409 protein-coding genes, 10 tRNA genes, 4 pseudogenes and 1 riboswitch (2 of these 424 running past the window's edge) are annotated in these 453,692 nt (G+C 66.8%); of the genes and pseudogenes, 180 read left to right on the plus strand and 243 right to left on the minus strand.

Going from position 1 to position 453,692, the window contains the following annotated elements; translation table 11 throughout:
* Both metH and ACSYHF_RS13040 read left to right on the plus strand, forming a co-directional pair.
* A protein-coding gene (gene metH / locus ACSYHF_RS13035; RefSeq protein ID WP_447575710.1) for a methionine synthase crosses the window boundary here: on the plus strand, positions 1-978 show its 3' end. 1,707 nt of this gene lie to the left of the window's left edge; only the last 978 of its 2,685 coding nucleotides appear in the window; the start codon falls outside the window, past its left edge; its stop codon occupies positions 976-978.
* Positions 979-1,064: 86 nt separating this feature from the next.
* On the plus strand, positions 1,065-2,249 hold the full coding sequence (locus ACSYHF_RS13040) for an MFS transporter (RefSeq protein ID WP_095379099.1): 1,185 nt from the start codon (positions 1,065-1,067) through the stop codon (positions 2,247-2,249).
* 12 nt (positions 2,250-2,261) lie between these two features.
* Here the strand turns inward: ACSYHF_RS13040 and ACSYHF_RS13045 are convergent, their stop codons facing one another.
* From ACSYHF_RS13045 to ACSYHF_RS13075, 7 genes and pseudogenes are all read right to left on the minus strand, one after another.
* Positions 2,262-3,689: an acyltransferase family protein gene (locus ACSYHF_RS13045; protein ID WP_447575711.1), complete on the minus strand. Its 1,428-nt coding sequence runs from the start codon at positions 3,687-3,689 to the stop codon at positions 2,262-2,264.
* 169 nt (positions 3,690-3,858) lie between these two features.
* A pseudogene (locus ACSYHF_RS13050) lies at positions 3,859-4,344 on the minus strand (acyltransferase family protein); the annotation flags it as partial.
* Positions 4,345-4,392: 48 nt separating this feature from the next.
* Positions 4,393-5,073 carry a DUF2058 domain-containing protein gene (locus ACSYHF_RS13055; protein ID WP_375366869.1) on the minus strand — a complete coding sequence of 227 codons (681 nt, stop codon included), beginning with the start codon at positions 5,071-5,073 and terminating at the stop codon, positions 4,393-4,395.
* Positions 5,074-5,083: 10 nt separating this feature from the next.
* On the minus strand, positions 5,084-5,326 hold the full coding sequence (locus ACSYHF_RS13060; RefSeq protein WP_005410256.1) for a SlyX family protein: 243 nt from the start codon (positions 5,324-5,326) through the stop codon (positions 5,084-5,086).
* Entirely contained in the window at positions 5,319-6,668 is a 1,350-nt protein-coding gene (locus ACSYHF_RS13065; protein WP_053499456.1) for a UDP-glucose dehydrogenase family protein, read from the minus strand. Before ACSYHF_RS13065 ends, ACSYHF_RS13060 begins: the two co-directional genes overlap by 8 nt.
* A gap of 23 nt (positions 6,669-6,691) precedes the next feature.
* Complete coding sequence (locus tag ACSYHF_RS13070) at positions 6,692-7,669, minus strand: FKBP-type peptidyl-prolyl cis-trans isomerase N-terminal domain-containing protein (protein WP_014037761.1); 978 nt, start codon at positions 7,667-7,669, stop codon at positions 6,692-6,694.
* Between the two features lie 96 nt (positions 7,670-7,765).
* Complete coding sequence (locus tag ACSYHF_RS13075) at positions 7,766-8,353, minus strand: glutathione peroxidase (RefSeq protein ID WP_053499455.1); 588 nt, start codon at positions 8,351-8,353, stop codon at positions 7,766-7,768.
* 367 nt (positions 8,354-8,720) lie between these two features.
* Here ACSYHF_RS13075 and ACSYHF_RS13080 point away from each other — a divergent pair, with 367 nt between their 5' ends.
* From ACSYHF_RS13080 to ACSYHF_RS13110, 7 genes are all read left to right on the plus strand, one after another.
* A complete protein-coding gene (locus ACSYHF_RS13080) occupies positions 8,721-8,957 on the plus strand; it encodes a hypothetical protein (protein WP_032954303.1) in 237 nt (78 codons plus the stop codon).
* A 2-nt stretch (positions 8,958-8,959) separates the two neighbouring features.
* Positions 8,960-9,319 (plus strand): GntR family transcriptional regulator, encoded by a 360-nt coding sequence (locus ACSYHF_RS13085; RefSeq protein WP_005417481.1) that lies wholly within the window; start codon positions 8,960-8,962, stop codon positions 9,317-9,319.
* On the plus strand, positions 9,319-10,194 hold the full coding sequence (locus ACSYHF_RS13090; RefSeq protein ID WP_005417484.1) for an ABC transporter ATP-binding protein: 876 nt from the start codon (positions 9,319-9,321) through the stop codon (positions 10,192-10,194). The genes ACSYHF_RS13085 and ACSYHF_RS13090 overlap by 1 nt, the downstream gene beginning before the upstream one ends.
* Complete coding sequence (locus ACSYHF_RS13095; protein ID WP_065178601.1) at positions 10,191-11,219, plus strand: ABC-2 transporter permease; 1,029 nt, start codon at positions 10,191-10,193, stop codon at positions 11,217-11,219. The genes ACSYHF_RS13090 and ACSYHF_RS13095 overlap by 4 nt, the downstream gene beginning before the upstream one ends.
* A gap of 25 nt (positions 11,220-11,244) precedes the next feature.
* The gene (locus ACSYHF_RS13100) at positions 11,245-12,132 is read left to right on the plus strand and encodes a GIN domain-containing protein (protein ID WP_053499448.1); all 888 of its coding nucleotides are present in this window, start codon (positions 11,245-11,247) and stop codon (positions 12,130-12,132) included.
* Between the two features lie 29 nt (positions 12,133-12,161).
* Complete coding sequence (locus ACSYHF_RS13105; RefSeq protein ID WP_049439937.1) at positions 12,162-12,767, plus strand: hypothetical protein; 606 nt, start codon at positions 12,162-12,164, stop codon at positions 12,765-12,767.
* 107 nt (positions 12,768-12,874) lie between these two features.
* A complete protein-coding gene (locus ACSYHF_RS13110; protein WP_061480101.1) occupies positions 12,875-13,300 on the plus strand; it encodes a hypothetical protein in 426 nt (141 codons plus the stop codon).
* A 108-nt stretch (positions 13,301-13,408) separates the two neighbouring features.
* Here ACSYHF_RS13110 and ACSYHF_RS13115 read toward each other — a convergent pair whose 3' ends face one another.
* Positions 13,409-14,836 carry a class II fumarate hydratase gene (locus ACSYHF_RS13115; protein WP_447575712.1) on the minus strand — a complete coding sequence of 476 codons (1,428 nt, stop codon included), beginning with the start codon at positions 14,834-14,836 and terminating at the stop codon, positions 13,409-13,411.
* A 293-nt stretch (positions 14,837-15,129) separates the two neighbouring features.
* Between ACSYHF_RS13115 and purB the strand changes: the two genes are divergently transcribed.
* From purB to lpdA, 6 genes are all read left to right on the plus strand, one after another.
* Entirely contained in the window at positions 15,130-16,497 is a 1,368-nt protein-coding gene (purB, locus tag ACSYHF_RS13120; protein ID WP_171955548.1) for an adenylosuccinate lyase, read from the plus strand.
* 736 nt (positions 16,498-17,233) lie between these two features.
* A complete protein-coding gene (locus tag ACSYHF_RS13125) occupies positions 17,234-18,649 on the plus strand; it encodes a ribosomal protein uL16 3-hydroxylase (protein ID WP_329845138.1) in 1,416 nt (471 codons plus the stop codon).
* 11 nt (positions 18,650-18,660) lie between these two features.
* Complete coding sequence (locus ACSYHF_RS13130) at positions 18,661-19,557, plus strand: GNAT family N-acetyltransferase (RefSeq protein ID WP_095378099.1); 897 nt, start codon at positions 18,661-18,663, stop codon at positions 19,555-19,557.
* Positions 19,558-19,743: 186 nt separating this feature from the next.
* Positions 19,744-22,575: a 2-oxoglutarate dehydrogenase E1 component gene (locus ACSYHF_RS13135; protein WP_053499858.1), complete on the plus strand. Its 2,832-nt coding sequence runs from the start codon at positions 19,744-19,746 to the stop codon at positions 22,573-22,575.
* A gap of 40 nt (positions 22,576-22,615) precedes the next feature.
* Positions 22,616-23,815, plus strand: coding sequence for a dihydrolipoyllysine-residue succinyltransferase (sucB, locus tag ACSYHF_RS13140; protein ID WP_053499860.1), 1,200 nt, complete (start codon positions 22,616-22,618; stop codon positions 23,813-23,815).
* 63 nt (positions 23,816-23,878) lie between these two features.
* Positions 23,879-25,315 carry a dihydrolipoyl dehydrogenase gene (gene lpdA / locus ACSYHF_RS13145; RefSeq protein WP_447575713.1) on the plus strand — a complete coding sequence of 479 codons (1,437 nt, stop codon included), beginning with the start codon at positions 23,879-23,881 and terminating at the stop codon, positions 25,313-25,315.
* A 114-nt stretch (positions 25,316-25,429) separates the two neighbouring features.
* On the opposite strand, the gene ACSYHF_RS13150 is transcribed toward lpdA, so the two are convergent.
* The 9 genes from ACSYHF_RS13150 to ACSYHF_RS13190 all read right to left on the minus strand — a co-directional run bounded on the left by ACSYHF_RS13150 (position 25,430) and on the right by ACSYHF_RS13190 (position 35,079).
* Positions 25,430-25,687: a hypothetical protein gene (locus ACSYHF_RS13150; RefSeq protein ID WP_065178304.1), complete on the minus strand. Its 258-nt coding sequence runs from the start codon at positions 25,685-25,687 to the stop codon at positions 25,430-25,432.
* Positions 25,684-25,896, minus strand: a complete 213-nt coding sequence (locus tag ACSYHF_RS13155; protein WP_005417525.1) for a hypothetical protein — start codon at positions 25,894-25,896, stop codon at positions 25,684-25,686. The genes ACSYHF_RS13150 and ACSYHF_RS13155 overlap by 4 nt, the downstream gene beginning before the upstream one ends.
* Positions 25,897-26,143: 247 nt before the next feature.
* Positions 26,144-27,574: a replicative DNA helicase gene (locus ACSYHF_RS13160; protein WP_005417526.1), complete on the minus strand. Its 1,431-nt coding sequence runs from the start codon at positions 27,572-27,574 to the stop codon at positions 26,144-26,146.
* 247 nt (positions 27,575-27,821) lie between these two features.
* On the minus strand, positions 27,822-28,382 hold the full coding sequence (locus ACSYHF_RS13165; RefSeq protein WP_095378100.1) for an NADPH-dependent FMN reductase: 561 nt from the start codon (positions 28,380-28,382) through the stop codon (positions 27,822-27,824).
* 66 nt (positions 28,383-28,448) lie between these two features.
* Positions 28,449-30,392 carry an asparagine synthase (glutamine-hydrolyzing) gene (gene asnB, locus ACSYHF_RS13170; protein WP_005417530.1) on the minus strand — a complete coding sequence of 648 codons (1,944 nt, stop codon included), beginning with the start codon at positions 30,390-30,392 and terminating at the stop codon, positions 28,449-28,451.
* A gap of 3 nt (positions 30,393-30,395) precedes the next feature.
* Positions 30,396-32,675 (minus strand): transketolase C-terminal domain-containing protein, encoded by a 2,280-nt coding sequence (locus ACSYHF_RS13175; RefSeq protein WP_447575714.1) that lies wholly within the window; start codon positions 32,673-32,675, stop codon positions 30,396-30,398.
* Positions 32,676-32,736: 61 nt separating this feature from the next.
* Complete coding sequence (locus ACSYHF_RS13180) at positions 32,737-33,393, minus strand: glutathione S-transferase family protein (protein WP_032954328.1); 657 nt, start codon at positions 33,391-33,393, stop codon at positions 32,737-32,739.
* A 175-nt stretch (positions 33,394-33,568) separates the two neighbouring features.
* Positions 33,569-34,111 (minus strand): GNAT family N-acetyltransferase, encoded by a 543-nt coding sequence (locus tag ACSYHF_RS13185; RefSeq protein WP_447575715.1) that lies wholly within the window; start codon positions 34,109-34,111, stop codon positions 33,569-33,571.
* A 125-nt stretch (positions 34,112-34,236) separates the two neighbouring features.
* A complete protein-coding gene (locus ACSYHF_RS13190; protein WP_315974226.1) occupies positions 34,237-35,079 on the minus strand; it encodes a glycine zipper 2TM domain-containing protein in 843 nt (280 codons plus the stop codon).
* 163 nt (positions 35,080-35,242) lie between these two features.
* Between ACSYHF_RS13190 and ACSYHF_RS13195 the strand changes: the two genes are divergently transcribed.
* Positions 35,243-35,458, plus strand: coding sequence for a DUF6116 family protein (locus ACSYHF_RS13195; RefSeq protein WP_005417541.1), 216 nt, complete (start codon positions 35,243-35,245; stop codon positions 35,456-35,458).
* Positions 35,455-36,228 (plus strand): TatD family hydrolase, encoded by a 774-nt coding sequence (locus ACSYHF_RS13200; protein WP_138952032.1) that lies wholly within the window; start codon positions 35,455-35,457, stop codon positions 36,226-36,228. The genes ACSYHF_RS13195 and ACSYHF_RS13200 overlap by 4 nt, the downstream gene beginning before the upstream one ends.
* A gap of 77 nt (positions 36,229-36,305) precedes the next feature.
* Here the strand turns inward: ACSYHF_RS13200 and ACSYHF_RS13205 are convergent, their stop codons facing one another.
* Positions 36,306-37,133, minus strand: coding sequence for a tRNA threonylcarbamoyladenosine dehydratase (locus tag ACSYHF_RS13205; RefSeq protein ID WP_005417543.1), 828 nt, complete (start codon positions 37,131-37,133; stop codon positions 36,306-36,308).
* A 79-nt stretch (positions 37,134-37,212) separates the two neighbouring features.
* Here ACSYHF_RS13205 and ACSYHF_RS13210 point away from each other — a divergent pair, with 79 nt between their 5' ends.
* A complete protein-coding gene (locus ACSYHF_RS13210; RefSeq protein WP_005417544.1) occupies positions 37,213-37,647 on the plus strand; it encodes a cytochrome c in 435 nt (144 codons plus the stop codon).
* Positions 37,648-37,783: 136 nt separating this feature from the next.
* Entirely contained in the window at positions 37,784-38,278 is a 495-nt protein-coding gene (locus tag ACSYHF_RS13215) for a glycine zipper 2TM domain-containing protein (RefSeq protein WP_005417545.1), read from the plus strand.
* Between the two features lie 73 nt (positions 38,279-38,351).
* On the opposite strand, the gene ACSYHF_RS13220 is transcribed toward ACSYHF_RS13215, so the two are convergent.
* Complete coding sequence (locus tag ACSYHF_RS13220; RefSeq protein ID WP_005417546.1) at positions 38,352-38,561, minus strand: cold-shock protein; 210 nt, start codon at positions 38,559-38,561, stop codon at positions 38,352-38,354.
* Positions 38,562-38,796: 235 nt separating this feature from the next.
* Between ACSYHF_RS13220 and ACSYHF_RS13225 the strand changes: the two genes are divergently transcribed.
* From ACSYHF_RS13225 to arsC, 3 genes are all read left to right on the plus strand, one after another.
* Positions 38,797-39,282: a DUF456 domain-containing protein gene (locus ACSYHF_RS13225; RefSeq protein ID WP_005417547.1), complete on the plus strand. Its 486-nt coding sequence runs from the start codon at positions 38,797-38,799 to the stop codon at positions 39,280-39,282.
* 118 nt (positions 39,283-39,400) lie between these two features.
* Positions 39,401-40,555 (plus strand): phospholipase A, encoded by a 1,155-nt coding sequence (locus ACSYHF_RS13230; RefSeq protein WP_005417552.1) that lies wholly within the window; start codon positions 39,401-39,403, stop codon positions 40,553-40,555.
* Positions 40,555-40,896 (plus strand): arsenate reductase (glutaredoxin), encoded by a 342-nt coding sequence (gene arsC, locus ACSYHF_RS13235; protein WP_005417554.1) that lies wholly within the window; start codon positions 40,555-40,557, stop codon positions 40,894-40,896. Before ACSYHF_RS13230 ends, arsC begins: the two co-directional genes overlap by 1 nt.
* Positions 40,897-40,969: 73 nt before the next feature.
* Here arsC and ACSYHF_RS13240 read toward each other — a convergent pair whose 3' ends face one another.
* The 3 genes from ACSYHF_RS13240 to ACSYHF_RS13250 form a co-directional block, all read right to left on the minus strand.
* The gene (locus ACSYHF_RS13240; protein ID WP_447575716.1) at positions 40,970-41,605 is read right to left on the minus strand and encodes a glutathione S-transferase family protein; all 636 of its coding nucleotides are present in this window, start codon (positions 41,603-41,605) and stop codon (positions 40,970-40,972) included.
* A gap of 58 nt (positions 41,606-41,663) precedes the next feature.
* Complete coding sequence (locus tag ACSYHF_RS13245; protein ID WP_005417563.1) at positions 41,664-42,002, minus strand: hypothetical protein; 339 nt, start codon at positions 42,000-42,002, stop codon at positions 41,664-41,666.
* Between the two features lie 122 nt (positions 42,003-42,124).
* Positions 42,125-43,642 carry a fumarate hydratase gene (locus ACSYHF_RS13250; RefSeq protein WP_005417564.1) on the minus strand — a complete coding sequence of 506 codons (1,518 nt, stop codon included), beginning with the start codon at positions 43,640-43,642 and terminating at the stop codon, positions 42,125-42,127.
* A gap of 147 nt (positions 43,643-43,789) precedes the next feature.
* Between ACSYHF_RS13250 and ACSYHF_RS13255 the strand changes: the two genes are divergently transcribed.
* From ACSYHF_RS13255 to ACSYHF_RS13270, 4 genes are all read left to right on the plus strand, one after another.
* Positions 43,790-44,686: an RNA polymerase sigma-70 factor gene (locus tag ACSYHF_RS13255; RefSeq protein WP_262221167.1), complete on the plus strand. Its 897-nt coding sequence runs from the start codon at positions 43,790-43,792 to the stop codon at positions 44,684-44,686.
* Between the two features lie 36 nt (positions 44,687-44,722).
* Positions 44,723-45,172 carry a carboxymuconolactone decarboxylase family protein gene (locus tag ACSYHF_RS13260; protein ID WP_262221166.1) on the plus strand — a complete coding sequence of 150 codons (450 nt, stop codon included), beginning with the start codon at positions 44,723-44,725 and terminating at the stop codon, positions 45,170-45,172.
* Positions 45,173-45,313: 141 nt separating this feature from the next.
* Positions 45,314-47,167: an ABC transporter ATP-binding protein gene (locus ACSYHF_RS13265; protein ID WP_053497830.1), complete on the plus strand. Its 1,854-nt coding sequence runs from the start codon at positions 45,314-45,316 to the stop codon at positions 47,165-47,167.
* 80 nt (positions 47,168-47,247) lie between these two features.
* The gene (locus ACSYHF_RS13270) at positions 47,248-48,027 is read left to right on the plus strand and encodes a ferredoxin--NADP reductase (protein ID WP_447575717.1); all 780 of its coding nucleotides are present in this window, start codon (positions 47,248-47,250) and stop codon (positions 48,025-48,027) included.
* Positions 48,028-48,097: 70 nt separating this feature from the next.
* Here the strand turns inward: ACSYHF_RS13270 and ACSYHF_RS13275 are convergent, their stop codons facing one another.
* A complete protein-coding gene (locus ACSYHF_RS13275; RefSeq protein ID WP_053497833.1) occupies positions 48,098-48,577 on the minus strand; it encodes a glutathione peroxidase in 480 nt (159 codons plus the stop codon).
* A gap of 130 nt (positions 48,578-48,707) precedes the next feature.
* On the opposite strand from ACSYHF_RS13275, the gene ACSYHF_RS13280 reads away from it, so the two are divergent.
* The gene (locus ACSYHF_RS13280; RefSeq protein WP_447575718.1) at positions 48,708-50,876 is read left to right on the plus strand and encodes a M3 family metallopeptidase; all 2,169 of its coding nucleotides are present in this window, start codon (positions 48,708-48,710) and stop codon (positions 50,874-50,876) included.
* Positions 50,877-50,938: 62 nt separating this feature from the next.
* Here ACSYHF_RS13280 and ACSYHF_RS13285 read toward each other — a convergent pair whose 3' ends face one another.
* The 4 genes from ACSYHF_RS13285 to ACSYHF_RS13300 all read right to left on the minus strand — a co-directional run bounded on the left by ACSYHF_RS13285 (position 50,939) and on the right by ACSYHF_RS13300 (position 54,198).
* Positions 50,939-51,691 (minus strand): hypothetical protein, encoded by a 753-nt coding sequence (locus ACSYHF_RS13285; protein WP_134955641.1) that lies wholly within the window; start codon positions 51,689-51,691, stop codon positions 50,939-50,941.
* 150 nt (positions 51,692-51,841) lie between these two features.
* Positions 51,842-52,957, minus strand: coding sequence for a cyclopropane fatty acyl phospholipid synthase (cfa, locus tag ACSYHF_RS13290; RefSeq protein ID WP_447575719.1), 1,116 nt, complete (start codon positions 52,955-52,957; stop codon positions 51,842-51,844).
* A gap of 19 nt (positions 52,958-52,976) precedes the next feature.
* Positions 52,977-53,858, minus strand: a complete 882-nt coding sequence (locus ACSYHF_RS13295) for a DUF3298 and DUF4163 domain-containing protein (protein ID WP_005417582.1) — start codon at positions 53,856-53,858, stop codon at positions 52,977-52,979.
* 37 nt (positions 53,859-53,895) lie between these two features.
* A complete protein-coding gene (locus ACSYHF_RS13300) occupies positions 53,896-54,198 on the minus strand; it encodes a GNAT family N-acetyltransferase (RefSeq protein WP_005417588.1) in 303 nt (100 codons plus the stop codon).
* 208 nt (positions 54,199-54,406) lie between these two features.
* Between ACSYHF_RS13300 and ACSYHF_RS13305 the strand changes: the two genes are divergently transcribed.
* Positions 54,407-54,568, plus strand: a complete 162-nt coding sequence (locus ACSYHF_RS13305) for a hypothetical protein (RefSeq protein WP_162911592.1) — start codon at positions 54,407-54,409, stop codon at positions 54,566-54,568.
* A gap of 48 nt (positions 54,569-54,616) precedes the next feature.
* Here ACSYHF_RS13305 and ACSYHF_RS13310 read toward each other — a convergent pair whose 3' ends face one another.
* Both ACSYHF_RS13310 and ACSYHF_RS13315 read right to left on the minus strand, forming a co-directional pair.
* Entirely contained in the window at positions 54,617-55,240 is a 624-nt protein-coding gene (locus ACSYHF_RS13310; RefSeq protein WP_005417591.1) for a rhomboid family intramembrane serine protease, read from the minus strand.
* A 7-nt stretch (positions 55,241-55,247) separates the two neighbouring features.
* A complete protein-coding gene (locus ACSYHF_RS13315; protein ID WP_111129601.1) occupies positions 55,248-56,813 on the minus strand; it encodes a POT-type proton-dependent oligopeptide transporter in 1,566 nt (521 codons plus the stop codon).
* A gap of 162 nt (positions 56,814-56,975) precedes the next feature.
* Between ACSYHF_RS13315 and ACSYHF_RS13320 the strand changes: the two genes are divergently transcribed.
* Positions 56,976-57,821 (plus strand): endonuclease/exonuclease/phosphatase family protein, encoded by an 846-nt coding sequence (locus ACSYHF_RS13320; protein WP_032954310.1) that lies wholly within the window; start codon positions 56,976-56,978, stop codon positions 57,819-57,821.
* 131 nt (positions 57,822-57,952) lie between these two features.
* Here ACSYHF_RS13320 and ACSYHF_RS13325 read toward each other — a convergent pair whose 3' ends face one another.
* Positions 57,953-58,564: a superoxide dismutase gene (locus ACSYHF_RS13325; protein WP_005410310.1), complete on the minus strand. Its 612-nt coding sequence runs from the start codon at positions 58,562-58,564 to the stop codon at positions 57,953-57,955.
* A 219-nt stretch (positions 58,565-58,783) separates the two neighbouring features.
* On the opposite strand from ACSYHF_RS13325, the gene ACSYHF_RS13330 reads away from it, so the two are divergent.
* Positions 58,784-59,236: a ribonuclease domain-containing protein gene (locus ACSYHF_RS13330; protein WP_095378112.1), complete on the plus strand. Its 453-nt coding sequence runs from the start codon at positions 58,784-58,786 to the stop codon at positions 59,234-59,236.
* A complete protein-coding gene (locus ACSYHF_RS13335) occupies positions 59,236-59,649 on the plus strand; it encodes a barstar family protein (protein WP_171957288.1) in 414 nt (137 codons plus the stop codon). Before ACSYHF_RS13330 ends, ACSYHF_RS13335 begins: the two co-directional genes overlap by 1 nt.
* A gap of 131 nt (positions 59,650-59,780) precedes the next feature.
* Here ACSYHF_RS13335 and ACSYHF_RS13340 read toward each other — a convergent pair whose 3' ends face one another.
* Together ACSYHF_RS13340 and ACSYHF_RS13345 are read right to left on the minus strand one after the other, a co-directional pair.
* Positions 59,781-61,541: a hypothetical protein gene (locus tag ACSYHF_RS13340; protein ID WP_447575720.1), complete on the minus strand. Its 1,761-nt coding sequence runs from the start codon at positions 61,539-61,541 to the stop codon at positions 59,781-59,783.
* A gap of 10 nt (positions 61,542-61,551) precedes the next feature.
* Positions 61,552-62,151, minus strand: a complete 600-nt coding sequence (locus ACSYHF_RS13345) for an NfuA family Fe-S biogenesis protein (protein WP_005417610.1) — start codon at positions 62,149-62,151, stop codon at positions 61,552-61,554.
* A 90-nt stretch (positions 62,152-62,241) separates the two neighbouring features.
* On the opposite strand from ACSYHF_RS13345, the gene ACSYHF_RS13350 reads away from it, so the two are divergent.
* The 3 genes from ACSYHF_RS13350 to zupT all read left to right on the plus strand — a co-directional run bounded on the left by ACSYHF_RS13350 (position 62,242) and on the right by zupT (position 63,912).
* Entirely contained in the window at positions 62,242-62,592 is a 351-nt protein-coding gene (locus ACSYHF_RS13350) for a 4a-hydroxytetrahydrobiopterin dehydratase (RefSeq protein ID WP_021203009.1), read from the plus strand.
* Complete coding sequence (locus tag ACSYHF_RS13355) at positions 62,589-63,005, plus strand: energy transducer TonB (protein ID WP_005417613.1); 417 nt, start codon at positions 62,589-62,591, stop codon at positions 63,003-63,005. The genes ACSYHF_RS13350 and ACSYHF_RS13355 overlap by 4 nt, the downstream gene beginning before the upstream one ends.
* A 97-nt stretch (positions 63,006-63,102) precedes the next feature.
* On the plus strand, positions 63,103-63,912 hold the full coding sequence (gene zupT / locus ACSYHF_RS13360) for a zinc transporter ZupT (RefSeq protein WP_049417245.1): 810 nt from the start codon (positions 63,103-63,105) through the stop codon (positions 63,910-63,912).
* Positions 63,913-64,456: 544 nt separating this feature from the next.
* Here the strand turns inward: zupT and ACSYHF_RS13365 are convergent.
* Complete coding sequence (locus ACSYHF_RS13365) at positions 64,457-65,431, minus strand: RluA family pseudouridine synthase (protein ID WP_049397926.1); 975 nt, start codon at positions 65,429-65,431, stop codon at positions 64,457-64,459.
* Positions 65,432-65,839: 408 nt separating this feature from the next.
* Here ACSYHF_RS13365 and rne point away from each other — a divergent pair, with 408 nt between their 5' ends.
* On the plus strand, positions 65,840-69,112 hold the full coding sequence (gene rne, locus ACSYHF_RS13370; RefSeq protein WP_447575721.1) for a ribonuclease E: 3,273 nt from the start codon (positions 65,840-65,842) through the stop codon (positions 69,110-69,112).
* A 165-nt stretch (positions 69,113-69,277) separates the two neighbouring features.
* Here the strand turns inward: rne and ACSYHF_RS13375 are convergent, their stop codons facing one another.
* The 10 genes from ACSYHF_RS13375 to ACSYHF_RS13420 form a co-directional block, all read right to left on the minus strand.
* A complete protein-coding gene (locus ACSYHF_RS13375) occupies positions 69,278-70,162 on the minus strand; it encodes an endonuclease/exonuclease/phosphatase family protein (protein ID WP_447575722.1) in 885 nt (294 codons plus the stop codon).
* A gap of 2 nt (positions 70,163-70,164) precedes the next feature.
* Positions 70,165-73,332, minus strand: coding sequence for a discoidin domain-containing protein (locus ACSYHF_RS13380; protein ID WP_134955420.1), 3,168 nt, complete (start codon positions 73,330-73,332; stop codon positions 70,165-70,167).
* On the minus strand, positions 73,329-74,165 hold the full coding sequence (locus ACSYHF_RS13385) for a carbohydrate ABC transporter permease (protein WP_005417620.1): 837 nt from the start codon (positions 74,163-74,165) through the stop codon (positions 73,329-73,331). Before ACSYHF_RS13385 ends, ACSYHF_RS13380 begins: the two co-directional genes overlap by 4 nt.
* The gene (locus tag ACSYHF_RS13390) at positions 74,162-75,043 is read right to left on the minus strand and encodes a carbohydrate ABC transporter permease (protein ID WP_005410323.1); all 882 of its coding nucleotides are present in this window, start codon (positions 75,041-75,043) and stop codon (positions 74,162-74,164) included. The genes ACSYHF_RS13385 and ACSYHF_RS13390 overlap by 4 nt, the downstream gene beginning before the upstream one ends.
* Positions 75,040-76,380 (minus strand): sugar ABC transporter substrate-binding protein, encoded by a 1,341-nt coding sequence (locus ACSYHF_RS13395; RefSeq protein ID WP_447576441.1) that lies wholly within the window; start codon positions 76,378-76,380, stop codon positions 75,040-75,042. The genes ACSYHF_RS13390 and ACSYHF_RS13395 overlap by 4 nt, the downstream gene beginning before the upstream one ends.
* 4 nt (positions 76,381-76,384) lie before the next feature.
* The gene (locus ACSYHF_RS13400) at positions 76,385-77,989 is read right to left on the minus strand and encodes a glucoamylase family protein (protein WP_005417626.1); all 1,605 of its coding nucleotides are present in this window, start codon (positions 77,987-77,989) and stop codon (positions 76,385-76,387) included.
* Between the two features lie 249 nt (positions 77,990-78,238).
* Positions 78,239-81,295 carry a TonB-dependent receptor gene (locus tag ACSYHF_RS13405; RefSeq protein ID WP_447575723.1) on the minus strand — a complete coding sequence of 1,019 codons (3,057 nt, stop codon included), beginning with the start codon at positions 81,293-81,295 and terminating at the stop codon, positions 78,239-78,241.
* Positions 81,296-81,371: 76 nt separating this feature from the next.
* On the minus strand, positions 81,372-82,409 hold the full coding sequence (locus ACSYHF_RS13410; RefSeq protein ID WP_005417630.1) for a LacI family DNA-binding transcriptional regulator: 1,038 nt from the start codon (positions 82,407-82,409) through the stop codon (positions 81,372-81,374).
* Positions 82,410-82,557: 148 nt separating this feature from the next.
* The gene (locus ACSYHF_RS13415; protein WP_005417632.1) at positions 82,558-82,833 is read right to left on the minus strand and encodes a BolA family protein; all 276 of its coding nucleotides are present in this window, start codon (positions 82,831-82,833) and stop codon (positions 82,558-82,560) included.
* Complete coding sequence (locus ACSYHF_RS13420) at positions 82,830-83,129, minus strand: YciI family protein (RefSeq protein ID WP_005417634.1); 300 nt, start codon at positions 83,127-83,129, stop codon at positions 82,830-82,832. The genes ACSYHF_RS13415 and ACSYHF_RS13420 overlap by 4 nt, the downstream gene beginning before the upstream one ends.
* A gap of 374 nt (positions 83,130-83,503) precedes the next feature.
* On the opposite strand from ACSYHF_RS13420, the gene ACSYHF_RS13425 reads away from it, so the two are divergent.
* From ACSYHF_RS13425 to ACSYHF_RS13440, 4 genes are all read left to right on the plus strand, one after another.
* Entirely contained in the window at positions 83,504-84,409 is a 906-nt protein-coding gene (locus ACSYHF_RS13425) for a segregation and condensation protein A (protein WP_005417635.1), read from the plus strand.
* A 13-nt stretch (positions 84,410-84,422) separates the two neighbouring features.
* Positions 84,423-85,298, plus strand: coding sequence for an SMC-Scp complex subunit ScpB (gene scpB / locus ACSYHF_RS13430; RefSeq protein WP_053497859.1), 876 nt, complete (start codon positions 84,423-84,425; stop codon positions 85,296-85,298).
* Entirely contained in the window at positions 85,291-86,913 is a 1,623-nt protein-coding gene (locus tag ACSYHF_RS13435) for a pseudouridine synthase (RefSeq protein WP_447575724.1), read from the plus strand. Before scpB ends, ACSYHF_RS13435 begins: the two co-directional genes overlap by 8 nt.
* A gap of 209 nt (positions 86,914-87,122) precedes the next feature.
* Positions 87,123-87,365, plus strand: coding sequence for a hypothetical protein (locus ACSYHF_RS13440; protein ID WP_005417638.1), 243 nt, complete (start codon positions 87,123-87,125; stop codon positions 87,363-87,365).
* Positions 87,366-87,451: 86 nt separating this feature from the next.
* Here the strand turns inward: ACSYHF_RS13440 and ACSYHF_RS13445 are convergent, their stop codons facing one another.
* The 3 genes from ACSYHF_RS13445 to ACSYHF_RS13455 all read right to left on the minus strand — a co-directional run bounded on the left by ACSYHF_RS13445 (position 87,452) and on the right by ACSYHF_RS13455 (position 89,959).
* Positions 87,452-87,886, minus strand: coding sequence for a hypothetical protein (locus ACSYHF_RS13445; RefSeq protein ID WP_061478014.1), 435 nt, complete (start codon positions 87,884-87,886; stop codon positions 87,452-87,454).
* A 103-nt stretch (positions 87,887-87,989) separates the two neighbouring features.
* Complete coding sequence (locus ACSYHF_RS13450) at positions 87,990-88,796, minus strand: amidohydrolase (protein ID WP_447575725.1); 807 nt, start codon at positions 88,794-88,796, stop codon at positions 87,990-87,992.
* A 14-nt stretch (positions 88,797-88,810) separates the two neighbouring features.
* Positions 88,811-89,959 (minus strand): pyridoxal phosphate-dependent aminotransferase, encoded by a 1,149-nt coding sequence (locus tag ACSYHF_RS13455; RefSeq protein ID WP_005417643.1) that lies wholly within the window; start codon positions 89,957-89,959, stop codon positions 88,811-88,813.
* 178 nt (positions 89,960-90,137) lie between these two features.
* Here ACSYHF_RS13455 and ccmA point away from each other — a divergent pair, with 178 nt between their 5' ends.
* The 11 genes from ccmA to ACSYHF_RS13510 all read left to right on the plus strand — a co-directional run bounded on the left by ccmA (position 90,138) and on the right by ACSYHF_RS13510 (position 98,525).
* Positions 90,138-90,767: a heme ABC exporter ATP-binding protein CcmA gene (gene ccmA / locus ACSYHF_RS13460; RefSeq protein ID WP_032954317.1), complete on the plus strand. Its 630-nt coding sequence runs from the start codon at positions 90,138-90,140 to the stop codon at positions 90,765-90,767.
* Complete coding sequence (gene ccmB, locus ACSYHF_RS13465) at positions 90,764-91,459, plus strand: heme exporter protein CcmB (RefSeq protein ID WP_005417647.1); 696 nt, start codon at positions 90,764-90,766, stop codon at positions 91,457-91,459. The genes ccmA and ccmB overlap by 4 nt, the downstream gene beginning before the upstream one ends.
* 43 nt (positions 91,460-91,502) lie before the next feature.
* Positions 91,503-92,273, plus strand: coding sequence for a heme ABC transporter permease CcmC (gene ccmC, locus ACSYHF_RS13470; RefSeq protein WP_005417651.1), 771 nt, complete (start codon positions 91,503-91,505; stop codon positions 92,271-92,273).
* Entirely contained in the window at positions 92,270-92,458 is a 189-nt protein-coding gene (locus ACSYHF_RS13475; protein WP_005417652.1) for a heme exporter protein CcmD, read from the plus strand. The genes ccmC and ACSYHF_RS13475 overlap by 4 nt, the downstream gene beginning before the upstream one ends.
* Positions 92,455-92,916, plus strand: a complete 462-nt coding sequence (ccmE, locus tag ACSYHF_RS13480; protein WP_005417653.1) for a cytochrome c maturation protein CcmE — start codon at positions 92,455-92,457, stop codon at positions 92,914-92,916. The genes ACSYHF_RS13475 and ccmE overlap by 4 nt, the downstream gene beginning before the upstream one ends.
* Positions 92,917-94,836, plus strand: a complete 1,920-nt coding sequence (locus ACSYHF_RS13485; RefSeq protein ID WP_119706103.1) for a heme lyase CcmF/NrfE family subunit — start codon at positions 92,917-92,919, stop codon at positions 94,834-94,836. It abuts the gene before it with no gap.
* Positions 94,837-94,844: 8 nt separating this feature from the next.
* On the plus strand, positions 94,845-95,462 hold the full coding sequence (locus ACSYHF_RS13490) for a DsbE family thiol:disulfide interchange protein (protein ID WP_005417655.1): 618 nt from the start codon (positions 94,845-94,847) through the stop codon (positions 95,460-95,462).
* Positions 95,463-95,466: 4 nt separating this feature from the next.
* A complete protein-coding gene (locus ACSYHF_RS13495) occupies positions 95,467-95,934 on the plus strand; it encodes a cytochrome c-type biogenesis protein (protein WP_447575726.1) in 468 nt (155 codons plus the stop codon).
* Positions 95,928-96,917: a tetratricopeptide repeat protein gene (locus ACSYHF_RS13500; protein ID WP_197598569.1), complete on the plus strand. Its 990-nt coding sequence runs from the start codon at positions 95,928-95,930 to the stop codon at positions 96,915-96,917. Before ACSYHF_RS13495 ends, ACSYHF_RS13500 begins: the two co-directional genes overlap by 7 nt.
* 150 nt (positions 96,918-97,067) lie before the next feature.
* Complete coding sequence (metX, locus tag ACSYHF_RS13505) at positions 97,068-98,180, plus strand: homoserine O-acetyltransferase MetX (protein WP_447575727.1); 1,113 nt, start codon at positions 97,068-97,070, stop codon at positions 98,178-98,180.
* The gene (locus ACSYHF_RS13510; RefSeq protein ID WP_329845152.1) at positions 98,181-98,525 is read left to right on the plus strand and encodes a DUF1294 domain-containing protein; all 345 of its coding nucleotides are present in this window, start codon (positions 98,181-98,183) and stop codon (positions 98,523-98,525) included.
* Positions 98,526-98,623: 98 nt separating this feature from the next.
* Here the strand turns inward: ACSYHF_RS13510 and cydC are convergent, their stop codons facing one another.
* Positions 98,624-100,297 (minus strand): thiol reductant ABC exporter subunit CydC, encoded by a 1,674-nt coding sequence (cydC, locus tag ACSYHF_RS13515; protein ID WP_065196625.1) that lies wholly within the window; start codon positions 100,295-100,297, stop codon positions 98,624-98,626.
* Positions 100,294-102,039, minus strand: coding sequence for a thiol reductant ABC exporter subunit CydD (gene cydD, locus ACSYHF_RS13520; RefSeq protein ID WP_065178265.1), 1,746 nt, complete (start codon positions 102,037-102,039; stop codon positions 100,294-100,296). The genes cydC and cydD overlap by 4 nt, the downstream gene beginning before the upstream one ends.
* A gap of 228 nt (positions 102,040-102,267) precedes the next feature.
* Here cydD and ACSYHF_RS13525 point away from each other — a divergent pair, with 228 nt between their 5' ends.
* The 10 genes from ACSYHF_RS13525 to pgaD all read left to right on the plus strand — a co-directional run bounded on the left by ACSYHF_RS13525 (position 102,268) and on the right by pgaD (position 112,956).
* Positions 102,268-103,857: a cytochrome ubiquinol oxidase subunit I gene (locus tag ACSYHF_RS13525; protein WP_053501033.1), complete on the plus strand. Its 1,590-nt coding sequence runs from the start codon at positions 102,268-102,270 to the stop codon at positions 103,855-103,857.
* Positions 103,858-103,872: 15 nt separating this feature from the next.
* Complete coding sequence (cydB, locus tag ACSYHF_RS13530; protein WP_053501030.1) at positions 103,873-105,024, plus strand: cytochrome d ubiquinol oxidase subunit II; 1,152 nt, start codon at positions 103,873-103,875, stop codon at positions 105,022-105,024.
* A gap of 53 nt (positions 105,025-105,077) precedes the next feature.
* Positions 105,078-105,194 carry a cytochrome bd-I oxidase subunit CydX gene (gene cydX, locus ACSYHF_RS13535; RefSeq protein ID WP_005410354.1) on the plus strand — a complete coding sequence of 39 codons (117 nt, stop codon included), beginning with the start codon at positions 105,078-105,080 and terminating at the stop codon, positions 105,192-105,194.
* 55 nt (positions 105,195-105,249) lie between these two features.
* A tRNA-Pro gene (locus ACSYHF_RS13540) sits at positions 105,250-105,326 on the plus strand.
* A gap of 140 nt (positions 105,327-105,466) precedes the next feature.
* Positions 105,467-105,543 (plus strand) — tRNA-Pro (locus ACSYHF_RS13545).
* A gap of 224 nt (positions 105,544-105,767) precedes the next feature.
* Positions 105,768-106,973, plus strand: a complete 1,206-nt coding sequence (locus ACSYHF_RS13550) for a CynX/NimT family MFS transporter (protein ID WP_065178262.1) — start codon at positions 105,768-105,770, stop codon at positions 106,971-106,973.
* A 342-nt stretch (positions 106,974-107,315) separates the two neighbouring features.
* Entirely contained in the window at positions 107,316-109,343 is a 2,028-nt protein-coding gene (gene pgaA / locus ACSYHF_RS13555; protein ID WP_447575728.1) for a poly-beta-1,6 N-acetyl-D-glucosamine export porin PgaA, read from the plus strand.
* Position 109,344: 1 nt separating this feature from the next.
* Positions 109,345-111,231 carry a poly-beta-1,6-N-acetyl-D-glucosamine N-deacetylase PgaB gene (gene pgaB / locus ACSYHF_RS13560; RefSeq protein ID WP_447575729.1) on the plus strand — a complete coding sequence of 629 codons (1,887 nt, stop codon included), beginning with the start codon at positions 109,345-109,347 and terminating at the stop codon, positions 111,229-111,231.
* 1 nt (position 111,232) lies between these two features.
* On the plus strand, positions 111,233-112,489 hold the full coding sequence (gene pgaC, locus ACSYHF_RS13565) for a poly-beta-1,6-N-acetyl-D-glucosamine synthase (RefSeq protein WP_005417684.1): 1,257 nt from the start codon (positions 111,233-111,235) through the stop codon (positions 112,487-112,489).
* Positions 112,486-112,956: a poly-beta-1,6-N-acetyl-D-glucosamine biosynthesis protein PgaD gene (pgaD, locus tag ACSYHF_RS13570; RefSeq protein WP_111127489.1), complete on the plus strand. Its 471-nt coding sequence runs from the start codon at positions 112,486-112,488 to the stop codon at positions 112,954-112,956. The genes pgaC and pgaD overlap by 4 nt, the downstream gene beginning before the upstream one ends.
* 113 nt (positions 112,957-113,069) lie before the next feature.
* Here the strand turns inward: pgaD and ACSYHF_RS13575 are convergent, their stop codons facing one another.
* The 11 genes from ACSYHF_RS13575 to ACSYHF_RS13625 form a co-directional block, all read right to left on the minus strand.
* Entirely contained in the window at positions 113,070-114,341 is a 1,272-nt protein-coding gene (locus ACSYHF_RS13575; RefSeq protein WP_447575730.1) for a glutamate-5-semialdehyde dehydrogenase, read from the minus strand.
* A complete protein-coding gene (gene proB / locus ACSYHF_RS13580) occupies positions 114,338-115,495 on the minus strand; it encodes a glutamate 5-kinase (RefSeq protein WP_447575731.1) in 1,158 nt (385 codons plus the stop codon). Before proB ends, ACSYHF_RS13575 begins: the two co-directional genes overlap by 4 nt.
* A gap of 11 nt (positions 115,496-115,506) precedes the next feature.
* A complete protein-coding gene (locus ACSYHF_RS13585; RefSeq protein WP_005417692.1) occupies positions 115,507-115,770 on the minus strand; it encodes a YciI family protein in 264 nt (87 codons plus the stop codon).
* Positions 115,770-117,065: an argininosuccinate lyase gene (argH, locus tag ACSYHF_RS13590; protein ID WP_447575732.1), complete on the minus strand. Its 1,296-nt coding sequence runs from the start codon at positions 117,063-117,065 to the stop codon at positions 115,770-115,772. The genes ACSYHF_RS13585 and argH overlap by 1 nt, the downstream gene beginning before the upstream one ends.
* Positions 117,066-117,085: 20 nt before the next feature.
* Positions 117,086-118,039, minus strand: coding sequence for an N-acetyl-gamma-glutamyl-phosphate reductase (argC, locus tag ACSYHF_RS13595; protein ID WP_005417695.1), 954 nt, complete (start codon positions 118,037-118,039; stop codon positions 117,086-117,088).
* Positions 118,036-118,638, minus strand: coding sequence for a GNAT family N-acetyltransferase (locus ACSYHF_RS13600; RefSeq protein ID WP_447575733.1), 603 nt, complete (start codon positions 118,636-118,638; stop codon positions 118,036-118,038). The genes argC and ACSYHF_RS13600 overlap by 4 nt, the downstream gene beginning before the upstream one ends.
* Before the next feature lie 3 nt (positions 118,639-118,641).
* Positions 118,642-119,970, minus strand: coding sequence for an acetylglutamate kinase (locus tag ACSYHF_RS13605; protein WP_447575734.1), 1,329 nt, complete (start codon positions 119,968-119,970; stop codon positions 118,642-118,644).
* A 76-nt stretch (positions 119,971-120,046) separates the two neighbouring features.
* Positions 120,047-121,135 (minus strand): acetylornithine deacetylase, encoded by a 1,089-nt coding sequence (locus ACSYHF_RS13610; RefSeq protein ID WP_111127499.1) that lies wholly within the window; start codon positions 121,133-121,135, stop codon positions 120,047-120,049.
* Positions 121,136-121,295: 160 nt separating this feature from the next.
* Positions 121,296-122,489: an argininosuccinate synthase gene (locus tag ACSYHF_RS13615; protein WP_447575735.1), complete on the minus strand. Its 1,194-nt coding sequence runs from the start codon at positions 122,487-122,489 to the stop codon at positions 121,296-121,298.
* 62 nt (positions 122,490-122,551) lie between these two features.
* On the minus strand, positions 122,552-123,562 hold the full coding sequence (locus ACSYHF_RS13620; RefSeq protein ID WP_072168395.1) for an N-acetylornithine carbamoyltransferase: 1,011 nt from the start codon (positions 123,560-123,562) through the stop codon (positions 122,552-122,554).
* Positions 123,563-123,881: 319 nt separating this feature from the next.
* Entirely contained in the window at positions 123,882-124,445 is a 564-nt protein-coding gene (locus ACSYHF_RS13625; protein WP_111127503.1) for a hypothetical protein, read from the minus strand.
* Between the two features lie 186 nt (positions 124,446-124,631).
* Here ACSYHF_RS13625 and cysS point away from each other — a divergent pair, with 186 nt between their 5' ends.
* From cysS to ACSYHF_RS13640, 3 genes are read left to right on the plus strand one after another with little or no spacing between them, the layout of a single operon-like run.
* The gene (cysS, locus tag ACSYHF_RS13630; RefSeq protein WP_329915543.1) at positions 124,632-126,008 is read left to right on the plus strand and encodes a cysteine--tRNA ligase; all 1,377 of its coding nucleotides are present in this window, start codon (positions 124,632-124,634) and stop codon (positions 126,006-126,008) included.
* A 54-nt stretch (positions 126,009-126,062) separates the two neighbouring features.
* A complete protein-coding gene (locus ACSYHF_RS13635) occupies positions 126,063-126,515 on the plus strand; it encodes a SufE family protein (protein WP_262233248.1) in 453 nt (150 codons plus the stop codon).
* Positions 126,512-127,759 (plus strand): MFS transporter, encoded by a 1,248-nt coding sequence (locus tag ACSYHF_RS13640; protein WP_005417718.1) that lies wholly within the window; start codon positions 126,512-126,514, stop codon positions 127,757-127,759. The genes ACSYHF_RS13635 and ACSYHF_RS13640 overlap by 4 nt, the downstream gene beginning before the upstream one ends.
* Before the next feature lie 556 nt (positions 127,760-128,315).
* Here the strand turns inward: ACSYHF_RS13640 and dksA are convergent.
* Positions 128,316-129,542, minus strand: a complete 1,227-nt coding sequence (gene dksA, locus ACSYHF_RS13645; RefSeq protein WP_447575736.1) for an RNA polymerase-binding protein DksA — start codon at positions 129,540-129,542, stop codon at positions 128,316-128,318.
* A gap of 271 nt (positions 129,543-129,813) precedes the next feature.
* On the opposite strand from dksA, the gene yidD reads away from it, so the two are divergent.
* Genes yidD through ACSYHF_RS13660 form a run of 3 tightly spaced genes read left to right on the plus strand, consistent with a single transcriptional unit; the run spans position 129,814 to position 132,264 of the window.
* Complete coding sequence (gene yidD, locus ACSYHF_RS13650) at positions 129,814-130,068, plus strand: membrane protein insertion efficiency factor YidD (RefSeq protein ID WP_447575737.1); 255 nt, start codon at positions 129,814-129,816, stop codon at positions 130,066-130,068.
* A 1-nt stretch (position 130,069) separates the two neighbouring features.
* The gene (locus ACSYHF_RS13655; RefSeq protein WP_188239286.1) at positions 130,070-131,416 is read left to right on the plus strand and encodes a dihydroorotase; all 1,347 of its coding nucleotides are present in this window, start codon (positions 130,070-130,072) and stop codon (positions 131,414-131,416) included.
* Positions 131,416-132,264 carry a M23 family metallopeptidase gene (locus ACSYHF_RS13660; protein WP_069139799.1) on the plus strand — a complete coding sequence of 283 codons (849 nt, stop codon included), beginning with the start codon at positions 131,416-131,418 and terminating at the stop codon, positions 132,262-132,264. The genes ACSYHF_RS13655 and ACSYHF_RS13660 overlap by 1 nt, the downstream gene beginning before the upstream one ends.
* A gap of 87 nt (positions 132,265-132,351) precedes the next feature.
* Here ACSYHF_RS13660 and ACSYHF_RS13665 read toward each other — a convergent pair whose 3' ends face one another.
* From ACSYHF_RS13665 to efp, 5 genes are all read right to left on the minus strand, one after another.
* Positions 132,352-133,056, minus strand: coding sequence for a squalene/phytoene synthase family protein (locus tag ACSYHF_RS13665; RefSeq protein ID WP_111127511.1), 705 nt, complete (start codon positions 133,054-133,056; stop codon positions 132,352-132,354).
* A gap of 11 nt (positions 133,057-133,067) precedes the next feature.
* The gene (locus ACSYHF_RS13670; protein ID WP_005417733.1) at positions 133,068-133,763 is read right to left on the minus strand and encodes a phosphoglycolate phosphatase; all 696 of its coding nucleotides are present in this window, start codon (positions 133,761-133,763) and stop codon (positions 133,068-133,070) included.
* Complete coding sequence (gene ubiG / locus ACSYHF_RS13675; RefSeq protein WP_053500538.1) at positions 133,760-134,476, minus strand: bifunctional 2-polyprenyl-6-hydroxyphenol methylase/3-demethylubiquinol 3-O-methyltransferase UbiG; 717 nt, start codon at positions 134,474-134,476, stop codon at positions 133,760-133,762. The genes ACSYHF_RS13670 and ubiG overlap by 4 nt, the downstream gene beginning before the upstream one ends.
* 24 nt (positions 134,477-134,500) lie before the next feature.
* Positions 134,501-135,844 (minus strand): TRZ/ATZ family hydrolase, encoded by a 1,344-nt coding sequence (locus ACSYHF_RS13680; protein WP_053500540.1) that lies wholly within the window; start codon positions 135,842-135,844, stop codon positions 134,501-134,503.
* A 205-nt stretch (positions 135,845-136,049) separates the two neighbouring features.
* Positions 136,050-136,616 (minus strand): elongation factor P, encoded by a 567-nt coding sequence (gene efp / locus ACSYHF_RS13685; RefSeq protein WP_005410381.1) that lies wholly within the window; start codon positions 136,614-136,616, stop codon positions 136,050-136,052.
* A 120-nt stretch (positions 136,617-136,736) separates the two neighbouring features.
* On the opposite strand from efp, the gene epmB reads away from it, so the two are divergent.
* Positions 136,737-137,753 carry an EF-P beta-lysylation protein EpmB gene (epmB, locus tag ACSYHF_RS13690; RefSeq protein WP_447575738.1) on the plus strand — a complete coding sequence of 339 codons (1,017 nt, stop codon included), beginning with the start codon at positions 136,737-136,739 and terminating at the stop codon, positions 137,751-137,753.
* Between the two features lie 68 nt (positions 137,754-137,821).
* On the opposite strand, the gene ACSYHF_RS13695 is transcribed toward epmB, so the two are convergent.
* From ACSYHF_RS13695 to ACSYHF_RS13705, 3 genes are all read right to left on the minus strand, one after another.
* Positions 137,822-139,948 (minus strand): putative bifunctional diguanylate cyclase/phosphodiesterase, encoded by a 2,127-nt coding sequence (locus ACSYHF_RS13695; protein WP_005417742.1) that lies wholly within the window; start codon positions 139,946-139,948, stop codon positions 137,822-137,824.
* A complete protein-coding gene (locus tag ACSYHF_RS13700) occupies positions 139,945-140,820 on the minus strand; it encodes a phosphate/phosphite/phosphonate ABC transporter substrate-binding protein (protein ID WP_005417743.1) in 876 nt (291 codons plus the stop codon). The genes ACSYHF_RS13695 and ACSYHF_RS13700 overlap by 4 nt, the downstream gene beginning before the upstream one ends.
* Positions 140,821-140,924: 104 nt before the next feature.
* Positions 140,925-141,695, minus strand: a complete 771-nt coding sequence (locus tag ACSYHF_RS13705; protein ID WP_032956141.1) for an RNA methyltransferase — start codon at positions 141,693-141,695, stop codon at positions 140,925-140,927.
* 120 nt (positions 141,696-141,815) lie between these two features.
* On the opposite strand from ACSYHF_RS13705, the gene ACSYHF_RS13710 reads away from it, so the two are divergent.
* Positions 141,816-142,643: an inositol monophosphatase family protein gene (locus ACSYHF_RS13710; protein WP_005417749.1), complete on the plus strand. Its 828-nt coding sequence runs from the start codon at positions 141,816-141,818 to the stop codon at positions 142,641-142,643.
* Between the two features lie 685 nt (positions 142,644-143,328).
* On the opposite strand, the gene htpX is transcribed toward ACSYHF_RS13710, so the two are convergent.
* A complete protein-coding gene (htpX, locus tag ACSYHF_RS13715) occupies positions 143,329-144,195 on the minus strand; it encodes a protease HtpX (RefSeq protein ID WP_049415827.1) in 867 nt (288 codons plus the stop codon).
* Positions 144,196-144,288: 93 nt separating this feature from the next.
* On the opposite strand from htpX, the gene gluQRS reads away from it, so the two are divergent.
* From gluQRS to phaR, 3 genes are all read left to right on the plus strand, one after another.
* Positions 144,289-145,209 carry a tRNA glutamyl-Q(34) synthetase GluQRS gene (gluQRS, locus tag ACSYHF_RS13720; protein ID WP_065178239.1) on the plus strand — a complete coding sequence of 307 codons (921 nt, stop codon included), beginning with the start codon at positions 144,289-144,291 and terminating at the stop codon, positions 145,207-145,209.
* A 17-nt stretch (positions 145,210-145,226) separates the two neighbouring features.
* Entirely contained in the window at positions 145,227-145,967 is a 741-nt protein-coding gene (gene phbB / locus ACSYHF_RS13725) for an acetoacetyl-CoA reductase (protein WP_005417754.1), read from the plus strand.
* A gap of 182 nt (positions 145,968-146,149) precedes the next feature.
* Complete coding sequence (gene phaR, locus ACSYHF_RS13730; RefSeq protein ID WP_005417756.1) at positions 146,150-146,683, plus strand: polyhydroxyalkanoate synthesis repressor PhaR; 534 nt, start codon at positions 146,150-146,152, stop codon at positions 146,681-146,683.
* 74 nt (positions 146,684-146,757) lie between these two features.
* Here phaR and ACSYHF_RS13735 read toward each other — a convergent pair whose 3' ends face one another.
* The 6 genes from ACSYHF_RS13735 to ACSYHF_RS13760 form a co-directional block, all read right to left on the minus strand.
* Entirely contained in the window at positions 146,758-147,720 is a 963-nt protein-coding gene (locus ACSYHF_RS13735; RefSeq protein WP_005417757.1) for a TraB/GumN family protein, read from the minus strand.
* Positions 147,721-147,722: 2 nt separating this feature from the next.
* Positions 147,723-148,652 carry a DUF1684 domain-containing protein gene (locus tag ACSYHF_RS13740; RefSeq protein WP_032954346.1) on the minus strand — a complete coding sequence of 310 codons (930 nt, stop codon included), beginning with the start codon at positions 148,650-148,652 and terminating at the stop codon, positions 147,723-147,725.
* Positions 148,653-148,663: 11 nt separating this feature from the next.
* On the minus strand, positions 148,664-150,565 hold the full coding sequence (gene mutL / locus ACSYHF_RS13745; protein WP_032954348.1) for a DNA mismatch repair endonuclease MutL: 1,902 nt from the start codon (positions 150,563-150,565) through the stop codon (positions 148,664-148,666).
* A 139-nt stretch (positions 150,566-150,704) separates the two neighbouring features.
* On the minus strand, positions 150,705-152,273 hold the full coding sequence (locus ACSYHF_RS13750) for an N-acetylmuramoyl-L-alanine amidase (RefSeq protein ID WP_053500617.1): 1,569 nt from the start codon (positions 152,271-152,273) through the stop codon (positions 150,705-150,707).
* A gap of 82 nt (positions 152,274-152,355) precedes the next feature.
* On the minus strand, positions 152,356-152,838 hold the full coding sequence (tsaE, locus tag ACSYHF_RS13755; protein ID WP_053500618.1) for a tRNA (adenosine(37)-N6)-threonylcarbamoyltransferase complex ATPase subunit type 1 TsaE: 483 nt from the start codon (positions 152,836-152,838) through the stop codon (positions 152,356-152,358).
* A complete protein-coding gene (locus tag ACSYHF_RS13760; protein ID WP_095378141.1) occupies positions 152,835-154,319 on the minus strand; it encodes an NAD(P)H-hydrate dehydratase in 1,485 nt (494 codons plus the stop codon). Before ACSYHF_RS13760 ends, tsaE begins: the two co-directional genes overlap by 4 nt.
* 23 nt (positions 154,320-154,342) lie before the next feature.
* Between ACSYHF_RS13760 and queG the strand changes: the two genes are divergently transcribed.
* Together queG and xseA are read left to right on the plus strand one after the other, a co-directional pair.
* The gene (gene queG / locus ACSYHF_RS13765; protein WP_005417785.1) at positions 154,343-155,413 is read left to right on the plus strand and encodes a tRNA epoxyqueuosine(34) reductase QueG; all 1,071 of its coding nucleotides are present in this window, start codon (positions 154,343-154,345) and stop codon (positions 155,411-155,413) included.
* A gap of 44 nt (positions 155,414-155,457) precedes the next feature.
* Positions 155,458-156,789: an exodeoxyribonuclease VII large subunit gene (gene xseA / locus ACSYHF_RS13770; RefSeq protein WP_053500624.1), complete on the plus strand. Its 1,332-nt coding sequence runs from the start codon at positions 155,458-155,460 to the stop codon at positions 156,787-156,789.
* Between the two features lie 544 nt (positions 156,790-157,333).
* Here the strand turns inward: xseA and ACSYHF_RS13775 are convergent.
* On the minus strand, positions 157,334-158,230 hold the full coding sequence (locus ACSYHF_RS13775; RefSeq protein ID WP_134955915.1) for a M48 family metallopeptidase: 897 nt from the start codon (positions 158,228-158,230) through the stop codon (positions 157,334-157,336).
* 88 nt (positions 158,231-158,318) lie between these two features.
* Positions 158,319-160,211, minus strand: coding sequence for a formylglycine-generating enzyme family protein (locus ACSYHF_RS13780; RefSeq protein WP_005417788.1), 1,893 nt, complete (start codon positions 160,209-160,211; stop codon positions 158,319-158,321).
* 84 nt (positions 160,212-160,295) lie between these two features.
* On the opposite strand from ACSYHF_RS13780, the gene rnd reads away from it, so the two are divergent.
* Positions 160,296-161,375, plus strand: coding sequence for a ribonuclease D (gene rnd, locus ACSYHF_RS13785; protein ID WP_005417789.1), 1,080 nt, complete (start codon positions 160,296-160,298; stop codon positions 161,373-161,375).
* Between the two features lie 132 nt (positions 161,376-161,507).
* On the opposite strand, the gene ACSYHF_RS13790 is transcribed toward rnd, so the two are convergent.
* Positions 161,508-163,838: a TonB-dependent receptor gene (locus ACSYHF_RS13790; protein WP_338167758.1), complete on the minus strand. Its 2,331-nt coding sequence runs from the start codon at positions 163,836-163,838 to the stop codon at positions 161,508-161,510.
* 496 nt (positions 163,839-164,334) lie between these two features.
* On the opposite strand from ACSYHF_RS13790, the gene ACSYHF_RS13795 reads away from it, so the two are divergent.
* A tRNA-Ala gene (locus ACSYHF_RS13795) sits at positions 164,335-164,410 on the plus strand.
* A gap of 60 nt (positions 164,411-164,470) precedes the next feature.
* On the opposite strand, the gene ACSYHF_RS13800 is transcribed toward ACSYHF_RS13795, so the two are convergent.
* Positions 164,471-164,641 carry a hypothetical protein gene (locus tag ACSYHF_RS13800; protein WP_005417792.1) on the minus strand — a complete coding sequence of 57 codons (171 nt, stop codon included), beginning with the start codon at positions 164,639-164,641 and terminating at the stop codon, positions 164,471-164,473.
* A 164-nt stretch (positions 164,642-164,805) separates the two neighbouring features.
* On the opposite strand from ACSYHF_RS13800, the gene ACSYHF_RS13805 reads away from it, so the two are divergent.
* Positions 164,806-165,291 carry a hypothetical protein gene (locus ACSYHF_RS13805; protein WP_447575739.1) on the plus strand — a complete coding sequence of 162 codons (486 nt, stop codon included), beginning with the start codon at positions 164,806-164,808 and terminating at the stop codon, positions 165,289-165,291.
* A 6-nt stretch (positions 165,292-165,297) separates the two neighbouring features.
* Here the strand turns inward: ACSYHF_RS13805 and ACSYHF_RS13810 are convergent, their stop codons facing one another.
* A complete protein-coding gene (locus tag ACSYHF_RS13810; protein ID WP_032954356.1) occupies positions 165,298-166,059 on the minus strand; it encodes an SDR family oxidoreductase in 762 nt (253 codons plus the stop codon).
* A gap of 132 nt (positions 166,060-166,191) precedes the next feature.
* On the opposite strand from ACSYHF_RS13810, the gene ACSYHF_RS13815 reads away from it, so the two are divergent.
* Entirely contained in the window at positions 166,192-167,034 is an 843-nt protein-coding gene (locus tag ACSYHF_RS13815) for a bifunctional transcriptional activator/DNA repair enzyme AdaA (RefSeq protein WP_065196615.1), read from the plus strand.
* 79 nt (positions 167,035-167,113) lie between these two features.
* Here ACSYHF_RS13815 and ACSYHF_RS13820 read toward each other — a convergent pair whose 3' ends face one another.
* Positions 167,114-168,139: an NADP-dependent oxidoreductase gene (locus tag ACSYHF_RS13820; RefSeq protein ID WP_005417804.1), complete on the minus strand. Its 1,026-nt coding sequence runs from the start codon at positions 168,137-168,139 to the stop codon at positions 167,114-167,116.
* 363 nt (positions 168,140-168,502) lie between these two features.
* Between ACSYHF_RS13820 and ACSYHF_RS13825 the strand changes: the two genes are divergently transcribed.
* From ACSYHF_RS13825 to dxs, 7 genes are all read left to right on the plus strand, one after another.
* Positions 168,503-168,578 (plus strand) — tRNA-Phe (locus tag ACSYHF_RS13825).
* A 71-nt stretch (positions 168,579-168,649) separates the two neighbouring features.
* Positions 168,650-168,725, plus strand: a tRNA-Phe gene (locus tag ACSYHF_RS13830).
* Between the two features lie 159 nt (positions 168,726-168,884).
* Complete coding sequence (locus tag ACSYHF_RS13835) at positions 168,885-169,436, plus strand: lipocalin family protein (RefSeq protein ID WP_005417806.1); 552 nt, start codon at positions 168,885-168,887, stop codon at positions 169,434-169,436.
* Between the two features lie 163 nt (positions 169,437-169,599).
* Positions 169,600-170,076 (plus strand): NDR1/HIN1-like protein, encoded by a 477-nt coding sequence (locus ACSYHF_RS13840; protein WP_005417809.1) that lies wholly within the window; start codon positions 169,600-169,602, stop codon positions 170,074-170,076.
* 64 nt (positions 170,077-170,140) lie between these two features.
* Complete coding sequence (locus ACSYHF_RS13845) at positions 170,141-171,931, plus strand: acyl-CoA dehydrogenase C-terminal domain-containing protein (RefSeq protein WP_111128628.1); 1,791 nt, start codon at positions 170,141-170,143, stop codon at positions 171,929-171,931.
* Between the two features lie 394 nt (positions 171,932-172,325).
* Complete coding sequence (locus ACSYHF_RS13850; protein WP_032954353.1) at positions 172,326-172,991, plus strand: HNH endonuclease; 666 nt, start codon at positions 172,326-172,328, stop codon at positions 172,989-172,991.
* Between the two features lie 105 nt (positions 172,992-173,096).
* On the plus strand, positions 173,097-175,004 hold the full coding sequence (gene dxs, locus ACSYHF_RS13855; protein ID WP_111127807.1) for a 1-deoxy-D-xylulose-5-phosphate synthase: 1,908 nt from the start codon (positions 173,097-173,099) through the stop codon (positions 175,002-175,004).
* 132 nt (positions 175,005-175,136) lie between these two features.
* On the opposite strand, the gene ACSYHF_RS13860 is transcribed toward dxs, so the two are convergent.
* From ACSYHF_RS13860 to ACSYHF_RS13870, 3 genes are all read right to left on the minus strand, one after another.
* Positions 175,137-175,340 (minus strand): hypothetical protein, encoded by a 204-nt coding sequence (locus ACSYHF_RS13860; RefSeq protein WP_005417823.1) that lies wholly within the window; start codon positions 175,338-175,340, stop codon positions 175,137-175,139.
* 171 nt (positions 175,341-175,511) lie between these two features.
* Complete coding sequence (locus ACSYHF_RS13865) at positions 175,512-176,069, minus strand: DUF3011 domain-containing protein (protein ID WP_005417825.1); 558 nt, start codon at positions 176,067-176,069, stop codon at positions 175,512-175,514.
* A gap of 132 nt (positions 176,070-176,201) precedes the next feature.
* Positions 176,202-176,408: a hypothetical protein gene (locus ACSYHF_RS13870; RefSeq protein ID WP_005417826.1), complete on the minus strand. Its 207-nt coding sequence runs from the start codon at positions 176,406-176,408 to the stop codon at positions 176,202-176,204.
* 402 nt (positions 176,409-176,810) lie between these two features.
* Here ACSYHF_RS13870 and ACSYHF_RS13875 point away from each other — a divergent pair, with 402 nt between their 5' ends.
* The 3 genes from ACSYHF_RS13875 to ACSYHF_RS13885 are packed head-to-tail and all read left to right on the plus strand — an operon-like array spanning position 176,811 to position 177,698.
* Positions 176,811-177,086 carry a hypothetical protein gene (locus tag ACSYHF_RS13875; RefSeq protein WP_005417831.1) on the plus strand — a complete coding sequence of 92 codons (276 nt, stop codon included), beginning with the start codon at positions 176,811-176,813 and terminating at the stop codon, positions 177,084-177,086.
* A 12-nt stretch (positions 177,087-177,098) separates the two neighbouring features.
* Complete coding sequence (locus ACSYHF_RS13880) at positions 177,099-177,332, plus strand: DUF1653 domain-containing protein (protein ID WP_005417832.1); 234 nt, start codon at positions 177,099-177,101, stop codon at positions 177,330-177,332.
* Positions 177,333-177,365: 33 nt separating this feature from the next.
* A complete protein-coding gene (locus tag ACSYHF_RS13885; RefSeq protein WP_329915619.1) occupies positions 177,366-177,698 on the plus strand; it encodes an SMR family transporter in 333 nt (110 codons plus the stop codon).
* Between the two features lie 36 nt (positions 177,699-177,734).
* Here ACSYHF_RS13885 and ACSYHF_RS13890 read toward each other — a convergent pair whose 3' ends face one another.
* From ACSYHF_RS13890 to ACSYHF_RS13910, 5 genes are all read right to left on the minus strand, one after another.
* Positions 177,735-177,908: a DUF1328 domain-containing protein gene (locus ACSYHF_RS13890; protein WP_005417836.1), complete on the minus strand. Its 174-nt coding sequence runs from the start codon at positions 177,906-177,908 to the stop codon at positions 177,735-177,737.
* 94 nt (positions 177,909-178,002) lie between these two features.
* The gene (locus ACSYHF_RS13895; RefSeq protein ID WP_329915618.1) at positions 178,003-178,644 is read right to left on the minus strand and encodes a LysE family translocator; all 642 of its coding nucleotides are present in this window, start codon (positions 178,642-178,644) and stop codon (positions 178,003-178,005) included.
* A gap of 98 nt (positions 178,645-178,742) precedes the next feature.
* Complete coding sequence (locus ACSYHF_RS13900) at positions 178,743-179,351, minus strand: ATP-dependent Clp protease proteolytic subunit (protein ID WP_053499231.1); 609 nt, start codon at positions 179,349-179,351, stop codon at positions 178,743-178,745.
* A 37-nt stretch (positions 179,352-179,388) separates the two neighbouring features.
* Positions 179,389-179,739, minus strand: coding sequence for a polyketide cyclase (locus tag ACSYHF_RS13905; protein ID WP_065179579.1), 351 nt, complete (start codon positions 179,737-179,739; stop codon positions 179,389-179,391).
* Positions 179,739-180,050 carry an ArsR/SmtB family transcription factor gene (locus ACSYHF_RS13910; protein ID WP_005417843.1) on the minus strand — a complete coding sequence of 104 codons (312 nt, stop codon included), beginning with the start codon at positions 180,048-180,050 and terminating at the stop codon, positions 179,739-179,741. Before ACSYHF_RS13910 ends, ACSYHF_RS13905 begins: the two co-directional genes overlap by 1 nt.
* 74 nt (positions 180,051-180,124) lie before the next feature.
* On the opposite strand from ACSYHF_RS13910, the gene ACSYHF_RS13915 reads away from it, so the two are divergent.
* Positions 180,125-180,829, plus strand: a complete 705-nt coding sequence (locus ACSYHF_RS13915) for an aspartate/glutamate racemase family protein (RefSeq protein WP_321573326.1) — start codon at positions 180,125-180,127, stop codon at positions 180,827-180,829.
* Positions 180,830-180,841: 12 nt separating this feature from the next.
* Here ACSYHF_RS13915 and ACSYHF_RS13920 read toward each other — a convergent pair whose 3' ends face one another.
* Positions 180,842-181,237 carry a hypothetical protein gene (locus ACSYHF_RS13920; protein ID WP_061478088.1) on the minus strand — a complete coding sequence of 132 codons (396 nt, stop codon included), beginning with the start codon at positions 181,235-181,237 and terminating at the stop codon, positions 180,842-180,844.
* 242 nt (positions 181,238-181,479) lie between these two features.
* Between ACSYHF_RS13920 and ACSYHF_RS13925 the strand changes: the two genes are divergently transcribed.
* Together ACSYHF_RS13925 and ACSYHF_RS13930 are read left to right on the plus strand one after the other, a co-directional pair.
* Positions 181,480-181,995 carry a DUF3011 domain-containing protein gene (locus ACSYHF_RS13925; protein WP_447575740.1) on the plus strand — a complete coding sequence of 172 codons (516 nt, stop codon included), beginning with the start codon at positions 181,480-181,482 and terminating at the stop codon, positions 181,993-181,995.
* Between the two features lie 140 nt (positions 181,996-182,135).
* Positions 182,136-182,219: pseudogene (locus ACSYHF_RS13930) on the plus strand (GNAT family N-acetyltransferase); the annotation flags it as partial.
* Here ACSYHF_RS13930 and ACSYHF_RS13935 read toward each other — a convergent pair.
* Both ACSYHF_RS13935 and ACSYHF_RS13940 read right to left on the minus strand, forming a co-directional pair.
* Positions 182,198-182,539: a low molecular weight protein tyrosine phosphatase family protein gene (locus ACSYHF_RS13935; RefSeq protein ID WP_005417852.1), complete on the minus strand. Its 342-nt coding sequence runs from the start codon at positions 182,537-182,539 to the stop codon at positions 182,198-182,200. The pseudogene ACSYHF_RS13930 and the gene ACSYHF_RS13935 overlap by 22 nt on opposite strands.
* Positions 182,536-182,736, minus strand: coding sequence for a hypothetical protein (locus tag ACSYHF_RS13940; protein WP_005417854.1), 201 nt, complete (start codon positions 182,734-182,736; stop codon positions 182,536-182,538). The genes ACSYHF_RS13935 and ACSYHF_RS13940 overlap by 4 nt, the downstream gene beginning before the upstream one ends.
* 557 nt (positions 182,737-183,293) lie before the next feature.
* Between ACSYHF_RS13940 and ACSYHF_RS13945 the strand changes: the two genes are divergently transcribed.
* On the plus strand, positions 183,294-183,755 hold the full coding sequence (locus ACSYHF_RS13945; RefSeq protein WP_019660562.1) for a carboxymuconolactone decarboxylase family protein: 462 nt from the start codon (positions 183,294-183,296) through the stop codon (positions 183,753-183,755).
* A 115-nt stretch (positions 183,756-183,870) separates the two neighbouring features.
* Here the strand turns inward: ACSYHF_RS13945 and ACSYHF_RS13950 are convergent, their stop codons facing one another.
* Both ACSYHF_RS13950 and ACSYHF_RS13955 read right to left on the minus strand, forming a co-directional pair.
* Positions 183,871-184,314, minus strand: coding sequence for a RidA family protein (locus ACSYHF_RS13950; protein ID WP_005417857.1), 444 nt, complete (start codon positions 184,312-184,314; stop codon positions 183,871-183,873).
* Between the two features lie 70 nt (positions 184,315-184,384).
* A pseudogene (locus ACSYHF_RS13955) lies at positions 184,385-184,887 on the minus strand (hypothetical protein).
* 19 nt (positions 184,888-184,906) lie between these two features.
* Here ACSYHF_RS13955 and ACSYHF_RS13960 point away from each other — a divergent pair.
* Positions 184,907-185,380 carry a tyrosine-type recombinase/integrase gene (locus tag ACSYHF_RS13960; RefSeq protein ID WP_005417861.1) on the plus strand — a complete coding sequence of 158 codons (474 nt, stop codon included), beginning with the start codon at positions 184,907-184,909 and terminating at the stop codon, positions 185,378-185,380.
* An 81-nt stretch (positions 185,381-185,461) separates the two neighbouring features.
* Here ACSYHF_RS13960 and ACSYHF_RS13965 read toward each other — a convergent pair.
* The 9 genes from ACSYHF_RS13965 to thrS form a co-directional block, all read right to left on the minus strand.
* Positions 185,462-185,538: transfer RNA gene (locus ACSYHF_RS13965), tRNA-Pro, on the minus strand.
* Positions 185,539-185,606: 68 nt separating this feature from the next.
* Positions 185,607-185,963 (minus strand): MerR family transcriptional regulator, encoded by a 357-nt coding sequence (locus tag ACSYHF_RS13970; protein WP_005410431.1) that lies wholly within the window; start codon positions 185,961-185,963, stop codon positions 185,607-185,609.
* The gene (locus tag ACSYHF_RS13975; protein ID WP_005410432.1) at positions 185,944-186,243 is read right to left on the minus strand and encodes an integration host factor subunit alpha; all 300 of its coding nucleotides are present in this window, start codon (positions 186,241-186,243) and stop codon (positions 185,944-185,946) included. The genes ACSYHF_RS13970 and ACSYHF_RS13975 overlap by 20 nt, the downstream gene beginning before the upstream one ends.
* Positions 186,244-186,270: 27 nt before the next feature.
* Entirely contained in the window at positions 186,271-188,652 is a 2,382-nt protein-coding gene (gene pheT, locus ACSYHF_RS13980; RefSeq protein ID WP_447575741.1) for a phenylalanine--tRNA ligase subunit beta, read from the minus strand.
* 87 nt (positions 188,653-188,739) lie between these two features.
* Positions 188,740-189,735: a phenylalanine--tRNA ligase subunit alpha gene (locus tag ACSYHF_RS13985; protein ID WP_005417865.1), complete on the minus strand. Its 996-nt coding sequence runs from the start codon at positions 189,733-189,735 to the stop codon at positions 188,740-188,742.
* A 193-nt stretch (positions 189,736-189,928) separates the two neighbouring features.
* Positions 189,929-190,288 carry a 50S ribosomal protein L20 gene (gene rplT, locus ACSYHF_RS13990; protein ID WP_005410435.1) on the minus strand — a complete coding sequence of 120 codons (360 nt, stop codon included), beginning with the start codon at positions 190,286-190,288 and terminating at the stop codon, positions 189,929-189,931.
* 11 nt (positions 190,289-190,299) lie between these two features.
* Complete coding sequence (gene rpmI / locus ACSYHF_RS13995) at positions 190,300-190,497, minus strand: 50S ribosomal protein L35 (protein WP_005410436.1); 198 nt, start codon at positions 190,495-190,497, stop codon at positions 190,300-190,302.
* Between the two features lie 266 nt (positions 190,498-190,763).
* Entirely contained in the window at positions 190,764-191,306 is a 543-nt protein-coding gene (gene infC, locus ACSYHF_RS14000) for a translation initiation factor IF-3 (protein WP_080104334.1), read from the minus strand.
* Between the two features lie 48 nt (positions 191,307-191,354).
* Positions 191,355-193,256: a threonine--tRNA ligase gene (gene thrS / locus ACSYHF_RS14005; protein WP_005417872.1), complete on the minus strand. Its 1,902-nt coding sequence runs from the start codon at positions 193,254-193,256 to the stop codon at positions 191,355-191,357.
* A gap of 429 nt (positions 193,257-193,685) precedes the next feature.
* On the opposite strand from thrS, the gene ACSYHF_RS14010 reads away from it, so the two are divergent.
* Genes ACSYHF_RS14010 through ACSYHF_RS14020 form a run of 3 tightly spaced genes read left to right on the plus strand, consistent with a single transcriptional unit; the run spans position 193,686 to position 195,815 of the window.
* Positions 193,686-193,982: a hypothetical protein gene (locus tag ACSYHF_RS14010; RefSeq protein ID WP_005410439.1), complete on the plus strand. Its 297-nt coding sequence runs from the start codon at positions 193,686-193,688 to the stop codon at positions 193,980-193,982.
* Complete coding sequence (locus tag ACSYHF_RS14015; RefSeq protein WP_049413666.1) at positions 193,982-194,245, plus strand: hypothetical protein; 264 nt, start codon at positions 193,982-193,984, stop codon at positions 194,243-194,245. Before ACSYHF_RS14010 ends, ACSYHF_RS14015 begins: the two co-directional genes overlap by 1 nt.
* 10 nt (positions 194,246-194,255) lie before the next feature.
* Complete coding sequence (locus ACSYHF_RS14020; protein WP_447575742.1) at positions 194,256-195,815, plus strand: PepSY-associated TM helix domain-containing protein; 1,560 nt, start codon at positions 194,256-194,258, stop codon at positions 195,813-195,815.
* A gap of 24 nt (positions 195,816-195,839) precedes the next feature.
* Here the strand turns inward: ACSYHF_RS14020 and ACSYHF_RS14025 are convergent, their stop codons facing one another.
* The 29 genes from ACSYHF_RS14025 to ACSYHF_RS14165 all read right to left on the minus strand — a co-directional run bounded on the left by ACSYHF_RS14025 (position 195,840) and on the right by ACSYHF_RS14165 (position 225,860).
* Entirely contained in the window at positions 195,840-196,244 is a 405-nt protein-coding gene (locus ACSYHF_RS14025) for a VOC family protein (protein WP_005417880.1), read from the minus strand.
* A gap of 97 nt (positions 196,245-196,341) precedes the next feature.
* Entirely contained in the window at positions 196,342-197,532 is a 1,191-nt protein-coding gene (locus ACSYHF_RS14030; RefSeq protein WP_447575743.1) for a glycoside hydrolase family 18 protein, read from the minus strand.
* A gap of 279 nt (positions 197,533-197,811) precedes the next feature.
* Complete coding sequence (gene pnp, locus ACSYHF_RS14035) at positions 197,812-199,920, minus strand: polyribonucleotide nucleotidyltransferase (protein WP_053499253.1); 2,109 nt, start codon at positions 199,918-199,920, stop codon at positions 197,812-197,814.
* A 151-nt stretch (positions 199,921-200,071) separates the two neighbouring features.
* Positions 200,072-200,332 carry a 30S ribosomal protein S15 gene (gene rpsO / locus ACSYHF_RS14040; protein WP_414604308.1) on the minus strand — a complete coding sequence of 87 codons (261 nt, stop codon included), beginning with the start codon at positions 200,330-200,332 and terminating at the stop codon, positions 200,072-200,074.
* 173 nt (positions 200,333-200,505) lie between these two features.
* On the minus strand, positions 200,506-201,414 hold the full coding sequence (truB, locus tag ACSYHF_RS14045; RefSeq protein WP_134972535.1) for a tRNA pseudouridine(55) synthase TruB: 909 nt from the start codon (positions 201,412-201,414) through the stop codon (positions 200,506-200,508).
* A gap of 108 nt (positions 201,415-201,522) precedes the next feature.
* Positions 201,523-201,906, minus strand: a complete 384-nt coding sequence (gene rbfA / locus ACSYHF_RS14050; RefSeq protein WP_447575744.1) for a 30S ribosome-binding factor RbfA — start codon at positions 201,904-201,906, stop codon at positions 201,523-201,525.
* 132 nt (positions 201,907-202,038) lie between these two features.
* Entirely contained in the window at positions 202,039-204,687 is a 2,649-nt protein-coding gene (gene infB / locus ACSYHF_RS14055) for a translation initiation factor IF-2 (RefSeq protein WP_053499259.1), read from the minus strand.
* 92 nt (positions 204,688-204,779) lie between these two features.
* A complete protein-coding gene (nusA, locus tag ACSYHF_RS14060; protein WP_005417911.1) occupies positions 204,780-206,291 on the minus strand; it encodes a transcription termination factor NusA in 1,512 nt (503 codons plus the stop codon).
* A gap of 4 nt (positions 206,292-206,295) precedes the next feature.
* A complete protein-coding gene (rimP, locus tag ACSYHF_RS14065; protein ID WP_005417913.1) occupies positions 206,296-206,886 on the minus strand; it encodes a ribosome maturation factor RimP in 591 nt (196 codons plus the stop codon).
* Positions 206,887-207,253: 367 nt separating this feature from the next.
* A tRNA-Met gene (locus ACSYHF_RS14070) sits at positions 207,254-207,330 on the minus strand.
* An 82-nt stretch (positions 207,331-207,412) separates the two neighbouring features.
* Positions 207,413-207,489, minus strand: a tRNA-Met gene (locus ACSYHF_RS14075).
* Positions 207,490-207,616: 127 nt separating this feature from the next.
* A complete protein-coding gene (gene nuoN / locus ACSYHF_RS14080; protein ID WP_065179770.1) occupies positions 207,617-209,077 on the minus strand; it encodes an NADH-quinone oxidoreductase subunit NuoN in 1,461 nt (486 codons plus the stop codon).
* 15 nt (positions 209,078-209,092) lie between these two features.
* The gene (locus ACSYHF_RS14085) at positions 209,093-210,601 is read right to left on the minus strand and encodes an NADH-quinone oxidoreductase subunit M (RefSeq protein ID WP_005410452.1); all 1,509 of its coding nucleotides are present in this window, start codon (positions 210,599-210,601) and stop codon (positions 209,093-209,095) included.
* Between the two features lie 23 nt (positions 210,602-210,624).
* A complete protein-coding gene (gene nuoL / locus ACSYHF_RS14090) occupies positions 210,625-212,790 on the minus strand; it encodes an NADH-quinone oxidoreductase subunit L (protein ID WP_197598544.1) in 2,166 nt (721 codons plus the stop codon).
* 7 nt (positions 212,791-212,797) lie between these two features.
* Positions 212,798-213,103 carry an NADH-quinone oxidoreductase subunit NuoK gene (nuoK, locus tag ACSYHF_RS14095; RefSeq protein WP_005417921.1) on the minus strand — a complete coding sequence of 102 codons (306 nt, stop codon included), beginning with the start codon at positions 213,101-213,103 and terminating at the stop codon, positions 212,798-212,800.
* Entirely contained in the window at positions 213,100-213,756 is a 657-nt protein-coding gene (locus ACSYHF_RS14100; RefSeq protein WP_005417923.1) for an NADH-quinone oxidoreductase subunit J, read from the minus strand. Before ACSYHF_RS14100 ends, nuoK begins: the two co-directional genes overlap by 4 nt.
* Positions 213,757-213,765: 9 nt before the next feature.
* Positions 213,766-214,254 (minus strand): NADH-quinone oxidoreductase subunit NuoI, encoded by a 489-nt coding sequence (gene nuoI, locus ACSYHF_RS14105; RefSeq protein WP_005417924.1) that lies wholly within the window; start codon positions 214,252-214,254, stop codon positions 213,766-213,768.
* A 3-nt stretch (positions 214,255-214,257) separates the two neighbouring features.
* Positions 214,258-215,352, minus strand: a complete 1,095-nt coding sequence (nuoH, locus tag ACSYHF_RS14110) for an NADH-quinone oxidoreductase subunit NuoH (protein ID WP_065186670.1) — start codon at positions 215,350-215,352, stop codon at positions 214,258-214,260.
* Positions 215,349-217,583: an NADH-quinone oxidoreductase subunit NuoG gene (gene nuoG / locus ACSYHF_RS14115; protein WP_447575745.1), complete on the minus strand. Its 2,235-nt coding sequence runs from the start codon at positions 217,581-217,583 to the stop codon at positions 215,349-215,351. Before nuoG ends, nuoH begins: the two co-directional genes overlap by 4 nt.
* Positions 217,580-218,920, minus strand: a complete 1,341-nt coding sequence (gene nuoF, locus ACSYHF_RS14120; RefSeq protein ID WP_005417934.1) for an NADH-quinone oxidoreductase subunit NuoF — start codon at positions 218,918-218,920, stop codon at positions 217,580-217,582. Before nuoF ends, nuoG begins: the two co-directional genes overlap by 4 nt.
* 4 nt (positions 218,921-218,924) lie before the next feature.
* Positions 218,925-219,452, minus strand: coding sequence for an NADH-quinone oxidoreductase subunit NuoE (gene nuoE, locus ACSYHF_RS14125; RefSeq protein ID WP_005410460.1), 528 nt, complete (start codon positions 219,450-219,452; stop codon positions 218,925-218,927).
* 97 nt (positions 219,453-219,549) lie between these two features.
* A complete protein-coding gene (locus ACSYHF_RS14130) occupies positions 219,550-220,857 on the minus strand; it encodes an NADH-quinone oxidoreductase subunit D (protein ID WP_447575746.1) in 1,308 nt (435 codons plus the stop codon).
* The gene (locus tag ACSYHF_RS14135) at positions 220,854-221,603 is read right to left on the minus strand and encodes an NADH-quinone oxidoreductase subunit C (RefSeq protein ID WP_005410462.1); all 750 of its coding nucleotides are present in this window, start codon (positions 221,601-221,603) and stop codon (positions 220,854-220,856) included. The genes ACSYHF_RS14130 and ACSYHF_RS14135 overlap by 4 nt, the downstream gene beginning before the upstream one ends.
* Before the next feature lie 33 nt (positions 221,604-221,636).
* Positions 221,637-222,191, minus strand: a complete 555-nt coding sequence (locus tag ACSYHF_RS14140; protein WP_005417936.1) for a NuoB/complex I 20 kDa subunit family protein — start codon at positions 222,189-222,191, stop codon at positions 221,637-221,639.
* On the minus strand, positions 222,182-222,538 hold the full coding sequence (locus ACSYHF_RS14145; protein WP_005417937.1) for an NADH-quinone oxidoreductase subunit A: 357 nt from the start codon (positions 222,536-222,538) through the stop codon (positions 222,182-222,184). Before ACSYHF_RS14145 ends, ACSYHF_RS14140 begins: the two co-directional genes overlap by 10 nt.
* 111 nt (positions 222,539-222,649) lie before the next feature.
* A tRNA-Leu gene (locus tag ACSYHF_RS14150) sits at positions 222,650-222,734 on the minus strand.
* Between the two features lie 51 nt (positions 222,735-222,785).
* Positions 222,786-223,223, minus strand: coding sequence for a preprotein translocase subunit SecG (gene secG, locus ACSYHF_RS14155; RefSeq protein ID WP_005417938.1), 438 nt, complete (start codon positions 223,221-223,223; stop codon positions 222,786-222,788).
* Positions 223,224-223,254: 31 nt separating this feature from the next.
* Positions 223,255-224,010 (minus strand): triose-phosphate isomerase, encoded by a 756-nt coding sequence (tpiA, locus tag ACSYHF_RS14160; RefSeq protein ID WP_447575747.1) that lies wholly within the window; start codon positions 224,008-224,010, stop codon positions 223,255-223,257.
* Between the two features lie 872 nt (positions 224,011-224,882).
* Entirely contained in the window at positions 224,883-225,860 is a 978-nt protein-coding gene (locus ACSYHF_RS14165) for an isopenicillin N synthase family dioxygenase (RefSeq protein WP_049414703.1), read from the minus strand.
* Between the two features lie 149 nt (positions 225,861-226,009).
* Between ACSYHF_RS14165 and ACSYHF_RS14170 the strand changes: the two genes are divergently transcribed.
* The 3 genes from ACSYHF_RS14170 to ACSYHF_RS14180 are packed head-to-tail and all read left to right on the plus strand — an operon-like array spanning position 226,010 to position 229,903.
* A complete protein-coding gene (locus ACSYHF_RS14170) occupies positions 226,010-227,887 on the plus strand; it encodes a sulfatase-like hydrolase/transferase (protein WP_447575748.1) in 1,878 nt (625 codons plus the stop codon).
* A gap of 20 nt (positions 227,888-227,907) precedes the next feature.
* Positions 227,908-229,053, plus strand: a complete 1,146-nt coding sequence (locus tag ACSYHF_RS14175) for a glycosyltransferase family 4 protein (RefSeq protein ID WP_134955819.1) — start codon at positions 227,908-227,910, stop codon at positions 229,051-229,053.
* Positions 229,046-229,903, plus strand: coding sequence for a polysaccharide deacetylase family protein (locus ACSYHF_RS14180; RefSeq protein ID WP_134955820.1), 858 nt, complete (start codon positions 229,046-229,048; stop codon positions 229,901-229,903). Before ACSYHF_RS14175 ends, ACSYHF_RS14180 begins: the two co-directional genes overlap by 8 nt.
* An 81-nt stretch (positions 229,904-229,984) precedes the next feature.
* Here the strand turns inward: ACSYHF_RS14180 and glmM are convergent, their stop codons facing one another.
* The 5 genes from glmM to trpB form a co-directional block, all read right to left on the minus strand.
* Positions 229,985-231,346 (minus strand): phosphoglucosamine mutase, encoded by a 1,362-nt coding sequence (glmM, locus tag ACSYHF_RS14185; protein ID WP_197598542.1) that lies wholly within the window; start codon positions 231,344-231,346, stop codon positions 229,985-229,987.
* Positions 231,346-232,221 carry an acetyl-CoA carboxylase, carboxyltransferase subunit beta gene (gene accD / locus ACSYHF_RS14190; RefSeq protein ID WP_005417947.1) on the minus strand — a complete coding sequence of 292 codons (876 nt, stop codon included), beginning with the start codon at positions 232,219-232,221 and terminating at the stop codon, positions 231,346-231,348. The genes glmM and accD overlap by 1 nt, the downstream gene beginning before the upstream one ends.
* A gap of 215 nt (positions 232,222-232,436) precedes the next feature.
* Positions 232,437-233,246 (minus strand): tryptophan synthase subunit alpha, encoded by an 810-nt coding sequence (gene trpA / locus ACSYHF_RS14195; RefSeq protein WP_005417949.1) that lies wholly within the window; start codon positions 233,244-233,246, stop codon positions 232,437-232,439.
* 1 nt (position 233,247) lies between these two features.
* The gene (locus tag ACSYHF_RS14200) at positions 233,248-233,928 is read right to left on the minus strand and encodes a hypothetical protein (protein WP_005417951.1); all 681 of its coding nucleotides are present in this window, start codon (positions 233,926-233,928) and stop codon (positions 233,248-233,250) included.
* The gene (gene trpB / locus ACSYHF_RS14205) at positions 233,925-235,142 is read right to left on the minus strand and encodes a tryptophan synthase subunit beta (RefSeq protein WP_005417953.1); all 1,218 of its coding nucleotides are present in this window, start codon (positions 235,140-235,142) and stop codon (positions 233,925-233,927) included. Before trpB ends, ACSYHF_RS14200 begins: the two co-directional genes overlap by 4 nt.
* A 97-nt stretch (positions 235,143-235,239) precedes the next feature.
* On the opposite strand from trpB, the gene ACSYHF_RS14210 reads away from it, so the two are divergent.
* Positions 235,240-236,127, plus strand: coding sequence for a LysR family transcriptional regulator (locus ACSYHF_RS14210; RefSeq protein WP_005417955.1), 888 nt, complete (start codon positions 235,240-235,242; stop codon positions 236,125-236,127).
* A 71-nt stretch (positions 236,128-236,198) separates the two neighbouring features.
* On the opposite strand, the gene ACSYHF_RS14215 is transcribed toward ACSYHF_RS14210, so the two are convergent.
* From ACSYHF_RS14215 to prmB, 13 genes are all read right to left on the minus strand, one after another.
* Positions 236,199-237,308, minus strand: coding sequence for a toxic anion resistance protein (locus ACSYHF_RS14215; RefSeq protein ID WP_005417957.1), 1,110 nt, complete (start codon positions 237,306-237,308; stop codon positions 236,199-236,201).
* Between the two features lie 44 nt (positions 237,309-237,352).
* A complete protein-coding gene (locus ACSYHF_RS14220; RefSeq protein WP_447575749.1) occupies positions 237,353-238,060 on the minus strand; it encodes a hypothetical protein in 708 nt (235 codons plus the stop codon).
* On the minus strand, positions 238,057-243,444 hold the full coding sequence (locus ACSYHF_RS14225) for a DNA repair ATPase (RefSeq protein ID WP_197598541.1): 5,388 nt from the start codon (positions 243,442-243,444) through the stop codon (positions 238,057-238,059). Before ACSYHF_RS14225 ends, ACSYHF_RS14220 begins: the two co-directional genes overlap by 4 nt.
* An 82-nt stretch (positions 243,445-243,526) precedes the next feature.
* Entirely contained in the window at positions 243,527-245,545 is a 2,019-nt protein-coding gene (locus ACSYHF_RS14230; RefSeq protein WP_005417967.1) for a hypothetical protein, read from the minus strand.
* Complete coding sequence (locus ACSYHF_RS14235; RefSeq protein ID WP_375366592.1) at positions 245,545-246,219, minus strand: hypothetical protein; 675 nt, start codon at positions 246,217-246,219, stop codon at positions 245,545-245,547. The genes ACSYHF_RS14230 and ACSYHF_RS14235 overlap by 1 nt, the downstream gene beginning before the upstream one ends.
* A 168-nt stretch (positions 246,220-246,387) precedes the next feature.
* A complete protein-coding gene (locus ACSYHF_RS14240; RefSeq protein WP_053500245.1) occupies positions 246,388-247,044 on the minus strand; it encodes a phosphoribosylanthranilate isomerase in 657 nt (218 codons plus the stop codon).
* Positions 247,041-247,811, minus strand: a complete 771-nt coding sequence (gene truA / locus ACSYHF_RS14245; RefSeq protein WP_049414719.1) for a tRNA pseudouridine(38-40) synthase TruA — start codon at positions 247,809-247,811, stop codon at positions 247,041-247,043. Before truA ends, ACSYHF_RS14240 begins: the two co-directional genes overlap by 4 nt.
* 33 nt (positions 247,812-247,844) lie before the next feature.
* Positions 247,845-248,207: a VOC family protein gene (locus tag ACSYHF_RS14250; RefSeq protein ID WP_005417973.1), complete on the minus strand. Its 363-nt coding sequence runs from the start codon at positions 248,205-248,207 to the stop codon at positions 247,845-247,847.
* A gap of 26 nt (positions 248,208-248,233) precedes the next feature.
* Positions 248,234-250,264: a FimV/HubP family polar landmark protein gene (locus ACSYHF_RS14255; protein ID WP_111126956.1), complete on the minus strand. Its 2,031-nt coding sequence runs from the start codon at positions 250,262-250,264 to the stop codon at positions 248,234-248,236.
* Between the two features lie 144 nt (positions 250,265-250,408).
* Positions 250,409-251,437, minus strand: coding sequence for an aspartate-semialdehyde dehydrogenase (locus ACSYHF_RS14260; RefSeq protein ID WP_005417977.1), 1,029 nt, complete (start codon positions 251,435-251,437; stop codon positions 250,409-250,411).
* An 89-nt stretch (positions 251,438-251,526) separates the two neighbouring features.
* The gene (locus ACSYHF_RS14265; RefSeq protein ID WP_447575750.1) at positions 251,527-252,564 is read right to left on the minus strand and encodes a 2-hydroxyacid dehydrogenase; all 1,038 of its coding nucleotides are present in this window, start codon (positions 252,562-252,564) and stop codon (positions 251,527-251,529) included.
* Positions 252,557-253,660, minus strand: coding sequence for a chorismate synthase (aroC, locus tag ACSYHF_RS14270; protein WP_005417989.1), 1,104 nt, complete (start codon positions 253,658-253,660; stop codon positions 252,557-252,559). Before aroC ends, ACSYHF_RS14265 begins: the two co-directional genes overlap by 8 nt.
* Positions 253,657-254,586 (minus strand): 50S ribosomal protein L3 N(5)-glutamine methyltransferase, encoded by a 930-nt coding sequence (prmB, locus tag ACSYHF_RS14275; protein WP_279946130.1) that lies wholly within the window; start codon positions 254,584-254,586, stop codon positions 253,657-253,659. The genes aroC and prmB overlap by 4 nt, the downstream gene beginning before the upstream one ends.
* Positions 254,587-254,708: 122 nt before the next feature.
* Between prmB and ACSYHF_RS14280 the strand changes: the two genes are divergently transcribed.
* Both ACSYHF_RS14280 and asd read left to right on the plus strand, forming a co-directional pair.
* Positions 254,709-255,359 carry an SCO family protein gene (locus tag ACSYHF_RS14280; RefSeq protein ID WP_005417991.1) on the plus strand — a complete coding sequence of 217 codons (651 nt, stop codon included), beginning with the start codon at positions 254,709-254,711 and terminating at the stop codon, positions 255,357-255,359.
* A complete protein-coding gene (asd, locus tag ACSYHF_RS14285) occupies positions 255,356-256,198 on the plus strand; it encodes an archaetidylserine decarboxylase (protein ID WP_053501139.1) in 843 nt (280 codons plus the stop codon). The genes ACSYHF_RS14280 and asd overlap by 4 nt, the downstream gene beginning before the upstream one ends.
* 109 nt (positions 256,199-256,307) lie before the next feature.
* On the opposite strand, the gene ACSYHF_RS14290 is transcribed toward asd, so the two are convergent.
* Positions 256,308-256,655 carry a ribonuclease E inhibitor RraB gene (locus ACSYHF_RS14290; protein WP_005417993.1) on the minus strand — a complete coding sequence of 116 codons (348 nt, stop codon included), beginning with the start codon at positions 256,653-256,655 and terminating at the stop codon, positions 256,308-256,310.
* Positions 256,656-256,678: 23 nt separating this feature from the next.
* The gene (locus tag ACSYHF_RS14295; protein ID WP_053501135.1) at positions 256,679-258,289 is read right to left on the minus strand and encodes a transglycosylase SLT domain-containing protein; all 1,611 of its coding nucleotides are present in this window, start codon (positions 258,287-258,289) and stop codon (positions 256,679-256,681) included.
* A gap of 122 nt (positions 258,290-258,411) precedes the next feature.
* Between ACSYHF_RS14295 and ACSYHF_RS14300 the strand changes: the two genes are divergently transcribed.
* Both ACSYHF_RS14300 and greB read left to right on the plus strand, forming a co-directional pair.
* Positions 258,412-259,917 (plus strand): helicase HerA-like domain-containing protein, encoded by a 1,506-nt coding sequence (locus ACSYHF_RS14300; RefSeq protein ID WP_005418005.1) that lies wholly within the window; start codon positions 258,412-258,414, stop codon positions 259,915-259,917.
* An 88-nt stretch (positions 259,918-260,005) separates the two neighbouring features.
* Complete coding sequence (greB, locus tag ACSYHF_RS14305; RefSeq protein ID WP_005418006.1) at positions 260,006-260,512, plus strand: transcription elongation factor GreB; 507 nt, start codon at positions 260,006-260,008, stop codon at positions 260,510-260,512.
* An 86-nt stretch (positions 260,513-260,598) separates the two neighbouring features.
* Here the strand turns inward: greB and ACSYHF_RS14310 are convergent, their stop codons facing one another.
* Positions 260,599-261,423: a DUF3025 domain-containing protein gene (locus ACSYHF_RS14310; RefSeq protein WP_447575751.1), complete on the minus strand. Its 825-nt coding sequence runs from the start codon at positions 261,421-261,423 to the stop codon at positions 260,599-260,601.
* Positions 261,420-262,781, minus strand: a complete 1,362-nt coding sequence (gene rimO / locus ACSYHF_RS14315; protein ID WP_134955454.1) for a 30S ribosomal protein S12 methylthiotransferase RimO — start codon at positions 262,779-262,781, stop codon at positions 261,420-261,422. Before rimO ends, ACSYHF_RS14310 begins: the two co-directional genes overlap by 4 nt.
* Before the next feature lie 203 nt (positions 262,782-262,984).
* On the opposite strand from rimO, the gene ACSYHF_RS14320 reads away from it, so the two are divergent.
* From ACSYHF_RS14320 to ACSYHF_RS14330, 3 genes are read left to right on the plus strand one after another with little or no spacing between them, the layout of a single operon-like run.
* Complete coding sequence (locus ACSYHF_RS14320; protein WP_111126966.1) at positions 262,985-263,656, plus strand: dienelactone hydrolase family protein; 672 nt, start codon at positions 262,985-262,987, stop codon at positions 263,654-263,656.
* Positions 263,653-264,075: an HIT domain-containing protein gene (locus ACSYHF_RS14325; protein ID WP_005418010.1), complete on the plus strand. Its 423-nt coding sequence runs from the start codon at positions 263,653-263,655 to the stop codon at positions 264,073-264,075. Before ACSYHF_RS14320 ends, ACSYHF_RS14325 begins: the two co-directional genes overlap by 4 nt.
* 15 nt (positions 264,076-264,090) lie before the next feature.
* Entirely contained in the window at positions 264,091-264,258 is a 168-nt protein-coding gene (locus ACSYHF_RS14330; RefSeq protein ID WP_005418011.1) for a LiaI-LiaF-like domain-containing protein, read from the plus strand.
* A gap of 106 nt (positions 264,259-264,364) precedes the next feature.
* Here the strand turns inward: ACSYHF_RS14330 and dcd are convergent, their stop codons facing one another.
* Positions 264,365-264,937 (minus strand): dCTP deaminase, encoded by a 573-nt coding sequence (dcd, locus tag ACSYHF_RS14335; RefSeq protein ID WP_005418012.1) that lies wholly within the window; start codon positions 264,935-264,937, stop codon positions 264,365-264,367.
* 78 nt (positions 264,938-265,015) lie between these two features.
* Positions 265,016-265,870 (minus strand): iron-sulfur cluster carrier protein ApbC, encoded by an 855-nt coding sequence (apbC, locus tag ACSYHF_RS14340; protein WP_005418013.1) that lies wholly within the window; start codon positions 265,868-265,870, stop codon positions 265,016-265,018.
* A gap of 214 nt (positions 265,871-266,084) precedes the next feature.
* Here apbC and ACSYHF_RS14345 point away from each other — a divergent pair, with 214 nt between their 5' ends.
* The 7 genes from ACSYHF_RS14345 to ACSYHF_RS14375 all read left to right on the plus strand — a co-directional run bounded on the left by ACSYHF_RS14345 (position 266,085) and on the right by ACSYHF_RS14375 (position 281,131).
* Positions 266,085-268,874: a TonB-dependent receptor plug domain-containing protein gene (locus ACSYHF_RS14345; RefSeq protein WP_072168514.1), complete on the plus strand. Its 2,790-nt coding sequence runs from the start codon at positions 266,085-266,087 to the stop codon at positions 268,872-268,874.
* A 386-nt stretch (positions 268,875-269,260) separates the two neighbouring features.
* The gene (locus ACSYHF_RS14350; RefSeq protein ID WP_005418015.1) at positions 269,261-272,236 is read left to right on the plus strand and encodes a TonB-dependent receptor plug domain-containing protein; all 2,976 of its coding nucleotides are present in this window, start codon (positions 269,261-269,263) and stop codon (positions 272,234-272,236) included.
* A 94-nt stretch (positions 272,237-272,330) separates the two neighbouring features.
* Positions 272,331-274,358 carry an alpha/beta hydrolase family protein gene (locus tag ACSYHF_RS14355; RefSeq protein ID WP_057495920.1) on the plus strand — a complete coding sequence of 676 codons (2,028 nt, stop codon included), beginning with the start codon at positions 272,331-272,333 and terminating at the stop codon, positions 274,356-274,358.
* A gap of 169 nt (positions 274,359-274,527) precedes the next feature.
* Complete coding sequence (locus ACSYHF_RS14360; RefSeq protein WP_262233193.1) at positions 274,528-276,630, plus strand: M13 family metallopeptidase; 2,103 nt, start codon at positions 274,528-274,530, stop codon at positions 276,628-276,630.
* A gap of 216 nt (positions 276,631-276,846) precedes the next feature.
* Complete coding sequence (locus ACSYHF_RS14365) at positions 276,847-278,856, plus strand: M13 family metallopeptidase (protein WP_447575752.1); 2,010 nt, start codon at positions 276,847-276,849, stop codon at positions 278,854-278,856.
* A 123-nt stretch (positions 278,857-278,979) separates the two neighbouring features.
* Positions 278,980-279,474: a VOC family protein gene (locus tag ACSYHF_RS14370; protein WP_069139599.1), complete on the plus strand. Its 495-nt coding sequence runs from the start codon at positions 278,980-278,982 to the stop codon at positions 279,472-279,474.
* Between the two features lie 73 nt (positions 279,475-279,547).
* Positions 279,548-281,131: a phytoene desaturase family protein gene (locus tag ACSYHF_RS14375; protein WP_005418020.1), complete on the plus strand. Its 1,584-nt coding sequence runs from the start codon at positions 279,548-279,550 to the stop codon at positions 281,129-281,131.
* A 90-nt stretch (positions 281,132-281,221) separates the two neighbouring features.
* On the opposite strand, the gene ACSYHF_RS14380 is transcribed toward ACSYHF_RS14375, so the two are convergent.
* From ACSYHF_RS14380 to ACSYHF_RS14410, 7 genes and pseudogenes are all read right to left on the minus strand, one after another.
* Positions 281,222-281,896, minus strand: a complete 675-nt coding sequence (locus ACSYHF_RS14380) for a rhomboid family intramembrane serine protease (protein ID WP_095377638.1) — start codon at positions 281,894-281,896, stop codon at positions 281,222-281,224.
* 93 nt (positions 281,897-281,989) lie between these two features.
* Positions 281,990-282,418 carry an MGMT family protein gene (locus tag ACSYHF_RS14385; protein WP_372484192.1) on the minus strand — a complete coding sequence of 143 codons (429 nt, stop codon included), beginning with the start codon at positions 282,416-282,418 and terminating at the stop codon, positions 281,990-281,992.
* Positions 282,325-283,245: a DMT family transporter gene (locus ACSYHF_RS14390; protein ID WP_005418025.1), complete on the minus strand. Its 921-nt coding sequence runs from the start codon at positions 283,243-283,245 to the stop codon at positions 282,325-282,327. Before ACSYHF_RS14390 ends, ACSYHF_RS14385 begins: the two co-directional genes overlap by 94 nt.
* 159 nt (positions 283,246-283,404) lie before the next feature.
* A complete protein-coding gene (gorA, locus tag ACSYHF_RS14395; RefSeq protein ID WP_188248520.1) occupies positions 283,405-284,763 on the minus strand; it encodes a glutathione-disulfide reductase in 1,359 nt (452 codons plus the stop codon).
* A pseudogene (locus ACSYHF_RS14400) lies at positions 284,760-284,921 on the minus strand (amino acid dehydrogenase); the annotation flags it as partial. The gene gorA and the pseudogene ACSYHF_RS14400, both read right to left, overlap by 4 nt.
* A 26-nt stretch (positions 284,922-284,947) precedes the next feature.
* Positions 284,948-286,192, minus strand: coding sequence for a DUF418 domain-containing protein (locus ACSYHF_RS14405; RefSeq protein WP_005418032.1), 1,245 nt, complete (start codon positions 286,190-286,192; stop codon positions 284,948-284,950).
* Positions 286,193-286,291: 99 nt separating this feature from the next.
* Positions 286,292-286,774 carry an FKBP-type peptidyl-prolyl cis-trans isomerase gene (locus tag ACSYHF_RS14410; RefSeq protein ID WP_005418041.1) on the minus strand — a complete coding sequence of 161 codons (483 nt, stop codon included), beginning with the start codon at positions 286,772-286,774 and terminating at the stop codon, positions 286,292-286,294.
* A 111-nt stretch (positions 286,775-286,885) separates the two neighbouring features.
* On the opposite strand from ACSYHF_RS14410, the gene ACSYHF_RS14415 reads away from it, so the two are divergent.
* Entirely contained in the window at positions 286,886-287,425 is a 540-nt protein-coding gene (locus ACSYHF_RS14415; RefSeq protein ID WP_005418044.1) for a C40 family peptidase, read from the plus strand.
* 131 nt (positions 287,426-287,556) lie between these two features.
* Complete coding sequence (locus ACSYHF_RS14420; protein WP_053497133.1) at positions 287,557-288,330, plus strand: C40 family peptidase; 774 nt, start codon at positions 287,557-287,559, stop codon at positions 288,328-288,330.
* A gap of 255 nt (positions 288,331-288,585) precedes the next feature.
* Here ACSYHF_RS14420 and ACSYHF_RS14425 read toward each other — a convergent pair whose 3' ends face one another.
* Entirely contained in the window at positions 288,586-289,920 is a 1,335-nt protein-coding gene (locus ACSYHF_RS14425; RefSeq protein WP_005418056.1) for a dicarboxylate/amino acid:cation symporter, read from the minus strand.
* A 154-nt stretch (positions 289,921-290,074) separates the two neighbouring features.
* Between ACSYHF_RS14425 and ACSYHF_RS14430 the strand changes: the two genes are divergently transcribed.
* The 5 genes from ACSYHF_RS14430 to ACSYHF_RS14450 all read left to right on the plus strand — a co-directional run bounded on the left by ACSYHF_RS14430 (position 290,075) and on the right by ACSYHF_RS14450 (position 295,269).
* Entirely contained in the window at positions 290,075-291,781 is a 1,707-nt protein-coding gene (locus ACSYHF_RS14430) for an alkaline phosphatase (RefSeq protein WP_053497129.1), read from the plus strand.
* Entirely contained in the window at positions 291,778-292,317 is a 540-nt protein-coding gene (locus ACSYHF_RS14435; protein ID WP_134955768.1) for a WG repeat-containing protein, read from the plus strand. Before ACSYHF_RS14430 ends, ACSYHF_RS14435 begins: the two co-directional genes overlap by 4 nt.
* Before the next feature lie 500 nt (positions 292,318-292,817).
* Entirely contained in the window at positions 292,818-294,104 is a 1,287-nt protein-coding gene (tilS, locus tag ACSYHF_RS14440; protein ID WP_375367102.1) for a tRNA lysidine(34) synthetase TilS, read from the plus strand.
* Between the two features lie 36 nt (positions 294,105-294,140).
* The gene (locus ACSYHF_RS14445; RefSeq protein ID WP_005410522.1) at positions 294,141-294,401 is read left to right on the plus strand and encodes an exodeoxyribonuclease VII small subunit; all 261 of its coding nucleotides are present in this window, start codon (positions 294,141-294,143) and stop codon (positions 294,399-294,401) included.
* Positions 294,391-295,269 carry a polyprenyl synthetase family protein gene (locus tag ACSYHF_RS14450; protein ID WP_111126997.1) on the plus strand — a complete coding sequence of 293 codons (879 nt, stop codon included), beginning with the start codon at positions 294,391-294,393 and terminating at the stop codon, positions 295,267-295,269. Before ACSYHF_RS14445 ends, ACSYHF_RS14450 begins: the two co-directional genes overlap by 11 nt.
* Before the next feature lie 75 nt (positions 295,270-295,344).
* Here ACSYHF_RS14450 and ACSYHF_RS14455 read toward each other — a convergent pair whose 3' ends face one another.
* Both ACSYHF_RS14455 and pmbA read right to left on the minus strand, forming a co-directional pair.
* Complete coding sequence (locus ACSYHF_RS14455) at positions 295,345-295,716, minus strand: DUF4870 domain-containing protein (RefSeq protein ID WP_005418071.1); 372 nt, start codon at positions 295,714-295,716, stop codon at positions 295,345-295,347.
* A gap of 87 nt (positions 295,717-295,803) precedes the next feature.
* On the minus strand, positions 295,804-297,171 hold the full coding sequence (pmbA, locus tag ACSYHF_RS14460) for a metalloprotease PmbA (RefSeq protein WP_070488917.1): 1,368 nt from the start codon (positions 297,169-297,171) through the stop codon (positions 295,804-295,806).
* 68 nt (positions 297,172-297,239) lie between these two features.
* Here pmbA and yjgA point away from each other — a divergent pair, with 68 nt between their 5' ends.
* Positions 297,240-297,827 carry a ribosome biogenesis factor YjgA gene (gene yjgA / locus ACSYHF_RS14465; protein ID WP_447575753.1) on the plus strand — a complete coding sequence of 196 codons (588 nt, stop codon included), beginning with the start codon at positions 297,240-297,242 and terminating at the stop codon, positions 297,825-297,827.
* A 41-nt stretch (positions 297,828-297,868) separates the two neighbouring features.
* Here yjgA and tldD read toward each other — a convergent pair whose 3' ends face one another.
* The 4 genes from tldD to ACSYHF_RS14485 are packed head-to-tail and all read right to left on the minus strand — an operon-like array spanning position 297,869 to position 305,349.
* Complete coding sequence (gene tldD / locus ACSYHF_RS14470; protein ID WP_329915987.1) at positions 297,869-299,314, minus strand: metalloprotease TldD; 1,446 nt, start codon at positions 299,312-299,314, stop codon at positions 297,869-297,871.
* Positions 299,315-299,372: 58 nt separating this feature from the next.
* Complete coding sequence (locus ACSYHF_RS14475) at positions 299,373-303,230, minus strand: YhdP family protein (protein ID WP_447575754.1); 3,858 nt, start codon at positions 303,228-303,230, stop codon at positions 299,373-299,375.
* 30 nt (positions 303,231-303,260) lie between these two features.
* Complete coding sequence (gene rng, locus ACSYHF_RS14480; protein ID WP_005418079.1) at positions 303,261-304,748, minus strand: ribonuclease G; 1,488 nt, start codon at positions 304,746-304,748, stop codon at positions 303,261-303,263.
* The gene (locus ACSYHF_RS14485) at positions 304,741-305,349 is read right to left on the minus strand and encodes a Maf family nucleotide pyrophosphatase (protein WP_447575755.1); all 609 of its coding nucleotides are present in this window, start codon (positions 305,347-305,349) and stop codon (positions 304,741-304,743) included. The genes rng and ACSYHF_RS14485 overlap by 8 nt, the downstream gene beginning before the upstream one ends.
* 130 nt (positions 305,350-305,479) lie before the next feature.
* Here ACSYHF_RS14485 and ACSYHF_RS14490 point away from each other — a divergent pair, with 130 nt between their 5' ends.
* The 3 genes from ACSYHF_RS14490 (at position 305,480) to ACSYHF_RS14500 (ending at position 310,074) form a co-directional block, all read left to right on the plus strand.
* Positions 305,480-306,217, plus strand: coding sequence for an SIMPL domain-containing protein (locus tag ACSYHF_RS14490; RefSeq protein ID WP_005418081.1), 738 nt, complete (start codon positions 305,480-305,482; stop codon positions 306,215-306,217).
* Positions 306,218-306,432: 215 nt separating this feature from the next.
* The gene (locus ACSYHF_RS14495; protein WP_005418094.1) at positions 306,433-307,083 is read left to right on the plus strand and encodes an energy transducer TonB; all 651 of its coding nucleotides are present in this window, start codon (positions 306,433-306,435) and stop codon (positions 307,081-307,083) included.
* A 195-nt stretch (positions 307,084-307,278) separates the two neighbouring features.
* Entirely contained in the window at positions 307,279-310,074 is a 2,796-nt protein-coding gene (locus ACSYHF_RS14500) for a TonB-dependent receptor (RefSeq protein ID WP_005418098.1), read from the plus strand.
* Positions 310,075-310,159: 85 nt separating this feature from the next.
* Here the strand turns inward: ACSYHF_RS14500 and ACSYHF_RS14505 are convergent, their stop codons facing one another.
* On the minus strand, positions 310,160-311,212 hold the full coding sequence (locus ACSYHF_RS14505; RefSeq protein ID WP_329915989.1) for a hypothetical protein: 1,053 nt from the start codon (positions 311,210-311,212) through the stop codon (positions 310,160-310,162).
* Positions 311,213-311,352: 140 nt separating this feature from the next.
* Between ACSYHF_RS14505 and arcD the strand changes: the two genes are divergently transcribed.
* Entirely contained in the window at positions 311,353-312,774 is a 1,422-nt protein-coding gene (gene arcD / locus ACSYHF_RS14510; RefSeq protein ID WP_005418106.1) for an arginine-ornithine antiporter, read from the plus strand.
* Positions 312,775-312,875: 101 nt separating this feature from the next.
* Here the strand turns inward: arcD and ACSYHF_RS14515 are convergent.
* From ACSYHF_RS14515 to ACSYHF_RS14555, 9 genes are all read right to left on the minus strand, one after another.
* A tRNA-Asn gene (locus ACSYHF_RS14515) sits at positions 312,876-312,952 on the minus strand.
* 22 nt (positions 312,953-312,974) lie between these two features.
* A complete protein-coding gene (gene rlmH, locus ACSYHF_RS14520) occupies positions 312,975-313,445 on the minus strand; it encodes a 23S rRNA (pseudouridine(1915)-N(3))-methyltransferase RlmH (protein ID WP_005418108.1) in 471 nt (156 codons plus the stop codon).
* Positions 313,446-313,509: 64 nt separating this feature from the next.
* Positions 313,510-313,920: a ribosome silencing factor gene (gene rsfS, locus ACSYHF_RS14525; protein WP_005418109.1), complete on the minus strand. Its 411-nt coding sequence runs from the start codon at positions 313,918-313,920 to the stop codon at positions 313,510-313,512.
* A gap of 58 nt (positions 313,921-313,978) precedes the next feature.
* Positions 313,979-314,644, minus strand: coding sequence for a nicotinate-nucleotide adenylyltransferase (gene nadD, locus ACSYHF_RS14530; protein ID WP_005418110.1), 666 nt, complete (start codon positions 314,642-314,644; stop codon positions 313,979-313,981).
* 3 nt (positions 314,645-314,647) lie between these two features.
* Positions 314,648-315,685, minus strand: a complete 1,038-nt coding sequence (gene holA / locus ACSYHF_RS14535) for a DNA polymerase III subunit delta (protein ID WP_005418112.1) — start codon at positions 315,683-315,685, stop codon at positions 314,648-314,650.
* Between the two features lie 12 nt (positions 315,686-315,697).
* Positions 315,698-316,282, minus strand: a complete 585-nt coding sequence (locus ACSYHF_RS14540; protein ID WP_005418114.1) for an LPS-assembly lipoprotein LptE — start codon at positions 316,280-316,282, stop codon at positions 315,698-315,700.
* Positions 316,283-316,419: 137 nt separating this feature from the next.
* Positions 316,420-319,062, minus strand: a complete 2,643-nt coding sequence (gene leuS, locus ACSYHF_RS14545) for a leucine--tRNA ligase (RefSeq protein WP_005418117.1) — start codon at positions 319,060-319,062, stop codon at positions 316,420-316,422.
* 106 nt (positions 319,063-319,168) lie between these two features.
* Complete coding sequence (locus tag ACSYHF_RS14550) at positions 319,169-319,768, minus strand: DUF998 domain-containing protein (protein WP_049459673.1); 600 nt, start codon at positions 319,766-319,768, stop codon at positions 319,169-319,171.
* A gap of 28 nt (positions 319,769-319,796) precedes the next feature.
* Positions 319,797-319,976, minus strand: coding sequence for a hypothetical protein (locus tag ACSYHF_RS14555; RefSeq protein WP_134956368.1), 180 nt, complete (start codon positions 319,974-319,976; stop codon positions 319,797-319,799).
* 49 nt (positions 319,977-320,025) lie between these two features.
* Between ACSYHF_RS14555 and trxA the strand changes: the two genes are divergently transcribed.
* The 4 genes from trxA to ACSYHF_RS14575 all read left to right on the plus strand — a co-directional run bounded on the left by trxA (position 320,026) and on the right by ACSYHF_RS14575 (position 324,860).
* A complete protein-coding gene (trxA, locus tag ACSYHF_RS14560; RefSeq protein ID WP_329915992.1) occupies positions 320,026-320,883 on the plus strand; it encodes a thioredoxin in 858 nt (285 codons plus the stop codon).
* A 107-nt stretch (positions 320,884-320,990) separates the two neighbouring features.
* The gene (locus ACSYHF_RS14565; protein WP_032954374.1) at positions 320,991-322,691 is read left to right on the plus strand and encodes a FecR family protein; all 1,701 of its coding nucleotides are present in this window, start codon (positions 320,991-320,993) and stop codon (positions 322,689-322,691) included.
* Complete coding sequence (locus ACSYHF_RS14570) at positions 322,688-324,310, plus strand: CHASE2 domain-containing protein (RefSeq protein WP_065179242.1); 1,623 nt, start codon at positions 322,688-322,690, stop codon at positions 324,308-324,310. Before ACSYHF_RS14565 ends, ACSYHF_RS14570 begins: the two co-directional genes overlap by 4 nt.
* Before the next feature lie 97 nt (positions 324,311-324,407).
* On the plus strand, positions 324,408-324,860 hold the full coding sequence (locus ACSYHF_RS14575; protein WP_005418128.1) for a DUF4442 domain-containing protein: 453 nt from the start codon (positions 324,408-324,410) through the stop codon (positions 324,858-324,860).
* Between the two features lie 135 nt (positions 324,861-324,995).
* Here the strand turns inward: ACSYHF_RS14575 and ACSYHF_RS14580 are convergent, their stop codons facing one another.
* Entirely contained in the window at positions 324,996-326,312 is a 1,317-nt protein-coding gene (locus ACSYHF_RS14580; protein WP_447575756.1) for a hypothetical protein, read from the minus strand.
* 76 nt (positions 326,313-326,388) lie between these two features.
* Between ACSYHF_RS14580 and ACSYHF_RS14585 the strand changes: the two genes are divergently transcribed.
* The 9 genes from ACSYHF_RS14585 (at position 326,389) to rnfB (ending at position 335,519) form a co-directional block, all read left to right on the plus strand.
* Positions 326,389-327,072: a DUF502 domain-containing protein gene (locus ACSYHF_RS14585; RefSeq protein WP_005418129.1), complete on the plus strand. Its 684-nt coding sequence runs from the start codon at positions 326,389-326,391 to the stop codon at positions 327,070-327,072.
* On the plus strand, positions 327,069-327,857 hold the full coding sequence (locus tag ACSYHF_RS14590; protein ID WP_061479667.1) for a queuosine precursor transporter: 789 nt from the start codon (positions 327,069-327,071) through the stop codon (positions 327,855-327,857). Before ACSYHF_RS14585 ends, ACSYHF_RS14590 begins: the two co-directional genes overlap by 4 nt.
* A gap of 94 nt (positions 327,858-327,951) precedes the next feature.
* Positions 327,952-329,892, plus strand: a complete 1,941-nt coding sequence (locus ACSYHF_RS14595; RefSeq protein WP_065196955.1) for a DUF885 domain-containing protein — start codon at positions 327,952-327,954, stop codon at positions 329,890-329,892.
* Positions 329,893-329,908: 16 nt separating this feature from the next.
* Positions 329,909-330,979, plus strand: a complete 1,071-nt coding sequence (locus ACSYHF_RS14600) for a serine hydrolase domain-containing protein (RefSeq protein WP_447575757.1) — start codon at positions 329,909-329,911, stop codon at positions 330,977-330,979.
* Positions 330,976-331,380 carry an SMU1112c/YaeR family gloxylase I-like metalloprotein gene (gene gloA2, locus ACSYHF_RS14605; RefSeq protein WP_053498965.1) on the plus strand — a complete coding sequence of 135 codons (405 nt, stop codon included), beginning with the start codon at positions 330,976-330,978 and terminating at the stop codon, positions 331,378-331,380. The genes ACSYHF_RS14600 and gloA2 overlap by 4 nt, the downstream gene beginning before the upstream one ends.
* 416 nt (positions 331,381-331,796) lie before the next feature.
* Positions 331,797-332,240, plus strand: coding sequence for a DUF2147 domain-containing protein (locus ACSYHF_RS14610; RefSeq protein WP_005418143.1), 444 nt, complete (start codon positions 331,797-331,799; stop codon positions 332,238-332,240).
* A gap of 99 nt (positions 332,241-332,339) precedes the next feature.
* Positions 332,340-334,412, plus strand: coding sequence for a methionine--tRNA ligase (gene metG, locus ACSYHF_RS14615; protein ID WP_065179247.1), 2,073 nt, complete (start codon positions 332,340-332,342; stop codon positions 334,410-334,412).
* A gap of 78 nt (positions 334,413-334,490) precedes the next feature.
* Positions 334,491-335,081: an HAD family hydrolase gene (locus ACSYHF_RS14620; RefSeq protein ID WP_005418147.1), complete on the plus strand. Its 591-nt coding sequence runs from the start codon at positions 334,491-334,493 to the stop codon at positions 335,079-335,081.
* Positions 335,082-335,105: 24 nt separating this feature from the next.
* A complete protein-coding gene (rnfB, locus tag ACSYHF_RS14625; RefSeq protein ID WP_447575758.1) occupies positions 335,106-335,519 on the plus strand; it encodes an Rnf electron transport complex subunit RnfB in 414 nt (137 codons plus the stop codon).
* 50 nt (positions 335,520-335,569) lie between these two features.
* On the opposite strand, the gene ACSYHF_RS14630 is transcribed toward rnfB, so the two are convergent.
* Positions 335,570-335,917, minus strand: coding sequence for a RidA family protein (locus ACSYHF_RS14630; protein ID WP_005418155.1), 348 nt, complete (start codon positions 335,915-335,917; stop codon positions 335,570-335,572).
* A 193-nt stretch (positions 335,918-336,110) separates the two neighbouring features.
* Here ACSYHF_RS14630 and mprF point away from each other — a divergent pair, with 193 nt between their 5' ends.
* Complete coding sequence (mprF, locus tag ACSYHF_RS14635; RefSeq protein ID WP_447575759.1) at positions 336,111-338,675, plus strand: bifunctional lysylphosphatidylglycerol flippase/synthetase MprF; 2,565 nt, start codon at positions 336,111-336,113, stop codon at positions 338,673-338,675.
* 71 nt (positions 338,676-338,746) lie between these two features.
* Here mprF and ACSYHF_RS14640 read toward each other — a convergent pair whose 3' ends face one another.
* The 4 genes from ACSYHF_RS14640 to ACSYHF_RS14655 form a co-directional block, all read right to left on the minus strand.
* Positions 338,747-340,093: a virulence factor family protein gene (locus ACSYHF_RS14640; RefSeq protein ID WP_329848619.1), complete on the minus strand. Its 1,347-nt coding sequence runs from the start codon at positions 340,091-340,093 to the stop codon at positions 338,747-338,749.
* A gap of 78 nt (positions 340,094-340,171) precedes the next feature.
* Positions 340,172-340,789, minus strand: a complete 618-nt coding sequence (locus tag ACSYHF_RS14645) for a DUF998 domain-containing protein (protein WP_005418159.1) — start codon at positions 340,787-340,789, stop codon at positions 340,172-340,174.
* Positions 340,786-340,959, minus strand: a complete 174-nt coding sequence (locus ACSYHF_RS14650; RefSeq protein WP_049415754.1) for an oxidoreductase-like domain-containing protein — start codon at positions 340,957-340,959, stop codon at positions 340,786-340,788. The genes ACSYHF_RS14645 and ACSYHF_RS14650 overlap by 4 nt, the downstream gene beginning before the upstream one ends.
* A gap of 49 nt (positions 340,960-341,008) precedes the next feature.
* Positions 341,009-341,611, minus strand: coding sequence for an HD domain-containing protein (locus ACSYHF_RS14655; protein ID WP_005418163.1), 603 nt, complete (start codon positions 341,609-341,611; stop codon positions 341,009-341,011).
* Positions 341,612-341,840: 229 nt separating this feature from the next.
* Here ACSYHF_RS14655 and ACSYHF_RS14660 point away from each other — a divergent pair, with 229 nt between their 5' ends.
* Positions 341,841-342,992 carry a transglutaminase-like domain-containing protein gene (locus ACSYHF_RS14660; protein ID WP_065179251.1) on the plus strand — a complete coding sequence of 384 codons (1,152 nt, stop codon included), beginning with the start codon at positions 341,841-341,843 and terminating at the stop codon, positions 342,990-342,992.
* A gap of 7 nt (positions 342,993-342,999) precedes the next feature.
* Here the strand turns inward: ACSYHF_RS14660 and ACSYHF_RS14665 are convergent, their stop codons facing one another.
* The gene (locus ACSYHF_RS14665; RefSeq protein ID WP_005414225.1) at positions 343,000-343,335 is read right to left on the minus strand and encodes a zinc ribbon domain-containing protein YjdM; all 336 of its coding nucleotides are present in this window, start codon (positions 343,333-343,335) and stop codon (positions 343,000-343,002) included.
* A 179-nt stretch (positions 343,336-343,514) separates the two neighbouring features.
* On the opposite strand from ACSYHF_RS14665, the gene ACSYHF_RS14670 reads away from it, so the two are divergent.
* The 3 genes from ACSYHF_RS14670 to ACSYHF_RS14680 all read left to right on the plus strand — a co-directional run bounded on the left by ACSYHF_RS14670 (position 343,515) and on the right by ACSYHF_RS14680 (position 345,593).
* On the plus strand, positions 343,515-344,876 hold the full coding sequence (locus tag ACSYHF_RS14670) for an Hsp70 family protein (RefSeq protein ID WP_065197357.1): 1,362 nt from the start codon (positions 343,515-343,517) through the stop codon (positions 344,874-344,876).
* A 271-nt stretch (positions 344,877-345,147) separates the two neighbouring features.
* Positions 345,148-345,399 (plus strand): YkgJ family cysteine cluster protein, encoded by a 252-nt coding sequence (locus ACSYHF_RS14675; RefSeq protein ID WP_032954387.1) that lies wholly within the window; start codon positions 345,148-345,150, stop codon positions 345,397-345,399.
* Between the two features lie 11 nt (positions 345,400-345,410).
* Positions 345,411-345,593 (plus strand): hypothetical protein, encoded by a 183-nt coding sequence (locus ACSYHF_RS14680; RefSeq protein ID WP_005410566.1) that lies wholly within the window; start codon positions 345,411-345,413, stop codon positions 345,591-345,593.
* Positions 345,594-345,642: 49 nt separating this feature from the next.
* Here ACSYHF_RS14680 and ACSYHF_RS14685 read toward each other — a convergent pair whose 3' ends face one another.
* The 3 genes from ACSYHF_RS14685 to ACSYHF_RS14695 are packed head-to-tail and all read right to left on the minus strand — an operon-like array spanning position 345,643 to position 347,643.
* Positions 345,643-346,524 carry a DUF4097 family beta strand repeat-containing protein gene (locus tag ACSYHF_RS14685; RefSeq protein ID WP_005418169.1) on the minus strand — a complete coding sequence of 294 codons (882 nt, stop codon included), beginning with the start codon at positions 346,522-346,524 and terminating at the stop codon, positions 345,643-345,645.
* 10 nt (positions 346,525-346,534) lie between these two features.
* Positions 346,535-347,068: a hypothetical protein gene (locus ACSYHF_RS14690; protein WP_447575760.1), complete on the minus strand. Its 534-nt coding sequence runs from the start codon at positions 347,066-347,068 to the stop codon at positions 346,535-346,537.
* Complete coding sequence (locus ACSYHF_RS14695; protein ID WP_005418173.1) at positions 347,065-347,643, minus strand: RNA polymerase sigma factor; 579 nt, start codon at positions 347,641-347,643, stop codon at positions 347,065-347,067. Before ACSYHF_RS14695 ends, ACSYHF_RS14690 begins: the two co-directional genes overlap by 4 nt.
* A gap of 126 nt (positions 347,644-347,769) precedes the next feature.
* Here ACSYHF_RS14695 and ACSYHF_RS14700 point away from each other — a divergent pair, with 126 nt between their 5' ends.
* Positions 347,770-347,949: a hypothetical protein gene (locus tag ACSYHF_RS14700; protein WP_005418175.1), complete on the plus strand. Its 180-nt coding sequence runs from the start codon at positions 347,770-347,772 to the stop codon at positions 347,947-347,949.
* A 35-nt stretch (positions 347,950-347,984) separates the two neighbouring features.
* The gene (locus ACSYHF_RS14705; protein WP_005418176.1) at positions 347,985-348,578 is read left to right on the plus strand and encodes a mechanosensitive ion channel family protein; all 594 of its coding nucleotides are present in this window, start codon (positions 347,985-347,987) and stop codon (positions 348,576-348,578) included.
* A gap of 522 nt (positions 348,579-349,100) precedes the next feature.
* Here the strand turns inward: ACSYHF_RS14705 and ACSYHF_RS14710 are convergent.
* Both ACSYHF_RS14710 and ACSYHF_RS14715 read right to left on the minus strand, forming a co-directional pair.
* Positions 349,101-349,367 carry a DksA/TraR family C4-type zinc finger protein gene (locus tag ACSYHF_RS14710; protein ID WP_005418184.1) on the minus strand — a complete coding sequence of 89 codons (267 nt, stop codon included), beginning with the start codon at positions 349,365-349,367 and terminating at the stop codon, positions 349,101-349,103.
* Between the two features lie 170 nt (positions 349,368-349,537).
* Positions 349,538-350,095: a DUF2058 domain-containing protein gene (locus ACSYHF_RS14715; protein ID WP_005418186.1), complete on the minus strand. Its 558-nt coding sequence runs from the start codon at positions 350,093-350,095 to the stop codon at positions 349,538-349,540.
* A 63-nt stretch (positions 350,096-350,158) separates the two neighbouring features.
* Here ACSYHF_RS14715 and ACSYHF_RS14720 point away from each other — a divergent pair, with 63 nt between their 5' ends.
* The 3 genes from ACSYHF_RS14720 to ACSYHF_RS14730 all read left to right on the plus strand — a co-directional run bounded on the left by ACSYHF_RS14720 (position 350,159) and on the right by ACSYHF_RS14730 (position 353,127).
* On the plus strand, positions 350,159-350,659 hold the full coding sequence (locus tag ACSYHF_RS14720) for a M48 metallopeptidase family protein (RefSeq protein ID WP_053499398.1): 501 nt from the start codon (positions 350,159-350,161) through the stop codon (positions 350,657-350,659).
* Positions 350,660-350,706: 47 nt separating this feature from the next.
* Entirely contained in the window at positions 350,707-351,405 is a 699-nt protein-coding gene (locus tag ACSYHF_RS14725) for an RNA pseudouridine synthase (protein WP_329916167.1), read from the plus strand.
* 165 nt (positions 351,406-351,570) lie between these two features.
* Positions 351,571-353,127, plus strand: coding sequence for a phospholipase D family protein (locus ACSYHF_RS14730; RefSeq protein ID WP_447575761.1), 1,557 nt, complete (start codon positions 351,571-351,573; stop codon positions 353,125-353,127).
* A 3-nt stretch (positions 353,128-353,130) separates the two neighbouring features.
* On the opposite strand, the gene ACSYHF_RS14735 is transcribed toward ACSYHF_RS14730, so the two are convergent.
* On the minus strand, positions 353,131-354,207 hold the full coding sequence (locus ACSYHF_RS14735) for an HDOD domain-containing protein (RefSeq protein WP_447576442.1): 1,077 nt from the start codon (positions 354,205-354,207) through the stop codon (positions 353,131-353,133).
* 278 nt (positions 354,208-354,485) lie between these two features.
* Between ACSYHF_RS14735 and ACSYHF_RS14740 the strand changes: the two genes are divergently transcribed.
* Positions 354,486-355,583: a Glu/Leu/Phe/Val dehydrogenase dimerization domain-containing protein gene (locus ACSYHF_RS14740; protein ID WP_004153019.1), complete on the plus strand. Its 1,098-nt coding sequence runs from the start codon at positions 354,486-354,488 to the stop codon at positions 355,581-355,583.
* A 47-nt stretch (positions 355,584-355,630) separates the two neighbouring features.
* On the opposite strand, the gene ACSYHF_RS14745 is transcribed toward ACSYHF_RS14740, so the two are convergent.
* Positions 355,631-358,474: a S8 family serine peptidase gene (locus tag ACSYHF_RS14745; RefSeq protein WP_447575762.1), complete on the minus strand. Its 2,844-nt coding sequence runs from the start codon at positions 358,472-358,474 to the stop codon at positions 355,631-355,633.
* Positions 358,475-358,656: 182 nt separating this feature from the next.
* Here ACSYHF_RS14745 and ACSYHF_RS14750 point away from each other — a divergent pair, with 182 nt between their 5' ends.
* The 3 genes from ACSYHF_RS14750 (at position 358,657) to ACSYHF_RS14760 (ending at position 360,863) form a co-directional block, all read left to right on the plus strand.
* A complete protein-coding gene (locus ACSYHF_RS14750) occupies positions 358,657-359,832 on the plus strand; it encodes a thiolase family protein (RefSeq protein WP_005418201.1) in 1,176 nt (391 codons plus the stop codon).
* A gap of 124 nt (positions 359,833-359,956) precedes the next feature.
* Entirely contained in the window at positions 359,957-360,298 is a 342-nt protein-coding gene (locus ACSYHF_RS14755) for a hypothetical protein (protein WP_005418203.1), read from the plus strand.
* Positions 360,299-360,452: 154 nt separating this feature from the next.
* Entirely contained in the window at positions 360,453-360,863 is a 411-nt protein-coding gene (locus tag ACSYHF_RS14760; protein ID WP_005418205.1) for a hypothetical protein, read from the plus strand.
* A gap of 180 nt (positions 360,864-361,043) precedes the next feature.
* Here ACSYHF_RS14760 and ACSYHF_RS14765 read toward each other — a convergent pair whose 3' ends face one another.
* Positions 361,044-362,681 (minus strand): acyl-CoA dehydrogenase family protein, encoded by a 1,638-nt coding sequence (locus tag ACSYHF_RS14765; RefSeq protein WP_095378375.1) that lies wholly within the window; start codon positions 362,679-362,681, stop codon positions 361,044-361,046.
* Positions 362,682-362,794: 113 nt separating this feature from the next.
* On the opposite strand from ACSYHF_RS14765, the gene ACSYHF_RS14770 reads away from it, so the two are divergent.
* The 4 genes from ACSYHF_RS14770 to pdeM are packed head-to-tail and all read left to right on the plus strand — an operon-like array spanning position 362,795 to position 368,484.
* Positions 362,795-363,793, plus strand: a complete 999-nt coding sequence (locus ACSYHF_RS14770) for a ligase-associated DNA damage response exonuclease (protein WP_005418210.1) — start codon at positions 362,795-362,797, stop codon at positions 363,791-363,793.
* Positions 363,790-365,397 (plus strand): ATP-dependent DNA ligase, encoded by a 1,608-nt coding sequence (locus ACSYHF_RS14775; RefSeq protein WP_095378373.1) that lies wholly within the window; start codon positions 363,790-363,792, stop codon positions 365,395-365,397. Before ACSYHF_RS14770 ends, ACSYHF_RS14775 begins: the two co-directional genes overlap by 4 nt.
* Complete coding sequence (locus ACSYHF_RS14780; RefSeq protein ID WP_447575763.1) at positions 365,394-367,853, plus strand: ligase-associated DNA damage response DEXH box helicase; 2,460 nt, start codon at positions 365,394-365,396, stop codon at positions 367,851-367,853. Before ACSYHF_RS14775 ends, ACSYHF_RS14780 begins: the two co-directional genes overlap by 4 nt.
* Positions 367,843-368,484 carry a ligase-associated DNA damage response endonuclease PdeM gene (gene pdeM, locus ACSYHF_RS14785; RefSeq protein ID WP_111174612.1) on the plus strand — a complete coding sequence of 214 codons (642 nt, stop codon included), beginning with the start codon at positions 367,843-367,845 and terminating at the stop codon, positions 368,482-368,484. Before ACSYHF_RS14780 ends, pdeM begins: the two co-directional genes overlap by 11 nt.
* Position 368,485: 1 nt before the next feature.
* Here the strand turns inward: pdeM and ACSYHF_RS14790 are convergent, their stop codons facing one another.
* The 9 genes from ACSYHF_RS14790 to rlmD form a co-directional block, all read right to left on the minus strand.
* The gene (locus ACSYHF_RS14790; RefSeq protein ID WP_053500349.1) at positions 368,486-368,755 is read right to left on the minus strand and encodes a hypothetical protein; all 270 of its coding nucleotides are present in this window, start codon (positions 368,753-368,755) and stop codon (positions 368,486-368,488) included.
* Between the two features lie 180 nt (positions 368,756-368,935).
* Positions 368,936-370,204, minus strand: a complete 1,269-nt coding sequence (locus ACSYHF_RS14795) for an FAD-dependent oxidoreductase (protein ID WP_447575764.1) — start codon at positions 370,202-370,204, stop codon at positions 368,936-368,938.
* A 125-nt stretch (positions 370,205-370,329) separates the two neighbouring features.
* Entirely contained in the window at positions 370,330-370,536 is a 207-nt protein-coding gene (locus ACSYHF_RS14800; RefSeq protein ID WP_005410590.1) for a cold-shock protein, read from the minus strand.
* 88 nt (positions 370,537-370,624) lie between these two features.
* Positions 370,625-371,371, minus strand: coding sequence for an S-methyl-5'-thioinosine phosphorylase (locus ACSYHF_RS14805; RefSeq protein ID WP_005418222.1), 747 nt, complete (start codon positions 371,369-371,371; stop codon positions 370,625-370,627).
* An 81-nt stretch (positions 371,372-371,452) separates the two neighbouring features.
* The gene (locus ACSYHF_RS14810) at positions 371,453-372,007 is read right to left on the minus strand and encodes a hypoxanthine-guanine phosphoribosyltransferase (protein WP_005418223.1); all 555 of its coding nucleotides are present in this window, start codon (positions 372,005-372,007) and stop codon (positions 371,453-371,455) included.
* Complete coding sequence (gene nagZ, locus ACSYHF_RS14815) at positions 372,007-373,014, minus strand: beta-N-acetylhexosaminidase (protein ID WP_005418224.1); 1,008 nt, start codon at positions 373,012-373,014, stop codon at positions 372,007-372,009. Before nagZ ends, ACSYHF_RS14810 begins: the two co-directional genes overlap by 1 nt.
* A gap of 164 nt (positions 373,015-373,178) precedes the next feature.
* A complete protein-coding gene (locus tag ACSYHF_RS14820; RefSeq protein WP_005418225.1) occupies positions 373,179-373,874 on the minus strand; it encodes a DsbA family oxidoreductase in 696 nt (231 codons plus the stop codon).
* A 113-nt stretch (positions 373,875-373,987) separates the two neighbouring features.
* The gene (locus ACSYHF_RS14825) at positions 373,988-374,473 is read right to left on the minus strand and encodes a CYTH domain-containing protein (protein WP_375366070.1); all 486 of its coding nucleotides are present in this window, start codon (positions 374,471-374,473) and stop codon (positions 373,988-373,990) included.
* Between the two features lie 34 nt (positions 374,474-374,507).
* Positions 374,508-375,842, minus strand: coding sequence for a 23S rRNA (uracil(1939)-C(5))-methyltransferase RlmD (gene rlmD / locus ACSYHF_RS14830; protein ID WP_005418227.1), 1,335 nt, complete (start codon positions 375,840-375,842; stop codon positions 374,508-374,510).
* A gap of 127 nt (positions 375,843-375,969) precedes the next feature.
* On the opposite strand from rlmD, the gene ACSYHF_RS14835 reads away from it, so the two are divergent.
* Positions 375,970-376,698, plus strand: coding sequence for a response regulator (locus tag ACSYHF_RS14835; RefSeq protein ID WP_005418228.1), 729 nt, complete (start codon positions 375,970-375,972; stop codon positions 376,696-376,698).
* 705 nt (positions 376,699-377,403) lie between these two features.
* Here the strand turns inward: ACSYHF_RS14835 and recO are convergent.
* From recO to rpoE, 9 genes are all read right to left on the minus strand, one after another.
* Positions 377,404-378,123: a DNA repair protein RecO gene (recO, locus tag ACSYHF_RS14840; RefSeq protein ID WP_053499700.1), complete on the minus strand. Its 720-nt coding sequence runs from the start codon at positions 378,121-378,123 to the stop codon at positions 377,404-377,406.
* A gap of 18 nt (positions 378,124-378,141) precedes the next feature.
* A complete protein-coding gene (gene era, locus ACSYHF_RS14845) occupies positions 378,142-379,038 on the minus strand; it encodes a GTPase Era (RefSeq protein ID WP_005410599.1) in 897 nt (298 codons plus the stop codon).
* Entirely contained in the window at positions 379,035-379,715 is a 681-nt protein-coding gene (gene rnc, locus ACSYHF_RS14850; protein ID WP_005418230.1) for a ribonuclease III, read from the minus strand. Before rnc ends, era begins: the two co-directional genes overlap by 4 nt.
* Positions 379,705-380,088, minus strand: a complete 384-nt coding sequence (locus tag ACSYHF_RS14855) for a DUF4845 domain-containing protein (RefSeq protein WP_032954392.1) — start codon at positions 380,086-380,088, stop codon at positions 379,705-379,707. Before ACSYHF_RS14855 ends, rnc begins: the two co-directional genes overlap by 11 nt.
* A 37-nt stretch (positions 380,089-380,125) precedes the next feature.
* Positions 380,126-380,920 (minus strand): signal peptidase I, encoded by a 795-nt coding sequence (lepB, locus tag ACSYHF_RS14860; protein ID WP_005418234.1) that lies wholly within the window; start codon positions 380,918-380,920, stop codon positions 380,126-380,128.
* A gap of 54 nt (positions 380,921-380,974) precedes the next feature.
* Positions 380,975-382,768, minus strand: a complete 1,794-nt coding sequence (lepA, locus tag ACSYHF_RS14865; protein ID WP_005418237.1) for a translation elongation factor 4 — start codon at positions 382,766-382,768, stop codon at positions 380,975-380,977.
* A gap of 182 nt (positions 382,769-382,950) precedes the next feature.
* Positions 382,951-384,489 (minus strand): DegQ family serine endoprotease, encoded by a 1,539-nt coding sequence (locus tag ACSYHF_RS14870; RefSeq protein WP_111174641.1) that lies wholly within the window; start codon positions 384,487-384,489, stop codon positions 382,951-382,953.
* Between the two features lie 74 nt (positions 384,490-384,563).
* On the minus strand, positions 384,564-385,445 hold the full coding sequence (locus ACSYHF_RS14875; protein WP_065179471.1) for a sigma-E factor negative regulatory protein: 882 nt from the start codon (positions 385,443-385,445) through the stop codon (positions 384,564-384,566).
* Positions 385,442-386,062, minus strand: a complete 621-nt coding sequence (rpoE, locus tag ACSYHF_RS14880; protein WP_005418256.1) for an RNA polymerase sigma factor RpoE — start codon at positions 386,060-386,062, stop codon at positions 385,442-385,444. Before rpoE ends, ACSYHF_RS14875 begins: the two co-directional genes overlap by 4 nt.
* Before the next feature lie 235 nt (positions 386,063-386,297).
* Here rpoE and ACSYHF_RS14885 point away from each other — a divergent pair, with 235 nt between their 5' ends.
* The 4 genes from ACSYHF_RS14885 (at position 386,298) to ACSYHF_RS14900 (ending at position 391,387) form a co-directional block, all read left to right on the plus strand.
* Positions 386,298-388,361: a 3-hydroxyacyl-CoA dehydrogenase NAD-binding domain-containing protein gene (locus ACSYHF_RS14885; RefSeq protein WP_005418265.1), complete on the plus strand. Its 2,064-nt coding sequence runs from the start codon at positions 386,298-386,300 to the stop codon at positions 388,359-388,361.
* 666 nt (positions 388,362-389,027) lie between these two features.
* A complete protein-coding gene (locus ACSYHF_RS14890) occupies positions 389,028-389,891 on the plus strand; it encodes a pirin family protein (protein ID WP_005418267.1) in 864 nt (287 codons plus the stop codon).
* 121 nt (positions 389,892-390,012) lie between these two features.
* Positions 390,013-390,732: an aquaporin Z gene (gene aqpZ, locus ACSYHF_RS14895; RefSeq protein ID WP_069139993.1), complete on the plus strand. Its 720-nt coding sequence runs from the start codon at positions 390,013-390,015 to the stop codon at positions 390,730-390,732.
* Positions 390,733-390,928: 196 nt separating this feature from the next.
* On the plus strand, positions 390,929-391,387 hold the full coding sequence (locus tag ACSYHF_RS14900; RefSeq protein ID WP_032954397.1) for a hypothetical protein: 459 nt from the start codon (positions 390,929-390,931) through the stop codon (positions 391,385-391,387).
* Between the two features lie 128 nt (positions 391,388-391,515).
* On the opposite strand, the gene ACSYHF_RS14905 is transcribed toward ACSYHF_RS14900, so the two are convergent.
* Positions 391,516-392,367: a pirin family protein gene (locus ACSYHF_RS14905; RefSeq protein ID WP_053499689.1), complete on the minus strand. Its 852-nt coding sequence runs from the start codon at positions 392,365-392,367 to the stop codon at positions 391,516-391,518.
* Positions 392,368-392,582: 215 nt separating this feature from the next.
* Between ACSYHF_RS14905 and ACSYHF_RS14910 the strand changes: the two genes are divergently transcribed.
* Together ACSYHF_RS14910 and ACSYHF_RS14915 are read left to right on the plus strand one after the other, a co-directional pair.
* Positions 392,583-394,664, plus strand: coding sequence for a carbon starvation CstA family protein (locus ACSYHF_RS14910; protein ID WP_005418274.1), 2,082 nt, complete (start codon positions 392,583-392,585; stop codon positions 394,662-394,664).
* Positions 394,664-394,888, plus strand: a complete 225-nt coding sequence (locus tag ACSYHF_RS14915) for a YbdD/YjiX family protein (protein ID WP_005410613.1) — start codon at positions 394,664-394,666, stop codon at positions 394,886-394,888. Before ACSYHF_RS14910 ends, ACSYHF_RS14915 begins: the two co-directional genes overlap by 1 nt.
* A 219-nt stretch (positions 394,889-395,107) precedes the next feature.
* Here the strand turns inward: ACSYHF_RS14915 and ACSYHF_RS14920 are convergent, their stop codons facing one another.
* From ACSYHF_RS14920 to ACSYHF_RS14930, 3 genes are all read right to left on the minus strand, one after another.
* Positions 395,108-396,358 (minus strand): DUF819 family protein, encoded by a 1,251-nt coding sequence (locus tag ACSYHF_RS14920; protein WP_447575765.1) that lies wholly within the window; start codon positions 396,356-396,358, stop codon positions 395,108-395,110.
* 120 nt (positions 396,359-396,478) lie between these two features.
* Positions 396,479-397,765, minus strand: a complete 1,287-nt coding sequence (locus ACSYHF_RS14925; RefSeq protein ID WP_005418277.1) for a sensor histidine kinase — start codon at positions 397,763-397,765, stop codon at positions 396,479-396,481.
* Positions 397,752-398,465 (minus strand): response regulator transcription factor, encoded by a 714-nt coding sequence (locus ACSYHF_RS14930; protein ID WP_005418278.1) that lies wholly within the window; start codon positions 398,463-398,465, stop codon positions 397,752-397,754. Before ACSYHF_RS14930 ends, ACSYHF_RS14925 begins: the two co-directional genes overlap by 14 nt.
* Before the next feature lie 130 nt (positions 398,466-398,595).
* Between ACSYHF_RS14930 and ACSYHF_RS14935 the strand changes: the two genes are divergently transcribed.
* The 4 genes from ACSYHF_RS14935 to ACSYHF_RS14950 all read left to right on the plus strand — a co-directional run bounded on the left by ACSYHF_RS14935 (position 398,596) and on the right by ACSYHF_RS14950 (position 405,393).
* Positions 398,596-400,299, plus strand: a complete 1,704-nt coding sequence (locus tag ACSYHF_RS14935) for an ArnT family glycosyltransferase (RefSeq protein WP_447575766.1) — start codon at positions 398,596-398,598, stop codon at positions 400,297-400,299.
* A gap of 112 nt (positions 400,300-400,411) precedes the next feature.
* Positions 400,412-401,179: a phosphatase PAP2 family protein gene (locus ACSYHF_RS14940; protein WP_447575767.1), complete on the plus strand. Its 768-nt coding sequence runs from the start codon at positions 400,412-400,414 to the stop codon at positions 401,177-401,179.
* Positions 401,176-402,825: a phosphoethanolamine transferase gene (locus ACSYHF_RS14945; protein WP_447575768.1), complete on the plus strand. Its 1,650-nt coding sequence runs from the start codon at positions 401,176-401,178 to the stop codon at positions 402,823-402,825. The genes ACSYHF_RS14940 and ACSYHF_RS14945 overlap by 4 nt, the downstream gene beginning before the upstream one ends.
* Positions 402,826-403,428: 603 nt before the next feature.
* Positions 403,429-405,393, plus strand: a complete 1,965-nt coding sequence (locus tag ACSYHF_RS14950; RefSeq protein WP_065178233.1) for a M2 family metallopeptidase — start codon at positions 403,429-403,431, stop codon at positions 405,391-405,393.
* A 133-nt stretch (positions 405,394-405,526) separates the two neighbouring features.
* Here the strand turns inward: ACSYHF_RS14950 and ACSYHF_RS14955 are convergent, their stop codons facing one another.
* From ACSYHF_RS14955 to ACSYHF_RS14980, 6 genes are all read right to left on the minus strand, one after another.
* Entirely contained in the window at positions 405,527-406,402 is an 876-nt protein-coding gene (locus ACSYHF_RS14955) for a hypothetical protein (RefSeq protein ID WP_180886283.1), read from the minus strand.
* The gene (locus tag ACSYHF_RS14960; protein WP_447575769.1) at positions 406,399-407,628 is read right to left on the minus strand and encodes an NUDIX domain-containing protein; all 1,230 of its coding nucleotides are present in this window, start codon (positions 407,626-407,628) and stop codon (positions 406,399-406,401) included. The genes ACSYHF_RS14955 and ACSYHF_RS14960 overlap by 4 nt, the downstream gene beginning before the upstream one ends.
* Entirely contained in the window at positions 407,625-408,410 is a 786-nt protein-coding gene (locus tag ACSYHF_RS14965) for a phytanoyl-CoA dioxygenase family protein (RefSeq protein WP_329848460.1), read from the minus strand. Before ACSYHF_RS14965 ends, ACSYHF_RS14960 begins: the two co-directional genes overlap by 4 nt.
* Before the next feature lie 514 nt (positions 408,411-408,924).
* A complete protein-coding gene (locus ACSYHF_RS14970; protein WP_005418286.1) occupies positions 408,925-409,317 on the minus strand; it encodes a hypothetical protein in 393 nt (130 codons plus the stop codon).
* Positions 409,318-409,385: 68 nt separating this feature from the next.
* A complete protein-coding gene (locus ACSYHF_RS14975) occupies positions 409,386-410,282 on the minus strand; it encodes a siderophore-interacting protein (protein ID WP_005418287.1) in 897 nt (298 codons plus the stop codon).
* A gap of 144 nt (positions 410,283-410,426) precedes the next feature.
* Positions 410,427-411,653 carry a multidrug effflux MFS transporter gene (locus ACSYHF_RS14980; RefSeq protein ID WP_053500685.1) on the minus strand — a complete coding sequence of 409 codons (1,227 nt, stop codon included), beginning with the start codon at positions 411,651-411,653 and terminating at the stop codon, positions 410,427-410,429.
* Positions 411,654-411,952: 299 nt separating this feature from the next.
* Positions 411,953-412,055, plus strand: a riboswitch (glycine riboswitch).
* Between the two features lie 62 nt (positions 412,056-412,117).
* On the opposite strand from ACSYHF_RS14980, the gene gcvP reads away from it, so the two are divergent.
* Positions 412,118-414,985, plus strand: a complete 2,868-nt coding sequence (gcvP, locus tag ACSYHF_RS14985; RefSeq protein WP_447575770.1) for an aminomethyl-transferring glycine dehydrogenase — start codon at positions 412,118-412,120, stop codon at positions 414,983-414,985.
* A gap of 93 nt (positions 414,986-415,078) precedes the next feature.
* Here the strand turns inward: gcvP and ACSYHF_RS14990 are convergent, their stop codons facing one another.
* The 3 genes from ACSYHF_RS14990 to ACSYHF_RS15000 all read right to left on the minus strand — a co-directional run bounded on the left by ACSYHF_RS14990 (position 415,079) and on the right by ACSYHF_RS15000 (position 417,848).
* Positions 415,079-415,489: a VOC family protein gene (locus ACSYHF_RS14990; RefSeq protein ID WP_005418291.1), complete on the minus strand. Its 411-nt coding sequence runs from the start codon at positions 415,487-415,489 to the stop codon at positions 415,079-415,081.
* A gap of 186 nt (positions 415,490-415,675) precedes the next feature.
* Entirely contained in the window at positions 415,676-417,043 is a 1,368-nt protein-coding gene (locus ACSYHF_RS14995) for an amino acid permease (protein WP_329844264.1), read from the minus strand.
* Between the two features lie 82 nt (positions 417,044-417,125).
* Entirely contained in the window at positions 417,126-417,848 is a 723-nt protein-coding gene (locus ACSYHF_RS15000; RefSeq protein WP_005418296.1) for a helix-turn-helix transcriptional regulator, read from the minus strand.
* A 114-nt stretch (positions 417,849-417,962) separates the two neighbouring features.
* Here ACSYHF_RS15000 and ACSYHF_RS15005 point away from each other — a divergent pair, with 114 nt between their 5' ends.
* The gene (locus ACSYHF_RS15005; protein WP_447575771.1) at positions 417,963-420,053 is read left to right on the plus strand and encodes a catalase; all 2,091 of its coding nucleotides are present in this window, start codon (positions 417,963-417,965) and stop codon (positions 420,051-420,053) included.
* A gap of 22 nt (positions 420,054-420,075) precedes the next feature.
* Complete coding sequence (locus tag ACSYHF_RS15010; RefSeq protein ID WP_065178228.1) at positions 420,076-420,552, plus strand: hypothetical protein; 477 nt, start codon at positions 420,076-420,078, stop codon at positions 420,550-420,552.
* Between the two features lie 9 nt (positions 420,553-420,561).
* Here ACSYHF_RS15010 and ACSYHF_RS15015 read toward each other — a convergent pair whose 3' ends face one another.
* Positions 420,562-421,302: an alpha/beta fold hydrolase gene (locus ACSYHF_RS15015; RefSeq protein WP_065178227.1), complete on the minus strand. Its 741-nt coding sequence runs from the start codon at positions 421,300-421,302 to the stop codon at positions 420,562-420,564.
* A gap of 167 nt (positions 421,303-421,469) precedes the next feature.
* On the opposite strand from ACSYHF_RS15015, the gene ACSYHF_RS15020 reads away from it, so the two are divergent.
* The gene (locus tag ACSYHF_RS15020) at positions 421,470-421,982 is read left to right on the plus strand and encodes a hypothetical protein (protein ID WP_231111973.1); all 513 of its coding nucleotides are present in this window, start codon (positions 421,470-421,472) and stop codon (positions 421,980-421,982) included.
* 14 nt (positions 421,983-421,996) lie between these two features.
* Entirely contained in the window at positions 421,997-422,287 is a 291-nt protein-coding gene (locus ACSYHF_RS15025) for a hypothetical protein (protein WP_447575772.1), read from the plus strand.
* 88 nt (positions 422,288-422,375) lie between these two features.
* Here ACSYHF_RS15025 and ACSYHF_RS15030 read toward each other — a convergent pair whose 3' ends face one another.
* On the minus strand, positions 422,376-424,502 hold the full coding sequence (locus tag ACSYHF_RS15030; RefSeq protein WP_095378358.1) for a methyl-accepting chemotaxis protein: 2,127 nt from the start codon (positions 424,500-424,502) through the stop codon (positions 422,376-422,378).
* A 233-nt stretch (positions 424,503-424,735) separates the two neighbouring features.
* Between ACSYHF_RS15030 and ACSYHF_RS15035 the strand changes: the two genes are divergently transcribed.
* On the plus strand, positions 424,736-425,698 hold the full coding sequence (locus ACSYHF_RS15035; RefSeq protein ID WP_447575773.1) for a L,D-transpeptidase family protein: 963 nt from the start codon (positions 424,736-424,738) through the stop codon (positions 425,696-425,698).
* A gap of 4 nt (positions 425,699-425,702) precedes the next feature.
* Entirely contained in the window at positions 425,703-426,383 is a 681-nt protein-coding gene (locus ACSYHF_RS15040) for a M23 family metallopeptidase (protein ID WP_447575774.1), read from the plus strand.
* Here the strand turns inward: ACSYHF_RS15040 and ACSYHF_RS15045 are convergent.
* From ACSYHF_RS15045 to hflK, 5 genes are all read right to left on the minus strand, one after another.
* Entirely contained in the window at positions 426,313-426,981 is a 669-nt protein-coding gene (locus tag ACSYHF_RS15045) for a hypothetical protein (RefSeq protein ID WP_134955446.1), read from the minus strand. The genes ACSYHF_RS15040 and ACSYHF_RS15045 overlap by 71 nt on opposite strands.
* Positions 426,982-427,113: 132 nt before the next feature.
* Positions 427,114-428,406, minus strand: a complete 1,293-nt coding sequence (locus tag ACSYHF_RS15050; RefSeq protein ID WP_005418326.1) for an adenylosuccinate synthase — start codon at positions 428,404-428,406, stop codon at positions 427,114-427,116.
* 274 nt (positions 428,407-428,680) lie between these two features.
* Positions 428,681-428,866, minus strand: a complete 186-nt coding sequence (locus tag ACSYHF_RS15055) for a DUF2065 domain-containing protein (protein ID WP_447575775.1) — start codon at positions 428,864-428,866, stop codon at positions 428,681-428,683.
* A gap of 67 nt (positions 428,867-428,933) precedes the next feature.
* Positions 428,934-429,797: a protease modulator HflC gene (gene hflC, locus ACSYHF_RS15060; RefSeq protein WP_005414169.1), complete on the minus strand. Its 864-nt coding sequence runs from the start codon at positions 429,795-429,797 to the stop codon at positions 428,934-428,936.
* Complete coding sequence (gene hflK / locus ACSYHF_RS15065) at positions 429,794-430,927, minus strand: FtsH protease activity modulator HflK (RefSeq protein WP_005418335.1); 1,134 nt, start codon at positions 430,925-430,927, stop codon at positions 429,794-429,796. Before hflK ends, hflC begins: the two co-directional genes overlap by 4 nt.
* Before the next feature lie 153 nt (positions 430,928-431,080).
* On the opposite strand from hflK, the gene ACSYHF_RS15070 reads away from it, so the two are divergent.
* Positions 431,081-432,076 carry a YhdH/YhfP family quinone oxidoreductase gene (locus tag ACSYHF_RS15070; RefSeq protein WP_053498913.1) on the plus strand — a complete coding sequence of 332 codons (996 nt, stop codon included), beginning with the start codon at positions 431,081-431,083 and terminating at the stop codon, positions 432,074-432,076.
* Between the two features lie 88 nt (positions 432,077-432,164).
* Positions 432,165-432,536: a twitching motility response regulator PilH gene (gene pilH / locus ACSYHF_RS15075; RefSeq protein ID WP_005410644.1), complete on the plus strand. Its 372-nt coding sequence runs from the start codon at positions 432,165-432,167 to the stop codon at positions 432,534-432,536.
* An 80-nt stretch (positions 432,537-432,616) separates the two neighbouring features.
* Here the strand turns inward: pilH and ACSYHF_RS15080 are convergent, their stop codons facing one another.
* Positions 432,617-433,504, minus strand: coding sequence for a DnaJ C-terminal domain-containing protein (locus tag ACSYHF_RS15080; RefSeq protein WP_005418339.1), 888 nt, complete (start codon positions 433,502-433,504; stop codon positions 432,617-432,619).
* A gap of 261 nt (positions 433,505-433,765) precedes the next feature.
* Between ACSYHF_RS15080 and ACSYHF_RS15085 the strand changes: the two genes are divergently transcribed.
* Entirely contained in the window at positions 433,766-434,248 is a 483-nt protein-coding gene (locus ACSYHF_RS15085) for a peroxiredoxin (protein ID WP_005418341.1), read from the plus strand.
* Between the two features lie 29 nt (positions 434,249-434,277).
* Positions 434,278-434,853 carry a ferritin-like domain-containing protein gene (locus ACSYHF_RS15090; RefSeq protein WP_005418343.1) on the plus strand — a complete coding sequence of 192 codons (576 nt, stop codon included), beginning with the start codon at positions 434,278-434,280 and terminating at the stop codon, positions 434,851-434,853.
* Between the two features lie 115 nt (positions 434,854-434,968).
* Here ACSYHF_RS15090 and pbpC read toward each other — a convergent pair whose 3' ends face one another.
* Both pbpC and ACSYHF_RS15100 read right to left on the minus strand, forming a co-directional pair.
* Positions 434,969-437,350 carry a penicillin-binding protein 1C gene (gene pbpC, locus ACSYHF_RS15095; protein WP_262221076.1) on the minus strand — a complete coding sequence of 794 codons (2,382 nt, stop codon included), beginning with the start codon at positions 437,348-437,350 and terminating at the stop codon, positions 434,969-434,971.
* Between the two features lie 49 nt (positions 437,351-437,399).
* Positions 437,400-442,307 carry an alpha-2-macroglobulin family protein gene (locus ACSYHF_RS15100; protein WP_262221075.1) on the minus strand — a complete coding sequence of 1,636 codons (4,908 nt, stop codon included), beginning with the start codon at positions 442,305-442,307 and terminating at the stop codon, positions 437,400-437,402.
* 502 nt (positions 442,308-442,809) lie between these two features.
* Here ACSYHF_RS15100 and ACSYHF_RS15105 point away from each other — a divergent pair.
* Positions 442,810-443,832: a hypothetical protein gene (locus tag ACSYHF_RS15105; RefSeq protein WP_141239381.1), complete on the plus strand. Its 1,023-nt coding sequence runs from the start codon at positions 442,810-442,812 to the stop codon at positions 443,830-443,832.
* Positions 443,833-444,028: 196 nt separating this feature from the next.
* Here ACSYHF_RS15105 and ACSYHF_RS15110 read toward each other — a convergent pair whose 3' ends face one another.
* The 7 genes from ACSYHF_RS15110 to prpB form a co-directional block, all read right to left on the minus strand.
* The gene (locus tag ACSYHF_RS15110; protein WP_111129190.1) at positions 444,029-445,489 is read right to left on the minus strand and encodes a bifunctional 2-methylcitrate dehydratase/aconitate hydratase; all 1,461 of its coding nucleotides are present in this window, start codon (positions 445,487-445,489) and stop codon (positions 444,029-444,031) included.
* 124 nt (positions 445,490-445,613) lie between these two features.
* Complete coding sequence (gene prpF / locus ACSYHF_RS15115) at positions 445,614-446,792, minus strand: 2-methylaconitate cis-trans isomerase PrpF (RefSeq protein WP_005418353.1); 1,179 nt, start codon at positions 446,790-446,792, stop codon at positions 445,614-445,616.
* 3 nt (positions 446,793-446,795) lie between these two features.
* On the minus strand, positions 446,796-447,158 hold the full coding sequence (locus ACSYHF_RS15120; RefSeq protein WP_069139389.1) for a type II toxin-antitoxin system RelE/ParE family toxin: 363 nt from the start codon (positions 447,156-447,158) through the stop codon (positions 446,796-446,798).
* Positions 447,155-447,397 carry a type II toxin-antitoxin system ParD family antitoxin gene (locus ACSYHF_RS15125; protein WP_065178214.1) on the minus strand — a complete coding sequence of 81 codons (243 nt, stop codon included), beginning with the start codon at positions 447,395-447,397 and terminating at the stop codon, positions 447,155-447,157. The genes ACSYHF_RS15120 and ACSYHF_RS15125 overlap by 4 nt, the downstream gene beginning before the upstream one ends.
* 100 nt (positions 447,398-447,497) lie before the next feature.
* A complete protein-coding gene (gene acnD, locus ACSYHF_RS15130; protein WP_262221072.1) occupies positions 447,498-450,116 on the minus strand; it encodes a Fe/S-dependent 2-methylisocitrate dehydratase AcnD in 2,619 nt (872 codons plus the stop codon).
* Between the two features lie 97 nt (positions 450,117-450,213).
* Complete coding sequence (gene prpC / locus ACSYHF_RS15135) at positions 450,214-451,371, minus strand: bifunctional 2-methylcitrate synthase/citrate synthase (protein WP_005418357.1); 1,158 nt, start codon at positions 451,369-451,371, stop codon at positions 450,214-450,216.
* A gap of 35 nt (positions 451,372-451,406) precedes the next feature.
* The gene (gene prpB / locus ACSYHF_RS15140) at positions 451,407-452,300 is read right to left on the minus strand and encodes a methylisocitrate lyase (protein ID WP_005418360.1); all 894 of its coding nucleotides are present in this window, start codon (positions 452,298-452,300) and stop codon (positions 451,407-451,409) included.
* 154 nt (positions 452,301-452,454) lie between these two features.
* On the opposite strand from prpB, the gene prpR reads away from it, so the two are divergent.
* Positions 452,455-453,692 carry the 5' portion of a propionate catabolism operon regulatory protein PrpR gene (gene prpR / locus ACSYHF_RS15145; protein ID WP_095378348.1) on the plus strand. The gene runs 346 nt beyond the window's last position, so the window shows 1,238 of its 1,584 coding nt (coding positions 1-1,238); it begins with the start codon at positions 452,455-452,457; its stop codon lies off the right edge, out of view.

Here is a 453,692-nt window from a genome sequence, read left to right on the forward strand (position 1 = left end):
AAGCGCCTGGTCACGCTGGAACATGCGCGCGCGCAGAAATTCCATGGCGGCTGGGACAACTACACTCCACCGACACCGAATCAGCCCGGCCTGCACGTGTTCGACGACTATCCCCTGGCCGAACTGGTCGACTACATCGACTGGACGCCGTTCTTCCAGGCCTGGGAGCTGGCCGGCAAGTTCCCGGCGATCCTCACCGACGAGATCGTCGGTACCCAGGCCAGCGAGCTGTACAAGGATGCCCGTGCGATGCTCGAGCGCATCGTCGGCGAGAAGTGGCTGACGGCCAAGGCCGTGTTCGGCCTGTGGCCGGCCAACAGCATCGGCGACGACGTCCGCGTGCAGCACGCACAGGGCGAAACCACCCTGCACTTCCTTCGCCAGCAGGTGGACAAGCCAGCCGAACGCCCGGATTTCTGCCTGGCCGATTTCATTGCACCGGCCGACAGCAGAAAGCAGGACTGGATCGGCGCGTTCGCTGTCACCGCCGGCATCGGCATCGACGCCCACGTCGCGCGCTTCGAGGCCGAGCATGACGATTACAACGCGATCCTGCTGAAAGCACTGGCCGACCGCTTCGCCGAGGCGCTGGCCGAGCGCCTGCACCAGCGCGTGCGTACCGAATTCTGGGGCTACGACCGCGCCGAGACGCTGGACAACGAGGCCCTGATCGACGAGCAGTACCGCGGCATCCGTCCGGCACCGGGCTACCCGGCCTGCCCCGAGCACAGCGAGAAGCGCCGCCTGTTCGACCTGCTGCAGGCTGAGAAGAACGCGGGCATGGAACTGACCGAGAGCTTCGCGATGCTGCCCACGGCCGCTGTCTCGGGCTACTACTTCAGCCATCCGCAGAGCCAGTACTTCGTGGTCGGGCGGCTCAGCCGCGAACAGGTCACCGACTATGCCCGGCGCAAGGGCGTGGACCGCGCCCAGGCCGAACGCTGGCTGGCCTCCAACCTCGACTACGACCCCGAATGACACAAAAAGGGGACGGAGGGGATTAAGTCGTTTGTGCATTAGCGACTTAATCCCCTCCGTCCCCTTTTTTGCTTCATCATTCGGCGATGACCGTTCCCGTTGCCCGCCTCTCAAGTTTCTACCTGTTCTACTACGCGGCGCTCGGCGCGTTCACGCCGTACTGGAGCCTGTTCCTGACCGCGCGCGGCATGAGCGTGACCGCGATCAGCGTGATGATGGGCCTGTGGTACGCCACCCGCGTGATCGCACCCAGTACCTGGACCTCGCTGGCGGCCGCATCACCGCGGCCGATCCGCCTGCTGCGCGTCGGCTGCGTGCTGACCCTGCTCAGCTTCGCTGGCTTCCTGCTGCCACTGCCGCAGCCGTGGATGTACCCGGCGATGATCGTGTTCTGCTTCTTCTACAACGCGGTGATGCCGCAGTTCGAGTCGATCACCCTCACCCACCTGGGCAACGACAGCCACCGTTACGGGTTGATCCGGGTCTGGGGTTCGCTCGGCTTCATCGCCGTGGTCACCTTGTTCGGCTGGCTGATCGAAGGCGATGGCGCCGGCAACCACGCCGGATTGTTGCCGTGGATGATGCTGCCCCTGTTCGTGCTGCTGGTTGCCTCGGCCTTCAGCAACCACTACGCGCGCGGCATCGGCAAGACTGCGGGTGACACCAGCGGCTTCTGGCAGATCGTGCGCCGACCGCCGGTGCTGGCGTTCTTCCTGGCCGCCTTCATGGAACAGCTGTCGTTCGGCCCGTACTACACGTTCTTTTCGGTCTACATGGACCATCACGGCTACCGTACCTCCACCCTTGGCCTGCTGTGGACCATCGGCGTGGTCTTCGAAGTGGGCGTGTTCTTCACCATCGGCCGCTTCTTCCGCCGCTACGACGCCAGCTGGATGCTGCTGATCGCGCTGGTCAGTTCCTGCCTGCGCTGGGCCGTGACCGCACTGTTCCCGGAGAACCTGCCGGTGATGCTGCTGGCGCAGACCGCGCACGCGCTGGGCTTTGCCGCGTTCTTCGCTGCAGCGATGCAGATGCTGGCGACCTACTTCCCCGGTCGTCTCAACGGCCACGGCCAAGGACTGCTGTACGGCTTTTCGTCCGGTGTCGGCGGTGTGCTGGGCGCGCTCATTGCCGGCCAACTGTGGAAGATCGACGACGGCCGCACCGCGTTCCTGGCCGGCAGCGGCTTCGCCCTGATTGGCGCCCTGCTCTGCTTCTTCGCGCTGAGCCTGCCGCTGATACGCGCGCGCCGGACCCACGGCGCACACTGACAACGCTCCGATTCAGCGCTGCAGCAACACCTGCTGCAGCGATGGCAGCAGCACGCGGTTGCCATGCGCGCTGAGATGATCGCCATCGAAGAACAGCGGGCGGCCATCGCGCTGCGCGGGACATAGCGCGTCGTCGCACAGCACCGGCATCGGGTCCCACAGCACGCCACCGGGCAGTCCATCAACCACCTGCCGCAGGCTGCCCAGCATCGGCGCACGCAGCGCTTCCATCGCCTCGCGCGTGCTGTCCAGGCCATTGCGGCAGACTTCGTTGCGCGAATTGAATCGGTCCGAGCAGCGATAGGGCGGCGCCGGCAGCACCGGCTTGGGCGCCTCCAGCACGATGCGCACACCGCGCTCGGCCAGTGGCTTCCACTGCTTGATCGCCTCGACCGCTTCGGCCTCACGCCCTGCCGCGGCCTCCGCTGTCAGTTCGCCCGCCAGCTGCGCCCGCGCATCGAACAGCACGAACTGATCGGACAGGCGCGGCATCCGCAGCGACACCAGCACCACGGCATCGCCCGGCTGCGCGCGCCGCGCGATATCGGCGAACACCGCGGCATCGAAATCAGCGCAACCGGCACCCGCCCCACGCCACTTCTGCAGGCTCACCTGCGGGCATCCGCCGCGGCCATAGAGGGAGACCTCCGAGCCGGTTTCCAGCGCCAGCCGCTGCAGCAGCTCGATGTAAGCCATCGCATGCGAATCACCGGCAACAAACACCCGCTTCGGCGCGCCGGCCGGCGTCGGGCGGTCGCAGTTTCCACGGGCAAAGGTCCGCGCACTGCCGCCTTCGAAACGATGCTTGGCAGCCAGCAGAGCGCAATTGGGATAATCGCCAGCCACGCTCTTGCCATTGGGGTACCAATCGGCCGGATGCCGGCTGACGGTACTCAGCGACAGTCGTGGCGCCTGCTGATAGAGCAATGCCTGGATACCGGCGGCGCACAGCAGTACGACCGCGCCGGCCAGCACCCAACGCCCGGGGCGCAGGCGCTGCGCCAACGTGCCGCGGAACGGCTGTTCCACCCAGCGCCACGACGCCCATGACAGCACCAGTACCAGCACCATCGCAGCGATCATCTGCCAGGGTGTCTGCAGGCCCACGGTCCAGCGCATCAGCACGAACACCGGCCAGTGCCACAGATACAGCGAGTACGAAAGCAGACCGATGCGGCGCATCGGAGCGCTGGCCAACAGGCGCGCCACCCATGCCTGCGGATGGTGATGCAGCGCCCAGAGCAGGCCCGCGGTGGCGAAGGCCGGCAGCAGGCCGTCAGGCCACGGCGAGCGCCCGGCACGCGAGGACCATAGCGCCCACCCCAGCAGGGCCAGCGCCATCATGGCCAGCAGGGAAAACACCGGCGCAGCGCGCTTCAGTGCCTGACTGGTTGCCGGGTCCAGCGATTGCCGCACGTGCAGCAGCTGGAACAACAGCACGCCCACCCCCAGTTGCCAGAGACGGGTGCTGGTGGCGTAGAACGCCCACGATGGCGGCGCCTCGCGCAGACCCAGCACCGCAGCGTGCAGCAGCGTGCAGCAGCGATGCCATGCTGACCAGTGCGAACAGGCCCAGGCTGATCCAACGCCCGCGCGCGCCACGTGCCCAGGCCAGGAACAGCAACGGGAACAGCAGGTAGAACTGCTCTTCCACACCCAGCGACCAGGTATGGGTATAGGGATTGAATTCGGCCTTGGGCGCGAAGTAATCGTTGCCGATCGCCGCCAGCACCCAGTTGCTGAAGCCGAACAACGCCATCAGCCCCGTCTTGTCGCTGGCTTCGCTGAGCCACGACTCGGGAATGAACAGCACGCTCGCCACAGCGGTCAGCAACACGCACGCCAGCAGCGCTGGTGCAATACGACGGATGCGACGCGCATAGAAGCGCAGCATCGACTGCCCCAGCGACAGCGGCGGCAGCCGGTGTACTGATGCGCTGACCACGAAACCGGAGATGACGAAAAACACATCCACGCCAGTGAACCCGCCCGGCAACCAGGCCGGGTCCAGGTGGAACACGATGACGGCCAGCACCGCGATCGCGCGCAGGCCGTCAATGTGCGGCACGTTGCCGCGGCTTGGATCAGCGGTCATCCCTTCCCCCACGGCCGCGACGGCAGCGCGCCCGCGGCGGTCACGCGCCTACCAGACCAGGTCGTCCGGCACCTGGTATTGCGGGTCCGCGTACGGATCCTCCTCGGCCGGCGCATTCGGATCGACCTTCAGCGCCACCGACGCGGCGAACACCGCCTCGGACTGCGCCAGCACCTCGGCGGTCACCAGCAGGTAGCGGCCATTGAGCTGGACCACCCCAAGCTCGCCGGCATTGAGCGCGGTCAGCTGTTCGGCGGTCACATAGATGCGCTTGATCTTGCCGCCATATGGGAAGTGGCGGGCGATATCGGCCGCTTCCGAGTTCAGGCTCTTGTCCTTCAGCAGTTCTTCCAGCTTGGCCTTGGCCTCGCGGCGCACACGCGCCTCTTCCTGCTTCAGGCGCTCGGTCTCGATGCGCTCTTCCTTTTCCTTCTGCGCGCGGATGGCGTAGGCCTTGGCCAGGTCCATCTCTTCGGCGCTGCGCGGCTTGCGCGGGCCCTGCTGGCCTGGGCCACGTGACTGGTCGGGCTTGCCCGGGCCGCCGTGGCCATGCCCACGACGCTCGCCGGGCTTGTGCTCGCCCTTGCCAGCGCCCTGCGGCTTTCCATTGCCGTTGCCACCCTTGCCCTGCGGGCGACCATCACGGCGGGGGCCATCATTCTTGCGCTCGGGCTTGGGCGCAGGCTTGAAGCCCAGGCCCATCAGCTGGTCGCGGAGGGTATCGCTCATAGGATTCGGATCAGTAGTGCGGCGGCGGCGGTTCGCTCGCCGGATCGGAAGAATTCAGCGCGTTGCGGACCTTGCCCAGGTCTTCCAGCAGCACGCGCAGCACGTCGGCGTTGCGCATGCCCTGCATGCGGGCATCGGCCAGCGCATCGCTCAGTTCGGCCAGCGCCTGTTCCTGGAAGGACACGCGCATTTCCAGTTCGACCAGGCGCGCTTCCAGCGCCTGCTCGCGTTCGGTTGGCAGCAGATCAGACATGCAGCGAGCGCCCCCGGCCAATGCCGTAGTACGCCAGGCCCGCCGCTTCCACATCCGCCGGCTCGTACAGGTTGCGGCCGTCGAACACCACCGCGTCCTTCAACTGCTCGCGCAGCATCTGGAAATCGGGGCTGCGGAACTGCTTCCACTCGGTCACCACGACCAGTGCATCGGCCCCCTGCAGCGCCTCGTCGGCACTGCTGCAGAACACCAGATCATCGCGCTCGCCGAAGATGCGCTGCGACTCGTGCATCGCTTCCGGATCGTAGGCACGCACCGTCGCGCCGCCTTCCCACAGCTGCGCCAGCAGGCGACGGCTGGAGGCTTCGCGCATGTCATCGGTGTTCGGCTTGAACGCCAGGCCCCACACGGCAAAGGTCTTGCCACGCACACCTTCGTCTTCACCCTTGTCGTAATGACGCTGGATGAGAGCGAACAGATGGCCCTTCTGCGCGTCGTTGACCGCTTCCACGGCGTTCAGCAGCTTCGGCTCCAGGCCGGCCTGCTGCGCGGTGCGGGCCAGCGCCTGCACATCCTTGGGGAAGCACGAGCCGCCGTAACCGGCGCCCGGGTAGATGAAATGCCAGCCGATGCGCGGATCCGAGCCAATGCCCTGGCGGACCTGCTCGACATCGGCGCCGACACGTTCGGCGATGTTGGCGATTTCGTTCATGAACGAGATCTTGGTCGCCAGCATCGCGTTGGCGGCGTACTTGGTCAGCTCCGCCGAACGCACGTCCATTTCCACCACGCGGTCGTGGTTGCGGTTGAACGGTGCGTACAGGCGCCGCATCACCGCCACCGACTCGGCGCTGGTCGCGCCGATGATGATGCGATCCGGGCGCATGCAGTCGGCGACAGCGTCGCCTTCCTTCAGGAATTCCGGGTTGGACACCACATCGAAGGCGATGTCCGCGCCACGTGCCGCCAACTCTGCGGCAATGGCGGCACGCACCTTGTCGGCGGTGCCCACCGGCACCGTCGACTTGTTGACCACCACGGTCGGCACGCTCATGTGCCGCCCGATGGTGCGGGCCACAGCCAGCACGTACTGCAGATCGGCACTGCCATCCTCGTCCGGCGGCGTGCCGACGGCGATGAACACGACCTGGCCGTGGCCGATCGCGGCCGCGGCATCGGTGGTGAACGCCAGCCGCGACGCGGCGTGGTTGGCCTTCACCATCGGCTCCAGGCCCGGCTCATAGATCGGGATGATGCCCTGGTTGAGGCCATCGACCTTGGCCTGGTCGATATCGACGCAGACCACCTGGTGGCCGACATCGGCCAGGCAGGTACCGGTCACCAGCCCTACATAACCGGTACCGAAAATCGCAACGCGCATGTCCGTGCAGGCTCCGTGGTCGCTTACGGCAGGACGCCCAGCAGCTCGACGTCGAAGGTCAGAGTCGCGTTCGGGCCGATCGGGCCACCCGGGGTGCCGTTCTCACCGTAAGCCAGCTCACCCGGGATCCAGAAGCGGTACTTCGAACCGACCGGCATCAGCGCGACGCCTTCGGTCCAGCCCTTGATCACCTGGTCCAGGCCGAACTCGGCCGGCTGGCGACCATAGGAGCTGTCAAACACGGTGCCGTTGAGCAGCTTGCCTTCGTAGTTCACACGCACCTTGCTGCTCGGCAGCGGGCGCTCGCCGCTACCCGGGCGGATGATCTGGTACTGCAGGCCAGACGGGGTGGTCACCACGCCCGGCTGGGTCTTGTTCTTGGCCAGGAACGCGTTGCCTTCCTCGCGGTTGGTCTGCGCAGCGGCGGCGGCCTTGGCCTGCATCTCGGCCTGCTTGCTGCCCATGAAGGCCTGGATGGTGGCGGTCGCGTCAGCTTCCGTCATCTTCGGCTGGCCCTTGCTCAGGCCTGTGCTGATCGCGTCAAACAGCGAGGCGACATCGATGTCGTCCTTCAGCTGTGCCAGCGACGGGCCGACCGAGTACGAACCGATCATCTGCGACACTTTGACGCGATCGACCTTCGGCGGCTGCGAACCCGGCGCCATGCCCGGCACCTGCTGGCCACTGCGGGCCATCACGACCTGGCGCAACGCGGCATCGGTGGCCTTGGCCTGTTCCTGGGTGATCTGCGGCTGCAGGCCTTCGAACGAACGCTCCACGGCAGTGCGCAGCGCGGCCACATCGATCTCATCGGCGATCGGGGTGAACGACTTGGCGACATCAAGGCCGATGGCGTAGCCGAGCTTCTGCTTGGGGGAATTCAAGGTTGCGGTCTCCTTGGCGGCTGCGGGGGCAGCCGGTTGTTGCGACAGAGCGACACCCGAAGTGCCCATCGCCAGAATCAGAACCGACGCCGCGGCGCCGCGCATTCCCATCTTCATTCGCTGCATTCCTGGAAGTGTCTGGGCGCCGACGTCGGCGCGAAAAGAAACATTGTCGCACGCATGCCGTCGATGTCGAGGCATCCGTGCCGGATATCAATGCGTGGCGGCTGCGGCCAGCGCCTTGTCGATGGCGGCGGTCAGCTGCGGATCGTCCGGCGTTACCTTGCTGGCGAACTGGGCAATGACCTTGCCATCGCGGCCGACCAGGTACTTGTGGAAGTTCCAGCCCGGCGCCACGCCGGTGGCCGCGGTCAGCCTCTGGTACAGCGGCGTGGCCTGTGCACCGACGACATGCACCTTCTCGAACATCGGGAACCTGACGCCGTAGGTGAGCGTGCAGAAATCCTGGATCTGCTTTTCGTCACCGGGCTCCTGGCCCTTGAAATCGTTGGACGGGAAACCGAGCACGGCAAAGCCGCGGCCGGCATAACGCTTCTGCAGCGCCTCCAGGCCTTCGTACTGAGGGGTATAGCCGCACTTGCTTGCGGTATTGACCACCAGCAGTACCTGCCCGTGGTAGCGCTGCTGCAGGTTGACCTGCTGCTTGCTCGCGAGTGGGCGGTACTCCAGGTCCAGCAGATCGGCCGCCAGCACATGGGAGGAACCGGCCAGGCCGGCCACCAGCAGGGTCAGCAGGGACAGGCCGCGCAGGCGGCGCGGGATAACGGTCGGCAGGGGCATCGAGAGCGGTCCGCGGTAGCCATTCACAGGGCCGGCCGGTAGCGGCCGGGAATCGGCCGAACTATAGCACCGCCCCTCGCCCCCCCCTTGTTGCGGCAAGCGCCAGCGGCTTTGCGCGGCGTGGCGTCTTCCCGCTGGACCCACCAGCGACGGCGCAGTGATGACATAGCATGGACAACACTGAATGGCAGGCGGAACTGGACCAGCCCGCACATCAAATTTATTTCCCTTTCCAATCAAATGGATAAGAGGATATTTCAGCAATTTGACCACCCCTGCCATCAGTTGGGGACGGCAGGGGGTTGCACCCAGGCGTGCCGGTGTTATAGTTGCATACAACACCAGTCACCTGAGACAGGGGGAAGCCATGAACGCCCGCATCCGTCGCAACCTCACCGCACCCGCGGCCGCTGCTGTTTCGACCCTGATCGTGCTGGCCTGGCTGGCCACGCCCACCACCCCCGCCTCTCCCGACAGTGCGCAGGACGCAACCGCTGCACCGGCCGGGAACGCCGATTCCTCCCCCCCTCCCCCGCGTCGGCTGCACAGCTCCCTGTCCATGCCGTATTTCTCGTTCGCCCAGCCGCTGACCCCACGGAGCTGAATATGAGCGACATCCAGTGGAGCGACGGCGCTCCCATCTACCGTCAATTGAAGGAGCGCGTGATCGCCATGATGCTCGACGGAATCCTGAAGCCGGGCGATGCCCTGCCTTCGGTGCGCCAGGTGGCCGCCGACTATCAACTCAACCCCATCACCGTTTCGCGCGCCTACCAGGAACTGGCCGATGAAGGCCTGGTCGAGAAGCGCCGCGGCCTGGGCATGTTCATGACCGAGCAGGCGGCCACGCAGCTGCGCAGCAGCGAGCGCGAGCGCTTCCTCAACGAAGAATGGCCCGCGGTGCTGGAGCGCATTCAGCGCCTGGGCCTGAGCCTCGACGAATTGCTGCCCCAGGGGAACGTCTGATGAACAGCACTGCAAGCGAACCCGTCATCACCGCGCGAGGCCTGCGCAAGGCCTACAGGACCACGGTAGCCCTCGACAACGCCAGCTTCAGCATTCCGAGCGGGCGCATCGTCGGCCTGATCGGCCCCAACGGCGCCGGCAAGACCACCGCACTGAAGGCCATCCTCGGCCTCACCTCGGTGGAAGGCGACCTGAGCGTGCTCGGCCGCGATCCGCGACTGCATCGCGATGAGCTGATGAATGACATCTGCTTCATCGCCGACGTCGCCGTGCTGCCGCGCTGGCTGAAGGTGCGCGAGGCGATCGACTTCGTCGCCGGCGTGCACCCGCGCTTCGACCGGGCCCGCTGCGAGCGCTTCCTGGCCAATACCAAGCTGCAACCGAAGCAGCGCGTGCGCGAACTGTCCAAGGGCATGATCGTGCAGCTGCACCTGGCGCTGGTGATGGCCATCGACGCCCGCATCCTGGTGCTGGACGAGCCCACTCTCGGCCTGGACATCCTCTATCGCAAGGAGTTCTACCAGCGCCTGCTGGAGGACTACTTCGACGAACAGAAGACCATCATCGTCACCACCCATCAGGTGGAAGAGATCGAGCACATCCTCAGCGACGTCATGTTCATCCGGGATGGCCGCATCGTGCTCGACGCGGACATGGACGACGTCGGCCAGCGCTACACCGAGCTGCTGGTCAATGCCGACCAGCTGGAGACCGCGCGTGCGCTGAAGCCGATCGACGAGCGCAGCCTGGCGTTCGGCAAGACCGTGATGCTGTTCGACGGCGTGCCGCGTACCCAGCTCTCTACCCTTGGCGAGACCCGCAGCCCGGGCCTGGCCGATCTGTTCGTCGCCATCATGAAGGGGACCTACGCATGAATGCCGTCAACCACCCCGTCAGCCCGATGGGCACCCTGCGCTGGCTGCTCAAGCGCGAGTACTGGGAGAACCGTGGCGGTTTCCTGTATGCACCGTTGATCGCCGGCCTGATCTCGCTGGTGATGAGCACCATCGGCATCGCCTTCGGCCTGTTCGCCCTGCACCGGGCCGCGCGTGATGGTGGCCTGCACATCGACGGCGAAGACGTGAACATCAACGGCCTGGACCTGGCCCTGCTGACCCGCGACATCAGTGCCAAGGACCTGGCTGACCTCGGCAACGGCCTCGACCTGACCCTGGTGCTCAGCTCGGCCTGGCCGTTCCTGGTACTGGCCTTCGTGGTGTTTTTCTACTGCCTGGGTGCCCTGTACGACGACCGCCGCGACCGCAGCATCCTGTTCTGGAAGTCACTGCCGCTGTCGGATACCCAGACCGTGCTGTCCAAGGTGATCAGCGCACTGATCGTGGCCCCGCTGATCGCGGTGATCGCCGGCATCATCACCATGTTCGGCTTCATGCTGGTGATCAGCATCGTCGCGCTGATGCACGGCGGCAGCCCAATGACCCTGATCTGGGGCCCGGCCAGCCCGCTGACCCTGGCCGCCGGCCACCTGGCCTGGATCCCGGTCTACGCCCTGTGGGCCCTGCCCACCGCCGGCTGGCTGCTGCTGTGCTCGGCCTGGGCCCGCAGCAAGCCGTTCCTGTGGGCGGTGATGCTGCCGCTGTTCGCCGGCGTCATCGTCAGCACGACCAAGGTGATGCCGCTGATCGGCCTGACCACGGGCTGGTTCTGGCAGAACATCGTTGGCCGGCTGCTGCTGGGCGGCGTACCGGGCACGGACCTGGTGTATCGCCTCAGCGCCGAGGAAGGCACGCGTCGCGACCTCGAATCGGTGGTCAGCCTGATGTCGCCGGCCTCGCAGCTGAAGTCACTGGCGATGCCGGAACTGTGGATCGGCGCCGCCGTCGGCGCCGTGTTCATCGTCCTTGCCATCCGTCTGCGCAAGCGCGCCGGCGAGATCTGATTCCATCCACCCGGAGGCACCACCCATGCGTTCCCTGCTCGCCTGTTCTGCGTTGTTGCTGTTGCCGCTGTCGGCGCTGGCCGCCGATGCTCCGAACTGCAAGTTCACCGCCGCCCGCACGCTGAAGCTGGATGTGGCCGGTGCCAGGGCTGTGGTGCTCGAGGTCAACCAGCACGACCTGAAGGTCGTCGCCGGCAAGGGCACTGGCCAGCTCGATGGCCGCGCCTGCGCGTCCAGCCAGGAATGGCTGGACCAGCTGGTACTGGACCAGCGCAGGGTGGGCGACAAGCTGGTGGTGAGCCTGCGCCGCGAGGGCCGCGACAGCGGCATCAGCCTGGGCAGCAGCTACGCCTGGCTGGACATCCGTGGCAGCGTGCCGGACAACCTGCCCCTGCAGCTGAAGGTCGGCTCCGGCGACGCCAGCGTGGACAACGCGCAGTCGCTGAGCGTGGATGTCGGCTCCGGTGATGCCATCGTGCGTGGCACCCGCGGCAGCATCCACGCAGCGGTGGGTTCGGGCGACCTGGACATTGATGGCGGCAGTTCGCTGAACCTGCTTTCGCTGGGTTCCGGCGACGTCAAGGTGCGCAACATCGGTGGCGATGCGGTCACCGGCACTGTCGGTTCGGGTGACCTGAAGATCAGCGATGTCCGCGGCAACGCACGACTGGACACGGTCGGTTCCGGCGACATCGGGTTCAAGCGCGTGCAAGGCAACGTCGAGGTCGGTGTGGTCGGCTCGGGCGATGTTGATCTGTCCGACATCGGCGGCAATGTGCATGTGCGCAGCCACGGCTCGGGGGACATCCAGGTCGATGGCGTGCGCGGCAGCCTGACCGTCGACCACAGCGGCAGCGGCGATGTCGGCCACCGCAACGTCAGCGGCACCGTCACCCTGCCCCGTAAGAAGTAACCGCTACCTGACCGATCGAGGGAACTGCCATGAATCTGCTGCGCGTGCTGCCTGCCGCCCTGCTGTGCCTGCCGCTGATCGCCTGCGGCGGCACGTCCTCCACGCCTGATACCACCGTCGGCAAAAGCGTGGCCGACGCGACCAGCGGGGTCGGCCAGACTGTCAAGGAGGCCATGGACGATGCCCGCAAGGACATCACCCAGGGCAACATCAAGATCTCGGCCGACAAGCAGCCGCGTGCCGAGATCACCCCGGATGGCCGCCTGCTGATCGCCGGCAAGGAAGTGGCCGCCAACGAAACCCAGCGCCGCCAACTGCAGGAGTACCGCGGCCACGTGGTCGCCATTGCAATGGACGGCATGGATGTCGGCCTGGCCGGTGCCAAGCTCGGCGCCAGTGCTGCCGGAGAGGCCCTGAAGGGCATCTTCAGCGGCGACAGCGAGGGCATCGAGAAGCGGATCAATGCCGAGGCGGAGAAGATCGAAGCCCAGGCCAAGCGCATCTGCAACCGCATGCCGGCGATGCTGGCCAGCCAGCAGGCGTTGGCCGCATCGCTGCCCGCGTTCAAGCCCTACGCCACAATGGACCAGAGTGACGTCGACGACTGCGGCAAGGACACCGTGGTCCAGCGCTAGGCCTGTGACAGATCAGCGCACCCGGCCGGCAGCGGCGCCCCGCTGCCGGCCGTCACGTGCCGACCGGCTTACAATGTCGGCCCCGGACGCCCCCCGAACCGAATGCCATGAAGAAGTTGTTCCTGCTGCTGGCCGCCCTGCTCTGCCTGGGCCTGGTCGGCTGTGACAAGGATTACCGCAACCACCGCGCCGAGCGCGGCAAGCCCAAGATTTCCGTCAGCGAAGGCATGGTGACCGTGCGTCGCCCGCCGGCACCGAACATCATCATCCTCGGCGATGGCACGATGAAGGTGGACGAGATCCAGATCCCGCTGGACCAGGGGCAGAAGCAGATGCTGCAGACGATGTTCGGCAGGCTGCAGGTGCTGCGCCAGAACACCCTGGTCGCCGCCCCGGCCGATCCCAACATGCAACCGGTGAAGATCCAGCCGCCAGAGGGCATGGAAGTGATTCCGGCGGACCTGATCCAGCGCATACCCGAGTTCAAGGATTACACCGACACGTTCGGCAACATCGTCGCCGACCGTCGCTGAAGCAGAAACGCCGCCCCAGGGCGGCGTTTCCTTTTGTAGAGCCGAGCCCATGCTCGGCTGCTGCCCGGAACCTGAGCCGAGCATGGGCTCGGCTCTACAACCAGCAGATCAACCGCCGGCGCCACCACCGCCAGCCTGGATGCCACCTGCGGTCAGTGCGGTCGGATCCAGCAGGCGCCGCAATTCGGCCTCCTCCAGCCCGCTGTCTTCCAGTGCCACGTCCAGCACCGGGCGTTGTTCCTTGTAGGCACGCTTGGCGATGGCCGCGGCCTTCTCGTAGCCGATGATCGGATTCAATGCCGTTACCAGGATCGGATTGCGCGCCAGCGCTTCGGCCACACGGTCCTCGCGCACCTTCAGCCCGGCGATCGCGCTGTCGGCCAGCAGCCGCGACACATTGGCCAGCAGGCCGATGCCATCGAGCAGGTTCACCGCAATCAGCGGCAGGGTGACGTTGAGCTGGAAGTTGCCGGTCTGCCCGGCCACGGTGATTGCCGTGTGGTGGCCGATCACCTGCGCGCAGGCCATCACGGTCGCTTCCGGAATCACCGGATTGACCTTGCCCGGCATGATCGAGCTGCCCGGCTGCAGCGCCGGCAGTTCGATCTCGCCCAGCCCGGCCAGCGGACCGGCATTCATCCAGCGAAGATCATTGGCGATCTTGATCAGCGCCACGGCCAGTGCATTGAGCTGGCCCGACAGTTCCACGGCATCATCCTGCGCGGCCAGGCCCTCGAACTTGTTCTCGGCGCTGTCGAACTTGAAACCGGTCTGTTGCTTCAGTGCCTTGGCCACCTGCCCGCCGAAGCGCGGGTCGGCATTGATGCCGGTGCCGATGGCGGTGCCACCCAGCGGCAGGCGGCGCACGCGCCTGAGGCTGTCTTCGATCCGCTCCTGCGCCGAGGCCAGCTGTGCCGACCATGCGCCGAACTCCTGCTCGAAGGTCAGTGGCATCGCGTCCATCAGGTGCGTACGGCCGGTCTTGACCACCTTGCGCAGGCTGCGGCCCTTCTTGTCCAGGGTCTTGCGCAGGTGCACCAGCGCCGGCAGCAGCTGCTCATGCGTCGCCAACACCGCCGACACGCGCAGCGCGGTCGGAATCACGTCGTTGGAGCTCTGCCCCTGGTTGACGTGGTCATTGGGGTGCACGGCGGTCTTGCCCGCCTTGCCGGCACGGTTGGCCAGCGTGGCGATGACCTCATTGGCATTCATGTTCGACGACGTGCCCGAACCGGTCTGGTAGACATCGATCGGGAACTGCGCATCCCAGTTGCCGGCGGCCACTTCGGCGGCAGCGGTCTGGATGGCCTTGGCCACGTTCTTCGGCAGATGGCCCAGCTCCGCGTTGACGCCCGCGGCGGCGCCCTTGATCAGGCCCAAGGCACGGATGAAACCGCGCGGCATGCGCTGGCCCGACACCGGGAAGTTCTGCACGGCACGCTGGGTCTGCGCGCCCCACAGGGCGTCGGCAGGCACCTGCAGCTCGCCCATGCTGTCGTGTTCGATTCTGAAACCCTTGCTTGCAGCTTTGCTCATTGCATCAACTCCGCACTACTTCAGTTGGGGAAAGGGAAGCGGCGGCTGGCAGGGTGTCGCTTCCCGGGCTGGCGGCTGCGCCAACGATACTCCCTTGCCCGCAGCGTGGGATGACGAGCGCGGGCCAGATCGTTCCGTCTGCACGGCCGTTGTGCACGCGCAGGGGTAGTGCCGGCCGCTGGCCGGCAATCCATGGAAGCGTAGGCCGGGCGTGGTTGCCGGCCAGCGGCCGGCACTACCTGACCGGCACGTCGTAGAATATGGCCCCCGCCGCTCGCCCCAGCCCTGCCGACATGTCCGATTCCGCCCTGCTCGCCCTGTCCCCGCTCGATGGCCGCTATGCCGGCAAGGTCGACGCCCTGCGCCCGATCTTCTCCGAGTACGGCCTGATCAAGGCCCGCATCACGGTCGAGGTGGAATGGCTGCTGGCGCTGGCCGCCGAGCCGGGCATCGTCGAACTGGCCCCGTTCTCCGACGCCGCCGTCGCCCGCCTGCGCGCCCTGGCCGCCAGCTTCAGCCCGGCCCAGGCTGCACGCGTGAAGGAGATCGAGCGCACCACCAACCATGACGTCAAGGCGGTGGAGTACTTCATCAAGGAACAGCTGAAGGACGACGCCGAGCTGGCTCCGGCGCTGGAATTCGTGCATTTCGCCTGCACCAGCGAGGACATCAACAATCTCAGCTACGGCCTGATGCTGGAACAGGCCCGCCGTGAAGTGCTGCTGCCGACCCTGGACGGCATCGCCAGCACCCTGCGCAGCCTGGCCCACGCCCAGGCCGGCCAGCCGATGCTGTCGCGCACCCACGGCCAGACCGCCTCGCCGACCACCTTGGGCAAGGAACTGGCCAACGTGGTCGCGCGCCTGGAGCGCCAGCGCAGGCAGATTGCCGCGGTCGAACTGACCGGCAAAATCAACGGTGCGGTCGGCAACTACAACGCCCACATCGCCAGCTACCCGGACGTGGACTGGCCTGCCTTCGCCGAGCGCTTCGTGACCGGCCTGGGCCTGGTATTCAACCCGTACACCACGCAGATCGAGCCGCACGACAACGTGGCCGAGATCGGCGATGCCGCACGCCGCGCCAACATCATCCTGATCGACCTGGCCCGCGACATCTGGGGCTACATCTCGCTGGGCTACTTCAAGCAGCGCCTGAAGGAAGGCGAAGTCGGCTCGTCGACGATGCCGCACAAGGTCAATCCGATCGACTTCGAGAATGCGGAAGGCAATTTCGGCATCGCCAACGCCCTGTTCGAGCACTTCAGCGCGAAGCTGCCGATCAGCCGCTGGCAGCGTGACCTGACCGATTCCACCGTGCTGCGTGCGCTGGGCACGGCGTTCGGCCACAGCCAGGTGGCACTGGATTCGCTGGCCAAGGGCCTGGGCAAGCTGGAGGTGAACCCGCAGCGCCTGGATGCGGATCTGGACGCGGCCTGGGAAGTGCTGGCCGAGGCCGTGCAGACGGTGATGCGCCGCCATGGCCTGCCGAACCCGTACGAGCAGCTGAAGGCGCTGACCCGTGGCCAGGGCATCACCGCCGAGTCGATGCGTGCGTTCGTGCAGGGGCTGGAGCTGCCGGCGGATGCGAAGCAGCGCCTGCTGGAGATGACCCCGGGCAGCTACACCGGTCTGGCCGAGGCGCTGGCGAAGAAGATCTAAGGGGTTTCCTTTGCGGCGGCGGCCGCGGGCGCTGCCTGCGGCAGGCAACGGCAACAGCAACATCAACGTCAAAGGCGGCTCTGGGTTATTGCTTCGCCTGGCGGGGCGGGTTGGGTTCGCGGGGGACGCCGTGAACCCGTCCCTGGGGGCTTGGCCGCGGCATCCATGCCGCGGACACCCCCGCGAACCCAACCCGCCCCACCTCTGACAGTTTCCCGGTGACGGATCGAAGAGCATTGGGTTGTCGGGACGGAATTTAAAAGAGGGACGCGGCTTCGCCGCGTCCCTCTTTGTTTGAGGGTCTTTTGTAGAGCCGAGCCCGTGCTCGGCTGCTTTTGGGCACGGGCATCAGCAAGCCGAGCGTTGGCTCTGCTCTACATGAGCAAGCGCAGCGCGCGACCCGCTTTTGCCTTTGATTTTCTTCTTTCATTCCGTGGCGGGCCGCGCAGGAAACTGTCAGGGGCCGGGCGGGTGGGCTGCGCGGGGGTGTCCGCCGCATGGATGCGGCGGCCAAGCTTACAGGGACGTACTTGCAGCGTCCCCCGCGCAGCCCACCCGCCCGGCCAAGCGCGGCTTTTGCTTGTGAACCCGTCCCCGCCACGAGGGGCTCCGCCGTTGGCCGGACACCCCGCGACAAACCACCGCACGTGCGCAATCCCCACGAACGTCGGACAATGGAGACCTTGGCGGCCCGCCACGCCGCCCCTCCCGCTTTCCGCTGCAAGGATTCCCCCCCATGGCCGCCCGCAAGTCCTCCGCCCCCCTCATCGAAGTCACCGCCCGCCCCGGCCAGCCGCTGGGCATGGCGCCGGCCACCTTCCTGCGCGACTTCTGGCAGAAACGCCCGCTGCTGATCCGCAACGCCTTCCCCAACTTCCAGACCCCGGTGCAGCCGGAAGACCTGGCCGGGCTGGCCTGCGAGGAAGGCGTGCTTGCGCGCCTGATCGAGCACGACAAGACCCAGGACGGCTGGCGCGTGCGCACCGGCCCGTTCCAGGAAGACGTGTTCCCCGCCCTGCCCGACCACGACTGGACCCTGCTGGTGCAGGACGTGGACAAGTGGGACCCGGACGTGCGCGCCCTGATCGAACACTTCAGCTTCCTGCCGCGTTGGCGCATGGATGACGTGATGATCAGCTTCGCCGCCACCGGCGGCTCGGTCGGCGCCCATGTCGACCAGTACGACGTGTTCCTGCTGCAGGCCCACGGCCACCGCCGCTGGCAGATCGACGCCAGCGAATCGATCAAGGGCAAGCAGCCACCGCTGGGCTTCCGCCCGGACGTGGAACTGAAGCTGCTGAAGGTGTTCAAGCCGACCCACGACTGGGTGCTGGCGCCGGGCGACATGTTGTACCTGCCGCCGAACGTGCCGCACCACGGCGTCGCCGAGGATCCCTGCCTGACGTTCTCCTTCGGCATGCGCGCGCCGTCCTCGGCCGAGCTGATCAGCGACTACCTCGACACCCTGATCGCCGATGCCGACGAGAACATCCGTTACCAGGATGCCGACCTCAAGGTGCCGGCCGACCCGAACGAAATCGACACGGTGGCGATGGCGCGGGTGATCACCGCGCTCAACGCCATCCGCATGAACGACCCGGACAAGCTGGGTGACTGGTTCGGTCGCTTCATCACCACCTACCGCGCCGCCGGCGAAGTGATGGCCCACCAGGCCGCACCGGCACCGGAGGAAGTGGTCCAGGCGCTGGCCTCCGGCCTGCTGCTGCAGCGCCACCCGTGGGCACGCCTGGCCTGGCGCCGGGCCAAGCGCGGCGCCAGCCTGTACGTCAGCGGCCAGGACTTCGCGCTGCCGGTGAAGGACGCCCAGCGCCTGGCCGGTGCCGAGCAGCTCGACGCCGCCGCCTATCGCGGCCTGTCCGACAAGGGCCGTGCCGTGCTCCAGCAGCTGCTGGCCGGTGGCGTGTTCCAGCTGATCGATCCGAACGAGGTGTATGACGCTGAAGATGAGGATGACGGCGAAGACGCCGTGGTGCTCGGCGAAGTGGTCGAAGGCCGTGACCGTGTCGACGCGATCGACGCAGACGCGGTGTCCGACGATGTCCACACCGTGACCGTGCACGACGACGGTATCGAGGTCATCGTCAACTTCGAGGACGACGACGAAGACGACAGCGACGACGGTCGCGCCTGAGCCCTGCCGCCATGGTCCGGGTCCAGCAGGTCAGCCACGCCGACGCCCACGTTGCCATCCACGACGTGCGCCAACGCGTGTTCGTGCAGGAACAGGGCATCGCCGCGGAACTGGAACGCGATGCGCTGGACCCGGTCAGCGTCCATGTGCTGGCACTGGACAGTGACAACCAGCCGGTCGGCACCGGCCGGCTGGCCCCGGACGGCCGCATCGGCCGTATGGCCGTGCTGGCCAGCCATCGCAGCCACGGGGTCGGTGAGGCCCTGCTGGAGGCACTGGTCGAGGCCGGGCGCAGGCTCGGCCTGGCCGAGCTGCACCTGCACGCCCAGCTGCCCGCCCGCGATTTCTATGCCCGCCAGGGCTTCCTGCCGGAAGGCGAGGCGTTCGAGGAGGCCGGCATCGGCCACCAGCAGATGCGCCGCCGGCTGGGCGCGGCCAGCGCGATCGACCGCCGCGCCGAGGCGGTGGCCATCACCACGGCCATCGTCCACCGCGCCCGCCGCCAGCTGTGGCTGCACAGCCGCCAGCTGGACCCGGGACTGCTCGACGCGGCGCCGGTGCAGGCCGCCCTGCGCCGCTTCGTCACCGCCCGCCACGACAAGCAGCTGCGGGTGATCGTGCACGATGCCGCTGCGATCGCCTCTGCCGGGGCACCGCTGCTGGCGCTGGCCCAGCGCTTGCCGAGCGTGATCCAGTTCCGCGAGGTCAGCGACCCGGTCGACCGCGCGCTGGCCTCTTCCTGCCTGCTCAATGATGCGGGCGACTTCTACTTTCGTCTGATCGGCCATCGCCTCGACGGCGAGGCCGGTATCGCGCTGCCGGCACGTTCGCAGCCGTTCGGGCAGCAATTGCAGCGCGTCTGGGACCGTTCGCGCGATTGCAGCGAACTGCGCGCGCTCGGCATCTGAGCCGGCGCCGCTGACCCAACCTGTCTGGAACCGGCACCGGCGGACGTGGGATGCCCGCAGTGGTGCCCCTTCGTGTCCCGTTGGGGGTACAATTTGGCTGTTTGAACGCGCCCGCGCAGGGCTATTCATCTTCCTGCCGGGTCCTTCTGAAGCCATACCCCACAAAGCGAATCAACACCCTCCATCGTGGACAATCAACTGAAGCAGTTTGCGCAATCTTCGCAACTCGCCGGCGGCAACGCCTCCTATGTCGAGGACCTGTACGAGCAGTACCTGGTCTCCCCGGATAGTGTCGATCCCAAATGGAAAACCTACTTCGACGGCTTCAAGGGCCGCGAAGCAGGTGACATTCCGCACTCGGCCGTCATCTCCCACATCGCGGACGCGGCCAAGGATGCGCTGAAAGCTGGCACCGGCACCGGTGCGGGCGACGAGCGCGAGCGCAATGTCGGTCGTCTGATCACCGCCTACCGCTCGCGCGGCCACCTGGACGCCCGCCTCGATCCGCTGGGCCTGGCCGCGCCGGTCAACACCCCGGACCTGGGCCTGCCGTTCCACAGCCTGTCCGATGCCGATCTCAACAGCGAGTTCAGCACCGGCGGCGTCGGCGGCCAGCCGCGCATGAAGCTGCGCGACCTGCTCGCACGCCTGAAGGCGACCTACACCGGCTCGATCGGTGCGGAGTTCATGCACATCTCCGAGGTCGAGCAACGCCAGTGGATCTACAAGAAGCTGGAAGCGGCCGGTGGCAACTACCAGCTGGACGCTGACACCCAGCGCCGCACCCTGGAGCGCCTGACCGCGGCCGAAGGCCTGGAGCGCTACCTGCACACCAAGTACGTCGGCCAGAAGCGCTTCTCGCTGGAAGGCGGCGACTCGCTGATCCCGATGATGGACACCATCATCCGCAGCGCCGGCAAGGATGGCGTCAAGGACGTGGTGATCGGCATGGCCCACCGCGGCCGCCTGAACGTGCTGGTCAACACCCTGGGCAAGAACCCGCGCAAGCTGTTCGACGAATTCGAAGGCAAGTTCGAGCACGACGAGCACGCGTCGGCGGGTGACGTGAAGTACCACATGGGCTTCTCCGCCGACGTGGCCACCGACGGTGGCCCGGTGCACCTGGCGCTGGCGTTCAACCCGTCGCACCTGGAAATCGCCGACCCGGTCGTGGCCGGTTCCGTGCGTTCGCGCCAGGAGCGCCGCAAGGACACCGCACGCAAGCAGGTCATGCCGATCCTGATCCACGGCGACGCGGCCTTCTCCGGCCAGGGCGTGGTCATGGAGCTGTTCCAGATGTCGCAGGCCCGCGGCTTCGCCGTCGGCGGCACCGTGCACATCGTGGTCAACAACCAGGTCGGCTTCACCACTTCCAACCCGCTGGATACGCGCTCCACGCGCTATGCCACCGACGTGGCGAAGATGATCGCCGCCCCGGTGCTGCACGTGAACGGCGATGATCCGGAAGCCGTCGTGTTCGCCGCGCAGCTGGCCTTCGAGTTCCGCCAGAAGTTCGCCAAGGACGTGGTCATCGACCTGATGTGCTACCGCCGCTGGGGCCACAACGAGGCCGACGAGCCGGCGATCACCCAGCCGCTGATGTACCAGGTGATCCGCAAGCACCCGACCACCCGCGAGATGTATGCCGAGCAGCTGGAAAAGGCGGGCGTGATCGCCGCCGGTGCCGGCAAGGCCATGGTCGATGCCTACCGCGAGAAGCTGGACGCCGGTGAAGTGACCACCGAGCTGGCCAAGGTCGAGAAGACTCCGCCGACCAGCCCGCTGTTCGTCGATTGGCCGAAGCTGCTGGAAGGCAAGCTGTCCGACCCGGTCTCGACCAAGGTCGAGAAGAACAAGCTGGTCGAGCTGGCCAAGCTGATCAACACCATCCCGGACGAAGTGCAGCTGCACTCGCGCGTGGCCAAGGTCTACGACGACCGCCGCAAGATGGCCGCCGGCGAGATCGCGGGCGACTGGGGCTTTGCCGAGAACCTGGCCTACGCCACCCTGCTCGACGAAGGCCACGCGCTGCGCCTGGTAGGCCAGGACGTCGGCCGCGGTACGTTCACGCACCGCCACGCGATCCTGCACGACCAGAAGACCGACAACTACTACATGCCGCTGCGGCAGCTGGTGGATTCGCCGGAGAAGGCCACCGTCATCGACTCGCTGCTGAGCGAAGAAGCGGTGATGGCCTACGAATACGGTTTCTCCACCACCGATCCGAACACGCTGTGCATCTGGGAAGGCCAGTTCGGCGACTTCGCCAACGGTGCCCAGGTGGTGATCGACCAGTTCATCGCCGCCGGTGAAGCCAAGTGGGGCCGCATTTCCGGCCTGACCCTGCTGCTGCCGCATGGCTATGAAGGACAAGGCCCGGAACACAGCTCGGCGCGCCTGGAGCGCTTCCTGCAGCTGTGCGCCCTGGAGAACATGCTGGTTGTCGTGCCGTCGACCCCGGCGCAGGCCTTCCACATGCTGCGTCGCCAGCTGCACATGACCACCCGCAAGCCGCTGGTGGTGATGTCGCCGAAGTCGCTGCTGCGCCACAAGCTGGCCGTGTCGACCCTGGACGAACTGGCCAATGGCGAGTTCCAGCACCTGATCGGCGACGCCAATGCCGATGCCAAGAAGGTCAAGCGCGTGGTGCTGTGCTCGGGCAAGGTCTACTACGACCTGCTGGAAGACCAGACCAAGCGTGGCCAGGACGACGTGGCGATCATCCGCGTGGAGCAGCTGTATCCGTTCCCGCGTGCGCTGCTGGCTGCCGAGCTGAAGAAGTACGGCAAGGCCACCGACGTGGTGTGGACGCAGGAAGAACCGCAGAACCAGGGCGCGTGGTACCAGATCCGCCACCATCTGCAGTTCTGCCTGGCCGATGGCCAGAACCTGCACTACGCCGGTCGCGCACGTTCGGCGTCGCCGGCTGCCGGTCACATGGCTGACCACGTCCGCGAGCAGCAGCAGCTGATTGCCGACGCACTGGTCAACCCGTTCAACGACACGTTCGCTGAATAATCCTCCCCCTATTTAGAAGACAAACCAGGAAGCTCCCGCAATGGCCACCGAAGTCAAAGCCCCGGTACTGCCCGAATCCGTCGCCGACGGCACCATCGCCACCTGGCACAAGAAGGTGGGCGACGCCGTCAAGCGCGACGAAAACCTGCTTGACCTGGAAACCGACAAGGTCGTGCTGGAAGTGCCGTCGCCGGTTGACGGCGTGCTGAAGGAAATCAAGTTCAAGGAAGGCGATACCGTGACCTCCAGCCAGGTCGTGGCGATCATCGAAGAAGGCGCCGTGGCTGCGGCTCCGGCCCCGGCCGCTGAAGAGAAGAAGGCTGAAGCCGCACCGGCCGCCGCTGCTCCGGCCGCAGCCGCCGCTCCGGCTCCGGCTGCCAAGTCGGCCGCCGACACCCTGCCGCCGGGCGCCCGCTTCACCGCCATCACCGAAGGCGTGAACCCGGCCGACGTCGACGGCACCGGCCGTCGTGGTGCAGTGACCAAGGAAGACATCGTCAACTTCGCCCGCAACGGCGGCGCCGGCAAGGCCGGCGGCGCGCGTCCGGAAGAGCGCGTGCCGATGACCCGCATCCGCAAGCGCATCGCCGAGCGCCTGATGGAGTCGAAGAACTCCACCGCCATGCTGACCACCTTCAACGAAGTCGACCTGTCCAAGGTGTCGGCGGCGCGCAAGGAGCTGCAGGACGAGTTCGTCAAGGCCCACGGCATCAAGCTGGGCTTCATGAGCTTCTTCGTGAAGGCCGCTGCCAACGCGCTGCAGCGCTTCCCGCTGGTCAACGCCTCGATCGACGGCGACGACATCATCTACCACGGCTACTCGGACATCTCGATCGCCGTGTCGACCGAGAAGGGCCTGGTCACGCCGGTCCTGCGCAACGTCGAGCGCATGTCGTTCGCCGACATCGAGAAGACCATCGCCGACTACGCCAAGAAGGCACGTGACGGCAAGCTGGGCCTGGAAGAACTGCAGGGCGGCACCTTCACCGTGACCAACGGCGGCACCTTCGGTTCGCTGCTGTCGACCCCGATCATCAACCCGCCGCAGAGCGCCATCCTGGGCATGCACGCCATCAAGGAGCGTCCGATCGCCCAGAACGGCCAGGTCGTGATCGCGCCGATGATGTACCTGGCGCTGTCCTACGACCACCGCATCATCGACGGCAAGGACTCGGTGCAGTTCCTGGTGGACATCAAGAACCAGCTGGAAAACCCGGGCCGCATGCTGTTCGGCCTGTAAGAAACCTCCCGCCCCTCCGCGCCTGCGCGGAGGGGTTCTGGTAATGCATCAAGGAATAATTCAATGGCTGAACAATTCGACGTCGTCGTCATCGGTGCCGGCCCGGCCGGTTACCACGCTGCCATCCGCGCGGCCCAGCTGGGCCTGAAGACCGCCTGCATCGACGCAGCGCTGGGCAAGGACGGCAAGCCGGCCCTCGGCGGCACCTGCCTGCGCGTGGGCTGCATCCCGTCCAAGGCGCTGCTCGATTCCTCGCGCCAGTTCTGGAACATGGGCCACATCTTTGGCGACCACGGCATCAGCTTCAAGGATGCCAAGATCGACGTCGAGGCGATGATTGGCCGCAAGGACAAGATCGTCAAGCAGTTCACCGGCGGCATCGGCATGCTGTTCAAGGCCAACAAGGTCGCCGCCTACTACGGCTTCGGCCAGCTGCAGCCGGGCAACGTGGTCAAGGTGAAGCAGCACGACGGTTCGGAAGTCGAGCTGAAGGGCACCAACGTCATCATCGCGGCCGGTTCGGATTCGATCGAACTGCCGTTCGCCAAGTTCGACGGCGAGACCATCGTCGACAACGTCGGCGGCCTGGACTTCACCGAAGTGCCGAATCGCCTGGCGGTGATCGGTGCCGGCGTGATCGGCCTGGAACTGGGCAGCGTGTGGAAGCGCCTGGGCGCTGAAGTCACCATCCTTGAGGCCATGCCGGAGTTCCTGGCGTCTGCCGACGCCGAAGTGGCCAAGGCCGCTGCCAAGGAATTCAAGAAACAGGGCCTGGACATCAAGCTCAATGCCAAGGTTTCCAAGACCGAGATCACCGGCAAGGGCAAGAAGAAGGAAGTCATCGTCACCTACATTGACGCGGAAGGCGAAAAGACCCTGACCGTGGACAAGCTGCTGGTGGCCGTCGGCCGTCGCGCCGCCACCAAGGGCCTGCTGGCCGAAGGCACCGGCGTCAAGGTCAACGAGCGCGGCCAGATCGAAGTCGACGCGCACTGCCACACCGGCGTCAACGGCGTGTGGGCGGTCGGCGACTGCGTGCGCGGCCCGATGCTGGCGCACAAGGGCTTCGAGGAAGGCATCGCGGTGGCTGAGCTGATCGCCGGCCTGCCGGGCCACGTCAACTTCGACACCATCCCGTGGGTCATCTACACCGAACCGGAACTGGCCTGGGTCGGCAAGACCGAAGCCCAGCTGAAGGCCGAGGGCATTCCGTACAAGGCCGGCAGCTTCCCGTTCGCCGCCAACGGCCGTGCCGTAGCGATGATCGAGCCGGCGGGGTTCGTGAAGATCCTGGCCCATGCCGAAACCGATCGCATCCTCGGCATGCACCTGGTTGGCGCCAACGTCTCTGAACTGGTGCACGAAGGCGTGCTGACCATGGAGTTCAGCGGCTCGGCCGATGACCTGGCCCGCATCTGCCACGCCCACCCGTCGCTGTCGGAAGTGATCCACGACGCCGCGATGGCGGTCAGCAAGCGCGCCATCCACAAAGCGAACTGATCGTCCACCTGGTAGTGCCGGCCGCTGGCCGGCTTCACCCGGATTCAAGAAGCCCCGCCTCGGCGGGGTTTTTTGTTGCTCATTTTCCTGTAGCGCCGAGCATTGGGCTCGGCGCTACACCTTTCCAGCGGGCTTCTTCGGTGGATCGTCACAGATCCGATGCTGCACCACCGTCTCGCCGACCTTCCATTCCTTCGTGACCCGGCAGCGCTCCCTGTCCCCGGGCCCCGTCGAAGCCTTCGCCCCAGCAGCATTCGCTTCGTCAGCACCGGCTGCCTGCTGGCGCTCCAGCCACACCGAAGGCGGTGCTGGAGGAGCGGCCTGTAGCGGGCCCGCCAACAGGGCCAGACCGACCAGCACCACCGCCCTCATGCGGGCACCGCCCGGCCACCGAGCATGCGCGCCGGCAGCATGAACAGCGCGCGCAGGAAGGCGAACAGCGCCGAGAAGGTGATGCCGACCAGTCGGAACGGCAGGCTCAGCAGCCACACGAACGGCCAGGCGATCAGGGCGAGGATCGCCAGCGGCCAGCACAGTACGAACAGCAGGCACCACACACCGAGCGCGAACAGGGTCTTCATCACGGTCTCCTTGGGACGGCACCCTGCCGCCTGCGGACACCTTGGCGCCCTACCCTGGCGCCGGCAAACAGTTTGCGACGAAACCGGGCTGGCGGCGATGAAACCGGTCCAGCGCAGTGCAACGCCACGCCCATGCCCGGCTGCGCTTCGTGGCGACCGCATGGAACCCGCGCTGACAGCAGCTCCTGCCGGTGCCTTGGCTCTGCAGCGCCCGATGGTGGTTGCCGGCCAGCGGCCGGCATGACCGCTATTCGAACGAACCGACCGAGTCGTGGGCCAGGTTGTCGAAGCGGGTGTACTCACCGAAGAACTTCAGTTTGCACGAGCCGGTCGGGCCACCACGGTGCTTGCCGATGATGATTTCGGCCAGGCCCTTGTCCGGCGAGTTTTCCTTGTTGTAGTAGTCGTCGCGGTAGATGAACACGATCATGTCCGCGTCCTGCTCGATTGCGCCCGATTCGCGAAGGTCGGCCATCACCGGGCGCTTGTCGGTACGCGTTTCCAGCGAGCGGTTGAGCTGCGACAGCGCGATCACCGGCACGTTCAGTTCCTTGGCCAGGCCCTTCAGCGAACGCGAGATTTCCGAGATTTCGGTCGCGCGGTTCTCGCTGTTGCCCGGCACGCTCATCAGCTGCAGGTAATCGATCACCACCAGGCCCAGGTCATGCTCGCGCTTGAGGCGGCGGCACTTGGAACGCAGCACTTCAGGCGACACGCCCGGCGTGTCGTCGATGAAGATCTTGGTTTCCTTCAGCATCTTGATCGCGCTGGTGACGCGGCTCCAGTCCTCGTCTTCCAGCTGGCCGGTACGCAGGCGCTGCGCGTTGATGCGTCCATTGGAGGAAATCAGGCGCATCGCCAGCTGCGACGCCGACATTTCCATCGAGAACACCGCCACGCCCTTCTTCGACTTGATCGCCGCGTACTCGGCGATGTTCAGCGCGAAGGTGGTCTTGCCCATTGCCGGGCGCGCCGCGAGGATGATCAGGTCGGTCGGCTGCAGGCCAGCGGTCATCGCGTCGAAATCGTTGTAACCGGTCGGCAGGCCGGTGATGTTGCCGCCGTTCTCGAAGCGGTTGCGCAGCTCCTCGAAGGCATCCTTCAGTGCACCGGGCATGGCCACGAAATCGGTACGGCCACGCGCACCCTGTTCGGCGATTGCAAACACGCTCTTTTCCGCCGAGGCCAGCAGCTCGCTGCTGTCACGCCCCTCCGGCTGGAAACCGTCGTTGACGATGTCGGTGCCGACCTGGATCAGCTGCCGCAGCACCGCTTTGTCGCGCACGATCTCGGCGTAGGCCACGATGTTGGCAGCTGACGGCGTGGTACTGGCCAGTTCGATCAGGTAGGCGCCGTCACCCACCAGTTCCATCTTGCCCTGCGATTCAAACCACTCGCCCAGCGTCACCGCGTCGAACGGCCGTTCGCGCTCGGACAGCTCGCGGATCGCACGATAGATCATCTGGTGATCGCGACGATAGAAGTCGCTTTCGGTCAGCTGGTCGTTGACACGGTCATACGCCTCGGGCGCCAGCATCAGGCCCCCCAGCACCGCCTGCTCGGCTTCCACCGAATGGGGCGGTACCCGCAACTGGTCGATGCGCGACTCGTCGCGATCGCGATCGAAGCCATCACCGCGCTCTCTGCGGTTGGAACGGAAGCCGGGACGAGCGGACATGCTGCGGTGTTTCCTGCAAAAGTGGGCCAGACGAGTGTAGGCATGTGCCGACCCCAGCAGCCATGGACAAGCCTGTGGATAAGCCGTGGGAAAACGGGGGATATCCGCCGGTACCTGGCCAGACTGGCGTGAAAGCGTCGCACTGCCTGCGACGGGCGCCGTTGCGGCGCCCGAGCGGGACATTATCGCAGATCAACGCCCCGGGGTCGGATCCCCTGCGACGCAGGGGACTCTGACCCCGCAGGCGTCAATTGCCCTTGACGTGCACTGCGATCAACGCCAGGAACCGGTCCACGTAGCCCTGCAGGAACTTCTGCGTGCCTTCGTTGTGGATCGTGCCATCGGCATCGATCAGGCCGTCCTTGAAGTGGATGAATGCCTCGGGCTGGCCCAGCACAAGCATGTCCAGGAAGGCCAGGCTGTTGCGCAGGTGCTGCTGGGCCACGGCGGTACCGATCTGGCCGATGGAGGCGCCGATCACCGCCGCCGGCTTGCCGGCAAACGCACTGTCACCGTACGGGCGCGATCCGATATCGATGGCGTTCTTGAGCACGCCGGGCACCGACCGGTTGTACTCGGGTGTCACGAACAGCACCGCGTCAGCGGCGCGCACCTGATCCTTCAGCCGGGTGCCCTGCGGCGGATAATCAGCGTCGAAATCCTGGTCGTACAACGGCAGATCGCCGATCTGCACGTACTGGAAGCGCGCGCGATCACCGGCGAGCTTCTCCAGCGCATGGGCCAGCTTGCGGTTGCAGGAATCCTTGCGCAGGCTGCCAACGAACACGGCGATGGTGGGGACGGACATCGGGACATACTCCTCACGGTGCGGGAGGCCCAGCCTAGTCGCCAGGCCCGTGCCATCCGGTGAAGATCAGCCGCCGGTCACGCCGGTCCGCGCCTGCCGCCAATGCGCCTGCCAGGCCTGGAACATCAGCACGTTCCACAAGTGGGTATGCCACTTGCGCTGCCCCCCCAGGAACTGCTGCCACAGCGGCTGCACCGCCGCCGCCGACAGCACGCCCTCACGCTCCAGCCGCGCCGGCTGCAGCAGGTCCTCTGCCCAGGGTCGCAGGTCGCCCTTCAACCAGTCACTGACCGGTGCGCCAAAACCGCGCTTGGGACGGTGCACCATTGAATGCGGCACGTAACGGCCCAGCACGCGCTTGAGCAGCACCTTGCTGGTCGTCTCACTGCGCTTGAAGCCCAGCGGCAGCGACCAGGCGAACTCGGCCACGCGCCAGTCCAGCAATGGCGCGCGCGCCTCCAGGCTGACCGCCATCGAGGTCCGGTCGACCTTGCACAACAGGTCATCGGGCAGGTAGGTCACGAAATCGGCCAGCATCATCGCGTCAGCCGGTGTCCCCGCGCCGTGCAGCGGATCGGCCAGGTCGTAGAAGCTGCCGGCCGCCTGCGCACCGGGTACCGCCGCGGCAGGGTCGCGCCAGCGCGAGATGCGGTTGCGGTAGACGTCGCCGATGCCACGTGCGCCTGTCTCGGCCAGCAGCGCCGCCAGGCCACCGGTCCGCGAGGCCTCGCCCTGCTGCTGCGAGCGTGCGCCCATCCAGCGCCGCAGCGGCCCCGGCACGCGTCCGAGCATCTGCCAGTTGCGCAGCGCGCGTACATAGCGGGTGTAGCCGAAGAACAGCTCATCGCCACCGTCGCCGGACAGCGCGACGGTCACGCCCTGCCGTGCCAGCCGTGCCACCAGCGCGGTCGGCACCTGCGACGCATCGGCAAAAGGTTCATCGAACATCGCCGGCAACTGCGGCACCACCGCCAGCGCGTCGGCGCCACTGACGTACAACTCGGTGTGATCACAGCCGAGATGAGCCGCCAGCTCCCTGGCCAGCGGAGCTTCGTCATGTCCCGAGTCGGTGAAGCCGATGCTGAAACTATGCACCGGCTGCCCGCTCTGCGCCTGCATCAGCGCTGCCACCAGCGATGAGTCCGTGCCGCCGGACAGGAATACGCCGACCGGCACGTCGGCCACCATGCGCAGCGCCACCGCATCGCGCAGCAGCGTATCCAGCTGTTCCTCGGCCTCCTCGATGCGGCCCTGGAACGGGGCGGCCAACGCCGCCTGCATGCGTGCGCGCGCATCCCAGTACGGGCGCTGCGCCTGCTCCGGGCGGTGTGCCGCGGCGCCTGCGGCCACAGCCGCTGCATCCAGCCGCAGCACTCGGCCCGGCATCAGCTTGTAGCAGCGCTGGTGGATGCTGTGCGGCGCCGGGATGTAATCCAGCCGCAGCAGCAAGGTGAGCGCATCGCGGTCGATGTCGTTGTCGAACGCCGGATGTTGCCAGAGCGCCTTCAGTTCCGAACCGAACACCAGCGTGTCGCCGGCCCAGCCGTAGTACAGCGGCTTCTTGCCGACGCGGTCGCGGGCCAGCCACAGGCAACGATCCTGACGGTCCCACAGCGCGATGGCGAACATGCCGTTGCAGCGCTGCAGGGTGTCTTCGACGCCCCACTGCAGGATCGCCGCCAGCAGTACTTCGGTGTCGGAATGGCCGCGGAAGGTGTACCCCAGCGGCTCCAGCTGTTCACGCAGGGCCGCGAAATTGTAGACCTCGCCGTTGTAGGCCATCACGTAGCGGCCGTCCGCCGAGGCCATCGGCTGGTGGCCCAGCGGGGACAGGTCGAGGATGCTCAGGCGTCGATGCGCCAGCGCGATGCCCGCCTCGGCATCGACCCAGCTGCCGCCATCATCCGGCCCGCGATGGTGCAGCGCCTGGCCCATGGCCAGCGCCTGCGCCTGCAGCGCCTCGGCCGACGCCAGCGGCGCCGGCAACAACATTCCCGCCAATCCACACATGCATCAGGGTTCCTGCGCCAGGTCGAGGGCGGCGCCAATCACCGCATTGTCGCTTGGAAGCCCGAACATTGCTGCCCCTGCCAGTGGCGTGTAGGTGTCGGCGCCACAGACGCGGCGCAGCGGCAGGTGACCAAAGCCGGCCTCGACCAGTGCCGTGACCACGCCCTCACCCACTCCGCCGCTGTGGCGGCCTTCGTCCAGCACCAGCACCCGCCGCGCGCTCGCGGCCTGGGCCGCGATGAAGCCGGCATCCAACGGTACCAGCCAGCGCAGGTCGACCACCCGCGCCTGCCAGCCCAGCTGCTGCTCGATCGCCCGCGCCGCGCGCAACGCCATCGGCACGCCATTGCCATAGGTGTAGATCACCAGGTCTCCGGCCTCCGGTGCATACACCCGGCCCTCGCCCGGCACCAGCGCCTGGCCCTGTGCCGGGTAGTCGAACAGCCACTGGCCATCCCCTGCTTCGTGCAGGTCCTTGCTCATGTACAGCGCGATCGGCTCCAGGAACACCGCCACGCGCCCATCCACCCGCGCCAATGCGGCCAGCGTGCGCAGCATCATCACCGCATCGTCGCCGCGCGAGGGGCAGCCGACCACCAGCCCGGGGATGTCGCGCAACGCGGTGATCGAGTTGTCGTTGTGGAAGTGCCCGCCGAAACCCTTCTGATAGCCCAGCCCGGCCACCCGCACCAGCATCGGGTTGCGGTACTGGTCGTTGGAGAAGAACTGCAGCGAACAGGCTTCACCACGCAGCTGGTCGATGGCGTTGTGCAGGTAGGCCAGGTACTGGATCTCCGGAATCGGCAGCATGCCCAGGTTGGCCAGGCCCTGCGCCATGCCCAGGATCATGGTTTCATCCAGCAGCGTGTTGAACACCCGGCGTGGACCGAAGCGGCGCAGCAGATCCTTGGTGACAGTGTAGACACCGCCCTTCTGAGCCACGTCCTCGCCGAACAGCAGGCTCTGCGGATACTTCGCAAGCAGTTCCAGCAGGCCGTGGTTGATCTGGATCGCGAGATGCCGTGGCGCCTGTCGTTCCGGCAAGGCCTCGGTACGGCCATAGAGTGCCTCGCGCGCTTCGTCGGCGACCTCGCGCCGGGCTTCGGCCTGCACCGCTGCGGGCGTATAGGGTGCCAATGGCGCCATGACCTCCTGCAGCGACTGCAGCTTCGCACGGCCTTCGGCATCGGCAGCGGCGGCCATGCAGCGCGCGCGCATCGTCTCGTAGGCCACTTCGATGGCGCCTGCATCCATCCAGCCCGATTCCAGCGCGATCTGCGCCGAGCGCAACAGCGGATCCTGTGCCTCGGCCGCGCACAATTCCGGCAATGCACGCCATTCCACCTCGAAGTCGGTGCCGGCGTGGCCCATCAGGCGCGTGGTGCGCAGATGCAGGAAGGTCGGTCGCCGCGTCCGCCGGCAGTGGTCCACTGCGGCCTGCACCTGGGCGTGCCCAGTGGCCAGGTCGAGGCCATCGGCAAAGAAATAGTCCAGCCCTGGCTGGTGGCTGAAGCGCTCGGCAATCCAGCCGTCCGGCGTCTTCACCGAGATGCCCAGCCCGTTGTCCTCGCAGACGAACAGGATTGGCGCCGGCAGTTTCTGGTAGGCCGCCCACATCGCGGTGTTGAATGCGGTCTGCGCAGTGGCATGGTTGGCCGAGGCGTCGCCGAACGAGCACAGCACGATGCTGTCGGCCGGAATGGGAAGCGCATGGCCCAGCCGCTTGCCACTCTCGATGGCCAGCGCGGTGCCCAGCGCTTTCGGCAGGTGCGAGGCGATGGTCGAGGTCTGCGGCAATACCCACAATGGCTTGCTGCCCCACACCTTGTGCCGGCCGCCACTGGCCGGGTCATCGGCGCTGGCCGCGAATGAAAGCGCCGCATCGCGCAACGGGTCGATGCCCGGCACCTGGCGCGAGCGCTCGACCATGAAGGCGCCGGAGCGATAGTGCAGGAATGCGGGGTCGGTATGCCGGCAGGCCCGCGCCAGCAGCGCGTTGCCTTCATGGCCGGACGACCCGATGGTATAGAAGACCTTGTTCTGCACGCGCAATACGCGCGCCATCAGGTCCAGCTGGCGGCTGGCCAGCTGGGAATCGAACAGCTCACCGAAGGCCGCAGCGCTGAGCGAGCTGCCCGGCAGGATCGGCGCGTCCGGTGCAGGACGTGCGCGCGGTGTGCCTCGCCAGCCACGCACCGCATCGAGGAAATTGGCGTCGCACACTTCGGCGCGGTTGAGCACGCGCATGCGCGCAGGAATCGGATCTGGGACCACAGCAAACATCGAACACCCTCCGTGTCGTTGTTGCATTCCACCCGGCAACGCCGGGCGCTACCCTGTGGGATCAGGCAGCCTCGAAGCGCGCGCGCACCTCGGCGGTCACCGCTGGCATCGCCACGAAGCGCGGCTGCGCGCGCACGCGCTGCAGCCAGGCGCGCACTTCCGGGAAGGGCGCCAGGCTGATGCCGCCCTCGCCTGCGACGTCGGTATAGGCGAACAGCGCAATGTCGGCGATACCGTATGCGCTGCCGGTGAACCACTGCGCTTCGCGCAGGTGCTGCTCCATCACCGCCAGCGCGGTGGCGGCGCGCTCGTGCAGGCGTGGCAGTTCAGCACGGCGCGGTGAATCGGGCGGTGTCCAGCCGCGGATGAAGCGCGCTACCGCCACGCATGGCTCGTGCGTGTACTGCTCGAAGAACATCCAGCTCAATGCCTGCGCGCGTTCCCAACCGTCGGTAGGCAGGTAGGGCGTCCCTTCGGCCAACCAGAACAGGATCGCATTGGATTCAGTCAACACGCGGCCATCGTCGCGGACGATCAACGGCACCTTGGCGTTGGGATTGAGCGCAAGGAACTCGGCGGTGTGGGTCTGGCCATGGGCACTGTCCACTTCCACCCAGCGGTAGCGGCTGCCGAGCTGCTCCAGCAGCAGGCGGACCTTGTGGCAATTGCCGGACACCGACATGCCATGCACCGTCAACGGGACGCGCTCTTCCACCATTGCCTGCTTCCTCGGATCCGGCCGGCGGCCAGCTGCACGCAGTCTGGCAAGCCCGCCGGTGAATGCCAAGCGCGGATGCAGCATGACACCACGGTAACGCTGGCCGCTGGCCGGCAATCGCACGAATCCTGCCACATCGAGGTTGCCGGCCAGCGGCCGGCACTACCGGCAACGCTCAGCGCACGCGCTGCCGCCACTGTTCTCGCGACTGGCCCCAGATCTGCATCGGCTTGTCGTTGTACGGCGGCGGCAGCTCTCCCATGCGCAGCAGCGTGCTGCCCAGCTTGCGCGCGACCGCCCTCGAGTTGTCGTTGTTCTCGGCGATGGTGTGGATCACCTCGTCCCAGCCCAGCGTGTCAAATGCCCAGTCGATGGCAGCAACCGCCGCTTCCGGTGCATAGCCCCGGCCCCAGCTGGCATGCCGAATACCCCAACCGACCTCGGTTCCAGGCCAGTCCTGCGGCTGCCACGCTCCCATCCGGCCGATCCAGTCACCGCTGGATTTCTCGATCACGCTGAACATCGAGAAGCCGAACAGCTGCCAGGCGCCGGCCAGGCTGCAGAAGCCGCGCCATGCCACCGAGGGCGGTTGAACACCCCCCAGGGTGCGCATCGTTTCCTCGTCGGCACAGAATGCCAGGTACGGTTCGTAGTCCTCGCGCAGCAGCGGGCGCAGGATCAGCCGCTCGGTTTCCAGGCGCAGGTCGAAGATGCTCATGCCGACTCCTTGTCGAAGGGGGCGTCCATCATGGTCGATTCCCTTTGCCCACGGATGAATGCCCGTGCGCACAACGAAACGGGCCGGCATGAGCCGGCCCGTCGGGTGCAGCAGGATGTTCTGGATTACTGGCGCGTGGCCGCCGTGGCGCCGGCAGCAGCGGTCTGCGTGACCAGCTGGCCATCGACCACCGGCAGGCGATCGCTGGCCGGCTTGTTGTCCATGCGCACAGTCTTCTCGGCGCCATCATAGCGATAGGTCACGTTGTAGCCCTTCACCACATCATTGGTACCCATGGCGATGCGGCTGCCCGGCTTGCTGGCCATGCGCATGGTGCCGGTGGTGCCGTCTTCGTTGCGATAGGTCACGTTGTAACCGGTGACGCGGCTCGACTCGGACGTTGCGGTTTCGGTGTGGCACTGGCGCTCGGTGCGGTTGACCACGCGGCCGCCCACGTGGCGCTTGTCGATCTGGTTGCCGATCAAGCCACCGGCCACCGCACCGGCTGCGGTCGCGGCCTTCTTGCCGTTGCCGCCACCGACCTGGTTGCCGAGCAGGCCACCCACCACCGCGCCAACCACGGTACCGCCAACGTTGCCATCACGCTCCGGCAGGCGTTCCTGCACCGTCACGTCCTGGCAGACCTCGTGCGGGGTCTGGGTGGTGGAGATCTCACGCACCGGATCGGTGCCGATCACGGTGGCATAGGCCTTCTGCTTCTCGGTGATCGGGTCGACCTTCAGCACATCGGCATATTCCAGCCCGCGCGGCGCGGACGGGTCGAGCTGGTCACCACGCACGCCATCGTCGGTGGCGTTGCCATCAACCAGGCGCGACTCGCCATTGGGGGTTGCGGCGCTGATGGAGTCGGGCGAGCGGTCGCCACTCTTCATGAAGGCGGCGGTGGCGATGCCACCAACCAGCAGCGCGCCCGCTGCGACCAGGACAGTTGTAGTTGTGCTTTTCATGACCTGCTCCTTGCGGACCATCCGCAACGTTCTCGGGACAGATTGCAGCACGCGCTGCCTGAACGGAATCTCCACATTTCCTGCTCATTGCTGTAACCCATTCAGCATCGGGAAATGCAGGGCCCGTGGTAGCGTTTGCATATTCCCCACGAGGATCCCCGCCATGGCCAACCCGATGCTGCTGCCAGTACTGCAATGGGCGCGCCGGCTGCGCTACCCCACCCTGTTCAAGCTCACCGCCGGCCTGTTCGTGCTGACGCTGTTCATCCCGGACCCGATCCCGTTCATCGATGAGCTGGTGCTGGGCTTCGGCACGCTGCTGCTGGCGAACTGGAAGAGCCGCAACGCCACCACGCCACCGCCGCTGGAACAGCGTTGAGCGTGCTGGTCGACAGCCACTGTCATCTCGACGCGAGCGCGTTCGACCCTGACCGTGCCGCGGTGATCGAGCGGGCGCAGGCCGTGGGTGTGCGCCAACAGGTGGTGCCAGCGGTCACCGCTGCCAGCTGGCCGAAACTGCGCGAGGTCTGCCAGCAGGCGCCCGGGCTGTACCCGGCCTTCGGCCTGCACCCGATGTTCCTGGCCGATCACCAGCCTGGGCACCTGCCACTGCTGCGCGAGTGGATCGAGCGCGAACGCCCCTGCGCGATCGGCGAATGCGGCCTCGACTTCTTCGTCGAAGGACTGGATGCCGAGGCTCAACAGGCGTATTTCATCGGCCAGCTGGAACTGGCCCGAGAATTCGATCTGCCGGTGATCGTGCACGCGCGACGCGCGGTGGATGCGGTGATCGCCGCGATCCGTCGCGTCGGCGGCCTGCGCGGCGTGGTGCACAGTTTTTCCGGCAGCCCTGAACAGGCCGCGCAACTGCACAGGCACGGCTTCCTGCTGGGCCTTGGCGGTCCGCTGACCTACGAGCGGGCGCAGCGCCTGCAACGGCTGGTACGCGGGATGCCGCTGGAGCAGCTGCTGCTGGAAACCGACGCGCCCGACCAGCCCGACGCAGGGGTCCGCGGCCAGCGCAACGAACCGGCACGGCTGGCAACCATTGCCCGGCACGTGGCCGCGCTGCGCGGAATGGAGCTGGAGGCCCTGGCACAGGCCACGACAGAGAATGCACGGCGGCTGTTCGCGCTGCCGGCAATGTGACGGCGGGGGCCCGACCTTGGCCGGCACGCTGTAACGACGGCGACGAACCCGATGCCGGCCAGCGGCCGGCACCACCGTCACGCGTCGGCGTAGGCCTCGGTCACCTCGGTTTTCGCCTTCTTCGGCTCCAGCAGCATCTCAAGCGCCTTGCCCACCGCCGCAAAGGCGAACGCGCCGGTGATGTGGGTCGCCGCGCCCAGACCGGCGCCGCAGTCCAGCTTCAACGCCGCATCGGCACCCAGGTTCGGACGAATGCCGCAGACGCTGCCATCGGCCTGCGGGTACTTCACATTCTCCAGCGAATACACGGCCGGCACGCCGAAATAGCGCTTGGCGTTCTTCGGGAAGTTGAACTCGCTGCGCAGCTTCTTGCGGATCAGCGCCAGCATGGCGTCGTGCTCGGTTCGCGAGACGTCGCGGATACGTACCAGGGTCGGGTCGGTGCGGCCACCGGCAGCGCCGACGGTCAGCAGCGGCAGCTTGCGGCGGCGGCACCAGGCGATCGTCTCGACCTTGACCCGGAAGCTGTCGCAGGCATCGATCACCAGATCGAACCCGCGGTCCAGCAGCTCAGCCATGTTGGACATCGTCAGGAATGCCTGCACGGCATCGACGTCGATCCCCGGATTGATCGCACGGCAGCGCTCGGCCATCGCCTCGGCCTTGTTGCGCCCGTAATTGCCTTCCATCGCCGGCAGCTGCCGGTTGGTGTTGGACACGCAGATGTCGTCGGCATCGATCAGGGTGAGATGACCGACCGCCGAACGGGCCAGCGCCTCCACCACCCACGAGCCGACGCCGCCCATGCCGACCACCGCCACGCGGCTGCCCTGCAGGCGCTCGAGCGCACCCACGCCATACAGCCGTTCGATGCCGGCAAAGCGTTGTTTGACCTGTTCGTTCATCGGGCTATTTTAACGTGCAGGTGCCAGCGCCCAAAGCACGCCGACGTCGAACCCACCGTTGCACGCCCGGAGAGCCCGCATGAACGCCAGCCCGCCCCGCCGCCTGTCCCCTGCCCATCGCTACCTGTTCGTACTGTGCCTGGGCCTGCTGATCGGCCTGGTCGCCACGGTGATGGTAGGCCGCGCCCTGCAGGCGCGTCGCGACCCGTTCCCGGACAGCCTGATGCAGGTGATGCAGCGGCAGTCGCAGCTGCTGCAGCGGGCCCAGCAGCAGAACCGCTGCAGCCTGGCCGACAGCGTGCCGCGGCTGCAGGCGCTACGCCTGTTGTCCAATGACCTGGACCTGGCGTTTCCCGGGCTGAAGGACAGCACGCAGTTCCAGCAGCACGCCAGCCGACTTCGCGGCAACCTCAACACGGCGCTGGCTGCACCGCCAGGCGACTGCAGGGCCTTGGCCCAGCTCGTGGAAACGCTGCAGGCCGATTGCCGGGCCTGCCACCAGGATTTCCGCTGAGGCGCGTTCATCCTGCAGCCGGGCATCGGGTGCGTGGTTGGCGCGTTGTTCACGTTCGAAGGGAGAGGATTCGTCCACCCTGCTGCATGACGCAGTACCACCCAACATACCCGCCTTCACGGCCAGGAGACGCCCCATGAAGATCCAGCTCATCGCCGCCAGCGCCATCGCTACCCTCGCGCTGGCCGGTTGTGCCACCTCGCCCGGTTACAGTGGCGGTGGTTACAACAACGGCTACAACAACGGCGGCTACGGCAACAACGGCGGCTACAACCAGGGCCGCTGCGCGGACTGTGGCATCGTCACCCGCATCAACACCGTGCCCTCGGGCCGCACCGCACCCAGCGCGACCGGCGCGATCCTCGGCGGCATCGTTGGCGCCGTGGCCGGCCATGAAATCTCCGACCACACCGGTGGCAGCCGTGGCAACAAGAACATTGCCGCCGCTGCAGGCGCAGTCGGTGGCGCCCTGGCCGGCAACCAGATCCAGAAGAATGTGACCAGCGATACCTACGACATCAGCGTGCGCATGGATGATGGCCGCACCATCGTGGTCAACCAGCGTGACCTGGGTGGCATCCGTGAGAACACCTATGTGCGCGTGGTCAACGGCAAGGTCATCCTGCGCTGACCTGCAGCGGGCCAAAGGCAAAGAAAAAGGCCCGCTTGCGCGGGCCTTTTTTCATGCCGACGGACGGCAGGTGTTACATCGGCTGGACCTTGTCAGCCTGCAGGCCCTTCTGGCCCTGCACGACTTCAAAGCTCACACTCTGGCCTTCCTTGAGGCTCTTGAAGCCCTGGGTCTCGATGGCGCGGAAGTGCACGAACACGTCCTCGCCATTCTGCCGGCTGATGAAGCCGAAGCCCTTCGCATCATTGAACCACTTTACGGTACCGGTCTCGCGATCAGCCATCTCACTAACTCCCTTTGACTCTCTCTTGTTGTTGGAAACGCCTGGTGGGCGGCTGACAAGCAAGGGGGAAGCGAGGTGCATCGATGCAGCGGATCGGGAAGATCTTGCTTCATCAGGCCACGATCCACGGTGACCTTGCCAAGCTCAGCGACTGCAACTTAACCCGGCCAAAACGAAAAAGCAACTGGCAAAATCTTTCACTGTCAACCCCAAAACGGACTCCATACGGGACAGCATGGGACTCTCATTCATCTTGTATCTGCTAGCGGTCATTTTTGTCCTGATAGGCATCGCCGGCATCATCCTGCCGGCCCTCCCGGGCATCCCGCTGGTGTTCATCGGACTGCTGCTGGCCGCCTGGGCCGACGGCTTTGCCCACGTCGGCTGGCCTACCCTGGTCGCGCTTGGGGTACTGACCCTGCTTTCGCTGCTGGTGGACGTGCTGGCCACGGTGGTCGGCGCGCAGCGTGTCGGTGCCAGCCGCAAGGCGCTGTGGGGAACCTTCGTCGGCAGCATCGTCGGCCTGTTCTTCATGCCCATCGGCCTGTTCGCCGGACCGCTGGTCGGTGCCCTGCTCGGCGAGTACTGGCACACCCGCGAACTCGGCCGCTCGACCAGGGTCGGTCTGGCCACCTGGCTCGGCATCCTGCTTGGCCTGGCACTGAAACTGGCGGTCGTGATCGCGATGCTGGGCCTGTTCGCGTTCGCCTGGTTCTTCTGAGCCACCGGGCCTTCACGCCACGCGCACGCTGTGACCGTGCATAAACCGTGGGGCTGGCCGCGATCCGGCACAGCCGCCACACTGTGTGATTCCCGAATTCATCGAAGGGCCTGCTGCAATGACCCTCCCCACGCTGTCTCCCCGTCTGGCGCCGCTGGCGCTTGCCCTGGCCAGTGCACCGCTGGCTGCGCAGGAGTTCGCGCCTACCGCCGATACCTCACCGGCCGCCTGCGCGGCAATTACCACCGACGCGGCCCGGCTGGCCTGCTATGACCGCCTGTTCGGGCATACCCCGGAGGCTACCGCCGCCGCTGATGCTGCCGCCGAAGCGGCTGCACAGGCCCGCCGCGAAGAACGGCAGACCGCGCGCGTGAGCCAGGGCGAGGAAAAGCTGCGCGAGCGGGTGAGCGACCTGTTCCGCCCGGCGACGCCGGACAGCGCGCTGGCCAACGCCGGCCGCGGTTCGCTGCTGGACAGCCGCTGGGAACTGGCCGAGGACTCCAAGCTGGGGCCGTTCCAACTGCGCGCCTACAAGCCGGTGTACCTGCTGCCCGCCTTCTGGACCAGCGATCGCAACACCATGCCGCACTCGCCGAACCCGGCCAACAGCGTAACCACCCCGCAGGTACTCGACAGTGCCGAGCTGAAGTTCCAGATCAGCTTCAAGACCAAGATCGTCGAGAACCTGTTCGGCGACAACGGCGACATCTGGGCCGGCTACACCCAGAGTTCGCGCTGGCAGGCCTACAACAGCGAGGATTCGCGCCCGTTCCGCGAAACCAATTACGAGCCGGAAGTGATGATGGTGTTCCGCAACGGCTACTCGATCGGTGGCTGGCGCGGGCGCATGACCGGCATCGCGCTGAACCACCAGTCCAATGGCCGCGCCGACCCGCTGTCACGCAGCTGGAACCGGGTCATGCTCAACATCGGCCTGGACCGCGAGAACTGGGCGCTGGTGCTGCGTCCCTGGTACCGCATTCCGGAAAGCCGCAGCGAAGACAACAATCCGGACATCGAGGATTACATGGGCCGCGGCGACGCTACCCTGACCTGGAACCGCAATGGGCATGAGGTCTCGCTGATGGCGCGCCATTCACTGCGCACCGGAAGCCGTTCGCACGGTGCGCTGCAGCTGGACTACGGCTTCCCGATCAGCAACCTGCTGCGTGGCCATGTGCAGGTCTTCGACGGCTACGGCGAAAGCCTGATCGACTACAACCACAAGGCCACCTACGTGGGTGTGGGCGTGTCTCTGCTGGAGTGGTTCTGATGGACGTGACGATCTGGCACAACCCGGCCTGCAGCAACTCGCGCGGCGCACTGAAACTGATCCGCGATGCGGGCTTCGAGCCGGTGGTGATCGACTACCTGGGCAACCCGCCGGACGCAGCCACGCTGCGCCAGGTACTGGCCGAATCCCGGCTGCACGCACAGGAACTGGTACGCAGCAAGGAGGCGCTGTTCGCCGAACTGGGCCTGGACGGCGCCGACGACGCCACGCTGCTGGCGGCGATGAGCGAACATCCCCGCTTGATCAATCGCCCCGTGGTGCGCACGACCAAGGGCACGCGGCTGTGCCGCCCACCGGAAACAGTGCTGGAGATCCTGTAGCCCGGAAAAGGGGACGGAGGGAATTAAGTCGTTTGTGCACAAACGACTTAATTCCCTCCGTCCCCTTTTTTGGTTACCGCCAGTCGGTGATGCCTTCGCGGCGGTAGACCTCGGCGAACGCCAGGCGCGCCTTCATCGAGGTGGCATGCGCCTTGAGCACCGGCCAGGTGTCACTGGGCCTGGGCATGTTGCGCGACCAGCGCATCAGCATCACCAGCATGTAGTCGACCACGCAGGGCGTGGCGCCCAGCAGGTACGGGCCGTGCGCCTGCAGGTGAGCGGCAACGTGCTGCCAGGCCGCTTCGAGCCGCTGACGCGCCCTCTCGCGGCTGGCCTCGACGTTCGCCTGGCCGGCCATTTCATGCGGATAGAACCAGGCCCGATAGGCCGGCTGCAGCGTATTGGCACACCAGAACATCCAGCGGTAGGCATCGCCACGCTGCGGCGTGCCCGGTACCGGGAGCAGGCCGGCCTCCGGGTGGCGATCGGCCAGGTACAGGGCGATGGCCGCCGCTTCGGTCAGTACCAGGCCATCGATCAACAGTGTCGGCACCACACCGGCCGGATTGAGCGCCAGGTACCGCGCCGACTTGTGCTCGCGCGCGTCGAAATCCAGCAGCACCAGTTCATGCTCGATGCCGAGCTCGATCAGCAGCCAGTGCACGACCAGCGCGGCGGTACTGGTCGAACCATACAGCGTGGTGCTCATGCGGAAGATCCTGTGCAGGGGGATCAGCCGATTATGCGCCCACGCGCGCGATCGTTGCTCAGCCGCAGCTGCTCATGCAGGAATCCCGGCGCTCGCCACAGGACATCATCGGCGCGCGCATCGCGCAGTCGTGCGTCTTCAGTTCGCAGGCACGGCGCAGGTCCGGATTGTCCACGTCCTTGCAGCGTTTGTCCGGCGCCGGCACCACCTGCTGCTCGCAGTTGCTCTGGCGGCTGCCGAGGGAGTCATTCTGCGCCATGCAGCTGCGATAGCCGGCCTGGCACTGCACGCGGCATTGCGCGGATGCTGGGAAATCCGCGCCTTCGTATGACGCCGGGGTGCTGCAACCGGCCAGGGCCAGCAGCACGCCTACCACGATGAACCGATGCAGGGCCATGGACACGTCCTGTGCGAGGGTGTTCCGACCGTAGCAGAACAACCGCTACCGGAACATCAATATTTTTGCCCACACAACAACGGCGCCACAGGGGCGCCGTTGTCTGGTCCGGGATGGAGGGCTTACTCCACAACCACCGGAATCTTGCCGATGCGGGCCTGCCATTCGCGCGGGCCGGTCTTGTGCACCGATTCGCCGGTGGAATCCACCGCCACGGTCACGGGCATGTCCTGCACGGTGAACTCGTAGATCGCTTCCATGCCCAGGTCGGCGAAACCAACGACCTTGGCCGCCTTGATCGCCTTGGACACCAGGTAGGCCGAACCACCAACGGCCATCAGGTAGGCCGACTTGTGCTTCCTGATCGCCTCGATCGCGGCCGGGCCACGCTCGGCCTTGCCGACCATGCCCAGCAGGCCGGTCTGCGCCAGCACCTGCTCGGTGAACTTGTCCATGCGGGTCGCCGTGGTCGGGCCGGCCGGGCCCACCACTTCGTCGCGCACCGGATCGACCGGGCCGACGTAATAGATGAAGCGGCCCTTCAGGTCGACCGGCAGCTCCTCGCCCTTGTTGAGCATGTCGACCATGCGCTTGTGCGCGGCATCGCGACCCGTCAGCAGCTTGCCGTTGAGCAGCAGGGTCTGGCCCGGCTTCCAGCTGGCCACGTCTTCCGGGGTGATCGTGTCCAGGTCCACGCGGGTGCCCTTGGACGCGTCATAGGTCAGCTTCGGCCAGTCTTCCAGCGACGGCGGGTCCAGCATCACCGGGCCACTGCCATCCAGGGTGAAGTGCGCATGGCGGGTGGCGGCGCAGTTCGGGATCATCGCCACCGGCAGGTTGGCCGCATGGGTCGGATAGTCGTTGATCTTGATGTCCAGCACAGTGGTCAGGCCGCCCAAGCCCTGCGCGCCGATGCCCAGCGCATTGACCTTCTCATACAGCTCCAGGCGCAGCTCCTCGATGCGGTTGGAGGCACCACGGGCCTGCAGCTCGGTGATGTCGATCGGTTCCATCAGCGCCTCCTTGGCCAGCAGCATCGCCTTCTCGGCGGTGCCACCGATGCCGATGCCGAGCATGCCCGGCGGGCACCAGCCGGCGCCCATGGTCGGCACGGTCTTCAGCACCCAGTCGACGATGGAGTCGGACGGGTTGAGCATGGCGAACTTGGTCTTCGCTTCCGAACCACCGCCCTTGGCGGCAACGATGACGTCGACCTTGTTGCCCGGCACCACCTTGACGTTGACCACGCCCGGGGTATTGTCCTTGGTATTGATCCGCTTGCCGGCCGGATCAGCCAGCACCGAGGCGCGCAGCTTGTTGTCCGGATGCATGTAGGCGCGGCGAACGCCTTCATTGGCCATGTCTTCCACGCCCATGGTGGCGTCATCCCAACGCACGTCCATGCCGATTTCCAGGAACACGGTGACGATGCCGGTGTCCTGGCAGATCGGACGGTGGCCTTCGGCGCACATCCGCGAATTGATCAGGATCTGGGCCATCGCTTCCTTCGCGGCCGGCGACTCCTCGCGCTCGTACGCGGCGGCGAGGTTCTTTATGTAGTCGACCGGGTGGTAGTACGAGATGTACTGCAGCGCGTCGGCGATGGACTGGATGAGGTCTTCCTGCTTGATCGATGTCACGGCTTGCTCGCTTGCTCGAGGCTGGCGGGGGTAATCCGCCCATTTTACCCCCTCCCCCGGCCCCGGGGTGGTCGTGCCGGCCGCTGGCCGGCAAGATTCCCCCCGACGCTCTGTCACGCCACGCGCCACTGCGGCGTCCTTGCACACATGAACGCCGAAACCGTTTTCCAGACCCACCGCCCGCGCCTGATGGCGCTGGCCTACCGCCTGCTCGGCAGCCGCGCCGACGCCGAAGACGTGGTGCAGGACGCCTGGCTGCGCTGGTCCGGCGCCGATCCCGCCAGTGTCCGCGATGCAGAGGCCTGGCTGGTCACCACCACCACCCGGCTCGGCCTGGACCGCCTGCGAGCGGCCAAGCGCGAGCGTGTCCACTATGTCGGCCCATGGCTGGCCGAACCGCTGGCGGTCACCCTGGAGCCTGACCCCGCGCCCGGCCCGGCCCAGCTGCATGCGCTGGCCGACGAGGTCTCGGTCGCCTTCCTGACCCTGCTCGAACAGCTCGGCCCCGAAGAACGCGCCGCCTTCCTGCTGAAGGAGGTCTTCGACCACGACTACCGTGAGATCGCCGACCTGATCGGCCACAGCGAAGCCAACTGCCGGCAGCTGGTGCACCGCGCCCGGCAGCGTCTGCAGGCCGGACGGCCGCGCTTCAACGCCGATGCCATCCAGCACCGGCAGTTGCTGGCGCGCTTCATGGATGCCTCGCAGCGCGGCGACAGCGAAGCGATCCAGGCCCTGCTGCACGCCAACGCGCTGCTGGTCTCCGACGGCGGTGGCGTAGTCACTGCGGCGGTACGGCCCCTGCTGGGCGCCGAACGCATCGGCCGCCTGTTCTGGGCCATCGCCCGCCGCGGCGCGGCGCATCCGGCGCAGCTGGGCTACGTCAACGGCGAACCGGCGATCCTGCGTTTCCAGGGTGACCGCCTGCACTCGATCACCACCATCGAAGTGGTCGATGGTCGCATCGCCAACGTGTACAGCGTGCTGAATCCAGAAAAATTGCCGAAGGTTGTCACGCACCGCGACGCTGCGGCGTCCTTGTGATGAAAGGCGGCCATCGTGGCCGCCGTGGAGCCCACGATGTCCGATCACACCTTCCCCCGCGTCCCCTACACCCGCCTGGCCGCCGAGGCCTTCAAGGGCCTGCTGGCCACCAGCCAGGCGGTGCATGACAGCTCGATCGACCCGACCCTGATGGAGCTGGTGTTCCTGCGCGTGTCGCAGCTCAACGGCTGCGGCTACTGCATGGACATGCACGGCACCGCGCTGCGCAAGGGTGGCATCGAGCCGCGCAAGCTGGACACCCTGCCCGCCTGGCACGAAAGCCGCTTCTTCGATGCGCGCGAACGCGCAGCACTGGGCTGGGCCGAGGCGCTGACCCGCTTGACCGACGGAGCGCCGTCGCAGGCGGCGTTCGATGCACTGGCACCGCACTTCGATGAGAAGGGCATCAGTGACCTGAGCATGGGCATCGCGGTGATCAATGCCTGGAACCGCCTCGGTGCGGGGTTGCTGCCGCCACTGCCGTAACGGAGAGCGGGGTCGGATCCCTTCGCATGGCGAAGGGCTCTGACTCCGAGGCGCGGTGGCGGGGTCAGAGCCCTTTGCGCTGCAAAGGGATCTGACCCCATCTGACCCCATCTGCACGCCGTGCGCGCGCACAATGGCGGCATGCCTACTGCCGCCGCGAAGAAACCCAGCCTGCGCCAGCGCTTCAGGGCGATGCGCAATCTGCCCCCCTTCCTGCGCATGGTCTGGAAGACCAGTCCGGCGCTGACCCTGGCCAGCCTGGGGCTGCGCCTGATCCGTGCGCTGCTGCCGGTGGCGATGCTCTACGTCGGCAAGCTGATCATCGACAGCGCCCTGCACCTGAGCCAGCACGATGCCGGCTTCCCGCCGCTGGGCGAGGCGCTGTCCAGCGGCCTGCTCAATCCACTGCTGGGCCTGCTGGCACTGGAATTCGGCCTGGCCATCGCCTCAGACCTGCTCGGCCGGCTGGTCAGCTATGCCGACGTTCTGCTTTCCGAACTGTTCGCCAACGCCACCAGCATCCGTCTGATGGAACACGCCGCGACGCTGGACCTGGAGGATTTCGAAGACCCGGACCTGCAGGACAAGCTGGACCGTGCGCGCCGCCAGACCATGGGCAGGATGAACCTGATGAGCCAGCTGTTCGGCCAGGTGCAGGACGCGATCACCGTGGCCAGCCTCGCCGTCGGCCTGCTGGTCTACGCGCCGTGGCTGATCCTGCTGCTGGCGCTGGCACTGGTGCCGGCCTTCATCGGCGAATCGCACTTCAACGCGGCCGGCTACAGCCTCAACTTCCAGTGGACGCCCGAGCGCCGCCAGCTCGACTACCTGCGCCAGCTGGGCGCCAGCGTGGAAACGGCCAAGGAAGTGAAGATCTACAACCTGCACCGCTTCCTGGTGGAGCGCTACCGGCGCCTGTCGGTGGCATTGTTCCAGGCCAACCGCGCCCTGGCACGGCGCCGCGCGTTCTGGGGCACGCTGCTGGCTGCGCTGGGCACGCTGGGGTATTACACCGCCTACGCCTACATCGCATGGCGCACGGTGCGTGGGGACTTCTCGATCGGCGACCTGACCTTCCTCGCCGGCAGCTTCCTGCGCCTGCGCCAGCTGCTGGAAGGCCTGCTGATCGGCTTCTCGCAGGTGGCCAGCCAGGCGCTGTACCTGGATGACCTGTTCTCGTTCTTCCAGATCCAGCCGGAAATCCACTCGCGCGATGGGGCCGTGCGCGTGCCGCAACCGATCCGCCAGGGCTTCGTATTCGAGAACGTCGGCTTCCGCTACCCCGATGCCGAACAGTGGGCGGTGCGTCACCTGGATTTCCAGCTGCACGCCGGCGAAGTGCTGGCCCTGGTCGGCGAGAACGGCGCCGGCAAGACCACCCTGGTGAAGCTGCTGGCGCGGCTGTACGAACCGGACGAAGGCCGCATCCTGCTCGATGGCCGCGACCTGCGCGATTACGACCTGGATGACCTGCGCGCCAACCTCGGGGTGATCTTCCAGGACTTCGTGCGCTACAACCTCAGCGCCGGCGAAAACATCGGCGTCGGCCAGGTCGAGGCGATGGACGACCAGGCACGCATCGCTGACGCGGCGCGACGCGGCATGGCCGAGGAAGTCATCGACGACCTGCCCGGCGGCTACGACCAGCAGATCGGCCGCCGCTTCAAGCAGGGCGTGGACCTGTCCGGTGGCCAGTGGCAGAAGATCGCCATTGCCCGTGCATGGATGCGCAATGCGCAGGTGATGATCCTGGATGAGCCAACGGCAGCGCTGGATGCCCGCAGTGAGTTCGAGGTGTTCCAGCGGTTCAGGGAACTGGCGGATAATCGCACCGCAGTACTGATTTCCCACCGCTTTTCCTCGGTACGCATGGCCGACCGCATCCTGGTGCTGGCCGATGGCCGGATCGAGGCCAGCGGCACCCATGCGCAGCTGATGGCGCAGGGCGGCCGCTATGCCGAGCTGTTCGAGCTGCAGGCGGCGGGTTACCGTTGAGAACGCCTCTCGTTCCGCCCAATGAGAACTTGTCTCATTTGAGATAGAATTACCCCCGACGACTTTCGATAGATACGCCCATGTCCTCCGCTTTCGGCGCCGAAACGGTGCTTGAGGTCCGTCACTGGACCGATGCCTACTTCAGCTTCACCACCACCCGCGACAGCGGCTTCCGCTTCGAGAACGGCCAGTTCGTGATGATCGGCCTGGAAACCGAGGCGCGACCGCTGCTGCGCGCCTATTCCATTGCCAGTGCCAATTGGGAAGAACAGCTGGAGTTCTTCAGCATCAAGGTGCAGGACGGCCCGCTGACCTCGCGCCTGCAGCACATCAAGCCGGGCGATAAGGTACTGGTCGGCAAGAAGCCCACCGGTACCCTGCTGATCAGCGACCTGCATCCCGGCAGGAACCTGTACCTGCTGGGCACCGGCACCGGCCTGGCGCCGTGGCTGTCGGTCATCAAGGACCCGGAAACCTACGAGCGCTTCGAGAAGGTGATCCTGTGCCACGGCGTGCGCTTCGAAAAGGACCTGGCCTACCGCGATTACTTCGAGAGGGAACTGCGTGAGCACGAGTTCCTCGGCGAGATGATCGGCGACAAGCTGCTGTACTACCCGGCCGTCACCCGCGAGCCGTTCGCCAACCAGGGCCGCCTGACCTCGCTGATGGAAAGCGGCGAGATGCAGCGCACCCTCGGCCTGCCGGAACTGAGCCCGGAAAACGACCGCGCGATGATCTGCGGCAGCCCGCAGATGCTGGCCGACCTTCGCACCGTGCTCGATGCCCGGGGTTTCCAGGTTTCGCCGCGCATCGGCCAACCGGGCCACTACGTGTTCGAGCGCGCGTTCGTCGAGAAATAGCCCATCGCATCTGTAGAGCCGAGCCCGCGCTCGGAGTCAGCCGGAAAAGCAGCCGAGCGTGGGCTCGGCTCTACAGCAGCGCTTCGATCGCGCTGCGCAACTGCTCCGGCCTGGTGGTGGGCGCATGCCGCGACACCACCTGCCCCTGGCGATCGACCAGGAACTTGCTGAAATTCCACTTGATGCGGGCACTGCCGAGCAGGCCACGCTTTTCGTGCGTCATCCAGGCCCACAACGGATCAGCGCCCTCGCCGTTGACCTCGATCTTCTCCGACAGCGGAAAGCTGACCGGATAGTCCAGCGAACAGAACTGGCGGATCTGCGCCGCGTCCCCCGGCTCCTGCGCACCGAACTGGTTGCACGGGAAGCCGATCACCACCAGGCCGCGCTCGCGGTAGTCCTGCCACAACTGTTCCAGGCCGGTGTACTGCGGGGTGAAGCCACAGCGGCTGGCGACGTTCACCAGCAGCAACGGGTGGCCCTGATAACGGGCCAGCGCCTGCGGCTGGCCGTCGAGGTCACGGAAGCTGAAATCGTAGGCGCTGGTCATGATGGCGGGCCGTGGGCGGTGAATGCATGGTACCCGCGCCCGGAGCCGGCAACATGCCTTTTGACACAAGTGCGGACGCCGCCGGCCGGGTTACCCTCGGGCCCTTGTTTGCCTTACCGGAGTCCCTGCCTTGACCACCCGCCTTGCCCTTGCCGTGGCCATGTCCCTCGGCCTTGCCCTGCCCGCCTTCTCGGCCAGCGCCGTCACCCCGTCTGCCAGCACCCATGCCCAGCAGGCCAATCCGTTCTTCGCCGAAAGCCCGCTGCCCCTGCATTATCCGCAGTTCGACAGGATCAAGGACAGCGACTTCGCCCCGGCCTTCGACGCCGGCATGGCGCAGCAGCTGAAGGAAGTGGAGGCCATCGCCAACAACAAGGCCAAGCCAACCTTCGACAACACCATCATCGCCCTGGAAAAGAGCGGTGACATCCTCGACCGCGCGACCACCGTGTTCTTCAGCCTGGTCGGCGCCGATACCAACGACACCCGCAAGAAGCTGCAGGCCGACTACTCGGCGAAGTTCGCCGCGCACAGCGATGCGATCGCGCTGAACGGCAAGCTGTTCGCCCGCATCCAGGCGCTGTATGACACCCGCAGCCAGCTGGGCCTGGACGCCGAAGGCGTGCGCCTGGTCGAGAAGTACTACGACAACTACGTGCGCGCAGGCGCCAAGCTGTCCGAGGCCGACAAGGCCAAGCTGAAGGAGATGAACGCCGAGCTGGCCAACCTGGGCACCAAGTTCAGCCAGAACGTGCAGTCGGAAGTGAACGCTTCGGCAATCACCGTCGACGACGTCAAGGCGCTGGACGGCCTGTCCAAGGAGCAGATCGCCGCCGCCGCCGAAGCCGCCAAGGCCCGCGGCCAGGACGGCAAGTACGTGATCACCCTGCTCAACACCACCGGCCAGCCGCCGCTGACCAACCTGGCCAACCGCGCCCTGCGCCAGAAGATCTACGAAGCGTCGGTCAGCCGTGGCAGCCGTGGCGGTGAGTTCGACAACACCGCGCTGGTCTCGCGCATCATGCAGCTGCGTGCCGACAAGGCCAAGCTGATGGGCTTCCCGAACTTCGCCGCCTACAACCTGACCAACCAGACCGCCAAGACCCCCGAAGCGGTCAACGCAATGCTGGGCAAGCTGGCCCCGGCCGCGGTGGCCAACGCCAAGCGTGAAGCCGCCGACCTGCAGGCGATGATCGACCAGGAACAGAAGGCCGCCGGCAAGCCGACGTTCAAGCTGGAACCGTGGGACTGGGCCTTCTACAGCGAGAAGGTGCGCCAAGCCAAGTACAACTTCGACGAGTCGCAGCTGAAGCCGTACTTCGAAATGAAGAACGTGCTGGAGAACGGCGTGTTCTACGCCGCGGGCCAGGAATTCGGCCTGACCTTCAAGCAGCGCACCGACCTGCCGGTCTACCACGATGACGTCACCGTCTACGACGTGTTCGACGCCGACGGCAGCCAGCTGGCGATCTTCATCTTCGACCCGTATGCACGCGCCTCCAAGCGCGGTGGTGCGTGGATGAACTCCTACGTCTCGCAGTCCAAGCTGACCGGCTTCAAGCCGGTGGTCGCCAACCACCTGAACATTCCGAAGCCGCCGGCCGGCCAGCCGACCCTGCTGACCTGGGACGAGGTGAACACCACCTTCCACGAGTTCGGCCACGCCCTGCACGGCATGTTCTCCAACGTGAAGTACCCGTACTTCTCGGGCACCTCGGTGCCGCGTGACTTCGTCGAGTTCCCCTCCCAGGTCAACGAGATGTGGTCGGACAACCCGGTCATCCTGAAGAACTACGCCAAGCACTACCAGAACGGTTCGGCGATGCCGCAGGTGCTGCTGGACAAGGTGCTGGCGGCGGCCAAGTTCAACCAGGGTTTCGCCACCACCGAATACCTGGGCGCGGCGATGCTGGACCAGAACTGGCACCAGATCGGCCCGGACCAGGTGCCGGCGGCCAAGGACGTGATGGCCTTCGAGCGCGCCGCACTGGAGAAGGACGGCATCTACTACGCTCCGGTTCCGCCGCGTTACAAGACCCCGTACTTCAGCCACATCATGGGCGGCTATTCGGCCGGCTACTACGCCTACATCTGGTCGGAAGTGCTCGATGCCAACACCCAGAAGTGGTTCAAGGACAATGGCGGCCTGAGCCGCAAGAACGGCGACCACTTCCGCGCTACCCTGCTGTCCAAGGGCGGCAGCGTCGACGCGATGCAGCTGTTCCGCGATTTCGCCGGCCACGAGCCGCAGATCGAACCGCTGCTGGAAAAGCGTGGCCTGACCGGCGCCAGCAACTGATCGCCTGCGCGCTAGCGTGAAACGAAAACCGCCCGGGAGACCGGGCGGTTTTTTCGTTGAGGTCATCGCCGGAACAATCGTTCCCACCATCGTTTCTGCGTGGTTGCCGCCGGAGCCGTATCCGTATCCAGGGTTTCCGGCACGAACTGCGCCAGCTGCGCCGCGACGGCCTCTGCGTACAGCAACGCGCCATCGGGGGCGCAGTTGAGCAGATTGCTCATGCTGGTCGATGCGTTGAGGTCCATCGGATTCGGCTCGACCACCTCGCTTGCTTCCAGCAATCCGCATCCCTTGCCGATGGCATCATCGACAACGCTCCAGAACACGGCCAGTCGACCATCGGAGAACAGCTCGTGCAGACGCGCGCGCAGGTCATTGTTCCCGGCGTAGTCCGCGCGCATCTGCTTCAGCCGGTCATGCGTGATGAACACACCACCACCGTAGTTTTCGCGCAGGTGGTTGCCTGCAGCGGCGTCCGCCCACTGTGGCGGCACCAGTTGCCGCCAGTCCGCGAAATAGCGGGCAACCACCGGATCGTCGATGAAGAACGAAAGGGCGCTCCCGCGAAGATAGTGATACCGGCGCAGGTGACCGGCCACGATCGCCAGGTACAAAGCATGCCCCTTCTCGAAGGGCACGTCTGCGCTGATCGAGCGAGCCTCGTCGATGCGTTCCTGCAGCTGCTCCATGTAGAACGGCTCGATCCGGAATTGCTGCTGCAGCGGCTCAACCAGCGTCGCGTCCTCCAGCGCACGGAAATAGAGGCCACGGATTTCCGAGTCCGCGACTGGATGGTAGGTGATGTCCCAACCCATGCTGCAACGCCTTCAGGAATGCGGTAATGCCGCCGACCCAACAGCTTAGCGTCGTCGGCACCCTTGCGGAGAGCAGGCCGTGCAATACCCGTAGTCAACGTCAATGAGTGTCGTATCAGGCCTGATCTATCCCTCTCTCCCGACGCAACACTACCGTGGCGCCACGTACCCGCCCGGCACGCCTTCCGGCGACAGCACCAGCTGCCACAGCTGCGCGTGCCGGCAGCGGAAGGTGGCCATCGACCCGGCCAGGTAGAAGCGCCACATGCGGCGGAAGTGCTCGTCGTAGCGCGCATCCAGCCGTGGCCACGCCGCCTCTACGTTGCGCCGCCAGGCCTGCAGGGTCAGGTCGTAGTCGGTGCCGAAGTTGTGCCAGTCCTCCAGTACGAAACGGCCTTCGAACGCCCGGGTGATCTGCACCGCCGACGGCAGCATCGAGTTGGGGAAGATGTAGCGCGCGATCCACGGATCGGTGCGATGCCGGGAGATGTTGGCGCCGATGCTGTGCAACAGCAGCAGGCCGCGCGGCGACAGGCAGCGCTTGGCCACCTCGAAGAAGCCCGCGTAGTTCTTGTCACCGACGTGCTCGAACATGCCGATCGAGAAAATCGCATCGAACGGTTCGTCCAGCTCGCGGTAGTCCTGCAGTCGGATCTCGATCGGCAGGCCCGCGCACAGGTTCCGCGCGAACTCGGCCTGCTCCTGCGAAATCGTCACGCCGACGCCGCTGACACCGTAGCGCTCAACGGCGAACTTCAGCGCTTCACCCCAACCGCAGCCAATGTCCAGCACGCGCTGGCCCGGGCGCAGGCCCAGCTTGCGGCAGACCAGGTCGAGCTTGGCTTCCTGTGCGGCGTCGAGATCATCAGCGTTGCGCCAATAGCCACAGCTGTAGACCAGGCGCTGACCGAGCATGGCCTGGTAGAGATCGTTGCCCAGGTCGTAATGACGGCGCCCGACCTCGTAGCTGCCCTGCCCCGCCTGCAGGTTGAACAGGCGCGCCTTCAGCGCATCGGCCACTTCGCGCCAGCCGTGCACCCGTTCATCCAGGTGCGCCTGCATCAGGTGGACGAGGAATTCATCCAGGACGTTCGCATCCCACCACCCTTCCATGTAGCTCTCGCCCAGGCCGAGCGAGCCGTGGCCCATGACCCGCGCGAAAAAGCGCGGGTCATGCACCTGGATGTCCTGTGGCTGGGTACCGCCGATGCGGACCCCGGCTTCGTGGAGCAGGCCGGCGACCCGCTCCTGCAACCCTGTATCCACGCCACCTCCTCGACTGCGGTCAACCGCGTGCGAACAGCTCCACGTAGTCCTTGGCCACGTGCGGCAACAGCACCGCCGCCGGTACATCGGCGGTCTGGGTGCCGTCCGAGTATGGACCCACCTGGTACGGAGGGAAAACAAACCGTAGCGCGGTGATCTGCCCCTTGTCGTCGGTCAGTGGCTGGAACTGGCTGAAATTGTCGGCCTGCGGGCCAGTACCGTCGGCGATCATGCGCGATGCGTTGCGCAGCGATTCCTGCAGTTGGGCCGGGTCCATGTCCTCGCCGCTGAGCCGCGTGGCCACGCGTTCGCGCAGCTGGTCGGAGACGAAATCGCTGATTGCCTTCCAGCCCTTGGCATCGGTCACCAGCTTGTCGGCACTGAGCATCTGCTGCTGCTGCGGCAGCCATACGAAGCGCGCCACCAGCGGTTCGCCATGGGCGCCACCGGTGTAGCGGCTGCCATCGGCACTGACCACCACCAGCTGCGGGGTTTCCAGCAGCTTCTCGAAGCTCAACGACAGCTCGTAGGGCATGGTCGGCTTGTCATTGCCCAGCCCGTCCAGCGCCTGCTGCAGGTCACTGCGTGCACTCGTCGCATAACTCTGCAGCGCGCGCGCCAGGCCGGGGTAGCGGTCGATACCGGCCGGGTAGCTGATGCCCACCACTTCGCGCTCGTTGTTTTCGATCACGTCGCGCAGGTCCAGCGGCGCTTCCGTGGCCGGCGTCTCGCCGGCGGCGGTGGCTTCGGCGGCGGGCGCCGCGTCGGTTACCGGCGCCGGCTCGCTTTCACGCTGGCAACCGGCCAGCAACAGCACGCCCACCACGCCGGCCAGCACGCTGCCGTGCAGTGGCCGGTTGTTTCCAATCTTCATCGGGATCCCCTGTTCATGTTTGTACATCATCGCCTGCCATGGCTGAAGCGTGGCCCGCTGGCATTCAGCCAACGAGCAGGTCGTGGTACTCCTCGTGCCGCTGCAGGAAGGCCTCGGCGTAGGAACATGCCGGCACCACCTTGTACTTCTGCTCGCGGGCGAAACGCAGTGCCACGCGGGTGAGTTCACCGGCGATGCCACGGCCGGCGATCGGCTCAGGCACCTCGGTGTGGGTGATGACCATGCGCTTGCGCTTGATCTGGTAGTCCAGCACCGCCAGCTGTCCTCGCACACGGGCGGTGAAGCGGTGGTTGGCCAGATCGTGTTCGACCTCGTAGGCCAGACCGGGGGGCGTGACCGAAGCCATGGAACTGTCTCCTGCGGCGACTGCGTGGATGGTGCGCAGCCGGGCGCCATGATCGCGTGAAGCCTGAACAGGGGCAAGTCCAGTCCATTCACGTCAGTTTTCGCCCTCAAGCTGGAGGGGCGCCGGCCGCTATCGCCTATGGCGGGGTACGGCCAGGCTGGCACGACCCTTGCGACCGTTGATCATGCGCACCACCGTGGAGGCTCCCATGCACGCCAGCGATTCCCATTCCGATACCGACCGCGCCCTGCTGGAGGGCCTGCTGCAACTGGCGGTGGAAGGGCAGACCGAGGATCAGGATTTCCAGCGCATCGGCGAGGAAGTATTCGCCCGCCTGCTGGATACCTACGGCCACACGACCCAGGCCTGAAACCGGATACGCCGGGGTCGGATCCGCAGGATCCGACCCTGGCACGCTTCAGCCGCCCAGGCGGAAGGTCGGGTTGGAGAGTTCGCGCAGGAAGTGGTTGAAGATGCTCGGCTGCATGGCCAGCATGAAGATCACGCCGAACGCCGCACCTGCCAGGTGCGCGCTGTGGTTGATGCGATCGCCGCCGCGCTTGTCCATCCAGATGCTGTAGCCGACGTAGAACGCGGCATAGATGATCGCCGGTGCCGGGATGAAGAACACCAGGATGATCGACCACGGCTTGATCAGGATGAAGGCGAACAGGACCGCCGACACCGCACCGGATGCCCCGAGGCTGAGGTAGTTCGGATTCTTCTGGTTCTTCAGGTAGCTGGGCAGGATAGAGACCAGCAGCGCGCCGATGTAGAACGCCGGGTAGGTCAGGTAGCTGCCGGTCAGCTGCACCATCACGCTCTCGATGAATCCCCCGAAGAAGAACAGGGTGATCATGTTGAAGATCAGGTGCGACCAGTCGGCGTGGATGAAGCCATAGGTCACCAGCCGGTCGTACTGGCGATGGCGGTCGACGGCCGGCGGCCACAGGATCAGGCGATCGGCCAGCTTGCGGTTGTTGAACGCCATCCACGACAGGATGGCGGTGATGGCGATCAACAGCAGATTGACGGGGGTCATGTCAGGCTCAGGCGCTACGGTAGTTGTCGACCATACGATAGCGTTTCGCGTACCAACCGAAGACCAACGCCGCGACGAAGGCGAAACCGGCGAAGAAGAACATCAGGAACGCCGCTTCGCTCAGGCCCGTACTGGCGATCCTGTGGGTCACGGCATCGTTGCGCACGGCAGCGTTCGACAGCAGCACCCACAGGTTGCCGATGGTGGTGGTCAGGTTCCAGAAGCTCATCACCACGCCCTTCATCGCCTGCGGCGCCTGGCTGTAGGCGAACTCCAGGCCGGTGGCCGAGACCAGCACCTCACCGAAGGTCAGCAGCGCATACGGCAGCATCTGCCAGAAGATCGACATGGCGTTGCCGCCGTCCATCACCACCTGGATGCCGCCGACCACGATCCAGGCCAGGCCGCTGAAGGCGATGCCGGCGGTCATGCGGCGCAGCGCAGTCGGCTCGAAGCCGAAGCGGCGCAGGGCCGGGTACAGCACCAGGTTGTTGAACGGAATCAGGATCATAACCAGCAGCGGGTTCAGCGCCTGCATCTGCGAGGCGGTGAACCAGCTCGGCATCTGCATCTGCTGGCCCTGCAGGACCCAGGTCGAGGCCTTCTGGTCGAACAGCGAGAAGAACGGCGTGGTCAGCGCGAAGATCACCAGCACGCGCAGCACCGAGCGCACGCCTTCCACGGCTTCGGCCGGATGCTGGCCGCGGGCGCGGTCCAGCTGCAACCAGGTACCGCCACCGATGCCGGCGAGGATCGACACCAGCGCCAGGCACAGGCAGATCACGATGCCCAGCGAGCCGACCAGGCCGAACGAGGCTGCAGCCAGCGCCAGGCCGAGCACGGCGATCACCAGACCCGGACGGCCCTGGCCGGCCACGCGCGTGGTCAGCGCGGTACGCACCACGTTGGCGAACGAATGCGGATCCTTCGGCGGCAGCGGCACCAGCACGTAGCGCTTGCGGCCCAGCCAGAACACGAAGGTAGCAATGAACATCAGGATGCCCGGGATACCGAACGCCCACTGCGGCCCCCAGTTCTTCAGTACCAGCGGGATCAGCAGCGAGGCGAACAGCGAGCCGAAGTTGATGATCCAGTAGAAGGCGTCGAAGACGATCTTGGCCAGGTGCTTGTTGCTCTGGTCGAACTGGTCGCCCATGAACGAGGCCACCAGCGGCTTGATGCCACCGGCACCCAGCGCGATCAGGCCCAGGCCGAGGAAGAAGCCCTCGCGGCTGTTCTCGAACAGCGCCAGGCACAGGTGGCCGGCGCAGTAGACCAGGCTGAACCAGAGGATCGTGTGGTACTTGCCGAAGAACCTGTCGGCCAGCCAGCCACCGAGCAGCGGGAAGAAATACACGCCGATCATGAAGCTGTGCATGATGTCCTTGGCTTCACCGGCACGGCCTTCCGCAGTGATTTCCTGCAGCAGCAGCGAGGTGATCAGGAACTGCACCAGGATGTTGCGCATCCCGTAGAAACTGAACCGTTCGCAGGCCTCATTGCCGATGATGTACGGAATCTGGCGCGGCATCTTTCCTTGGCCGGCGATGGGGGCGACTGCGTCGTGGCTCATCCTGTAAGGCATTCCTGCAAAGCGAAAGGCGCAAGGTTACCGGAACCGGGGCTTGCGAAGCACGCTGCAGGGCTGCATGACAACGGTGCCAATCCATGGCAGGCAGTGCAGGCCCTGCCGGAAGTCACGGCACCTGCACGACAAAAGCGTAAACTTATCGTTATGCGCCCCCTCGCCCCCGCCCGCCTCCTGCTCAGCTGTCTCGTGCTGCTGCCGGCGTTGCAGGTACAGGCGCGGCCGCAGGCGCCGGCCGCCGCCAGTGAGAGCGCGCCCCGGCAGCTGACCGTGGCCGCGCTGGAGTTGCCCAGCCGCGATGACGCGCAATGGAAGCAACGCCGCGAGCAGGTCGCACAACTGCTGACCGACCTGCAGCCGGACGTGATCTCGGTGCAGCAGGTGCTGCAGCAGCAAGGCCGCAACCCGGCCTGCTGGCTGGCCAGCCGGCTGCGCTACAGTTGCGACTTCGTCACCGCCGACCCACCCAGCCAGCCACTGCGGCATGGCAACGCCATGCTGACCCGGCTGCCGGTGAGCGAGGACGGCGTGACCCTGCTGCATCCTCCCGGCACCTTCAGTGCGGCCGGCATGATGCGGCTGAAGCTGGGCGAGGCGCTGGTCAACATCTACGTGGCGCGGCTGCGCCCGGACCCGGACGAGGCCACCGCCCGCCAACACCAGACCAGCGACCTGATGACCTGGATCGGCGCCACCGCCGAAGGCATGCCCAGCCTGATCGCGGGCGACTTTTCGGCCAGCACGGTTGAGCTGGTGCGTAGCACGCCCGGCTTCCAGCCGGCACGGCGCAATCCCGGCGGCCGCGCCGAGCCGCCTGCAGCCAGTGGTGGCGGCGCCAGTGGCCACGGCTTGGACGTGCTGTTCCAGGTCAAGCACTTCGGCGGCATCCGCCAGCAGCCGATCCTGCTGCCCGCCGACGGCGACCTGCCCGGACTGCGCCTGGGCGTGTTGGCAACCCTGCGCCTGCAGGACGATACGGCCACTGCCGAATAGGTCGTGCCGGCCGCTGGCCGGCTCCCTCGGGACCACACGATTGCGGGCCAGCGGCCGGCACTACCGAATGAGTCCTGCAACAGGAAAGGCCGGGGTCTCCCCCGGCCTTTCCACTCATCCCGTCACCGCGATCAGGCGATCGCTTCCTGGTAACGACGCTCGACTTCATTCCAGTCGATGACGTTGAAGAACGCGCCGATGTATTCCGGGCGGCGGTTCTGGTACTTCAGGTAGTACGCGTGCTCCCACACGTCCAGGCCCAGGATGGGGGTGTTGCCTTCCATCAGCGGGCTGTCCTGGTTGCCGGTGCTCTCGACCACGACCTTCTTGTCCGGGGTCACGCTCAGCCACGCCCAGCCGCTGCCGAAGCGGGTCAGCGCCGCCTTGGTGAAGGCGTCCTTGAACTTGTCGAAACCGCCCAGGTCCTTGTCGATGGCCTTGGCCACGTCGCCCACCGGGTTGCCGCCAGCATTCGGAGCCATCACGGTCCAGAACAGCGAGTGGTTGGCATGGCCACCACCGTTGTTGCGCACCGGGCCCTGCAGGTTCTCCGGCAGCGACTTGAGCTTCTTCACCAGCTCTTCGACCGGCAGGTCAGCGTATTCGGTGCCTTCCAGCGCCGCGTTGACGTTGTTGATGTAGGTCTGGTGATGCTTGGTGTGATGGATTTCCATCGTCGCCGCATCGATATGCGGCTCCAGCGCGTCGTAGGCGTAGGACAGCTTGGGCAGGGTGTAGGCCATGATGCATCTCCTGATTGCGAGGGCACCCGACGATGTCGGGCGGTGCGCCGTGAATGATGGGGACAGACCCGCAGATTACCAAGGGGGATGTAAAGGAAATTGCGTCCTGCCAGTGAGCACGACGGCAATTGTTACGCAGCAGTGACGCGGCACCCTCCTCATGCGCCATGCAGCGCGCAGGCGCTACAGTGCGTGCACCACCCTCGCCCGCCCCTGCCCATGCGCAACCCCCGGCTGCTGATCACCGCCATCGCCCTGCTGCTGCTCGGCCTGGTCGCCAACCATTTCCTGCAACGGCCGCCGGCGCCACAGTTCGCACCGGACCTGCAGGGAACACCGACCGCACGGGCGCCTGCCACGGCCACGCCCGGACGGGACAACGGCCTCCCCGCGTTCCTGCCCACCGAAGCACGCCAGACCATTGCCCTGATCCAGCGAGGCGGTCCATTCCCGCACCGCCAGGACGGCACCACCTTCGGCAACCGCGAGCAGCAGCTGCCGCAACGTCCGCGTGGCTACTACCGCGAGTACACCGTCAACACCCCCGGTGCACGCACGCGTGGCACGCGCCGCATCGTCACCGGCGGCGATCCGCCGGAGGCGTGGTACTACACCGACGACCACTACGAATCGTTCCGCAGCTTCACCGTACCGGCCCAGGGAGCGCAATGATGAGCCACGATGATTTCGGCCTCGGCCTGCATGACATCAATAATGCCGGCGTCTATGCCATCGACAGCGATGACATCGGCGCACTGGCCGCAGCAATGCGCGATGCCAGCCTCAAGGTGATCCGCATTGATCTGGAAGGCGTGACGGACAAGCGCACCCTGCTCGCCCGGCTCGCCGCGCAACTGGATTTCCCGGCCGGTTTCGGCGGCAACTGGGATGCACTGTCAGACAATCTGCGTGATCTGCAATGGCTGCCGGCCAACGGCTACGCGCTGTTCCTGGCCGACGTGGATGCACTGCGTGCCAACGCACAGAGGGACTTCGACACCCTGCTGGACGTGATGGATGAAGCCAGCCGCGATTGGGTCGGTCGCGATGTGCCGTTCTGGGTGTTCCTGTCACAGAGCGCGTAAGGGCAACGCCCTGATAGAGGCTGACCTTGGTCGGCATGGGCGTGCCCCCCATGGATCATCCACGCATGGCGTGGATCTACCCGGCGCAGCTGGATGCACAGTAGATCCACGCCATGCGTGGATGCGCCGTCCTAGCGGCTGCCGTTGTCTTCCTGCAGTTCTTTCTTGAACGGAATGTCCGGCGGCGGCCGTGCCACGGCCGGCTGGTCCTGCATGTTGGGGTTGGTCAGGCCACAGCCACCGCCGGCCTGCAGGATCGAAATGACGCAGGAAATCCTCGTGTTGGTGCCCGGCAGTGGAATCTCCATCGCCTTGACGCCCTTGCGCACCCATTCGGCCAGCAGCGATTCCTGTGGCACCCAGTACTTGTCGAACGACGTCGGCGTGTAGTCGTACGGCGGACGTTTCAGCCATGTGCCCGATTGCGCGATGCGCTCCTTGCTCCAGCCGTCGTTGGCGCCACCGGGCGCACCTCGCTCGGCGTGGCCGTCGCCGTCCTGGCCCGGCACGCGTACGCTGCCATCGGCATTGAACAGGCCATTGCCCCTGCCGGCGGCACTGGCCTGGCGGGCACCGCCATTGCTGCCGTCGCGGCTGCGGCTGGAAGATCCCCAGTCATCGCCCTTGGCCGGTGTCGCCCAGTTGCCGGGATCGGGGGCCGGGCGCGCTCCTGCGTTTGCCGGTGTGCTGCTGGAGGCTGACGGACGCGTGCTGCTGCTCGTCTGCGCCGCGCGGCCTTGGGCCGCAGCCGCAGGCGTCACGGTGGCACTGCCACTGGAGGATGCCGGTGCCACCGCCGGTGCCGGGGCCACTTCACGCTCCCGCACCTGTACATCACGGCCGGTGGGCGCGCGTACGGCGGGCTCACGCCCGGCCACCGCCGCCATCCGCACCTGCGGATCGGCCACGGCCTGCACTTCACGTTCAAGCACCTGCACGTCCTGCTGTGGCAGGCGAACCTGCATTTCAGGGCTGCGCAGCGGTTTGGGCGCGACGGGCGCTTCGACGATGCTGACTTCGCGTTCGCGCACCTGGATGTCACGCACCTGAGGTGTGCGCACGGCCAGCTCCGGGGTGCGCACCTGGGCAGGCGCCGGCGGCGCGTGCACCGGCTGCACGCTGCGCTCGCGTACGCTGGGCGTGCTGTCCCGCGGCACGACGCTGACTTCGGTTCGCGGCACGCTGACCGGCGGCACCACGAAATCCGTGCTGGCCTGCGCCACCTCGGTGGCCTGGACCGGCGAAGGCGGCGGCGCGGCAACCGGCGCCGGCTCAGCTTCGGCTGGCGGCGGAGGAACACTGGCGGTCGGCGCGGATGCAGGGGAAGATGCGGCGGCTTCGACAGTCGCCGGGCGCGGGGCAGGAGCTGTGGCGGCACCGGCCTGCTGCCCCGTCGCAACCCGACCTGCCGCAGCGGCCGCAGCGACTTCGGCGCCTGGCTGATCGCCCCCGCCTTCCTGGGTCGCGCGGCCGACGAACTCCACCTGCACGCGCTCGCCCTCGGTGCCCTGTTCGTCTGGCGCAGTGGTGCGGATCACCGCCACCCACAGCAGAAGCATGAAGAACAGCAGGTGCAGCAATGCGCTGATCAGTGCCGAGGTCCAGCGCATCCAGCGCTGGTCGCGTGGCGCAGCGTCCCAGTCCTGCCAGAACAGACGGCGCAACGCCTGCCACAGCGACAGCTGCGGCGATTGGCCTGGCCGGGCGGGCAGCGGACGCGGCAGCAATACCGCAATCATTTCGCGGGCGTGCAGCGGTCGCGGCAGCGGCCCCAGCGAGCGCAGCCACAACGCCCAGCCATAAGGCAGGCGCGTGGTCTTCTCAAGGACAGCGCGGGGCTGCTGGCGCGCCAGCAGCAGATCGATGAGTTGCTCGGCCCGGCTCAGAGGCACGCGTCAGCGATCAGGCGACGTTGTCGCGCGGGATGTACGGCGCGTGGCCGCTGTCGTGGTCGGTCGCGTCGCGCACGGCGGTCACGCCCGGCACGCGGCCCATCAGGGTCTTTTCGATGCCCTGCTTGAGCGTCACGTCGGCCATGCCGCAGCCCTGGCAACCACCGCCGAAGCGCAGCAGCACCACGCCGTCGGACGAGACTTCCTGCACGGCCACCTTGCCGCCATGCGAGGCCAGCTGCGGATTGACTTCGTTCTCCACCACCCAGTGCACGCGCTCCACCAGCGAAGCCGCATCACCGGGCGCCTCACCCTTGATGCGCGGCGCCTTGATGGTCAGCTGCTGGGCACCTGCAGCGCCGGCGACGATGTCGATCTCGGCACCGTCGAGCCAGCCAACGCTGCCAGCATCGACATAGAGAGTGAAGCCATCGCAGTCCACCGCCCACTCGTCGCCCAGCAGGTCGGTGGGTTCGGCGAACTCCAGCCGGGCATCGGCGCGCGGAGTACCGGGGTCGACCGCGCTCAGGCGCACGCCCATGCCAGGCACGCCCTCGCGTTCGATCAGCTTGCGGAAATGGGTCTGGGCAGTGTCGGAGATCTGGATCATCAGGCTATTCTAGCCAAGTAAGCGTCAGCCGCTCATTCGGTTTATACACCGTCCGGCGCATTGTTCAGTCAACACGAGGTGGAGATTCCCATGGCCGACCTGATTCCACTGGCCCAGGCCCGTTGCGTGCCACGCAAAGGCAGCGACCACAAGCTCGGCGAAGCCCGCCTGGCCGAACTGCTGCCGCAGGTTCCCGGCTGGGAGCTGAGCGAGGGCGGGCAGGCCCTGACGCGCACCTTCCGCTTCAAGGATTACTACGCCACCATGGCCTTCGTGAACGCGCTGGCCTGGATTGCCCATCGCGAGGACCACCATCCGGACCTGGGCGTGCACTACGACCGCGCGGTCGTGCGCTTTTCCACCCACGACGTGGGCGGCCTGAGCGAGAACGACTTCATCTGCGCGGCAAAGACTTCAGCCCTGACGGAGCAACTGCCATGAACGTACGCTTGCTGAGCCTGTCCCTGATCGCTGCGACCGGCCTGGCCGGCTGTGGTTCATCCGAACCGCCGGCACCGCCACCGCCTCCGCCGACCGAAGTCGCAGCGGTGAAGACGCCGCCGCCGCAGTACCCGCTTGAACTGGCCTGCATGGGCGTGGGCGGCACCAGTACGTTCAAGGTGACCATCGGCACCGACGGCAAGCCGAGCGAAGTGGCCCTGCTGACTGGCGCCGGCAACCCGCAGCTGGACGAACTGGCCAAAACCGCCGTGCAGGGCTGGCAGTTCAAGGCCGCGACACGCAATGGCCAGCCGGTGCCGGCCACCATCCAGGTGCCGGTCAGCTTCAACCCGCCGCAGCCGAAGCCGGACCAGTGCTTCGCCATTGAAGAGCGCCTGCGCCGCGGCGGCTGATCGCACGCACCCGACGAGGCCAGCCGGCGCCCGCCTCGCCCTCGCCGCCCCGGCCCTGTCCGGGGCGGTTGTCTGTTGACCAGGACTGCGTCGGTAGATGCTGCAGATTCCCCCCGAAAACATCTGGATTGCGCTGGCGGTCACCCTCGCGGCCGGCCTCGCCACTGCGATCGGCAGCCTGCTGGTGCTGTTCTCGCGCCGCCCCAGCCCGCGCCTGCTGGCGTTCGGCCTGGCCTTCGCCGGCGGCGCGATGGTCTATGTGTCGCTGTCGGAAATCCTCAACAAGTCCATTGCTTCGTTCGCACTGGCCCATGGCGAGCGCACCGGTTTCACCTACGGCACCCTGGCGTTCCTGCTGGGCGTGATCGTGATCGTGCTGATCGACCACTTCATTCCCAACCCGCATGACAGCCTGGACAAGCAGGATCCCGCGTTCCGCGAGAACAGCCGCGAGTACCTGAAGCGGGTCGCGCTGCTGACCTCGGTCGCGATCACCGCGCACAATTTCCCGGAAGGGCTGGCGACCTTCTTCGCCACGCTGGAAAGCCCGTCGGTGGGCATGCCACTGGCCTTTGCGATTGCCATCCACAACATCCCCGAGGGCATCGCGATCGCGGTGCCGGTGTACTTCGCCACCCAGAACAAGGCCTATGCATTCAGCGCCAGCCTGCTGTCGGGTCTGGCCGAGCCGGTGGGCGCGGCGCTCGGCTATTGGTTGCTGTCCGGGTCGCTTTCGCACGCCACCTTCGGCTGGGTGTTCGGGCTGATTGCCGGCGTGATGGTGTTCCTGGCACTGGATGAACTGCTGCCGGCCGCCAAGCGCTATGCGAAGGGCCACGAGACCGTTTATGGGCTGGTGGCGGGCATGGGCACGCTGGCGATCAGCCTGGTGCTGTTCAAGTGGTGAGGGGTTTGCAGCCAACGGGCTGAGCCCCCTCGCCGCTGGCGGAGCGGGATTCCGGGGTTGGGCCGGGCGAGGTGGGTTTGCGGGGGACGCCGTAAACCCTTCCATGGGGCTTGGCGCGCCATCCATGGCGCTTACACCCCCGCAAACCCACCTCGCCCGGCCTCCGACAGGCTATAGGCGCGCCAGCCGCGCAATGAAAGAATGAAAAGCGAAGCCCGCGCTGTGCGCGTGAGTCGAGCGTCGCTCGACTCTACAAGGGCTGCGTGCGGGTATGGGTCTACGCTGCAGCTGGCAGGTCCGCCTTGTAGCGAGCCGAGCACCGCAGGTCCGGCGAGGGCGAAGAGGCGCGGGTGTCTGAGCGCAGCGAGTTCCGCGCCGGCCCTCGGCGGACCGAGGAGCGCAGGGCTCCGGCGCGCAGCGCCGGCTCGCGGATGGCGGCGTGTTTCTTTGGTTACTTTCTTTGCACGAGCAAAGAAAGTGACAAGCCCACTCATCGCAGGGAAGCGACGGCGCCGACCAAGCACCCGGCGCCGCCGAACCGCCGTCAGCGCAGCCGGTCCAGCGCCTCGACCAGCTCATCGGCCAGCGGCGCGTTCAGCACATACGGACTCTTGCCGTCGTCCAGTGCAAACTCCAGCGAGGCCGCGTGCAGAAACAGTCGCTTCAGCCCGATCTGCTCACGAAGCCGCTTGTTGACCGCAGGATCGCCGTATTTGTCGTCACCGGCCACCGGATGGCCCAGATGCTGGGCATGCACGCGGATCTGATGGGTGCGGCCGGTTTCGATGCGAACCTCGCAGTACGACTGGCCGCCGCGGCGCTCCAGCACCCGGAAGTGACTGATCGATTCCTTGCCGATCGCATTGACCTGTACATGGCGCTCGCCGCCCTGGCGCAGGCCCACGTGCAGCGGCGCGTCGACGGTCATCACGCCGTCCGGCATGCGGCCGGCCAGCAGGGTCAGATAGCGCTTGCGGATGCCGGCGCCGTGGTCTTCACGCAAAAGCGCCTGCAGTTCGCTCAGTGCTGAACGCTTCTTGGCCACGATCAGCAGGCCCGAGGTGTCGCGATCCAGCCGATGGACCAGCTCCAGTGTCTGTCCCGGGCGCAAGGCGCGCAGGGTCTCGATGGCACCGAAGCTGATGCCGCTGCCGCCGTGGCTGGCCACGCCGGAGGGCTTGTTCAGGGCCAGCAACCGGGCGTCCTCGAAGACGATGGCCTGCTCCAGGCGGCGCATGAACGCCTCTGGCGGACCGGCCTTGTCTCCTTCCTCGCTGAGACGGACCGGCGGCACACGCACCTCATCGCCCGCCTCCAGCTTGCGCTCGGCCTTGGCGCGGCCGCCGTTCACCCGAACCTGCCCACTGCGCACCAGCTTGTACACCAGGCTGCGCGGGGCTCCCTTCAGCTGGCCGAGCAGGAAGTTGTCCAGGCGCTGGCCGGCGCGGTCGGCGGGAACGGTGATCATGCGCACGGAAGGCTTGTCGCCAGCGGGTTTGGTCGGGTCTTGGGCGGTCATCAGGCTGTTTATTCTGTTACACTCGGGGGGCGAGATAAGGGATTGATTTCGTTGGAAGTTACTCAGGGCCAGAAGCCCAGCTTCCGACGAATCCGGCACAGTGCGCGACCACCGCCCGCGGGGCGGCCATGTTAGCGGCTCACCGGCCTTCCCGGCCATCGCCGGATGCCTGACACGCAACCGTGCTGAACATGTCCCGCGTGGCGCTCCAGCCTGGCTGACAGCTGCCTGCGGCCCTGCAACACCCAAAAACCCATAAGAGTGAAGCGCTCCCGCGGCCTGCCGTGGTGTCGTAGCGCTGGAAACCCAAGCCGCCCTCCCCGCGCTTGCGCGAATGGGCGGCGAGCCGTGTCCAGAGGCGAAACCCCATGGCGTTCCGCGCGGTAGCCGCTTGCGAGGAACGCAACAATGAAGCGAATGCTGATCAACGCCACGCAGGCTGAAGAGCTGCGTGTTGCCATCGTGGATGGCCAGTCGTTGTATGACATCGACATCGAACAGCCGTCGAAGGAACAGAAGAAGTCCAACATCTACAAGGGCCGGATCTTCCGCATCGAGCCCTCGCTGGAAGCCGCCTTCGTCGAGTACGGCGGTGGCCGCCATGGCTTCCTGCCGCTGAAGGAAATCTCCCGCGACTACTTCCAGGCCGGTGTCGACCACAACAAGGCCGGCATCCGCGAGCTGCTGAAGGAAGGCCAGGAGATCGTTGTCCAGGTCGACAAGGAAGAGCGTGGCAACAAGGGCGCCGCCCTGACCACGTTCATCTCGCTGGCTGGCCGCTACATGGTGCTGATGCCGAACTCGCCCAGCGCCGGCGGTGTGTCCCGCCGCATCGAGGGCGAAGACCGTGCCGCGCTGAAGGAGGCCCTGGACAAGCTGAACATTCCCGACGACATGGGGGTGATCATCCGCACCGCCGGCGTCGGTCGCGATGCGGAAGAGCTGCAGTGGGACCTGGACTACCTGCTCAACGTCTGGCGCGCCATCGCCGAAGCCGCACTGAGCAAGCCGGCCCCGTTCCTGATCTACCAGGAATCACGCCTGATCGTGCGCGCCCTGCGTGACTACCTGCGCGCCGACATCGGCGAGATCCTGGTGGACACCGAGGAGATGTACGAGCACGCCCGCGAGTTCATGCAGCAGGTGATGCCGCAGACCCTGCGCAAGCTCAAGCACTACAAGGACGACATCCCGCTGTTCAACCGCTTCCAGATCGAGTCGCAGATCGAAGGTGCCTACGAGCGCAACGTGCGCCTGCCGTCGGGTGGCTCGATCGTGGTCGACCAGACCGAAGCACTGACCGCAGTCGACGTGAACTCCTCGCGCGCCACCAAGGGCAGCGACATCGAGGACACCGCGTTCCAGACCAACCTGGAAGCGGCCGAGGAAGTGGCTCGCCAACTGCGCCTGCGCGACCTGGGCGGCCTGGTGGTGATCGACTTCATCGACATGGCCTCCAACAAGCACCAGCGCGAGGTCGAGAACCGCCTGGCCAACGCGCTGAAGTACGACCGTGCCCGCGTGCAGGTCGGCCGCATCTCGCGCTTCGGCCTGCTGGAAATGAGCCGCCAGCGCCTGCGCCCGAGCCTGGGCGAATCCAGCCAGATCGTCTGCCCGCGTTGCGACGGCCACGGCCGCATGCGCAGCGTCGAGTCGCTGTCGCTGTCGATCATCCGCGTCGCCGAAGAGCACGCGATGAAGGAGAACACCGGGCAGGTGCTGGTCCAGGCGCCGGTGGAGATCGCCAACTACCTGTTGAACGAGAAGCGCAGCGCCCTGCGCGAGATCGAGCAGCGCCACGAAGCGCCGATCGTGATCGTCGCCGACGAGCAGCTGCACACCCCGCACTATGCCGTCACCCGCCTGCGTGAGAACGAGCTGGGTGAAGAGAGCAGCAAGCCCAGCTACCAGCGCGGCACCCCGCGCAAGCTGCCGGTGCACGCCCTGACCAAGGGCCAGCTGAACATCCCGCCGCCGGCAGTGACCCAGGTCAAGCACACCTCTCCCGCCCCGGTGCGCGAGGAAGCGGCTCCGGCTGCAGCCGCTCCGGCTCCGGTCGTGGCAGCGCCAGTGGCGCCGGCTCCGAGTGGCGGCGTGATTGGTTGGCTCAAGCGCGTGTTCGGTGGCGAGCCGGCACCGGCGCCGGCTCCGGCCGCCCCGGCTCCGCGCCAGCAGCAGGACGGTGGTCGCAAGGACCGCAACAAGGATCGCAACAAGGATCGCAAGGACCGTCGCGACGAAAACCGTGGCAACGGTGGCAACGGCAACGCGCAGCAGCAGAAGGATGGCGGCAACCGCAAGGACCGTGGTGAGCAGCGCAACAAGGACGGCCGCAACGGCAACAACGGCAATGCCCAGCAGCAGCCACAGCAGGGCAGGCAGAAAGAACCGCAGCAGAAGGATGGCCAGCAGCAGCCGCAGCAGCAGCACAAGCCGCGCAACGAGCAGCAGGGCCAGAACCAGAACCAGCCGAAGCTGAAGCAGCCCAAGCAGCCGCGCCAGCAGCAGGACGGTGACAAGCCGGCCGAAAAGCCGCAGCGCAGCGCCGCCGAGCTGCCGGCCGAGGCCGTGGCGGCAGCCGTAGCCGCTACGGCCGTCGCTGCCAACGTCGTGACCGCGCAGGAAGCCACTGCGCCGGTTGCACCGGCTGCCTCCGCTCCGGCGGAAGTCACTGCACCGGCCGACAGCACTGCCAACGCCGGCAATGAGGCCGAGGCGATTGCCGTGACCGGTGAAGAGGCTGCCCTCGACGCCAACGGCGAGCAGGCCGGTGAAGGCGCAACCCGCCGCCGCCGTGGCCGTCGTGGTGGCCGTCGCCGCCGTCGTGGTGGCGCCGAGAACGCTGCCGGCAGCGATGGCCTGGGCGATGATCAGGACGACGCGGACGACGGTGATGACACCGATGCCGCTGATGTCGCCGGGCAGAGCAACGACAGCGTTGCCGGGACCACTCCGGTGGCCGCGGCACAGCCGGCGCGTTCGCAGCCGGAGTTCGAATTCGATGACGAAGCCGAACCGACCGCTGCCGAAGCCGAGAAGCCGGTCCGCGCCGCCGCCGCTGCTGTCGCCGCGCCGGTCGCAGTGGTGAGCAGCGCCGTGATCGACGCTCCTGCACCGGTCGTGGCGAAGGTACAGGCTCCGGTCGAAGCCGTCGCCAAGGCCGAACCGGCGGCGTCGCCGGTGCAGACCAGCATGCTTGATGCCATCGACGCTGCGACCCCGGCCCAGCCAGTGGTAGCGGCAGCCCCGGCGGTCGAAGCGAAGCCGGTGGTGGTTGAGGCTGCCCCGGTCGCTGAAGCCACTGCGGTGGTCGAAGTGAAGTCGGCCGTGGCCGAGGCCGAGGCTGCTGTGGTCGTGGAATCGAAGCCGGAGATCGCTGAAGCCGCTCCGGCGGTCGAAGCCAAGCCGCTGGCCGTTGAGGCTGCCCCGGTGGCGGAAGCCGCTCCTGCGTTTGAAGCCAAACCGGTCGTCGAGACCGCACCGGTCGCCGAACAGCCGGTCGCGCCGGTGGCAGTTGAAGCGGCACCGGTGGAAGCTGCGGCCCCGGTTGCCGATGCAGTGGTGACACCGTCGATCGATCCGGTCGCCGATGGCCACGCCGATGCGGCAGCCCAGGCGGCCGAAGCCAAGGCCGACGAAGAAGGCGAAGAAGGCGCCAAGCGCACGCCGCCGGCGAACTGATCGCGCTTTGATCGCGTGAAAAAGCGGCGGGGATCGATGATCCCCGCCGCTTCTGTTTGTGCGCCGGGCGCGTGCAGCGCTCTGGGAGGCCAACCCTGGTCGGCGCCGTTGTTGGAGCGAACGCGGACACGTCCGTGCCAACCAAGGGCGGCACCTACCAGGACATCAGCGCGTCGGAGCGAACTGCAGGCGGGTCCACACGCCGTAGTGGTCCGAGGCCCAGCGACCGCTGTCATCGGGCTGGTCGAACAGGAGCTTGGCCTCACGTGCAACCATCGCGTCCTGCTGGAAGAAGATGTGGTCGATCCGCGAGGCCACCGGGTAGTAGTGCCTGTTCAGCGTACTGACCCCGGCCAGGTCGGTGTTGACGTGCACGCTGCCGTAGCTGTCACCGTAATGGCTGCGCAGCTCGCTCAGGTCACTGGCATCGACCAGTGCGTTGAAGTCGCCCGCGATCACCACCGGTGCGCCGGCCGAGGTGCTGGCGATGAAGCGCAGCAGGTCCTCGACCTGGGTGCGACGGATGCGCTGGCCATTCTCGTCGCTGCGCTCGTTGAAGTGGGTGGCATAGACGTTGACCGCCTTGCCGTCCACATCGATGCGCAGATGGGCGACCGTCCGATAATCGTCCAGCGGCCGCAACAGGTGCTCACCTTGGGCGAGGATCGGGCGCCGGCTCAGCAGCGCGTTGCCGTAACGTTTCGGCGCGCCCACCGGATCGGTGGAGACGAAGATGTACCTGTAGCCCAGCTGGCTGGCCAGCCACTGTGCCTGGTTGCGCACGTTACGGCGTTGGATCACCTCCTGCAGGGCAACCGCATCCGGCTGCAGGCGCTTGAGTTCGGCCAGGATGGTGCGGCGGCGGCTCGGCCAGTCCTCGCGGTCGTGATGCAGGTTGAAGGTCACCATGCTCATGCCTGGTGCGCTGGCGATGTCAGCCGCTGTCACGGCGGTTGGCACGGCTGCCATCACGGCACCCGGCAATGCCAATGCAATGGCCAGTCCCAGGGCACGCACGGCCGTGCGCACCCTTCCCCCCTGCTGCTTCATCGTTACTGCCCCTTGCGCTCGGCGCGGCGCACCGCGCCCGGTACATCGATCTCGACCCGCGCCGGCAGCTGGTGCACGTGCAGTTCCCTGTCGGTCCATTCGGCCGCTTCGCCGTTGATGGTCGCCTCGCCCGGATCACCGGCGTACGGCCACGGCAAGACCACGCCACCGACCGGTGGCACCAGGCCCGGCTGCACCTCCAGCACCAGCTGCTTGTCGCTGCGCTGCAGGCGGTAGTTGAGCTGGCCCTGCGGCGTGCGCAGGCCCTGCACAGCGATGCCGTCGCCCTGCAGCCAGGCGGTCGGAATGCCGGCGGCCAACACCAGCGCATCGTCCATGTCACGGCTGTAGGCGAACATGTCCAGGGCCGAGCGCACGAAGTCCGAGGCGACCCAGGCATGCGGCAGGTCACCGACGAAGAACGGCTTGCGCGGCGTGCGCGAGACCACTTCGGCCCACTGGTTCCAGGCCTGCGGCGCACGGTCCTTGAAGAAGAACTCAGTCGCCTGCCAGGCGCGATCGCGCCAGCCAAGGCGGACGAAGGCGGCCACGTTGCGCCACTCGTAGGGCGTGTAGTCCTTCCACTCGCGCTTGCCGTCCCGACGGGCCACGAATTCCTTCCAGTAGCGCTCGAAAGTCGCATCAAGCGCCTGCTGCGGAAGGCGCCCCTGTTCACCGCCCGGAGCCAGCGCGATGGTTGTCGAGGTCGCATCGAAATCGCCCAGCTCGGCCGAGCCCGGCAGGTAATCGATGTTGTGCTGCTGCATCGCCGACAGCAGCGAGGCCTGCAGGTCATCACGGAACTGGTCACGCGATTCGGCAATCTGCATGGCTTCGACCTTGCCCAGCTGGGCCGCCAGCGATGCCGCATCCTTGTAGCCGCGCAACGCCCAGAAATTGTCCCAGTACGAATGCATCGGCTTGGCCGAATAGCCTTCGTGGCTGATCGACGCCGGCATCATCCCGTAGAACGCCGGATTGCGCGCCCGATTCTCGTCCGTGCGCTCGCTGGCGCGCAGTTGCTCCATGTAGTTATAGGCGCCCTGCACATGCGGCCACATCAGTTCGGCGAAGGTGCTGTCACCGGTATAGCGCCCATATTCGGCAATGCTGTAGATCAGCTCGCCATGGCTGTCGTTCTCCGGCACCGGATCGCTGCCACGTGCATCGACACAGCACGGCACCTTGCCATTCTCGAACTGATAGGGCGCATACCAGTTGATGTAATCACGCACCGCATCACTGCGCCCCATGCGCAGAAGGCCCTCGGAAATCATCGCGCCATCGCGGATCCAGCTGCGCGCGTACGAGCGCGTGCCCGGCTGCAGGCGCGGGCCGACCCGCGAGATCAGCATGTGCGCCACGGCGGTGCGCAGGGTATCGACCAGTGCCTGGCCCGCAGCCGGTACCTGCAACGAGACCACCCCCAGCTTCTGCCGCCACTGCTCTGCGACCTGCGCCTGCGCCTTGGCCACGTCCAGCGCCTGCGGCGCCCAGCCTCCGGTCTGTGGCAACACCACCGCCACTTCTCGGCTCTGGCCAGGCTCCAGCCTGATCGTATACAGCAGCGCACCGGACGCCATGCCGGTGCTGTCCTTCACCGCCGTGCTGGCCGGGTATTTCCCGGAGGCCAGATGCATCGCGTCGAGCTTGCCATCGAACGTGCTGGCGAAGCGCGCATCCGGCACCTGCAACGGATAGATGCGCGGCTCACCGTTGATGCGCACCAGCTGTTCGCCCACATCCAGCGCATCGATGCGACTGAAGCCGCCGACGGTGTTGAGGAACTGGGTCGGCGGGTTCACCTGCCACGGCCGGATCGCCAGTGCCAGGGTGTACTCGTGCGCCACCTTGTCCGGATTGCTCAACCGGTAGCGACCGATCAGCTGCGCGCGCTCCGGCGTGCCCTGCACGAAGCTGGTTACCGCCAGGCCGGCCTTCTCGTGCACCCAGTCGACATTGGCGATGGGCAGGTAGCGATCCTGCAGCGATTGGGTGATGGCCACCTTCGACCAGTCCAGCAACTTGCCGTCCACGCGGATGAACGGCTCGATGCTGAAACTGCCCTTGGCCGGTTCCAGCGCACCGTCCTCGCTGATCAGTGCCTGCTCCTGGCCGCCATCGAGGCCGAGCAGGGTCCAGTACGGCTGTTCGCCCACATATGCGCGCGGCAGCGAGCCGCGCGGCAGGTCGGCCGCCACCGAGGACAGGAATGCGTTCGGCGTGGCCGCGAACGCCAGCGGCTTGAGCGTGATGTCACGGATGCCATAGCGCCAGTTCGGGCCATCGTGCAGATCGAAGCGCACGTAGCGCGCGTCGGTATCCGGCAGCGCCAGCCAGTCGCGGCCGCCCGCACCGCCGGCCACCTCGCGCACGGTGCGCCAGTCCCGGCCATCCTCGGACGTCCGCACGGTGTAGCGATTGGCTTCCAGGTTCGGCAGCCAGTCAATCACCGCACCGCCGATCTCGCGGCTCTTGTGCAGGTCCAGGCTGATGGTCTGCTGCTTGACCCCGCCACTGATCCAGAACGTATCGCTCTTTCCGTCAATCATCCGGTCCTGCAGCGCGGTGGCGGTGTCGGCGATCACCGATGGCACCAGCGCCGAATCATCCTGCGGCGGCAGGCCCTGCAGGGTCAGCTTGTCGAAGCACACCGTGCCGCGGCCGCCGACCTTGCTGTAGATCGTGAACTCGACCGCAGCGCTGCGCGCCATCTCCTTCTCCGGCGACGGCCCCCACGCCTTGTCGATCTGGCGACGGCGGTATTCGACCGGCGTCCACGCCTTGGGGAAGCTGTAGCCCGGGCGATTGACCCACCAGACATTATCGCCGCTGGCATCGATCAGCTTGAACTGCAGGTCGTTGCCCGGCGAATCTCCCCGCAGCTGGAAGCCGAAGCGGTAGTTGGCCGGGTACTCGATGCCCAGCGCGCGGCGGATGCCGACGTAGCCCGACACCTTGTGGAAATCGTAGTCCAGGCACAGCGCGCGGCCGCCACCGGCACCGCTCACCGGCCGCAGCGAACCGCTGACCTGGTCGGACAGCACCAGCTTCCAGGCGCCGATGTCGTCGAAATCGTCCAGTACCTTCGGCGCCGGCAGTGCCGGTGGTGCGGCGATCGCCAGGGAAGTCCACAACAGGCCCAGTCCAACGGCGATCGCTCGCTTCATCCCTTGACGCTCCCCAGCAACAGACCTTGGATGTAGTACCGCTGCAGCACCAGGAACAGTGCCAGCACCGGAACCACGGTGACGACCGCGCCAGCCATCATCATTTCCACGTCCATGATGTGCTCGCGCGAGAGGGTGGCCAGCGCCACCGGCAAAGTGTAGTGCTCCTGGTCGGTCAACACGATCAGCGGCCACATGAAATCGTTCCATGCACCCATGAAGGTGAAGATCGCCAGGGTCACCAGTACCGGCTTGAGCATCGGCAGCACGATCTGGAAGAAGATGCGCAGCTCCCCCGCGCCGTCGATGCGCGCCGCTTCAAGCAGCTCGTCCGGGATCGAACGCGCGTACTGGCGCACCAGGAAGATGCCGAACACGCTGGCCAGCGCCGGCACGATCACCCCGCCAAAGCTGTTGACCAGGCCCAGCTGCTTCATCAGCAGGAACAGCGGCAGCATCGCCACCTGCGCCGGAATCACCAGCGCTGCCATCAGCACCTGGAACAGGCGTTCGCGGCCAACGAAGTTGAGCTTGGCGAAGGCGTAGCCGGCCATGGTGTTGAGCAGCAGCGAACCCAGCGTGATAGCCAGCGACACCAGCAGGCTGTTGGCGAAGTTGCCGCCCATGCCGGTGCGCGCGAACAGCTCGTGGTAGTTGTGCGTGGTGATGCTCGAAGGCAGCAGTGGCGGCGGGAAATGACTGGCCTCGCCCTGCGGCATGAACGAGACCGAGAGCATCCACAGCAGCGGTGCAAGGCTGACCAGGGCCAGCACCAGCAGCGCACCATTGATCATCCACGGATACCAGCGCGACTGGCCGATTTCACGACTCATACCAACTGCCTCTTGCGGCCGAAACGCAGCATCACGGTGGTCACCGCCAGGATGATCAGGAACAGCAGGAACGCTACAGCCGATGCGCGTCCCAGGTTCCACCACTTGAAGCCTTCCTCGAACATGAAATACAGCACGCTGACGGTGCTCTGCAGTGGATCGCCGCGGGTCATGACGTACGGCTCGGCGAACAGCTGGAAGTAGCCGGACACGGTGATCACCCCGACCACCAGCAGTACCGGGCCGAGCATCGGCAGGGTGATGTGCAGGAACTGCTTCCAGCGCGAAGCACCGTCGATGCGCGCGGCTTCGTACAGGTCATGCGGGATCGCCTGCAGGCCGGCGAGGAAGATCACCATGTTGTAACCGAAGTTCTTCCACACCGCGAACAGCATGATGGTCGGCATCGCCCAGTTGGGATCACCCAGCCAGTCGATCGGACTGATGCCCAGGTGGCCCAGCCCGTAGTTCACCAGGCCATAGCTGGTATGGAACAGGTAGCGCCAGATCACCGCCACCGCCACCAGCGTGGTCACCACCGGCGCGAACAGTGCCGTACGGAACAGCGCCTTGAAGCGCGCGGCCGGTGCGTTGAGCAGCATGGCCGCGCCCAGCGACACGCCGATCGACAACGGTACGCCGATCAACACGAAGTAGGTGGTGTTCCACAGCGACTTCCAGAACATCGGCGTCTGCAGCAGGTCGATGTAGTTCCCCAGGCCGACGAAGCGCAGGTTGCTGCTGTCGGCCAGCGCATAGAGGTCGAAGTCGGTCACGCTCAGCGCCAGCGCCGAGGCGACCGGCAGGCCGAAGAACACGCCCAGCACGATCAGCGAGGGGCCGGCGAAGATCCAGCCGGCCAGCGAAGTACGTTTCATTGCGCGCTCCCGGCGGCCACTGCGCTGCTCGAGCGCGGCGACGGCGCGCGCTGCTGCAGGCGTTGTTGTTCATGCATCCAGCGGCGCTTGGCCAGCACCTTGTCCACGCGCTGGTCCAGTTCGGCCACGGCCTTGTCCTGCGGCAGGCCACCGCGCACGACCTTCTCGGTGACGATGCGCATTTCCTGCACGATGCGCTCCCATTCGAGCACCTTCGGCGTCGGCTTGACCCGCTCCAGCTGATCACGGAACGCGGCGGCCAGTGGATCGTTGGCCAGCGACGGCGCGTTCCAGGCACTGCGGCGTGGCGGCAGATCGCCGATGATCGAATGGAAGCGTGCCTGGATTTCCGGGCGCGACAGGAATTCGATCAGCTTCCACGACGCTTCCTTCTGCTGCGACTTGCGGAAGATCACCAGGCTGGTGCCACCGGCGATGCCGGCACCGGGGCCATCCGGGCCGGGAAGTGCCGCAGTACCCCACTGTCCTTCCAGTTCCTTTGGCTGCAGTTTCTTGAACTCGCGGATGTTCCAGGGACCGGAGATGTAGAACACGTTGAAGCCGCGGAAGAATTCATCCCAGACGTTGGAGATCTGTGTCTCGGACATCTTCGGCGCCCAGCCCTGCTCGAACATGTTGGCGTAGAAGGACAGCGTGCGGCGGAACCCCGGGCTGGCGAAATTGCCGCGGGTATCGTCGTCGCGCAGCAGCGGATCGGGCTGCTGCAGGGCCAGCGACAGCTGCTGCTCGAACTCATTGATCGGCATCAGCACCGCGTAGCGGTTCGGGCCCTGCATGCGCTTGATCGCCGCCATCTGCTCCTCCCACTCCGGCCACGTGCGCGGCGGGTGGTCGTAGCCGGCCTTGGCCAGCAGGTCCTTGCGGTAGTAGATCAGGCGCGTATCGACGTACCACGGCACGCCGACCAGCTCACCGTGGATCACGTTGGTGTCCCAGATGCCCTGGAAGTAATCTTTCGGGTCGACCACGGTGGAGCGCTGCACGAACGGCTGCAGCGGGGTCAATGCATCGAGTTCGGCGAACTCCGGCACCCAGGTATTGCCGAGCTGGCACACGTCCGGCAGTCCGTCGGCAGCGAACGCGGTCAGCAGCTTTTCGTGCGCGGCGGTCCACGGGATGTTCTGCACATCCACCCTGATGCCGGGATTTTCGGCCTCGAACTCGTGGATCAGCTCGCTGACCACCTCGGCTTCGCGGCCCATCGCCCAGAAGCGCACGGTGGTGGTGCCCGGTTCGGTGCGGGCGCAGCCGGCCACGGCCAGGGCGGCCAGGGCAGGCAGCGCCCAGCGGCGCAGGCGGTCGATCCAGTTCGGCATCGGGTTACTTGCCCTGGCCTGTGGTGCGGTTGGCATTGTTCTTCTGTTCCTGCGCGGCAGCCGCGCGTGATTCGGCGATACCCACCGCGCGTGCTGCCGCGGCCTTTTCGTCCTTCTGCAGTTCCAGCGGCTGGAACGACCCTTCCGGCGCCAGCCAGCCGCCGCTGAATCCGGCCCGCTCCAGGCCCTTGCGGATGTACGGATTCTTCTTCATCACTTCCCAGACGAAGTCGTTGCGGTAGTTGGCGATCATGGTCAGGATCGGCCCCTGGTCGATGGCGATGTAGTCGCTGGCGACCCAGCCGCGATCCGGCACCAGGCGACCGGTCTTGATCGGGATGTCATAGTTGAAGCTGGGATTGAACGAATCCAGGAAGCCGTAGCTGGAATAGATGTAGTCCCCGTAACGCTTGTGCATTTCCAGCGTGGCCGGGATCACCTGCTCGGGCGCGAACACCACCGAGGCGATTGCCGCAGTCGGGGCAATGGTGCCGTCATCGAAGTTCTCGCGCAGGCCGGCGCCGCGCGAGGAGTAGTGGCGGAACTGGCGCTGTTCGCCGCGGTACTCCTGCGTGGTGTTCTGCGGGCCATCACTGGCGGTCAGGCCCCAGACGTTCTCGCCATAGTCCTTCCACTGCATCGGGTTGGCGATGGCGTATTCGCGCTGGGCCAGCGCGGCCGAGCGGCTGTTGAGGAAATAGGTGCTGCCGCGCTCGCGCATGTACGCGTCCTGGATATCGCGGAAATCGATCCAGACGTGGCTGTACTGGTGGCCGAACAGCGGGCCGAAGGACAGGTATTCCTGGCCCTGGTAGACACCCCAGTCGTTGTCATAGGTACGCGTCCACACCGTCCACGCGTCCGGGCTGACCGGGTGCGTGGGCGAGCCCAGGGCGAGGATGTAGACCATCATCGCCTCGTTGTAGCCCATCCAGTCGTGATCGATGAAGCCGCTCTCGGGGAACCAGCCCATCGAGATCAGCGGTGCACGCTGCTGCAGCCACGGCCAGTCGACCTTCTTGTACAAGGTATCGGCAATCTGGCGGATTTCCTTCTCGCGCGGATCGTCACCGTCGTAGTACGACTGCGCGAACAGCACGCCCATCATCAGCAGTGCGGTATCCACCGAGGACAGTTCGACCCAGCTGTCGTAGCGACGGCCTTCCTGCATGTCCAGGAAGTGATAGTAGAAACCCTTGTAGCCCGCCTTGCCGGTGCGCTGCGGGCCCATCGGCACGTCGCGGAAGAATTTCAGGGTGGTCAGGGTCCGGTCGATCGCCTGGTTGCGGCTGACCCAGCCGTTCTCGATACCGATGGGATAGGCGGTCAGCGCGAAACCCACCGACGCGATGCTGGCGAACGGCCGCGACGGATAGCGGTCCGGGGTCAGGCCATTGATCTCGTTGGTGGTGTCCCAGAAGAACTGGAAGGTGCGGCGCTCGATGTCATCGAACAGCGGCGGCAGCTCCGGCTTCATCGGCCGCGGCGGTGCATCGGCCTCGATCAGGATCACCGGCGGACGCGGCTTGGCAGGCTCCTGCTGGGCCGGCTGGCAGGCGGCGACGGCCAGGCTCAACGCTGCCGCGGACAACAGATGGCGTGCCTGCATGGCGCGGTTCCTCCGGTGGTCTGATCGATGGGAAAGCATACCGTCCAATGATCTGAAATCGTTTACAAGATGCGCTCTTAAAAAACCACGAAAAACGTGGTTTGACACCGCGATCATTGCCCACGCCGCTGCCCCCTGCCCGGCAGCGGCGTGGGCAATGGACCGGCACGGGGCCGGCCATTGCCGTTCTCACACAATCGATGCCGCCGGCGGACCGGCGGCATCGGATACAGCAGCAGGCGGCGCCGCTTAGAAGCGGAAGCCCACCTCGGCCTTCACCTGGCGCGGAGTGCCGATGATGTCGCCGGTCTCGTTGTAGCTGGCCTGCAGCTTGCCGTTGGTCTTGACGTAGTTGTAGGTGGAGAAGTTGTCGAAGTTGAACACGTTGATGATGTCCAGGCGGGCGTACAGCTCGGTGTTGCCCGCCAGCTTGAACGTCTTCGTCGCCTGCAGGTCGACCGAACGGTAGCCGAAGATCTTGCCACCCACCAGGAACTTGCCGGTTGCGTTGGGCACGGCCGCCTGCGGGGTCGGCAGGGTGTAGCCGCTGGCCTGCATCACCGGGTACCAGTCGTTGACGGCGGTCGGGGTGGCCAGGGTGATCTTGCCGCCGAAGGTGATGCCCCAGAAGCCCGCGTACGAACCGGTCACCACCAGGCGGTGGCGCGGTGCGCCGTTGGAGCGGATGGTCGGGTAATCACCGATCAGGCCGCGATCAAAGGCGTACTTCTCGTTGATGTCGCGGTTATGGCGCGCGGTGGTCCAGGTATAGGCGATCGAGGTGCCCCAGCCGCTTTCCTTGGTGAACGGCTTCTGCGCCGACAGCAGGACCTGGGTGGCACGGGTCTTGATGCCCTGCTGGCCGATGATCAGGCTGCCGAAGCCCGGTACGTTGCAGCTCCAGGCCTGGCTCAGGCCCGGGGAGGTGCCACCGCACAGGCGCGGATCATCGAAGAACTGGCCGGTCGGATAACGGTTGCCCAAGGTGAAGGCGAAGCCGTCGTAGCTCAGGGTACGTGCGATGGTGGCGTCCGTCAGCCAGTCGCCGATCTGGTTGCTCATGCCCAGGCTGAACTGATCCGAGTACGGCGCCTTCAGCTTGTTGTTCAGCAGGTCCACTTCCAGGCCGGCATTGCTGGTCGCGCCGACCAGGGCTTGCAGGTTGCCGATCCCGTTGAGCAGGTTCGGGTTCCAGTCATAGCAGGCAGCCTGGCCGTTGATGCAGGCGCCGGTGGCCGGGTTGCGGAAGTAGATGGTCGGCTGCGGCAGGGCCAGCTTGGTGGTTTCCAGCTGCAGGTTGTCGAACAGGTCGCGGTCGTAGGAACGACCAGCACCACCATGGATCACGTGCTGCTCGTCGGCATTGATGTCATACGAGAAGCCCAGGCGCGGCTGCCAGGCATCCTTGAATGCCTTGCGGTTGTGGCCGTTGCTGATGTAGCCGCTGATGTCCAGGCCGCCCAGTGCCAGCGAATCGGCATAGGTCTGGCCGGCGGGAGCGCGCGGATCCTGCGAATAGATGGCGTCGACCACCTGCTGCGGGGTCACGAAGTCCAGGTAGGACGGGGTCTTTTCGTAGTCCCAGCGCAGGCCGATGTTCAGCTGCAGGTGATCGTTGACCTGCCAGTCGTCCTGGATGAACACGCCGTACTGCTTGGACTTCGAACGCACTTCGCCGGACACGCCGGTCACGCCGGTCACCGGCTTGACGAACTGCGCCTTATACGGAATGGAATCGGGGAAGTCCGGATCGCCCAGCGAGTAGGTGAAGGTCGGATTGATCTGCGCCGCATCGGATGCGTACAGGTCGATCTGCTTGTACTTCACGCCCATCTTGATGGTGTGGTCACCGGCCCACTGGATGCCATCCAGGGTCAGGTTGTCTTCGATCGACCAGCCCTTCTGGCCCTTCACCTGCGAATCCAGTGCCGAGGCGCCACCGATCTTCACGATGGTGCGGTCTTCGGGGCCGTCCGGTGCGGTGTAGGTGATGCCGTTGGCCAGCGTCAGCGGGGTCGGGTTGTTGAACGAGTCTTCGTGGGTGACCATCAACTCGTTGTAGTAGCGCTCACCACTGTGGTTCCAGCGCAGGGCATAACGACGGTCGGTGTTGACCACTTCACGGCCGGCTTCCGGCGAGGTCTGGCCACTGAACTGCGACTGGGTTTCGTCGCGGTCCTGGAAGGTCAGCTCGATGCGGTCGTTGTCGGTCGGCTCGAAGTCGATCTTGCCGAAGATCAGATCCTGCTGGAACGGCTGGCTGGCCGGGCCGAGGCCGGCGGCACCGGCGGGCGGCAGCAGGCCGGCAGCGCCGGTGACCGCGCCATCCGGCGCGATGGTGACCGGCAGGTCGAAGCGCTTGGCTTCGTAGGTCACGAAGAAGTGCGCCTTGTCCTGGATGATCGGGCCGCCCAGGGCGAAGCCGTATTCCTTCTCGGCCGAGACCATCTTCTCCTTGCCACCCTGGCGCTCGGCCGGGGTCTTGGCACGCATGTCTTCATCGGTGTAGCGGTAGAACGCCTCACCCTTGAACTCATTGGTGCCGGACTTGGTTGCAGCCGTCACGGCGGCGCTCGACACCTGGCCATACTCGGCCTTGTAGTTGCCGCTGATGACCTTGTATTCGCCAATGGCCAGCTGCGGGAACGGGTTACCGGCGCTGCCGGACTGGCCGGCCACGCCGCCGCCCTTGACGTAGCTCTTCTGGCCGACGCCGTCGATGTAGACGTTGGTGCCGTCGGCATTGGTGGCGCCGCCGCGCAGCGAGGTGTTGCCCTTGGCGTCGCGGGTGAAGATCAGGCCCGGCACCGCGTCAGCGAACTCCAGGAAGTTGCGCGACACCTGCGGGGTGGTCTGGATCTGCTGCAGGCTGACGGTCTTGCCGACTTCGGAGGTACGCACTTCCTGCAGCAGGGTCGGCGCGACAACGTTGACGGTGTCCAGGTTGGTGGCCGCGGTCGAACCCGGGGTGCTGCTGGCCGCGCCGGCGAAGTTCAGCGTCGCGGTCGAGGCCACGGTGACGGTGACCTTCTGGGTCTGGCCGTTGGCGACCACGTTGTACGTGCCCGGGTCCAGGCCCATCAGCGAGTAGCTGCCGTCGGCGCGGATGGTGCCACGGCGGACGGTACCGGTGGCGACGTTGGTGGCGGTCACTTCGGTGCCGGCCTGGGCACCGGCAACCTGGCCGCGCAGGCTGGCGTTGGCCGACTGCGCCATGACGTTGGGGGCGGCAGCCAGCATCAGGCAGCTGACCAGGGCGGTGCTCAGCAGCCGGCGCGCCGGCATGCGGAAGGTGGTATGCATCATCAACTCAATCTCCGGGTGGCGGTAACCGCTTGCGCGGTCCCTGCGATCAATCAAAAAAGAAGGAACGCCTCTGGCTTCAACGGCCGGATGGCGGAGTGGTGGAATCGCGAACAATCAAGCGGGGAACCAGGGTCTGCTTGTCCCCTGCCCCATCCGTGGAGGTGCCGTCCATCAACTGCATCAGACGCGTCATGGCCCGGTCGCCGAGCTCGGCGATGCTGACCTGCATGGTGGTCAGCGACGGGTGGACGAAACGCGCCAGTGGAATGTCATCGAAACCCGCCAAGGCCACATCGGCCGGGACGCGGACCCCTGCCTGCGTGAACGCATACAGGCAGCCCAGGGCCATCATGTCGTTGGCGGCGAATACGGCATCGGGCAGCGCTCCGGCTGCCAGCAACTCCTGACCGGCACGATGGCCGGAAGCTTCGTCGAAATCACCGGGCAACTCGATGCCTTCGGCGCCACCGCCAGAAGCCGCCAGCGCGTCACGGAAGCCGCGCAGGCGCTCGCGCGCGTCGAAGTTGAGGTCCGGACCAGAAATGAAGGCAATGCGGCGGTGGCCGGCATCCAGCAGGTGGCGGGTCATCGCCATTGCGCCGGCGTGGTCGTCGATGCTCAGCACCGGGTGGTCCTGCCCGGGCAGGTAGGTGTTGATCAACACCGTCGGCAACGACTGCGGCAGGTTGTCGGTCAGGAAGCCCGGGCTCTCGGCATAGGGCGAAAGCACCAGCAGGCCGTCGACGCGGCCGCGCATGGCACGCAGAGCGGCGCCCTGCTGTTCCTGGTCACCGTGGTAGCTGGACACCAGCAGGTGCTGGCGGCGGTTGCGGGCCACCCCGTCGATGCCGCGCATCAGCTCGGAGAAGAACTCGCCGTACAGGTCAGGCAGCACCACGCCCACCGTATTGGTGCGGCGGCTGCTCAGGCTGCGGGCGGCGGCGTGCGGGGTGTAACGCAGCCGTGCGGCCACCTCCAGCACAAGCTGGCGGACCGGTTCGGCGACATTTTCATGCCCGTTGAGCGCGCGGGAAACCGTGGCCACGGAGACCCGGGCTTCGCGTGCGACGTCTTTGATTGTGATAGCTGCCTTGTTCACGAAGCCGCCCTCCACGGCTTGGACCTACCAGCATTGGCGCGGAATGTAAGCGTTTCCATCCAGGCTTGTAAACAGTCCGTTAGGCGAATGTCCCGAAATGGACATGAAAACCTGTCCGTGGCGAGGCCATGAAGGACCCGCCAGGACAGCGTGGGACAAGGGCTCAGCCCTGTTCTGACGGGGTCTGCGCGCGGATGGACAACGCGTGGATATCGGTCTCCATCATCGACCCCAGCGCGGCATAGACCGCGCGGTGCCGGGCAAGCGGCCCCAGCCCGGCGAAGCGCTCACTGACCACATGCACGTTGAAATGGCCGCGCCCGTCGCGCGCACCGGCATGGCCGGCGTGACGATGGCTATCGTCCTCGATCTCCAGCACGCTCGGCGCCAGCGCCTGCTGCAGCGCATCACGGATCCGCTCGATCCGTTCCGCGTTCACGGCAGCACCTTGCGGAACGGGCGGACCTGCACGCGGGTGTAGACGCCTGCAGCCACGTACGGGTCGGCATCGGCCCAGGCCTGGGCCTGCGGCAGCGACTCGAACTGCGCGATCACCACCGAACCGCTGAAACCGGCCGGGCCCGGGTCTTCACTGTCCACCGCCGGGCACGGCCCGGCCAGCAGCAGGCGTCCCGCGTCGCGCAGCGCATGCAGCCGCGCCAGATGCTCCGGCCGCGCCTGCAGCCGCTGCGCCAGCACATCCTGGCCGTCATACCCTTCGATCACATACCACACCGGCATTTCCTCGCTTGCGTTGTCGGGTCCGCCGATTCTAGCCAATGCAGCCCCTGCCCCGGTCCGGCTGGACACTGGCGCAGCAAAGGCTTACCCTAGACTCCATTGCACGTGGCTGGATGCAGCAGCCCGTTGGTTTCTGCGGCCACGCAGCCCCCGACGACAGATCCGCTGCTTCAAACCGGACCACCTGGCCGGGCCACGTAGACGACCTCCCCGTAGTTCTGTCGCTGCCGTTTACTGCGGCGCGTCCTGCTGTTTGATATGTGTGGAATCGCGCCGATCCCGGCGTGTCTGGTGCCCTGGGGCTCCGTGGCGTTGGCCCGGCGAACCCGGTGCCGCGACTGGTCCGTTGCAATCCTGATGTCCATTAGATGACTTCCGAACTCGCGCTCGACGCGAACCCGCCAACCCGGCCGCCCGCCCCCCAGCAGCAGGAAATGCCGCTGGCCGTGGTGCATGGGCAACCGGTCCTGCAGATCCCGCAGGACCTGTACATCCCGCCGGACGCGCTGGAAGTCATCCTGGACGCCTTCGAAGGCCCGCTGGACCTGCTGCTGTACCTGATCCGCCGCCAGAACCTGGATGTGCTGGACATTCCCGTGGCCGAAATCACCCGGCAGTACGTGGAATACATCACCGTGATGCGCGAGCTGCGCTTCGAGCTGGCGGCCGAGTACCTGGTGATGGCCGCGATCCTGGCCGAGGTGAAGTCGCGGATGCTGCTGCCGCGCCCGGTCAGCGAGGAAGGCGATGAGGCCGACCCGCGCGCCGAGCTGGTGCGCCGGCTGCAGGAGTACGAACGTTTCAAGCAGGCCGCCGAGGACATCGACGCCCTGCCCCGCCAGGACCGCGACACGACGGTGGCGCATGCCTTCATGCCCGAGCGCGCCACGGTGAAGCTGCCGCCGCCGGTGGACCTGAAGGAAATGCTGCTGGCCCTGCACGACGTGCTCAAGCGCGCCGAGCTGTTCAGCGGCCACGCCATCAAGCGCGAAGCACTGAGTGTGCGGCAACGCATGGGCGAAGTACTGGGACGCCTGGAAGACGGCAAATTCTATCGTTTTGAAGGGCTGTTCACCGCCGAAGAAGGCAAGCTGGGCGTGCTTGTCACGTTCCTGGCAGTGCTGGAACTGGCCAAGGAACAGTTGCTGGACATCGTCCAGGAAGAACCGCTGGCGCCGATCTACGTGAAGTCGCTGGCTGCTGGCAACACCAACGCGCCGCTGCAGTTCAGCAGCGAGTTTGACGACAACGACGCCGCCAATGCCAACGAGTGAGCGCTGACTGCCGATGGATCAATCGCTGATCGACCGCATTGTCGAGGGTGCCCTGCTGGCCTCCAGCCAGCCACTCACCCTGGCCCAGCTGAAGGACCTGTTTCCGGAAGAGGAACCGGCACCGCCGGGCAGCATCGAACGTGCGCTGGAGCGCCTGCGCGAGGCCTGCGAAGGTCGTGGCGTGGAACTGGTCGAGGTCGCCTCCGGCTTCCGCTACCAGGTCACCAGCGAAGTACATGGCTGGATCAGCCGGCTGTGGACCGAACGCAAGACCCGCTACACCCGCGCCACCCTGGAAACCCTGGCGCTGATCGCCTACCGGCAGCCGATCACCCGCGGCGAGATCGAGCAGGTGCGCGGCGTGGCGGTCAGCAGCAACATCATCCAGGCGCTGGAAGAACGCGAATGGATCCGCGTGGTCGGCCACCGCGACGTGCCCGGCAAGCCGGCGCTGTTCGGCACCACCAAGGGCTTCCTGGACTACTTCGGGCTGAAGCGACTGGACGAACTGCCGCCGCTGTCGGAACTGAAGGACCTGGGCGAGCTGGAACCGCAGCTGGCCCTGGACCGTGATGCACCGGCCGTGGCCGGTGCCGAGGGTCCGGACATCTCGGCCAGCGCCGATGGCGTTGCCGCGAACGATGACGCCGGCCTGGCCGGCAGTGACACCCCCGATTCCGCCAATGCAGCCCCTGCATCGGCCTCCGATGAGCAAGCACCTTCGCCCCTCGATGATGGGCACCCCGATTCCGCGCCGGGCGAGCGCGCGGTGCCAGTGAACGAACGCGAAGACAACGCCGTCGCGATGACGACCGTGGCTGTTGACCAAGCCGATTCCGAACCAGAGGCCGACCTCGAAACCGTCGGCCGGAGCAAAACTGATGAGTGACACCCCCCGTAACAAGCTCTCGCTGAAGCGCGAAGCCACCTCCGAACAGTTCAAGCTGGAAGAGCGCCTGCACAAGGTGCTGGCCCAGGCCGGCCTCGGCTCGCGCCGCGCGCTGGAACAGCGCATCGCCGAAGGCCTGGTCAAGGTCAACGGTGAAGTCGCGCAGACCGGCATGTCGGTCAAGAGCGGCGACAGGATCGAACTGGATGGCCGTGGCTTCGTCGCCACTGCCCTGGCCGAGCCGTCGCGCGTGCTGGTCTACAACAAGCCGGAAGGCCAGGTGACCACCCGCGAAGATCCCGAAGGCCGCCCGACCGTGTTCGAGTCGCTGCCGCCGCTGAAGGGCGCGCGCTGGATCGCCATCGGCCGCCTGGACATCAACACCACCGGCCTGCTGCTGGCCACCACCGACGGTGAGCTGGCCAACGCCATGATGCACCCGTCGTTCGAGGTCGAGCGCGAGTACGTGGTGCGCGTGCGTGCACCGGAAGGCGAGGAAAAGGTCACCGACGCCATCGTCGACCGCCTCAGCCGTGGCGTCGCACTGGAAGACGGTCCGGCCAAGTTCGATGAGATCGAACGCATCGGCGGCACCGATTCTCACGACTGGTTCCGCGTCGTGGTGAAGGAAGGCCGCAACCGCGAAGTGCGCCGCCTGTGGGAATCGCAGGGCTGCCAGGTCAGCCGCCTGAAGCGCACACGCTATGGCAAGGTGAGCCTGCCGCGCGAACTGGCCCGTGGCCATTCGGTGGAACTGGGCACCGCTCAGGTGGAAGCGCTGCGTGCGCAGCTGAAGCTGGAAGAAGGCGCTCCGTCGGCATTGACGCTGCAGCCGGTGATCGGCCAGCGCCGCGCCGCAAAGACCACCGTGCGCGTGCGCGAAGGTGGCCGCGGCAATGCCTACGTCAATGGCCACAACACCGCTGACGAAGGTCGCGAGCTGCGCCGTTTCGACAACGTCCGCGAAGACCGCGGCCGTGGTCGCGGCGGCAAGGGTGGCGGCTTCAAGGGCGGCCTGACGGTCAGCGGTGAAGCAGCGGCCAAGCAGTCGCAGAAGCCGTTCAAGCAGCGCGCGCCGAAGAATGACCGTTCGCTGCCGGAAGGCAATCCGGCCGCGTTCCGCACCTGGTACGTGCCCGATGGCGTGAGCACCGGCCCGAGCGGCCATCGCAATGCCGGCCCGGGCGCACGTGGCCCGGGTGCCCGTGGTCCGGGCGCAGGCGGCCAAGGCCGTCCGTACGGCAAGCCGAAGGGCCCGGGCGCCGGTGGCGGCCAGGGCCGTGGCGGTTTCGGTGGTGAAGGCCGTGGCGGCGCAGGCGGTCAGGGTCGTCCGGCCGGTGCCGGCAACCGCTCGCAGGGCCAGGGCAACAAGCACCCGTACGGTCATCCGGGCAACGCCCCGAGCTTCCCGTCCGACCATGCAACCCCGGGTTTCAACCCGTATGGCAGCCCAAAGCCGGCACAGGGCGCCCGTCCGGGCGGTCGTGGTCCGGGTGGTGGTGGCAACCGTGGCCCGGGCGGTAACCGTGGTCCCGGCGGTCCGGGGGGCAACCGTGGCCCCGGTGGCAACCGCGGTCCCGGCGGCCCGCGCCGTAGCGGCCCGCGCGGCGGCTGATCGGCAGCCACGTTGAAATGAAAAACCCCGGCGCAGGCCGGGGTTTTTCTTTGTCTGGTGGGTCGATCCGTTGGCAGATCCACGCCATGCGCGGATGAAAAGCGTGAGCTAGGAATTCTTTGAAAACGTGCAATTAGTGCCATAGGTCGACGCGAGCAACGCGATGAACGCCTATCGTGAACCCTCACCCGCAACATGAGGCATTGACGATGGCGTGGTACACCGAAGCGGCGCACCTGCAGGCAGAGAAGGTCACACAGGTATGGACTGACACGCATGGCCCGGCCGAGAAGGTCCAGGCGTCAGGCATCTATCGGTGCAAGGGCTGCAAGCGCGAAGTGACGTGCAACAAGAACGATCCATTCCCGCCCCAATCCCATCACCAGCACGCGCCCCACGAGGGCGACATCCGCTGGAAGCTGATCGTGCGCACCAACACCGACGGCATCTGATACAAAAAGGGGACGGAGGGGATTAAGTCGTTTTTGCCTCAAAGGGGCGAAAGCGACTTAATCCCCTCCGTCCCCTTTTTTTGGGATCAGCGCCGGCTGATGGTGAAGGCGGCGCCGTCCACGCCCAGATCCCAGCCCTTGCCGGTGCCGGACAGGGCCAGCGAGATGTCGCCCTTGGTCATCACCTGCGCGTTGCTGGACTTCACGGCACCCGCATGCGCGCCAACCGAGGCGTAGGTGCCCAGCAGCTCGTTGACGCTGACGGCGCCGGTGAAGCTGCCACGGCCATTGGTGATCTTCGACTTGCCCACGGTCAGGCCGCCGCCCTTCACTTCGATACGTACCGGCATGCTGGCGCCATTGCTGCAGGTGACGGTGCCGTTGCCGGAGGCGGTCTTGTAGATCAGCGACCAGCCGGACAGGTTGTAGCGCAGCTGGCAATCGAGATTGCCGGCAGCGTGCGCAGCCGGGGCCAGCGTTGCAGCAGACAGGGCCAGCAGCACGGCGAAAGGCTTGTTCATGGCAGGACTTCCAGTTCGGTCGGACTGACGGCGAATCTAGCAGCGCGCGCGTGCACGTTGGATGCAGGCGCGCGCGCTGGTGCGGCGGTGTTCAGGCCGTGGCTCAGGCCTGTTCATCCAGGTGGAAGGCATCGGCATCGAGCATCGCCGGGAAGCGCGCGCGATGCGCGGCCAAGGCATCGGCCGAGATGGTGGTGGTCACCACCTGTTCGCGTTCGCGGATCTCCACCTGCGGCTGGCCGAGGAAGTCGATCACCGCGCTGTCGCCGGCGTAGTGCAGCTGGTTGCCGTCCACGCCGACGCGGTTTACCGCCGCCACGAAGCACAGGTTCTCGATCGCGCGCGCGCGCAGCAAGGTCTTCCATGCATAGGCGCGCGCCGACGGCCAGTTGGCCACGAAGATCTGCAGATCGAAGTCCAGCTGCTGCGGACGCTCGACGTTGTAGCGGTTGCGGCAGAACACCGGGAAGCGCAGGTCGTAGCAGACCTGCGGATTGATCCGCCAGCCCTTCCATTCCACGCTCAGGCGCTCGCGGCCAGCAGCATAGCGTTCGTGCTCGCCGCCGTAGCGGAACAGGTGGCGCTTGTCGTAGTACTGCAGCTCGCCCTCGGGCGTGGCAAACAGCAGGCGGTTGTACACGCCCTCGCCGTCGCGCAGCTGCACGCTGCCGATCACCGCGGCATTCAAGGCCCGGGCCTGCTCGCGTACCCAGGCCACGGTCGGGCCATCCATGCCTTCGGCCTGGGCGATGGCGTCATTGGAGAAGCCACTGGTGAAGGTCTCCGGCAGGATCACCAGGTCGGTGCTGCCGGCCAGCGGTGCGAGCAGCGCGCCGTAGTAGGCGCGGTTGCCGGCCGGATCGTGCCAGCGGGTGTCGCCCTGGACGAGGGAAATGCGCAGGTCCTGCATGTCTACGCCTCCGCTCACAGCAGCCGCAGGCGTTCGATCGCCGCGTCCATGGTCGCTTCGTTCTTGGCAAAGCACAGGCGCACCAGGCGCTGGCCGGCCGGCGGAGTCTCGTAGAACGGCGACAGCGGAATGGCGGTGACGCCCTTCTCGATGGTCAACCACTTCACGAACTCATGGTCGGGCAGGTCGCTGATGGCCGAGTAGTCCACCAGTTGGAAGTAGCCACCCGGCACCGGCAGCGCTTTCAGGCGCGTACCGGCCAGCTGCTCGCGGAAACGGTCGCGCTTGGCCTGGTAGAAGGCGCCCAGTTCCAGGTGGTGTTCGGGTTCGTCGCGGATCATCGCGGCGAAACCGTACTGCGCCGGGCCGAAGCTGGTAAAGGTGTTGTACTGGTGCACCTTGCGGAACTCGGCGGTCAGCGCCGGCGGCGCGATCGCATAGCCGATCTTCCAGCCGGTGCAGTGGTAGGTCTTGCCGAAGCTGGAGATCACGAATGCGCGCTCGCGCAGCTCCGGGTAGCGCAGCGCCGACTCATGGCGACGGCCGTCGTAGATGATGTGCTCATACACTTCATCGGAAATCAGGTAGATCTGCGTGCCGCGCAGCAGTTCGGCCAGCGCCTGCATGTCCTGCGCCGACAGCATCGCGCCGGACGGATTGTGCGGGGTGTTGACGATCAACATGCGGGTGCGCGGGGAGATCGCTGCACGCACGCGATCCCAATCGACGGCGAAGGTCTGCGGATCGAGCGACACATGCACCGCCTTGGCGCCGGCCAGGTCGATCGCCGGCTCGTAGCAGTCGTAGGCCGGGTCGAGCACGATCACTTCCTCGCCCGCACGCACCACGGCGTGGATGGCGTTGAAGATGGCCTCGGTGCCGCCGCTGGTGACGGTGATCTCGCTGTCCGCATCCACCTGCGCGCCGTAGCAGTCCAGCGCCTTCTGGGCGATGGCCTGGCGCAGCGGGGCCACGCCGGTCATCGGCGGGTACTGGTTCAGCCCGGCGGCCATCGCCTTGGCAGTCTCATCGATCAGGCGCTGCGGCGCGGAAAAGTCCGGGAAACCCTGGCCCAGGTTGACCGCGCCGTGTTCGGCGGCGAGCTGGGACATCACGGTGAAGATCGTGGTACCGACCTTGGGCAGCTTGGTGGTGGGTTGCATCGGCCTGGACTGTGGGGAACAAGGCCTCCGAGTTTACGCAATCCGCGCGTCGGTGGTGCCGGCCGCTGGCCGGCAACCTCGGCTGGCAGATGGCGAAATTGCCGGCCAGCGGCCGGCACTACCCTGTGAATTCACCGCTACAATTGCGACCGCACTCCGGCATGAAGACCCCTGCCCCTTGGACACCCCTGCATTGCTGGCCGCCAGCGGCCTGAGCTTCTCCCGCAATGACGAGCCGGTGTTCGGCCCGCTGGACTTCCATGTGGACGCGGGTGAAGCCCTGCTGGTGCAGGGTGGCAACGGCGCCGGCAAGACCACCCTGCTGCGCGTTCTGGCCGGCCTGGCCCGGCCCGGCGCCGGCCAGGTGCGGATCGACGGCAAGCCGGCCAGCAACGCAGAGCGTGCGCGCTATGTCGCCTATCTCAGCCACCTGCCGGCGCTGAAGCCGGACCTCGGCACGCTGGAAAACCTGCACTTCCTGTGTGGCCTGCACGGCCGCCGTGCGCGGCAGATGCCCGGCAACGCGCTGGCCATCGTCGGCCTGGCCGGTTACGAGGACACTCTGGTACGCCACCTGTCGGCCGGGCAGAAGCGGCGGCTGGCACTGGCGCGCATCTGGCTGTCGCCGGCGCCACTGTGGCTGCTCGACGAACCCTACGCCAACCTCGACCTGGAGGGCATCACCCTGGTCAACCGGATGATTTCGGCGCACCTGCGCGCCGGCGGCGCTGCGCTGGTCACCACCCATGGCGCCTATGCCGCACCGCCGGTACGTACCCGCCAGCTCGACCTCGGCGGTGCCGCATGATCGCGCCGGGTACCGAACCAGGCCTGTGGCAGACCGCAGGCGCCCTGCTCAAGCGCGACCTGCGCCTGCTCTGGCGCCGCCGCGGCGACGCGCTGCAACCGCTGCTGTTCGCGGTGCTGGTGGTGGTGCTGTTCGCGCTGGCCCAGGGCCGCGAACCACACCTGCTGGCCGCAACCGCCGGCGCGGTGCTGTGGCTGGCCGTGCTGCTGGCGGGACAGCTGTCGCTGGATTCGCTGTTCCGTTCCGACGCCGAAGATGGCTCGCTGGAGCAATGGCTGCTGGCGCCGGTGCCGCTGGCCTGGCTGGTACTGGTGCGCGTGCTGCTGCACTGGGCCACCACGGCACTGCCGCTGATCGTGGTCAGCCCGCTGCTGGCCGAAATGCTGCATCTGCCGCATGACCAGCTGCCGATGTTGCTGGCATCGTTGCTGCTGGGCACGCCCTTGCTGAGCCTGATCGGTGGCGTGGTCGCCGCACTGACCGTTGGCATCCGGCGCTCTGGTATTCTCGTGGCGCTGCTGTCGTTGCCGCTGTACGTGCCGGTGCTGGTGTTCGGCGCAGGCAGCCTGGCGGCAGCCGGGCGCGGGCAGGATCCGGTCGGTGCGCTGCTGATGCTGGGCGCCGGCCTGCTGGTCGCGCTGGTGCTGGCGCCGCTGGCCACCGCCGCTGCAATACGTATTTCTCTGAGTTGACCGAGCTGAGAGCCAATCCACCCCTGCTGGATAGCCGCCACGCATGAATCCGATTGTCCGCTGGTTCCACCAACTCGGTTCGCCTCCCACGTTCGACCGTTTCGCTGCCCGCTGGTCGCGGGTGTTCTACCTTGCTGCAGTGCCGGTGCTGCTGGTCGGCATGTGGCAGGCGCTGCTGGTGGTGCCGCCTGAAGCCAAGCAGCTGGACAGCTTCCGGATCCTCTACATCCACGTGCCCAGTGCCTGGATGAGCCTGTTCGTGTTCGCGCTGATGGCGCTGTATGCCGCGATCGCGCTGATCTGGCGGATCAAGGTCTGCGAGATCCTGGCCATGGCCTGCGCGCCGATGGGCGCCGGCTTCACCCTCATCACCCTGCTGACCGGCAGCATCTGGGGCAAGGGCACCTGGGGCACCTGGTGGGACTGGGACCCGCGCATGACCAGCGAACTGGTACTGCTGTTCCTGTACCTGGGCGTGATCGGCCTGTACCACGCCATCGAAGACCGCCGCAGCGCCGCGCGCGCCGCTGGCCTGCTGGCCATTGTAGGTGTCAGCCTGCTGCCGGTGATCCGCTATTCGGTGGACTGGTGGGGTGGCCTGCACCAGCGCCAGTCGATCAGCGTGTTCGGTGAATCGGCGATCAGCAGCGCGATGATCGCGCCGCTGTGGTGGATGGTGATCGGCACCAAGTTCTGGTTCGCCGGTTCGGTGCTGGCCAAGGCCCGCGCCGACAATCTCGACCGCGAGGCCGGCAAGGCCTGGGTCGGCGGCCGTGTCGATGCCGCGCGCGCCTCCCGGGAGGCCCAGCCATGACCCACCTGCCCTATGTGATCGGCGCCTACGCCGTATTCGTGCTGGTACTCAGCGCCGATGCCCTCGGTTCGTGGCTGCGCCTGCGCGTGGCGCGCCGGCTGGCACTGGCCCGCCAGCAGCGGCAGCAGACCCGCGCTGGCAGGCAGGACGCCGCGACGACGCTGTCGACGGAGCTGGAACGATGACCCCGGTGCAGCGTCGCCGCCTGGTGTGGGTGCTGCTGGCCCTGCTCGCCTCCGGCCTGGCCACCGCGCTGGTGGCGATGGCGCTGGAGCGCAACATCGCCTACCTGTACACCCCTTCGGAAGTGCTGCGCGGCGATGTCGATGCACAGTCGCGTTTCCGCTTGGGCGGCATGGTGGTGAAGGGCTCCTTCAACCGCCCGGTGGGCTCGCTGGAGGCGCGCTTCGAAGTGACCGACGGCGATGCACAGCTGGCGGTGACCACCTCGCGGATCCTGCCGGACATGTTCGCCGAAGGCACCGCGGTGGTCGCCAGTGGCCGCCTGCAGGACGGTGTCTTCGTCGCCGACGAAGTGCTGGCCAAGCACGATGAGAAGTACGTGCCGAAGGAAGTGGCCGACAAGATGGGCGATGCCCATCGCAAGCACGACGTGCCGGTGACGGCCCCCGAGGTGCGCTGAGTGCTGCCCGAACTGGGTCAGATCCTGCTGTTGTGTGCGTTGCTGGCCTCGCTGCTGCAGGCCGGCCTGCCGCTGGTCGGTGCGCATCGCAACAACGCGGCATGGATGGCAGTGGCGCGGCCTGCCGCCTTCGCGCAGCTGCTGCTGTTGGCCGGCGCCTTCGCGGTGCTGACCGCCGCGTTCGTGCAGCAGGATTTCTCGGTGCGCTACGTGGCCGAGAACTCCAATTCGCTGCTGCCGCTGATCTACCGCTATTCGGCGGTGTGGGGCGCGCATGAGGGCTCGCTGCTGATGTGGGCGCTGGTGCTGGCATTGTGGACCGGCGCGGTGGCGCTGTTCTCGCGGCACCTGCCGGCACCGGTGCAGGCGCGCGTGCTGGCAGTGATGGGCGTGGTCAGCGTCGGCTTTCTCGCCTTCCTGATCTTCACCTCCAATCCGTTCCTGCGCCTGAACCCGGCGCCGCTGGAAGGCCGCGACCTCAACCCGCTGCTGCAGGACCCGGGGCTGATCATCCATCCGCCGATGCTGTACCTGGGCTACGTAGGCTTCGCGGTGCCCTTCGCCTTCGCAATGGCCGCGCTGCTGGAAGGTCGCGTGGATGCGCGCTGGCTGCGCTGGACGCGGCCGTGGACCAACGTCGCCTGGGGCTTTTTGACCCTGGGCATCGCACTGGGCAGCTGGTGGGCCTACTACGAGCTGGGTTGGGGCGGCTGGTGGTTCTGGGACCCGGTGGAAAATGCCAGCTTCATGCCGTGGCTGGTCGGTGCGGCACTGATCCATTCACAGGCCGTCACCGAAAAACGGGGCACCTTCGGCAGCTGGACCCTGCTGTTGGCCATCGCTGCGTTCGCGCTGTCGCTGCTGGGCACCTTCCTGGTGCGCTCGGGCGTGCTGACCAGCGTGCATTCGTTCGCTGCCGATCCTTCGCGCGGCCTGTTCATCCTGGTGTTCCTGTCGGTGCTGGTCGGCGGCAGCCTGCTGCTGTACGCGCTGCGCGCCAGCCAGCTCAGCGTGGACGCCGACGACCCGCGCCGTGGCTTTACCGCCACCTCGCGCGAGACCCTGCTGCTGGCCAACAACCTGCTGCTGGCCACCGCCTGCGCAATGGTGCTGCTGGGCACGCTGTACCCGCTGCTGGCCGATGCCCTGTCGCTGGGCAAGATCTCGGTCGGCCCGCCCTACTTCGGCAGCCTGTTCCTGCTGCTGATGGCACCGATGATCCTGTTGCTGCCGTTCGGCCCGCTGGTGAAATGGCAGCGTGACCAGCCCTCGCGCGCCTTCGCGCTGCTGGCACCCTGGCTGGGCCTGTCGCTGCTGCTGGGCGCGCTGGCCTGGTGGCAGGCACCGCAGAATGGCTGGAAGGCCGGCATCGGCGTCGCCGCTGCGGCCTGGGTCGCACTCGGCACCGCACGCTTCGTCTGGCAGCGCCTGCGCGGCAATGGCCGCTTCACCGCCGAGATGCTCGGCATGATCGTCGCCCACGCCGGCATCGCCGTGTTCCTGGCCGGCGCCCTGCTGGTGGAAGCGCTGAACGTGCAGCGCGAAGTGGCGCTGGCACCGGGGCAGCAGCTGGTGGTCGGTCGCTACGAAGTCCGTTTCGAAGGCGTGGACCATCGCGAAGGGCCGAATTTCATCGCTGATCGGGGCCACCTGCGGGTGCTCCGCAACGGCCGCGAGCAGGCCCTGCTACATCCCGAGAAACGCCAGTACGCCAGCGGCGGCCAGGTGATGACCGAGGCCGGCATCGATGCACGCTTCGACGGCGATGTCTACGTGGCATTGGGCGAGCCGCTGGGCAACAATGCATGGGCGGTACGGGTGCACATCAAGCCGTTCGTGCGCTGGATCTGGCTGGGCGCGCTGCTGATGGCCCTGGGCGGATTCATCACCGCCGCCGACCGCCGTTTCCGTCGTCCGTAGGAGTTCCCATGTCCGAGTCCCCCGCCCCGCGCCCCTCCCGCCCGCTGCCGCCGGTAGCCATCGTGATCGGCGTGCTGTTCTTCTTCGGCCTGCTCGGGCTGATGATCTATGGGGTGATGAAGTCGGGCGACCCGCAGCGCGACGTGCTGCCATCGGCCCTGATCGACAAGCCGGCGCCGGCGTTCGCGCTGCCGGTATTGCATGACCCGGAAATGATCGTACACAGCGACGACCTGCGCGGTGCGCCCTATCTGCTGAACGTCTGGGGCAGCTGGTGCGCGGCCTGCCGCGAAGAACATCCGGTGCTGACCCGCTTTGCCGAGAGCAAGCGCGTGCGCGTGATCGGCTACAACTGGAAGGATGATCCGACCGACGCGCTGCACTGGTTGGAACAGCTGGGCAACCCGTTCATGGTGGTGCTCAGCGACGTCGAGGGCCGCACCGCGATCGACTGGGGCGTGACCGCCGCACCGGAGACGTTCCTGGTCGATGGCAGTGGCATCGTGCGCTGGAAGTACAGTGGCGCGATGACCCAGCGCGTGGTCGACGAGAAGCTGATCCCGGCACTGCAGAAGATCGAGAAGGCCCAGGGCAGTGCCGGCAACACCCTGCATACGGCGCCCTGAGCCGATGCGCTGGCTGCTGGCGCTGCTGCTCCTGATGCTGCCGCTGGTCGCGCTGGCCCAGCAGCCGCTGCACGATCCACAGCCGCTGCACGATCCACAGCCGCTGCAGTTCCGCGACGATGCCGAGGAGCGCCGCTTCCATGACCTGGCCGCGCAGCTGCGCTGCGTGCAGTGCCAGAACCAGTCGCTGGCCGATTCGAACGCACAGATCGCGCAGGACCTGCGCCGCGAGGTGCTGCAGCTGATGCAGCAGGGCCACGACGACGCACAGATCAAGCAGTTCCTCGTCGCCCGCTACGGTGAGTTCGTGCTCTATCAACCACCGTTGCAGCCGGGCACCTGGCTGCTGTGGGGTGGCCCCCTGCTGGTGCTCGGCGCCGGTGCACTGGTGGTGCTGGGCATCGTCCGCCGACGTGGACGCACCGTCGGCGCGGCACCGGCCGGCAAGGCCGATGAAGGAGACGAATGGTGAACCATTGGCTGCCGGTGCTGGCCGGCCTGGTTGCTGCGCTGATGGCAGCACTGGTGCTGTGGCCGTTGCGCCACCAAGGTCGTCGCGGTTTCGTGGTCGGCGTGTTCGCACTGGGCGTGGCCGGTGCCTGCCTGTACCTGCTGGTCGGTGATCCGCGTGCAGCACAGGTGCAGCCGACGCCGTCGGTAGCCACCCTGCGCGATGGGGTGCAGGCCCTGCAGGATGCACTGAAGCGCGACCCTCAGCGTGCCGATGGCTGGGCATTGCTCGGGCGTTCGCAGGCCGAACTGGGCAATGCCTCAGCTGCGGCAGACGCCTTCGCGAAGGCCGCCGAATTGGCACCGGATGATCCGGGCGTGCTGGTGGAAGCCGCGCAGGCGCGCGCGCAGGCTGATGCCGGCAAGCAGTTCGACGACACCGCGATGGCCTGGTTGCAGCAGGCACGTACACTGGCCCCCGACGCCGAGCGCGCCAGCTGGCTGCTGGGCATCGCCCTGCGGCAGCGCGGAAAGAACGCCGAGGCTGCGGACGTGTGGAGCGGCCTGCTGCCACGGCTTGAGCCCGGCGCCGCGCAGGCGCTGCAGGCGCAGATCGCCATCGCCCGCGAAGCCGCAGGCCTGGCACCCGATGCCGCCCCTGCAGCACCAGCGGCGCTGCTGCAGGTACGCGTGCAGCTGCCTGCGCTGGAGAATGCCGAGTGGCCGGCCAGCACCCGGGTATTCGTGCTGGCCCGCGCCGTGGGTGGACCGCCGATGCCGGTGGCCGCACGCAAGCTGCCGCTGGCCGGTTTCCCGGCCACGGTTGCGCTGGGCGACGGTGACAGTCCGATGCCAACCGCACCGCTGTCGGCCCATCGCGAAGTGGAAGTGCTGGCACGCATCTCGCGCACCGGCAGTGCCAATCGCAGCGAGGACGACCTGCAGAGCGTTCCGGTGAAGGTAAGCCTGCCGCATGAGGGCGTGGTGGAGCTGCGGTTTCCATAACGCGCCGCCCGGTAGTGCCGGCCGCTGGCCGGCAACCACGCAGGCGCATCAGGATTCATGAGGTTGCCGGCCAGCGGCCGGCACTACCTGCATCGCCGGTGGAAACCAGCGTGTCGCCAGCTCCACATGCGGCCCCGCTAGAATGCGTGCATGACCGAATTCATCCCGCCCGGCACCCGCTTCCACGCCCTGCCCTCGCCGTTCCCGTTCAAGCGCGGTGGCGCCCTGCACGGCGCGCGCGTGGCCTACGAGACCTGGGGAACGCTGGCGACTGACGCCAGCAATGCGATCCTGATCGTGACCGGCCTGTCGCCGGATGCGCATGCGGCGGCCAACGAGGCCAACCCAGCACCGGGCTGGTGGGAAGCGATGGTTGGCCCCGGCAAGCCGATCGATACCAACCGCTGGTTCGTGGTGTGCGTGAATTCGCTGGGCAGCTGCAAGGGCTCGACCGGCCCCGCTTCGCTCAACCCGGCCACGGGCGAACCGTATCGCCTGGGCTTCCCCGAGCTGTCGGTCGAAGACGGCGCCCGCGCCGCCGTCGACGTCGTGCGTGCACTGGGCATCGAGCGACTGGCCTGCGTGGTCGGCAACTCGATGGGCGGCATGACGGCCCTTGCCATCCTGATGCTGCATCCGGGCATCGCGCGCAGCCACGTCAACATTTCCGGCAGCGCGCAGGCGTTGCCGTTCTCGATCGCGATCCGCTCGCTTCAGCGCGAGGCGATCCGCCTCGACCCGCGCTGGAATGGCGGCCACTACGACGATGCCGAGTACCCCGAGTCCGGCATGCGCATGGCGCGCAAGCTGGGCGTGATCACCTACCGCTCCGCACTGGAGTGGGATGGCCGCTTCGGCCGCGTACGGCTGGATTCGGACCAGACCGACGACGATCCGTTCGGCCTGGAATTCCAGGTGGAAAGCTATCTGGAAGGCCACGCACGGCGCTTCGTGCGTTTCTTCGATCCGAACTGCTACCTGTACCTGAGCCGCTCGATGGACTGGTTCGACCTGGCCGAGTATGCCGACGGCGACGTGCTGGCCGGGCTCGCGAAGATCCGGGTGGAGAAGGCGCTGGCGATCGGCGCCAACACCGACATCCTGTTCCCCGTGCAGCAGCAGCAACAGATTGCCGATGGCCTGCGCGCCGGCGGTGCCGATGCGCACTTCATCGGCCTGGAATCTCCGCAGGGCCACGACGCCTTTCTCGTCGATTTCGAGCGTTTCGGCCCGGCCGTGCGCGGCTTCCTCGACGCGCTGTAAGTGGCGTGGCGGCGTAATCTCGCGCTGGCTGCCTTCGGCGCGTTGGCTGCATTGATGATCAGCAGCGTGCTGCCGCTGTGGCTGGGCGGCTGGTGCGTGCTGGCCAGCGCAGTGTCGTTCGGCCTCTATGGCCATGACAAGCGCGCGGCGCAGCGAAAGCAGTGGCGGATTCCCGAGCGCACCCTGCAGCTGCTGGCGTTCGCCGGCGGCTGGCCCGGCGCGCTGCTGGGCCAGGCGATGTTCCGCCACAAGCATCGCAAGGCCGCGTTCCAATGGGTGTTCTGGCTGTGCGTGCTGGCCAACGTGGCCTCGATCGCGGTGATGCTGCGCGAGTTCTCGCGGTAACCGTTCGAATGGGTAGTGCCGGCCGCTGGCCGGCAACGTCATGATGTTCGACGCGGATGCGTGGTTGCCGGCCAGCGGCCGGCACTACCGGGGTGTTGTCACGCTTCGCGCTCCAACACCCCATCACGCAACCGGTACTGCGCATCGACCACGCCTTCGGGCAGGTCGTCGTGGGTGATCATCAACAGGCTGCGCCCGTCCAGCAACCCGGAGAGATCCTGCAGCAGCGCACGTGCGGTATCCACGTCCAACCCTTCGGTTGGTTCGTCCAGCAGCAGGATCGGCGCGTTGCGCAGCAGTGCCCGCGCCAGCGCCAGCCGTCGCGCCTGGCCAGCCGACATCGTCGCGCCGTTCTCGCCCACCCAGGCCTGCAGGCCACCGTTGCGCTCGGCCCAGTCGCCCAGGCGCACGCGACGGAGGACCGCCCACAAGGCGGCGTCGCTGGCATCGGGATCGCCCAACCGCAGGTTTTCTGCCACGCTGCCGGCAAACACCGGTGCGTTCTGTGGCAGCCACGCCAGTTGCTGGTGCCACTCAGCCTGGGCGACGTCGCGCAGATCGCGGCCACCATAGGTGATTCGCCCCTGCTGCGGATCCCACAGCCGCAGCAGCAGGCTGGACAGCGTGGTCTTGCCACTGCCGCTGTCGCCGCGGATGGCAATGCGTTCGCCTGGCGCCAGGGTCAGCTGGAGACCGGACAGCACCGGCCGCGCCGCGCCCGGCCACTGGAAATGCACATCGTCCCAATGCACGCGCGCGGCTTGCGGCACCGGCTGTGGCACTTGCGGATCGTCCACCGTCGGCGGTTGCTCGACGATCGCCTGCAGGCGATCTGCGGCAATGCGCCCGGACTGCAGCGACTGCCAGGCCAGGCCCATGCCGGCCCACAGTTCGATCAACGCCACGGTCAGGAACACGAGGCCCGCCGCCATCTCCGGCGCGATGCGCTGCCGTTCGGCGGCGTGCAGGGCCAACGCCAGCATCGCCACCAGGCCCAGACCGGCCACCAGGCCGTGCAGGGTCGAGGCCGCGACCAGGCGCCAGCGACGGCGGCGGTCACGCGAGGCCAACTGCTTGGCTGCCACGCGCACCTTCAGCTGCCACGCGGCATCGGCATGCAGCGCGGCCAGATCTCCCGCCCCTTCCAACCCTTCAAAGGCCGCGGTGCGCAATGCGGCGCGATGCGCGGCGCGGTCGGCTTCTTCCTCATCGTGGCCACGCACGCCCAGCCACGGCACACCGAAGGCGATCAGCAGCGCCAGCACCGCCAGCAGCACTGCCGCCGACGGCAGGATCAGCGCCGCCGATGCAACCGCCACCACCGACAGCGCACCCAGTGCCACCAGCGGCCCGATCGCCCGTACCAGCAGGCCATCCACCTCGCCGATGTCGCCCAGCAGTCGCGCCAGCAGCTCGCCGGTGCGCGTAGCGCCCAGCCGTGCCGGCGCCAGTGGCAGCGCGCGGCGGAAGAACCAGACGCGCAGATCGCGGGCGATGCGCAGGGTGGCATCGTGGCCCACCAGCTTTTCGAAGTAGCGCGACACGATGCGCGCCAGGGTCAAGCCACGGATACCCGCAGACGGCGAGAAGAAATTGAATCCCTGCCCCAGGCCTGCGGCACCGGCCAGCGCGGCCGCGGTGAGGAAACCACCGGACAGGCCCAGCAATGCAGTGCCGGCCAGCATCGTGGTCCACAACAACAGGATCGTCAGCAACAGGCGCGGACGATGGCGCAGGAACACCGCGCGCAGCGAATCGGGCGAACGGCTCATGCGCGCACCGCCTGTGCCGGTTCCACCAGGCGGCCTTCCGGCAGCAGCAGGCAACGATCGGCCCAGGCGATCACCGCCGGGCTGTGGGTGGCGACCACCACGCTGCGGCCACGTGCATATGCGGCCAGGCTGCGCAGCAATGCCGCTTCGGTATCGGCATCCAGGAACGCGGTGGGTTCGTCCAGCAGCAGCACCTGCGGATCACGCAGCAGGAGGCGGGCCAGGCCGATGCGACGCGCCTCACCACCGGACAGGCCGAAGCCACGTTCGCCGATCACCGTATCCAGCCCCTGCGGCAGGCGCTGCGCAAACTGCAGTACCTGCGAAGCCTCGGCCACCGCGCGCAGGCGCGCATCGCTGGCGCCGGGATCGGCCAGGCGCAGGTTGTCGGCGATGCTGCCGTGGAACAGGTACGGACGCTGGCTGGCATAGGCCACCTGCACGCCGGGACGCACCTGCAGCTTGCCGGCACGCGGCGGCAGCCAACCGGCCAGCGCCTCCAGCAACGTACTCTTGCCGGACCCGCTGGGACCGACCAGGGCCAGGCGCTGGCCCGGTTCCAGCAGCACGTCCAGATCCTGCAGCACATCGTGCGGCGCGCCCAGCGGACGCAGCACCAGACCCTGTGCCCGCAGCGGCGGCAGCGCGGCCTCGGCCGGCTCCACCGCCAGCGGCGCGGCTTCGTTCTCGATCAGGCCCTGCTCACCGGGCAGCGACTGCAGCAGGCGCTCCACCTCAGCAGCGGCAGCCAGCGCATTGGCACGGTCGTGGTAGTGCGCGGCCAGCCGTCGCAGCGGCGCATAGAATTCCGGCGCCAGCAGCAGGCAGAACAGGCCCGCCCCCAGCGTCGGTACCGCTGCATGCAGCGACATCATGCCCAGATAGCTCAGCCCGAGGTACAGGGCGACCATCGCCACGCTGACCGAGGCGAAGAACTCCAGCACCGTGGACGAAAGGAAAGCGATGCGCAGAACCTTCAGGGTGCGCACGCGCACGCCTTCGGCAGCTGCCTCGATCCCCTCCAGCTCAGCCTCGCCGCGGCCATACAGGCGCAGCAGGCCCAGGCCCTTGATGCGGTCGGCGAAATGGCCGCTCATCCGCGCCAGCTCACCCAGCTGCGCGCGGCCGGCCGCTTCGGCCCCCCAGCCCACCAGCATCATGAAGAACGGTACCAACGGTGCAGTGAACAGCAGGATCAGCGCCACCACCCAGTCGACCCAGGCTACGGCGGCCAGGATCAGCAGCGGCACCACCACCACTTCGGTGCGTACCGGCAGGAAACCGCTGTAATAGCTCTCGATCGCATCAGCGTGATGCAGCATCAGTTCGCCCAGTTCGCCGGTGCGGCGCTGGCGCAGCCACAGCGGCCCCAGGCCAAGCAGGCGTCCGAACACGCGTTCACGCAGGGCCAACCGCGCGGCATCGGCCACATCACCGGCGGCGGCCTGGGTGGCGCTGCCCAGCAGCGTGCGCGCCACCAGGATCGCCGCCAGACCGCCCAGCACCGGCAACCCCGAGGCCAGCGGCGCGCGCTCTACCAGCACCTGCTGCACCAGCCAGGCGATGGCGGCCGCCTGGCCGATCAACAGGGCACCGGACAGGCTGATGCACAATGCCGCCAGCCGCTGGCGGCCTCGAGCAGGCCGCGCCAGATCGGCCAGCCACGCGCTGCGGGCGCGCCGCTGGCGGGTCGTTTCGGCGTCCTGGGACAGGGCGACGGAGGAGGTTTCGGCAGCGCTCAAGGGGTCTTCACGGGCAACGGGGGAGACACGGCATTGTAGGCGCAGGCAATGGCCGGCCTCTGCGGCCAGCAGTCGCAGTCTTCATCAGGTTGGCATACGATCAACCGGGGCACCTGTTCATACATTGATCTGGATCAAGGCTGTTTGAAGTAGTCGGTCACATCATTCACGTCGTAGACCACCCTTCCCGCCACCTGCAACGGCACTATCCAACGAGGTAGCCAGGCCATGATTGATCAGACAGTCGTAGAACTGTCGCGGCTGCAATTCGCGCTGACCGCGATGTACCACTTCCTATTCGTACCGCTCACCCTCGGCCTGTCCTTCATGGTGGCCATCATGGAGAGCGTGTACGTGATGACCGGCAAGGAGATCTGGCGCAGGATGACCCTGTTCTGGGGCGTCCTGTTCGGCATCAACTTCGCCATGGGCGTCGCCACCGGCATCGTCATGGAATTCCAGTTCGGCATGAACTGGTCCTACTACAGCCACTACGTCGGTGACATCTTCGGTGCGCCGCTGGCCATCGAAGGCCTGATGGCGTTCTTCCTGGAAGCCACCTTCGTCGGCCTGTTCTTCTTCGGCTGGAACCGCCTGACCAAGGTCAAGCACCTGATGGTGACCTGGCTGATGGCGCTGGGTACCAACCTGTCGGCGATCTGGATCCTGGTCGCCAACGGCTGGATGCAGAACCCGACCGGTGCGGTGTTCAACCCGGAAACCATGCGCATGGAAGTGGTCGACTTCATGGCGGTGGTGTTCAACCCGGTGGCGCAGGCCAAGTTCGTGCACACCGTCAGCGCCGGTTATGTGACCGGTGCGGTGTTCGTGATGGCGATCAGCGCCCTGTTCCTGCTGCGCAACAAGCACAAGGACCTGGCCCGTCGTTCGTTCGCGGTGGCCGCAGCGTTCGGCCTGCTGTCCTCGCTGTCGGTGGTGGTGCTGGGTGACGAGAGCGGTTACGCCGCCAGTGAACACCAGAAGATGAAGCTGGCCGCGATCGAAGCGATGTGGGAGACCGAGCGTGCGCCGGCCGACTTCACCGCCTTCGGCATCCCGAACCAGGACACCCACCAGAACGACTACGCGGTGAAGATCCCGTACCTGATGGGCCTGATCGCCACCCGTTCGTTGAACCAGCCGATTCCGGGCATCCTGGAACTGGTCGAGCGCGCCGAACACCGCGTGCGCGGTGGCCAGCTCGCCTACGGCGCGCTGGAACGCCTGCGTGCGAACAAGAACGACGTGGAAGCGCGCGAGATGTTCGACCGCCACTGGCAGGACCTGGGCCACGGCCTGCTGCTCAAGCGCTATCGCGATGACATCCTCAACGCCACCCCGCAGGAAATCTCGCAGGCGGCGATGGACACGGTGCCGCGCGTGATGCCGCTGTTCTGGACCTTCCGCGTGATGGCCGGCCTGGGCTTCTACCTGATCGCCTTCTTCGCGCTGGCCTTCTACTACTCGTGCCGCAACAACTTCCAGGACAAGCGCTGGTTCCTCAAGCTGGCCCTGTGGACGCTGCCGGCACCGTGGATCGCGATCGAGTGCGGCTGGTTCGTCGCCGAATACGGCCGCCAGCCGTGGGCGGTCGATGGCGTGCTGCCGACCTTCTATGCGGCATCGGGCCTGGCGCTGCATGAAATCGTGCTGACCCTGGCCGGCTTCACCGCGATCTACACCGCGCTGATCGTGGTCGAGATCAAGCTGATGCTCAAGGCGATCCGCAAGGGGCCGGACGAACTGCTGCCGTCGCTGCAGTCGCCCCAGCCGCATGCTTCCCACAATGCCTCGGCGCCGGCCGCCGGCCAGGCCTGAGGCAGGAGAACCAAGATGGATTTCATTCTTCTGGACTACACCACGCTGCGCGTGATCTGGTGGCTGCTGCTCGGCATCCTGCTGATCGGCTTCGCCGTGATGGATGGTTTCGACCTGGGCGTGGGCACCCTGCTGCCCTTCGTCGCCCGCACTGATGCCGAGCGCCGCCGGGTGATCAACACCATCGGCCCGGTCTGGGAAGGCAACCAGGTGTGGCTGATCCTGGGTGGCGGCGCGATCTTCGCCGCCTGGCCGCCGCTGTATGCGGTCAGCTTCTCCGGGTTCTACCTGGCGATGTTCGTGATCCTGTTCGCCCTGATCCTGCGTCCGGTCGGCTTCAAGTTCCGCAGCAAGATGCCCAGCGAACGCTGGCGCAACACCTGGGACTGGGCGCTGTTCATTGGTGGCTTCATTCCCGCACTGATCATGGGCGTGGCCGTGGGCAACGTGCTGTTGGGCGTTCCGTTCCATTTCGATGACAGCATGCGCATCTTCTACACCGGCTCGTTCTTCGGCCTGCTGATGCCCTTCGCGCTGCTGGCCGGCCTGCTCAGCGTCTCGATGCTGGTCGCCCACGGTGCGGCCATGCTGGTGATCAAGACCGACGGCCCGGTGGCCGAGCGTGCGGCCCGCTTCGGCAGCATCGCGGCAATCATCGCCTTCGTGCTGTTCGCAGTGGGTGGCGCCTGGGTGGCCTTCGGCCTGCCGGGTTACCAGATCACCTCGCAGGTGGTTACCGATGGCGCCACCAATCCGCTGCTGAAGACCGCCGAACTCGGCGCCGCCGGTGGCTGGATGCGCAACTACAGCGCGATGCCGGCCACGATCCTGGCCCCGCTGCTCGGCCTGGCGGGTCTGCTGGCCAGTGCGGTGCTGCTGCGTGCCCGTCGTGGCGGCCTGGCCTTCATCGCCTCCGGTGCGGCCATCGCCGGCATCATCCTGACCGTCGGCTTCGCCATCTTCCCGTTCCTGCTGCCGTCCTCGAGCCAGCCCACCTCCAGCCTGACCGTGTGGGATGCCTCGTCCAGCCACCTGACCCTGTGGATCATGCTGCTGGCCACGGCGGTGTTCCTGCCGATCATCCTCGCCTACACCACCTGGGTGTACCGCGTGCTGAAGGGCAAGACCACCACCGAAGAGATGGGCAACAACCCGAACGCCTACTGATTGCCGGTGTGCCGGCCGACGGTCGGCACACTCTTGAACAAAGGAGATTGACCATGTGGTACTTCGCCTGGATTCTCGGTGCCGGCCTCGCCTCGACGGTGGCCATCCTCAACGGCATGTGGTTCGAAGCCCGCGAGCAGAACCGCATCGAGAAAGAAAATCGTCGCTGAGCCGTAAAAAAACCTTGCCGCCCTGGCCTTCACACGGTATCTTAGGCGGCTCCTTCGGGGTGTAGCTCAGTCTGGTAGAGCGCTACGTTCGGGACGTAGAGGTCGCAGGTTCGAATCCTGTCTCCCCGACCACTCACGTGGTCGCATTGAAGCCTGGTGAAGTCATCCAGGCTTTTTTGTTCCCTGAGGTGGCACTGCTTCGGCAGTGTGAAGAAAACAGCATTCACCCCTTGCCGCCATCGGGGTGAATCGCTAGAATAGGCGGCTCCCTTCGGGGTGTAGCTCAGTCTGGTAGAGCGCTACGTTCGGGACGTAGAGGTCGCAGGTTCGAATCCTGTCTCCCCGACCACTTCGGTGGTCACCAAGAAGCCTGGAAGACATCACTGTCCTCCGGGTTTTTTTGTACCCGGCGCCAGGCCGCCCGCATGACGGGACCTTGCCGGAGCGCACACGTACAATGGCCGCGCTGCCGGCCCACCTGCAGCCACCACTCCCCCACCTGCCGCTTCGGCGTAGACCGATGCCGGCGCTGCATGCCATTGCCGCGGCGTGCGACACCTGCAAGGATCACCGATGAGTTCCTCCACTTCCGATTCGCCGTCGCTGCTGCACGGGCGCGTGCTGGCTTTCGCCGCCATCCTGCTGGCAGCGATCAACCTGCGCACCGCAGTAACGTCGATCACGCCCCTGCTGGACGTGCTCGGCCAGCAGTTCGGCTTCGGCACCACCATGACCGGCGTACTGGGCATGCTGCCGACCGCCTCGTTCGCGCTGTTCGGCGTGGCCACGCCGGCACTGGCGCGGCGCCTGGGCCTGGAACGCACTACGCTGCTGGCAATGCTGATGGCGATGGCCGGCCTGCTGCTGCGCTCCAGCGCCGGCAACGTCGGCACGCTGCTGCTGGGCTCGGTAATCGCGCTGGCCGGCATGGGCATCGGCAACGTGGTGGTGCCGCCGCTGGTGAAGCGTTACTTCGCCAACAAGGTCGGCACCATGAGCACGCTCTACATCAGCGTGCTGCAGCTGGGCACGATGCTGCCGGCGCTACTGGCAGTACCGGTGGCCAACGCTGCAGGCTGGCGCGTGTCGCTGGGCATGTGGGCGCTGCTTGCACTGGCCGCCGCGCTGCCGTGGCTGGTGCTGGCCAGGCGCGCACCGAAGCCGCTGGCCGACGCCGCCGATCCCACCGCGCAGCCGCACGGAAAGGTCTGGCGCACGTCGCTGGGCTGGAGCATGACGCTGATGTTCGGCATGACCTCACTGATGACCTATTCGATGTTCACCTGGCTGCCGCGCATCGTGGTCGAGGCCGGTGGCACGCCTGCATTCGGTGGCGTGATGGTAGCGGTGTTCTCGGCACTGGGCCTGCTGCCGTCACTGGTCATTCCGTCGATGGCGGTACGCATGCAGAACCCGTTCCCGCTGGTGCTGATCGGCTTCTTCTCGTTCGTGATCGCCTTCACCGGGCTGCTGCTGGCGCCGATGAAGGCTCCCCTGCTGTGGGCCTGCCTGCTCGGCGTCGGCCCGTCCACCTTCCCGCTGGCGCTGACCCTGATCAACCTGCGCACCCGCACCCCGGCCGGCTCGGCCGCGCTGTCGGGCTTCATGCAGGGCGTGGGCTACAGCTTCAGCTGCCTGGGCCCGTTCCTGGTCGGCTGGCTGCATACCGTCAGCAATGGCTGGACGCTCCCGTTCAGCTTCCTGTTCGGCTGCGCCACCCTGATGCTGTGCGCCTCGTGGGTCGCCTGCAAGCCCCGCAAGCTGGAAGATCTCTGGTAGCCCGGCCGGGGCCGCCAGACGGCCCCGCCTACCGCTCGTCAGACACCGGGCAATCTTGACGCCGAACTGACAATTCCGGGCGGATAGTGCCCACGAATGCCCTTCCTTGCCGCGTGCCGGCATCGGGCATGGGGGCGGCAGCGCCGCCCAGGCCACCACTCGGTGTGCGGGGGACTCTCGTTTCAGACAAGACATTGCAGGTCGCTGTCCGGGTTGTATCCGTCTTCAATGGGCGGGAACGCACGAAGGGAGTGACGCGGGCCACGGCCACGCCAAATACTGGCATGTGACTTGCGTCACATTTTCGCAGGTTGTCTGGTTCGGAAGCCAAGGGGGTCCCCAATGGTTGTCCACCGCCGGCTGGCGCTCTGCGTCGGCCTCGCATGCACCGCTCTGGCCTGGGCCAGCGGCGCCGCTCCGACCGACCGCGACGCGGCCCTGGCCGAGATCGGCCGCTACCGCGACCAGGCCCGCTGGCTGGATGCGCTCGGCGCAATCGAGCGCGCCAGCCAGCAGCAGCCCAACGACGATCTGCTGTTCAAGCTGCGCGTGCTGACCCTGGGCGACATCGGCAATGCCTGGCGCGCCTGGGAGCTGTACCAGCAGCGGCCGCAGCTGTTCGACGACGCCCAGAAGCAGCGCCTGGAAGGCGACTACCTGGCCAAACTCGTGGTCTGGAGCCTGGCCTACAGCAGCAGCGAGGACAGCCGCCTGGAAGAAGCCGAGTCGACCCTGGCGCGCATGCAGCGCTACGTCGGCGGCGAAGGCACCCCACCCTCGCAGGCCCCACTGCGCATCCGCATGGACCGGCTGATCCTGCTCAACCGGCTGGGCCGCCATGCGCAGGTCCGCGAGGAAGCACGAGCCCTGCAGGCCGAAGGCCACACCCTGCCCGACTACGTGCTGCCTGCCGTGGGCGATTCGTTGATGGGCACCCTGCACCCGGAAGAAGCCATTCCCGTACTGCAGGCAGCCGTCGCTGGCGATCCGGCGCGCGACGCCTCACATTCGGAACTGGCCTACGCCTACCTGGAAAGCGAGCAGCAGGAAAAAGCGATCGACCTGCTGCAGGCATGGCGCGACAAGGAGCCGGCGTGGCGCTGGAGCAACGGCAAATCACCGTACGCGAACTGGTCACGCTACGAGGCGGATCTCAACCTGGCAATGGTGCGCGCTTACAGCGGCGACCTGGTCACCGCGCAGCACGACCTGGAGTCGATGGTGGACATCGCACCCGGCAACGGAGGCCTGCAGAGTGCGCTGGGCAGCGTCTACATGATGCGCGGCTGGCCACGAAGGGCACTGCAACGACAGCAGATGGCACACGCGCTGGACCCGCGTGACATCGAACCGCGGCTGGGCATGGAAGAGGCCTACGTCGCCCTGCAGCGCGACGACCTGGCGCGGCCGCTGCACGATGACCTGGTCGCACGCTATCCCACCCAACCGGCTGTCGAACGCATGGACCAGGCCTGGCGTGCGCATCGCGGCTGGCAGCTGAAGGCATGGACCGACATCGGCCGCAGCTCCGGTGGCGGTGGCACCTCGCCACTGGGCAACAACGATCGCCACTATGGTGTGGAAGTGGAGACACCGATCCTTGATGACCGCTGGCGTTTGTTCGCCCTGGCCGACCGGCGCTCGAACGATTTCCAGGACCAGCGCATCGATCCCCTGTGGCTGGGTGCGGGCGTTCGCTACCGCTTCGGGCAGCTGGATGCGGAGGCGGCCGTCCTGCGCGCCAACGACCACATCGGCGATACCGGCCTGCGGGTCGGCGTCGGCTGGCAGTTCAACGATTACTGGCACGCCGGCCTGGTGGCCGCGCGCAATGATCCAGAGGCCTCGATGCAAGCACGCGCGGCCGGCATCACCGCCGACAGCGTGAGCGCACAGGTGGACTACCGGCGCAGCGAGCTCACCCATTGGATGCTCGGTGCCAGCCGCTTCCGCTACGACGACGGCAACCATCGCGAACTGTTCAGCACCAGCATTGAACAGCGCCTGTTGACCCGCCCGCGCTGGCTGCTCGATGGCCTGGCCAGTGCCTATACCAGCCGCGGCAGCCGCGACGACGCGCCCTACTTCAATCCGAAGCGTGACCGCATGGTCGAGATCGGCCTGCGCATCGACCAGCAGCTGTGGCGTCACTACGAGCGCCACTTCCGGCACCGGCTGACCGTCTCGCTGGGCGACTACTGGCAGGACGGCTTCGGCAGTGCGCTGGTGCCGTCGGTGTCGTACATGCACGAATGGCAGCTGGGCCCGGGCCGCGTGTTCGAGTACGGCGTGCGCTGGTCGCGGCCGGTCTACGACGGCCACCGCGAGCGTCATATCGGCTTCGAAGCCGCACTGCGCTGGGGAGACTGACATGGCCTGCTTCCTGCGACTGATCGTGCTCCTGCTGCTGGCCATTACGCCACCGGCCTTCGCGCAGCAGGCCACGCATCTCGATGCAATCGACAATGGCCTGCTGATCCTCAGCTACCACGACATCCGCGACCAGGTCGCGGCCAAGGGCGATGCCGATACCTATGCGGTGAGCACGCAGAACTTCGCCGCACACCTGGACTGGCTCGGCGCGCATGGCTATCACCCGGTCTCGCTGTCGCAGGTGATCGATGCCTCGCAGGGGCGGGCCACGCTGCCGCCCAAGCCTGTGCTGCTGACCTTCGATGACGGCCTGCGCAGCGTCTACGACAAGGCCTTCCCGCTGCTGCAGGCCTACCGCTACCCGGCACTGGTGGCGGTGATCACCGACTACGTGGACATGGCTCCGGGACGCACCATCGACTACGGGTACCGGCCGTTCGGCCGCGATGACTTCGTCACCTGGGCGCAGCTGAAGCAGATGCACGACAGCGGCCTGATCGAAGTGGCCAGCCACACCGACGACCTGCACCACGGCGTGCTCGCCAATCCACAGGGCAATTCAACGCCCGCCGTGGTCACCCGCATCTACAGCCCGGCCACGCACGGGTACGAGACTGAAACGCAGTATGAGCAGCGTCTGCGCGCCGATCTCTCGCGCAGCGTGCAGCGCATCAAGCAGCACCTGGGCGTGCGCCCGCGCGCCATCGTCTGGCCATACGCCGCCTACAACCAGTTGAGCAACGACATCGCCGAACAGCTGGGCATGCCGGTGTCCTTCGATCTGGAGGGCCGCAGCACGCCGGTGGCCAGCGACCTGCATGGCCTGGCGCGCTTCCTGGTCAGCGACAACCCGACCGTGGAAGGGCTGGCCTACGAGCTGCGCCGCGATGTCGCGCTCGATGGCATCCGTGCCCTGCAGATCGACCTGGATGATGTCTACGACGCAGACCCGACGCAGCAGGCACGCAACCTCGATGCGCTGGTCGAACGGGTCAAGCGCATCGCGCCGACGCACGTCTACCTGCAGGCATTCGCCGATCCGGACGGCAACAACACTGCCGATGCGCTGTACTTCCCCAACCGGCACATGCCGATGCGGGCGGACCTGTTCAGCCGCGTCGCCTGGCAACTGAAATCCCGCGCCGGCGTGAAGGTCTACGCATGGCTGCCGGTGCTTGGCTTCGAGCTGCCCGACCCGGCGCAGCGCAAGGCGCTGGCGATCCGCAACGGCGATGCCGACGGCATGTACCGGCTCGACTTCACCAACCCGAAGGCCCGCCAGATCATGCTCGACATCTACGAGGATCTGGCGGTCAATTCCTACTTTGAAGGCCTGCTGTTCCATGACGACGGCTACCTGCGCGACACCGAGCTGCCGGCACTGGCAGCCGGCGGCGATGGCAGTGCGCGCACGCAGGCGCTGATCAGCTTCACCCTGGCGCTGCGCGACAGCGCGCAACGCTGGCGCCCGAAACTGGCCACCGTGCGCAACCTGTACGCTGAGCCGGTACTCCGCCCGCAGAGCGAGGCCTGGTTCGCGCAGCGCCTGGACCTGTTCAACAAGGCCTATGACCAGACCGCGCTGATGGCGATGCCGTGGATGGAAGGCAGCAAGCACCCCGAGCGCTGGCTGGACCAGCTGCTGGCCGCAGTACGCGCACACGACCCGCAGCTGCAGCACACTCTGTTCGAGCTGCAGACCGTCGATTGGCGCAACGGGCAACCGATTCCCGCCGAGCGCCTGCGCGCACAGATCCGCCAGTTGCAGGCACAGGGCGTGCACCACTTCGCCTGGTACCCGGACGATTTCATCGCCGACCAGCCCTCCACCCGCGATGCCCGCGCGGCGATGTCCGCCGGCACCTTCCCGTACCCGGAGAAGTGACATGGACATGCATCCGCTGCTGCAGGTCCTGTTCCAGTTCGCTTTCTACTACCCGATGGTGATGGCGTTCTTCTGGATGTCCGGCGGCCTCTACTACTACTACCGGCGCGAACGCCACTCGCGCCCGCGCAACGACCCTCCATTGATGGTCGCCCCCCCCTTCGCGAGCCTGCTGGTGCCCTGCCACAACGAGGCAGAGAATCTGGATGACACACTCACTGCGGCGCTGGCCCAGCGTTACCCCGCCGACTACGAAGTGATCGCCATCGATGATGGCAGCAGCGATGACACCGGCGCGCGGCTGGATGTGCTGGCGGCAAGGCACCCGCGGCTGCGCGTATTGCACCTGGATCGTAACCTGGGCAAGGCCAATGCGCTGCGCATGGGCGCACTGGCCGCTCGCTCGGAGTACCTGGTGTGCATCGACGGCGATGCAATGCTGGAGGAACATGCGCTGCACTGGATGATCTGGCACCTGGTCAGCGGCAACCGGGTCGGTGCGGTCACCGGCAACCCGCGCATCCGCAACCGCTCCACCCTGCTCGGACGCCTGCAGGTGGCCGAGTTTTCCTCGATCATCGGCATGATCAAGCGCGCGCAGCGCGTATACGGGCGCATCTTCACCATCTCCGGGGTGATCGCCGGCTTCCGCCGTACCGCCCTGCATCAGGTCGGCTGGTGGTCGGATGACATGGTGACCGAGGACATCGACATCAGCTGGCGCCTGCAGCGCGCGCACTGGGACATCCGCTACGAACCCAATGCGCTGTGCTTCATCCTGATGCCGGAGACCCTCAAGGGCCTGTGGCGGCAGCGCCTGCGCTGGGCCCAGGGCGGCGTGGAGGTGATGCTGCGCCACGCGCGCTCGCTGCTGCACTGGAAAGAGCGGCGCATGTGGGGCGTGCTGCTGGAGTACGTGCTGAGCGTGATCTGGGCCTACACCATGTTGTTCATCGTGCTGCTGTGGGCACTGGGCAAGTTCATCGAGCTGCCGCCGCAGCTGCATATCGCCAGCCTGCTGCCGCAGTGGCATGGCGTGATCCTTGCGCTGGTCTGCCTGCTGCAGTTCGCCAGCAGCCTGATCATCGACCGGCGTTACGAAACACAGATTGGACGCAACTATTTCTGGGTCATCTGGTACCCGATGGCGTACTGGCTGATCAGCCTTTCCACCACCCTGGTGGCGTTGCCGAAGACACTGCTGCGCCGTCGCAGCAAGCGCGCCACCTGGACCAGCCCTGACCGGGGGATCCGATGAACGCGCAACGCCCGTCCAACCGCTTCGACTCACGGATGATCCGCAAGCCACACCGCCAGCCGCGCTTCCAGCGCACCGCCTGGGGATTCGTCACGCTGGCGTTCTGGGGCTTCTACTTCTACCTGTGGGCGCCCCTGGTGACCCTGTTCTCGTGGTTGGTTGGCGGCCAGCTGGCCTGGCAGCAGCTGTACGAACGGCAAAGCCAGTTCGATCCCTACGTGCTGGTGGCATTGCCGCTGATGCTGTTGTGCGCCAGCGTGCTGCTGATCGGTTGGGCCGAGTACAACCGTGCCCGCTTCCGTGGCCGCGAGCGCCGCCTGCCGCGGCCACTGGCCAGCCTCAACGAAGTGGCCGCCGATCTGGGTGCCAGCACGGGGCTGGCCGAACGCCTGATGGGCTGCAAGGCCGCCACGTTGCACATGGATGACCACGCACGCCCGGTCGGCGTCCGCCGCGAGGTGGTGTAGCCCGACAACCCGGTGGGGTGCCGACCCTGATCGGCGCTTGTGCCTGGTGGGTGCCGATCATGGTCGGCACCGGGGTCTGCCGCGAAGAACACCCACGCATGGCGTGGTTCCACTTATGTGCGCGTCTGCCCTTCGCCACGCACCACGAAACGTTCGACGGTGAGCGCTTCCAGACCCATCGGGCCATAGGCATGCAGGCGCGTGGTGGAAATGCCGATTTCGCTGCCCAGGCCCAGCTGGCCACCATCGGAGAAGCGCGATGAGGCATTGACCATCACCACCGCCGAGCGCAGCGCAGTGACGAAGCGCTCGGCATGGTCGGCGTCTGCGGTCGCGATCACTTCGGTGTGGTCGGAGGTATAGCGGCGGATGTGCGCGATGGCCGCATCGAGGTCGTCCACCACGCGCACGGCCAGCACAAGGTCGAGGAACTCGGCGGCGTAGTCCTCCTCGGTCGCCGCCGTGCTGCCCGGCAGCAGCGGCTGCGCCTGCGCATCGGCGCGCAGCTGAACGCCACGCTGGCCAAGCGCCTGCGCCACGCGCGGCAGGAAGGAATCGGCTACGTCACGGTGTACCAGCAGTGTCTCCAGAGAATTGCAGGCGGCAGGCCGGCTGCACTTGCCATCCACCAGCAGGTCGATAGCCTTGCCCAGGTCGGCGCTGGCATCCACGAACAGGTGACAGACACCCTTGTAGTGCTTGATCACCGGTACCCGCGCATGCTCGGCAACGAAACGGATCAGGCCTTCGCCACCGCGCGGAATCGCCAGGTCGATCAGCTCATGCAGCTGCAGCAGTTCCAGCATCGCCTCGCGGCGCAGGTCGGTCAGCACGGTCACGGCGGCCGGCGGCACGCCATTGGCCTTCAATGCACCGGCGAGTGCCTGCGCGATCGCGGTGTTGGAGTGAATTGCCTCGGAACCACCGCGCAGGATCACGCCGTTACCCGCCTTCAGGCACAGCGCCGCGGCTTCGGCGGTCACGTTCGGGCGCGCCTCGTAGATCATCGCGATCACGCCCAGCGGCACGCGCACCTTCTGCACGCGGATGCCGTTCGGGCGCACGTCATCGCGGGTGACCTCGCCGACAGGATCTGGCAATCCGGCCACTTCGCGCACGGCTTCGGCCATCGCGAACAGGCGCGGCGGGTCCAGTGCCAGACGATCGAGCATGGCGCTGCCCACGCCCTTCTCGCGCGCGGCGGCGAGGTCACGTGCATTGCCGGCCAGGATCAGTCCGGCATTCACCTCCAGTGCCTGCGCCATCGCCAGCAGCAGCGTGCGTCGTGCCGCACTGTCCAGGCCGGCAACGATCTGCGCCGCATCACGGCAGGCACGCGCCTGCGCTTCGATCTCGCTCATCGGTGTGTCCTTCAATCCGGTCATGGCAGCACCAGGTCGTCGCGATGGACGACGCTGCCGCCGTAGTTGTAGCCGAGCACGGCCTGGATGTCGCGCGAATGGTGGCCGGCAATCCGGCGCACGTCGTCGGCAGCATACTGGCTGACGCCACGGGCCACGCAGACTCGGCCCTGCGGCGCGTTCCAGCACACCTGCACCATGTCGCCACGGCGGAACACGCCCTCTGCACCGGTGATGCCACCGGGCAGCAGCGAGGCGCCCTTCTCGCGCATCGCCTGTGCCGCACCGGCATCGATGACGATCACACCCTCGGCCAGCGGTGCATGCCGCAGCCAGTTCTTGCGGGCGGCCTCGCGGCTGCGTGCGGCATGGATTCGGGTGCCGAACAGGCGGTCCTGCGCCAGCGCGCGCACCACGTCACCGCTGCGGCCATTGAACAGATAGGTTTCGATGCCCAGGCGTCCGGCCTTCGCCGCCGCCTCCAGCTTGGTGCGCATGCCGCCGGTACCGGCGCGCGAGCCGGCGCCGCCCGCCATCGCCAGCACCTCGTCACCCAGCTCCGGCACGTCGTGCAACGGCCGCGCATCGGCCACGGTGCGCGGGTCGGCGCTGTACAGGCCATCGATATCGGTAGCGATGAACAGCGCATCGGCGTCGACCAGCGCCGCCACGGTGGCAGCCAGGTTGTCGTTGTCGCCGAGCTTGAGCTCATCCACCGACACGGTGTCGTTCTCGTTGACCACCGGCAATGCGCCCAGGCGCAACAGTTCACTCAACGTGGCGCGTGCATTGAGGTAGCGGCGGCGGTTGCGCAGGTCGTCGTGGGTCAGCAGCACCTGCGCCACCGGGCGCTCGAAGAAGCGCTGCCAGAGCCCGATCAGCTGGGCCTGGCCAAGCGCCGCCAGGGCCTGCCGCGCCGCCATCGCTGCGCCCGGTTCATCGGCGCGCGGCAGGATCGCGCGCCCGGCAGCGACCGCGCCGGAAGACACGATCACCACCTCGCGCCCGGCCAGGAGATTGGCCGAGACGAACTGCGCCAGGCCCAGCGCGTGGCGTGGCGACAGGCCGCCGCCATCGGCTGCCAGCAGGCTGCTGCCGACCTTGAGCACCGCACGCCGCCACGGCGGCAGCACCTGTTCGGGGAACGGCGAGGCGACAAGGGCAGCGTGCTGGATCATCGGTCAGGCTCTCAGCGGGTGTTCCATTCGTGCACGGTCAGGTCGGAGGCCTGCATCGTCACCAGTGGATCGGTGGCGACGATGGCCCGCGCCTGCGCCAGGCTGTCCACGTTGCACAGCACGTAGGCGCCACCGCTGCCATCGGCGAAGCCACCGGTCAGCTGCAGCTTGCCCTGCGCCTGCAACGCATCGAGGAAATCGCGGTGCGGCTGCACCGCTGCATCGTTGAAGTCCGGCCGGCGCATCGCCAGGACCAGGTAGACAGTGCCCGCCATCAGGACAGCGCCTGCCAGCGCGCGCGCAGTTCGTCCAGGCGCAGGTCAGCGGCTGCGCCCGGCGATACACGCGCGGCCAGGCTGCCTTCCGGCGTGCGTCCCTGCCCTGCACTGTCGGCACCGGCCGCAGCGGCCTTGTAGGCCTCGCGGAACGGTACGCCAGCCACGGCGGCCTCCACTGCGACGTCGGTGGCATACATGCCCGAATCAATCGCCGCGCGCAGCCTGTCCTCACGCCATTCCAGATTGGCCAGCAGCGCCGGCAGCAGTTCCAGCGCGGCCAGGCCACGGCCGAAGCCGTGGAAGATGGCACCCTTGGACGACTGCAGGTCGCGATGGTAGCCAGACGGCAGCGACAGCAGCTGCTCGATCTCGGTGCGCGCAGCGGCGACGCTGGCGTGGGTGGCGCGCATCAGCTCGATCACATCCGGATTGCGCTTGTTGGGCATGATCGAACTGCCGGTGGTGTACTGCGCCGGCAGCGCGACGAAACCGAACTCGGCGCTGGTGAACAGCGACAGGTCCCACGCAATGCGGCGCAGGTCCAGCGTGGCGCCACCGAGCGCTTCCAGTGCAGCCAGCTCGAACTTGCCACGCGACAGCTGCGCGTAGATCGGCGAGATCTGCATGCGCGCGAAGCCCAGCGCGGCGGTGGTGTGCTTGCGGTCCAGCGGCAGGTTCACGCCGTAGCCGGCAGCGGTGCCGAGCGGATTGGCATCGACCAGTGCATGGGTGTCACGGGCGCGGATGGCGTTGTCGATGAAGGCCTCGGCCCAGCCCGCCCACCACATTCCGGCCGAGGACACCACGGCACGCTGGATGTGGGTGTAGCCGGGAATCGGCAGATCCTTCTCAGCCTGCGCGCGGTCCAGCGCGACCTTGGCCACGTCGGCGCTGAGCTGGGCCACGCGCAGCAGCTTCTCCTTCAGCCACAGGCGCGTGGCGACCAGGATCTGGTCATTGCGGCTGCGGCCGGTGTGGATCTTGCGACCCGCATCGCCAAGGCGTTCGGTCAGGCGCGCTTCGATCGCCGAGTGGCCATCCTCGTACTGCGTATCCAGCACGAAGCGGCCTTCGCGGAAGTCCTGCGCCAGGATCTCCAGTTCGCGCAGAAGTCCGGCAAGCTCATCGGCACTGAGGATGCCGATGTGCTGCAGGCCCTGCGCATGCGCGGCGCTGGCAGCGATGTCATGCAGGAAGAACTCGCGGTCAAGGATCACGTCGTAGCCGGCGAGGAAGGTCTGGATCTGGGCGTCGACGGCGACGCCGGGCTTCTGCCAAAGAAGGTCTGCCATGGGGGCTCCGGAATGCGTGTTCAGTGCGGGATCGACGTCAGTTCGTCGATGCCCAGCGCGAGGTTGAGGTTCTGCATGGCTTGGGTGGCCGCGCCCTTCAGCAGGTTGTCCAGCGTCGCCACCACGACCACGCGCTTGCCGCCCGGCGCGAGCGTGAAGCCACCGACCTGGGCACCGTGGCGGCCGGCGATGCGGCTGACCCACGGCGCTTCGTCCAGCACTTCGATCAAGGGTTCACCGGCATAGGCCTGCTGGAAGCGCTCGACGATCTGCTCACGGGTCTGCACGCGGTTCAGCCACAGGTTGGCGGTCAGCGTGATGCCACGGAAGTGCGGCGCGACGTGTGGCATGAACTCGACGGCCACGCCCAGCTGCACGGACACTTCGCGCTCGTGCACATGGTTGGTCAGCGCATACGGCATCAGGTTGTCGGCCAGCAGTTCGACGTTGTTCTTGTCCGACGGCGTAGTGCCGGCACCGGAGTAGCCGGACACACCGAAGCACTGCGGCGGGCCGGCCAGCAGGTCCAGCAGCGGATGCACCGCCAGCTGCATCGCCGTGGCATAGCAGCCCGGGTTGCTGATGTGCTTCTGGCCGTTGTACCGGCCGCGGGTCAGCTCCGGCAGGCCGTAGTACCAGCTGTTGTCGAAGCGGTAGTCGGCCGACAGGTCGACGATGACGGTGTCGGGCTTCGCCGCTTCCAATGCGGCCACGAACGGAGCGGCCAGGCCGTTGGGCAGGGCCAGGATCACCGCGTCCACCCCCTTGGCCGCCACTGCGTCGGCGTCCAGGTTTTCGTACTGCAGCTCGCCCTGGAATTCCGGGTGGTGGTCGGACAGGCGCTGCCCGGCGCGCTCGCGCGAGGAGACGAAGGCCAGTTCCAGCCGTGGGTGGGCGGCCACCAGCTTGATCAGCTCGGCGCCGGTATGGCCGCGGGCACCGACGATGCCCAGGGTGAAGGTCGAATCGTTCATGCGTGGCTGTCCAGACGGTATTGCAGGTGGCGCTTCACGCCCTGCCATTCGGCATCGATGATGGAAAAGATGACGGTGTCGCGCGGCGTGCCGTCGGCGTGCCGCTTGTGGTTGCGCAGCACGCCATCCTGCTTGGCGCCCAGGCGGGCGATGGCGGTGCGCGAGGTGACGTTGAACCAACTGGTTTCCAGCACCACACTGATGCAGCCCATGGCCTCGAAGGCGTGCTGCAGCAGCAACAGCTTGGCTTCGGTGTTGGCGCCGGTGCGCTGCACGCGCGGCGTGTACCAGGTGTAGCCGAGGCTGAGCTTGGGCACGCTGGGATCCATGTCGTAGAAGCGCGTGCTGCCGATGATGTCACCCGCCGCATCGTAGATCACGAACGGCAGCACCTTGCCTTCGGCGTGCGCCTGCAGCGCGGCCTGCACATAGTGCTCGACCTGCTGCGGTGACGGCACCTGGGTGTACCAGAGCTGGTCCAGGCCGCTGCCTTCGAGTGCAGCGCGCAGGCCCGGGACATGCTCAAGCTGAAGCGGCTGCAGCGTCACATGCTGGCCGCGCAGGGTAGGCACCATGTTCCAAACGTCAGGATTGGTCATCGCTCAGCCCTGCAGGCTCGGTGCGCGCTGCGCGCAATGATCGACATAGGTCTTGATGCGGTCGATGCCATCGGCGCCGAACCAGAACACTTTCCAATGGTCCTGCTTGTAGCAGCCATCGGACTCGGCGTAGTAGAAGTGGTTGATCGGGTTGCGGTGGCGCGAGCGCCAGAACAGCTGCGGGGTTTCCTCCAGCATCACGTTCCAGACCGCACGCCCCAGGCCTTCACCCTGCGCGTCGTCGAGCACAGCGAACTTGTCCAGGTACACGCCCTCTGCCTCGTCGGTGAGGATCACCGCAGTGCGGTAGTTCTCGCTGACATAGGCACGCAGCAGCTTGGTCTTTTCGAAGTAGTCCGGCACCAGAGTGCGGCCGAAGCTGGATTCGATCAGGCCCTTCAGCCGCGGCAGGTCGAGCTCGCTCCAGGCGGTGGCGCGCAGTACTTTCTCACCCTTGCGCACCAGCGTGCCCGAGCCCTTGTGGGTGAACAGTTCCTTGGCCAGGTCGGCCGGACGCGTGATCGACACCGACGATTCCAGCGGCAGGCGGTCGAGCAGGTCCTTGATCTGTTCGATCTTCACCTTCATGCCACCGTGGATCCACGGCTGCGCGATCAGGTGGTCGTATTCGGTGGACAGGTTGATCGAATCGATCACGTTGCCCGCCTCGTCCAGCAGGCCACCGGTGCCGGTCAGGAAGATGATCTTGTACGGCTGCAGTTCCTGCACCAGCTCGTTGGCGGCAAAGTCGGCGTTGACGTTGAGGATCTGGCCACCGGCGGTTTCACCCAGGCTGGTGATGACCGGGATCGAGCCGGCACGCAGGCTGGCCTCGATCGGTGCCAGGTTGACCTTCTTCACCTCGCCGACCAGGCCGTAGGTGTCCACGTCCAGGTACTCGGCCTCGAACACGCCACCGGTGATCGAGGTGGCACGTGCGCCGTTCTGCTGCAGCGCCTCGACCAGGCGCAGGTTGGACTGCTGGAACACCCGGCGCACGATCGCCAATGCTTCCGGCGAAGTCACGCGCAGGCCGTTGACGGTCTGCTTCTCGATGCCGGCGGCCGACAGCTCGGCATCCAGCTGCGGGCCGGCGCCGTGCAGCACGATCGGGGTCAGACCGACCTCCTGCAGGAACGACAGCGAGGAGGTCAGTGCGTCGAGGTCGTCGCGCAGCACCGCGCCGCCGACCTTGACCACGGCGAAGCGCTTGGCATCCAGCTGCGAAAAGCGCTTGAGGTACTGGCTGATCTCCTTCGCGCTGGCCATGCTGGAAAGCAGGCGCACGATGGTCTGGCGGGTCTGGCGGTGGGGCTGGAGGGCAGGAGACATTTCGGTTTCGTCACAGGCGGCGGTCGCCGCGTTGCAGTTCCGCCATGCCCGGGGCATGGCGGCGTTGTGGGGTCGATCAGGCGCCGGCGGTGATGATCCGATGCACGGCGTCGGTGTAGCGCTGCAGCTGGTCCAGCGTCACGAACTCATCGGCGGTGTGGGCCTGGGCGATGTCACCCGGGCCGAACACCAGGGTGGTGTAGCCAGCGGCCGAGAACAGCGACGCCTCGGTCCAGAAATCCACCGCATTGCCGATCGGCAGCTCAAGCGCGTCGGCCACATCGCGCGCCAGCAGGCGGCGGTTCTCGGCCTCGGCGATGTCACCGGCGGGCAGGCTGGGACCACGGAACGTCTCGGTGAAAACGGCGGCTTCCGGCTCGGCGAAACCGGCGAAGGTCGCCAGCAGGCCATCGATGTCCATCGACGGCAGCGGGCGGAACCCGAAGCGCACCTCAGCAGCCGGTGCGATCATGTTGGCCTTGATGCCGCCTTCGACGCGGCCGATATTGAAGCGCAGGCCGGTCAGTCCGCCAAAGCGCGCCGAAGCCAGCGATTCCACATGATCCAGCGCGCGGTTTCCCCAGCGCATGGCCTGGTGCAATGCGCTGGCGGCCGCATCCTGCTTGCCCGAGGCGTGCCCTGCCCGACCTGCGAACTGCATCAGCACCGAACTGATGCCACGGTGCGCCAGCACTGCTTCGCTCATGGTCGGTTCGGCCACGAGTACGGCTTCATACGGCAGGCCACGGGCCAGGAATGCAGCGATGCAGCGCGGGTCGTTGGCTTCCTCGTCGCTGGAGAACAGGAACGCGGCGTCGCCATCGCTGGCGTTGGCGGCCGCCACCAGTGCAGCGGCGGCGCCCTTGATGTCACACACGCCCAGGCCGACCACACGGTCGTCCAGGCGCCGCATCACGTGCGGGTCGGCACTCCAGTGCGGCGAATCCGGCACGGTGTCCAGATGCACGTTGAACAGGTACTTCGGCGTCCCACGCACGGCATACAGGCTCACCGCACCGGCGCCATGGTCGATCACCTCGACGTTGAAGCCGGGCAGGTTGTCGCGCAGGTAATCGAAGATGCCACCGGTGGTGATCGCACGCGGCGGGTTGCGGGTGTCGAACGACACCAGGGCCTGCAGGTGATCGAGCGTCTGTTCAAGCATGTGTCTGAATATCCGTAGGGTTTGAAATCGGTAGTGCCGGCCGCTGGCCGGCTGCGCAATGATCCAGCCGTGCCACGAGCCGGCCAGCGGCCGGCACTACCCTCCATTGACGCTGCGAAGCGCCGGCCAGCGGCCGGCGCCCCCGTCACAGGTCAACCGCTCAGCGGTTGACTTGCGCGTAAAGCGTCGAACTCATGCCGAACAGCTTGATGAAGCCCTCAGCCTCCTCCACGCCCCAGTCGGCCGATTGCGCGTAGGTGGCGCCCTTGGCGTTGAGCAGGTGCGGCGACTTCACCGCCACTGCATCGACGCGGCCGCCGCGGGTTTCCAGCATCACTTCGCCGTTGACCTTGGCCTGCGAGGACTTCAGGAAGGCCTCGATGTCGGTCTTCAGCGGGTCGTGGTAGAAGCCTTCGTACACCAACTCCACCCACTTGCGTGCGACGTCCGGCTTGAAGCGGTTCTGCTGCTTGGTCAGCACGGCATCTTCCAGCGCGCGGTGCGCGGCCAGCAGCGAAACCAGGCCCGGGGCCTCGAACACGATGCGACCCTTCAGGCCGATCACGGTGTCGCCGGTGTAGACGCCGCGGCCAACGCCGTACGGGGCGAACAGCTTGTTGAGCTGGGCCAGGATCTGGTCGCCCGGCAGCGCCTTGCCGTCCAGTTCCACGGCTTCGCCTTCAACGAACTTCAGGGTCACGGTCAGCGCCTGTTCCGGCCATTCGCTGCGCGGCGAGCACCAGCCACGCGCGCCTTCACCCGGGGCTTCCCAACGGTCGATCTCACCGCCGGACATGGTCACGCCCAGCAGGTTCTCGTTGATGGTGTAGGCCTGCTGCTTGGCGCGCACGCCGAAGCCGCGCTCTTCCAGGTACTTCTGCTCGTAGGCGCGGGTCTGGGTGTGTTCCTTCTGGATCTCGCGGATCGGCGCGATGATCTGGTAGTCGCCCAGTGCCTTCACAGCCAGGTCGAAGCGGACCTGGTCGTTGCCCATGCCGGTGCAGCCGTGGGCGATGATGTGGGTACCCAGCTCGGCAGCACGCTTCAGCGCGGCATCGACGATCAGGTAGCGGTCCGAAACCAGCAGCGGGTACTGGCCCTGGTAGCCTTCGCCGGCCCACACGAACGGCTTGACGAAGCCTTCCCAGATGGCCGGGCCACCATTGACGGTGACGTGGCTGGTCACGCCCAGTTCGGCGGCGCGCTTCTCGATGAAATCGCGCTCTTCATCATCCACGCCGCCGGTGTCGGCGAACACGGTGTGCACGTTGTAGCCACGCTCCTGCAGGTAGGGCACGCAGAAGCTGGTATCCAGGCCGCCGGAGAAGGCGAGAACGACGTCTTTGTTGCTCATGGGGAGGGTATGCCCTGGTAGCGCCGGGCCGTGCCCGGCGGAAATGATTGAATCGGAAAAAATCAGCGCCCGGCAACCGCGGCCATGATCGCCTTCTGCACGTGCAGGCGGTTCTCGGCTTCGTTGATGGCGATGCACTGCGGCGAATCCATCACCGCATCGGTGGCCTTCACGTTGCGGCGCAACGGCAGGCAGTGGCTGAACACCCCGTTGTTGGTCAGCGCCATCTTCCGTTCGTCCACGATGAAGTGCTTGAACTGGTCGCGGATCGGCTTTTCCGGTTCCCAGTTGCCGAAGAACGGCAGCGCACCCCAGCTCTTGGCGTAGACCACGTCGGCGCCGGCGTAGGCGCTGTCGATGTCATGGCTGATCTTCAGCGAACCGCCGCTCTCGGCCACGTTCTGCTCGGCCCAGCCCATGTAGCGCTCGTCGAGGATGTAGTCGGCGGTCGGGCACAGCAGGGTCACGTCCATGCCCATGCGGGTGGCGATGGTCAGCGCCGAGTTGGCCACGGCGGTGTTCAGCGGCTTGGGGTGGTAGGTCCAGGTCAGCACGTACTTCTTGCCGCGCAGGTCCTGGGTGCCGAAGTGCTCCTGCAGCGCCATGATGTGGGCCAGCTCCTGGCACGGATGGGTGATGGTCTCCATGTTGATGACCGGCACCGGCGAGTACTTGGCGAAGCTGTTGAGGACGATGTCCTGGCGGTCGTAGGCCCAGTCGACGAACTTGGGGAACGCGCGCACGGCGATGATGTCGCAGTAACGGCCCAGCACCTTGGCCACTTCAGCGATGTGCTCTTCGGTATCGCCGTCCATCACCGTGCCGAGGTTGAACTCGATCGGCCACGCATCCTTGCCCGGCTGCAGCACCACCGCGTGGGCGCCGAGCTGGAACGCGCCCAGTTCGAAGCTGGTGCGGGTGCGCATGGACGGGTTGAAGAACACCAGCGCGATCGACTTGCCCTTGAGCTGGTCGCCGAGCTTGTTGCGCTTGAACAGCGCGGCCTGGGTCAGCAGCGCGTCGAGATCGCTGCGGCTCCAGTCCTGGGTGTTCAGGAAGTGCTTGGGGGACATCATCTTTCCTTGCGTGGCGGCGCCGGGTTCGACGCAGTGGAAGGGAAAAGCAGGAACCAAAGGTGGAGCGAAAAGGTTGCAGTTGCAGCTTTCAGAACGCAGAAACGAAAAAACCCAGCCGGCGGGCTGGGTTTTTATCGGACGAACAGCAAAAAGCTCCGGTTACCCAGCGAGAATGTGGGGTTCCGGTCGACGCGCACGCGAGGTCATGCCCGACGCCTGTCGGGCTGCGCTGCTGTCGTGCTGGAAGTCGGTGAGCTTCATGGTCAACCATCTTTGCATGCGGCCGGGGCCGGCGCAAGGGGCCGGGGTCGCAGAATCAGGGATTGCCGGCCGCACCCTGCTCGGGGCCGACCCAGGGGGTGATCGACACCCGGATCTTGAGCCGGTTGCCGGGGTCTTCCGGTAGCCGCGAGCGGTACTTGGTGCCCTTGTAGACGTAATCCACGTCGTAGGCGATGGGCCGGCGGAATTCACGCCCCACCGGCACGATGCGGCAGTCGCGGGTCAGCATCGGACCGGTGTTGGCCGGCGCCGGGGCCGGCGACTCGGTTCCGACCTCCTCAACGGCCTCCTCGTCACTGCGCTTGAACATCGAGCGCACCGAGTCCCAGAAGCGGCTGATCCGGCCCTTGTCCTCGACCGGCTCCTCGCCGGTCACGTTCACCGGGGCCAGGGTCCGGGTCGACACCGGCTCGCAGTGCTCTTCGGTGCGGGTCGCACGCAGGGTCTGGAACACGGGTTCGACGTTCAGCACCTGCGCGTAGTCGAACTTCACGTTCTCCACGATCACCACCCGGTTGCGGGGCTCGGCCTCCTGGGCCAGCACCACGGCGGGCAGCGCCGACAGGCAGGCCAGGGTCAGCAACGCGGTGGATTTCATTGGCGACGGGAGCAAGGACACGGCAATAGTGTAGGCAGTGGCGAGCGCAAGGGGCTGAACATTACCCGTCCACGCTGCTCCTGCCCACCCCACCTGGAGGAACCGGCGTCCACCGGTGGCAGCCCGTGCCCCCAAACGGGGCCGACACGTTCTAAAATCACAGGCTTGTCCCCCAGCCACAGCCCCATGACCCTGCGCCTGCACAACAACCTGACTCGCCAGCTCGAACCGTTCACTCCGCTCGACCCGGCCTGTCCGACCCTGTATGTGTGCGGCCCCACGGTCTACAACTACGTGCACATCGGCAACGCCCGTGGCCCGGTGGTGTTCGGGGTGCTGGCCGATCTGCTGCGGCGCCGTTTCGGCGCGCTGCGCTACGCCCGCAACATCACCGACGTGGACGACAAGATCAACACCGCCGCGCGCGAGCAGGGCGTGCCGATCAGCACCATCACCGGCAAGTTCGCCGCCGCATACCGTGAAGACATGGCCGCGCTGGGCGTGGTACCGCCGGACATCGAACCGGAGGTGACCGCGCACATTCCGCAGATCATCACAATGATCGAGCAGCTGATCGCCAGCGGGCATGCCTATGCCGCCGAGGGCCACGTACTGTTCGCAGTGGCCAGCTTCGACGGCTACGGCAAGCTCTCGCGCCGCGATCCCGACGAAATGCTGGCCGGCGCCCGCGTCGACGTGGCCCCGTACAAGCGCGACCCGGGTGATTTCGTGCTGTGGAAGCCGTCCAGCGACGACCTGCCCGGCTGGGCGTCGCCCTGGGGCCGTGGCCGCCCGGGCTGGCACATCGAGTGCTCGGCGATGGCCGCGGCTCACCTGGGTGAGACCATCGACATCCATGCCGGCGGCGTCGACCTGCAGTTCCCGCACCACGAGAACGAGCTTGCGCAGAGCGAATGCGCCCACGGCGGCAAGATCTTCGCCCGCTTCTGGCTGCACAACGGCATGCTCAACTTCGGCGGCGCCAAGATGAGCAAGTCGCTGGGCAACATCGAGCGCGTGCATGATCTGGTGCGCCAGCATCCGCCGGAAGCGCTGCGCCTGGCCCTGCTGTCGGCCCACTACCGGCAGCCGCTGGACTGGTCCGATGCGCTGATCGAACAATCGGTGCGCACCCTGGACCGCCTGTACGGCACCCTGCGCGAGCTGGCGTCGATCGAGGCCACGGCAGTGATTCCGGCCACGGTCGAGGCGACCCTGGACGACGATCTCAACACCCCACAGGCGCTGGCCGAAGTGGCCCGCATCGCCGCCGATGCGCGTCGTGCCACCGACCCGGCCGAGCAGGCGCGCCTGAAGGGTGAACTGCTCGGCGCCGGCCTGGCACTGGGCCTGCTGCAGGCCGATCCGGCGCAGTGGTTCGGCACCGCGGCCAGCGATGACGGCGACGATGCCCGCATCCAGGGCCTGATCGACGAGCGCGCCGCGGCCAAGAAGGCACGCGACTTCGCCCGTGCCGACGCCATCCGCGACCAGCTGGCCGCCGAAGGCATCGTGCTGGATGACACCCCGCAGGGCGTTCGCTGGTCGCGCAAGCGCAGCTGACCTGCCCTGCCCCGTGGCCGGTCCGCCGGCCACGCCCCCACCGTAGAGACTGTTGTGACCGACTCCCCGTTCCCGCTTGAATCCACCGCCGCCGAGGCCCAGACCGCCATCGCCGAGGAATTCGGCTTCTTCGGCGACTGGTCCGAGCGCTACCAGTACCTGATCGACCTCGGCCGCAAGCTGCCGGTCTTCCCGGAAGAATGGAAGACCGAAGAGCATCGCCTGCTCGGCTGCCAGTCGATGGTCTGGATCGTGCCGGAAGGCAACGCGCAGTCGCTGCGCTTCCATGCCATCAGCGATTCGGCGATTGTCTCCGGCCTGATCTTCCTGGCGCTGCGCGTGTACTCCGGGCGCTCGGCGCAGGAGATCCTGGCCACCGAACCGAGCTACATCCAGGACATCGGCCTGGCCCGCCACCTCTCGCCCACCCGCAGCAACGGCGTGGCGGCGATGCTGGCGTTCATCCGTGAGACGGCGCAGGCGCAGCTGCAGCGCGCCCCGTCGTGAGCGAGCCCGCCACGGCCGAAGACAGTGCACTGGGCCTGCTGTCCCGGCCCGGTTTCGCCAGGCTGCTGGCCTACCGCATCTTTGCGATGCTGTCCTACCAGGTGGTCGCGGTCACTGTCGGCTGGCACATCTACGAAGTCACCCGCAATCCGTTCTCGCTGGGCCTGATCGGCCTGGCCGAGGTCGTGCCGTTCTTCTGCGTGGCTCCGTTCGCCGGTTACCTGGTGGATCACCTGCCGCGCCGTCGGCTGGGCATGGTCGCCTGTTGCGGGCTGATCGCCACTGCACTGGTATTGACCAGCGTGGCCATGGGCTGGTTGCCGATTGACGGCGTGTGGCCGATCTACGCGGCCATCGCGCTGACCGGCATGGTCCGCGCCTTCCTGTCGCCGATCTACAACGCCTTGTTCGCCCGCGTGCTGGCCCGTGACCAGTTTGCCCGTGGCGCCGGCCTGGGCGCGGTGGTGTTCCAGGCCGGCATGATCGCCGGCCCGGCATTGGGCGGCGTGCTGGTCGGCTTCGGTGGCAAGGGCCTGTCCTACGCGGTGGCTACGGCCTTTGCGCTGGTGGCGATGGCCTGCCTGGCCACGCTGAAGGTGGAAGAACCGGTGCATACCGGTCCGGCCGCACCGATCTTCAAGAGCATCGCCGAAGGCGCGCGCTTCGTGGTCGGCAACCGGATCATGGTCGGCGCGATGGCGCTGGACATGTTCTCGGTGCTGCTGGGCGGCGTGGTGGCGATGCTGCCGGCGTTCCTGCACGAGATCCTGCACCACGGCCCGGAAGGCCTGGGCATCCTGCGCGCGATGCCGGCGCTGGGCTCGGTGTGCGTAGGCCTGTGGCTGGCGCGCCACCCGCTGCACCGCAATGCTGGCCGCGTGCTGCTGTTCGCGGTGGCCGGCTTCGGCCTGTGCGTGATCAGCTTCGGGTTGTCGCAGCACTTCTGGCTGTCGGCGCTGATCCTGCTGTTCTACGGCGCGTTCGATGGTGTCTCGGTGGTGATCCGCTCGACCATCCTGCAGTTGGCTACGCCGGAAGAGATGCGCGGTCGCGTATCGTCGATCAACGGCATCTTCATCAGTTCGTCCAACGAGCTGGGCGCGTTCTATGCCGGCACGATGGCGAAGCTGCTCGGCCTGGTGCCGGCGGTGGTGCTGGGCGGATTCGCGGTGCTGAGCGTGGCCGGGATCACCGCGTGGAAGAACCCAACGCTGCGGAAACTGAATCTTCGCGACCTGCAGTGACGCTGCTAACAGCGGATTCGGCGGCGCCGGGTGTTTGGCTGGGGCCGTTGCTCTCCCTCGATGATTGGGCTTGTCACTTTCTTTTCGCGAAAAGAAAGTAACCAAAGAAACGCTCCGCCATCCGCGAGCCGGCGCTGCGCGCCGGTGCCCTGTGCTCCTCGGTGAATCAGGGGACGGCGCCGAACTCGCTGCGCTCAAACAGCGGCGCCTCTTCGCCCCTGATTCCCCTGCGGTGCTCGGCTCGCTACAAGGCGGACTCAACAGCCGCAAGCACGCATGACCGCTCCTGTCGGCCTGAGCAGAGCGTGGACTCGGCTCTACATCGGCCGCGCACGCAGGAAACCGTCGAGAGCCTGCGGGTGGGTACGGGCGGGACCGTCCGCGGCATGGATGCCGCGGCCGAGCTTACAGGGATGTACTTGCAGCGTGTCCTGCCCGGACCCACCCGCAGGCTCCACCCGATACCCGCAAGGCGCTGCTCTACACAGCCAACACGAACCCAACAAAAAACCCGGCCGAAGCCGGGTTTTTCGCATGACCAGACAACGAACTGGAATCAGTCGCCCTGCTGCTTCTGCAGGTGCTCCCAACGCTCCTGGGCGTCGATGGTGCGCTCGGCGGTCAGGCGCGCTTCCAGGCGCTCCAGGCCGATTTCTTCGCCGGTGTCGACGCAGTACCCGTAGTCGCCGGCTTCCAGGCGCTTCAGGGTGCTGTCGATCTTGCCGATCAGCTTGCGGTAGCGGTCGCGGGTACGCAGTTCCAGCGAGTTCTCGGTCTCGCGGGTCGCACGCTCGGCTTCGTCGCCGATGTCACGCACTTCCTCGCGCAGGTTCTCGATGGTCTGCTTGGACTCTTCCACCAGGTCCGCGCGCCAGTTCTGCAGGCGCTGGCGGAAATACTCCTGCTGCAGCGAGCTCATGTATTCCTCTTCCGAGGACGGCTTGTAGCCAGCCGGCAGGATCGGGCGGCCAGTGGCCTCGTCGGTCTTGTACTCGACCACCTTGTACTTGCTGCGCGGGGCCGGTGCTGCCGAGCGGGCGGCGACGGCCACGGCAACCTTGCCGACAGGGCGCGACACGGTCTTCGGGGCGGAATCGGATTTCACGGCGGTTTTGGCAGGCGATTTCGAAACGGGCACGGGATTCTTGGATTGCGGGGCCTTCGAAGCGACAGGAGCGGCGGCCGGGGCCGGCGTTGAGGCCGGCTGGGCTGCCGCCACTGCCACGGTCTTGGCCGGGACAGGCTTGGCCGGAGCCGGCTTGGCAGCAGGCTTCGGTGCGGACTTCACTACTGCGGCCGGGGTCGGCTTTGTGGCCGGCGCGGCAACGTTCTTGGCAACCTTCTTTACAGCGGCGGGCGTGGCGGCCGGTTTAGCCGCAGCGACCTTCTTTGCTACGGGCTTGGCGACCGGCTTGGCTGCAGCCTTCTTCACCACCGCCTTCGGCGCTGGCTTGGCGGCTGCCTTCCTGGCCACCGGCTTGGCGGCGGCCTTCTTCACCGGCGCAGCCTTGCTGACGGTCTTCTTCACCGGCGCCTTCTTGCTGGCAGCGGCTGGCTTGGCCTTGGCGGGCGCAGCGGCCTTCTTCGCCACCGGCTTGGTTGCCTTGACCGGCGTTTTCTTTGCGGTGGCCTTCCTGGCCGCCGGTTGCGAGGACGCTGCCTTGGTCGCCGGCTTGCTGGCCGGCTTCTTGGCAACGGGCTTTGCCGCCAACTTCTTCACAACAGGCTTGGCGGTTTTCTTGGCGGCCGTTGCGGCCTTCTTTGCAGTTTTTTTAGCAGCCACGAAACGCTCTTCCTTGGATTCCCCGGGGCCCGGGAAAGCGGGCCTTTATAGCCTACCCGACCCGCAGCAGCAACCTTGGCACCCTGCTCCATTCAGTCCTGGAGTCAAGGTGCCCAAGTGGCAGTCCGACGAACACGGACCGCCTTGCGCGGTACGGAACCTGGCCAACACCCGCGGGTGCTGGTACCGGTCGCAGGCCATCGGCGACATGCGACCAACGGCCCATCCTGCACAAATGCGGCCTTCATGCCAACTGGCATAAGATGACTGGGTGATCTCGCGCCTGCTCATTGCCCTGCTGCGCTTCTACAAGCGCTTCATCAGCCCCCTGCTGGGGCCGCGCTGCCGTTTCGTGCCGAGCTGTTCTGAATACGCGATGGATGCCATCTCCCGGCACGGGCCGCTGCGCGGCAGCTGGCTGGCTGCGCGCAGGCTGGGCTGCTGCCATCCGTTCCACCCCGGCGGCTTCGATCCGGTGCCCGAATCCACCCACGCCCCCTCTTGCCGTTGCACAGGAAAACACTGACATGTCCTCCACCCTCATCACCAACGCCCGGATGGTCAACGAAGGCCGCACCTTCGACGGCGACCTGCGCATCGAGAACGGCCGCATTGCGCAGATCGGCAACGGGCTGGCGCCGCGCAACGGCGAGCAGGTGGTGGACGCCGCCGGGCGCTGGCTGCTGCCCGGCATGATCGACGACCAGGTGCATTTCCGCGAACCGGGCCTGACCCACAAGGGCGACATCGCCAGCGAATCGGCCGCGGCCGTGGCCGGTGGCCTGACCAGCTTCATGGACATGCCCAACACCAACCCGCCGACGCTGGATTCGACCATCCTGGAAGCCAAGTACGAGCTCGCGCGCGGCCGCGCCTGGGCCAACTACGGCTTCTACCACGGCGCCAGCAATGACAACCTGGAAGCGATCCGTGCGCTGGACCCGAAGAAGGCGCCCGGCGTGAAGGTGTTCATGGGTGCTTCGACCGGCAACATGCTGGTCGACAACCCGGAAACGCTGGACGCGATCTTCCGCGAATGCCCGACCCCGATCATCACGCACTGCGAAGACACGCCGATGATCGATGCCAACCTCAAGGCCTTCCAGGAAAAGTACGGCGATGCGCTGACCCCGGACATGCACCCGGACATCCGTTCGCGCGAAGCCTGCATCAAGTCGACGCGCCTGGCGATGTCGCTGGCACGCAAGCACGGCACCCGCCTGCATGTGCTGCACATCTCCACCGCCGATGAGCTGGCGCTGTTCGAGAAGGGCCCGCTGATCCGCGCCGATGGCAGCCGCAAGCAGATCACCGCCGAAACCTGCGTGCACTTCCTGCACTTCGCGCGTCCGGACTACGCGACCAAGGGCAACCTGATCAAGTGCAACCCGGCAATCAAGGAAGTGTCCGACCGCGAGGCAATCACCGCTGCCTTGGCCGATGACGTGCTGGACGTGCTGGCCACCGACCACGCGCCGCACACCTGGGAAGAGAAGCAGAAGCCCTACGCGCAGGCGCCGTCGGGCCTGCCGCTGGTGCAGTACGCGCTGGTGGCCGCGCTGGAGCGGGTGCACGAAGGCAAGCTGACCCGCGAGCAGGTGGTGCAGAAATTCGCACATGCGCCGGCGCAGCTGTTCGACGTGGAAGAACGCGGCTTCCTGCGCGAAGGCTACTTTGCCGACCTGGTGCTGGTGGAGGACGTGCCGTTCACCGTCAAGCGCGAGGACGTGCTGTCCAAGTGCGGCTGGTCGCCGTTCGAAGGCACCACTTTCCGCTCGCGCATCGCCTCCACCTGGGTCAACGGCCAGCTGGTGTGGGACGGCAGCAAGCTGGTGGGTGAACCCGCCGGCCAGCGCATGACCTACGACCGCTGATGCGTTCGGCACTGATGATCGGGGCGCTGCTGCTGGCCGCGCCCCTGTTTTCCTCTTCCCCTGCGCAGGCGCAGGATGGCATCGGCAGCCTGATCGACAGCCGCGTGGTGTTCCCGGCCAGTGCGTCGCAGGGCGCGCTGGTGATCGGCAAGGTGCCCGCAGGCAGTCGTGTGCAGTACGCCGGCCGCCAGCTGCGGGTGAGCGGCTACGGCAGCGTGGTGTTCGGCATCGGCCGCGACGAGAAGGGTCCGCTGCGCGTACAGGTGCAGCGCCCCGATGGTAGCAGCGAGACAGCCACCATTGCGGTAACGCCGCGCGACTGGCCCACCGAGCGGGTGAACGGCGTGCCGCCGAAGACGGTCAACCCGCCGCCGGCGATTGCCGAGCGGATCAAGCGCGAACAGGCGCAGGTGACCGCCGCACGTGCCCGCGATGACGACCGCACCGACTTCACCCAGACCTTCATCTGGCCGGTACAGGGCCGCATCAGCGGCCGCTTCGGCAATGCGCGCGTCTACAACGGGCAGCCGGGGGCCGGCCACTCCGGCATGGACATCGCGGTGCCGACCGGCACCCCGGTGAAGGCGCCGGCGGCCGGCATCGTGACCTTCGCTGGGCCGGACCTGTACCTGACCGGTGGCACGCTGCTGCTCGACCACGGCTTCGGGGTCAGTTCCAATTTCCTGCACCTTTCGCGCATCGACGTAAAAGTTGGCGACCGTGTGGAGCAGGGCCAGGTGATCGCTGCCGTCGGCGCCACCGGCCGTGCCACCGGCCCGCACCTGCACTGGGGCATGAACTGGTTCGACACCCGCATCGACCCGTTGCTGGTGCTGGAACGCAAATAACGGTAGTGCCGGCCGCTGGCCGGCAACCGCATGAATTCTGCAGTGCCCGAGCTGCCGGCCAGCGGCCGGCACTACCAGACAGTTGGATCAACCGCGCGCGGCCCACCACACGCGCAGCAACGTGCGCACCGGGGTGGCTTCGATTGGCTTGCCTGCGGCCTGGGCGGCAACGCGGGCGCGCGCCAGGCTCGACCACACGCGCCGCGGGCGCGGGCCCGGCACGCGGCTGCCCCATCCTTTCAGCAGGTACTGGGCCCAGCGCTGCGCGGCCGTGCTGGAATCCTCATCCAACAGGCTGCGCGGCACACCGGCCACGCCGGCGTCCTGCAGGCGCTGGGCCAGGGTCTGCAGCTGCACCGCACGACCGGCGCCGGTGCGCGGCTTGTCGGCAAACAAGGCCGCTTCCACTGCGGCCACGGCCTCGGCGTAATTGGCCAGCGCACGCTCGGCAGCGGCTGCATCCAACGCAACGGTACGCGCTTCAACGAGGTCCGGCAGCGCTTCGGCCAGTTGCACCCACGGCGCACGCACCGGCTCCAGCAGACGGCCCAGTGGATGGCGCGAACGATGCCCTGCCCAGCTGCGCAGCTCCTCGCCCCACCACGCCAGCTTGGCATCGGCGGGCAGCGGATCGCCGCTGGTGTTGAGCATGTCGTCGAACTCCTGCAGCAGCGCAAACCATGCCACTGCGAGCTCGCGTTGCGGTTCGGCCACGAACGGAGCGGCCACCGACCATTCCGGCCAACGGCTGCGCCACTTGTCGAGGAAACTGTCCAGCGCGGTACTGCTCACTACGGGATTCCTTACGGCTGGGCCGGGGCTGCCGGCCGGGTCGGCCAGAGACTGGCCAGTTGCAGAAGTTCAGCGTTCTCGACCAGCACGTCGGCCTGCCAGGCCAGCGGATCGTCGCTGTGCAGGCGGTAGCCCCACAGCGCCGCCACCGACGGCATCGCGGCAGCACGTGCAGCGATGATGTCGCGCTCGTCATCACCCACGTACACGCAGTCTTCGGCGGCCATGCCAATGGCCTGCGCAGCGTGCAGCAGTGGAAGCGGGTGCGGCTTGCGCTCGGCCAGGCTGTCACCGCCGACCAGCACCGCGCAGCGCTGCTGCCAACCATGCTGCGGCAGGATCAGGCGCGCCAGGTACTCCGGCTTGTTGGTGACGATGCCCCATACCGTACCGGCCTCATCCAGCGCGGCGAGCATGCCGGCCACGCCGTCGAACAGCACCGCGTACTGGCCGATCAGCGCTTCGTAGCGCTGCAGGAATTCCGGGATCAATGCATCGCGCGCAGCGGCATCCAGGTCCGGGAAAGCGGCCCCGACCATCGCGCGCGAGCCCTTGGAGACCACCGGCCGCAGCTGCGCCGGATCGACCGCTGCCCGGCCCCGCTCGGCCAGCATCGCATTGCAGGTGGCGACGAAGTCCGGCGCGCTGTCCAGCAACGTGCCATCCAGATCGAACAGCACCGCACGCGGGAAGCGGGCGGAGGTCATGCCGGCTTGACCGCGTAGGCCAGGTAGTTGATGTCGGTGCGGCTGCTCAGGCGGGCATGGTTGCGCCACGGCTCGTAGGCCATGCCGCTGACATCCACCAGCTGCAGGTCGGCCTCGCGCAGCCAGCGCGCCAGCTCGGCCGGCTTGATGAATTCCTGGTAGTGGTGCGTGCCCCTGGGCAGCAGCCGCGCCACGTACTCGGCACCGACAATCGCCACTGCGAAGGCGGCCGCGGTGCGGTTGATGGTCGACAGGAACAGGTGGCCGCCCGGCTTCAGCAGGCGCTTGCAGGCGTCGATGATCGCGCCCGGGTCTGGCACGTGCTCGAGCATTTCCATGCAGGTGAGCACATCGAAACTGCCCGGTTGCTCGGCGGCCAGATCCTCGGCGGCCTGCACGCGGTAGTCGACCTTGGCGCCGCTTTCCAGCGCATGCAGGCGCGCGACCTTCACCAGTTCCGGGGCCAGGTCGATGGCGGTGACGTCGGCGCCGGCCTGCGCCAGTGCTTCGCTCAGCAGCCCGCCACCGCAGCCGATGTCGAGCACGCGCGCGCCACGCAACGGCACGCGGTCGGCGACGTACTTCAGGCGTACCGGGTTCAGCGCATGCAGCGGCTTCTGCGGGCCGTCAGCATCCCACCAGCGGTTGGCCAGCGCGGCGAACTTGTCCAGCTCGGCCTGATCGAAATTGGAGGAAGCGTGGGGGGCAGTCATGAGGGGTCCTTGCGGCGCCAGGGATCAGGCGCGGATATGACGGATACGCTCGCGCCACTGGCGCGCGTTGGCGATGATGCCCGGCAGGTCCATGCCGACCAGCTCGCGCTGCACCAGCTTCGGCTTGCCGGCGATCCAGACGTCGCTGACCTGCTGGCGGCCGGTGGCATACACCAGCTGCGACAGCACGTTGTGCAGCGGCTGGGTTTCCAGCGCCGACAGGTCGACACAGACCAGGTCGGCCTGCTTGCCGACTTCGATCGAACCGATGCGGTCAGCAAAGCCCAGCGCACGGGCACCGCCCAGCGTCGCTGCGCGCAGCGTGGTGGCCGCGTCCAGCGCGGTGGCATCATCGGCCACGGCCTTGGCCAGGATCGCTGCGGTACGGTTCTCGCTGAACATGTCCAGATCGTTGTTGCTGGCGCAGCCATCGGTGCCGATCGCCAGGTTCACACCGGCGCGCTGCAGGGCGCAGGCCGGGCAGAAGCCGGAGGCCAGCTTCAGGTTCGATTCGGGGCAATGCACGACGCTGACGCCGCGTTCGGCGCACAGGTGGATTTCCGCATCGGTCAGCTGGGTCATGTGCACCGCGATCAGGCGGTCGTTGACCAGGCCAAGGCGATCCAGCCGCGCCAGCGGGCGCTGGCCGTGCAGCTTGATCGAATCGTTGATCTCCTGCGCGGTCTCGTGGGTGTGCAGGTGCACCTGCATGTCGAGCTGGTCGGACAGCATACGCACCCGCTCGAAGTTGGCATCGTTGACCGTGTACGGCGCATGCGGCGCGAACGCGGTCCCGATCAGCGGATCGGTGCGCCACTGGTCGTGCAGTTCACCAGCCTTGGCGAAGTATTCGTCATCGGTCCTGGCCCAGGCGGTGGGGAAATCGATGATGACCGCGCCGACCAACGCGCGGAAACCGTGCTTCTTGTAGACCGCGGCCTGCACGTCGCCGAAGAAGTAGTTCTCGTTGGCGCAGGTGGTGCCGCCGCGCAGCATCTCGGCGATGGCCAGGGTGGTGCCGTCGGCCACGAATTCCGGTCCGATCACGGCCGCTTCCACCGGCCAGATGTGCTGCTGCAGCCAGGTCATCAGCGGCAGGTCGTCGGCGACGCCGCGCAGCAGGGTCATCGGGTTGTGCGTGTGCGCGTTGACCAGGCCCGGCATCAGCGCCGACTCGGGGCGGCTGACCACCTGCGCGGCACGGAAGCGTGCGCGCGCCTCGGCACGCGGCAGGATGGCCACGATCTCGCTGCCACGCACGGCAACGGCATGGTCTTCCAGCACCACCGCATGCGGCTCGATCGGAACGACATGACCGGCTTCGATGAGCAGGTCGCAGGCTTCGGGGAGGTGCGGGCTATCGCTCATGCGGGCTCACTGGCTGGGGGGCGGCGAGATACTTCTGGGGACACGCCCCTGGGTCAGGGGCTGCCGCGAAGCGGCGGGGTCTGGAGACCCGTGAAGCGGGGCCCATGATCTGCCAAAGCAGATCATGGGAGCGCCAGCGCGAATGCGCTGGCGCGTGTCCGAGCATGGCTCGGCTCTACAGCAAGGTCGGCCTGCGGCCGGAACCTTATTTGACGCGTGCGGAGTATTCGCCCGAACGGGTGTCAACGCGGATCACTTCGTCCTGGTTGACGAACAGCGGCACGCGGACCACGGCACCGGTTTCCAGGGTGGCCGGCTTGCCGCCGCCGCCCGAGGTGTCGCCACGGACGCCCGGATCGGTTTCGGTGATCTTCAGTTCGACGAAGTTCGGCGGCTGAACGAAGATCGGCTCGCCGTTCCACAGGGTGACCACGCAGGACTCTTCGCCCTTCAGCCACTTCTCGGCGCCGCCCATGCCGGCCTTGGTGGCCTGGACCTGTTCGAAGGACTCCGGGTCCATGAAGTGCCAGTACTCGCCGTCGCTGTACATGAAGTTCATGTCGGTATCGACGACGTCGGCTGCATCCAGCGAGTCGGTCGACTTCATGGTCACTTCCTGGGTACGGCCGTCCTTGATCAGGCGGTACTTCACGCGGGTGAAGGCCTGGCCCTTGCCCGGCTTGACGTATTCGGTGTCGATGATGACGGCCGGTTGGTTGTTGACCAGGATCTTCATCCCGTTCTTGACGTCGTTCATGCCGTAGCTGGCCATGCGTAAACTCCTGAGTGGCAGAAACGCCGCGGGTGCGGCGAGCCGTTAGAATGGAAAGCCCACCGGATGCCGGTGGGCGACTGTTTTTCTGCCCCCATGATAACCGCAGGCCCCCTCTCCATGCAGCTTTCCGCCTTCCCCCGGCCCCAGTCGCCAGGCGCGCCCGCGCGCTGGCAGCAGCTCTGGCGCCAGGCGCTGCGCGACCCGCACGCCCTGCTGGCCCGGCTGCAGCTGGACCCGGCGGCGCTGGGTGTCTCGGAGGCGGCCATGGACCAGTTCGCATTGCGCGTGCCCGAGGGCTTCGTGGCCCGCATGCGCGTGGGCGATCCGGCCGATCCGCTGCTGCGCCAGGTGCTGCCGATCGACGAGGAAATGCGCCCGGCGCCCGGGTTCAGCTTCGATGCGGTGGGTGATGGTGCGGCCAAGAAGGCCACCGGCGTCATCCAGAAGTACCGTGGCCGCGCCCTGCTGGTGGCGACGGGCAGCTGTGCGATCAACTGCCGCTACTGCTTCCGCCGCCACTTCGACTATGGCGCGGAGAACGCCGCCAAGGGTGGCTGGCAGGAGGCCGTAGCCGCCATCGCGGCCGACCCGGACATCGATGAGGTCATCCTGTCCGGCGGTGACCCGTTGTCACTGGCTACGCACAAGCTGGTCGAGCTGACCGACGCCCTGCGCGCGATTCCGCATATCCGCCGCCTGCGCATCCATACCCGGCTGCCGATCGTGCTGCCGGAACGCGTGGACGATGAACTGGTGTGCTGGCTGGGCAGCCTGCCATGGCCGCTGGCGATCGTGGTCCACGCCAATCACGCCAATGAATTCGACGCCAACGTGGACGCGGCGATGGCCCGCCTGCGCGGCGTCGGCGCCCAGCTGCTGAACCAGGCGGTACTGCTGCGGGGAGTCAACGACAGCGTGCAGGCCCTGCAGGACCTGAGCGAGCGCAGCTTCGCCGCCGGCGTGCTGCCCTATTACCTGCACCAGCTGGACCGGGTCGAAGGCGTGGCCCACTTCGAAGTGGATGATGCCCAGGCCAAGGCGCTGATTGCCGGCCTGACCGCACGCCTGTCCGGCTATCTGATCCCGAAACTGGTGCGCGAACTACCCGGCGACCCGAGCAAGCGCCCGGTGTAGGAGCACTGCCGGGGTCAGATCCCTTTTCCGACGGAAAAGGGATCTGACCCCGGCACAACGTCAGTCGGTCAGAGGCCCGATTCGATCATCCGCACCACTTCGGTGGCGGTCACCGGGTGGCTCAGCCAGTAGCCCTGGCCAAGATCGCAGCCGCGCTGCACCAGCAGTTCGAACTGCGCCTGCTGCTCGATGCCCTCGGCCACCACGGTGATGCCCAGTGCGTGGGCCATGGCGATGATCGCCGTGGTCAGCGCCAGATCGTCGGGATCGCGCTGCATGTCGGCCACGAAGCTCTTGTCGATCTTCACGCCGTCCACCGGTACCTGGCGAAGATGGCTGAGACCGGAGAAGCCGGTGCCGAAATCGTCCAGCCAGACCTTCACGCCGGTGCGGTGCAGCTTGTCCAGCAGCTGCGCGGCAACCATTTCGTCGCCGATCACCGCGGTTTCGGTCAACTCCAGGTGCAGGCGCGACGCCGGCAGCCCGGACTCGTGCAGGCACTGCGCGACCAATGCCGGCAGTTCACCGCCGCGCAGCTGCCGCGGCGACACATTCACCGACACGAACAGATCATCGCCGCCCGCCCCGCGTGGCCACTGCGAGGCTTCCATGCAGGCCGCACGCAGCACCTTCGGGCCGATGAGCTCGATCAGCCCGCTCTGCTCGGCCACTTCGATGAACACCGACGGCGGAATCGTGCCCAAGGTCGGATGCTGCCAGCGCAGCAGCACTTCCACGCCGACCATGCGGCGATCGCGCATGCGGAAGATCGGCTGGTAGGCCAGGCGCAGCTCGCCGCGCTCCCAGGCCCCGCGCAGCTCCTGCTCCATGTGCACGCGGCGCTCGACCGCGTGGTCCATCGCACGGCTGTAATAGCGGTAGCAGTTCTTGCCGGCCATCTTGGCCTGGTACATGGCGATGTCGCCGTTCTTCAGCAGCGTGGTCGCATCGGCGGCATCATCCGGGAACAGGGTCACGCCGATCGAAGTGCCCAGGAACAGTTCCCGGCCCTGCACCACCAGCGGCTTGCCCAGCTCGCGCACCAGCACTTCGGCCAGCAGCCGTGCGTTGGCCGCCACGTCGCCATCACCGACCAGGATCACGAACTCGTCGCCGCCAAAGCGGGCCAGCAGGGCTTCATCGCCACCGGCCTCGGTAACCGCACTGCCGATGCGCTGCGCGAACTGCAACAGCGCTTCGTCACCGGCCTCATGGCCCAGGGTGTCGTTGACGCGCTTGAAATCGTCGATATCGGCAAACAGCAGGCCCAGCCGATGATTGGATGCGCGCGCGGCCATCAGGCGATGGTCCAGCGCCTCCCTGAATGCCAACCGGTTGGTCAGCCCGGTCAGTGCATCGGTATAGGCCATGCGCCGCACCTCGCGGTCATGGCGGGCGATGGCATCGCGCATGCGGGCGAAGCCGCGCACCAGCTCGCCGACTTCGTCGTCGCGGGTGTTCTCGGCCAGCGGCGCCTGGTAGTCGCCAGCCTCGATGCGGCGCGCCGCAGCGGCCAGGTCCCGGATCGGCGCCACCAGGGTGCGCTGCACGTACAGGATCACCACCACGCCGATCACCACCAGCAGGCCCAGCATCAGCAGCAGCCAGCCCAGGTGGCGGCTGCCGACCTGCTGCAGGCGCTCGCCGAGCGTGGCATTGGCGGCCTGTTCGCGCTGCTGCACCTCGTCCAGCGCCATGCCGACGCGGACGCCGCCGATGCGCTGGTTGCCGACCATGATCGGCATGGTGTTGTCGAGTACCTTGGGCGATTCCTGCACCACCAGCGCCTGCGCCACCGCGGCCTTGGGGGCCAGCGGGTCGGTCATCGGCTGGCCGAAGCCGGACACCTCGATCGAGCCGTCATGCACCAGCCGGCCACGTTCGTCGAACACCAGCACATAGCGCACGACCGGCTGCCGTGCGGTGCTGCGCACCAGCGCACCGACCTGGTCCAGGTCGCGGTAGTACAGCGGGTTGGCCAGCGCGTCGGACAGCTCGCGCGCCATCGCTTCGCCGCGGCTGCGCACGCTGCGGTCGAACAGTTCATGGATGACGCCACCACTGAGGTTGCGCACCTCGCCCTGCATCGCCGCCTGCCGCCCCAGCAACACCGCCAGGATCGCCACCACCACGACCATCGCCCCGCCCATCGCGAGCAGGAACCGGGCCTGCATTCCCGAGCCGAGCCACTTCATTCCACTTCCATCCGCACGCGCGTCAATCCTTGTTTCAATTCATCCAGCCGCTGCTGCGCATGCGCATCGACGCGGTGGAAACCGGAAGTGCCGAAAAACCGATGCAGCGCCCCCTGTGCCTGCGGGTCGCTGGCCGCCTGCAGCAGGACGTCCTGCAGCCGGTCACGTACCCGCGGGTCAAGGTCGGCGCGAACCATTTCCACCGCCCGTGGGTAGGGTTCGGTGCGCAGCAGTTCGCGGAAGTCGCGCCGGAATGCCGTCGGCATCCGTCGCTCGTCATTCCAGTCCACGCTGCTCACCGCCCCCACTTCGACCATGCCCTTGTGCACGAACGTGGCGATGTTCAACTCGCTACGTGCGAACACGTACCCCACGCTGTCCCGGCCCGGCACGTCCCACACACCGGCCAGGATCTGCGGCGCCAGCCCCTCCTGCAGCAGCGTCATCACCGGCACCAGGTAGGCACTGGTGGACGCCGTGTTCTGCAGCGCCAGGCGATGCCCGCGCAGGTCCTGGATCCGCTGGATCGGACTGTCGCGACGCACGAAGAACACGGTCTGGTACTCACGCACGCCATTGCGCTCGGTCAGCAGCAGCGGCCGCGCGCCACTGCGCTGGCCCAGTGCCACCGCCGTACCCGACGTTTCCGTGACCCAGTCGACCCGCCCCCGCCGCAGATAGCTGGCCATCTGCTGCGGGTCGCGTGCCATCAGGATCCGCCCTTCGGTGATGCCGACGTCGTGCATGCGTGCCACCACATAGTCCAGCAACGGTTGCAGCTGCTCGTAATGGGCCTTGGGATCATCGCTGATCCGGCCCAGCACCAGCACCCGGTCCGCTGCTGCATGCACCGTCCCGGCCAGCAGGATCATGACCAGGCTCAGCAGTCCCCTCTGCACTGCCCTTCGCAGACCCGACACAGGCTTCATCCCCCCCTGGGTATCCGGACAGACTACCCGAAAAAATGAGAACGTCGTCAGCTGTCCTTGTTGCCCGCCTGTGCCAGCCGCGCCATCCGCTGCGTGTCGGCAAGGATGCCGCGCAACAGGCGCACTTCCTGCTCGCTCGGCTCGCTGCGCAGGAACAGCCGGCGCAGCTTGCGCATCGCCGATTCCGGCGCGCGGCCCTTGTGGAAATCGATCTCGTCCAGGGTGTCGCCAAGCTGGGCGAAGAAGCTCTCCATCTGCTCATGGCTTGCTGCCTGTTCGCGGAAACCGGGCTCGGCGTCAGCGGCCGGCTGCGCGCCCAGCAGCTGCATGCGTGTCTCATAGGCCAGCACCTGCACGGCGGCAGCCAGGTTGAGCGAGCTGAACGCCGGATCGGACGGGATGTGCACCGCCGCGTGGCACAGCTGCAGTTCTTCGTTGGTCAGGCCAGTGCGCTCACGGCCGAACACCAGCGCCACCTCGGCGCCCTCGCCCGCCTTGGCCACCGCACGAGCGGCGGCATCGGCCGGCAGGTACTCCTCCAGCTGCACGCGGCGGGCACGCGCGGTGCAGCCCAGCACCAGGCGGCAATCGGCCACGGCCTCGGCCAGGGTGGCGACCACCGGGGCGTCCCCCAGCACATCTTCGGCACCGGCAGAGCGGCGGAAGGCCTCCTCGTCCAGCGGTTTCTCGGGGGCGACCAGCACCAGGCGGGCCAGGCCCATGGTCTTCAGGGCACGGGCGGCGGCGCCCATGTTGCCGGGGTGCTGGGTACCGACCAGGACGAATCGGAGGCGGGTGGCGGCGGGAAACTGGGACATGAACAGGGAAAAGGTCGAGCTGGACGATGACCAATGGTAAACTGTGCGGCCGGCCACTGCGCCGGACCCGCTCTTTTCCCCCGCCAGTCCATCTCTTCTGCCTTTCCGGGAGCCCACGCCATGCAGAAACCCGCCGTCACCGTCATGGTCAAGGCCGCCCGCCTCGCCGGCAACGTCCTGTTGCGCAACATCAACAAGCTCGAGGCACTGAACGTGGTGCAGAAGGGCCGGATGGACTACGCCAGCGAAGTGGATGCGGACGCGGAAAAGGTCATCGTCAAGGAACTCAAGCGCGCTTATCCGGACTACGGCATCTTCGGTGAAGAAGGTGGCGTGCAGGGCGAGCGCCGCCAGATGTGGGTCATCGACCCGCTGGACGGCACCAGCAACTACCTGCGTGGCGTGCCGCACTACTGCGTGTCGATCGCGCTGGTCGAGAACGGCGAGCCGACCGACGCGGTCATCTTCGACCCCCTGCGCAATGAACTGTTCACCGCCAGCCGGGGTGCCGGCGCCGTGCTGAACGACCGCCGCATCCGCGTGGCCGACCGCAAGGATCTGGAAGGCACGATGATCCACACCGGTTTCGCCCCGCGCGAGCGCAGCCGCGCCAGTGCCCAGCTGAAGGCGGTCGACGCCCTGCTGGTGCACGGCGAGGACATCCGCCGCACCGGTTCGGCGGCACTGGACCTGGCCTACGTGGCCTGCGGCCGTGCCGACGCCTACTTCGAGGCCGGTGTGAAGGCGTGGGACATCGCCGCTGGCCTGCTACTGGTCCGCGAGGCGGGTGGCAAGGTCTGTGACTTCAAGGGCGCGACCCTGGGCCGCATGGACAACCGTGGCCCGGAGACCCACCAGATCGTGGCCGGCAACCTGAAGGTGGCCGAGTCGCTGCAGAAGGTACTGGTGAACACCGGTTACGCGGCGGAGTTTGACGCGAAGTTCTGAGGTTTCGCGTAAAGCGGTTCATGGAGACGGCGCCTGCGAGGGTGCCGTTTTCGTTTGCGCGCCGATGCATTGGTGGCGCCGGGTACGACCTGGCGAGAGTCGTTTCCGCGACCGCGGAGGGGTGTCACTTTCTTTGCTCGTGCAAAGAAAGTAACCAAAGAAACACGCCGCCGGGGCGCGAGCCGATGCTGCGCATCGGTGCCCTGCGCTCCTCGGCCCGTCGAGGGGCGATGCGGGAACTCGCTGCGCTCAGACACCCGCACCTCTTCGCCCTCGCCGGACCTGCGGTGCTCAGCTCGCTCAAGGCGGACCCAAGGTCAAATGCCACAACGGCACCCGGTTGATCCATGCTACGCGTGGATGCTGTTGCTCTTGATCTTGACCTTCCAGTCCGCCTTGAGCGAGCCGAGCATCGCAGGGGAATCAGGGGCGAAGAGGCGCCGGTGTTTGAGCGCAGCGAGTTCGGCGCCATCCCCTGATTCGCCGAGAAGCGCAGGGCACCGGCGTGCGCAGCACGTCGGCTCGCGGCCGGCGGAGCGTTTCTTTGGTTACTTTCTTTGCGCGCAAAGAAAGTGACACCCCTCCGCGGTCGCGGAAATGATCCCGGCACCACCAATGCGTGCGCGCACATACAAAAACGCCCGGCGCGGGGCCAGGCGTTCCTGCACTAACAAGGAGCAGAGAATTACGCCACCGTCGACGCCCGCAGCGCGGCGATGCGCTCTTCCAGCGGCGGGTGGCTCATGAACAGCTTCTTCGCCGTCGAACCGGAAATGCCGAAGGCGGCAATCTGGGTCGGCAACGTGCTCTGGCCGTGGTTGAGCTGCAGGCGCTCCAGCGCAGCGATCATCTTCTGGCGACCGGCCAGCGAGGCACCGCCGGCGTCGGCGCGGAACTCGCGGTGGCGTGAGAACCACATCGAGATCATCGTGGCGAACAGGCCGAACACCATCTCCAGCACGAACACGATGATGTAGTAGGCGAAGCCACGGCCGCCGCCTTCGCGGTTGCCCGACAGCGCGCTGTCGATGATGCCGCCGACCACGCGGGCCAGCACGATCACGAAGGTGTTCAGCACGCCCTGCAGCAGCGCCATGGTGATCATGTCACCATTGGCGACGTGGGCGATCTCGTGGCCCAGCACCGCTTCAGCCTCGTCCTCGCTCATGTTGTGCAGCAGGCCGGTGGACACCGCCACCAGCGCGTTGTTGCGGTTGGCGCCGGTGGCGAAGGCATTGATCTCCGGGCCGTCATAGACCGCCACTTCCGGCATGCCGATGCCGGCGGCCTTGGCCTGGCGCTCGACCGTGGCCAGCAGCCAGCGTTCGGTCTGGTTGCGCGGCTCAGTGATCACCACCGCACCGGTGGAGCGCTTGGCCATCCACTTGGACAGCAGCAGCGAGATGAAGGAGCCACCGAAACCGAAGATGCCGGCCATCACCAGCAGGCCGCTCATCGAACGCGCGTCCACGCCCAGGATCGACATGACGATGCCGGCCAGGATCAGGACCGCGAGGTTGGTCGCCAGGAACAGGGCAATACGGGTGAACATGGGAAAATCCGGCTCGGAAGGGGTTGATATCCGTCAATTTGCGGTGCGCTCAGCTTGAATTCAAGCGCCAACCTGACCGACGATTCAGCCTGCATGACCGCCATTGTTCCCTGCGGCCGCTTCGCGCCCTCGCCGACCGGCCTGCTCCACCCCGGATCCCTGCTTGCCGCCTTCGGCAGCTGGCTGCTGGCCCGCCACCACGGCGGCCTGTGGCGGCTGCGCATCGAAGACGTTGACCCGCCGCGTACCGTACCCGGCGCCGCGCAGTCACAGCTGCAGGCACTGGCTGCGTTCGGCCTGGTCCACGACGGCCCGGTCCTGTGGCAGAGCGCTCGAGGCGAGGCCTACCAGGCCGCGCTGGACGTGTTGCTGGCCAGCGACCAGGCTTTCATCTGCCACTGCAGCCGCAGCGAACTGGCTGCCAGCGGCGGCATCCACCACCGCTGCGTTGCGCGGCAGCCGCGACCGGATCCTGCCGTCCGCTTCCGCGTACCGCCCGGCAACCTGGTCCGCTTCGACGATGGCCTGCGTGGCCCGCAGCAGCAGGACGTGCATGCCGAAGTCGGCGACTTCGTGCTGCGCCGTGCCGACGGCTGCTGGGCCTACCAGCTCGCGGTGGTGGTCGATGACGCCGCGCAGGGGGTGACCGAAGTGGTGCGCGGCGCCGATCTGCTCGATTCCACCGCGCGGCAGATCCTGCTGCAGCAGGCGCTGGGCCTGGCCGTGCCGCGCTACTGGCACCTGCCGCTGCTGCTAGACGCCCCCGGCCACAAGCTGTCCAAGTCGCTGGCGTCGCTGCCGGTGGACAGTACACGGCCGGTGCCGGTACTGCGCGCGCTCTGGCAGCTGCTGGGCCAGGCCCCTGCCGCACTGGACGGCGCCGATGACCGGGATGCGCTGCTGCACACTGCGCAACGGGCATTCGACCCGGCTCGACTGCCGCGGACCGACATCCTGTTGCCGGCCGGCGCACTTTCCGCGCCGATGTTGCAGAATCCCCCTTCCCCCACCTGATTCCCGGACAGCATTCCATGACATCTCGCGTCGCACTGGTCACCGGCGGAACCGGCGGCATCGGTACCGCCATCTGCCAACGCCTGGCCGACCAGGGCCACCGGGTCGCCACCAATTACCGCGACGAGGACAAGGCCCGCGCATGGCAGCAGGCGATGACCGAGCGCGGCTACAGCGTGTCGATCTTCCCGGGCGATGTCTCCGATCCAGGCAGCGCCGAGGCGCTGGTGCGTGCGGTCGAGGCCGAGCTGGGCCCGGTCGAGATCCTGGTCAACAATGCCGGCATCACCCGCGACACGACGTTCCACCGCATGCGCGCGGACCAGTGGCACGATGTGATCAACACCAACCTCAATTCGGTGTTCAACGTCACCCGTCCGGTCATCGAAGGCATGCGGCGCCGCGGCTGGGGCCGGGTCATCCAGATCAGCTCGATCAACGGCCTGAAGGGCCAGTACGGCCAGGCCAACTACGCCGCGGCCAAGGCCGGCATGCATGGCTTCACCATTTCGCTGGCCCGCGAGAACGCCGGCTTCGGCATCACCGTGAACACCATTTCGCCCGGCTACGTCGCCACTGACATGGTGATGGCGGTTCCGGAGGACGTGCGCGCCAAGATCATCGCCGACATCCCCACCGGGCGCCTCGGCAAGCCGGAGGAAATCGCCTATGGCGTGTCCTTCCTGGTGGCCGAGGAAGCCTCGTGGATCACCGGCAGCAACCTGGACATCAACGGCGGCCACCACATGGGCTGGTAAGCCGCGCAGGGGCCGCTGCGGCATGCGCTGACGGCCCCTGCCGATGGTCATGCTGCGCAGCACGCAAACCCTTGCTGCGCAACATGATCGCCCCTGAAAGCCAAGCCTGGCGGGGGCTGGGGCGGTTGCAACCGCTGCTGCACTGCGCCATGCTGCGCGTCTACTGTGACGAGTACCGCTTCATGGCTGCGACCCGCATCATCAAGAAGTATCCGAACCGCCGTCTCTACGACACCGAGATCTCCAGCTACATCACCATCGAGGACGTGCGCCAGCTGATCCTGGACGGTGAAGACTTCGAAGTCCGCGACGCCAAGAGCGGCGACGACCTCACCCGTTCGGTCCTGCTGCAGATCATCGCCGACCAGGAACAGGACGGCGAACCGATGCTGTCGACCCAGCTGCTGAGCCAGCTGATCCGCTTCTACGGCGATTCCCTGCAGGGCTTCATGGGCAACTACCTGGAGCGCAGCATGCAGGTCTTCCTCGACCAGCAGCAGCAGTTCCGCCAGCAGATGGGCAACCTGCTGGGCCAGACCCCGTGGGCGATGATGAACCAGCTGACCGAGCGCAACCTGGAGCTGTGGCAGGAATTCCAGCGCAGCATGGGCAGCGGCTTCGGTGGCCCGCGCCCGGGCGGCACCGGAACGGGAACCGGCAACAAGCCCGGCGAACCCGGCACCGGTACCGGCACCGGCGGCAAGACCCGCCGCTGAGCTGCAGCAACGGCTGATACGAAAACGGCGCGCCCCTGGCGCGCCGTCTTGTTTGGCATCGCTCCAGCGGTGCGTCAGCGCTTGGCCTTGCACCCCGTGCACACGCGCTCGACCTTGTAGCCCTTCGCCCTCAGCTTCTCGACCACGCCATCACTGCCCAGCAGGTGCAGCGTGCCGACCACCACCAGCGTACCGCCCTGCCCGGCCTGCAGGTACGGCTGCAGCTTCGGCACCCAGGCATCGTTGCGACCGGTGTTGATGCGCTGGTACAGCTGCGGATACTGCTGGCGCATCTCTGCCGCCATCTTGGTCCACAGCAGGCGCTCGTCGCCGCGACGCCATGCATCATGCAGCAGCCGCGCCTGCTCATCTGCCTTGCCGGCCTGGTCCAGTGCTTCGGCCAGCATCTGCCGCTGCTCCTGCACCGTCATCCCGTCCAGCATGCCGATCTGGGTATCGATATCTTCCAGTCCCGCGGTCTTCCGGCCGGTCTTCTGCGCGCGTTCCATGAAGTGGCGGTCCAGGCCCAGCGCCGGGTCCAGGCCCAGCTTCTGCATCTGCCCGATCGAAATGCTCAGGCCGACGAACCAGGGCTTCATGCCCTGCATCTGCGCCAGCGGCAACTGGTTCTGGGCAGCAAAAGCCTGCAGCTTCTGCCAGGTGGCCGCATCCAGATCACGCTTCAGCTCGCTGCCATCGGTGCGGGTCGCAGCCTGCACCATGCGGCTGGCCAGCTGGGGCGATTGCATGTCTTCCGGCGACAGTTCGAACACCACCCGCTGCGAGGCTTCGAACGCCTGCTCGACATCGGGCGACAGCGGGTAGTCCTGTGGCTTGAGCAGATGGAACGATCCCAGCAGGTACACGCGTGCATCGCCCGGACCGGTGACTTTCCACAACAGGGGTACCGGCGGCTTGGCCGCGGTTGCGGCCGCGGCCGCGGCAGGGCTGGCCTGGCCATCGCGGGCCGTGGCCAGTGGCGCCACTGCGCAGGCCGCCAGCAACAGCGCGGTACGGAACAGGTGTTTGATCGGCATGGTCAGCCTTCTCCTTCAGGCAGGTGGTAGGCCTTCTCGCCCGCTTCCACGCGCAGGTCCAACCGGTTTTCCGGCGGCGCCAGCGGGCAGGTCGCGTAGGCGGTGAACGCGCACGGTGGGTTGTAGGCGTGGTTGAAATCGATGCGCACCGTGCCGTCTGCAGCGGGGGCATCGGTATCCAGATAGCGCCCGGCCGGATAGCTGCCGCGGCCGCTGGTGCGGTCGGCAAAGATCAGGAACAGTGGCTGCCCGGGCGCACCGATGGCCTCCAGGCGCCAGCTGCGGCCATCACGTTCGAACTCCACCGCACCGGCATTGGGCATCTCGGTGGTCAAGCCAGTGATGTCGACGATCGGCAAGGTCTTGCCCGGCGGATGCGCGATGAAGCGCGCCTGCACCTGCCAGTCCGCGCCGCCCGGCCAGTACTGCAGGCCGGCGAAATCACGCCGCGCAGGTGCCTCGGCATGCTTGACCCGCAGCGCGTCCCGTGGCCCCCGGCGGATGATGCTGAGCTGGCCCTTGCCGCCATCGAAGGCCAGCAGCGTCGGCTGCGCGTCCTTGTCGGTGTCGACGCGGATGCGGCCACGCACCGGCTGGCCGTCGTGGCTGACATCGACACCGGCTTCAGGCGTGAACCACCACTGCGTCCCTTCGCGACGCAGCAGGCCCAGCCTGTCCGGGCCAACCGTCAGGCGGATGCCGTTGGTGGCGCCGCTGCCAACGAAATGGAATTTGTTCTGCAGCCAGTGCAGGCCGACCAGGGCCGTCCAGCCATCGGGCCGGGTCAGGTCCTGGTAGCGCGCTACACGCCATTGCTGCTGCGCGGCCGCGTAGGCCGGATCTTCAGCGGCCGTCGGCGCCGGCGGTGTTGCCGGGCTGCAGGCGGCCAACACCACGGCGGCCAGCAGGCCCGCCATTCCCCGATAACGCATCGATGCTCCCCTCAACGTCCGCGCAGGAACCAGCGGTCGATCTCCGCCAGCGAAAAACGGGCCCAGGTCGGTCGGCCGTGGTTGCACTGGCCGGACCGTTCGGTGATTTCCATGTCGCGCAGCAGCGCGTTCATTTCCGGCACGGTCAGGCGCCGGTTGGCACGCACCGCGCCGTGGCAGGCCATGGTCGACAGCAGTTCGTCGCGTGCACTGGCCACGCGGCGGCTCTGGCCATGCTCGCGCAGGTCGGTCAGCACGTCGCGCAGCAGTCCTTCCGGTTCTGCATGCGCCAGCAGTGCCGGAATGCTGCGCACGTGCAGCGAACCGGGGCCGGCCCGGGTCACCTCGAAGCCGAGCGCCGCCAGTGTCTCGGCTTCGCTTTCTGCAGTGTCGGCCTCGCGCTCGCCCACCGCCAGCGTGATCGGCACCAGCAACGGCTGCGACTGCAGGCCGATGCCATCGTGCGCATTCTTCAGGCGCTCGTAGCCGATGCGTTCGTGGGCCGCATGCATGTCGACCACGATCAGGCCTTCAGCGTTCTCGGCCAGGATGTAGATGCCATGCAGCTGCGCGATCGCGTAGCCCAGTGGCGGTACACCCGCGTCGGCACTGGTCACCGGCAACCCGTTCTCGCTCGGCATCGGCGGCAACGCCGCTGCGCGTTCGACGCCGGCGGGCGCGGCGTACAGCGCGGCGTAGGCGGCCGGTGCATCGGCCACCTGCAGGCCCAGCGGTTGCTGCGGACGCCAGCCTGAAAACCCGCCACCACCACCTCCCGAGCCGGGCGCAGCCCCGCGCACCAGCCCGAACCCCGACGCGCCGGCGCTCGATGCGGTCGGGACGGCGGCGGCGTCCACCGGATGTGCGGGGCCGGCACCGATCTCCTGCGCCGACATGCCGGCACGGGTATCGGCCAGCGCATCCTTCAACGTGCGATAGACGAAATCGTGGACCAGCCGCGAATCGCGGAAGCGCACCTCGTGCTTGGCCGGATGCACGTTGACGTCGACGCGGGTCGGATCCAGTTCGAGGAACAGCACATAGGCCGGCTGGCGGCCGTGATACAGCACGTCGCCGTAGGCCATCTTCACTGCGTGGGCGACGCTGCGGTCACGCACTGAGCGACCGTTGACGTACAGGTACTGCTGGTCGGCGCTCGCGCGCGAATAATGCGGCTGCGCAATCCAGCCATGCAGGCGCAGGCCGGCGCCGCTGTGGTCCACGCGCACGGCCTGGTTGGCGAAATCCTCGCCCAGCGTTTCGGCAAGGCGCGCATCGGAATACAGATCGCCCGGCTTGTAGCGCCGCGAGGCCTTGCCGTTGTGCGACACGCGCAGCTCGACATCCGGCCGTGCCAGCGCCAGCGAACGCAGCCACTCTTCGATATGGCCCAGTTCGGTACGCTCGGCGCGCAGGAACTTGCGCCGCGCCGGCACGTTGTAGAACAACTCGCGCACTTCCACCGTGGTGCCCGGCGCATGCGCGCGCGGGGTCACCTCGCCGATCTTGCCGCCTTCGATCTGCAGTGCCGAACCGTGCTCGTCGTGCGCGCGCCGCGAGCACAGGGTAAAGCGGCTGACCGATGCGATCGACGGCAGCGCTTCTCCACGGAAACCGAGCGTGGCCACCGATTCGAGATCGTCAAGATCGGCGATCTTGCTGGTGGCATGGCGCGACACCGCCAGGGGCAACTGCTCGGGCGCGATGCCACTGCCGTTGTCGCGGATGCGGATCAGGCGCACGCCGCCCTCTTCAAGATCGATATCAACGCGGCTGGCGCCGGCGTCGATCGCGTTCTCGACCAGCTCCTTGACCACCGACGCGGGTCGTTCGACCACTTCGCCCGCGGCAATCTGGTTGATCAGGATCTCCGGCAACGGCCGGATCGGGCGCGGATGGGTAGCAGACGTCATGCGGGGATGATAACGGAGGCTGCGCATGTAGAGTCGACTGTCAATCGACTGCTCTTCGCCGGCCACCGAAACCCCCATACTGCGCGCGCAGTCGACTGACAGTCGACTCTACGGAAAGCAGTAATCCGCCTTCGGCGGCTTACTTGCTGCCGCCTGCCATGGTGGCTGCGGCGTCGATCTCGGCCTGCGCGCGGGCGGCATACAACGTGCCCGGCGGCGGTTGGCGGCTGAAGAAGGTGTGCACGCCATCCAGCACGGCGCCCGCCACCTTGCGCTGGTATGCCGGGTCCGTCAGGCGGCGCTCTTCATCCGGATTGGAAATGAATGCCGTTTCCACCAGCATCGCCGGCATGTCCGACGTGCGTAGCACCGCGAAGTTGGCGCGCTCGATGTTCGGCTTGTGGTTGTTGCCGATCCGCTTCAGACCGCCCAGCACGTGGCCGGCCGCATCTTCGGACGCCTTCATGTAGCCGCTCTGGGCCAGGTCCAGCAGCACGTTGGCCAGGGTGCCTTCGGTCTGCTGCAGGCGCACCCCACCGACCAGGTCGGCCGCGTTTTCCTTGTCCGCCAGCCAGCGGGCGCGCTGCGAAGAGGCACCCTTGGTCGACAGCACGTACACCGACGAACCCGTGGCCGAACGGTTTTCAGCCGCATCGGCGTGGATCGAGATGAAAATGTCCGCCTTGTTCGCACGCGCCTTCTGCGCGCGCATCGGCAACGGAATGAACACGTCGCTGTCGCGCGTCAGGTAGGCCTTCAGGCCCGGCGTGGCATTGACCTGGCGGGCCAGCTCACGCGCCACCGCCAGGGTGACATCCTTCTCTCGCTTGCCGGTCGGGCCGATCGCGCCCGGGTCCTGGCCACCATGACCGGGATCGATCGCCACCACCAGGTGGCGCATGCCGGGCTGCATGCGGATGCGCGATGCATCGCTGGGCATCGCCGGACGCGGCGGCTCGGCCGGCGTCGGCGCGGGTGTGGGGGCCGTTGCCGGCGGCGTGGTCACCACCGCAGCAGTGCGCTGGCCGGCAAGGATTGCAGCCGGCGAGGATGAAGGCGTGCTGCTGGCCGCGACGCCTGCCGCAGCAACCTGGGCTGGCGCGCTGGTCGGTGCGGGGGTCGGCGTGGCGGGTGCGGCGGCGCTGGCGCTGGCCTGCTGCTGCACCTGTGCGGTCAGCAGGGCGGTGGCCCGCGCAGCATCGGTGCGCGACTGCGCGTTCTCGGCCGGCGCGGGCGCGACTGAGCCCCCCACAGCGGCCGCCTGCGACTGTACCGCCGGTGGCGTCGCCGGGCGGCTGGTGGCCACGGCAGGGCCATCACCCGGCCATTCGATCACCAGCTTGGATTCATTGCCCTCGCGCTGCATCTGCGGGCGGAACGGCGCCACCGATTCGGCAAGGTCGAAGACGACACGGAACGTGCCCGGGACCGGCTGTCCGGTACGCACCGCCGTGACCACGCCCTGCGCGGCCGGCATCTTCAGGTTGCGTACGGCGCTGGAGTCGGGGAAATCGACCACCAGGCGGTTCGGGCCGGCCAGCGACAGGGTCTTGTAGCCGCCACTGCCGACCAGCGAGATCTCGGCACGGGTGCCGGTCGCGCCGGTGTTCAGCAGGACCTGGCGGACTTCACCCGCCCACGCACTGACGCTCGCCAGACCCAGTCCGACGGCGGCACAGATGGCGATGAGACGGTTCCCCGGGCGCATGGCTCAGGATTCAATCACCGCGCTGAACGGAATGCAACACCTTTTTCCTTAATAATCCGTAACCTGCCGGTGTTTGTTCTCGTCAGCCGACAGAAATGGCCTGCAAGTCGCCCCCTTGGGGCAGCCGTTTCAGCCATTCATGCCCAACGTCGCTGCTCGCGGTGAGACTGGCGCGTCGCCCCTGTCCTTCGATCTCCAGTGCTACCACCAGGTCGGTCGGCGGCAGCGCGCCGGCGCCCCGTTCCGGCCATTCGACCAGCCACAAGACCGCGCTGCCCTCGTCCAGGCCGAGGAAATCCAGCTCACCGGCCTGGCCGATGCGATACAGGTCTAGGTGCCACGCCTCACCGCCACTGGCCAGCGGATAGCGCTCGACCAGGGTGTAGGTGGGGCTGCGGATCGCGCCCTGCACGCCCAGCGCCCGCAGCAGCGCGCGGGCCGTGGTGGACTTGCCTGCGCCCAGGTCGCCGCGCAGTTCGATCAGCGCCTGCGGCGGCCGGGTGGTCGCCAGCCACTGTCCGAGCAGTTCGGTGGCGTCGCTGTCGGCAAGGAAGAAATCGGTCATGGGAAGCGTTCCGGGTTGGCCAGTCGCCGCAACGGCGCCAGCAGATCAGTAGGAAGCAGGCCGCGTGCGCCGTCAGCGGCAGCCGCGTCGCCGGCCAGCGCATGCAGCAACGCGCCCGCCGCGCCGGCATCGAAGGCGGCCAGGCCCTGCGCGCGCAGGCCGGCGATGATGCCGGTGAGCAGGTCGCCCATGCCCCCCACGGCCATGCCGGGATTGCCGGCGGCGATCAACCGGGGCGTTTGCCCGGGCGCCGCCACGATGCTGCCGGCGCCCTTCAACACCACCACCGCGTGGAAACGCTCGGCGAGCGTCTGCGCACAGGCGTAGCGATCGGCCTGGATGTCGCTGGTGCTGCAGCCGAGCAGGCGTGCGGCCTCGCCCGGGTGCGGTGTGAGGACGGCGCCAGGCAAGGCACGCGGATCCTGCGCCAGCAGGTTCAGCGCGTCGGCATCGACCACCAGTGGTTTGGCGCTGGCCAGCACCCGCGCAAACAGTGCGCGCGCCCATTCGTCCTGGCCCAGACCGGGCCCGATCGCCACCACCTTTGCCCTGTCAAGCAATGCCGGCAGCGCCTCGCCGTCTTCCAGCGCGTGGGTCATCGCCTCGGGCAGGCGAGCCAGCAGTGGAGCGACGTGGTCGCGGCGGGTACCCAGGCTCAACAGCCCCGCCCCTGCGCGCAAGGCGGCCTCGGCTGCCATGGCGATGGCACCGCCGCTGCCATGGTTGCCGCCGACGCACAGCACGTGGCCGGATTCACCCTTGTGGGTATTTGCGCGGCGCGGCGGCAACAGGGCCGGCAACCGTGCCTGCGCCCAGTACTCCACGGCAGGCGACACGCTTTGCCATGCGGCAGCGGGCAACTGCAGGGGTGCCAGGGCCTTGTGCCCGCAATGATCCAGCGCGTCGCCGGTGTACAGCCCGCGATGGGCCACGATGAACTGCAGGGTCAGCGCCGCGCGCACTGCCGCGCCAGGTATCGCACCGCGGTCGGCATCGACGCCACTGGGCACATCCAGGGCCAGCACAGGTGCCGCCTGCGCATTGATCGCAACGATCAGCGCCTGCGCCGCACCCTCCGGCGCGCGATCGAAGCCCAGCCCGAACAGGGCATCGACCCAGAGGTCGGCCTCGGGCAGCGCGCCGTCGAACTCGGTGATGGCGCCGCCGTCGGACCTGAACTCCGATGTTGCACGCTGCGCCAGCGCGGTCGATGGCGCCCTGCCCGGCAGGGCGATCACCCTCACCTCGCGTCCGGCCTGCAACGCGTGGCGAGCCAGCACAAGGCCGTCGCCGCCATTGTTGCCCGCACCGACCACCACGCCGATGCGCTGCGCCTGCGGCCAATGCTGCAGCAGGCACTGCCAGGCGGCCTGGCCGGCCTGCGCCATCAGTCCCCAGCCAGCATCCCCCGCCAGGGTGGACGCCTGGGCATCAAGCGCACGCGCGGCAGCGGAATCGAACAGATCGGCGAGGTTGGCCATGCAGGGATTTTATACTGGTGCGCATGTCCCTCGCCCCCACCCCCGTCGATCCGGCCCAGGCCGTGCAGCGCATCCGCGAACTGGCCCGCGCGCATGGCTTCCAGCGCTGCGGCATCGCCGGTATCGAGCTGGGCGAGGATGAGGCGCACCTGGCCGACTGGCTGGGTCAGGGCCTGTACGGCACGATGGACTGGATGGCGCGCCACGGCACCCTGCGCGCACGACCGGCCGAGCTGTTGCCCGGCACTGTGCGCGTGATCTCGGTGGGCATGGACTACAGCCACAAGGATGACACCGAAGCCTGGGCGACGCTGGCCGACCCGGGCCGCGCCTATGTGGCGCGCTATGCGCTGGGCCGCGACTACCACAAGCTGATGCGCAACCGCCTGCAGAAGCTGGCCACGCAGATCAACGACGAAGTCGCGCCACTGGGCTACCGCGTGTTCGTCGATTCCGCCCCCGTCCTGGAGCGCGCACTGGCCCGCAACGCCGGGCTCGGCTGGATCGGCAAGCACACCTGCCTGATCGACCGCCATGGCGGTTCCTGGTTCTTCATCGGCGAGATCTACATCGACATCCCGCTGCCGATCGATACGCCGGCCACGGCGCACTGCGGCACCTGCACGCGCTGCATCGATGTCTGCCCGACCCAGGCCATCACCGGCCCGCAGCGGCTGGACGCGCGGCGCTGCATTTCCTACCTGACCATCGAACACGACGGCGCCATTCCCGAACAGATGCGCCCGCTGATCGGCAACCGCATCTATGGCTGCGACGACTGCCAGCTGGTCTGCCCCTGGAACAAGTTCGCCAAGCGCACCGACGAAGCCGATTTCCGCGCGCGCAACAACCTCGATACCGCGCGCCTGGACCAGCTGTTCACCTGGGACGAAGCCGAGTTCCTGCGCCGCACCGAAGGCAGCCCGATCAGGCGCAGCGGCCATGAGCGCTGGCTACGCAACATCGCCGTGGCGCTGGGCAATGCGCCGTCCTCGGCCGAAGCGCTGGCTGCCCTGCAGACCCGCATCGACGATCCCTCGCCGCTGGTGCGTGAACACGTGCAGTGGGCACTGGGCCAGCATACGGCGCGCTGACGTGCGATCCTGAGCCCCCGTTCCGCCCGCAGCACGCCGTTTCCATGCAGCCACGCAACAACGACATCCTCACCCCCAGCCAGCTCAACACCCTGGCCCGCGACCTGCTGGAAGGCAGCTTCCCGGCGATCTGGGTCGAGGCCGAACTGGGCAGCGTGGCGCGTCCTGCCTCCGGACACCTCTACTTCACCCTGAAGGACGCGCGCGCGCAGCTGCGTGCGGCGATGTTCCGGATGAAGGCGCAGTACCTGAAGTTCGTGCCGCGCGAAGGCATGCGCGTGCTGGTGCGCGGCAAGGTGACCCTGTACGACGCCCGTGGCGAGTACCAGATGGTGCTGGACCACATGGAGGAAGCCGGCGAAGGCGCGCTGCGCCGCGCCTTCGAGGAGCTGAAGGCACGGCTGGAGGCCGAAGGCCTGTTCGACCCGGCACGCAAGCGGCCGCTGCCGGCGCACGTGCGACGCCTGGCCGTGATCACCTCGCCCACCGGCGCTGCCGTGCGCGATGTGCTGAGCGTGCTCGGCCGGCGCTTCCCGCTGCTGGAAGTTGACCTGCTGCCGACCCTGGTACAGGGCAGCAGTGCCGCCGCGCAGATCACCCGGCTGCTGCAGGCCGCCGATGCCAGCGGCCGCTACGACGTGATCCTGCTGACCCGCGGTGGTGGTTCGCTGGAAGACCTGTGGGCCTTCAATGACGAAGCCCTGGCCCGTGCGATCGCCGCCAGCCGCACCCCGGTGGTGTCTGCGGTTGGCCACGAAACCGACTTCAGCCTGAGCGACTTCGCCGCCGACCTGCGTGCACCGACGCCATCGGTGGCGGCTGAGCTGCTGGTACCGGACCAGCGCGAACTGGCCCTGCGCGTGCGCCGCACGGCCGTTCGCATGCTGCAGCTGCACCGGCATGCGATGCAACAGGCGATGCAGCGCGCCGACCGCGCCCTGTTGCGCCTGAACGCGCAGAGCCCGCAAGCACGACTGGATCTGCTGCGTCGACGCCAGCTCGATCTGGGACGACGCCTGCATGCCGCGTTCAACCAGCAGCAGGAGCGCCGTGCTGCGCGGCTTCGCCATGCAGCGGCGGTCCTGCGCGGGCACCATCCACAGCGCCAGCTCGACACGATGCAGCGCCGCCTGGCCGCCCTGCGCGGACGACCGCAGGCAGCGATGCAGCGTCTGCTGGAGCGCGATGCACTGCGGCTGCGCGGGCTGGCGCGTTCACTGGAAGCAGTCAGCCCGCTGGCCACCGTAGCCCGCGGCTACAGCATCCTGACCCGCAGCGACGATGGTGCGCTGGTGCGGCGCATCGACCAGGTGCAACCTGGTGACGCCCTGCAGGCGCGCGTCGGCGACGGCGTGATCGACGTGCAGGTCAAGTAGAAGGGTGTTCGGCAGGGCTGCGCCCTGCACCCGCGGTAGTGCCGGCCGCTGGCCGGCAGCCTCAACAGCAACAGCAAAAGCTGGCATTCCGCGGGTTGGCGGGGCGATGTCGGAGTGCGGGGACGCCGCAAGTACGTCCCTGTAAGCTTGGCAGCCGCATCCATGCGGCTGACACCCCGCACTCCGACACCGCCCCACCTCTGACAGTTTTCCGCGATGGGGTAGATCCACACCATGCGTGGATGAATCTCTTTCAGATATCGAATCAATTCGGGGTCAGATCCGTTTTCCTGCGGAAAACGGATCTGACCCCAAGCGCCATTCCGGCAGGTCGCAGAAATCTGTCGAAGGCGGGGTGGGTCCGGTTGCGGGAGTGTCCGCGGCATGGATGCCGCGGCCAAGCCCCCATGGACGGGTTTACGGCGTCTCCCGCAACCGGACCCACCCCGCCATCCCACGGATAGCCAGCTTTTGCTTCGGCTGTTGCTGTTGCTGTTGCTCTGGCTTCGGCAGGTGCAGGGCTGCAAGCCCTGCCGAACACCCTCTACTTTGCCTGCTCGCAGAACTTCTGCCGGTACTCGAGCGCCTTCGGCATCAGTGCCTGCAGGTTCTGGATGCGGGTGCCCGGATTCGGGTGGGTGGAAGCGAACTCCGGCGGCGCCTGGCCGCCACTGGCCTGGCCCATGCGCTGCCACAGCGGCACCGCCTCGCGGGGATCGAAGCACGCCGCCGCAGCCAGCATCAGCCCCACTTCATCGGCCTGCGTCTCGTGGCTGCGCGCATAGGGCAGCAGATAGCCGTAGCCCATCGCCGACATCATCATCTGTTGCTGCTGCGCATCCATGCCGCTGGCGGCACCGGCCATCTGCCCGATCTGGGTCAGCTTCTGCTGCGCCATCCGCTGCGCACCATGGCGCAACAGCGCGTGGGCGATCTCATGGCCCATCACCACCGCCATCGCATCACGCGTACGCGCCACCGGCACCAGGCCGGTGTAGACCGCCATCTTGCCGCCCGGCAGGCAGAACGCATTGGCCTGCCCGGACGGGATCACATTCACTTCCCACTGGAAATCCCGCGCGAAATGCGCGGGCTGCACGCCGTGCTCCTGTGCCAGCGCGGTCTCCACCACATCCACCTTGGCGATCAGGCGCTGCGCGATGTCGCGCACATCGCGCGCGATCGGCGCATTCGGATCCATCGGCCGTTCCTGCGCGAGGATCTGCTGGTAGGCCTGCAGACCGAGCGCGGTCTCCTGGCGCGCATCCAGGCTGCTGTCGATCATCACCTTCTCGCCAGTGTAGGGATCGACGGTGCGATTGGAGAACCAGTAGAACACCGCATAGCCCGCCGCCAGCAGCAGCACCCACCAGCGGATGTTGCCGAACAGGCCGCGTCGCTGCGGACCTTGGGGCGAGCGGGAAAAGGGATCGTTGCGCATCGGTGGTCTTCCAGCAGACCCCGCCGGCTGGCGGGCACGGCGCAATCTTAGTGCGCGGACGCCAGCAGCGGGTGAAGCCCGATGCCGCTCAGATGCCGCGCACCAGGCGGAAGCCGATGCGCGCATTGGTGGTGTCCGAATCCTGCGATTGACGCCAGGCCGCACGGGTCTGCTCGGGCGCATTGGCCCAGTTGCCGCCCCGGATCACCCGCGACCGGCAGCCCGGGTTGAACCAGGCGACACCATCGGACGGCGCACGCCGGTAGCTGGCGTGCCAGCAGTCGGCCACCCATTCGCTCAGATTCCCGGCCATGTCGTGCAGGCCGAAAGCATTGGCCTGGAAACTGGCCACCGGCGCCGGTCCCCACCAGCCATCGCCATAGCCGATGAATGCGTTGTGCCAGTGCCGACCCGAAGGCGAGACGTCCTTGCTGCCGGTGAAATTGCCGCTGCCCGGCGGCGGCGTACCAGCGTCTCCCCAGGGGTAGCGGCCACTGCTCCCGGCGCGCAGCGCATATTCGAATTCGGCCTCGCTCGGCAGCCGGTAGCTGCGTCCTGTCTGCTCGGACAGCCATGCCGCGTAGTTCTCGGCATCCCGCACGCTGACATGCATCACCGGCGAGTTACCCAGTGCACGCGCGCCATCGTAATCCGAACGCCAGTCGACGCCGCTGCGGCGGATGAAATTGCCGCTGCGCTCGTCATAGACCACCGAGTGGCCGCGCCGGGTCGCACGTGGTCGTGCATTGGTCGACTTCACATAGCGCTCGAAATCGCCGACGGTAACCTCGGTGATCGCCATCGCGAAGCCGCGGTCAAAGCGCACGTAGTGGGAGGGGCGCTCGGCGTCGGTGGAGCCGGGCTCGGCATCACCCGCGCCCATCTGGAAGCCGCCATGCGGCACCACCACCATCTGCGGACCGCGCCCACCATCACGCATCGCGTCGCTGAACACCTGGCCCGGACGGAAGCTGCCGTAGTGGGTGGCCAGATCGATGCGTTCGCGCAGCTGGGCCACCACCGCATCCCCCGGCAAGGCGATGCGCAGGGCCTCGGCCAGCTTTTCGCGCGCCGGCTTCAGCCCCTGCGGCGTGGCCAGCTCGCGCAGGCCCTCATCACGCAGCTGCAGCAGCGCGGCGGCGCGGATCTGCTCGATGCGCTCGAAGGCATCGGCAATGGTCGGTGACGAGTCACGGACCTTGCTGGCTTCGGCCAGCCAGGTGCCCGCACTGGCAAAGTCGCGTACGCGCGCGGCGTCCTCGGCCCGGCGGATCAGGCCACTTTCGGCCGCCGCCAGGCCCTGCCGCGCCCGGCTGTTGTGTTCGTCCAGAGCCAGCGCTTCACGGAAGTTGCCAATCGCACCGTCACCGTCCTCGCCGATCCGCCCCGATCGCAGGTCTTCCTCGCCGGCACGGTTATAGGCCACCACGCGCTGGGCGAGCTCCACCCGGCCCTGCAGCGCGCGCACCTTCTCATCCTTCGGCGCCAGGGTCAGCAGCACCAGTGCCTGGCGACTCGCCTCGGCCAGCGCCTCGCGCTGCCGTAGTGGCCGAACCAGCAGAGCATCGGCCTGCTGCTGCAGGCGCTGGCGAGCACGCTGCAGGCCGCTGCGGGCCAGGCGATCATCCGGATCTTCCTCCTGCACCGCCAGCCACAGCGGAACCGCCGCGTCGGCGTCCTCGTACAGGTGCCCTTCGCTGAACGCCTTTTCGGCTGCGCGGCGCAGCTGGGCGACGCTGCGGCCCTGCCGGTCGACCCGTGGCGGTGTCCACCGCTGCACGTCCTCGGTGGCATCCTCACCGGCAATGGTGACGCTACCCTGCCCTGCCCCCGGTGTCGGCTCCGCCAGTGAACCTTCCTGCGGCCGCGCGTCTTCGCCAGCAGCCGGTCCCGGCTCCGGTGTTGCCGAGGGCGACGGCGTGCAACCGGCCAAGGCCACGGCCAGAGCGGTGCACAGCACGGACGACAGCGGAAAACGCAAGCAGGATCTCCTTCGGCACGGACGCGGACCGACGTTAGGCTATTCTCCCCTGCCTGAGCAAACCCGAGTAGTAGGCCCTGACCCGTGGCAACCTGGATCACCACCCCCGCCGAGCTGGATGCGTACTTCCAGCAGCGTCCGGCCCGCATCGGCCTGGACACCGAATTCATCCGTGAACGCACGTTCTGGCCGCAGTTGGCTCTGGTGCAGATGGCGGTCGGGCAGGACATCCTGCTGATCGATCCGCTGATTCCCGGCATGGCCGAGGCACTGGCGCCGTGGCTGGCCGATGAGTCGATCACCAAGGTGATGCACAGCGCCAGCGAAGACCTGGTTGCCTTCAAGTGGACCTGCGGCGTGTTGCCGCGACCGCTGTTCGACACACAGATCGGCGCCTCGCTGGCCGGCATTGGTGGCGGCATGGGCTACCAGAAGCTGGTCGCGGAAATCACCGGCGTGGCGCTGGCCAAGGGCGAAACCCGCTCGGACTGGATGCGCCGTCCGCTCTCGGAGTCGCAACTGCAATACGCCGCCGACGACGTCGAGCACCTGTTCGCGCTGCATGACGCCATTGATGCCAAGTTGCAGGCGCTGGGCCGCCAGCAGTGGCTGCACGACGACGGCGAGCGCCTGCTGGCCAGCGTCGCCAATGACGAGGACCGCTGGCCGCATCTGGCGATGCGCTCAGCGCAGTTTCTCGATGCTCCCGCGCAGCGCCGCCTGCTGCGCCTGCTGCGCTGGCGTGATGTGCAGGCACGCAGCAGCGACCGCCCGCGCAGCTGGATCCTGGACAACGAACTGGCCGCCACGCTGGCACGCACGCCACCGGCCGATGCCGCCGCGCTGGCCACGCTGTTTGAACAGTTCCCGAAGGCACCGCGCAAGCTCGCCGGCGCGGTGTGGCAGGCGCTGGACACACCGCTGGCCGATGAGGCCGAGGCACCGCTGGCATTGCCCGCCAACGACACCAACAAGCAGGCACTGAAGAGGCTGCAGGACGCCGTTGCCGAGCGCAGCCGCGAGCTGGGTCTGCCGGATGGCGTGCTGGCCTCGCGCAAACATCTGGAAAGCTACCTGGAGCGCCGCCAATGGCCGGCCGCACTGGCCGGCTGGCGCCAGCAGGAACTGGAGTCGCGGCTGCAGGCGCTGCTGCCTGCACGCTGAAGCGCCGAGCGCGGCGCGGGATTGCGTTCCGGTCACCGTCGAAGGCCATGAAAAAGGGCGACCCGGATCACTGGGCCGCCCTTTGCATTCCAGCAGTACGATGGCGGGAAGACCCGCCACCGTGGCAACGCATTACCAGTTCATGTTCAGCGAGACACCGACGGTGCGCGGTTCGTTGTATACCGCAGCCATATAGTTCTCGATCACACCCTTGAGGTTCTTCTCGTTGGTGATGTTGCGCGCGAACAGCGCCACTTCGTAGGCACCATAGTTGCCCGAGTAGCCGATCTTCAGGCCGCCTTCGAAATCACCTTTGGAGTTGAACTCCTTGCTGTCGTACAGCACGAAGCTGGTGTAGCCCTGCTTGTTCCAGTCGGTGGACACGAACATGGTGCCCGCGTCGCTGACCGGGAAGTCGTAACGGGCGGCCAGGTTGACGTTGTACTTCGGCGCGTTCGGCAGCGGGTTGCCGTCGATCTGCGCGAAGGTGTTGGCACCGACCTTGATGGTCGGGTCATTCACCGTGCACACCACCTGGCCGTTGAGGCCGCAGACCTGCGCGTAGACGCGCTTGTCCTTGATCTCGCTGTGCAGCAGGCTCAGGCCGGCGCTCAGGGTCAGGTTCGGGATCGGGCGCAGCTCCATGTCCGCTTCGAAACCATAGGCCTTGGCCTTGTCGGCGTTGAACAGCACGCCGTTGCCGTCCGAATCGTTGCCGTTGAGCTGGATGTCGTTGACGGTGTAGGTGAACGCGGTGGCGTTCAAGCGCAGGCGGTTGTCCCACAGGCTGCTCTTCACGCCCGCTTCCCAGGACAGGATGGTCTCGGAATCGGCGGTGGTGAAGTCGGCATTGAACACGGCCGAGCGGCCCTGGATGGTCGGGCCGCGGAAGCCGCGGGCGACCTTGGCATAGACGCTCACGTCCGGCGTGATCTGATACATCGCGCTCAGATCCCAGCTCGGGGTGGTGTCGGACATCTTGACGTCGGTGCGGCCCTTGTAGGTGACCACGCCAGCGGCAGTGTCAGCCGTCTTCAGCAGGCGGGTGTGCTTCTCGTCGCGGGTCTGGCGCAGGCCGGCCGTGACGGTGAACTTGTCGGTGAAGGCATAGCTCAGCTGGCCGAAACCGGCCCACGAGGTGTTCTTGTTGCGCAGGCGCACCCAGTTGTTCGGGTTGCGGGCCGCGCCCTGCAGGAACCAGGCGCGCTGGTAGAAGTCGGTGGTGTCGCTGCCGTTGAAGTAGAAGGCACCGGCCTGCCACTGCAGCGCGCTGTCGTCATGGCTGGCCAGGCGGAATTCCTGGGTCCACTGGTCCAGGTCACGGATGCGGCCCATCGACTGGCCGTAGCCGTTCGGCACGCCGTTCACCGGGAAATTCACCGCAGCGCCGCCGTCGGTGTCGCCACGGCTGTAGCCGGAGGTCGTCTCGTAGGCGGTGATCGAGGTGAAGTCGATCGCGCCGAAGTCGTAGCGCGCCTTCACCGAGCCGCCGTAGGTCTTGTAAGCCTGCGGGTTGTTGTCGGCTTCGTCGTAGGCGACCTGGTCGCGCGGCACGTCGGTCTTGTTCGAGCCCTTGGTCAGCGCACCGCGCAGAAACAGGGTCGAGGTGCCTTCGTAGTCACGGGCGTGGGCCGAGGCCAGGATCGAGAACTGGTCGCTCGGGGTCAGCAGCAGCTGCGCGCGCACGTTGCGGTCATCGAAGCCGCCCATCGCGTTCTTCTTCGGGCTGACCGTGCCGTCGGCACTCGGGCCCTTGTAGGTGTTGTCGACGTAGTCATCGCGGTGCTGGTACAGCGCCGACACGCGGAACGAAGCGATGTCGTTGATCGGGCCGCCGAAGCCGCCGTCGATCGACACGCTGTTGTAGGTCGCGTAGCTGGCGTTGACCCGGCCGGTGTAGTCCTGGGTCGGCTTCAGGGTGTCGAACTTGATGATGCCGGCGGTGGTGTTGCGGCCGAACAGCGAGCCCTGCGGGCCACGCAGCACTTCCACTTGGTCCACGTCATAGACCGGGTTGGACTTCAGCACCACGTGCTCCAGCACCACATCGTCCTGGATGATCGACACCGGCTGCGAGGCACCCAGGTAGAAGTCGATATTGCCGAGGCCACGGATATAGAAGCGCGGGAAGATGCGGCCGGTGGTGGTTTCCGCATACAGGCTAGGCACGCGGCCGGACAGTGCCAGCAGGGTGTCGTCGCCGCCGGCGGTGAAGTCGCGCATGCGCTCGCCCTGCACCACGCCCACCGAGACCGGCACTTCCTGCAGGTTCTGCTCGCGGTGCTCGGCGGTCACGGTGATCGTGTCCAGGCCGGTCGGGGTCGGCGCGCTGTCCTGCGCGGCGGCACCGAAGCTGCCGACCAGGGCCAGGCCGGCGCAGGCCAAGGCCAGCGGATGGCGACGGAAGGAAACGAAGGAAGACGACAGACCCGACAGGCGGCGGGAATCGGAATGGGAGGGCATGGAATGCTCTGAGGAGGCGTCCGTGCGGCCTGCGCGAGCCGGGCGGCAAAAAGGGGGAAAACTGCGCAAGCGGCCATTATCCCCCAAATTGTTACGATTTCGTTGCGCGGCACCCGAACCCGGCGAAACAAGCGGTTTCGGCACAGTCAGCCGGCAGCGCCTGGGGTCAGATCCGTTTTCCAAGGGAAAACGGATCTGACCCCGAAGCTCCTGGCAGCCGGGTCAGCGCGACATCGACCCTCGCAAGTCGCCCGCATGCGCGCTGCGAAACCAACTCTCGCCTTTACTTCTACGGCGCCACGGCTTCGCGGGACGACTGCTCATTGCTGCCGCCCCCGGCATTGCCTTGCGCAACGCCTGGTCTCTGTCGAATTCGCCCTGCTGCGCCAAGCACTGGCCCGAATCCGGCCGGTACGGCGGTGGATCCAGGCCTTGCGTCGTCCCTGCCCGGCGCTTGGCAAGCCCGGCAGGCAGCGCTACACTGCAGCCCTGCCGTGGGGCCATAGCTCAGCTGGGAGAGCGCGTCGTTCGCAATGACGAGGTCAGGAGTTCGATCCTCCTTGGCTCCACCACTATTCAGAAGAACCCGTAGATCCTGGCGATCTACGGGTTTTTTCTTGTCTGGAATCCGCCTAGCCGGGTTCCTGGCCGCCATCCTTGCGGCGCGGGCTGCGCGAATGCGCATCACGCACCTGTTGGTCGCACTGGCCCGGCCGCTGCTTCGCCACGTTGTCCTGCTTCCGGTCCTGGCGGCTTTCCTGGATGCCCTGCTTCGGGTCCTGATCCTTGTCTGGCTCGTTCATCTGATTACTCCCTCATCGGCATCAGGCCGACGTTCTGCCCCACGCTAGAGGCCGGCGGGTAATCCACAGGTCAGTCCCGCGCCAACAGCGTGTGCACGAACCCACTTGCTGCGACGGTGAACACACGCCCAGAATCCGATGCAGCACGAATTCCGCGTACACCCATGCCCCCGCCCGCCCAGCACGCGGCACACACCGTGCCGATGAACTTCAATCCAACCGACGGCAGCATCCAGCTCGGCACGCTGCCGAACCTGATCTGTCCCAGCCTCTCACTGCAGGAGGCGCGCATCGCCTTCGCCACGCTGACGCATGGCGAGCGCGATGTCGGCACCGGCTATATCTGGCTGAGCCTGCACCGGCTCAGCCTGGGCGGTGCACCCGCTGGCATCAGCCTGTGCTTCCACGGCCAATACCTCGACATTGTGACCATGAGTGTCGACCTGCCTGGTGCGACGCTGGACGACGGCTGGCCGAGCCAGGCTGCGATCAATGCCGAAGTTGCCTTCATGCGCCGCACGCTGGGTGCAGCGCTGGGTCGCACGTTGAGCGGCGGCCACGCCCGCTTCAGCTGGGGCGAGGCTTGGGCCCGGTTTGACCCGAAGGGATTCATGGCGAGCAGCGGCCTCCGCTACTCGCCTCGCACGTGACGGCGCTCAGGTTCGGGTGATCGACACGCCGCCTTCAACGCGCATTGCGGTACCGGTAACGAAGCTGCTTTCATCGCTGGCCAGGAACAACGCCGCATTGGCGATCTCCTCCGGCTTGGCCATGCGCTTGAGTGCATGCAGCGAGCGCACGAAATCACGCGCATCACCGGTCGGTGCCGCCTGCCGGCCCATCTCGGTATCGGTGCCCCCGGGCAGCAGCACGTTGCTGCGCACGCCACGCGCGCCGTATTCGGCGGCGATCACCTGGCTCAGGCCGATCAAGCCGGCCTTGCTCGACGCATAGGCCGCCATTCCCGGGAAGCCGACGGTGTGGCCGACGAAGGTGCCGACAAACACCAGTGAGCCACCGCCGCGTGCCAGCAACGCCGGCAACTGGGCGCGTGCGGCATGGAAGGCGGCATCGAGATTGGTGGCCATCACCTCGCGCCACGCATCCACCGGGAACTCTGCTGCCGGTGCACCGGGGCCGAGCATGCCGGCATTGTTGAGCGCGATGTCCAACCCACCGAATGACTGCTGGGCCAGTTCCACCAGCGCCGGTGCCGTGGCCGGATCAGCCACGTCCGCGGCATGCACCACCACCTCGCCACCGGCGGCGCGGATCTGCTCGGCCAGCGCCTGCAGCGGCTCTGGCCGCCGTGCGTTGAGCACCAGCTTTGCCCCTTCTGCAGCGAAGCGCAGCGCGCTGGCGCGGCCGATGCCGGCGCTGGCACCGGTGATGAGAGCGATCTTGTTGTTCAGCCGCATGGTCGTGGTACCGGTTGTGAAGTGGCCGCCACGATGCCGCACCTCTCGCCTGCCAACACTCCGTTTCCGGGCCCGGCCCATCGGTGCAGGAAACGGAGTTTCCGCAGAACCAGCACGTGCCAGAATCCGGCCATGGACAGCACCGCCACCACCGCCCTCGATGCCCGCGTCGAACGAGTTTGCCGCCACCTTCAAGCCAGCCACGACGAACCCTCGCTGCAGGAACTGGCCGGGATCGCGGGTTGCAGCCCAACCCGTCTGCATCGCCTTTTCAAGGAAGCAACCGGGTTGACCCCGAAGCAGTACGCTGCCGCGCTGCGCGCCGACCGCCTGCGCACCGGGCTGGAACAACAGGAACGCATCACCGACGCCTTCCACGATGCCGGCTTCGGCTCCAGCGGTCGCTTCTACGAGAACGCGCCGAAGCTGCTGGGCATGACGCCGAAGCAATGGCGTGCCGGTGGTCGCGGCGAAGTCATCCACTTCGCGCTTGCCGAAAGTTCGTTGGGCAGCGTGCTGGTGGCCAGCAGTGCCACCGGCGTGGTCGCGATCCTGCTCGGCGACGATCCGGAAGCGCTGCTGCAGTCACTGCAGCAGCGCTTCCGCCAGGCCGAACTGGTCGGGGCCGACAGCGGCTATGAACAACTGGTGGCACAGGTGGTGGGCCTGGTCGAGGATCCCTCGCGAGGCGCCACGCTGCCGCTGGACATCCGCGGCACGGCCTTCCAGCAACGTGTATGGCAGGCGCTGCAGCAGATTCCGCGCGGACAGACGGCCTCATATGCCGAAATCGCCGCGCGTATCGGCGCGCCGCGATCGAGCCGCGCAGTGGCACGCGCCTGCGCAAGCAATCCGCTGGCCGTGGCGGTGCCCTGCCACCGGGTGGTGCGCCGCGACGGCGACCTGTCCGGCTATGCCTGGGGCGTGGCACGCAAGCGCGAACTGCTGCGCCGGGAAAAGCTCGCCAACGGCTGACGCGACCCGCAAGCCGCCGACCTTGTCGGCGCCCCCAACCTCCGGTAGCCGCCAACCTTGGCCGGCATCGGCCAAGCCCTCAGTCCAGCTTCACCACCAGCTTGCCGAAGTTGCGCCCCTGCAGCAGGCCAAAGAAGGCTTCCGGCGCCTTCTCCAGCCCTTCCACCACGTCCTCGCGGTACTGGACGCGGCCCTCGCGCAGCCACTGCGCCATCTCGCGCTCGAAGTCCGGCCACAGGTGCTTGAAGTCGTGCACGATGAAACCGCGCACGGTCAGGCGCTGGCGCAGGATCTGGCTGAACAGCGCCGGCAGGCGGTCCGGGCCAGGCTGCGCGACGCCACGATTGTTGTAGGTGGCGATGGTGCCGCACACCGGAATGCGGGCGAAGTCGTTGAGCAATGGCAGCACCGCATCCAGTACATGGCCCCCGACGTTCTCGAAGTACACGTCGATACCCGCAGGCACCGCCGCGCGCAGCTGCTCGGCAAAACCAGCAGCGCGATGATCCAGCGCCACGTCCACGCCCAGCGTCTGCAGATAGGCACGCTTGGCCTCGCCACCGGCGATGGCCACCACGCGCGCGCCCTGCAGCTTGGCCAACTGCGCCACGGTCGCGCCGACCGGCCCCGTTGCGGCGGCCACCACCAGCGTCTCTCCCGGCTGCAGGCGGGCGATTTCATGAAGGCTGGAATAGGCGGTGAAGCCCGGCATGCCATACACCCCCAGCGCCGTACTTAACGGCAGCCCGGCCGGGTCCAGGCGGCGGCCCAGCGCCTTGGCCGGCAGCACCGCGTGGGTCTGCCACCCGCCCGGCGCCAGCACCCGTTCGCCCACTGCGACACCCGCAGCCCTGGACTGCAATACCTCGGCCACGGTCTGGCCTTCCATCACAGCTTCCACTGCCACCGGCGCGGCATACGACGGTCCCTCATCCATGCGTCCACGCATGTACGGGTCCAGTGAGAGGTAGCGATTGCGCAGCAGCACCTCACCGTCGCCCAAGGGCGGCAGCGCGGCCTGCTCCAGGCGGAAATTGGCTGCAGTGGGCGCCCCCTGCGGACGCGACGCCAGCACGATGCGGGTGGTGGTCGATGAGTCGGACATGACGACGGTCTCTGCTGTTGCCAGCATCAGGAAGGAACGCCGACACTACGCCGCAGCGTTCCCCCATGGGGGTCACGAAAACAGCGTTCCATGTCCGGTATCGGTGCCGTCCACGCGCAGGCCGCGCCACGCCGCGTTTGTCGATCACGGTGGCCCGCTGAATTCCGCCGCACGCGATGATCACCGCGCCACCGCGCACGGATGAATCGGCATCCAGCGCCCCCCTGCCCAGCGACGGCGGATCAAGTACTTGCGTCTGCGCAGACGGCAATGTGAAGGTTTTTTGCCAAAATGCTTGCCGTAGCCGGCTGACCTCCGTAATATGCGCGTCCTTGGCAGCGACCTCGCTGCAATGAACTACGTGGCCGAGTAGCTCAGTTGGTAGAGCAGGGGATTGAAAATCCCCGTGTCGGCGGTTCGATTCCGTCCTCGGCCACCACGTTCGACAGCCTGCAGAAATGCGGGTCTTTTTTTCGGGAATCGCAGTTGATCGTGATTGCCACACAGTTTGGCCGAGTAGCTCAGTTGGTAGAGCAGGGGATTGAAAATCCCCGTGTCGGCGGTTCGATTCCGTCTTCGGCCACCATCTTTCGAGACCTGCAGAGATGCAGGTCTTTTTTTGTCCGTGCTTCGCGCACTGCACGAGTGGCGGATGCGGCGCCCGCGCACACGCCCGGTTGACGAAACATTTACACCGGCATGCGCGGCGGCACCTACGCTCCAGACTCCTGCCTGGAGCCTACCGATGCCTCTGCGCCCCGCCCTGTTCGCCTGCCTGCTGCTGGCCGCTTTCCCGGTGATCGCCACTGAACCTGTGCGCGCGGTCGAGCGCCTGGACATCGATCGCTACGCCGGCCAGTGGCACGAAATTGCGCATCTTCCGGTCTCGTTCCAGAAGCAGTGCGTGGGCGAGATCACCGCCAACTACGGACTGCGCAGCGATGGCCGCATCAGTGTCACCAACGCCTGCCGCAACGGCGACGGTGAGCGCGTGGTCGCCGAAGGCGTGGCACGCGCGGTGGCCGGCCATCCCGGCCAGTTGCAGGTGCGCTTCGCGCCGGACTGGCTGAGCTGGGTCCCGCTGGTCTGGGCCGACTACTGGGTGCTGGCGCTGGACCCGGACTATCAGTGGGCACTGGTCGGTGAACCGGACCGGAAGTACCTGTGGATCCTCTCGCGCCTGCCGGAAATGGATCGCGCACGCTTCGAAGCGCTGAAAGAAAAAGCCGAGGCCATGGGCTACGACCTGCGCCCGCTGCGCCTGATGGCCCCGCTTCGCGATACGCCCGCCGATTGAACCGCGTCGCAACCGCGGCGCCGCGCGCGCGCCGTCCGGCACCGCGCACGCCCGGCCGCCATCTTCACGCGCTACCCTCTGCGACGGGTCGCCACAGGCGATCCAAACAACCATACGCCGTAGTATGCTTATCCAAACGCACCCCTCCAGAGGACTTGCGCCCATGCTCCACCGTTTCCGTATCGCCTTGATTGTCCTGTGCACCCTCGCCCTTGTTGCCTGCAACAACGGCATCGTCAAGCGTGTTTCGGAACCGGCGGCCAGCCTGCAGCAGCTGACCGTGCGTGCCGACGGCAACTGGACCGTGGCCCTGCGCCTGCAGAACTTCAGCTCGATGCCGATGACCTTCGATGACGTCTCGCTGGCGCTGACCGTCGGCGACAACGAAGCCGGCACCCTGCACGCGCAGCCTGGCATCTCCATCGGCGGCACCTCCGCCGACGTGATCAATGTCGACCTGGTGCCCAGCTCGGCCGCGCGCCTGGTGGTGGCCGATGCGCTGGCCAGCAACCGCACCCTGGCCTATGGCCTGAAGGGAACGGTGGCGGCCACGCCGCAGGAAAAGAAGCAGCGCAGCTTCGACATCAGCAGCCGCAGCACCCTCAACCAGGCCCCCGGCCTGCCCGGCGTGCTGCGCTGAACGCGCCTTTCGTGGCGGCGCCCGGCGCCGCTCTCCCCTGCCCTGATCAAATCGAGACGTACCGATGAGCAGCTACACCGCCCCGCTTTCCGACCTCCGTTTCGCCCTGCACGACGTGCTCAAGGTCGAACTCCTGTTCGCCCGCCTGGGCTTCACCGACGCCACCGCCGACGTGGTCGATGCCGTGCTGGAGGAAGCCGGCCGCTTCAGCGCCACCGTACTGGCCCCGCTCAACAGCGTCGGCGACGAGATCGGCTGCGTGCTCGACCAGGCCACCGGTGAAGTGACCACCCCGCCCGGCTTCAAGCAGGCCTACGACCAGTTCGTCGATGGCGGCTGGACCGGCCTGACCGCCTCGCCGGAGCTGGGCGGCCAGGGCCTGCCGCACACTCTGGGCGTGCCGCTGAACGAAATGATCAATGCCGCCAACCTGGCGTGGGGCAACTTCCCGCTGCTCTCCCACGGCGCCATCGAAGCACTGAAGCAGCACGGCGAGGCCTGGCAGCACGAGGCTTTCCTCAAGCCGCTGATCGAGGGCCGCTGGACCGGCACCATGTGCCTGACCGAACCGCACTGCGGTACCGACCTCGGCCTGCTCAAGACCAAGGCCGAGCCGAACGCCGATGGGAGCTATTCGATCACCGGCACCAAGATCTTCATCACCGCCGGCGAGCATGACCTGACCGGGAACATCGTGCACCTGGTGCTGGCCAAGCTGCCCGACGCTCCCCCGGGTGCCAAGGGCATCTCGCTGTTCGTCACCCCGAAGTTCAAGGTCGACCGCGACGGCAACGTCGGCGAGCGCAACGCACTGCGCTGCGGCTCGATCGAGCACAAGATGGGCATCAAGGGGTCGGTCACCTGCGTGATGAACTTCGATGGCGCGCAGGGCTACCTGGTCGGCCAGCCGCACAAGGGCCTGCAGGCGATGTTCACCATGATGAACACCGCGCGCCTGGGGGTCGGCCTGCAGGGCATCGGCCTGTCCGAGCGCGCCTACCAGAACGCGCTGAAGTACAGCCGTGAGCGCCTGCAGTCGCGCGCCCTGAGTGGTGCCAGGTTCCCGGACAAGCCGGCCGACCCGATCCTGGTCCACCCGGATGTGCGCCGCATGCTGCTGACGGTGAAGTCGCTGGTCGAAGGCAGCCGCCTGCTGGCGCTGCACGCCGCCACCCTCATCGACGTTGCCCACCATGCCGAGGATGCCGCTGAGCGCGAGCGCGCCGACACCCTGGTGAGCTTCCTGACCCCGATCTCGAAGGCCTGCCAGACCGAATGGGGCATCGAGAACACCTACAACGCCCTGCAGTGCTTCGGTGGCCACGGCTACATCCGCGAGCACGGCATGGAGCAGCTGGCCCGCGACGCCCGCATCACCACGCTGTATGAAGGCACTACCGGCATCCAGGCGCTGGACCTGATCGGCCGCAAGACCGCGTCCAGCCAGGGCGCCGGCCTGAAGCTGATGCTGGCCGAGATCGAAGCCTTCGCCAAGGAACACGAGGGCAACGAAGCGCTGGCCGAGTTCATTGGCCCGCTGCGCGCCAAGGCCGCCGAATGGGGCAAGCTGACGATGGATGTGCTCCAGCGCGCGGCCGGCAATCCGGACGAACTGGGCGCGGCCAGCTACGACTACCTGTTCTATTCGGGTTACGTGGTGCTGGCCTACTGGTGGGCCCGCAGCGTCGCCGCCGCCGACGCCAGCGCACACGGCGCCGCCTTCGCCCAGGGCAAGCGCGAGACCGCGCGGTTCTACTTCGCCCGTGTGCTGCCGCGCACGCTCAGCCACGCCGCTGCGATCCAGTCCGGCGCCGCCCCGCTGATGGCGATGGACGACGAGCGCTTCGGCGTCTGAGCCGGGCTGCCGCCCGGCACCGGTAGTGCGGGCCGCTGGCCGGCAACCGCAACAGCAACAGCTGCATCCCGGTGGATGGCGGGGCGGTGTGGGCTGGCAGGACACGCCGTAAACCCATCCATGGGGGCTCGATGGCGCCATCCATGGCGCCAACGGTCCTGCCACCCCACACCACCCCGCCTCTGACAGTTCCCCGCGAACTGCGTAGATCCACGCCATGCGTGGATGGTCCCCCCCCCGAAATCCATCTGGAGAAGAGCCCCCTTTTGTTAAAGGGGGCGCGCCGACAGGCGCGGGGATTAGGAGGAATGCGCGGACCTGAATGTTGACGATTTGTGTATCGCCTGTCGGCGATACACAAATCGTCAACATTCAGGTATAAGCTGTTCTCCCGATGGAGACAGACACTACACGCTTGGGTCTGATCGAAGCCGGAGCTCCGTTTTCTGCTCCGGGCGCCGAAGCATCGCCCAACGCCACGACGCTGCATCGCCCCGGTTCGGTCCGGCTGCTCTCGCTTGATGCCCACGGACGCGTACTGGACTGGATCACTTGGCAGGATGCGGCCTGCCTCTACGCCCGCGAGGCAGTGGCCTGGACGCTCGGCGATCCCTGCCTGCACATCCACGGTGGCACCAACCGCTTCAGCGGCCTGCAGAGCGGCATGGACCTGCACCCGATCATCGCCGCCCGCGGCCACGCCCGCTCCCGCGCGATCGACCCCACGCCGAACCTGACCAATCAGGCCCTGTTCGCCCGCGACGCCCATCTGTGCATGTACTGCGGCCAGCAGTTCACCCGCCCGACTCTCACCCGCGACCATGTCATGCCGCTGTCCAAAGGTGGCCTGGACTGCTGGGAAAACGTGGTCACCGCGTGCTTCCACTGCAATTCGCGCAAGAGCGACCGCACCCCGCAGCAGGCCGGCATGCCCCTGCTGGCAGTGCCCTACCGGCCCAGCTGGATCGAGCACCTGATCCTGTCCAACCGCAACATCCTGGCCGACCAGATGGCCTTCCTGAAGGCGCAGTTGCCCAAGCGCTCGAAACTCAGCACCTGAACGCCCGAAAATGCAACCCTCACCGTCCTGTCACGGACGGCGGCGTTTGCTTGCCCCACCCCCGTTTGAGGGCGAAAATGGGCGTTCAGAAAAAGTGCGAACATGATGATCGACTCTGCCCGCTATCCCCGCCTCGCGCGCATCCAGACACCGGATGACCTGCGCACGTTCGACGAATCCGAATTGAGGGCGGTCGCAGACGAACTGCGCGCCTACCTCATCGAATCGGTGGGCAAGAGCGGAGGTCACTTCGCCGCCGGCCTGGGCGTTATCGAGCTCACCGTGGTCCTGCACTATCTGTACCAGACCCCGGTCGACCAGCTGGTGTGGGACGTCGGCCATCAGACCTACCCGCACAAGATCCTGACCGGCCGCCGCGACGAGATCCATACTGTCAAGCAGAAGGACGGTGTCGCGCCGTTCCCGAAGCGCGAGGAAAGCGAGTACGACACCTTCGGCGTCGGCCACTCCTCCACCTCGATCTCGGCCGCGCTCGGCATGGCCATCGCCCGCCAGTCCGAAGGCGACGACCGCAAGGTTGTGGCAGTGATCGGTGACGGCGCGATGACTGCCGGCATGGCATTTGAGGCGCTGATGCACGCCGGTGGCATGGAGCCGGAGCCGAACCTGCTGGTGATCCTCAACGACAACAACATGTCGATCTCCGAGGCAGTGGGCGGCCTGACCAAGATGCTGGGCCGAGCGACCGGCAGCCGTACGCTCAACGCGCTGCGCGAAGGTGGCAAGAAGATCCTCGGTGACAAGAAGAACAACCCGGCGCGTTTCGTGAAGCGCTGGGAAGAACACTGGAAGGGCATGTTCGTGCCCTCCACGATGTTCGAGGAAATGGGCTTCCACTACACCGGCCCGATCGACGGCCACGACATGCCGGCCCTGTTGTCCACCCTGAAGACGCTGCGCGCCTCCAAGGGCCCGAAGCTGCTGCATGTGATGACCACCAAGGGCAAGGGCTACGAGCCGGCAGAAGGCGATCAGATCGGTTACCACGCCGTGGGCCCATTCGATCCGGACAAGGGCCTGGTGGCCAAGGCCGGGGCCAAGAAGCCGACCTATACCGATGTATTCAGCGACTGGCTGTGCGATGCCGCCGCCGCCGAGCCGCGCCTCTACGGCATCACTCCGGCGATGCGCGAAGGCTCTGGCCTGGTGCGCTTCAGCAAGGAATACCCGCAGCGCTATTTCGACGTGGCGATCGCCGAGCAGCACGCGGTCACCCTCGCCGCCGGCATGGCCACCCAGGGTGGCAAGCCGGTGGTGGCGATCTACTCCACCTTCCTGCAGCGAGCGTACGACCAGCTGGTGCACGACGTGGCGATCCAGGATCTGGACGTGCTGTTTGCGATCGACCGCGCTGGCGTGGTCGGTCCGGACGGCGCGACCCACGCCGGCAACCTCGACCTCAGCTTCCTGCGCTGCGTGCCGAACATGGTGGTGATGGCACCCTCCAATGAAGCCGAGTGCCGGCAGATGCTCAGCACCGGCCTGCAGCACCCGGGTCCGGCGGCCGTGCGCTACCCGCGCGGTACGGGTACCGGCGTTGCGGCCGGCACCGACCTGTCGACCCTGCCGATCGGCAAGGGCGAGCTGCGCCTGCAGGGCAACCGCATCGCCCTGCTTGCCTTCGGCAGCACCGTGCCCGCCGCCGAGCAGGTCGGCCGCGAACTGGGCCTGAGCGTGGTCAACATGCGCTTCATCAAGCCACTGGATCGCGAGCTGGTGCTGACCATGGCCGCGCAGCACGAGGGCCTGGTCACGATCGAAGACAACGTCGTGGCCGGCGGTGCCGGTTCCGGTGTCGGTGAACTGCTCAATGCCGAAGGCGTGCTGCGTCCGATCCTGCACCTGGGCCTGCCCGACAGCTACCAGCACCACGCCAGCCGCGAGGACCTGCTGGCCGAAGCCGGTATCGATGCGGCCGGCATCCGCGCCGCCGTGCTCAAGCGTTGGCCACAGCTGGCCGCAGGCAGCCCACCGCTGAGCGCAGCGGGCTGAGGCCGATCAGGAATCCACGCATCACGGGAAGGTGCAGCCGAAGGCTCGCACCTTCCATGGTGGAAGCAGGTGGTTCCACGCCATGCGTGGATGGCCGGACCCCGCAGGCCTGCCCCGGAAGGCGCCCCACGCTCAACCGTAACTGACCGCTTCCACGAACGCCCCGCTGGCCTCCACGCGCACGGCGGCGCGCTGCCCGGTGTCGACGAAGTGCAGGCGGGCCAGGGTCTCGGCAAAGTCATAGGCTCGTGCGCCATCACGGAACTCGATTGGCTCCGGCCTATCCGGGTGCAGCACGCGCCACTGGCGCTGTTCGCATTGCAGGCGGATCAACATGCAGCTCACTCCTTGAGGCAGCGTATCGACGGCGGCGCGATGCTGATGCCGGCTACGGCAATCGACATCGGGAATCAGGGCACGCAAGGCGCCCTGATCACAGACGATACGGCGTTCAAAATGTGAGCTGTATCAGATTATTCTGATTTTCATGGGTTGAATCCGTAAAGCTCAGTTCACCTGGAACTGCGCCCTGCAGCCATCGCTCACCCAGATGCCGCGGCGATCCCAGCCCCAGCTCTGGCCTTCGATGCAGGCACTGCGCGAGTCCTGGCGGATCAGGCGCACGCCCCGGCGGATGCGGGCATCGCAGTACTCCTGCCGGTGGCCATTGGAATGGCAGGTGACCACATCGCCACCACCCCATCCATTGCCGTTGCCCCAGCCGCCGCCATTGCCGCCCCAGCCGCCGCCGCGGCGGTATTCACCGACGAATTCGGCACGGCACCCCTGTGTGACCCAGACGCCGTTGCGCGACTGGCCCCAGGTCTCACCTTCCACACAGGGCGAACCGGACAACTGGCGGATCAGCCGCGCGCGGCCATCCAGGCGGCACTCGTTGCTGCGGTTCTTGACCGACTCGCAGCGCACGATGCCACTGCCATCGCGGCCGCCATAGCGGTCGTCGTCGTAGCCGTAGCCATAGCTCTGCGCCTGGGCGCCGCCGGCGGCCGCCAGCATCGGCAACAGGGTGCAGGCCAGGGTGCGCCAGGTGAGTGCCTTGCCCATCGAGATCTCCAGATGAATACGATGGCGCAAGCATCCGGGATTCACGGCCCGGCGCACAGAGGGAGGCGCGATGGCAGTTGTTCCCCCATTCAAACAACTCAACCGTGGCTGACTGCACTACGGGGGCTGGCGTCACTCTCCAACGTAAAGCGCGTCTACCGTGTTGCCAAGCGCCTCGACCCGCACCGTGCTGCGCTGGCCGGTGCGGCGGTGATGCTCCAGGGCCAGCGCGGCGGCGGCATCAAAGGCGTCGGCGCCCCGGGCGTAACCGGTGGTGTCGCTCACCTGCGGATGCAGTACGGACCAGCGCTGGGCATTGCATTGGACGGTGATGACCATCGGGAGGCTCCTGCGGATGAAAGGGTGCAGTGGCAGGCAGCGGGCCGCTTGCCGTTACACCATCAGGCTAGCGACCGCCTCCGGGATGGCCCATCAGATTTGTACGAAAATGCCGCGCCTTCGCGTCGGATCTTGGCTTTCCTCACATCCCTGAGTCCGTTTAGCCCGTTCATTCCGTGATCCTTGTCACGGAGTCAGGCTGGCTTCACACTACCGTCATCAACAGGGGCCCCTTCCACATGCGCACCTTCTTCTCACAGCAACGCTGGACGTTGCTGAAGTTCTATTTCGTGGCCAGCTATCTGATCCTGATCGAAGAGTTGATCCGCGCCGCCGTGCATTGAGCGCTTGCTGGCGAGCTATTTGCGACAGAAAATGTCGCTTTAGGCACGGAGCTCGCACATGAAGGTGCTTCTTCTGATCCCGGCCCTGCTGGCTCTGGCCGCCTGTGCCAGCCAGGACACGGCGACCGCGCGCGCTGAGGCATCGCCAGCGACGCCGGTGGTGGGGGGCGACCGAGATGCGCACGGCTGTATCGGCTCTGCCGGGTATCAGTGGTGCGAACACAGCCAGCGCTGCGAGCGCCCCTGGGAGCTGGCGCAGGCGCAGGGCCTGGCCAACACGGCCGAGGCCATCGACGCGTACTGCGCCAAGCCCGCCAGCCCGGCGCGCAAGTGAGCACGCCCTGCCATGGCTGAGCTGACTCCCCTGCCCGATCTCGCCCGTGGCCGGTATCGCCACTTCAAGGGCGGCGACTACGAGGTGATCGACATCGTCCGCAGCAGCGAGACGTTGGAGCCGATGGTGCTCTATCGCGCACTCTATGGCGAAGGCGGCCTGTGGGTACGCCCCTACCCGATGTTCATCGAGCAGGTTCCGGGCGAACACGGCCCGCAGGCGCGCTTCGCTCGCATCGACGACTGATCCGGTGCGACCCGCAGTGAACCGGAGCCCACGATGAACCCCTATGTCTACCTGGCCGCCGCCATCGTGCTGGAAGTGATCGCCACGTCGCTGCTGAAGGCCTCGGACGGCATGAGCCGGCTGTGGCCGACAGTGGGCGCGCTGGTTGGCTATGGGCTGTGCTTCTACCTGCTGTCGGTCACCATGAAGTCGGTGCCGACCGGCATCGCCTATGCAATCTGGTCCGGCGTCGGCATCGTGCTGATCTCGCTGATCGGCCTGGTGGTGTTCAAGCAGCGGCTGGATGCACCGGCATTGATCGGGATCGGCCTGATCTGCGCCGGCGTACTGGTGATCAATATGTTCTCGCGCAGCAGCGCGCACTGAAGACGCTGCTGCGCGAACGGCGCTAGCTGACCTTCTTCAGCTGACCTTCTTCGCCACGCTCATGCCGATCAGGAACAGCACCACGGCGATGATGATGCCTGCCCAGAACAGGAACTTGGCGATGCCCACGGCGGCGCCAGCGATGCCGCCGAAGCCCAGCACGCCCGCGATGATGCCGATGATGGCGAAGATGATGGCCCACTTGATCATGTCGATCCTTTCCCAGCAGGGAATGCAAACGGTGCGATCAGGCTAGGCCGCCACCGATGCGGCGCTCGTGAACGGGCCGCGTGTGCGGCGTGAATCAACGCGGCCGGAAGCGCAACAACGCCACTGCGAAAGCCAGGAACACGCTTCCCACCAGCCGCTCGAACCAGCGCCGTGCGAATGGCTTGGCGAGCCAACGGCGCAGGCCGTGACCACCGGCCGCATACATCACGTACCAGAACAGTTCGCAGGTCGCGAAGGTCGCCACCAGCACGCTGTACTGCACGGCCTGGCTGCGCGACGGGTCGACGAACTGTGGCAGGAACGCTGCGGCGAACAGCAGTAGTTTGGGATTGCTCAGGCCGACCCACAGGCCGCCGCGGAACACCGTTCCTGCGCCATGTACCGGCGCCAGTGTGACCTCGTCAGCATCGGCCACCGCGGGTGCGGGCCGGCAACTGTCGCGCCAGGCCTTGATGCCGAGCCAGGCCAGGTAGGCCACACCGAGATAGCGCAGCACCTCGAACAGCATGGGCGAGGAATGCAGCAGCGCACTCAGGCCCGCTGCGGAAGCCGCCAGCACCAGCAGCATCGCCAGCACGCAGCCGGCCATGGCCGGCACACTGCCGCGCAATCCCAGCCCGACGCTGCGGCCAAGGATGTGCAGCATGTTGGGCCCAGGCGTCCCGCACAGCACGAAGACCGTGGCCAGGAACCACCACCAGGTATGCAGGGCCATATCAGGCGTCCACTTCAGAACATCCAACCAGCATAGAGTGCGCCGGCCTGGCGCGTCACACACAGTGCAGCATGGATGCGGTGGTTACAGAAACAGGCTCAGGCCGCGAGCGCGTCGCGCCGTACCAGTACCTGGTCGATCAGGCCCCATTCGCATGCCTGCTCGGCGCTCATGAACCGATCGCGGTCCAGGGTCTGTTCGACCTCCTCGAAACTGCGTCCGCAATGCCGCGCATACAGCTGGGTGATGCGATGCTTGGTGCGCTGCATCTCCTCGGCGTGGATGAAGATGTCCGAAGCCTGGCCCTGCACCCCGCCCAGCGGCTGGTGCACATGCAGGCTGGCATTGGCCAGCGCCGCGCGGTGACCCGGCTCGCCGGCCATCAGCAGGAACGAACCCATCGACCGCGCGGTGCCCATGCACAGCGTATGCACCGGGGCCGAGATGTATTGCATCGTGTCATACATCGCCAGGCCGCTGGAGATCACCCCGCCCGGCGAGTTGATGTACAGATGGATCGGCTTCTCCGGATTTTCAGATTCAAGGAACAGCAGTTGCGCGCAGACCAGCGCCGATACGGTGTCATCGACTTCGCCGTTGAGAAAGATGATGCGCTCGCGCAGGAGCCGCGAGTAGATGTCATAGGAGCGCTCACCGCGCTCGCTGCGTTCCACCACCATCGGTACCAGCTGCATTCTGTCCCGCATGTGCCTGCTCCCTGTAGCGTTCGATCCAGGCGCCGGCTCACGCCGCGCGCATCACCGTGCGATGGTCATCGTTGGACGCCGGCGGTATCAGCGCGCGCCGGTCGGTGAGCCGATGCACGATGGTCAGCACCGTTCCCCCATCCTCATCAGCGCGCAGCCGGAAACACACCAGGCTGTGCAGATGTGGGGGCTGTGCATCGCGCAAGCGGAATCCGAGCTCCCGCCCCTCCTCGAACAGGCAGGGCTTTGGATCGGCAAGATCGGCGGCAGGCAACCAGCGCTCACGCAGTGCCGGATCGAACAGTGCGCGCCAGACCCGTTCCGGTGGCGCAGGCAACCGCTGCTCCATCACCAGCGCGGGAGCCGCTTCCTTCAGAACATCGTCCATCAGTCCATCTCCTCCAGCAGGTTCTGCAGTGCGGACATCCGCGCCGGCCAGTAGGCCCGGTAACGCTGCAGCCAGCGTCCGATGTGGGCCAGCCCGCGCGGATCGACTTCATAGTGGACGAAGCGCCCCTGGCGCTGCTCACGCACCAGCCCTGCATCGCGCAGCACTGCCAGGTGCTGGGACATCGCAGACTGGCTGATCGCAATGCCCTCGCGCAGCGCGCTGGCATGCCGCCCGCCATCGGCCAGCTTTTCGAAGATGTGGCGGCGGGTGGGGTCAGCCAGCGCCTTGAACAGGGCGTTCTCGATCATGATCAACACATTAGCAGTCACTAATGTATGGTGCAACTGCCACACCTGCTGTGCTGCAATGACGACTCCCTGGCATGGAGCTGAGCATGAAGACCCTTGGCCTGATCGGCGGCATGAGCTGGGAAAGCTCGGCGCAGTACTACCGTCTCATCAACGAGACGGTGCGGCACCGCCTCGGTGGCGCGCATTCGGCGCAACTGCTGCTGTGGTCGGTGGATTTCGCCGACATCAAGCAGTTGCAGCACGACGGTCAGTGGGATGTGCTGGGCAACCACATGCTCGATGCCGCGCGGCGACTGCAGGCCGGTGGCGCCGAGCTACTGGTGATCTGCACCAACACCATGCATATGCTGGCCGGCCGGATCGAAGCCGAATGCCCGCTGCCCCTGCTGCATATCGCCGACCCGACCGCCACGGCGATCCTGCAGGCAGGTATCCGCAAGGTGGGACTGCTCGGCACCGCCTTCACCATGGAGCAGGCGTTCTACCGCGACCGGCTGCAGGACCGCTTCGGGCTGCAGGTACTGGTTCCAGAGGCTGATGATCGCCGCTGCGTGCACGACATCATCTACCAGGAGCTGATCGCCGGCGTGGCCAGCGAGCACTCGCGGCAGGTGTACGCCGGCGTGATTGCGCGGCTGGTCGCGCGCGGCGCCGAAGCGATCATCCTCGGCTGTACCGAGATCATGCTGCTGGTGCGCCCCGAGGACAGTGCGGTGCCGTTGTTCGACACGACCACCCTGCACGCGCTTGCGGCGGTGGACGCTGCGCTGGCCTGACCGCGCGCAGCGTCAGCCTTCGCCCTGGACTTCCAGTGCGGTGATCAGCCAGTCGACCACAGCCTGCGAATCACACAGGAAGAAGATGGCATCGCCCGAACGCGCTTCGGTCAGCAGCCGATAGACGGTAATCGCCACCGCCGACTGGTTGGCGATGAACACCTCCGGGCTGCGCGGCCCTTCGCTGTGGCCGGCCACGGCGTGCAACGCCTTGCGCGCAGCCACGGTGGCGGGCGGGTCTGCGCTGCGGGTCAGTTCCGGCCCGCGCAGGCCCCACGCAATGAACACATGCTTGCCCTTGAACGTGGTGTCCAGGACACGCACCTGCCCGGCCTCTGCGCCAGCCGAGCGATGAATGACGGTACTGCTGATCAACGCAACCCCCTGTGGTCGTCGTGGTCCGCGCATCCTCCTCCGCAAGCCGGCTGCACGCCAGTGACGGCAGCCACAGGCTGCGCCGGCATGCGTGGGAGACATGTAAGAAGGTGTAAGCCGATGCGATCGGATGTGCCGCGATGATAAGGGATGTAAGGCCCTGCATGGGCCGGTGCGCACTACTAAATCCCCACTGAGCCAGCGCCGGAACGATCCGTTCCGACGGCCTCGGGCTGGTCCATTCTTGCGGCCCATTCCCCCTGCCGAGGCTCTCCATGACCCATCGCCTGTTGCCGCCCATTGCCACCTCCGCCCTGGCCCTGCTGCTGGTGGCCACCACGGTGGCCGCCCAGGACTACGACAGCGATCACATTCCGCCGCTGCGTTGCGAGTCGCAGTTCAACAAGGCCCAGCAGTGCCCGATCGAAGGCCGCATGCGCATGGCCAGGCAGCTGTCGGTCACCCGCTGCGTCGAGGACCAGAACTGGGGCCAGAGCCGCCGCATGCTCTGGGTCACCGAAGGCTGCCGCGCTGAGTTCGTGGCAGACGAACAGGGACGCGGCCGCTGGCCGGGGCGCGGCCGGGATCGTGATCGGGATGACGACGGCGAGCGCCTGGTCTGCGAGTCCTACGAGCAGAAGGACAAGGAATGCCGCATCCGGGTGCGCCATGAAGTGCGCCTGGTCAAGCAGAAGTCGGTGACGCCGTGCGTCGAGGACCGCAACTGGGGCTGGGACCGCCGCGGGGTGTGGGTCAGCGACGGCTGCCGTGCCGAGTTCCGCGTGTATTGACTGCCGACCACACGCTGGCTTTGGCGGATACGCAGACACGGCCGACGTGATCGATGGACTGGGCGCATCCAGTCCAGGAGCCTGCGATGGCACCACCCGATCCTTCCTCGACGATGCTGCGTATCCGCGAGGTGATGCCCGCCTCGAGTTTCATCGACAGCGGCATCGTGCATGGATTGGACGAAGGCGATCCGGAGCTGATCTACCGCTTTTCCGGCAGCTGATCGAGATACGTGGTCACCTTTGCGTCCAGCAGGTCCATCAACACCGGATCCATGCAGCGATAGTCGTCGGGGATGTCCAGGCAATGCAGGCGCTTGTGTTCCAGCAGGCGCGCGTACGCGGCCCGCAGGCGATGCTGGTGCTTGGCCTCCATCACGAAGATGACATCGGCCCAGCGGATATCCGCCGGGCCGATGGGGCGTCGTGCGTGCGGGCTGGTGCCGGCCGACAGCGCGTTGAAGCCGGGCCGCCGTCGCCACATGGCTTCGGCGGTCGGGCTCCGCAGCTGGTTGCGGCTGCAGACGAACAGCAGGTTGATCATTCCTGTTCCTGCAGTTGCCGGGCGCTGAGGACCGGATAGGTGAAGCCCAGCTGGCGTGCACGCGCGAGCTTGGCATCGCGCGTATACAACAGCTTCCAGCTCTTCTCGGGCTTGTAGCGGTAGGCGGTCGTGGCGCGGTCGCCACCACGATTGCGGGCCTGGCTGCGACGCCAGGCACGGTTTCTTGCAGATTCCATGATGTGTTCTCGTGAGTACCGGGTTCAGCAGCCGCGGTAGTACGAGTGGCGCGCAGCATACACCGCACGCACAAAAAAGCCCACGCATCGCTGCGCGGGCTTCTTGATTCATCACAGTGGTCGGGACGGCCGGATTCGAACCGACGACCCTCTGCCCCCCAGGCATCGTTCCAGATAGGCCCATCCCGTTGATCTGTAAGGGTTTCAGGCCTTCGCAGGGCATCCCAAAAGTGCAAATTGGGCCCCAATCCGATCAATCACTTACGAGCCGATAGGGTGCATATGGCGGCTCTACCCGACGCCATCCGAACGGCGGCGATGCGATCCCCCCTTCAGCCAATTCCCCTTCCCTGTCCCGCCAATCGAGGATCTTCTCCGGGTGCTCCCCGCCGCGCCCCGTATCTAGCGCCCCACGGCCAGCATCCCCTTCCTCGGCGAGCGTACATGCAGCGGATCGCGACGAGCCTAGGCAGGTGTCACGAACTGCTGCCCGTCGGCGTCCTTGCTTCGGGTGGGGCGATTCCGGCCCCACAGATACCCGAAAAGGACCCATTAAAATGAATCGAGCCAACTGGTTCGTAGTCTCTCCCGAGGGCGCCAAAGCCGTGGGGCAACTGCATCACTTTGTGACCGCGGGCACCTCTCTGCCGCCGAAACTGGTGCATCTGGTGTTTTTGCGTGTGTCGCAGCTAAACGGCTGCGCCCACTGCATCGACATTCATACCCGTGATCTGCTTAAGGAAGGCATGCCGTTCGACACCATCGCTCTCCTACCTGTTTGGCACGAGGCCGCCTATCTATTCTCGGAACAAGAGCGCGCCGCACTGGCATGGGCAGAGGAAGTGACGCTCGTGAGCGAAACCCATGCATCTGATGAGGCGTACGAAAAAGTAGCCGCAGTATTCGGCGAGAAAGACCTGGTCGACCTCACGCTCACCATTGCGGCCATGAACGCGATCAACCGGATGGGCGTGAGCTTCAGATTGAAGCCCCGCGCCAAGCCCGCTGCGGAGAAGTAGCGTACGGCACGCCGGAGATCGTCCTGGCTTTGTCCGGGCCGAGGCGCTCGTAGGAACCATCGGTGGCCTACTCACCGCAAGGAACGGGCGGAGCAAGCCCCGCCCACATAGTGCCTTAACCCTGGACTTCCGCCCGGAAGGCAATCTCAATCAGCTGCTCGGGGAAGGCCAACGCCGAGACCCCGATCAGGTTGCTGGCCACCTGCGGCACCGGCTGGCCATACACGGCCGGCCGGACTTTGCTACTGGCCGCGAAAGCGGCCGGAACGTCGATGACGAACAGCGTTTCCTCGACCACGTCCGCGATCGACCCACCCAGCTCTGCCAGCAGCACCTGCGCGTTCTCGTAGGTGCGCCTCATCTGGGCTTCCATGGTGTCGAAGTTGGCGGGCTTGCCGTCGGCCCCCAGCTCCGCCGGCGCAACCAGCTCGCCCTGCGGCGTGTGCGAGAGCTGGCCGGACACGAAGATCGTGTTGTTGACGCGGACGGCCTGTACGTACCCGTAGGCCGATTCCCACGGCACTCCGAAGCTGGCGGTCTTTCGATTGGTAGCGTTCATCATTGCTCTCTCTGGTGAAAGGGCAAGTGTGGCAAGCATTTTGAGTCGACCGCCTCCCCTGAACGGGGGATCAGATTCGAGCGCGGGACAGCTGCTCTCTACCTGCCTTGACCCACGCCTTCATCGGATCCCTCGCCTGGGCTTGGTCTCCTTCGGCGGTTGGCGCGGTTCCAGCGCTTCCTTGATCCGCGCCAGTTCCAACCGCCCGGCCTCGGCCAGACGCCGGGCCTGTTGCTGCTGCTCACGGGTTGGCGGCAGGCCTGGCAGCGGCGGCTCGGGCTGGATCGGAGTGCTGTCGGTCAGCCGGGCGACCGCCTGGCGCAGGGGAAGATCGGGATACAGCCTGGCCGCGCACCAGCGCTCGGCGTACCGCTTCGCCTGCCGGACGTTGGCCGCGCGCACTTCCTTCACCTGCCACATCTTCTGGCCTTCCATCCATAGCCGGCCCCCGGGACCACCGTCGGGCGTGACGCTGGCCGTCTCGCGGCCGTTGTACCAAAGCGCCCAGCGCTCGCCGGTCTGGACCCAGCCAGAGGGGATTGGGGCGGTGCGGAAGCCGTGGGAAGAACGCATGGCCGGAAGGATACGGCTGGTGACGGTGAAGTTTGCCGACGTGCGCGACGGCCACCTGTGGGTAGTGCCGTCGAAAACCGAGGGCTCGACGAACGTTCGACTACAGATCGCCGTGGCCGGGCCGCTGCTCGACCTGCTGGCCAGGTGCCGCGATGACGTGGTTTCGCCGTTCGTGATCCACCGCCTGCCGGAAAAGGCCAGGCCCAGCGACAAGCGCGCGAAGGACCGAGCGCACCACACGCAGGTGCTGCCCGAGCAGCTGTCGCGTGCGTTCGCAAAGGCACGCGATGCTGCCGGCGTGGGTGGCGAAGCACCGCCAACATTCCATGAGATCCGCAGCCTGGGCGGTGCGCTGCTGCGCGATGCGGGCTGGACCACGGAACAGATTCAAGCGCTGATGGGACACGGCAACGCGTCGATGACTGAGCATTACCTGGGTGGCCATGAAGCGCCGTGGCAGCCGGTCACCACGGGTATCGCGCTACCTCGATAGGGTGGCGATAGGGGGTAATAGGGTGCACAACGAAAAAGGGCCTGCACCGCATGGCGCAAGCCCTTGTTCTATCGCTGCTTTTGGTCGGGACGGCCGGATTCGAACCGACGACCCTCTGCCCCCCAGGCAGATGCGCTACCAGGCTGCGCTACGCCCCGACTGATGCTGCGATGTGCCCGCCAGTGCGGCGGGCCGTGAAGTATAGCGGATTACGATGGAAATTGGATCAGCGGCGCAGCAACTGCAGCACTTCTTCCAGCTCCATGCGCACCTGCTTGATGATCTGGTTGCTCAGCGCCGATTCCTCGCGGGCATCGGGACCATCCAGGCGCAGGCGTGCACCACCGATGGTGTAGCCCTGTTCGTACAGCAGGCTGCGGATCTGCCGCACCATCAGCACGTCATGGCGCTGGTAGTAGCGGCGGTTGCCTCGGCGCTTGGCCGGCTCAAGGCTGGGAAACTCGGTTTCCCAGTAGCGCAGGACGTGCGGCTTGACGTCGCACAGCTCGCTGACCTCACCGATGGTGAAGTAGCGCTTGGCCGGGATCGGCGGTAGTTCGCGATTACTGCCCGGATCCAGCATAAGCTTCCACCCTCTCCTTGAGCTTCTGGCCCGGACGGAAGGTGACCACCGTACGGGCGGAAATCGGAATTTCCTCGCCGGTCTTCGGGTTGCGACCCGGGCGCTGGTTCTTGCGCCGCAGATCGAAATTACCGAAGCCCGACAGCTTCACCTGACGTCCCTGTTCCAATGCTTCACGCAGCACATCGAAAAACGCGTCGACGAATTCCTTGGCTTCCCGCTTGTTCAGACCGACTTCGTCGAACAGCTTTTCCGCCATCTCCGCCTTGGTCAATGCCATTGCCTGCTACCCCCGAGTGCCGCCCGCTCAGCCGCGGATCCGGGCGTGGTGTTCACGCTCGATGGCAGTGACCGCCTCGGCCACCACCGCATCCACGTCGCGGTCCGTCAGAGTGCGCGACTTGTCCTGCAAAATCAAGCCCATAGCGAGACTCTTGAATCCCGGCTCGACGCCCTGGCCGACGTAACGGTCGAACAGGTTCAGGTCGCGCAGCAGCGGGCCGGCGGCCTGGCGCACGGTCGCCGCCAGATCGGCCCAGGCCACCTGTTCAGGCACCAGGAACGCCAGGTCGCGACGCACCGCCGGGAAGCGCGACAGCTCGCCGGCACGTGGCAGGCGACGGGCGGTCAGCGGTTCCAGATCCAGCTCGAAGGCGTAGACATCGGCCTCGATATCCATCGCCTTGGCCAGACGCGGGTGGATCTGGCCGATCCAGCCGATCGCCACGCCATCGCGGTACACCTCGGCCGACCGCGCCGGGTGGCCGTAGGCACGGGCCGACGGGCGGAACTCCAGTACCGCACCACTGGCAGCCGCCAGCGATTCCAGGTCGCCCTTCAGATCATGGAAGTCGACCTTGCGAGTCGGCAGGCCCCACTGCACCGCCTGCGCGTCACCGCAGACAGCTGCCGCCACGCGCGGCGTTTCCAGCGGTGCCGGTTGGCCATCTCCGGCCTGCTGGGCGAACACGCGGCCGAGCTCGAACAGGCGCACGCGGCCGAGCTGGCGGGCGGCGTTGCGGCCCAGTGTGGCGACCAGGCCCGGCAGCAGCGACGGACGCATTACCGCCAGTTCGGCCGACAGTGGATTGGCCAGTGGCACCAGGCCGTCGCGCAGCTGCCACTGGGCCAGCAGCGCGTCGTCGACGAAGGCGAAATTGACGGTTTCCTGCTGGTCACGGGCGATCAGCTGGCGGCGCACGCTCAGCGCGTCCAGCTGGGTCTCGCTCGGCATCGCCACGCGGGCGGCACCGCCCGGCAGCGTGGTCGGGATCTGCTCGTAACCGTGGATGCGGGCCAGCTCTTCGATCAGGTCTTCTTCAATGGCGATGTCGAAGCGGCGGCTCGGCGCGACCACCTGCCAGCCGTCGGCAGCAGCAAGCACGTCCATGCCCAGCGCGCGCAGGATGCGCTCGACTTCCGCATCGTCGATGGTGATGCCGAGCACGCGGGTGATGCGGGCGCGGCGCAGCACGATGGTTGCCGGCTGCGGCAGATCGGCTTCACGCACGGCCTCGGTAACCGGCGCCGGGGTGCCGCCCGCCAGGTCCAGCACCAGGCGAGTGGCGTACTCGATCGCGATGCGCGGCAGCGCCGGATCGACGCCGCGCTCGAAGCGGTGGCCGGCATCGGTGTGCAGGCCCAGCTTGCGGCCACGGCCCATGATCGCAGCCGGCGCGAAGTGCGCGGCTTCCAGGAACACGGCGGTGGTTGCGTCGGTGACACGGGTGTCGAAGCCGCCCATCAGGCCAGCCAGGCCGATCGCACGATCGGCGTCGGTGACCACCAGGAAGCTGTCGTCCAGCGCGGCATCGCGGCCGTCCAGCAGCTTCAGCGTCTCGCCCGCGCGCGAACGGCGCACGGCAATGCTGCCCTGCAGGGTGCCGAGGTCGTAGGCATGCATCGGCTGACCCAGCTCCAGCATCACATACTGGGTGATGTCGACCAGCAGCGAGACCGGACGCACGCCACTGCGGCGCAGGCGCTCGGCCATCCACAACGGAGTCTTGGCGGCGGCGTTGACGCCCTCGATGACACGGCCCAGGTAACGCGGCGCTTCGGCGCCGGCGTCGAGCTGGATGCTCAGCTCACGGCTGCCGACTGCCGGAATGGCCTCGGCAGCGAAGTCCAGCACTTCGCTGCGGGTGGCGGCGGCGACGTCATAGGCGATGCCGCGCAGGCTGAAGCAGTCGGCGCGGTTCGGGGTCAGCTTGATCTCGATGCTGGCGTCCGGCAGGCCCAGGTAGTCGACCAGGGCCTGGCCGACCGGCGCGTCATCGGGCAGCTCCAGCAGGCCGGAGGCATCGTTGTCCAGGCCCAGCTCCTTGGCCGAGCACAGCATGCCGTTGGACTCGACGCCGCGCAGCTTGGCCGGCTTTATCTTCAGCTCGCCGATCTGCGCACCCACCATGGCCAGCGGCGCGACCAGGCCCGGGCGCGCGTTCGGTGCGCCGCAGACGATCTGCAGCAGTTCGCCCTGCCCGGCATCGACCCTGCACACCTGCAGGCGATCAGCTTCGGGATGGCGCACGGCCTCGACGATGCGCGCCACGACCACGTGATCGAGGCCTTCGCCCAGCGCGGTCACTTCTTCCACTTCCAGGCCGATGGCGGTCAGCACTGCACTCAGTTCATCGCGCGAGGCGCCGGTCGGGACATGGCTGCGCAGCCAGTTTTCGGAGAATTTCATGGTGTCACCCTGGTGGGCCCGGCGCATGCGCCTGGGCCTGCGAATTTAGGAGCAGCCGAGCATGGCTCGGCTCTACATGGTTGCGGCTTACGCGAACTGTTTCAGGAATCGCACGTCGTTCTCGAAGAACGCGCGCAGATCGTTGACGCCGTAACGAAGCATCGCGAAACGCTCCACGCCCATGCCGAACGCGAAGCCGGTGTAGCGCTCCGGATCGATGCCGACGTTGCGCAGCACGTTCGGATGGACCATGCCGCAGCCCAGCACTTCCAGCCAGCGGGTGCTGCCGTCGGGCTGCTGCCAGGCAATGTCCACTTCCGCGCCCGGCTCCACGAACGGGAAATAGCTGGGGCGGAAGCGCATCTCGAAGTCGCGCTCGAAGAACGCGCGCACGAACTCGGCCAGCGTGCCCTTCAGGTCGGCGAAGGTCGAATGCTCGTCCACCAGCAGGCCTTCCACCTGGTGGAACATCGGCGAATGGGTCTGGTCGCTGTCGCTGCGGTACACCTTGCCGGCGGCGATCATGCGCAGTGGCGGCGCGTGGTCGCCCATGTAGCGCACCTGCACGCCGGAGGTGTGCGTGCGCAGCAGGCGGCCGTCGCCGAAGTAGAAGGTGTCGTGCATGGCGCGCGCCGGATGGTGCGGCGGGAAGTTCAGCGCCTCGAAATTGTGCCAGTCGTCCTCGATCTCCGGCCCTTCCGACAGCTCGTAGCCCAGCCGGCCGAAAATGCCGGTGATGCGCTCCAGGGTGCGGGTGATCGGGTGCAGGCCGGCACGGTCGCCGTTGCGGCCCGGCAGGGTGATGTCGATGGCTTCGGCGGCCAGGCGCGCATCCAGCGCCGCGTCCTCCAGCAGCGCCTTGCGCTCGCCCAGCGCGCGGGTCAGCGCGTCGCGGGCCTGGTTGATCGCTTCACCAGCGGCCTTGCGCTCGTCCGCCGGCAGGGCGCCGAGCTGCTTGAGCTGCGAGGTGATGCTGCCACTCTTGCCAAGCAGGGCCACGCGCAGCTGTTCCAGCACGTCGGGACTCTGTGCGGCGGCCACATCGGCCAGCGCCTGGGTGGTGAGGGATTGGATGTCGCTCATGGGGGGCCGGAACTCCAGTCGATCTGCCATCGCGATGCGCGAAGGGCCGACCCCTGTCGCCACCGCCGTCCCCGCGCTGCCGCCATGGCCTCGCCGGAACCCAAAAAAGAATGGGGAAGGACTTGCGCCCTTCCCCATGCATTGCCTTGACCTGACACCGTTCCGAGTGAACGGTTACGGCATCGGGAAGGACTTATGCCGCCAGCGCGCCCTTGGCCTTTTCGGCCAGCGCAGCAAAACCGGCTGCGTCGTGCACGGCGATGTCAGCCAGGACCTTGCGATCCAGGGTGATGCCAGCCTTCAGCAGGCCGTTCATGAAGCGGCTGTAGCTCAGGCCGTTGATGCGGGCAGCCGCATTGATACGGGTGATCCACAGCGAACGGAAGTTGCGCTTCTTCTGCTTACGGCCGATGTAGGCGTACTGCTGTGCCTTGATGACCGCCTGCTTGGCGACGCGGAAGACCTTGCGACGGGCGTTGTAATAGCCCTTGGCGAGATCCAGAATCTTCTTGTGGCGGCGACGCGCCTGTACGCCACGCTTAACTCGTGCCATTTTTCAGTTCCTCAGAGGTAAGGGAGCATGCGGTCCAGACGGCCTGCGTCTTCTGCACGGACATGGCCCGTCTGACGCAGATTACGCTTACGCTTGGTCGCTTTCTTCGTGAGGATGTGGCTACGGTTGGCGTGGCCGCACTTGTACTTGCCCGAGGCGGTCTTGCGGAAACGCTTGGCCGCTGCCCGGTTGGTCTTGATCTTGGGCATTGCAATGTCCTTGATGGGATATGACCCTGGTTTCTGACTGATCTGGCGGCGGCCTGGGCCGCTCTTTCCGTCCTGCCATGATCGGCGTACGACCCGTCCTGGGTGGGTCGAGCCGGGCATGATACAGGCAAAACCGCCCTGCCACCAGCCCCTGCAGCCCTTTCGCCGGCACTTCACCGGCATCCTGCAAAAGCAAAGGGACGCCAGCGGCGCCCCTTTATCCTGAACCATTCAGCCAGGCGCCCCGGAAGGCGGCCCGTCCGGCCTCAGGTCTTCTTCTTCGGCGCGATCATCATGACCATCTGACGCCCTTCCAGGCGCGGACGGGATTCAATGACGATGTCCTCGCCCAGATCGGCCTCGATCCGGTTGGCCATTTCACGACCCAGTTCCTGGTGGCTCATTTCACGGCCACGGAAGCGGATGTTGACCTTGATCTTGTCGCCTTCTTCAAGGAACCCGCGCATCTTGCGCAGCTTGATCTGGTAGTCGCCCTCGTCCGTGACCGGACGGAACTTCACTTCCTTGATCTCGACCTGCTTGGTCTTCTTCTTGGCCTCGCTGGCCTTCTTCTGCGCTTCGAACTTGAACTTGCCGAAGTCCATGATCTTGCAGACCGGCGGATCGGCCTGCGGCTGGATCTCGACCAGGTCCAGGCCTTCATCTTCGGCCATGGACAGCGCTTCGTCGCGCGACAACACGCCGATCATTTCTCCGTCACTGCCGATCACGCGGACGCGCGGCACACGGATTTCCTGATTCTTGCGGTTCTGTTTGTTGTCAGGGGTGCTGATATTACGTTCTCCCAAGGGTATCGAACCGGTCCGGGTGCCTGTGCGCCCGGACCGGACCTTTGCTTACGCGCCCTCGGCCTGGAGCCGCTCGATGAAGGCCTGCAGGCTCATGCTGCCCAGGTCTTCGCCAGAACGCGTACGCACCGCCACAGCCCCATTCTCCTTCTCGCGGTCACCGATGACCAGCAGGTAGGGCACGCGCTGCAACGTATGCTCGCGGATTTTATAGCCGATCTTCTCGTTACGCAAATCCGAGCTGACGCGGAAGCCTTGCTCCGCAAGGGTTTTGGTCACGCCCGAGACGTAGTCGGCCTGGGCGTCGGTGATGTTGGCCACCACCACCTGGGTCGGTGCCAGCCAGGCCGGGAACTGGCCGGCATGGTGCTCGATCAGGATGCCCAGGAAGCGCTCCATCGAGCCGACGATGGCGCGGTGCAGCATGACCGGGTGCTTCTTCTGGCTGTTCTCGTCCACGTACTCGGCGCCCAGGCGGCCCGGCATCATGAAGTCGACCTGCATGGTGCCCAGCTGCCAGGTACGGCCGATCGCGTCCTTCAGGTGGTACTCGATCTTCGGGCCGTAGAAGGCACCCTCGCCCGGCAGCTCCTGCCATTCCACGCCACAGGCGGTCAGCGCCGAGCGCAGCGCGCCTTCGGCCTTGTCCCAGGTGGCGTCGTCACCCAGGCGCGACTCCGGACGCAGCGCGATCTTGATCTGGATCTCGTCGAAGCCGAAGTGCCGGTAAACCGCCAGCGCCTGCTGGTGGAAGGCCGTCACTTCCGACTCGATCTGGTTTTCCGTGCAGAACACGTGGCCGTCGTCCTGGGTGAAACCACGCACGCGCAGGATGCCGTGCAGCGCGCCGGACGGCTCGTTGCGGTGGCAGGAACCGAACTCACCGTAGCGGATCGGCAGGTCGCGGTAGCTGTGCAGGCCCTGGTTGAACACCTGGATGTGGCCCGGGCAGTTCATCGGCTTGACCGCGTACGTGCGCTTCTCCGATTCGGTGAAGAACATGTTGTCCTGGTAGTTGTCCCAGTGGCCGGACTTCTTCCACAGGCTCACGTCCAGGATCTGCGGGCAGCGCACTTCGCCGTAGCCGCTGCTGCGGTAGACCTTGCGCATGTACTGCTCGACCACCTGCCACAGTGCCCAGCCCTTCGGGTGCCAGAACACCAGGCCCGGGGCTTCTTCCTGCAGGTGGAACAGGTCCTGCTGCTTGCCGATGCGGCGGTGGTCGCGCATCTCGGCTTCCTCGATGCGCTTGATGTACGCCTCCAGCTGCTTCTTGTCAGCCCAGGCGGTGCCGTAGATGCGCTGCAGCTGCTCGTTCTGCGCGTCGCCGCGCCAGTAGGCGCCGGAGATGCGGGTCAGCTTGAAGGCCTTCAGGAAGCGCGTGTTCGGCACGTGCGGGCCCCGGCACATGTCCACGTATTCCTGGTGGTAGTACATGCCCATCGCCTGGATGTCGTCGGACATGTCTTCGATCAGGCGCAGCTTGTAGTCCTCGCCACGGGCCTTGAAGATCTCGATCACCTCGGCGCGCGGCGTCATCTTCTTGATGACGTCGTAGTCCTGGGCGATCAGTTCACCCATGCGCTTCTCGATCGCGGCCATGTCGTCCGGCGTGAACGGGCGCTCGGAATAGATGTCGTAGTAGAAGCCCTCGGCGATCACCGGGCCGATCACCATCTTCACGTCCGGGTACAGCTGCTTGACGGCGTGGCCGACCAGGTGGGCGCAGGAGTGGCGGATGATCTCCACGCCCTCCTCGTCCTTGGCGGTGATGATGCGCAGGCTGGCATCGTGGTCGATGACGTCGCTGGCATCGACCAGCACGCCATCGACGGAACCGGCGATGGTGGCCTTGGCCAGGCCGGCACCGATCGACTGGGCGACGTCCATGACGCTGACGGGATTTTCGAACTCGCGGCGGCTGCCGTCGGGAAGGGTAATGTTGATCATCGCAGTGGCTTCGTGCGGGGCCCGCGGGGCGGGCTGGAAAGCGTTCCCGGGCCGCGGCCCGGGCAATAAAAAAGCGCCGCGAGGGCGCCTGGAACACAGGGCCTTCGGGGGCAGGTCAACAGTGGGCGGTGGTAGTACTCATGTCGCACGCTCGGCCGGCGCTGGGCGCGGGCCACCTTGTTCCAGTCAGGAGTCTGCGACGATCTTAAACCAGCGCACCGGAAAGCCCAAGGGCTGCCGTGCGGTCCGCTGAATGGCCGGCGCTGGCGGCGTGAAAACGCGATGATTACCATGTCCGCGCAGCCCGCCCCGTGCCAGCCTGCCCGCTTCCCCCCAGGACCTCGTGATGCGCCACCCGCTCCGACCGGCTCCCGCCGGCCCCGCCCGTGCCCCGCGTTCGCCGGCCCACTGCCGCGGCGCCCGCCCGCAATGATCACCGTCGGCCTTTCCACCCTGGGCTTCTGCAGCCTGGGCATGCTGGCAGCGATGTTTTCGGCACTGGCCTTCTATGCCGCCTCGCCGCACTGCCGTTGGCCCCGCCTGCGCCGTGCCGGTCGTCTCGGCCGCCAGATCGGCCTGGTCGCCGCCGCTGCTGCCCTGTGGTTGTGGATGGCCGAACTCGGCTTCGCTGCCGGCCTGGTGGCGATGCTGTGCACCTGGATGCTCGCTGCGATGCTGTTGCCGGCGCTGGCCGCCTGGCATCGCCCGGGCACGGAGTCACCCTGATGTGGCCGCGCGCCTTCGCCGGCATCATCGCTGGCTTCCTGCTTGCGGCCGCCGCTACCGGCCTGCTGGCCTGGCTGCCGCCCGGCCCGTGGCAGCGCGCACTGGTGCCGACCCTGATCGCCTTCATCCCGTTATGGATGCTGGCCGCCCTGTGGGCGTTCAGCTTCCGCAGCGCACTGCGCGCCTGGCTGGTTCTGGGTGGCAGCGCCGCGGCCGGCTTCGCCGTGCTCGGGCTGCTGCGCCTGACCGGCGCGGTGCAATGAGAGCTCCCCCATGAAGTTCAGTTCGCAGACGCTGCGCACGTTCACCACCCTGCACACCTGGGTCGGCCTGGTCGCCGGCTTCGGCCTTTTCGTGGCCTTCTATGCGGGTGCGCTGACCCTGTTCCATCACGACTTGCCGCTGTGGCAGACCCCGGGCGCAGCCACCGCCTTGCCGGCGGGCCTGGACGATGCGCAGTACCTGCTGGAAGACGTACTGGCGACACACCCGGAGGCCCGCCGCCACGTTGGCATGACCTTCCCCGGTACCGAACACCCGCAGCCCCTGGCGTACTGGCAGGCCGATGAAGGCAGCTGGCGCTACGCCTGGCCGGGCCAGATCGCCGGCAGCCCCGCGCCGCCGCAGACCGGACTGGCAGAACTGGTCAACGAACTGCACTACAGCCTCGGCCTGCCGGTGGCCGGCATCTATGTGATGGGCATCGTCAGCCTGCTGTATGGCATGGCGCTGCTGAGCGGCCTGGTGATCCACCTGCCGAGGCTGTTCGGCGACCTGTTCGCGCTGCGCCCGGGCCGCAACCTGAAGCAGCTGTGGCAGGACGCGCACAACGTGATCGGCGTGCTCAGCCTGCCTTTCCACCTGATGTTCGCAGTCACGGGCGCCCTGCTGTGCCTGGTGTTCGTGCAGATGGCCCTGCTCAATCCGCTGATCTACGACGGCAAGGCGCTGCAAGCGGTACCGACCGCGATGGACACTGCGCCGGTGCGCGATGCCAGCGGGATTCCGGCACCACCGGGCAGCCTGCGCGTGCTGCATGCGCGCGCACTTGAAGTGGCCCGCGCGCAGGGCGTGGCCAACTTTGAACCGGCCTACCTGAAGCTGGCCAATGGCGGCGATGCCAACGCCACGATCGAGATCACCGGCGAGGCCAGTGGCACCCTCGGCCCGCTTGGTGCCGTGGCATTGGACGTCGCCACCGGCAACCTGCTCGCGTCGCAGCTGCCGGGCCAGCGCGACGCCAACCACGCCACGCTCAGCGCCGCCTACGCGCTGCACTTCGGTGAGTTCGGCAACGGCGTGGTGGTCTGGCTGTACTTCCTGCTCGGCCTCGGCGGTGCGTTCCTGTTCTACTCCGGCAACCTGCTGTGGATCGAGTCGCGGCGCAAGCGTCGCCAGCCACAACAGCCACGTGCCGGTGTGAACATGGCGCGGGCCACGGTCGGGGTGTGCATCGGCCTGTGCGTGGCGATCTCGGTCGCGTTCGTCACCGCACTGGTGCTGGAGCGGCTGGCACCGTCGGCGGTCGACCACGGCATCCGCTGGGCCTGCTTCGGCAGCTGGGCAGCCTGTGCGCTGTGGGCTGCACTGCGCCGCCCCGCGCAGGCCGCGCGCGAACTGCTGTGGGCCGCAGCGATCAGCACTGCACTGGTGCCGGTCCTGCACGGTGCACTCAATGGTGACTGGCTGTGGCGCGCCGCCGCGCGTGGCCAGTGGCCGCTGTTCTGGATCGATGCCATCGCGCTGGCCATGGCCTTCGGCTTCGCCCGCCTGGCCGTCGCCAGCCAGCGCCGCGCCCGCAACGGCGATCCGAACAGCGTCTGGGCGAACTGAAGCGTCGCCGGACACGGGCCGGCGCTACCGCTGCGGGCGCTCTTCGCCCGGGTAACGACTCACTTCGATCAGGTTGCCATCCGGGTCGCGGAAGTACACTGATTCGATCGGTCCCAGCGCACCGGTACGCGCGACCGGCCCCTCCTCCACCACAATGGCCTGCGCCTGCAGGTGTGCCAGCACATCGACCATCACTGTGCGCGTGACCAGGCACAGATCGGCACTCCCCGGCGTGGGTCGCAGCGCATGCGGCTGCAGTGGCGCATTGGCCGGATGCAGGTTGATCTTCTGCTGGCCGAACTGCAGCGCGCTACGTCCCGCGCCGAAGCGTACGACCTGCATGCCGAGCACGCGCTGGTAGAAGTCACAGCTGCGTTCGATGTCGGCGACGGTGAGAACCAGGTGGTCCAGGCGTTCGAGATGGATCATGCGCAAAGCGTAGCGCCGCCGGCGTCATCGCACTGTGCGGTGTCGGGTCGCTGGCGTTGCAGCATGGCGCCGGGCATCGGCCGGCGCCACCCGGTGCTCAATCGCCGATGCGAGCCTTCTGCCACGGGCCGAGCATGGCGTTGAGCAGGCTGGCCTGATCGTCGTCACCGGTCAGCTCCCACATGAACACTCCGGCCAGGCCCTGCTCGCGGGCGAACTGCGCACGCAGGCCGATCGAACGCGGGTCCTCATAGCTGATGAGGATTTTCTGCCCGGCGTTGTACAGCCACGGGCTCTGCGCCTGCGGCTGCCAGTGCCTGGTCCAACCCGGCTGGTCGAGATAGCGCGCCTTGATCACCCGCCAGTCGCCGGCATCGGCCGGTGCACTGTAGGGCTGATACAGGCCGTCCGGTGCATCGCCGGTGACCTTGAAGCCGCGCCCGTAGAACGGCACGCCCAGCACCAGCTTGTCGGCCGGCACGCAATGTTCACGGTAGTACTGCACGGCGCCGGCCACGTTGTTCCAGCGGCGCAGCTCCGGCGCCAGCGGATCGGCCGGCACTTCATGCAAGGGCGCATTGAAGGTCGACACCGACGAAAAGCCGGTGCCCATGTCGTAGCTCATCAGGTTGATGAAATCGAATACCCTGGCCAGCGCCGGCAGGTCGTAGCTCGCCGCTGGATCATAGGGACCGTCAGTCTGCAGGCGGCCGGCGGCCAACGCGGCGGTCAGCAGCATCGGCTGGCCCACCTTGCGACCGCGTGCATCGAGTGCCTGACGGAAGGACTGCGCAAGCCGGGTCAGGTTGGCGCGATCCTGCGGGCGATGCGCCAGCTCCTTCGGTCCGCCACTGACCGGGAATTCCCAGTCGATGTCCACGCCATCGAAGCTGCCGGCATGGCGTTCGAAGAACAGCGCCATGCACGAATCGACCAGGCGCCTGCGGCTGGCCTCGGTCAGCGCTGCATCGGAGAATCCACCCGCGCCCCAGCCACCGATCGAAATCAGCGTGCGCAGGTGCGGATGCGCCTTCTTGAGTTCGGCCAGTGCGGCGAAATTCTTCGGCGCTTCCGCACCGACCGTGCAGCGGCCGTCCTCGATGGTGGAGAACGCGTAGAACAGGTGGGTCAGGCGCTCGGCCGGAATGCTCGACACCGGATAGCGCTCGGCCGATCCGCCAGGGTAGTAGGCGCCGAAGATCGGCGGCTGTGCGGGCGCTGCGTGCGCGGCAATGGGCAGGGCACCGGCAATCAGCACGGCAAGGACGGCCACGATCTGGCGGAACATGGGATCTCCCGGTTCAAAGGCGCCGTCACGTTAGCAAACCGATGGGGCTGTGGTGCGGATGTCGCGGCATGTCGTCCCATGGACAGGTGCGATCCGTGCAACCGTGACAGAACGATGGCCGCGTGGCGGCGATCATGCACTGCAGCAGGACATGCAGCGACCTGGATGAGCTTCCCTTCACAACATCGAGGCAAAGAAAAAGCGGGCCGAAGCCCGCTTTTTCATTTGCGAAAGCGTGAGGACCAACGGTCCTCACCACCGCACGATCAGCAGTACCGATTATTCGGCGCTGGCGCCTTCGCCTTCTTCGACGGCCTTCATCGACAGGCGGATACGGCCCTGCTTGTCGACTTCCAGCACCTTGACCTTGACCACATCGCCTTCCTTCAGCTTGTCGCCGACCTTCTCGACGCGCTCGCTGGAGATCTGCGACACGTGGACCAGGCCGTCCTTGCCCGGCAGGATGGTAACGAACGCACCGAAGTCCATGATCTTGGCGACCTTGCCTTCGTAGATGCGGCCCGGCTCGACGTCCGAGGTGATCTGCTCGATGCGGGCCTTGGCGGCCTGGGCAGCGATGGCGTTGACCGACGCGATGACGATGGTGCCGTCGTCCTGGATGTCGATCTGGGTGCCGGTTTCCTTGGTGATGGCCTGGATGGTCGAGCCACCCTTGCCGATCACTTCGCGGATCTTGTCCGGGTGGATCTTGATGGTCAGCAGGCGCGGCGCGTAGTCCGACAGCTCCTCACGCGGAGCGGTCAGGCCGTGGGCCATTTCACCCAGGATGTGCAGACGGCCAGCCTTGGCCTGCTGCAGGGCCTGCTTCATGATCTCTTCGGTGATGCCTTCGATCTTGATGTCCATCTGCAGGGCGGAGATGCCCTCAGCGGTACCGGCCACCTTGAAGTCCATGTCGCCCAGGTGATCTTCGTCACCCAGGATGTCGGACAGGACCACGAAACGGTCGCCTTCCTTGACCAGGCCCATGGCAATACCGGCCACCGGTGCCTTCACCGGCACGCCGGCGTCCATCAGGGCCAGCGACGAGCCGCAGACCGACGCCATCGACGAAGAACCGTTCGACTCGGTGATTTCCGAGACGACGCGGATGGTGTACGGGAAGGCTTCCAGCGACGGCATGACAGCCAGCACGCCGCGCTTGGCCAGACGACCGTGGCCGATTTCGCGGCGCTTCGGGCCCATCATGCGGCCGCACTCGCCCACCGAGAACGGAGGGAAGTTGTAGTGGAACAGGAAGTTTTCCTTGTACTCACCGGCAACGGCATCGATGACCTGGCCATCACGGGCGGTGCCCAGGGTGATGGTCACGATGGCCTGGGTTTCGCCGCGGGTGAACAGCGAGGAACCGTGGGTACGCGGCAGCACGCCAGTCTTCACGGCGATCGGGCGGACGGTGTCCAGCGCACGGCCGTCGATACGGACCTTGGTGTCCAGCACCGAGTCACGCATGGTGCGGTATTCCAGCTCGCCGAATTCCTTCGACAGCTCAGCCGGGTTCCAGCCTTCGGCGGCCACGCGGCCCGCCAGGGCTTCGAACACGTCCTTCTTGATCGCCGAGATGGCGTCACGGCGCTGCAGCTTGTCGCGCACCTGGAAGGCTTCGCCCAGGCGCGGGCCGATGGCTTCCTTCAGCGCGGAGATCAGCGCGTCGTTCTTGGCCGGGGCTTCCCAGGTCGACGGCTTGGTGCCGGCTTCGACGGTCAGCTCGTTGATCGCGTTGATGACCTTCTGCATTTCGCGGTGACCGAAAGTCACGGCGCCCAGCATCACGTCTTCGGACAGCAGCGCGGCTTCGGATTCGACCATCAGCACGGCGTTGGAGGTACCGGCAACGACCAGTTCCAGCTGCGAGTCAGCCAGTTCGCTGACGGTCGGGTTCAGGATGTACTCGCCGTTCTTGTAGCCGACCTTGGCAGCGCCGATCGGGCCCATGAACGGGGTGCCGGCCAGGGCCAGGGCAGCCGAGGCGCCGATCAGGGCCGGGATGTCGCCGTCCACGTCCGGGTTCAGCGACATGACCGTGGCGATGATCTGCACTTCGTTCTTGTAGTCTTCCGGGAACAGCGGACGGATCGGACGGTCGATCAGACGCGAGATCAGCGTTTCCTTCTCGGTCGCACGGCCTTCACGCTTGAAGAAACCACCCGGGATGCGGCCGCCGGCGTAGAACTTTTCCTGATAATCGACGGTCAGCGGGAAGAAGTCCTGGCCTTCGCGCGCGCTCTTGGCGGCGACGGCGGTGACCAGCAGTACGGTGTCGTCCATCTTGACGATGACCGCGCCGCTGGCCTGGCGGGCGACTTCGCCGGTCTCAAGCGTGACGGTGTGCTTGCCGTACTGGAAGGTTTTGGTGATTTTTGCCACGGAGGGTGTCCTTGGGGATGCTGTCTGCGAATTTGGACCGTCGGCGACCCTTGCCGCCAGCGGGTGGCCGGATCGTTCCGGCCTGAATCGGGGATTGCGGTGCTACAAAACAAAACCGCGGCGCATCGCTGCGCCGCGGGGGATTCGTTGCTTAGCGACGCAGGCCAAGCTTTTCGATCAGGGCCTTGTAACGCTCGACGTCCTTCTTCTTCAGGTAGTCGAGCAGGCTGCGACGGCGGTTGACCATCTGCAGCAGGCCGCGGCGGCTGTGGTGATCCTTCTTGTGGGTCTTGAAGTGGCCGGTCAGCAGTTCGATGCGGGCGGTCAGCAGGGCAACCTGGACTTCCGGGGAGCCGGTGTCAGCGACGCTGCGCTTGTTGTCTTCAATGACCTTCTGGGTGTCGATCGACATTTCTTTTTTCTCTGTGATGCGTGGCCGGCAGGAACGCGCTTCGCGCACCGCCAGGCTCGCCGTGGACTACGAGGATGAAACCTGCGGGAGGCAGGTTGCCGGAAAACGGCCGCGAAATTGTAACGGCCAGGGGCTTCCGGGACAAGGACCGGGGCTGAACCACCCTGCCCCGGTCAGAGGTTGAAACGGCGCTGCGGGGCCAGCAGGCCACTGTCGTCGACCTGGCCCAGGCCCTGGACAGCATCGTCCGGACCGAACACGGCCACCAGGCCATGCGGCCAGGACATGTCACGCTGGCGCTGGCCGACGCAGAAACGGTGAGCCTGGGCGGCGTCGAGGTCAACCCGCGGATACTCGGCCAGGCCGGCCGCCAGCGGCAGCAGCAGCGCGTCCATGCCCGCCTCGTCGCCGGCCTCGGCCATCACCCGCAGCTGGTCCAGGGTGACCATCACCGGTTCACGGAACGGCTCGACCCATAGCCGGCGCAGCGCACTGATATGGGCGCCGCAGCCCAGGCGTTCGCCAAGGTCGCGTGCCAGGCTGCGGATGTAGGTGCCGGAGCCACAGGTCACGCGCAGCCGCAGCCGTTCCGGCTGCTGCTCGAGTACCTCGATGGCGTGCACCTGGACCTCGCGCTCCGGGGCCTCGATGGCCTCGCCGCGGCGGGCCTTCACATACAGCGGTTCACCGCCCTGCTTCAGCGCCGAATAGATCGGCGCCCGCTGGCGGATGTTCCCCGTCAGTGGTGCCAGCGCAGCCTGCAGGGCCTCGGCGCTGATCGCCGGCACCGGACGCTGCAGCAGCACCTGGCCCTCGGCATCATCGGTATCCGTGGTCTGGCCGAGCACGATCTCGGCATCGTACGCCTTGGCCGAACCCAGCAGCAGGCCGGCGATCTTGGTCGCCTCGCCGAAGCATAGCGGCAGCAGGCCGGTGGCCAACGGGTCGAGGCTGCCGGTGTGGCCCCCCTTCTCGGCACGGAACAGGCGGCGCGCCACCTGCAGGGCGGCGTTGGAGCTCATGCCGGTCGACTTGTCGAGCAGCAGGATGCCATCCAGGCGGCGGAACTGAATTCGGGTCATGACAGATACGGGTAGCGCCGGGCCATGCCCGGCGAGCGCGAAGCGCGGCCAGCGTCCGGCCTCGCACGGTCAGAATGAAAAGACGCCGGGCATGGGCCCGGCGCTAGCTTATTCTTCGTCGCTCTCGCGACGCTTCTCCGCGGCCAGCGTATCGGGCAGGTCGCGCAGGATGTTGTCGATGTGCTCACCACGGTCGACCGAATCGTCGTAGTGGAAATGCAGCTCCGGCACGTGGCGCAGCTTCATCGCACGGGCCAGGTCCATGCGCAGGCGGTAGCCCAGCTCCTTCAGGCCGGCCACGGCTTCAGCCGAGCGTTCCGGCATCAGGGCGGTGACGAACACCTTGGCATGGGCCATGTCGCGGGTGATTTCCACGTCGGACACGCTCACCGAGGGCAACCCGTGCTCGCGCACGGCGTTGTGCACCAGGGTGCCGAGTTCACGGCGCAGCTGGGCGGAGACACGGTCGGTTCGATGGAAAGCCTTGGGCACGAGCAGCTCTTGGTTCAGTTGTCGCCCGACCAACGGTCGGGCGCTACCTTTGATTCGATTGTCGCCCGACCAACGGTCGGGCGCTACAGGTACATGGTAGGGCCCGACCGTTGGTCGGGCCACCTTGCAGCATTACAGGGTGCGCGGCACTTCGATACGCTCGAAGCACTCGATCTGGTCGCCTGGCTTGACGTCGTTGTAGGCCTTCACCGCGATACCGCATTCGGTACCGTTGCGGACTTCCTCGACGTTCTCCTTGAAGCGACGCAGCGATTCCAGCTCGCCCTCGAAGATCACCACGCTGTCGCGCAGCACGCGGATCGGCTTGTTGCGCTTGACCACGCCCTCGATGACCATCGAGCCGGCAACGGCGCCCAGCTTGGAGCTGCGGAAGACGTCGCGGACCTCGGCGATACCGATGATCTCTTCGCGGATCTCCACGCCCAGCAGACCGGATGCCACCTGCTTCACCTGATCGATCACGTCATAGATGATCGAGAAGTAACGCAGGTCGACGCCGTTGGATTCAATGATGCGACGGGCCGAAGCATCCGCACGCACGTTGAAGCCGATGACGGTGGCCTTCGAAGCAGCCGCCGAGTTGGCGTCCGATTCGGTGATGCCGCCGACGCCGGAGTGGATCACGTTGATGCGGATGTCTTCGTTGGACAGCGCGACCAGTGCCTGGCTCAGGGCCTGCACCGAACCCTGCACGTCGGCCTTGATGACCAGGTTGAGAACCTGCTGGCCCTCGCCCTTGCCCAGGGTCGCCATGATGTCTTCCATGCGGCTGCCAGCGGTGGCGACCAGGCGCGACTCACGGCGCTTGGTCTCACGCTGCTGCGCAACATCCTTGGCCAGGCGCTCGTCCTCGACCACCACGAAGTCGTCTCCGGCTTCCGGTACACCGGACAGGCCCAGGACCTGCACCGGGATCGACGGGCCGGCGAACTCCGGCTGCTTGCCGGTTTCGTCGAACAGCGCACGCACGCGGCCGTACTGGATACCGCACACCAGGTAGTCGCCCTTCTTCAGGCGGCCCTGCTGCACCAGCACCGTAGCGACCGGGCCGCGGCCCTTGTCCAGCGACGATTCGATCACCACGCCCGAGGCGCGGCCTTCGTCGACGGCCTTCAGTTCCAGCAGTTCGGCCTGCACCGACACCGCGTCCAGCAGGTCGTCGATGCCCAGGCCGGTCTTGGCCGAGATCTCCACCATCTGGATGTCACCACCGAACTCTTCGGCCACGACCTGCTCGGAGAGCAGCTCGTTCTTGACCCGCATCGGGTCGGCACCGGACTTGTCGATCTTGTTGATCGCCACGATCAGCGGCACACCCGCCGAACGGGCGTGCTGGATCGCTTCCTTGGTCTGCGGCATGACGCCGTCGTCGGCAGCAACCACCAGCACCACGATGTCGGTCAGCTTGGCACCGCGGGCACGCATCGAGGTGAACGCGGCGTGGCCCGGGGTATCCAGGAAGCTGATGACGCCCTTGGGCGTTTCGACGTGATAGGCACCGATATGCTGGGTGATGCCGCCGGCTTCGCCGTGGGCAACCTTGGTGCGGCGGATGTAGTCCAGCAGCGAGGTCTTGCCGTGGTCGACGTGACCCATGATGGTGACCACCGGCGGGCGCTGCACGGCTTCGCCCTGGTTTTCACCGGTCGAAGCCAGCAGCGCGTCTTCGGCATCGTTGTCGTTGGCACGGATCGCCTTGTGGCCGAGTTCTTCGGTCACCAGCGCAGCGGTGTCGTGGTCGATGGACTGGGTGATGGTCGCCATCACGCCCATCTTGAACAGCGCCTTCACCACCTCGCCGCCCTTCAGCGCGAGCTTCTGCGCCAGGTCGGCCACGGTGATGGTCTCGCCGATCGCGACTTCACGCACGACCGGGGCGGTCGGGCGTTCGAACGCGTGCGGACCGGCATTGTTGCCACCACGCGACATGTCGCGACGGCCACCGGACTGGTTGCGGCCACCCGGACGTCCACGCGAATTGCTGTTGTTGCTGTTGCCGCGACGCGCACGGTCGGCGGCCGACAGGTGCATCTGGCCGGCGAAGCGGTCGCCCGGGCCACGCTCGTTGCGCGGCGCGCTGCGGTTGTTGCGCTCGTCGTTGCGCGGCGGCGGCGGCGGAGCACCACGCGGCGCAGCCGGGGCGGCGGCCGGGGCGCGCGGCGGGCGCGGCGCGGTTTCGTCGATCGGAGCACGCTTGGGCTTGCTGGCGGCCAGTGCCTCGGCCGCCTTGGCCGCAGCCGCAGCTTCCTCGGCAGCCTTCTTCTCGGCCTCGGCGCGTTCCTTGGCGGCAGCCTCTTCCTCACGGGCACGGACGATGGCCTCGTCGCGCAGACGATCCTTCTCGGCCAGGGCCTGCTGTTCGGCGAGGTTGCGCGCACGCGACTCTTCCAGCTTGCGCAGGATGTCGGCGCGCTCTTCGTCCGGCGTCATGGCGCGAGCACCATCCTTGACGTAGGTACGCTTCTGGCGCACCTCGACATTCACGGTCGTCTTGCTGCGACCGGAATTGACCGTCACTTCCTGCTGCTTCCGGCGGTTGAGCGTGATCTTCTTTGCAGACTGATCGGTCTCTTCCGGGGCCTGCTCGGGCTTGCCGTGCGAACGACGAAGGAAGCCCAGGAGCTTTACCTTCTCGGAGCTGGTCACGACCTGGTCGGGACCGCTGAACTTCATGCCGGCACCGGCCAGCTGTTCCAGCAGTTTTTCGACCGGCGTGTTGACCAGTTCGGCAAGCTTGCGGATGGTGGTTTGCTGCGACATTCGGATCCTATGATCTTGTGGGCGCCCCCCCGCATCTGGAGGTGGCGCGGATTCTACGCCCTGAGCGGCTCAGGGCCCTGTTCATTGCCGGCTCATTCGCCGCGTTCCAGTCGGGCGATCTCCTCGGCACGGGCGGCCAGGATCAGCGCAGCGGCGCGCGCCTGATCCAGTCCTTCGATGCCGAAGTCCATGACCTCGTCGGCGGCCAGGTCGGACAGGTCCTCGCTGGTACGCACGCCGTGGCCGGCCAGCGCATATGCAGTGGCTTCGTCCATGCCCTTCAGGGACAGCAGGTCCTGCGCCGGCTGGCCGTCTTCAAGGCCTTCCTCGACTGCCAGGGCCTCATTGAGCAGCGCATCGCGGGCACGAGCGCGCAGCTCTTCGACGATGTCCTCGTCGAAACCTTCCACGGCCAGCAGTTCGCCGACCGGGACATATGCGATTTCCTCGACGGTGCCGAAGCCTTCGCTGACCAGGATGCCGGCGATTTCCTCGTCCACTTCCAGCTTGTCCATGAACAGCTGGCGGGCGGCAGCCTGCTCGGCCTCCGACTTGGCAGTGACCTGGTCCTGGGTCATCACGTTGAGCTGCCAGCCGGTCAGGCGGCTGGCCAGGCGCACGTTCTGGCCGCCCTTGCCGATCGCCTGGGCCAGGCGGTCTTCGGCAACGGCCAGGTCCATCGAGTGCTTGTCCTCATCGACGATGATCGACTGCACTTCAGCCGGCGCCATCGCGTTGATGACGAAGTTGGCCGGGTTGTCGTTCCACAGCACGATGTCCACGCGCTCGCCATTGAGCTCGTTGGACACGGCCTGGACGCGCGAACCGCGCATGCCGATGCAGGCACCGATCGGATCGGTGCGCTGGTCGTGGGCCAGCACGGCGATCTTGGCGCGGTCGCCCGGATCGCGGGCGCAGGCCTTGATTTCCACCAGGCCCTGGCCGACTTCCGGCACTTCCAGCTTGAACAGCTCGATCATGAACTCCGGCGCGGCGCGGCTGATGAACAGCTGCGGGCCACGCGGCTCCGAGCGCACTTCGGCCAGGTAGCCGCGCACGCGGTCGCCGGCACGCAGCACGTCGCGCGGAATGCCCTTGTCCTTCGGAATGAAGCCTTCGGCATTGCCACCGAGATCGACGTAGATGTTGCCGCGCTCGGCGCGCTTGACCACACCGGTGATCAGCTCACCCACGCGATCCTTCCATGCATCCACGACCTGCTGGCGCTCGGCTTCGCGCACGCGCTGGACGATGACCTGCTTGGCGGCCTGGGCAGCGATGCGGCCGAAGTCCGGGTTCTCGATCTGCTCTTCGATGTAGTCGCCGACCTCGACGCCTTCGGCCTCGTCGACGGCGTCCATCAGGCGGATCTGGCGATCCGGCGATTCCATCACCACGTCATCGGCCACCACTTCCCAGCGCCGGAAGGTTTCGTAGCTGCCATCCTTGTGGTCGATGACCACGCGGGTCAGCACTTCCTCCTCGGGATAGCGCTTCTTCGCTGCCGAGGCCAGGGCGGCCTCGATGGCATCGAAGATCACTTCACGCGGCACGCCCTTCTCGTTGGCGACTGCGTCGACTACCAGCAACAGTTCCTTGCTCATTGGCTCACTCCGCGCGCGGCTTCTTTGCCGCCGGCTCGTTGGAAGAAGAATTCGTGTTCGGCTTCGGACGCTTCGGTGCCGGACCGGTCGGCTTGCTCGGGGCCAGCCCCAGCGCCACCCAGTCGGGCATGATCCGTGCCTTGTCGATGTTGTCGGCCGACACGACCACTTCAGCCTTGTCGACGATGAAGGTGATGGTGCCCGCAGCCTCGTCGATCGCTTCGATACGGCCCTGCAGGCGACGACGGTTGTCCTGCGGCAGCTTCAGCGTGACCTTGGCCGATTCACCCTGGTGGCGGCCGAACTGCTCCAGGTTGAACAGCGGGCGGTCCACGCCCGGCGAGGACACTTCCAGCGTGTAATTGCCGCTGATCGGGTCTTCGACGTCCAGCTGCGCCGAGACTTCGCGGCTGACCCGCTCGCAGTCGTCGACATTGATGATGCGCTCGGGCTGTTCAGCCAGCGGCACGTCGATGTAAAGGCGCAGGGTCGCACCGCCGGGGGCCGGCAGATACTCAACGCCCAGCAGCTCCAGGCCCAGCGACACAACGGTCGGGGCGAGCAGATTCGCGATGTCGGTTGCCTTGTCGCTCACAGCCTGCCTTGATCTCTATGGTTGGGTGCCGGCCTTGGCCGGCGTGGAAACATGACGCCCCGGAAACGACAAAGGGCCCGTTGGGCCCCTTTTCCGGAAAGACTCCGGTGACTGGATTCCGGTTGCAACCTGCATTGCCTGCCGGTTGCGGCCCTCCTTCCGGGTCCGGACTCCCGCTGGGAGGCCGCCTTCAGGGGTACTGCTAGGCCGCTGATGATAGCGGCTGCACCGCGCTGGTGCAAGGTGCGGACCTGGGGTCAGATCCCTTTTCCACGGGAAAAGGGATCTGACCCCGATCACGCAGAAACGACGCAGACCCCAAAGAAAAACGCCCTCGAAGCAGCACTTCGAAGGCGATTTCTCTACTTGGTAGCGGGGGCAGGATTTGAACCTGCGACCTTCGGGTTATGAGCCCGACGAGCTGCCAGACTGCTCCACCCCGCATCAGAAGCGGAATTATGAGCGGTTGCTCCAAAAACTGCAAGCCTCCCCTCATTCATCAAATCGGTTGGCGCCGATCCGAAGTTGGTAGCGGGGGCAGGATTTGAACCTGCGACCTTCGGGTTATGAGCCCGACGAGCTGCCAGACTGCTCCACCCCGCACCGGAAGTGTTTGAACTGCTGCCCTGCTCTTGCGAGGGGGGCTACCGCAACGATGTTCTGGCTGAACCGCTGCAGTGACAACTCAGGCTGCGCATATTACACGAAGCGCGCAGCTTTGTGTCAACTTTCATGCAAGATGCGCAAATGCCTGCTGGCACCAGACCATGATCGGGTTCCAGGCCAGGCCCAGGGCCAGCAGCGCCAGGGCATTGACACCCAGCACCACACCCAGCACGCGGTCGTTGTTGCGCGGCATGGCCTCGCCCACCGGCTCATCGAAGTACATGACCTTGATGACGCGCAGGTAGTAGAAGCAGCCGACCACGGCGCACAGCACGCCCAGGATGGCCAGCCACAGCAGGCCGCCGTTGACGGCCGCGCCCAGCACCGCCAGCTTGGTCCAGAAGCCCAGGAACGGCGGGATGCCGGCCAGCGACGCCATGATGCACAGCACCAGGCCGGCCATCCACGGGTTGCGGGCATTGAGGCCCTTGAAGTCCTCGATGTTCTCGGCTTCAAAGCCGGCACGCGACAGCGCGATGATCGCGCCGAAGGCGGCGGTCGACATGATGGCGTAGGCCAGTGCGTAGAACAGCGCAGCGGCATAGCCCTGTGCGCCACCACCGGCGATGCCCATCAGCAGGAAGCCGATGTGCGAGACGGTGGAGAACGCCAGCATGCGCTTGAGATTGCTCTGCGCGATGGCCATCAGGTTGCCGATGACCAGCGAGACTGCGGCCAGGCCGGCGATCAGCAGCTGCAGTTCGGTCGACAGCGGACCCACGCCCATTTCCAGCAGGCGGTAGGCCATGCCGAAGGCGGCCAGCTTCGGCGCCGAGCTGATGAACAGTGCGATCGGTGCCGGGGCACCCTGGTACACGTCCGGCAGCCACATGTGGAACGGTGCGGCACCCAGCTTGAAGGCGACGCCGGCGATCATGAACACCGCACCGGTGATCAGCAGCACGCGCTCTTCCGAGTGCGGGATGGCGTCACGGATGACGTCCAGGTGCAGGCTGCCGGTAGCGCCGTAGATCAGCGACATGCCGTACAGCAGCAGGCCAGAGGCCAGCGAGCCGAGCACGATGTACTTCATCGCCGCTTCCGAGGCCAGGCCGTTTTCGCGGTTGCTGGCGACCAGGGCGTAGGAGCACAGCGCCAGCAGTTCCAGGCCCAGGTAGACCATCAGCAGGCTGCCGGCCGACACCAGGATCATCATGCCGGCGGTGCCGAACAGGATCAGCACCGGGATCTCGCCCTGGAACAGGTTGCGGTCACGCAGGTAACGCCAGCCGTAGACCAGGGTCAGGCCGCTGAGCAGCACGATCCCGGTCTTCATCACGTCCGCGGCGGTATCGCGCACGAACATGCCATGGAAGACCTCGCCCTGCCCGCCCACGCCGGTGACCAGCATGAACAGCACCACGGCCAGCGCAGCGAGCGAGAACAGGTGGGTGACGATCTTGTTCCGGTTGCTGACGAACAGGTCGAGGATCATCAGGGCGAAGGCGCTGCCGATCAGCACCAGCTCGGGAGCGAGCGGTGGCAGGTCAGCGGCGGTCAATGGCAGCAGCGGCGAGGTGGTCATCATCAAATCCTGGAATTACAGCAGCTTGCTGGATGCGATCTGCATCGCCAGCTTCGCGATCGAGGGCTCCATCAGGTCGGTCAGCGGCTTGGGATAGATGCCCAGGGCCAGCACGCCGATGGCGAACACGCCCAGCACCAGCCATTCGCGGCCGTTGATGTCCTTCAGTTCGGCAACATGGCTGTTGGCCACTTCACCGAAGAAGATGCGCTTGTACAGCCACAGGGTGTAGGCGGCGCCGATGATCAGGGTGGTGGCCGCGCCCAGCGCGATCCACGGATTGCGCTGGAAGGCCGACAGGATGACCATGAACTCGCCAACGAAACCGCTGGTACCGGGCAGGCCCGCGTTGGCCATGAAGAACAGCATGGCGAAGGTGGCGAACCACGGCATCACGTTGACCACGCCGCCGTAATCGGCGATGCGGCGGCTGTGCATGCGGTCGTACAGCACGCCGACACAGGAGAACATCGCGCCGGAGACGAAGCCGTGCGAGATCATCTGCACCATGGCGCCCTGCAGGCCCAGGCGGGCGGCATCGGCGTTGCCGGCTTCACGGACCAGCCACAGGGCAATGAAGGTGCCCAGGGTGACGAAGCCCATGTGCGCGATCGACGAATAGGCGATCAGCTTCTTCATGTCGTCCTGCACCAGGGCGACCAGGCCAACGTAGATCACTGCGATCAACGACAGCGCAATCACCAGCCAGGCCCATTCCTGCGACGCGTCCGGGACGATCGGCAGGTTGAAGCGCAGGAAGCCATAGCCACCGATCTTCAGGGCGATGGCGGCCAGGATCACCGAACCGGCGGTCGGCGCTTCCACGTGGGCGTCCGGCAGCCAGGTATGGACCGGGAACATCGGCACCTTGACCGCGAAGGCGATCAGGAACGCGAAGAAGATCCAGGTCTGTTCCTTGGCCGACAGTGGCAGTGCATACAGGTCGGCCAGCTGGAAGCTGCCGCCCTTCATGTACAGGTAGATCAGTGCCACCAGCATCAGCACCGAGCCGAGGAAGGTGTACAGGAAGAACTTCAGCGCAGCGTAGATGCGACGCGGGCCGCCCCAGACACCGATGATCAGGAACATCGGGATCAGCATCGCCTCGAAGAACACGTAGAACAGCATCGCGTCCGTCGCCGCGAAGATACCGACCGTGACGCCTTCCAGGATCAGGAAAGCCGCCACGTACTGGTTCACGCGCTTGTCGATGGCGCTCCAGGCGCCGATCAGGGCAAGCACGCTGACCAGGGTGGTCAGCAGGATCAGCGCCACGGCAATGCCGTCCACGCCCAGGTTGTAGCCGATCTTGTACGCCGGGATCCAGGCATGGGTCTCGACGAACTGCAGACCGTCGATGCCCGCGTTGTAGCCGCTCAGCAGCGAGAGGCTCGCCACGAACGTCAGCACCGCTACGCCCAGCGACGCCCAGCGGGCGGTCTGCGCATCACGGATCGCAAGGATCAGGGCGCCACCGATGATCGGCAGCCAGATGAGGACACTGAGTAGAGGCCAGTTCGACACGTCTTCTTATTCCGTACAGGTCATCAACGCAGGTAATGCATCAGCACGCCCAGCAGGGCAATCAGGCCGATGATCATCGCGAAGGCGTAGTGATAGAGGAAACCGGATTGGGTACGACGCAGCACGCCGGCTGCAACGTCCACAACACGTGCCGAGAGATTGACCACGCCGTCGACGATGTTGCTGTCGATCCAGCGCGAGACCTTGCCCAGCTTGACGCTGCCACCGGCAAAGCCATCGATCCACAGCTTGTCGAAGCCGTACTTGTTTTCCAGCACCGACACCAGCGGAGCGAAGGCCTTGCGTGCCTTGCCCGACAGGTCCGGCTTCCACAGGTAGAACAGTGCGGCCAGCAGGAAGCCCGCAACGGTCAGCATGAACGCCGGAGCCATCATGCCGTGCAGCGCGAAGGCGACCGGGCCGTGGAACTCCTCACCCAGGAAGCCGATGGTGTTCTTGGCCGGATCGTAGAAGTCGACGATTCCGGTGAAGAACGTATGCGCCTGGCCCTTGATGGCATCGTGGGCATGGTGGCCGGCCCAGTCGGTGCCGTACAGCATCGGACCGATGCTGAAGAAACCGATGGCGATCGACGGGATGGCCAGCAGGATCAGCGGCAAGGTCACCACCCACGGGGTTTCGTGCGGCTCATGCGGACCGTGGCCATGGCCGTGGTCATCGTGATGCGCATCGCCGTGGTGGGCGTCGGCGGCGTGGTGAGCGTCATGGCCGTGACCATGATCGTCATGATGCACGTCGCGGAAACGCTCCTTGCCATGGAAGGTCAGGAACAGCAGGCGGAAGCTGTAGAAGCTGGTGACGATCACGCCACCCAGCACCGCCCAGTAGCCGTAGGTGGCCACCCAGTTGTTGGACAGGTGCGCGTGCAGCTCGGCGGCCTCGATGATGGTGTCCTTCGAGTAGAAGCCGGAGAAGAACGGCGTACCCACCAGTGCCAGCGTACCGATCCACATGGTGATGAAGGTGATCGGCATGTACTTGCGCAGGCCACCCATCTTGCGCATGTCCTGCTCGTGGTGCATGGCAATGATGACCGAGCCGGCACCCAGGAACAGCAGCGCCTTGAAGAAGGCGTGGGTCATCAGGTGGAACACGGCTGCCGAGTAGGCCGACACGCCCAGTGCAACCGTCATGTAGCCCAGCTGCGACAGCGTGGAGTACGCGACGACGCGCTTGATGTCGTTCTGCACGATACCGATCAGGCCGGTGAAGAACGCGGTGGTGGCACCGATGAACAGCACGAAGTTCAGCGCGGTCTGCGACAGCTCGAACAGCGGCGACATGCGGGTGACCATGAAGATACCGGCGGTCACCATCGTCGCGGCGTGGATCAGTGCCGAGATCGGGGTCGGGCCTTCCATCGAGTCGGGCAGCCACACGTGCAGCGGGACCTGGGCCGACTTGCCCATGGCACCAATGAACAGGCAGATGCAGATGACGGTAGCGATCGACCAGATCACCGGCTCGTTGAGCAGCTGCATGCCCAGGATCGTGCCGTCCCAGATCTGCAGCTGGGCGCGCGGATCAGCCAGCATGCCGGCCTGCGAGAACACCTGCGAGTAGTCCAGGGTGCCGAACACCCACAGCACGCCGGCGATGCCGAGCAGGAAGCCGAAGTCGCCGACGCGATTGACCAGGAACGCCTTCATGTTGGCGAAGATCGCGGTCGGGCGCTTGAACCAGAAGCCGATCAGCAGGTACGACACCAGGCCCACCGCTTCCCAGCCGAAGAACAGCTGCAGGAAGTTGTTGCTCATCACCAGGGTGAGCATCGAGAAGGTGAACAGCGAGATGTAGCTGAAGAACCGTTGGTAGCCTGGATCGTCCTGCATGTAGCCGATCGTGTAGATGTGGACCAGCAGCGACACGAAGGTCACCACCACCATCATCATCGCGGTCAGCTTGTCGACCATGAAGCCGACGTGGGCCGAGTACTGGCCGACTTCGAAGAACGTGTAGATGTTCTGGTTGAACGGCTGTGCGCCGCCCCACAGCAGCTGGTAGAGCGTGTACATCGACAGGCCGCAGGCCACCGCGACGCCGAGGATGGTGATGGTCTGCGCGCCGAAGCGCTTGACCTGGCGACCGAACAGGCCGGCGATGATGCTGCCGAACAGCGGCGCAAGCACCACTGCGATCAACAGACTCTTGGAGAGAGTGATTTCCATCTGTGGATCAGCCCTTCAACGAATCGACTTCGCCGACATTGATCGTGCGGCGGGTACGGAACAGGGTCACCAGGATCGCCAGGCCGATGGCGGCTTCCGCGGCGGCGACGGTCAGGATGAAGAACACGAACAGCTGGCCGGACGGATCGCCCAGCTGGCGCGAGAAGCCGACGAAGTTGATGTTCACCGACAGCAGCATCAGTTCGATCGACATCAGCAGGACGATGACGTTCTTCCGGTTGAGGAAGATGCCGGCCAGGCTGATGGCGAACAGCACCGCGCCAAGCGCAAGGATGTGGCCAAGGGTAATCACGGCTGGGTCTCCTCGCCGGTGGCCGGCTTGCTGTTGCTGTGCACGACCGGTGCTTCGGCACCCATCTTGACCATGCGCAGGCGCTGGCCGGCCTTGACCATGGTCTGCTCGCCCGGGTTCTGGCTCTTGACGCCGGTACGGCGGCGCAGGGTCAGCATCACGGCGGCAACCACGGCCACGGTCAGGATGACGGCGGCGAACTCGAACGGCAGCAGGTACTCGGTGAACAGCGTGCGTGCCAGCCAGGTGATGTTGGAACTGTCGGCGGCGACCGCAGCGGCGTTGTCGGCCGGGAACGGCGTGACCGAGCGTGCCTTGACGCCGATCAGGATCAGCATCTGCGCCAGCATCGCCACCGCGACGATGAGGCCGACCGGCAGGTAGCGCACCCAGCCCTCACGCAGCTTGGTGGGGTCGATGTCCAGCATCATCACCACGAACAGGAACAGCACCATCACCGCGCCGACGTAGACCAGCACCAGGGCCACGCCGAGGAACTCGGCCCCCACCAGCAGCCACACGCAGGCAATGGAGAAGAAGGTCAGCACCAGGCAGAGCACGGCGTGAACCGGGTTGCGCACGCTGATCACCGCACCGGCCGAAACCGTTGCCGCGATGGCGAACACCCAGAAAGCGATATTTACCCAATCCATCTCTCGACCTCAGCGGTAAGCGGCATCGGCGGCACGACGCTCGGCGATCTCGGACTCGAGACGGTCGCCAAGGGCCAGCAGCTGCGGCTTGGTAACGATGTTTTCGCCACGGTTCTCGAAGTGGTACTCGAGGATGTGGGTTTCGACGATCGAGTCCACCGGGCAGCTTTCTTCGCAGAAGCCGCAGAAGATGCACTTGAACAGGTCGATGTCGTAGCGGGTGGTGCGGCGGGTGCCGTCCTCGCGCTTGGCCGAGTCGATGGTGATGGCCAGCGCCGGGCACACCGCTTCACACAGCTTGCAGGCAATGCAGCGCTCTTCGCCGTTGGGATAACGGCGCAGGGCGTGCAGGCCACGGAAGCGCGGCGACTGCGGGAACTTCTCCATCGGGTACATCATCGTGTACTTCGGCTTGAAGCTGTACTTCAGCGTCAGCCAGAGGCCGGCCAGCAGTTCGAGCAGCAGCAGGCTCTTGAAGTAATGGGTAATCCTGTTCATCACTTAGACGCCCTTTTGAATCACGCCGAAGAACACCATGACGGCGGTAACCGCGATCCACAGAATGGCCAGCGGGATGAAGACCTTCCAGCCCAGGCGCATGATCTGGTCATAGCGGAAGCGCGGGAAGCTGGCACGGAACCAGATGTAGGCACTGGCGAAGAAGAACACCTTGACGAACAACCACGGTGCACCGCCCTTCCAGATCCAGTCGACCAGCGGCGAGACATTGCCGAAATCGACCCAGCCCTGGACCGGGCTCAGCCAGCCGCCCAGGAAGAAGATCGAGATCAGGAAGCTGATCAGGATCATGTTCGCGTATTCGGCCAGGAAGAACAGGGCGAAGGCGCCGCCGGAGTACTCGACCATGTGGCCGGCAACGATTTCCGACTCGCCTTCCACCACGTCGAACGGCGCGCGGTTGGTTTCAGCCACGCCCGACACCCAGTAGATGACGAACAGCGGGAACAGCGGCAGCAGGAACCAGTCGAAGAAGCCGGAACTGCCGGCCTGCGCAGCGACGATGTTGCTCAGGTTCAGGCTGCCCGAGGCGATCATCACGCCGACCAGGGCGAAGCCCATGGCGATTTCGTAGCTGATCATCTGCGCCGAGGCGCGCATGGCACCCAGGAACGCGTACTTCGAGTTCGATGCCCAACCGGCCAGGATGATGCCGTAGATGCCCAGCGAGGTCATCGCCAGCAGGTACAGCAGGCCGGCGTTGGCATTGGACAGCACGATCTGCGAATCGAAGGGCACCACCGACCAGGCCGCGAAGGCCGGGGCCAGGGTGATCAGCGGGGCCAGCAGATAGATCGCCTTGTTGGCGCTGCTCGGCTGGACCACTTCCTTGAACAGCAGCTTGAAGACGTCGGCGAAGGCCTGGAAGATGCCCATGCCCACGTACATCGGGCCGTGGCGGACGTGCATCCAGCCGATCAGCTTGCGTTCCCAGACCACGTAGAAGGCCACCGAGATGATCACCGGCACGGCGATCACCAGGATCTTCAGGATGATCCAGATCAGCGCGCCGATGTCACCGAGGCCCAGCAGCCACTGGTGCAGCGGGTCGACCGCGTTCAACAGCAATTCGTTCATGCAGCCACCACCGATACGCGAGCGGCACCCAGCGGCGCGGTCGCGCCGTGGCCCGATTCAATCCAGACCGAACCCGCAGCGACGCGGGCGTCGACCACCACCGGCAGGGTGGCCTTGCCGGCGTCGGTGCCGACCTTGGCCATCTGCCCTTCCTGCAGCTGCAGGCGAGCGGCATCTTCTGCGTTCAGCACGATGCGCGGGGCGTTGTTGAGCGGATGCGACTGCAGTGCCGGCGCGCGACGGACCACCGCATCGGTGCGGTAGATCGCGGCAGTCGAAGCCACTTCCAGGCCTTCACCGGCAACTGCCGGCTGCGCCGAAGCAGCGACGGTGACCGACACCGGGGCCAGGCTGGCACGCAGGCCGGCCAGGTCGGTGAAGTCGAAGCCGGCCAGCGCCATGTCGCCGCCCAGTGCGCGCAGCACGCGCCAGCCTTCGCGGGCCTCGCCCGGCAGCTTGCCGCCGGCACGGGCCGACTGCTCGCGACCATCGAGGTTGGTCAGGGTGGCATCGATTTCCGGCAGCGCACCGATCGGCAGGATCACGTCGGCAACGTCGCGGGTCGAGGCGCAGGCGAACTGGCTGAAGGCCACCACCTGCGCACCGGCCAGCGCCTTGCGGGCGGCCGGGGCGTCGGCGAAGTCCAGGCCCGGCTCAAGGCCGTACACCACGTAGGCCTGGCGCGGCTGCGCCAGCATCGCGGCGACGTCCTTGCCAGCCGGCAGCACGCCGACGCGGGTCAGGCCAACGGCGTTGGCGCCCTGCGGGATGCGGCACAGCTTGGCACCGGTAGCGGCAGCGAAGTCACGCGCGGCAGCGCGGATCGCGGCAGCCTGCGGGTGGTTCTCGGCGATGCCACCAACGATCAGCACGGTGTTGTTGCCGCCCTGCACTGCCGAACGCAGCTCGGCGTTGGCCAGCGCGTCGACGAACTTCGACGGGGCAACGATCTGCTTGCCGGCGACACTGAAGGCGAAGTCGAAGTCCACCGGATTGACGACGTGGATCTTCGCGCCCTTGGTGGTCTGCGCCTTGCGCAGGCGAGCGTGCAGCAGCGGCAGTTCGTGGCGGATGTTGCTGCCCAGGACCACGATGCGGTCGGCGCCCTCGATCTCGGCCAGCGGCAGGCCGAACACTTCGGCGGTTGCGGCGTCGGAGAAATCGCGGTTGTTGATGCGGTGGTCGATGTTGCCCGAGCCCAGGCCCTTGGCCAGGCGGGCCAGCAGTGCGCCTTCCTCGTTCGAGGTCGACGGGTGCACCAGCACGCCCAGGTTGTCACCCTGGTTGGCCTTGAGGATTTCGGCGGCCGCGGCCAGGCCTTCGGCCCAGCTCACTTCCTTCCACTCGCCATTGACCTTGCGCAGCGGCTCGACCGCACGGTCTTCGCTGTACAGGCCCTGGTGCGAGTAGCGGTCACGGTCGGACAGCCAGCACTCGTTCACGGCTTCGTTGTCGCGCGGCACGGTGCGCAGCACTTCGCCGCGACGCACGTGCAGGAACAGGTTCGAACCCATCGCGTCGTGATAGCCCAGCGACTCGCGCGCGGTCAGTTCCCACGGGCGGGCGCGGAACTGGAACACCTTGTTGGTCAGCGCGCCGACCGGGCAGACGTCGACGACGTTGCCGGACAGCTCGGTGGTCAGCGGCTTGCCGTCGAAGGTACCGATCTGCAGGTTCTCACCGCGGTACATGCCACCCAGTTCGTAGGTACCGGCAACGTCGGCGGTGAAGCGGACACAGCGGGTGCACTGGATGCAGCGGGTCATCTCGGTGGCGACCAGCGGACCCATGTCCTCGTCAGGCACCACGCGCTTGCGCTCGTTGAAGCGGCTGACCGAACGGCCATAGCCCAGCGACACGTCCTGCAGCTCGCACTCGCCGCCCTGATCGCAGATCGGGCAGTCCAGCGGGTGGTTGATGAGCAGGAACTCCATCACCGAGCGCTGGAACTTCAGCGCCTTTTCGCTGCGGGTGGCGACCTTCATGCCGTCCATCACCGGGGTGGCACAGGCCGGCGCCGGCTTCGGCGACTTCTCCACGTCCACCAGGCACATGCGGCAGTTGGCGGCGATCGGCAGCTTCTCGTGATAGCAGAAGCGCGGAATGGAGATGCCGGCCTTGTCAGCGGCCTGGATGATCATCGAGCCCTTGGGCACGACCAGCGACTTGCCATCGATCTCGATAGTGACGTGATCGGGTGGGACGCTCGGATTTACGGGTTGCGCGCTCATGCAGCGGCTGCCTCCACCTTCTTGCCGTCAACCATCGAATGACCGTTGACGATGTAGTACTCGAACTCGTCCCAGAACTGGCGCAGGAAGCCCTGGATGGGCCATGCAGCCGCTTCGCCGAACGCACAGATGGTGTGGCCTTCGATCTGGCCGGCCACTGCCTTCAGCTGGTGCAGGTCTTCCATCGTGGCCTTGCCGGCGACGATGCGCTCCAGCACGCGGTGCATCCAGCCGGTGCCTTCGCGGCAGGGGGTGCACTGGCCGCAGGATTCCTTGTGGAAGAACTGGCTGATGCGGCAGGCGAACTTGACGCAGCAGACGCTGTCGTCGAGCACGACGATCGCGCCCGAACCCAGGCCGGAGCCCAGTGCGCGGATGGTGTCGTAGTCCATCGGCAGGCCCTTCAGTTCGGCCGCGGTCAGCACCGGCATCGACACGCCGCCCGGGATCGCGCCCTTGAGCTTGCGGCCCGGACGCAGGCCACCGGCCATTTCCAGCAGGTCGTCGAAGGTGGTGCCCAGCGGTACTTCGAAGTTGCCGCCGTTCTGCACGCAGCCGGACACCGAGAAGCACTTCGGGCCGCCGTTGGCGGTCAGGCTCAGGCCCTTGAACCACTCCGGGCCGTTGCGGATGATCGCCGGCACCGAACCGTAGGTTTCGGTGTTGTTGATCGTCGACGGCTTGCCGTACAGGCCGAAGTTGGCCGGGAACGGCGGCTTGTAACGCGGCTGGCCCTTCTTGCCTTCCAGCGATTCCATCAGCGCGGTTTCTTCGCCGCAGATGTACGCGCCGGCGCCCAGCGCGCCGTAGATGTCGATGTCCACGCCGCTGCCGAGGATGTTCTTGCCCAGCCAGCCGTTCGCATAGGCGTCGGCCAGGGCCTGCTCGAAGTGCTCGAACGGCTCGTGGTGGAATTCACCGCGCAGGTAGTTGTAGCCCACGGTCGAACCGGTGGCGTAGCAGGCGATCGCCATGCCTTCCACGACCGAATGCGGGTTGTAGCGCAGGATGTCGCGATCCTTGCAGGTGCCCGGCTCGGATTCGTCCGAGTTGCAGAGGATGTACTTCTGCATGTTGCCCTTGGGCATGAACGACCACTTCAGGCCGGTCGGGAAGCCTGCGCCACCGCGGCCGCGCAGGCCCGAGGCCTTGACCATCTCGATGACCTGCTCCGGCGGGATCTTCTCTTCGAGGATCTTGCGCAGGGCAGCGTAGCCACCGGTCTTCAGGTAGCTTTCGTACGACCACGGGGTGTCGTAATGCAGGGTGGTATAGACCACCTGGTGCGGCAGCGGCGCGGGGCCGACCGGACCCTTGGATTCGTGGTGATGTGCCATGCCCTTACTCCAGCCCGTCCAGCAGCTCGTCGACCTTTTCCAGGGTCAGACGCTCATGGTAGTGACCGTTGATGACCATCATCGGCGCGCCACCGCAGCCGGCCAGGCACTCTTCCTCGCGCTTGAGGTAGACGCGGCCGTCAGGGGTCGATTCACCGTGCTTGATGCCCAGCTTCTTCTCGCAATGGCGCACGATGTCCTCGGCGCCATTGAGCCAGCAGCTGATGTTGGTGCAGATGGCCACGTTGTTGCGGCCCACCTTCTCGGTCTCGAACATCGAGTAGAAGCTGGCGACCTCGTAGGCCCACACCGGCGGCAGGTCCAGGTACTTGGCCACGCCGGCGATCAGCTCGTCGGTCAGCCAGCCCTGGTTCTGCTCCTGGGCCGCATGCAGGCCCTGCAGCACGGCAGAGCGCTTGCGGTCCGGCGGGAACTTGGACAGCCAGTGATCGATGTGAGCGCGGGTCTTGTCGCTCAGCACCACCATCGGGTCGACGTCGCGCGCCGCCTCGAAATTACCTGTCGCCTTCATCGGCCGACCTCAGCGAAATGCATAACGTGAAATTCCAGAAACTGCGGCGCCGGCTTGCGCCGGCTGCCTGCAGCGGGCGTTGGCGTGGCGGACGGCATTACCGGTCAACCTCGCCGAACACCAGGTCGTAGGTGCCGATCATCGCCACCACGTCAGCCAGCATGTGGCCGCGCACGACCGAATCGATCGAGGACAGGTGGGCGAAGCCCGGCGCACGCAGGTGCACGCGGAACGGCTTGTTGGCGCCGTCGGAGACCAGGTAGCAGCCGAATTCACCCTTCGGGGCTTCCACCGCCGAGTAGGTCTCGCCGGCCGGCACGCAGTAGCCTTCGCTGAACAGCTTGAAGTGGTGGATCAACGCTTCCATGTCGTCCTTCATGTCCTCGCGCCTGGGCGGAGCGACCTTGAAGTTCTTCACCATCACCGGGCCCGGGTTGGCCTTCAGCCACGCCACGCACTGCTTGATGATGCGGTTGGATTCGCGCATTTCGGCAACGCGGACCAGATAGCGGTCGTAGCAGTCGCCTTCCTTGCCCAGCGGGATGTCGAAATCGACGGCATCGTACTTGGCGTACGGACGCTTCTTGCGCAGGTCCCAGGCAATGCCCGAGCCGCGCAGCATCACGCCGGTCATGCCCCACTGGTGGGCCAGTTCGGGAGTGACCACGCCGATGCCGACGGTACGCTGCTTCCAGATACGGTTGTCGGTCAGCAGGGTTTCGTATTCGTCGATGCGCTTGGGGAACTCGACGGTGAAGTTCTCCAGGAAGTCCAGCAGCGAGCCTTCGCGCGAAGCATTGAGCTGCTTCAGCGCCTTGCCCTTGTGCCAGCGCGATTCCTTGTACTTCGGCATGTGGTCCGGCAGGTCGCGGTAGACACCGCCCGGACGGTAGTACGCCGCGTGCATGCGCGCGCCGGAAACCGCTTCGTAGCAGTCCATCAGCTCTTCGCGTTCGCGGAAGGCGTACAGCATCACCGCCATCGCGCCCAGGTCGAGCGCGTTGGAGCCCAGCCACATCAGGTGGTTGAGGATGCGGGTGATTTCATCGTACATGGTGCGGATGTACTGGGCACGCTCCGGCGCCTCGATACCCATCAGGGTCTCGATCGCGCGCACGTACGCGTGCTCGTTGCACATCATCGACACGTAATCCAGGCGATCCATGTAGCCGATCGACTGGTTGAACGGCTTGGACTCGGCCAGCTTCTCGGTACCACGGTGCAGCAGACCCACGTGCGGGTCGGCGCGCATGATGGTTTCACCGTCCATTTCCAGGATCAGGCGCAGCACACCATGAGCGGCCGGATGCTGCGGGCCGAAGTTCATGGTGTAGTTGCGGATTTCCTGCCGGCTCTCGGCGGCGTTGCTGGCGAATGCTTCGCCGGCCTGCTGTACGTGGCTCACTTCACTGCCTCCTGCGCGCGCTCACCTTCTGCGGTCTGCAGACGGGCGTCGTCGCGGATCACGCGCGGCACGCCGACGCGCGGCTCCACCGAGGTGACCGGTTCGTAGATCACGCGCTTCTTTTCTTCGTCGTAGCGGACTTCGACATTGCCGATCAGCGGGAAGTCCTTGCGGAACGGATGGCCGACGAAACCGTAGTCGGTCAGGATCCGGCGCAGGTCCGGGTGGCCTTCGAAGATCACGCCGTACAGGTCGAACGCCTCGCGCTCGAACCAGTTCAGGCCCGGCCAGATGCCGGTCAGCGAGGACACCACCGGCAGTGCTTCGTCAGGGGCGAAGCAGCGCAGGTGCATCATCAGGTTGTGCTGGTAGGAACGCAGCTGCGCGACCACCGCAAAGCGCTGGGTCGGCATGTGCTGCGGGCGGGCACCGTCGGCACCGTTTTCCTCGGTGGGGAACTCACCCCACGCGAAGCGGCCCTGGGCCTTGCCTTCGACGCCTCGGCTGAAGCCCTGCGAGGACACGTCAGCGGTGTCCCATTCGTCGGAGCCATAACCGAGGTAGTCGACGCCGCACAGATCCACGGCCTGCTCGAAACCAAACTCGTCACGCAGCGCCAGGGCGGTGGCGTGCCACTCGGCGGCAGGCACTTCCAGCGTCACTTCGCCGCGGGGTTCGACCACGATGACCTTCGCACCAGCGAAACGTGCGGAGAGTCGGTCGATGAAGGATGCTTGCTCTGCCATGGGGGCTTGGCGCGCTCTAGTCAGGTGAAGGGGTCAGCGGGCGATGGTCTGTGTACGCCAGATCTTCTTCTGCAGCTGCAGGATCCCGTACACCAGCGCCTCGGCGGTCGGCGGGCAGCCCGGGACGTAGACGTCCACCGGCACCACGCGATCACAGCCGCGCACCACAGAATAGGAGTAGTGGTAGTAGCCGCCACCGTTGGCGCAGCTACCCATCGAGATGACCCACTTCGGGTCCGGCATCTGGTCGTAGACCTTGCGCAGCGCCGGGGCCATCTTGTTGACCAGGGTGCCGGCCACGATCATCACGTCGGACTGACGCGGCGACGGGCGGAACACCACGCCGTAGCGGTCCAGGTCCAGGCGCGCGGCGCCGGCATGCATCATCTCGACCGCGCAGCAGGCCAGACCGAAGGTCATCGGCCACATCGAGCCGGTGCGCGCCCAGTTCAGCAGTGCGTCGACGCTGGTGGTGACGAAGCCCTTTTCCAGCAGCGGGTTGTCGCCTTCCGGCCGCAGGATGTCATCAACCCGGCCTTCCGGCGACGGGTTGTTCATGAGGCCATCGAGAGTCTGAATCACTCCCATTCCAGCGCTCCCTTCTTCCAGACGTAAATGAAACCGAGGAACAGCATGCCGACGAACAGGCCCATGGTGACCAGCGAACGGGCGCCCAGTTCCATGAAGACCTGGGTCCACGGCACGATGAAGATGATTTCCAGGTCGAAGACGATGAACTGGATCGCGATCAGGTAGTAGCGCACGTCGAACTTCATGCGCGCGTCTTCGAAGGCTTCGAAGCCGCACTCATACGGCGACAGCTTTTCCAGATCGGGGCGGCGGGGACCGAGGAATCGACCAACCAGCATCAGCGTAACGCCGATACCGGTGGCAACGATCAGAAACAGCAGAGACGGCAAATATTCGGCCAGCACAGCGATTCTCTCTTGCCTCTGCCGCCGCGCCTGCAGGCGCTTTGGCATGGGGGAGTGGACGGGAACCTGCCTGGCGCCTTGCGCGCCAGACGAACCCGCTTTACTTACAAATGGTGCCCAAGAGGGGACTCGAACCCCTACGACTTGCGTCGCTACCACCTCAAGGTAGTGCGTCTACCAATTCCGCCACCTGGGCAAACGATCACATCAGACTATCTTTCCGATGCGCCGCGTATTGTAACCGGCTTCAGTCTTTCTGGGAGCCTTCTGAAGGCTTTTCTTCACCAGAAACCGAAGATTCCGCCTGAGCCGGCACATTCGCGGCCGGAACCGGGGCTGCCGGGACCGCATCGGCCTTCGGGACGGCCGGCAGCTCGCCCGCCGGAGCCGCCGGAGCAGCCGCTGCCGGGGCGGACATCAGACCCAGATCCTGGTCGGCTGCCGGACGGGTGCCGTGACCGGCATACCAGGCCATGAAGAGGCTGATGCCAAAGAACACGACAGCCAGCCACTTGGTCGACTTGGACAGGAAGTTCGAGGCGCCACGCGCACCGAACACCGTACCCGAGGCACCAGCACCAAAGCCCGAACCTGCCGCCGCACCCGAGCCACGCTGCATCAGGATCAGCGCGATCATGGCCACAGCGACCAGCACGTAGACGACATTGAGGATCAACATCAGCATTGGAAACCGCCCTCGGACAATACTTCTAGGATTAGTTCGCGGCCGCCGCCCGTGCGATGGCCAGGAAGTCCGCGGCCACCAGGGAGGCGCCGCCGACCAGCCCACCATCGACATCCGGCTGCGCGAACAGTTCCCCGGCATTGTCGGGCTTCACGCTACCGCCGTAAACAATGGGCAGTGAATCGGCGATTCTAGCATCGATACGCGCGACTTCGCCACGGATGAACGCGTGCACCTGCTGCGCCTGCTCCTTGCTGGCGGTACGGCCGGTGCCGATGGCCCAGACCGGCTCGTAGGCGACCACGGCGTTGGCGAAACCGGCCGCACCGACCAGTTCCAGTACCGGCGCCAGCTGGCTGGCGATGACCGTTTCGGTCTGCCCGGCCTCTCGCTGTTCCAGGGTCTCACCCACGCACAGCACCGGGACCAGGCCGGCATGGTGGGCAGCGGCGAACTTGCACGCGACCAGCTCGCTGCTTTCATGGTGGTACTGGCGGCGCTCGGAATGGCCGACCAGGCCATAGCGGGCCCCGACCTCGACCAGCATGGCCGCGCAGACTTCGCCGGTGTAGGCGCCCTTCTCGTTGCTGCTCACGTCCTGTGCGCCAAAGGCCAGGCCGGTCGCGCCGAAGTCCTCGACCAGCTCGCCCAGGTACGGCAGCGGGGGCAGGATCACCACGTCCACGCCCTCCAGCGGCAGCCCGGCGGCCACCTGCCCCAGCAGTTCATTGGCGAATTGACGGCTGCCATGCAGCTTCCAGTTTCCGGCGACGATCTTGCGGCGCATGAGCGGGTGGCTCCTGTGTGAAGTCAGCCGGTCATGATACCCGTTGCGGCAAAAATCCGTTTCCTTGTAAGCGGTTACATGGATTTTCAGCCAACGGCGCAGCCCCTCGTGGCGGAGGGGGGGGCGGGGTTTGGGTGGTCGCGGAGAGCCCGGCTAGATCTGGGGCTTGGCCGGGCGGGTAGGACTGCGCAGGGGGCGCTGCAAGTACGTCCATGTAAGCTCGATCGCCGCATCCATGCGGCTCACGCCCCTGCGCAGCCCCACCCGCCCGGCCTCTGACACAGTCCGGCGGTTCCGCCCGCCACGGAAAGAAAAAAGAAGAACAAGAGCAAAGGCAAAAGCTGCATTCCGGGTTGATGCTGGCTGGACCAACCCCCTGCCCCACTTCGATCCGAGAGATCTCATCCACGCATGGCGTGGATCTACCGTGTCGACCAAGGTCGATACACACCGGGAATCGCGATTTACCCGCCGTCACCGGGAAGCTGTCGGGGGTGGGGCGGTGTGAGTTGGCAGGACCGTTGGCGCCATGGGCCCGAGGCATGCCTCGGGCGGGTTGGGCAGGACGCCCAACCCCGGTCTTGCCGTGTGCGCAGGACAGCGCACACGAGCAAGGCGCCATCGAGCCCCCAGGGGTGAGGGCGCTTTGCTTGCGAAGCACTGCTTCGCAAGCGCCCGAACGCACAGCCGCCAGCGGCTGGGCCGGTCTGGGGGTTCACGGCGTGTCCTGCCAACCCACACCGCCCCGCTCAACCGGCACGAATCCAGAGCCGCCTTGGCTTTGGGCTTGCCGGCCAGCGGCCGGCACTACCGCGGGTGCAGGGCACAGCCCTGCAAAGAAAAAGGCCGCCTTTCGGCGGCCTCACTTTTCTTTACTTCAGCTTGATCTCGCGCAGGCGCTCCTCGAGGAAGCCGTGGGCGGTGATCGGCTCCGGGTACCGGCTCGGGTTCTCCGGGGTGATGCACGAGGGCAGCACGTCGATCAGGAAGTCCGGGTTCGGGTGCAGGAAGAACGGCACCGAGTAGCGCGGCTGGCGCGCCAGCTCGCCCGGAGGATTGACCACGCGGTGGATGGTCGACGGATAAACATGGTTGGTCAGGCGCTGCAGCATGTCGCCGATGTTGACCACGATCGTGTCCGCGTCCGAGGTGAACGGCACCCACTCGCCGTCGTGCGACTGCACTTCCAGGCCCGCGGCACTGGCACCCACCAGCAGGGTGATGAAGTTGATGTCGCCATGAGCACCGGCACGAACGTTCGGGATGTCGTCGGTGGTGATCGGCGGGTAGTGGATCGGGCGCAGGATCGAATTGCCGAAGTTGGTCTTGTCGGCGAAGAAATTCTCCGGCAGGCCGATGTGCAGGGCGAGCGCCGACAGCACGCGCGACCCCAGGTTGTCCAGCGCCTGGTACAGGCCGTACCCCCGCTCGCGGAAGCCCTCGACTTCGGTCGGCCATAGATTCGGCGCCATCACGTCACGGTACTTGGAGTCGTCGGCGATCTCGCGGCCAATGTGCCAGAACTCCTTCAGGTCGAAGTGCTTGGAGCCCTTGGCGGTCTCCACGCCGAAGGGGGTATAGCCACGGGCGCCGCCGCTGCCAGGCACGTGGTACTTGCGCTTGACCTCTTCCGGCAGGGCGAAGAAGGCCTTGAAGGCATCGTAGGCCGCGTCGATGTCGGCCTGCGGGATGCCGTGGTTGCGGATGCCCGCGAATCCCCATTGGCGATAGGCCGCGCCCAGCTCGGCCACGAAGGCCTCGCGGTCGCTGTCGAAACGGGTGATGTCGAGGGTGGGGATCTGGCTCACAGCGGTTCCTGGCTTGTCATTGGGTCTGGGGGGCCAGCGCATTCATGGCCCGCCTGAACATTGTGACAGATCGCCCGGGGGACGCCACTCGATACGAAGAAACAAACCGATACAATGCGCGACCCGCGCGCGGATTAACGCTTCCGTCACGTTGGGCCCGCCCCTTTGCCGCTCCCTGAATCCGCACCGCCATGTCCGCAGCCGCCCCTGCCGCACCCGCCCTTGAAGGTTCCACCCGGCGTTGGCGCCGGCTGGCCTGGTGGTCGCTGTTCGTCGCCGGCAATGCGGCCCTGGCTGCGGCGATCGCACTGGGCAACGTGCCGCTGCGGGACAATCCAGGCGGCAGCGCGGGCCTGGCCTACCTCGCCATCGCCCTGCCCGGCCACCTGCTCGCGTTCGGTGCGCTGGCCGGCCTGCTGCCGTTGCTGCTGGGGCTGTGGCCACGCACTGCCCGTACGCTGAGCATCAGTGCCGTTCTCCTGCAGGGCCTGTGGCTGTGCCTGCTGCTGGTCGACGCCAAGGTGTTCACCCTGTACCGCTTCCACCTCAACGCCATGGTCGTGAACATGGTGTTCGGCGGCGCCCTGCAGGACCAGGTCGCCCTGTCCTGGAAGACCTGGCTGCAGGTCGCGCTGCTGGTCGCCGCGGTCTTCGCCGCCGAAGGCCTGCTGGCCTGGGCGTGCTGGAAGCTGTTGCCGGCAGCGCCGCGCCGGCGACGGGTGCTGCAGGCGTGGGCAGCGGTCGCGCTTCTGATGGCCGGCGGCCAGGTCGCCACCGCCTACTACGACGCCCGCGGCGACCGCGAAGTGATCGCGCAGTGGAACTACCTGCCGTGGGCGCAACCGATCACCGCCAAGAGCTTCATGCGGCGCCTGGGCGTGGTCAGCCAGCAGCAGGCCGGCCTGCCCGACCCGCGCCATGCGCAGCTGCAGTACCCACTGCACCCGCTGCGCTGCCAGAACCCGCATCGCCCCAATGTGCTGATGGTGGTGCTGGAATCGCTGCGCCAGGACGTGCTGACACCGCAGCTGATGCCCAACACGTCGGCGCTGGCGCAGGACGCGCGCGTGTTCGACCAGCACTTCAGCACCGGCAATGCCACCCGCTACGGCCTGTTCGGGCTGCTGTACGGCCTGCCCGGTGGCTACTGGCCAAGCATGCTCGACGAGCAGCGCGGCTCGCAGCTGTTCCAGGTGCTGGGCCAGCAGGGCTACGACCTGCACCTGTACGGCAGTGCGCCGTTGTACAGCCCGGAGTTCGATCGCACGGCTTTCGCCGATGTGCGCGACCAGCTGCACCAGGGCCCATCGGCACTGAAGTCCGACGGCCGCGACCGCGCGATCATCAGTGCACTGCAGCAGGACATCCGCGCCAGCCAGGCGGCGCAGCGCCCGTGGTTCGGCTTCGTGTTCCTCGACTCCACCCACGCGCCCTACCACATGCCCGATGGTTACCCGCCCGTGGCGACGCCGATGGCTGCGGACATCGACTTCCTCAAATTCGGCCCGGAGCATGACCCGACGCCGGAACTCAACCGCTACCGCACCGCCGTGCACTACGCAGACAGCCTGATCGGCTCGCTGCTGGACGACCTTCGCGCACAGGGCCTGGCCGAGGACACCATCGTGCTGGTCACCGGCGACCATGCCGAAGAGTTCAACGACCTCAAGCTGAACTATTGGGGCCACAACGGCAACTTCTCCGACTACCAGCTGCAGGTCCCGTTCGTGCTGCATTGGCCGGGCAGGGCCGCTGGCCACGACGCACGCACCAGCTCGCACGAAGACTGGGTACCGACACTGATGCGCCACGCGCTGGGTTGCGAGAACGCGCTGAGCGATTACAGCACCGGCCAGGACCTGCTGGCCGAACCGCAGGGCCCGCGTGCGCTGGTGGTCGAAAGCTGGTCGCAGCGCGCGATACGCCATGGCGACGCGATCTACGTGTTCGACAAGTTCGGCAACGCCACCGCTCTGGACCTGCGCTACCGGCCGCTGTCACAGCAGGCGCCCGACGCGGCCGCCGTACGCACTGCATGGGAAGCGCTGACCCACTTCCGCAACCGCTGACCCTCAAGGATCGATCCTGCATGAACCGTCCGCTGCGCATCCTGCACACCGAAGCCGCCAAGGGAATGGGTGGGCAGGAGATCTACATCTTCCGCCACATGCAGGTGATGCGCGCGCGTGGCCACGAGGTGGCGCTGCTGTGCCAGCCCGAAGCGCGACTGGCCAAGCTGGCACGCGACGACGGTTTCACCGTGCACACCCTGCGCATGGGCGGCCTGCTGCGCCTGCTCCGCGGCATCTGGTCGGTCTCGCGCCTGGTGCGCCGCGAACGCTATGACGTGGTCAACACCACCAGCCGCCGTGACGCGCTGATCGCCGCCGCCGGCGCACGCCTGGGCGGCACGCCGCTGGTGGTGCGCTCGCGCCACCTGATGAGCCCGGTCAACTCGCTGCTGACCTATACCGGCCTGCCGCACCGGGTGCTGACCGTCAGCAGCTTCGTCAAGCAGTTGCTGGCCGAGCGCGGCATTCCGGCCGAACACATCGGTATCGTGCCGCCCATCGCGGTCCCGCCGCGCTGGAGCGAGATCCGCAAGGACGACCCCTGGCAATGCCTGCAGGAGGTACGCGCGGAAGTGCGCGCCGAGCTCGGCTTCGGCGAACAGGACATCGTGGTCGGTTGCGTGGCGGTGCTGCGCGAACCCAAGGGCCACGCCGACCTGCTGCAGGCGATGGTGCCGCTGTGCAAGACGCACCCGAACCTGCACCTGGTGGTGGTCGGCGATGGCCAGCCGGTCATGGATCGACTGCAGGCGCTGCGCGACGAGCACGGGCTGCAGCAGCAGGTCCACCTGCTCGGCTATCGTGACGGCGCGTGCCGGCTGATGGCCGGCTTCGACATCTTCGCGCTGGCGTCGCACAAGGAAGCGGCCGGTACCGTGTTCCTGGAGGCCGCCTATGTCGGGGTGCCGATCGTGGCCACGCGCGTGGGTGGCGTGCCGGAAATGGTGGTCGATGGCAGCAATGCGATCCTCACCCGGCTGGGCGACAATGCAGCCCTGACAGGCGCCCTGCGCTTGCTGGTGGACGATCCGGAACGGCGGCGGCAGATGGGCCGCGCGGGCTGGGACTGGATGCGCAGCGCGCACCGGTTCACTCCCGACGGCCACGGTGAGACCACCGAATACTATTACCGCCAGTGGCTGAAGGAGCTGGGACATGGCTGATGCCCGAACCGTACCGGTGCTGATGCACCACCACGTCAGTCCGTCGCCGGGCATGATCACCGTGTCACCGGAGAATTTCGAAAGCCAGATCGCCTGGTTGGCCGGCAACGGCTGGACCTCGCTGACACTGGACCAGTACGCCGGTTTCCTGGCCGGCAAGCCGGTGCCGCGCAAGTCGATCGTGATCACCTTCGACGATGGCTACCTGGACAACTGGGTGTATGCGCACCCGATCCTGCAGAAGTACGGCATGCACGCAGTGGTGTTCGTGGTCACCGGCTGGATGGGCGAAGGCCCGGAGCGGCCCCATGCGGGGCTTGCCGGGGCAGTGCTGCCTGCCACGCCGGACCACCGCGGCTGCGAAGCGGCGATCTACCAGCAGAACCGCAGCGACGACGTGATGATGCGCTGGAGCGAAGCGCGCGCGGCCATCGCCGCCGGCACCTTCGAAGTGCATTGCCACACCCATACCCACACCCGCTGGCTGCGCCGCGACGACCTGGACCGCGCACAGCGCCGTGCGGGCCTGAGCCACGATCTGGCAGTCTCGCGCGAAGTCCTGCGGGACAAGCTCGGCGAGGTGTCCGATACGCTGTGCTGGCCTTACGGCGATTTCGACCAGGACCACATCGAGGTGGCGCGCGAGCACGGCTTCCGCTACCTGCACACCACCCACCCGTTCGGACGCAATGTGGTGGGCGGCGACCCGGAGCGCATCTATCGTTTCGCGATCCGCAACCGCCCGGCGAGCTGGCTGCGAAAACGCATCGCACAGAGCTACAACCCGCTGATCGCACCGCTGTTCAATGGCTTCAAGGCACGGCAGAAGAAGATGGTGCCGGGGCCGTGAGCCTCGCGCAGCCTTGCCGCCTGAACGAAAAAACGCCCCGGCATTGCGGGGCGTTTCTGTTTGGGCAAATGCGCAGCTGCCTCAGGCGGCAGCTTCACGTACCGCCGCGGACAGGCGGTCCAGCGTGTCCTGCATCAGCGTTGCATCATCGGCCTCGACCGTGACCCGCACCACCGGCTCGGTACCGGACGGGCGCAGGAACGCACGGCCACGGCCGGCCACCGACTGCTGCGCGACAGCCAGCGCGGCCTGCACGCTGCCGGCCTGCACCGTGGCCTTGGCCGAGACATTGCCCAGCCGCACGTTGACCGTCTTCTGCGGCACCCGCACCAGTCCTTTCAGCGCCTGGCGCAGGGTCTGCCCGCTGTTGCGCAATGCCACCAGCACCTGCAGGGCGCTGACGATGCCGTCGCCGGTGGTGGCCCGATCCAGGCACAGCAGGTGGCCGGAGGCTTCACCGCCGAGCACGCCGCCGCCTTCCATCAGCGCCTGGTGCACGTAGCGATCGCCGACGTTGCTGCGCACGAACGGAATCTGCAGGTCGGCAAATGCCTTCTCCACGCCGTAGTTGCTCATCAGCGTGCCGACCACCGGGCCGCGCAGGCGGCCTTCGGCTTTCCATGCGCGGGCCAGGATGTAAAGCAGGTCATCGCCGTCGACCGGGTTGCCCTGGTCGTCGGCCATCAGCACGCGGTCGCCGTCGCCGTCGAAGGCAATGCCGAGATCAGCGCGGGTTTCGCGGACCTTGGCCGCGAGATTGTCGATATGGGTGGAGCCCACGCCGGCGTTGATGTTGACGCCGTTGGGCTCGGCGCCAATGCCGATCACCTCGGCACCCAGCTCGCGGAACAGCAGCGGTGCGATCTGGTAGGTGGCGCCGTGCGCGCAGTCCAGTACCAGGCGCACGCCACGCAGGTCGAACGCGCGCGGCACGCTGGCCTTGCAGAACTCGATGTAGCGGCCGACCGCTTCGCGCGCACGCGACGCCTTGCCCAGCTTTTCCGATTCGGCGGTGGTGAACGGGATGTCCAGCGCCGCTTCCAGGGCCAGCTCGGTGGCATCGTCGAGCTTCTCGCCCTGGGCGGAGAAGAACTTGATGCCGTTGTCGTAGTGCGGGTTGTGCGAGGCGCTGATGACGATGCCAGCGTCCACGCCAAGCGTACGGGTCAGGAACGCCACCGCCGGGGTCGGCATCGGCCCCAGCAGCTGCACATCGGCACCGGCGGCCACCAGGCCGGCTTCCAGTGCCGCCTCGAACATGTAGCCGGAAATGCGGGTGTCCTTGCCGATCACCACGATCGGCCGGCGCCCGTCCTGGCCGCGCTGGGCGACCAGTACACGGCCCAGGGCGTTGCCCAGGCGCAGCACGAAGTCGGCCGAGATCACGCCCTGGCCGACCCGGCCACGGATGCCATCAGTACCGAAGTACTTGCGGCCTCCCATCAAGCCACCTCCGGCGCCGGCTGACGGCCCAGCATCGCCAGCAGGTCGGACAGGCGGTCACGCAGCTCGCGGCGGTCGCAGATCTGGTCGATGGCACCGTGCTCCAGCAGGAACTCCGAGCGCTGGAAGCCTTCCGGCAGCTTCTCGCGCACGGTCTGCTCGATCACGCGCGGGCCGGCGAAGCCGATCAGCGCCTGCGGTTCGGCGATGTTGATGTCGCCCAGCATCGCAAAGGAGGCCGAGACACCACCGGTGGTCGGATGGGTCAGCACCGAGATGTACGGCAGCCCGGCTTCACGCAGCTTGCCCAGCGCGGCCGAGGTCTTGGCCATCTGCATCAGCGAGAACAGGCCTTCCTGCATGCGGGCGCCACCGCTCTGCGAGAAGCACACGTAGGGCGCACCGATCTCGACCGCAGTTTCTGCGGCCAGTGCGAAACGCTCGCCGACCACCGAGCCCATCGAGCCGCCCATGAAGGCGAAGTCGAAGGACGATGCCACCAGCGCACGGCCCTTGAGCAGGCCGCGCATGGCGATCAGCGCGTCGTACTCGCCGGTGTTCTTCTGCGCGATCTTGATGCGCTCGCTGTACTTCTTCTGGTCCTTGAACTTGAGCAGGTCGGTCGGCCCCAGGCGCGCACCGATCTCGGTGGTGCTGTCGGCGTCGAACAGGGCGGCCAGGCGCGCGCGCGCGCGGATCGCCATGTGATGGCCGCACTTCGGGCAGACTTCCAGGTTCTCTTCCAGTTCCGGACGGTACAACGCGCTGCCGCAGTTGCTGCACTTTTCCCACAGGCCCTCGGGGACACTGCGCTTCTTGCTGGGGGTGTTGTCGGTGCGGATGCCGGACGGCATCAACTTGCTGAGCCAACTCATGCGGGAGGACACTTCCGTTCAGGGCGGCCCAGGGGCCGCAAAGGCGGACAGTCTAGCTCCGCTTTCCCCGCCCGTGCACCCCCTTTCCAGCCGCGGGGCAGCCGGAAAAAACCATGCTGGGACGTACGTTTAGGTGCTGGGCGGTACCCGCCGCTGGCCGGCAGCCCTTGCACGCGAGCCATCAGGAGGAGGCCGGCCAGCGGCCGGCAGTCCTGTTACGCGTCCAGCGCCTGCCGCAGCGGGGCGAGGAAGGCCCGGGCGCGCTGCACCGCGTCTTCCGCCGAACCCGCTTCTGCCAGCGCCGCCACCAGCGCGCTTCCGACCACCACGCCATCGGCCTGGCGGGCCATGGCCGCGGCACTGGCGGCATCCTTGATACCGAAGCCCGCCACCACCGGCACCGATGCGCGCGCGCGCAACGCCTGCAGGCGAGTACTGGCGGCATCGCTGTCCAGGCGCTCGGACGCGCCGGTGACACCGGCAAAGCTGACGTAGTAGAGATAGCCACGGGCCAGCGCCAGCAGCTTGTCGGCTCGCGCCTCGCTGGTGGTCGGCGACGCCAGCAGGACCAGCGCAAGGCCGGCTGCGTCGAACGCCTGCTGGGCGTCGCCCGCTTCTTCCGGCGGCAGGTCGACCAGCAGCACGCCGTCCACGCCGGCGTCGACGGCGGCCTTGGCGAAGGCCGCGTAGCCATGGATCTCCACCGGGTTGAGGTAGCCCATCAGCACCACGGGGGTCTGCGCATCGCGTTCGCGGAACTGCGCCACGGCCTGCAGGACGTAGCGGCTGCCGGCGCCGCGCGCCAGCGCGCGCTCGGAGCTGCGCTGGATGGTCGGGCCATCGGCCATCGGGTCAGAAAACGGCACGCCCAGTTCGATCACGTCGGCGCCGGCCTCGACCAGTGCGTGCATGACCGGCACGGTCGCCTCCAGCGAGGGATCACCGGCGGTGACGAAGGGAATCAGCGCCTTGCGCTGCTGTTCGCGCAGACGCAGGAAACAGGCATCGAGTCGGGATACGGGCATTTCAGGCACATCCTTCAATCAGTTCAATCGCATCGCTGGTTCCCCAGTACATCCGGGTGACCTTCCCTTCAAACAGTTCCAGGCGGATACCCAGGTCCGAACCCGGGTCCTGCCAGGTGAGGTACTCGCCCTGGTCACCGTCGTAGGCATGCGGGCTGGATACCGGCGGCTTCGGGAACTGCGCCATGGCCTGGGCACGGGTCATGCCGATGCGCAGGCCGAATGGACCGGGCTGTTCAACCGGCAGCTCCGGGTCGTCGCCCGGCTTCAGATCAAAACGGACCACGCGGTCGTCGTCGGTCATCATCGACACGCCCGGCGGCAACCCCCTGCCGTCGTAGTACTCGCAGTCGCCTTCGAAGAACTCTTTCGCGCCCTGTGCCTTCCAGGGCCCCAGTGACTTCAGGTCCCCCATGTGCTGGCCGACCAGCACTTCGCCGGCATGGTCCAGTGCCACCGAGGCGACGGCGGGGGCGTTGTCGCCGTTGCTCTCTTCCGCAGACGGCGGATCGACGATCGGCGTACGCGCCATCGGGTCGAGGTCATCGTTGGCGGCCGGCTGCTGTGCGGGCTGCGCGGTGGCTTTGGCAGCCGGCGCAAGCACTGGCGGTTCCGGCGGCTGGCACGCGGCCAGGCCCAGCACCAGCAGAAGCACCCCGCTGTTCCGCAGCAGCGCGCTCACAGCACCAGCCCTTCGCGCGCGGCGATGGTGTGCACGTCCTTGTCGCCACGGCCGGACAGGTTGCACAGCACGATCTGGTCACGCGGACGCTCACGCGCCAGCTTGATCGCCTGTGCCAGTGCGTGGCTGGACTCCAGTGCCGGCAGGATACCCTCGGTATGCGCCAGCAGGTGGAAGGCCTGCAGCGCTTCTTCATCGGTGATGCCGAGGTAGCGCGCACGGCCGGTATCGGCCAGGAAAGCATGCTCCGGGCCGACGCCCGGATAGTCCAGGCCGGCCGACACCGAGTGGGTCTCGATGATTTGGCCGTCGTCGTCGCACAGCACATAGGTGCGGTTGCCATGCAGCACGCCCGGCCGACCGGCGGCGATCGATGCGGCGTGGCGGCCGGTGCCGATGCCGTCGCCGGCGGCTTCGGCGCCGACGATCTCGACCTGGCGATCGTTGAGGAAGGCGTGGAACAGGCCGATGGCGTTGCTGCCGCCGCCAACGCAGGCGGTGATCGCATCGGGCAGGCGGCCATACTCGGCCAGCATCTGCTCGCGCGCCTCGCGGCCAACGATGGCGTTGAAGTCACGGACCATGCGCGGATACGGATCCGGGCCGGCCACGGTGCCGATGATGTAGAAGGTATCCTGCACGTTGGTCACCCAGTCGCGCATCGCTTCGTTGAGCGCGTCCTTCAGGGTGGCCGAGCCGGAGGTGACCGGCACCACCGTCGCGCCCAGCAGCTTCATGCGGTAGACGTTGATCTTCTGCCGCTCGATGTCGGTGGCGCCCATGTACACCACGCATTCCAGGCCCAGGCGGGCGGCAACGGTGGCACTGGCAACACCGTGCTGGCCGGCACCGGTCTCGGCGATGATGCGCTTCTTGCCCATCCGCGCGGCCAGCAGCGCCTGGCCGATGGTGTTGTTGATCTTGTGCGCGCCGGTGTGGTTCAGGTCTTCACGCTTGAGCAGGATCTGCGCGCCGCCGACATGGTCGCTCAGGCGCTGGGCGTGGTAGATCGGGCTCGGCCGGCCCACGTAATGGGCCAGGTCGCGGTCGTAGGCAGCCTGGAATGCCGGGTCCTGACGGGCCTGGTCATAGGCCTGGGCCAGTTCCTGCAGCGGACCCACCAGGGTTTCGGCAACAAAGCTGCCGCCGTAGCGGCCGAAATGGCCCTGGGCATCCGGGAAGGCGTGGTAGTCGGCAATGGGGGAGGCAGACATGGAAGCGACCGCTGGTTCGAGACAGGTGGATACTCTAGCGCACGGGTCTTGACCGGAAAATGGATATTATCTGGCGCATATCGTCAGGAAATCTCACATGAGCCGTTCCCTGCTGCCGCCGCTCAATGCGCTGCGTGCGTTCGAGGCCACCGCCCGTCTCGGCGGCGTTGGCCGCGCCGCACACGACCTGCATGTCACCCACGGTGCGGTCAGCCGCCAGCTGAAGCTGCTGGAAGACCATCTCGGCCTGGCGCTGTTCCAGCGTGCCGGTCGCGGCCTGCGCCTGACCGCTGCGGGCACGCGGCTGCAGGCAGCGTGCAGCGAGGCCTTCGGCGGCATCGAAGACTGCGTGCGCGAACTGCGGCGGCCGGCGGCGGCCCCGGCGCTGGTACTGGGCTGTAGCGGCAGCGTGCTGGCGCGCTGGATGATCCCGCGCCTGCCTGCGCTGCAGGCCGCCCTGCCCGGCGTGCGCCTGCAATGGTCAGCGCTGGATGGCAGCTTCACCGAGGCACAGGCGGCACTGGATGCGGTATTGCTGCTGGCGCAGGGGCCGTGGCCCCGCGGCTGGCAGGTGCGTGAGCTGGCCCCGGAACGGGTCGGCGTGGTGGTGGCCCCCTCGCATCCGGCCGCGCAGCGACTGCGGCATGTACCGCCCTCGGCGCTGCTGCAGGAAACGCTGCTGCACACCAGCTCACGGCCGCAGGCGTGGCCGGCGTGGGCGCAGGCGCACGCTCTGGACCCCGCGAAGCTGCAGCTGGGTACGGCCTTCGAGCATCTGTACTACCTGCTGGAGGCAGCGGTGGCCGGGCTGGGCCCGGCGATCGCACCCGAGCCACTGGTGGCCGAGGACCTGGCCGCCGGGCGACTGGTCGCGCCGTGGGGGTTTGCCGCCACCGGTGGTTTCTGGGTGCTGGCGCGACCGGACGGACCACCTGATGCGCGCGTGGATGCGCTCGCCGACTGGCTGGGCCAGCAACTCCGCTGACAACAAAAAGGGGACGGAGGGAATTAAGTCGCAAGTGGCACAAACGACTTAATTCCCTCCGTCCCCTTTTTTCAGCTGGCGGTCGGTGTGGCCAGGCGCTGCTGCAGGTCTTCGCGCAGGCGCGACAGCTCGACTTCGGCCTGCTGCCGCTGCTGCATCCCTTCGCGATGGATGCTGCGCACTTCTTCCACCGTGGCGATCAGCTGGTCGTGCACATGGCGCAGCGTGGCCACGTCGATCACGCCGCGCTGGTTGCTGCGCGCGGTATCCACCGAGGCCTGACGCAGCAGGTCGGCATTGCGACGCATCAGTTCGTTGGTGGCGTCATCGATGGCCGTGGACAGTTCGACCGCAGCCTTCTGTTCGCCCAGCGAGAGCTGGATGGCGAACTGGCGCTTCCACGACGGAATGGTGATGTCGCGGACGGTGTTGAACTTCTCGATCAGCTGCAGTGCGTTGGCCTGGATCAGGCGGATCATCGGCAGCGACTGGTCGGCGGCGTGCTGCATCAGCTGCAGGTCGGACACGCGCTTCTCGATCAACCGGATCGCATTGTCGATCTCGCCCTGGCGGATGCGCTGCTGGGGGTCCTCACTGCCCTGCCCGGCCAGCTGTTCGGCCTGCAGTTCGGCCAGCCGCTGCTTGCCCGCTGCCGCATACAGTCCGAGCGCACGACGTTCTTCGCGGACGATATCGTGCATGCGGTCGAACTCCCCCACGCGCTTTCCCATCAACGCCTGCTGCACGCCGACGTCGGCCAGCAGCTGTTCGATCTGCGCATTGGTGTCGCTGAACTTCTGCACCAGCTCGCCCTTGGAGGCGCGCATGCGATCAATCAGGCCACCGATCACCGGCACCTTCGATCGCTGCGCGAAGCCATCCAGCTTCAGGCTGCGCGCGATGCGCACCACTTCGCCCAGCTTTTCGCCACTGGCATCCAGGTCACGATTGCGCACCTGGTCCAGCAACTGGCTGGAGAACGCTGCGGTGCGCGTGGCCGCTTCGCGGCCGAACACCTGCAGGTTGCCCGGGCGCAGATCGTCCAGTTCCAGACGGATCTCGGCGATGCGCGGCAGATCCTCGCGTACCAGTCCCAGCGCCTGCAGCGCACCTTCATCGAGCGCTGTGGCGGTGGTCGTGCCGGGTACGAGGGCACCGGGGGTCTGGCTGTCCTGGGTCATCGGGCAGTCTCCTTGCAGTTGGGTAAGCGGCAGCGGCGGCCGGCTCAAGGCAGTCTAGCCTGAGCCGCGGCCACCTCGTCATCGATCTGTGCGTGCAACGTGGCAGCCTTGCCAGCCAACGCAGCGCCCGCAGCGGCCTGGCCCGCCAGTACAGCCTGCCGCCAGGCCGGCAGCAGCACGTCATGGATGCGCGCGAAGCGTTGCAGCAGCATGTTGTCCTGGTCCTGCAGCAGCTGCCATTGACCGGCTTCCAGGCGGCGCAGCGAGGCCAGCCGGCGAAGATGGTCCAGCCGATGCGACAGCGCGGCCTGACCGGCGCTATCCAGCGTCGTCATCCGCGACGCAGCCAGTTCGGCCCAGCCGTCCAGCGCCGCGGCCGCCGCGGAATGCTCAACGATGGCCATGGCCCGCAGCTGCATGTGCTGCTGCAGGTGCTGGGCCTGCTCACGCGCCTGCAGGGCCAGTACGCCCAGCTGCGACTGCAGCGCGTGCCCTTCTGCTTCGCGAGCGACATCGCGCCCCAGCAGCCGTCCCCACCAGCCTTCCTGCTGCCGGATCTGCGCCGGGTTGCCGGCCTGCAGGGCCAGCGCGATGCGCGCAAGCGCAGCCACCAGGCGCTCGCCCGCATCCGGTGGCAACGGCGTTTCGCGCCGCGCCAGCGCCTGCAGCAACGGCGCACCATAGTCGGCCAGCGCAGCGACATCGACCGTATCCGGCAGCATCGGTGGCGGCAGTGGCACGCGCGTGGTCACGGCAGCGGCGGCGGCTTCGGCGTGGATGCCGGCATGCCATCGCCGTCTTCCGGTGGCAATGACTCGCCGTAGAAGTGGCGCATCAGCGCCTCATCCAGCGCCCGCTCCTCCGGCGTCGCGGCGCGGCGCACGCGCGCGCGCTGCGCCACCACAGCGCTCGGCGTGCCCCGCTCGACCTGCTGTCGCGCCCAGCCGGCGAACGCGGCCAGGGTCTGCGACACCTGCACCTGCTGCGCCTGCGATGCCGCCAGCAGCTCCACCAGCGGCGCCAGGCCCGCCTGCAGGTCTTCGGCCAGGGCCGTGGCCGGCACGCTGGGGGCTGCCACGACCGGCGCCGGCGCGGCGGCGGGACGCGCCTCTGAAAGGCGATGCAGGGCCTCCAGCAGCGCCGGCCACGGCGCCGGGTCCGCAACGGGGATCGCTTCCGGCGCGGGCGATGGCAGCTGCAGCGCGGTGGCGATATCGGCCAGCTGCGCCACCACGCGCCCGCCGACATCGCTGTCGTCGGCACCCATGGCCTTGTTGCGCAGGAAGTCGCGCTTGATCTGCGCCCAGCGCTGCGCCTGCGTGTCATCCAGTACGCCGCGCAGTTCGGCCAGCTTCAACAGGTTCTCTTCGGCGCCGGTGGTCAGCAGCTGCGCCTCGCCCAGGTAGTGGTCGGAGATCAACTGCTGCAGTTCGTCCTCGTTCATCACCGGGGAGATCTTCTCGGCCAGCTTGTTCATGTTGCGGTAGCTGCCCTGCAGGCGGAACGGCGGCTCGGTGCGGTAGCGGTCGTCCTGTGCGGCGCTGGCGATGTACTGCTGGTTGACCCGGTAGACCACGTCGCGCACACGCAGCATGCGCTGCAGGGTGGCGGTGATCTCGTTGATCTCCGCGCTGCTGTAGGCGTGGCTGAGGCTGTTGGTCGAGACCTCCTTGCCCATCGCGCGGTCGACCAGCACATACAGGTCGGCCATGTCGCGCGTGGCCAGCGGCGCCAGCACCGGATTGGAGGTCAGGCTGTTCTCGATGTAGCTGAGGGTGAAGGCGGCCTCCATGCCACCGAGCACGTCACCGAGGTTGTAGATGTCGGCACGGTTGGCCAGCATGTCCGGAATCTTGAACACCTCGCCGGACTCGGTGTACGGGTTGCCGGCCATCACCACGCAGAACTTCTTGCCGCGCATGTCGTAGGTGCGTGTGCGACCGCGCCACACACCCTCGATACGGCGGGTGCCATCGCACAGCGAGATGAACTTCTGCAGGAACTCGGGATGGGTGTGCTGGATGTCGTCCACATACAGCATGGTGTTGTTGCCCATTTCCAGCGCCAGGTTGAGCTTCTCCAGCTCCTGCCGCGAGGTTGCGTCCGGTGCCTGGGCCGGGTCCAGCGAGCGCACCTCGTGGCCCAGCGCCGGGCCGTTGATCTTCATGAAGACCAGGCCCAGCCGGTGCGCCACGTATTCCATCAGCGTGGTCTTGCCATAGCCCGGGGGCGAAATCATCATCAGCAGGCCCATCAGATCGCTGCGCTTGTTCTCGCCGACCGTGCCCATCTGCTTGGCCAGGTTGTCACCGATCACGCCCAGGTAGACATCGTTGATCAACTTGTTGCGTACGAACGAGGACAGCGGCCGCGCCTTGAACTCGGAAAGCCGCAGGGTCTCGCGCTCGCGACCGATGATGCCCTGGCGCAGCGCCTGGTAGGCATGGAACGCTGGCACGAAATGACGCAGGTGCTGCTGCAGGCGCGCCAGGAAATCATCCAGCGATACCACCAGCGTGCCATTGCTGATGCGTGCGTGTTCACCCAGCAGGCCATTGACCTCCGCCTGCAGTGCGGCATCGCTGGTACGGGTGCGCAACTGGCGCTGCACCAGCAGCAACGCGGCGGCTTCGTCGACATAGCCGGCATGCTGGGCATGCGCCGGCATCCGCGCCACTGCGCGCAGCCACTGCCCAGCCAATGACCAACGCGTAGCCAGTGGATCCTGGCCGCGCTGCAGGGCACGCTCGACCGCCTCACGCTGCCCCGCCTGCTCCAGCTGCTGGGCCAATGCCTCCAGCAGCGCCACCGCGTGGCGGCTGCTGCTGAACACCGGATCGCCCGCCGCCAGTTCTTCGCCCAGATAGGCGGATGCAGCCTCCGCGGCATCGGCATCGAACGGCAACGCGTGGGACTGCGCATACGCCAGCAGCGTCTCGGCCATTTCTGTGCGCAACGCCAGACGCCCTTCGTCGGACCCCAGCAGGCGTGCCAGCGCCTCGGCGCCCACCTGCCGCGCCGGCCATTGCGCCACCGCTTCGCGCCGCTGCTCGGCGGCCCAGAACAGCAACGCCAGCGCACGCACCCGCGGCGCATGGCGCAGGCTGCCGGCCGCCTGCTGCAAAGGCAGTAGCGCACGCAGGATCAGTGCCGCATCGTGGTCATGGATGCCGCGCTCGTAGCCTTCGCGATAGCGTGGTGCGGCAAACGCACGCACGCGCTGATCCAGCGCTTCCGGGTTCGCGACGTCGTGCTGCAGCGCAGCCAGATCGAGGCCGTCGCGCCCCTCCTGCGCGGCCAGCAGCAGGCTGCCGGCCAGGTACTCGCCGCGATACAGCGTGGGCGATTCCGAGTCCAGGGTGACCGGCCAGAACGGCTTGAGTGCGTCCAGCTCCGGGTCGTGCAGGGTCTCCAGGAAGTCGGTGCCGGTCAGATGGATGGCCAACGTATCGCCACGCGGCAACAGGGTCAGGTCCAGTGCCTGCGTATTGACGCTGAAGCGATGGCGCGGGCCCAGCCGCACCACGTTGCCGCCGGCTTCGTACAGGTCACTGCGGTCGCGCAGCTGGCGCACCGCCTGGTCACGCACGCCCTTCAGCCGCGCCTCGATGTCGTCGGCCTTGACGTTGTCGTGCAGCGTGCGCAGGCGCTCGGCCAGCTCACGCAGCTTGAGGATCAGCGGATCGCCGGCAAAGAACGCGTTGAGCTCATCGGCGTTGGCGAAGCGCTCGGTGCGCCTGGCCAGGCCGTCGAGGATCCGATTGGCCGCATCCAGTACCGAACGCGCCTTGCGCTGGCGGTCATCCAGCAAGGCCTGCTTGTGCGTTTCGAAGGCCTCGACCAGCTCTTCGCGCTTGCTCAGGATGTCGCCGAGGAACTGCTCGTGTTCGCCGAACTGGCTCTCCAGTTCTTCCAGCTGGACCAGCAGGCGCGACAACTGCTCGTCGGCACGTTCGGGGTCGGTGGCCAGCGCCAGCGCGCTGGTGATCGACTGCGAGAACAGCGCGAACTGGGCGGCGAACTGCGCCACGGCCTCGGCCGAACCGAGTGACCTGCGGCGCTGGTCAGCACGCGCGCGCGCCTGGTTGAGGCGACCGTACAGCACCGAGATCGACTCGACCACGCGGGTGCGGGCAGTGGCATCGTCCACCTTCAGGCCGGCCATCAGCTCGGACAGCATGTCCAGGTCGGACGCCATGCCAAGCAGGCCTTCCAACTGCTCGTCCAGCTGGCGCGCCGTCTGTGCCTGCTGCGCGGCATCGTCCAGCGCCTGCAGGCGCGTGGCCAGCGGCGCCAGCGCCTCCTCGCCGGCGAGGAAGTCACCGGTGGCGGCGCCAACACGGTCCTGTGCCTCCACCAGTTCGACGGTCATCGTCTCGATGCGCGCGGTGTCGATGTAGCGCAGCTCGCGGAGGGTCAGCAGCCGCCCGCGCAATGCGGTGATCGCGTTGAGGGCCTCGACGAAGGCCTGCACCTCGCTCCAGTTCTGCGGTTGCAGCCGGCCCAGCAGCGCCTTGTGCGCGGCCTCGGCCTCCAGCATCGCCTGCGCCGATTGCTGACGGATCGACTGCACCTTCTCGTACTCGTCCAGCACCGATTCGCCGGTCGCGCTGATCTGCCGCAGCAGTGCCTCGGCGCCATCGCAGGCCGCGTCACCCAGCCAGTGGTGCGCATCGAACAGGCGCCGCGTATCTGCCACCAGGCGCTGGTAGCGCTGTACCGACACGTCCTGGCCTTCAATCTCGCGCGCCAGGTTGAACAGGTTGGAGATTCCGCGCACCAGCTCGGCGTTGCCGATGCGGCCCATGAAGGTGTTGCCGGGCGGTCGGCTGGCGGCAAACTCGTCACTGCTGAACGGCGTCTGCCAGACCTGCATCGGATGGATGCGGGTCGGTTCGCTGCCCTCGGCATGGAACAGCACCATGCGCCCGTCCTGCATCAAGGCGTAGCCATGGCCGAACACCGGGTTCTGCAGCACGCGCTGGATGGTGTTGTAGACGAACAGCGCCGAGCGCCCGCCTTCGCGCTCGTAGAAGATGTACAGCACGTCCTCGCCGTTTGGCGAACGGATGCTGCGCTTGAACTGCATGCCGGCCATCGAGGCATCAAATGCCTTGTGCTCGCCGCCCTGCAGGTAATAGCCACCCGGGAAGATCACGCCATGGTCTTCGGGCAGCTGCACGCAGGCCTGCACGATCGCATCATTGCGCACGATGCCGCCGGTCAGCGTGTTGTAGATCAGGCCGCGCCATTCGGTCTCGCGGTACGGCAGCACCTTCAGCAATACCAGCGAGCCGACCCGGGCGAACTCGAACTGGGCGTCGTCCAGCGACTGCGTGCTGTCCTCCACGGGTTCACTGTAGATGCCCTGTCCGGTTTCGGTGTTGTTTTCGACCTTGATGGTGAGGTCGCCACCGGTGGTCTCAACGAACAGGGTGTCGAGGATGTTCAGGTGCGAGTGGCGGCCGTTGACCGCGAGGTCGCGGGTCGCCCGGGTCCATTCGAAGTCGAACGGCGGCGGCAGTGCGATATCGCGCTCACCGCGCGCATCCAGGTAAGTCAGCTCGCCCTCGCGCGACAGCGCCCAGCGGAACACGCGCACGTCGCTGCTGCGCTCGCCGATCTGGAACGAGGCCAGCAGCTTGTCGCCGACCACGATCAGCTGCAGCAGGCGCGCGTGCTTGTAGTAGGCATACAGCTCGTTGAAATCGTGCACGAAGCCGGGCTGGTCGAGGAAGCTGCCCTTCAGTTCCAGCGCAGCGACGTCGTAGCCGTCGCTGCCCTGCACCAGCCGGTACAGGCCGAACACATCCTCGATGCGGGTCTGGGTCTTCAACCCGATGAACACGTTGTAGCCGAACAGCAGGCGGTCCGGGCCCACCTGCACGATGTCACGGCCGACGCAGTTGTTGTCGCTGCGGATGCGGAAGCGCCCGACCACCTCCAGGCGGCTGTCGCCGAACTCGGCCAGGCGCTGGCGGTTGAGCGTTTCGGCCAGGCCCTGCAGGCGCTGGCCCTGCTCGGCCAGGCGGCGGCGCAGGACTTCGTAGGCGCCGCCCTGAGCGACAGCCTGGTCGACGGTGCTACCGCCGGCCTCCGGCGCAGTGGATTCGGCGGACGGATGGGTTTCAGACATCAGCAGGTTTCCGGCTCACGGGCGGACGGCCGCGGTTGCGGCCGGCGCGGGCGGGCGATGGCGGCGGCCATCGCCCGATGCATCAACGGGCGCTATCGACCACGGTAGCCGACACGGTCGGTACCGCTTCGGCATCCTCGGCGATCTGGCGCGGCGCCGGTTCGGCCACGGCCACGCCCAGGTAGCGCTGCATCAGCTCCTGCACGATCGGGCTCTTGCCGGCGAAGCCTTCGATCGACTTGCCCAGCGACACCGCCTTGACCAGGTTCTCGAACATGCCGCCGTCGCCACCGACCAGGTCGATATCGGCGTTGCGCAGCGCGCTGGCGATGACATTGGCGTTCTCGCGCGAGACTTCCTTGCCGGCTTCGATCGAGGCCAGCGCCTGCTTCAGGCTGTTGTCCAGCATCATGCGGAACTCTTCATGGCCACGTGCCTGGTCACTCAGCGAGGCGATGGCTTCGAACTTGCGCACCAGGCCCTCGGCCTCGGCCAGCAGCTTCTTCTGCACCACGCCGGCTTCGGCATTGCCCAGCGACTCGGTGGCGGTGGCACGGGCCAGGCCCATCTTTTCCTCGCCCTGTGCCTGCGCCTGCAGGGTCTCGGCCAGCACGCGGGCTTCGTTGCTGCCCTGCTTCAGGCTGGCTTCGGCCTTGGCTTCGATCACGCGGGCCTCGGCAATGCCGACCTTCTCGATGGCCAGCGCCGAAGCTTCACGCACCTGCGCTTCGGCCAGGCCCGGCGCTGCCTGTTCGGCACGCAGGGCATCGGCCAACAGGCGCTTGGCTTCGGCCTGCTTGCCGGCCGCTTCATGCTCGGCCTGGGCCAGCGTGGTCAGTTCCACCGCGCGATGCTTTGAAGCGGTCTCGCGCGCCTGCGCTTCCTTGACTTCGCGCACCAGCGCTTCCTGCGCCTTGGCCTCGGCTTCCAGGATCAGCACCTGCTTCTGGCGGTCGGCCTCGGAGACTTCGCGCACTTCCTTGATGCGCTCCTCTTCCTGCGCCACGGTCTTGTCGATGGAGATGCGTTCACGGGTGATGTTGGCCACGTCCATCTTGCCCTGCTCGACCACCTTGTCACGCTCCACGCCCTGCAGCTGCACTTCACGATCGGTGGTGACCTGCTCCAGCTGGCGTGCGCGCTCCACGCGCTCGGCCTCGATGGCCACGGCACGCTGGCGGTTCTGCTCGGCCACTTCCACTTCGCGCAGGCGGTTCTGGTCGCGGATCTCGATCAGCTGCTGCGCTTCGATGCGGGCGTTCTCGGACAACTGGCGCTGCTCCTCCTGCACCTTGGCGGTCTCGGCCTCCTCGCGTGCGCGGATGGTCTCGATCTCACGCTTCTGCCGCGCTTCGGCTTCGGCCTGCTGGCGTTCCAGGGCCAGCAGCGCTTCGCGCGCTTCCACGTTCTTCTTGGTGATGGCGAGCTTCTCGTTCTGCTCCAGCTCGTTGGTGACCACGTTCTGCGCGGCGGTCAATTCGGTGATCTTGCGGATGCCCTGCGCATCGAGAATGTTGAACTGGTCCAGCAGCGATTTCGGGGTCTGCTCCAGGTAGTCGATCGCCACGTCCTCAAGGACATAGCCGTTCAGATCATTGCCGATCACCGCGATGATCTCGTCGCGGAACTCCTGGCGCTTCTCGAACAGTTCGGTGAAGTCGAACTTCTTGCCGACCGTCTTCAGCGCTTCGGAGAACTTGGCGTTGAACAGCTCGTCGACGGCATGCTTGTCCGATGCACGGTCGGCACCGATGGCCTTGGCCACCCGCAGCACGTCGGCCTGGGTCTCGTTGACCCGCAGGTAGAACGCCACGGCGATATCGGCACGCATGTTGTCGCGGCAGATCAGGCCTTCCTTGCCGCGGCGGTCGATCTGCAGCGTGATCAGGCTGATCCGCATCAGCTCGGCGCGGTACAGCACCGGGATGATCAGCGCACCGGTGAAGTGCACCTTGGGCGTGGAGCTCATGTCGTTGACGATCAGGGCCACGCCCTGGTCGACCTTGCGGTAGAAGGCCTTGAACAGGCCGGCCAGGCCGAGCAGTGCGACCAGCAGCACGGCTACGCCGATCAGGAAGGGGGCCATGGTTGCCAACGTCATCAGTGATTCTCCTTGTTGCCCGGAAGCAGGTTGTCCTGGAAGTCGAGGGCGACCGCGTCGGCGCGGACCACCCGGTAATGGTGTTGATCAGCCACGTGTTCGACCAGCACGATGCGCTCGCCACGCTGCAGTTCGATCTCGCTGCGCACCTGCAGCACCAGTCCGGCGCCGCCATCGTCGAAGGTGGCGTGACCGCTGCGGGCATCCACCTTCGGCGAGGCAACCACGCCGGTACGCCCCAGCAGCGAGGCCTGCGCCACCGGGCGCAGGCGCAGCAGGAACCTGCGGACGGGGCGCAGCAGCAGCGCGGTGAACGGCACCGCCGGCAACGGCGCCAGAAGGGCCACGACCGTACCGATGGCCCAGCGCAGCAGGTCCGGCAGCGGCAACAGCACGAACAGATGGACGAAATAGGTGACGATCCAGGCGAAGAAACCCAGCAGCGTCACCACAAGCATGAGGGGAACCCCACCCAGGCCCCAGCGCGCCAGCAGCGCGGACAGTCCCTGCAGCTCATGTGGGTCGCCATGCAGCGCCCCATCGGCGCCGGCATCGCCAAACCCGTCGTCGACCAGGCCGAAGGCCGCCAGTGCCCAATACAGCACCGCCACCGCCAGCACGATGCTGTACGGCAGGGTCGGGAAACCGAACACGACGGTGAGGAACTCCTGCATCGCTTGCCTTCCTGGGCTGTGGGCGGCGGCCGCCCGTTCGGGACGCGCCGGACGCGCCCCGTCGATCCCCGCGCCGGCCCTCATGGCAGGCGCGCTTGGGACCATCCTATGTGAAGAATGCGTGCAGGCTCAAATCCAGGTCCAGATCACGGCAAATAGTGACGACAATCACTCAAGAACCGTGCAATCGGCGCGGCGCACTTCCTCGACGAAAGTACGCATCCTGTAGCCGTCCTTGATGCCCGGCTCCAGTTCGATGCCGCTGGAGACATCCACGCCCCACGGCAGGGTGGCCAGCACCGCGTCGTAGACGTTTTCCGGGTTCAGGCCGCCGGCGAGCAGGAACGGGCGATGCAGGCCGGTCGGGATCCGGCCCCAGTCGAAGGCCACGCCGGTGCCGCCACCGCCGCCCGGGGCATGGCTGTCGAACAGGAAACCGGCGGCGCTGGGATAGCGCAGCTGCAGGGTGCGGGCGTTGATCTCTTCACGCCCGCCCATGGCGATCGCCTTCAGGTAGGGCATGTTGAAGCTGCGGCAGAAGCCCTCGTCTTCCTCGCCGTGGAACTGCAGCAGGGTCGGTCGTACCGTGCGCAGCACCTCGCGCACCTCTTCCTTGCTGTTGTTGCGGAACAGCGCCACCACGTCGACCATGGGCGCGATCGCCTGGCGCATCGCGCGCGCTTCGGCCGGAGCGACCCGGCGGCTGCTTTCACGGGCAAAGATGAAACCCACCGCGTCCACGCCCAGCTCACCGGCCAGGCGGACATCGCCGGCCCGGGTCATGCCACAGAACTTGATGCGTGTGCGGTAGTAGGAGCGGCTCATAGCGTGACCTCGGCGGGCAGGTGCCAGTTGTCGGGGTACAGGGGCCCTAGGAACACCAGGCCCTGCGGCGGTGCGGTGGGACCGGCTACGGTGCGATCGCGCCCGGCCAGCAGTTCGGCGATCCATTCCACCGGCTTCTCGCCACTGCCCACCAGGATCAGCGATCCGACGATATTGCGGACCATGTGATGAAGGAATGCATTGCCCTGCACGGCAACCTCGATCACCTCGCCCTGGCGGCTGACCTGCAGTGACTGCAGCTCACGCCGGGCGTGCAGCGCCTGGCACTGCACCGAACGGAACGCACTGAAGTCGTTCTCACCGAGCAGGGCCTGCCCGGCGGCGTGCATCAGGGTCTCGTCCAGCGCGCGGCGCTCCCAGCTCAAGGTCTGCCGGTCCAGCGCGGGCCGCACTTCGCGGTTGAGCAGGCGGTAGCGGTAGCGGCGTGCGCGCGCGGAGAAACGCGCGTGGAAATCCTCGGCCACCGGCACGCACCAGCGCACTGCGATCGAGCGCGGCAGGCGGGTGGTAGTGCCCAGCATCCACGCGCGCGGATCGCGCACCACGTCGGTATCGAAATGCACGACCTGGCACTGGCCGTGCACGCCGGCATCGGTGCGGCCGGCACAGACCACCTGCAGCGGCGAATCGGCCACCGACGACAGGGCCTGCTCAAGGCTGGCCTGCACGCTCGGGCCGCCCTCGCCCAGGTTCTGCCAGCCCCTGAAATCGCTGCCGTCGTACTCGACGCCAAGCGCGTAACGCATGTGCTACCTCAGATATTGCGGGAGGGGCGGCGCTCAGGCCGGATCGCGTTCGGACCACACCGCCAGTTCGTTGCCACCGGGCTCGACGAACTGGAAACGGCTGCCGCCGGGGAAGGAAAACACCGGCCGCACGATCTCACCGCCAGCGTCAAGCACCGCCGTTTCGATCGGTGCCAGCTGGTCAGCGTACAGCACCAGCAGTGGCGCACCGGCATCGCTGGCCCGCAGCGGCTGGCCGCGGAAGAAGCCGCCCTGCAGGCGGCCGTCGTCGAACGCGGTGTAGTCGCTGCCATAGTCTACGAACGACCAGCCGAACGCCTTCTCGAAGAAGGCGCGGCTGGCCGCAGGATCCGTGGAAGCGAATTCAACGTAGTCGATGCGGCGCTCGCGGCTCATGACGGGGTCCTTGTCGGCAGGGTCGATCACGGCAGGCGGGCCAGCAGTTCGCGGGCCTGGGCCTGGCAGTGCAGGTCGCCGCCCTCGGCCACTTCCTGCAGCAACGTACGCGCGGTCTGGGCATCGCCCAGGTCGAGGTAGGCGATGGCCAGCTCAAGGCGCTCCTGCCCGGCGCGCGGCGCCCAGCCGGCATCGCCGGCCGGCGCCGCAGTACCGTCTTCATGCGGCGCTGCGGCCAGCGCGTCGTGCGGCGCTGCGCCTGAAGCCTCGCCGTCAGGGTGCTCGGCCGGCAGGTCGAACACGCCGCGGAACTGCGGCTGCTGTTCGGCATGCAGCGCGTAGTCCGGCACTGCCACCTCGCCGGGGGCCGCCTGAGCGAGCGGCTCATCCTGCGCTGCGGCGGCCGGCGTGGGATCATCCTCCTGCGTGGGCACCGGCTCGTCCCAGCGCGGCAGGTCGGTCACTGCCTCGGGCAGCTCCACCACTTCGTCATCGCGCAGCGTCTGCGCCTGCCAGTCAGCCTGGGCGGCGACGTCGGCGACCGGTTCGGCAGCCACGTCATCCTGCCCCCCGGCTTCGCTCGCCCAAGCCGGCATCGCCGGCTCCTGGCGGCCCGCTTCGGGCACCACCGACGACCACGAGGACTGCTCGGCCAGGGTATCCAGCGCCGCGCCCGCCGGTACCGCAGCGGTCAGACCGGCGGCATCGTCTTCGTCGCGCAGCGGCGGCAGCGGCGATGGCTTGCGACGACGCAGCAGCCAGGCTGCACCGGCCGCCAGCAGCAGCACCGGCAGCCCCAGCCAGTACCACGGCGTTGCCGCATCGCGGGTATCCGGTACCTGTGCCAGGCGCTGCTGCGCGGCGGCCAGGTCGTTGTCCTTCATCGCGATCAGCGACTGCTGCTGTTCCTTGAGTTTTTCCAGGTCGGCGACGCGCTGCTTCAGCTCGCCAATCTCGGCATCGCGGGTCGCGATGTCCTCGCGTGCCTGGCGCAGTTGTTCGTTGCCCAGCATGTCACCCTCGCTGCCGGCTCCAGTGCCGGTGGTTGTGCCCGCGCGCGCGGCGTCGGAAGCCAGCGCCGGGGCGATTTCAAGTCGTGCCCCATTGGCCGCGGCCGGGGAAGAAGCGTTCGTGGTTGCCGCCGCGGCCACCGGGGCGACGGTACCCGCCGGTTGCGGCACGGTGCGCGCCTGCCGCCACTGCGCTGCATGCTCGCGCACCAGCGCTGCGGCCTCGGCGGCATCGACCGCCGCCAGTGCATCGCTGCCGGGCATGCGCAGTACGGCGCCTTGCTTGAGCAGGTTGACGTTGCCGCGGATGAAGGCCTCCGGGTTGGCCCGCAGCAGGGCGATCATCGCGCGGTCGCGGCTGACCTGGTTGCCGCGGGCCACCGCGCTGGCGATCTGCGACAGGGTCTGCCCACGCTGGACGATGACGCTGCCATCGGCTGCCTGCGCGGCAGCGGGTGCAGCCCCTGCACGCGGGCGAGCCGATGCAGGTGCCGGCGCTGCCGCAGTGGACGGCGCAGGTGCGCTTGCGCTCTCCGCAGCGGCCGGCGCCGGTGCAACGTCACGGACGATGGTGTTGGAGAGGGTACCGGCCGGCGCGACGATTTCCGGTTCGGCCACCGCCAGTGCGCTGGAGGGCGCATCGACCAGCGCCGAGTATTCGCGCACCAGGCGGCCCTGGCCCCAGTCGGCCTCGATCAGGAAGCTCAGCGACGGGGTTTCGACCGGCGTCTGCGAGGTCACCCGCACCACCGCCCTGCCCTGCGCATTGCGGGTCAGTTCGAACTGCAGCTCACTGACCAGCCCGGCCGGCCGCTGCAGGCCAACGCGTTCGAAGGTGACCGCAGAGGCCAGCGCGACGCGCAGGTTCTCCAGTTCGGATGGATCGGCCGAGACTACCGGGATTTCGGCCAGCAGGGGCTGGCCTGGCTTGGACAGGACACGGATGTCACCCAAGCCCAGGGCAAGCGCCGAACTGCTGGCCAGGGCCAGCAGCGCGGTGGAAAGATAGAGGAGCGGGCGCTTTGCGCCCCTGGCCCGTTTATTCATGGGCGACACTATAAAGCGTGCGCACCGGGGTCCGCACCCACCGAGGGGACCTTCGGTAGCGCCGGCCACTGGCCGGCAGCACCACATGCCCATCACGGCAATGCCGGCCAGCGGCCGGCACTACCGGTCAGGCAACCACGGTGATCAACGCTGTTCGGCGGCGACCAGCTCGGCCAGCTGCACGGCGTTCAGGGCAGCGCCCTTGCGCACGTTGTCCGACACGATCCACAGGTTCAGGCCACGCGGGTGCGACAGGTCCTCGCGGATGCGGCCGACGTACACCGCGTCCGTGCCCGAGGCGTGGGTGACCGGGGTTGGGTAACCACCGGCCTCGTGACGATCCACCACTTCGATGCCCGGCGACTGCTCCAGCAGCGCGCGCGCTTCAGCGACGGTGACCTTGTCGCGGGTCTCGATCGCCACCGACTCGGAGTGGCCGTAGAACACCGGCACGCGCACCGCAGTCGGGTTCACCAGGATGCTGTCGTCACCGAGGATCTTGCGGGTCTCCCAGATCAGCTTCATCTCTTCCTTGGTGAAGCCATTGTCCTGGAAGTCATCGATGTGCGGGATCAGGTTGAAGGCGATCTGCACCGGGAAGCGCTGCGGATCGATCTCCTGGAAGCTGAGCAGCTGGCCGGTCTGCTTGCCCAGTTCCTCCATCGCCGAGCGGCCACCGCCGGACACCGACTGGTAGGTGGACACATTGATGCGCTCGATACCGTACTTGCGGTGCAGCGGCGCCAGCGCCACCAGCATCTGCATGGTCGAGCAGTTCGGGTTGGCGATGATGCCGCGCGGACGGTTGGCGACCTGTTCCGGGTTGACCTCGGACACCACCAGCGGCACGTCATCGTCGTAACGGAAGGCCGAGGAGTTGTCGATCACCACCGCACCGGCGGCGGCGAACCTCGGTGCGTATTCCTTGGACACGCTGCCGCCAGCCGAGAACAGCGCGATCTCGACACCGGTCGGATCGAAGGTGGCCAGGTCCTGGACCTTGACCTTCTGGCCGTTGAATTCAATCTCGCCACCGGCCGAACGCTCGGAGGCGAGGACGCTCAGGGTGCCGACCGGGAAATCACGCTCGGCCAGGATCGACAACATGGTCTCGCCAACGGCGCCGGTGGCACCGACGACGGCGACGTGGAAACTGCGCTGTGCATTGCTCATGGGGAACTCTCACGAAAACGGGAATGGGGGAAAACACGCACGACAGCTGGGTTCGGGGAACCTCCTCAAGCGGGGCGCGCGGAGGTTCCCTATCGTTTCCCGGTTTTTTTGCCCAGCGTCACGCGCGCGGCCATCGCCGCGTCAGCGTTGATCGCGCTCGGCATGCGCGACGGGCCGCCGTCCAGGCCGAGCCCGGCAGCCAGATTATCCACAGCCAGCTGTACCATCGCCGTGCGCGTGGCCAGCGAGGCGCTGCCGATATGCGGCGTGAGCACCACGTTGCGCAGCGCCAGCAGCTCCGGGCGCACCTTCGGCTCGCCCTCGTACACATCCAGGCCAGCGGCCGCCAGGTGGCCGTTGGCCAGTGCGTCGGCCAGCGCCAGTTCGTCGACGATGCCGCCGCGGGCGATGTTCACCAGGGTTGCCGTCGACTTCATCTTCGCCAGCGCAGCTGCGTCGATGATGTGATGCGAGGCCGGCGTGTAGGGCAGCACCGTTACCAGATGGTCGGACTGTGCCAGCAGTGTATCCAGGTCCACGTAGGTCGCGCGGAGCGACGCCTCGGTGTCGGCCGGCAACCGTGAACGGTTGTGGTACAGCACCTTCATGCCGAAACCGTGCGCGCCGCGGCGGGCGATGCCCTGGCCGATGCGGCCCATGCCAAGGATGCCCAGCGTGCTGCCATGGACATCCGCGCCCAGCATGGTCTGGAACGACCACTGCTGCCACTGCCCTTCACGCAGCCAGCGCTCGGACTCGGTGATCCGGCGCGCGGTTGCCATCAGCAGCGCGAAACCGAGATCGGCGGTGGTTTCGGTCAACACGTCCGGCGTGTTGCTGGCCAGGATGCCGGCCGCGCTGAGCGCGTCGACATCCAGGTTGTTGTAGCCGACGCCGACATTGGCGATCACCTTCAGCTGCGTGGCATCGGCCACCTGCGCCGCACCGATGCGCTCGTTGAGGGTGATGATCGCGCCGTCGGCGCTGGCCAGCTGTGCAGCGATCTGGTCCGGCGACCAGGCGGTGACGGTGTCGGTGCTGCGCAGCTGCACGCGATCGCGCAGCGGCGCGATGGCCGCCTCGATCAGCGGCTGGCTCACCCACACGGTCGGCCGCGTGTCAGCCATCGATCTGCCCGGGAATGCGCGGGGTGATCGTGCCGACATCGCCGCACTGCGCGCGATGACGCAGCGCCTGGTCCATCAGCACCAGCGCCACCATCGCCTCGGCGATGGGCGTGGCGCGGATGCCGACGCAGGGATCGTGGCGGCCGGTGGTGACCACCTCGACCACGTTGCCGGCCGTATCCAGCGACGGGCCCGGCAGGCGCAGGCTGGACGTCGGCTTCAGGGCGATCGACGCGACGACCGGCTGGCCGGTGGAGATGCCACCGAGGATGCCGCCGGCATGGTTGCTGGCGAAGCCCTGCGGCGTCAGCAGGTCACGGTGCTCGGTGCCCTTCTGCGCGGCGCTGGCGAATCCGTCGCCGATCTCCACGCCCTTCACCGCATTGATGCTCATCAGCGCAGCGGCCAGTTCGCCGTCAAGCTTGCCGTAGATCGGCTCGCCCCAGCCCGGCGGCACGTTGTCGGCGACCACGTCCACGCGCGCACCGACCGAGTCGCCAGACTTGCGCAGCGCATCCATGTACGCCTCCAGCTCCGGCACCTGTGCGGCGTGCGGCCAGAAGAACGGATTGTCTTCCACCGCCGACCAGTCGAAACCGGCCGGGGTGATGTCGCCCAGCTGCGACAGGTAGCCACGCACGGTAACGCCGAAACGCTCGGCCAGCCACTTCTTGGCGACCACGCCGGCGGCCACGCGCATGGTGGTCTCGCGTGCCGAGGAACGGCCACCGCCACGCGGATCGCGGATGCCGTACTTGTGCCAGTAACTGTAGTCAGCATGGCCCGGGCGGAACTGCTGGCCGATATTGGCGTAATCCTTGCTGCGCTGGTCGGTGTTGCGGATCAGCAGCGCGATCGGGGTGCCGGTGGTCAGGCCCTCGTATACGCCGGACAGGATCTCGACCTCGTCGGCCTCGCGCCGCGCGGAAGTGTGCCGGCTCTTGCCAGTCGCACGGCGTTGCAGGTCGTGGGCGAATTCGGTCGCGTCCAGCGCCAGCCCCGGAGGGCAGCCATCAATCACGCAGCCGATGGCCGGCCCGTGCGACTCGCCGAACGTGGTGACGGTGAACAGCTTGCCGAACGAATTGGAGCTCACGGGCGCTGCGCCGCCAGTTCGGTGATGCGTGCGCTGTGGGCGATCAGCTCGCGGCATTCGACCGCGAAGATGCCCATCTGGCCGACCTTGAACTCGATCCAGGAAAAATCGACTTCCGGCAGCAGCTTGACCAGATGCTGTTCGGACTCACCCACTTCACAGATCAGCAGACCGTCTTCGCTCAGGTGCAGCGGGGCATCGCGCAGGATCTTCAGCACCAGGTCCAGGCCATCCTCACCGGCACGCAGGCCCATTTCCGGCTCGTAGGAATACTCCTGCGGGAGGGCATCAGTCTCGTCGTTGGTGACGTACGGCGGGTTGGTGACGATCAGGTCGTAGTGGCGGCCGGTCAGGCCATTGAACAGGTCCGACTTGATCAGGGTGACGTTGTGCGCCTGCAGGCGCTCCTTGTTCTCCTCGGCCAGCGACAGTGCGTCGTCACTCAGGTCGACGCCGTCCACTTCCCAGTTCGGGTAGTAGTGGCCCATGGCGATGGCGATGCAGCCCGAACCGGTGCAAAGATCCAGCGCGCGGCTGACATCGCGGCCGGCCAGCCACGGTTCGAAACCACATTCGATCAGTTCGGCGATCGGCGAGCGCGGCACCAGCGCGCGCGTGTCACTCTTGAAGCTCAGGCCGGCGAACCAGGCCTCACCGGTCAGGTAGGCAGCGGGGATGCGTTCGTCGATGCGACGCTGGAACAGTTCCAGCACGCGCAGCTTTTCGGCCTGCAGCAGGCGTGCCTGGCCGTAGGCCGGGCCGAGGTCGTGCGGCAGGTGCAGGCTGTGCAGCACCAGCTGGGTGGCCTCATCCAGCGCATTGTCGTAGCTGTGCCCGAAGGTCAGCCCGGCTTCGTTGAAACGGCTGGTGCCGTAGCGGATCAGATCGATGATCGTGTGGAGTTCGGCGGCCGTTTCAGCGGTCATGGCGGTACTGCTGGCAAAGTGGCCCCCGATTATAGGGGCTGGCGCCCGCGGCAGCATCCGTTGCGGCGGAAACGATCGGGCCGCAGCCGGTATGATGGAGCCCATTTCGCGTGGGAGCCCCCATGTTCAATCGCAATGCCGGCATCATCCTGCTGATCGCCCTGGCGGCGGGGCTTGGCCTGCTCGCCGCCCAGCAGGTGTTCGCGCCGAAGCCGCCGGCCAACGCCCCGGCCACCGAAGCGATCACCCTGTACCCGCAGCCGCGTGAACTGCCCGACTTCAACCTGGCCCAGTCCGACGGCACCCGCCTGATCCCGGGCGAACTGAAGGGCCACTGGACCCTGGTGTTCCTGGGCTTCACCTTCTGCCCGGACGTCTGCCCGACCACCCTGGCCGAGCTGGCCGGCGCGCAGAACCAGTGGGAGGCCCTGCCCGATGGCCTGCGCCCGCGCGTGCTGTTCATCTCGGTCGACCCGGACCGCGACAGCGCCACCCGCCTCGGCGAGTACGTGCACGGCTTCCACAAGGACACCCTGGCCGCCACCGCCGATATCCCCTCGCTGGAGCGCTTCGCCACCTCGCTGGGTTTCGTGTTCCAGAAAGTGCCGGGCAAGCATTTCGACGAAAACCCCGAGGATTACACCGTCGAGCATTCGGCCAGCCTGGCCGTGCTCGACCCGCAGGGCCGCCTTGCCGGCCTGGTGCGCCCCCCGTTCAATGCGCCGGCGATCGCCCGCGACCTGCAGAAGCTGACCGAGAAAACCGCCCCATGAGCCTCACCACCGCCCTGACGTACGCCCTGCCCCATCGCCTGCTGTCCTCGATGGCACGCTCGCTGGCGTACTCGGACGATCCGCGCGTGTCGCGCTGGCTGATCGACACCGTCACCCGCAAGTTCAACGTCAACCTGGACGAAGCGGCCAACCCGGACCCGCGCAGCTATGCGACCTTCAACCAGTTCTTCACCCGCGCGCTGAAGCCGGGCGCGCGCGTGGCCGATGCCGATCCGCGCAGCCTGGTGATGCCGGCCGACGGCCGCATCAGCCAGCTGGGGAAGATCGAGGCCGGCCGCATCTTCCAGGCCAAGGGCCAGTCGTTCACCGCCGCCGAGCTGCTGGGCAGCGACGAGGATGCCAAGCCGTACAACGACGGTCTGTACGCCACCGTGTACCTGTCACCGCGCGACTACCACCGCGTGCACATGCCGTGGACCGGCACCCTGCGTGAAACCGTGCACGTGCCAGGACGCCTGTTCAGTGTCGGTCCTGCGGCCGTCAACGGGGTGCCGCGCCTGTTCGCCCGCAACGAGCGCCTGGTCTGCCACTTCGACACCAGCTTCGGCCCGATGGTCAGCGTGATGGTTGGCGCGCTGCTGGTATCCGGCGTGGAAACCGTGTGGAGCGGCGAGGAGATCCCGGCCTACGGCGATCGCATCACCCGCAAGGACTACCGCGGCCAGGGCATCAAGCTGGAGCGTTTCGCCGAGATGGCACGCTTCAATTACGGCTCGACCGTGGTGGTGCTGCTGCCGCCGGGCGTAGCCGAATTCGCCCCGCAGCTGGGCGCCGAAAGCCCTGTGCAGCTGGGCCAGGCCCTGGCAAAGCTGCGCTGACCGTAGATCCACGCGACGCGTGGATGGATTCAACGGAATGCCGGCCAGCGGCCGGCACTACCGGGTCTGTAGAGCCGAGCACGGGCTCGGCTCTACAGTCAGAAGCGGATTACTGCAGGACCGGTGCTGGGCCGACGTCCATGCCGTCGTAGTCTTCCACGCCGTGCTCCGCGGCCAGCGCCGCGAATTCCTGGTTGCGGCCGTCCAGCGAGGCTTCGTCGTGGATTTCCACGCGCTCCACGTGCAGCACGTGGAACGGCGCGTCGCCCTCTTCCGGTTCCTGCTCGAAGAGTTCCACGAAGGTGTAGCCCTGTGCCTGCAGGTGCTGGGCCAGCGCCTGCAGCGGCTCGGCACTGGCGTGGACGAAGAAATACCCCCACAGCAACGGGCCGTTGATGTCCCAGTCGGTGTTCTCGCGGAGGTTGGCGAACAGGTTGCGGGTGGCTTCGAGGTCCATACGGATTCCAGTGGTCTTGGGAATTACTTGTCGCAGCCCTGCAGCTTCAGCGTCTGGCCCTGGCGCAGGCTGTAGGCCGGCGCCTTCAGGCCGTTGGCGCGGGCCAGGGTCGGCAGGTCGCACTGGAACTTCGCGGCGATGGCGCCCAGGGTCTCCCCCCGACCCACCTTGTGGCTGCGCGCCGGCTTCGGCCGGGCGGCCGGCGCCGGGCGCGGTGCCGCCACTGCAGCCACCGGTGCGGTCGGCACGCTGGTGGATGCAGCCGCGTCGGCCACCGGCACCACACCACCCACCGCCACGCTGCCGGTATAGCTCGCCGCGGTCGGGCGCTTGATCGCCGCGTTGAGATCAGCGGTGATCAGCGTGCGGGCGAGGTCGGCACGCGGACCACTGACACAGTTGCGCTGGTACAGGCCGGCGATGCGGGTGGTGGCGTTGATCAGCGTACCGGCCGGAATCCAGCCATCGGCCTCATAGCGCGGGTTGAGGTTGCGCAGCGCACGCATGTAGCCATCGCGGGTACCGTGGCTGCCCAGGCAGATGGTCAGTTCATAGATGGTGGTGGACTTTGCCAGCCGCAGCGTGGCCGGCTGCGCGCTGATCTTCGGGAACTCCACGCCGTACTGCTGCGGGTGCAGGAAGATCCAGGCCGCGGCAATCACCATCGGCACGTAGTCCTTGGTCTCGCCCGGGAACTGGTTGTAGACACTGTCGGTCCAGAAGCTCTGGCCGGCGCTCTGCTTGAACACGCGCGCGGCACGGCCTTCGCCACCGTTGTAGGCGGCCACCGACATTTCCACGTTGTTGTTCAGTTCGCGCAGGCGCTCGTTGAGGTAGCTGGCGCTGGCTTCAGCGGCGCTGCGCGCGTCGAAGCGGGTATCGAAGCCGGTGCCGTCCGGGCCCAGGCCGAAACGGCGGCCGGTGGCCGGCATGAACTGCATCAGGCCGGCGGCGCCGGCGCGCGAGGAAGCATGCACACGGCCGTTGGATTCCTTGGCCATGATCCCGAACAGCAGCGCCTCGGGCAGGCCGCGCTTTTCCCACTCCGGCCACATCACCGCGCGCAGGTTCTGGTAATTCTCGTAGCTGGTCAGCAGCGCCGGTCGCATGTCGGTCAGCCAGCGACGGATGCCGGCCTGCACCGCCGGGTTGTACTCGACCATGCTGTCGAAGGCGTGCCGTTTGTCGTTCAACAGCGCGGCAGCGCGCGCGGCCTCGGGCACGTCGGCGGTGAGGGGGCCGATGTGGTCCGGGTCGGCTTCCAGACGGTCACCGCCCTCATCGGCCACGTCATCGCTGGCGGCGGCATCGGCGTCGTGCTTGAGCAGGCGCTTGTAGCTGGCCAGCAGGGTCCCCATCTGGCAGCCCTTCTGCTTGACGCAGTCGTTGAGGACATCTTCCATGTCCTCCAGCGCGGCATCGGCTTCGTTGCTGCCCTTGGGGTCGGCGTTGGCGACCAGCAGCAGGGCATCGCCGTAGCGCTTTTCGGCGGCGGTCATGCGCTGCTGCAGCGCATCCACCTTCACCTTGTCCCGGGCCGAAACCCGCTGTGCGTGGGCGTCGGGCGCCAGGGAAACCAGGCCGGCCAGGGCCAGCAGCGGCCAACCGCGGGAAATCAGGACAGGAACGGGCATTGATGGCACTGTGTGCGAAACAGGCAGGCAGAGTAGCGGCGCCGCCAAGGTCCGGGCAAGCCGACCTTCGGACCGTCACTGCCGGCGGTTAACATTGGGCTATTCATCACAAGGGCTGGACCATGGATCCGATTCTGCTCGGCAAAGGCATTACCGACGATGTTGCCGTCACCCTGCTGCCGAAACTCGGCAACCGCCACGGACTGGTGGCCGGCGCCACCGGTACCGGCAAGACCGTGACCCTGATGACCCTGGCCGAGGGCTTCTCGCGACGGGGCGTGCCGGTGTTCCTGGCCGATGTGAAGGGCGATGTCTCCGGCCTGGCCGTGCCCGGCACCGGCGCGGAAAACCTGCTCCAGCGTGCCGCCGAGATCGGCGTGGCCGACTATGCGCCAGCCGCCAGCCCCACCATCTTCTGGGACCTGTACGGCAAACTGGGCCACCCGGTGCGCACCACGGTCAGCGAGATGGGCCCGACCCTGCTGTCGCGCATCCTCGAATTGAACGACACCCAGGCCGGGGTACTCGACATCGTATTCAAGCTGGCCGACGACCGCGGCCTGCTGCTGCTGGACATGGACGACCTGCGCGCCCTGCTCGGCCTGGTTGCCGAGGAGCGCAAGGACATTTCCACCGAGTACGGCCTGGTCAGTGCGCAGTCGATCGCGGCGATCCAGCGTTCGGTGCTGCGCCTGGCGCAGGACGGTGGCGAGAATTTCTTCGGCGAACCGGCACTTGAACTGGCCGACATCATGCGGGTCAACCACGACGGCCGCGGCATGATCGGCATCCTCGCCGCCGACCAGCTGGTGCTCAAGCCCAAGCTCTATTCCACTTTCCTGCTGTGGCTGCTGTCGGAACTGTTCGAGCAGCTGCCGGAAGTGGGCGACCTGGACAAGCCGAAGCTGGTCTTCATCTTCGACGAAGCGCACCTGCTGTTCGATGATGCACCGCCGTCGCTGGTGCAGCGCATCGAGCAGGTGGTGCGCCTGATCCGCTCCAAGGGCGTGGGCGTGTACTTCTGCTCGCAGTTCCCCGACGACGTGCCGGGCAACATTCTCGGCCAGCTGGGCAATCGCGTTCAGCACGCACTGCGTGCGTTCACCCCGCGCGACCAGAAGGCGGTGAAAACCGCGGCCGAGACGTTCGTGCCGAATCCGAAGCTGGACGTGGCCAAGGTGCTGAGCCAGCTCGGCACCGGCGAGGCACTGGTATCCACGCTGCAGGACAAGGGCGTGCCGATGCCCGTGCAGCAGACGTTGATCGCGCCGCCGCGCTGCCGGATGGGACCGATCACCGAGGCCGAGCGTGCACAGGTTCGCGCCGGCAGCCCGGTCGGCAGCCGCTACGACACCGCGATCAACCGCGAATCGGCCGCCGAACTGCTGGCCCAGCGCGCGCAGAAGAGCATCGAGCAGGCACAGGCGCCGGCCGCGCGCAGCCGCGAGCAGGACGAAGCTCAGGAAGGTGGTTTCGGCCAGGCCATCAAGGACGCGATCTTCGGCACCAAGCGCCGCCAGGGCATGATCGAAACCATGGCCAAGCAGACCACGCGCACTGTCGGCACCAAGCTGGGCAACCAGATCGTGCGCGGCATCCTCGGTGGCATCTTCGGCGGCAAGCGCTAGCTGCCCCTGCTGGGGTCAGAGCCCTTTCCGCTGGAAAGGGATCTGACCCTGCTCTCTCATTCGTCATCCAGAAAAGAAGTCGTATTGCATGTCCCGTTGGCGTCCCCCCGCAGAAAAAAGCACCGCCCTGATCACCGCTTCCGGGCATGCGCGACTGAAGGCCGAACTGGATGAGCTATGGCGCGTGCGCCGCCCGGAAGTGGTGAAAGCGCTCGCCGCCGCTGCAGCAGAAGGCGACCGTTCCGAAAACGCCGAGTACACCTACCGCAAGAAGCAACTGGGCGAGATCGACCGCCGCGTGCGCTACCTGACCAAGCGGCTGGAATCGCTGCGCGTGGTCGATACGACGCCAACCGATCCGCTCGCAGTGTTCTTCGGCGCGTGGGTGGAACTGGAGAACGTGGACAGCGGCGACACCAGCCGCTATCGCATTGTCGGCCCGGATGAGACCGATGCGGGCCTGGGCTGGATCAGCATCGATTCCCCCCTGGCGCGTGCGCTGCTGAAGAAGCGGCTGGATGATGAGTTCTCGGTGGAGCTGCCCGGCGGGCAGTTCACCTTTGCAGTGATCGGCGTGGAGTACGAGCCTGTGTAGCGTCGAGCCATGCCCGACCTCGCCGCCGTTGTAGAGCCGAGCCCATGCTCGGCTGATGGGCAACGCAGCCGAGCATGGGCTCGGCTCTACAACGGTGGCGGGTACGTGCGCCCTGCACGCAGCGGGCGGAAATAGTCGGCATTGCGGTAGAAGGTAGAATCCTGCACGTCGTGCCAGCCTGGGATTCCAGCCAACGGCAGCGGACGCAGCTGCAGCGGATCGGTCACTGCCCTGCCCTCGGCAATGGAAGCGCTCACCACGTCGACACAGGCGGCTTCGACATCGCCCTGCACCACCACGCACTTGCCGACCAGCAATCGCCCCGGTAGCAGGGCCTGTTCCATCAGCGCATGCCCGAATACCACAGTGATGGCGATGTCACCGCTCTGCCAGTTCACCGGGTCAAACAACGCGGGCCAGTCGTGTGCATCCCAGGCAACCCGCAGTGAGTCATCGCGCACACGCACGATCACGCCGGTTTCGTCGAACTGGGTCAAGGCGGCCTGCGCGCGATTGCGCTGGCCGGGTGGCATCGCCTCGATATGCAGGCACTGCCGCACGTTGAGCGCGCGCTTCAGCTGCGGCTGTGAGGCCCACACCAGCGCATTGAACAGGTCGTGCCAGTTGCCGGCACGGGTGGCGATGCGTCCCTGCGCGATACGCGCCTCATAATGCAGGCCATCGGCCAGCAACGCGGCGTCCTGTTCAACCAGGCGCTTGCCAGGCACGGCCAGACGTGCATCGAGCGCCGCGATGGACGGCCACGCGGTGCCGTCCAGCAGGTCACGGAAGTCCTGAAGTCCGGCAAACAGCGGATGCTCGAACTGCCGTGCAGCTACCGCCGCACGTGGCGGCGGTACGAAGCGTCGTGAACCGCCGCCGTTGCCGGTGGCGGCCGTCGCAGCGGTCACAGCACCTTGAGGTCGAACGCCGGACGGGGGGCGGCCGTCAGCGCGTCACCATACAGGTCGTGCTCGTCGCTCTCGGTGATCTCCACCTCGACGAATTCGCCCACGCGCAGCGGCACCTGGTCGGCATTCTGGATGTGCACCAGGCCGTCGATCTCCGGGGCATCGGCCTTGGAACGGGCCACGGCGATGTCGCCTTCGATGGCGTCGACCAGGCACTGCTGCACGGTGCCGATCTTGGCCTCAAGGCGTGCAGCGGAAATCTGCGCCTGCTTCTCCATGAAGCGGGCCAGACGCTCCTGCTTCACTTCCTCCGGCACAGCATCGGGCAGATCGTTGGCGGTCGCCCCTTCAACCGGCGAATAGGCGAACGCACCCACGCGATCCAGCTGCGCTTCGTCAAGGAACGACAGCAGTTCCTCGAACTCGGCTTCGGTCTCGCCGGGGAAGCCGACGATGAAGGTCGAACGCACAGTGATGTCCGGCGCGATACGGCGCCAGTTCTGCACGCGCTCCAGGGTCTTCTCCACCGCGCCGGGGCGCTTCATCAGGCGCAGGATGCGCGGGCTGGCGTGCTGGAACGGGATATCCAGGTACGGCAGGATGCGATTCTCGGCCATCAACGGCACCACTTCGTCCACGTGCGGATACGGGTACACGTAGTGCATGCGCACCCATGCATCCAGCTCCGACAGGCCTTCGCACAGCGCCTTCAGGCGGGTCTGGTAGGCCTTGTTGCGCCACATCTTCTCGGCGTACTTCACGTCCACGCCGTAAGCCGAGGTGTCCTGCGACACCACCAGCAGCTCACGCACGCCGCCACGCACCAGGCGCTCGGCTTCGCGCAGCACCTCATCCACCGGGCGCGAGACCAGCTTGCCGCGCATCGACGGAATGATGCAGAAGCTGCACTTGTGGTTGCAGCCTTCGGAAATCTTCAGGTAGGCGTAATGGCGCGGGGTCAGCTTGATGCCGTAGTCGGGCACCAGGTCCACGAACGGATCGTGCTTGGGCGGCAGTGCTTCATGCACCGCTTCCATCACGCTCTGGTAATCCTGCGGGCCGGACACCGCCAGCACGTTGGGGTACGCCTCGCGGATCTGCTCAGGGCGCTTGCCCAGGCAGCCGGTGACGATGACCTTGCCGTTCTGGTTCATCGCTTCGCCAATCGCGTCCAGCGACTCGGTCACCGCAGAATCGATGAAGCCGCAGGTGTTGACCACCACCACGTCGGCCGAATCATAGGACGGGACGATGTCGTAGCCTTCCGAACGGAGCTGGGTGAGGATGCGCTCGGAATCGACGAGGGCCTTCGGGCAGCCAAGGCTGACGAAGCCGACTTTGGGGTTCAGCTGGGACATGGAATCGCGGGACTCTGGGGGCCTGGGCCCCTGCCGGCATGGCAGGGGTTCCTGGGGGCCGGGGCCTGAAAGGGCGCCAGTATACCGGGGTTGGCGGCCGCGCTCTGAATGGCCAGCCGCCCGATCCCGCACAGCCGCTGACATCGCGCTAACCCATGCAGCACCGACAATGCCGTTCTGTTCCCCACAACGAGATGGAAACGATGGCCGAGTGGATCACCCTGGATACGCATCACGGCCCGGTACGGGCCTGGCAGGCCCTGCCGGAGGGTACCGCGCGCGGCGGCCTGGTGGTGGTGCAGGAAATCTTCGGCGCCAATCCGCATATTCGCAGCGTGGCCGAACGCTTCGCGGCGGAAGGCTATGCGGTGCTGGCGCCCTCGTTCTTTGACCTGCTCGATGGCCCCGACGCCGATCCGGACGCGCTGCCCTACGACGCCGAAGGCGTGAAGCAGGGCCTGGAACGGGTCGGCGCGCTGGGCATGGAGCGTGCGCTGGAAGTGGTCCGCGCGGCGGCGACCCGGCTGGCCCCCTACGGCAAGGTCGGCACCGTCGGCTACTGCTGGGGCGGTACGGTGGCGATGCTGTCCGCAGTGCGCCTGGGACTGCCGTCGGTCAGCTACTACGGTGCGCGCAACGTCCAGTTCCTCGATGAGCCACCCAAGGCGCCGGTGATCTTCCACTTCGGCGCCCAGGACCGCAGCATCCCGCCAGAAGCCGTGCAGGCCCACCGCGAAAAGCTGCCGCAGATGGCCACCTACGTCTATCCGGCCGATCATGCCTTCAACCGGGAGGTCGGACATGCGTATGATCCAGACAGCGCCGCCCTGGCGCTGCAACGCACCCTGGACTTCTTCTCGGAGCATCTTGGATGAGCGAATTCGAACTCGATTCACGCCTGGCCGCCGATAGCGTGCTGGTGGCGGAAGGACCGTTGTCGCAAGTGCGGCTGATGAACGACGAACGATTCCCCTGGCTGGTGCTGGTACCGCGCCTGGCCGGGGTCACCGAGTGGATCGAGCTGGACGGCGAGCAGCAGGACAAGCTCCGCACCGAGCTCAACCGCGCCTGCAAGGCCCTGAAGGGCTCCGACGGGGTGGAAAAGATCAACATCGGGGCGCTGGGCAATATCGTGCGCCAGCTGCATTTCCATGTGATCGGCCGCCACGACGGTGATCCGGCCTGGCCGGGCCCGGTCTGGGGCAGCGGCCCGGCGCACCGCTACGAGCCGGCGGCGCTGGACCAGCATGTCGCCTACTGGAAGGAACGGCTAGGATATCCGGCCCTGTCCTGAGCCTTCGCCGACCCGATGCGATTCAACCTCGTTGCCGCCGTCCTGCTGATCCTGATCGGCCTGTTCATGCTCGCCAGCAATCTCGGCTGGACGCACCTGAACCTGTCCAAGCTGCTGCTGACCTGGTGGCCGGTGGCCCTGGTGGGTGTCGGCATCGCGATGCTGTTCGGTCGCGGCAAATAAGGAAGGCGGCGCATTGCGCCGCCTTCCTTCATGTGGAGCCGGGCCATGCTCGGCTGCCCTGCCTTGAAGCCGAGCATGGCTCGGCTCTACAGATCGCCTGCAATCTTCAGGTCCGCGGCAGGGTCACGCCGGTCTGGCCCTGGTACTTGCCGCCACGGTCGCGGTACGACGTCTCGCAGATGTCATCGGCGGCCGCCTGGAAGAACAGCATCTGCGCCACGCCTTCGTTGGCGTAGATGCGCGCCGGCAGCGGCGTGGTGTTGCTGAATTCCAGGGTGACGTGGCCTTCCCATTCCGGCTCCAGCGGCGTCACGTTGACGATGATGCCGCAGCGCGCGTAGGTGCTCTTGCCCAGGCACACCACCAGGGTATCGCGCGGAATGCGGAAGTATTCCACGGTACGCGCCAGCGCGAAGCTGTTCGGCGGGATGATGCACTCATCGCCGACGATATCCACGAAGCTGCCCGGATCGAAGTGCTTGGGATCGACGATCGTCGAGTTGATGTTGGTGAACACCTTGAACTCGCGCGAGCAGCGCACGTCATAGCCATAGCTGGACGTGCCATAGCTGACGATGCGCTGGCCGTTGGCCTGCTTGACCTGCCCGGCCTCGAACGGCTCGATCATGCCGTGCTGCTCGGACATGCGGCGGATCCAACGGTCACTCTTGATGCTCATGCTTTGTCCTGGGGGTACGAGGGGGCGCGAGGATTCTAGCAGGGGGCCGGCCTGCGCCGGCGGCCCCTGCCCCGGCACTTACAGCAGCGAGGACAGGATCGGGATCGAGGCCCGCGGGCGCTTGCCGACTTCCTCGATCAGGCGCTGCGCGGCATGGCGGTAGGCCTGGGCCGGTGCCGAATCCGGCTGGGCCACGGTGATCGGCGTGCCTGCATCGCCCTGCTCGCGGATGCCGATCTGCAGCGGCAGCGACCCCAGCAGCGGCACGCCGTACTGCGCGGCCATGCGCTCGCCGCCACCCTCGCCGAACAGGTGCTCGATGTGCCCGCAGCTGCTGCACGTGTGCACCGCCATGTTCTCGACGATGCCCAGCACCGGCACCTCGACCTTCTCGAACATCTTCAGCGCCTTCTTCGCATCCAGCGTGGCGATGTCCTGCGGCGTGGTGACGATCACTGCACCGGCCAGCGGAATCTTCTGGGTCAGGGTCAGCTGGATGTCACCCGTGCCGGGCGGCAGGTCGATCAGCAGGAAATCCAGGTCGTCCCACAGGGTATCGTTGAACAGCTGGGTCATCGCCGAGGTGGCCATCGGGCCGCGCCAGATCATCGGGGTGTCTTCTTCGATCAGGTAGCCGATCGACATGGTGTCCACGCCGAACGCACGCAGCGGCTCGATGCTCTTGTTGTCCGGGCTTTCCGGGCGGCCGGACAGCCCCAGCATGGCCGGCACGCTGGGGCCGTAGATGTCGGCGTCGAGCACGCCCACCCGCGCACCGAGCTGCTGCAGCGCCACGGCCAGGTTCACCGAGGTGGTGGACTTGCCGACGCCGCCCTTGCCCGAACCGACCGCGATGACATTGCGGATGCGGGCATGCGGCGTAAGTCCCTTCTGGACCTGGCTGGCATGGGGACGGCGGGGAGAACTGTTCACAACGAGCACCGGCGGAGTCAGGGGGATAACCCAACATCATACAAGCTGGACGTAACCTGACTGAAATTCAGGATTGCGACGGATTCGTGCACAGATTGTTAAGTTCATGTTACGTTCGATCAGCACTGTTTTGAGCTGCGGAGCCCGCTGTTCCGGCCCGCGCGATGGCGCATGCGCAGTGCCGTTTTTGTTTTTTGCTCTCCATTGGAACTACATGAAACACGTCAGCAATACCGCACGTCGCAACACGCTCGCCGTCGCCCTGATTTCCGCTCTGATGGCCGCCGCCCCGGCAATGGCCCAGGACAAGGCGACCAACCTGGACAAGATCACCGTCACCGGTTCGCTGATCCCGCAGACCCAGGTCGAAACCCAGACCCCGGTGATGTCCATCACCGCCGAAGACATCCAGACCCGCGGCTTCAGCAGTGTTGCTGAAGTGCTGCAGCAGTCATCGCTGACCACCGGCGGCCTGCAGGGTGGCCAGACCTCGGGTGCGTTCACCCAAGGCGCCGAAGCCGCCGGCATGTTCGGCCTGAATCCGGGCTACACCAAGTACCTGATCAACGGCCGCCCGATGCTCTCGTATCCGGCGCTGTACAACGGCAGCGAGTCGTTCAACAACATCAGCGGCATTCCGATCGACATCGTCGAGCGCATCGAAGTCCTGCCGGGCGGCCAGTCGTCGCTGTATGGCTCGGACGCGATCGCCGGCGTGGTCAACATCATCCTGAAGGAACGCATGGACGGCGGCACGATGTCGATCCGTGGCGGTACCTACACCGAAGGTGGTGGCAGCAACATCCGCTTCAGCGCCGCCAAGGGCTTCAACGCGTTCGACGACCGCTTCCACGCCCTGGTCAACGTGCAGATCGAAAACGGCAGCCCGATCTGGGGCTACCAGCGTGACATCACCAAGCAGAACAACCCTGTCGGTTACACCGCGCAGCTGCCGTCGAACGACTTTGCTGTCATCGGCAACGCCGACAACAAGCTGTACATGATGGACCCGACCCGCTGCGCCAACGTGGCAGGCCTGTACGACGGCACCACCACCGTCGGCAAGCGTGCATCGGGCGAATCGTGCGGCTCGGTGTACAGCGCCGGCTACAAGACCCTGAAGAACGGCAAGAACAGCGGCCAGTTCTACTCGTCGATGACCTTCGACGTGAACGACAACTTCCAGCTGTTCGCCGACGTGCTGTACAGCAAGGAAAAGACCGAATTCACCTCCGGCTCCAGCGCCCTGTGGTGGGGCACCAAGTCGGTGATGGGCGGCTTCTACGACCAGGGCCTGGGCAAGGTCGTGAACCTGCAGCGCGCCTTCGCGCCGGAAGAAATCGGCCCGGGCCACTACAACAACATCCTGAACTCCGATGAGAGCCGTTCCTACCAGGTCACCCTGGGCGGCAAGGGCATGGTCGGCGACTGGGACTACAGCGCCAGCTTCACCCGCGGCGAATACCGTCTGGACCAGAACCGCTTCGCGCGCTGGAAGGACAAGATCGAAGGCTTCTTCGGCGACACCGTGCTGGGCCCGCGCCTGGGCACCACCGCTGATGGCTTCGGCATCTACAACCCGAACTACACCGCCTTCTACTCGCCGATCACCCCGGACCAGTTCGCCAGCTTCACCGGCTATGGCACCCACCGCAGCAAGACCTGGCAGAACCTCGGTCGCGTGCAGGTGACCAACGGTTCGCTGTTCTCCCTGCCGGGCGGCGACGCCGGCCTGGCCGTCGTGCTGGAAGGCGGCAGCGAGGGTTGGGATTACTCGCCCGACCAGGCCTTCGTCGATGGCAACGCGTGGGGCGCCAGCGCCGTGGCCGGTGCCGGCCACCGCAGCAACTACGCGGTGACCAGCGAACTGCGCATGCCGGTGTTCGAGTCGCTGACCATCAGCGCCTCGGGCCGCTATGACGCCTTCAAGATCGCCGACAAGACCGTCGACAAGGCCACCTACAGCATCGGCCTGGAATACCGTCCGGTGGAAAGCCTGCTGCTGCGCGGCAAGTACGGCACCGCGTTCCGCGCGCCGACCCTGTCCGATGCCTTCCAGGGCATGAGCGGCTCGTTCGCCTCCGGCCAGAACGACTACTACCGCTGCAGCCAGATGGGTTACGCGCTGCGTGACGAAGCCTGCTCGTTCTACAAGACCACCTCGGTGTACAGCGAAAAGTCCGGCAACCCGGACCTGAAGCCGATCACCGCCGACGTGTGGAGCGCAGGCGTGGTGTGGGCCCCGGTGAGCAACTTCTCGCTGTCGGTCGACTACTACAACTGGAAGATCAAGAACGAGGTCAAGACCCTGAGCACCGACCAGCTGCTGCTGGCCGAGTACCAGTGCCACAACGGCCTGCCGAACAACACCTCGGCCAGCTGCCAGAACGTGACCGACTGGGTGACCCGCGACGCCGGTGGCAACCTGACCCGCGTGTACACCCCGAAGCTCAACGTGGCCAGCCAGAACCTGGAAGCGGTGACCGTCGGTGCCAAGTACCAGCAGGACCTGGGCCGCTTCGGTTCGCTGATGTTCTCCGGCAACTACACCAACATGCTCAAGCGTGAAGTGGTGGCCCTGCCGGGTGCGCAGAAGCTGGACCTGCTGAGCGATCCGTACAACATGTGGTACTACGACAACTTCGCCAAGGTACGCGGCGACGTGTCGGTGGGCTGGGCCATCTCCAAGTTCACCACCACCGTGTACGCGAACTACGTCGGCAGCACCCCGAACTACCTGGCCTACACCGGCCGCAGCTACGACTACGTCCACTCCTCCGGCGCCAAGGCCGGCAAGTGGGGCTCGTACACCACGTACAACATGAGCCTGAACTACCAGGCACAGGACGATCTGACCCTGTCGCTGATGGTCAACAACGTGTTCAACAAGCTGCCGGAAGGCCAGCGCTACAACTACCCGGGCAACGAATCGACCCCGTTCAACGACGGCTTCTACAGCGTCTACGGCCGTCAGATCTCGGCCCAGGTCAAGTACGACTTCTAATCCCGTCGTATTCCGGACCGCGTGTCTGGACCAGGCCCCGCTTCGGCGGGGCCTTTTTTTTTCCTACGATCAGGCCGAACCGTCCCATTCAGGAAAAAGTCACTTTCGAACGGAATGGTGACAATGCGATACAGATCAAACAGATACGTTGATTTAGACGCGCGTTCTCGCAGTCAGCGCCGCTGACGAATCACACCTCCATGACTGCATCATGAATGCTTGACAGCCTTGGTTAATGTGATGTTAATCTCGAGTCATCGGCACGTGAAGCCGGTACCAGCGCCGGGCGGCGGCACGCTGCCGACACTGGGCAAGGGACACACGGAGACGTCGACAAGGACCAGTCCCGGTGTACGACGCAATCATTCGATTCAAGGGGATTTCAGATGATCAATCGCAAGTCGCTCAGCAAGCATCCGCTGAGCTTCGCCCTCGCCTCTGCCGTGCTGCTCGCCGCAGCCGCCCCGGCGATCGCCCAGGACGCCTCCAGCACGACGCAGACTGAGGAAGCGCCCAAGTCGAAGGCCACCAACCTGGACACGGTGACCGTCACCGGTTCGCGCATCAGCCGCGACGTGTTCAACTCGGTTTCGCCGGTGCAGGTCGTCACCCGTGAAGAAACCACCCTGGCCGGCTTCAACTCGACCACCGCCGCCCTGCAGAGCACGGCGGTCACCGCCGGTGCGGCACAGATCAACAACGCCTACGGCGGCTACGTCACCGACGGCGGCCCGGGCGCCAACACCCTGGGCCTGCGCGGCCTCGGCCCGACCCGCACCCTGATCCTGCTCAACGGCCGCCGCGTATCGCCGGCCGGTACCCGCGGCTCGGTCGGCTCGACCGACCTGAACGTGCTGCCGAACTCGATCGTCGACCGCGTCGAGATCCTGAAGGACGGCGCCTCGTCCATCTACGGCTCCGACGCCGTGGCCGGCGTGATCAACATCATCACCAAGACCAAGGTCGACGGTGTCACCTTCGAAGCGCAGCACAACGCCACCGACGGTGGCGGCGGTGAAGAGCGCCGTTACTCGATCATGTTCGGTTCCACCGGCGAGCGCTCGCACTTCTCCGGTTCGTATGAGTACTACACCCGCAACGAACTGACCCTGGCCGACCGCAGTTGGGCAGGCGGCTGCCCGACCGACATGTACCGTGACATCGAGGCCGGCGACTCCTGGGGCAGCGGTGACTTCATCGATCCGCTGACCGGCAAGCCCAAGTGCTGGTCGCTCGATGCCGGCGGCACCACCCTGAACACCATCGGCACCAACACCCGTACCGGTGTGGCCGCTCCGGGCGGCGTCGGCACCCGCTTCAACCGCTGGCGCCCGAACGCGGCGATCACCACCGGCCTGGTCGGCTACGAAGGCGTGGACCTGAACACCCGCGACACCTTCGACCCGGCGATGCGCAACGAGTCGCTGATCTCGCCGACCAAGACCCACACCCTGTACTTCCAGGGCGGCTTCGACCTCAATGCACTGGGTGATGCCGAGCTGTACTACGAGTTCCTGGGCAACAAGCGCAAGTCGACCCAGACCGGTTACCGCCAGCTGACCCTGGACTACGCCGTGGGCAGCCCGCTGATCCCGGCCAACCTGCGTGACAGCGTAGCCGGCGCCCCGACCGACCAGACCAGCGGCAGGAACCTGGGCGTGCGTGCGTTCATCGGCTTCGGCAACGACACCAACAAGCAGAACGTCGACTTCCTGCGCTTCAATGCCGGCCTGCGTGGCCACCTGAGCTCGGAGTGGAACTATGACTTCAACGTCATGCACGCCCGCAGCGACGCCGACTACACCTTTGAAAGCTTCCTGACCAGCCGCCTGCGCCAGAGCCTGGACGTGGTCTCCAACGGTGCCGGTGGCTATGTCTGCCGCGACGCTTCCAACGGCTGCATCGCCGCGCCGGCGCTGAACACCAACACCATCGGCGGCAAGCTGCCGCAAGACTGGAAGGACTGGGTGTTCGTGCCGGTCACCGGCAACACGCTGTACAAGGAAACCACGGTCAACTTCAACGTCAACGGCCCGCTGTTCGACATGCCCTACGGCTCGGCCGGCGGCGCGTTCGGCGTCGAGTACCGCAAGGCACGGATCGACGACACCCCGTCGCCGTACTCGATCAATGCCGACCTGTACAACCTGACCAACGCCACCCCGACCCGCGGTTCGGACTCGGTGCTCGAGGCCTACGGCGAACTGGAACTGCCGCTGCTGTCCGGCGTCACCGCTGCCGAGGAACTGACGGTCAACCTGTCCGGCCGCTACACCGACTACAAGTCCTACGGCTCGGATGAGACCTACAAGATCGGCGCGCTGTGGACGCCGGTGAAGTGGCTGTCGTTCCGTGCTTCGTACGGCACCTCCTACCGCGCACCGGCGCTGTTCGAACAGTTCCTGGGCGGCACCACCGGCTTCCTGAGCAGCAGTGCCGACCCCTGCAACGAGTATGGTGATCGCAACCCGAGCTCGCCGCGCTACCAGAACTGCGCATCGCTGGGCCTGGCACCGGACTACCTAGCCACCCAGGGCGTGACCGTGGTCACCCAGGGTGGTGCCGAGGCCGGCCTGGAAGCCGAAACCTCCAAGGCCAAGACCCTGGGCGTGGTGATCCAGCCAGAATTCGGCAGCGGCTTCGGTGACCTGTCCTTCGCCGCCGACTACTTCGACATCGAAGTGAAGAACGGCGTCGACAGCGCGGGCGGCGCGAACATCCTGTCGCGCTGCTATGACAGCGGCAGTGCCGACTTCTCCTCCGGTTCGGGTCTGTGCCGCCTGGTGGCCCGCAACCCGGTCAACAACCAGCTGGTGGTGACCAACGGCTTCATCAACCTGTCCACCGACAAGGTCCGTGGCCTGGACTTCACCACCCGCTATGTCCGCGAAATCGGCCCGGGCACCCTGCGCACCACGCTGCAGTTCACCCACTACCTGGAACAGGCCAGCAAGGTCTTCTCCGACGATCCGCTGGTGGACTACAACGGCATGCTGTCGCGTCCGGAAAACACCGCCTCGCTGGACCTGAGCTACAAGTGGAAGAACTGGCAGGTGCGTTATGGCCTGGACTGGATCGACAAGATGGACAGCTACGCGTACTACGAGGAGCGCAACCCGGGTGACTTCGATCCGGCTACCTCGGCGTACAAGCTGTACACCCCGAACTACTTCCTGCAGGCCATCTCGGTGAAGTATGAAGCGGATAAGTGGTCGGTCACCGGTGGCGTGCGCAACTTCGCCGACCGCAAGCCGCCGACCATCTCCCAGGGTGTCTACAGCACCGTCGGCAACGCGCTGTTGTACAGCGGCTTTGACTACTTCGGTCGCAGCTACTTCCTGAACATCACGCGTTCGTTCTGATCCTGCTCCCTGCAACCGCCGCCCTTCGGGGCGGCGGTTCCATTTCAGGCACTGCCTTTTCCACAGGCAGCTGCCACTGCATTCCGAGGTTGCAATGAAGCGAACCCTGTTGCTGGCGGCCCTGGCCAGTGTTTCCCCGTCCCTGCACGCCAAGCCCGAAGCTCCGACCATTGAGCAGATGGCGGCCTTCCCCGCCATCTCCAGCCTGTCGCTATCGCCGGATGGCCAGCACATCGCCGGCCTGCGCGCCAATGGCGAAGAGCGCGTGATCGTGGTGTGGCGCACCGATGCACTGGACAAGCCGCCAACGGTGATCGGCGCCAACCGCATGAAGTTCCAGAGCGTGTCGTTCATCAAGAACGGGCAGCTGGCGGTGGTGCTGTGGCAGCCCTACGACCTGCGCGCGGACCGGGTGACCAAGACCTTCGTCAGCAAGTTCTTCATCACCGACATCGAAGGCAAGCAATGGAAGGAGCCGATCACGCCTCCACGTGCCAGCAGCCGCAGCGAGGAGCTCGAGCAGGCCCTGGCCAACGCCACGGTACTGGACACCCTGCCCAACGATCCGGACCACATCCTGGTGGTCAACGGCAGTGGCAGCAGCTCCGGTGACGTCTACAAGGTCGACCTGCGCAACTTCACCTCGCAGCGCATCCAGAAGACCGAAGAGCGCGTGGCCGGCTACATCACCGACCTCGACAGCGAGCTGCGCGCACGCCTGCGCCAGGATGTCGACGGCACCGGTGCCTACGTCGCCACCGAGTTCCGGTCGCCCGCCACCGGTACCTGGGAAGAGCACTTTCGCTCCTATGTGAAGAACCGCGACGTCAACCAGGTGATCGGCTTTGCCGACGACCCGAACATCGCCTTCGTGCTCAGCAATGTCGGCCGCGACAAGGCGATCGTGTATGAGTACGACATCAGCGCGCGCAAGCAGAAGGAAGTGCTGTTCGAGCACAAGCTGTTCAACGCCGGTTCGATGCTGATCAACCGCTTCCGCAAGGGTGCGGTGCCGTTCGGCGAGATCATGGGCATCGGCTACGCCGGTCCGCGCGGTGACGACATGCAGTGGACCTCGCCGCGCATGAAGGCGCTGGACCAGGGCCTGCGCCAGGCCCTGGGCATCACCCAGGAACCGCTGGCGATGGTCGATACCGCCAACGGCCAGCGCTTCACCGCCAACTACGATACCGGCGTGAGCCTGCGCATCGTCGACTACACGGCGGACCTTTCCAACGTGCTGGTCGTTACCTCCGGGCCTTCCAATCCGCCCGAATACCACCTGCTGCACAACGGCAAGCTGACCCTGCTGGCGAAGACCTACCCGCAGATCCAGCCTGCCGCGCTGGGCCAGACCCGGCTGGTCTACTACAAGGCACGCGACGGGCTGGACATTCCTGCATTCCTCACCACGCCCAGCACCGAGCTGTGCGGCGCCGGCCCCTGGAAGGCGGTCGTGCATCCGCACGGCGGGCCCTGGGCGCGCGATGGCATGGACTTCGATGGCTCGATGTGGGTCCCGCTGATGGCATCGCGCTGCATGGCGGTGCTGCGCCCGCAGTTCCGTGGCTCGGCCGACTGGGGCCGCAAGCTGTGGATGGCCGGTGACGCCGAGTGGGGCCAGAAGATGCAGGATGACAAGGACGACGGCGCGCAGTGGATGATCGACCAGAAGATCGCCCGCCCCGGCCACATCGCCATGTTCGGCTTCTCCTATGGCGGCTATTCGGCGTTTGCGGCCTCGGTCCGCCCCAACGGACTGTACAAATGCGCCATTGCCGGCGCCGGCGTCTCGGATATCAAGAAGATCTGGTCGCGCTTCTATACCAACCCATTCTTCCGCCAGGCCCAGGCCCCCACGGTGGCCGGCCTGAACCCGGTGGACAAGGCCGGCGAGATGAAGATCCCGTTGATGGTCTACCACGGCGATCGCGACCGCACGGTGCCGATCGAACAGTCGGAGTGGTTCGTGAACAAGGCGAAAGGTTCCGGCCAGCCGGTCGAGTTCCACGCCATCGCCGACTACGCCCACGGGCCGGCCTGGACGCGCCGCATCATGGCCGACCAGTTGCAGCTGATAGACGACTACCTGGGCAAAGGCTGCGGCGGCGGCGGCCTGTAAGCGTTACCGGCCTACAGCAGGGGCGCCCGGCGGGCGCCCTTGCACGTTCTGGCCCTTGCGCAGGGACATGACCTTCGACACCCTTGCAGGTCTGGCCAGCGGCGTATCGTTCGGCCCACGGTCGCACCTGCGGCCACTCCCTGACTCACTCGGCCTGGAGGCCATTCAAGTGACCCGTACTCCCAAGATCGTGCTGCTGACCCTGGCCGTTTCGGCCGCGCTGGTCGGCTGCGGCAAGACTGAAACCCCGGCCAAGGACGCCGCCGCCTCCGCCCCGGCCACCGCCGAAGCCACCACCTATAAGCTGGACGAGAGCAAGCTGCCGGCCTACAACGCCTTCCAGCCGAGCGACCTGGACACTACCAAGGACGCCTGCACCGCCTTTGGCGACTACGTCAACAGCAAGTGGCTGGCCGCCAACGAAATCCCGGGCGACCGCACCAGCTGGGGCGCGTTCACCATCCTCGACGAGCGTTCGGTGGCCGTGCAGCACCAGCTGGCCGAACAGGTCGCGCAGGTCAAGAATCCGAACCACATCGAGAAGATCGTCGGCGACCTGTGGGCCACCGGCATGGACGAAGCCAAGATCAACGCACAGGGCATCGAGCCGCTGAAGGCCGACCTGGCGGCGATCGACGCCCTGCAGGACAAGGCGGCGATCGCCAACTACCTGCGCACCAGCGCCGCCAAGGGTGACAACGTCCTGTTCGGCTTCGGTGCCGAAGCGGACTTCAAGAACTCGGCCATGAACATGGCCTACGCCAGCCAGGGCGGCCTGGGCCTGCCGGATACCACCTATTACACCGATGCCAAGAACGCCGACAAGCTGAAGGCCTACCAGGCGCACGTGGCCAAGGTGCTGGAGCTGTCCGGCGTCGCCGCGGCCGACGCGGCCAAGCAGGCCGAGGACGTGGTCAAGTTCGAAACCCGGCTGGCCAAGGCCTCCAAGTCGCGCGTCGAACTGTCGCGCAACGTCGAGCTGTACTACAACCCGGTCACCCTGGCCGACGCCGACAAGCTGACCCCGAACTTCAGCTGGACCGAGTTCTTCAAGTCGCAGGGCGTTGCCGCGCCGGAGAAGTTCTCGCTGGCCATGCCGGCGTTCCATGAAGAAGTGAGCAAGGCACTGGGTGATACCGACCCGTCGGTGTGGCGCGCCTACCTGCGCTTCCACACCGTGGACAGCGCCTCGCCGTACCTGGCTGACGCCTTCGTGCAGGAGAACTACGAGTTCTACGGCAAGACCCTCAACGGCCAGAAGGAACAGAAGCCGCGCTGGAAGCGCGTGCTGGGCACCATCGAGAACGATGCCGGTGAAGCCTTCGGCCAGCTGTACGTGAAGGTTGCCTTCTCGCCGGAAGCCAAGGCGAAGATGGAAGAGCTGGTGAAGAACCTGGCCGCCGCGCTGAAGGACCGCATCCAGGGCCTGAGCTGGATGAGCGAGGAAACCAAGGCCAAGGCCATCGCCAAGTGGGAGACCTTCACCCCGAAGATCGGTTACCCGGACAAGTGGCGCGACTGGTCGGGCCTGCAGACCCAGCGCGACAGCTTCCTGGGCAACGTGCGCGCGGCCAACGAGTTCAACTACAAGTTCAACCTGTCCAAGATCGGCAAGCCGGTGGACAAGACCGAGTGGGGCATGACCCCGCAGACCGTCAACGCCTACTACAACCCGCTGCAGAACGAGATCGTGTTCCCGGCCGCCATCCTGCAGCCGCCGTTCTTCGATCCGAAGGCCGACGATGCGCTGAACTACGGCGGCATCGGTGCGGTGATCGGCCATGAAATGACCCACGGTTACGACGACCAGGGTGCACGCTTCGGGCCGACCGGCAACATGGAAGACTGGTGGACCCCGGCCGACAAGAAGAACTTCGAAGGCCTGACCGGCAAGCTGGTCAAGCAGTTCGACCAGTACAAGGTCGACGGCCAGGCGGTGAACGGCCACCTGACCCTGGGCGAGAACATCGCCGACCTGGGCGGCCTGGCCACCGCCTACGACGCGCTGCAGAAGGCCACCGCCGGCAAGGAAGATGCGAAGGTCGATGGCTTCACCCGAGACCAGCGCTTCTTCTTCAACTGGGCCACCGTGTGGCGCACCAAGTACACCCCGGAAAACGCCAAGGTCCGCCTGGCCACCGACCCGCACGCCCCGGCGCAGTTCCGCGCCATGGGTGCGCCGTCGAACCTGCCGACCTTCGCCGCCGCGTTCCAGTGCAAGGCCGGTTCGCCGATGGCCCGCAGCGGCGAGCAGCAGGTGGTGATCTGGTAACCCACGGCTGACGTTGCGGCGTACCTGCAGAGGCCCGGGAATTCCCGGGCCTTTGTTGTTCACAGCGCCCGTCATCCACGCATGGCCCACGCCGTTGGTAGATGCCGACCTTGGTCGGCGCACGGCTCGGCGGAGCCACCGTGATGCGTGCATGCCGCGCCCATGCCCGGCTTGCTATAGTGCGCGCGCCCTCAATCCATCACGGATTCGTTCCACATGCCCAACTTCCGTCCGCTTGCCATCGCCCTGGGCATCAGCCTGGCGACTCTGGTCCCGACCCACGATGCGTTTGCCGCCGCCAAGAAGAAGGCCGCACGCGCCCCGGCCGTCAGCGCCCAGTGCAGCGACTTCTACGACGCCACCAATGCAGGCTGGCTGAAGGCCAACCCGGTGCCGCAGACCGGTGCCACTACCGCGCTCGGCCAGCTGGTCGACCGCAGCCGCCAGCAGCAGCGCGACCTGCTCGACGCCGCGATGAAGTCGCCGCAGGGCAATGTGCAGAAGCTGCTGGGTGACTTCTGGGCCAGTGGCCTTGACGAAGCCGCCGTGGAGGCGGACGGTTCCAATCCGATCGCCCCGCTGCTGACCCGCATCAACGCCATCAAGAAGGCCAAGGATGTGCCGGCGTCGATCGCCGCGCTGCACCAGGTGGGCATCCCGGTCGCCTTCAACTTCGGCCCCGACGTCGACCTGAAGGCACTGGACCGCCACATCGGTTACTTCATGCAGGGCGGCATGGGCCTGCCGGATCCTGCGTTCTATACCCGCACCGACGCCGACACCGTGGCGCTGATGGGCCGCTACCGCAACTACGTCAAGCAGATCCTGGCGCTGACCGGCACCCCGGCGGCCAAGCTGGATGCCGAATCGCAGGCGGTAATCGCGCTGGAGACCGAGCTGGCGCGCAACGCGCAGTCGCTGGCCGGCATCAACAACCCGTTCAACAACTACGCGCCGATCTCCACCAAGGAGCTCAACAGCCGCTACCGCAATCTGCAGCTGGACGCTTTCCTGAAGGCACAGGGCGTGGATGACGACCTGGTCTCGCTGGCCGATCCGGGGCTGTTCAAGCAGCTCGATGGCATGGTCACCAAGCTCAAGCCGGACCAGTGGAAAGCCTACCTGCGCTGGCGCGTGGGCGACTCGATGGCGCCGTACCTGTCCAAGGCCTACCGCGACGCCGAGTTCGAATTCCGTGGCCGTGTGCTGCGTGGCCAGACCCTGCCGCCGCAGCGCTGGGAATCCGTGCTGGATGCAATCAATGTGGCCGCCGGCCCGATGGTCGGCCGCGAGTACGCCGCCCGCTACCTGTCGGCCGAAGATCGTCGCCAGGCGGCGTGGATCGTCGACAAGCTGCGCGAAGTGCAGATCGAAGCGGTCAAGAACAACAGCTGGATGAGCGCCGAAGCCAAGGCTGAAGCGCAAGCCAAGCTGGCTGCGCTGAAGATCGAGATCGGCACGCCGCTGCGCGACCTGGACTACAGCGTGCAGCCGATGGGGCGCGGCTCGTTTGGTGGCAACATGCTGATTGCTTCGACCTGGCGCCACCGCGAGGAAATGAAGCGCATCGGCAAGGGCAATGCCGACCGCCGCTGGGACGTGCTGCCGCAGCAGCCGTCGCTGGCCTACGACCTGGCGCAGAACCGCCTGATCGTCACCGCCGCGATCCTGCAGGGCCCGGTGTTCAACGCCAAGGCCGACGCCGCCGACAAGTTCGGCAGCTTCGGTGGCCTGGTCGGCCATGAGCTGACCCGTGCGATCGATGCCAAGGGCGCGCTGGTCGATGCCAAGGGTGAGCTGCGCAGCTGGTGGACACCGGCCGACAAGACCGCCTGGACCCTGCTCGGCAATCGCGTGGCCGCGCAGTACAGTGCCTACGACTTCCCGGGCGTAAAGGGTGCCAAGGTCAACGGCACGCTCACCCAGGAAGAAAACCTGGCCGACATCGCCGGCCTGGAACTGGCATGGGCGGCGTATGCCGCGCAGGAGCCCAAGGCCAAGCAGGCACAGCAGCAGGGCTTCTTCCGCGCCTGGTCGACGCTGTGGGCACAGCAGCTGTCGCCGAACGAGGCCGCACGCCGCCTGACCGCCGACATCCGCGCACCGGGCCTGTGGCGCAGCAACGGCACGCTGGCCAACCTGCCGGCGTTCGGTGCCACCTTCAGTTGCAAGGCCGGGCAGCCGATGCAGCGCAGCGAAGCCGACCAGATCAAGGTCTGGCGCTGAGCCCGCTGCCGCACTGGTAGTGCAAAGGGCGCCTTCGGGCGCCCTTTTTTTGCGGGTGCAGCACGATCCGGGGTTAACACCGGGCGTGCTATCGCTGCGGCTTCGTCCAACGTGGAGCCGGACATGGCACACAAGAACACGATCTGTATCTGGTACGACAACGGCGCGCTCGAGGCCGCCACCTTCTATGCCAGCCTCCTGCCCGACAGTGCGGTGACTGCGGTGCATCACGCACCCGGCGACTACCCCGACGGCAAGGAAGGCAACGTACTGACGGTCGAATTCACGGTCTGCGGCATCCCCTGCGTCGGCCTCAACGGCGGCACCGCGTTCAAGCACAGCGAAGCCTTCTCCTTCCAGATCCAGACCGAGGACCAGGCCGAGACTGACCGCTTGTGGGACGCCATCGTCAGCAACGGCGGACAGGAGAGCCAGTGCGGTTGGTGCAAGGACCGATGGGGCATTTCCTGGCAGATCAGCCCACGCATGTTGATCGAAGCGGTGACCAGCCAGGACAAGGCACTGGCCAAGCGCGCCTTCAATGCGATGATGCCGATGAAGAAGATCGACATCGCCACCATCGAAGCGGCAATCCAAAAAGGGGACGGAGGGGATTAAGTCGTTTCTTCCCCCCTGTGCGCAGATGCGGATTGCGACTTAATTCCCTCCGTCCCCTTTTTCCGAGGTGCTGATGTCCTGGGATGCGATCATCATCGGTGGCGGCCACAACGGCCTGGTCTGCGCGGCCTATCTCGCACGCGCTGGCAAGAAGGTGCTGGTGCTGGAACGTCGTGGCGTTCTCGGCGGCGCGGCGGTCACCGAGGAATTCCACCCCGGGTTTCGCAACTCGGTGGCGTCCTACACGGTGTCATTGCTGCAGCCGAAGGTGATCGACGACCTGCAGCTGCATGCGCATGGGCTGCGCATCATCAATCGCCCGGCCAACAACTTCCTGCCATTGCCGGACGGCCGCTACCTGCTGTCCGCACCGGGCCGCACCCAGGCCGAGGTCGCGAAGTTTTCCGAGCGGGATGCGCAGCGGCTACCCGAATACGAAGCGCGCCTGGAGATCTTCGCTGATGTGCTGCGCGCCTGGGCCCTGCGCGCGCCCCCGGACTTGGGCGTGGCGGGTGGTTGGCGTGCGCTGCCCGCACTATGGCAGATGGGGAAGCTCGGCCGCGAACTGGCAACGCTGGACGCGCCGCATCGCCAGGAACTGCTGGACCTGTTCACGCTGTCGGCCGCCGAGTACCTGGACCGCTGGTTCGAAAGCGAGCCGATCAAGGCGCTGTTCGGCTTCGATGGCATCGTCGGCAACTACGCAAGCCCCTATACACCGGGCAGTGCCTACGTACTGCTGCACCATGTGTTCGGCCAGTGCAATGGCATGAAAGGTGCGTGGGGCCATGCGATTGGTGGCATGGGCGCGATCAGCCAGGCCATCGCCACTGCCGCGCGGGAGGCCGGGGCTGAGCTGCGCGTGGATGCCCGTGTGCAACGCCTGCTGATCGAGCAGGGTCGTGTCGTGGGCGTGGCGCTGGCCAACGGCGAAATCCTGCGCGCACGCGCGATGATCGCCAACGTCAATCCAAAGCTGCTGTACGAGCAGATGCTGGCACCGGAGCAGGTACCGGACGCAACGCGCGAACGCATGGCGAACTGGCGCTGCGGTTCGGGCACGTTCCGGATGAATGTCGCGCTGTCGCAGCTGCCGGACTTCCGCGCTCTGCCCGGTCCCGGCGATCACCTCAGCGCCGGGATCATCATGGCCCCCAGCCTGGATTACATGGACCGTGCCTGGCTGGATGCGCGTCGCAATGGCTGGTCACGCGAACCGATCGTGGAAATGCTCATTCCCAGCACGCTGGACGATTCGCTGGCGCCGCCCGGGCAGCATGTGGCCAGCCTGTTCTGCCAGCACGTGGCGCCCGTGCTTCCCGGTGGGCGTCACTGGGATGATCATCGTGAAACGGTGGCCGATCTGATGATCGCCACCGTTGAACGGTATGCGCCGGGTTTCGCTGGCAGCGTACTGGGCCGCCAGGTGCTGTCACCGCTGGATCTGGAGCGCACCTTCGGCTTGATCGGCGGCGACATCTTCCACGGAGCGCTCAGTGCCAACCAGTTGTTCTCGGCACGGCCGATGGTTGGCCAGGCTGGCTATCGTGGTGCCCTGCCCGGCCTGTATCTGTGCGGGTCGGGAACACATCCCGGGGGCGGCGTGACCGGCGCGCCAGGTCACAATGCGGCGCAGGTGGTGTTGCAGGATCTCTGAAGGCGTGCCACCCAAGGTTGGCACCTACCCGCGTGGGAGAAGGCGTGCCGACCAACGGTCGGCACCTACAGCGTCAAATGATCCTTCGGATCATTTGACGCTGCGCAGATGGTTCGGGCGCTTCGGTGGGCCGGGCGGTCGGCGCTTGTTGAACGGCGGCTGCCCTCGCCAGTAGCGGATCAGCAACCAGCCGAACAGCATGCCGCCGAGGTGCGCGAAGTGGGCCACTCCCGGCTGCCAGCCGGTCATGCCCAGCACCAGTTCGCCCACGCCGAACAGGATCACGAAGGTGCGCGCCTTCATCGGGATCGGTGGGAACAGCAGCATCACCCGCTGGTTCGGGAACAGCATGCCGTAGGCCAGCAGCAGGCCGAACACGCCGCCAGAGGCCCCCAGCACCGTGGCCGGGTTCTCCAGCAGCGTACCCACCAGCAGCTGGCAGACACCGGCACCGGCCACGCAGACCAGGTAATACAGCAGGAAGCGCTTTTCGCCCCAGGTCTGCTCCAGCGGCGCGCCGAACATGAAGACCGCCAGCATGTTGAAGAACAGATGCATGAAGCTGCCATGCAGGAAACCGTAAGTCAGCAGCTGCCAAGGCTGGAAGTTGCCGCCCGGCGAGAACGCATCGAAGCCTTGCTGCAGCGGTTGCAGCATGAACGGCTCGAAGGTCTGCATGCCGAGCAGGAACGGCTGCTGCAGCAGGAACAGGATCGCGTTGGCGATCAGCAGGGCCTTGGTGACGGTTGGCAGACGCGGGAACATGGGAGCACCGGCATGGAACGGCCTCCATCATAGCCGCAGCACCGCGCCTTGTTGGCGACCGGCAGGTCCGGCCTGTTCAGTCGCCAGCGATGCTCAGCCCGGGCCCCAAACGGCAGCATCCAGCACAACCGCCGGATCGGTCGTGGGCATCCGCACCCGGCCGTTCTCAACCACCACGCCCTCGGCACGCAGCCGCTGCGACTGCTCGCGCCAGCCCGCCGACCCTTCTTCCATGGCGATGCGCCCATCCGAGCGCAGCACGCGGTGCCAGGGCAGGTCCGGGTCGTCGTTCTGGCCCAGGATGCGCGCGGTCAGGCGCGCACGCCCGGGCAGGCCCGCGCGCATCGCCACCTGGCCGTAGCCCATCACCTGCCCCGCCGGGATCGCGCGGATCACCGCCAGGATGCGCGCACGCGCCTGCTCCGGCGTCAGCGCCGCAGGCGGGTCACCAGCAGAACGCCGATCAGCACCAGCACGGTGCCGGCGATCTGTGCCGGCCCCATCGGTTCGTCGAGCAGCCATAGGCTCATCACGATGGTGGAAACAGGGCCCAGCATACCGACCTGCGCGGCCAGCGACGAACCCACGCGCTGCACCGCCAGCATGATCGCCAGCACCGGCAGCACCGTGCACACGGTGGCATTGACCAACGACAGCCACTGCACCGGTGCCGGTGCCTGCCACAGCAGTGGCAGCGGATGGGTCACCGCGAAGTGCAGCAGCACCAGCACGCTGGCCACGCAGCTGGCGTAGGCGGTCAACCGCACCGCGCCGATGCGTGCCACCACCTGCCCGCTGCCGAACAGGTACAGCGCGTAGCTGAGCGCACTGCCCAGCACCAGCAGGCTGCCGACGATGATCTGCCCACCTTCGCGCTGCAGATCGTGGCCAAAGGCCAGCAGCACGCCCAGATAGCTCAGCACCAGCGCGCCGATCTGCCAGCGGCCCGGCCGCTGCCGTGCCAGCAGCACGTTGATCAGCAACACCAGGGTCGGGTTCAAGTAAAGAATCAGCCGCTCCAGGGTCACGCTGATGTACTGCAGGCCCTGGAAATCGAGCAGGCTGGACAGGTAGTAGCCGGTGAAGCCCAGCCACAGCACGCGGGCGCGGTCGGCCCAGGACAGCGGCTCTGCCCGGCGCGCAGCCCACAGTGCCATCAGCACGAACAGCGGCAGCGCCATCAGCATGCGCAGGGCGAGCAGCGAGGTGGCATCGACGCCATGACGCAGGCCGAGCTTGACGATGATGGCCTTGCCGGAGGCGGCGATGGCGCCGATCGCGGCCAGGCCGATACCCCCCAGCGCGATGCGGGGGGAAGCCGTAGCGATGCGGGAAGCGGGAGTGGACATCAGGACGACGGCGGGCCGCGCAGAGCGGCCCGGTAAGGCGTGGGGGCGCCCATTGTCGCACGGGCGCCCTCGGTGCCCTGTAGAGCCGAGCCTGCGCTCGGCTTCGCCAAGCCTGGGCGAAAAGCAGCCGAGCGTGGGCGCGGCTCTACAACAGCGGGCTCAGCGCATCAGCACCACTTCCTCGGCCGAGGTCGGGTGGATCGCCACGGTGTCGTCGAACTGGGCCTTGGTCGCGCCCATCTTCACCGCCACCGCGAAGCCCTGCAGGATCTCGTCGGCCGCTTCGCCCAGCAGGTGGATACCCACCACGCGCTCCTCCGGGCCCGCGCACACCATCTTGAACAGGCTGCGCTGGGTGCCGTTGGCCAGCGCCTGCAGCATCGGGCGGAAACGGCTGTGGTAAACGCTCACCTGGTCAAAACGCGCGCGCGCTTCTTCTTCGCTCATGCCCACTGCACCCAGCGGCGGGTGCGAGAACACCACGCTGGCCACGTTCTCGTAATCCATCTTCGATTGCGGACGTCCACCGAACAGGCGGTCCATCAGCCGCCGTGAAGCGGCCACCGCCACCGGCGTCAGGCCGACCTTGCCAGCGATGTCGCCCACCGCGTGCACGCTCGGCACAGAGGTGGTCTGCCATTCGTCCACCTCCACCTGCTGGTGCTCGCCGATGCCGATGCCCAGCGCTTCCAGGCCCAGGTCGCGACTGTTGCCGCGCCGGCCGGTGGCGAAGAACACTGCATCGAACACGCTGTCGAGCGGGCCATCATGACCGAACGCACGTACGCGTTCGCCATCGCGCTGCAGTTCGCGCAGGCGATAGCCGAAATGGATGCGCACGCCCTGCTGCTTCAGGTTCTCGGCCAGCTGATCGGTCAGCTCGTAATCGAAGCGATCCAGCAGCCGCTGGCCGCGCACCAGCAGGCTGACCTTGCTGCCCAGTGCCTGCAGCAGGCCGGCCAGCTCCACCGCGATGTAACCGCCACCGATGATCGCTACCTCGGCCGGTGCCGCACGCAGATCGAAGAAGTCATCGGAAACCAGGCCCAGTTCAGCGCCGGGAATATCCGGGCGCAGCGGATGCGCGCCGGTGGCGATCAGGATGTGCTCGGCGCTGTAATGCACGCCGTCACTGCAGGCCACGGTATGCGCATCGAGCAGACGGCCGCGCGCAGGGATGCGCACCACGCCGGTTTCATCCAGGCGCTTGTGGTAGCTGGTGTGGATGTTGGTGATGTAGGCCTGGCGATGGATCACCAGCTCCTTCCACGACAGCGCCGGGCGTGCCTCGACATCGAAGCCCATCGCATTGGCCAGGCCGATGCGCTCGTGCAGGTCGGCCGCCAGCCACATCGCCTTCTTCGGCACGCAGCCAACATTGACACAGGTTCCGCCCAGTTCGCCCGGTTCCAGCATCGCCACGCGCTTGCCATGCTGTGCTGCGCGGATGGCGCCGGCCAGGCCGGCGGACCCGCCGCCAAGGACGATCAGGTCGTAATCATAAGGTGCAGTGCTCATCGGAATCGCTCGGGTCGGTAAGGGGCAGGATCGATCGCTGGCGTGCGGCCGCAGACGAGATCGGCGATCAGCTGGCCGGTGCCGGCACTCATGCTGATGCCGAGCATGCCATGCCCCGCTGCAAGCCAGACGTGAGGATGCGCGGGCGCGCGGCCGATCGGCACAGCGCATGCGTGCCCATCGCTCACCCCTGCTCCGTCCCGCGCCGCATCGATGGCCACTGCCGATAGGTCATCGCACGCCATATCCACTCGATCGGGCCGAAGCGGAAATGGCGCAGCCACAGGTGCGAGAAGACCACCTGCGCGGCAAACAGCAGCAGCGCGAACAACAGCTGCACACTGCGCGGCATCGTCTCGAACCTGCCCAGGCCATACTGGTAGAAGGTCCAGGTACACAGCAGCGACTGGCCAAGATAGTGGGTCAGCGCCATGCGTCCGACCGGTGCCAGCCAGGCCAACCGCGCACGCCAATGCACGATCCACGCGAGGTAACCCAGGCACATCGGCAGGCCACCGATCGTCACCAGCGCCATCGCCGCCGTCGCCGGCAGGCCGTAGGCACCCGGCGCCAGATAGGGCTTCCAGGCAACACCCAGCAGCGTGACCACAAGGCCCAGCGGCAGTGCCCCCCAACGCAGCACCGCGTACAGCCGCGGAAAGCGCTCCGGCGTCGCCAACGCGCCGCTGCCGGCGAACCAGCTGCCGATCAGGAACATGCCCAGCACTTCCGGGCCGGTGATCAGCAGCGCGCCCATCGAGGTGCCGAACTCGCTCAGGCGCTGCACAGTGGCCTGCGCCCAGCTGCCCTGCCCGTACACCTGCCGCTGCAGGTCGATGCTCTGCTGCGCCTCGGCAAGCATGCCCCGCACCTCTTCGGTCGAAGCCATCGACACCATCGCGCCCACCAGCAGCATCAGCGCAACGCCGCCCAGATAGACGGTCACGCCCATCCACGGCAGCCAGCTGCGCGGCGCCTCGCGGCAGGCCAGCAACGGCAACGAGACCAACGCGTACATCACCAGGATGTCGCCGGACCAGACCAGCAGCGCGTGGCACAGGCCGATCAGCAGCAGGCCAGCGCTGCGGCGCAGATAGAACGGGGTGAAGTCGCGCCCGGCGGCCTCAGCGCGCTGCGCCATCACCGCGAAGCCGGCGCCGAACAGCAGCGAGAACAGGGTGAAGAACTTGCCCTGCACGAACACGTACACAAAGGCATCGGCCCAGTAGTCGATGCCCTGCCAATGCACGTCGATGCCGGTGAAGGCCAGGTCCAGCGGTCCGCTGAAGGCCTCGATGTTCATCAGCAGGATGCCCAGCAGCGCGGCACCGCGCAGCACGTCCAGCACGGCGATGCGTTCGCCGGAAGCGACCGGCTGCAGGGAAGGAGAAGCGGCGTTCACGGGGCGTCCGTCAGGCAGGTCCGCCATTATGCCGCCGGCCCGTACGCCATGGATGGCCGCGCCGTGTTCCAGAAACGCAACGGCCCGCCGAAGCGGGCCGCTGCATCCATCACGATCGCGCTGCGATCAGTGCTGGTGACCACCGTCGCCGTGGACGTGGCCGTGGTCGATCTCTTCCTTGCCGGCTTCGCGCACGTCGACGATCTCGACGTCGAAGTGCAGATCCTTGCCGGCCATCGGGTGGTTCAGGTCGACGTCGACGACGCTCATGCCGACCTTCTGCACGGTCACCGCACGCGGGCCGAAGTTGGTCTGCAGCACGACCTGCTGGCCCGGGGCCAGCTTGGTGTTGCCGAAGTGCTTCTTCGGCACGCGCTGGGACAGGCCTTCACGACGCTCGCCGTAGGCATCGGCCGCCTTGACGTCGACGTTGAAGGTCGCGCCGGCCTCCTTGTCCATCATGGCGTTTTCCAGGCCCGGGATGATGTTGCCGTGGCCGATCAGGATCGCCAGCGGCTCGCCGCGGTCCTTGGACGACTCGATCGGCTCCTGGCCGACTTCGGAAACGGTGTAGTGGAAGCGGACAACGCGGTCTTTTTCGATCTTCATGCGCAACTCTGTCTGGATCTGCCGAAGGCAGGCGGGTTGGGGCGGGTTGTCGCCCGGCGGGGACGCCGCCATCATGACGGCCAATCCAAGGTGGCGCATTATCCGGAGATCATGCACATCACGCCAGTTTCGTCCGGCCCGCGCCGGTTTCTCGCCCCGGCCCTGTTGCTGGCCCTGCCCGTGTTGATGACCGCCTGTGGAGGCGGCAAGGCCACCCGCCCGGCGCCGCCGCCGCCGACGGCGAACTGGCCGAAGACCGTGCCGGACAACCCCGAGGCCGCCAACTCGGTGCTGATGCGGGCCATCAGCCTGGTCGGCACGCCCTACCGCTATGGCGGCAATACCCCGGATTCGGGCTTCGACTGCAGCGGCCTGGTCGCCTATGTCTATCGCGAAATGCTGGACCTGCGACTGCCGCGCACCTCGCGCGACCTGGCCGCGGTACAGGGCCCGAAGATCGATCCGCAGCGCCTGGCCACCGGCGATCTGGTGTTCTTCGGCAGCCGAGGCAGCGTCACCCATGTCGGCATCTATGTAGGTGAGGGGCGTTTCGTGCACGCGCCGAGTACCGGCGGGACGGTACGCCTCGACTCGCTCAGCGGCCCCTACTGGAAAGACCACTACACGGGGGCGAAACGCGTCCTTCGCTAAAATGAACAGGCGATATGTTCAAAACTGTGACTTACATCACTACCGCAATAACGTTTTACTAACGGAATTTTTAACTTATCGGCGCTTTTACAGGGCATGATGCCCCATCGTTTTTTTCCTGTGACCGACGCGTGACGACTGACGACCTGAAAAGCGAAGGCCAGACTTCCGTATCTTCACGCAGTGCCCGCCCGTTGTTGCTTGGCCTGGCACTGTGCCTGACCAGCCTTCCGGCCTGGTCGCAGACCGCTCCGAACCGTTCCGATGTGCCCCCGGCCCCGGTGGCCGAGAGCGCCGCCCGACCGGCCGCCAAGGCCGAGGCTGCCGCTCCGCAGCGCAGCCGCGTCGATGCCGCCGCCAGCGCCACGCTGGCCGCCCTGCTGCCGCACCTGGCCGCCAACGACACCATTCCGCTGATGGACCGCTCGGCCGTGGTGGCCGGCGACCTCAGCCGCCTGCTCGCCAATTACGACACCAGCAGCGCCGCCAATGGCAGCGTTGTCGGTACCGCCGCCGACAACGGCAAGGTGCAGTCGCTGCTGCGCCGCGCGATGACCCTGCTGGGCACCCCGTACCGTTGGGGTGGCAGCAACCCGGACAGCGGTTTCGACTGCAGCGGCCTGGTCGGTTATGTGTTCCGTTCGGCCTTGGGCATCGAGCTGCCGCGCGTCTCGCGCGAGATGGCCCACGATGACAACGCCGAACTGATCAACGACCGCACCGCGCTGGCCGCAGGTGACCTGGTCTTCTTCGGCCGCAAGGGCCGCGTCGACCACGTCGGCATCTATGTCGGCGACGGCCGCTTCCTGCACGCACCGAGCTCCGGCAAGGACGTCCGCGTGGACACCCTGCTCAGTGGCTACTGGGGCAACAAGTTCATGCAGGCCCGCCGGGTCGACCTCTGACCCGCTGGCGCTACGGCGCCGCCTGATGCGAGAAGCCGCTGCCCTGCAGCGGCTTTTTTGTTTGCGCCCCCGGTAGGTGCCGACCTTGGTCGGCATCGCGCCGCCTGCCCTGGTGGGTGCCGACCGTTGGTCGGCACTGCCTCCATCCACGCATGGCGTGGATCTACCAGGACCCGCCTTGGCCGCCACCGCGCCAACCAGCTCCCAAACAAAAGGCCCGCCGGGTCAGGGCGGGCCTTTCATCTCCACGCAACCTTAGGCGCGTGGCGGTGTCGGGTCAGGATCGTCCACGCCCACATTGCTGGACGGATTGTCATACACCGCCTGGTCGAGCAACCCGGTCTCCTTGGCCACGAGCACCGGCACCAGCATCTGGCCGGTCACATTCGTCATCGTGCGCATCATGTCCAGGATGCGGTCGATGGCATACAGGTAGCCGATGGTCTCCAGCGGCAGATTGGCTGCGCTCAGCACCACCGTGGCCATGATCACCGCAGTACCCGGCACGCCGGCGGTGCCGAAGCTGCCCAGCACCGAGGCGATCAGCACCACCACGTACTGCTCCGGGGTCAGCGGCACGCCGCTGTACTGCGAAATGAACACCGCGCACAGCGCCGGATAGATCGCGCCGCAGCCGTCCATCTTGATGCTGGCGCCCAGCGGCACCGCGAACGAACCGTAGTCCTTGTTCACGCCCAGGTTGTGGGTGATCGAACGCAGCGCCACCGGCATCGCAGCGAAGCTGGACGAGCTGACGAACGCAACCTGCATGCCCGGTGCGGCGCCACGGAAGAACTTCAGCGGGTTCAGGCCGTGCGCCAGCAGCAGCGCGCTGTAGACCACCACGATGTGCAGCGCACAGGCCACGTACAACGCCAGCACGAAATGGCCCAGCGGCAGCAGCTTCTCGAACCCATAGCTGCCGACCAGGCCTGCGATCAGGCCGAAGGTGCCGATCGGGGTGACTTCCAGTACGAAGCGGGTCACCTGGATCATGATGTCGCTCATCTGGCCAACCAGCTTGCGCGCCTCGGTCACCTTCTCGCCCAGCTTGACGATGGCAAAGCCCACCAGGCCGGCGAAGAAGATCACCGGCAGGATCGAGCCGCGACCCGCAGCCAGCACGGTCTCACCGGCCGCGTTGACCTTGGTGCCGATGCCGGACAGTGCATAGAAGACATTGGCAGGCACCACGTCCAGCAGCACCTGCACCACGCTGGGCACTTCGCGCGGCACGTAGTTGCTGGCCATCGACAACTGCAGGCCACCCGCGCCGGGCTGCAGCACCGTACCCACGGCCAGGCCGACACACACTGCCAGCGCAGCGGTAATCACGAACCACAGGAAGGTGCGCCCACTGAGCGCGGCCACGGACTTCTGCCCGTGCAGCGACGAGATCGCGTTGATGACCGCGAAGAACACCAGCGGCACGGCGATCATCTTGATCAGGGTGACGTACAGCTCACCGAGCGGGCCAAACCACGTTTCCGCGGCCGGGCCGAGCGCCCAGCCGGCCAGCGCGCCGAGCACGAAGCCACCGACCACGCGCTGCCAGAACGGAATCCGCAGCCAGGCAGAGACCAGCTTCATAGGCAATCCAGAGGGGAAGGAAGGGATGCTGGCACGATAGCCCAAGGCAGCCCGCAGAACGACCGCCCGGCCGGCAAATCAGTGTGTCATCGGCGTGCCTTGCTGGGGCGGGCATAATGAATGTCCCGTTACAGTTTGTGAGATCCCAGCGTCCATGCGTCGTTCCGTCTCTCTGTTGGCCGCCTGCGCCACCACCCTTCTGCTGGGCGCCTGCGCCAGCTCCGCCCCCGCGTCCGCCCCGGCCGGCCTGAAGGTCGCCGTCGATCCCGTCGCCCATCCGGCCGGCGAGACCCCGCAGTGGTGGTACCGCAGCGGGGCCGCCCAGGCTGCGGCCAATGGTGCGATGTCCGGCAAGGCCAAGAACGTCATCCTGTTCCTCGGTGACGGCATGAGCCTGACCACTGTGGCCGCCTCGCGCATCTACGAGGGCCAGCGCAAGGGCGGCTCCGGCGAGGAGAACCTGCTGTCCTGGGAACGCTTCCCGGCCACGGCGTTCAGCAAGACCTACAACACCGATTCGCAGACGCCTGATTCGGCCGGCACCATGACCGCCATCACCACCGGCGTGAAGACCCACATGGGCGCGATCGGCGTCAGTGCCGGAAGCCGCACCGACTGTGCCGACAGCCTGTCCAAGGGCCTGCTGACCTGGCTGCAGCTGGCCGACAGCGCCGGCCTGGCCACCGGCGTGGTCTCCACCGCACGCCTGACCCATGCCACCCCGGCTGCCACCTACGCGCACTCGCCCGAGCGCAACTGGGAAAACGACACCGACCTGACTGAAGCGGCCAAGGCGGCCGGCTGCAAGGACATCGCCCAACAGCTGCTGTCGACCTCGCGCTATGGGCGCGGCCCGCTTGTCGCCCTTGGTGGCGGCCGTGGTGAGTTCACCACCGTGGAAGAGCGCGACCCGGAATACGACGACAAGGTTGGCCAGCGCCTGGACGGCCGCAGCCTGGTCCAGGAATGGCAGCAGGCGCATCCGCAGGGTGCCTATGTCTGGAACAGCAAGCAGCTGGCCGCGGCCGCCAATGCGCCGGCCATCCTTGGCCTTTTCGAACCGGACCACATGCGCTACGAGTACGAGCGCCCGCAGGATCCGGGCGGTGAGCCGAGCCTGGCCGAACTGACGGCTGCAGCGATCAAGAACCTTTCCAGGCACCCGGAAGGCTACGTGCTGATGATCGAAGGCGCGCGCATCGACCACGCCAACCACAGCGGCAATGCCTACCGTGCACTGACCGAGACCGTGGCGCTGTCCGATGCGGTGCGCGTGGCCAACGAGCTGACCTCGGCCGACGACACCCTGATCATCGTCACCGCCGACCACTCGCACACGCTGAACTTCGTCGGCTACCCGGCACGCGGCAACCCGATCCTGGGCAAGGTGAAGGACAAGGGCGGCGAAGACGGCGCCGGCAAGCTGGACTACGCCCTGGACGGCACCGGCCAGCCGTACACCACGCTGAGCTACGCCAACGGCCCAGGCCACACCGGCAGCAGCAACCAGCAGCCGGCCGGGCCGAAGCGCTACCCGCACAACCCAAGCAGCTTCGAACCGGCCAACGGTCGCCCGAACCTGCGCGAGGTCGACACCGAGCATCCGGACTACATGCAGGAAGCGCTGGTGCCGATGAAGTCCGAATCGCATGGTGGTGAGGACGTCGGCATCTGGGCACGTGGCCCGGGCAGCAAGGCGATCCGCGGCACGCTGGAACAGAACGCGATCTACCACATGATCGTGCAGGCCACCCCAGCCCTGCGCGAGCGCCTGTGCCAGGCCGGCACCTGCGATGACAAGGGCGTCCCTGTGCAGTTGCCGGCACCGACGGCCTTCGAACGCAAGGCCGAGGCCAAGTGATCGCGCGGCAGGCCCGCCCTGCCCCTGCCAGCGGCCGCTTTGCGCGGTCGCTGGCAATGCTTGGCGTGCTGGTCAGTGCCAATGCACAGGCACAGGCATGCAAGCTGCTGACCGACGAACACGGGTTGTGGCCGCTCCCCAACTGCGAGGTGGTCGATCACCGGCTGAAGATCAGCGCCGATACGCTGAAGGACCTGAACTACGACGACCACGGCCTGGCCGTGGTGTATGCCGACCAGGGCTTCCACTACGTCGACCGCACGGGCCACAGCCTGCCGGTGCTTACCTGGGACAACGGCCCGGAAACGCCGCAGGAAGGCCTGCTGCGCGGCCGCGTCGGCAATCGCGTGAGCTACTTCGATCTGGAATTCCGCCAGGTGGTGCCGGGCACCTTCGATTTCGCCTGGCCGTTCCAGGATGGCGTGGCCGAGGTCTGCAACGGGTGCCGGCGTGGCATGCCGGATGCCGATGGCCACACGCCGATGGAAGGCGGAGAGCGGTTCCGCATCGACCGCTCGGGCCGCCGGGTGAAGTAGGGTTTCGGCAGGGCTGCGCCCTGCACCTGCCGAAGCCGAAGCCGAAGCCAAATCAAGATCAAAAGCGGCTCTGGTTTTCTGTGAGTTGGGCGGGGCGGTGTGGCTGGTCAGGACACGCCGTAAACCCGTCCTTGGGGGCTCGATGGCGCCATCCATGGCGCCAACGGTCCTGCCCACCCACACCGCCCCACCCCCGACAGATTTCCGGTGACGGTTGGACCGTCCACGCCATGCATGGATCAGATCTGTCAGATATCGAATTGAATCCGGGGGTCAGATCCGTTTTCCGCAGGAAAACGGATCTGACCCCATGAGCAATCCGACAGTTCGCAGGAAACTGTCGAAGGCGGGGTGGGTCCGGTTGCAGCGTCCCCCGCAACCGGACCCACCCCGCCATCCCTCAGCAGACCAGCTGTTGCTGTTGCTGTTCCTGTTGCTCTGGCTCGTAGCAGGTGCAGGGCGCAGCCCTGCCAAGCAAACCCCACCCTATACTTGCCGCCGTGACTGCCTTCCCTGCCCTCGTTCCGCTGGATGCGCCGCTGCTGGTGGGTTACAGCGGCGGTGTCGACTCGACCGTGCTGCTGCACTGGCTGTGGCGCTGCGCACAGGCCTCCGGCACGGCGCTGCGTGCGGTGCACGTACACCATGGCCTGCAGGCCGATGCGGACGCCTGGGTGCTGCATTGCCAGCAGCAATGCGCGGCACTGGGCATTGAACTGGCCGTGCATCACGTGCAGGTCGACAAGCGCGCGGGCCTCGGCCTTGAAGGCGCGGCGCGGCAGGCACGACGTGCAGCGTTCGCCGCCGAACTGCGCGACGGCGAAACGCTGGCACTGGCGCAGCACCAGGACGATCAGGCCGAGACCTTCCTGCTTCGTGCCCTGCGCGGATCCGGCGTCGATGGCCTTGCCGCGATGTCCGCACACAGCCGCCTTGGCGAACAGCCTCTATGGCGGCCGCTGCTGGCGGTGCCACGCAGCGCACTGCTCGACTACGCGCGGCAGCACGCGCTGCGCTGGATCGAAGACCCCAGCAATGGCCACGACCACGCCGATCGCAACTTCCTGCGCCTGCAGGTGCTGCCGTTGCTGCGCCAGCGCTGGCCGCATGCGGCTGCGGCATTGGCGGGCAGCGCAATGCACTGCGGGCAGACCCGTGCTCTGCTGGACGAGGAAGACGCCGAGCTGATCGCGCATCTGGAAGTGGCACCACGCGTGCTTTCGCTGCAGCTGCTGCGCCAGGTGTCACCGGGGCGTGCCGCGCGCGTGCTGCGCGCCTGGGTGATCGGCCACGGTGCCGCCCCACTGCCGGCCACGGTACTGCAGCAGGGTCTGCACGAACTGCTGCCGGCCAGCAACGATCGCCAGGCGCGGCTGCGCTGGCACGAGCATGCCATCCAGCAATGGCGCGAGCACGCCTATCTGCTGCCCGCGCAGCTGCCATCGCTGCCCCGCGGATGGCAGGCCGAATGGGACGGGCATGCCCCCCTGCCGCTGCCCGATGGTGGCCAACTGCGCCTGCAGGGCGCCGTGGCCTTCGAACGGCCGCTTCAGGTCCGTGCACGCGTGGGCGGTGAGCGCATCATGTTGCCCGACCGCCCGCATTCGCATGCGCTGAAGGACTGCCTGCAACGCGAGCACCTTGCCCCCTGGCGGCGCGCCCAGCTGCCGCTGATCTTCGATGGGCCCCAGCTGCTTGCCGCCGCCGACGTGGTCATCGCAGCTCCCCTGCAGGCCTGGTTGCAGGCCCACGACGCGCAGCTGCAGTGGCGCCCCGGCGGCTGGTGAATTGACCCCCGCGCGCAGCCCGTCCACACTTGCCGCATGGCCAAGAAGTCCCCCGAAAACGCCTCCCCGGTCGCCCAGTTCGAGCAGTCGCTCGAATCGCTGGAACAGCTGGTGGAGCAGATGGAAACCGGCGAGCTGAGCCTGGAAGCCTCGCTCAGTGCTTACGAACGCGGCGTCGGTCTGTACCGCCAGTGCCAGCAGGCGCTGGAACAGGCCGAACTGCGCGTGCGCCTGCTCAGCGATCCGGCGCAGCCGGAAGCATCCGAGCCTTTCGATCCGCCCAGCCATGACGGCTGAGGTTCTGTTCGCGCGCTGGCGCGACCGTATCGAAAGCCAGCTCGACGCCGCCCTGCCCTCGCCCGCCGAAGCACCGCAGCGCCTGCACCAGGCCATGCGCTATTCGGTGCTGGGCGGTGGCAAACGCATGCGACCGCTGCTGGTGTACGCCAGTGGCCATCTGTTTGGCGCGCAGCCTGAACACCTTGACGCAGCGGCGATGGCCGTCGAGCTCATCCACGCCTATTCGCTGGTGCACGACGACCTGCCGGCCATGGACGATGACGCGCTGCGACGCGGCAAGCCGACCACCCACATCGCCTTCGACGAAGCCACCGCGATCCTGGCCGGTGACGCCCTGCAGACCCGCGCCTTCGGTCTGCTGGCCGATGCGCCGCTGCCGGCCACGCTGCGCGTGGCCTGCCTGCAGACCCTGGCCCACGCCTCCGGTGCCTCCGGCATGTGCGGCGGCCAGGCGCTGGACATCGATGCCACCGGCCAGCAGCAGACGCTGGCGGCACTGACCCGCATGCATGCGCTGAAAACCGGCGCGCTGATCCGTGCGGCGGTGCGCATGGGAGCGCTGTGCGGCCAGGCCCACGAACCACAGCTGGCCCAGCTGGACGGCTTCGCCGACGCGCTCGGCCTGGCCTTCCAGGTCCGCGATGACATCCTCGATGTCGAAGCCAGTTCCGAACAGCTGGGCAAGACCGCCGGCAAGGACCAGGCGCAGGACAAGAGCACCTTCCCCGCGCTGCTCGGCATGGACGGTGCGAAGGCGCAGCTGCGCGAACTGGCCGCACGCATGCAGGCTACGTTGGCCGGCCATGGCGAAGAGGCCGACGCGCTGCGCGCGCTGGCCACGCTGGCGGTGGAACGCGATCACTGATCGCTGGCGTGATGCTGCCGCCAAACAGGAACGCCCGGCAATGCCGGGCGTTCCTGTTTGCGCATGCAGACGGTATTACTTGACCAGGCGCAGCGCGAACGGGTAGCGGTAGGCTTCGCCGTTGTTGGCCTTCACAGCGGCGATGATGCAGAACACCAGGTTCAGGATGCCGACGATCGGCGCCAGGATGCCGCCGATGATCACGATGGTCAGCACGATGCAGATCAGCATCGCGATGGTGATGGTGATCTGGAAGTTCAGCGCTTCCTTGGCCTGGTCTGTCACGAAGGACTTGCTGGCGTCATCCTTGTTGATCAGCCAGATGATCAGCGGGCCGATGAACCAGGTGAAGATGCCCAGCAGGTGCGCGGCCAGCGCCATGGTGCGCTGGTCGGCCGGGGCATTGGTGGTTGCCGGCGGCGGCGGGACGTTATCGAATTCACTCACGACAAAACTCCTTTTCATTGGGTGGTCTTGACCCACCAGCACCAAGCTGGTTGCGTCAGGCGGGCATAGCTTACGCCATCGACGCCATCAATCATTACCGGCAATGGTCATCCGCCCCAGCAGGATCGAGCCGGTCCGGATGTGCGAGCGCGGGTCGACGTCGCTGCCGACCGCCTCGATGCTGCTGAACATCTCGCGCAGGTTGCCGGCGATGGTGACGCCGTCCACCGGGTACTGGATCTCGCCGTTCTCGACACGGAAGCCGCCGGCGCCGCGCGAATAGTCGCCGGTCACCCCGTTCACACCTTGCCCCATCAGCTCGGTCACCAGCAGGCCGTCACCCATCTGTCGGGCGATCTCTTCGAGCGAGCCGGCATTGGCCGCCAGCTGCAGGTTGTGCACACCGCCAGCATTGGCGGTGGTCTGCAGGCCCAGCTTGCGCGCCGAATAGCTGCCCAGCACATAGCGCTGCAGCACGCCGTCACGGACCAGCGCCGAAGCACGGGTGGCCACGCCGTCGCCGTCGAAGGCGGCCGAGCGCAGGCCGCGGCGCAGGTGCGGCAGTTCGTCAATCTGCATCCATTCCGGGAACAGGCGCTGGCCGACGCTGTCCAGCAGGAAACTGGCCTGGCGGTACAACGCGCCGCCGGACACTGCCGACAGCAGGTGGCCGACCAGGCTGCGCGCCACTTCCGGGGCGAACAGCACCGGCATGCTGCCAGTGGCCAACGAACGCGGCTGCAGGCGGGCCACGGTGCGCTCGGCGGCGCGGCGGCCGACCAGACCCACGTCTTCCAGGTCCCCCTGTGCCAGCGCGCTGGTATACCAGCCATCGCGCTGCATGCCGTCGCCCTGCCCGGCGATCAGCGCGCAGCCGACCGAATGGTGGGTGCCTCGCTCACGACCGAAGAAGCCATGCGAATTGGCGTACACCGACAGGCTCTGCATGCTCGATACGGAAGCGCCATCGGAATTGCGGATCTGCGCATCGGCCTCGCGGCCAGCGGCCTCGCAGGCCAGGGCCAGGTCCACCGCCTCATCGGCCTGCAGCGCCCACGGGTGCCAGCCATCCAGGTCCGGGAAGTCGGTGGCCATCAGCGCGGCCTCGGCCAGGCCGGCGGCCGGGTCATCCTCGGTATGCCGGGCAATCGCGCAGGCCTGCTCGACCGTAGCGGCCAGGCTGGCCTCGTTCAGGTCGCCAGTGCTGGCACTGCCCTTGCGCTGCCCGAAATAGACGGTCACCGCGATGCCACGGTCACGGGTGGACTGCACAGTCTCGACCTCGCCGAGGCGGACATTGACCTCCAGGCCCCGGTCCTCGCTGCAGCTGACCTCGGCCTGGCTGGCGCCCAGCGCGCGGGCGCGGTCGAGCAGCTGCTGGGAGAGGTCGGCCAGCCGTTCCAGCCGGGCCAGGCTGTCGTCGCCGACGGCCACTTCAGGGGCGATCACGTTCAATGCTTTATCCTGTACGGGTTGGGCCCGGCATCACGCCGGGCGACTTTTTTTGAAATCAGGTAGGGACGATGCGCGGACGCGACGAAGAAACCGGTGAATTCCACGACAAGAGCCGCAGCCAGAACCGGCGCGATGCACTCGACGTGCTGGCCCTGGGTGAGAAGCTGGTGTCGCTGACCCCGGCCCAGCTGGCGCGCCTGCCGATTCCGGAAGACCTGCTGCCGCACATTGCCGAGTGCAAGCGCATCACCGCCCACATCGCCCACAAGCGCCAACTGGCGTTCCTGGCCAAGCACATGCGCCGCGAAGAAGAGGCCACGCTGGATGCGATCCGCGATGCGCTGGACGCCAACAGCGAAACCGGCCGCCGCGAAGTGGCGATGATGCACCGCGTGGAAGACTGGCGCGACCGCCTGCTGGCCGAGGGTGACAAGGCGCTGGCCGCTCTGCTCGATGACTATCCGCAGGCCGACCGCCAGCAGCTGCGCACGCTGGTACGCAACGCGCAGGCCGAGAAGGCCAGGAACAAGCCGCCGCGCGCCTACCGCGAGATCTTCCAGGTGCTGCGCGCGCTGATGCTGCCGGCGGCGCTGGGCCTGAAGGCCGGCGCCGAAGACACCGACCACATCGGGACCGGCGAAGCCGACGAGGACTGAGTCCGCGTCGGCCCGGGCGGTTGCTGTGGCCATCGCCACGCTCAGGCCTGGGTACCGCCGACGGTGATGCCCTCGATCAACAGCGAGGGCTGGCCGACACCCACGGGCACGCTCTGCCCGTCCTTGCCGCAGATGCCCACGCCCTCGTCCAGGGCCAGGTCATTGCCGACCATGCGCACCTTCTGCATGGTTTCCGGGCCATTGCCGATCAGGGTCGCGCCCTTCACCGGCGTGGTGATGCGGCCGTCCTCGATCAGGTAGGCCTCGGTGGCCGAGAACACGTACTTGCCACTGGTGATGTCGACCTGGCCACCGCCGAAGTTGACCGCGTACAGGCCCTTCTTCACCGAACGGATCATCTCCTGCGGATCGTGCTCGCCGGCGCGCATGTAGGTGTTGGTCATGCGTGGCATGGTCAGGTGCGCGAACGATTCACGGCGCCCGTTGCCGGTCGGGGCCATGCCCATCAGCCGCGCATTGAGGCTGTCCTGCATGTAGCCGACCAGGATGCCGTCCTCGATCAGCGTGGTGCACTGGCTGGGGTGGCCTTCATCGTCGATGTTCAACGAACCGCGGCGGCCGTCGAGGGTGCCGTCGTCGACGATGGTCACCCCCGGTGCCGCCACACGCTCGCCGATGCGGCCGGCGTAGACGCTGGTGCCCTTGCGGTTGAAGTCGCCTTCCAGGCCGTGGCCGACCGCTTCGTGCAGCAGCACGCCCGGCCAACCCGGGCCGAGCACCACCGGCATCATGCCGGCCGGCGCCGGCACTGCTTCCAGGTTCACCAGCGCCTGGCGCAGCGCTTCCTGGGCGAGGGCTTCGGGGCGGCCGCTGGCAAACAGGTCTTCGTAGCCATAACGGCCACCGCCACCGGCATAGCCGGACTCGCGACGGCCGTTGTGCTCGACGATCACCTGCACATTCAGGCGTACCAGCGGACGCACATCGGCCGCCAGCACACCGTCGCTGCGGGCGATCAGCACCGTATCGACGCCGCCGGACAGGCTCACCATCACCTGCCTCACGCGCGGGTCGGCGGCACGCAGGTAACCATCCAGGCGCTTGAGCACCTCGACCTTGGCTTCGTTGCCGATACCATCGATCGGGTCCAGCGCCGGGTACAGTGCGCGCGCATTGCCGCGCAGCAGCGATCGCCCGGACTGCACACCGCCCTCACGCGAGATCGCGCGCGCCGACTGCGCCGCCGCCAGCAGCGCGTCGGCATGGATGTCATCGGAGTACGCAAATCCGGTCTTCTCGCCGGAAATCGCACGTACGCCCACGCCCTGCTCGATGGAATGGGCACCGTCCTTGACGATGCCGTCTTCCACGCTCCAGCTCTCGCGGCGGGCGTGCTGGAAATAAAGGTCGCCGAAGTCGACACCGGGGCCGAGCAACTGGCCGAAGGTGCGCTCCAGGCCAGCGGTATCCAGGCCGCCGGGGCGAAGCAGGCGGTCTTGGGCAAGCGTCAGGGCGATATCAGTCATGGCTTCGATCTGGGGGTGCGGGGGCGCTCAGGCAAGCCCCGTGAACAGGGAACCGCGCTCAGCGCGAGCGCGGCAGGTCGGTGACGGTCGGCGGAATGCCCGGTGCAGACGCCGGCTCGGGCGGTGATGGGGACTTGTCGCGGCTGCGCTCGATCACTTCCACCTTCGGCTCCTTCCATGGACCGGTCACCTTGTAGGTTCGGGCGCCAATCTCGCCCAGCGGCTTGGACAATACCGCATTGGTGGCCGCGCCCAGCGCGGCCCCCACCGGGCCGCCGGCCACCGCACCGACCACGGTCAGCAGGTTGCCCGCGCGCGGGTTGACGTCGATGGTCTGGTCGAACCGCTGATTGCGCAGGTCGGCCTGGCCACGGATGGTGATGTTGGCCGCCGGGCCTTCGATCAGCACCTTGTCGGTGCGCGCCATGCCCTGGCCGAACTGCATGCTGCCGTCGATCTGGTTGAACGCGAAGCCCTTGGAGAAAAAGTCGCGGAAGTCGAACATCAGGCGCCGCGGCAGCTGCGCGACGCTGAGCAGGCCCAGCACGCGGCCGGCGCCTGGCTCCAGCTCCAGCAGCTGGCCATTGCGCGCGTGCAGGTCGAGGCTGCCCTGCAGGTTGCCCAGCTGGAAGTCCGACGGGCCTCCGCGCCACGAGGCCTGCAACTGCGCCTGGCCGGAACCGCCGCGCAACTGGCCGCCGTAATCAAGATTCTGCATCAACCCACCCAGATCCTCGCTGCGCACCTGTGCGGTCAACTCGGTACGGGCACCACCGGTCCGGCCCAGCCAGCGACCGCTGATGTCGATCTCCTGGTCCGGCGCACGGAAACGCAGCGCATCCACGTTCAGGCCATTGGCCAACGGTCGCGTGCGCAGCACCGCCTGGCCCAGCACCACCTTGCCGAACTTCAGGTCGGCAATGTCCAGCGCGAACGGCGGCAGCTTGGCCGGGTCCATGTCGTTGGCACCGGCCTGTACCCGCGCCGGTGCAACCGGCGCGCCCGGTGCCGCCGGCAGTGACTGCCAGTGCACGCGGTCAAGCTGGCCACTGATTGTGCCACCGTCCGCATTGGGGACGGTCAGGCGTCCGGCCAGCGACGGGCCGTCCAGCCGCACATCCAGTGCCTGTGGGCCCGGGTGCAGCTGCAGCCGGGTCTGCTCGAACACGCCGCCGATCAGCTTCAACTGGCCAACCTGCACGTCCACCGCTCGCAGCGGCATCGCATCGTCGTCCCCGCCACCCCGCGCCAGGCCGATCCACTCCAGCGCATCCAGCGTCGCGCTGCGGCCATTGACCGTCAGCCCGCTCGGCGGCGGCTCACGATCAACATGATCACTGCCCAGCGTGACCTGCACGCCGGTCTGGTTGTTGTGGCTGCGTGCGGCCAGGGCCAGGCGCTGGCCGAAGGCCACATCGATGCGGCCGGCGCCCATCGGCAACTGCGCGGCCACCGTGGTCGCCAGCGGTTCGGCGGCCGGCTTGTCCAGCGGTGCCGGCAGGTCCAGCCGGGTGCCGATCAGGTCCGAACTCAACCGCAGTTCACTCGGCGGCGCGGGCGCGCCCGGGGCCACCTTGGGCAGGTTGACCGCGATGGTCCACGCAGAAGTGCCGGTGATGTAGGGCTTGAGCCAGGTCATTTCCGGTGCGCGGTCGATCAGCACGCCGGCATCAAGGCGGGCCGTCAGCTGCGACTCGAAGGCGCGCGTGCTGTCATGCACGTAACCGCCGGCACGCAGGCTCAGCCGTCCTTCCTGGCCGAGGTGGCGCACCGCCAGGTCCTCGGCACCGAAACCGCCATTGCTGTAGCGCGCCTGCCCGTGCATGTTGTCAAAGGCCAGCTGGAAGCGCTTGTCGACCAGCTTCACGCCGGCCAGATCGACCGTGCCCTGCAGGTGGCCCTCGCCCTCGTCCTGATGCAGCGGCTGCAGCAGATCGAAGGTCACATGGGCCGGACCACTGGCGACCAGGTTGTCCAGCGTATCGCCGTAATCCTTGTGCAACGGGCTCTGGCGCAGCATCGCCAGCAGCTTGCCGGCCTCGCTCGGCGCGTCGGCACGTACGTACAACGGCTGGTGCCCGAAGTCCGGAATGCCCGCTTCGAATTTCTGTACCGCCACGCCGGCAAGATCACCCCGTCCACGCATGTCGAAGCCAGGGCCGATGAAGGCGATGTCGGCGTCGACCTGGCTCATCAGCGGCCAGTCGTGCTGGAAGCGGATGTCGCCATTGGTGATGTGGCCGGTGGCCTCGAAGCGGCCATCATTGTTGTCGAACGGCCAGTCGTCCAGGTCACCGGTGACCAGGCCGACACCACCACGCACCTGGCCGCCGGCCAGTGCCATGTCCAGCCAGTCGGTGGCGCCCTTGCTCATCTTGGAGTGGATCCAGAAGCGCTTGGCCGCCGTCATCGGCACGTCGTCCAGCTTCGCGGCCAGCTGCAGCCACGGCCGCGTACCGTCGCCCTGGAACCAGACGCCGCCGCGCACGTCGGCCGCGTAGTCGGTGCCTTCCACGCGCATCGCCGGCGTTCCGATCCGCCAACCGCCGCCCTCGTCGCGCCACCCCACGACCTGTCCGGCCAGATGCAGGTCATGCCGCACGCCAAAGCCGGTCGGCCAATCGAACTGCAGCTGCCGTTGCGGCTGCAGCTGCAGGCTGAAGCCATCGGCGTCGCCTTCAAAGCGCCCGCCCAGGCCGCGCAGGCCGGGCGAGTTGCCCACGCTGGCGAAACCCAGCGACTGCAGTTCACCCTGCGCCCACAGGGGGCCATCGTGTTCGCCCGACAGCTGCAACGCGCGCACGTCCAGCTGCGGCCTGGACAGGAACAGCCAGCGCCGCAGACCCGGTTCAAGGAGATTGCTCAGGGCCAGCCCTCGCAGCGCGGTGCCGGCCTGCACCGCACCGGCGTTCACCCGCAGCTGCTTGCCGATCTGCAGCTGCAGGCCATCGAGCTGCTGTTCGCCATCTCCGGTCTTCAGGCGCAGGCGCGGCACCTGCAACGCCCAGCCATCGGCCTGGCGCTGCCAGCGCAGGCGGGCCTGCAGCCGCTGCAGCTGCAGCTGCGGCGCTGCCACGCCGGGCATCGGTGCACCGTCGACGCGCACGTCCCGCAGGTCCGAATCGGTGATCAGCGCGACCGGCGCGAAATCACGCAGGGTCAGCCACAGGTTCAGCTCGCCCTTGCCCTCGCGCAGGCGCACGCCGCCGGCCGCCAGCAAGGGCGACCAGGCATGGAAATCGACCGGGTCGGCACCCAGCCAGGCCTGGCCGTTGCCGCGCATGCGGTCCACGTCCAGTACCGCGGTCAGCGGCAGCGCTTCGGCCTGCGCCCAGGCGCGTACACCCACGCGCAGGCGATCGCCATTGACCCGCATGCGCAGGTCGATGCGCGGCAGCGTGGTGTCGATGCCGATCCCCGGCGCGTGCACGCCCAGGCGGCCGCCGATCACCTGCAGCTCGCCGAGCCGGCGCAACGCATCCAGCGGATCCCCCCCGTTGTCGGATTGCGGCAACCCGCGCACCGACCAGCGTCCGTCTTCGCCCTGCTGCAGGTCCAGCGCCAGGCCACGCAGGCGCAGTTCGGTCAGCGAGCGCCCGGGCAGCAGCCCGCTGTACATCGATACCAGCACCTCGGCCTCGCCGATCGCCAGGCCCTGCCCGGCGCCGATGCGCAGGCCCTTCAGCTGCAGCAGCGGGCCACGACGGGTCCAAGCCGTCTGCAGCTGCTCGAAACGCACTGGCTGGCCGGCCCGCTCACTCAGCCAGGCGGCGATCCTGTCGGGATGACGCTCGGCCAGCGGCAGCAGCTGGCTGAAGGTACCCACCAGCAGTGCAAGCCCGACCAGGCCCACCGCACAGGCGGCAATGAAATGACGGCGGATCCTTCGCAGTCGCAGGCGCGGCGGCGCGCTCATCGGCCACCGCCGGCCTGCAGCCGGCGAGGATCAGAGCAGAACGACATCGAATTGCTCCTGCAGGTACTGCTCGTCCGCCTGGAAGCGGATGCTCTTGCCGAGGAACTCTTCCAGCTCGGCCACCGCCGAGGATTCCTCATCGGTGATGCGCGCGACCACCTTGGTCGATGCGATCACCAGCAGGCGCGCGGCATCGAACTGGCGCACGGCACGGGTGATCTCGCGGAAGATCTCGTAGGTCACCGTCTCGGTGGTCTTGATGCTGCCGCGGCCACTGCACTGCGGGCAGGTCTCCGACAGCTGGCGCTCCAGGCTTTCCACCGTGCGCTTGCGGGTCATCTCCACCAGGCCCAGCGGCGAGAAGTCGTACACCGTGGTCTTGGCATGGTCGCGGGCCAGCGCCTTTTCCAGCGTGCGCAGCACCTGACGGCGATGCTCTGCATCATCCATATCGATGAAGTCGATGATGATGATGCCGCCCAGGTTGCGCAGCCGCAGCTGACGCGCCACTGCCTGCGCCGCTTCCAGGTTGGTGCGGAACACCGTCTCTTCCAGGTTGCGCTGGCCGAGGAACGAGCCGGTATTGACGTCGATGGTGGTCATCGCCTCGGTCTGGTCGATCACCAGGTAGCCACCGGACTTGAGCGGCACCTGCTTGTCCAGCGCGCGGCCGATCTCGTCTTCCACGCCGAACATGTCGAAGATCGGGCGGTCGCCGGAATACAGCTCCAGCTTTTCGGCCAGCACCGGCATGTACTTGGCGACGAAAGCCTGCAACTGGCCGAACGTCTCCTTCGAGTCCACCTTCACCTTGTCCACGTCCTTGCGGATCAGGTCGCGCACGGACCGCAGCGGCAGGCTCAGGTCTTCATAGATGATGCTGCACGACGGCGCTTCGCGGCCGCGGCGCTCGACCACGTTCCACACGCGCGACAGGTAGGCGATGTCCTCGGCGATGGCCTCGGCCGGCTGCCCTTCGGCGTTGGTCCGCACGATGTAACCGTAGCCACCATGCTGTGCCGACAGTTCGGTCACCAGCGCCTTCAGGCGGGCGCGCTCGGTTTCGTCCTCGATGCGCGCCGACACGCCCACTACCTTGGACTGCGGCAGCAGCACCATGTAGCGCGAGGGAATGCTGATCTGCGTGGTCAGGCGGGCGCCCTTGGTGCCGATCGGGTCCTTCACCACCTGCACCACGATGTCCTGGCCGTCACGCAGCAGCTCGACGATCGGCACGCTGGCCGGCGGCGGCAGCGTGGTGTTCTCGGTGTCGGCACTGGCCACCGGCGCCGGGCGCACCACGTCGTTGGCGTGCAGGAACGCGGCGCGCTCCAGCCCGACCTCGACGAAGGCGGCCTGCATGCCGGGCATGACCCGCTGCACCTTGCCCTTGTAGATGTTGCCGACCACGCCACGGCGCCAACCGCGCTCGATGTGCAGTTCCTGCAGCATGCCGTTTTCGATCACCGCGACCCGGGTCTCGCGCGGGGTCACATTGACCAGGATTTCCTCAGACATCGGCAGCCTCCCTGGCGGCATCGGCAGTGGGGACCGGCACGCCACAGCGCGCCAGCAGACGATCGGTATGCAGCAGCGGCAGCCCCATCACGCCGGAGTAGCTGCCGGAAAGATGTTCGATCCAGCGTTCGGCCCCGCCCTGGATGGCGTAGGCACCGGCCTTGTCCAGCGGCTCGCCGGTGGCGACATAGGCGGCGATGTCGGCGGCGTCGATCGGGGCGAAGGTCACCTCGGAAATGACCAGCTCGCTGTCCAGGCCGCCCGCACCGACCACCACCACGGCGGTCATCACCTGGTGGGTGCGCCCGGCCAGCCGCGCCAGCATCGCCCGCGCGTCAGCGGCATCGACCGGCTTGCCGAAGATCTCGCCATCCAGCACGACCTCGGTATCCGAACCAAGCACCCGCGCCTGCGGGTCGTCGGCCAGCACCCGGGCCAGCCCGGCGCGCGCCTTGTCGGCGGCGACCCGGCATACATACTGTTCGGCGCTTTCAGTGGCCGCGCGCTGCTCGACGACCTCCAGGTCAAGGGCCTGGAAGGGGCGTCCGAGTCGGGCCAGCAGCTGGTTGCGTCGGGGGGAGCGGGAAGCAAGATAGAGCATCGGCACAGCATAACCTGAGGCCGCCACCTGAATCGTCGGCAACCCGTTACGGAACGCGTACAACCCCGATCAGGCTCACAGCGCGTTCATCGCTACGACACCACCCTCACCGGCACAACAAGGAGATCCCATGCGCCTGACCGCCACCCCGCTGCTGCTTGCCCTGTCCCTCGCCCTTGGAACCTCGATGACTGCTCATGCCGCTCCGTCGTCGCCGTCGATCGCCGCCGCGGCCGAAGGCACCCTGCTGAACATCTCGGCCAATGCCGAGGCCACCCGCGTGCCGGACGTCGCCACCCTGTCGGCCGGTGTGGTCACCCAGGCAGCCGACGGCAACAGCGCCATGCGCCAGAACGCCCAGCAGATGGACAAGGTGCTGGCCGCGATCAAGGCCGCCGGCATCGCCGAGCGCGACGTGCAGACCAGCGGCGTCAGCCTCAACCCGCAGTACCGCTATGCCGACAATGAGGCGCCGAAGATCACCGGCTACCAGGCCAGCAACACGGTCAGCCTGAAGGTCCGCGACATCGCCAAGCTCGGCAAGGTGCTCGACGCGCTGGCCGCGCAGGGTGCCAACCAGATCAACGGTCCGCAGTTTGAGATCGACCAGCCCGAACCGGTCTATGACGAAGCCCGCCTGGCCGCCCTGAAGAAGGCCCAGGCCCGCGCCCAGACCTATGCCAGGTCGCTGGGCCTGCAGGTGCGCCGCATCGTCAGCATTTCCGAGAACAGCAACGGCGGTTTCCGCCCGATGCCGATGATGCGCACCATGGCTGCCGGCGCGGCGATGGACAAGGCCACCCCGGTCGCACCGGGTGAATCGACCGTCTCGGTCAACCTGGACGTGGTGTTCGAACTGGGCCGCTGATCGCGCCCGGCACGGCCGACACAGGCGGGTCCCGCAGGGGCCCGCCTTTTTCGTGTATTCCGGCGGCGTTGGCTGAAGGCCAGCCCAACGCGCATGCCCCTGCCTCTAGGCAGTGGCCGCCATGCCGCGCTACTGATGAACTGCCAGCCGCGTGCGGCAACCCCGCCACGGACCCTGGTGCGTTGAGGACTTCGTCACTGGCATGGAGGTGGATCATGGTTCGTACCTATCCCGTTGCATCCCCGCACTTCGACCCCGCCCGCGTCGCCGCCTGGAGTGCAGCGATCGCCCTGCACCTGCTGGCCTTCCTGTTGCTGCTCATCCCTGCGACCTATCAGGCCGTGCAGGCCCCGCGTGAAAAGACTCCGGTGCGGCTGATCGAGAAGATCCCGCCACCGCCGACGCCGCCGGCTCCAGTCCCGCCAAAAGAGATCGTCCAGGTGGTACCGAAGCCCCGGACGCAGCCGGTGGTACCGCCACTGCCCGCACCCACCGCGACCGTGGAAGAGACCCAGGGCATCGCATTGCCGGCCGCCGAACCGGCTCCGCCGCAACTGGCGCCCAGCATCGACACTTCCACCCCGTTGGCCGGCGCCCAGCTGCAGTACCGCAGCGCTCCGCCGCCGACCTATCCGATCCAGTCCCTGCGCAACCACGAACAGGGCACGGTGCTGTTGCGGGTGGAAGTGGACACCCGTGGCCAGCCGGTCGCGGTCAGCGTCGAGCGCAGCAGCGGCTCGCGCAACCTGGACCAGGCCGCCCGCCAGCAGGTGCTCAAGCACTGGCGCTTCGAGCCTGCCCAGCGTGACGGCGTGGCGGTTCCGGCCATCGGCATGGTGCCGGTGCAGTTCTCGCTGCCGGACTGAGCGTCCCACCGGCCCGGCCTTGCGCCGGGCCGGCCACTGCCACTGCCCGGCAAATGCGGACATGCCAGGGGCAAGCGTTACTGATTAAGCAAAAATTCACGACTTCGTCACCTGCTGGAAACCTAGATTGGCGCGTCCCGGTATCGATCCGGCGACAGCCCTCAACGCTACGGTTTTCCAGTTAGGAGAGAAGCTGTGAAACACCCGATCCAACGGCCCGCCAGCCGCCGCCGCACCACCCTGGCATCGTCCATCACCCACATCCTCACCGGCGGCGCCCTGCTGCTGGCCGGCGCCGTCGCTTCCTCCTCCGCCTTCGCGCAGGAAAAAGCCACCAACCTCGACCGCATCACGGTCACCGGCTCCAACATCCCCCGCACCAACACCGAGACGCCGTCCCCGGTGCAGGTGGTGAGCCGCCAGGAGATCGACCGCAGTGGCAAGGCCACGCTGGCCGAGTACCTGCAGACGATCACCGCCGATGGCGCCGGCTCCATTCCCAAGACCTTCGGCAACGGCTTCGCCGGTGGCGGCGCCGGCATCTCGCTGCGCGGCCTCGGTGCGGGCTCGACGCTGGTGCTGTTGAATGGCCGCCGCATGGCGACCTACGGCCTGGCCGACGACGGCCAGAAGGTGTTCACCGACCTCAGCACCATTCCGCTCGATGCCGTCGAGCGCGTGGAAGTGCTCAAGGACGGCGCATCGGCGATCTACGGCTCCGATGCCATCGCCGGCGTGGTGAACATCATTCTGCGCAGCGACTTCGAAGGTGCGATCCTGCGTGCGTCCTACGGCCTGTCCGGTGACAGCGACGGCGATACCAAGAAGGCCACCCTGACCGCCGGTACCGGCGACCTGTCCAAGGATGGCTGGAACGCATTCTTCAGCCTGGATGTCGGCAAGTCCGACGCGATCAAGATCAGCGACCGCAAGAACCGCAAGTGGATCGGTACCGGCGACACGCGCCAGTGGGGCTATGACGCTACCGACGCACAGTTCCTCGGCGGCGCCTACCTCAGCGGCCGTACCAACGGCGGCGTCGGCCCGAACGGCTCGGTGTTCAACAATGATGCGCCGTCGCCGCATCTGGTCGCCCTGCCGGGCTGCGCCAACCTGAGCTCCATTCCGGGCCAGACCGAGGCCTCTTCGGCGGCCCAGGGCTGCCTGTGGGATCCGGCCCAGCAGTTCCGTGACCTGACCCCCGAAGAGAAGTACATCAACGTATTCGGCCGTGCGAGCTTCGCCTTCGGTGAAGGCGGCGAGGTCTACACCGAGATCGGCTACTCGAAGAAGGAAACCATCTTCAGCAATACCCCGTCGGGTGTTTCCGGCGGCTGGGGCTTCCCCGGCGGCCCGAAGAACGCCAGCAGCGGTGACGGCGCGACGATGCTCTATGCCGGCCATCCGGACAACCCGCTGCCGTATGCGGCGCGCCTGCGCTACAGCGCGTGGGACGTCGGCCCGCGCGTGACCAACAATACCAACGAGTTCAACCGCTTCCTGGTCGGCGTCAAGGGCAACTGGGGCGACTGGAGCTATGACACCGCCTACCTGCATTCGGGCACCGACCTGGTCAACAAGCGCACCGGCTTCCTGCGTTACAGCTCGGTGCTGTGCGCGCTGGGCAACCCGAACTGCGCCGGTGGTACCTGGCGCATCGGCGACAACGCCAACCTGAACTCGCAGGCACTGTACGACTACATCTCGCCGACCATCAGCGCGCGTGCCAAGTCGAGCCTGGACATGTTCGACTTCACCGTGTCGCGCAGCCTGGCCGACCTCAAGGGGGGGCCGCTGGGCCTGGCGATCGGTACCGAGTGGCGCAAGACCAGCAACAGCCTGACCCCGCAGACCTACACCGACCAGGGTGACATCATCGGCCTGGGCTATTCGGCCTACGACGGCACCCAGAACGTGTACGCCGGCTACGTCGAACTGTCGGCACCAGTGCTGGAACAGCTGGAACTGTCCGGCGCCGTGCGTTACGACAAGTACGAAAGCGGTGAAGGCAAAGCCACGCCGAAGCTGGGCGTGAAGTGGACCCCGGCCGACTGGATCGCACTGCGCGCCAGCTACGCCGAAGGCTTCCGTGCGCCGAACCCGGCCGAGAACGGTGACGGTGGCCTGGCCGCTTTCTCCAACGCACGTGATCCGGTGCGTTGCGCCATCGATGCCGACGAGTGCACACCGCGCTCGATCGCGATCATCACCCGCCCGAACAAGGACCTGAAGCCGGAAGAGTCCAAGAGCTACTCGGTGGGCCTGGTGCTGCAGCCGACCTCGACCACCTCGATGACCGTCGATGCCTGGCAGATCAAGCGCACCAACGAGATCGTGCAGGGCAACACCGCAGCTGCCATTCTGGCCGGCAACGTGCTGCGTGACTCCAACAACATCGGTGGCGTGCCCAACTCGGGCAGCATCCTGGCCGTCAACACCGGCTACGTGAACGCCAGTTCGTCGCGAGTCCGCGGTATCGATACCGATATCCGCCAGACCTTCGATATCGGCCCGGGCCAGCTCGAACTGGACCTGCAGTGGAGCCACATCCTGAAGTTCGAGCGCACCGAAGGCGATGAGACCGTCGACTATGCCGGCACGCACGGCAACTGCGACGTGACCAACTGCATCGGTACGCCGAAGGACAAGATCAACTTCGGCACCACCTGGAAGCAGGGTGCGTGGAGCGTGAGCGGTGTTGCCAACTACATCAGCAAGATGGACAACACCGACAAGCGTGGCGGCGACTACCAGGCGTTCTACGAGGATGGCACGCCGGTGACGAAGATCTCTTCGTTCACCACCTTCGACCTGTCCGGCCGCTGGAACATCACCGACGCCTTCGAGCTCAATGCCTCGGTGGCCAACGTGTTCGACCGCATCGCACCGCTCGATCCGACCACCTACGGCGGCGTGAACTACAACCCGATGCACTTCTCCGGTGCACTGGGCCGTTACTTCACCGTGGGCGCCAAGTACACGTTCAAGTAATCCTGCAGCAGCGTCACCTGCAAAGGCCCGGGCCAACACCCGGGCCTTTGCTTTTTCAATGCCACCCGGCATTGTGGAGCCAGCGTCAGCCGAACAACCAAAGCCAGACCATCCAGCAGATCAGCAAAACCGCGGCGGCGGTGAGGCCCCAGAAGCAACATTGGTACAGACGCCGTTCGGCGACCTCCGAATTGAGATCATCACGAGCGGACTGCAGCCCCTTCTGCAACGTCACCTTCTCCTTCCTCAGATCAGCAGCGACCCTCTGTACGCCAGCAAGCAGCTCCTCGCTCTGCTTCAGCTGGGCAGCTAGCCTGCCGTGGCTCTCTTCCAGTGCAAGACTGCGTGCACCCGCCCCTGCCACCTCGGACTGCAGCAGGGCTTCCCGCTCGCTCAACACCTGCAGTTCCTCTTGCTGGCTGCGCACCAGCGCCTCCAGATAATCGTTGCTGCTGGGATTGCTGAGGACCATCGCCTGCAGGAATCCACGCTCGCTTTCCAGCAAGCGCTTGATCCTGTCGAGGTATCGAGCTTCCTCCACATCACTGGTTTCGTCCTCGGGAATGGTGTAGCCGTAGATCGGCACCCTGCCGATATCCACTTCGATCACTGCAATGCCCAGTTGCCGGAGGCCATCCTGTTTTGCAGCATCCACAGCATGTGATCGCCTGACCTCAAGCAGGAACTTCCCGTCCCACTTGGAACCCAGATCATCCTCGCTGGTGAACTCGACATACAGATCTGCCCGATAATCCCCCCTTCCGGGCACCTGCCACTCCTGCTCCACCCGGGAGATCGAGATTCTCGATTCACGCCAGCGACGAGGCCCTTTCCCGGTAGGAAGCGAAAGAACCAGCTGCACATGGTCCAGCCGACTGAAAGCCTCCTTGAACAACAGATGCTGCAGCGATTCGCCTCCCGCTGCCGCTCCGCCCTTCACGCCGTCGATATATGCGAAGTACCACGACCGCCCCTTCATCACGTGCTTCACTGGGCGACGATGACCTGCACGATGCGTTGAGAAATAGCGATCTCCCGTGGGTTCTCCACCATAATCCCTGTTGCGACGGTGGCCCACGGCCTGCGCCGTAACGTACTCGGTTCCATCGGGAGTGAGAAAGGCCCGCGATTTGGTCATGGGGTGCGCGCTCATAAAGGGAAGCCCACTATGCCAACCTTCCATCGCACTCGATGAGATGGATAAGATCGATGACGCGAATGCAACTGCTGCAACCCCCGGCCGAAAGGCCGATGGGATGACCGCAAGGGAACCAAAGCATGCCCTCGTCCAACCAACGTCTCGGCCTGCCCGCGTTGACTGCACTGGTAGTCGGCTCGATGGTCGGCGCCGGCATCTTCTCATTGCCGCAGAACGTTGCCCGCAGTGCCGGCCCGGCCGCCGCGATGATCGGCTGGGCGCTGAGCGGTGCGGGCATGCTGATGCTGGCCTTCGTGTTCCAGGCCCTGGCCAACCGCCGTCCGGACCTGGACACCGGCATCTACGCATATGCACGCGAAGGCTTCGGCAACTACATCGGCTTCTCCGCGGCGTGGGGCTACTGGGTCGCTTCGGTACTGGGCAATGCCAGCTTCTTCGTGCTGATCTTCAGCGGCCTGGGCCATTTCATGCCGGTGTTCGGCGAAGGCAACACGCCAGCCGCCGTGGCCGCTTCGTCCGTACTGTTGTGGACCGTCCACCTGCTGGTGCTGCGCGGCCTGCGCACGGCAGCCATCGTCAACGGCCTGGTGACGGTGGCCAAGCTGCTGCCCATCGCACTGTTCCTGGTGCTGGCCGCCGGTGCGTTCCGCATGGAGGTGTTCCGCGCCGACTTCTTCGGCACGCGTGCGCTCGGCGACCTCGGCCAGCAACTGCGCGGCATGATGCTGGTCACCGTGTGGGTGTTCATCGGCATCGAAGGCGCCAGCATCTATTCGCGGCGTGCCGCGCGCCGTGCCGACGTCGGCCGTGCCACGGTGATAGGTTTCCTGGGGGTCTGGCTGCTGCTGGTCCTGGTCAGCCTGCTGTCGATGGGCGTGCTGTCGCAGGCCGAACTGGCCGGGCTGCCCAACCCGTCGATGGCCTACGTGCTGCGCGCCATCGTCGGCGAATGGGGCGCGACGGTGATCATCGCCGGTTCGATCATTTCGGTGCTGGGCGCGCTGCTGGCCTGGGTGCTGCTGTGTGCCGAAGTGCTGTATGCCGCCGCTGGCGACGGCACGATGCCCGCCTTCCTGGGACGCGAGAATGCGCGTGGCGTGCCGGCCAATGCGTTGTGGTTGAGCAACGGGCTGATCCAGCTGTTCCTGCTGCTGGTGCTGTTCAATGCGGGCAGCTACACCGGCCTGGTGCTGCTGGCCGCATCGATGAGCCTGGTGCCCTACTTCCTGTCCACCGCGTTCGGCGTGCAACTGGCCTGGCGCGGACAGTCCTACGCGGGTGAGCCACGCGTGCGCTGGCGCGATTTCGTGGTCGCGCTGCTGGCCAGCGCCTACGCGCTGTGGCTGGTGTATGCCGGCGGCCTGAACAACCTGCTGCTGTCGGTGCTGCTGTACGTGCCCGGCGTTATTCTGTTTGCGCAGACCCGGCGCCAGCGCGGCGAGCCGGTTTTCACGCGCTGGGAGTGGGCGCTGTTCGGCGCGATCCTGGCAGTAGCAATTGCCACGCTGGTAGCGTTCTGGAAGGGCCGGATCACGCTGTAGCGGCGAGCGCGTGCCCGGCTTGGAGGATGCAGCCGAGCATGGGCTCGCCGCCACAACACGGCAAAAAAAAACCTGCATCTCGCGATGCAGGTTTCTCAAGGTGGCGCCCGAAGTTGGACTCGAACCAACGACCCCCTGATTAACAGTCAAGTGCTCTAACCGGCTGAGCTATTCGGGCAGACGACTAGTATAACCACTCTTCACGCGCGATGGTAGGGGTGATTGGCAATCATTGCGGCAGCCCGATACAGCTGCTCGGCCACCACCAGACGCACCAGCATGTGCGGCAGCGTCAGCGGTCCGATCGACCACTTTTCGTCGGCCAGCGCAGAGACCTCTGGCGAATGCCCTTCCGGGCCACCGATCAGGAACGCTAGGTCCCGGCCCTGCCCGCGCCAATGCTCCAGGCGTTGCGCCAGCTGCTCGGAACTCAACTGCCGCCCCGGCACGTCCAGTGCCACCACGTAAGCGTTCTTCGGTAGCGCGGCGATGACCCGCTTGCCTTCATCCTCGGTGGCACGGCGCGGATCGCGCCCCTTGCCGCGCAGGCCGGGTTCGATTTCCACCAGCTCGAACGGCAGCCAATGCGACAGCCGCTTCTGGTATTCGGCGAACCCCTGCGCGACCCAGCTGGGCGCGCGTTCACCGGTGGCGATCAGGCGGGCTTTCATCAATGGTCCTCCAAAACGTCGACGGCGCCATCGGCGCCGTCGAAGGGATGCATCAACGTGCGGCTCAGGCCACTTCGTCGTCGCTGGACGGCGGCTGGTCGCCGACGGTCCACAGGCGCTCGAGCGCGTAGAACTCACGCACGCGCGGCAGCATCACGTGGACGATCACGTCGCCCAGATCGACCAGCACCCATTCGGCTTCGCGCTCGCCTTCAACACCCAGCGGCATCACGTCGATGTTCTTGGCGAAGCGCACGACTTCATCGGCAATCGACTTGACGTGGCGGGTCGAGGTGCCCGAAACGACGATCATGTAGTCGGCAACGCTGGACCGGCCGCGCACGTCGATCTCGACCAGGTCCTTGGCCTTCAGGTCTTCGGTGGCTTGGCGGACGCTGGCCAGCAGTTCCGGCACGGACGGCGGCGGGCTGGGCAGATCGACCTTGATGGTCTGGGGCTGGGTCTGGTTGCTCAAAGTGGATCGACTCGATAAACGTGGGGGCGATTATACGGGGATGGCGCGGCCGCGCCATTCACGCCGTGGCCGGGCGGTACAGCCCGTGTGCAGCGACATAGTCGGCCACGGCCGGGGGCAGCAGTGCGCGCCAGGGACCGCCAGCGGCAATCTGCGAGCGCACTGCGCTGGCCGATTCCCCGCGTAGTGGGTGGTGCAGGCGCAGGATGCGCCCGGCCGGGCTGGCGAACAGGGCCTGCTCATTGTCGGCCCAGCGCCCTTGCAGGGCACGCCCCAGCTCGCCATCGATCGACGCCTGCAACGGACTGCCCGGCCGTTCGGCCACCACGAAGTGGGCCAGATCGAACAGGGCCTCCCATTCGTGCCAGCCGGACAGCCCCAGCAGGCTGTCGGCGCCCACCAGCCAAGCCAGCGGCCGGCTCGGGCCCAGCTCGCCACGCAGCTCGCGCAGGGTGTCGACGGTGTACGACGGGCGACCGGGGCAGCGGGTGGCACGATCCAGTTCGCGACGGTCCAGCAGCAGCCCCGGCTCGTCGCCGATGGCCAGCGACAACATCGTGCAGCGCTGCTCAGCGGTGGCGCCGGGCACCGCGCGGTGCGGCGGATCGGCGGCCGGCAGCATGCGCACGGCGACCTGCAGTTCATCACGGGCCGCGCGCGCGATCGCCAAGTGCCCGAGGTGCACCGGATCGAAGGTGCCCCCGTAGTAGATCCGCAGGCTCATCACTCAGGCCCGCGCCAGCAGGCGCACGGCACGCGGTTCGGCCACGGCCACCAGCAGGCGTTCCAGCGCCAGCCAGGCGTCGCCGTCAGCGCGCCCCTTGGCAATGCGGTCGACCAGCCCCGCCTCGGCCACGAAGCGCTCCCAGCGCTTGCCTTCCGGGTGCCGCTGCAGCGCGCGCTTGTAAGGCGCCTGCCGCGATTCCCAGATGCCGCGCGATTTCATTTCAGCGGCCAGGTTGCCACCACGCGCCTGCACGCGGGCCAGGCCTGCGCCCGCCAGCAGTTCGCGGATCACGATCGGCATCAATGCGGCCACCGCCTCCCCTTCACCGCGCAGGCCGGCCAGCATGCGCAGCACCGCCGGCGGCTGGCCGGAGAACGTCGCCTCCACCAACCGGAACACGTCGTAGCGGGCAGCGTCAGCCACCAGCGACTCCATCCGTTCCACATCCAACGGCTGGCCGTCGGCCAATAGCGCCAGCTTGTCGATTTCCTGGGCGGCGGCCAGCAGATTGCCCTCCACCCGCTCAGCCAGGCGCTGCACGGCAGCCGGGTCGGCACGCAGGCCCTTGCCGCGCAGGCGGCGCTCGATCCAGTCCGGCAGTTCGTGCGGCTTGATCGCCCATGCCACCGACAGCACGCCGATGCGGCTGACCGCCTCGGCCCACTTGCCCTGGTGGGCCTTGCTCCATTCATTGGCGGTGATCATCAACACCACGTCCGGCGCCGGGTTGGCGCAGAACTGAGTGATGACCTCGGCGCCCTCCTTGCCCGGCTTGCCGCTGGGCAGGCGCACCTCGACCAGGCGGCGGGCGCTGAACAGGCTTGGCGCATTGAAGCTGGCGTCAAGCTGGTTCCAGTCGAAATCACGCCCGTCGGCATCGAACACTTCGCGTTCGCCGATGCCCGAGGCGCGCGCACGCGCGCGGATGGCATCTGCGGCCTCCAGTACGCGCAGTGTTTCCGGGCCTGCGATCAGGTACACCGGCGCCAACGCGGTGTCAGCGCCCTGGCTGGCCAGCTGCTCCGGACGCAGTTCCATCGTCGCTGCCGCTCAGTGCTTGACGGCGGCGGCAGGCTCTGCCGGCACCGCGCCCTCGATCGGCTTGGCCTTCGGCGCGGACAGGCTGCCCCCCTTCTCGATCTCGGCGCGGACCACGCTGTCGATACGGCGGATGATCGAGGCGGACATTTCCCGGCGCAGCTCCGTGGCCAGGATTTCGCGTTCGGTGGTGGTACCGGTGGCGTCGGTCGGCGGCGACACGTAGTCGCGCGACAGTTCGATCACCTGCTGCGGCACCAGTTCGCTGCCATCCTCGCGGCGGAAGATGAAGATCACCGCATAGCGCAGGCTGTACTCCTGCGCACGACCCTGCGAGTCGATGGCGATCGGGAGGTCACCCCAGCGCTCGGACAACACCTGCAGCTGGGTACTGGGTTCCTTGCTGTCCTCATCGGCCAGCCTGGCACCAGAGGCCAGCAGGCTGCGATTGAGCAGCTTGACCAGTTCACTGTACGGGGCGGTGGAGACCACCTTCACCGGGGCGGTGTCGGTCGGCAGCATCAGCTTGTTGCGCAGATGGAAGCCGCAGCCGGCGAGGCCGAGGACAAGAACGAGGGCAAGCAGGATTCGGGTCATGGAGACAGTCTGGCGGAGCCGGGCGATCACGGCAACACACAGCGTGCCCGAAGCCGCGTGAATGCAGGGCCATCAAGCACCCAGCCCTGCTTCTGGAAAGGCATCGGCCACCGCGCGGGTGGCCGGTGCGAGGTACATCAGGCGGCGACGATGTTCACGATCTTGCCCGGGACGATGATGATCTTGCGCACCGTCAGGCCTTCCATGAACCTGGCCGCGTTGGGCTCGGCCAGCGCCAGCGCCTCGACCTGCTCGCGCGCGGCATCGGCCGCCACCTCGATGGTGCCGCGCAGCTTGCCGTTGACCTGCACCGCCAGGGTCAGGGCATCGCGTACCAGCGCACTGCTGTCGGCCTGCGGGAACGGCTGGTCTTCCAGCAGCGTCTCGCCATGGCCCAGCACCTGCCAGAGGGCGTGGCTGGCATGCGGCGTGATCGGGTTCAGCAGCAGCACGACGGCCTGCAGCGCTTCCTGGCGCACCGCGCGGCCCTGCTCGCTGTCGTCCTCGAACCTGGCCAGCGCGTTCATCAGCTCCATCACCGCTGCGATGGCGGTATTGAAGCTGTGGCGGCGACCGTAGTCGTCACCGACCTTGCCGATGGTTTCATGGGTCTTGCGGCGCAGCGCCTTCTGGTTGGCATCCAGTGCTGCAACGTCCAGCGCCGGGGCGGCACCGTCGGCAGCATGCTTCTGCACCTGGGCCCACAGCCGGCGCAGGAAGCGCGCCATGCCGTCCACGCCGGCCTCGTTCCACTCCAGCGACTGCTCCGGCGGCGCGGCGAACATCGAGAACAGGCGCACGGTGTCGGCGCCGTACTTGCCGACCATCGCCTGCGGGTCCACGCCGTTGTTCTTCGACTTGGACATCTTCTCGGTGCCACCGACCACCACCGGCTGGCCGTCGGCAATCAGGGTGGCGCCGGTGATGCGGCCGCGCTCGTCACGCTGCACTTCCACATCGGCCGGGTTGATCCAGTCCTTCGAACCGTCCGGATTCGGGCGGTAGTAGGTCTCGGCGATCACCATGCCCTGGCACAGCAGGTTGCGCGCCGGCTCGTTGCTGTCCACCATCCGCGCGTCGCGCAGCAGCTTGTGGTAGAAGCGGAAATACATCAGGTGCAGGATCGCGTGCTCGATGCCACCGATGTACTGATCGACCGGCAGCCAGTAGTTGCCGCGCTTGTCGACAGCGTCACGGGCACCGGGCGAGGTGTAGCGGGCGTAGTACCAGCTCGACTCCATGAAGGTGTCGAAGGTGTCGGTCTCGCGCTCGGCGGCGCCACCGCATTCCGGGCAGGTGGTCTTGCGCCATTCCGGGTCGGTCTTGATCGGCGAACCGGTCCCGGAGAACGCCACGTCCTCCGGCAGTACCACCGGCAGCTGCTCCTCCGGCACCGGCACCGCACCGCACTTGTCGCAGTAGATCACCGGAATCGGGCAGCCCCAGTAGCGCTGGCGGCTCACGCCCCAGTCGCGCAGGCGGTAGTTGACGCGGCGCTGGCCCTGGGCCTTGCGCTCGAAACGTTCGGCCAGGGCTTCGAAGGCCCCCTGGAAATCCAGGCCGTCGAACTCGGCCGAGTTCACCAGCTCGAACGCACGGCTCTTGTCGCTGTACCAGTCCTGCCAGCGGCTACCGTCCCAGTTGCGCTCTTCGTCGGTGCGCGCATCCTTCAGCGCGATCACCTGCTTGATCGGCAGGCCGTACTTGTTGGCCACTTCGTTGTCGCGCTGGTCATGGCCCGGAACGGCCATCACCGCGCCGGTGCCGTAGCCCATCAGCACGAAGTTGGCGACCCACACCGGCACCGGCTCGCCGGTGACAGGATGCAGCGCGCGCAGGCCGGTATCCATGCCGCGCTTTTCCTGGGTTTCCAGTTCAGCCTCGGATACACCGCCCTGCTTCAGGTCGGCCAGCATCGCGGCCAGTTCCGGGTTGTTCTTCGCTGCGTGCAGCGCCAGCGGGTGTTCGGCGGCGATCGACACGAAGGTCACGCCCATCACCGTGTCCGGGCGGGTGGTGAACACGCGCAGCGGATCCAGCACGCCACCATCGACGTCGCGCACGTCGAACTGGATTTCCAGGCCCTCCGAGCGGCCGATCCAGTTGCGTTGCATGGTCTTGACCGATTCCGGCCAGCCATCCAGCTCGTCCAGGCCATCCAGCAGTTCCTGGGCGTAGTCGGTGATGCGCAGGAACCACTGCGGGATCTCACGCTTCTCCACCAGCGCACCGGAGCGCCAGCCGCGGCCGTCGATGACCTGCTCGTTGGCCAGCACGGTCTGGTCGACCGGGTCCCAGTTCACCACCGCGTTGCGGCGATAGGCCAGGCCCTTGCGCATCAGGCGGGTGAACATGCGCTGCTCGTGGACGTAATAGTCCGGACGGCAGGTGGCGAACTCGCGCGACCAGTCGATGGCATAGCCCAGCGATTTCAGCTGGCTGCGCATGTGGTCGATGTTCTTGTAGGTCCACGCTGCCGGCGCGGTCTTGTTCTTGATCGCGGCGTTTTCCGCCGGCAGGCCGAACGCGTCCCAGCCCATCGGCTGCAGCACGTTGTGGCCGGTCATGCGCTTGTAGCGGCTGATCACGTCGCCAATCGTGTAATTGCGCACGTGGCCCATATGCAGCGCACCGGACGGGTACGGAAGCATCGACAGGCAGTAGTACTTCGGCTTGTCCGAGGTCTCGTCGACCTCGAAGGCACGGGTGGCGTCCCAGTACTGCTGGGCGGCGGATTCAACCTGCTGCGGGTCGTAGGCGTTGGTTTCAGCGCTGGTCATGGAACACGCGGATGCGGCGGCAAAGCGGTACAGCGTACCGCAGTGCGGCAAACGTCTCCAATCCTGCCTGCTTGGGGGTGGGCGCCGCGATGCCCCGGGAGCCGTCTCAGCGTTGGCGCGACAGCGGCAGTGCGGCGGCCAGCCAGGCCACCCAGCAGGCGAACGCCAGCCGTTGTGCCAGCGGCGCCGGCAGGACGCCCTGCAGGGCAAACGCGGCCACCGCAGCCAGCACGCCGCAGCCCAGGGCCAAGGCGCCCAGGGCGCGGCCATGCGCCTGACGCAGCTGTGTCGTGCCCAGCAACAGGGTTCCGGCGACGAAGCCCAGCACCCAGATCATCCAGGCACTGGCATGCAGCTGGCTGGCGGGCCCATGCAGATCGTCCACGTCCAGCGGCAGCAAGCCCATCGCGGCAAAGCCCAGGCCAGCCAGCAGCAGCATCTGGCTGCCGACCCTCGGTGCCCAGCCGGCAGTGGCGGGCAGGCTGCGGCGCAGACGCTCAGCCACCACCGCAGCGAGCACGCCGGGCAGCACGAAGCCAAGCAGATTGAAGGCCAGCGCATGCGGTACGCCCCGCGCCCCCAGCAGCGCCACCGGGTGGCGGGCCTGTGCATAGCCCTCCAGGCCGGCACCGAAGCCAGACACAGCCAGGACGAACACGACTGCAGCAAGCAGTCCCAACCAACGATCAAGCCGGACCATGGACATTGCGCGCAGTCACCCGGAAAAGAATGGATCAGCGCATTGTCGCGGCAGTGACGCAGTGCGCCAAGCGCGCGGCCGAGGCCGGGTGCTTCCGGCGCACCTCGGCCAGCACGCCGGTCAGCTCCGGAAAGCGGGTGATCCACGGGCTGTGCTGCGTGCCACGCCCCCGAGGCCGTCGCGCGCGATGTGACGGCAGGGTTGAGACGGACATCGATCGTCACCATAGAATCGGTCTCCAGATGCCAAGCGATGCTTTCCCCATGACCGAGACGACCTACGTATTCGACGCCACCACTGCGACCTTCGAGGCCGAAGTCCTGCAGAAGTCGCTGCAGACGCCGGTGCTGGTTGACTTCTGGGCCACCTGGTGCGGGCCGTGCAAGACCCTGGGCCCGATGCTGGAAAAGCTGGCTGCCGAGTACAACGGTGCGTTCGAGCTGGCCAAGGTCGATGTCGACAAGGAACAGCAGATCGCTGCGGCCTTCCAGATCCGCTCGGTGCCGACCGTGTTCCTGGTCAAGGGCGGCCAGCTGGTGGACGGCTTCCCCGGCGCCATTCCGGAAGGCCAGCTGCGTGAGTTCCTGGCCCAGCACGGCATCATACCGGCCGATGTGGGCGATGCTGCCCCCGAAGCTGACGCCCCGCTGGATCCGCAGGCGCAGGTCGATGTGCTGCGTGCGCAGATCGCCGCCGAGCCGGACAAGGATGAACTGAAGCTCGACCTGGCCCTGGCCCTGCTGCAGATCGGTGGCGTGGACGAGGCACGCACCCTGATCGACGGCTTGCCCGCCAATCTGGCTACCGACGACCGCGCCGTGCGTGCCCGCGCCCGCCTGGCCTTCGCCGCCGCGCTGAAAGATGCCCCGGCCGCCGAGGTGCTGGAGGCACGCATCGCCGCTGACGGCAAGGACCTCAAGGCCCGCCACCTGCGTGGCGTGCAACTGCTGCTCGGCGGTCATGACGAGGCCGCGCTGGCCCAGTTCCTGGAAATGCTGCGGATCGACCGCGGATTCGAGGAAGGCCTGCCGCGCAAGGCCCTGATCGACGCCTTCAATGTGATCTCCGACGAGGACCTGGTCGGCCAGTACCGCCGCAGGATGGCGTCGCTGCTGTTCTGAACGGGAACCCGCTCCGTTCAGAATTCCTGCACTGAACGCGGGCAATAATGCCCGCGCTGGTGGCCACGCGGTCGCCACGATCCGTTCGGGGGGATGAGGTCGGGGCCATGGGGTCTTGCAGCTGCACCCCCGCATTGCCGGGATTGCAAACTGTGACCGTCGTCCGCTCTCTGTCGTTCGCCATGCATTTAACGGGCGCTCTGCTCTGCGCCCTCTTCCTGATGCCCGCCATTGCCGGCGCCCAGGACTGGAACTATCGGGTCCGGCCCGGCGATACCCTGTGGGATCTGGGCGGGCTCTACCTGAAGCCCTCGGTACGCTGGCAGCAGCTGCAGCAGCACAACCGCATCGACAACCCTTACCAGTTGCCGCCGGGCCAGCTGCTGCGCTTCCCGATCAGCTGGCTGCGCACCGAACCGGCGCCGGCCCGGGTGCTGTCCGTGCGCGGCAAGGTCGCGCTGGCAGGCGCCGATGGCACGGCGACCCGCGCGCTCCAGGCCGGCGAACAGCTGCATATCGGTGACACCGTGGAGACCGAAGGCGACTCCAGCATCACCCTGGAATTCGCCGATGCCTCGCGCCTGCAGCTGCGCGAGTACTCGCGCCTGCGCCTGGATCAGCTGAGCCGTTACGGCCACACCGGCATGGTCGACACCCGACTGCGCCTGCAGCAGGGGCGAGCCAGCAACCGGGTGACGCCGGCGCGCGGTCCCGCCTCGCGTTACATCATCGATGCGCCCACCGCGACCAGCAGCGTGCGCGGCACGGTGTTCCGGGTCAGCGCCGGGGATGACGGGCACGTCGGTGCCACCGAGGTCCTACAGGGCAAGGTGCAGGTCGGCAACTCCCATGGCCAGCGCCTGGTCCGGCCGGGCCAGGCCACCCGCAGCAGCAGTGCCGATGCGGCGCCCGCTGCGGTCTCTGCACTGCTGCCGGCGCCGGCGCTGCGCAATGACGCGCTGCGCCTGGCGCCGCTGCCGACCCTGCTTGCCTGGGAACCGGTCAATGGCGCCGATCATTACCGGGTGGAAGTGGTGCAGGCGGCAACGCCGGAGATCCTCCTGTTCGCCGCCACCACCGCCGACACCCGGCTGGCGATCGGCGACCTGCCGCCTGGCCAGCTGCGCATCCTGTTGCGCGCGGTCGACGCCCAGGGGGTCGAAGGCCTGGATGCCAGCGCCGATTTCGAGCTCGGTGACCAGCCACCACCGCCACTGACCGTATCGCCGCTGCATGGGCAGACGATCAACAGCGACCGCCCGCGTTTCCGCTGGAGCCAGGCCCCCGGTGCGCGCAGCAGCGTCCTGCAGATCGCCACCGAGCCCAGCTTCCTGCAGCCCCTGCAGGAGCAGGCCACCCATGCGACCGACCTGCGCCTGACGCGACCGCTGCCGCCCGGCCAGTACTACTGGCGCGTGGCTTCGCGCGATGGCGAAGGCCGACAGGGCCGCTATGGCCAGGCGTTGCCGCTGCAGCTGAGCAATGAACCAGTGGACCCGGCACTGCAACCGCCCGAGGCCGCACACGGCGAGCTGACGCTGCGCTGGCAGGCCGGCAGCGAAGGCCAACGCTACCGGGTGCAGGTGGATCGCCGCGGCGACTTCAAGGCACCGCTGGTCGACGAAACCGTGGATCAGCCGCAGGTGAGCTTCAAGCGCCCGTGGAGCGGCACCCTGCATGTACGCGTGCAGTACATCGACGATGACGGCCACGCCAGCGCGTTCTCGCCTGCCCAGCAGGTCCCGCTGCCGTGCCGCCTGTGCTACGGCGCGGGTGGCGGTGCCCTGCTGCTCTGGTTGTTGTTGTGAGGCGCTCGCCGCTGCCATGGTCGAAGCGGATCCTGCTGGCCCTGCTGGCCGGCGTGCTGACCATCGTGGCCAGCCAGGGACAATGGCTGTGGCGGCAGGACGAGGCGGCCTATGATGCGCTGGTCGGCAACTGGGAGTACCGCCCCGATCCCAGCGTGCTGATCGTCGCCATCGACGAAGGCAGCCTGCAGCGCATCGGCCAGTGGCCCTGGCCACGCTCGGTGCATGCACGCCTGCTTGACCGCCTGACCGATGCCGGCGCCGAACGCGTCGCGCTGGACCTGATGCTGTCCGAACCGGATCGCCGTGACAGCCGACAGGATGATCAGCTGGCGGCCGCCATCCGACGCAATGGCCGGGTGGTGCTGCCGGTGCTGGCCGCACCGGCGGCCGGCGACCGCATGGCCGAGGAAATGCTGCCGATCCCACAGATCGCTGCCAGTGCTGCCGCCATTGGCCACACCGATGTCGAGGTGGATGGCGACGGCGTCGCCCGTGGCGTCTATCTGCACGCAGGTATCGGCCAGCCGCACTGGCCGGCACTGGGCCTGGCACTGGCCGACCTGCCTGCCGGTGCCGTACGCGGCCTGCCCGATCCCGACCCGGAACTGGGCTCGCCCTATCAATGGCGTCGCGACGATTACGTTCGCGTGCGCTACGCCGGCCCCCCCGAGCGGCTGCCACAGGTGTCCTATGCGGACGTTCTCGATGGCCACGTGGACATGGCGATGCTGCATGGCCGCCGCATCGTAGTTGGCATGACGGCCAGCGGCATCGCGCCCCGCCTGCTGACCCCGACCACCCGCGAGTTCTGGATGAGCGGCAGCGAGTACCAGGCCAACATCACCTCGATGCTGCTGCAGCACAAGCAGATCGATGTTCTACCGCATGCCTGGCAGCACGCCATCAGCGGTGTGCTGGTGGCGCTGTGCGTGATCCTGCTCGGCCTGCGCCTGCCCTGGCTGGTCGCGCTGTGTTCGTTGCCGATGCCTGCCCTGCTGAGCTGGCTGCTGCTGCGCACGAGCGACCTGTGGTGGGCGCCGGCCAGCGCGATGCTGGGCGTGACGCTGGCACTGCTGGTCTGGGCGGTGTGGCGGATCTCGGCCTGGCACCGCCAGGCCAACCGCGACGCCCTTACCGGCCTGGGCAACCGCCTCCGCTTCGAGCAGTCGCTGCAGCAGGAATGCGATGCAGCGCGGCGCAGCGGCAAGCCATTGAGCCTGGCGTTGATCGACGTCGACCACTTCAAGCGCCATAACGATCGCCACGGGCACCAGGTGGGCGACCGCGTGCTGCGTGATGTCGCCCGCCTGATCGGCGCCCATGCGCGCCGCCCGCGCGACATGGCGGCACGCTACGGTGGCGACGAATTCGCGCTGGTGCTGCCGGATACACCGGCCGAGGGCGCACGCCAGGTGATTGAGGACCTGATTGCCTGCGTGCGCGCATTGCCGGCGCCGGGCGATGGCAGCGACGATACCGTCACGCTCACCATCGGCGTATTCACCCGCGTGCCCGACGGCGAACTGCAGCCCCACCATTTCGTGGAAGGCGCCGACACCGCCCTTTATCAGGCCAAGGCCAACGGCCGCGACGGGTACATGATCGACGGCCCATGAGGCAGGACATGCACGCCGCCGTTGGACACACGCCCGGGGTGCAACATACGCATGCGAATGGTTAGACTGGACGCCTCGCCTCGCGCCCCGGACCCGCATGAACGCCCGCCTGTTCCGCTTCGGCATCAACCTGTGGCCACCGTTCCTGTTCACCGGCATCCATGTCACCCGCATCACGCCCGATTACCGGCAGATCGACGTCGAGCTGCGGCTGCGGCCGTGGAACCGCAACTACGTCGGCACGCATTTCGGCGGCAGCCTGTTCGCGATGACCGACCCGTTCTGGATGCTGGGCCTGCTGCACATCCTCGGCCGTGACTACTACGTGTGGGACCGGGCCGGTGCGATCGATTTCCTCAAGCCTGGCCGGGGCACGGTGCGCACCTCGTTCCGCATCGACGATGCGCTGCTGTCCGAACTGCGTGCCGAAGCGGCGGGCGGCGAGAAGGTGCTGCGCTGGTTCAGCAACGACGTCGTCGACGAAAGCGGCGAGGTGGTCGCCCAGGTGCGCAAGCAGGTCTATCTGCGGTTGAAGCCACACGCGCGCTGATCCGGCGCGGGCGCTGTCCTCTGCTGCCCTGGCAGGGAGGCTCCGATGCGCGCGTATGCGCGTGCACCTGCGGTGCGACGCGGAGCGAAGGCAGCCGCGAGGATGACGAGGACAGCGCGCACTGGCCGCCGCTGCTCAGTCGCGCGCGGCGGCGGCCGGGGCGTCCCCTGCCACCAGCGATACCGACAACCATGGGCTCTCGTCGGTGCTGCGCGGCGCTGAGCGCCGCGGTACCTGCAGGCGGCGGCCATCGGCCGACAACTGCGGTGTCCGCACCTGCGAGCGGAACTGGGCAGGCAAGCGCTTCAGCGCATCCACAGGGTCCTCGGCCTGCTGTCGCAGCCAGCGTTGCGCACCGATCAGCCGCACCATCGCGGCGGCATCCTGGGGCCGTGACGAATAGGCGGGATAGGCCGGGCCCGCGATATCGGCCAGCACGCACCCCATGACGTTCGACAGGCAGCCGAAGTCATGCTGCGGCGGTGCCGGTACCGGCAGCGGACGATCCGCCTCCAGCGCGGTCATCGCCGCCGCGCCACAGGCCCAGCCCAGGTTGCCCGCCACTCGCGCCAGGGTGCTGCTGCGATCGAGTACCAGCACGCCACCGAACTCCTGCGCCGAGGTTTCGATCGCAGCCCTGCTCATCGCATACTCGCCCTGCATCGCACGGCACAGGCTCTGTTCGGCGGCCCGCATCGGCTTCATCGCCTGCTCGCATTCCGCTGGCAGCGGTTGGTCGGCCGGCAGTTCGACCAGCATGTCGGCCAGCAGCTGGGCATTGGCCTGCACCAGGCTGGCACCGATGATGCTCTCCACCAGGTAGTTGCCGCCCGTCACCAGCCGGCGGCCCAGCTGCAGCCCCCGGCAACTGCCACGCAGCGCACCGTCGATATCACCCTGCACATACGCCAGCGCGCGTGCGCTGGTGGCGTCGATCACCAAACCATAGGCCGGCATCGGCACCAGGATGCCTTCCCCTTTTGGCCGGAACGGCGACACGAAGTGATCCGCATCGGCCAGCTGGTCCAGGCGCGCATGCAGCTGCTGGTGGCCAGCGTGGGCATCGACGAAGCGCTGCGGGTCCGCACGCACCTGGCCGAGGCAGTCACTGGCGGTCGGTCCGCAGCTGGCCGAAGGCCGTGAATGCAGCTCGACGTGGTCTTCTGCCAGCTGCGGACGGGCGCCGCCATTGCCGCGCGGATCCGCCTCCCAGCGCTGTACATCCCGGGCCAACGCCTGATCGCGCTGGTCCGGGTCGAGATCGTCGAACGCGAGTGTCCACAGCAGCGCAAAGCCGTTGCGGCCATCAGCGGGCAGGCGGGCCTGCAACCGCTGCTGGGCCTGCAGCCGTGATTCCGGCACCGGCCACATGCGCGAGGCGCACCACACCACGATGGCCAGCACCAGCAGTCCTGCCAGGGCCCAGCCCAGTCCGCGCAGAATCTTCAACACAGCTTCCCTTCCATGCATCGTTGCCGCAGTCGATCCCCCAGCGTAATCGACCGGCCGTGGCCGCTACAATGCGCGCATGTCGCTCGAAGCCCCCGCCCTGGTCCCCCGCCCCTCCCTGCAGCGCCTGTTCCTGACCGGCCTGCTGACCCTGCTACCGATCTGGCTGACCTGGGTCGTGGTCAAGTTCGTGTTCGTGCTGCTTTCGGGCATTTCCAGCCCATTGGTGGTGCCGCTTTCCGAGCAGATCGCGACAAGCTTCCCGCATTACCTCGGTTGGGTCCGTGCCGAGTGGATCCAGAACACCATCGCCCTGCTGGCCACCCTGCTGGTGATCCTGGCGGTGGGCGTGGCCAGCCGCCGTGTGCTCGGCCAGCGCCTGCTGCGCTGGGTCGGCGCGGTGATCAAGCGCATTCCGTTGGCCAGCATCATCTACGACAGCGCCAAGAAGCTGCTGGACATGTTGCAGACCGAACCGGGCAGCACCCAGCGCGTGGTGCTGATCGACTTCCCGCACCGCGACATGAAGTCGGTCGGGCTGGTCACCCGCGTGATCAAGGAGCACGGCACCGACCGTGAACTGGCCGCGGTGTACGTGCCAACCACACCGAACCCGACCTCGGGTTACCTGGAGATCGTGCCGGTGGAGCTGCTGACCCCGACCGACTGGACCGTCGACCAGGCCATGAGCTTCATCATTTCCGGCGGTGCCGTCGCACCGTCCAGCGTTCCGTTCACGCGCGCAGGCGAACGCAGCGAATGACAACCGCAGCGCCGATCGAGCGCCCGCTGCAGGACCGCGCGGTCCTGCTGTTCATCGTGCTGGCCGCGTTCTTCTGCGGCAACGCCGTGCTGGCCGAACTGATCGGGGTGAAGATCTTCGCGCTGGAAGACACCCTCGGCATCGATCCGCTGAACTGGAACCTGTTTGGCCAGACCGGTTCGCTCAGCTTCACCGCCGGTACCCTGCTGTGGCCGGTGGTGTTCATCATGACCGACACGATCAACGAGTTTTTCGGCAAGCGCGGCGTGCGCTTCATCTCGTGGTTGGCCGTGGTGCTGATCGCCTATGGCTTCCTGTTCGCCTTCGCAGCGATCTCGCTGGCGCCGGCCAGCTGGTGGGTCACCTCGATGGACGGCCACGGCGTGCCGGACTACCAGGCGGCATTCGCCGCGGTGTTCGGCCAGGGCATGTGGACCATCGCCGGTTCGCTGGTGGCCTTCCTGCTCGGCCAGCTGATCGACGTGGCCGTGTTCCATCGCATCCGCCAGGCCACCGGCGAGCGCCACGTGTGGCTGCGTGCGACCGGATCCACCGCGATCTCCCAGGTGGTGGACAGCTTCGTGGTGATCTGGATCGCCTTCGTGCTCGGCCCGCAGCACTGGCCGACGTCGCTGTTCCTGGCCGTCAGCAGCGTCAACTACATCTACAAGATGGGCTTTGCGGTTGCCTTGATTCCACTGCTGTACCTGATGCGGCGTGCGATCACCCGCTACCTGGGCGCAGACAGGGCCGCCGCGCTGCGCGCCGCGGCCGCGGCTGACTGAAGCCCCAGCGGCAAAAAGCTGACTGCGCCTTCACGCTGGCCGTACGCGGCCGGATCGTGCAAGCTCCACGGTCTGTGTTCCACGGAAGCTCCTGATGCCGCATCCCACCCGCGCCCTGGCCGCCGCCATTGCCGCGTTGTTCCTGTTCAGTGCCATGCCGTCGGCCGAAGCAGCGAAGAAAAAGGCCAGCCGCCCTGCCGCTGCGCAGACCCGCCAGGCTGCCAAGCCCAAGGCCAGGCCCGCCCGCGCCACCGCGCCGGCGCGTGGCAGTTCGGCGCGCCGCGCCGCGCCCCGCCCGGTCGCCCCAGCCCGGGCCGTACCCAAGCAGGTGCAGCTGGAGCGCCTGTACGACGAATACTGGGATGCCTCGATGCGGTTGAATCCACTGCAGGCGACCTTCCAGGGCGAGGCCCGCTACAACGACCAGCTGCCCAACATCCTGTCCGCCGCCTGGCGCCAGCAGTCGCACGACTTCACCACGCAATGGCTGGGCAAGGTCGAGAAGCTCGGCAGTGACGGCCTGCAGGGCCAGGACCTGCTCAGCTACGAGATCTTCGTGCGCGACGCGCGCGCATCGCTGGCCGCCGAGCGCTACCCGAGCTGGATGATGCCGATCAGCCAGTACTACAACATCGGCAGCATCATGGCGATCCTCGGCTCCGGTGCGGGCGCGCAGCCATTCAACACCGTGCAGGACTACGACACCTGGTCACGCCGTTCGCTGGGCATTCCCGAGCTGTTCGACCAGGCCATCGACAACATGCGCCAGGGCATGAAGGCCGGCGTGGTGCAACCACGCGACCTGATGGAAAAAGTGCTGCCGCAGCTGGATGCGGTGATCAAGCCGACCGCCGAGGAGAGCATTTTCTGGTCGCCGATCCGCACCATGCCGAACACCATCCCGGCTGAGGACAAGGCGCGCATCAGCGCCGAATACAAGCGCATGATCGAGCTGCGCATCATGCCGGCCTACCGCGCCCTGCGCGGCTTCATCGCCACCGAATACCTGCCGGCCACACGCACCAGCAGCGGCCTGGGCGCATTGCCCGATGGCCAGGCCTGGTACGCCAACCTGATCGTGCAGACCACCGCCAGCGACCAGACCGCCGCACAACTGCATGCGCTGGGCGAACAGCGCGTGCAGGAACTGCAGGCGCAGATCGCCACGGTGATGAAGGATGCCAAGCTGCGCGGCTCTCCCACCAAGCTGCTGCGCAGCATGCGCAACGACCGCCAGTTCCAGTACGGCGACGCCAACACGCTGATCAACCGCTACCGCCAGGTGCAGCAGCAGGTCAGCGCACGCCTGCCGCAGGTGCTGGATACCTTGCCGAAGGCACCGCTGGAGGTCCGTGCGGTGGAGCCGGAGCGCGCACTGACCGCCGCCGCTGCCGCCTATCAGCCGTCGGCGGCCGGGCAACCGGGCGTGCTGTACATCAACACCCGCGACCTGCCCAGCCGCAAGCGCTGGAACGTGCCGGTGCAGTACCTGCATGAAGGGATCCCGGGCCACCACGTCCAGCTGGGCCTGCAGCAGGAGCTGGCCAAGCTGCCACGCTTCCGCCGCCTCGGTGGCGATCTCGCCTTCGTCGAAGGCTGGGGCCTGTACGCCGAAACGCTGGGCGAGGACCTGGGCATCTACACCGATCCCTACGACCGCATCGGCTACCTGTACTCGCGCCTGCTGCGCGCCGCCCGCGTGGTGGCCGATACCGGCGTGAACGCCCAGGGCTGGAGCAAGCAGCAGGCCGTCAGCTACCTGCAGAAGACCGTGGACATGAGCAGTGACGACGCCAACGCCGAGGTGGAGCGGATCATGGCCCAGCCCGGCCAGGCACTGTCGAACGTCGCCGGCCTGACCACCATCGTTGCCCTGCGCGACAAGGCCAAGGCGCGCCAGGGCGCCGCCTTCGACCTGCGCCGCTTCCACGCCGAACTGCTGAAGGACGGCTCAATGCCGCTGGACGTGCTTGACCGTAAGATGGAACGCTGGATGGTGCAGCCGGCCAGCACTACGCCCACGCCTTCACCTTGACCCCTCCGGAGCCGTCATGCGCCCTGCCGTCGCCCTGTTCGCCGTCGTGCTGGGCCTGCTGCCTTCAACGGGTATCGCCGCACCGGTGCTGAAACCACCGGATGCGGGCATCGACGGCCTGATGCAGGCCTACGACGGCCAGGTACCCGGCGCTGCAGTCCTGGTGCTGCACGACGGGCAAGCGGTGTTCCGCCGTGGCTACGGCCTGGCGGTGGTGGAGGACGGCACCGCCGTCACCCCGGCCAGCAACTTCCGGCTGGCCTCGGTCAGCAAGCAGTTCACCGCTGCGGCGGTGCTGCTGCTGGTGGAGGATGGCCGGCTTGGGCTGGATCAACCTGCCCGGCAGTGGCTGCCCGAACTGCCCCCGGCTGCCGCGGCCATCACGATCCGCCAGCTGCTCTCGCACACCGGCGGCCTGCTCGACTACGAAGACCTGATGGATCCGGCTGACACTCGGCAGGTGCATGACGCCGATGTGCTGACCCTGCTGTCGCGCCAGGACCGGCTGAACTTCGCGCCGGGCACGCAGTACCACTACAGCAACAGCGGCTATGCGCTGCTGGCACTGATCGTCGGCCGCGCCTCCGGCCTGGATTTCGCAGCCTTCCTGCAACAGCGCATCTTCCGCCCGCTAGGCATGGCCCACACCGTGGCCCATCAGAACGGCATCAATACCATCGCCGCACGCGCCTATGGCTACAGCTGGATCGATGGCCGCTGGCAGCGCACCGACCAGAGCGCCACCAGTGCCGTGCTCGGCGATGGCGGGATCTACTCCTCGCTGGACGACCTCGCCCGCTGGGATGCGGCGCTGTACGACGACCGCCTGCTGTCGAAGGCCTCGCGCCGCGCGATGTCCAGCCCGGCCACATCGACATCCGAACCGGATGTGCCGCACTACGGCTTCGGATGGCGCCTGAACGGCCCGGTGCAATGGCACAGCGGCGAAAGCATCGGCTTCCGAAATGTGATCGTTCGATACCCGGAAAAGCACTTGACCGTGATCGTGCTGACCAATCGCAACGATCCCGAACCGTACCCGCTGGCGCAGAAGATCGCCCAGCGCTGGCTGGACACCCTGCAATGAACACCGGTTCCGACGCCCTGCTGGGCATCCACCACGCGGCACTGATCTGCAGCGATTATGCGTGTTCAAAAGACTTCTACGTCCGTATCCTCGGCCTGCGCGTACTGGCCGAGAACCACCGCGCCGCGCGAGACTCCTGGAAGCTGGATCTGGCCCTGCCCGACGGCAGCCAGCTGGAACTGTTCTCGTTCCCCTCGCCACCGCCCCGCCCCAGCCGCCCGGAGGCCCAGGGCCTGCGCCACCTCGCGTTCCGGGTCGCTGCGCTGGAGCCGTTCATCGAACGCCTGGCCAGCCACGGCGTGGACTGCGAACCGATCCGCGTGGACGAATACACCGGCCGCCGCTTCACCTTCTTCGCCGACCCGGATGGCCTGCCGCTGGAGCTGTACGAAGTCGGTTGAGGCCCCGGGGGTCAGATCCCTTTTCCGACGGAAAAGGGATCTGACCCCATCGCCGACCCCATCGCCGCCACCGGAAACATCATCCACGCATGGCGTGGATCTACCGTGTCGACCAAGGTCGACACCTACCAACAGCCGAAGGAATTTGTCAGAGGTGGGGCGGTGTGGGTGGGCAGGACCGTTGGCGCCATGGATGGCGCCATCGAGCCCCCAAGGATGGGTTTACGGCGTGTCCTGCCCACCCACACCGCCCCGCCATCCCACGGAATCCCGCCGTTGAGGTTGCCGGCCAGCGGCCGGCACTACCGCGGGTGCAGGGCGCAACCCTGCAACGCCCCCCTTCCCCATACTCCGCCGAATGGGTATACAGTCGACCCATGCCGGCACCGTGCCGGAATGAACCCTGGGAGGGGACCATGCGCAAGACCTTCAAGACCCTGCTGCTGGCATTGCCGCTGTGCCTGGCCGCACTCTCGGCGCAGGCCGCCGACGGCGCCGCCGGCCGCTGGAAGACCATCGACGACAAGACCGGCAAGGTGAAGTCGATCGTCGAGATCACCCAGGCCTCCAACGGCACGCTGACCGGCAAGGTGGTCGACATCCTGCACTCGGACAAGGGCCCGAACCCGGTCTGTGACGGCTGTGAAGGCGCCAACAGGAACAAGCCGGTGAAGGGCATGACCATCCTCTGGAACCTGAAGGCCGACGGCGCCAACAAGTGGTCCGGCGGCACCATCCTCGACCCGGCCAACGGCAAGACCTACAAGTCGAAGATGGAACTGCAGCCCGGCGGCACCCGGCTGGACGTGTCCGGCTGCATCGCCTTCATCTGCCGCGCGCAGACCTGGCAGCGCGAATAAGCGCCCCGCACCTCCGTCAACCAGTGACCCGGCCCCGGCCGGGTCACGTCGTTGCGGGCATGCGATAATCTGCGGTTCCCCTCGGATCCACCCGCGACCATGACCCGTACCGCGCTCGTCACCACCGCCCTGCCCTACGCCAACGGCCCGCTGCACCTGGGCCACCTGGTCGGCTACATCCAGGCTGACATCTGGGTACGTGCGCGGCGAATGAGCGGCGGCAGGACCTGGTTCGTCTGCGCCGATGACACCCACGGCACACCGATCATGCTGGCCGCGGAAAAGGCCGGGGTCACCCCGGAAACCTTCATCGCCAACATCCAGGCCAGCCACGAACGTGACTTCGCCGCCTTCGGCGTGGCCTTCGACCACTACGACTCGACCAATTCGGCGGCCAACAAGGCGTTGACCGAGCAGTTCTACCTGAAGCTGGAAGCGGCCGGCCACATCAGCCGCCGTTCGGTCGCGCAGTTCTACGACCCGGCCAAGGGCATGTTCCTGCCCGACCGCTACGTCAAGGGCATCTGTCCGAACTGCGGCAGTCCCGACCAGTACGGCGACAACTGCGAAGTCTGCGGCGCGACCTACGCACCGACCGACCTGAAGGAACCGCGTTCGGTCATCTCCGGTGCCACGCCGGAAATGCGCGATTCGGAGCACTTCTTCTTCGAGGTGGGTCACTTCGATGCGTTCCTGCGCGAATGGCTGGCCGGCGATGTCGCCCTGCCGGGCGTGAAGGCCAAGCTGGGCGAGTGGCTCAATGCCGAGGGTGGCCTGCGCGCGTGGGACATCTCGCGCGATGCGCCGTACTTCGGCTTCCAGATTCCCGGCCAGCCGGGCAAGTACTTCTATGTCTGGCTGGATGCACCGATCGGCTACCTGTCCAGCTTCCAGACCCTGTGCGGCAGGATCGGTGAGGACTTCGAAGCGCACCTGCGTGCCGGCACCGCCACCGAACTGCACCACTTCATCGGCAAGGACATCGTCAACTTCCATGGCCTGTTCTGGCCGGCGGTACTGCACGGAACCGGCCACCGCGCGCCGACCCGCCTGCACGTCAACGGCTACCTGACCGTGGACGGCGCCAAGATGAGCAAGTCGCGCGGCACCTTCGTGATGGCCCGTACCTTCCTCGATGCCGGCCTGGAGCCGGAAGCGCTGCGCTACTACTACGCCGCCAAGTCCGGCGGTGGCGTCGACGATCTCGACCTGAACCTGGGCGACTTCATCGCCCGCGTCAACGCCGACCTGGTCGGCAAGTTCGTCAACCTGGCCAGCCGCTGCGCCGGCTTCATCAGCAAGCGCTTCGACGGCCAGCTGGCCGCGCAGCTGCCCGACGCGGCGCAGTACCAGCGCTTCGTCGATGGGCTGGCGCCGATCCGTGAAGCCTACGAGCGCAACGACCCGGCTGCGGCGATCCGCTTGACCATGACCCTGGCCGACGAAGCCAACCGCTACATCGACGACGTCAAGCCGTGGGTCATCGCCAAGCAGGAAGGCGCCGATGCGCAGCTGCAGGCCGTGTGCAGCCAGGGCCTGAACCTGTTCCGCGTGCTGGTCACCGCCCTGAAGCCGGTGCTGCCGGCCACCGCCGCGCAGGCCGAGGCCTTCCTGGCCGCGCCGGTGAACGACTGGACCGAGCTGGCGCAACCGCTGCTGGGACACCGCATCACCGAGTACACCCCGCTGTTCACCCGTATTGACCCGAAGAAGATTGACGCCATGATCGACGCCTCCAAGGACACCCTGCAGCCGGCGGCTGCCGCTGCCCCCGCTGCCAAGCCGGCCGCCCCGGCCCCGGCCCCGGCCAAGGACGAAGCAAAGAGCGCCGACGCGCCGGCCTACATCGGCATCGACGATTTCGCCAAGCTCGACCTGCGCATCGGCAAGGTGCTGGTCTGCGAGTTCGTGGAAGGTTCGGACAAGCTGCTGCGCTTCGAACTGGACGCCGGCGAGCTGGGCAAGCGCCAGATCTTCTCCGGCATCCGTGGCAGCTACGGCGAACCGGAGAAGCTGGTGGGTCGCAGCGTGGTATTCATCGCCAACCTGGCCCCGCGCAAGATGCGCTTCGGCCTGAGCGAAGGCATGATCCTGTCGGCCGGCTTCGACGGTGGCGCACTGGCGCTGCTGGACGCCGACAGCGGCGCGCAGCCGGGCATGCCGGTTCGCTGATGCCTGCAGCGGGCGTGGTTACGGCCACGCCCGCCGGCAGCTCCGGCCCCGGGAGGCAACGCGATGGGAAGCAACGCAATGGAACTGGCGCTGTTCGACTTCGACCACACCGTGACCACCTGCGATACCTATGGCCGCTTCCTGCGCCGCGTGGCCACCGCCGAACAGCTGGCACAGGCATGGTGGAAAGTCGGGCCGTGGCTGGCCGCGTACAGGTTGAAGCTGATCTCGGCCGAACGCATCCGTGCACGCGTCACCCGCCTGACCTTCAGTGACCGCCACAGCGATGACATCGCCACGCTGGCCGCAGGCTTCTCGCGCGAGTTCCTGCCCGACGTGGTGCGCCCGGAAATGCTGGAGCAGATCCGTTGGCACAAGGAACAGCAGCACACCGTCGTGATCGTGTCCGGCTCGCTGGACCTGTACCTGCGGCCGTGGTGCGAGCAGCTGGGCCTGCAGCTGATCTGCAACCGGCTGGAAAGCCAGGACGGCCGCCTGACCGGCCGTTACGCTGGTGGCGACTGCGGCCCGCGCAAGGTCGAGCACATCCGCCGCCAGTTCGATCTGTCGCGCTACGTGCGCATCCATGCCTATGGTGACAGTTCCGAAGACAAGCCGATGCTGGCGCTGGCCCACGAGCGCTGGTTCCGCGGCAAGCCCCTGAAATAACCCAACGCGCAGCCTTCGCCACGCATGAGCCTGATCCCGCCCCTGACCGAACGCCTCGACCGCCTGCTGCCGCAGACCCAATGCGGGCAATGCGGCTATGACGGCTGCCGCCCGTACGCGCAGGCAATGGCACGTGGCGAGGCCGGTGTGGACCGCTGCCCGCCGGGTGGCGACGCCGGTGCACGGGCGCTGGCACAGGTGCTCGGCGTACCGGCGATTCCGTTCGATCGTTCGCGCGGCGAGCACAAGGCGGCCCAGGTGGCGTTGATCGTCGAAGCCGACTGCATCGGCTGCACCAAGTGCATCCAGGCCTGCCCGGTGGACGCCATCGTCGGCGCCGCCAAATACATGCACACGGTCATTGCCGACCTGTGCACCGGCTGCGAGCTGTGCATCCCCCCGTGCCCGGTGGATTGCATCGAGCTGGTGCGCCTGTAACAGGGGTCAGATCCCTTTCCGCAGGAAAGGGATCTGACCCCATCCCGCAGTTACGGCACCGCTGCCGTCACCACGATCTCGACCTTCCACTCGGCGTGGGCGAGCTTGGCTTCGAAGGTTGCGCGGGCCGGAGTCGCGCCCTCGACCACCCACTCGTCCCACGCCTTGTTCATGCCGTCGAAGTCGGCGATGTCGGCCAGGAACACTTCCGCACGCAGCACGTGCTGGCGATCACTGGCGACCAGCGCCAGCAGCTTGTCGATCTCCGCCAGCACCTGCCGGGTCTGGCCGGTGATGTCCTGGCTGGTGTCTTCCGGAATCTGGCCGGAGAGGTAGGCGACCTTGTTGTACACGGTCATTTCGGACATGCGCGGTCCGACGTCGTAACGCTCCATCATGGGCGTGGCTCCTGCGGGTGATCAGGCCCGCATTGTCCTCCAATCCGGTCAACGGTGGGTGCACGGGTCCCCCGCGCGACGCGTCACTACCGGGCTCCGACACATCTGCTGGTCAAATGGCGGCGACAGGCGCACGATGCGCCACGCCCCGCGTTGACACCGCACTCGCCCCTCCTGACGCACCCTTGCGCCGATGACCGCAGCCACCAACCCCGCCGCCGCTTCCTCCACCCCGGCATGGAAGCGGGTCCTCACCATTGTCGTTCCCCTGCTGATCCTCTCGCTGGCCCTGCATGGCCTGGCCAGTGAATTCGATGAGCACGGCTACCGCGCCATCCGCCAGGCGTTCCGCCAGCTCAGTGGCCTGCAGATCACGCTCACCGTGATGCTCGGCCTGGCCAGCTACGCCTGCCTGATCGGCTTCGATGCCATCGGCCTGCGCCGCAGCGGCATCCGCGTGCATCCGGCACGCATCGGCATTACCGCCTTCCTTGCGCATACGCTGGGCCAGACGGTGGGCTTTGCCGCGTTGACCGGTGGCGCAGTGCGCCTGCGTGGCTACCGCAGCGCCGGCCTGGACCTGGCGCAGATCGGCCAGGTGGTGCTGATGAGCACGCTCGGTTTCGTGTTCGGTGCGTGGCTGTTGATCAGCGTGGCGCTCTGCATGGAACCGGCGGCAGCGGCGTTGGCATTGCCACTGAATCCCGATGCCGTGCGCATCGTCGGCATCGTCGCCCTACTCGCCTATCTGGGTACCGTGCTGCTGGTCGGTCGCGATGGACGGCAGCTCAGCGTGTTCGGCCATGCGTTGTGGCTACCCGACCGCCGCACCATGCTCGGCGTCACCGTGCTCAGCGTGATCGAGCTGGTGCTGGCCAGCGCCGCGTTCTATGTGCTGCTGCCGGACTCGACGCCCACCGGCCTGCCCGGCTTCGTCGGCCTGTACCTCGTCGCGGTACTGGCCGGGCTGGTCTCGACCGTGCCGGCCGGCCTGGGCGTGTTCGAATGGAGCCTGTTGAAGCTGTTGCCCCAGGTGGCACCGGCGGCGGTGCTGGCGGCCGCGTTGATCTACCGCGTGACCTATTACGTACTACCGCTGGTGCTGGCCACGTTGCTCGCCCTTGCGCCCGCGCTGCGCCAGCCGCTGCAGGCCAGTGCCGGGGCAACCCGCGCAGGCTGGAACGCACTGCGCCCATGGTTGCCGCAGATCATCGCGCTGGCGGTGTTCAGCATCGGCGCCGCGCTGGTCATCGACGGCACGCTGCCCACGCCACGCCGGCACCTGGTGAATGCCTCGCTGCCGATCCTGGAAACCTCGCACCTGATCGGCAGCCTCAGTGGTGTCGCGCTGCTGCTGATCGGGCAGGGCCTGGCCCGTCGCAGCCACGCGGCGTGGATGCTGGCGATGGCGGTGTGCGTGGTCACCCCGCTGCCGCTGTGGCTGCGCGGTGGCCAACCGTTGATCGCCGTCTCGGCGGTGCTGGTGGCGATGGCGCTGTGGGCTGCGCGCCGCGAGTTCTACCGCCAGGGTGCGCTGCTGGATGAAGCCTGGTCGTGGCCGTGGCTGCGCAACCTGGGGCTGGTGCTGGTGGCGGTGACCTGGCTGCTGTTCTTCACCTACAGCCATGTCGAATACCAGAACGAGCTGTGGTGGCAGTTCGCGGTCTCCGGCAACGCACCGCGCGCGTTGCGCGCGTTGCTGGTGGTGGCCATCGCGCTGGTGATGTTCGGCCTGGCGCGGCTGCTGCACAGCACGCGTAGCCCGCTGCCCGCCGCCGATGAAGCGACGCTGCAATCGCTGGCGCCGGTCCTGGCCGGTGCCACCGACACCCAGGCCTGCCTGGTGCTGACCGCTGACAAGGCAGTGCTGCGCGATGAAGCGAAACTCGGCTTCGTGATGATGCAGCGCTATGGGGGTTCGCTGATCGCGATGGGCGACCCGGTCGGCCCGCCGGACGTCGCCCGCGCATTGATCTGGCGCTTCCGCGAGGAAGCCGACCGCCTCGGCCTGCGCCCCGTCTTCTACCAGGTCGGCGAGACTTACTGGCAGACCTATCTCGACCTTGGCTTGGGGCTGGTCAAGCTGGGCGAAGAAGCGATGGTGCCGCTGCATGATTTCGGCCTGGAAGGGCGCGAGCGCGCCGACCTGCGCCAGGCCTGGAACCGGGGCAAGCGGGGTGGCCTGTCCTTCCGCGTGGCGCCCGTGGAGGAAATTCCCAGCCTGCTGCCGCGCCTGCACGCGATCTCCAACGCATGGCTGGAAGACAAGGCCGGCGACGAAAAGGGCTTCTCGCTCGGCAGCTACGACCCGGATTACCTGGTGCGCTTCCCGGTGGCGCTGGTCGAGGCCGAAGGCCAGATCGTGGCCTTCGCCAATCTTTGGCAGGCACCGGCCGGCGCCGAGCTGTCGGTGGACCTGATGCGCCACGTCAGCGAAGCACCGAAGGGCACGATGGACTTCCTCTTCATCGAGCTGTTCCTGTGGGGCCGCGCACAGGGCTATGCACGTTTCTCGCTGGGCATGGCGCCGCTTTCCGGGCTGGCACAGCATCGTCTGGCTGGCCGCTGGAACCGGCTGGCCGGCCTGCTGGCGCGGCATGGCGAACGTTTCTACGGGTTCAGTGGCCTGCGCCGCTTCAAGTCGAAGTTCGATCCGCAGTGGCGGCCGCGCTATCTCGCCGCGCCCGGCGGCATGCACCTGCCGGCGGCGCTGCTGGACGCCACGCGCCTGATCTCTCTGGACCCGCGGCGCAACTGACGACCCGCGCCACCCGGCAGGTGTCGACCTTGGTCGACACGGCGGCGACAGTGGTCGGGCATGGCTTGACGCTACGCCCCGCCCTTGAGGATCACCTCGGCCAGCCGATCATAGTCACCGCCGAAATGGTGGTCGCCCGGCAGCTTCACCCGCTTCACGCCGTCATTGGCCGGCAGGTCCGGGCACAGTGCGTCCTCGTCCTTGTCGCCATATACGCACAGGGTTCTTTCCGCCGGCAGCCTGGCCACTTCCGGTGCGATCGGCAGGCCATCGCCGCCACCGCCCAGCCAGTTGCTGACGTGGAATTCAAAGTCGGCCTTCCTGCCTACCGACAGCAGCACGATACGATCCAGCGCTGCGCGGGTATCGGCATCGAGCTGGTTGATGGTCGCCGGCAGCACGTCGGCGCCCTGCGAGAAACCGATCAGCATCACCTTGTCGCGGTGCCACTGCTGGCGGTAGTGGTCGATGATCTTCTGCAGGTCAGCGGCGAAACCCTTCGGCGTGCGCTCGCTCCAGAAGTAGCGCAACGAGTCGATGCCGACCACGGCCACGCCGTGCTCGTTGAGCGACGACGCCACGTCCTTGTCCAGGCCGGCCCAGCCACCATCGCCGGAAACGAATACCGCCAGCGTATCGCCGCTACCGGTCGCCGGTACTTCCACCACCGGCAGGCCTTTCAGCGCGGCCGGCGGCGGTGCCAGACTGACCCCGGCCTGCGCGCCGATCACCCGCGCCGCGGCCACCAGACCGGGTGAGGCATCACCGCGCGCGGTTCGCTTGAATTCGCGTGCCATGGCGACCTGCTGAACGAACCGGCTGGCCTCGCCCACCTTGCAGCTGTGATCGCCAGCGGCACTCAACCACGGAAAATTCAGTTCGGCGGGCTGCAGCGTGTTGTGCTTCACACCATCGCCGCAGACCATGCGCTCATGGTTGTGGTCCGGGCAGAAGCCGGTGGTCAGCAGGCCGGCAAACACCTGGGTGTCGGCCTGCGCCGCGAGCGAATAGGCCATCTCGGCACCCTCGCCGTCACCGCCGACCAGCGGCAGGTGGTAGCCGGGCAGATGCAGGGACGCCTGCAGCCAGCGCGAGAAGTTCTCGACGTCACCGGCGCCGAACGAGCAGGTCGGATCACCCTCGCGCTTGAGCACCCCGCGCAGGTGCGCGATGTCCACAGCGGCAACGATGGCGCCGTCGGCACGCAGGGCTTCGATCGGCAGGCGGCTGGTGTCACCCCCTGGGGAGGGCTCGTGGAACCAGATCACCACCCGCTGCGGCGTGCCGGCCGGCATGTGCACCGGAATCTGCTCGAACCGCCCGTGGCTGAACTGCTGCACGTTGGCCGCCGCCATTGCCGGCAGCGCCGCCAGCGCCAGAACCACACCCATTGCCCTGCCCAGCCCTGCACGCTTCATATCGCATCCCCGATGGAATGCGCACACGATACGCCGCCTCCACGTGCACGGCACGTACCGGTGCAGGCCGTTGGCGATTCAGTCGGCCGTGGTACGCCGACTGCGCCGGTACAGTGCCAGCGCCAAGTACAGCAGCCAGCCTACGATCACCACGATCACGACCTTCTGGCCCAGCCCGCGCGGCGGACCGGCGCGCCACAACACATGCAGCCACAACAGTACGAACGCCAGCCAGGCCCAGCCCCAGAGCAGGCTCGCGGCGGACTGCCAACCCGGTTCGCGGCGCAGGTACCAGGCCTGCAGCAGCATGCCGACGCTGGCACACAGGAACGCCGTGTTGGCCGCCAGCCCATGGATGAACGGTGCCAGCAGCGGCGTCGCTTCCGGCAGCCAGCTGTCACCGATGGCGACCGTGGCCAGGCCCAGTGCCGAGACAGTGAACAGCAGCGGCGCCGCCGCGCTGCGCCGCGGGCCGACGCTGCCCCGGTAGAGGCTGATGCCGAGCAGGGCGATCGCCAATGCCAGCAGGCAGTAGGCCGCGCGCAATGCCAACCCCCACGGCCCGTGCAGATAGAGGCTGAGCGTGGCCCGCACCCAGTCCAGATCGGTGCGTGCGAACTGGGTCCACAGCGCGGTGGCCACGAACAGCAGCAGCGCCGCCAGCGCCAGCAGTGCCGCTGGGCGCGCGCGGCTCATGTGGACGCCTCCGGGTGCCGCGCCAGCCATTCGGCCAACGCCTTGCGATAGCGCTGCAGCTCGTCGGCATACAGGTCCAGCACACATAGCGGGCAACCGCTGCCGCAACATTCGTTCGGACCGGGCTCTTCCGGCGGCAGCGGACGGGGATCGGGATCAGGGACGGACACGGTTGGAAGCGGCAATCGGTGGAAACGGGCCCCAGTGTACCGGGCTGGTTCAGCGGCCCAGCTGCCGGCGCAGGTTGTCGCGCGCGGCAGAGTCGAGGCGCTGGTGGAAGAATTCGCTGAGGAAGATGCGCGGTGCACGCAGCAGGCCCTGCAGGAAACGACGGCGGCCGGCGCGATACAGGAAGCCTGGCACCACGCCCTTGTACTCTTCGGCCACGCCGCGGTCATAGGCGCTGAACACCGGCTCCGGCGCGGCCAGGATCGCCATGTCGCAGTCCAGGAACAACGCGGCCTCGGCATCGACATCGTCCGGGGCGAGCTCGCCATGGCGGGCAGTCAGCAGGATCAGCTGCTCGACCCGGGCCGCGTCGACCATGGCAAGTTCCGGCGCCTGCGCGATCGCCTGCAGGGCCAGCTGCGCCGAACGCGCTTCGTTGTCCTTTCGCCCCGCCACATAGATCGCATCGTGGTAGAGCGCGGCCAGGTAGACCTCGGCCGGCTGCTGCCAGCCTGGACCGTCGGCAACCTCCTGGCAGTGCTGCAGCACCGCACGCACGTGGCCGAAGTGATGGTAGGCACGTGGTGGCGTTGCATAGCTGTCCTGCAGCGCCTGCCACTGCGCCGGAGCGAGCGTCAGCGGGGAGAAGTCCATGACCGGATCATCCCGCCTGCGCCGGTAGCGGGCAAGCCGGCCATTTTTTCACCACACCGTCACAACGCTCTCCGCACGGGGCCCCAACGCGGTTGTCCACAGCTTTGTCGAGCGCTGGTCCACACCGGCTGTGGATGAACGCGCGGACCGACCAGCGGTCACTGCAGGGGTGCGCGCACAGGTCTACACTCGCCTCAGGCGGGAGCGCCCGCCGCTGCCGGGAGCCGTCATGTACCGTCCTGCCGCCCGATCCGTTCTGCTCGCATTGGCCGCATTGGCGGCACCCTCCGCGATCGCACTGAACCCTGACGCGAGCGAAGCCCCTGCGGTCGCTGCCAGCACCACCGCGCCGACGATTCCAACACCGCAGCAGGTGTTCGCGATTCCACCGGCCATGCTCGATATGCTGCACACCCAGGTGACCCGTCGCAGCTATTCGCGCGAGCAGCGCCTGCAGGCGCTGGTGGAGATGATCTTCGACCGCCATGGCATGGACCTGCAGTACGACGCCGACGCGACCCTTACTGTCAGCGAGATCTGGCAGCAGCGACGCGCCAACTGCCTGGCCTTCACCCTGATGTTCGTCGCACTGGCACGCGAAGCCGGCATCCAGGCGCGCGTGCAGGAAGTTGGCCAGGTGGTGTCGTGGTACCAGGACCAGGCCCAGGGCCTGGTCTACAGCGTAGGCCACGTCAATGCCGGGGTCGGCTTTGCCGGCCGCTTCGCCACCGTCGATCTGGATCGCAATGTGCTGTACGACCGCCGCGGGCCGCTGCCGATCAGCCAGGCGCGGGCGTTGGCGCACTTCTACAACAATCGCGGTGCCGAACGCATGGCCAGCGGCGACCTGGCGGGCGCACGTACCTTCTTCGATACCGCGCTGGCGCAGGACGGCAGCTTCGCTGCCACCTGGAACAACCTGGGCGTGCTGGAAAACCGCACGGGCGATACCGCCGCTGCACGCCGGGCTCTGGAAAGGGCGCTGCGACTGGACGGCCGCCAGGATGCTGCACTCACCAACGCCAGCGCCCTCTACCGCAAGCTCGGCATGATTGCGCAGGCCCAGGCGCTGGAGCAGCGGTTGCAATCGGTGCAGCGCGAAGACCCATTCGCGCAGTACATGCTCGGTGCCGAGGCCGAACGCGCCGGGCAACTGCAGCAGGCGATCCGCTATTACCGGCAGGCCGTGCGCCTGTACGACACCGCGCACCAGTTCCACTTCGGGCTGGCGCGGGTCTATTTCCTGGCGGGCCAGCTCAAGCACGCCGATCGTGAGCTGCTGCGTGCACAGGAACTGGGCGGGGCGCCGCAGCAGGCGCGCTACCAGGCCAAGCTGGACAGCCTGGCCCGCTGGCGCGCACAGCAGCAGGCCCGGCGCTGAAGGCCGGTCAGGCCTTCTTGAGGAAGCAGGTCTTCAGGACCAGGCCCTTGATCTTGTCCGAATTGCCTTCGATGTGCTCGGCATCGTCCTCGACCAGGCGGATGTTGCGGATCACGGTGCCCTGCTTGAGCGGGATCGAGGAGCCCTTCACCTTCAGGTCCTTGATCACGGTGACGGTGTCACCGGCCTGCAGGGTATTGCCGTTGCTGTCACGCACGACCAGGGTCGAACCGGCACTTTCCTCGGCGGTCCATTCGAAGCCGCAGTCGGCGCAGATCCACAGCGCGCCATCGGCGTAGGTGTTTTCCAGGGTGCACTGCGGGCAGGCAGGGACAGAAGACATCAGCAAGTACCTCAAAGTGAATCAACAGCTGCCATTGTAACCGCCCGGCTCCCCCGGCATTTTCCGGGCAGTACGCCGCGACCTCCTTGACCCGGCCCGGAACAGGAAACCGCGGGACCTTGCAGTCAGCGGCGAACTGCAGCAGAGTGCGCGGCCCCTGATCGCCCCCGGAACTCCCCATGCGCCTCGGCATCGACTTCGGTACCAGCAACTCCGCCGCCGCCATCGTGCATGAAGGGAAACTGCTGCCGATCCGCTTCGGCGACGCCGAGCAGTTCCGTACCAGCGTGTACTTCCCCGGCGTGGTGCCCGACCCGGATGACTTCCAGCTCGATGACGGCCAGGAGCACCAGCTGCAGCAGATGATCGACAGCGCTGCGCGTGCGGCGCGCGCCGCCGGCCAGCAACGCACGCCGCAGGCGCTGCGCCGCGAAGCCCTGCGCGCGCTGCGCCGGGAATGGATGGAAGCCCGTGCCGGCAAGGAACGCAGTGCCAGCGACCTGCTGCAGAATGCGGTCTACGGTGACGAAGCGCTGGAAGCCTATTTCGAGGAACACGAAGGCAACCTGGTGCAGAGCCCGAAATCGATGCTCGGCTACAACCTGCACCCGCGCGCCAAGCAGACCATCACCGGCATCGCCGCGCACATCCTCGAACACATCCGCCTGACCGCCAGCGCCCAGCTCGGCCAGCCGCTGCGAGCGGCCCTGCTCGGGCGTCCGGTGCAGTTCCGCAGCTCGATCGGTGCGGCCGGCAATGACCAGGCGCTGGACATCCTGCGCGAAGCCGCCAGCCAGGCCGGTTTCGACCAGATCGATTTCCTCGAGGAACCGGCCGCGGCGGCCATGCACTATCACGCCGAAAGCCGCGAACGGCACCAGGCCGTGATCGTCGACATCGGCGGCGGTACCACCGATATCGCCCACGCCGAAGTCGGCGGCGACGACGCCCCGCGCATCCACCGCGCCTGGGGCATCGCCCGCGGCGGTACCGACATCGACCTGGCGCTGAGCCTGTCCAGCTACATGCCGCTGTTCGGCCGCGGCATCACCCGCGTGCCCGCCCACCACTATGTGGAAGCGGCCACCGTGCAGGACATGACCCGCCAGCGCGACTTCCGCCAGCACAAGTATGACCATGTCGACAATCCGTGGGGCGCGCGCCTGCAGGCCCTGCAGGACACCGGCAATACCGCCCGCCTGTACCGCGACGTCGAGCGCGCCAAGATCGCCCTCAGCGCCGCCAGCGAACATCGCAGCACGCTGGACTACATCGCCCGCGACCTGCATGCCGACAGCAGCGCCGACGGCCTGGCCGCAGCCGCGCATGGCTATCTGGAGCAGCTCCGGGAGCTGCTGGCCCAGGTCCGCAGCGACATCGGCGGCGACCCGGACGCGGTGTTCCTGACCGGCGGCATGTCCCGCGCCGGGTATCTGCGCCAGGCCGTTGCGGAGGCCTTCCCGGGCGCCCGCATGGTCCACGGCGAGCCCTCGCTGGGCGTGGTCCAGGGCCTTGCTTTGGCGGCAGCAAGCCAGGATTAACAAAACGTTACGCGATCTAAGTTACTCTTGGTCGGCTAGAACCCTGCTGCACCTTCCACCGGCCACGCCGGTGTGTGTCCACGGTGCAGCCTGGCCCGCCCTGCGGGCCTAGCGGCCATGCCTTCCTGGCTCGTTCATGGTCCGCGTACCACCGGAGCCGCCATCGAGACCCGCTTTGGGCACCCGCCAGGCCCCTGAGGCCTTACAACCTGACGCAGCACATGCACCCATCGACTGCCGCCGTTGTGACGCGGTCTGTTGCCGGCTGCCCGTGTTGCTGCAGCCCGGCGACCACGTGCCCGGCCAGTTCCTGTCACGCGACACCCACGGCCGTGCCGTGATGGCGCGCAACGAGGAAGGTTGGTGTGCGGCGATCGATCCCTATCACCTGCGCTGCACGATCTATTCGCAGCGCCCGGCGATCTGCCGCCAGTTCTCGATGGGCGGCAGTGACTGCCGCCGTGAGCGGCAGGACTACCTGCGCCAGGCCGATGCCTGGGCGCTTTCCTCCCCTTCCACCTGACAGGAGCAACCATGCCCCGCAAGGCAAAGACCCCCGCGAAGGCCAGCAACAGCATCCGCAGCGAACGCAAGGGCGCGGCCGCCAGCACCGTGGTCAGCAGCGATTCGATCGCTTCGGACCTGGCAGCGTTCCGCAAGGCCGGTGGCAAGATCGAAGTCCTCGGCACCACCTGGGCGCTGAAGAAAGCCAGCTGACCCAGTACCGACCGCGGCGGCGCTGCCGCCGCGGCCTGCCGGATCGCGCTCAGCGATCCAGGCTTACCCGAACACTGCCCGAATGCGACTGGATGCGGATATCACCGTCGCCGCTGCCCAGCCGCGTATCAAGATGGCTGCCGGGGCCGTAGCGCGGCCGCTCCACCTGGCCGGCATCGCTGTTGATCGACCCGCTGAAGCTGTTCACCGACAGCTGCGCCGAAACCGAGCGTGGCAGGCGCAGGTTGACCGACGCACTCACCGATTCGACATTGATCCGGCCCCCCGGCGCCAGCCCGGCCGCCGACAGATCGATGCTGCCCGATACGGTTTCCACCGCCAACCGCTGCACCCGCCCGGCATCGACCTCGACCCGGCCGGATACCGTCTGTGCACCGATGTCACCGGACACGCCGCCACCGGCTTCGATCCGGCCGCTGACCGTGTTCACATCCAGCTTCGGGGTCTGCAGGCGCGCGCTGACGCCGCCACTGACCGTATTGAGCTTGCTGTCGCCGCTGCGACCGGAGGCGCTCAGGCTGCCGCTGACCGTGTCGGCCTGCAGGCGACGCACATCGATGCCGCTGATGTCCTGGTTGGCACTGACCGTGCTCAGCAGCAGTTCCACCGAACGCGGCACGTTCAGCACCAGCGTCGCGCCACCGTTGTTGTTGCGACGCGGATACTCGATTTCCCAGCGTACGCGGTTGGCACTTTTCTCCTGGCGCAGCTGGAGGCCATCGCTGAGCGTACCGGTGAGCTGCACGTCGTTGCGGTCCCAGCCACGCACGGTCACTTTGCCGGCCACGTTGCTCAGTTCGATGCGACCGCCCGCAGCCAAGGTGTGGCGCTCGTCGATGCGGGTGTCGGCCAGCGCCACGGCAGGGGACAGCAGCAGTGCGACACAGCAGGAAATCAGGGTTCGGGTCATGGGGGTCTCCTCAGGTCGTCAGGCCGGACTCGGCGGCATAGGCCGCCTGCCGGGTCAGTTCCAGCCGCAGCGCATAGGTACGCTTGAGCTGGCCAAGCAGGTGAGGCGCACGTGGGTCCTGCGCCAGCGCGGCCTGGATCTGTGCCGCGCTTTCATCCAGTTCATGCAGCGCCGGCTGCCATTCCGGTGCCCGGCCTGCGGGCAGCGAGGCCACCGCCTGCCGGTACTGCTCGGTCATCGCCGCAGCCTGCAACTGCAGCGTGGACGGCACCGGTATATCCGGCTGCGCATGCCGCCAAGGGGCCACGGCGTAGATCGCCAGGCTGGCAGCCAGGGCAGCGCCGGCCGGCGACCACCAGCGGCGCCGCGAACGCGTTGCCAGGGCCACCACGTTGCCCGTTGGCGCAGGTGCTGCCTCTGGTTCACGCGGCGGCAGCCGCGCGGACAGGCGTGCCCAGCCATCGGCCGGTACATCGCGCTCGTTCGGCAGAGCGCGCAGCCGGGCCAGCAGATCGTGATCGGAATCGTGTTCGTGTGTACTCATGTCATGTCTCCCAGCCGTGCGCGCAGCAGGCCGCGCGCACGATGCAGCTGTGCCTTTGAACTGCCGACGGCCATCTGCAGCTGCTCGGCGATTTCCTGGTGCTTCCAGCCTTCGATGTCGTGCAGTACCAGTACCGCACGCGCCCTCGGAGGCAGCGTCGCGAGTGCGCGCTCCAGGTCGCGCTCGGTACCGGCACAACGGTCGTGCACCGCCAGCTCCTGCAGGCCGCCGTCGACCTCCTCCAGACTGTCGTGGTCCTGCCCGGCGGCGCGCCCGCGCAGTTCCATCAGTGCAGCGTTGACGCCCAACCGGTGCAACCAGGTCGACAGGCTGCTTTCGAACCGGAACCCCGGCAGCGCCTTCCATGCCTGCAGGAACGCTTCCTGCAGGGCATCCTCGGCACGCGCCTGCTGGCCCCCGCACAGGCGCCACAGTACGGCGAACACGCGCGGCGCATGGCGCCGGTACAGCAGTTCGTAGGCCGCAGTGTCACCGGCGGCGGCCGCCCGCACCAGGGCGGGTTCGTCGACAGGGGCGTGGGCGGCAGGCGGCGCTGGCATGGTGGTGTCGAGCATATCGCTTGGATGCGGCGACCCGGAAAAAGGTTTAGAGCCGATCGCCGATCAAGGCCATGCAACCTTTTCGACGATGGCTGCATCCATGGAAGGTCATTCGAGAGAACACCTCCAGGGAGTTCCGCCATGTCCAGCTCGTCCTGCGCCGCCCTGCTGGTAATCGTCGCTTGCGTCGTGCTGCAGGCATCGGGCCTGTCCTTGCGGTTGTGCCCCGACAACGGCCGCGCCTGCCTGCAGCAGCATCGACAGGAGCTGGTCTGCCTGGCGTGGTCGCCGATGGTCGAAACCCCGGCACGCGCCGGGTAACATCGAGGCCGTTCCCACCACCTGTTTTCGCCCCCATGATGTTGTCGCTGAAGGATCACCTGCCGGCCTGGAGCCACCCATGGCTGAACTACGCGGGCGTGGCCCTGCAGATCGTGCTGGTGCTGCTGGTCGCCTGGCTGCTGCGGGTACTGGCCCGTCGCCTGATCCGGCGCTTTGCCGAGCACTACACGCTGCCACCTGAAATGGTGATGGGCGCGCGCCGGATCACCAGTTTCGTGGTCTATTTCAGCGCCCTGCTGTATATCCTCAGCCTGCTCGGCGCGAAGCCTTCAGTGCTGTGGACCGCGTTCACCGGCTTCGCCGCCGTGGGCGCAGTGGCCTTCTTCGCGGCCTGGAGCGTGCTCTCCAACATCTTCTGCACGTTGCTGATCTTCACCACTCGCCCGTTCCGCCTGCATGACTACATCGAAGTGCTGGAGAACGGCGAGAAGCCGGGCCTGAAGGGGCGGGTGATCGACGTGAACCTGATCTACACCACGCTGCAGGAAACCGGCGACGGCCATGAGGGTACGGTGCTGCAGCTGCCGAACAACCTGTTTTTCCAGCGCACGGTGCGCCGCTGGCGCGACCCGGCGCAGGCACCCGGCGGCATCCAGGGCGACGGCTGAGGGTGGGGTTTTCGGCAGGGCTGCGCCCTGCACCTGCAGAGGCCGAAGCCGAAGCAAGATCAAGAGCGGCATTCCGTGGGATGGCGGGGCGGTGTGGGTGGTCAGGACACGCCGTAAACCCATCCATGGGGGCTCGATGGCGCCATCCATGGCGCCAACGGTCCTGCCCACCCACACCGCCCCACCTCTGACAGATTCCGCGCGCTGTTGGTGGGTGCCGACCGTTGGTCGGCACATCTGTCAGATATCGATAGTCAGAATTGGATCCGACCCCGTGCCGACCAACGGTCGGCACCCACCATCAGCAGCAGGTTCCAACAGATCGCGGAAATCTGTCGAAGGCGGGGTGGGTCCGGTTGAGGGGGCGTGAGCCGCATGGATGCGGCGACCGAGCTTACATGGACGTACTTGCAGCGTCCCCCTCAATCGGACCCACCCCGCCATCCCACGGATAGCACGCTTTTGCCGTTGCCGTTGCCGTTGCTCCAAGCAGGTGCAGGGCGCAGCCCTGCCGAGCACCCCTTACCTCAGCTGGCTGTCCTTGCTGCCACGCCGGTTGTAACCGGCATGCGCCTGCTCTTCTTCGTCATGCGCCTGCTGGCACGCCACGCACAGGCGAACTCCCGGCACAGCACGACGTCGCGCCAACGGAATCGGCGCTTCACATTCCTCACAGTGCTCGAGGCCCGGGCCCTGCCGCAGCTGGCGGCGCGCGCGGGCGATCGCATCGTCGACGGTGGCGTCGATCTGGTCCTGGACCGCGCCATCTCCCGCCCAACCGGTGGCCATGGTCTTCCTCCGCAGGTGTGTCGCCTGATATGGGGACGATACACCCGCGCACAAAGGAGCAGGCCAGTGTTGCGCCGAGCCGTGCCCGGTGCGCCTTCAGCAAGCTGAGCAGAACGCCAACGGATCCAATCGGGGCGATCGCGACTTAATCCCCTCCGGCCCCTTTTTGCTTACCAGATCAGGTCGTCCGGCACCTGGAACTGGGCGTAGTAGGCGTCGTCCTCGGCGTTGCCGGTGGAGATCTCGGCAGTCGAGCCCGGCTGGCCGTGGTCGACGATGATCGCCTCCGGGGCCCGCTCGCGCACCTTCTCGGCGGCGGCGCGCGGCAGCAGGGCGTAACCCTCGCCATTGGCGACGATGACCAGCACGCCCACCGACAGCGCCTTGCGCAGCTTGGGGTCGATCAGCAGGGTGCGGATCGCCGCGCCATCGCTGAAGCGATACTCGTCATCGCCCTTGTGGGGTACTGCATGGGCCGCGATGATCTGCTTCGCCTGTGCCTTCTGTTCCGCCTGCCTGGCCTGGGCATTGCGCTCGGCGGCCAGCGCACGGTCGCGCTCGACCTTCTCGGCACGGGCACGTTCAGCCTCACGCTGGACCTCGGCCGAGGCCGATTCGGCCTTGCCCTGGCGGGCCTTGGCCTGCTCCCGCGCGGCGGCGCTGGCCTGCGACTTCTTGGCCAGACCGGCCTTGAGCAATTGTTCCTGCAGCGCGTTGGGCTTTGCCATGGTTGGTACATACCGCGTGTAATCTTGGATGCTTCCATTCTACCGACGCCCCGCCGCCCCTGCATGGCAGTCCTGAAGTACCTCACCGGCTACCCCGAACCCCTGGTCGCCCAGGTCAGCGAACTGCTGGCGCAGGGCAAGCTCGGCCCCTGGCTGCAGCAGCGCTATCCCGACCCGCACGAGGTGCGCAGCGACCGCCAGCTGTACGACTACACCCAGGCGCTGAAAGATCGCTACCTGCGCAAGTCGGTGCCGCTCAACAAGGTCTGCTACGACAACACCCTGGAAGTGATCAAGCACGCGCTGGGTACGCATACCGCCATTTCCCGCGTGCACGGCAGCCGCCTCAAGGCCAGCCGCGAGATCCGCATCGCTACGGTATTCCGCCAGGCGCCAGCGGCGTTCCTGCGCATGATCGTGGTGCATGAGCTGGCCCACCTGAAGGAAGCCGACCACAACAAGGCCTTCTACCAGCTGTGCCAGCACATGGAACCGGATTACCTGCAGCTGGAGTTCGATACCCGTCTGTACCTGACCGAGCTGGCCAACCGCAGCCAGCGCTGACCGGCCGCAGCAGCTACACTGCGCGCCCCCTGCCCGACCTGCCCGCCATGGAACCGATCCGTCTCGACAAACGCCTGTCCGCCCTGCTCGGCATCCCCCGCGGCGAAGCGCGGCGCTATATCGAAGGCGGCTGGGTAACGGTCGACGGCGAAGTGGTGGAACAGCCACAGCGCCCGGTCGATGACAGCATGGTGATCGTCGTGGCCGAGCACGCCAGTGATGAAAAGGCCGAGCGGGTCAGCATGCTGCTGCACAAGCCGGCCGGCGTTGCTGCTGAGACCCTGTGTGCGCTGGTCAGCAGTGACAGCCGCAGCGAACTTGATGCCAGCGACATCCGTCCGTTGCAGCGCCATTTCCACGGCCTGCAGCTGGCCGCTGCACTTCCGGCCAGCGACAGCGGCCTGGTGGTGGTCAGCCAGGATCCGGCCACGCTGGCCCATCTACAGCGCAATCTGGGCCGCACCGAACAGGAATACCTGATCGAAGTGGCCGAAGGCGGCCCCGAGCGAGGACCGTGGCTGCTGGCGCGGCTGCAGCAGGAATCCGGCGGCGCGAAGGTCAGCTGGCAAAGCGAGCAGCGCCTGCGCTTTGCCGGCAAGGGGCTGACCGCCAAGGGGCTGCGCGTGTCGGTGACCGCCGCCGGGCTGCAGGTGCTGGCCGTGCGCCGACTGCGCATCGGCCGCGTGGCATTGGGGCCGCTGCCGCCGGCGCAGTGGCGTTACCTGGGCAGCGACGAGCGGTTCTGAGGCCTGCGGGTCAGGGCCCTTTCCTGCAGAAACGGGTCCGCCCCCCATCCGTGACGCCCGCGGGGTCGGATCCCTTGCCGAAGGCAAGGGCGCTGACGCCCTATCGATCCTGCAGGCATTCCTTCACGCAGGGCGTGGATCTACCATCGAGGCATGAGCCTGCCCATGCCCCTGTGGCGACGCCTGTTGCGCGTCGCTGCAATCATCCTCGCCGCGCTGTTGCTGCTGGTCCTGTCCGGGCTGCTGCTGGCCGACCATCTCACGCCACAGGCAAAGGGCGTGCCCTCGCATGTACTGCCATTGCAGCCGGCGCAGACCCGCATCGACCAGCAGATCGTGCCGCTGCAGGACGCGCATCCCGGGCAATCAGGCGTAGCGTTCCTCAGTGATGGCATGGATGCCTTCGCCGCGCGCGCGATGATCACCGCGCACGCTGGCCGCAGCCTGGACCTGCAGTACTACATCTGGCACGACGACCTGATCGGCCACCTGATGGCCAAGGCGCTGCATGACGCCGCCGAGCGCGGTGTGCGCGTGCGCATCCTGCTCGATGACATGAACGCCAAGGACAAGGACGCGCTGATGATGGCGCTGGACCGGCACCCCAACATTGAAATCCGTCTCTACAACCCGTTCCGCAACCGGACCGGCATCCTGCGCGTGGTGGAGATGGTGCAACGCTTCTTCAGCGTGAACCACCGCATGCACAACAAGAGCTGGATCGCCGATGGCCGCGTCGCGATCGTCGGCGGCCGCAACATCGGCGAGGAGTACTTCAGCGCGCGCACCGATGTGAACTTCCAGGATCTGGACCTGCTGGTCGCCGGCCCTGCCGTGGAGCAGGCCAACCGGATCTTCGACGACTACTGGAACAGCGAGGCCGCCATTCCGGTATCCGCGCTTGCCTTCCATACCGATGCACAGCTGCGCCTGCTGGTGCGCGAATCGGATCATGAGGCGCAGCGGGACGTGGCCCGGCCCTACCTTGCGCGCGTGGCCGAATCGCGCCAGCGGCAACGCCCGAGTCCCGAGCCATTGCACTGGAGCAGTGCAGTGCGCATCGTCTCGGACCCGCCGATGAAGCATCGCAGGGATGATCGCGCTGCCTGGCTGGTGTCGACCCTGATCAGCGAGCTGCAGGCCGCCCGGCACAAAACGTTGTTGATCTCACCCTACTTCGTGCCAGGCAACGAAGGCCTGGATGGCTTTTCGGCCATGGCCGGGCGGGGCGTGCAGGTCGGCGTGGTGACCAACTCACTGGCTGCCAACGACGTCGCCGCCGTGCACGGCGGCTACATGAGCTACCGCGTGCCGTTGCTCGAAGCGGGCGTCCACCTGTACGAACTGAAGGCGCAGGGGCAGTCCGGCGATGCCGGCATGTTCGGCAGCAGCGGCGCGAGCCTGCACACCAAGGCGTTCGTGGTCGACGACCGCCGCGGCTTCGTCGGCTCGTTCAACCTCGACCCTCGCTCGGCCTACCTCAACACCGAAATGGGCGTACTGTTCGACGACCCGGTGCTGGGGGCGCAGCTGCGCAATGAGTACCTGCGCCTGGCGGACCCCATGCACAGCTGGTGGCTGGCGCTGGACGACCGAGGCCGGCTACGCTGGCTGGAGCGTGAACCGCCACCGCACTGGGTGGAGGCCGAGCCAGGGGCAACTGCGCGCAAACGCTGGTTGTCGCGGGCCATCAGCTGGCTGCCTGTCGAATCGCAGCTGTAGCACTCAGGCGGCCGGGCCGGCCTGGTCCTGTCCGGCCTCATCCAGCGTTTCCACGCTCCGCCCATGCAGGCGCCGCCAGATCCAGCGCAATGCATGCGGCGGCGCTGAAAGCAGCTGCTCCAGCAGCGCCAGCATGCGGCTCTGGCTGGCATGCCCATGGCGGCACAACAGGCTGGCCGCTGCGGCGGCGCTGGCCAGGCGCAGGCTGTCGGCCAGCGCCCCTTCTGCATCCACCGCCAGGGCCTGGTGAACCGGTTCAGGCAGCTCCCATGCGGCGGCGACCCGCTGCGCCAACGGTAACGACCACTGCTGCAGCAGCTGCAGGGCCAACGCCGGCTCCACGGCCTCGCTGCGGGCCTGCGCTTCCTGCAGCAGCTGGCGCATTACCAGTGACGCGCCCAGTCCCTGCACCAGGCCCAGCCACTGCGCAGCGAAGGCATCACCGAAGGTGACCGTACGTGCGTGATCGGCGGCCGCGCGCGAGGCCAGCAGCGCGTGCTCCCAGATGATCGCGCTGAACTGCGGGAACACTTCGCACTGCACCTGCATCACCGGCTGCACCAGTACCGCGCTGATGATCTGCCGCACGCCTTCGGTACCCACCAGTGTCACCGCCCGCTGCAGGCTTTCGACCGGGCGCTCATGCACCTTGTAGGCCGGGCTGTTGGCGATGCGCAGCAGGTTGCCGGTCAGTACCGGGTCCTGGCCGATGATCGCGGCCATCACCCGCGCTGAGGCGGCATCGTCGTTGACGGTCTGGATCAGCTGCGGCAGCAGTTGCGGCCGGCGGGGCAGCTGCCTGGCCGCCCAGTTGCGGTCCTGCAGCGCGCGCGCCACCGCCTCGCCCAGCCCTGCGGCCTGCACCGGCGTGGATTCACCGGCCAGACGCGGGTACAGGGCCAGCGCATGCAGGCCACGTTGCAGATGTGCAGCGATCTCGGCCGGGGGCAGCGCCTCGCCCTGCAGGCTCGCCGCTGCGGCGGCCACCGCCTGGCGGGACGCAGCAACCAGCCGCGACGGTGCCGCCCCGGTCGAACGCGCCAGCCAGCCGCGCAGCGATCGCCACCAGGCCGCTGTCATCGCCGCCTGCCCTGTCGTTGTGGTGCCCTTGCCGTCACTGACCGCCTGCCTCTTCACGCGAATCCGGCCACCCGCCGTCGTCGCAGCATCGGCCGCATTTTCATCTTCTTTAACCGGAAGGCATGCGATGTCGACGGCACCGGCCAGGGGAATGGACTAGAATGGCGCCGCGCGACCCGTCCCCCAGCCATGACGACGTCGCTTTTTTTGTTTTTGGGACCCTACCGTTCACTGGCCGTTCGCTGCAGTTCGCCGCTGTTCGCGCCATCGGAGACGCCATGCTATTCGAAACCCTCGCCACCACCGGCCACGAACAAGTGGTGTTCTGCCACAACCACGATGCCGGCCTGCAGGCGATCATCGCCATCCACAACACCACCCTGGGCCCGGCCCTGGGCGGCGTGCGCATGCGTCCGTATGCCAGCACCGACGAGGCGCTGGCCGACGTGCTGCGGCTGAGCCGGACGATGACCTACAAGAATGCGCTGGCCGGCCTCAACGTCGGTGGTGGCAAGGCGGTGATCATCGGCGACCCGAAAGTGGACAAGACTGAAGTACTGTTCCGCGCCTTCGGCCGTTATGTCGACTCGCTGGGAGGGCGCTACATCACCGCCGAGGACGTCGGTACCGACGTCAACGACATGGAGAACATCTACCTGGAGAGCCAGTTCGTGACCGGCGTGCACCAGGTCCATGGCGGCTCCGGCGATCCGGCCCCGTTCACCGCCTACGGTGCGCTGCAGGCGCTGATGGCGGCGATGCGCTTCAAGTTCGGCCATGAGGAAGTGGGCAAGACCAGCATCGCAGTGCAGGGCCTGGGCCACATCGGCATGGAGCTGGTCAAGCTGCTGCGCGATCGCGGCGCCAAACTGTATGTCACCGACCTGGACAGCGCGCTGGTTGATCGCGCGGTCAGCGATTTCGGCGCCGAAGCGGTCAAGCCGGACGAGATCCACGAAGTGAACGCCGATGTGTTCGCACCGTGCGCGCTGGAAGGCGCGATCAACGCCGACACCCTGCCGCGGATCAAGGCGAAGATCATCTGCGGTACCGCCAACAACCAGCTGTCGAGCCTGGAAATCGGCGATGAACTGCATGCGCGCGGCATCCTGTATGCACCTGACTACGCGGTCAACGCGGGCGGCGTGATGAACGTGTCGCTGGAGATCGATGGCTACAACCGCGAACGCGCGATGCGCCTGATCCGCAGCATCTACCACAACCTCACCCGCATCTTCGAACTGTCGCAACGCGAGAACATCGCGCCGCAGCGGGCAGCCGACCGCATCGCCGAAAGCCGTATCCTGTCGATCGGCAAGCTGAAGATGCCGCTGGGTCGCAGCACCCCGCGCCTGGGCAACCTGCGCGGCGGCTGAGCCTGCCGATGTCGCGCCGGGCCTTTCGACCCGGCGCGACCGCCCGTTCAGAACCCGGTGCTGTAGCGCAACGCCGCCTGGCGCGCGCCTTCGCCGCCGACGCGCTGGTCGAAGCCCAGGCTCAGGCGGCCGTTGCGGCCCCACCACGACTCCAGCGCCACGCCGAACAGCGCACTGCCGCGCGGCGCGTTCCAGCCCGCCAGTGGCGCCCATGCATCAACGCCGACGAAACTAGCCTGCCAGTCCGCATCGGCACCATCGAGCCGCTGCTGCCATTCGGCATGCCCGCGCAGGGTCCAGCGCCCCCAGCCACGTTCGCCGCGGATACCGGCCAGCATCTGGCTGCGCTGTACGCGGTTGGCATCGCCACGCAGGCCGAAGCCGAACCCGCCCAGTTCGTTGAAGGCATCGGTATCCACGCGCGTGCTGCTGGCGCCCACGTAGGGTGTGAACGACGCACCCGCGCGGCCGAAACGATAGCCGCCTTCGACACTGGCACTGCTGAAACGTCCGCCGTAACGTGCAGAGACACCGTAGGCGCCGGCGCCCAGCAGCAACTGGCGATCCAGCGCCCGGGTGAACTGGCCGCTGCCGACCTGCGCCAGCGCATAGCCCCGGCCCAGGTTCCAGCCGGCATACAGCTGCGCCTGCGTCTGGCGATCACGCCCACGATCACCACCGACGCTGCTGCCACCATTGCTGCGGGTTTCGCCAAAGGCCACGCCCATCAGCCCATTGCTGCCCAGTGGCAGGTCCTGGCCGGCCATCCAACCGCGGCTGTCGGCGGCATTGCCGGCGAAACTGCCCTGCCCGGCTTCGCCGAGCGCGCTCTGCCAGGCCCCGCGCAGGCGCGGCGCCGTCTGCACGCGATCAAAGCGCTCGGCGATCGCGCGGCGTGACATGTCGATGCTGTCGAAGGTGGCCGACTCGGCCCGCGCATGCGCCTGTCCGGACAGGCTCTGCAAACTGGCCTCGAGGCCTTTGCTGCCACCGCCGGTCCACTGCAGCGCACCGGCGGCCGTACCGAAGGCCGAGCCCTGCAGCGTCGTATCGCCATCAAGCGCGCTGAACGCACTGTCCACGCGTCGCGCAGACGACTGCGCCGAGGCCGTGAGCCCGGTCGCGGCCGCCGTGACGCTGACCTGGGTCAGGTTCAACCAAGCGTTGTTGCTGTCATATCCATAGCTGCTCTGCAGCAGCGACAGGCCCTGCAGGCCGCTGGAGGTGGCAGGGCTGCTGAAGGTGCCGCTGAGGCCGGCGGCGGCGTGGATCAGGTCCTGGCGGCTGCCGTTCTGCGGCACATAGCCGGAGACGAAGCCGTGCACGCGCACGCCCCCGTCGATCGTGGCGTTGCCGGTGACCTGCAGCGCATTGGCACCGAGCGCGATCATCAGCTGCGCGCCGGCCTGCTGGGTGTAGTTGCCCTCGATGGTGCCGGTGGTGTTGCCGGTGGTCAGGAACACGCTGCTGCCGTTGACCACATTGCCGATCACGCGCGGCGTACCGCCATTGAACTGCAGGCCGGTCGAATCCGGATCGGGCTGCGCCAGGATCGTCACGTTGGAGCGGATCACGCTGCCGTTCTGCAGTGACAGGATGCCGCGCTCGATGCGGGTGGCACCGCTGTAGCTGTTGTTGCCCCCCAGCACCAGGGTTCCCCCGCCCTGCTTGACCAGGCCACCGCTGCCGACGATGTCATTGCTCCACAGCGAGCCACTCGATGGCGCATCGACATTGGCCACCACATCGCCCCAGTCGAAGCGCCCCGGCCCCTTGATCGCCCGCGAGATGTCGAGCAGGCCGTAGCCGAACACCGCATCCACGCCGGGCGCACCGATGTCCTTGGCGGTGCCCAGCAGGGTCTGCCGCACCAGGTTGTTGTCGAAGTACGGGTAGCGCTGCCAGACCAGGGCGGCGGCGCCGGAAATCAGCGGGGCGGCGAAGGACGTGCCGTAGTTCCAGTAATAGCTGCCGCCGTTGGCATCGGGATAGACCGCGCTGCCCGGCGCCGCCAGGCAGTAGCGCGCGGCTTGGCCGCAGGCATTGGCGTAGCTGGCCAGCGTGCCCGGTGCATACGGATCCACCGCAGTGGCCACCAGCCAGCCGCGCTCCAGATCGGCCGCCGGCAGCGAGCCGGCAACGCCCAGCTGGCTGGGCAGCGCGGCCAGGCTGCTCGGCTCGGGGCGCGCATCGTTGCCGGCCGCGAACACCACCAGGCCGCCATGGTTGATGACGAACGGCCGGTACTCGGCCGCCACCTGCGCGGTGGTCGGCAGGTCGGTCCAGTACAGGCCGCCCCACGAATTGTTCATCACCTTCACGTTGTAGCTGATCAGGTCCTGGTGGACCTGCGCCACGCCCAGTGGGCCGCTGAAGGAATTGCCCTTGCCGCTGCCGTCATCGACGGGCGGCTTGTCGGCGATGATCCGCGCCGAAACGATCTGTGCGCCGGGGGCGATGCCGCCCGGCCAGGACCCCACCGAAGCACCCGCGGCCAGGCTGGCCACCGCCGTGCCGTGGCCCACCACGTCGTCCACCTGCAGGTTGTTGCGGGCGGGGTCGATGTAATTGAGGTTGGCGACCACGCGCCCGTTCAGCGCCACTGCGTTGCGCTGCACGCCCGAATCGACGATGCCGATGCGCACCCCCTGCCCGGTCAGGCCGGCGGCCTGTGCGGCACGCGCATTGGTCACGGACAGGTGCGCGTCGAAGGCCGGCTCCTGCGGCTTGGCCGGAGGCGGTGTGGTCGGCGGGGGCGTGGTCGGGGGCGTCGGGGTGGTCGGGGGGGGATCGATGCGGACATTTCCGCCGCCTCCGCCGCCACCACATGCCGTCAATGCCATCGCCAGCGCCGACGCCAGCGCCGACCTCACCATCATCGTGCGTTCCATCGATTCCTTCCCATGAACGTTGGCCTGCCTACATCCCGGCAGGCGTGCGGTGCCGCCCAGCGGCGGCCCTCCCCGACCCTCTATACTTGGGTCGACCCCCACGCAGTCTGCCGGGAAATCGCGGCGCTTCCAACGTCCTCGGTCTCCTTTCCGAACATTGCTTACGCATCAACGAGATTGCCATGTCCAACATCGTCATCGCCGCCGCCAAGCGCACCGCCATCGGCTCCTTCCTCGGCCAGTTCAACGGCGTGCCGACCCCGACCCTCGGCGCGGCCGCCATCGCGGCCGCCCTGGAACAATCGGGCGTGCCGGCCAGCGACGTCTCTGAAGTCCTCATGGGCTGCGTGCTGCCGGCCAACCTCGGCCAGGCGCCCGCCCGCCAGGCGGCGATCGCCGCCGGCATTCCGCTGTCGACCGGTGCCACCACCCTCAACAAGGTGTGCGGCTCGGGCATGAAGACCATCATGCTCGGCCATGACCTGATCAAGGCCGGTTCGGCCAGCATCGTGGTCGCCGGTGGCATGGAATCGATGTCCAACGCCCCGCACCTGCTGCCCAACTCGCGCACGGGCAACCGCTTCGGCAACTTCCAGGCGATCGACCACATGGCCCACGACGGCCTGGTCAACGCCTACGACGGCAAGGCCATGGGCGAGTTCGCCGAATGCGCCGTGGACAAGTACCAGTTCAGCCGCGAGGAACAGGACGCCTACGCGATCGAATCGGTCAAGCGCGCACAGGCCGCACAGGCCAATGGGGCATTCGCCGATGAGATCGTCGCGGTGAAGGTGGCCACCCGCAAGGGTGAGGTCGAGGTCGCCACCGATGAGCAACCCGGCCGCTCCGACATCGCCAAGATCCCGACCCTGCGCCCGGCCTTCAAGAAGGACGGCAGCGTCACCGCCGCCAGCTCCTCCAGCATCTCCGACGGCGCCGCTGCGGTGGTCCTGCTGACCGAGGAAGACGCCAACGCACGTGGCATTACCCCGCTGGCGCGCATCGTCGGCCACGCCACCCATTCGCAGGAACCGGAATGGTTCACCACCGCCCCGATCGGCGCGATCCACACACTGCTGGCCAAGACCGGATGGTCGCTGGACCAGATCGACCTGTTCGAAATCAATGAGGCCTTCGCCGTGGTGGCGATGGCACCGATGCGTGAACTGGGCATCCCGCACGACAAGCTCAACGTGAATGGCGGGGCCTGCGCACTGGGCCATCCCATCGGTGCCTCCGGTGCACGCCTGGTGGTGACCTTGGTCAACGCCCTGCGCACGCGCGGTGGCAAGCGCGGCATTGCCACCCTGTGCATCGGCGGTGGTGAAGCAACAGCCATCGCCATCGAATTGATTTAAAAAGATTTAACGACGATTTCGCAAAAATGAATGCGGGATCGCTTGACACCCAATCTTGGCTTGTCATCATGTTGTCGGCGCGCAGCATGCGCGTTGCCTAATTCTAACGACGAGGATTTACACAATGAGCATCAACAAGCTGCTGGTCGCGATGTCCCTGGCTCTGGCCCTGGCCGCCTGCTCGAAGCAGGAAGCTGCCCAGGACGCCGCTGCTTCGGCCAACGAAGCCGCCACCGAAGCCCAGGCTGCTGCCGACCAGGCCGCCGCTGCCGGCGCCCAGACCGCCGACGCTGCCCAGCAGGCTGCCAACACCGCCGCCACCGCTGCTGACGCTGCGACCGACGCTGCTGCCAACACCGCTGCTGCCGCGACCGACGCTGCTGCTGGCGAAGCCAAGGACGCTGCCAAGGCTGCCGAAGCTACCGCTGAGCAGGCCAAGGACGCTGCTGAAGAAGCCAAGAAGTAATAACTTCTTTCTTCAGGCTGTTCTGGAAAAGCCGCTGGTTCGCCAGCGGCTTTTTCTTTGGCCTGCTGCCTGCGCGCGCCTCGGATCGCGACCCCGTCTTCACAACGGCATGAATAGGCTGGCGTCCCCATCCATTGCAGTACCGGAGACCGCCATGAAGATTCGCCCGATCACCACCACGCTGCTGGCCGCCTCCCTGCTGCTGGCCCTGGCCGCCTGCAAGGGTCCGGAAGCCGAACAGGCCAAGCAGGACGCGCAGCAGGCCGCCGACAGCGCCGGCGCTGCCGCCCGTGACGCCGTAGACAGGGCCGCCGAAGCCACCCGCAACGCTGCCGACAAGACCGCTGCCGCTTCCGAGCAGGCCGCCGCCGATACCCAGCAGGCACTGGACAAGGCCGCAGACGCCACCGCAAACGCTGCAGACAAGGCCAAGGTTGCGGCCACCGACGCCGCTGCACATGCCAGCGACGCCACTGCGGACGCCGCACAGAAGGTTGCTGACAAGGCCCGTGATGTCGCCAATGACGCCAAGGCCAACGCCGCCAAGGAAGAAGCCAAGCACTAAGGCCTACCGGCAGCCGGGCATCGTCTCGGCGCTACAGGAAAAGCCGCGGCACTGCCGCGGCTTTTCTGCTTTTCGCTCTCTGCTCTTTCTGTTGATTCCGTGCTGGACGCGTACGGAAAGTGTCCAAGGACGCGCGGGTAGGTTGCGCAGGGGCGTAGGCGCCATCGCCGTTGGCCGCCCCTAAGGCAGCGCGCGCGCCAGCATTGCCGACAGATCCACACCCGCCGGCAGCGTCCCGAACACCAGCCCATGCTCCCCTTCCAGCCGGCTGCGCACGAACGCTTCAGCCATTGGACTGCCCGCCCGCAACATCAACGCTGCCTGCAACAGCAGCGCAGTGCGCTCGCAGAAAAGCCTCGCCTGCGACTCATCCGGTGCCGGTGCCGCTGCCCAACGCTGCAATGCCGCTGCGTAGCGCGCATCATGATCGGCCACCGCTGCCAGCTCGGCGCGCAGCGCCGCCAGTGCCTCCGGTTCACGTGCCAGCGCGCGCAGCACGTCCAGGCACTGGATGTTGCCACTGCCTTCCCAGATCGAATTCAACGGCGCCTGCCGGTACAGCCGCGGCAGCATCGATTCCTCCACATAGCCTGCGCCGCCGAGGCATTCCTGCGCTTCGTTGACGAAGGCCGGCGCGCGCTTGCACAGCCAGTACTTGCCCAGCGCCGTTCCCACCCGTGCCAGCGCAGCTTCGTTGGCATCCACGGCGGCGCGATCCACCGCGCGTGCGATGCGCATCGAAAGTACCGTGGCCGCTTCCGATTCCAGTGCCAGGTCGGCCAGCACATTGGTCATCAACGGGTGCTCGACCAGCAGCTTGCCGAAGGTGCGGCGATGGCGTGCGTGGTGCAACGCCTGCGCCAACGCCATGCGCATTTCCGCCGCTGCGCCCAGCATGCAATCCAGGCGGGTCATCATCACCATGCCGATGATGGTGGCCACGCCACGCCCCTCCTCGCCCACCCGCCATGCCTGCGCGCCACAGAACTCGACTTCGCTGGAGGCATTGGCCCAGTCGCCAAGCTTGTCCTTCAACCGCATCAACCGGAATGCGTTGCGGTCACCGTCGGCCAGCCGGCGCGGCATCAGCAGGCAGGTCAGTCCTCCCGGCGCCTGCGCCAGCACCAGGAAGCCATCGCACATCGGTGCGGAAAAGAACCACTTGTGGCCGACAAGGCGATAGCGCTCACCATCGATCGGTTCGGCGCGCGTACTGTTGGAGCGCACATCCGAGCCGCCCTGCTTCTCGGTCATGCCCATGCCCAGGGTGATGCCGGCCTTGTCAGCCACCGGCACGTCGCGCGCGTCATAGACCGGCGCTGCGGCCTTGCGTGCCCACTCGGCCAGATGCGGCTGCGTGTGCAGCACCGCTACTGCTGCATGGGTCATCGTCAACGGGCAACTGGTGCCGGCCTCGGCCTGGTGGTGCAGGTAGCTCAACACCGCACGCGCGACATGCGCGCCGGATTGCGGTTCATGCCAGGACAAGCCGGCGACACCGTGCGATTTCGCCGTCTCCATCAACTGGTGATAGGCCGGGTGGAACTCCACCGTATCGATGCGATGACCCTGCGCATCATGCGTGCGCAGGCGTGGGCGATCGCGGTTGGCATCGAAGCCGAGCCGGTACAGCTCGTCGCCGGCCAGCGCGCCATAGACCGCCAGGCGTGGCGCGAAGCTGCCAGCGCCTTCGCGTTGCACGGCTTCCATCAGCGCCACGTCGTCAGTCCACAACTGGCGCCCCGCGAACGGTGGCGGCTGGTTCAACACCACATGGGTTTCGTAGGGCGCGTCGCTGCTGAAGCTTGGTCCACTCATCCGGTCCATCCTGGCGGCAAGAGGTATGCGGTCCGATTGTGCCGCATGACTTGCCAAGCCCGTGTTCAGGCCGGTTCTCACCGTCTGCACGAGCAGCAGGCCACAGTGATCGCATGGCAGCCAACGACGATCTGGTGGTGCTGCGCCCGGAAGGGCTGTACTGCGCCGCCGGCGATTTCCACATTGATCCCTGGCGACCGGTAGCGCGCGCGGTCATCACGCATGGCCACGGGGATCACGCCCGCCCGGGCATGGGCGAGTACCACTGCAGCGAAGGCAGCCTGCCGATCCTGCGCTGGCGCCTGGGCGATGTTCCGGTGCAGGCGCACGTCGAGGGCGTGCCGTTCCGCCTGGGCCGGGTACAGGTATCGCTGCATCCAGCCGGTCACGTCCTGGGATCTTCGCAGGTGCGCATCGACGACGGGCGGCAGGTCTGGGTCGCCTCCGGCGACTACAAGCGGCAGCCTGACCCAACCTGTGCGCCGTTCGAAGTGGTGCCCTGCGATACCTTCATCACCGAAGCCACCTTCGCCCTGCCGATCTACCGCTGGCCGGACACTTCGGCCGTTGCTGCCGAAATCGTGGCGTGGCGCCGCGAATGCGAACAACGCGGCGAGGCTGCGATCCTGCTGTGCTATGCGCTGGGCAAGGCACAGCGGGTGCTGGCAGAGCTGCGGCCACTGGACGATCGGCCGGCCTGGCTGCATGGCGCCATCGCCAATGGCGTGGCGGTGTACCGGCAGGCCGGCGTACCGATGCTGGAGACGCTCACCGTGGCCGAACAGGGCCGCCAGCCCGATGCCGCCGGCCAGTTGATCCTGGCCCCGCCCTCGGCTGCGGGCACGCCCTGGATGCGCCGCTTCGGCCGTCACCAGCTGGGCTTCGCCTCGGGCTGGATGCAACTGCGCGGCAACCGTCGCCGCCGCAACGTCGATCGAGGCTTCGTCATTTCCGACCACGCCGATTGGCCAGCACTGCTGCAGACGATCCAACAGACCGGCGCGCAGCGGGTGATCGCCACCCATGGCAATACCGATGCGTTGATTCCGTTCCTGCGCGAGCGCGGCGTGGCTGCCGAAGCCTTCCGTACCGATTTCGGGAGCGAGGAATGAAGTCCTTTGCAGCGCTCTACCAACGCCTGGACCGCAGCACTGCCACGCTGGACAAGCGCGCAGCGCTGGTCGACTACTTCCGCCAGGCAGGCGCACACGATGCGGCGTGGGCGCTGTACCTGCTCAGTGGTGGCAAGGTGGGCGGCGCGCGCAGGAAGATCGCCGCCAGTGGCGAACTGCGCGCGTGGATCGCCGAGCAATCAGGGTTGCCACCGTGGCTGGTGGAAGACAGCTATGCGCAGGTGGGTGACCTGGCCGAAACGCTGACCCTGCTGTTGGACGACCCACCACACCCTTCCCCTGACCGGCCCCTGGCCGAATGGATCGAACAGCACCTGCTGGCGGTCGCCAACCAACCCGAGGCGGTGCGTCGCGCGGCGATCGTCGCCGGCTGGCAGCAACTGTGCAGCGGCGAACGCCTGGTATTCAACAAGCTGCTGACCGGCGCCCTGCGCGTTGGCGTGTCGCAGCGACTGGTGCAGCAGGCGCTGGCCGAGTGGTCCGGCCTGGACATCGCACGCATCGCCCAGCGCATGCTGGGCGAGTGGGTGCCCTCGCCCGGGCTGCTGACCCAGCTGCTGTCGCCGGATGAGCTGCCGCTGGACCGGCAGCAGCCCTATCCGTTCTTCCTGGCCTCGCCACTGGAGGGATCCCCTGCCGAACGACTCGGCCCGATCGATGACTGGCTGCTGGAATGGAAGTGGGATGGCATCCGCCTGCAGCTGCTGCGCCGGCGCGGCGAGGTCGCCTTGTGGTCACGCGGCGAAGAGCGGCTGGATGGCCGCTTCCCCGAGATCGAACAGGCAGCGATGGCGCTTCCCGATGGCTGCGTGCTGGACGGCGAGCTGCTGGCCTGGGACGAAGCCGCGGACCTGCCGCGTGCCTTCACTGCGCTGCAGACGCGCATCCAGCGCCGAAAACCCGGTGCGGCCACCCTGCGCAACACGCCGGTGCGGGTGCTCGCCTATGACCTGCTTGAACTCGATGGCGTAGACCTGCGCGAACGTCCGCTGCAGCAGCGGCGCGCGCGTCTCGCCGAGGTCGTCGGTGCACTGAACGATGCACGGATCCAGCTCTCACCGGGCGTTGACGCCGACGACTGGCTCCAGGCGGCGGCAATGCGCGACGTGGCACGCGAACGCGGCGTGGAAGGACTGATGCTGAAACGGCATGCCTCGCCCTACCAGGCCGGACGCCGCCGCGGTGACTGGTGGAAATGGAAGGTCGATCCGCTCACCATCGATGCGGTGCTCCTGTACGCGCAGGCCGGCCATGGGCGGCGCAGCACGCTGTACACCGACTACACCTTCGGCGTCTGGGACGGCGACACGCTGGTGCCGGTGGCCAAGGCCTATTCGGGCCTGGATGACAAGGAAATCCTCGCGCTTGATCGCTGGATCCGCGCCAACACCCGCGAGCGCTTCGGCCCGGTGCGCAGCGTTCGCGCCGAACACGTCTTCGAGCTGGGCTTCGAGGCGGTCAACCGCAGCAGCCGGCACAAGTCGGGCATCGCTGTGCGCTTTCCGCGCATCCTGCGCTGGCGCCACGACAAGCCCGCCAGCGAAGCCGATCAGCTGGCCACGCTGCAGGCATTGGCACGATGAACCGCAGCCAGGCACTGCGCCGGCTGGAAGACTGGTTCGCGTCCAGAGGCTGGCGCTCACTGCCGTTCCAGCGCGCGATGTGGCGTCACTATCTCGCCGGCGAATCCGGGCTGCTGCATACACCCACAGGCAGCGGCAAGACACTGGCGATGTTCGGCGGGCCGCTGCTGCAGGCCATGATCGACCCGCCACCCTCCCCCCGCCGCGCCAGCGCGGTCCGCCCGCTGCAGGTGCTGTGGGTGACCCCCTTGCGCGCGTTGGCCAGCGACACCGCGCGCGCGCTGCAGACCGTGGTCGATGGGCTGGGGCTGGGTTGGCGTGTCGGCCTGCGCAGTGGTGACGCCAGCAACCGCGAGCGGCGCCAGGCGCGCGAGGGCCGCATCGACGTACTGGTGACCACGCCGGAATCACTGGCGCTGCTGCTGAGCTATCCGGATACGCTGCCGCGCATGCAGCGGCTGCGCTGCATGGTGGTGGACGAATGGCACGAACTGCTGGGCAACAAGCGCGGTGTGCTGCTGCAGTTGAACCTGGCAGTGTTGCGCCAGGCCGCGCCTGCATCGCAGCTGTGGGGACTGTCAGCCACCCTGGGCAATCTGCACGAGGCGCGCGACGTGCTGCTGCCCGGGCGACCGGAAGCACCGATCGTGCAGGGCATACGGCCGCGCCCACTGAGCGTGCGCAGCCTGCTGCCAGACCCCGGCGAGCGCTTCCCATGGGTGGGGCATCTGGGCCTGGCACAGCTGCCACGCGTGCTGGAGGCGCTGATGCAGGCACGCAGCAGCCTGCTGTTCACCAATACGCGCGCGCAAGCTGAATTGTGGCATCAGGCGCTGGCCGCAGTCTGGCCGGAAGAACCGGACACGCTTGCGCTGCACCACGGCTCGCTGGACCCGGTGCTGCGCCAGCAGGTGGAGGATGGCCTGCGCGCGGGCGCGCTGCGCTGCGTGGTTGCCACCTCCAGCCTCGACCTCGGCGTCGACTTCCCCGAGGTTGAGCAGGTACTGCAGCTGGGCAGCCCGAAGGGCGTGGCGCGCCTGCGCCAGCGCGCCGGACGCGCACGGCACCGCCCGGGTGCCAGCGGTTCCATCCTGTGCGTGCCCAGCCATGCGCTGGAACTGGCCGAGTACGCCGCCGTGCGCCGTGCGTTGGCCGGGAACGTGGTCGAAGCGCGCAGGCCGCCGACGCTGCCGCTGGATGTGCTGGCCCAGCATGCGGTCAGCCGCGCCCTGGCGGGCGGCTTCGACAGCGCCGACCTGCTGGCGCAGGTGCGGCGTACCCATGCCTTCGCGTCGCTCGGCGACGACCAGTGGCAGGCCGTGCTCACATTCGTCGTGCAGGGTGGCCAAGCGCTGGCCCAGTACCCCGATTTCCACAAGGTCGTGCGTGATGCCGATGGGTGGTACCGCATGCACGACCGTCGCCAGGCGCTGCGTCATCGGCTGTCGATCGGCACCATCAGCAGCGATGGCAGCGTGCGCGTGCAGTTCCTGCGCGGCGGCAGCCTGGGCGCCGTGGAGGAACAGTTCGCCAGCCGCCTGCGCCGTGGCGACCGCTTCCAGTTCGCCGGGCGCCTGCTGGAGCTGGTGCAGCTGCGCGACATGACTGCCTTCGTCCGGTTGGCACGAGGACGCGGTGAGGGGATCGTGCCGCGCTGGCAGGGCGGCCAGTTGCCGCTGTCGATGCCGCTGGGCCGCGAGCTGGAGTGGGTACTGTCCGGTGCTGACGACAGCGCCGAGTCACGCTGGCTGTCACCCCTGCTGGCACTGCAGCAGCGGTTGTCGGCGCTTCCCGGCCCAGCCCATCTGCTGGTGGAGGATGTGCGTCGTCGCGAAGGCCAGTTCCTGTTCGTCTATCCCTTTGCCGGCCGCCACGTGCATGAGGCGCTGGCCGCCCTGCTGGCGCTGCGCTGTACCCGCCGGCAGCGCAACAGCATCGGCTATGCGGTGAACGATCACGGCCTGGTGCTGGCACCGGCACAGGCCATCGATCTGGATGCGGCGCAATGGCGGGCGCTGTTCTCCACCGATCAGCTGCTGGATGATCTGCGTGCTGCAGTGAACCTGGGCGAGCTGGCGCGTCGCCAGTTCCGCGGCATCGCACGCGTCGCCGGCCTGCTGGTCCCCAGCCTGCCCGGTGGCATGCCACGGGCACTGCGCCAGCTGCAGGCATCCGCGGGACTGCTCTACGACGTACTGCGCGAGCACGACCCGGATCACCTGCTGCTGGCGCTGGCGGAACAGGAAGTGCTGAATGACAGCCTCGACATGCCGGGGCTGCAACAGGTACTGGCCAGGATTCGGATGCAGACCCTCTCGGTGCAGCGCCCGGCGTCACTCACGCCGTTGGGTTTCCCGCTGTGGGCCGAACGCCTGCGCGGGCAGTTCAGCAACGAAGACTGGCGTACCCGGGTGCAACGCGCGGCCCAGCAGCTGGAGCGTCGGCATGGCCGATGAACTGCCACTGCCGCGCGCAGGCGAGTCGCTGGTTCTGCTTGGCGCGCGTGCACTGTACTGGCCCGCGCGGCAGGCACTGCTGCTCGCCGACCTGCACCTGGGCAAGGCCGATGTATTCCGCCGCGCAGGCATCGCGCTGCCCAGCGGCGGTACCGGCAAGGACCTGCAACGCCTGCAGGGGCTGCTGGACAGGCATGCCTGCCGCGAGCTGTGGATCCTGGGCGACATCCTGCATGGCCCGGCGCATCGCGCTGCGTGGTACCAGCAATGGTTGGCATGGCGCGAACGCAATGCCGCACTGGACGTGCATGTCCTGCGCGGAAATCATGACCGGCAGCTGCCGCATGCCGAGCTGCAGGTGCAGATACACGACGAGGTACGGTTGCCACCGTTCCTGCTTCGGCATGAGCCGGTGCCCGATGCGGAGCTGCATGTGATCGCCGGGCATCTGCATCCACAGATCGCTTTGCCTGCGTTGCGGCGGCGCTTCCCCGCATTCTGGCTGCGTGACAGGATGACGCTCCTGCCGGCCTTCTCCGCGTTCACCGCCGGAATCGTTCCTGTTCCCGCTGCCGGCGAGCAGATGGTCGCCTGCGTGGACAACGGCCTGGTGGTGCTGCCCCTGGCTTGAATCAGGCCGGACGGATATCCAGCTGCGGCATCAGCTGGAACTCAGGCGTGTCCTCTTCCCGTCGCCGCGGCAGGGCCTGGATCGCCGCCAGCATCTCCTGCGCGCAGGTGCGGATGCGCGTGTGGTGCTCCGGCGACGCATGACTGATCAGGCTGCCGACATGGAACTCGAACACGTCCTCCAGTACGTCGGGCTGGTCCTCGTGCAGCATCTGCAACAGACCGCGCAGCTTGCAGATTTCCGATTCCAGCTCCTCGACCGCGAACAACATGGCATCCTCCTCTTCGACAACAGGCGGCACATCCGGGCCGCAACAGGCGGCGACGGCAGCGCCTCCCGGGCCACGCGCGATGTTGATCACGGAAAGGGAAACGGGCGACGCGCAATCGCGTGCAACCTACTTCTCGCATATGCGCAGTGAGGCAACCGTTAATTCACGTGACGACGCATTTCACGCAGTGGCCGTGATCGCGTTGATGCGAGGCACCTGCGCCGCAGTGGCCAGCGCGTCGACGAAAGCCGGATCCAGCGCGAGCGAACCGAACCAGCCATGCTGGGTACCGCTGAGCACACGCAGCATGTGACCACGCCCACCCGGCAGGCGCCCCATCGGGCCGAGCAGCACGTCGCGCGCTTTGGCCCAGGCATCGCGATCAGACTGGAACAGCGGCGTCAGCCAACGGCTCCAGCGCTGGTAGACCGCAACGTGCGCCCTGCGCTGCGCCTGGTAGGCCTGCAATGCCGCGGCACCGCCACCATGCGCGCGCAAGGCATCGCGCAGCGCCAGCGCATCGAGCAGCGCCATGTTCACGCCCTGGCCCAGCTGTGGGCTCATCGCATGCGCGGCATCGCCGGCCAGCACCATGCGGCCGTGATACCAGCGCGTCATCACCGCGTCGCGGTAGACGGCCCGTGCCAGCTGGCCGGCGTCACGCAGATGCGCGAAGCGTGCACTGGCCTGCGGCCACAGCGCATGCAGTTCGTCCAGCCAGGGCGTCATGCCGTCGGCCTGCCAACGTTCGAAATCGTCGCGTGGCAGGCTCCAGAAAAAGCTCAGGCGCGGCGTGTCATCACCGGGCCGCGTACCGACCGGCAACAGCCCGATCATCTTGCGTGCGGCCACGTAGCGCTGCCGCAGCTCCTGCAGGTGTGGCCAGTCTTCGGCTGGCAACAGGCACCACAGCGCACCCCACGGATACACGCGATCCAGTCCGTTACCGTCTTTGATCGTGCCGCGCAGCGTCGAGGCCGCACCATCGGCGGCCACCACGAGGTCGAACGCACCGTGCAGGCGCCCTTCGCTGTCACGCAGGCGGCCCTGCTCGGCATCCACTGCAGCGATGCTGACGCCGGCATGCAGCTGGCCCGCACCAGCACGCGCATCATCCAGCAACGAGAACAGGGTGCCGCGCTGCATGCCAAGGCCGTGCAGGCGCGCGTCCAGGCCGGCGTAGCGCATGTCCATCACTGCGCGTTCGCACGGCGTATCGCCATACAGGCGATGCACCGGCGCGGCATGCGCGCGCACGGCGTCAAGCAGGCCCATCTGCCACAGCACCTGCAGGCCGCTGGGCTGCAGCAGGAAACCGGCGCCAACCGGTCCCGGCGTGGGCACACGTTCGAAGATCTCCACCTCGTGGCCATCACGGGAGAGCAGGATGGACAATGCCTGTCCAGCGGTGCCGTAGCCGATCACGGCGATGCGCAGTCGTTCCTTCATGGAGGCATTGTGCCCGAGCGCAAATCCGGATGCCCAGCGGGGCCTCCGCCCACGGCAGCGCAATTCTTGTCGCAGCGCAAAAAAAACCCCGCCGGAGCGGGGTTTTCAACGCACTGTCGAGTGGATCACTCGGCCGGCGTGATGTTCGAAGCCTGGGCGCCCTTCGGGCCCTGGGTCACGTCATAGGTGACACGCTGGCCTTCCTGCAGGCTGCGGAAGCCCTTGGAGTTGATGGCGGAGAAGTGCGCGAACACGTCGGCGCTGCCATCCTCCGGCGAGATGAAGCCAAATCCCTTGGCGTCGTTGAACCACTTGACGGTACCGTTCGGCATGGTGATGCGAGACCTTATGCAATGAATGGGTGGTGTACGCTGAACCCGCGCACAAGCTGAGTATGCAAAGCTTGCTCAGGGAAGACAATCACCCCCGCGCCAATTCGCCCACCAGTTCCGGAAGTCCGTTGCTGGCCGCCTGCACATTGGCCAGCACTTCGGCCATCGTAATCTCCTCGCCATCACCGCAGCCGGCGGCCCAGTTGGCGATGATCGCCAGGCAGGCATAATCCAGCCCCAGCTCCCGCGCCAGTGCGGCTTCCGGCATGCCGGTCATGCCCACCAGATCGCAACCGTCGCGGCGCATGCGGGCGATTTCGGCGATGGTTTCCAGGCGCGGGCCCTGCGTTGCGCCATAGCAGCCACCGTCATGGACCGTGACACCGGTCACTTTGGCTGCCGCCAGGATCTTGCTGCGCAGCATCGGCGTGTACGGATGGCCGAAATCGACGTGGACCACGTCGGAGCCTTCTTCTTCACAGATCGTGCTGATGCGGCCCCAGGTGTAGTCGATGATCTGGTCCGGGCAGGCGAGCACGCGCGGACCGAAGTTCTCGGTGATGCCCCCCACCGTGTTCAATGCCAGCACCCGCTGCGCGCCCAGCTGCTGCAGCGCAGCCAGGTTGGCGCGGTAGTTGATCTTGTGCGGCGGCAGCGAATGCCCCTCGCCATGCCGCGCCAGGAACGCCACGCGATGGCCGAGCAGCGTGCCCACGCGCACCGGGCCCGATGGGCGGCCGAAGCGGGTGTCGACCTCGTGGGTCTGCACGTCGTCAAGCTTGGCCAGGTTGTAGACACCGGTACCGCCGATCACGGCCAGGGCGATCTGTTGCATTAGAAGCACTCCATGAAAAGACGAACGCCGGCACCCGAGGATGCCGGCGATGGAAAAGACGCGCCGCGGGCGGCCGCGCCGTTATTCCTTCATTGCGTAGATGGCCGGCACGCAGCGCAGGGTCTCGTTGACGTCCATGCCGAAGCCGAACACGTAGCGGTCCGGCAGCTCGATGCCCGCGTAATCGGCGGTCACATCGGGCAGCGCACGGTCGTGCTTCTTCACGGTCATCGCAGCGATGCGCACATCGGTCGCGCCCTGTTCCAGGCACCAGGTGCGAACGCCCTGCAGGGTGTAGCCCTCGTCGAGGATATCGTCGACCAGCAGCACGCGGCGGCCGAACAGCGAGGTGGCCGGCTTGTGCTTCCAGACCAGGTCACCGCCGGTGGTTTCGCCGCGGTAGCGGGTGGCGTGCAGGTAATCGAACTGCACGTCCTGGCCGCGCGCGCCCAGTTCCAGCGCCAGCTGGCCGGCGAACGGCAGCGCACCATGCATGATCGACAGGAACAACGGCACCTCGCCCTTGTAATCGCGCGCGATGGCGTCGGCGATTGCAGCGATGGCCTTGTCGATGGTGGGGCGGTCGACCAGCAGGTCAGCCTGGGCCAGGGCCTGGGAAATGGTGAGGTTGGGCATCAGACGGTTCTTCCAAGGGTTTCAAGCAGACGGGATTGGGTGTCGCCATGGCGGGCATCGGCCAGCAGGCCGTCCCAGCCGAGCGCGCCGCGGCCAAGCAGGCCCAGCAGCGCAGCAGTATTGAGGGAACGTCCCTGCACCGCATGCAGGGCTTCATCGACCAGTTCCGGATGGCAGACCAGCACCACGTCGCAACCGGCGTCCAGGTGCGCGTGCACGCGTGCCGGCACGCCGCCGGCGCTGTGCGAGGCGGCCATGCCGATGTCATCGGAGAACACCACGCCGCGGAAGCCGAGTTCGCCGCGCAGGACGTCCTGGATCCAGCGTGGGGAATAGCCGGCGGGCTCCGCTGCCACCTGCGGATAGATCACGTGCGCCATCATCACCGCATCGGCACCGGCGGCGATGCCGGCCTGGAACGGCACCAGGTCCTGCGCGCGCAGTTCGTCCAGCGCGCGTGGATCGATCGCGGTATCGACGTGGGTGTCTTCCAGCACGGTGCCGTGACCAGGAAAATGCTTGAGCGTGGCGGCCATGCCGACCGCGTGCATGCCGCGCACATAGGCTGCAGTGAACGCGGCCACGACCTGCGGGTCTTCACTGAAGGCGCGGTTGCCGATGGCGCGGTTGCCGCGGCCAAGGTCGACCACCGGGGCGAAGCTGAGATCCAGGCCGCTGGCGCGGACTTCACTGGCCATCAGCCAGGCGTGCTGCTCGGCCAGCGCCAGGGCCCGCTGCGGGTCGGTGGCGTACAGGGCACCAATGTCCTGCAGCGGCGGAAGATCGCTGTAACCCTCGCGGAAGCGCTGCACACGGCCGCCTTCCTGGTCCACGCAGATCAGCTGCGGGCGCGGGGCAGCGGCACGGATGGCCGCGCTCAGATCGGTCACCTGCTGGCGCGAGGCGAAGTTGCGCTTGAACAGCACTACTCCGGCCACGGCGTCGTGCTGCAGCCAGTCACGTTCCTGGGCGGTCAGTTCGGTGCCGGCAACGCCGATCAGCAGCATGGTCGATCTCCACAACGCGCGCCCGCATGGCGCAGTGCCGCATTGTCGCAGAACCGGCCGACAGGCGCAGTGGTCAGAAAAAGGGGACGGAGGGGATTAAGGCGCAATCGGCCCCAAGGGGCTGGATACGTCTTAATCCCCTCCGTCCCCTTTTGAGGAGCCGGTCAGACCTTGCAGCTGTCCGGGCCGCAGGCCTCGTCGCCGTCAGTCGGGGTAGCCGGGGCGCCCTGTTCTGCCGCGATCTGCCGCAGGGCCTGGGCGAACGCCTCGGGTGGCTGCGCCCCGGAAATCGCCCACTTCCCATCGATCACGAAGGTCGGCACCGACGAAATGCCCAGTGCATGGGCCTGCGCCAGCTTGGCTTCGACCTCGGCCAGGCCGCGGTCGGAGGCCAGCATCTGCGCGATTTCACCACCGTCCAGGCCGCCCGCCACGCCGGCCTTCACCAGTACAGCGTTGTCGGCCAGGTTCTGGCCATGTTCGAAGTGGGCGCGGAACAGCGCTTCACCCACCGCATCCTGCACGCCATGCTGGCCGGCCAGCCACAACACCCGATGCGCCGGCAGTGTGGTCACCCGCACCTGGCCCTGGTTGAAATCCATCGGCAGCCCCTCCGCGCGCGCGGTGGTCTGGGTCTGGCCGAGGATCTGCTCGGTGCGCTCGACGCCCCCGAACTTGCGCGCATAGGCCTCGCGCAGCGACACCGGGGTGTCGTCCGCATCCGGGTCCAGCTGGAACGGCTGCCAGTGGATATCGAGTTCAGGCGCATTGGCGCCCAGCAACTGCACGCCCTGCTGGAAACGATGCTTGCCGATCCAGCACCAGGGGCAGACCACGTCGGAGTAGATGTCGATTCTCATGTCCACGACATGGGGACCGCCTTCCTCGATAAAAGGGGACGGAGGGGATTAAGTCGCTTTCCGCACAGGCGGGGTAAAGACGACTTAATCCCCTCCGTCCCCTTTTTGGGGGTTCACCACTGTGAATACGGGCGGCTGGCCAGGGCAACGTTGTAGTAGCGGGCGTCATCGGTCACTTCGGCGCCGACCCAGTCCGGCAGGTCGATGGCCTGATCGGCGCTTTCCAGTTCGACTTCGGCCACCACCAGACCGGCGTTGTCACCGAGGAATTCGTCCACTTCCCAGGTCAGGCCGGTGTGTTCGACCAGATGGCGGCGCTTGTCGATCAGGCCGCCGACACACAGCGCCAGCAGTGCGCGCGCGTCCTCCACCGGGATCGGGTAGTCGAACTCCTGCCGGGTATGGCCGAGGGTGCGCGACTTCAGGTTCAGCGCGGCGTGGTCGCCTTCGATGCGTACGCGCACCGAGGCGTTCTGGGTGCCGCGGTCGAGCGCGCCCATGTCGTTGATGTAGCCCTGCGCCATCGGGATCACCCGATGCGCGGCGGTGCGCCAGCCATCGCTGCTGACCAGGAATTTGCGTTCGATTTCGATGCCCATGGCGCAATTATGCGCCACGGGTGATGACAGCTGCTCAGCGCTTTTCGAATACCGCGATGCTTTCCACGTGCGCGGTGTGCGGGAACATGTCCATGGCACCGGCGCTGACCAGGGTGAAGCCCTGTTCGTTGACCAGATAGCCGGCATCGCGCGCCAGCGAGCCCGGGTGGCAGCTGACGTAGACGATGCGCTTGAACTGCTTCAGCGGCAGCTGCTGCAGCACTTCGATCGCGCCCGAGCGCGGCGGATCCAGCAGCAGCTTGTCGAAGCCCTGGCGCATCCACGTCGTGCTGCGCTGGTCCTGGGTCAGGTCGGCGCTGAAGAACTGCGCGTTCGCCAGGCCGTTGCGCTCCGCGTTCTCACGCGCACGCGCGACGAGGCCGGCATCGCCTTCCACACCCACCACTTCACGCACACGGCGGGCCAACGGCAGGGTGAAGTTGCCCAGGCCGCAGAACAGGTCCAGCACGCGCTCGTCCTCACCCGGCTGCAGCAGGTCCAGGGCGTGGGCGATCATCTTCTCGTTGAGCTTGGCATTGACCTGGATGAAATCCAGCGGGCGGAACGCCAGCTCGACATCCCACGGCGCCAGCCGGAACGACAGCGCCACGCCCTGCCCGTCCAGCGGCTGCACGGTGTCCACGCCACCGGACTGCAGGTAGATCACGAAGCCATGCTGCTGGCCGAAGGCGGCCCAGGCCGCGCGGTCGGCATCGCTGAGTGGCTGCAGGTGGCGCACGGTCAGGACCACGGCCTGGTCACCGGCGATGAATTCGATCTGAGGGATGTCACGCTTGCCATCGAGCGTTTCGATGAAGGTGGACAACGCCTCGACCTTGGTGCCGATCTCCGGAATCACGGTCAGGCACTGGCTGAGGTCGGCGACGAAACGCGGATCCTGTTCACGGAAGCCAACCAGGGTCTTGTCCTTCTTCTCGACCCGGCGCACCGAGAAGCGGCCCTTGCGGCGGTAGCCCCAGCTCTCGCCGACCAGCGGCGCAAGCACGGTGCCCGGCTTCACATGGCCAATCCGCTCCAGGTTATCCATCAGCACGCGCTGCTTGGCGACGATCTGCTGGTCTTCGTCCAGGTGCTGCAGCACGCAGCCGGCGCAGGTACCGAAATGGGGGCACTTGGGGATCACCCGCTGCGGCGAGGCCTGCAGCACCTCCAGCGTGCGCGCCTCGTCGAAATGGCGGCTGCGGGCAGTCTGTTCAGCCATCACCACCTCACCGGGCAGGGCGCCGCTGACGAAGGTGACCTTGCCGCCCTCGCCTTCACGGCGGGCGACACCGCGACCATCATGGCTGAGGTCGAGGATCTCGGTCTGGAACGGGGTACGGTCGGTGCGGGAGCGGGATCGGGCCACGTGGCAACAGGCTGCGGGCAAAAATGGGGGCGTATTGTCGCAGATCCTGACCGATGGGGCCCGGACCCGCTTGCGCCCGTGGCCGCCGTGCTTGATGATTGGGACAGCTGACATGGAGGCAGCCCTGATGCAGATGACCCCGCGGGCCGCACGGCCCCGCTTCCTGCTTGTCGAGGACGACATCATCAGCCGCGGTTTTTTCAAGGCGGCGTTGGAAACGTTACCGGCGGACGTGGACACCGCAGATTCACTGGCCAGTGCCCTGGCCAGTGCCGAGCCCGGCTCGCATGACCTGTGGCTGATCGACGTCAACCTGCCGGACGGCAATGGCGCGCAGCTGTTGCGTGAGTTGCGCCGTTCACATCCCGACACGCCGGCGCTGGCACATACCGCCGACGGCGATGCCTCCATTCACGCCCGCCTGCGCGAAGCTGGTTTCAGCGACACCCTGGTCAAGCCACTGGGCCGCGACCAGCTGCTGAAGGCCGTGCGCCGAGCGCTGGTCAACAGCCCGGCGGGGATCTTCGTGGCACAGGCCCCGGCCGCGGTCGAACTGGCCGTACAGGACTGGGACGAGACCGCAGCCCTGGCAGCGCTCAATGGCCAGCGCAACCACCTGATCGCACTGCGCGAACTGTTCCTGGCCGAGTTGCCGGGCGTGCGCGACGCGGTCGAGCAGGCGGTCGACCAGCACGACGAGCGCCAGTTGCGCAGCCAGTTGCACCGATTGCAGGCCAGCTGTGGCTTCGTGGGGGCGGCACGGTTGGGACGGGCGGTGCGCCAGCTGCATCATGCGCCCGAGTCCGGGCAGGCCCAGGCGGGGTTCCGCGACGCGGTGGCTGCCCTGCTGCACTGAGGGTTGCTCGGCAGGGCTGCGCCCTGCACCCGCAGATGCTTCAAGCCAGAGCAACACCAAAGGCCAGAGCCAGAGCGGCTCTGGCCTTCTGCTTGTTGGGCGGGCCGGTGTGGGTTGGCAGGACACGCCGTAAACCCGTCCATGGGGGCTCGATGGCGCCATCCATGGCGCCAACGGTCCTGCCAACCCACACCGCCCCACCCCCGACAGATTCCCGGTGACGGCTGGTAGATCCACGCCATGCGTGGATGAATTTCTGTCAGATGTCGAAATCAATCTGGGGTCAGATCCGTTTTCCGAAGGAAAACGGATCTGACCCCGTCGGCATGTCCGACAGCTCGCAAGAATCTGTCGAAGGCGGGATGGGTCCGGTTGAGGGGGCGTGAGCCGCATGGGCCCGAGGCATGCCTCGGGCGGGTTGGGCAGGACGCCCAACCCCGGTCTTGCCGTGTGCGCAGGACAGCGCACACGAGCAAGCGGCGACCGAGCTTACATGGGTGAGGGCGCTTTGTTTGCGAAGCACTGCTTCGCAAGCGCCCGAACGCACAGCCGCTGGCGGCTGGGCCGGGCCCCGGAGGGGTACTTGCAGCGCCCCCCCTCAACCGGACCCACCCCGCCATCCCACGGAATGCACGCTGTTGCTGTTGCTGTTGCTGTTGCTTTGGCCTCGGCAGGTGCAGGGCTGCAAGCCCTGCTCAACACCCCCTACCTGCGCGGCGCCAGCTGCTCGAGCATTTCCCAGGACTTCAGGCCGCGCGGCCCCAGGTGATGGGCCAGCACCCGCCGCATCGGCAGGCGCAGGCTGGCCAGATCGGCGGCATCCGGCTCTTCGTCAGCCGCCAGCGCCAACAGCGCCGACCCGGTGGCGGCTGCCCGGCGCTCCCCGCCGCGCTCGCTCAGCAGGCGCTGCGCACCCTCCTGCGGGTCCAGTTCGTAGCGCGCCGCCGGATCGATCGGCTGGCCATCGCTGGCGCTGTCCAGCTCGAAACCCAGGCCCAGCGCAGACAGCAGCTCGCGTTCGAAACGGCGCAGGGTCCAGGCCAGGCCAGCGCCCACCGCCAGCCGCGCACGCGCCTCGCCGTAGGCGAGGTACAGCTCCGGCAGCGGGTCCTGGCGCGGGGCCAGGCGCAGGGTCAGTTCGCTCAGGTAGAAACCGGCCAGCATGGCCTGCCCGACCAGGCGTGGCGCGGCATCCAGCGCCTCGGCGCTACGCAGCTGGGCCAGTTCCCCCCGCTGCTGGGCACTGAAGCGGATCCACTGCAACGGCTGCAGGGCGGCGCGCAGCACCTGGCCCTTGGCAGTGGACACGCCACGCGCAAGCAGCCCAATACGGCCATGCTGTGCGCTCAACACTTCGACCAGCAGGCTGGTCTCGCGGTAGGCCCGTGCGTGCAGCACGAAGCCGGTGTCGTCCTCGATCATCATCGAAGCGACTACAACGCCTTACTCGTAACCGAAGGCCTTCAGCGCGGCCTCGTCGTCGGACCAGCCTTCACGCACGCGCACCCAGGTTTCCAGGAACACCTTGGCCCCGAACAGACGCTCCATCTGCAGGCGCGACTTGGCGCCGATCTCCTTCAGGCGGGCGCCGCCCTTGCCGATCACGATGGCCTTCTGGCCTTCACGCTCGACCCAGATCACCGCACCGATGCGCAGCAGGTTGCCGTCCTCGGTGAAGCGCTCGATCTCGACAGTGGTGGCGTAGGGCAGTTCCTCGCCGAGCTGGCGCATCAGCTGCTCACGCACCAGTTCACCGGCCAGGAAACGCTGGCTGCGGTCGGTGATCTCATCCTCGCCGAACATCGGCGGGGCTTCCGGCAGCAGCTTCAGCACGTCGCGCACCAGCGCTTCCAGGCCATTGCGCTTCTGCGCGGAGATCGGATGCACGGCGGCGAAGTCGCGACCCTCTGTCACCTGCTGCAGGAACGGCAGCAACGCGCCCTTTTCCTTCAGGCGATCGATCTTGTTGACCACCAGCACCACCGGGATGCCGGCGTCGCGCAGCACGTTGAACGCCAGGCTGTCCTCTTCATCCCAGCGACCGGCTTCGATCACCAGCAGGCCGGCATCGACGCCTTCCAGCGAGCCACGCGCGGCGCGGTTCATCACCCGGTTCATCGCCCGCTTCTGCACCTTGTGCAGGCCGGGGGTGTCGACCAGCACCAGCTGGCCTTCCGGATAGGTAGCGATGCCCAGCAGGCGATGGCGCGTGGTCTGCGGACGGTTGGAGACGATGCTGACCTTGGCGCCGACCAGAGCATTGGTCAGGGTCGACTTGCCCACGTTCGGGCGGCCGATGACGGCCACGCTGCCGCAATGATGGGGAGTTTGTTCGCTCACTTGGAATCCAGTTGTTCTAGGACGGCCGCAGCCGCCTGTTGTTCGGCAAGCCGCCGCGAGGCGCCTTCGCCCTCGGTGCTGGCGGCCGGGTCGGCTACGTTGCAGCGTACCCGGAAGTGCTTGGCGTGGTCGTCACCGGATTCTGACACCAGTTCATACTGCGGCAACGCCTTCTGTCGGGCCTGCAGCCATTCCTGCAGGCGGGTCTTGGGGTCCTTCTCGGGCCGGCCGGAGGCCGGCAGTGCCTCGATCGAAGCGCTGAACCAGGGCAGTACCACCGCCCGGCAGGCCTCGAAACCGGCATCCAGGTAGATCGCAGCCACCACGGCTTCCACCGCGTCGGCCAGGATCGAATCACGACGGTGGCCACCGGACTTCATTTCGCCCGGGCCCAGGATCAGCCGCTCGCCCAGCTCCAGGCTGCGTCCAATCACCGCCAGCGCGCCCTCACGCACCAGTTCGGCGCGGGCACGGGTCATCGCGCCCTCGTCGGCCTTGGGCCAGCGTCGGTACAACGCCTCGGCCGCCATCATGTTGACGATGCTGTCGCCCAGGAACTCCAGGCGCTCGTTGTGTGGCGCACCGGCACTGCGATGCGTCAGCGCCTGCTTCAGCAGCGCCGGGTCGCGGAAGGGATGACCGATCAGGTCACCACGTTGGAAAGGTTTATTCGGCACCGCTTCGGGTCAGGTCCTGGGATGAATCGAATTTGCCAACCACGTCCAGGTTGCCGACCAGCGGACGGCGCACTTCGTAGTTGACCTTGAGGGTCCAGCCATTGTCGCGACGGTCGAACTTCACGTTGGCCGGCTTCACGTTTTCCGAGTAATTGATGTACAGGCGCTTGAAGAACAGATCCTGGATCCGGGCCGGCTCCATGCTGCCCACGCCCGGCTCCCTGGCCAGGCTCTTCATCGCCGAGCGCACCGCGTAATACTCCTGGTACATCGGGAACAGCTTCATGCCGATGTAAAGGAAGAAACCCACCACGATCAGGACCGCCAGGAACGAGGTCAGGGTCATGCCACGCTGCGTGTTCATCGTCTTCATTGCGTTCTCCCCAGATACGCGTTGGATGTGAAGGTACTCAGTTGATGCTCGAGCCGATCCGCGACGGCTCGAAGCCATCCTTGCAGAACCAGCCCTGGCAGTTCAGCCAGATCAGGAAGGCCTTGCCGCGCAGGTTTTCTTCCGGCAGCAGGCCCCAGAAGCGGCCATCGTCGCTATTGTCACGATTGTCGCCCATCACCAGGTACTTGCCGGCCGGTACGGTCCACTGGCCCTGGCCACGCGGATAGTCGGTCTCCAGCACGGTATGGGTACGGCCCGGCAGGTGCTCGACCAGCAGGTTGGCGCCCTCGCCCTGGCCCTTGTGCCCGGCATAGATGCCCTTGTTGTCGTACTTCAGCGGTTCGCCATTGAGGATCACGCCGTCGCCTTCGAAGACCACGGTGTCACCCGGCACGCCGATCACGCGCTTGATGAAGTTCTCGCCCTTGGCCGGATCGTTGTCGCTGTGGCCGGGGAAGTGGAACACCACCACGTCGCCGCGCGACGGCTCGCCGAAGGGGACGATCTTGGTGTTGCTGATCGGCAGGCGCAGGCCGTAGGAAAACTTGTTGACCAGGATGAAATCGCCGATCAGCAGGTTCGGCATCATCGAGCTGGACGGGATCTTGTACGGCTCGGCGATGAAACTGCGCACGATCAGCACGATCGCCAGCACCGGGAAGAATGCACGCGAGTAGTCCACCAGCACCGGCTCGGTGTCGAGCAGGCCCGCGCGCTGGGCGCGGCGCTTGGCGAGGTACAGCTTGTCGGCGAGCAGGATCAGGCCCGAGGCCAGGGTCAGCACGACCAGGAGGATCTCAAACAGTTTCATTCAGGGTCCTTTGCAACGTCACCAGACGACCGGCCCCGCGAGGCCGGTGCGGGCTTACTTGTTGTCCATCTGCAGCACGGCCAGGAACGCTTCCTGCGGGATCTCCACGCGGCCGACCTGCTTCATGCGCTTCTTGCCTTCCTTCTGCTTTTCCAGAAGCTTCTTCTTGCGCGAGACGTCGCCACCATAGCACTTGGCCAGCACGTTCTTGCGCATCGCCTTGACCGTGGTGCGGGCGATGATCTGCGAGCCGACGGCAGCCTGGATGGCCACGTCGAACATCTGGCGGGGGATCAGGTCCTTCATCTTCTCGCACAGCTCGCGGCCGCGGCGGTCGGCGTGGCTGCGGTGCACGATCAGCGACAGTGCGTCGACCTTGTCACCGTTGATCAGCACGTCAACGCGCACGAACGGGCCCGCGTCGAAGCGCACGAAGTGGTAATCCAGCGAGGCATAGCCACGGCTGACCGACTTCAGCTTGTCGAAGAAGTCCAGTACCACCTCGGCCATCGGCAGCTCGTAGCTGATCTGCACCTGGCTGCCCAGGTAGTTGATGCCGATCTGGCTGCCGCGCTTTTCTTCGCACAGCTTGATGATGTTGCCGATGTATTCCTCGGGAGTGAGCACATTGGCGCGGATGATCGGCTCGCGGATCTCCTCGACCTGGTTCACCGGCGGCAGCTTGGCCGGGTTGTCCATGTTGATGACCGAGCCGTCGGTCTTCAGGACCTCATACACCACCGTCGGCGCGGTGCTGATCAGGTCCAGGTTGTATTCGCGTTCCAGGCGCTCCTGCACGATCTCCATGTGCAGCATGCCCAGGAAGCCGCAGCGGAAGCCGAAGCCCATCGCTTCGGAGCTTTCCGGCTCGAAACGCAGCGCGGCATCGTTCAGGCGCAGCTTGTCCAGCGCTTCGCGCAGGTCCGGGTAGTCTTCGGCATCGACCGGGAACAGGCCGGCGAACACGCGCGGCTGCATTTCCTGGAAGCCCGGCAGCGGCTTCGGCGCCGGATCGCCGGCCAGGGTGAGGGTGTCGCCGACCGGCGCACCATGCACGTCCTTGATGCTGGCGGTGACCCAGCCCACTTCACCGGCACGCAGCGCCGGCAGCACCTTGCGCTTGGGAGTGAACACGCCGACGTTGTCGACCTGGTGGTTGCGGCCGGTCGACATCACCTGCAGCTTGTCACCGGCCTTGATCTCGCCCTGCATCACGCGCACCAGCGAGACCACGCCCAGGTAGTTGTCGAACCACGAGTCGATGATCAGCGCCTGCAGCTTGTCGGTGTCGCGCGGCACCGGCGGCGGGATGCGATGGACGATCGCCTCCAGCACGTCCTGCACGTTGAGGCCGGTCTTGGCACTGACCGGCACGGCGTCGGAGGCGTCGATGCCGATCACGGCCTCGATCTCGGCCTTGGCGCGCTCGATGTCGGCGGTGGGCAGGTCGATCTTGTTGATCACCGGCACCACTTCCAGGCCCTGCTCCACTGCGGTATAGCAGTTGGCCACCGACTGCGCTTCCACGCCCTGCGCCGCATCGACCACCAGCAGCGCGCCTTCGCAGGCGGCCAGCGAGCGGCTGACTTCATACGAGAAGTCGACGTGGCCGGGGGTGTCGATGAAGTTCAGGTGATAGGTCTGCCCGTCCTTGGCCAGGTACGGCAGTGACACCGATTGCGCCTTGATCGTGATGCCACGCTCGCGCTCGATGGGATTGGAGTCGAGCACCTGCGCTTCCATCTCGCGGGCCTGCAGGCCACCACAGAGCTGGATGATGCGGTCGGCCAGCGTGGACTTGCCGTGGTCGACATGGGCGATGATGGAGAAGTTGCGGATGTTCCGCATCGAATCAGAAGACATAGGTGGCGGCGGCGCGCGGCGTCGTCAGGGTAACGGTCGATTATCGCATGCCCGGCGCCCGGCCGCGAAAACTGCCTCATCGGACCGGGGCCAGAACGGACGAAGCCCCGCCGGGGCGGGGCTTCGGGGGCGGCGCCGGCGCCGCCGAAGCGGCCCTGGCAGGGGCCTTACTGGCCGGCCTTCACCGCCACGAAGGCGCTGTTGCCGTTGGCCGTGCGGACCAGCAGCATCACCACGTCGTCCTTCTTGAAGCTGGACAACGCCCGGTTCAGGGCATCGACGCTGCCGACCGCAGTGCGGCCGACCTGCAGGATCACCATGCCCGGCGACAGGCCGGCATCGCGTGCTGCCTGGCCCTTGACCCCGGTAATGCGCACGCCTTCATTGCCGTTGAGCCCCAGCTGCTTGCGCTGGGCCGCGTTCAGGTCGCTGACGTCCAGCCCCAGCAGGGCGTTGGCACCGGTCTGCGGAGCCGCCTCGCCAGCGCCAGCCGACGGCCCGCGGGCATTGCCCTGCCCGTCCTCGCTCAGTGCGGTCAGCGTGGCACTGAGCTCATGCGGCTTGCCGTCGCGGTAAACCACCAGGTTCACCTTGCTGCCCGGCGCCATCGCACCGATCAGCGGCGGCAGGTCGGACCAGCTGTTGACCGCGCTGCCGTTGACCGAGCGGATGACATCGCCCACCTGCACGCCGGCCTTGGCGGCCGCACTGCCGGCCACGATCTGGTTGACCAGCGCGCCGCGGCTGTCCGGCAGGCCCAGTCCCTGCGCCTTCAGCGAATCGATCGGTTCGACCACCGCGCCGAGCTGGCCGCGGGTGACCTTGCCGCTCTTCTTGATCTGCTCGACCGCGCTCATCGCCAGGTCGATCGGGATCGCGAAGCTGATGCCCATGTAGCCGCCGGAGGCCGAGAAGATCTGCGAGTTGATGCCGACCACTTCGCCGCGGGTGTTCAGCAGCGGACCGCCGGAATTGCCCTGGTTGATCGCCACGTCGGTCTGGATGAACGGCACGTAGCGCTGGTCAGGCCCCCCCGTACTGCGACCGACGGCGCTGACCACGCCGGCGGTAACGGAATGGTCGAGGCCGAACGGCGAGCCGATCGCGACAACCCATTGGCCCGGCTTCAGGGTGTTGGAATCACCCACGCGCACGGTGGGCAGGTTCTTGCCATCGATCTTGAGCAGGGCCACGTCGTACTGCTGGTCGCTGCCCACCACCTTGGCGGTGAACTCGCGGCTGTCGCCCAGCTTGACCTTCACCTCGCTGGCGTCGGCCACCACGTGGTAGTTGGTCAGTACATAGCCATCGGGCGAGATGATGAAGCCCGATCCCATGCCACGCCCCTTGATGCTGGGACCGCCATCCTGCCCACCCGGCCCCTGCCCCGGCATCGGGAAGTCAGGGCCGAAGAAGCGGCGGAAGAACTCGGGCATGTCATCGTCGCCCATCGGGCCGCGCGAGGCCTGGCGGTTGTTGCGGACGATGGTGGTGTCGACGTTGACCACGCCCGGGCCGACCTGTTCGACCAGGTTGGTGAAGTCGGGCAGGCCGCTGACCAGCGGTTGTGCAGGCGCCCGCGGCGCCGCGGCCGGCGCAGGCTGGGCCGGGGCGGCAGGCGCAGGCGCCGGCGCCTGCGCGCAGGCCACCAGGGGAAGGGTCAGGGCCAGCAGGCCAATGGCCTGCGTGCGAAGTCGGGGAGTCATCGGACGGCAACCTCCGGGTCGGATGGAAAGAGGAATACGGGCCCCGCCGACGGCGGGGCGTGAAGGCGCCCGGCTCAGTCGCGCGGGCGCGGCGGCACCGGCAGGTCGTCCTGCAGGCGCGGCTCGAACGGGTAGAACGCGGCACCGCCGGCGCGGGCCGGGAAACTGGCATTGAGCGCGCCACCTGCGGTCGGCGCCAGGCTGGAGCGCGGCCACGGCCGGGCCTGCAGCCCGCCGACCTCGCCGAATGGCAGGTTGCGGTTGGCGTTGGCCGGTACGGTCGGAGCCAGCGGTGCCTGCACGGCGGCGATGGCGCGCTGCGGAGCGTCATCGCGCTGGGCGGCACGCGCAGCCTGCTGGCTGCGGGTTGCACTGGCGCGGCGGGCGTCCTGGCGACGGCTGGTAGCAGCCATCGCCACAGCCGGCGCCGCCGCCACGGCCATCGCGGCGGTATCCACCGATGCTTCGGTCACCGGGGCCGGCGAGGTCGGCGCCGGCGGCAGTTCCGCCTGGCTGGCGATCACCTGGGGGGCCAATGGCTCGCCGGGAGTGGCCTCCTTCAGCTTCTCGCCCCCCATGAACAGGGCGACCGCAGCAACCGATGCGGCCAGAGCCGCGCCGCCGCCCCAGGCCCGCCAGCCACTGCGACGTACCTGGCGACGCGGCTCGGCCTGCGGCGTCGGCTCGGCCGCGATGGCGGCAGCCACGGCGGCACTGAACCCGGCCGGAGCCAGTGCCGACGCCTGCCCGCGCATCACGTCGCCCAGCAGCTGCCAGCGCTCCTGGCAACCGGCCAGCTCGGGGTCGTGCTCCATCCGGCGCAGCAGGAAACGCGCTTCATCGGCGCCCAGCTCGCCATCGACCAGGGCCGACAGCTGCTCGCGATGGCGCTGGTCCAGGCGCTGCCCGGCGGGCGATTGATGGTTCTGCGATTCGTTGAACGGGTTACTGGTCATACGCGGCTCTTCTCACGGGTGGCGCTGCCGATGTCCAGCAGCGGCCGGAGTTCGGTGTCGATCGCCTCGCGCGCCCGGAAGATCCGTGAACGCACCGTGCCGATCGGGCACCCCATCTTCTGCGCGATATCCTCGTAGCTCAGGCCTTCCACCTCGCGCAGGGTGATCGCTGACCGGAGTTCTTCCGGCAGCGCGTTGACGGCCTTCATCACCGTCTGTTCCAGCTCCTGGCGCATCAACTCGCGTTCGGGCGTGTCGGTGTCACGCAGGCGCGTACCACTGTCGAACTGTTCGGCATCGCCGATGTCGATGTCATCGGTCGGCGGCCGTCGATTGTGTGAAGCCAGGTAGTTTTTGGCGGTATTCACGGCGATTCGATGCAACCAGGTTGAGAACTGGGCATCGCCACGGAAACTCCCGATCGCGCGGTAGGCACGGATGAAAGTGTCCTGGGCGACGTCCTGACATTCGCTCCAGTCGGCGATGTAGCGACCGACGAGGGCCACCACCCGATGCTGGTACTTGCGCACCAGGACATCGAAGGCGGCACTCTCGCCGTGCTGCACGCGCCGGACCAGTTCCAGATCCAGCTCCTGTGGTGTATCAACCTCGGCCATGAGGGGCCGCACTCCTGTCAGCCCAACCGACGTCGGGCAATGAGACTGCCAATCCCGGGAAAAGTTCAGTCGCCGATCACCTGGCGCCGCACCAGCTTTTAACCACCGTTCCGTTAGCGTCCCGGTCCACGGCCATGGATCCGGGGGCGCCACTCCCCTGCTATTGGGATTTGACGCGAGGGAAACAACCTCTGGATCATAGCCGCTTCTCCATACACAACCGGATGGAACGTCCATGCTTTCAGGCTTCGATGGTCTCCGCTTCAGCCACTGGCACCCCGAGATCCGCGACGACGGCGTGGTGGTTCTCTCCCTGGATCGTCAGGACAGCAGCGTCAACGCGATGTCGCAGGACGTGCTGCTGGAGCTGGGCGACCTGCTTGAGCGCATCGCGCTGGACCCACCCAAGGGCGTGGTGGTCCAGTCGCTGAAGAAGGCCGGCTTCATTGCCGGTGCCGACCTGAAGGAGTTCCAGGAATTCGACCGTCGCGGCACCGTCAATGACGCGATCCGTCGTGGCCAGGCCACCTATCAGAAGCTGGCCGAGCTGCCCTGCCCCACCGTTGCGGCGATCCACGGCCACTGCCTGGGAGGCGGCACCGAACTGGCGCTGGCCTGCCGCTACCGCGTGGCGTCCAATGACAGCAGCACCCGCATCGGCCTGCCGGAAACCCAGCTTGGCATCTTCCCGGGCTGGGGCGGCAGCGCCCGCCTGCCGCAGTTGGTGGGCGCGCCGGCGGCAATGGACTTGATGCTGACCGGCCGCACCCTGTCGGCCTCGGCCGCGCGTGGCATCGGCCTGGTCGACAAGGTGGTGGCGCCAGCGGTGGTGCTCGACACCGCCGTCGCGCTGGCGCTGTCCGGCACCACCCGCCCGTTCAAGCAGCGCGCGACGGCATGGGCCACCAACACCTGGCTGGCACGCAGGCTGCTGGCGCCGCAGATGGTCAAGCAGGTCGCACGCAAGGCGAAGAAGGACCAGTACCCGGCGCCGTACGCGCTGATCAGCACCTGGCAACGCAGTGGCGGCAAGCCCATCCAGGCCCGCCTGGACGCCGAGCGGCGCGCCGTGGTCAAGCTGGCCAGTACACCGACCGCGCGCAATCTGATCCGTATCTTCTTCCTCACCGAGCGACTGAAGGGCCTGGGCAGTGGTGATTCCGGCATCCGTCACGTGCACGTGGTCGGCGCCGGCGTGATGGGCGGCGACATCGCCGCGTGGGCCGCTTACAAGGGCTTCGAGGTGACCCTGCAGGACCGCGAGCAGCGCTTCATCGACCCGGCCATGGAACGCGCGCAGGCGCTGTTCGCCAAGAAGGTGCGCGACGAAAGCAAGCGCCCCGCCGTGGCCGCACGCCTGCGTGCCGACCTGGAAGGCAATGGGGTTGCCGAAGCGGATCTGGTGATCGAGGCGATCATCGAGAACCCGGAAGCCAAGCGTGCGCTGTACCAGACGCTGGAACCGAAGATGAAGCAGGACGCCCTGCTGACCACCAATACCTCGTCGATCCCACTGGTGGAACTGCGCGATCACATCCAGCGCCCGGCGCAGTTCGCCGGCCTGCACTACTTCAACCCGGTAGCGCAGATGCCGCTGGTGGAAATCATCCACCACGATGGCATGGCGCCGGAGACCGAGCGCCGCCTGGCCGCGTTCTGCAAGGCGCTGGGCAAGTTCCCGGTGCCGGTGGCCGGCAGTCCGGGCTTCCTGGTCAACCGCGTGCTGTTCCCGTACATGCTGGAAGCGGCCACCGCCTACGCCGAAGGCGTCCCGGGCCCGGTGATCGACAAGGCCGCAGTGAAGTTCGGCATGCCGATGGGCCCGATCGAACTGATCGATACCGTCGGCCTGGACGTGGCCGCCGGAGTCGGCCGCGAACTGGCACCGTTCCTGGGCCTGCAGATTCCGGCCGCGCTGCAGACGGTGGAACCGGACAAGCGTGGCAAGAAGGATGGCCAGGGCATCTACACCTGGGAAAACGGCAAGCCGAAGAAGCCGGACGTGGCCAGCGACTACCAGGCCCCGGCCGACCTGGAAGACCGCCTGATCCTGCCGCTGTTGAACGAGGCAGTGGCGTGCCTGCATGAAGGCGTGGTGGCCGATGCGGACCTGCTGGATGCCGGCGTGATCTTCGGCACCGGTTTCGCCCCGTTCCGCGGCGGTCCGATCCAGCACATCCGTGCGGTCGGTGCCGATGCGATCGTCGAGCGGTTGAAGGCGCTGCAGCAGCGCCACGGCGACCGTTTCGCCCCGCGCCCGGGCTGGGACAACCCCGCCCTGCGCGAACCAGTGGTTTGAGTTGATCGGCCGGGCCTGCGGCCCGGCACCCGCAGAGGCAACCGCCGAAGCAAAAGCCAAACCCAGAGCCAGAGCCAGAGCCAGAGCAACAGCCGGCTCTGGCTTTTCTGTTTGTTGGGCGGGGCGGTGTCGGGTTGCGGGGACGCCGTAAACCCGTCCTTGGGGGCTTGGCCGCGGCATCCATGCCGCGGACACCCCGCAACCCGACACCGCCCCACCCCTGACAGTTTCCCGGTGACGGTGGGTGAACTGCGATGGCTGTAGGTGTCGACCTTGTTCAGCACGGATCATTACGAACTGGCGGGTGTCGACCTTGGTCGACACCAAGAGCGAAGCGACCGGCGTTTGATTTTGATTTTCTATTTTCTTCTCCGTGGCTGGACGCACACGGAAACTGTCAGAGGTCGGGCGGGTGGGTTGCGCAGGACCGTTGGCGCCATGGATGGCGCCATCGAGCCCCCATGGACGGGTTTACGGCGTGTCCTGCGCCACCCACCCGCCCGGCCAAGCGCGGTTTCTGCTTTTGCTTCTGCCTTCAGCGACCAAGCAACCAGCCACGAGGGGCTGCGCCGTTGGCTGGAACACCCTGTTACCCATACGAGGCATGTCCCCGTCACAGCCGCATGCGATGCTGACCACCTGATCCCTGCCAGCGAGAACGCCCGCATGACCACCATCATCGCCCCGCGCGTGCACGACATCGGCGGCCTCGAAGTCCGCCGCGCCGTCCCCACCCTGCAGGCGCGCAGCATCGGCTCGTTCGTGTTCGTCGACCAGATGGGCCCGGCACTGATGCACCCCGGCACCGCCATCGACGTGCGCCCGCATCCGCATATCGGCCTGGCCACGGTTACCTATCTGTGGTCGGGCGCCATCGGCCACCGCGACACCCTGGGCTCGGATCAGGTCATTCGTCCCGGTGACGTCAACTGGATGACCGCCGGCCGCGGCATCGCCCATTCCGAACGCACGCCACAATCGGACCGCGACCATGACAACCCGATCCACGGCATGCAGACCTGGGTCGCGTTGCCGAAGTCGCATGAGGAAATCGAGCCGGCGTTCTATCACCATGCCGCTGCCACCCTGCCCGAGCAGCGCCGCAAGGGTGCCTGGCTTCGGGTGATCGCTGGCCGCGCCTATGGCGAGGAATCGCCGGTGAAAGTGTTCGCCGATACGCTCAATGTGGCGATCGATCTGGACCCGGACGCGGAAATCGACATCGACGACGGTCACCGCGAGCGCGCGTTGTACATCCTTGAGGGCGACGCGCAGTTGGATGGCGTGGACATTCCCGCACAGCACCTGGTCATCCCCGAAGCCGGCGCACGCGGCCGCCTGCGCGCAAAGACACCGGTGAAGGCGATGCTGTTCGGTGGCGAGCCGCTGGATGGCCCGCGCCACCTGTGGTGGAACTTCGTGTCCAGCTCGAAAGAGCGTATCGAGCAGGCGAAGCACGATTGGGAAGCCGGTCGCTTCGGCACCATCCCCGGCGACGACAAGGAGTTCATCCCGCTGCCGCAGTACTGAGCATCGCGTGTTGCACACATCCGAGGGTGTATTCCTGCACCCGGCGTTGACGCTACAGTCACCCGCTGATCATTGAAATGTGACATAAATCACACTTTCGACCGTCAAAGGAGTGCAATACATGAGCATGGGTAAACGCTTGTCCGCCGAGTTCCTCGGCACGTTCTGGCTGGTTCTGGGTGGCTGTGGCAGTGCAGTGCTGGCCGCCAAGTTCGGTGGTGACAGCAATCCGCTGGGTATCGGCTTCCTCGGCGTGGCGCTCGCCTTCGGCCTGACCGTGGTGACCGGCGCCTATGCGTTCGGCCATATCTCTGGCGCGCACTTCAATCCGGCGGTCAGCGTCGGCCTGTGGGCCGGTGGCCGCTTCCCGACCAAGGACCTGGTGCCGTACATCATCGCCCAGGTTGCGGGTGGCCTGCTGGCCGGCTTCATCCTGCTGCAGATCGCCTCCGGCGCCAGTGGCTTCGCCATCGACGGCAGCCAGGCCGGTGCGTTCGCCAGCAATGGCTATGGCGCGCTGTCGCCCGGTGGTTACAGCGTGGCGGCGGCCTTCCTGTGCGAAGTGGTCCTGACCGCGGTGTTCCTGATCGTGATCATGGGTTCCACCCACGGCAAGGCACCGGCCGGGTTCGCCCCGCTGGCGATCGGCCTGTCGCTGACCCTGATCCACCTGATCAGCATCCCGGTCACCAACACCTCGGTGAACCCGGCCCGCTCCACGGCCGTGGCCTTCTTCGCCGGCAGCGGTGCGGTCAGCCAGTTGTGGCTGTTCTGGGTCGCCCCGTTGCTGGGTGGCGCGATTGGCGGCCTGATCTACAAGTGGATCGGCAACGACCGCTGATCCCCGCAGCAACCATTGCGGCCGACCCTCGGCCGCAATGGTTGCGCTTGCAACCGCGAATTGTGCGATTGCTCACGTTCCGTTAAGGTTGAGTTGACCGTCCGTGCACATGCCGGATGGGGGGCGTCCGGGGATGGGATGCCATGGTCGTCGGCTCTGCTGGCGAAGCCAACCAATTCATCACCTTGGGGGATGCATGAAGTTCGTGCCTGTCATGTTGTCGAGCCTGCTTTTCGCTGCGGCCCACGCCGCCGCGCAGGCGCCGTCCGAATGTCCTTCGCTGCCGGCCAGCAGCGGTCTGCAGTGGCAGCAGCAGGTGCAGGCCGATTTCCTGGTCTGCCGCGCCAGCACCCCTGATGGCCGCGAAGTGCTGAGCCTGATGCTCAGCGCGCGTGACCCGTCCATTCCGCTGAACCGCTCGCTGCGGCAGGAAAAAGGCAGCTTCGGCGGTGAATCGCTGTACTGGTACCAGCCCGACCTGGGCGGTCAGCAACCGCCGGGGTATGCCGAACGGCGCATCAGCGTGGTCAAGCTCGACAAGGGGCGTTACGCGCAGATTTCGCTGTATCCGGACAGCGCGCAGGAGCTGGGGTCACTGCAACAGCTGGCGCAGGGCATGAGCCTGACCCCGTCGGCCGTGGCCGCCGGGCGCTGAGGATGACGGGGATGACTGCCTGGCAGCATCCCCGCAGCGCGACCCCATCCAACGGTTGTGCCGGTCGCTGGCCGGCACCCCGATCCGCCTTCATGCGAGGCAGTTGCCGGCCAGCGGCCGGTACTACGTCAGAACTTGCCTTCCTGGAAATCGACGAAGGCCTGCATCAGTTCCTGCCGCGTGTTCATCACGAACGGCCCGTGGCGCATCACCGGTTCGCGCAGCGGACGGCCGGCCACCAGGATCAGGCGCGCGCCTTCATTGCCGGCCGAGATGTGCAACTGCTCGCCACCGCCCAGCACCGCCAGTTCCTGGCGGGCGACGTCGCGCGCGGCGTCCTGCTCACCCACGGTCACGCCACCTTCGAATACGTACGCAAAGGCGTTGTGCCCTTCCGGCAGCGCATAGGTCCAGGCACGGTCGGGCGCCAGCGTGATGTCGAGGTAGAGCGGGTCGGTGGCCGGTTGCACGATCGGGCCGCGGGTGCCATCGACCGTGCCAGCAATCACCTTCACCTCCACGCCCGCTTCCGGGTGCACCACCGGAATCCGCTCAGGCGCGAACTCCTGGTACTTCGGCTCGGTCATCTTCTCCTTCGCCGGCAGGTTCACCCACAGCTGGAAGCCACGCATCTGCCCGCTTTCCTGCTCGGGCATCTCCGAGTGCACCAGGCCGCGGCCAGCGGTCATCCACTGCACGCTGCCCGGGGTCAGCAGGCCTTCGTTGCCATGGTTGTCGCGATGCCGCATGCGCCCGTCGAGCATGTAGGTGACGGTCTCGAATCCGCGGTGCGGATGCTCCGGGAAACCGGCGATGTAGTCCTCGGCGCGGTCGGTGCCGAATTCATCGAGCAGCAGGAACGGATCGAGGTCGGGCAGCGTCGGGCCACCGATGACGCGGGTCAGGCGCACTCCGGCACCGTCGGAGGTGGGCATGCCACGGATGGTCCGCAGCACGCGGACCGGTTCGGGAAAGCTCATGGCGACTCCTGTTGGATGGATGCCACTGAAGATGGACGCCGCACTGCCACACGCCAATGGACGGCGCCGCAACCGATTGTTCCATCCCTGATGTTCGCTGCACGTCAGCACAACAAGCGTACGACCAAAGTACTACCGCCGATTCGTCCTGTGCCAATTGACCCTGTCGAGGGCACGCGGGACTCTTTGACTGTCTTTCCGGGAGAGAGCACCTCATGAAAGGGTTTTCCAAAATAGGCTGGGCGGTCCTCGCCCTGCTCGGCGCCTTCTGTCTGGGCACCGTGGCCCTGCGCCGCGGCGAACACATCAATGCGCTGTGGATCGTCGTCGCCGCGGTTTCGCTGTACCTGGTGGCCTACCGCTTCTACAGCCTGTTCATCGCCAACAAGGTGATGCAGCTGGATCCGACCCGGGCCACGCCGGCGGTGATCAACAACGATGGCCTGGACTACGTGCCCACCAACAAGCACGTATTGTTCGGCCACCACTTCGCCGCCATCGCCGGCGCCGGCCCGCTGGTCGGCCCGGTCCTGGCCGCGCAGATGGGCTACCTGCCTGGACTGCTGTGGCTGGTGGTGGGCGTGGTGCTGGCCGGTGCGGTGCAGGACTTCATGGTGCTGTTCCTGTCCAGCCGTCGCAACGGCCGTTCGCTGGGCGACCTGGTAAGAGAAGAGATGGGCCAGGTACCCGGCACCATCGCGTTGTTCGGTGCGTTCCTGATCATGATCATCATCCTGGCGGTGCTGGCGATGGTCGTGGTCAAGGCGCTGGCCGAAAGCCCGTGGGGCATGTTCACGGTAATCGCGACGATGCCTATCGCCATCCTGATGGGCGTGTACATGCGCTATATCCGCCCCGGCAAGATCGGCGAGATCTCGGTGGTCGGCCTGATCCTGCTGCTGGCCGCGATCTGGTACGGCGGCAAGGTCGCCGCCGACCCGGTGTGGGGCCCGGCGTTCACGTTCACTGGCACCCAGATCACCTGGATGCTGATCGGCTACGGCTTCGTCGCATCGGTGCTGCCGGTGTGGCTGTTGCTGGCCCCGCGCGACTACCTGTCGACCTTCCTCAAGATCGGCACGATCATCGCGCTGGCCGTCGGCATCCTGATCGTGATGCCGGAACTGAAGATGCCGGCGCTGACCCAGTTCGCCGCCAGTGGCGACGGCCCGGTGTGGAAGGGCGGCATGTTCCCGTTCCTGTTCATCACCATCGCCTGCGGTGCGGTCTCTGGTTTCCATGCGCTGATTTCCTCCGGCACCACGCCGAAGCTGCTGGCCAATGAAGCGCACATGCGCTACATCGGCTACGGCGGCATGCTGATGGAATCGTTCGTGGCGGTGATGGCACTGGTGGCCGCATCGATCATCGACCCGGGCATCTACTTCGCGATGAACAGCCCGGCTGCGGTGATCGGTGCCGATGCTGCGTCGGCGGCGCACTACATCACCAACACCTGGGGCTTCACCATCACGCCGGAGCAGCTGACCGCGACCGCGGCGGCGATCGGCGAGCCGACCATCCTGCATCGTGCAGGTGGCGCGCCGACACTGGCGGTGGGCATCGCGCAGATCCTGCACGAAGCAATCCCCAGTGGCAGCGACGCAATGATGGCGTTCTGGTACCACTTCGCGATCCTGTTCGAAGCATTGTTCATCCTGACCGCGGTGGACGCCGGCACCCGTGCTGGACGCTTCATGCTGCAGGACCTGCTGGGCAACTTCGTGCCGGCCCTGAAGAAGACCGAGTCGTGGACCGCCAACATCATCGGTACCGCCGGCTGCGTGGCGCTGTGGGGCTACCTGCTCTACACCGGTGTGGTCGATCCGTTCGGCGGCATCCAGACCCTGTGGCCGTTGTTCGGCATCTCCAACCAGATGCTGGCCGGTATCGCACTGATGCTGGGCACGGTAGTGCTGTTCAAGATGAAGCGCGACCGCTATGCGTGGGTCACTGCGGTACCGGCGGTGTGGCTGCTGATCTGCACCACCTATGCCGGCTTCATCAAGATCTTCGACAGCAACCCGGCGCAGGGTTTCCTGGCACAGGCACACAAGTTCCAGGCCGCGCTCGCCAGCGACACGATCACGGCGCCGGCCAAGTCGGTGGCGCAGATGAAGCAGATCGTGGTCAACGCCTACGTCAATACCGGCCTGACCGCGCTGTTCCTGCTGGTGGTGGGCGCAGTCCTGGTGTATTCGATCAAGACCATCCTGGCGGCACGCCGCAATCCGCAGCGCAGCGACCGCGAGACCCCTTACGTGGCGCTGAAGCCGCATGAAATGGTGGATCTGTGATGAGTACGCAACTGGTTCCCGCCGGCCAGTACCAGGCGCACCGCCGCATCTGGCGGCGCCTGGTGCAGACCGCACGACTGTGCTGTGGCATTCCTGATTACGACAACTACGTCCGGCATATGCTGGAAAAGCATCCGGACCAGGAGCCGATGGACTACAAGACGTTCTTCCGCGAGCGCCAGGAAGCGCGCTACGGCGGACGCAATGGTGGCCGCTGCTGTTGATGCTCAGGTTCGACAGCGCTGCAGCGGCCTTCAGTAGATCCACGCCATGCGTGGATGAAGACCGCCGCTGATCGAATGGTGTCCGGGGTCAGATCCGTTTCCTCCGGGAAACGGATCTGACCCCTTCTTTGAAAAAAGGCCGAGCGCGGGCTCGGCCCTACACGGGCAGAGCGGGTTCGCGGCGCACGCCGCGAACCCGCAACAGGATCCGGTCAGAACTCAGGCGCCGGCCATCCACTTCAGGATCAGGCCGGTGACATAAGCCAACCCGGTACCGGTGGCATAGCCCACCGTACCCAGCAGCACCCCCACCGGCGCCAGCGTCGGATGGAACGCCGCAGCAACCACCGGTGCCGAGGCGGCCGCCCCGATGTTGCCCTGCGAACCTATCGCGAAGAAGAACAGCGGCGCGCGCAGCAGCTTGGCCACCACCCACAGCACCAGCACATGCGTGGCCATCCAGATCGCGCCGAGCAGGAACAGCCACGGCCGATCCAGCAGCGACAGCAGGTTCATCTGCATGCCGATGCAGGCGATCAGGAAGTACAGAAACACCGTGCCCAACCGCGAAGCGCCTGCGGCTTCCAGCCGGCGCGCACGGGTGAAGCTCAGGCCCAGGCCCATCGCCGTGGACAGCAGGATCACCCACACGAACTGGCTGTCCAGGCTGAACTGGCTGGCCCAGCTGACGTTGGCATTGAACCAGCCCGACAGCGGTGCGGCGATGGCGTGGGCCAGGCCGACGCCACCCAGTGCCACGCCGACGATCACCATCAGGTCGGTCATGCTGGGAATGCGCGCGTTCTGTGCCTCGTAGGCGCTGATGCGTGCCTTCATCTCGTCGATGGCGCGCGTATCGGCCCCGTTGCGGGTGTCGATCTGCTGCGCGCGGTTGGCCAGGAACAGCAGGATCGCCATCCACAGGCTGGCGCAGGCCACGTCGACCACGGCGAACTGGCCGAAGGTGGTGGCGTCGGTGCCGAACACCTCACGCATGGCGACCATGTTGGCGCCGCCACCGATCCAGCTGCCGGCCAGTGCGGCCATGCCGGCCCAGGTATCACCGGCCACCGTTTCCGGATGGATCAGCTTCATCAGCTGGAAGGAGACGATCGCACCGAGCATGATGCCAGCGGTACCGGCACAGAACACAAGCAACAGCTTCGGCCCCAGCTTGATGACGCCCTTGAGGTCGATCGACAGCGTCAGCAGGACCAGCGCGGCCGGCAGCAGCACGTCACGCGCGACCGGGTTGTACAGCGAGGTGTTGTGGCCATCGATGACACCGGCGGTGTTGTAGATGGCGGGGATGAAATAGCACAGCAGCAGTGCCGGCACCCAGGCGAAGATCTTCTTCAACAGCGGGGTCGGACCACTGGCGGCCCAGAAGATCAGGGCCAGGGTGGCGGCAATCAGGCCCAGTCCAACGATATCGTTGCTGATCAGGGCAGTAGCGGGTTCGGTCGGCATGGGATCCTCTGTCGATCGAAAGAGCGGGAAAAAAAAGCGCCGCATGAAGCGGCGCAGGTCGAGATTAACACTGTCTTCACGCCGGGTCATGCCGCAGCGCGGAGCAGGTCGGCCGTCCGATCAGGCGGGGCGCGAAGCGCCGAAGTCCAGGGTGACACGCGTCCCGCGCGGTTGGCAGGGCTGCAACTGCAGCGTCCAGCCCAGGTGCTCGCACAGCCGCGCGATCAGGTCCAGGCCGATGCCACTGCCTCGATCGGCACGCTCACCGCGGGCCATGCGCGCGTGGATCGCCGCGATCTCCTCCGGGCTCATCCCATGCCCGGGGTCCTGCAGCGTCAGTACCGCCGACGAACTCAGCTGCAGCTCGATATGGCCGCGGCCGCTGTTTTCGATGGCATTGCGCAGCAGGTTGCCGATCGCCGCCTGCACCACCGCCAGCGGCGCGACGATATCCACCGGCGCGGCCTGGATACCGATGCTCAGGTCCTTGTCGCCGAGCAGGTGTCGATGGTCGTCGACGATCTCCGGCAGCAGCTGGTCCAGTGCGATGCGCTCGGCACGCGCGGCCAGGCGCGCAGGATCACGCGCCAGCACCAGCAGCAGCTCGATCAGCTGCTCCACGCTCTGTGCCGTGCGCAGGACCCGCTGCATCTGCTGGCGGGCACGTTCGGGCAAGCCCGGTTGCTCCAGCGCCAGCTCGGCTGCACCGGTCATCACTGCGATCGGCGTGCGCAGTTCGTGGCTGGCGGTACTGATGAAGACCCGCTCACGCTCGACGAACTGCTCGTTGCGGTCCAGGTAGTCGTTCAGCGCATCGGCGATGGTGTGCAGCTCGGAACTGCCGCGCGGGTCGACCTCGATGCGCTGGCCCTGAACGCCCGGCCGCAATGCGCCGATGTGCTGGGCCAGCAGGCTCAACGGGCGCACCATGCGTTCCATACCGAAGGACGCCATCAGCACGGTGACGAAGATCATGATCACCCCGGCCAGCATCACCCAGCGCGTGGCGAACTGCTCCAGATCATGGAAGTCGGAGATGTCCAGCGCCAGCGCGACACGTCCCATCGACCGGGTCTCGCGCACCATCACCGCCGTCTCCCGGCCTTTGATCATCACGCCGTCGTGAAGGCCCGGATGCAGCGTACGCAGGCTGTCAGGCAGGTTGACTGCATCGAAGCGGTACAGGCTGAGCGTGTCCGAATCCTGCCAGCGATAGTGCGGCTCATGCTCGACGTGCTCGACGATGCTGTCCAGTTCGGAATTGAGCAGCGCGCGCCAGGCGGCATGTTCGGCGTGTTCGTGCACGTAGTTGCCGACGCTGAACACGGCGATCGACAGCAGGGCCAGGTAGCCCAGCAACCACCACACCACGCGCCGGTACAGCGGGCCCGGCCTACGCGCCTTCATCATCATCCTTGCCTGCACCGGCGGCCGCGGTCACCGCAAGACGGTAACCAACCCGCGGCAGGGTGTGGATCAGCTTGTCGGCAAACGGACCGTCGACGCTGCGGCGCAGCTCGTAGACATGCGAGCGCAGCAGGTCACCATCCGGTGGCTCATCGCCCCACAGGGCGAACTCCAGCTGTTGGCGGGTGACCGCACCGGGGCTGGCACGCATCAGCACCTCCAGCAGCTTGCGGCAGGCCGGGTACAGGTGGAGTACCTGCCCCCCCCGCTGGGCTTCGAGGGTCGCCAGGTCCAGCACCAGGTCGCCCACCTGCAGGCGCTTGCGCGGGTTTCGGCCCTGCGCACGCAGCAGCAGCGCCTCCAGCCGAACTTCCAGCTCGGGCAGGGCGAACGGCTTGGTCAGGTAGTCGTCGGCACCTGCGCGGAATCCGGTGATCTTGTCCGGCAGCTCGTCGCGCGCGGTCAGCATGATCACCGGCACCTCCGAAGCGTGCTCGGCGCGCAGGCGACGCAGCACCTCCGGCCCCTCCATGCGTGGCAGCATCCAGTCCAGGATCACCGCGTCGTAGGGGTGGCTGCCGGCCAGGTGCAGGCCGGTGATGCCGTCCGGGGCCACGTCGAGCACATGCCCGCGCGACTCGAAGTAGTCGAACAGGTTGGCCACCAGCTGGCGGTTGTCCTCGATCACCAACAGACGCATGCACGAAACATCCACGGAAGTTCGTACCATGGTAGCGCTGCGCATGTCGGAATGCGGTCGCCCCGGCCTCCTCTGACGCTTTTCCAACCCCCGCCACCTCAGAATGGCCGTTTTGCTCCCGGAGCCTGCCGTGCCCGTAGCCCTGCCCCGCCGTTGGCGCCTGCCCCTGTTGTGGCTGTTGATCGTTGCTGCGCTGGCAGCGGGGATCGGCCTTCGGCAGCCGCAGCCACCGGACGAGCCGCGCTTCGTGCTGGCGGCCCGCACCATGGTCGAAAGCGGGCAATGGCTGCTGCCGCACCGGGGCGTGGAGCTGTATGCGGAGAAGCCGCCGGTCTTCATGTGGCTGCAGGCGGCGGCCTACGAGATCGTCGGCAGCTGGCAGTGGTCGTTCCTGCTGCCGTCGCTGCTGGGCGCCCTGCTCAGCCTGTGGTTGGTGTCGGATCTGGCACGCCGACTGTGGTCACCGCGGCATTCCCTGTACGCCCTGGCGGCGCTGTTCTGCACCCTGCAGTTTGGCCTGATGGCCAAGCGCGCGCAGATCGACATGGTGCTGGTCGGCATGACCACGGTGGCCCTGTGGGGCTTGATGCGCCACCTGTGCGAACGCCGCAACTTGGCTGCCTTGTGGCTGGCGGGGTTCGCCGCTGGCCTCGGCACGGTGACCAAAGGCGTGGGTTTCCTGCCGCTGCTGGTGGTCCTGCCGTGGTTCGGCTGGTGGCTGTACCAGCGTCGCCGCGGTCGCAGCGTGGACGGCCCCCACCCGGCAACGCTGCTGTGGCTGATCCCGGCCTTCCTGCTGGGCGTGTCGGTGTGGCTTGCCCCGCTGGGCTGGGCGCTGCTGCACACGCCCAGCGCCGAACTGCAGGCCTACGCGCATGAACTGTTGTTCAAGCAGACCGGTACCCGCTATGCCAACGCCTGGCACCATCGCCAACCGGCCTGGTACTACCTGCAGGTGATCCTGACCCTATGGCTGCCGGGCAGCCTGCTGCTGCCGCTGCTGTTCAAGCCGTGGTGGCGCCGCATCCGCCGGGGCGACCGCCGGCAGTGGCTGCTGCTGGGCTGGGCGCTGCTGGTGCTGGTGTTCTTCAGCGCCAGCCCGGGCAAGCGCGAGGTCTATGTGCTGCCGATGCTGCCTGCGATGGCACTGGCGGTTGCGCCGTTGTTGCCCGGCTTGCTGCGCCGGCTGTGCGTGCGCCGCTATCTGTTCGGCTACAGCGTGGTGCTGATGCTGGCCACCGGCGTGCTCGGCGTGATGCTGATGACCGAGCACCCGTGGGCCTTGGCGCAACTGGAGCGCCGGGCCATGCCCGATGCGCTGCTGCCGGTGCTGGGTGATGGCCTGCTGACCTTCGCCATCGCGCTGGCCACGCTGGTCGTCTGGTTGCGGGTGCGCCGCGCCACGACACTGGTGCTGTTGACCCACGGCATGCTGTGGATGCTCTACGGCCTGGTGCTGATTCCGGCACTGGATCCCTACGCATCGGCATCGGCGCTGATGCGCCGCGTCGGCGCACGGATCGGTCCGGACGCCGAACTGGCGCTGGTCGCCTGGCGCGAGCAGAACCTGCTGCAGGCTGACCGCCCGGTACGCGAGTTCGGCTTCAAGCGGCCCTGGGCCGAGCAGTGGCACGACGCCGGCCCGTGGGTGGCCGAGGCGCCGGACAAGCGCTGGCTGCTGGTGCTGGACGAGGCGATGAGCCCCTGCGTGGATCCGGCCAAGGTGATCGATATCGGTGTTGCCAACAGGAATCGTTGGCAACTGCTTCCCGGTACGGCCTGGGATCCGCAATGCCACGCCGAACGGGCCGGCTCGACCGCCGAAGAAGACTGAACGTTGACTCGTGCCGGGCAAGCATTAACCCGGCGCGAACGAGCGTCCGACCCTTCTCCGACATGCAGGTGACGAGCATGACTGCGGATTCCCGAACCCGCCTTCCCTCAGCATGCCCGTTCGTCCCCTTGATTCGATCGCGCCGCTTGCGACATCGCCACTGGCGTCAAGATTCGCCGTAACTCACTTTTGGCTGCCTGTCGCAATCGGTCTGCCCGTGTTTGCGCTGCTGATGGGGTTCGGCGGCGACCAGTGGGTGGCCGACCACCTGTTCCGTCTTGAGGGCGGCCGATGGGTGCTACAGGACGCCTGGATCACCCGCACGGTGGTGCACAAGGCCGGCAAATGGCTGAGCACGTCAGCGGCCTTGGTCGCGATCCTGCTGTGCTTCCACCACTGGCGTAAAGGACGCGATCACACCCTGCGGTGGGCGCTGCTTTATGTCGTACTTGCCCTGGCGCTGGGCACCGGCGTGATCTCCCTGCTGAAGTCACTGGTGCCGATGGAATGCCCTTGGGACTTGCTGCGCTACGGCGGCCACCAGCCATTTATCGGGCTTTTCACCGCACGCCCCGCTGGCATGGCCGCGCAGGCCTGCTTCCCGGCCGGGCACGCCAGTGCCGGCTACGCCTGGCTGTGCCTGTACTATTTCGCCCTCCTATGGCGCCCGTCGTGGCGCTGGGCCGGGTTGTGGATCGGCCTCGGCGCCGGTTTGGTGTTCGGCATCGGCCAGCAGCTGCGCGGTGCGCATTTCCTTTCGCATGACGTCGCCACTGCATTGATCTGCTGGCTGCTTTCGCTCGGCCTCTATCTGATCGCCAAGCGCGTCCTGACACACCGTCAACTGAACCATGCCAACCGCCAGGAGGCAAACGCATGAGCGCATCGGTCCAACGGCCCGCCCGCCTCCCCGCCCTTGCGGGTCTGCGCCACTGGCGGCCGCAGCTGTCCACCGAAGCGCTGATCGCGCTGACCAGCCTGTTCTTCGCGGTGGCCGGCAATGGCCTGTTCTGGCACAGCGCGATGGCCAGCCATCCAGGCAGCCTGCGCTACGCGCTTTCGCTGCTGCTGTTGCTGCTGGGTGCTCACGGCGTGCTGCTGGGCATCCTGGTCTGGCGCTGGAACGCCAAGGTGGTGATCAGCCTGTTGCTGCTGGTGACCGCATTCGCCGCGCACTACATGAGTCGCTACCACATCTACCTGGATGCGGACATGCTGCGCAACGTGCTGGCGACGGACCCCAAGGAAAGCCGCGAGCTGATGACCGTGTCGCTGCTGTGGCCGGTACTGTTGCTGGCCGTGTTGCCGATGGCGGTGTTGTGGCGCGTGCAGCTGCGTCGCCGCAGCTGGGGCCGCACCCTGCTGTGGCGACTGGGGTTCCTGGCGGTGGCCGCGGTGACCGCCGTCGGCGGCGCGTTGATCTCGTTCCAGGATGTTTCGGCACTGATGCGCAACCAGCGCGAAGTGCGTTACCTCGCCACCCCGGCCAACGTGCTGCTGGGCATGCCGCGTGCGCTGCGTGGCGACAACCCGGTGCAGCGCGCACCGAAGCTGCCGATCGGCACCGACGCCAAGGCCACTCCGCGAGCGCCGGCCAGCAAGCCGCGCCTGCTGGTGATCGTCATGGGCGAGACCGTGCGTGCGCAGAACTGGGGCCTCAACGGTGGCCGCAACACCACTCCGGAACTGGCGCAGGCCAGCGTGATCAATTTCCCGGACATGCATTCGTGCGGCACCAGCACGGAGGTCTCGCTGCCGTGCCTGTTCTCGCCGTGGGGCCGCCACGACTACGACGAGAAGAAGATCCGTGCGCACCAGTCGCTGCTGCACGTACTGAACCGCGCCGGCATCGCGCCGCTGTGGCGTGACAACCAGTCCGGCTGCAAGGGCGTGTGCGAGGGCCTGGACTTCCAGTCATTGTCCGACGCCACTACACCCGGCCTGTGCGCGGATGGTCGCTGCATGGACGAGATCCTGCTGCAGGACCTGGCCACCCAGGTGCGGGCCAAGCCCGGCGACCGGGTGGTGGTGCTGCACCAGCTGGGCAACCACGGCCCGGCCTACTTCGAGCGCTACCCGCCCGCCTTTGCCCGCTTCAAGCCAACCTGCGACACCCGTGACATCGGCCGTTGCTCGCGCGACGAGATCACCAACAGCTATGACAACGCGGTGTTGTACACCGATCATTTCCTGAGCAAGACCATTGGTACCCTGCAGGGCATGCAGGATTACGACACGGCGATGATCTACCTGTCCGACCATGGTGAATCGCTGGGCGAGAAGGGCCTGTTCCTGCATGGCGTGCCGTATGCGATCGCACCGGCCGAGCAGACCCGCGTACCGATGACGATGTGGTTCTCGCCGGGCTTCGCCAGCAGCCGTGGGTTGGATCTGCAGTGCGTGCGCAAGCGTTCGGCGGCGTATACCGACCACGACAACCTGTTCCCGTCGGTGCTGGGCCTGATGCAGGTGAAGACGGCGCTGTACGAGCGCGACCGCGACGTGTTCGCCAACTGCGAAGGTTGAGGGTTGTTCGGCAGGGCTTGCAGCCCTGCACCTGCAGGGGCAACGGCAACGGCCGAAGCAACAGCAGAAGCGGGTTTCCTGAGGGGTGGCGGGGTGGGTCCGGTTGCGGGGTACGCTGCAAGTACGTCCATGTAAGCTCGGTCGCCGCATCCATGCGGCTCACGCCCCCGCAACCGGACCCACCCCGCCTTCGACAGTTTTCCGCGATCTGTCGGAACGATCTTGGGGTCAGATCCGTTTTCCGGAGGAAAACGGATCTGACCCCATTTTGATTGTCGATACCTGACAGATGTGTCGACCAAGGTCGACACCTACCAACAGCCGCCACGATCTGTCAGACGTGGGGCGGTGTGGGCTTGCAGGACCGTTGGCGCCATGGATGGCGCCATCGAGCCCCCATGGATGGGTTTACGGCGTGTCCTGCAAGCCCACACCGCCGCGCCATCCCACGGATACCCCGCTGTTGCGGTTGCTTCGGCGGTTGCTGTTGCTTGTGCTCTGGCCTCTGCGGGTGCCGGGCGCCGCCCGGCTGACGTCCGCCACTTGCGGTGGCAGCGACGGCCCACTAGCCTTCGGCCGTCGTTCACCACCCAAGGACCGCCCGTGAAACACCGTCATCTCCTGCTGGCCTCGGCAATCGCCGCCGCCACACTGGCCCTGGCCGCCTGCAAGAAGGAAGCTGCCCCAGGCACCGATACCGCCAGCAGCAGCGCTCCGGCCGGTGAAACCGCCGACCAGTTCGTGGCCCGCATCAATGCCGAATTCAAGGCCGCTTACCCGGAGATGACCTCGGCGCAGTGGCTGTCCTCCACCTACATCAACGGTGATTCGGAACGCATTGCGGCCAAAGCCAACGAGCGTTCGCTCACCCAGCTCAACAGCTGGATCGAACAGGCCGCCAAGTTCGACGGCAAGCCGATGAGCGAGGACAGCAAGCGCGCGATCCACCTGCTGAAGCTGATGTCGTCGATGCCTGCACCGCGCGACCCGGCCAAGCTGGCCGAGCTGACCCAGATCGCCACCCGCATGGAAGGCAGCTACGGTGCCGGCAAGTACTGCACCGATGCCAATGATCCGAACTCCTGCCGCCAGCTGGGCGAGCTGGAACAGGTGCTGGCGCGCAGCCGCGACTACGACAAGCAGCTCGACGCCTGGCAGGGCTGGCACAGCACCACCAAGAGCATGCGCGGCGACTACCAGAAGTTCGTCGGCCTGGTGAACGAGGGCGCCAAGGGCATGGGCTTTGCCGATGCCGGCCAGATGTGGCGCAGCGGCTATGACATGCCGCCCGAACAGATCGGCCCGGAAACCGACCGCCTCTGGGAACAGGTCAAGCCGATGTACGAGCAGCTGCACTGCTACGCACGCGGCAAGCTGGACAAGACCTACGGCAAGGACAAGGCCGAAGTGGGCAACGGCCTGATCGCCGCGCACCTGCTCGGCAACATGTGGCAGCAGGACTGGTCGAACCTGTGGGACCAGCTGGAACCCTACCCCGGCGCCGGCAGCCTGGACATCACCGCGGCACTGGAAAAGCAGTACCAGGCCAACCTGAGCGCGGCGCTGGCCAAGGCCGGCAAGGACGCCAACGTGGCGGCGCAGTACAAGGCCCAGCGCGAAGCCGAACTGCGTACCGCCAAGCAGATGACCGAACGCGCACAGGACTTCTATGTGTCGCTGGGCATGCCGTCGCTGCCGCAGTCGTACTGGGAACGCACCCAGTTCATCAAGCCCGACGACCGCGATGTGGTCTGCCACGCCAGCGCCTGGGACATGAACATGGAAGGCGATGTGCGCACCAAGATGTGCATCAAGCCGAACGAAGAGAACTTCACCACCATCTACCACGAGCTGGGCCACATCTATTACGACCTGGCCTACAACCCGCTGCCGCCGCTGTTCCAGGGCGGTGCCAACGATGGCTTCCATGAGGCGATCGGCGACACCATCGTGCTGGCGATGACGCCCAAGTACCTCAGCTCGATCGGCCTGGTCGATGCACCGACCGAGAGCCGCGAAGCGGTCATCAACAACCAGATGCGCATGGCGCTGTCGGGCGTGTCGTTCCTGCCGTTCGGGCTGATGATCGACCGCTGGCGCTGGGGCGTGTTCGATGGTTCGATCACCGCCGACAACTACAACAAGGCGTGGTGGGACCTGAAGGCCAAGTACCAGGGCGTGGCCCCGGCCAGCACCCGTGGCGAGGAATTCTTCGATCCGGGCGCGAAGTACCACGTGCCGGGCAACACCCCGTACACCCGCTACTTCCTGGCCCGCATCCTGCAGTTCCAGTTCTACAAGGGCCTGTGCGATGCGGCCGGCTACAAGGGCCCGCTGCACGAGTGCACCTTCTACGGCAACAAGGAAGCCGGCCAGAAATACTGGGCGATGCTGAGCAAGGGTGCCAGCCAGCCGTGGCAGGCCACGCTGAAGGAGCTGACCGGCACCGACAAGCTCGATGCCGGCCCGATGATCGAGTACTTCACTCCGGTCAACGAGTGGCTGAAGCAGCAGAACGAAGGCCAGATGTGTGGCTGGCAGGCCAACGCCGCCCCGGCGGCGAAATGAGAAAAGGGGCGGGTCCGCAAGGATCCGCCCCCTTCTGTAGCGCCGGCCGCTGGCCGGCAGCTTGTGAGACCACAAGGCCCTTCAATGCGCTGCCCTTGGAAACGGGACATCTTTCCAATCTCCGTGGGCCAGTTCAGCGGAGTGCATTGTTCATGGCCTCGCGCCGCGCCGGCATGAATACATGAATGCCGCAGGCATCATCCACGGGCTTCATATCCAACTGGCTCCTCCCGGGAGAGGCTTCGAACTGCCTCAGTCTTGCCACCAATCGTGCCACGCCTGAAGTCGCCACGATCGACATTGCCTCGGCAACCTCCAATTCGCGGTATACCTCCCACAACCTCGCCAAGCCGTCACTACCGACGAGAACGTGGAGCGGCCTGCTGACGCTGAAGGAGATTACCGTTGCGTTCATGGCACTCCCCGCGTTAATCGTCAGCGCACTCGTGTCCACGTTGCGTTGCTGCTGTACGCGCCTTATCCGCAGGGCCTCGAGTTTTGCGCCACAGAATCCTGATGCTGGCTTCCACGCATTGAGACAAGCGGGCTCTGCGGTAATTCGCCTGCGCATTACATCTGCCCCCAGATCGTCCTGCACAACGTTGAAGAAGCAGTCTGCATACCGATAGACCGTCATCTCCACCTGGCCATCGAATTCGCTGATTTCCACCAGGACAGCCGCAGCCACCGGCCAACTCCACTCGGCGGCGACACCCTCAGAGCGTTCATCGAACTCGCGCTTGAGCTGGTCGATGATCTGCGCCAGCACGGACGTATCAAACGCGCGTTGACTGAACTCTGCCTTCAGACCCTCCGACAAGCGTCGCGCAAACCAGCCAGAATTGGATTCACCAGAAAAAACGGTAAATGGCTGGTCACTGAGCGGAGAGCCGCCATCAATCACCCAGATCAGGAGGCTGTCCCCTCGCGACAGATAACCCACCACATCCTCGTTCGGAACGTCCACATAGGCACCGCTGCATGCCTGGTCAATCCAGAACTCGGTCATACATTGACCTCAGTCGCCTTGGACATCGCGACTTGGAGAGTGCGGAGCCCTCCAGAGACGACTCGCTCATCCATGTAGTCATGTCGCAGGGACATTTCAATCGCGTCCGCGTCGCCAGGATCGAGAATGAACTCAGCCACCAGGCGAGGCTTGAAATTCATGAACGACAGCAGCACCAGCTCCTTGTGAGCACGGGACCAGACGGTGGGCTGACTGAACCTCACTCCCCGAAGCATCGATTCACTTCCAGCGGCTATTTTCCATATTTCTGCGATGCAGTCATAGTCAAGCCCATTTACTTCGCCGAACCTTCTGATCGCGGAATTGGCGCGGGTAAATGCTGGAACACTCGGGATGCAGAAGACACTGTCCAGCGCAGGTTCCTCCAATACCAGAACTCCGGAAACACTCAAACGACTGAGCAACCCATTCACGATCCGGGCGCGTTCCTTGAGGTGCAGCAGAGTAAACCGACAAGTGATCAGATCGAACTCGTCTCCAACGCCATCCCACTCTTCGATCTCTCTGAGATCAGCCACCGTGTAGCTGACGTTCCTGATGACCAAAAGATCGGCTTCACGGGCAGACAAGGCCACTTGCTGCTCACTCGAATCCACACCCAACACGACCGAATCCGGACGCACCTTGGCCATCCATCGGGAGATGGACCCATGCCCGGCCCCCACTTCCAGGATCCTGCCTTTCCTGTCAGGAAGGTAGGTCTCGATGAACTCTTTCGTGCTGGCATCGTAAATATCGGCCGTTATGAGAAGGCGCTTCCTATCCCGCTCCCCGGTAGCTAGCGGATACTCCAGATCGCGCGCCGGAATCTGCCCCTCGTCTACACTCGACCACTGCTCAAGCTGCAATGCAGCGGACCAGTAGTACTCAGGCACATCCTCTGGCCGGGCCCCAACCACTTCCACCCATCTGAAGTCCGCATGTTCGTCGCTTAGACGGATCGCGCCCCCAGCATGCCCGCACCTGTAGAACACGAGCAGGACGCTCTTCCCTGGAACAATCGCGCAGGAGCGGCTGCCAAGGTAAGCAGCCTCTGTCACGACCAGCCCACACTCCTCAAGCACTTCCCGCGAAAGGGTTTCTTCCAGACTTTCCCCAACGTCAGGACGCCCTCCTGGAAGCTCAAGTTCGCCTCGCGGATTCCGTAGAAACAACACCCGCCCGCTTGAGTCTGCGATGACAGCCTTGACACTCACCGGGCTCATGGCCCTACTCCCAGCGGCTCGTGTCCGCGCGCATAGGCAGGCTCAGCGACCAGCCGACGCTGCCGCTCCGTGAGAAGAGATGCATCGAATGGGATGGAAGGAGCTTCCGAGTGGTTCGGGGTGGCAGGCAGTATCGTCAACGCCGTGTGCTCAGGCGGCCGGCGGAAATACGAGTGATTGTTCATATAGCGCGCGAAAACGGCACGCCGCTGGCTTGATCCTGCCACAGCGTACGTGCCATGAACCAGCGCCTCTGAGAATACCAACGCGTCACCCGCATCAAGAGGGATGTGCCGCAACAGCTCATTGCCCTCGAGCTGCCGGCACGCGTCCGGCACCGGAAAATTTGCGCGGTGAGAGCCGGGAATGCAGCAGAAGTGATTGTGAGAGATCCCGTTGTCAGTCAGCGCGTACTGAACACCTATGAGACCTGCGTGGACACGACCATTCCGCACCCAGTAGTAGATGCCTTCGTCGAACATGTCTGCGTGATGGTGTAGGTTACCTGCGCTGCTCACAAATCTCTCGCTGGCACAGAACATGTGGTCCATACGGAACCGCCCCCTGAACACAGCTGTCAGGAAGCGGAAGACCGGCTCTGGGTCAACCAGCTGCCGCCACTCGTCACCCCAGTCCAGATTGACGTCATGAAGTGGCCCGTTCTCCAGGTGTTGCGACCAGTACTGCTGAAGTCTGCAAATATGCTCGGGGTCAAGGACGCCACGGAGGATGACGTAGCCGTTGAGGTCAAACTCGAAGTAGAGCTCTTCGATGGATTTCAAAGCACAGCACCTCTCGTCCATTGAGAAGGTTGGCGCGCATGAAGTTGGATTGCGCGCAACCTTTTATCCACCTTTTCTCCACGGACATCACTTCTATCTCGCATGACACTTCTGTAAGGAAATTCCGGAAAATCTGCATCTGTGACCTGTCCCACGTCCAGATGCTTCGAGTTTCCAGCGATCCAGCCCGCCGTCATGAAATAGAGTTTCTGAGAACGGAGTAGTCGTTCCGTACCTTGCCAAGGTAAGCGGTCGTTGCGCTGACGCTTTCGACTCAGGACACAAGTGAAAATCGCCTCATGGCGTCTCGTCGCCGATGACCGAGTACTTCACTCCGGTCAACGAGTGGCTGAAGCAGCAGAACGAAGGCCAGATGTGTGGCTGGCAGGCCAACGCCGCCCCGGCGGCTACAGAAAGGGGCGGGTCCGCAAGGATCCGCCCCTTTCTGTAGCGCCGGCCGCTGTCCGGCAGCTACGCGATGAAGACCAAGCGGCCGGCTTTTCCGGAATGCCTGTCAGCTGTCCTTCTTCGCCGCCATCGCCGCGGCCAGTTCCGCCTTGAATTCCTCGAAGGTCTGGCCCTTCTCTTTCGCTTCGGCGTGCGCGGCGTCGCGCAGCGCATCGGAGTACATCAGGCGCACCGGCGTGCCGTTGCGCTCGTGCAGTTCACCGGCCTGCATGATCAGCGCCAGTACCTGTGCGGCAGAGTCACTGTGGCCGGCGATACGGCCGTCCATGCCCAGCACCCATTCGCCGTCGCGGCGCACGACACCGGCCAGCAGGGTGCGCTGCGCGTCGCGCAGTTCGGCATGCGGCTCCACCGGCGAAGCCTGGGCAGCGGCCTTGTTGGCGGCCTGCTTTTCCTGGCGACGGCGCTGGTCGCGGCGGGTCTTGGAGCTGGTGGACATGGTGCAATACCGCTGCGAGGGGGGCGCAAGGATAGCGCACCCCACCCGCCACGCCGCTTCACACCCGCTCAATCCAGCACTTTGCCGTGCCGCCAGTAGCCCATGAAGGTGATCGCGCGGCGGTCCAGCCCGCAGTCACGGACCAGATGGCGACGGATCGCCATCACCGCCCCCGCCTCGCCTGCCACCCAGGCATACAGCGGCCCTGCCACGCTGGCATCGGCCTGTTCCCAGAGGATCTGCGTATCGACGTCGATCTCCTCCGGCGCATCGCCGGCAACCACGCCCGAGGCCGCTGCCAGCCGCGCCTGCACCGCCTGCAACAGAGGCGCCCCGTACGCCGCGCGCCCGCGCGGCAGCCAGACCAGCTCGGCGGTAGCCGGTGCCTTCAGCGGCACCGCGTCGCCGGCCTGCGCCACTTCCAGCAAGGCCAGCGTACGCGGCGGATCCACCATGGCCGCCAGTTCCTCAAGAATGCCAGCCACCGCCGGTAACGCGGTTTCATCGGCCACCAGCAGCACCTGGCCGACGCCGGCCGGCGGCTTCCATTCCCAACCTTCACTGCTGTCGGCGCAGTCGGCATCGGGAGCCAGCAACACCACACGGTCGCCGGGGCGTGCATGGATGGCCCAGCGTGAGGCCGGCCCGGTCTCGCCATGCAGCACGAAATCAACATCGACCTCGCCCAGCTCTGCACGCAGCTGGCGGATGGTGTAGGTGCGCATCGGCGGGCGCTGATCGTCCGGCAGCGCCCGGTAGCGCGGATACCAGTCCTCGCCGCAGGGCACCTGCGGCAGGTCCTGGCCAGGCAAGGGGAAGAACACCTTGATGCGCTGGTCCGGGCCTTCGGTCTTCATCCGCGCCACGTCGGCGCCGGTGAACACCATGCGGTCCAGGGAAGGGGAAAGAACGCGGCGCTCCTTCAGCGCCACCTCGAACAGGCGGTAGGTCTGCTGCGCAGCCATTTGGGGGAAACCTCATGCAACGACATCGGATCGGCTGGCTGTCGTGCATCCACGCACCGGCTGGCTGGAGTGCCCAGCCTAGTCCGGCCGTTCTCTGCCGCAAGTGTTTCGGGCATCGTGGCCCGCCCTACCCCTGCGCGCTGCTCAGTGACCCGTGCAGGCTGCCTGCGCCGCACGCTCGCGCTGGTGTTCCCAGTACCAGAACACGAAACCGGCGCCGAAGAACGCCGCCTGGCCCAGTGCCAGGTGCAGCGGGCTACCGCTCAGCAGTGGTGACACCACGCCGGCCACCACGGTGCTGATCATCAGCTGCACAAAGGCCTGCAGCGACGAGGCCAGGCCGCGCTGATGCGGGTACATGTCCAGTACCGCCAGCGCCAGGATCGGGAAGATCAGCGCCATGCCCATGCCCCCCAGGAAGATCGGCAGTACCGCCCATGGCAGTACGAACTGTGGCGACAGCACCACGTAGCCAACGTTCAACAGCACCGACAATGCGCACAGGCCGAAACCAATGGAGACCTGGCGGGTGGGCGTGGTGTGCCCGGCCATGCGCCCGGACAGGAATGAGCCGGTGGTCATGCCGCCGATGGTCGGGATGAACAACCAGGCAAACCCGCCCTCGCCCAGGTGCAGGTGCTGCATCACGAACACCGGCGCCGAGGAGATGTACAGGAAGATTCCACCAAAGCCGATGCTGCCGGCCAGCGCCAGGCGCAGGAAGCGTGGATTGAAACCGATGCGCACGTAATCACGCATCAACGCGCGCGGTGACAACGGCACGCGCGCTTCGACCGGATGGGTCTCGGGCAGGTAGCGTGCAGTGGCCGCCAGCAGGACCAGCCCGAACACCACCAGGAACCAGAAGATCAGCGGCCATCCCGCGCCACTGAGCAGGATCCAGCCACCGATGATCGGCGCGATGGCCGGGGCGATGCCGAACAGCATGGACACCTGGCTCATCAGCCGCTGCGCGTCATGGCCGTGGTACAGGTCGCGGATCACCGCGCGGCCGACGATCATGCCGACACCCGCCGACAGGCCCTGCAGCGCGCGGAAGGCCAGCAGCGTGGTCAGGTCGGTGGACAGTGCGCAGCCCACCGAGGCGCCGACGAACACCACCAGTCCACCGAGGATCACCCGCTTGCGGCCCCAGGCGTCGGACAGCGGGCCGTGCGCCAGGCTCATCAGGCCGTAGAACAGCAGGTACACGCTGATGGTCTGCTGCACCGCCACCTCGTCCACCGCCAGGCGCCGGGCCAGCTGCGGGAAGGCCGGGAAGATGGTGTCGATCGAGAACGGGCCGAACATGGCCAGGCCGGCAAGCAGCAGGGCCATGCGGCGGGTGGAGGGAGCAACAGCGGCGGTCATGGGAAGGGCGTCCGGCAGGGCCATGCGTGGCACGCACGGCGGGCGCCGGTCCCTGTCTGCAGGGAGGGCGCCAGATGAATTCGGGTATCTGGCCATCATAGGTGGGGATTGCGCCTGATGCCATGCAGCGATGCACAAAACGCACGTCCGGGCCATCGGCCATTCAGGCGCAGCGGCCAGGCCCGTAGACGGCCAGCGGGCCCGCAACGGGCTATAATCGGCGGGCAACACGGTGGGAGAAGCGGAACACCGCTGCCGAAGGCGCAACGCCCGTAATCGCTCAGGCCCGATACCACCCGTAACAGAACTCTGGAGAGACCGGTTCGATCCGGCGCCGAAGGGGCACGAAGCCGCGGTTTTCCGCGCTTCCAAACTCTCAGGCAAAAGGACAGAGGGGCGCCCCGCAGACCGCCGACCGGCGGCTTGTGCCCGTGCGTGTGCCCTTTCCTGACGGATCCTTCGCCATGTCCCAGAACACCCCTTCCCTGCGTGAGCTCGAGCACCACAATGCGTTCGTCGAGCGCCACATCGGCCCCAACGATGCCGAGATCGCGCAGATGCTCGACGTCGTCGGCCACGCGTCGCTGGATGCGATGACCGATGCCATCGTGCCGGCCAAGATCAAGTCGCCGGCGCCGCTGGCGCTGCCGGAGTCGATGACCGAAGTGCAGGCACTGGCGAAGATCCGCGCGATCGCCGACAAGAACACCGTGCTGCGCAGCTTCATCGGCCAGGGCTACTACGGTACCCACACCCCGAACGTGATCCTGCGCAACATCCTGGAAAACCCGGCCTGGTACACCGCCTACACCCCGTACCAGGCCGAGATCTCGCAGGGCCGCATGGAAGCGCTGATCAACTTCCAGACCCTGTGCGCCGACCTGACCGGCATGGAGATCGCCAACGCCTCGCTGCTGGACGAAGCCACCGCCGCCGCTGAAGCGATGACCCTGGCCAAGCGTTCGGCCAAGTCGAAGTCGGACACCTTCTTCGTGCACGACGCCGTGCACCCGCAGACCCTGGAACTGCTGCGTACCCGCGCTGAACCGATGGGTATCGTGCTGCGCGTCGGCACCCCGGCCGAAGCACTGGAAGCGGAAGCCTTCGGCCTGCTGCTGCAGTACCCGGACACCTTCGGCCAGATCGGCGATTACAAGGCCCTGGTCGAGGCCGTGCACGCACGCGGCGGCCTGGTGGCCGTGGCCACCGACCTGCTGGCGCTGACCCTGCTGGCCGCACCGGGCGAATGGGGCGCGGACATCGTGGTCGGCAACAGCCAGCGTTTCGGCGTGCCGTTCGGCTTCGGCGGCCCGCACGCCGCGTTCATGGCCTGCCGTGACGCCTACAAGCGCTCGATGCCGGGCCGCCTGATCGGCGTTTCGGTCGATGCCCAGGGCAACCCGGCCTACCGCCTGACCCTGCAGACCCGCGAGCAGCACATCCGCCGCGAGAAGGCCACCTCCAACATCTGTACCGCACAGGTGCTGCTGGCGGTGATGGCCTCGATGTATGCGGTCTACCATGGTCCGGAAGGCCTGACCCGCATCGCCCGGCGCACCCACCGCCTGGCCTCGATCCTGGCTGCGGCACTGCGCAACGCCGGCGTGCAGGTCGGTGGCGACTTCTTCGACACCCTGCACGTCACCGGCGTGCATGCCGATGAGATCCACGCCAAGGCACGCGCCGCCGGTTACAACCTGCGCGCGATCGACAGCGACTCGGTCGGCATCAGCCTGGACGAGACCGCCACCCGCGCCGACGTGGTCGCGCTGGCCGCCGTGTTCGGCGCGCAGGCTGACGTCGAGGCGCTGGACGCCAGCACCGCCGACGCGCTGCCGGCCGGCCTGCTGCGCCAGTCCGCGTTCCTGACCCATCCGGTGTTCAACACCCACCACAGCGAGCACGAACTGCTGCGCTACCTGCGTTCGCTGGCCGACAAGGACCTGGCGATGGACCGCACGATGATCCCGCTGGGCTCGTGCACCATGAAGCTCAACGCCACCGCCGAGATGATCCCGGTGACCTGGCCGGAGTTCTCGCAGATCCACCCGCTGGTGCCGGCCGACCAGGCGCTGGGCTACAAGGAACTGATCGACACGCTGGAAGCGATGCTGGTCGAATGCACCGGCTACGACGCGGTCAGCCTGCAGCCGAACTCCGGCGCGCAGGGCGAGTACGCCGGCCTGCTGGCGATCCGCGCCTACCACCGCTCGCGCGGCGAAGGCCACCGCGACATCTGCCTGATCCCGGACTCGGCGCACGGCACCAACCCGGCCTCGGCGCAGATGTGCGGCATGAAGGTCGTGGTGACCAAGACCGATGCCAACGGCAACGTCGACGTCGAGGACATCCGCCTCAACGCCGAGAAGTACAGCGACCGCCTGGCCGCGATCATGATGACCTACCCGTCCACGCACGGCGTGTTCGAGGAAGAGGTGGTCGAGATCTGCGAGATCATCCACAAGCACGGCGGCCAGGTGTACACCGACGGCGCCAACATGAACGCCCTGGTCGGCGTGGCCAAGCCGGGCAAGTGGGGTTCGGACGTTTCGCACCTGAACCTGCACAAGACCTTCTGCATCCCGCACGGCGGTGGTGGCCCGGGCGTGGGCCCGTGCGCGGTCAAGGAGCACCTGGCCCCGTTCCTGCCGGGCAAGCTGGGTGACAACGGCCCGGTCGGCATGGTCAGCGCGGCCAGCTTCGGCAGTGCTTCGATCCTGCCGATCAGCTGGATGTACATCGCGATGATGGGCCGCGAAGGCCTGCGCAAGGCCACCCAGGTCGCGCAGCTCAACGCCAACTACATCGCCAAGCGCCTGGCTCCGCACTTCAAGACCCTGTACACCGGCCGTAACGGCCTGGTGGCGCACGAGTGCATCCTGGACGTGCGCCCGCTGGAGAAGACCAGCGGCATCGGCGCCGAGGACGTCGCCAAGCGCCTGATCGACTTCGGCTTCCACGCCCCGACCCTGAGCTTCCCGGTCGCGGGCACGCTGATGGTCGAACCGACCGAGAGCGAGTCGCTGCACGAGCTGGATCGCTTCATCAACGCGATGATCCAGATCCGAGAGGAAATCAGCGCGATCGAAGACGGCCGCCTGGACCGCGAGGACAACCCGCTGAAGAACGCGCCGCACACCGCCACCGCGGTGACCGCCAGCGAGTGGACCCACGCCTACCCGCGCGAACTGGCCGCCTTCCCGCTGGCCAGCCTGAAGCAGAGCAAGTACTGGCCGCCGGTGGCACGCGTCGACAACGTGTACGGTGACAAGAACGTGATGTGCGCCTGCATCCCGGTCGATGCCTACAAGGATGATGAAGTCGAGGCTTGATTCCTCACTGCATCGATAAAGAAAAACGGCCCGCGCAAGCGGGCCGTTTTCATGAGGGCGTGTGAACCAGGGTCCACACCCACAGTTACCCGATCACGGGTCCGGCATCTGTCCCAGGCTCAACTGCCACGATACGCCGAAGCGGTCCTGCACCCAGCCATAGCGGTTGCTGAAGTCGTAATCACCCACCGGCATCAACCAATGGCCGCCCTCGCCCAGCACGCGTGCCGCACGCTCGAACTGCTCGGCACCGGAACACTCGACGAACAGCGAGATCGACGGGCTGAAGGTGAAGTCGTGCACATCCAGGCTGTCGAAGCACAGGTAATGGGTGCCACCGAGCAGGAAGATGGCCTGGCGGACCTGTCCGGGTACGCCGGCGCCGGCCCCCTCGGGGTGGCGTTGCAGGGCCAGCAGGCGGAAATCGGCAAAGGCTTCGGCGTACAGGGCCAGCGCGGCCTCGGCCTGGCCGGTGAACATCAGGAAGGGACGGCTGCGCAGCATGCGGTACTCCTGGTCGACGGGCCGCTGGCGGCCCACACGATCAGGATGGCACGGCGGATGTATGCCGGCTGTAGAGCCGAGCCCGCGCTCGGCTGGCGACTACGCGAACAGCAGCCGACCACAGGGTCGGCTCTACAGAAACTACAGCAACCGCAGCCGACCGTAGGGTCGGCTCTACAGCTTCAGTCACGCCTCGCGCATGCGCCGGGCGATGGCGCTGCCGGCGGCGATGGTGGCGGTCAGCGCCACCATCGACAGGAACTGCAGGCGGGTGTGCGCCTCGCTCAGCAGCAGGCCGAAGATCAGCGCCAGGATCGCCAGCGCGCAGCAGGTCAGCCACGGGAAACCGGCCATGCGGAATGGCAGCCGGGTACCCAGGCGATCGGCGCGGCGGCGCAGCACCAGCTGCGAAACCAGCGACAGCGTCCACACCAGCAGGCAGGTGGAACCGACGATGTTCAGCAGCACCGGCAGCACCCGGTCCGGGAACAGCAGCTCCATCACCGTGGCCGCAAAGCCGAACAGCACGCTGGCCAGCACGGCGATGACCGGCACCTGCCGCGGATCGGTCCAGCCCAGCACGGCCGGCGCTTCGCGGCGCTGCGCCAGCGAATACATCATGCGCGAGGCGCCGTAGAGGTTGGCATTGAGTGCCGACAGCAGCGCGATCACCGCGATCAGGGTGATGGCGGTGCCTGCGCCCGGAATGCGCGCAATGTCCAGCACGGCGGCGAAGGGCGACTTCAGTGCTTCGCTGGTCCACGGCACCACGGCGATGATCACGCTCAGCGAGCCGATGTAGAACACCAGGATGCGCCAGGCCACGGTACGAATGGCACGGGCGATGCTGCGTTCGGGATCTTCGGTTTCGGCCGCCGCAACGGCGACGATTTCGGTGCCGCCGAAGGCAAAAACGACAACCAGCAGCGCCGCACCGATCCCGGCCAGGCCCTTCGGTGCGAAACCACCGTGTTCGGTGAAGTTGCTCAGGCCAGGTGAGGTGACCTGCGGCAGCCAGCCCATCAGCAGTGCCACGCCGATGGCAATGAAGGCCAGGATCGCCGCCACTTTCAGGATGGCGAACCAGAATTCGAACTCGCCGAAGTTCTTCACCCCGAGCAGGTTGATCGCAGTGAAGAACAGCATGAAGGCCAACGCAGCCATCGGCACCGGCACCACCGGCCAGACCGTGGCAAGCAACCCGGCCGCACCGACCGCCTCGGCGGCGATCACGATCACCAGCTGCACCCACCACAACCAGCCGACCGTGGCGCCAGCGGTGGCGCCCATGGCATCGGCGGCGTACACCGAGAACGCGCCGCTGGTCGGTTTGGCCGCCGCCATCTCGCCCAGTGCGTTCATCACGATGATCACCAGCGCGCCAGCGACCAGATACGAGACCAGAACGGCCGGACCGGCCGCCTGCACACCCACGCCCGAGCCGAGGAACAGGCCGGCGCCGATGGCGCTGCCCAGGCCCATCATGATCAGCTGGCGGGGCTTGAGCGAATGTCCGAGGCGGGACGGCGAAGCGGTCGGAATCGAGTTGGGCATCGGCGGGGCTGGCGGCGGGCTACAGGGGCGACACCTTACCCTGTCCCGTGCCCACGGGGATAGGCACAGCGCAGCAGGCGGCTCAGGCCAGTGCGGGCTCGCCGACGTTGCCGCCGATACGGGCGCGATAGGCGCGCGGCGAGAAACCGGTTTCAGCCTTGAACTTGCGGGTGAAGGCACTCTGGTCGCTGAAACCGCAGGCCTGCCCGATGCAGGCAATGCTGTCGTCTCCATGCAACAGGTGCATGGCCATCTGGATCCGCAGCCGGGTCAGCACCTGCTGCGGGGTCATCTGGAACACCTTGCGGAAACTGCGTTCCAGCTTGGACAGCGAGAAGCCGGTGATGTCCAGCAGGGTCTGCATGCGCACGTTCTCGGCGTAGTGCGCGTTGAGGTGGGCCAGGGCCAGCCGCAGCTGCTCGTACTGGGCGCCCAGGCTATCCTTCTGGCCCAGGTCGCGGGAAATGCCGATCAGGCCCTCGATGGCGCCATCGACCAGCAGCGGTCGCTTGCAGGTCAGGCACCAGCCCGGTTCGCGGTTGGCGAACAGGTGCAGCTCCATCAGGTTCTCGATCACCTCGCCGGACAGCACGCGGGCGTCCTGGTCGACATAGTCCGCGCTGAGGCCGGTCGGGTAGATCTCGGCCGCCGTGCGCCCGATCACGTCCTTGCGCGCGCGCAGGCCCAGCCGTCGCAGCATGGTCTGGTTGACGTGGGTGTACCGCCCCTGGCGGTCCTTGATGAAGAACAGCACGTCCGGGATGGCGTCGAACAGGGCTTCGATGTCGGCGGGCTCGACTCGCATGGAGCAAGCATACCCGAGCCTGCTTTTGCCTGTACGTTCACCTCTGCCGGACCTCGGTTTAACGGGGCTGGTTCCAGTGTCGTGGTTCCTTCTGATGATTCGGAGCCAACGTCAATGGCCGCCAGCAAGCCGACCGGCAAGCGCGCAATCGCCCCTGCCGAAAACCACCGCCGGGGCGACGGCGATGAACTGCACCAGCAGGCCGGGGGCACCCATCCGGTGATGACCACCGATCAGGGCATCCCGGTGGCAGACAACCAGAACTCCCTGCGGCAGGGAACTCGAGGGCCCACGCTGCTGGAGGACTTCATCCTGCGCGAGAAGATCACCCACTTCGATCACGAACGCATTCCCGAGCGCATCGTGCACGCACGTGGCAGCGCAGCACACGGCTACTTCGAGCTGACCCGGTCACTGGCCGCCCATACCCGCGCGCGTATCCTGACCGAGGTAGGCGTGAAGACGCCCGTGTTCACCCGTTTCTCGACGGTAGCCGGCGGCGCGGGCTCGGTGGATACCCCCCGCGACGTGCGCGGCTTCGCGGTCAAGTTCTATACCAAGGAGGGCAACTGGGATCTGGTTGGCAACAACATTCCGGTGTTCTTCATCCAGGACGCCATGAAATTCCCGGACCTGGTGCATGCGGTGAAGATGGAACCGGACCGTGCGTTTCCGCAGGCCGCCACGGCCCACGACACCTTCTGGGATTTCATCTCGCTCATGCCCGAGTCGATGCACATGATCATGTGGGCGATGAGCGACCGCGCCATACCGCGTTCGCTGCGGATGATCGAAGGCTTCGGTGTGCACAGCTTCCGCCTGCTGAACGAGGCGGGCGAGTCGACCTTCGTCAAGTTCCACTGGCGGCCCAAGCTGGGTATCCAGTCCACGGTCTGGGACGAAGCGTTGAAACTGCAATCGGCTGACAATGACTTCCATCGCCGCGATCTGTTCGAGGCCATCCAGCGCGGTGATTTCCCCGAGTGGGAACTGGCGGTACAGCTGTTCACGGAAGAGGACGCCGAGGCATTTCCGTTCGATCACCTGGATCCGACCAAGATCATCCCTGAATCGCTGGTACCGCTGCAGGTGATCGGGCGCATGGTGCTGGACCGCTGGCCCGACAACTTCTTCGCCGAGACCGAACAGGTGGCGTTCTGCCCGGCCAACGTGCCGCCGGGCATCGACTTCAGCAACGATCCGCTGCTGCAGGGCCGCCTGTTCTCCTACCTGGACACCCAGCTGCTGCGCCTTGGCGGCCCGAACTTCCACCAGATCCCGGTGAATGCTCCGAAGTGCCCGTTTGCCAATCATCAGCGCGATGGCCACATGCAGATGCAGGTGCCCAAGGGCCGCGTGGCCTACGATCCCAGCTCGCTGCAGGACGACACCCCGCGCGAGACACCGGCCGGTTTCCGCAGCCATGCCAGCGCCGACGACGGCCGCAAGGGCCGCACGCGTGCGGAGAGTTTCGCCGACCACTACAGCCAGGCCCGGATGTTCTTCCGCAGCCTTGAAAAGCCGGAGCAGGCGCACCTCGCATCGGCGCTGGTCTTCGAGTTGTCCAAGGTGGAAACGCTGAAGGTGCGGGTGCGCACCGTCAGCCACCTGCGCAACATCGACGAATCGCTGGCCCGGCGCGTGGCCGATGGTCTGGCGTTGCCTGCACTGCCCGACGCGGCGCCGACTGCCACCCCGGTGCGGGACATGCCCCCCGCTCCCGAGGTGCGCATGATCGGGCGCAACAAGCCCATCCTGCAGGGTCGCTGCATCGGCGTCCTGTTCGATGAGGGCTCCGATGCCCGCGTGATCGCCAGCCTGAGCAAGGCCGCTCGGAAGGCAGGTGCGGAGGTGAAGCTGGTGGCACCAAAAGTGGGAGGCGCCACGCTCAGTGACGGCAGCGTACAGGCCGCCGATGGGCAACTGGCCGGCACGCCATCGGCCGTGTTCGATGCGGTGGCCGTGGTGCTGAGCGTGGAAGCGTCGAAGGCGTTGTCGAAAGAGAGCGCCGCCCTGGAGTTCGTCAGCCAGGCTTGGGCACACCTGAAGGCCATCGCCAGCGACGCAGGCGGCCAGGCGCTGCTGAAGGCGGCACGGGTCGGCAACGACCCCGGCATCGTCGAAGCGGAAGACGCCAAGGCTTTCCTGGCAGTCGCCGCCACCCGCCAGTGGGCGCGTGAGCCCAAGCTGCGCCTGCTGGCCTGACCACTACAACAGGAGAACCGTCATGCCCCGTGGTGACAAATCCGCATATACCGGGAAACAGAAGCGCCAGGCCGAGCACATCGAGGACAGCGAGCGCGAGCGCGGCGCAAGTGAAGGGACTGCCGAGCGCATCGCCTGGGCCACCGTGAACAAGCAGGACGGTGGCGGCAAACGTAGCGGCAGCGCACGCAAGGGTACGAAGAAGGCGGCGAGCAAGAAGGCGGCCAGCAAGGCGCCTGCCAGGAAGTCAGCCGCAAAGAAGGCCACGACCAAGGCGACGGCCGCGAAGAAGGCGCCTGCGAAGAAGGCGGCGGCAAAGAAGGCACCGGCTCGTAAGACCGCCGCCAAGAAGGCCGCAAAGAAGACAGCGGTCAAGAAGGCCGGTACAGCCGCCTCGCGCAGTGCTGCAGCGAAGAAGGCGGCCAAGACCCGTGCGGCGAAGAAGACCGTGCGCAAGGTGGCGGCCAGGAAAGCGGCACGTACCCGCGCCCGCAGCTGAGCGCATCGTTCAACGCGGCAACGTCCTCATCCACGCGGCCACTTCGGCTGCAGCTGCGTCGGCACGCGCCTGCAGCAGCAGATGTGGCCCCTCCAACGACACATGGCGGGCATCGGGCAACAGGGCCTGCAGCTCGGCCACGCTGGGCGGCCACAGCAGGCGGTCGTGGCACGCGTGCAGGCACAGCGTCGGCACCTGGATCGCTGGCAGCAATGCACGCACGTCGACCCGCAGGGTTGCTGCGGCGCGTTGCCGCAACGTGCTCGTCGGAGTCCTGGCCAACGCATCGCGCAGCATCGACGTGTGCCCGCGGGTGTACCACGGCCCCAGCAACAGGCGCGCCAGCAATGCCACGGGAGGCAGCGGCCAGGCCGGCGACAGCAGGGCTGCGCTGGCTGCCGGCAGTGGCACCGGCCGACGCGCAAAGGTCGCTGCAAGCACCAGTCCGCGCAGCCCGGTGGGATGGCGCGTGGCCAGTTCAACAGCCAACGGGCCCGAGAAAGACTCGGCGAGCAGGATGAAGGGACGACTGGGCAGCTGCGACCACAGCCGTTGGGCAAGCGTGGCGTGATCCTGCGGTCCCTGCGCGGGCAGCGTGATCGCCTGCGTTGTCAGACCGTAAGCCTGGAGTGCCGACAGGAACGGGGGCGACAGCCTGCTGGAGCCATCCAGACCGGGCAGCATCAGCACGTGCTGCGGCGCGGCCGATGCAGGGAAACAGATCGGCGTTTCCTCGCTCCCGATTCCCATGCCACCTCCTTTGCTGGCAAGCATCACCCACATCGGCAGGCAACGGAACCCCTGCTCCGGCTGTCCTGCTGCTTTGCCGGCCAATGTTGGGCAATACTACCCGCTCTGCCGCGGGACGCGGCTACCCGGGAGAGCCGTTGATGCGATGGACCTGCGCGCTGGCCATGATGGCCATGATGCTGCCACTGAACAGCTCCGCCAGCGATGGTTGGATAAATGGGGATGGCAAGGCGTTGACGGAGACCGATGCCATGAAATCCAGCGGCGGCTTCGCGGCATCGCTGCTGGTCACTTCCGATGCCGACTGGCGGGCCAAGTGGGAGACCCCGCCGGAGACCACTCCCGGCTTCAACGAGGCCAACGAAGTCCACCTGGGCGGTGAGTTGTTCCTGCTGACATTCCTCTCCAACCCGCAACTGGACGAGAACCGCGTACCCAAGGTGCACTGCGATCTGCGCATGCTGCGCCCGGACGGCAGTACCAGTATCGACGAACGCGATGTTCCCTGTTTCACCGCCGCCCTGACAGGCCCGCCAAACCTGCTGTACATGACCAACCTGCACCTGAAGTTCGTCGCCGAGGCCGGTGATCCCAAAGGCACGTGGACTGCGCAGGTGGTGGTCCGGGATCTGCTGCGGAAGGTGAGCCTGCCGCTGCAGGCCCGCTTCGACGTCCGTTGAACCGGGGCATGCGGATGAAGATGCGGCGACTCCTGAGCTGGACCGGTCTTGCGCTTTGCGTGGTCTACCTGCTGTGGACCGCATGGCTGGTTCACGGCGCGCAGTCGGAAGGGGACCCGAAGGGTACCTATATCCTGATGGCGCTCCCCATCACCCTGCAGTCCGCCGCACTCGATGCCATCGGCGCAGGCGGCCTGCTGCGTGGCAAACCCTGGTCGACCGCATATGCAGTGCTGGTTCCGCCAACACTGCTGTTGCTGTACGCAGCCGGCTGGCTGATCGAACGCTCAGCGCGCGGGCGCTAGCCCGCGGCATCGTTCCGGTGGGTGCATCGACGCCCTGCATGCGGGACATCGCAGGCAGGGCGCCTTCCAGTATCCAGTTACAGGTCGCTTACGCCGCCCGCGCCGGCATGACCGGCATGCGCGGCCCCTGCTCCAGCTGGAATACCGCCACTGACGTGGTCAGTGCATGCGCCTGTTCTTCCAGCGCGCGGCTCGCGGCAGTGGCTTCTTCCACAAGCGCGGCGTTCTGCTGGGTCACCTGGTCCATCTGCACCACCACCTGGTTGACCTGCTCGATGCCGGCGGCCTGCTCCTTGCTGGCCGCTGCGATGTCGCTCATCAGCTGGGTGGTGCGCGAACTGGCCTGCGCCACGCGTGCGATCGCGGCTTCCGATTCAACGGTCACCGCCAGGCCACTCTTCACCTTGGAAGCTGCGTCCTCGATCAGTTCCTTGATCTCCTTGGCGGCGACACCGGCACGCTGCGCGAGTGTGCGCACTTCGCTGGCGACCACGGCAAAGCCACGGCCCTGCTCGCCTGCACGCGCAGCTTCCACTGCGGCATTCAGCGCCAGGATGTTGGTCTGGAACGCGATGCCGTCGATCACCGTGGAGATTTCCGAGATGCGCGCCGAGGACTGATCGATTTCGCCCATCACCGATGCCATCTGTGCCATCGCCTGCTCGGTCTCGCGCACGGCGGCACCGGCGGCATGCGCTTCGCTGTCGGCCTGACGCGCCAGTTCGGCGTTCTGGCGTACGGTGGAGGTCAGCTCCTCCATCGACGCGGCCGCTTCTTCCAGATTCGCGGCCTGCTGCTCGGTGCGGCGCGACAGGTCGTTGTTGCCGGCGGCCAGTTCCTGGGCCGCGTTGTTGATGCTGTCGGCAGCCACCTGGATGCCGCGGACAATGCCGGTCAGCTGCGCGGTGGTGGTGTTGGCATCGTCGCGCATGCGCGCAAACACGCCGTCGTACTCGCCCTCCATGCGTGCGGTCAGGTCGCCATGCGAGATCGCGCGCAGCACGTCGGAAACATCGGCGATGCTGGCCTGCGAACTGGCCATCATGCCGTTGAGGTGCTCGACCATCGTCTTGAACTGGTACTGGAACGCAGCGGCATCGCCACGCATGCTGAAATCGCCGGCGCGTGCGGCGCGGGCCAGTTCATCGATCTGCGCGTTGATCGCCATCAGGCTCTGCTTCACCGCTGCCAGGGTGCGGGTCAGCGTGCCCTTCTCGCCCGGGTAGTCCGGCAGGTCGCGGCTGAGGTCACCCATGGCGTAACGCTGCATCACCTCGGCCATCAGCAGTTCCACCTGCACGTGTGACTCCACCAGGCTGTTGGTGGCCTGCACCATGCGGCCGAAATCACCGGGGAACGCACTGGCGTCCATGCGATAGCGGATTGCACCGGCCTCGTGCTGCTCGGCCATCTGCAACTGCGCGCCGATCGCCGCCTGCACACTCTGGCGCACGCTGGCCATCGCCTCGCCCAGCTGGGTCAGCTCGTCGCGGCCACCGAGGCGGAACTCCTGGTCCAGCTGTCCCTTGGACAGGCGCTCGGCCAGGTTCACCGCGCGCGCCAGCGGACCGGTCAGGCTGCGGCCGATCATCACCGAGGCACCGATGCCCACCAGCAACGCGACGCCGCCCAGCACCAGCAGCTGCAGCAGGCTGCGCTCGCCCAGGCGGATCGCCTCGGCGGCAGCCTCACGGCTTTCCTTCTCCTCGAAGTCCACGCCATCGGACAGCGCCTTGTTCCAGCCGTTGGCGGCTTCCTGCACCGGACCCAGGGTCAGCGCCACGGCGCCCGGGTAGTCGCCCTGCTCCATCAGTTCGCTGGTCTGCTTGTTGAGCGGGCGCGCGATGGCACGCTTGGCCGCGATGGTTTCCGCGATGGCCTTGCCCTCCGCATCGCCTGGCAGTGCCTGGTAGGCGGTCCAGCTGGCCTCATAGCGCTTGACCAGATCGGCAATGCGCTTCTCATCGCTGCCGCGGTCTTCGCCCTGACGGATCAGCATCTCGCGGCGCACCACCATCATCTGGTTGTTGGCGTCGAGCATCTGCGACAACAGGCGCACCTTGGCCACGCTGACGTCGACCACCTGCTGCATCGCGCGCTTCTGCACGACGCTGGCGGTGGCGCCGGTGGCCACTACGGCGGCAACCAGCAGCAGCAACAGGCCAAAGCCCAGCCCAAGACGCCAGGCAACCCTGACGTTCCTCAAGTAGTTCATGGGGGTATCCAAAACGGGGGGATGTGGCCTTATCGGCGGCACGGCAGGCAATCTTGATCGCCGCCCATCGACGGCGTCGGCCACCGTTCACCTTGGTGAGCCCCCGTCCCAGCGACACATGCCGCTGGCAACCGGCCGCAATGACATGCCTGCTCATGCGGGCATCAGATCCCTTTCACGGCGGCTCGGCGCCGCCTGCGGGCAAGGTGGCGGCGTACCTGCTGGAGATCCCAATGCGCTCATCTGTGTCTCGATCCACCCTGCTCGCAATCTCGCTGCTGGCGTCGCCGGCCTTCGCGCAGGCGCCGCCGCCCAACCTGCCCGCCCCCATTGCCGAGAAGGCTGGCCCGGACACCGCAGTGCGCTCCGCACTGCATGCCCAGGTGCTGCTGGATCGTGCGAACTTCTCTCCGGGCCAGATTGATGGTGAGGTAGGCAGCAACCAGCGGCGGGCGGTGTCAGGCTTCCAGACGGCACACGGCCTGACCGTAACGGGTGAGCTGGACGACGCCACCTGGAAGGCTCTGCAGGCCGATACGATCACGCCGCTGGCCAGCTACACGCTGACTGCTGAGGATGTCGCCGGCCCGTTCCAGCCGATACCGAAAGGACCCGCCGCCCAGGCCAAGGTGAAATCGCTGGGCTACAGCAGTGTGGAAGAAGCCTTGGGCGAGCGCTTCCACGCGTCCCCAGAGCTGATGAAGATGCTCAATCCCGGCGTGGATCTGACCAGGGCTGGCAGCCGCATCCAGGTCCCCAACATCGCCCCGGCCGCATTGCCGAAGGCCGCCAGGATCGTGGTCGACAAATCCGACTCCACGCTGCAGCTACTGGACGCGCAGGGCAAGCTGATCGCGCAGGTGCCGGTGTCATCCGGCAGCCAGCACGACCCGCTGCCGATCGGCGAATGGAAGATCCTGGGCGTTTACCGCGACCCGCCGTTCCACTACAACCCCAAGCTGTTCTGGGATGCACGCAAGGGCGAAAAGAAAGCCACGCTGCCGCCCGGCCCGAACAATCCGGTCGGCCGGGTCTGGATCGACCTGTCCAAGCCGCATTACGGCCTGCATGGCACGCCCGAGCCCGGCCGTGTCGGCAAGACCGAGTCGCATGGCTGCGTACGCATGACCAACTGGGATGCGCTGCGCGTGGCCGACGCAGTGGACACCTCGGTGCCTGTCGTGATGCAGGAGTGAGTCGATGCGTCTTTCGCAACTGATCGTGCTGGGTGTTCTGCTGGGATTGGGTGCAGGTTGGTGGCTGCACCGCGATATGGATGAGCCGGTGACCGACGCGCTGCCGGAAGCGCCATCGACGGTGGCCGCCGCGCCGGTGACGGAACCGGTAGCGCCAGGCGCAACAGTCCCACCCGCCTCCACCGCGCCGCCGGCCGCGCAGACTGCGGATGCACCGCCCGGGTTACTGCTGCCGGTGCAGGGCATCCTGCCCTCGCAGCTGCGCGATACCTTCACCGATGCACGCAGCGAGGGCCGCGTACACGATGCCATCGACATCATGGCCGATGCAGGTACGCCGGTGCTGGCGGTGGCCGATGGCACGGTGGAAAAACTGTTCGACAGCGAGCGCGGTGGCCTGACGATCTACCAGTTCGAGCCCAGCGGGCATTGGTGCTACTACTACGCGCACCTGCAGCGCTACGCCGATGGCCTGGCCGAGAAGCAGGTGATCAAGCGCGGCGAGGTGATCGGCTACGTCGGCAGCACGGGCAACGCCAGTGCCGAGGCCCCACACCTGCATTTCGAAGTGCATGTGCTGGGGCCGGAGAAGCAGTGGTGGAAGGGAGAGTCGATCAATCCCTATCCGCTGCTGAAGTCGGCAGCGATGATGCCCGGCGCTGCCAGCGTCGCAATGCCACAGTAAAGACGGCCAACGCAGCTCCTGGAATCATCAGCAACAGCGCCGCCATCTTCCAGAAGAAGAACGGCCACAGCCAGAGGTAGTCGAGGTCGGTCAGCTTCAGCACGTCCATCGGCGGCAGCAGGTCCACCGAGGCCGCACGGCCGGCCAACGCCGGATCGACCTCCAGCACGGTCAGCCGCAGCGAGGAACGGCCTCGCGGCAGTGCGTCACTGCGGCCGTAGCCGAAGTACGAGGCGGCGAACCGGTCTCGCTCGACCGATTCCAGTGCGCGGTGGATCTCCGGATCGGTCACCGCCGAGCGGCTGTCCGCGCGGAACTCGGTGCGATCGGTTGGGGTTTCCGCGCGCAGGCGCAGCTCGGGATCGACCGCCGGATCGGCGCCGTCATCCGCATAACGCAGACGCAGTCGCAGCGGGTCGTCGATGAAGCGGTACACCGTGATCTCGGCGGTCGCGCCCGGCTGCAGCACCAGCGGCAGGGTCTGCGTGCGCGAAGCCAGGTAATTGGCGAGCGCGCCCAGCACCAGCACGATGCAGGCCAGCGTCCACAGGCTCCACAGCAGCCACAGAGTCACCCGTGCGACCGTCTCGCCCTTCATACCGAAGTCTCCGTCATCGCTGCGCTGCCCTGCCGGCTGTGCCGCCACAGTACCGAAAACGAAAAAGCCCCGCTTGCGCGGGGCTTTTCCTTCAGCAACACCAGGCAGGGCCCAGCGCTACCGGTCTCTCACTCAGGCGAACGGATCCTGCAGGACCATGGTGTGGTCGCGGTCCGGGCCGGTCGAAACGATGCTGATCGGGCAGCCGGCCAGTTCTTCCAGCGAACGCAGGTAGGCGCGTGCCGCCGGCGGCAGCTCGTCCCACTGGGTGATACCGTGGGTGTTCTCGCTCCAGCCCGGGAACTCCAGGTACACCGGGGTGCACTCTTCCCAGCCCTGCGCATCCAGCGGAGCATATTCGGTGCGCTTGCCGTTGTATTCGTAGGCGATGCAGACCTTCAGCTTTTCCATGCCATCGAGCACGTCCAGCTTGGTGATGCACAGGCCGCTGATGCCGTTGATGGCCACGGCGCGCTTCAGTGCGACGATGTCCATCCAGCCGCAACGACGCGGGCGGCCGGTCGAGGCACCGTACTCAGCGCCGCGGTCACGGATGCCCTGGCCGACTTCGTCGTCCAGTTCGGTCGGGAACGGGCCACCGCCGACGCGGGTGGCGTAGGCCTTGGCGATGCCCAGCACGTAGTCGATCGAATCGGCGCCAACGCCGGAACCGGCCAGCGCGCCACCGACGGTGGTGTTGGAGCTGGTGACGTACGGGTAGGTGCCGTGGTCGATGTCCAGCAGCGCGCCCTGCGCGCCTTCGAACAGCACGCGCTTACCCTGCTTGCGCAGGTCGTGCAGGATGCCGGCCACGTCGGACTTCATCGGCTGCACGTATTCGCCGAAGGCCAGCGCCTCGTCGAAGGTCTTCTGGAAGTCGACCGCATCGGTGTTCAGATACTTGGTCAGCACGAAGTTGTGGTAATCCAGCGCGGTGCGCAGCAGTTCTTCCAGCTGCTTCGGGTAATGCAGGTCGGCGATGCGGATGCCGCGACGCGCCACCTTGTCTTCGTAGGCCGGGCCGATGCCACGGCCGGTGGTGCCGATCGCCTTGCCACCGGCAGCGCGTTCGCGCGCCTGGTCCAGAGCGATGTGGTACGGCATGATCAGCGGCGCGGCCGGGGAGATCTTCAGGCGCGAACGTACTTCCACGCCGGAGGCTTCCAGCTCGGCGATTTCCTTCTGCAGCGCGGCCGGCGAGATCACCACGCCGTTGCCGATCAGGCACAGCGCGTCGTCACGCAGGATGCCCGACGGGATCAGGTGCAGGACGGTCTTCTTGCCGTTGATGACCAGGGTGTGGCCGGCATTGTGGCCACCCTGGAAGCGCACGACGGCGCCGATTTCCTCAGTGAGCAGATCGACGATCTTGCCCTTGCCTTCATCGCCCCACTGGGCACCCAACACTACGACAGACTGACCCATGACGGGCTCCTCGATTTGTTGCGGCCATCGGGGCCGCGGACGGGTAAACCGTGGCGGGGCTGGCCAGCACCTGGAGGGCGGCTCCAGACGGGGAGCGGCCGGCGATGGAAGGCCCAGACACGGAAAAAGCCGAACGGGGAGGCCCGTCCGGCTTTTGTGCATTATCCGGGTTTCCGGGGTCCGCTGCCACCTTTCCGACGGACGGCTTCACCGGCCGGTCAGGGGACCGAAATGGGGTCAGATCCCTTTCCTGCGGAAAGGGATCTGACCCCTGCTAATGCCTCACCCACCACAGCAGGCCCAGGCCGGCCAGCAGCACCAGCCCGCCGAAGCTGCGCAGGGCCGGGCTGGGCAGGTCCAGCAGGCGCTCGGCCATGCGCTTCCAGGCGAACGGCGCCACGAACAGGAACAGGCCTTCCAGCACCGCGACCAGGCAGATGGCGGCGAACAGATCTTTCATGGGGGACTCCGGAAAAAGCACGGGGCCCGGCGTCTGGCCGGGCCCCGTGGGGTAGTGCCCTGCGACCTCAGCGGTCGTTCTTCAGGTACTGCAGGAACGGGTCGTTCTTGTCGAGCACGATCACGCCATTGCCGTCGGTCATGGAGCCACGGTAGGCCTCCAGGCTGCGGTAGAACGCATAGAACGACGGATCAGCCGAGCCAGCCTTGCCGTAGATGCGGGCCGCCTCGGCATCGCCTTCACCGCGCAGGCGCTGTGCATCACGCTCGGCCTCGGCGATCAGCACGGTGCTGTCGCGGTCGGCCTGGGCACGGATGGTCAGCGACTGCTCCTCGCCCTCCGCACGCAGCTTGGCCGCTTCCTGCTTGCGCTGGGCGCGCATGCGCTCGTACACGTCGTTGATCACCTGGCTGTCAGTCGGCAGGTCCACCTGCTTGATGCGCAGGTCGATCATCTGCATGCCGAGGCCGGCCACCGCCTCGTTGATCCCCTTCAGCTGCTCGGCGATCAGCTCGCTGCGGTCACCGGACACCAGCTGCTGCAGGGTGCGCGAGTTGATCTGGTTGCGCAGCGAGTCGGTGATGATCGGTGCCAGGCGGGCATTGGCGATGCGCGGATCGCCGCCGGTGGCACGGAAGTAGTCACCTACGTTGGAGATGTAGCCGATGGCGAAGAAGTCGACGCTGACGTCCTTCTGCTCGGCGGTGAAGTAGCGCGCCGGCGCGGTGTCGAGCACCTGGAAGCGGCGGTCGAAGACCTTCACCGTTTCCACCACCGGCACCTTGAAATGCAGGCCCGGCTTGATGTCCGAACGCACCACCTTGCCCAGGTTCAGCACCATGGCGGTCTGGTCCTCACGGACCACGTACACCGAGCCGAGCAGGCCCAGCACCACCGCCACGATCACGGCGATCCAGATAGGACTCTTCATCGGCTGCCCTCCTCACGGCCGCTCGGTCGCCCGGTCGGGCGGCCCACCGGCCGGCCCGGATCACGGGAAGCTTCCACCGCTGCACCCGGCAGCGACGGCATCACCACGTCCGGGTTCGCCACTGCGGCCGGGGCCGAGGTGGTGGGACGGGTATCGCCAGTCATCGGCACGTAGATCAGCTGGCGGCCATCGCCGCCGATCACCTTGCGGTTCTCGCTCAGCACCTGCTGCACGGTCTCCAGCCACAGGCGCTTGCGGGTCACTTCCGGGGCGTCCTTGTACTGGGCCTGCAACAGGCTGAAGCGCTGCGCGTCACCCTCGGCCTTGGACACCACGGCCTGCTTGTAGCCTTCGGCGGTGGTACGGGCGCGCGAGGCCTGGCCCCGGGCTTCCGGCACGACCTTGGCAGCGTAGGCCTGGGCCTCGTTGATCAGGCGTTCCTTGACCTGCTGGGCACCGTTGACCTCGTCAAAGGCCGGCTTCACTTCTTCCGGCGGACGGGCGTCCTGCAGGGTCAGGCCGGTCACGGTCAGGCCGGTCTTGAACGCCTTCAGCAGTGCCTGCAGGCGCTCCTCGGCAGCCACGGCCAGCGGGCCACGGTTGTTCAGTACCGCGTTGAGGTCGGCACGGCCGACTTCCTCGCGCACCGCGCTCTGCGCCGACTGCTCCAGCACCTGGTTGGCATCGACGGTGCCGAACAGGTACTGCTGCGGGTCGTCGATGCGGTACTGGACGTTCAGCGAGACGTTGACGATGTTCTCGTCGCGGGTCAGCACCGGCACCTGGATCGAGAACGTCTTGATCTCGGTGGCGTTGACCTTGGTGACCGATTCGATCGGCCACGGCAGCTTGAAGTTCGGACCGGGCTGCAGGATGCGCGAGAACTGGCCGAAGCGCAGGACCACGCCACGCTGCTGTTCGCCGATCAACTGGAAGCTGGAGAACAGCACCAGCAGCACCACGGCCGCCACCACCCAACGCACGATGCCGCCGTCGAACAGGTCCTTCAGTGGCCCGGGCAAACCGCCCCAGCCACCACCATTGCCACCGCCGCGTGACCCGAACGGCCCGCGTCGATTGTCCTCGGGGCCTTGTCCGCCCTTGTTGCCGCCGGGTGTATTCCAGGCCATGCACGCTCCATCAAGATGTGGGCTGCGGCGCGGGCCCTTCCCGCGGCGCCAGCCGTGAAACCATTACCGATCATACAAGATGGGGCGGATCGGCAGGATCGAAAGGGGGGCAACGGGGTAAGGTGGCGTTTTCCTCGAAGTCAGGCAATGCCGATGGCCCCCACCACCCCGTTCACCGCCTTCCGCATCGAAAACGACGACGCCGGTTACCGCAGCGGCCTGGCCCAGCTCAAGGTCGAAGACCTCAGCCCCGGCCAGGTTCTGATCCGCGCCAACTGGTCCTCGGTCAACTACAAGGACGCCCTGGCCGGCACCGGCAAGGGAAAGATCCTGCGCCGCTTCCCGCTGGTGGGGGGCATCGACGTAGCCGGCACCGTGGTCGCCAGCACCGATCCGGAATGGCGTGAAGGCGACGCGGTGCTGGCCACCGGCTGCGGCCTCAGCGAGACCCGCGACGGCGGCTACAGCCAGTATGTGCGGCTGGAATCGCGTGCGGTGATCGCCCAGCCGGCCGGGCTGAGCCCACGCGAGGCGATGGTGCTGGGCACCGCCGGCTTCACCGCGGCGTTGGCGCTGCTGCGCATGCAGGACAACCGGCAGAGCCCGGAACTTGGACCGCTGGCGGTCACCGGCGCCAGTGGCGGCGTCGGCGCGCTGGCACTGTCGATCTTCAGCCGCGCCGGCTACACGGTGCATGCGATCAGCGGCAAACCCGACCAGACCGGTTTCCTGCACGCCATCGGCGCCACCGAGGTGCTGCCGCGTGAGGCCCTGGCCGACACCGGCCCGCTGCAATCGGCGCGTTTCGGTGGGGGCCTGGACAATGCCGGCGGCGCCATGCTCGCCAGCCTGCTGGCGCAGACCGCGCCCTACGGCAGCGTGGTCAGTGCCGGCCTGGCGGCCAGCCCGGCGCTGGACATGACCGTGATGCCGTTCATCCTGCGTGGCGTGTCGCTGCTGGGCGTGTCCTCGGCCAATGCGCCACGCGGGCTGCGCGAGGATGTCTGGGCGCGGCTGGGCAACGAATGGAAACCGCAGCACCTGGACCGCATCTGTACCGCCGAGGTTGGCCTTGATGGCCTGCCGGCCGTGTTCGAGCGGATGCTGGCGGGCGGCTCGCTGGGCCGCACCGTGGTGCGGATCGACTGAACGTAGCAGGCAGGCGACGGACGGCAGATGCGCCCCTCCCGCCGGTAATGAGCCCGCACTACACTGCGGGCATTACATGGGGAACAACATGGCACGCATTCTGATCGTCGACGACTCACCGTCGCAGCTGTTGGGGATACAGCGCATCGTCGAGAAGCTCGGGCACCAGATCCTGACCGCCACCGATGGCGCCGCCGGGGTCGAAACCGCCAAGGCCGAGCTGCCCGACCTGGTCCTGATGGACGTGGTGATGCCCAATCTCAACGGCTTCCAGGCCACCCGCACCCTCGCCCGCGACGAGGCAACCCGGCATATTCCAGTGATCCTGGTGACCACCAAGGACCAGGACACCGACCGCATGTGGGGCATGCGCCAAGGCGCCAAGGCCTACATCACCAAGCCGTTCTCGGAAGACGAGCTGTCCGAAGTGCTGGAGCGCGTGTTCGCCGGGCAGGGCTGAGACGCGCGCGGTAGTGCCGGCCGCTGGCCGGCAATGATGTGTGATTGCCGGCCAGCGGCCGGCACTACCGGAAGGCGTGCTCAGATCGTCTCGCCAAACGCCTTGGCCAGGTTCCGGTAGGCCTTCTTCTGCGCCTCGTCGGTCGCGGCCGGGGCCACGATCTCGATCTCGACGATCTGGTCGCCATCCGGATTGCCCGGCAGGCCACGCCCGCGCAGGCGCAGCTTGCGCCCGGCATCGGAGTCGGCCGGGATCTTCAGTTCCACCGCGCCGCCCAGGGTCGGCACGCTGATGCTGGTGCCCAGCGCGGCCTGCCACGGCGTGACCGGCAGGGTGTAGAGGATGTTGCGGCCATCGACCTCGAACTGCGGGTGTGCGGCGTACTCCACTTCCAGCAGCAGGTTGCCGCCATGGTTGCCCTGCCCCGCCAGGCGGATCACCTGGCCCGGACGGATGCCCTTGGGCACGCGCACGTCCAGCTGCTTGCCGTTGACGGTGATGCGCAGGCTGTCGCCGCTGTAGGCCGCTTCCAGCGGTACCGACAGCTTGGCGCGGGTGTCGCGGTTGGGCGCATGGCCCTGGCTGCTGAATCCCGGGCCAGGGCCGGCACCGCCGCGCTGGCGCGCGAACAGGCTTTCGAAGAAGTCGCTGAAGCCGCCGTTGGCGCCACCACCCCCGAACACTTCCTCGAAGTTGAAACCACCGGCGCCGCCGTAGTTCGGCGGCACGTTGAACTCCTCGCCCGGGCGATAGCCCTGCGCGCGCAGCTGGTCGTAGGCTGCACGCTTTTCCGGGTCGCGCAGCGCCTCATAGGCCTCGTTGACCGCCTTGAACTTGTCTTCGGCCCCGGCCTCCTTGCTGACGTCCGGGTGGTACTTGCGTGCCAGCCGGCGGTAGGCGGTCTTGATCTCCGCCTCGCCCGCGCTCGGTTCCACCCCCAGGGTGGCGTAGTAATCCTTGAATTCCATCCAGCTACCTCGATCTGCTTCGGCCGCGCCGGTGGCGCCGCCCCGGGTTCATTCTACGCGCCGGCGATGCTACGCCGTCGCTCGTGCGGCCCCGGTGAGGCCGACTGATCCTGCGCAATGCGGTTGCCATCGCCCTGCCCCAGGCTATGGCTGGAAGCCCGCTCCGCAAAGCCTGAAGATGGGCCCTGCACGCCGGTTTTCCAATGTCTTGACGTCCCTGTCCCATCCGGCCCACTACGCTGCCCCAGCAAGGAGTTCCCCATGACCATCCATGTCGGCGACCGCATTCCGGAAGTCACCCTCAAGCGCATCCGCGAGGGCATTGAAACGCTCGATACGCATTCGCTGTTCGACGCGCGCAAGGTGGTGCTGTTCGCCGTGCCCGGCGCGTTCACGCCGACGTGCTCGGCCCGCCACCTGCCCGGCTACGTCGAGAAATTCGAGGCCTTCCGCCAGCGCGGCATCGATGTCTACTGCATGGCCGTCAACGACCCGTTCGTGATGAAGGCCTGGGCCGCCGATCAGCACGTGCCCGACGGCCTGCTGATGCTGTCCGACGGCAATGCCGAACTGACCCGTGCGCTCGGCCTGGAGCTCGACGCCAGTGCCTCGGGCATGGGCATCCGCTCGCGCCGTTTCGCCCTGTTCGTGGTCGACGGCGTGGTCCGCGCCGCCTGGGTTGAACAGCCCGGTCAATTCGAAGTGTCTTCGGCCGACTACGTGCTGGAGCACCTGCCCACCTGATCTCCCACCGCAAGAGGAAACGGCCAGCCATGTCCAGCAAGCCAGCCAAAGCCCCCAAGCCCACCGCGCAGATTCCCGGCATCAGCGAGCGCACGGCCCTGCGCGAGCGTGCCCGGCGCAACATCGAGGATGGTGCGATCACCGACAGCTACAGCGCCGACCGCAAGGTGGTGATCAAGCTGCTCAACGACGCACTGGCCACCGAGTACGTGTGCGTGCTGCGCTACTACCGGCACTACTTCATGGCCAAGGGCATGCTGGCCGACGCGGTGAAAGCTGAATTCCTTGAACATGCACAGCAGGAACAGGCGCATGCCGGCAAGCTGGCCGAGCGCATCGTGCAGCTCGGCGGCGAGCCCGACTTCAACCCGGATACGCTGACCGCGCGCTCGCATGCCGAATACAAGGAAGGCAGCGACCTGCGCGACATGGTCCGCGAGAACCTGGTGGCCGAACGCATCGCCATCGACAGCTACCGCGAGATGATCAACTTCATCGGCGACCGCGATACCACCACCAAGCGCATCCTCGAAGAGATCCTGGCACAGGAAGAGGAACACGCCGACGAGTTCGCCGATCTGCTGGATGGTTGGATCGGGGAGTGATCCGGTAGATGCCCACCTTGGTGGGCGCCTTTGCCGCGTGCCAACCAAGGTTGGCACCTACCAGAGCACGGCGGTGTCGTTGGCGCTGGACCGCGCGCCGCGCATGGCCCGGCGCCTACCGGAGGACAGTGAACCGTACCTGCGTCCACGCGCCGTCTGCGGCCAAGGCGGTCAGGGTATGCGCACCGGGATCGGCGAACTCGCGCTGCATCAACTGCGCGCCGTGGGTCTGCGCGATCCAGCGGCCGTCCAGCAACCAGTCCACCGCCTGCTCGCTGCCCAGCGCGCGCAGCTGCAGGCGCACGCCGTGTTCCGAATTAGGCGCGCGCGCCAGCGTGGCGCCGTCATTGAGCCCGTCCACATGCAGCGCGACGCTGGCCTCGCGCCCGTCGTCGCGGCAGTCTGGCGACAGTCCCGGCAACTGCGAAGCCTCGCGCGTGGCCTTGGGCAGCCACGGTGACAGCAACGCCGGCCAGCGCGCGATCTCGCGGGCGACTTCTTCGTGCGGCAAGCGGCAATCGGCAGACACGCGCAGTCCGCTGCGGGCATCGGCCGGGTAACGCTGCCGGCCCGGCTGCCAGCGCCGCGCCTCGCGTTCGGGGAAGGTCGGCGGTGCGGCGCCATCGAGCAGGTAGGCTGGCATCCGCCGCTGGCACAGTGCGGCCGGCAGTCCCTCGGCACGTTCGCCAGTGGGCCAGCAGATGTCTTCCTGGCTGACACTGGCCGGCATCGGCGCGGCCGCCGAATCACCACGCTGGCGCGGCAGGCTGTCCACCACTTCGAACATCAGCGGCAGCGCGGTGACCGCGCCGTACTGGCCCGGCAACGGAGTACCGTCCGGCCGGCCCACCCACACGCCCACCGTGTAGTGGCGGGTACTGCCGATCGCCCATGCATCGCGGTACCCGTAACTGGTGCCGGTCTTCCACGCCACGCGCGGGCGGCCACCGACATCGAACGTCCCGGCGCTGTATCCCGGGCGCGGGTTTGATTCGAGCATCTCGCGCACGATCCAGCTGGCGCCCGGCGAGGCCAGGCGCCGCTCGATCATCGGCTCGTCGTCGGTGTAACGCACGCGGCCGGCGATACCGCTCCGGTTGAAGGCGGCGAACGCGCCGACCAGGTCTTCCAGACGCGCGCCGGTGCCGCCCAGGATCAGCGACAGGTTGGGCGAACTGCCCGGCGGGAAGCGCAGCTGGATCCCGGCGTGCGACAGGCGGGCAGCGAAGCGCGCCGCGCCGACCCGCTGCAGCAGATCCACCGACGGCACGTTGAGCGACAGCCGCAATGCGCTGGAGGCACCGATGGGCCCATTGAAGGCCATGTCGAAGTTGCCGGGGCGGTAGCTGCCGAAACTCTGCGGTGCATCGACCAGCAGGCTTTCCGAATGGATCAGGCCATCGTCCAGCGCCATCGCGTACAGGAACGGCTTGAGCGTGGAGCCTGGCGAACGCCAGGCCTGCACCATGTCCACGTGACCCAGCCGCTGGCGGTCACCGAAGGACAATGTACCGACATAGGCGCGTGCCTGCAGGGTCCGGTTGTCGACCACCAGCAGGGCCGCCGAGGTACGCTCGGGCAGCGTCGAGAAATAGCTGGCCACGCGCTCTTCCAGCGTGCGCTGCAGGCCGATGTCGATGCTGCTCTGGATGCGTGCCTGGCCCGGATGCGCCGAGTGCAGGCGCTGCGCCAGCAGCGCGGCGTGCAAGGGAGGGCGTAGCGAACGCGCCACCACGTTCTCGACGCGCGCATCCTCCACTTCTTCCGGTGTCCACGCGCCCAGCTCGGCCATGCGTGACAGCACCTTGTCGCGCGCCTTCTGCGCAGCTTCCGGATGGCGGTCCGGGCGCAGCCGGCTGGGCGCCTGTGGCAGCACCGCCAGCAGCGCAGCCTCGGCATGCGACAGCTGCGCCGCCGGCTTGCCCAGATAGGCCCAGCTGGCCGCTTCCACGCCTTCGATGGTGCCGCCGTAGGGTGCACGCTCCAGGTACAGGGCCAGGATCTGCTGCTTGCTCAGGTGCACCTCAAGCTGCACCGCACGCAGCATCTGCTTCAGCTTGCCCCACGGGGTGCGTGAGTGCGGATCGAGAATGCGCGCGACCTGCATGGTCAGGGTCGAACCGCCGGACACGATGCGGCCGCCGCGCAGCAGCTGGCCGCTGGCCCGCAGGATCGCCAGCGGGTTGATGCCCGGATGGCGCCAGAACCAGCGGTCTTCATAGGTCAGCAACGCCTGCAGGTACAGCGGTGAGACGCTGTCGATCGAGGCTGGATAGCGCCACACGCCCTCGGCATCGGCAAACGCGCGCAATGGCGTGCCGTCGGCAGCCACCACCAGGGTGCTGGTATCACGCTGCTTCGGCAGCGGCGGCGGGAAGGCGAAATCCAGCACCAGCAGCAGCGCCAGCGTAGCGGCCATGCCCCAGCGCAGCCATGGCCACAGCGGCCGCCACCGGCGGCGCAGGGCCGCCAGCCGGTTCGTCATCGTGTTCTTCATTGCGGGTTGCCAGCAGGACGGGCCGCGCCGTCGCGGCCCGTCCGCGCGGTCACGGCTGTACCACCGTGATCGTGGTCGGGTTGCTGCGGCCGACGCCGCGCAGCTGCGGCCGGTACATGTCCTCCACCAGCGGCGGCGGCACCGAGTAGGTTCCCGGCGTCACCGCGCGGACCAGGTAGAACACGTTGGCCTTGCTGCCACGCGAGAGCTTCAGCGCGGCCACGTAGCGGTCGTCGCGGAACTCCTCGTGCTTGGTATCGGCGGCCTCACCACGGTCGCTGATGGTGATGCCATCGACCACCACGTCGGCCCACTGCTTGGCATCGCCCAGGTTGAAGTTCTCGATCTCCAGGCCCGCCGGCAGCAGGTCGGTCAGCAGTGCATCGGGCATCGTGGTGTCGGCGGTGACGGTGACGCGCACGATCAGCGCTTCGCCTTCCTTCAGCGGGCGCGGCGACCACGGCTTGCCATCGGTACCGAAGTAGCTACGTTCAATACCCACTACGCTGTTGTCCGGTGCGGGCGCACTGCGCGGGATGCCGGCCACATCAATGCTGGCGAACATCGGCGGCTGCCCCTGCGGGGTGAAGCGCACGCCGCTGGCCAGCTCGCTGGCGCTGAAGTTGCGGCCGAACAGCTTGCGCTCGCCGATGGCTTCGGTGCTGCCACCGATCACCAGCTCACCGGCCACCAGCGCCTTCTGGTTGGCGGCCAGGGCCTTGCCGAGGCGGGCAATCGCCACCTGTTCCTGCGTGCTCAGCCACATCCAGCCGGCATTGCGGCGCGCATCCAGGCCACGGCCAAGATCCACCGCACGCGCATCCCAGGCGGGCTTGGCCAGCTTGTTCTCGTGGGTCAGCGCGATCATCAGTGCATCATCGCGGATCGCACTGCCGTAGTCGCCGAAGTACGACGGACGTTCGCTGCTGGACTTGGCGAAGGCCGCCGCCAGCGCGGCCTGGCCACGCTTGGCATCACCCTGCAGCGACAGCGCCACGCCCAGGTGGACCAGCGACAGGCCACCGACCGCCTTGCTGCGTTCGTTGTCGTACAGCGTGCGCAGGGTACCCAGCGGTGCACGATTGACCCGGGCCAGCACGTAGCCCGAATACGCCTGGTTGGCGAACTTCAGCTTCTCGCGATCCTCCTGGCCATAGAACTGATTGCCGCCGGACAGCAGATCCTCGCTGAGCCGGTTGAGCGCCTTCTGCAGCACGTTGTCGGGCACCGCAAAACCGGCGTCCTTGGCGTCGAGCAGGAACTCGGTGATGTACGGCGTCAGCCACGGGTTCACGTAGCCGTCGTCACCCCACATCGAGAAGTTGCCGTTGGCCACCTGCATCGACGCCAGGCGACCGAACGCACCTTCCATGCGCTCTCTACGGGTCTTGGCATCCAGGCCATCGGCGCCGAGCATCGACGAGGTGGCCTGGTCCAGGATCAGCGCGGCGTAACCCTTGCTGGTGGTCTGCTCGGCGCAGCCATATGGATAGTTCAGCGCGCCCTGCAGTGCACTGGCGAACGGGATCGGCGGCAGCGGGCTGACCAGCAGGCGGGCATTCACCGACTCGGACATCAGGCCCTCGGTCAGGCTGTTGTCGAGGCTGACCGCGGCCAGCGGATCGAGCGTGCGCACCTGCGAACGCAGCACCTGCGGCCACGCCGCACGCACCGGCAGGTCGTAGCGGCGATCAGCCTTGAAGCCGTTGCCGTCCACCCGCACCCGCACCTTGGCCACGCTGTGGCCCTCGCGAGCCGACAATGGGAAGCTCAGCGTGGTCTTGGCGTCGGCATTCAACTGCACGCTGCGGCTGCCCTCGCCCAGGTTCAACGGGCCTTCGCTCTCCACCTTCACGTTGAACTGCCCCGGCTTGCCGGTGAAGTTCTGCACGTCCAGGGTCACGGTGCTGCGGTCGCCCGAGGCCAGCACGCGCGGCATGCTGGCTTCGGCCAGGATCGGGGCGCGCACAATGGTTTCCACGTCACGCTTGCCGTACTGGTCATCGCTGTAGACCAGCGCCGACACGCGCAGGGTGCCGTTGAAGTCCGGCACTTTCAGCCGGATGCGGGCATTGCCCTTGGCATCGAGCTGTACCGGGCCGGAGAACAGGTCCACGGTCTGCACGCGCGCGGTCGGGCGCTTGGCCTGCGGCAATGCCTGCAGCGCCATGTCGCCGCCGAACTTCAGCTTGCCGCTGCCACCATCGAAGCTCTCGATCACCCGGCTGTAGATGTCGTAGGCATCGATACCGAGGCGACGCTGGGCAAAGAAGTGTGCACCGGCATCGGGCACCGGGAAGCGGGTGATGTTGAGGATGCCCACGTCCACCGCCGAAACGGTGACGTGCGCGGTCTTGCCGGCCAGCTGCGGCGCACTGACGGTTACCGGCAGGTCCTGCTCCGGGCGCATCTGCTTGGGCGCGACCAGGCCTACGGCCACCGTGCGGCCCTTGCGGTCCATCGGCACATGCACCACGCCTACCGCGCGGGCCGGGGTGATCTTGCTCGGCGCACTGCCGCCACGGAACACCAGCGCGGTGATGTAGACGTCGTGGCGCTCCCAGTCGGCGGTGACCGGGATCTTGAAGGTCGAACCCGGCTTGGCCTCGATGTCCTGCACATACAGCATGCGGTCGGTCTCGACCATCAGGATGCCCTTGCCGGCGTGCGGCGGGGTCACCGTCACCTCCAGGGTGTCACCGGCCTTGTAACCGGTCTTGTCCAGGCCCAGCTTGACCTTGTCCGGGCGCGCATCCAGGCCACGGTTGTCATCGCCCCAGCTCCAGCCGGCACGGAACGGATAGCGGCTGGTCAGGCCGGTGGACGGATCGAACACGTCCACCCGGTACTCGCCCCACTCCACCGGGAAATCAAAGGCGACCGCGCTGTTGCCGGCATCGACGGTGCGGGTTTCCTTGTTCTCGAAACGGCGGGTGAAGTCGTAGTCCCAGCGGTTGTCGTTGAAGGTCCAGTGGTAGTCGCGCAGCTCGCGCACCAGGGTGATCTTCAGGCCCTTGGCTGGCTGCGGTGTGCCGGCGGCATCCACGCGCATCAGTTCGAAGCGTGCGTTGCCGTTGGAATCAGCACCATCGTCGGGGTTGAACAGCGGTCGCACGCCGACCAGCGCATTGGCCGGCCACATCACCCGCTTCAGGGTGCGGGTGACTGTGCGGCCGCCGGTTTCATACAGGCTGCCGGACAGCACCACGGCGATCGGCGCCTTGGCCTTGGCCGCCTCTTCCGGCAACGCCACATCCTCACGCAGCTGGCCATTGCCCGGCAGCGGGGTATCGATCACGTCCTTGGCCTCGCGCGGCAGCTGCAGGGTCGGGTCACCGAAGAAATAGCCCGGCAGGCCTTCCACCGGCTTCTGTTCGGCGGCCACCGCCATGCGTGCGGTGAAGCGGTTGCCATCGGCCGGTGCGCCATACAGGTAGGCGCCATTGGCCTGCAGGCGCAGGTCCTCACCCGGCTTCAGCGTCTTCTGCGCGCTGTCCAGGTCCAGTTTCATGCGCTCGGGCAGGAACTCCTCGATGCGCAGGGTCATGCCCTGGATCGCTTCCTTGCTGGCCGGGTCGGTGCGGAACTCGACCTGCCAGCGCCCGGTCGGCGCCTCGGCGGGGATCACCTGCTCGAAATTGATGTAGCCCTGGTCACCCGGCTGCAGGCGGGTCTCGCGGAACGTCTTGCCGTCGGGCTGCTTCAGGCGCAGGAACACCGGTTGCGCCTTGACCGGCTTGCCATCGTTGTCACGCAGCAGCGCGGACAGGCGCACGGTCTCGCCCGGGCGGTACAGGTCGCGGCCGGACCAGGCATAGACATCGAACCATGCGTTGTCGCGGCCGGCCACGGCGAATTCGCTCAGGTCCAGCGCCGGCTGGTTGAACGGCAGGAAGCTGGTGTCCTTGCCGCTGCTGGCGACCAGCACGTGGGTGGCATCCAGGGTGTAGTTCAGCAGCGCATTGCCATTGCCGTCGGTGCTGCCCTTCAGCACCACCTCGCCCTTGGCGTCGAGCACGCGCAGGTCGATGCCCTTCAGCGGCGCGCCGTCCTTGAGACCGGCGGTATGCACGAACAGCTTGTCCTTGTAGGCCCGGGTGTGCAGGCCGATGTCGCTGACCGAGAAGAACGCGGTGTCGAACTCGCCTTCGTAGTCACCGGTACGCTTGAGCAGGGCGAAGTACAGGCCCGGCTCCTGCAGTTCCTTGATGTCCTGGGTGGGCAGGTAGGTCAGCACCCGCTCGTTCTTCTTGCCCCCCAGGATGAAACGGTTGACGTACACCGGCTCGGCCAGCTTGTTGATCGGGCTGCGCTCGTAGTCGCTGCTCAGCTCCCAGCTGCCACGGCGGCCGCCGCGCTGGTACTGGCTGAAGAAGGTCGGAAGATCCTTCTCGCGCACGCGCAGGAATTCGACGTCGACTTCCGGAACGTTCACCGAGACCACCGGCAGGCCACGGCTGTCCTTGGCCGGCAGCACGCTGCCCTGCGAGGCGAAGCCAACCACCGGCTTCAGCTCGCCGCTGAACACCTTCTGCTTCAGTTCCTTGCCCAGCCGGCTGCCATCGGCGGCCAGCAGGTCCGGCGACACCACCAGGCTGAACTCCTTGCCGGCCTCGACAAACGGGTAGCGCAGGGTCAGGCCGTCATCGGACAGCGTCCAGCTGCTGTCTTCGGTACCGACCTTCTCCTCGAAGCGCACCAGCGTGTCGAAATCCTGGGTGCCGACCAGCGGGCGCGAGAACTCCAGCGCCAGCGACAGGCCGTCATTCTTCTGGTCCGGGTAGGCGCGCAGCAGGGTGAATTCCTTCACCTGCTCGGCCTTGGTGGTGATCGCCTCGCCACTGGCCTTGGGCAACTGCCCGCTGTCGTTGCGGCAGCCGGCCAGGCCCAGCAACAGGCCTCCTGCCAGTACCGCCGCCGCCCATCCCCACCGCTTCCGCCGTGCCGGACCGCTCATGTCGTCACTCCTTGATCGAGGTGGCCATTATAGGCAGGCCGCGTCAAGGCGTTGGCGCGGATTCGGCAATTGCCCGGGCGCGGGTAGTGCCGGCCGCCGGCCGGCTGGACCGGTAGCCGCCAACCTTGGTTGGCGATAGCCGTGGCAACCAAGGTTGGCACCTACCCAAGCGCCCCTCCCCCGCTGCGCCAGGCACAGGCCGATGCCGGCAACCTGTCTGGCTTGGGATCAGGCGCCCCCCAATCGTGGCGCGCAATGTCCCGGCGGAGAGAAGGCCAAGCCGCCCCAAAGTGACGGGTTCAACCCTCGATTGAGCGACTTCCCAATCGGCCTTCAGTCGCCGCTGTAGCATCGGCATCAGGCCTTCTGGACAGCAGTGAACATTGCAATGACACGAGTACGTATGATTCAGGATCCAGCGACCGGTAAGGTCTGGGGTACGCGATGTGACCGAGGTACCGTCGAAGTCACCTCCGGAAACCCGGGGAAGCTGAAGTCACAGTTGAAAGACTTCCCGAGTCCCGACGAGGCACTGAAATGGGCCATCAAACAGGAGTGGTCGCGGCTGAAAAAGGGCTTCGTACTCGTGAACCCTGCTGCTGCCGCAGGCGAACCCTGCATGCATCGTTACATTGGCGGGGGCTACACGGGAGCCCTGATGATTGCGGGTTGCAATGGGAAGCTGGCGACCAATCAGCACCAGGACGAAGACACGCATGGTGCGGCAACCGACATGTTGCTGCTCATTGGTGAAGACACTGAGATCATCCATGGTTGGCGATCAAGCAAGACGGACCTTGCCTGGTCGGCACTACCTACGGATGACCGGACAGGATTCCTGATTCGATTCGACTCTGGAATCTACCTTTGGACTTCAGATGGCAGTCCTCCCCAGCGGATCAGCGATGCATCCATACTGTCATCGCCCTTCCTGACAAGGTCCAACGGGCATGCCGCATGGTATGACGGTGAGCAGCTAACGGTAATGAGACTCGACGATGGAAGGCACATCATGCAGCTGGTGCGCTCCCCTGCGATGGTTGGCGGGCATTCCGAGCAGATGATGAGCACGCTCTCAGCGGATGCCACGATGCTTGCCTGCTGTGCCAATCCGGGGGAGATCGAGTACATCGATGTCGCCCAGGCCAAGACTGTGCGCCGACATCAGGCTGATTTTGAAATGATCGTCAAGATGGAGTGGAGCGCGGATGGACGCTGGTTGTTGGCCTTGGAACAGTATGGACGGTGGCGCCTACTGTGCCTGGACGCGGCAACAGGCGAATCCCGCCCCGGGTGGCCGGAGTTCACTGATATGACACGAACTGACTTTGCACTGGACTGCGATAGCAAGCGATTGGCCGTCATGCACCGCGGTCATATTGCACTTTATGACTTTGCAGACATGAGGGAAATTCGACGCTTTCCCGTCGATCATGTGGTGCGTACCGCGCATATTGCATGGACAGGAGACAATGCCATCTCGGTGCGAACCGACTACGGATGCCTTTCCACATATGTGATCTGATCCGGCTGAGCCTATCGCTATCGCGGGATTACACTATCTCTGCGGAACCTCAGCGGACTGCAGCGCGGACCAAAGCATCCCGGTAGATGCCAACCTTGGTTGGCGTCGGCCGTGCCAACCGAGGTTGGCACCTACCAAAGCGGGTCGAGCCACATGCCCGGCAAGCAGGCGTGGTGTCAGATCCACCAAAGCGTTGCTACCCCGGCAGGTACAGGTCCACATAGTCGGTCACCGGCATTGCCGCCAGCGCCACCGGATCCAGTGATGCCGCCAGGATGCGCTGCTGCTGGACTGTCGGGAAGCGGTGGGCCAGGTGCCGGCGGAACTTGTCCATCAGCAGCGGAATGCCTTCCTCCCGGCGTCGGGCATGGCCGAGCGGGTATTCCACCAGTACCTCGGGCAGCTCAGTACCGTCGCTGAAGCGCACGCCCAGGCCGTTGGCAATGCTGCGCTTGTCCGGGTCCAGGTAGTCGGCGCTGAGTTGCGGATCCTCATGGCAGGCCATCTTCGCCCGCAGGGCATCGATGCGTGGATCAGCGGCAACGTCGTCCTCGTAATCCTCGGCCACCAGCCGCCCGTGCAGCAGCGCGATGGCGACCATGTACTGCACGCAATGGTCGCGGTCGGCCGGGTTATGCAGCGGGCCCTGCTTGTCGATGATGCGGATGCAGGCTTCCTGGGTCCGGATCGCGATATGCGCGATGTCCTCGACCCGCCGCCCCATCGCACGCAACTGCTGGTGCAGCATGATGGCCGCCTCCACTGCGGTCTGGCCATGGAACTCGGCCGGGTAGCTGATCTTGAACAGCACGTTCTCCATCACGTAGCTGCCCAGCGGTCGCCCCAGCGTCAGTGCCTTGCCATGCATCGACACCGCTTCAAAGCCCCAGGTCGGCGCGCTGAGCACGCTGGGGTAGCCCATCTCGCCACTGGCCGCCATCAGCGCCAGGCGCACGCCACGGCTGGTCGCATCGCCAGCTGCCCAGCTCTTGCGCGAGCCGGTGTTGGGTGCGTGCCGGTAGGTGCGCAGGGACTGACCATCGACCCAGGCCAGCGACAACGCATTGAGCATGCGCTCGCGATCCAGGCCGAGCAGCTGCGCAACCACAGCGGTGGTGGCCACTTTGACCAGCACCACGTGGTCCAGCCCGACCCGGTTGAAGGAATTCTCCAGCGCCAGCACGCCCTGGATCTCGTGCGCCTTGATCATTGCCAGCAGCACGTCGCGCACGGTCGGAGGTGGGCGCCGCAGAGCCTGCGCGTTGCGCCCCAGCCAGTCGCAGACGGCAAGGATGCCACCCAGGTTGTCCGAAGGGTGCCCCCATTCGGCCGCCAGCCAGGTATCGTTGAAATCCAGCCAGCGCACCATCGCGCCGATGTTGAAGGCGGCCTGCACCGGGTCCAGCACGTAATGCGTACCCGGAACGCGCGCGCCGTTGACCACGCTGATGCCCGGCACCAGTGGACCAAGCAGTTTGCTGCAGGCCGGGAACGACAGCGCTTCCAGGCCGCAGCCCAGCGTGTCGAGCAGGCAGTGGTGCGCGGTCTGGAACGCCAGCGGTGAGTCGATGCGCGCGTCGCGCACGTAGTCGACGATGCCCACCAGCAGCGCATCCCACGCTGCACGCTCGTTGGATGGGGTGTGGCTGTCGGACATTATCGAACTCCTCGTTGCGGTGCACGGTTGCCCGTGCACCATGCCAACCAAGGTTGGCATCTATCAAAGCAATCGGTCTCTGCGGCCCGGTAGTCGCCAACCTTGGTTGGCGTTCACCAACGCATCACTCGACCGGTACCCGCACCTTGCCTTCCATCAGCACGCGGGCGCTGCGGCTCATGATGGCCTTGGTCACCGTCCATTGGCCGTCAACGAGACCGGCCTGCGCACCCACGCGCAACGTGCCGGAGGGATGGCCGAAGGTCACCGCTTCGCGTTCGCCGCCTCCAGCAGCGCGATTGACCAGCGTGCCCGGAATCGCTGCCGCGGTGCCGATCGCCACGGCAGCGGTACCCATCATCGCGTGGTGCAGCTTTCCCATCGACAACGCACGCGCATGCAGGTCGATCGCCGAGGCCGGAATGACCTTGCCACTGGACGACACGTAGTCCTGCGCCGGTGCCACGAAGGCCACCTTCGGCGTGTGCTGGCGGGTCGCCGCATCTTCCAGGTTCTTGATCAGCCCCATGCGCAAGGCGCCGTAGGCGCGGATCTTCTCGAAGCGCTCCAGCGCCCCCTTGTCCTCGTTGATCGCAGGCTGCAGTTCGGTGCCGGTGTAGCCCAGGTCGGCCGCATTGAGGAAGATGGTCGGAATGCCGGCGGTGATCATGGTCACCTCGAAACTGCCCACGCCCGGCACGTCCAGGGTGTCGACCAGGTTGCCGGTCGGGAACATCGCGCCCGCATCGCCGTCATCGGACGGATCGATGAACTCCAGCTGGATCTCGGCGGCCGGGAAGGTCACGCCATCCAGCTCGAAATCACCGGTCTCCTGCACTTCGCCATCGCGCATCGGCACGTGGGCGATGATGGTCTTGCCGATGTTGGCCTGCCAGATGCGCACGGTGCACAGGCCGTCGCGTGGCACGCGGGACGGATCGATCAGGCCGTTGGCGATCGCGAACGGACCCACCGCAGTGCTGAGGTTGCCGCAGTTGCCGCTCCAGTCGACGAAGGCGGTGTCGATCGAGACCTGGCCGTACAGGTAGTCCACATCGTGGTCCGGCACCGACGCGGTGGAAATGATCACGCATTTACTGGTGCTGGAGGTGGCGCCGCCCATGCCGTCGGTCTGCTTGCCATACGGATCGGGCGAGCCGATCACGCGCATCAGCAGCGCATCGCGTGCGGCGCCCGGCACCTGCGCGGCGTCGGGCAGGTCCTGCAGGCGGAAGAACACGCCCTTGCTGGTGCCACCGCGCATGTAGGTGGCGGGAATACGGAGTTGAGGGAGGAAAGTCATGGATCAGTATCCTGGGTGCGACGAACCAATATCGGGGTTGAGCTCCTCGTCTTCGAGCAGTGCTTCCATACCCCGCGAAGCATTCCAGATGCGCACGATGGAAACGTGCGCAGGTAGCTCCACGTAGTAGACCAGGTAGCCGTCGAAGCGACGAACCGGATGAAAACGCAACGGCGCTGGCAGCGAGGGCAACAGATCCGCATGCAATGTGGAACCAGCACCCGGGTGAGCCTCGATCAGCTTGACGACGGACTCCACCGCATCGATGAAGCCAACTTCCAGCACTTCTCCGCCCTGATCTGCATACCAGGCTGCTGCCTGGTCGAGATCTAGAACCGCTGCAGGAGACCAGTGCGAAGGTCTCACTTGCGGTTCCGAGCACGCTCACGGAGCTTGTCGAAGTGATCCGGCGCCAGAGGCGCCGAAGGACCAGAAGACAGCCCCTCGGCAATCAACTGCTTGAGCAGTGCTTCGGCCTTGCTGCGCTGGCGCTGGCGGATCAGGTCGCGCACATAGTCCGACGTGCTGGAGTAGCCGCCTTCGCGCACTTCTTCGTCCACGAACTGCTTGAGCGGATCAGTCAGCGAAATGTTCATGGTGGCCATGAGACTCTCCATTGGCAGTTTTTGCCAAGTCAGTGTGCGCCCTGCCCAGGTGTCGGACAAGCCCGCCCCCGGCCTCCGGGGGCAGGCATTCAGGCCGGTATCACGCCACCTTGGCGCCTTCCAGGAAGTCCTGCGCGAAGCGCTGCAACACGCCACCGGCCTCGTAGATCGCCACTTCCTCGTCGCTGTCCAGGCGGCAGGTGACCGGCACGATCACGTCCTGGCCGTCGCGGCGGTGGATGACCAGCGTCAGCTCGGCGCGCGGGGTGCGCTCGCCGACCACGTCGAAGGTCTCGGTGCCATCGATGCCCAGGGTCAGGCGGGTGGTACCCGGCTTGAACTCCAGCGGCAGCACGCCCATGCCGATCAGGTTGGTACGGTGAATCCGCTCGAAGCCCTCGGCCACGATCGCCTCCACGCCAGCCAGGCGCACGCCCTTGGCGGCCCAGTCACGCGAGCTGCCCTGGCCGTAGTCGGCACCGGCAATGATGATCAGCGGCTGCTTGCGCTCCATGTAGGTCTCGATGGCTTCCCACATGCGCATCACCTTGCCTTCCGGCTCCACGCGCGCCAGCGAACCCTGCTTCACGCTGCCGTCGTCGTTGCGCACCATCTCGTTGAACAGCTTCGGGTTGGCGAAGGTGGCGCGCTGCGCGGTCAGGTGGTCGCCGCGGTGGGTCGCGTAGGAATTGAAGTCCTCTTCGGGCAGGCCCATCTTCGCCAGGTACTCACCGGCGGCACTGGAGGCCAGGATCGCGTTGGACGGCGACAGGTGGTCGGTGGTGATGTTGTCCGGCAGCACCGCCAGCGGGCGCATGCCCGACAGCGTGCGCTCACCGGCCAGTGCGCCCTCCCAGTACGGCGGGCGACGGATATAGGTGCTCTGCGGGCGCCAGTCGTACAGCGGGCTGACCGTCGCGCCGTGCTCCACGCGCACATTGAACATCGGGTTGTAGACGCGGCGGAACTGCTCCGGCTTCACCGAGGCCTTGACCACGGCGTCGATCTCGGCGTCGCTCGGCCAGATGTCCTTCAGGCGCACCTCGTTGCCGTCGGCGTCCACGCCCAGCACGTCCTTCTCGATGTCAAAGCGCACGGTGCCGGCGATGGCATAGGCGATCACCAGCGGCGGCGACGCCAGGAAGGCCTGCTTCGCATACGGGTGGATGCGGCCATCGAAGTTGCGGTTGCCCGACAGCACAGCCGTGGCGTACAGGTCACGGTCGATGATCTCCTGCTGGATGGCCGGATCGAGCGCGCCGCTCATGCCGTTGCAGGTGGTGCAGGCGAAGGCGACGATGCCGAAGCCCAGCTTTTCCAGGTCCGGCAGCAGGCCGGCCTCTTCCAGGTACAGCTGCACCGCCTTCGAGCCGGGCGCCAACGATGACTTCACCCACGGCTTGCGCAGCAGGCCGCGCTCGTTGGCCTTGCGTGCCAGCAGGCCGGCAGCGATCACGTTGCGCGGGTTGGAGGTGTTGGTGCAGCTGGTGATGGCGGCGATGATCACCGCGCCATCCGGCATCAGGCCCTGCGCCTGCTCGGCCTTGCCCGCTGCCAGCTTGGCCTCGTCGGCGATGCCGCGCTCGGCCAGCTCGGCGGTCGCCACGCGCTTGTGCGGGTTGGACGGGCCGGCCATGTTGCGCACCACGCTGGACAGGTCGAAGCGCAGCACGCGCTCGTACTGTGCGGTGGCCAGGTCGTCAGCCCACAGGCCGGTGGTGCGCGCATAGTTTTCCACCAGCGCCACCTGCGATTCCTCGCGCCCGGTCAGGCGCAGGTAATCGATGGTCTGCCCGTCGATGTAGAACATCGCGGCGGTGGCGCCGTATTCGGGGCACATGTTGGAGATGGTGGCGCGGTCACCGATGGTCAGTGCCGCCGCTCCCTCGCCGAAGAATTCAAGGTACGCGCCGACCACGCGCTCCTTGCGCAGGAATTCGGTCAGCGCCAGCACCACGTCGGTGGCGGTGATGCCCGGCTGCGGCCTGCCGGTCAGCTCGACGCCGATGATATCCGGCAGTCGCATCCACGAGGCACGACCGAGCATCACGTTCTCGGCTTCCAGGCCGCCCACACCAATCGCGATCACGCCCAGCGCATCCACGTGCGGGGTGTGGCTGTCGGTGCCCACGCAGGTGTCGGGGAAGGCTACGCCGTCCTGCACGTAGATCACCGGCGACATCTTCTCCAGGTTGATCTGGTGCATGATGCCGTTGCCCGGCGGAATCACGTCCACGTTCTCGAACGCCAGCTTGGTCCAGTCGATGAAGTGGAAGCGGTCTTCGTTGCGGCGATCCTCGATCGCGCGGTTCTTCTCGAACGCCTGCGGATCGAAACCACCACACTCCACCGCCAGCGAGTGATCGACGATCAGCTGCACCGGCACCACCGGATTCACCTTGGCCGGGTCGCCGCCCTTGTCGGCGATCGCATCGCGCAGGCCGGCCAGGTCGACCAGTGCGGTCTGGCCGAGGATGTCGTGGCAGACCACGCGCGCGGGGAACCATGGGAAATCGAGGTCGCGGCGGCGCTCGATCAACTGCTTCAGCGAGTCGCCAAGCGTGGCCGGATCGCAGCGGCGCACCAGGTTCTCGGCCAGCACGCGCGAGGTGTACGGCAGGGTGGCGTAGGCGCCGGGCTGGATTGCATCTACGGCGGCGCGCGCGTCGAAATAGTCCAGCGCGCTGCCGGGGAGGTTCTTGCGGTAATCGGTATTCATGGGCTGGCGGAATGCTTGGGGCGGGCCGGGTGCCGGCGGTGCGGCGGCGAAAGCATCCGGCCGGCACGCGGCCGGCCGGATGGGGACAGCAGGTGGATCAGACGCGCTTGTCGATGGCGACGAAGTCGCGGTCTTCCGGACCGATGTAGTTGGCGCTCGGGCGGATGATCTTGCCGTCGATGCGCTGCTCGATGATGTGCGCGCTCCAGCCGGCGGTGCGCGCGATCACGAACAGCGGGGTGAACATCGCGGTCGGCACGCCCATCATGTGGTAGCTGACGGCGCTGAACCAGTCCAGGTTCGGGAACATCTTCTTGATGTCCCACATCACCGATTCCAGGCGCTCGGCGATATCGTACATCTTCATGCTCGACTGTTCTTCGGACAGCTCGCGGGCCACGTCCTTGATCACCTTGTTGCGCGGATCGGAGACGGTATAGACCGGATGGCCGAAGCCGATCACCACTTCCTTGCGCTCGACGCGGGCCTTGATGTCTTCCTCGGCCTCATCCGGATTGTCGTAGCGCTTCTGCACTTCGAACGCCACTTCATTGGCGCCGCCGTGCTTCGGGCCACGCAGTGCGCCGATGCCACCGCAGATCGCGCTGTACATGTCGCTGCCGGTACCGGCGATGACACGACAGGTGAAGGTCGAGGCGTTGAACTCGTGTTCTGCGTACAGGATCAGCGAGGTGTGCATCGCCTTCACCCACGAGTCCTGCGGCTTCTCGCCGTGCAGCAGGTGCAGGAAGTGGCCACCGATCGAGTCATCGTCGGTTTCCACGTCGATGGCACGGCCGTTGTGGCTCCAGTGGTACCAGTACAGCAGCATCGAGCCGAGGCAGGCCATCAGCTTGTCGGCAATGTCGCGCGCGCCCGGATGATTGTGGTCATCCTTCTCCGGCGCCACACAGCCGAGCACGGACACACCGGTGCGCATCACGTCCATCGGGTGTGCCGACGGCGGAAGTTCTTCCAGTGCGGCCTTCACCGCGGCCGGGATGCCACGCAGCGACTTCAGCTTGGCCTTGTACGAAACCAGCTCGGCGCGGGTTGGCAGCTTGCCGTGCACCAGCAGGTAGGCGATTTCCTCGAACTCGCTGGTGTTGGCCAGGTCCAGGATGTCGTAGCCACGGTAATGCAGGTCGTTGCCACTGCGGCCCACGCTGCACAGCGCGGTGTTGCCGGCGGCGGTGCCGGACAGGGCGACGGACTTCTTCGGCTTGAAGGTCGGGGTTGCGGTCGTATCGTTCATGTTTCCCTCCGAAACTTGATGGTGCAGGGTACTGCTTATTTCTTGGCGGCGAACAGCGCATCGAGCTGCTGCTCGAAGGCGTGGTAGCCGATGCGGTCGTAGAGTTCTTCGCGGGTCTGCATGGTTTCCACCACGTTGCGCTGGTGGCCATCGCGGCGCACCGCCTGGTAGACGTTCTCGGCCGCCTTGTTGGCCGCTCGGAACGCCGACAGCGGGAACAGCTGGATCGCAACACCGGCCGAAGCCAGTTCATCGCGGCTGAACAGCGGGGTGGCACCGAATTCGGTGATGTTGGCCAGCACCGGCACCTTCACCGCGTCGACGAAGCGACGGTAGGTGTCCAGGTCGTAGGCCGCCTCGGCGAAGATACCGTCGGCACCGGCCTCGACACAGGCAATGGCGCGCTCGATGGCCTTGTCCACGCCGTCCACCTGGATGGCGTCGGTACGCGCGATCAGGAAGAAGTCCGGATCGGTCTTGGCATCGGCGGCAGCCTTCACGCGGTCGACCATTTCACCCTGCGAGACGATCTCCTTGCCCGGACGGTGACCGCAGCGCTTGGCGCCAACCTGGTCTTCGATGTGGCAGGCGGCCGCGCCGGCCTTGATCAGCGACTTCACGGTGCGCGCGATGTTGAACGCACTCGGCCCGAAGCCGGTATCGATGTCCACCATCAGCGGCAGGTCGCAGACATCGGTGATGCGGCGCACGTCCACCAGCACGTCTTCCAGGGTGTTGATGCCCAGGTCCGGCAGGCCCAGCGAGCCCGCGGCAACACCGCCGCCGGACAGATAGATGGCGCGGAAGCCGGCGCGCTTGGCCAGCAGGGCGTGGTTGGCGTTGATGGCGCCGATCACCTGCAGCGGCGATTCGGCAGCAAGCGCCTCACGGAAGCGGGCACCGGCGGAGAAAGGGGCGGAAGCGGTCATGCGGCAATCCAGGTTGGAGAACGGATAGATAGGCGCAAGCACCATGCCAAGCTGCAAGCCGTTGATTTCACGGGGATGACCACCACGCAATAGTGAAACATATGAAACATTGAAACGGATATATCATGAAACATCACGTCGACCTCCAGCCGCCATGTACCTGCCCCGCTCACCCCTGCGCCACGCCGACACCGACCCCGGTCGCCCGGTGATCTGGACGGTCAGCGTCTCGCGCCTGACCGGCCTGCTCGGCGATGTCATTCCCGAATTCGATCGACGCGCGCGCATCGAGCAGATCAACCTAGGTTTCGAGGAAGCGGTGGATGTGATCGGTCAACGCCTGCGCCGCGAGCATTGCGACGTGGTCATCGCCGGCGGCTCCAACGCGGCCTGGCTGCGCGGTCGGCTGGGGCTGCCACTGGTGCCGATCCAGGCCAATGGCTTCGACCTGATGGAAGCGTTGGCCCGTGCCCGCCGCATCGCCAGCCGCATCGGCCTGGTCACCCACGCCAGCGACGTACCGGCGTTCAGCAACTTCCAGCAGAGTTTCGGCCTGGATATCGAGCACCGCCGCTTCGTCACCCGCGAGGATGCGCGCGACTGCATCGCCGACCTGCGCGCCAACGGCATCGAGGTCATCGTCGGCACCGGCATGGCCATCGACCATGCCGAGCAGGCCGGCCTGCCGGGGGTACTGCTCTATTCGGCCGACTCGGTGCGGCAGGCGTTTGAACATGCGCTGGAGCTGACCCAGGCGCTGGCCCGCTCCAGCGGCAACCGAGCCGCCCCGCGCCGGCGCCCGGCAGCGCGTGCCGACACGCATGAACTGCTCGGCGACAGCCAAGCGATGGCCCAGGTGCGCGCACAGATCGCGCTCTATGCACCGCATGACAGCACCGTACTGGTGACCGGCGAAACCGGCACCGGCAAGGAACTGGTAGCGCGTCAACTGCACGCCGCCAGCGGCCGTCGCGGGCGCTTCGTGGCGCTGAACTGCGGCGCCATCAGCGAATCACTGCTGGAAGCCGAACTGTTTGGCTACAGCGATGGTGCCTTCACTGGTGCACGGCGCGGTGGTCGCGTGGGCCTGGTCGAGGCCGCCGATGGCGGTACGTTGTTCCTGGATGAGATCGGCGAACTGCCGCTGCCGTTGCAGACCCGCCTGCTGCGCGTGCTGGAAGAACGCGAGGTGCTGCGTGTCGGCGCTACCGAACCGACCGCAGTCGACCTGCGCGTGGTGGCCGCCACCCTGAAGTCGCTGGAACAGCACGCGGCGACCGGCAGCTTCCGTCGCGACCTGTATTACCGGCTGGCCGCGCTACGCATCGCCCTGCCCCCGCTGCGTGCGCGGCGCAGTGACATCCCGCTGCTGGCACAGCACTTCTTCCGCCA

It is taken from the genome of Stenotrophomonas maltophilia group sp. P373 (genome assembly GCF_053295075.1).

Excerpts from the sequence above, each read along its gene's own strand:
- ACSYHF_RS13040 (WP_095379099.1), top strand. The coding sequence starts at position 1,065 with ATGACCGTTCCCGTTGCCCGCCTCTCAAGTTTCTACCTGTTCTACTAC.
- ACSYHF_RS13055 (WP_375366869.1), bottom strand. The coding sequence starts at position 5,073 with ATGAGCGATACCCTCCGCGACCAGCTGATGGGCCTGGGCTTCAAGCCT.
- ACSYHF_RS13060 (WP_005410256.1), bottom strand. The coding sequence starts at position 5,326 with ATGTCTGATCTGCTGCCAACCGAACGCGAGCAGGCGCTGGAAGCGCGC.
- ACSYHF_RS13065 (WP_053499456.1), bottom strand. The coding sequence starts at position 6,668 with ATGCGCGTTGCGATTTTCGGTACCGGTTATGTAGGGCTGGTGACCGGT.
- ACSYHF_RS13070 (WP_014037761.1), bottom strand. The coding sequence starts at position 7,669 with ATGAAGATGGGAATGCGCGGCGCCGCGGCGTCGGTTCTGATTCTGGCG.
- ACSYHF_RS13075 (WP_053499455.1), bottom strand. The coding sequence starts at position 8,353 with ATGCCCCTGCCGACCGTTATCCCGCGCCGCCTGCGCGGCCTGTCCCTG.
- ACSYHF_RS13080 (WP_032954303.1), top strand. The coding sequence starts at position 8,721 with ATGAACGCCCGCATCCGTCGCAACCTCACCGCACCCGCGGCCGCTGCT.
- ACSYHF_RS13085 (WP_005417481.1), top strand. The coding sequence starts at position 8,960 with ATGAGCGACATCCAGTGGAGCGACGGCGCTCCCATCTACCGTCAATTG.
- ACSYHF_RS13090 (WP_005417484.1), top strand. The coding sequence starts at position 9,319 with ATGAACAGCACTGCAAGCGAACCCGTCATCACCGCGCGAGGCCTGCGC.
- ACSYHF_RS13095 (WP_065178601.1), top strand. The coding sequence starts at position 10,191 with ATGAATGCCGTCAACCACCCCGTCAGCCCGATGGGCACCCTGCGCTGG.
- ACSYHF_RS13100 (WP_053499448.1), top strand. The coding sequence starts at position 11,245 with ATGCGTTCCCTGCTCGCCTGTTCTGCGTTGTTGCTGTTGCCGCTGTCG.
- ACSYHF_RS13105 (WP_049439937.1), top strand. The coding sequence starts at position 12,162 with ATGAATCTGCTGCGCGTGCTGCCTGCCGCCCTGCTGTGCCTGCCGCTG.
- ACSYHF_RS13110 (WP_061480101.1), top strand. The coding sequence starts at position 12,875 with ATGAAGAAGTTGTTCCTGCTGCTGGCCGCCCTGCTCTGCCTGGGCCTG.
- ACSYHF_RS13115 (WP_447575712.1), bottom strand. The coding sequence starts at position 14,836 with ATGAGCAAAGCTGCAAGCAAGGGTTTCAGAATCGAACACGACAGCATG.
- purB (WP_171955548.1), top strand. The coding sequence starts at position 15,130 with ATGTCCGATTCCGCCCTGCTCGCCCTGTCCCCGCTCGATGGCCGCTAT.
- ACSYHF_RS13125 (WP_329845138.1), top strand. The coding sequence starts at position 17,234 with ATGGCCGCCCGCAAGTCCTCCGCCCCCCTCATCGAAGTCACCGCCCGC.
- ACSYHF_RS13130 (WP_095378099.1), top strand. The coding sequence starts at position 18,661 with ATGGTCCGGGTCCAGCAGGTCAGCCACGCCGACGCCCACGTTGCCATC.
- sucB (WP_053499860.1), top strand. The coding sequence starts at position 22,616 with ATGGCCACCGAAGTCAAAGCCCCGGTACTGCCCGAATCCGTCGCCGAC.
- lpdA (WP_447575713.1), top strand. The coding sequence starts at position 23,879 with ATGGCTGAACAATTCGACGTCGTCGTCATCGGTGCCGGCCCGGCCGGT.
- ACSYHF_RS13150 (WP_065178304.1), bottom strand. The coding sequence starts at position 25,687 with ATGAGGGCGGTGGTGCTGGTCGGTCTGGCCCTGTTGGCGGGCCCGCTA.
- ACSYHF_RS13155 (WP_005417525.1), bottom strand. The coding sequence starts at position 25,896 with ATGAAGACCCTGTTCGCGCTCGGTGTGTGGTGCCTGCTGTTCGTACTG.
- ACSYHF_RS13160 (WP_005417526.1), bottom strand. The coding sequence starts at position 27,574 with ATGTCCGCTCGTCCCGGCTTCCGTTCCAACCGCAGAGAGCGCGGTGAT.
- ACSYHF_RS13165 (WP_095378100.1), bottom strand. The coding sequence starts at position 28,382 with ATGTCCGTCCCCACCATCGCCGTGTTCGTTGGCAGCCTGCGCAAGGAT.
- asnB (WP_005417530.1), bottom strand. The coding sequence starts at position 30,392 with ATGTGTGGATTGGCGGGAATGTTGTTGCCGGCGCCGCTGGCGTCGGCC.
- ACSYHF_RS13175 (WP_447575714.1), bottom strand. The coding sequence starts at position 32,675 with ATGTTTGCTGTGGTCCCAGATCCGATTCCTGCGCGCATGCGCGTGCTC.
- ACSYHF_RS13180 (WP_032954328.1), bottom strand. The coding sequence starts at position 33,393 with ATGGTGGAAGAGCGCGTCCCGTTGACGGTGCATGGCATGTCGGTGTCC.
- ACSYHF_RS13185 (WP_447575715.1), bottom strand. The coding sequence starts at position 34,111 with ATGAGCATCTTCGACCTGCGCCTGGAAACCGAGCGGCTGATCCTGCGC.
- ACSYHF_RS13190 (WP_315974226.1), bottom strand. The coding sequence starts at position 35,079 with ATGAAAAGCACAACTACAACTGTCCTGGTCGCAGCGGGCGCGCTGCTG.
- ACSYHF_RS13195 (WP_005417541.1), top strand. The coding sequence starts at position 35,243 with ATGGCCAACCCGATGCTGCTGCCAGTACTGCAATGGGCGCGCCGGCTG.
- ACSYHF_RS13205 (WP_005417543.1), bottom strand. The coding sequence starts at position 37,133 with ATGAACGAACAGGTCAAACAACGCTTTGCCGGCATCGAACGGCTGTAT.
- ACSYHF_RS13210 (WP_005417544.1), top strand. The coding sequence starts at position 37,213 with ATGAACGCCAGCCCGCCCCGCCGCCTGTCCCCTGCCCATCGCTACCTG.
- ACSYHF_RS13215 (WP_005417545.1), top strand. The coding sequence starts at position 37,784 with ATGAAGATCCAGCTCATCGCCGCCAGCGCCATCGCTACCCTCGCGCTG.
- ACSYHF_RS13220 (WP_005417546.1), bottom strand. The coding sequence starts at position 38,561 with ATGGCTGATCGCGAGACCGGTACCGTAAAGTGGTTCAATGATGCGAAG.
- ACSYHF_RS13225 (WP_005417547.1), top strand. The coding sequence starts at position 38,797 with ATGGGACTCTCATTCATCTTGTATCTGCTAGCGGTCATTTTTGTCCTG.
- ACSYHF_RS13230 (WP_005417552.1), top strand. The coding sequence starts at position 39,401 with ATGACCCTCCCCACGCTGTCTCCCCGTCTGGCGCCGCTGGCGCTTGCC.
- arsC (WP_005417554.1), top strand. The coding sequence starts at position 40,555 with ATGGACGTGACGATCTGGCACAACCCGGCCTGCAGCAACTCGCGCGGC.
- ACSYHF_RS13240 (WP_447575716.1), bottom strand. The coding sequence starts at position 41,605 with ATGAGCACCACGCTGTATGGTTCGACCAGTACCGCCGCGCTGGTCGTG.
- ACSYHF_RS13245 (WP_005417563.1), bottom strand. The coding sequence starts at position 42,002 with ATGGCCCTGCATCGGTTCATCGTGGTAGGCGTGCTGCTGGCCCTGGCC.
- ACSYHF_RS13255 (WP_262221167.1), top strand. The coding sequence starts at position 43,790 with ATGAACGCCGAAACCGTTTTCCAGACCCACCGCCCGCGCCTGATGGCG.
- ACSYHF_RS13260 (WP_262221166.1), top strand. The coding sequence starts at position 44,723 with ATGTCCGATCACACCTTCCCCCGCGTCCCCTACACCCGCCTGGCCGCC.
- ACSYHF_RS13265 (WP_053497830.1), top strand. The coding sequence starts at position 45,314 with ATGCCTACTGCCGCCGCGAAGAAACCCAGCCTGCGCCAGCGCTTCAGG.
- ACSYHF_RS13270 (WP_447575717.1), top strand. The coding sequence starts at position 47,248 with ATGTCCTCCGCTTTCGGCGCCGAAACGGTGCTTGAGGTCCGTCACTGG.
- ACSYHF_RS13275 (WP_053497833.1), bottom strand. The coding sequence starts at position 48,577 with ATGACCAGCGCCTACGATTTCAGCTTCCGTGACCTCGACGGCCAGCCG.
- ACSYHF_RS13285 (WP_134955641.1), bottom strand. The coding sequence starts at position 51,691 with ATGGGTTGGGACATCACCTACCATCCAGTCGCGGACTCGGAAATCCGT.
- ACSYHF_RS13295 (WP_005417582.1), bottom strand. The coding sequence starts at position 53,858 with ATGTACAAACATGAACAGGGGATCCCGATGAAGATTGGAAACAACCGG.
- ACSYHF_RS13300 (WP_005417588.1), bottom strand. The coding sequence starts at position 54,198 with ATGGCTTCGGTCACGCCCCCCGGTCTGGCCTACGAGGTCGAACACGAT.
- ACSYHF_RS13305 (WP_162911592.1), top strand. The coding sequence starts at position 54,407 with ATGCACGCCAGCGATTCCCATTCCGATACCGACCGCGCCCTGCTGGAG.
- ACSYHF_RS13310 (WP_005417591.1), bottom strand. The coding sequence starts at position 55,240 with ATGACCCCCGTCAATCTGCTGTTGATCGCCATCACCGCCATCCTGTCG.
- ACSYHF_RS13315 (WP_111129601.1), bottom strand. The coding sequence starts at position 56,813 with ATGAGCCACGACGCAGTCGCCCCCATCGCCGGCCAAGGAAAGATGCCG.
- ACSYHF_RS13320 (WP_032954310.1), top strand. The coding sequence starts at position 56,976 with ATGCGCCCCCTCGCCCCCGCCCGCCTCCTGCTCAGCTGTCTCGTGCTG.
- ACSYHF_RS13325 (WP_005410310.1), bottom strand. The coding sequence starts at position 58,564 with ATGGCCTACACCCTGCCCAAGCTGTCCTACGCCTACGACGCGCTGGAG.
- ACSYHF_RS13330 (WP_095378112.1), top strand. The coding sequence starts at position 58,784 with ATGCGCAACCCCCGGCTGCTGATCACCGCCATCGCCCTGCTGCTGCTC.
- ACSYHF_RS13335 (WP_171957288.1), top strand. The coding sequence starts at position 59,236 with ATGAGCCACGATGATTTCGGCCTCGGCCTGCATGACATCAATAATGCC.
- ACSYHF_RS13345 (WP_005417610.1), bottom strand. The coding sequence starts at position 62,151 with ATGATCCAGATCTCCGACACTGCCCAGACCCATTTCCGCAAGCTGATC.
- ACSYHF_RS13350 (WP_021203009.1), top strand. The coding sequence starts at position 62,242 with ATGGCCGACCTGATTCCACTGGCCCAGGCCCGTTGCGTGCCACGCAAA.
- ACSYHF_RS13355 (WP_005417613.1), top strand. The coding sequence starts at position 62,589 with ATGAACGTACGCTTGCTGAGCCTGTCCCTGATCGCTGCGACCGGCCTG.
- zupT (WP_049417245.1), top strand. The coding sequence starts at position 63,103 with ATGCTGCAGATTCCCCCCGAAAACATCTGGATTGCGCTGGCGGTCACC.
- ACSYHF_RS13365 (WP_049397926.1), bottom strand. The coding sequence starts at position 65,431 with ATGACCGCCCAAGACCCGACCAAACCCGCTGGCGACAAGCCTTCCGTG.
- rne (WP_447575721.1), top strand. The coding sequence starts at position 65,840 with ATGAAGCGAATGCTGATCAACGCCACGCAGGCTGAAGAGCTGCGTGTT.
- ACSYHF_RS13375 (WP_447575722.1), bottom strand. The coding sequence starts at position 70,162 with ATGAAGCAGCAGGGGGGAAGGGTGCGCACGGCCGTGCGTGCCCTGGGA.
- ACSYHF_RS13380 (WP_134955420.1), bottom strand. The coding sequence starts at position 73,332 with ATGAAGCGAGCGATCGCCGTTGGACTGGGCCTGTTGTGGACTTCCCTG.
- ACSYHF_RS13385 (WP_005417620.1), bottom strand. The coding sequence starts at position 74,165 with ATGAGTCGTGAAATCGGCCAGTCGCGCTGGTATCCGTGGATGATCAAT.
- ACSYHF_RS13390 (WP_005410323.1), bottom strand. The coding sequence starts at position 75,043 with ATGAAACGTACTTCGCTGGCCGGCTGGATCTTCGCCGGCCCCTCGCTG.
- ACSYHF_RS13395 (WP_447576441.1), bottom strand. The coding sequence starts at position 76,380 with ATGCCGAACTGGATCGACCGCCTGCGCCGCTGGGCGCTGCCTGCCCTG.
- ACSYHF_RS13400 (WP_005417626.1), bottom strand. The coding sequence starts at position 77,989 with ATGCAGGCACGCCATCTGTTGTCCGCGGCAGCGTTGAGCCTGGCCGTC.
- ACSYHF_RS13405 (WP_447575723.1), bottom strand. The coding sequence starts at position 81,295 with ATGATGCATACCACCTTCCGCATGCCGGCGCGCCGGCTGCTGAGCACC.
- ACSYHF_RS13425 (WP_005417635.1), top strand. The coding sequence starts at position 83,504 with ATGACTTCCGAACTCGCGCTCGACGCGAACCCGCCAACCCGGCCGCCC.
- scpB (WP_053497859.1), top strand. The coding sequence starts at position 84,423 with ATGGATCAATCGCTGATCGACCGCATTGTCGAGGGTGCCCTGCTGGCC.
- ACSYHF_RS13435 (WP_447575724.1), top strand. The coding sequence starts at position 85,291 with ATGAGTGACACCCCCCGTAACAAGCTCTCGCTGAAGCGCGAAGCCACC.
- ACSYHF_RS13440 (WP_005417638.1), top strand. The coding sequence starts at position 87,123 with ATGGCGTGGTACACCGAAGCGGCGCACCTGCAGGCAGAGAAGGTCACA.
- ACSYHF_RS13445 (WP_061478014.1), bottom strand. The coding sequence starts at position 87,886 with ATGAACAAGCCTTTCGCCGTGCTGCTGGCCCTGTCTGCTGCAACGCTG.
- ACSYHF_RS13450 (WP_447575725.1), bottom strand. The coding sequence starts at position 88,796 with ATGCAGGACCTGCGCATTTCCCTCGTCCAGGGCGACACCCGCTGGCAC.
- ACSYHF_RS13455 (WP_005417643.1), bottom strand. The coding sequence starts at position 89,959 with ATGCAACCCACCACCAAGCTGCCCAAGGTCGGTACCACGATCTTCACC.
- ccmB (WP_005417647.1), top strand. The coding sequence starts at position 90,764 with ATGATCGCGCCGGGTACCGAACCAGGCCTGTGGCAGACCGCAGGCGCC.
- ccmC (WP_005417651.1), top strand. The coding sequence starts at position 91,503 with ATGAATCCGATTGTCCGCTGGTTCCACCAACTCGGTTCGCCTCCCACG.
- ACSYHF_RS13475 (WP_005417652.1), top strand. The coding sequence starts at position 92,270 with ATGACCCACCTGCCCTATGTGATCGGCGCCTACGCCGTATTCGTGCTG.
- ccmE (WP_005417653.1), top strand. The coding sequence starts at position 92,455 with ATGACCCCGGTGCAGCGTCGCCGCCTGGTGTGGGTGCTGCTGGCCCTG.
- ACSYHF_RS13490 (WP_005417655.1), top strand. The coding sequence starts at position 94,845 with ATGTCCGAGTCCCCCGCCCCGCGCCCCTCCCGCCCGCTGCCGCCGGTA.
- ACSYHF_RS13495 (WP_447575726.1), top strand. The coding sequence starts at position 95,467 with ATGCGCTGGCTGCTGGCGCTGCTGCTCCTGATGCTGCCGCTGGTCGCG.
- ACSYHF_RS13500 (WP_197598569.1), top strand. The coding sequence starts at position 95,928 with ATGGTGAACCATTGGCTGCCGGTGCTGGCCGGCCTGGTTGCTGCGCTG.
- metX (WP_447575727.1), top strand. The coding sequence starts at position 97,068 with ATGACCGAATTCATCCCGCCCGGCACCCGCTTCCACGCCCTGCCCTCG.
- cydC (WP_065196625.1), bottom strand. The coding sequence starts at position 100,297 with ATGAGCCGTTCGCCCGATTCGCTGCGCGCGGTGTTCCTGCGCCATCGT.
- ACSYHF_RS13525 (WP_053501033.1), top strand. The coding sequence starts at position 102,268 with ATGATTGATCAGACAGTCGTAGAACTGTCGCGGCTGCAATTCGCGCTG.
- cydB (WP_053501030.1), top strand. The coding sequence starts at position 103,873 with ATGGATTTCATTCTTCTGGACTACACCACGCTGCGCGTGATCTGGTGG.
- cydX (WP_005410354.1), top strand. The coding sequence starts at position 105,078 with ATGTGGTACTTCGCCTGGATTCTCGGTGCCGGCCTCGCCTCGACGGTG.
- ACSYHF_RS13550 (WP_065178262.1), top strand. The coding sequence starts at position 105,768 with ATGAGTTCCTCCACTTCCGATTCGCCGTCGCTGCTGCACGGGCGCGTG.
- pgaA (WP_447575728.1), top strand. The coding sequence starts at position 107,316 with ATGGTTGTCCACCGCCGGCTGGCGCTCTGCGTCGGCCTCGCATGCACC.
- pgaB (WP_447575729.1), top strand. The coding sequence starts at position 109,345 with ATGGCCTGCTTCCTGCGACTGATCGTGCTCCTGCTGCTGGCCATTACG.
- pgaC (WP_005417684.1), top strand. The coding sequence starts at position 111,233 with ATGGACATGCATCCGCTGCTGCAGGTCCTGTTCCAGTTCGCTTTCTAC.
- pgaD (WP_111127489.1), top strand. The coding sequence starts at position 112,486 with ATGAACGCGCAACGCCCGTCCAACCGCTTCGACTCACGGATGATCCGC.
- ACSYHF_RS13575 (WP_447575730.1), bottom strand. The coding sequence starts at position 114,341 with ATGACCGGATTGAAGGACACACCGATGAGCGAGATCGAAGCGCAGGCG.
- proB (WP_447575731.1), bottom strand. The coding sequence starts at position 115,495 with ATGATCCAGCACGCTGCCCTTGTCGCCTCGCCGTTCCCCGAACAGGTG.
- ACSYHF_RS13585 (WP_005417692.1), bottom strand. The coding sequence starts at position 115,770 with ATGGCGGGCACTGTCTACCTGGTCCTGGCGATGCGCCGGCCGGACTTC.
- argH (WP_447575732.1), bottom strand. The coding sequence starts at position 117,065 with ATGGCAGACCTTCTTTGGCAGAAGCCCGGCGTCGCCGTCGACGCCCAG.
- argC (WP_005417695.1), bottom strand. The coding sequence starts at position 118,039 with ATGAACGATTCGACCTTCACCCTGGGCATCGTCGGTGCCCGCGGCCAT.
- ACSYHF_RS13600 (WP_447575733.1), bottom strand. The coding sequence starts at position 118,638 with ATGACCAATCCTGACGTTTGGAACATGGTGCCTACCCTGCGCGGCCAG.
- ACSYHF_RS13605 (WP_447575734.1), bottom strand. The coding sequence starts at position 119,970 with ATGTCTCCTGCCCTCCAGCCCCACCGCCAGACCCGCCAGACCATCGTG.
- ACSYHF_RS13610 (WP_111127499.1), bottom strand. The coding sequence starts at position 121,135 with ATGCTTGAACAGACGCTCGATCACCTGCAGGCCCTGGTGTCGTTCGAC.
- ACSYHF_RS13615 (WP_447575735.1), bottom strand. The coding sequence starts at position 122,489 with ATGAGCAACAAAGACGTCGTTCTCGCCTTCTCCGGCGGCCTGGATACC.
- ACSYHF_RS13620 (WP_072168395.1), bottom strand. The coding sequence starts at position 123,562 with ATGTCCCCCAAGCACTTCCTGAACACCCAGGACTGGAGCCGCAGCGAT.
- ACSYHF_RS13625 (WP_111127503.1), bottom strand. The coding sequence starts at position 124,445 with ATGAAATCCACCGCGTTGCTGACCCTGGCCTGCCTGTCGGCGCTGCCC.
- cysS (WP_329915543.1), top strand. The coding sequence starts at position 124,632 with ATGACCCTGCGCCTGCACAACAACCTGACTCGCCAGCTCGAACCGTTC.
- ACSYHF_RS13655 (WP_188239286.1), top strand. The coding sequence starts at position 130,070 with ATGTCCTCCACCCTCATCACCAACGCCCGGATGGTCAACGAAGGCCGC.
- ACSYHF_RS13660 (WP_069139799.1), top strand. The coding sequence starts at position 131,416 with ATGCGTTCGGCACTGATGATCGGGGCGCTGCTGCTGGCCGCGCCCCTG.
- ACSYHF_RS13670 (WP_005417733.1), bottom strand. The coding sequence starts at position 133,763 with ATGACCTCCGCCCGCTTCCCGCGTGCGGTGCTGTTCGATCTGGATGGC.
- ubiG (WP_053500538.1), bottom strand. The coding sequence starts at position 134,476 with ATGACTGCCCCCCACGCTTCCTCCAATTTCGATCAGGCCGAGCTGGAC.
- ACSYHF_RS13680 (WP_053500540.1), bottom strand. The coding sequence starts at position 135,844 with ATGAGCGATAGCCCGCACCTCCCCGAAGCCTGCGACCTGCTCATCGAA.
- efp (WP_005410381.1), bottom strand. The coding sequence starts at position 136,616 with ATGGCCAGCTACGGCATGAACGACGTCAAGAACGGGATGAAGATCCTG.
- epmB (WP_447575738.1), top strand. The coding sequence starts at position 136,737 with ATGCAGCTTTCCGCCTTCCCCCGGCCCCAGTCGCCAGGCGCGCCCGCG.
- ACSYHF_RS13695 (WP_005417742.1), bottom strand. The coding sequence starts at position 139,948 with ATGAAGTGGCTCGGCTCGGGAATGCAGGCCCGGTTCCTGCTCGCGATG.
- ACSYHF_RS13700 (WP_005417743.1), bottom strand. The coding sequence starts at position 140,820 with ATGATCCTGCTGGCCGGGACGGTGCATGCAGCAGCGGACCGGGTGCTG.
- ACSYHF_RS13705 (WP_032956141.1), bottom strand. The coding sequence starts at position 141,695 with ATGTCCCAGTTTCCCGCCGCCACCCGCCTCCGATTCGTCCTGGTCGGT.
- ACSYHF_RS13710 (WP_005417749.1), top strand. The coding sequence starts at position 141,816 with ATGCAGAAACCCGCCGTCACCGTCATGGTCAAGGCCGCCCGCCTCGCC.
- htpX (WP_049415827.1), bottom strand. The coding sequence starts at position 144,195 with ATGTTCACCCGTATTGCCCTGTTCCTGGCGACCAACCTCGCGGTCCTG.
- gluQRS (WP_065178239.1), top strand. The coding sequence starts at position 144,289 with ATGACCGCCATTGTTCCCTGCGGCCGCTTCGCGCCCTCGCCGACCGGC.
- phbB (WP_005417754.1), top strand. The coding sequence starts at position 145,227 with ATGACATCTCGCGTCGCACTGGTCACCGGCGGAACCGGCGGCATCGGT.
- phaR (WP_005417756.1), top strand. The coding sequence starts at position 146,150 with ATGGCTGCGACCCGCATCATCAAGAAGTATCCGAACCGCCGTCTCTAC.
- ACSYHF_RS13735 (WP_005417757.1), bottom strand. The coding sequence starts at position 147,720 with ATGCCGATCAAACACCTGTTCCGTACCGCGCTGTTGCTGGCGGCCTGC.
- ACSYHF_RS13740 (WP_032954346.1), bottom strand. The coding sequence starts at position 148,652 with ATGCGTTATCGGGGAATGGCGGGCCTGCTGGCCGCCGTGGTGTTGGCC.
- mutL (WP_032954348.1), bottom strand. The coding sequence starts at position 150,565 with ATGACGTCTGCTACCCATCCGCGCCCGATCCGGCCGTTGCCGGAGATC.
- ACSYHF_RS13750 (WP_053500617.1), bottom strand. The coding sequence starts at position 152,273 with ATGCGCCCGGGGAACCGTCTCATCGCCATCTGTGCCGCCGTCGGACTG.
- tsaE (WP_053500618.1), bottom strand. The coding sequence starts at position 152,838 with ATGACCGATTTCTTCCTTGCCGACAGCGACGCCACCGAACTGCTCGGA.
- ACSYHF_RS13760 (WP_095378141.1), bottom strand. The coding sequence starts at position 154,319 with ATGGCCAACCTCGCCGATCTGTTCGATTCCGCTGCCGCGCGTGCGCTT.
- queG (WP_005417785.1), top strand. The coding sequence starts at position 154,343 with ATGTCCCTCGCCCCCACCCCCGTCGATCCGGCCCAGGCCGTGCAGCGC.
- xseA (WP_053500624.1), top strand. The coding sequence starts at position 155,458 with ATGCAGCCACGCAACAACGACATCCTCACCCCCAGCCAGCTCAACACC.
- ACSYHF_RS13775 (WP_134955915.1), bottom strand. The coding sequence starts at position 158,230 with ATGCGCAACGATCCCTTTTCCCGCTCGCCCCAAGGTCCGCAGCGACGC.
- ACSYHF_RS13790 (WP_338167758.1), bottom strand. The coding sequence starts at position 163,838 with ATGCCCTCCCATTCCGATTCCCGCCGCCTGTCGGGTCTGTCGTCTTCC.
- ACSYHF_RS13800 (WP_005417792.1), bottom strand. The coding sequence starts at position 164,641 with ATGAACGAGCCAGACAAGGATCAGGACCCGAAGCAGGGCATCCAGGAA.
- ACSYHF_RS13805 (WP_447575739.1), top strand. The coding sequence starts at position 164,806 with ATGCCCCCGCCCGCCCAGCACGCGGCACACACCGTGCCGATGAACTTC.
- ACSYHF_RS13810 (WP_032954356.1), bottom strand. The coding sequence starts at position 166,059 with ATGCGGCTGAACAACAAGATCGCTCTCATCACCGGTGCCAGCGCCGGC.
- ACSYHF_RS13815 (WP_065196615.1), top strand. The coding sequence starts at position 166,192 with ATGGACAGCACCGCCACCACCGCCCTCGATGCCCGCGTCGAACGAGTT.
- ACSYHF_RS13820 (WP_005417804.1), bottom strand. The coding sequence starts at position 168,139 with ATGTCCGACTCATCGACCACCACCCGCATCGTGCTGGCGTCGCGTCCG.
- ACSYHF_RS13835 (WP_005417806.1), top strand. The coding sequence starts at position 168,885 with ATGCCTCTGCGCCCCGCCCTGTTCGCCTGCCTGCTGCTGGCCGCTTTC.
- ACSYHF_RS13840 (WP_005417809.1), top strand. The coding sequence starts at position 169,600 with ATGCTCCACCGTTTCCGTATCGCCTTGATTGTCCTGTGCACCCTCGCC.
- ACSYHF_RS13845 (WP_111128628.1), top strand. The coding sequence starts at position 170,141 with ATGAGCAGCTACACCGCCCCGCTTTCCGACCTCCGTTTCGCCCTGCAC.
- ACSYHF_RS13850 (WP_032954353.1), top strand. The coding sequence starts at position 172,326 with ATGGAGACAGACACTACACGCTTGGGTCTGATCGAAGCCGGAGCTCCG.
- dxs (WP_111127807.1), top strand. The coding sequence starts at position 173,097 with ATGATCGACTCTGCCCGCTATCCCCGCCTCGCGCGCATCCAGACACCG.
- ACSYHF_RS13860 (WP_005417823.1), bottom strand. The coding sequence starts at position 175,340 with ATGTTGATCCGCCTGCAATGCGAACAGCGCCAGTGGCGCGTGCTGCAC.
- ACSYHF_RS13865 (WP_005417825.1), bottom strand. The coding sequence starts at position 176,069 with ATGGGCAAGGCACTCACCTGGCGCACCCTGGCCTGCACCCTGTTGCCG.
- ACSYHF_RS13870 (WP_005417826.1), bottom strand. The coding sequence starts at position 176,408 with ATGGTCATCACCGTCCAATGCAATGCCCAGCGCTGGTCCGTACTGCAT.
- ACSYHF_RS13875 (WP_005417831.1), top strand. The coding sequence starts at position 176,811 with ATGAAGGTGCTTCTTCTGATCCCGGCCCTGCTGGCTCTGGCCGCCTGT.
- ACSYHF_RS13880 (WP_005417832.1), top strand. The coding sequence starts at position 177,099 with ATGGCTGAGCTGACTCCCCTGCCCGATCTCGCCCGTGGCCGGTATCGC.
- ACSYHF_RS13885 (WP_329915619.1), top strand. The coding sequence starts at position 177,366 with ATGAACCCCTATGTCTACCTGGCCGCCGCCATCGTGCTGGAAGTGATC.
- ACSYHF_RS13890 (WP_005417836.1), bottom strand. The coding sequence starts at position 177,908 with ATGATCAAGTGGGCCATCATCTTCGCCATCATCGGCATCATCGCGGGC.
- ACSYHF_RS13895 (WP_329915618.1), bottom strand. The coding sequence starts at position 178,644 with ATGGCCCTGCATACCTGGTGGTGGTTCCTGGCCACGGTCTTCGTGCTG.
- ACSYHF_RS13900 (WP_053499231.1), bottom strand. The coding sequence starts at position 179,351 with ATGCGGGACAGAATGCAGCTGGTACCGATGGTGGTGGAACGCAGCGAG.
- ACSYHF_RS13905 (WP_065179579.1), bottom strand. The coding sequence starts at position 179,739 with ATGGACGATGTTCTGAAGGAAGCGGCTCCCGCGCTGGTGATGGAGCAG.
- ACSYHF_RS13910 (WP_005417843.1), bottom strand. The coding sequence starts at position 180,050 with ATGATCGAGAACGCCCTGTTCAAGGCGCTGGCTGACCCCACCCGCCGC.
- ACSYHF_RS13915 (WP_321573326.1), top strand. The coding sequence starts at position 180,125 with ATGGAGCTGAGCATGAAGACCCTTGGCCTGATCGGCGGCATGAGCTGG.
- ACSYHF_RS13920 (WP_061478088.1), bottom strand. The coding sequence starts at position 181,237 with ATGCGCGGACCACGACGACCACAGGGGGTTGCGTTGATCAGCAGTACC.
- ACSYHF_RS13925 (WP_447575740.1), top strand. The coding sequence starts at position 181,480 with ATGACCCATCGCCTGTTGCCGCCCATTGCCACCTCCGCCCTGGCCCTG.
- ACSYHF_RS13935 (WP_005417852.1), bottom strand. The coding sequence starts at position 182,539 with ATGATCAACCTGCTGTTCGTCTGCAGCCGCAACCAGCTGCGGAGCCCG.
- ACSYHF_RS13940 (WP_005417854.1), bottom strand. The coding sequence starts at position 182,736 with ATGGAATCTGCAAGAAACCGTGCCTGGCGTCGCAGCCAGGCCCGCAAT.
- ACSYHF_RS13945 (WP_019660562.1), top strand. The coding sequence starts at position 183,294 with ATGAATCGAGCCAACTGGTTCGTAGTCTCTCCCGAGGGCGCCAAAGCC.
- ACSYHF_RS13950 (WP_005417857.1), bottom strand. The coding sequence starts at position 184,314 with ATGAACGCTACCAATCGAAAGACCGCCAGCTTCGGAGTGCCGTGGGAA.
- ACSYHF_RS13970 (WP_005410431.1), bottom strand. The coding sequence starts at position 185,963 with ATGCTGGATCCGGGCAGTAATCGCGAACTACCGCCGATCCCGGCCAAG.
- ACSYHF_RS13975 (WP_005410432.1), bottom strand. The coding sequence starts at position 186,243 with ATGGCATTGACCAAGGCGGAGATGGCGGAAAAGCTGTTCGACGAAGTC.
- pheT (WP_447575741.1), bottom strand. The coding sequence starts at position 188,652 with ATGAAATTCTCCGAAAACTGGCTGCGCAGCCATGTCCCGACCGGCGCC.
- ACSYHF_RS13985 (WP_005417865.1), bottom strand. The coding sequence starts at position 189,735 with ATGAGCGACATCCAATCCCTCACCACCCAGGCGCTGGCCGATGTGGCC.
- rplT (WP_005410435.1), bottom strand. The coding sequence starts at position 190,288 with ATGGCACGAGTTAAGCGTGGCGTACAGGCGCGTCGCCGCCACAAGAAG.
- rpmI (WP_005410436.1), bottom strand. The coding sequence starts at position 190,497 with ATGCCCAAGATCAAGACCAACCGGGCAGCGGCCAAGCGTTTCCGCAAG.
- thrS (WP_005417872.1), bottom strand. The coding sequence starts at position 193,256 with ATGATCAACATTACCCTTCCCGACGGCAGCCGCCGCGAGTTCGAAAAT.
- ACSYHF_RS14010 (WP_005410439.1), top strand. The coding sequence starts at position 193,686 with ATGATCACCGTCGGCCTTTCCACCCTGGGCTTCTGCAGCCTGGGCATG.
- ACSYHF_RS14015 (WP_049413666.1), top strand. The coding sequence starts at position 193,982 with ATGTGGCCGCGCGCCTTCGCCGGCATCATCGCTGGCTTCCTGCTTGCG.
- ACSYHF_RS14020 (WP_447575742.1), top strand. The coding sequence starts at position 194,256 with ATGAAGTTCAGTTCGCAGACGCTGCGCACGTTCACCACCCTGCACACC.
- ACSYHF_RS14025 (WP_005417880.1), bottom strand. The coding sequence starts at position 196,244 with ATGATCCATCTCGAACGCCTGGACCACCTGGTTCTCACCGTCGCCGAC.
- ACSYHF_RS14030 (WP_447575743.1), bottom strand. The coding sequence starts at position 197,532 with ATGTTCCGCCAGATCGTGGCCGTCCTTGCCGTGCTGATTGCCGGTGCC.
- rpsO (WP_414604308.1), bottom strand. The coding sequence starts at position 200,332 with ATGTCGATCGACACCCAGAAGGTCATTGAAGACAACAAGCGCAGCGTC.
- truB (WP_134972535.1), bottom strand. The coding sequence starts at position 201,414 with ATGACCCGAATTCAGTTCCGCCGCCTGGATGGCATCCTGCTGCTCGAC.
- infB (WP_053499259.1), bottom strand. The coding sequence starts at position 204,687 with ATGTCGCAGCAAACCACCATCCGCAAGCTTGCCGAACTGGTCAACACG.
- nusA (WP_005417911.1), bottom strand. The coding sequence starts at position 206,291 with ATGAGCAAGGAACTGTTGCTGGTAGTCGACGCAGTCGCCAACGAGAAG.
- nuoN (WP_065179770.1), bottom strand. The coding sequence starts at position 209,077 with ATGACCACCTCGCCGCTGCTGCCATTGACCGCCGCTGACCTGCCACCG.
- nuoL (WP_197598544.1), bottom strand. The coding sequence starts at position 212,790 with ATGGAAATCACTCTCTCCAAGAGTCTGTTGATCGCAGTGGTGCTTGCG.
- ACSYHF_RS14100 (WP_005417923.1), bottom strand. The coding sequence starts at position 213,756 with ATGGATTGGGTAAATATCGCTTTCTGGGTGTTCGCCATCGCGGCAACG.
- nuoI (WP_005417924.1), bottom strand. The coding sequence starts at position 214,254 with ATGAACAGGATTACCCATTACTTCAAGAGCCTGCTGCTGCTCGAACTG.
- nuoH (WP_065186670.1), bottom strand. The coding sequence starts at position 215,352 with ATGAACGAATTGCTGTTGAACGCGGTCGACCCGCTGCACCAGTGGCTG.
- nuoG (WP_447575745.1), bottom strand. The coding sequence starts at position 217,583 with ATGAGCGCGCAACCCGTAAATCCGAGCGTCCCACCCGATCACGTCACT.
- nuoF (WP_005417934.1), bottom strand. The coding sequence starts at position 218,920 with ATGGCACATCACCACGAATCCAAGGGTCCGGTCGGCCCCGCGCCGCTG.
- nuoE (WP_005410460.1), bottom strand. The coding sequence starts at position 219,452 with ATGAAGGCGACAGGTAATTTCGAGGCGGCGCGCGACGTCGACCCGATG.
- ACSYHF_RS14135 (WP_005410462.1), bottom strand. The coding sequence starts at position 221,603 with ATGGCAGAGCAAGCATCCTTCATCGACCGACTCTCCGCACGTTTCGCT.
- ACSYHF_RS14140 (WP_005417936.1), bottom strand. The coding sequence starts at position 222,191 with ATGGGAGTGATTCAGACTCTCGATGGCCTCATGAACAACCCGTCGCCG.
- secG (WP_005417938.1), bottom strand. The coding sequence starts at position 223,223 with ATGCTGATGTTGATCCTCAATGTCGTCTACGTGCTGGTCGCTGTGGCC.
- tpiA (WP_447575747.1), bottom strand. The coding sequence starts at position 224,010 with ATGCGCCGCAAGATCGTCGCCGGAAACTGGAAGCTGCATGGCAGCCGT.
- ACSYHF_RS14165 (WP_049414703.1), bottom strand. The coding sequence starts at position 225,860 with ATGCGCTGGCCCCCCAGACCCAATGACAAGCCAGGAACCGCTGTGAGC.
- ACSYHF_RS14170 (WP_447575748.1), top strand. The coding sequence starts at position 226,010 with ATGTCCGCAGCCGCCCCTGCCGCACCCGCCCTTGAAGGTTCCACCCGG.
- ACSYHF_RS14175 (WP_134955819.1), top strand. The coding sequence starts at position 227,908 with ATGAACCGTCCGCTGCGCATCCTGCACACCGAAGCCGCCAAGGGAATG.
- ACSYHF_RS14180 (WP_134955820.1), top strand. The coding sequence starts at position 229,046 with ATGGCTGATGCCCGAACCGTACCGGTGCTGATGCACCACCACGTCAGT.
- glmM (WP_197598542.1), bottom strand. The coding sequence starts at position 231,346 with ATGGGAGGCCGCAAGTACTTCGGTACTGATGGCATCCGTGGCCGGGTC.
- accD (WP_005417947.1), bottom strand. The coding sequence starts at position 232,221 with ATGAGTTGGCTCAGCAAGTTGATGCCGTCCGGCATCCGCACCGACAAC.
- trpA (WP_005417949.1), bottom strand. The coding sequence starts at position 233,246 with ATGCCCGTATCCCGACTCGATGCCTGTTTCCTGCGTCTGCGCGAACAG.
- trpB (WP_005417953.1), bottom strand. The coding sequence starts at position 235,142 with ATGTCTGCCTCCCCCATTGCCGACTACCACGCCTTCCCGGATGCCCAG.
- ACSYHF_RS14210 (WP_005417955.1), top strand. The coding sequence starts at position 235,240 with ATGAGCCGTTCCCTGCTGCCGCCGCTCAATGCGCTGCGTGCGTTCGAG.
- ACSYHF_RS14215 (WP_005417957.1), bottom strand. The coding sequence starts at position 237,308 with ATGACCCAGGACAGCCAGACCCCCGGTGCCCTCGTACCCGGCACGACC.
- ACSYHF_RS14225 (WP_197598541.1), bottom strand. The coding sequence starts at position 243,444 with ATGTCTGAAACCCATCCGTCCGCCGAATCCACTGCGCCGGAGGCCGGC.
- ACSYHF_RS14230 (WP_005417967.1), bottom strand. The coding sequence starts at position 245,545 with ATGACGTTGGCAACCATGGCCCCCTTCCTGATCGGCGTAGCCGTGCTG.
- ACSYHF_RS14235 (WP_375366592.1), bottom strand. The coding sequence starts at position 246,219 with ATGCAGGAGTTCCTCACCGTCGTGTTCGGTTTCCCGACCCTGCCGTAC.
- ACSYHF_RS14240 (WP_053500245.1), bottom strand. The coding sequence starts at position 247,044 with ATGAGCCGCTCCTACTACCGCACACGCATCAAGTTCTGTGGCATGACC.
- truA (WP_049414719.1), bottom strand. The coding sequence starts at position 247,811 with ATGCGTTACGCGCTTGGCGTCGAGTACGACGGCAGCGATTTCAGGGGC.
- ACSYHF_RS14250 (WP_005417973.1), bottom strand. The coding sequence starts at position 248,207 with ATGAGCCGCGAGCGCCGCATCGACTACGTTGAATTCGCTTCCACGGAT.
- ACSYHF_RS14255 (WP_111126956.1), bottom strand. The coding sequence starts at position 250,264 with ATGAATAAACGGGCCAGGGGCGCAAAGCGCCCGCTCCTCTATCTTTCC.
- ACSYHF_RS14260 (WP_005417977.1), bottom strand. The coding sequence starts at position 251,437 with ATGAGCAATGCACAGCGCAGTTTCCACGTCGCCGTCGTCGGTGCCACC.
- ACSYHF_RS14265 (WP_447575750.1), bottom strand. The coding sequence starts at position 252,564 with ATGGCTGACACGCGGCCGACCGTGTGGGTGAGCCAGCCGCTGATCGAG.
- prmB (WP_279946130.1), bottom strand. The coding sequence starts at position 254,586 with ATGACCGCTGAAACGGCCGCCGAACTCCACACGATCATCGATCTGATC.
- ACSYHF_RS14280 (WP_005417991.1), top strand. The coding sequence starts at position 254,709 with ATGTTCAATCGCAATGCCGGCATCATCCTGCTGATCGCCCTGGCGGCG.
- asd (WP_053501139.1), top strand. The coding sequence starts at position 255,356 with ATGAGCCTCACCACCGCCCTGACGTACGCCCTGCCCCATCGCCTGCTG.
- ACSYHF_RS14290 (WP_005417993.1), bottom strand. The coding sequence starts at position 256,655 with ATGGACCTCGAAGCCACCCGCAACCTGTTCGCCAACCTCCGCGAGAAC.
- ACSYHF_RS14295 (WP_053501135.1), bottom strand. The coding sequence starts at position 258,289 with ATGCCCGTTCCTGTCCTGATTTCCCGCGGTTGGCCGCTGCTGGCCCTG.
- ACSYHF_RS14300 (WP_005418005.1), top strand. The coding sequence starts at position 258,412 with ATGGATCCGATTCTGCTCGGCAAAGGCATTACCGACGATGTTGCCGTC.
- greB (WP_005418006.1), top strand. The coding sequence starts at position 260,006 with ATGTCCCGTTGGCGTCCCCCCGCAGAAAAAAGCACCGCCCTGATCACC.
- rimO (WP_134955454.1), bottom strand. The coding sequence starts at position 262,781 with ATGTCCCAGCTGAACCCCAAAGTCGGCTTCGTCAGCCTTGGCTGCCCG.
- ACSYHF_RS14320 (WP_111126966.1), top strand. The coding sequence starts at position 262,985 with ATGGCCGAGTGGATCACCCTGGATACGCATCACGGCCCGGTACGGGCC.
- ACSYHF_RS14325 (WP_005418010.1), top strand. The coding sequence starts at position 263,653 with ATGAGCGAATTCGAACTCGATTCACGCCTGGCCGCCGATAGCGTGCTG.
- ACSYHF_RS14330 (WP_005418011.1), top strand. The coding sequence starts at position 264,091 with ATGCGATTCAACCTCGTTGCCGCCGTCCTGCTGATCCTGATCGGCCTG.
- dcd (WP_005418012.1), bottom strand. The coding sequence starts at position 264,937 with ATGAGCATCAAGAGTGACCGTTGGATCCGCCGCATGTCCGAGCAGCAC.
- ACSYHF_RS14345 (WP_072168514.1), top strand. The coding sequence starts at position 266,085 with ATGAAACACGTCAGCAATACCGCACGTCGCAACACGCTCGCCGTCGCC.
- ACSYHF_RS14350 (WP_005418015.1), top strand. The coding sequence starts at position 269,261 with ATGATCAATCGCAAGTCGCTCAGCAAGCATCCGCTGAGCTTCGCCCTC.
- ACSYHF_RS14355 (WP_057495920.1), top strand. The coding sequence starts at position 272,331 with ATGAAGCGAACCCTGTTGCTGGCGGCCCTGGCCAGTGTTTCCCCGTCC.
- ACSYHF_RS14365 (WP_447575752.1), top strand. The coding sequence starts at position 276,847 with ATGCCCAACTTCCGTCCGCTTGCCATCGCCCTGGGCATCAGCCTGGCG.
- ACSYHF_RS14370 (WP_069139599.1), top strand. The coding sequence starts at position 278,980 with ATGGCACACAAGAACACGATCTGTATCTGGTACGACAACGGCGCGCTC.
- ACSYHF_RS14375 (WP_005418020.1), top strand. The coding sequence starts at position 279,548 with ATGTCCTGGGATGCGATCATCATCGGTGGCGGCCACAACGGCCTGGTC.
- ACSYHF_RS14380 (WP_095377638.1), bottom strand. The coding sequence starts at position 281,896 with ATGTTCCCGCGTCTGCCAACCGTCACCAAGGCCCTGCTGATCGCCAAC.
- ACSYHF_RS14385 (WP_372484192.1), bottom strand. The coding sequence starts at position 282,418 with ATGGCTGCTCGACGAACCGATGGGGCCGGCACAGATCGCCGGCACCGT.
- ACSYHF_RS14390 (WP_005418025.1), bottom strand. The coding sequence starts at position 283,245 with ATGTCCACTCCCGCTTCCCGCATCGCTACGGCTTCCCCCCGCATCGCG.
- gorA (WP_188248520.1), bottom strand. The coding sequence starts at position 284,763 with ATGAGCACTGCACCTTATGATTACGACCTGATCGTCCTTGGCGGCGGG.
- ACSYHF_RS14405 (WP_005418032.1), bottom strand. The coding sequence starts at position 286,192 with ATGGCGGACCTGCCTGACGGACGCCCCGTGAACGCCGCTTCTCCTTCC.
- ACSYHF_RS14410 (WP_005418041.1), bottom strand. The coding sequence starts at position 286,774 with ATGAAGATCGAAAAAGACCGCGTTGTCCGCTTCCACTACACCGTTTCC.
- ACSYHF_RS14415 (WP_005418044.1), top strand. The coding sequence starts at position 286,886 with ATGCACATCACGCCAGTTTCGTCCGGCCCGCGCCGGTTTCTCGCCCCG.
- ACSYHF_RS14425 (WP_005418056.1), bottom strand. The coding sequence starts at position 289,920 with ATGAAGCTGGTCTCTGCCTGGCTGCGGATTCCGTTCTGGCAGCGCGTG.
- ACSYHF_RS14430 (WP_053497129.1), top strand. The coding sequence starts at position 290,075 with ATGCGTCGTTCCGTCTCTCTGTTGGCCGCCTGCGCCACCACCCTTCTG.
- ACSYHF_RS14445 (WP_005410522.1), top strand. The coding sequence starts at position 294,141 with ATGGCCAAGAAGTCCCCCGAAAACGCCTCCCCGGTCGCCCAGTTCGAG.
- ACSYHF_RS14450 (WP_111126997.1), top strand. The coding sequence starts at position 294,391 with ATGACGGCTGAGGTTCTGTTCGCGCGCTGGCGCGACCGTATCGAAAGC.
- yjgA (WP_447575753.1), top strand. The coding sequence starts at position 297,240 with ATGCGCGGACGCGACGAAGAAACCGGTGAATTCCACGACAAGAGCCGC.
- tldD (WP_329915987.1), bottom strand. The coding sequence starts at position 299,314 with ATGACTGATATCGCCCTGACGCTTGCCCAAGACCGCCTGCTTCGCCCC.
- ACSYHF_RS14475 (WP_447575754.1), bottom strand. The coding sequence starts at position 303,230 with ATGAGCGCGCCGCCGCGCCTGCGACTGCGAAGGATCCGCCGTCATTTC.
- rng (WP_005418079.1), bottom strand. The coding sequence starts at position 304,748 with ATGTCTGAGGAAATCCTGGTCAATGTGACCCCGCGCGAGACCCGGGTC.
- ACSYHF_RS14485 (WP_447575755.1), bottom strand. The coding sequence starts at position 305,349 with ATGCTCTATCTTGCTTCCCGCTCCCCCCGACGCAACCAGCTGCTGGCC.
- ACSYHF_RS14490 (WP_005418081.1), top strand. The coding sequence starts at position 305,480 with ATGCGCCTGACCGCCACCCCGCTGCTGCTTGCCCTGTCCCTCGCCCTT.
- ACSYHF_RS14495 (WP_005418094.1), top strand. The coding sequence starts at position 306,433 with ATGGTTCGTACCTATCCCGTTGCATCCCCGCACTTCGACCCCGCCCGC.
- ACSYHF_RS14505 (WP_329915989.1), bottom strand. The coding sequence starts at position 311,212 with ATGACCAAATCGCGGGCCTTTCTCACTCCCGATGGAACCGAGTACGTT.
- arcD (WP_005418106.1), top strand. The coding sequence starts at position 311,353 with ATGCCCTCGTCCAACCAACGTCTCGGCCTGCCCGCGTTGACTGCACTG.
- rlmH (WP_005418108.1), bottom strand. The coding sequence starts at position 313,445 with ATGAAAGCCCGCCTGATCGCCACCGGTGAACGCGCGCCCAGCTGGGTC.
- nadD (WP_005418110.1), bottom strand. The coding sequence starts at position 314,644 with ATGAGCCTGCGGATCTACTACGGGGGCACCTTCGATCCGGTGCACCTC.
- holA (WP_005418112.1), bottom strand. The coding sequence starts at position 315,685 with ATGGAACTGCGTCCGGAGCAGCTGGCCAGCCAGGGCGCTGACACCGCG.
- ACSYHF_RS14540 (WP_005418114.1), bottom strand. The coding sequence starts at position 316,282 with ATGACCCGAATCCTGCTTGCCCTCGTTCTTGTCCTCGGCCTCGCCGGC.
- leuS (WP_005418117.1), bottom strand. The coding sequence starts at position 319,062 with ATGACCAGCGCTGAAACCAACGCCTACGACCCGCAGCAGGTTGAATCC.
- ACSYHF_RS14550 (WP_049459673.1), bottom strand. The coding sequence starts at position 319,768 with ATGTCCATGGTCCGGCTTGATCGTTGGTTGGGACTGCTTGCTGCAGTC.
- ACSYHF_RS14555 (WP_134956368.1), bottom strand. The coding sequence starts at position 319,976 with ATGTCCGTCTCAACCCTGCCGTCACATCGCGCGCGACGGCCTCGGGGG.
- trxA (WP_329915992.1), top strand. The coding sequence starts at position 320,026 with ATGACCGAGACGACCTACGTATTCGACGCCACCACTGCGACCTTCGAG.
- ACSYHF_RS14565 (WP_032954374.1), top strand. The coding sequence starts at position 320,991 with ATGGGGTCTTGCAGCTGCACCCCCGCATTGCCGGGATTGCAAACTGTG.
- ACSYHF_RS14575 (WP_005418128.1), top strand. The coding sequence starts at position 324,408 with ATGAACGCCCGCCTGTTCCGCTTCGGCATCAACCTGTGGCCACCGTTC.
- ACSYHF_RS14585 (WP_005418129.1), top strand. The coding sequence starts at position 326,389 with ATGTCGCTCGAAGCCCCCGCCCTGGTCCCCCGCCCCTCCCTGCAGCGC.
- ACSYHF_RS14590 (WP_061479667.1), top strand. The coding sequence starts at position 327,069 with ATGACAACCGCAGCGCCGATCGAGCGCCCGCTGCAGGACCGCGCGGTC.
- ACSYHF_RS14595 (WP_065196955.1), top strand. The coding sequence starts at position 327,952 with ATGCCGCATCCCACCCGCGCCCTGGCCGCCGCCATTGCCGCGTTGTTC.
- ACSYHF_RS14600 (WP_447575757.1), top strand. The coding sequence starts at position 329,909 with ATGCGCCCTGCCGTCGCCCTGTTCGCCGTCGTGCTGGGCCTGCTGCCT.
- gloA2 (WP_053498965.1), top strand. The coding sequence starts at position 330,976 with ATGAACACCGGTTCCGACGCCCTGCTGGGCATCCACCACGCGGCACTG.
- ACSYHF_RS14610 (WP_005418143.1), top strand. The coding sequence starts at position 331,797 with ATGCGCAAGACCTTCAAGACCCTGCTGCTGGCATTGCCGCTGTGCCTG.
- metG (WP_065179247.1), top strand. The coding sequence starts at position 332,340 with ATGACCCGTACCGCGCTCGTCACCACCGCCCTGCCCTACGCCAACGGC.
- ACSYHF_RS14620 (WP_005418147.1), top strand. The coding sequence starts at position 334,491 with ATGGAACTGGCGCTGTTCGACTTCGACCACACCGTGACCACCTGCGAT.
- rnfB (WP_447575758.1), top strand. The coding sequence starts at position 335,106 with ATGAGCCTGATCCCGCCCCTGACCGAACGCCTCGACCGCCTGCTGCCG.
- ACSYHF_RS14630 (WP_005418155.1), bottom strand. The coding sequence starts at position 335,917 with ATGATGGAGCGTTACGACGTCGGACCGCGCATGTCCGAAATGACCGTG.
- mprF (WP_447575759.1), top strand. The coding sequence starts at position 336,111 with ATGACCGCAGCCACCAACCCCGCCGCCGCTTCCTCCACCCCGGCATGG.
- ACSYHF_RS14640 (WP_329848619.1), bottom strand. The coding sequence starts at position 340,093 with ATGAAGCGTGCAGGGCTGGGCAGGGCAATGGGTGTGGTTCTGGCGCTG.
- ACSYHF_RS14645 (WP_005418159.1), bottom strand. The coding sequence starts at position 340,789 with ATGAGCCGCGCGCGCCCAGCGGCACTGCTGGCGCTGGCGGCGCTGCTG.
- ACSYHF_RS14655 (WP_005418163.1), bottom strand. The coding sequence starts at position 341,611 with ATGGACTTCTCCCCGCTGACGCTCGCTCCGGCGCAGTGGCAGGCGCTG.
- ACSYHF_RS14660 (WP_065179251.1), top strand. The coding sequence starts at position 341,841 with ATGTACCGTCCTGCCGCCCGATCCGTTCTGCTCGCATTGGCCGCATTG.
- ACSYHF_RS14665 (WP_005414225.1), bottom strand. The coding sequence starts at position 343,335 with ATGTCTTCTGTCCCTGCCTGCCCGCAGTGCACCCTGGAAAACACCTAC.
- ACSYHF_RS14670 (WP_065197357.1), top strand. The coding sequence starts at position 343,515 with ATGCGCCTCGGCATCGACTTCGGTACCAGCAACTCCGCCGCCGCCATC.
- ACSYHF_RS14680 (WP_005410566.1), top strand. The coding sequence starts at position 345,411 with ATGCCCCGCAAGGCAAAGACCCCCGCGAAGGCCAGCAACAGCATCCGC.
- ACSYHF_RS14685 (WP_005418169.1), bottom strand. The coding sequence starts at position 346,524 with ATGACCCGAACCCTGATTTCCTGCTGTGTCGCACTGCTGCTGTCCCCT.
- ACSYHF_RS14690 (WP_447575760.1), bottom strand. The coding sequence starts at position 347,068 with ATGAGTACACACGAACACGATTCCGATCACGATCTGCTGGCCCGGCTG.
- ACSYHF_RS14695 (WP_005418173.1), bottom strand. The coding sequence starts at position 347,643 with ATGCTCGACACCACCATGCCAGCGCCGCCTGCCGCCCACGCCCCTGTC.
- ACSYHF_RS14700 (WP_005418175.1), top strand. The coding sequence starts at position 347,770 with ATGTCCAGCTCGTCCTGCGCCGCCCTGCTGGTAATCGTCGCTTGCGTC.
- ACSYHF_RS14705 (WP_005418176.1), top strand. The coding sequence starts at position 347,985 with ATGATGTTGTCGCTGAAGGATCACCTGCCGGCCTGGAGCCACCCATGG.
- ACSYHF_RS14710 (WP_005418184.1), bottom strand. The coding sequence starts at position 349,367 with ATGGCCACCGGTTGGGCGGGAGATGGCGCGGTCCAGGACCAGATCGAC.
- ACSYHF_RS14715 (WP_005418186.1), bottom strand. The coding sequence starts at position 350,095 with ATGGCAAAGCCCAACGCGCTGCAGGAACAATTGCTCAAGGCCGGTCTG.
- ACSYHF_RS14720 (WP_053499398.1), top strand. The coding sequence starts at position 350,159 with ATGGCAGTCCTGAAGTACCTCACCGGCTACCCCGAACCCCTGGTCGCC.
- ACSYHF_RS14725 (WP_329916167.1), top strand. The coding sequence starts at position 350,707 with ATGGAACCGATCCGTCTCGACAAACGCCTGTCCGCCCTGCTCGGCATC.
- ACSYHF_RS14730 (WP_447575761.1), top strand. The coding sequence starts at position 351,571 with ATGCCCCTGTGGCGACGCCTGTTGCGCGTCGCTGCAATCATCCTCGCC.
- ACSYHF_RS14735 (WP_447576442.1), bottom strand. The coding sequence starts at position 354,207 with ATGACAGCGGCCTGGTGGCGATCGCTGCGCGGCTGGCTGGCGCGTTCG.
- ACSYHF_RS14740 (WP_004153019.1), top strand. The coding sequence starts at position 354,486 with ATGCTATTCGAAACCCTCGCCACCACCGGCCACGAACAAGTGGTGTTC.
- ACSYHF_RS14745 (WP_447575762.1), bottom strand. The coding sequence starts at position 358,474 with ATGGAACGCACGATGATGGTGAGGTCGGCGCTGGCGTCGGCGCTGGCG.
- ACSYHF_RS14750 (WP_005418201.1), top strand. The coding sequence starts at position 358,657 with ATGTCCAACATCGTCATCGCCGCCGCCAAGCGCACCGCCATCGGCTCC.
- ACSYHF_RS14755 (WP_005418203.1), top strand. The coding sequence starts at position 359,957 with ATGAGCATCAACAAGCTGCTGGTCGCGATGTCCCTGGCTCTGGCCCTG.
- ACSYHF_RS14760 (WP_005418205.1), top strand. The coding sequence starts at position 360,453 with ATGAAGATTCGCCCGATCACCACCACGCTGCTGGCCGCCTCCCTGCTG.
- ACSYHF_RS14765 (WP_095378375.1), bottom strand. The coding sequence starts at position 362,681 with ATGAGTGGACCAAGCTTCAGCAGCGACGCGCCCTACGAAACCCATGTG.
- ACSYHF_RS14770 (WP_005418210.1), top strand. The coding sequence starts at position 362,795 with ATGGCAGCCAACGACGATCTGGTGGTGCTGCGCCCGGAAGGGCTGTAC.
- ACSYHF_RS14775 (WP_095378373.1), top strand. The coding sequence starts at position 363,790 with ATGAAGTCCTTTGCAGCGCTCTACCAACGCCTGGACCGCAGCACTGCC.
- ACSYHF_RS14780 (WP_447575763.1), top strand. The coding sequence starts at position 365,394 with ATGAACCGCAGCCAGGCACTGCGCCGGCTGGAAGACTGGTTCGCGTCC.
- pdeM (WP_111174612.1), top strand. The coding sequence starts at position 367,843 with ATGGCCGATGAACTGCCACTGCCGCGCGCAGGCGAGTCGCTGGTTCTG.
- ACSYHF_RS14790 (WP_053500349.1), bottom strand. The coding sequence starts at position 368,755 with ATGTTGTTCGCGGTCGAGGAGCTGGAATCGGAAATCTGCAAGCTGCGC.
- ACSYHF_RS14795 (WP_447575764.1), bottom strand. The coding sequence starts at position 370,204 with ATGAAGGAACGACTGCGCATCGCCGTGATCGGCTACGGCACCGCTGGA.
- ACSYHF_RS14800 (WP_005410590.1), bottom strand. The coding sequence starts at position 370,536 with ATGCCGAACGGTACCGTCAAGTGGTTCAACGACGCCAAGGGATTTGGC.
- ACSYHF_RS14805 (WP_005418222.1), bottom strand. The coding sequence starts at position 371,371 with ATGCAACAGATCGCCCTGGCCGTGATCGGCGGTACCGGTGTCTACAAC.
- ACSYHF_RS14810 (WP_005418223.1), bottom strand. The coding sequence starts at position 372,007 with ATGCCCAACCTCACCATTTCCCAGGCCCTGGCCCAGGCTGACCTGCTG.
- nagZ (WP_005418224.1), bottom strand. The coding sequence starts at position 373,014 with ATGCTGCTGATCGGCGTTGCCGGCACCGAACTGACCGCCCAGGAACGT.
- ACSYHF_RS14820 (WP_005418225.1), bottom strand. The coding sequence starts at position 373,874 with ATGAGAATCGACATCTACTCCGACGTGGTCTGCCCCTGGTGCTGGATC.
- ACSYHF_RS14825 (WP_375366070.1), bottom strand. The coding sequence starts at position 374,473 with ATGGGCATCGAAATCGAACGCAAATTCCTGGTCAGCAGCGATGGCTGG.
- ACSYHF_RS14835 (WP_005418228.1), top strand. The coding sequence starts at position 375,970 with ATGCAGATGACCCCGCGGGCCGCACGGCCCCGCTTCCTGCTTGTCGAG.
- recO (WP_053499700.1), bottom strand. The coding sequence starts at position 378,123 with ATGATGATCGAGGACGACACCGGCTTCGTGCTGCACGCACGGGCCTAC.
- ACSYHF_RS14855 (WP_032954392.1), bottom strand. The coding sequence starts at position 380,088 with ATGAAGACGATGAACACGCAGCGTGGCATGACCCTGACCTCGTTCCTG.
- lepB (WP_005418234.1), bottom strand. The coding sequence starts at position 380,920 with ATGAAACTGTTTGAGATCCTCCTGGTCGTGCTGACCCTGGCCTCGGGC.
- lepA (WP_005418237.1), bottom strand. The coding sequence starts at position 382,768 with ATGCGGAACATCCGCAACTTCTCCATCATCGCCCATGTCGACCACGGC.
- ACSYHF_RS14870 (WP_111174641.1), bottom strand. The coding sequence starts at position 384,489 with ATGACTCCCCGACTTCGCACGCAGGCCATTGGCCTGCTGGCCCTGACC.
- ACSYHF_RS14875 (WP_065179471.1), bottom strand. The coding sequence starts at position 385,445 with ATGACCAGTAACCCGTTCAACGAATCGCAGAACCATCAATCGCCCGCC.
- rpoE (WP_005418256.1), bottom strand. The coding sequence starts at position 386,062 with ATGGCCGAGGTTGATACACCACAGGAGCTGGATCTGGAACTGGTCCGG.
- ACSYHF_RS14885 (WP_005418265.1), top strand. The coding sequence starts at position 386,298 with ATGCTTTCAGGCTTCGATGGTCTCCGCTTCAGCCACTGGCACCCCGAG.
- ACSYHF_RS14890 (WP_005418267.1), top strand. The coding sequence starts at position 389,028 with ATGACCACCATCATCGCCCCGCGCGTGCACGACATCGGCGGCCTCGAA.
- aqpZ (WP_069139993.1), top strand. The coding sequence starts at position 390,013 with ATGAGCATGGGTAAACGCTTGTCCGCCGAGTTCCTCGGCACGTTCTGG.
- ACSYHF_RS14900 (WP_032954397.1), top strand. The coding sequence starts at position 390,929 with ATGAAGTTCGTGCCTGTCATGTTGTCGAGCCTGCTTTTCGCTGCGGCC.
- ACSYHF_RS14905 (WP_053499689.1), bottom strand. The coding sequence starts at position 392,367 with ATGAGCTTTCCCGAACCGGTCCGCGTGCTGCGGACCATCCGTGGCATG.
- ACSYHF_RS14910 (WP_005418274.1), top strand. The coding sequence starts at position 392,583 with ATGAAAGGGTTTTCCAAAATAGGCTGGGCGGTCCTCGCCCTGCTCGGC.
- ACSYHF_RS14915 (WP_005410613.1), top strand. The coding sequence starts at position 394,664 with ATGAGTACGCAACTGGTTCCCGCCGGCCAGTACCAGGCGCACCGCCGC.
- ACSYHF_RS14920 (WP_447575765.1), bottom strand. The coding sequence starts at position 396,358 with ATGCCGACCGAACCCGCTACTGCCCTGATCAGCAACGATATCGTTGGA.
- ACSYHF_RS14925 (WP_005418277.1), bottom strand. The coding sequence starts at position 397,765 with ATGAAGGCGCGTAGGCCGGGCCCGCTGTACCGGCGCGTGGTGTGGTGG.
- ACSYHF_RS14930 (WP_005418278.1), bottom strand. The coding sequence starts at position 398,465 with ATGCGTCTGTTGGTGATCGAGGACAACCGCCAGCTGGTGGCCAACCTG.
- ACSYHF_RS14940 (WP_447575767.1), top strand. The coding sequence starts at position 400,412 with ATGCCCGTTCGTCCCCTTGATTCGATCGCGCCGCTTGCGACATCGCCA.
- ACSYHF_RS14945 (WP_447575768.1), top strand. The coding sequence starts at position 401,176 with ATGAGCGCATCGGTCCAACGGCCCGCCCGCCTCCCCGCCCTTGCGGGT.
- ACSYHF_RS14955 (WP_180886283.1), bottom strand. The coding sequence starts at position 406,402 with ATGACCGAGTTCTGGATTGACCAGGCATGCAGCGGTGCCTATGTGGAC.
- ACSYHF_RS14960 (WP_447575769.1), bottom strand. The coding sequence starts at position 407,628 with ATGAGCCCGGTGAGTGTCAAGGCTGTCATCGCAGACTCAAGCGGGCGG.
- ACSYHF_RS14970 (WP_005418286.1), bottom strand. The coding sequence starts at position 409,317 with ATGTCCACCAGCTCCAAGACCCGCCGCGACCAGCGCCGTCGCCAGGAA.
- ACSYHF_RS14975 (WP_005418287.1), bottom strand. The coding sequence starts at position 410,282 with ATGGCTGCGCAGCAGACCTACCGCCTGTTCGAGGTGGCGCTGAAGGAG.
- ACSYHF_RS14980 (WP_053500685.1), bottom strand. The coding sequence starts at position 411,653 with ATGACCGCCGCTGTTGCTCCCTCCACCCGCCGCATGGCCCTGCTGCTT.
- gcvP (WP_447575770.1), top strand. The coding sequence starts at position 412,118 with ATGTCCCAGAACACCCCTTCCCTGCGTGAGCTCGAGCACCACAATGCG.
- ACSYHF_RS14990 (WP_005418291.1), bottom strand. The coding sequence starts at position 415,489 with ATGCTGCGCAGCCGTCCCTTCCTGATGTTCACCGGCCAGGCCGAGGCC.
- ACSYHF_RS14995 (WP_329844264.1), bottom strand. The coding sequence starts at position 417,043 with ATGCCCAACTCGATTCCGACCGCTTCGCCGTCCCGCCTCGGACATTCG.
- ACSYHF_RS15000 (WP_005418296.1), bottom strand. The coding sequence starts at position 417,848 with ATGCGAGTCGAGCCCGCCGACATCGAAGCCCTGTTCGACGCCATCCCG.
- ACSYHF_RS15005 (WP_447575771.1), top strand. The coding sequence starts at position 417,963 with ATGGCCGCCAGCAAGCCGACCGGCAAGCGCGCAATCGCCCCTGCCGAA.
- ACSYHF_RS15010 (WP_065178228.1), top strand. The coding sequence starts at position 420,076 with ATGCCCCGTGGTGACAAATCCGCATATACCGGGAAACAGAAGCGCCAG.
- ACSYHF_RS15015 (WP_065178227.1), bottom strand. The coding sequence starts at position 421,302 with ATGGGAATCGGGAGCGAGGAAACGCCGATCTGTTTCCCTGCATCGGCC.
- ACSYHF_RS15020 (WP_231111973.1), top strand. The coding sequence starts at position 421,470 with ATGGCCATGATGCTGCCACTGAACAGCTCCGCCAGCGATGGTTGGATA.
- ACSYHF_RS15025 (WP_447575772.1), top strand. The coding sequence starts at position 421,997 with ATGAAGATGCGGCGACTCCTGAGCTGGACCGGTCTTGCGCTTTGCGTG.
- ACSYHF_RS15030 (WP_095378358.1), bottom strand. The coding sequence starts at position 424,502 with ATGAACTACTTGAGGAACGTCAGGGTTGCCTGGCGTCTTGGGCTGGGC.
- ACSYHF_RS15035 (WP_447575773.1), top strand. The coding sequence starts at position 424,736 with ATGCGCTCATCTGTGTCTCGATCCACCCTGCTCGCAATCTCGCTGCTG.
- ACSYHF_RS15040 (WP_447575774.1), top strand. The coding sequence starts at position 425,703 with ATGCGTCTTTCGCAACTGATCGTGCTGGGTGTTCTGCTGGGATTGGGT.
- ACSYHF_RS15045 (WP_134955446.1), bottom strand. The coding sequence starts at position 426,981 with ATGAAGGGCGAGACGGTCGCACGGGTGACTCTGTGGCTGCTGTGGAGC.
- ACSYHF_RS15050 (WP_005418326.1), bottom strand. The coding sequence starts at position 428,406 with ATGGGTCAGTCTGTCGTAGTGTTGGGTGCCCAGTGGGGCGATGAAGGC.
- ACSYHF_RS15055 (WP_447575775.1), bottom strand. The coding sequence starts at position 428,866 with ATGAAAGATCTGTTCGCCGCCATCTGCCTGGTCGCGGTGCTGGAAGGC.
- hflC (WP_005414169.1), bottom strand. The coding sequence starts at position 429,797 with ATGAAGAGTCCTATCTGGATCGCCGTGATCGTGGCGGTGGTGCTGGGC.
- hflK (WP_005418335.1), bottom strand. The coding sequence starts at position 430,927 with ATGGCCTGGAATACACCCGGCGGCAACAAGGGCGGACAAGGCCCCGAG.
- ACSYHF_RS15070 (WP_053498913.1), top strand. The coding sequence starts at position 431,081 with ATGGCCCCCACCACCCCGTTCACCGCCTTCCGCATCGAAAACGACGAC.
- pilH (WP_005410644.1), top strand. The coding sequence starts at position 432,165 with ATGGCACGCATTCTGATCGTCGACGACTCACCGTCGCAGCTGTTGGGG.
- ACSYHF_RS15080 (WP_005418339.1), bottom strand. The coding sequence starts at position 433,504 with ATGGAATTCAAGGATTACTACGCCACCCTGGGGGTGGAACCGAGCGCG.
- ACSYHF_RS15085 (WP_005418341.1), top strand. The coding sequence starts at position 433,766 with ATGACCATCCATGTCGGCGACCGCATTCCGGAAGTCACCCTCAAGCGC.
- ACSYHF_RS15090 (WP_005418343.1), top strand. The coding sequence starts at position 434,278 with ATGTCCAGCAAGCCAGCCAAAGCCCCCAAGCCCACCGCGCAGATTCCC.
- pbpC (WP_262221076.1), bottom strand. The coding sequence starts at position 437,350 with ATGAAGAACACGATGACGAACCGGCTGGCGGCCCTGCGCCGCCGGTGG.
- ACSYHF_RS15100 (WP_262221075.1), bottom strand. The coding sequence starts at position 442,307 with ATGAGCGGTCCGGCACGGCGGAAGCGGTGGGGATGGGCGGCGGCGGTA.
- ACSYHF_RS15110 (WP_111129190.1), bottom strand. The coding sequence starts at position 445,489 with ATGTCCGACAGCCACACCCCATCCAACGAGCGTGCAGCGTGGGATGCG.
- prpF (WP_005418353.1), bottom strand. The coding sequence starts at position 446,792 with ATGACTTTCCTCCCTCAACTCCGTATTCCCGCCACCTACATGCGCGGT.
- ACSYHF_RS15125 (WP_065178214.1), bottom strand. The coding sequence starts at position 447,397 with ATGGCCACCATGAACATTTCGCTGACTGATCCGCTCAAGCAGTTCGTG.
- acnD (WP_262221072.1), bottom strand. The coding sequence starts at position 450,116 with ATGAATACCGATTACCGCAAGAACCTCCCCGGCAGCGCGCTGGACTAT.
- prpC (WP_005418357.1), bottom strand. The coding sequence starts at position 451,371 with ATGAACGATACGACCGCAACCCCGACCTTCAAGCCGAAGAAGTCCGTC.
- prpB (WP_005418360.1), bottom strand. The coding sequence starts at position 452,300 with ATGACCGCTTCCGCCCCTTTCTCCGCCGGTGCCCGCTTCCGTGAGGCG.